At 63.7% G+C, this 452,425-nt stretch carries 435 protein-coding genes, 7 tRNA genes, 2 pseudogenes, 3 riboswitches and 3 other annotated features (1 of these 450 running past the window's edge); of the genes and pseudogenes, 238 read left to right on the top strand and 206 right to left on the bottom strand.

Translation table 11 applies throughout. The features are described 5' to 3' along the window. The first annotated feature begins 35 nt into the window (after positions 1–35). The 10 genes and pseudogenes from ACVDHE_RS06135 (at position 36) to ACVDHE_RS06090 (ending at position 6,827) form a co-directional block, all read left to right on the top strand. Complete coding sequence (locus ACVDHE_RS06135) at positions 36–1,652, top strand: putative polysaccharide biosynthesis protein (protein ID WP_458885954.1); 1,617 nt, start codon at positions 36–38, stop codon at positions 1,650–1,652. Between the two features lie 89 nt (positions 1,653–1,741). Beyond that, on the top strand, positions 1,742–2,551 hold the full coding sequence (gene mazG, locus ACVDHE_RS06130) for a nucleoside triphosphate pyrophosphohydrolase (protein ID WP_458885953.1): 810 nt from the start codon (positions 1,742–1,744) through the stop codon (positions 2,549–2,551). 67 nt (positions 2,552–2,618) lie between these two features. Beyond that, positions 2,619–2,894 carry an HU family DNA-binding protein gene (locus ACVDHE_RS06125; RefSeq protein WP_213037291.1) on the top strand — a complete coding sequence of 92 codons (276 nt, stop codon included), beginning with the start codon at positions 2,619–2,621 and terminating at the stop codon, positions 2,892–2,894. A gap of 98 nt (positions 2,895–2,992) precedes the next feature. Next, positions 2,993–3,241 carry an RNA-binding S4 domain-containing protein gene (locus tag ACVDHE_RS06120; protein WP_213037290.1) on the top strand — a complete coding sequence of 83 codons (249 nt, stop codon included), beginning with the start codon at positions 2,993–2,995 and terminating at the stop codon, positions 3,239–3,241. Positions 3,242–3,287: 46 nt separating this feature from the next. Continuing rightward, positions 3,288–3,572, top strand: coding sequence for a YabP/YqfC family sporulation protein (locus tag ACVDHE_RS06115; protein ID WP_418724695.1), 285 nt, complete (start codon positions 3,288–3,290; stop codon positions 3,570–3,572). Positions 3,573–3,578: 6 nt separating this feature from the next. Continuing rightward, positions 3,579–3,776, top strand: a pseudogene (yabQ, locus tag ACVDHE_RS06110) (spore cortex biosynthesis protein YabQ); the annotation flags it as partial. 262 nt (positions 3,777–4,038) lie between these two features. Beyond that, on the top strand, positions 4,039–4,335 hold the full coding sequence (locus ACVDHE_RS06105; protein ID WP_249539221.1) for an FtsB family cell division protein: 297 nt from the start codon (positions 4,039–4,041) through the stop codon (positions 4,333–4,335). Between the two features lie 131 nt (positions 4,336–4,466). After that, positions 4,467–4,937, top strand: coding sequence for a S1 RNA-binding domain-containing protein (locus ACVDHE_RS06100; RefSeq protein ID WP_213037287.1), 471 nt, complete (start codon positions 4,467–4,469; stop codon positions 4,935–4,937). Positions 4,938–5,248: 311 nt separating this feature from the next. Continuing rightward, complete coding sequence (gene hpf / locus ACVDHE_RS06095; protein WP_213037286.1) at positions 5,249–5,794, top strand: ribosome hibernation-promoting factor, HPF/YfiA family; 546 nt, start codon at positions 5,249–5,251, stop codon at positions 5,792–5,794. Between the two features lie 328 nt (positions 5,795–6,122). After that, positions 6,123–6,827, top strand: coding sequence for a PIN domain-containing protein (locus ACVDHE_RS06090; RefSeq protein WP_325226621.1), 705 nt, complete (start codon positions 6,123–6,125; stop codon positions 6,825–6,827). A gap of 44 nt (positions 6,828–6,871) precedes the next feature. On the opposite strand, the gene gap is transcribed toward ACVDHE_RS06090, so the two are convergent. After that, positions 6,872–7,897, bottom strand: a complete 1,026-nt coding sequence (gene gap / locus ACVDHE_RS06085; RefSeq protein ID WP_418725100.1) for a type I glyceraldehyde-3-phosphate dehydrogenase — start codon at positions 7,895–7,897, stop codon at positions 6,872–6,874. Positions 7,898–8,213: 316 nt separating this feature from the next. On the opposite strand from gap, the gene ACVDHE_RS06080 reads away from it, so the two are divergent. The 3 genes from ACVDHE_RS06080 (at position 8,214) to ACVDHE_RS06070 (ending at position 10,557) form a co-directional block, all read left to right on the top strand. After that, complete coding sequence (locus ACVDHE_RS06080) at positions 8,214–9,029, top strand: sensor histidine kinase (RefSeq protein WP_458885952.1); 816 nt, start codon at positions 8,214–8,216, stop codon at positions 9,027–9,029. A 90-nt stretch (positions 9,030–9,119) separates the two neighbouring features. Next, the gene (mnmA, locus tag ACVDHE_RS06075; protein ID WP_458885951.1) at positions 9,120–10,172 is read left to right on the top strand and encodes a tRNA 2-thiouridine(34) synthase MnmA; all 1,053 of its coding nucleotides are present in this window, start codon (positions 9,120–9,122) and stop codon (positions 10,170–10,172) included. A gap of 308 nt (positions 10,173–10,480) precedes the next feature. Further along, a tRNA-Val gene (locus tag ACVDHE_RS06070) sits at positions 10,481–10,557 on the top strand. 89 nt (positions 10,558–10,646) lie between these two features. On the opposite strand, the gene ACVDHE_RS06065 is transcribed toward ACVDHE_RS06070, so the two are convergent. The 3 genes from ACVDHE_RS06065 to ACVDHE_RS06055 form a co-directional block, all read right to left on the bottom strand. Beyond that, complete coding sequence (locus tag ACVDHE_RS06065) at positions 10,647–11,837, bottom strand: tyrosine-type recombinase/integrase (protein WP_458885950.1); 1,191 nt, start codon at positions 11,835–11,837, stop codon at positions 10,647–10,649. Positions 11,838–11,845: 8 nt separating this feature from the next. Next, positions 11,846–12,058, bottom strand: coding sequence for a helix-turn-helix domain-containing protein (locus ACVDHE_RS06060; protein WP_458886158.1), 213 nt, complete (start codon positions 12,056–12,058; stop codon positions 11,846–11,848). Between the two features lie 1,789 nt (positions 12,059–13,847). Further along, positions 13,848–14,078, bottom strand: a complete 231-nt coding sequence (locus ACVDHE_RS06055; protein WP_458885949.1) for a helix-turn-helix domain-containing protein — start codon at positions 14,076–14,078, stop codon at positions 13,848–13,850. Positions 14,079–14,265: 187 nt separating this feature from the next. Between ACVDHE_RS06055 and ACVDHE_RS06050 the strand changes: the two genes are divergently transcribed. Then, positions 14,266–14,916, top strand: a complete 651-nt coding sequence (locus tag ACVDHE_RS06050) for a zinc ribbon domain-containing protein (protein ID WP_458885948.1) — start codon at positions 14,266–14,268, stop codon at positions 14,914–14,916. A 17-nt stretch (positions 14,917–14,933) separates the two neighbouring features. On the opposite strand, the gene ACVDHE_RS06045 is transcribed toward ACVDHE_RS06050, so the two are convergent. The 4 genes from ACVDHE_RS06045 to ACVDHE_RS06030 form a co-directional block, all read right to left on the bottom strand. After that, complete coding sequence (locus ACVDHE_RS06045; protein ID WP_458885947.1) at positions 14,934–15,500, bottom strand: tyrosine-type recombinase/integrase; 567 nt, start codon at positions 15,498–15,500, stop codon at positions 14,934–14,936. 395 nt (positions 15,501–15,895) lie between these two features. Continuing rightward, entirely contained in the window at positions 15,896–16,543 is a 648-nt protein-coding gene (locus ACVDHE_RS06040; RefSeq protein WP_458885946.1) for a SprT-like domain-containing protein, read from the bottom strand. A 15-nt stretch (positions 16,544–16,558) separates the two neighbouring features. Next, on the bottom strand, positions 16,559–16,834 hold the full coding sequence (locus ACVDHE_RS06035; protein ID WP_458885945.1) for a hypothetical protein: 276 nt from the start codon (positions 16,832–16,834) through the stop codon (positions 16,559–16,561). 27 nt (positions 16,835–16,861) lie between these two features. Next, positions 16,862–17,011 (bottom strand): hypothetical protein, encoded by a 150-nt coding sequence (locus tag ACVDHE_RS06030; RefSeq protein ID WP_458885944.1) that lies wholly within the window; start codon positions 17,009–17,011, stop codon positions 16,862–16,864. A 353-nt stretch (positions 17,012–17,364) separates the two neighbouring features. On the opposite strand from ACVDHE_RS06030, the gene ACVDHE_RS06025 reads away from it, so the two are divergent. From ACVDHE_RS06025 to ACVDHE_RS06010, 4 genes are all read left to right on the top strand, one after another. After that, a complete protein-coding gene (locus ACVDHE_RS06025; RefSeq protein ID WP_458885943.1) occupies positions 17,365–17,688 on the top strand; it encodes a hypothetical protein in 324 nt (107 codons plus the stop codon). A gap of 276 nt (positions 17,689–17,964) precedes the next feature. Further along, a complete protein-coding gene (locus tag ACVDHE_RS06020) occupies positions 17,965–18,903 on the top strand; it encodes a DNA/RNA non-specific endonuclease (protein ID WP_458885942.1) in 939 nt (312 codons plus the stop codon). Between the two features lie 195 nt (positions 18,904–19,098). After that, positions 19,099–19,263, top strand: a complete 165-nt coding sequence (locus tag ACVDHE_RS06015) for a hypothetical protein (protein WP_213037282.1) — start codon at positions 19,099–19,101, stop codon at positions 19,261–19,263. Positions 19,264–19,383: 120 nt separating this feature from the next. Further along, positions 19,384–20,214 (top strand): deoxyribonuclease IV, encoded by an 831-nt coding sequence (locus ACVDHE_RS06010; RefSeq protein WP_458885941.1) that lies wholly within the window; start codon positions 19,384–19,386, stop codon positions 20,212–20,214. Positions 20,215–20,306: 92 nt separating this feature from the next. Here the strand turns inward: ACVDHE_RS06010 and ACVDHE_RS06005 are convergent, their stop codons facing one another. The 8 genes from ACVDHE_RS06005 to thiE all read right to left on the bottom strand — a co-directional run bounded on the left by ACVDHE_RS06005 (position 20,307) and on the right by thiE (position 27,603). Continuing rightward, complete coding sequence (locus ACVDHE_RS06005) at positions 20,307–21,257, bottom strand: L-lactate dehydrogenase (protein WP_213037280.1); 951 nt, start codon at positions 21,255–21,257, stop codon at positions 20,307–20,309. 169 nt (positions 21,258–21,426) lie between these two features. Continuing rightward, the gene (locus ACVDHE_RS06000; RefSeq protein WP_458885940.1) at positions 21,427–22,971 is read right to left on the bottom strand and encodes an L-lactate permease; all 1,545 of its coding nucleotides are present in this window, start codon (positions 22,969–22,971) and stop codon (positions 21,427–21,429) included. An 87-nt stretch (positions 22,972–23,058) separates the two neighbouring features. Next, a complete protein-coding gene (locus tag ACVDHE_RS05995; RefSeq protein ID WP_458885939.1) occupies positions 23,059–23,319 on the bottom strand; it encodes a hypothetical protein in 261 nt (86 codons plus the stop codon). A gap of 205 nt (positions 23,320–23,524) precedes the next feature. Then, positions 23,525–24,697 carry a putative hydroxymethylpyrimidine transporter CytX gene (cytX, locus tag ACVDHE_RS05990; protein WP_418725106.1) on the bottom strand — a complete coding sequence of 391 codons (1,173 nt, stop codon included), beginning with the start codon at positions 24,695–24,697 and terminating at the stop codon, positions 23,525–23,527. Between the two features lie 25 nt (positions 24,698–24,722). Continuing rightward, the gene (gene tenA / locus ACVDHE_RS05985; RefSeq protein WP_213037276.1) at positions 24,723–25,385 is read right to left on the bottom strand and encodes a thiaminase II; all 663 of its coding nucleotides are present in this window, start codon (positions 25,383–25,385) and stop codon (positions 24,723–24,725) included. After that, positions 25,382–25,993 (bottom strand): energy-coupled thiamine transporter ThiT, encoded by a 612-nt coding sequence (locus tag ACVDHE_RS05980; RefSeq protein ID WP_213037275.1) that lies wholly within the window; start codon positions 25,991–25,993, stop codon positions 25,382–25,384. The genes tenA and ACVDHE_RS05980 overlap by 4 nt, the downstream gene beginning before the upstream one ends. After that, positions 25,990–26,787 carry a bifunctional hydroxymethylpyrimidine kinase/phosphomethylpyrimidine kinase gene (thiD, locus tag ACVDHE_RS05975; RefSeq protein WP_458885938.1) on the bottom strand — a complete coding sequence of 266 codons (798 nt, stop codon included), beginning with the start codon at positions 26,785–26,787 and terminating at the stop codon, positions 25,990–25,992. The genes ACVDHE_RS05980 and thiD overlap by 4 nt, the downstream gene beginning before the upstream one ends. 171 nt (positions 26,788–26,958) lie before the next feature. Further along, complete coding sequence (gene thiE, locus ACVDHE_RS05970) at positions 26,959–27,603, bottom strand: thiamine phosphate synthase (protein ID WP_458885937.1); 645 nt, start codon at positions 27,601–27,603, stop codon at positions 26,959–26,961. Positions 27,604–27,881: 278 nt separating this feature from the next. After that, positions 27,882–27,981, top strand: a riboswitch (TPP riboswitch). Positions 27,982–28,287: 306 nt separating this feature from the next. Between thiE and thiW the strand changes: the two genes are divergently transcribed. The 3 genes from thiW (at position 28,288) to spoIIP (ending at position 30,897) form a co-directional block, all read left to right on the top strand. Further along, complete coding sequence (thiW, locus tag ACVDHE_RS05965) at positions 28,288–28,806, top strand: energy coupling factor transporter S component ThiW (RefSeq protein WP_213037272.1); 519 nt, start codon at positions 28,288–28,290, stop codon at positions 28,804–28,806. Positions 28,807–28,834: 28 nt separating this feature from the next. Next, on the top strand, positions 28,835–29,638 hold the full coding sequence (gene thiM / locus ACVDHE_RS05960; RefSeq protein WP_458885936.1) for a hydroxyethylthiazole kinase: 804 nt from the start codon (positions 28,835–28,837) through the stop codon (positions 29,636–29,638). Positions 29,639–29,736: 98 nt separating this feature from the next. Continuing rightward, entirely contained in the window at positions 29,737–30,897 is a 1,161-nt protein-coding gene (gene spoIIP / locus ACVDHE_RS05955) for a stage II sporulation protein P (protein ID WP_458885935.1), read from the top strand. A gap of 305 nt (positions 30,898–31,202) precedes the next feature. On the opposite strand, the gene rpsR is transcribed toward spoIIP, so the two are convergent. From rpsR to rpsT, 9 genes are all read right to left on the bottom strand, one after another. Continuing rightward, on the bottom strand, positions 31,203–31,454 hold the full coding sequence (gene rpsR, locus ACVDHE_RS05950; RefSeq protein ID WP_213037269.1) for a 30S ribosomal protein S18: 252 nt from the start codon (positions 31,452–31,454) through the stop codon (positions 31,203–31,205). An 84-nt stretch (positions 31,455–31,538) separates the two neighbouring features. After that, positions 31,539–32,006, bottom strand: coding sequence for a single-stranded DNA-binding protein (locus ACVDHE_RS05945; RefSeq protein WP_213037268.1), 468 nt, complete (start codon positions 32,004–32,006; stop codon positions 31,539–31,541). Positions 32,007–32,019: 13 nt separating this feature from the next. Next, positions 32,020–32,316 (bottom strand): 30S ribosomal protein S6, encoded by a 297-nt coding sequence (rpsF, locus tag ACVDHE_RS05940; protein ID WP_213037267.1) that lies wholly within the window; start codon positions 32,314–32,316, stop codon positions 32,020–32,022. 146 nt (positions 32,317–32,462) lie between these two features. Beyond that, a complete protein-coding gene (locus ACVDHE_RS05935; protein WP_458885933.1) occupies positions 32,463–34,058 on the bottom strand; it encodes a MutS-related protein in 1,596 nt (531 codons plus the stop codon). A gap of 30 nt (positions 34,059–34,088) precedes the next feature. Further along, the gene (locus ACVDHE_RS05930; RefSeq protein ID WP_458885932.1) at positions 34,089–34,712 is read right to left on the bottom strand and encodes a TatD family nuclease-associated radical SAM protein; all 624 of its coding nucleotides are present in this window, start codon (positions 34,710–34,712) and stop codon (positions 34,089–34,091) included. A 17-nt stretch (positions 34,713–34,729) separates the two neighbouring features. Then, complete coding sequence (locus ACVDHE_RS05925) at positions 34,730–35,221, bottom strand: hypothetical protein (RefSeq protein WP_458885931.1); 492 nt, start codon at positions 35,219–35,221, stop codon at positions 34,730–34,732. 21 nt (positions 35,222–35,242) lie between these two features. Then, a complete protein-coding gene (locus ACVDHE_RS05920) occupies positions 35,243–35,596 on the bottom strand; it encodes a hypothetical protein (RefSeq protein WP_458885930.1) in 354 nt (117 codons plus the stop codon). Further along, positions 35,593–36,369 (bottom strand): TatD family hydrolase, encoded by a 777-nt coding sequence (locus ACVDHE_RS05915; RefSeq protein WP_458885929.1) that lies wholly within the window; start codon positions 36,367–36,369, stop codon positions 35,593–35,595. The genes ACVDHE_RS05920 and ACVDHE_RS05915 overlap by 4 nt, the downstream gene beginning before the upstream one ends. Before the next feature lie 147 nt (positions 36,370–36,516). Next, positions 36,517–36,780 carry a 30S ribosomal protein S20 gene (gene rpsT, locus ACVDHE_RS05910; protein ID WP_213037261.1) on the bottom strand — a complete coding sequence of 88 codons (264 nt, stop codon included), beginning with the start codon at positions 36,778–36,780 and terminating at the stop codon, positions 36,517–36,519. Positions 36,781–36,967: 187 nt separating this feature from the next. Between rpsT and gpr the strand changes: the two genes are divergently transcribed. Continuing rightward, on the top strand, positions 36,968–37,861 hold the full coding sequence (gene gpr, locus ACVDHE_RS05905) for a GPR endopeptidase (protein ID WP_458885928.1): 894 nt from the start codon (positions 36,968–36,970) through the stop codon (positions 37,859–37,861). Positions 37,862–37,915: 54 nt separating this feature from the next. Then, positions 37,916–38,581: a GNAT family N-acetyltransferase gene (locus tag ACVDHE_RS05900; protein ID WP_458885927.1), complete on the top strand. Its 666-nt coding sequence runs from the start codon at positions 37,916–37,918 to the stop codon at positions 38,579–38,581. A 91-nt stretch (positions 38,582–38,672) separates the two neighbouring features. Here ACVDHE_RS05900 and ACVDHE_RS05895 read toward each other — a convergent pair whose 3' ends face one another. Next, entirely contained in the window at positions 38,673–39,428 is a 756-nt protein-coding gene (locus ACVDHE_RS05895) for an exodeoxyribonuclease III (protein WP_458885926.1), read from the bottom strand. A gap of 122 nt (positions 39,429–39,550) precedes the next feature. On the opposite strand from ACVDHE_RS05895, the gene ACVDHE_RS05890 reads away from it, so the two are divergent. Continuing rightward, a complete protein-coding gene (locus tag ACVDHE_RS05890) occupies positions 39,551–40,936 on the top strand; it encodes an MATE family efflux transporter (protein WP_458885925.1) in 1,386 nt (461 codons plus the stop codon). An 84-nt stretch (positions 40,937–41,020) separates the two neighbouring features. After that, on the top strand, positions 41,021–42,997 hold the full coding sequence (gene metG, locus ACVDHE_RS05885; RefSeq protein ID WP_458885924.1) for a methionine--tRNA ligase: 1,977 nt from the start codon (positions 41,021–41,023) through the stop codon (positions 42,995–42,997). A 225-nt stretch (positions 42,998–43,222) separates the two neighbouring features. Here the strand turns inward: metG and thpR are convergent, their stop codons facing one another. Then, positions 43,223–43,723, bottom strand: coding sequence for an RNA 2',3'-cyclic phosphodiesterase (gene thpR, locus ACVDHE_RS05880; protein ID WP_458885923.1), 501 nt, complete (start codon positions 43,721–43,723; stop codon positions 43,223–43,225). Positions 43,724–43,825: 102 nt separating this feature from the next. On the opposite strand from thpR, the gene ACVDHE_RS05875 reads away from it, so the two are divergent. The 3 genes from ACVDHE_RS05875 to ACVDHE_RS05865 all read left to right on the top strand — a co-directional run bounded on the left by ACVDHE_RS05875 (position 43,826) and on the right by ACVDHE_RS05865 (position 46,181). Beyond that, a complete protein-coding gene (locus ACVDHE_RS05875) occupies positions 43,826–44,485 on the top strand; it encodes an HAD family hydrolase (protein ID WP_213037255.1) in 660 nt (219 codons plus the stop codon). A gap of 156 nt (positions 44,486–44,641) precedes the next feature. Then, positions 44,642–45,124, top strand: coding sequence for an RNA polymerase sigma factor (locus tag ACVDHE_RS05870; RefSeq protein ID WP_458886157.1), 483 nt, complete (start codon positions 44,642–44,644; stop codon positions 45,122–45,124). Then, positions 45,114–46,181 (top strand): DUF4825 domain-containing protein, encoded by a 1,068-nt coding sequence (locus ACVDHE_RS05865; RefSeq protein WP_458885921.1) that lies wholly within the window; start codon positions 45,114–45,116, stop codon positions 46,179–46,181. Before ACVDHE_RS05870 ends, ACVDHE_RS05865 begins: the two co-directional genes overlap by 11 nt. A gap of 91 nt (positions 46,182–46,272) precedes the next feature. On the opposite strand, the gene ACVDHE_RS05860 is transcribed toward ACVDHE_RS05865, so the two are convergent. The 4 genes from ACVDHE_RS05860 to ACVDHE_RS05845 are packed head-to-tail and all read right to left on the bottom strand — an operon-like array spanning position 46,273 to position 51,082. After that, positions 46,273–47,289 carry an aldose epimerase family protein gene (locus ACVDHE_RS05860; RefSeq protein ID WP_458885920.1) on the bottom strand — a complete coding sequence of 339 codons (1,017 nt, stop codon included), beginning with the start codon at positions 47,287–47,289 and terminating at the stop codon, positions 46,273–46,275. A 3-nt stretch (positions 47,290–47,292) separates the two neighbouring features. Continuing rightward, a complete protein-coding gene (gene galE / locus ACVDHE_RS05855) occupies positions 47,293–48,282 on the bottom strand; it encodes a UDP-glucose 4-epimerase GalE (protein WP_458885919.1) in 990 nt (329 codons plus the stop codon). A 13-nt stretch (positions 48,283–48,295) separates the two neighbouring features. Further along, a complete protein-coding gene (gene galT, locus ACVDHE_RS05850) occupies positions 48,296–49,783 on the bottom strand; it encodes a UDP-glucose--hexose-1-phosphate uridylyltransferase (RefSeq protein WP_458885918.1) in 1,488 nt (495 codons plus the stop codon). Positions 49,784–49,801: 18 nt separating this feature from the next. After that, positions 49,802–51,082 (bottom strand): galactokinase, encoded by a 1,281-nt coding sequence (locus ACVDHE_RS05845; protein WP_458885917.1) that lies wholly within the window; start codon positions 51,080–51,082, stop codon positions 49,802–49,804. A gap of 159 nt (positions 51,083–51,241) precedes the next feature. Between ACVDHE_RS05845 and ACVDHE_RS05840 the strand changes: the two genes are divergently transcribed. Beyond that, a complete protein-coding gene (locus tag ACVDHE_RS05840; RefSeq protein ID WP_458885916.1) occupies positions 51,242–52,120 on the top strand; it encodes an AraC family transcriptional regulator in 879 nt (292 codons plus the stop codon). Here ACVDHE_RS05840 and ACVDHE_RS05835 read toward each other — a convergent pair. The 8 genes from ACVDHE_RS05835 to ACVDHE_RS05800 all read right to left on the bottom strand — a co-directional run bounded on the left by ACVDHE_RS05835 (position 52,080) and on the right by ACVDHE_RS05800 (position 63,483). Next, a complete protein-coding gene (locus ACVDHE_RS05835; RefSeq protein WP_458885915.1) occupies positions 52,080–53,123 on the bottom strand; it encodes a galactose ABC transporter substrate-binding protein in 1,044 nt (347 codons plus the stop codon). The two genes, ACVDHE_RS05840 and ACVDHE_RS05835, sit on opposite strands and share 41 nt — an antisense overlap. A 40-nt stretch (positions 53,124–53,163) precedes the next feature. After that, the gene (locus tag ACVDHE_RS05830; protein WP_458885914.1) at positions 53,164–54,123 is read right to left on the bottom strand and encodes a sugar ABC transporter substrate-binding protein; all 960 of its coding nucleotides are present in this window, start codon (positions 54,121–54,123) and stop codon (positions 53,164–53,166) included. Next, a complete protein-coding gene (locus ACVDHE_RS05825) occupies positions 54,120–55,940 on the bottom strand; it encodes a cache domain-containing sensor histidine kinase (protein WP_458885912.1) in 1,821 nt (606 codons plus the stop codon). Before ACVDHE_RS05825 ends, ACVDHE_RS05830 begins: the two co-directional genes overlap by 4 nt. Positions 55,941–56,016: 76 nt before the next feature. Beyond that, complete coding sequence (locus ACVDHE_RS05820; protein ID WP_213037244.1) at positions 56,017–57,597, bottom strand: response regulator; 1,581 nt, start codon at positions 57,595–57,597, stop codon at positions 56,017–56,019. 109 nt (positions 57,598–57,706) lie between these two features. Next, complete coding sequence (locus ACVDHE_RS05815; RefSeq protein WP_249539218.1) at positions 57,707–58,780, bottom strand: galactose/methyl galactoside ABC transporter permease MglC; 1,074 nt, start codon at positions 58,778–58,780, stop codon at positions 57,707–57,709. Between the two features lie 18 nt (positions 58,781–58,798). Then, positions 58,799–60,298: a sugar ABC transporter ATP-binding protein gene (locus ACVDHE_RS05810; protein WP_458885911.1), complete on the bottom strand. Its 1,500-nt coding sequence runs from the start codon at positions 60,296–60,298 to the stop codon at positions 58,799–58,801. A gap of 197 nt (positions 60,299–60,495) precedes the next feature. Next, complete coding sequence (locus tag ACVDHE_RS05805) at positions 60,496–61,611, bottom strand: galactose ABC transporter substrate-binding protein (RefSeq protein ID WP_458885910.1); 1,116 nt, start codon at positions 61,609–61,611, stop codon at positions 60,496–60,498. A gap of 354 nt (positions 61,612–61,965) precedes the next feature. Beyond that, a complete protein-coding gene (locus ACVDHE_RS05800; RefSeq protein WP_458885909.1) occupies positions 61,966–63,483 on the bottom strand; it encodes a 4Fe-4S dicluster domain-containing protein in 1,518 nt (505 codons plus the stop codon). Between the two features lie 291 nt (positions 63,484–63,774). On the opposite strand from ACVDHE_RS05800, the gene ACVDHE_RS05795 reads away from it, so the two are divergent. The 8 genes from ACVDHE_RS05795 (at position 63,775) to ACVDHE_RS05760 (ending at position 73,554) form a co-directional block, all read left to right on the top strand. Beyond that, entirely contained in the window at positions 63,775–64,806 is a 1,032-nt protein-coding gene (locus ACVDHE_RS05795) for an ABC transporter ATP-binding protein (protein ID WP_325226431.1), read from the top strand. Further along, positions 64,790–65,656, top strand: coding sequence for an ABC transporter permease (locus ACVDHE_RS05790; protein ID WP_213037239.1), 867 nt, complete (start codon positions 64,790–64,792; stop codon positions 65,654–65,656). Before ACVDHE_RS05795 ends, ACVDHE_RS05790 begins: the two co-directional genes overlap by 17 nt. Before the next feature lie 14 nt (positions 65,657–65,670). Continuing rightward, positions 65,671–67,089 (top strand): Gldg family protein, encoded by a 1,419-nt coding sequence (locus ACVDHE_RS05785; RefSeq protein WP_458885908.1) that lies wholly within the window; start codon positions 65,671–65,673, stop codon positions 67,087–67,089. Between the two features lie 72 nt (positions 67,090–67,161). Then, positions 67,162–68,199 carry a DUF4340 domain-containing protein gene (locus ACVDHE_RS05780; RefSeq protein ID WP_458885907.1) on the top strand — a complete coding sequence of 346 codons (1,038 nt, stop codon included), beginning with the start codon at positions 67,162–67,164 and terminating at the stop codon, positions 68,197–68,199. Between the two features lie 214 nt (positions 68,200–68,413). Further along, positions 68,414–69,097: a response regulator transcription factor gene (locus tag ACVDHE_RS05775; RefSeq protein WP_325226438.1), complete on the top strand. Its 684-nt coding sequence runs from the start codon at positions 68,414–68,416 to the stop codon at positions 69,095–69,097. A gap of 61 nt (positions 69,098–69,158) precedes the next feature. After that, entirely contained in the window at positions 69,159–70,394 is a 1,236-nt protein-coding gene (locus ACVDHE_RS05770) for a sensor histidine kinase (protein WP_458885906.1), read from the top strand. Positions 70,395–70,541: 147 nt separating this feature from the next. Continuing rightward, positions 70,542–71,249, top strand: coding sequence for a response regulator transcription factor (locus ACVDHE_RS05765; protein ID WP_325226441.1), 708 nt, complete (start codon positions 70,542–70,544; stop codon positions 71,247–71,249). After that, positions 71,218–73,554, top strand: coding sequence for a sensor histidine kinase (locus tag ACVDHE_RS05760; protein WP_458885905.1), 2,337 nt, complete (start codon positions 71,218–71,220; stop codon positions 73,552–73,554). Before ACVDHE_RS05765 ends, ACVDHE_RS05760 begins: the two co-directional genes overlap by 32 nt. Positions 73,555–73,608: 54 nt before the next feature. Here ACVDHE_RS05760 and ACVDHE_RS05755 read toward each other — a convergent pair whose 3' ends face one another. Then, entirely contained in the window at positions 73,609–74,037 is a 429-nt protein-coding gene (locus tag ACVDHE_RS05755) for a PaaI family thioesterase (protein ID WP_213037232.1), read from the bottom strand. A 209-nt stretch (positions 74,038–74,246) separates the two neighbouring features. Here ACVDHE_RS05755 and ACVDHE_RS05750 point away from each other — a divergent pair, with 209 nt between their 5' ends. The 3 genes from ACVDHE_RS05750 (at position 74,247) to ACVDHE_RS05740 (ending at position 76,919) form a co-directional block, all read left to right on the top strand. Continuing rightward, positions 74,247–74,609 (top strand): ArsR/SmtB family transcription factor, encoded by a 363-nt coding sequence (locus ACVDHE_RS05750; protein WP_325226445.1) that lies wholly within the window; start codon positions 74,247–74,249, stop codon positions 74,607–74,609. A 47-nt stretch (positions 74,610–74,656) separates the two neighbouring features. Next, the gene (locus ACVDHE_RS05745; protein ID WP_213037230.1) at positions 74,657–74,875 is read left to right on the top strand and encodes a cation transporter; all 219 of its coding nucleotides are present in this window, start codon (positions 74,657–74,659) and stop codon (positions 74,873–74,875) included. Positions 74,876–74,957: 82 nt separating this feature from the next. Next, entirely contained in the window at positions 74,958–76,919 is a 1,962-nt protein-coding gene (locus tag ACVDHE_RS05740) for a heavy metal translocating P-type ATPase (RefSeq protein ID WP_458885904.1), read from the top strand. 96 nt (positions 76,920–77,015) lie between these two features. Here the strand turns inward: ACVDHE_RS05740 and ACVDHE_RS05735 are convergent, their stop codons facing one another. The 4 genes from ACVDHE_RS05735 to rnhA all read right to left on the bottom strand — a co-directional run bounded on the left by ACVDHE_RS05735 (position 77,016) and on the right by rnhA (position 82,116). Continuing rightward, positions 77,016–78,350 carry an MATE family efflux transporter gene (locus ACVDHE_RS05735; protein WP_458885903.1) on the bottom strand — a complete coding sequence of 445 codons (1,335 nt, stop codon included), beginning with the start codon at positions 78,348–78,350 and terminating at the stop codon, positions 77,016–77,018. Continuing rightward, a complete protein-coding gene (locus ACVDHE_RS05730; RefSeq protein ID WP_213037227.1) occupies positions 78,340–78,774 on the bottom strand; it encodes a MarR family winged helix-turn-helix transcriptional regulator in 435 nt (144 codons plus the stop codon). Before ACVDHE_RS05730 ends, ACVDHE_RS05735 begins: the two co-directional genes overlap by 11 nt. Positions 78,775–79,408: 634 nt before the next feature. Then, on the bottom strand, positions 79,409–81,343 hold the full coding sequence (locus ACVDHE_RS05725) for an NAD(+) synthase (RefSeq protein ID WP_458885902.1): 1,935 nt from the start codon (positions 81,341–81,343) through the stop codon (positions 79,409–79,411). Between the two features lie 335 nt (positions 81,344–81,678). Next, positions 81,679–82,116, bottom strand: a complete 438-nt coding sequence (rnhA, locus tag ACVDHE_RS05720; RefSeq protein WP_458885901.1) for a ribonuclease HI — start codon at positions 82,114–82,116, stop codon at positions 81,679–81,681. A 324-nt stretch (positions 82,117–82,440) separates the two neighbouring features. Here rnhA and ACVDHE_RS05715 point away from each other — a divergent pair, with 324 nt between their 5' ends. Next, positions 82,441–82,677, top strand: coding sequence for a helix-turn-helix domain-containing protein (locus tag ACVDHE_RS05715; RefSeq protein ID WP_213037224.1), 237 nt, complete (start codon positions 82,441–82,443; stop codon positions 82,675–82,677). A 307-nt stretch (positions 82,678–82,984) separates the two neighbouring features. Here ACVDHE_RS05715 and gyrA read toward each other — a convergent pair whose 3' ends face one another. From gyrA to dnaN, 10 genes are all read right to left on the bottom strand, one after another. Beyond that, entirely contained in the window at positions 82,985–85,531 is a 2,547-nt protein-coding gene (gyrA, locus tag ACVDHE_RS05710) for a DNA gyrase subunit A (protein WP_458885900.1), read from the bottom strand. Continuing rightward, positions 85,528–86,229, bottom strand: coding sequence for a YczE/YyaS/YitT family protein (locus ACVDHE_RS05705; RefSeq protein WP_458885899.1), 702 nt, complete (start codon positions 86,227–86,229; stop codon positions 85,528–85,530). The genes gyrA and ACVDHE_RS05705 overlap by 4 nt, the downstream gene beginning before the upstream one ends. An 8-nt stretch (positions 86,230–86,237) precedes the next feature. Beyond that, the gene (gene gyrB, locus ACVDHE_RS05700) at positions 86,238–88,187 is read right to left on the bottom strand and encodes a DNA topoisomerase (ATP-hydrolyzing) subunit B (protein ID WP_458885898.1); all 1,950 of its coding nucleotides are present in this window, start codon (positions 88,185–88,187) and stop codon (positions 86,238–86,240) included. 97 nt (positions 88,188–88,284) lie between these two features. Continuing rightward, positions 88,285–88,620, bottom strand: coding sequence for a hypothetical protein (locus tag ACVDHE_RS05695; protein WP_458885897.1), 336 nt, complete (start codon positions 88,618–88,620; stop codon positions 88,285–88,287). A 13-nt stretch (positions 88,621–88,633) separates the two neighbouring features. Further along, entirely contained in the window at positions 88,634–88,900 is a 267-nt protein-coding gene (remB, locus tag ACVDHE_RS05690; protein ID WP_213037219.1) for an extracellular matrix regulator RemB, read from the bottom strand. A 7-nt stretch (positions 88,901–88,907) separates the two neighbouring features. Continuing rightward, positions 88,908–89,231, bottom strand: coding sequence for a hypothetical protein (locus tag ACVDHE_RS05685; protein WP_458885896.1), 324 nt, complete (start codon positions 89,229–89,231; stop codon positions 88,908–88,910). Between the two features lie 335 nt (positions 89,232–89,566). Further along, a complete protein-coding gene (gene recF, locus ACVDHE_RS05680) occupies positions 89,567–90,670 on the bottom strand; it encodes a DNA replication/repair protein RecF (protein ID WP_458885895.1) in 1,104 nt (367 codons plus the stop codon). Continuing rightward, positions 90,660–90,875 carry an RNA-binding S4 domain-containing protein gene (locus ACVDHE_RS05675; RefSeq protein WP_213037216.1) on the bottom strand — a complete coding sequence of 72 codons (216 nt, stop codon included), beginning with the start codon at positions 90,873–90,875 and terminating at the stop codon, positions 90,660–90,662. Before ACVDHE_RS05675 ends, recF begins: the two co-directional genes overlap by 11 nt. Positions 90,876–90,882: 7 nt before the next feature. After that, positions 90,883–91,191, bottom strand: a complete 309-nt coding sequence (locus ACVDHE_RS05670; RefSeq protein ID WP_458885894.1) for a hypothetical protein — start codon at positions 91,189–91,191, stop codon at positions 90,883–90,885. A gap of 1 nt (position 91,192) precedes the next feature. Continuing rightward, a complete protein-coding gene (dnaN, locus tag ACVDHE_RS05665; protein WP_458885893.1) occupies positions 91,193–92,308 on the bottom strand; it encodes a DNA polymerase III subunit beta in 1,116 nt (371 codons plus the stop codon). A 21-nt stretch (positions 92,309–92,329) separates the two neighbouring features. On the opposite strand from dnaN, the gene ACVDHE_RS05660 reads away from it, so the two are divergent. Continuing rightward, entirely contained in the window at positions 92,330–92,581 is a 252-nt protein-coding gene (locus ACVDHE_RS05660; RefSeq protein ID WP_458885892.1) for a hypothetical protein, read from the top strand. Here the strand turns inward: ACVDHE_RS05660 and dnaA are convergent. Together dnaA and ACVDHE_RS05650 are read right to left on the bottom strand one after the other, a co-directional pair. After that, entirely contained in the window at positions 92,565–93,890 is a 1,326-nt protein-coding gene (dnaA, locus tag ACVDHE_RS05655) for a chromosomal replication initiator protein DnaA (protein WP_458885891.1), read from the bottom strand. The genes ACVDHE_RS05660 and dnaA overlap by 17 nt on opposite strands. 232 nt (positions 93,891–94,122) lie before the next feature. Further along, complete coding sequence (locus tag ACVDHE_RS05650) at positions 94,123–95,049, bottom strand: DDE-type integrase/transposase/recombinase (RefSeq protein ID WP_418724639.1); 927 nt, start codon at positions 95,047–95,049, stop codon at positions 94,123–94,125. Between the two features lie 285 nt (positions 95,050–95,334). On the opposite strand from ACVDHE_RS05650, the gene rpmH reads away from it, so the two are divergent. The 11 genes from rpmH to ACVDHE_RS05595 all read left to right on the top strand — a co-directional run bounded on the left by rpmH (position 95,335) and on the right by ACVDHE_RS05595 (position 105,860). Then, entirely contained in the window at positions 95,335–95,475 is a 141-nt protein-coding gene (gene rpmH, locus ACVDHE_RS05645) for a 50S ribosomal protein L34 (RefSeq protein ID WP_021751147.1), read from the top strand. A gap of 116 nt (positions 95,476–95,591) precedes the next feature. Further along, positions 95,592–95,936 (top strand): ribonuclease P protein component, encoded by a 345-nt coding sequence (gene rnpA, locus ACVDHE_RS05640; protein WP_213037213.1) that lies wholly within the window; start codon positions 95,592–95,594, stop codon positions 95,934–95,936. Then, positions 95,933–96,142: a membrane protein insertion efficiency factor YidD gene (yidD, locus tag ACVDHE_RS05635; protein ID WP_213037212.1), complete on the top strand. Its 210-nt coding sequence runs from the start codon at positions 95,933–95,935 to the stop codon at positions 96,140–96,142. Before rnpA ends, yidD begins: the two co-directional genes overlap by 4 nt. A 57-nt stretch (positions 96,143–96,199) precedes the next feature. Further along, entirely contained in the window at positions 96,200–97,336 is a 1,137-nt protein-coding gene (locus ACVDHE_RS05630) for a YidC/Oxa1 family membrane protein insertase (RefSeq protein WP_458885890.1), read from the top strand. Between the two features lie 15 nt (positions 97,337–97,351). Then, on the top strand, positions 97,352–98,200 hold the full coding sequence (gene jag, locus ACVDHE_RS05625; protein WP_458885889.1) for an RNA-binding cell elongation regulator Jag/EloR: 849 nt from the start codon (positions 97,352–97,354) through the stop codon (positions 98,198–98,200). Positions 98,201–98,311: 111 nt separating this feature from the next. Beyond that, positions 98,312–98,794: an RNA polymerase sigma factor gene (locus tag ACVDHE_RS05620; RefSeq protein WP_458885888.1), complete on the top strand. Its 483-nt coding sequence runs from the start codon at positions 98,312–98,314 to the stop codon at positions 98,792–98,794. Further along, positions 98,784–100,058: a hypothetical protein gene (locus ACVDHE_RS05615; RefSeq protein WP_458885887.1), complete on the top strand. Its 1,275-nt coding sequence runs from the start codon at positions 98,784–98,786 to the stop codon at positions 100,056–100,058. The genes ACVDHE_RS05620 and ACVDHE_RS05615 overlap by 11 nt, the downstream gene beginning before the upstream one ends. 39 nt (positions 100,059–100,097) lie before the next feature. Beyond that, positions 100,098–100,307, top strand: a binding site (T-box leader). Between the two features lie 57 nt (positions 100,308–100,364). Further along, the gene (locus ACVDHE_RS05610) at positions 100,365–101,786 is read left to right on the top strand and encodes a glycine--tRNA ligase (protein WP_213037207.1); all 1,422 of its coding nucleotides are present in this window, start codon (positions 100,365–100,367) and stop codon (positions 101,784–101,786) included. A 280-nt stretch (positions 101,787–102,066) separates the two neighbouring features. Next, positions 102,067–102,201 (top strand): hypothetical protein, encoded by a 135-nt coding sequence (locus ACVDHE_RS05605; protein WP_458885886.1) that lies wholly within the window; start codon positions 102,067–102,069, stop codon positions 102,199–102,201. Positions 102,202–102,266: 65 nt separating this feature from the next. Beyond that, positions 102,267–104,237 (top strand): LTA synthase family protein, encoded by a 1,971-nt coding sequence (locus ACVDHE_RS05600; protein WP_458885885.1) that lies wholly within the window; start codon positions 102,267–102,269, stop codon positions 104,235–104,237. Between the two features lie 201 nt (positions 104,238–104,438). Further along, positions 104,439–105,860 carry an NCS2 family permease gene (locus ACVDHE_RS05595; protein ID WP_458885884.1) on the top strand — a complete coding sequence of 474 codons (1,422 nt, stop codon included), beginning with the start codon at positions 104,439–104,441 and terminating at the stop codon, positions 105,858–105,860. 226 nt (positions 105,861–106,086) lie between these two features. Here ACVDHE_RS05595 and msrA read toward each other — a convergent pair whose 3' ends face one another. From msrA to ACVDHE_RS05570, 5 genes are all read right to left on the bottom strand, one after another. Further along, positions 106,087–106,653, bottom strand: coding sequence for a peptide-methionine (S)-S-oxide reductase MsrA (msrA, locus tag ACVDHE_RS05590; protein WP_458885883.1), 567 nt, complete (start codon positions 106,651–106,653; stop codon positions 106,087–106,089). 10 nt (positions 106,654–106,663) lie between these two features. Then, entirely contained in the window at positions 106,664–106,969 is a 306-nt protein-coding gene (locus tag ACVDHE_RS05585; RefSeq protein WP_458885882.1) for a DUF6881 domain-containing protein, read from the bottom strand. A gap of 13 nt (positions 106,970–106,982) precedes the next feature. Next, a complete protein-coding gene (locus ACVDHE_RS05580; RefSeq protein ID WP_458885881.1) occupies positions 106,983–108,137 on the bottom strand; it encodes an alanyl-tRNA editing protein in 1,155 nt (384 codons plus the stop codon). 19 nt (positions 108,138–108,156) lie between these two features. Then, positions 108,157–109,041 carry a hypothetical protein gene (locus ACVDHE_RS05575; RefSeq protein ID WP_458885880.1) on the bottom strand — a complete coding sequence of 295 codons (885 nt, stop codon included), beginning with the start codon at positions 109,039–109,041 and terminating at the stop codon, positions 108,157–108,159. A 71-nt stretch (positions 109,042–109,112) separates the two neighbouring features. Then, the gene (locus tag ACVDHE_RS05570) at positions 109,113–110,309 is read right to left on the bottom strand and encodes a glycoside hydrolase family 3 N-terminal domain-containing protein (RefSeq protein ID WP_458885879.1); all 1,197 of its coding nucleotides are present in this window, start codon (positions 110,307–110,309) and stop codon (positions 109,113–109,115) included. Between the two features lie 118 nt (positions 110,310–110,427). Then, a riboswitch (SAM riboswitch) is annotated at positions 110,428–110,546 on the top strand. A gap of 45 nt (positions 110,547–110,591) precedes the next feature. Here ACVDHE_RS05570 and ACVDHE_RS05565 point away from each other — a divergent pair. Further along, positions 110,592–110,867 carry a hypothetical protein gene (locus ACVDHE_RS05565; protein ID WP_458885878.1) on the top strand — a complete coding sequence of 92 codons (276 nt, stop codon included), beginning with the start codon at positions 110,592–110,594 and terminating at the stop codon, positions 110,865–110,867. Between the two features lie 533 nt (positions 110,868–111,400). Here the strand turns inward: ACVDHE_RS05565 and ACVDHE_RS05560 are convergent. Further along, on the bottom strand, positions 111,401–111,619 hold the full coding sequence (locus tag ACVDHE_RS05560; RefSeq protein ID WP_213037198.1) for a helix-turn-helix domain-containing protein: 219 nt from the start codon (positions 111,617–111,619) through the stop codon (positions 111,401–111,403). A gap of 53 nt (positions 111,620–111,672) precedes the next feature. Here ACVDHE_RS05560 and ACVDHE_RS05555 point away from each other — a divergent pair, with 53 nt between their 5' ends. After that, positions 111,673–111,843, top strand: a complete 171-nt coding sequence (locus tag ACVDHE_RS05555; protein ID WP_213039945.1) for a hypothetical protein — start codon at positions 111,673–111,675, stop codon at positions 111,841–111,843. 25 nt (positions 111,844–111,868) lie between these two features. On the opposite strand, the gene aspS is transcribed toward ACVDHE_RS05555, so the two are convergent. The 20 genes from aspS to ACVDHE_RS05455 all read right to left on the bottom strand — a co-directional run bounded on the left by aspS (position 111,869) and on the right by ACVDHE_RS05455 (position 133,723). Beyond that, positions 111,869–113,644 (bottom strand): aspartate--tRNA ligase, encoded by a 1,776-nt coding sequence (aspS, locus tag ACVDHE_RS05550; protein ID WP_458885877.1) that lies wholly within the window; start codon positions 113,642–113,644, stop codon positions 111,869–111,871. Between the two features lie 50 nt (positions 113,645–113,694). Further along, positions 113,695–115,401: an S-layer homology domain-containing protein gene (locus ACVDHE_RS05545; RefSeq protein ID WP_458885876.1), complete on the bottom strand. Its 1,707-nt coding sequence runs from the start codon at positions 115,399–115,401 to the stop codon at positions 113,695–113,697. A gap of 411 nt (positions 115,402–115,812) precedes the next feature. Then, positions 115,813–117,168, bottom strand: a complete 1,356-nt coding sequence (gene hisS / locus ACVDHE_RS05540; protein WP_418726040.1) for a histidine--tRNA ligase — start codon at positions 117,166–117,168, stop codon at positions 115,813–115,815. Positions 117,169–117,478: 310 nt separating this feature from the next. Next, on the bottom strand, positions 117,479–117,892 hold the full coding sequence (locus ACVDHE_RS05535) for a methylglyoxal synthase (protein WP_213037194.1): 414 nt from the start codon (positions 117,890–117,892) through the stop codon (positions 117,479–117,481). Between the two features lie 14 nt (positions 117,893–117,906). After that, positions 117,907–118,656: a septum site-determining protein MinD gene (gene minD, locus ACVDHE_RS05530; protein WP_325224711.1), complete on the bottom strand. Its 750-nt coding sequence runs from the start codon at positions 118,654–118,656 to the stop codon at positions 117,907–117,909. A 38-nt stretch (positions 118,657–118,694) separates the two neighbouring features. After that, positions 118,695–119,399, bottom strand: coding sequence for a 16S rRNA (guanine(527)-N(7))-methyltransferase RsmG (gene rsmG / locus ACVDHE_RS05525; RefSeq protein WP_325224709.1), 705 nt, complete (start codon positions 119,397–119,399; stop codon positions 118,695–118,697). After that, entirely contained in the window at positions 119,399–119,797 is a 399-nt protein-coding gene (gene mscL / locus ACVDHE_RS05520; protein ID WP_458885875.1) for a large-conductance mechanosensitive channel protein MscL, read from the bottom strand. Before mscL ends, rsmG begins: the two co-directional genes overlap by 1 nt. A gap of 40 nt (positions 119,798–119,837) precedes the next feature. After that, positions 119,838–120,818, bottom strand: a complete 981-nt coding sequence (locus ACVDHE_RS05515) for an S-layer homology domain-containing protein (RefSeq protein WP_458885874.1) — start codon at positions 120,816–120,818, stop codon at positions 119,838–119,840. Between the two features lie 96 nt (positions 120,819–120,914). Beyond that, a complete protein-coding gene (serS, locus tag ACVDHE_RS05510; protein WP_458885873.1) occupies positions 120,915–122,219 on the bottom strand; it encodes a serine--tRNA ligase in 1,305 nt (434 codons plus the stop codon). Between the two features lie 80 nt (positions 122,220–122,299). After that, the gene (locus ACVDHE_RS05505; RefSeq protein WP_458885872.1) at positions 122,300–122,842 is read right to left on the bottom strand and encodes a hypothetical protein; all 543 of its coding nucleotides are present in this window, start codon (positions 122,840–122,842) and stop codon (positions 122,300–122,302) included. Positions 122,843–122,855: 13 nt separating this feature from the next. Then, complete coding sequence (locus ACVDHE_RS05500; protein ID WP_213037188.1) at positions 122,856–123,737, bottom strand: ParB/RepB/Spo0J family partition protein; 882 nt, start codon at positions 123,735–123,737, stop codon at positions 122,856–122,858. A 21-nt stretch (positions 123,738–123,758) separates the two neighbouring features. Continuing rightward, positions 123,759–124,517, bottom strand: a complete 759-nt coding sequence (locus ACVDHE_RS05495) for a ParA family protein (protein WP_213037187.1) — start codon at positions 124,515–124,517, stop codon at positions 123,759–123,761. A 185-nt stretch (positions 124,518–124,702) separates the two neighbouring features. Then, positions 124,703–126,577, bottom strand: a complete 1,875-nt coding sequence (locus tag ACVDHE_RS05490; RefSeq protein WP_458885871.1) for a glycoside hydrolase family 13 protein — start codon at positions 126,575–126,577, stop codon at positions 124,703–124,705. Between the two features lie 15 nt (positions 126,578–126,592). Continuing rightward, complete coding sequence (locus ACVDHE_RS05485) at positions 126,593–128,803, bottom strand: penicillin-binding transpeptidase domain-containing protein (protein WP_458885870.1); 2,211 nt, start codon at positions 128,801–128,803, stop codon at positions 126,593–126,595. Between the two features lie 19 nt (positions 128,804–128,822). Further along, positions 128,823–129,335, bottom strand: a complete 513-nt coding sequence (locus ACVDHE_RS05480; protein WP_325224687.1) for a hypothetical protein — start codon at positions 129,333–129,335, stop codon at positions 128,823–128,825. Between the two features lie 34 nt (positions 129,336–129,369). After that, positions 129,370–130,215 (bottom strand): rod shape-determining protein MreC, encoded by an 846-nt coding sequence (gene mreC / locus ACVDHE_RS05475; RefSeq protein WP_213037183.1) that lies wholly within the window; start codon positions 130,213–130,215, stop codon positions 129,370–129,372. A gap of 30 nt (positions 130,216–130,245) precedes the next feature. Next, complete coding sequence (locus ACVDHE_RS05470; protein ID WP_458885869.1) at positions 130,246–130,818, bottom strand: Maf family protein; 573 nt, start codon at positions 130,816–130,818, stop codon at positions 130,246–130,248. Between the two features lie 8 nt (positions 130,819–130,826). Further along, positions 130,827–131,258, bottom strand: coding sequence for a dUTP diphosphatase (locus ACVDHE_RS05465; RefSeq protein ID WP_213037181.1), 432 nt, complete (start codon positions 131,256–131,258; stop codon positions 130,827–130,829). Between the two features lie 81 nt (positions 131,259–131,339). Next, positions 131,340–133,394 carry a peptidase U32 family protein gene (locus tag ACVDHE_RS05460; protein ID WP_458885868.1) on the bottom strand — a complete coding sequence of 685 codons (2,055 nt, stop codon included), beginning with the start codon at positions 133,392–133,394 and terminating at the stop codon, positions 131,340–131,342. Next, positions 133,391–133,723, bottom strand: coding sequence for a cell division protein ZapA (locus ACVDHE_RS05455; protein ID WP_213037179.1), 333 nt, complete (start codon positions 133,721–133,723; stop codon positions 133,391–133,393). Before ACVDHE_RS05455 ends, ACVDHE_RS05460 begins: the two co-directional genes overlap by 4 nt. Positions 133,724–133,985: 262 nt before the next feature. On the opposite strand from ACVDHE_RS05455, the gene ACVDHE_RS05450 reads away from it, so the two are divergent. Then, positions 133,986–134,912 carry a DnaD domain protein gene (locus tag ACVDHE_RS05450; RefSeq protein ID WP_458885867.1) on the top strand — a complete coding sequence of 309 codons (927 nt, stop codon included), beginning with the start codon at positions 133,986–133,988 and terminating at the stop codon, positions 134,910–134,912. 4 nt (positions 134,913–134,916) lie between these two features. Beyond that, positions 134,917–135,915, top strand: coding sequence for an ATP-binding protein (locus ACVDHE_RS05445; RefSeq protein ID WP_418725789.1), 999 nt, complete (start codon positions 134,917–134,919; stop codon positions 135,913–135,915). Between the two features lie 42 nt (positions 135,916–135,957). Here ACVDHE_RS05445 and ACVDHE_RS05440 read toward each other — a convergent pair whose 3' ends face one another. From ACVDHE_RS05440 to mnmE, 9 genes are all read right to left on the bottom strand, one after another. Next, positions 135,958–136,404, bottom strand: coding sequence for a GNAT family N-acetyltransferase (locus tag ACVDHE_RS05440; RefSeq protein WP_325224674.1), 447 nt, complete (start codon positions 136,402–136,404; stop codon positions 135,958–135,960). A 61-nt stretch (positions 136,405–136,465) separates the two neighbouring features. Beyond that, positions 136,466–137,131: a TVP38/TMEM64 family protein gene (locus ACVDHE_RS05435; protein ID WP_458885866.1), complete on the bottom strand. Its 666-nt coding sequence runs from the start codon at positions 137,129–137,131 to the stop codon at positions 136,466–136,468. Positions 137,132–137,238: 107 nt separating this feature from the next. Next, a complete protein-coding gene (locus ACVDHE_RS05430) occupies positions 137,239–139,071 on the bottom strand; it encodes a VanW family protein (protein ID WP_458885865.1) in 1,833 nt (610 codons plus the stop codon). A gap of 117 nt (positions 139,072–139,188) precedes the next feature. Beyond that, entirely contained in the window at positions 139,189–139,986 is a 798-nt protein-coding gene (locus tag ACVDHE_RS05425) for a ParB/RepB/Spo0J family partition protein (RefSeq protein WP_458885864.1), read from the bottom strand. A gap of 132 nt (positions 139,987–140,118) precedes the next feature. Next, positions 140,119–141,117: a bile acid:sodium symporter family protein gene (locus ACVDHE_RS05420; RefSeq protein WP_458885863.1), complete on the bottom strand. Its 999-nt coding sequence runs from the start codon at positions 141,115–141,117 to the stop codon at positions 140,119–140,121. 39 nt (positions 141,118–141,156) lie between these two features. Next, positions 141,157–142,131, bottom strand: a complete 975-nt coding sequence (prmA, locus tag ACVDHE_RS05415) for a 50S ribosomal protein L11 methyltransferase (protein ID WP_325224664.1) — start codon at positions 142,129–142,131, stop codon at positions 141,157–141,159. A 97-nt stretch (positions 142,132–142,228) separates the two neighbouring features. Next, positions 142,229–143,101, bottom strand: a complete 873-nt coding sequence (locus ACVDHE_RS05410) for a DegV family protein (protein ID WP_458885862.1) — start codon at positions 143,099–143,101, stop codon at positions 142,229–142,231. A 3-nt stretch (positions 143,102–143,104) separates the two neighbouring features. Then, positions 143,105–143,677 carry a DUF1836 domain-containing protein gene (locus ACVDHE_RS05405; protein WP_418725224.1) on the bottom strand — a complete coding sequence of 191 codons (573 nt, stop codon included), beginning with the start codon at positions 143,675–143,677 and terminating at the stop codon, positions 143,105–143,107. 151 nt (positions 143,678–143,828) lie between these two features. Beyond that, positions 143,829–145,199, bottom strand: coding sequence for a tRNA uridine-5-carboxymethylaminomethyl(34) synthesis GTPase MnmE (mnmE, locus tag ACVDHE_RS05400; RefSeq protein WP_458885861.1), 1,371 nt, complete (start codon positions 145,197–145,199; stop codon positions 143,829–143,831). A 280-nt stretch (positions 145,200–145,479) separates the two neighbouring features. Here mnmE and ACVDHE_RS05395 point away from each other — a divergent pair, with 280 nt between their 5' ends. Continuing rightward, the gene (locus ACVDHE_RS05395; RefSeq protein ID WP_458885860.1) at positions 145,480–146,550 is read left to right on the top strand and encodes an S-layer homology domain-containing protein; all 1,071 of its coding nucleotides are present in this window, start codon (positions 145,480–145,482) and stop codon (positions 146,548–146,550) included. Between the two features lie 192 nt (positions 146,551–146,742). Here ACVDHE_RS05395 and ACVDHE_RS05390 read toward each other — a convergent pair whose 3' ends face one another. Both ACVDHE_RS05390 and rpsO read right to left on the bottom strand, forming a co-directional pair. After that, positions 146,743–148,893, bottom strand: coding sequence for a polyribonucleotide nucleotidyltransferase (locus ACVDHE_RS05390; protein ID WP_458885859.1), 2,151 nt, complete (start codon positions 148,891–148,893; stop codon positions 146,743–146,745). Between the two features lie 206 nt (positions 148,894–149,099). Continuing rightward, on the bottom strand, positions 149,100–149,366 hold the full coding sequence (gene rpsO / locus ACVDHE_RS05385) for a 30S ribosomal protein S15 (protein WP_325224652.1): 267 nt from the start codon (positions 149,364–149,366) through the stop codon (positions 149,100–149,102). Positions 149,367–149,661: 295 nt separating this feature from the next. Here rpsO and ACVDHE_RS05380 point away from each other — a divergent pair, with 295 nt between their 5' ends. The 12 genes from ACVDHE_RS05380 (at position 149,662) to miaB (ending at position 162,759) form a co-directional block, all read left to right on the top strand. After that, complete coding sequence (locus ACVDHE_RS05380; protein WP_213037164.1) at positions 149,662–150,030, top strand: GntR family transcriptional regulator; 369 nt, start codon at positions 149,662–149,664, stop codon at positions 150,028–150,030. Further along, positions 150,027–150,923, top strand: coding sequence for an ABC transporter ATP-binding protein (locus ACVDHE_RS05375; protein ID WP_213037163.1), 897 nt, complete (start codon positions 150,027–150,029; stop codon positions 150,921–150,923). The genes ACVDHE_RS05380 and ACVDHE_RS05375 overlap by 4 nt, the downstream gene beginning before the upstream one ends. Continuing rightward, positions 150,898–152,793: a hypothetical protein gene (locus ACVDHE_RS05370; protein ID WP_458885858.1), complete on the top strand. Its 1,896-nt coding sequence runs from the start codon at positions 150,898–150,900 to the stop codon at positions 152,791–152,793. Before ACVDHE_RS05375 ends, ACVDHE_RS05370 begins: the two co-directional genes overlap by 26 nt. A gap of 3 nt (positions 152,794–152,796) precedes the next feature. Then, on the top strand, positions 152,797–153,495 hold the full coding sequence (locus tag ACVDHE_RS05365; RefSeq protein ID WP_458885857.1) for a peptidoglycan recognition protein family protein: 699 nt from the start codon (positions 152,797–152,799) through the stop codon (positions 153,493–153,495). A 98-nt stretch (positions 153,496–153,593) separates the two neighbouring features. Next, entirely contained in the window at positions 153,594–153,764 is a 171-nt protein-coding gene (locus ACVDHE_RS05360) for a hypothetical protein (RefSeq protein WP_213037161.1), read from the top strand. Between the two features lie 13 nt (positions 153,765–153,777). Continuing rightward, positions 153,778–154,011, top strand: coding sequence for a hypothetical protein (locus ACVDHE_RS05355; RefSeq protein WP_213037160.1), 234 nt, complete (start codon positions 153,778–153,780; stop codon positions 154,009–154,011). A gap of 25 nt (positions 154,012–154,036) precedes the next feature. After that, positions 154,037–155,320: a hypothetical protein gene (locus ACVDHE_RS05350; RefSeq protein ID WP_458885855.1), complete on the top strand. Its 1,284-nt coding sequence runs from the start codon at positions 154,037–154,039 to the stop codon at positions 155,318–155,320. A gap of 398 nt (positions 155,321–155,718) precedes the next feature. Then, entirely contained in the window at positions 155,719–158,532 is a 2,814-nt protein-coding gene (ileS, locus tag ACVDHE_RS05345) for an isoleucine--tRNA ligase (RefSeq protein ID WP_458885854.1), read from the top strand. 333 nt (positions 158,533–158,865) lie between these two features. After that, positions 158,866–159,348, top strand: a complete 483-nt coding sequence (gene lspA / locus ACVDHE_RS05340; protein WP_458885852.1) for a signal peptidase II — start codon at positions 158,866–158,868, stop codon at positions 159,346–159,348. Beyond that, positions 159,341–160,258, top strand: coding sequence for an RluA family pseudouridine synthase (locus ACVDHE_RS05335; RefSeq protein ID WP_458885851.1), 918 nt, complete (start codon positions 159,341–159,343; stop codon positions 160,256–160,258). The genes lspA and ACVDHE_RS05335 overlap by 8 nt, the downstream gene beginning before the upstream one ends. Positions 160,259–160,310: 52 nt before the next feature. Beyond that, positions 160,311–161,012 (top strand): HAD family hydrolase, encoded by a 702-nt coding sequence (locus ACVDHE_RS05330; RefSeq protein WP_458885850.1) that lies wholly within the window; start codon positions 160,311–160,313, stop codon positions 161,010–161,012. Between the two features lie 334 nt (positions 161,013–161,346). After that, positions 161,347–162,759, top strand: a complete 1,413-nt coding sequence (gene miaB, locus ACVDHE_RS05325) for a tRNA (N6-isopentenyl adenosine(37)-C2)-methylthiotransferase MiaB (protein WP_458885849.1) — start codon at positions 161,347–161,349, stop codon at positions 162,757–162,759. Here miaB and ACVDHE_RS05320 read toward each other — a convergent pair. Next, positions 162,756–163,016 carry a hypothetical protein gene (locus ACVDHE_RS05320; RefSeq protein ID WP_213037154.1) on the bottom strand — a complete coding sequence of 87 codons (261 nt, stop codon included), beginning with the start codon at positions 163,014–163,016 and terminating at the stop codon, positions 162,756–162,758. The two genes, miaB and ACVDHE_RS05320, sit on opposite strands and share 4 nt — an antisense overlap. A gap of 86 nt (positions 163,017–163,102) precedes the next feature. Here ACVDHE_RS05320 and ACVDHE_RS05315 point away from each other — a divergent pair, with 86 nt between their 5' ends. From ACVDHE_RS05315 to lepA, 23 genes are all read left to right on the top strand, one after another. Further along, the gene (locus ACVDHE_RS05315; RefSeq protein ID WP_249539215.1) at positions 163,103–163,312 is read left to right on the top strand and encodes a helix-turn-helix domain-containing protein; all 210 of its coding nucleotides are present in this window, start codon (positions 163,103–163,105) and stop codon (positions 163,310–163,312) included. Next, a complete protein-coding gene (locus ACVDHE_RS05310) occupies positions 163,309–164,133 on the top strand; it encodes an MBL fold metallo-hydrolase (protein WP_418726270.1) in 825 nt (274 codons plus the stop codon). The genes ACVDHE_RS05315 and ACVDHE_RS05310 overlap by 4 nt, the downstream gene beginning before the upstream one ends. A 120-nt stretch (positions 164,134–164,253) precedes the next feature. Further along, complete coding sequence (locus ACVDHE_RS05305; RefSeq protein WP_458885848.1) at positions 164,254–164,439, top strand: helix-turn-helix domain-containing protein; 186 nt, start codon at positions 164,254–164,256, stop codon at positions 164,437–164,439. A gap of 938 nt (positions 164,440–165,377) precedes the next feature. Continuing rightward, positions 165,378–167,984 carry a DNA mismatch repair protein MutS gene (gene mutS, locus ACVDHE_RS05300; RefSeq protein WP_458885847.1) on the top strand — a complete coding sequence of 869 codons (2,607 nt, stop codon included), beginning with the start codon at positions 165,378–165,380 and terminating at the stop codon, positions 167,982–167,984. A gap of 45 nt (positions 167,985–168,029) precedes the next feature. Beyond that, on the top strand, positions 168,030–168,251 hold the full coding sequence (locus ACVDHE_RS05295; RefSeq protein ID WP_458885846.1) for a hypothetical protein: 222 nt from the start codon (positions 168,030–168,032) through the stop codon (positions 168,249–168,251). A gap of 51 nt (positions 168,252–168,302) precedes the next feature. Next, positions 168,303–169,013, top strand: a complete 711-nt coding sequence (locus ACVDHE_RS05290; RefSeq protein ID WP_325227076.1) for a CPBP family intramembrane glutamic endopeptidase — start codon at positions 168,303–168,305, stop codon at positions 169,011–169,013. Positions 169,014–169,056: 43 nt separating this feature from the next. Further along, on the top strand, positions 169,057–169,968 hold the full coding sequence (locus ACVDHE_RS05285) for an AEC family transporter (RefSeq protein ID WP_458885845.1): 912 nt from the start codon (positions 169,057–169,059) through the stop codon (positions 169,966–169,968). A 58-nt stretch (positions 169,969–170,026) separates the two neighbouring features. Beyond that, entirely contained in the window at positions 170,027–172,069 is a 2,043-nt protein-coding gene (gene mutL, locus ACVDHE_RS05280; protein WP_458885844.1) for a DNA mismatch repair endonuclease MutL, read from the top strand. A 462-nt stretch (positions 172,070–172,531) separates the two neighbouring features. Next, complete coding sequence (locus ACVDHE_RS05275) at positions 172,532–172,714, top strand: DUF6440 family protein (protein ID WP_213037147.1); 183 nt, start codon at positions 172,532–172,534, stop codon at positions 172,712–172,714. A gap of 5 nt (positions 172,715–172,719) precedes the next feature. After that, the gene (locus tag ACVDHE_RS05270) at positions 172,720–173,313 is read left to right on the top strand and encodes an NAD(P)H-dependent oxidoreductase (protein WP_458885843.1); all 594 of its coding nucleotides are present in this window, start codon (positions 172,720–172,722) and stop codon (positions 173,311–173,313) included. 61 nt (positions 173,314–173,374) lie between these two features. Further along, positions 173,375–173,962, top strand: coding sequence for an NAD(P)H-dependent oxidoreductase (locus tag ACVDHE_RS05265; RefSeq protein WP_213037145.1), 588 nt, complete (start codon positions 173,375–173,377; stop codon positions 173,960–173,962). A gap of 36 nt (positions 173,963–173,998) precedes the next feature. Continuing rightward, positions 173,999–174,943 carry a tRNA (adenosine(37)-N6)-dimethylallyltransferase MiaA gene (gene miaA / locus ACVDHE_RS05260; protein ID WP_458885842.1) on the top strand — a complete coding sequence of 315 codons (945 nt, stop codon included), beginning with the start codon at positions 173,999–174,001 and terminating at the stop codon, positions 174,941–174,943. Positions 174,944–175,007: 64 nt separating this feature from the next. Beyond that, complete coding sequence (gene hfq, locus ACVDHE_RS05255; RefSeq protein WP_213037143.1) at positions 175,008–175,250, top strand: RNA chaperone Hfq; 243 nt, start codon at positions 175,008–175,010, stop codon at positions 175,248–175,250. Between the two features lie 81 nt (positions 175,251–175,331). Beyond that, entirely contained in the window at positions 175,332–176,606 is a 1,275-nt protein-coding gene (locus tag ACVDHE_RS05250; protein WP_458885841.1) for an HlyD family efflux transporter periplasmic adaptor subunit, read from the top strand. Positions 176,607–176,647: 41 nt separating this feature from the next. Continuing rightward, entirely contained in the window at positions 176,648–177,343 is a 696-nt protein-coding gene (locus tag ACVDHE_RS05245) for a YggS family pyridoxal phosphate-dependent enzyme (protein WP_325227064.1), read from the top strand. A gap of 34 nt (positions 177,344–177,377) precedes the next feature. Beyond that, on the top strand, positions 177,378–177,812 hold the full coding sequence (locus ACVDHE_RS05240; RefSeq protein ID WP_213037140.1) for a cell division protein SepF: 435 nt from the start codon (positions 177,378–177,380) through the stop codon (positions 177,810–177,812). 24 nt (positions 177,813–177,836) lie between these two features. Further along, positions 177,837–178,547 (top strand): DivIVA domain-containing protein, encoded by a 711-nt coding sequence (locus ACVDHE_RS05235; RefSeq protein ID WP_213037139.1) that lies wholly within the window; start codon positions 177,837–177,839, stop codon positions 178,545–178,547. A 59-nt stretch (positions 178,548–178,606) separates the two neighbouring features. Then, complete coding sequence (locus ACVDHE_RS05230; protein WP_458885840.1) at positions 178,607–179,485, top strand: HAD family hydrolase; 879 nt, start codon at positions 178,607–178,609, stop codon at positions 179,483–179,485. A 22-nt stretch (positions 179,486–179,507) separates the two neighbouring features. After that, the gene (locus ACVDHE_RS05225; RefSeq protein ID WP_458885839.1) at positions 179,508–179,831 is read left to right on the top strand and encodes a hypothetical protein; all 324 of its coding nucleotides are present in this window, start codon (positions 179,508–179,510) and stop codon (positions 179,829–179,831) included. 176 nt (positions 179,832–180,007) lie between these two features. After that, complete coding sequence (locus ACVDHE_RS05220; RefSeq protein ID WP_458885838.1) at positions 180,008–180,697, top strand: helix-turn-helix domain-containing protein; 690 nt, start codon at positions 180,008–180,010, stop codon at positions 180,695–180,697. Then, the gene (locus tag ACVDHE_RS05215; protein ID WP_458885836.1) at positions 180,694–182,115 is read left to right on the top strand and encodes an MBOAT family O-acyltransferase; all 1,422 of its coding nucleotides are present in this window, start codon (positions 180,694–180,696) and stop codon (positions 182,113–182,115) included. The genes ACVDHE_RS05220 and ACVDHE_RS05215 overlap by 4 nt, the downstream gene beginning before the upstream one ends. 10 nt (positions 182,116–182,125) lie before the next feature. Next, positions 182,126–183,220 carry a hypothetical protein gene (locus ACVDHE_RS05210; RefSeq protein ID WP_458885835.1) on the top strand — a complete coding sequence of 365 codons (1,095 nt, stop codon included), beginning with the start codon at positions 182,126–182,128 and terminating at the stop codon, positions 183,218–183,220. Positions 183,221–183,690: 470 nt separating this feature from the next. Beyond that, positions 183,691–185,496 (top strand): translation elongation factor 4, encoded by a 1,806-nt coding sequence (gene lepA / locus ACVDHE_RS05205; protein WP_458885833.1) that lies wholly within the window; start codon positions 183,691–183,693, stop codon positions 185,494–185,496. A 79-nt stretch (positions 185,497–185,575) separates the two neighbouring features. Here the strand turns inward: lepA and ACVDHE_RS05200 are convergent, their stop codons facing one another. Beyond that, the gene (locus ACVDHE_RS05200) at positions 185,576–186,004 is read right to left on the bottom strand and encodes a GNAT family N-acetyltransferase (RefSeq protein WP_213037132.1); all 429 of its coding nucleotides are present in this window, start codon (positions 186,002–186,004) and stop codon (positions 185,576–185,578) included. Further along, the gene (locus tag ACVDHE_RS05195) at positions 186,001–188,313 is read right to left on the bottom strand and encodes a PAS domain-containing protein (protein WP_458885832.1); all 2,313 of its coding nucleotides are present in this window, start codon (positions 188,311–188,313) and stop codon (positions 186,001–186,003) included. The genes ACVDHE_RS05200 and ACVDHE_RS05195 overlap by 4 nt, the downstream gene beginning before the upstream one ends. A 235-nt stretch (positions 188,314–188,548) precedes the next feature. On the opposite strand from ACVDHE_RS05195, the gene ACVDHE_RS05190 reads away from it, so the two are divergent. The 4 genes from ACVDHE_RS05190 (at position 188,549) to ACVDHE_RS05175 (ending at position 195,031) form a co-directional block, all read left to right on the top strand. After that, complete coding sequence (locus tag ACVDHE_RS05190) at positions 188,549–189,613, top strand: carbamoyl phosphate synthase small subunit (protein ID WP_458885831.1); 1,065 nt, start codon at positions 188,549–188,551, stop codon at positions 189,611–189,613. Next, on the top strand, positions 189,613–193,635 hold the full coding sequence (gene carB / locus ACVDHE_RS05185) for a carbamoyl-phosphate synthase large subunit (RefSeq protein ID WP_458885830.1): 4,023 nt from the start codon (positions 189,613–189,615) through the stop codon (positions 193,633–193,635). The genes ACVDHE_RS05190 and carB overlap by 1 nt, the downstream gene beginning before the upstream one ends. 67 nt (positions 193,636–193,702) lie before the next feature. Beyond that, positions 193,703–194,371: a YoaK family protein gene (locus tag ACVDHE_RS05180; protein WP_418725496.1), complete on the top strand. Its 669-nt coding sequence runs from the start codon at positions 193,703–193,705 to the stop codon at positions 194,369–194,371. Between the two features lie 111 nt (positions 194,372–194,482). After that, positions 194,483–195,031, top strand: a complete 549-nt coding sequence (locus ACVDHE_RS05175) for an FUSC family protein (protein ID WP_458885829.1) — start codon at positions 194,483–194,485, stop codon at positions 195,029–195,031. Between the two features lie 233 nt (positions 195,032–195,264). On the opposite strand, the gene ACVDHE_RS05170 is transcribed toward ACVDHE_RS05175, so the two are convergent. Both ACVDHE_RS05170 and ACVDHE_RS05165 read right to left on the bottom strand, forming a co-directional pair. Next, positions 195,265–196,218, bottom strand: coding sequence for a 2-keto-3-deoxygluconate permease (locus ACVDHE_RS05170; protein ID WP_213037126.1), 954 nt, complete (start codon positions 196,216–196,218; stop codon positions 195,265–195,267). Positions 196,219–196,265: 47 nt separating this feature from the next. After that, positions 196,266–197,315, bottom strand: a complete 1,050-nt coding sequence (locus ACVDHE_RS05165) for a zinc-binding dehydrogenase (RefSeq protein WP_213037125.1) — start codon at positions 197,313–197,315, stop codon at positions 196,266–196,268. A 263-nt stretch (positions 197,316–197,578) separates the two neighbouring features. Here ACVDHE_RS05165 and ACVDHE_RS05160 point away from each other — a divergent pair, with 263 nt between their 5' ends. Next, on the top strand, positions 197,579–198,160 hold the full coding sequence (locus ACVDHE_RS05160; protein WP_213037124.1) for a Crp/Fnr family transcriptional regulator: 582 nt from the start codon (positions 197,579–197,581) through the stop codon (positions 198,158–198,160). Positions 198,161–198,231: 71 nt separating this feature from the next. Here the strand turns inward: ACVDHE_RS05160 and ppdK are convergent, their stop codons facing one another. Further along, complete coding sequence (ppdK, locus tag ACVDHE_RS05155; RefSeq protein ID WP_458885828.1) at positions 198,232–200,862, bottom strand: pyruvate, phosphate dikinase; 2,631 nt, start codon at positions 200,860–200,862, stop codon at positions 198,232–198,234. Positions 200,863–201,193: 331 nt separating this feature from the next. On the opposite strand from ppdK, the gene ACVDHE_RS05150 reads away from it, so the two are divergent. The 9 genes from ACVDHE_RS05150 (at position 201,194) to ACVDHE_RS05110 (ending at position 208,069) form a co-directional block, all read left to right on the top strand. Further along, positions 201,194–202,063 carry a DNA polymerase III subunit delta' gene (locus ACVDHE_RS05150; RefSeq protein ID WP_458885827.1) on the top strand — a complete coding sequence of 290 codons (870 nt, stop codon included), beginning with the start codon at positions 201,194–201,196 and terminating at the stop codon, positions 202,061–202,063. A gap of 5 nt (positions 202,064–202,068) precedes the next feature. Then, positions 202,069–203,346, top strand: a complete 1,278-nt coding sequence (ricT, locus tag ACVDHE_RS05145; RefSeq protein WP_458886156.1) for a regulatory iron-sulfur-containing complex subunit RicT — start codon at positions 202,069–202,071, stop codon at positions 203,344–203,346. 82 nt (positions 203,347–203,428) lie between these two features. After that, positions 203,429–203,770, top strand: a complete 342-nt coding sequence (locus tag ACVDHE_RS05140) for a hypothetical protein (protein ID WP_458885826.1) — start codon at positions 203,429–203,431, stop codon at positions 203,768–203,770. Positions 203,771–203,815: 45 nt separating this feature from the next. Next, complete coding sequence (locus tag ACVDHE_RS05135) at positions 203,816–204,661, top strand: HAD-IIB family hydrolase (RefSeq protein WP_458885825.1); 846 nt, start codon at positions 203,816–203,818, stop codon at positions 204,659–204,661. A 115-nt stretch (positions 204,662–204,776) separates the two neighbouring features. Then, positions 204,777–205,469 carry a helix-turn-helix domain-containing protein gene (locus ACVDHE_RS05130; protein WP_458885824.1) on the top strand — a complete coding sequence of 231 codons (693 nt, stop codon included), beginning with the start codon at positions 204,777–204,779 and terminating at the stop codon, positions 205,467–205,469. 185 nt (positions 205,470–205,654) lie between these two features. Then, positions 205,655–206,047, top strand: coding sequence for a GntR family transcriptional regulator (locus tag ACVDHE_RS05125; protein ID WP_213037117.1), 393 nt, complete (start codon positions 205,655–205,657; stop codon positions 206,045–206,047). Continuing rightward, positions 206,028–206,723 carry an ABC transporter ATP-binding protein gene (locus ACVDHE_RS05120; RefSeq protein WP_213037116.1) on the top strand — a complete coding sequence of 232 codons (696 nt, stop codon included), beginning with the start codon at positions 206,028–206,030 and terminating at the stop codon, positions 206,721–206,723. Before ACVDHE_RS05125 ends, ACVDHE_RS05120 begins: the two co-directional genes overlap by 20 nt. Beyond that, the gene (locus ACVDHE_RS05115) at positions 206,717–207,529 is read left to right on the top strand and encodes a hypothetical protein (protein ID WP_458885822.1); all 813 of its coding nucleotides are present in this window, start codon (positions 206,717–206,719) and stop codon (positions 207,527–207,529) included. The genes ACVDHE_RS05120 and ACVDHE_RS05115 overlap by 7 nt, the downstream gene beginning before the upstream one ends. A 72-nt stretch (positions 207,530–207,601) precedes the next feature. Beyond that, a complete protein-coding gene (locus ACVDHE_RS05110) occupies positions 207,602–208,069 on the top strand; it encodes a COG2426 family protein (RefSeq protein ID WP_458885821.1) in 468 nt (155 codons plus the stop codon). Positions 208,070–208,127: 58 nt separating this feature from the next. Here ACVDHE_RS05110 and ACVDHE_RS05105 read toward each other — a convergent pair whose 3' ends face one another. Then, positions 208,128–208,316: a hypothetical protein gene (locus ACVDHE_RS05105; protein WP_458885820.1), complete on the bottom strand. Its 189-nt coding sequence runs from the start codon at positions 208,314–208,316 to the stop codon at positions 208,128–208,130. A gap of 108 nt (positions 208,317–208,424) precedes the next feature. Here ACVDHE_RS05105 and ACVDHE_RS05100 point away from each other — a divergent pair, with 108 nt between their 5' ends. Next, on the top strand, positions 208,425–208,667 hold the full coding sequence (locus ACVDHE_RS05100) for a helix-turn-helix domain-containing protein (RefSeq protein WP_458885819.1): 243 nt from the start codon (positions 208,425–208,427) through the stop codon (positions 208,665–208,667). A 4-nt stretch (positions 208,668–208,671) separates the two neighbouring features. Continuing rightward, the gene (locus tag ACVDHE_RS05095) at positions 208,672–208,920 is read left to right on the top strand and encodes a helix-turn-helix domain-containing protein (protein WP_458885818.1); all 249 of its coding nucleotides are present in this window, start codon (positions 208,672–208,674) and stop codon (positions 208,918–208,920) included. Between the two features lie 45 nt (positions 208,921–208,965). On the opposite strand, the gene ACVDHE_RS05090 is transcribed toward ACVDHE_RS05095, so the two are convergent. Continuing rightward, the gene (locus tag ACVDHE_RS05090; RefSeq protein WP_458885817.1) at positions 208,966–210,237 is read right to left on the bottom strand and encodes an amidohydrolase family protein; all 1,272 of its coding nucleotides are present in this window, start codon (positions 210,235–210,237) and stop codon (positions 208,966–208,968) included. Between the two features lie 62 nt (positions 210,238–210,299). Further along, a riboswitch (purine riboswitch) is annotated at positions 210,300–210,399 on the bottom strand. A gap of 112 nt (positions 210,400–210,511) precedes the next feature. Between ACVDHE_RS05090 and ACVDHE_RS05085 the strand changes: the two genes are divergently transcribed. Further along, positions 210,512–211,273 carry a ZIP family metal transporter gene (locus ACVDHE_RS05085; protein ID WP_213037110.1) on the top strand — a complete coding sequence of 254 codons (762 nt, stop codon included), beginning with the start codon at positions 210,512–210,514 and terminating at the stop codon, positions 211,271–211,273. A gap of 65 nt (positions 211,274–211,338) precedes the next feature. Here ACVDHE_RS05085 and ACVDHE_RS05080 read toward each other — a convergent pair whose 3' ends face one another. After that, the gene (locus tag ACVDHE_RS05080; protein ID WP_458885816.1) at positions 211,339–211,716 is read right to left on the bottom strand and encodes a hypothetical protein; all 378 of its coding nucleotides are present in this window, start codon (positions 211,714–211,716) and stop codon (positions 211,339–211,341) included. A gap of 51 nt (positions 211,717–211,767) precedes the next feature. Between ACVDHE_RS05080 and ACVDHE_RS05075 the strand changes: the two genes are divergently transcribed. Beyond that, positions 211,768–212,673, top strand: coding sequence for a hypothetical protein (locus ACVDHE_RS05075; RefSeq protein ID WP_458885815.1), 906 nt, complete (start codon positions 211,768–211,770; stop codon positions 212,671–212,673). Between the two features lie 42 nt (positions 212,674–212,715). Here the strand turns inward: ACVDHE_RS05075 and ACVDHE_RS05070 are convergent, their stop codons facing one another. Both ACVDHE_RS05070 and thiI read right to left on the bottom strand, forming a co-directional pair. Then, positions 212,716–213,969 (bottom strand): competence/damage-inducible protein A, encoded by a 1,254-nt coding sequence (locus ACVDHE_RS05070; RefSeq protein WP_213037108.1) that lies wholly within the window; start codon positions 213,967–213,969, stop codon positions 212,716–212,718. Positions 213,970–214,312: 343 nt separating this feature from the next. Next, the gene (gene thiI / locus ACVDHE_RS05065; protein WP_213037107.1) at positions 214,313–215,509 is read right to left on the bottom strand and encodes a tRNA uracil 4-sulfurtransferase ThiI; all 1,197 of its coding nucleotides are present in this window, start codon (positions 215,507–215,509) and stop codon (positions 214,313–214,315) included. Between the two features lie 158 nt (positions 215,510–215,667). Between thiI and ACVDHE_RS05060 the strand changes: the two genes are divergently transcribed. The 3 genes from ACVDHE_RS05060 to ACVDHE_RS05050 all read left to right on the top strand — a co-directional run bounded on the left by ACVDHE_RS05060 (position 215,668) and on the right by ACVDHE_RS05050 (position 217,575). Continuing rightward, positions 215,668–216,300, top strand: coding sequence for a flavodoxin family protein (locus ACVDHE_RS05060; RefSeq protein WP_325227727.1), 633 nt, complete (start codon positions 215,668–215,670; stop codon positions 216,298–216,300). Positions 216,301–216,403: 103 nt separating this feature from the next. Continuing rightward, positions 216,404–217,300, top strand: coding sequence for a LysR substrate-binding domain-containing protein (locus tag ACVDHE_RS05055; protein WP_213037105.1), 897 nt, complete (start codon positions 216,404–216,406; stop codon positions 217,298–217,300). A gap of 35 nt (positions 217,301–217,335) precedes the next feature. Then, positions 217,336–217,575: a hypothetical protein gene (locus tag ACVDHE_RS05050; protein ID WP_325227729.1), complete on the top strand. Its 240-nt coding sequence runs from the start codon at positions 217,336–217,338 to the stop codon at positions 217,573–217,575. A gap of 81 nt (positions 217,576–217,656) precedes the next feature. Here the strand turns inward: ACVDHE_RS05050 and ACVDHE_RS05045 are convergent, their stop codons facing one another. Next, on the bottom strand, positions 217,657–219,174 hold the full coding sequence (locus tag ACVDHE_RS05045; protein ID WP_458885814.1) for a YifB family Mg chelatase-like AAA ATPase: 1,518 nt from the start codon (positions 219,172–219,174) through the stop codon (positions 217,657–217,659). Positions 219,175–219,486: 312 nt separating this feature from the next. Here ACVDHE_RS05045 and nifJ point away from each other — a divergent pair, with 312 nt between their 5' ends. From nifJ to ACVDHE_RS05030, 3 genes are all read left to right on the top strand, one after another. Next, positions 219,487–223,014, top strand: coding sequence for a pyruvate:ferredoxin (flavodoxin) oxidoreductase (nifJ, locus tag ACVDHE_RS05040; RefSeq protein ID WP_458885813.1), 3,528 nt, complete (start codon positions 219,487–219,489; stop codon positions 223,012–223,014). A 236-nt stretch (positions 223,015–223,250) separates the two neighbouring features. Continuing rightward, positions 223,251–225,248, top strand: a complete 1,998-nt coding sequence (locus tag ACVDHE_RS05035; protein ID WP_458885812.1) for an LTA synthase family protein — start codon at positions 223,251–223,253, stop codon at positions 225,246–225,248. 157 nt (positions 225,249–225,405) lie between these two features. Beyond that, complete coding sequence (locus ACVDHE_RS05030; protein WP_458885811.1) at positions 225,406–227,100, top strand: glycosyl hydrolase family 18 protein; 1,695 nt, start codon at positions 225,406–225,408, stop codon at positions 227,098–227,100. Between the two features lie 53 nt (positions 227,101–227,153). On the opposite strand, the gene ACVDHE_RS05025 is transcribed toward ACVDHE_RS05030, so the two are convergent. The 5 genes from ACVDHE_RS05025 to ACVDHE_RS05005 all read right to left on the bottom strand — a co-directional run bounded on the left by ACVDHE_RS05025 (position 227,154) and on the right by ACVDHE_RS05005 (position 232,113). Then, entirely contained in the window at positions 227,154–227,885 is a 732-nt protein-coding gene (locus ACVDHE_RS05025) for a type 1 glutamine amidotransferase (protein WP_418726220.1), read from the bottom strand. 1 nt (position 227,886) lies between these two features. After that, on the bottom strand, positions 227,887–229,230 hold the full coding sequence (locus tag ACVDHE_RS05020; protein WP_458885810.1) for a MurT ligase domain-containing protein: 1,344 nt from the start codon (positions 229,228–229,230) through the stop codon (positions 227,887–227,889). Beyond that, positions 229,227–229,898: a cyclase family protein gene (locus tag ACVDHE_RS05015; RefSeq protein WP_458885809.1), complete on the bottom strand. Its 672-nt coding sequence runs from the start codon at positions 229,896–229,898 to the stop codon at positions 229,227–229,229. The genes ACVDHE_RS05020 and ACVDHE_RS05015 overlap by 4 nt, the downstream gene beginning before the upstream one ends. 121 nt (positions 229,899–230,019) lie before the next feature. Next, positions 230,020–231,885 (bottom strand): tRNA uridine-5-carboxymethylaminomethyl(34) synthesis enzyme MnmG, encoded by a 1,866-nt coding sequence (gene mnmG, locus ACVDHE_RS05010; protein WP_458885808.1) that lies wholly within the window; start codon positions 231,883–231,885, stop codon positions 230,020–230,022. Between the two features lie 15 nt (positions 231,886–231,900). Further along, a complete protein-coding gene (locus ACVDHE_RS05005) occupies positions 231,901–232,113 on the bottom strand; it encodes a helix-turn-helix domain-containing protein (RefSeq protein ID WP_325226521.1) in 213 nt (70 codons plus the stop codon). An 88-nt stretch (positions 232,114–232,201) separates the two neighbouring features. On the opposite strand from ACVDHE_RS05005, the gene ACVDHE_RS05000 reads away from it, so the two are divergent. Continuing rightward, entirely contained in the window at positions 232,202–232,378 is a 177-nt protein-coding gene (locus ACVDHE_RS05000) for a hypothetical protein (RefSeq protein ID WP_458885807.1), read from the top strand. Here ACVDHE_RS05000 and ACVDHE_RS04995 read toward each other — a convergent pair. The 4 genes from ACVDHE_RS04995 to ACVDHE_RS04980 form a co-directional block, all read right to left on the bottom strand. Then, complete coding sequence (locus ACVDHE_RS04995) at positions 232,375–233,229, bottom strand: metallophosphoesterase (protein ID WP_458885806.1); 855 nt, start codon at positions 233,227–233,229, stop codon at positions 232,375–232,377. The two genes, ACVDHE_RS05000 and ACVDHE_RS04995, sit on opposite strands and share 4 nt — an antisense overlap. 153 nt (positions 233,230–233,382) lie before the next feature. Continuing rightward, positions 233,383–237,399: an FtsX-like permease family protein gene (locus ACVDHE_RS04990; protein WP_458885805.1), complete on the bottom strand. Its 4,017-nt coding sequence runs from the start codon at positions 237,397–237,399 to the stop codon at positions 233,383–233,385. A gap of 65 nt (positions 237,400–237,464) precedes the next feature. Next, positions 237,465–238,172, bottom strand: coding sequence for an ABC transporter ATP-binding protein (locus ACVDHE_RS04985; protein ID WP_458885804.1), 708 nt, complete (start codon positions 238,170–238,172; stop codon positions 237,465–237,467). Continuing rightward, positions 238,169–238,591, bottom strand: coding sequence for a MarR family winged helix-turn-helix transcriptional regulator (locus tag ACVDHE_RS04980; protein WP_213037090.1), 423 nt, complete (start codon positions 238,589–238,591; stop codon positions 238,169–238,171). The genes ACVDHE_RS04985 and ACVDHE_RS04980 overlap by 4 nt, the downstream gene beginning before the upstream one ends. Before the next feature lie 601 nt (positions 238,592–239,192). Between ACVDHE_RS04980 and ACVDHE_RS04975 the strand changes: the two genes are divergently transcribed. The 3 genes from ACVDHE_RS04975 (at position 239,193) to eno (ending at position 243,834) form a co-directional block, all read left to right on the top strand. Beyond that, positions 239,193–239,816, top strand: a complete 624-nt coding sequence (locus ACVDHE_RS04975; RefSeq protein WP_213037089.1) for a hypothetical protein — start codon at positions 239,193–239,195, stop codon at positions 239,814–239,816. 313 nt (positions 239,817–240,129) lie between these two features. After that, on the top strand, positions 240,130–242,259 hold the full coding sequence (locus ACVDHE_RS04970) for a sodium-translocating pyrophosphatase (RefSeq protein ID WP_458885803.1): 2,130 nt from the start codon (positions 240,130–240,132) through the stop codon (positions 242,257–242,259). Between the two features lie 273 nt (positions 242,260–242,532). Continuing rightward, positions 242,533–243,834 carry a phosphopyruvate hydratase gene (eno, locus tag ACVDHE_RS04965; RefSeq protein WP_213037088.1) on the top strand — a complete coding sequence of 434 codons (1,302 nt, stop codon included), beginning with the start codon at positions 242,533–242,535 and terminating at the stop codon, positions 243,832–243,834. Between the two features lie 193 nt (positions 243,835–244,027). On the opposite strand, the gene ACVDHE_RS04960 is transcribed toward eno, so the two are convergent. The 3 genes from ACVDHE_RS04960 to ACVDHE_RS04950 form a co-directional block, all read right to left on the bottom strand. Next, positions 244,028–244,531: a hypothetical protein gene (locus ACVDHE_RS04960; RefSeq protein WP_458885802.1), complete on the bottom strand. Its 504-nt coding sequence runs from the start codon at positions 244,529–244,531 to the stop codon at positions 244,028–244,030. A gap of 159 nt (positions 244,532–244,690) precedes the next feature. After that, positions 244,691–244,782, bottom strand: a tRNA-Ser gene (locus ACVDHE_RS04955). A gap of 151 nt (positions 244,783–244,933) precedes the next feature. After that, positions 244,934–245,113, bottom strand: coding sequence for a hypothetical protein (locus ACVDHE_RS04950; protein WP_213037085.1), 180 nt, complete (start codon positions 245,111–245,113; stop codon positions 244,934–244,936). Between the two features lie 148 nt (positions 245,114–245,261). On the opposite strand from ACVDHE_RS04950, the gene ACVDHE_RS04945 reads away from it, so the two are divergent. Continuing rightward, a complete protein-coding gene (locus ACVDHE_RS04945; RefSeq protein WP_458885801.1) occupies positions 245,262–246,347 on the top strand; it encodes a GNAT family N-acetyltransferase in 1,086 nt (361 codons plus the stop codon). 44 nt (positions 246,348–246,391) lie between these two features. Continuing rightward, on the top strand, positions 246,392–247,360 hold the full coding sequence (locus ACVDHE_RS04940) for a sodium:calcium antiporter (RefSeq protein ID WP_458885800.1): 969 nt from the start codon (positions 246,392–246,394) through the stop codon (positions 247,358–247,360). 54 nt (positions 247,361–247,414) lie between these two features. On the opposite strand, the gene ACVDHE_RS04935 is transcribed toward ACVDHE_RS04940, so the two are convergent. After that, entirely contained in the window at positions 247,415–248,029 is a 615-nt protein-coding gene (locus ACVDHE_RS04935; protein ID WP_418724682.1) for an NUDIX hydrolase, read from the bottom strand. Beyond that, a complete protein-coding gene (locus ACVDHE_RS04930) occupies positions 248,026–248,919 on the bottom strand; it encodes a diacylglycerol/lipid kinase family protein (protein WP_458886154.1) in 894 nt (297 codons plus the stop codon). The genes ACVDHE_RS04935 and ACVDHE_RS04930 overlap by 4 nt, the downstream gene beginning before the upstream one ends. A gap of 161 nt (positions 248,920–249,080) precedes the next feature. On the opposite strand from ACVDHE_RS04930, the gene ACVDHE_RS04925 reads away from it, so the two are divergent. The 8 genes from ACVDHE_RS04925 (at position 249,081) to ACVDHE_RS04890 (ending at position 257,314) form a co-directional block, all read left to right on the top strand. Further along, positions 249,081–250,322, top strand: a complete 1,242-nt coding sequence (locus tag ACVDHE_RS04925; RefSeq protein WP_213037082.1) for an AI-2E family transporter — start codon at positions 249,081–249,083, stop codon at positions 250,320–250,322. A 184-nt stretch (positions 250,323–250,506) separates the two neighbouring features. Further along, positions 250,507–252,033, top strand: a complete 1,527-nt coding sequence (locus tag ACVDHE_RS04920) for an ABC transporter substrate-binding protein (protein ID WP_458885799.1) — start codon at positions 250,507–250,509, stop codon at positions 252,031–252,033. Positions 252,034–252,084: 51 nt separating this feature from the next. Then, a complete protein-coding gene (locus ACVDHE_RS04915) occupies positions 252,085–253,035 on the top strand; it encodes an ABC transporter permease (RefSeq protein ID WP_213037080.1) in 951 nt (316 codons plus the stop codon). Further along, positions 253,032–253,838, top strand: coding sequence for an ABC transporter permease (locus ACVDHE_RS04910; RefSeq protein WP_213037079.1), 807 nt, complete (start codon positions 253,032–253,034; stop codon positions 253,836–253,838). Before ACVDHE_RS04915 ends, ACVDHE_RS04910 begins: the two co-directional genes overlap by 4 nt. A gap of 1 nt (position 253,839) precedes the next feature. Further along, positions 253,840–254,631, top strand: a complete 792-nt coding sequence (locus ACVDHE_RS04905; RefSeq protein ID WP_458885798.1) for an ABC transporter ATP-binding protein — start codon at positions 253,840–253,842, stop codon at positions 254,629–254,631. Continuing rightward, the gene (locus ACVDHE_RS04900; RefSeq protein WP_213037077.1) at positions 254,628–255,371 is read left to right on the top strand and encodes an ABC transporter ATP-binding protein; all 744 of its coding nucleotides are present in this window, start codon (positions 254,628–254,630) and stop codon (positions 255,369–255,371) included. Before ACVDHE_RS04905 ends, ACVDHE_RS04900 begins: the two co-directional genes overlap by 4 nt. Positions 255,372–255,375: 4 nt before the next feature. Further along, positions 255,376–256,479, top strand: coding sequence for a DUF3810 domain-containing protein (locus ACVDHE_RS04895; protein ID WP_458885797.1), 1,104 nt, complete (start codon positions 255,376–255,378; stop codon positions 256,477–256,479). Between the two features lie 13 nt (positions 256,480–256,492). After that, positions 256,493–257,314 (top strand): glycosyltransferase family 8 protein, encoded by an 822-nt coding sequence (locus tag ACVDHE_RS04890; protein ID WP_325224862.1) that lies wholly within the window; start codon positions 256,493–256,495, stop codon positions 257,312–257,314. 51 nt (positions 257,315–257,365) lie between these two features. Here ACVDHE_RS04890 and htpG read toward each other — a convergent pair whose 3' ends face one another. Beyond that, positions 257,366–259,249, bottom strand: coding sequence for a molecular chaperone HtpG (gene htpG / locus ACVDHE_RS04885; RefSeq protein WP_458885796.1), 1,884 nt, complete (start codon positions 259,247–259,249; stop codon positions 257,366–257,368). Positions 259,250–259,434: 185 nt separating this feature from the next. On the opposite strand from htpG, the gene ACVDHE_RS04880 reads away from it, so the two are divergent. The 3 genes from ACVDHE_RS04880 to ACVDHE_RS04870 are packed head-to-tail and all read left to right on the top strand — an operon-like array spanning position 259,435 to position 261,178. Beyond that, on the top strand, positions 259,435–259,863 hold the full coding sequence (locus ACVDHE_RS04880) for a ribonuclease P Rpr2/Rpp21/SNM1 subunit family protein (RefSeq protein WP_213037073.1): 429 nt from the start codon (positions 259,435–259,437) through the stop codon (positions 259,861–259,863). A 21-nt stretch (positions 259,864–259,884) separates the two neighbouring features. After that, on the top strand, positions 259,885–260,652 hold the full coding sequence (locus ACVDHE_RS04875; RefSeq protein ID WP_325224857.1) for a threonine/serine exporter family protein: 768 nt from the start codon (positions 259,885–259,887) through the stop codon (positions 260,650–260,652). A gap of 13 nt (positions 260,653–260,665) precedes the next feature. Continuing rightward, positions 260,666–261,178 (top strand): threonine/serine exporter family protein, encoded by a 513-nt coding sequence (locus ACVDHE_RS04870; protein ID WP_458885795.1) that lies wholly within the window; start codon positions 260,666–260,668, stop codon positions 261,176–261,178. Between the two features lie 49 nt (positions 261,179–261,227). Here the strand turns inward: ACVDHE_RS04870 and ACVDHE_RS04865 are convergent, their stop codons facing one another. From ACVDHE_RS04865 to ACVDHE_RS04840, 6 genes are all read right to left on the bottom strand, one after another. Further along, positions 261,228–262,313, bottom strand: coding sequence for a branched-chain amino acid aminotransferase (locus ACVDHE_RS04865; protein ID WP_213037070.1), 1,086 nt, complete (start codon positions 262,311–262,313; stop codon positions 261,228–261,230). A gap of 460 nt (positions 262,314–262,773) precedes the next feature. Beyond that, entirely contained in the window at positions 262,774–263,310 is a 537-nt protein-coding gene (locus tag ACVDHE_RS04860) for a 2-oxoacid:acceptor oxidoreductase family protein (RefSeq protein WP_213037069.1), read from the bottom strand. A 1-nt stretch (position 263,311) separates the two neighbouring features. Then, complete coding sequence (locus ACVDHE_RS04855) at positions 263,312–264,070, bottom strand: thiamine pyrophosphate-dependent enzyme (protein WP_325224849.1); 759 nt, start codon at positions 264,068–264,070, stop codon at positions 263,312–263,314. A gap of 1 nt (position 264,071) precedes the next feature. Next, positions 264,072–265,142, bottom strand: coding sequence for a 3-methyl-2-oxobutanoate dehydrogenase subunit VorB (locus tag ACVDHE_RS04850; protein WP_213037067.1), 1,071 nt, complete (start codon positions 265,140–265,142; stop codon positions 264,072–264,074). 18 nt (positions 265,143–265,160) lie between these two features. Then, on the bottom strand, positions 265,161–265,373 hold the full coding sequence (locus ACVDHE_RS04845; protein WP_213037066.1) for a 4Fe-4S dicluster domain-containing protein: 213 nt from the start codon (positions 265,371–265,373) through the stop codon (positions 265,161–265,163). Positions 265,374–265,409: 36 nt separating this feature from the next. Then, on the bottom strand, positions 265,410–266,078 hold the full coding sequence (locus ACVDHE_RS04840) for a nucleotide-binding protein (RefSeq protein ID WP_458885794.1): 669 nt from the start codon (positions 266,076–266,078) through the stop codon (positions 265,410–265,412). A gap of 213 nt (positions 266,079–266,291) precedes the next feature. On the opposite strand from ACVDHE_RS04840, the gene ACVDHE_RS04835 reads away from it, so the two are divergent. The 3 genes from ACVDHE_RS04835 to ACVDHE_RS04825 all read left to right on the top strand — a co-directional run bounded on the left by ACVDHE_RS04835 (position 266,292) and on the right by ACVDHE_RS04825 (position 269,555). After that, a complete protein-coding gene (locus ACVDHE_RS04835; RefSeq protein ID WP_213037065.1) occupies positions 266,292–266,975 on the top strand; it encodes a FadR/GntR family transcriptional regulator in 684 nt (227 codons plus the stop codon). Positions 266,976–267,294: 319 nt separating this feature from the next. Continuing rightward, positions 267,295–267,813 (top strand): hypothetical protein, encoded by a 519-nt coding sequence (locus ACVDHE_RS04830; RefSeq protein WP_249539208.1) that lies wholly within the window; start codon positions 267,295–267,297, stop codon positions 267,811–267,813. Positions 267,814–267,830: 17 nt separating this feature from the next. Continuing rightward, complete coding sequence (locus ACVDHE_RS04825; protein WP_213037064.1) at positions 267,831–269,555, top strand: carbon starvation CstA family protein; 1,725 nt, start codon at positions 267,831–267,833, stop codon at positions 269,553–269,555. Between the two features lie 91 nt (positions 269,556–269,646). Here ACVDHE_RS04825 and aroQ read toward each other — a convergent pair whose 3' ends face one another. From aroQ to ACVDHE_RS04780, 9 genes are all read right to left on the bottom strand, one after another. Continuing rightward, complete coding sequence (gene aroQ, locus ACVDHE_RS04820; RefSeq protein WP_213037063.1) at positions 269,647–270,087, bottom strand: type II 3-dehydroquinate dehydratase; 441 nt, start codon at positions 270,085–270,087, stop codon at positions 269,647–269,649. After that, positions 270,068–271,312 (bottom strand): shikimate kinase, encoded by a 1,245-nt coding sequence (locus tag ACVDHE_RS04815; RefSeq protein WP_458885793.1) that lies wholly within the window; start codon positions 271,310–271,312, stop codon positions 270,068–270,070. The genes aroQ and ACVDHE_RS04815 overlap by 20 nt, the downstream gene beginning before the upstream one ends. Before the next feature lies 1 nt (position 271,313). After that, complete coding sequence (locus ACVDHE_RS04810; RefSeq protein WP_213037061.1) at positions 271,314–272,450, bottom strand: bifunctional chorismate mutase/prephenate dehydratase; 1,137 nt, start codon at positions 272,448–272,450, stop codon at positions 271,314–271,316. Beyond that, complete coding sequence (aroC, locus tag ACVDHE_RS04805) at positions 272,437–273,528, bottom strand: chorismate synthase (RefSeq protein ID WP_325224835.1); 1,092 nt, start codon at positions 273,526–273,528, stop codon at positions 272,437–272,439. The genes ACVDHE_RS04810 and aroC overlap by 14 nt, the downstream gene beginning before the upstream one ends. Beyond that, entirely contained in the window at positions 273,518–274,849 is a 1,332-nt protein-coding gene (locus ACVDHE_RS04800) for a 3-phosphoshikimate 1-carboxyvinyltransferase (RefSeq protein ID WP_458885792.1), read from the bottom strand. Before ACVDHE_RS04800 ends, aroC begins: the two co-directional genes overlap by 11 nt. Further along, a complete protein-coding gene (aroB, locus tag ACVDHE_RS04795; RefSeq protein ID WP_458885791.1) occupies positions 274,850–275,920 on the bottom strand; it encodes a 3-dehydroquinate synthase in 1,071 nt (356 codons plus the stop codon). It abuts the gene before it with no gap. Between the two features lie 30 nt (positions 275,921–275,950). Next, complete coding sequence (locus ACVDHE_RS04790) at positions 275,951–276,787, bottom strand: prephenate dehydrogenase (protein WP_458885790.1); 837 nt, start codon at positions 276,785–276,787, stop codon at positions 275,951–275,953. A gap of 3 nt (positions 276,788–276,790) precedes the next feature. Next, positions 276,791–277,804: a 3-deoxy-7-phosphoheptulonate synthase gene (gene aroF / locus ACVDHE_RS04785; RefSeq protein WP_458885789.1), complete on the bottom strand. Its 1,014-nt coding sequence runs from the start codon at positions 277,802–277,804 to the stop codon at positions 276,791–276,793. Between the two features lie 316 nt (positions 277,805–278,120). Next, positions 278,121–278,699: a zinc dependent phospholipase C family protein gene (locus tag ACVDHE_RS04780; RefSeq protein ID WP_325225249.1), complete on the bottom strand. Its 579-nt coding sequence runs from the start codon at positions 278,697–278,699 to the stop codon at positions 278,121–278,123. 187 nt (positions 278,700–278,886) lie between these two features. On the opposite strand from ACVDHE_RS04780, the gene ACVDHE_RS04775 reads away from it, so the two are divergent. The 3 genes from ACVDHE_RS04775 (at position 278,887) to ACVDHE_RS04765 (ending at position 281,443) form a co-directional block, all read left to right on the top strand. Next, positions 278,887–280,242 carry an acetyl-CoA hydrolase/transferase family protein gene (locus ACVDHE_RS04775; protein WP_458885788.1) on the top strand — a complete coding sequence of 452 codons (1,356 nt, stop codon included), beginning with the start codon at positions 278,887–278,889 and terminating at the stop codon, positions 280,240–280,242. A 146-nt stretch (positions 280,243–280,388) separates the two neighbouring features. Next, positions 280,389–280,757, top strand: a complete 369-nt coding sequence (locus tag ACVDHE_RS04770; protein WP_213037053.1) for a CidA/LrgA family protein — start codon at positions 280,389–280,391, stop codon at positions 280,755–280,757. After that, positions 280,754–281,443: an LrgB family protein gene (locus ACVDHE_RS04765; RefSeq protein ID WP_418726274.1), complete on the top strand. Its 690-nt coding sequence runs from the start codon at positions 280,754–280,756 to the stop codon at positions 281,441–281,443. Before ACVDHE_RS04770 ends, ACVDHE_RS04765 begins: the two co-directional genes overlap by 4 nt. An 83-nt stretch (positions 281,444–281,526) precedes the next feature. On the opposite strand, the gene ACVDHE_RS04760 is transcribed toward ACVDHE_RS04765, so the two are convergent. The 4 genes from ACVDHE_RS04760 to ACVDHE_RS04745 all read right to left on the bottom strand — a co-directional run bounded on the left by ACVDHE_RS04760 (position 281,527) and on the right by ACVDHE_RS04745 (position 288,727). Then, positions 281,527–283,614, bottom strand: coding sequence for a glutamine synthetase III family protein (locus tag ACVDHE_RS04760; RefSeq protein WP_458885787.1), 2,088 nt, complete (start codon positions 283,612–283,614; stop codon positions 281,527–281,529). An 83-nt stretch (positions 283,615–283,697) separates the two neighbouring features. Beyond that, entirely contained in the window at positions 283,698–285,284 is a 1,587-nt protein-coding gene (gene asnB, locus ACVDHE_RS04755) for an asparagine synthase B (protein ID WP_458886153.1), read from the bottom strand. A gap of 44 nt (positions 285,285–285,328) precedes the next feature. Then, positions 285,329–285,573: a binding site (T-box leader), on the bottom strand. Between the two features lie 188 nt (positions 285,574–285,761). Then, positions 285,762–287,180 (bottom strand): adenylosuccinate lyase, encoded by a 1,419-nt coding sequence (purB, locus tag ACVDHE_RS04750; RefSeq protein WP_458885786.1) that lies wholly within the window; start codon positions 287,178–287,180, stop codon positions 285,762–285,764. A 272-nt stretch (positions 287,181–287,452) separates the two neighbouring features. Next, positions 287,453–288,727 carry an adenylosuccinate synthase gene (locus tag ACVDHE_RS04745; protein WP_325225263.1) on the bottom strand — a complete coding sequence of 425 codons (1,275 nt, stop codon included), beginning with the start codon at positions 288,725–288,727 and terminating at the stop codon, positions 287,453–287,455. Between the two features lie 260 nt (positions 288,728–288,987). Here ACVDHE_RS04745 and ACVDHE_RS04740 point away from each other — a divergent pair, with 260 nt between their 5' ends. The 3 genes from ACVDHE_RS04740 to ACVDHE_RS04730 are packed head-to-tail and all read left to right on the top strand — an operon-like array spanning position 288,988 to position 293,079. Continuing rightward, complete coding sequence (locus tag ACVDHE_RS04740) at positions 288,988–290,472, top strand: DUF1846 domain-containing protein (RefSeq protein ID WP_213037047.1); 1,485 nt, start codon at positions 288,988–288,990, stop codon at positions 290,470–290,472. Positions 290,473–290,500: 28 nt separating this feature from the next. Further along, on the top strand, positions 290,501–292,666 hold the full coding sequence (locus ACVDHE_RS04735) for a Tex family protein (protein ID WP_458885785.1): 2,166 nt from the start codon (positions 290,501–290,503) through the stop codon (positions 292,664–292,666). A gap of 14 nt (positions 292,667–292,680) precedes the next feature. Next, entirely contained in the window at positions 292,681–293,079 is a 399-nt protein-coding gene (locus tag ACVDHE_RS04730; RefSeq protein ID WP_325225987.1) for a metallopeptidase family protein, read from the top strand. Positions 293,080–293,161: 82 nt separating this feature from the next. Here the strand turns inward: ACVDHE_RS04730 and ACVDHE_RS04725 are convergent, their stop codons facing one another. The 3 genes from ACVDHE_RS04725 to ACVDHE_RS04715 form a co-directional block, all read right to left on the bottom strand. Next, positions 293,162–294,055 carry a PfkB family carbohydrate kinase gene (locus ACVDHE_RS04725; protein WP_458885784.1) on the bottom strand — a complete coding sequence of 298 codons (894 nt, stop codon included), beginning with the start codon at positions 294,053–294,055 and terminating at the stop codon, positions 293,162–293,164. 92 nt (positions 294,056–294,147) lie between these two features. After that, the gene (locus ACVDHE_RS04720) at positions 294,148–297,735 is read right to left on the bottom strand and encodes a M56 family metallopeptidase (RefSeq protein ID WP_458885783.1); all 3,588 of its coding nucleotides are present in this window, start codon (positions 297,733–297,735) and stop codon (positions 294,148–294,150) included. Beyond that, positions 297,732–298,115 carry a BlaI/MecI/CopY family transcriptional regulator gene (locus ACVDHE_RS04715; RefSeq protein ID WP_213037042.1) on the bottom strand — a complete coding sequence of 128 codons (384 nt, stop codon included), beginning with the start codon at positions 298,113–298,115 and terminating at the stop codon, positions 297,732–297,734. The genes ACVDHE_RS04720 and ACVDHE_RS04715 overlap by 4 nt, the downstream gene beginning before the upstream one ends. Positions 298,116–298,260: 145 nt before the next feature. Between ACVDHE_RS04715 and ACVDHE_RS04710 the strand changes: the two genes are divergently transcribed. The 10 genes from ACVDHE_RS04710 to ACVDHE_RS04665 all read left to right on the top strand — a co-directional run bounded on the left by ACVDHE_RS04710 (position 298,261) and on the right by ACVDHE_RS04665 (position 309,131). After that, a complete protein-coding gene (locus ACVDHE_RS04710; protein ID WP_458885782.1) occupies positions 298,261–298,941 on the top strand; it encodes a response regulator transcription factor in 681 nt (226 codons plus the stop codon). After that, complete coding sequence (locus ACVDHE_RS04705) at positions 298,938–299,921, top strand: sensor histidine kinase (protein WP_325225975.1); 984 nt, start codon at positions 298,938–298,940, stop codon at positions 299,919–299,921. Before ACVDHE_RS04710 ends, ACVDHE_RS04705 begins: the two co-directional genes overlap by 4 nt. A 108-nt stretch (positions 299,922–300,029) precedes the next feature. Further along, positions 300,030–300,797 carry an ABC transporter ATP-binding protein gene (locus ACVDHE_RS04700; protein ID WP_458885781.1) on the top strand — a complete coding sequence of 256 codons (768 nt, stop codon included), beginning with the start codon at positions 300,030–300,032 and terminating at the stop codon, positions 300,795–300,797. Beyond that, positions 300,790–302,757, top strand: coding sequence for an FtsX-like permease family protein (locus ACVDHE_RS04695; protein WP_458885780.1), 1,968 nt, complete (start codon positions 300,790–300,792; stop codon positions 302,755–302,757). Before ACVDHE_RS04700 ends, ACVDHE_RS04695 begins: the two co-directional genes overlap by 8 nt. A 116-nt stretch (positions 302,758–302,873) precedes the next feature. After that, the gene (locus ACVDHE_RS04690) at positions 302,874–303,773 is read left to right on the top strand and encodes a LysR substrate-binding domain-containing protein (RefSeq protein WP_458885779.1); all 900 of its coding nucleotides are present in this window, start codon (positions 302,874–302,876) and stop codon (positions 303,771–303,773) included. Between the two features lie 219 nt (positions 303,774–303,992). Then, a complete protein-coding gene (locus ACVDHE_RS04685) occupies positions 303,993–304,766 on the top strand; it encodes a 3-hydroxybutyrate dehydrogenase (protein ID WP_213037036.1) in 774 nt (257 codons plus the stop codon). A gap of 12 nt (positions 304,767–304,778) precedes the next feature. Then, positions 304,779–305,711, top strand: a complete 933-nt coding sequence (locus ACVDHE_RS04680) for a 3-hydroxyacyl-CoA dehydrogenase family protein (RefSeq protein WP_458885778.1) — start codon at positions 304,779–304,781, stop codon at positions 305,709–305,711. Positions 305,712–305,961: 250 nt separating this feature from the next. Next, a complete protein-coding gene (gene argH, locus ACVDHE_RS04675) occupies positions 305,962–307,350 on the top strand; it encodes an argininosuccinate lyase (protein WP_458885777.1) in 1,389 nt (462 codons plus the stop codon). A gap of 516 nt (positions 307,351–307,866) precedes the next feature. Next, positions 307,867–308,802 (top strand): helix-turn-helix transcriptional regulator, encoded by a 936-nt coding sequence (locus ACVDHE_RS04670; protein WP_458885776.1) that lies wholly within the window; start codon positions 307,867–307,869, stop codon positions 308,800–308,802. 173 nt (positions 308,803–308,975) lie between these two features. Next, entirely contained in the window at positions 308,976–309,131 is a 156-nt protein-coding gene (locus ACVDHE_RS04665) for a hypothetical protein (protein ID WP_213037032.1), read from the top strand. Between the two features lie 244 nt (positions 309,132–309,375). Here the strand turns inward: ACVDHE_RS04665 and ACVDHE_RS04660 are convergent, their stop codons facing one another. Next, on the bottom strand, positions 309,376–310,977 hold the full coding sequence (locus ACVDHE_RS04660) for a response regulator transcription factor (RefSeq protein ID WP_458885774.1): 1,602 nt from the start codon (positions 310,975–310,977) through the stop codon (positions 309,376–309,378). Beyond that, positions 310,967–312,724 carry a cache domain-containing sensor histidine kinase gene (locus tag ACVDHE_RS04655; RefSeq protein WP_458885773.1) on the bottom strand — a complete coding sequence of 586 codons (1,758 nt, stop codon included), beginning with the start codon at positions 312,722–312,724 and terminating at the stop codon, positions 310,967–310,969. The genes ACVDHE_RS04660 and ACVDHE_RS04655 overlap by 11 nt, the downstream gene beginning before the upstream one ends. 220 nt (positions 312,725–312,944) lie before the next feature. Here ACVDHE_RS04655 and ACVDHE_RS04650 point away from each other — a divergent pair, with 220 nt between their 5' ends. From ACVDHE_RS04650 to ACVDHE_RS04630, 5 genes are all read left to right on the top strand, one after another. Then, positions 312,945–313,967, top strand: coding sequence for a sugar ABC transporter substrate-binding protein (locus tag ACVDHE_RS04650; RefSeq protein WP_213037029.1), 1,023 nt, complete (start codon positions 312,945–312,947; stop codon positions 313,965–313,967). Positions 313,968–314,039: 72 nt separating this feature from the next. Further along, positions 314,040–315,026 (top strand): ABC transporter permease, encoded by a 987-nt coding sequence (locus tag ACVDHE_RS04645; protein ID WP_458885772.1) that lies wholly within the window; start codon positions 314,040–314,042, stop codon positions 315,024–315,026. A 13-nt stretch (positions 315,027–315,039) separates the two neighbouring features. Next, on the top strand, positions 315,040–316,563 hold the full coding sequence (locus ACVDHE_RS04640; protein ID WP_458885771.1) for a sugar ABC transporter ATP-binding protein: 1,524 nt from the start codon (positions 315,040–315,042) through the stop codon (positions 316,561–316,563). Further along, entirely contained in the window at positions 316,550–318,007 is a 1,458-nt protein-coding gene (locus ACVDHE_RS04635) for an aldehyde dehydrogenase family protein (protein ID WP_458885770.1), read from the top strand. The genes ACVDHE_RS04640 and ACVDHE_RS04635 overlap by 14 nt, the downstream gene beginning before the upstream one ends. Positions 318,008–318,011: 4 nt before the next feature. After that, on the top strand, positions 318,012–319,037 hold the full coding sequence (locus ACVDHE_RS04630) for an aldose epimerase family protein (RefSeq protein ID WP_458885769.1): 1,026 nt from the start codon (positions 318,012–318,014) through the stop codon (positions 319,035–319,037). A gap of 314 nt (positions 319,038–319,351) precedes the next feature. On the opposite strand, the gene ACVDHE_RS04625 is transcribed toward ACVDHE_RS04630, so the two are convergent. Next, entirely contained in the window at positions 319,352–320,041 is a 690-nt protein-coding gene (locus tag ACVDHE_RS04625) for a triose-phosphate isomerase (RefSeq protein WP_458885768.1), read from the bottom strand. A 401-nt stretch (positions 320,042–320,442) separates the two neighbouring features. Here ACVDHE_RS04625 and ACVDHE_RS04620 point away from each other — a divergent pair, with 401 nt between their 5' ends. The 6 genes from ACVDHE_RS04620 to ACVDHE_RS04595 all read left to right on the top strand — a co-directional run bounded on the left by ACVDHE_RS04620 (position 320,443) and on the right by ACVDHE_RS04595 (position 325,879). Then, positions 320,443–321,447 carry a 2-keto-3-deoxygluconate permease gene (locus tag ACVDHE_RS04620; protein ID WP_458885767.1) on the top strand — a complete coding sequence of 335 codons (1,005 nt, stop codon included), beginning with the start codon at positions 320,443–320,445 and terminating at the stop codon, positions 321,445–321,447. 75 nt (positions 321,448–321,522) lie between these two features. Further along, positions 321,523–322,608: an N-acyl homoserine lactonase family protein gene (locus ACVDHE_RS04615; protein ID WP_458885766.1), complete on the top strand. Its 1,086-nt coding sequence runs from the start codon at positions 321,523–321,525 to the stop codon at positions 322,606–322,608. Between the two features lie 98 nt (positions 322,609–322,706). After that, positions 322,707–323,975 (top strand): Tm-1-like ATP-binding domain-containing protein, encoded by a 1,269-nt coding sequence (locus ACVDHE_RS04610; protein ID WP_458885765.1) that lies wholly within the window; start codon positions 322,707–322,709, stop codon positions 323,973–323,975. A 60-nt stretch (positions 323,976–324,035) separates the two neighbouring features. Further along, complete coding sequence (locus ACVDHE_RS04605; protein ID WP_213037021.1) at positions 324,036–324,674, top strand: class II aldolase/adducin family protein; 639 nt, start codon at positions 324,036–324,038, stop codon at positions 324,672–324,674. A gap of 30 nt (positions 324,675–324,704) precedes the next feature. Beyond that, a complete protein-coding gene (locus tag ACVDHE_RS04600; RefSeq protein ID WP_213037020.1) occupies positions 324,705–325,424 on the top strand; it encodes a GntR family transcriptional regulator in 720 nt (239 codons plus the stop codon). Positions 325,425–325,441: 17 nt separating this feature from the next. Beyond that, the gene (locus tag ACVDHE_RS04595) at positions 325,442–325,879 is read left to right on the top strand and encodes an RpiB/LacA/LacB family sugar-phosphate isomerase (protein ID WP_213037019.1); all 438 of its coding nucleotides are present in this window, start codon (positions 325,442–325,444) and stop codon (positions 325,877–325,879) included. A gap of 89 nt (positions 325,880–325,968) precedes the next feature. Here the strand turns inward: ACVDHE_RS04595 and lpdA are convergent, their stop codons facing one another. The 7 genes from lpdA to ACVDHE_RS04560 form a co-directional block, all read right to left on the bottom strand. Further along, on the bottom strand, positions 325,969–327,372 hold the full coding sequence (gene lpdA / locus ACVDHE_RS04590) for a dihydrolipoyl dehydrogenase (RefSeq protein WP_458885764.1): 1,404 nt from the start codon (positions 327,370–327,372) through the stop codon (positions 325,969–325,971). 19 nt (positions 327,373–327,391) lie between these two features. Continuing rightward, positions 327,392–328,963: a 2-oxo acid dehydrogenase subunit E2 gene (locus tag ACVDHE_RS04585; RefSeq protein ID WP_458885763.1), complete on the bottom strand. Its 1,572-nt coding sequence runs from the start codon at positions 328,961–328,963 to the stop codon at positions 327,392–327,394. 68 nt (positions 328,964–329,031) lie between these two features. Beyond that, on the bottom strand, positions 329,032–330,012 hold the full coding sequence (locus ACVDHE_RS04580) for an alpha-ketoacid dehydrogenase subunit beta (RefSeq protein WP_458885762.1): 981 nt from the start codon (positions 330,010–330,012) through the stop codon (positions 329,032–329,034). Between the two features lie 18 nt (positions 330,013–330,030). Further along, positions 330,031–330,996, bottom strand: coding sequence for a thiamine pyrophosphate-dependent dehydrogenase E1 component subunit alpha (locus ACVDHE_RS04575; protein ID WP_458885761.1), 966 nt, complete (start codon positions 330,994–330,996; stop codon positions 330,031–330,033). Positions 330,997–331,073: 77 nt separating this feature from the next. Next, positions 331,074–332,348 (bottom strand): TRAP transporter large permease, encoded by a 1,275-nt coding sequence (locus ACVDHE_RS04570; protein ID WP_458885760.1) that lies wholly within the window; start codon positions 332,346–332,348, stop codon positions 331,074–331,076. Continuing rightward, a complete protein-coding gene (locus tag ACVDHE_RS04565) occupies positions 332,345–332,836 on the bottom strand; it encodes a TRAP transporter small permease (protein WP_458885759.1) in 492 nt (163 codons plus the stop codon). The genes ACVDHE_RS04570 and ACVDHE_RS04565 overlap by 4 nt, the downstream gene beginning before the upstream one ends. Positions 332,837–333,000: 164 nt before the next feature. Beyond that, the gene (locus tag ACVDHE_RS04560) at positions 333,001–334,053 is read right to left on the bottom strand and encodes a DctP family TRAP transporter solute-binding subunit (RefSeq protein WP_458885758.1); all 1,053 of its coding nucleotides are present in this window, start codon (positions 334,051–334,053) and stop codon (positions 333,001–333,003) included. A gap of 163 nt (positions 334,054–334,216) precedes the next feature. Here ACVDHE_RS04560 and ACVDHE_RS04555 point away from each other — a divergent pair, with 163 nt between their 5' ends. The 6 genes from ACVDHE_RS04555 to ACVDHE_RS04530 all read left to right on the top strand — a co-directional run bounded on the left by ACVDHE_RS04555 (position 334,217) and on the right by ACVDHE_RS04530 (position 341,607). Continuing rightward, complete coding sequence (locus ACVDHE_RS04555) at positions 334,217–334,888, top strand: Crp/Fnr family transcriptional regulator (RefSeq protein ID WP_458885757.1); 672 nt, start codon at positions 334,217–334,219, stop codon at positions 334,886–334,888. 264 nt (positions 334,889–335,152) lie between these two features. Then, positions 335,153–335,569, top strand: a complete 417-nt coding sequence (locus ACVDHE_RS04550) for a hypothetical protein (RefSeq protein WP_458885756.1) — start codon at positions 335,153–335,155, stop codon at positions 335,567–335,569. A 1,210-nt stretch (positions 335,570–336,779) separates the two neighbouring features. After that, positions 336,780–337,601, top strand: a complete 822-nt coding sequence (locus tag ACVDHE_RS04545; RefSeq protein ID WP_458885755.1) for an AraC family transcriptional regulator — start codon at positions 336,780–336,782, stop codon at positions 337,599–337,601. 131 nt (positions 337,602–337,732) lie between these two features. Beyond that, the gene (locus ACVDHE_RS04540; protein WP_458885754.1) at positions 337,733–338,368 is read left to right on the top strand and encodes a cysteine hydrolase family protein; all 636 of its coding nucleotides are present in this window, start codon (positions 337,733–337,735) and stop codon (positions 338,366–338,368) included. 266 nt (positions 338,369–338,634) lie between these two features. Further along, entirely contained in the window at positions 338,635–340,101 is a 1,467-nt protein-coding gene (locus ACVDHE_RS04535) for a sodium/proline symporter (protein WP_458885753.1), read from the top strand. 87 nt (positions 340,102–340,188) lie between these two features. After that, positions 340,189–341,607, top strand: coding sequence for a M20/M25/M40 family metallo-hydrolase (locus ACVDHE_RS04530; protein WP_458885752.1), 1,419 nt, complete (start codon positions 340,189–340,191; stop codon positions 341,605–341,607). Positions 341,608–342,195: 588 nt separating this feature from the next. Here the strand turns inward: ACVDHE_RS04530 and ACVDHE_RS04525 are convergent. Then, positions 342,196–345,498, bottom strand: a complete 3,303-nt coding sequence (locus tag ACVDHE_RS04525; RefSeq protein ID WP_458885751.1) for a BTAD domain-containing putative transcriptional regulator — start codon at positions 345,496–345,498, stop codon at positions 342,196–342,198. A 457-nt stretch (positions 345,499–345,955) separates the two neighbouring features. On the opposite strand from ACVDHE_RS04525, the gene ACVDHE_RS04520 reads away from it, so the two are divergent. The 24 genes and pseudogenes from ACVDHE_RS04520 (at position 345,956) to ACVDHE_RS04405 (ending at position 371,045) form a co-directional block, all read left to right on the top strand. Next, on the top strand, positions 345,956–347,023 hold the full coding sequence (locus ACVDHE_RS04520) for a TRAP transporter substrate-binding protein (RefSeq protein WP_458885750.1): 1,068 nt from the start codon (positions 345,956–345,958) through the stop codon (positions 347,021–347,023). 98 nt (positions 347,024–347,121) lie between these two features. After that, complete coding sequence (locus ACVDHE_RS04515) at positions 347,122–347,706, top strand: TRAP transporter small permease (RefSeq protein WP_458885749.1); 585 nt, start codon at positions 347,122–347,124, stop codon at positions 347,704–347,706. Continuing rightward, positions 347,707–348,984 carry a TRAP transporter large permease gene (locus ACVDHE_RS04510; RefSeq protein WP_458885748.1) on the top strand — a complete coding sequence of 426 codons (1,278 nt, stop codon included), beginning with the start codon at positions 347,707–347,709 and terminating at the stop codon, positions 348,982–348,984. A 15-nt stretch (positions 348,985–348,999) separates the two neighbouring features. Next, positions 349,000–350,196, top strand: a complete 1,197-nt coding sequence (locus ACVDHE_RS04505) for a CaiB/BaiF CoA transferase family protein (RefSeq protein ID WP_458885747.1) — start codon at positions 349,000–349,002, stop codon at positions 350,194–350,196. Positions 350,197–350,232: 36 nt separating this feature from the next. Next, on the top strand, positions 350,233–351,003 hold the full coding sequence (locus ACVDHE_RS04500) for an enoyl-CoA hydratase/isomerase family protein (RefSeq protein ID WP_458885746.1): 771 nt from the start codon (positions 350,233–350,235) through the stop codon (positions 351,001–351,003). A gap of 16 nt (positions 351,004–351,019) precedes the next feature. Further along, positions 351,020–352,168, top strand: coding sequence for an acyl-CoA dehydrogenase family protein (locus ACVDHE_RS04495; protein WP_458885745.1), 1,149 nt, complete (start codon positions 351,020–351,022; stop codon positions 352,166–352,168). 25 nt (positions 352,169–352,193) lie between these two features. Continuing rightward, positions 352,194–353,393: a thiolase family protein gene (locus ACVDHE_RS04490; RefSeq protein ID WP_458885744.1), complete on the top strand. Its 1,200-nt coding sequence runs from the start codon at positions 352,194–352,196 to the stop codon at positions 353,391–353,393. 16 nt (positions 353,394–353,409) lie between these two features. Next, positions 353,410–354,615, top strand: coding sequence for a thiolase family protein (locus tag ACVDHE_RS04485; RefSeq protein WP_458885743.1), 1,206 nt, complete (start codon positions 353,410–353,412; stop codon positions 354,613–354,615). 32 nt (positions 354,616–354,647) lie between these two features. Next, the gene (locus ACVDHE_RS04480; protein WP_458885742.1) at positions 354,648–355,502 is read left to right on the top strand and encodes a 3-hydroxyacyl-CoA dehydrogenase family protein; all 855 of its coding nucleotides are present in this window, start codon (positions 354,648–354,650) and stop codon (positions 355,500–355,502) included. A gap of 26 nt (positions 355,503–355,528) precedes the next feature. Continuing rightward, the gene (gene fabZ / locus ACVDHE_RS04475; RefSeq protein WP_458885741.1) at positions 355,529–355,960 is read left to right on the top strand and encodes a 3-hydroxyacyl-ACP dehydratase FabZ; all 432 of its coding nucleotides are present in this window, start codon (positions 355,529–355,531) and stop codon (positions 355,958–355,960) included. Positions 355,961–357,235: 1,275 nt separating this feature from the next. Beyond that, on the top strand, positions 357,236–357,541 hold the full coding sequence (locus ACVDHE_RS04470) for a DUF6809 family protein (RefSeq protein ID WP_458885740.1): 306 nt from the start codon (positions 357,236–357,238) through the stop codon (positions 357,539–357,541). After that, positions 357,541–358,692, top strand: a complete 1,152-nt coding sequence (locus ACVDHE_RS04465) for a tyrosine-type recombinase/integrase (RefSeq protein WP_458885739.1) — start codon at positions 357,541–357,543, stop codon at positions 358,690–358,692. The genes ACVDHE_RS04470 and ACVDHE_RS04465 overlap by 1 nt, the downstream gene beginning before the upstream one ends. 651 nt (positions 358,693–359,343) lie before the next feature. Then, entirely contained in the window at positions 359,344–359,742 is a 399-nt protein-coding gene (locus tag ACVDHE_RS04460; RefSeq protein WP_458885738.1) for a histidine kinase dimerization/phospho-acceptor domain-containing protein, read from the top strand. Positions 359,743–359,748: 6 nt separating this feature from the next. Further along, entirely contained in the window at positions 359,749–360,078 is a 330-nt protein-coding gene (locus tag ACVDHE_RS04455) for a hypothetical protein (RefSeq protein ID WP_458885736.1), read from the top strand. 394 nt (positions 360,079–360,472) lie between these two features. Further along, entirely contained in the window at positions 360,473–361,531 is a 1,059-nt protein-coding gene (locus tag ACVDHE_RS04450; RefSeq protein WP_458885735.1) for an ABC transporter substrate-binding protein, read from the top strand. A gap of 192 nt (positions 361,532–361,723) precedes the next feature. Further along, complete coding sequence (locus ACVDHE_RS04445; RefSeq protein ID WP_458885734.1) at positions 361,724–363,382, top strand: ABC transporter permease; 1,659 nt, start codon at positions 361,724–361,726, stop codon at positions 363,380–363,382. Next, positions 363,379–364,413, top strand: coding sequence for an ABC transporter ATP-binding protein (locus ACVDHE_RS04440; RefSeq protein ID WP_458885733.1), 1,035 nt, complete (start codon positions 363,379–363,381; stop codon positions 364,411–364,413). Before ACVDHE_RS04445 ends, ACVDHE_RS04440 begins: the two co-directional genes overlap by 4 nt. Then, positions 364,410–365,279, top strand: coding sequence for a ComEC/Rec2 family competence protein (locus tag ACVDHE_RS04435; protein WP_458885732.1), 870 nt, complete (start codon positions 364,410–364,412; stop codon positions 365,277–365,279). Before ACVDHE_RS04440 ends, ACVDHE_RS04435 begins: the two co-directional genes overlap by 4 nt. A 20-nt stretch (positions 365,280–365,299) precedes the next feature. After that, complete coding sequence (locus ACVDHE_RS04430) at positions 365,300–366,328, top strand: LacI family DNA-binding transcriptional regulator (RefSeq protein WP_458885731.1); 1,029 nt, start codon at positions 365,300–365,302, stop codon at positions 366,326–366,328. Between the two features lie 32 nt (positions 366,329–366,360). Then, the gene (locus tag ACVDHE_RS04425; RefSeq protein WP_302649038.1) at positions 366,361–367,251 is read left to right on the top strand and encodes a carbohydrate kinase family protein; all 891 of its coding nucleotides are present in this window, start codon (positions 366,361–366,363) and stop codon (positions 367,249–367,251) included. 9 nt (positions 367,252–367,260) lie between these two features. Then, positions 367,261–368,295: an endonuclease/exonuclease/phosphatase family protein gene (locus ACVDHE_RS04420; RefSeq protein WP_458885730.1), complete on the top strand. Its 1,035-nt coding sequence runs from the start codon at positions 367,261–367,263 to the stop codon at positions 368,293–368,295. 296 nt (positions 368,296–368,591) lie between these two features. After that, positions 368,592–368,752, top strand: a pseudogene (locus ACVDHE_RS04415) (transposase); the annotation flags it as partial. A gap of 836 nt (positions 368,753–369,588) precedes the next feature. After that, positions 369,589–369,894 carry a DUF6809 family protein gene (locus tag ACVDHE_RS04410; RefSeq protein ID WP_458885729.1) on the top strand — a complete coding sequence of 102 codons (306 nt, stop codon included), beginning with the start codon at positions 369,589–369,591 and terminating at the stop codon, positions 369,892–369,894. Then, positions 369,894–371,045 carry a tyrosine-type recombinase/integrase gene (locus ACVDHE_RS04405; protein ID WP_458885728.1) on the top strand — a complete coding sequence of 384 codons (1,152 nt, stop codon included), beginning with the start codon at positions 369,894–369,896 and terminating at the stop codon, positions 371,043–371,045. The genes ACVDHE_RS04410 and ACVDHE_RS04405 overlap by 1 nt, the downstream gene beginning before the upstream one ends. 184 nt (positions 371,046–371,229) lie before the next feature. On the opposite strand, the gene ACVDHE_RS04400 is transcribed toward ACVDHE_RS04405, so the two are convergent. Together ACVDHE_RS04400 and ACVDHE_RS04395 are read right to left on the bottom strand one after the other, a co-directional pair. Then, positions 371,230–371,305 (bottom strand) — tRNA-Met (locus ACVDHE_RS04400). 13 nt (positions 371,306–371,318) lie between these two features. After that, positions 371,319–371,405 (bottom strand) — tRNA-Leu (locus ACVDHE_RS04395). A gap of 152 nt (positions 371,406–371,557) precedes the next feature. Between ACVDHE_RS04395 and ACVDHE_RS04390 the strand changes: the two genes are divergently transcribed. Continuing rightward, positions 371,558–371,633 (top strand) — tRNA-Gly (locus tag ACVDHE_RS04390). A 514-nt stretch (positions 371,634–372,147) separates the two neighbouring features. Here the strand turns inward: ACVDHE_RS04390 and ACVDHE_RS04385 are convergent. After that, positions 372,148–373,074 carry a DDE-type integrase/transposase/recombinase gene (locus ACVDHE_RS04385; protein ID WP_418724639.1) on the bottom strand — a complete coding sequence of 309 codons (927 nt, stop codon included), beginning with the start codon at positions 373,072–373,074 and terminating at the stop codon, positions 372,148–372,150. Between the two features lie 208 nt (positions 373,075–373,282). Between ACVDHE_RS04385 and ACVDHE_RS04380 the strand changes: the two genes are divergently transcribed. Next, positions 373,283–375,739 (top strand): cation-translocating P-type ATPase, encoded by a 2,457-nt coding sequence (locus tag ACVDHE_RS04380; RefSeq protein WP_458885727.1) that lies wholly within the window; start codon positions 373,283–373,285, stop codon positions 375,737–375,739. A 62-nt stretch (positions 375,740–375,801) separates the two neighbouring features. Here ACVDHE_RS04380 and ACVDHE_RS04375 read toward each other — a convergent pair whose 3' ends face one another. From ACVDHE_RS04375 to ACVDHE_RS04355, 5 genes are all read right to left on the bottom strand, one after another. Next, on the bottom strand, positions 375,802–376,299 hold the full coding sequence (locus tag ACVDHE_RS04375; RefSeq protein WP_458885726.1) for a hypothetical protein: 498 nt from the start codon (positions 376,297–376,299) through the stop codon (positions 375,802–375,804). Positions 376,300–376,426: 127 nt separating this feature from the next. Then, positions 376,427–377,314, bottom strand: coding sequence for a YitT family protein (locus tag ACVDHE_RS04370; protein ID WP_458885725.1), 888 nt, complete (start codon positions 377,312–377,314; stop codon positions 376,427–376,429). A gap of 91 nt (positions 377,315–377,405) precedes the next feature. Next, on the bottom strand, positions 377,406–377,702 hold the full coding sequence (locus ACVDHE_RS04365) for an RNA polymerase sigma factor (protein WP_325226159.1): 297 nt from the start codon (positions 377,700–377,702) through the stop codon (positions 377,406–377,408). After that, a complete protein-coding gene (locus ACVDHE_RS04360; protein WP_213037002.1) occupies positions 377,683–377,913 on the bottom strand; it encodes a hypothetical protein in 231 nt (76 codons plus the stop codon). The genes ACVDHE_RS04365 and ACVDHE_RS04360 overlap by 20 nt, the downstream gene beginning before the upstream one ends. Next, entirely contained in the window at positions 377,910–378,098 is a 189-nt protein-coding gene (locus ACVDHE_RS04355; protein ID WP_458885723.1) for a hypothetical protein, read from the bottom strand. Before ACVDHE_RS04355 ends, ACVDHE_RS04360 begins: the two co-directional genes overlap by 4 nt. A 125-nt stretch (positions 378,099–378,223) precedes the next feature. On the opposite strand from ACVDHE_RS04355, the gene ACVDHE_RS04350 reads away from it, so the two are divergent. From ACVDHE_RS04350 to ACVDHE_RS04335, 4 genes are all read left to right on the top strand, one after another. Next, a tRNA-Thr gene (locus tag ACVDHE_RS04350) sits at positions 378,224–378,299 on the top strand. A gap of 10 nt (positions 378,300–378,309) precedes the next feature. Then, a tRNA-Tyr gene (locus ACVDHE_RS04345) sits at positions 378,310–378,394 on the top strand. Positions 378,395–378,610: 216 nt separating this feature from the next. Beyond that, positions 378,611–379,363: an XRE family transcriptional regulator gene (locus ACVDHE_RS04340; RefSeq protein WP_418726104.1), complete on the top strand. Its 753-nt coding sequence runs from the start codon at positions 378,611–378,613 to the stop codon at positions 379,361–379,363. Positions 379,364–379,367: 4 nt separating this feature from the next. Next, positions 379,368–379,673 (top strand): hypothetical protein, encoded by a 306-nt coding sequence (locus ACVDHE_RS04335; RefSeq protein ID WP_458885722.1) that lies wholly within the window; start codon positions 379,368–379,370, stop codon positions 379,671–379,673. A gap of 77 nt (positions 379,674–379,750) precedes the next feature. Here ACVDHE_RS04335 and ymfI read toward each other — a convergent pair whose 3' ends face one another. From ymfI to ACVDHE_RS04305, 6 genes are all read right to left on the bottom strand, one after another. Next, the gene (gene ymfI / locus ACVDHE_RS04330) at positions 379,751–380,485 is read right to left on the bottom strand and encodes an elongation factor P 5-aminopentanone reductase (protein ID WP_458885721.1); all 735 of its coding nucleotides are present in this window, start codon (positions 380,483–380,485) and stop codon (positions 379,751–379,753) included. Positions 380,486–380,574: 89 nt separating this feature from the next. Further along, entirely contained in the window at positions 380,575–381,318 is a 744-nt protein-coding gene (locus ACVDHE_RS04325) for a hypothetical protein (RefSeq protein ID WP_418726107.1), read from the bottom strand. Between the two features lie 50 nt (positions 381,319–381,368). Further along, positions 381,369–381,968 carry a lactate utilization protein gene (locus tag ACVDHE_RS04320; RefSeq protein ID WP_418726108.1) on the bottom strand — a complete coding sequence of 200 codons (600 nt, stop codon included), beginning with the start codon at positions 381,966–381,968 and terminating at the stop codon, positions 381,369–381,371. A 3-nt stretch (positions 381,969–381,971) separates the two neighbouring features. After that, a complete protein-coding gene (locus ACVDHE_RS04315; protein WP_458885720.1) occupies positions 381,972–382,829 on the bottom strand; it encodes a YitT family protein in 858 nt (285 codons plus the stop codon). Continuing rightward, positions 382,826–385,090 (bottom strand): DNA gyrase subunit A, encoded by a 2,265-nt coding sequence (locus ACVDHE_RS04310; RefSeq protein ID WP_458885719.1) that lies wholly within the window; start codon positions 385,088–385,090, stop codon positions 382,826–382,828. Before ACVDHE_RS04310 ends, ACVDHE_RS04315 begins: the two co-directional genes overlap by 4 nt. Before the next feature lie 3 nt (positions 385,091–385,093). Next, positions 385,094–385,330 (bottom strand): helix-turn-helix domain-containing protein, encoded by a 237-nt coding sequence (locus ACVDHE_RS04305; protein ID WP_458885718.1) that lies wholly within the window; start codon positions 385,328–385,330, stop codon positions 385,094–385,096. Positions 385,331–385,449: 119 nt separating this feature from the next. Here ACVDHE_RS04305 and ACVDHE_RS04300 point away from each other — a divergent pair, with 119 nt between their 5' ends. Further along, complete coding sequence (locus ACVDHE_RS04300) at positions 385,450–385,692, top strand: hypothetical protein (protein ID WP_458885717.1); 243 nt, start codon at positions 385,450–385,452, stop codon at positions 385,690–385,692. A gap of 189 nt (positions 385,693–385,881) precedes the next feature. Here ACVDHE_RS04300 and ACVDHE_RS04295 read toward each other — a convergent pair whose 3' ends face one another. Then, positions 385,882–387,876, bottom strand: a complete 1,995-nt coding sequence (locus ACVDHE_RS04295) for a DNA gyrase/topoisomerase IV subunit B (RefSeq protein ID WP_213036992.1) — start codon at positions 387,874–387,876, stop codon at positions 385,882–385,884. Between the two features lie 403 nt (positions 387,877–388,279). Here ACVDHE_RS04295 and ACVDHE_RS04290 point away from each other — a divergent pair, with 403 nt between their 5' ends. Beyond that, positions 388,280–388,660: a desulfoferrodoxin family protein gene (locus ACVDHE_RS04290; RefSeq protein ID WP_325226169.1), complete on the top strand. Its 381-nt coding sequence runs from the start codon at positions 388,280–388,282 to the stop codon at positions 388,658–388,660. A gap of 232 nt (positions 388,661–388,892) precedes the next feature. Here the strand turns inward: ACVDHE_RS04290 and ACVDHE_RS04285 are convergent, their stop codons facing one another. Then, the gene (locus tag ACVDHE_RS04285; RefSeq protein WP_458885716.1) at positions 388,893–389,750 is read right to left on the bottom strand and encodes a hypothetical protein; all 858 of its coding nucleotides are present in this window, start codon (positions 389,748–389,750) and stop codon (positions 388,893–388,895) included. 111 nt (positions 389,751–389,861) lie between these two features. Next, the gene (locus tag ACVDHE_RS04280) at positions 389,862–390,305 is read right to left on the bottom strand and encodes a SpoVA/SpoVAEb family sporulation membrane protein (RefSeq protein ID WP_458885714.1); all 444 of its coding nucleotides are present in this window, start codon (positions 390,303–390,305) and stop codon (positions 389,862–389,864) included. A gap of 121 nt (positions 390,306–390,426) precedes the next feature. Here ACVDHE_RS04280 and hemW point away from each other — a divergent pair, with 121 nt between their 5' ends. Then, on the top strand, positions 390,427–391,647 hold the full coding sequence (hemW, locus tag ACVDHE_RS04275) for a radical SAM family heme chaperone HemW (protein WP_458885713.1): 1,221 nt from the start codon (positions 390,427–390,429) through the stop codon (positions 391,645–391,647). Between the two features lie 38 nt (positions 391,648–391,685). Here the strand turns inward: hemW and ACVDHE_RS04270 are convergent, their stop codons facing one another. Continuing rightward, positions 391,686–391,874 carry a ferredoxin gene (locus ACVDHE_RS04270; RefSeq protein ID WP_213036988.1) on the bottom strand — a complete coding sequence of 63 codons (189 nt, stop codon included), beginning with the start codon at positions 391,872–391,874 and terminating at the stop codon, positions 391,686–391,688. A 275-nt stretch (positions 391,875–392,149) separates the two neighbouring features. On the opposite strand from ACVDHE_RS04270, the gene ACVDHE_RS04265 reads away from it, so the two are divergent. The 3 genes from ACVDHE_RS04265 to ACVDHE_RS04255 all read left to right on the top strand — a co-directional run bounded on the left by ACVDHE_RS04265 (position 392,150) and on the right by ACVDHE_RS04255 (position 397,832). After that, positions 392,150–395,164 carry an S-layer homology domain-containing protein gene (locus ACVDHE_RS04265; protein WP_458885712.1) on the top strand — a complete coding sequence of 1,005 codons (3,015 nt, stop codon included), beginning with the start codon at positions 392,150–392,152 and terminating at the stop codon, positions 395,162–395,164. Between the two features lie 300 nt (positions 395,165–395,464). Further along, entirely contained in the window at positions 395,465–396,745 is a 1,281-nt protein-coding gene (locus tag ACVDHE_RS04260; protein WP_458885711.1) for an HlyC/CorC family transporter, read from the top strand. 70 nt (positions 396,746–396,815) lie between these two features. Continuing rightward, entirely contained in the window at positions 396,816–397,832 is a 1,017-nt protein-coding gene (locus tag ACVDHE_RS04255) for a putative ABC transporter permease (protein ID WP_458885710.1), read from the top strand. Between the two features lie 50 nt (positions 397,833–397,882). On the opposite strand, the gene ACVDHE_RS04250 is transcribed toward ACVDHE_RS04255, so the two are convergent. The 8 genes from ACVDHE_RS04250 to mutY are packed head-to-tail and all read right to left on the bottom strand — an operon-like array spanning position 397,883 to position 402,480. Beyond that, positions 397,883–398,755, bottom strand: coding sequence for a radical SAM protein (locus ACVDHE_RS04250; protein WP_458885709.1), 873 nt, complete (start codon positions 398,753–398,755; stop codon positions 397,883–397,885). Then, complete coding sequence (locus ACVDHE_RS04245) at positions 398,752–399,339, bottom strand: thymidine kinase (protein WP_325226109.1); 588 nt, start codon at positions 399,337–399,339, stop codon at positions 398,752–398,754. Before ACVDHE_RS04245 ends, ACVDHE_RS04250 begins: the two co-directional genes overlap by 4 nt. 3 nt (positions 399,340–399,342) lie before the next feature. Then, on the bottom strand, positions 399,343–399,822 hold the full coding sequence (locus ACVDHE_RS04240) for a PF20097 family protein (RefSeq protein WP_418724797.1): 480 nt from the start codon (positions 399,820–399,822) through the stop codon (positions 399,343–399,345). A 1-nt stretch (position 399,823) separates the two neighbouring features. Then, the gene (locus tag ACVDHE_RS04235; RefSeq protein ID WP_458885708.1) at positions 399,824–400,150 is read right to left on the bottom strand and encodes a PF20097 family protein; all 327 of its coding nucleotides are present in this window, start codon (positions 400,148–400,150) and stop codon (positions 399,824–399,826) included. After that, positions 400,147–400,356 (bottom strand): hypothetical protein, encoded by a 210-nt coding sequence (locus ACVDHE_RS04230; RefSeq protein ID WP_213036980.1) that lies wholly within the window; start codon positions 400,354–400,356, stop codon positions 400,147–400,149. The genes ACVDHE_RS04235 and ACVDHE_RS04230 overlap by 4 nt, the downstream gene beginning before the upstream one ends. Positions 400,357–400,360: 4 nt before the next feature. Further along, entirely contained in the window at positions 400,361–400,609 is a 249-nt protein-coding gene (locus ACVDHE_RS04225) for a hypothetical protein (RefSeq protein WP_458885707.1), read from the bottom strand. A 3-nt stretch (positions 400,610–400,612) separates the two neighbouring features. After that, complete coding sequence (locus ACVDHE_RS04220; RefSeq protein WP_458885705.1) at positions 400,613–401,380, bottom strand: hypothetical protein; 768 nt, start codon at positions 401,378–401,380, stop codon at positions 400,613–400,615. Then, positions 401,377–402,480 carry an A/G-specific adenine glycosylase gene (gene mutY / locus ACVDHE_RS04215; protein WP_458885704.1) on the bottom strand — a complete coding sequence of 368 codons (1,104 nt, stop codon included), beginning with the start codon at positions 402,478–402,480 and terminating at the stop codon, positions 401,377–401,379. Before mutY ends, ACVDHE_RS04220 begins: the two co-directional genes overlap by 4 nt. 102 nt (positions 402,481–402,582) lie before the next feature. Here mutY and ACVDHE_RS04210 point away from each other — a divergent pair, with 102 nt between their 5' ends. The 5 genes from ACVDHE_RS04210 to ACVDHE_RS04190 are packed head-to-tail and all read left to right on the top strand — an operon-like array spanning position 402,583 to position 404,723. Further along, positions 402,583–403,236: a MerR family transcriptional regulator gene (locus tag ACVDHE_RS04210; protein WP_325226091.1), complete on the top strand. Its 654-nt coding sequence runs from the start codon at positions 402,583–402,585 to the stop codon at positions 403,234–403,236. Then, on the top strand, positions 403,220–403,477 hold the full coding sequence (locus ACVDHE_RS04205; protein ID WP_418724793.1) for a hypothetical protein: 258 nt from the start codon (positions 403,220–403,222) through the stop codon (positions 403,475–403,477). Before ACVDHE_RS04210 ends, ACVDHE_RS04205 begins: the two co-directional genes overlap by 17 nt. Beyond that, entirely contained in the window at positions 403,461–403,724 is a 264-nt protein-coding gene (locus ACVDHE_RS04200; protein WP_325226088.1) for a hypothetical protein, read from the top strand. Before ACVDHE_RS04205 ends, ACVDHE_RS04200 begins: the two co-directional genes overlap by 17 nt. Then, positions 403,705–404,016 carry a YbjQ family protein gene (locus tag ACVDHE_RS04195; protein ID WP_213036973.1) on the top strand — a complete coding sequence of 104 codons (312 nt, stop codon included), beginning with the start codon at positions 403,705–403,707 and terminating at the stop codon, positions 404,014–404,016. The genes ACVDHE_RS04200 and ACVDHE_RS04195 overlap by 20 nt, the downstream gene beginning before the upstream one ends. Then, on the top strand, positions 404,016–404,723 hold the full coding sequence (locus ACVDHE_RS04190) for an MBL fold metallo-hydrolase (protein WP_458885703.1): 708 nt from the start codon (positions 404,016–404,018) through the stop codon (positions 404,721–404,723). Before ACVDHE_RS04195 ends, ACVDHE_RS04190 begins: the two co-directional genes overlap by 1 nt. Before the next feature lie 44 nt (positions 404,724–404,767). On the opposite strand, the gene ACVDHE_RS04185 is transcribed toward ACVDHE_RS04190, so the two are convergent. From ACVDHE_RS04185 to ACVDHE_RS04160, 6 genes are read right to left on the bottom strand one after another with little or no spacing between them, the layout of a single operon-like run. Further along, positions 404,768–405,460 (bottom strand): CHAP domain-containing protein, encoded by a 693-nt coding sequence (locus ACVDHE_RS04185; protein ID WP_458885702.1) that lies wholly within the window; start codon positions 405,458–405,460, stop codon positions 404,768–404,770. After that, on the bottom strand, positions 405,447–405,665 hold the full coding sequence (locus ACVDHE_RS04180; protein WP_249539203.1) for a hypothetical protein: 219 nt from the start codon (positions 405,663–405,665) through the stop codon (positions 405,447–405,449). The genes ACVDHE_RS04185 and ACVDHE_RS04180 overlap by 14 nt, the downstream gene beginning before the upstream one ends. Then, on the bottom strand, positions 405,666–405,959 hold the full coding sequence (locus tag ACVDHE_RS04175; protein WP_213036970.1) for a hypothetical protein: 294 nt from the start codon (positions 405,957–405,959) through the stop codon (positions 405,666–405,668). 16 nt (positions 405,960–405,975) lie between these two features. After that, positions 405,976–406,206: a hypothetical protein gene (locus tag ACVDHE_RS04170; RefSeq protein ID WP_213036969.1), complete on the bottom strand. Its 231-nt coding sequence runs from the start codon at positions 406,204–406,206 to the stop codon at positions 405,976–405,978. After that, positions 406,203–406,676: a hypothetical protein gene (locus ACVDHE_RS04165; protein WP_458885701.1), complete on the bottom strand. Its 474-nt coding sequence runs from the start codon at positions 406,674–406,676 to the stop codon at positions 406,203–406,205. Before ACVDHE_RS04165 ends, ACVDHE_RS04170 begins: the two co-directional genes overlap by 4 nt. After that, on the bottom strand, positions 406,669–407,151 hold the full coding sequence (locus ACVDHE_RS04160; RefSeq protein WP_325226074.1) for a hypothetical protein: 483 nt from the start codon (positions 407,149–407,151) through the stop codon (positions 406,669–406,671). Before ACVDHE_RS04160 ends, ACVDHE_RS04165 begins: the two co-directional genes overlap by 8 nt. 271 nt (positions 407,152–407,422) lie before the next feature. Here ACVDHE_RS04160 and ilvA point away from each other — a divergent pair, with 271 nt between their 5' ends. Next, positions 407,423–408,613 carry a threonine ammonia-lyase gene (gene ilvA, locus ACVDHE_RS04155; RefSeq protein WP_458885700.1) on the top strand — a complete coding sequence of 397 codons (1,191 nt, stop codon included), beginning with the start codon at positions 407,423–407,425 and terminating at the stop codon, positions 408,611–408,613. Between the two features lie 56 nt (positions 408,614–408,669). Here the strand turns inward: ilvA and ACVDHE_RS04150 are convergent, their stop codons facing one another. The 7 genes from ACVDHE_RS04150 to ACVDHE_RS04120 form a co-directional block, all read right to left on the bottom strand. Next, positions 408,670–409,443 carry an ABC transporter ATP-binding protein gene (locus ACVDHE_RS04150; RefSeq protein ID WP_458885699.1) on the bottom strand — a complete coding sequence of 258 codons (774 nt, stop codon included), beginning with the start codon at positions 409,441–409,443 and terminating at the stop codon, positions 408,670–408,672. Beyond that, positions 409,436–410,383: an ABC transporter permease gene (locus ACVDHE_RS04145; protein WP_458885698.1), complete on the bottom strand. Its 948-nt coding sequence runs from the start codon at positions 410,381–410,383 to the stop codon at positions 409,436–409,438. Before ACVDHE_RS04145 ends, ACVDHE_RS04150 begins: the two co-directional genes overlap by 8 nt. 28 nt (positions 410,384–410,411) lie before the next feature. Beyond that, positions 410,412–411,278 carry a fumarylacetoacetate hydrolase family protein gene (locus tag ACVDHE_RS04140; protein ID WP_458885697.1) on the bottom strand — a complete coding sequence of 289 codons (867 nt, stop codon included), beginning with the start codon at positions 411,276–411,278 and terminating at the stop codon, positions 410,412–410,414. A gap of 47 nt (positions 411,279–411,325) precedes the next feature. Further along, positions 411,326–412,339 carry an ABC transporter substrate-binding protein gene (locus ACVDHE_RS04135; protein WP_458885696.1) on the bottom strand — a complete coding sequence of 338 codons (1,014 nt, stop codon included), beginning with the start codon at positions 412,337–412,339 and terminating at the stop codon, positions 411,326–411,328. 181 nt (positions 412,340–412,520) lie between these two features. Beyond that, positions 412,521–412,769: a binding site (T-box leader), on the bottom strand. 468 nt (positions 412,770–413,237) lie between these two features. Continuing rightward, positions 413,238–414,032 carry an ABC transporter ATP-binding protein gene (locus ACVDHE_RS04130; protein WP_213036962.1) on the bottom strand — a complete coding sequence of 265 codons (795 nt, stop codon included), beginning with the start codon at positions 414,030–414,032 and terminating at the stop codon, positions 413,238–413,240. Beyond that, positions 414,025–414,987, bottom strand: coding sequence for an ABC transporter permease (locus ACVDHE_RS04125; RefSeq protein ID WP_213036961.1), 963 nt, complete (start codon positions 414,985–414,987; stop codon positions 414,025–414,027). Before ACVDHE_RS04125 ends, ACVDHE_RS04130 begins: the two co-directional genes overlap by 8 nt. A gap of 106 nt (positions 414,988–415,093) precedes the next feature. Continuing rightward, entirely contained in the window at positions 415,094–416,113 is a 1,020-nt protein-coding gene (locus ACVDHE_RS04120) for an ABC transporter substrate-binding protein (RefSeq protein WP_458885695.1), read from the bottom strand. Positions 416,114–416,797: 684 nt separating this feature from the next. Here ACVDHE_RS04120 and ACVDHE_RS04115 point away from each other — a divergent pair. The 4 genes from ACVDHE_RS04115 (at position 416,798) to ACVDHE_RS04100 (ending at position 421,875) form a co-directional block, all read left to right on the top strand. Then, complete coding sequence (locus ACVDHE_RS04115; RefSeq protein WP_418726148.1) at positions 416,798–418,405, top strand: CTP synthase; 1,608 nt, start codon at positions 416,798–416,800, stop codon at positions 418,403–418,405. Between the two features lie 328 nt (positions 418,406–418,733). Further along, entirely contained in the window at positions 418,734–419,807 is a 1,074-nt protein-coding gene (locus ACVDHE_RS04110) for a M24 family metallopeptidase (RefSeq protein WP_458885694.1), read from the top strand. A gap of 24 nt (positions 419,808–419,831) precedes the next feature. Next, entirely contained in the window at positions 419,832–420,125 is a 294-nt protein-coding gene (locus tag ACVDHE_RS04105) for a TipAS antibiotic-recognition domain-containing protein (protein ID WP_213036957.1), read from the top strand. 130 nt (positions 420,126–420,255) lie between these two features. After that, positions 420,256–421,875, top strand: coding sequence for a putative manganese-dependent inorganic diphosphatase (locus tag ACVDHE_RS04100; RefSeq protein ID WP_213036956.1), 1,620 nt, complete (start codon positions 420,256–420,258; stop codon positions 421,873–421,875). A gap of 62 nt (positions 421,876–421,937) precedes the next feature. On the opposite strand, the gene ACVDHE_RS04095 is transcribed toward ACVDHE_RS04100, so the two are convergent. The 4 genes from ACVDHE_RS04095 to ACVDHE_RS04080 are packed head-to-tail and all read right to left on the bottom strand — an operon-like array spanning position 421,938 to position 423,908. Beyond that, positions 421,938–422,069 carry a hypothetical protein gene (locus ACVDHE_RS04095; protein ID WP_325227475.1) on the bottom strand — a complete coding sequence of 44 codons (132 nt, stop codon included), beginning with the start codon at positions 422,067–422,069 and terminating at the stop codon, positions 421,938–421,940. Beyond that, positions 422,066–422,680 (bottom strand): ABC-2 transporter permease, encoded by a 615-nt coding sequence (locus ACVDHE_RS04090; protein ID WP_213036955.1) that lies wholly within the window; start codon positions 422,678–422,680, stop codon positions 422,066–422,068. The genes ACVDHE_RS04095 and ACVDHE_RS04090 overlap by 4 nt, the downstream gene beginning before the upstream one ends. Continuing rightward, a complete protein-coding gene (locus ACVDHE_RS04085) occupies positions 422,677–423,531 on the bottom strand; it encodes an ABC transporter ATP-binding protein (RefSeq protein WP_458885693.1) in 855 nt (284 codons plus the stop codon). The genes ACVDHE_RS04090 and ACVDHE_RS04085 overlap by 4 nt, the downstream gene beginning before the upstream one ends. Beyond that, complete coding sequence (locus ACVDHE_RS04080) at positions 423,528–423,908, bottom strand: GntR family transcriptional regulator (protein WP_458885692.1); 381 nt, start codon at positions 423,906–423,908, stop codon at positions 423,528–423,530. Before ACVDHE_RS04080 ends, ACVDHE_RS04085 begins: the two co-directional genes overlap by 4 nt. Positions 423,909–424,084: 176 nt before the next feature. Here ACVDHE_RS04080 and ACVDHE_RS04075 point away from each other — a divergent pair, with 176 nt between their 5' ends. The 4 genes from ACVDHE_RS04075 to ACVDHE_RS04060 are packed head-to-tail and all read left to right on the top strand — an operon-like array spanning position 424,085 to position 428,308. Then, positions 424,085–425,047 (top strand): leucine-rich repeat protein, encoded by a 963-nt coding sequence (locus ACVDHE_RS04075; protein ID WP_418726184.1) that lies wholly within the window; start codon positions 424,085–424,087, stop codon positions 425,045–425,047. A gap of 22 nt (positions 425,048–425,069) precedes the next feature. Beyond that, a complete protein-coding gene (locus ACVDHE_RS04070) occupies positions 425,070–426,431 on the top strand; it encodes a vWA domain-containing protein (protein ID WP_458885691.1) in 1,362 nt (453 codons plus the stop codon). Positions 426,432–426,489: 58 nt separating this feature from the next. After that, positions 426,490–428,040 (top strand): ATP-binding protein, encoded by a 1,551-nt coding sequence (locus tag ACVDHE_RS04065; RefSeq protein WP_458885690.1) that lies wholly within the window; start codon positions 426,490–426,492, stop codon positions 428,038–428,040. Beyond that, complete coding sequence (locus ACVDHE_RS04060) at positions 428,015–428,308, top strand: NifU family protein (protein WP_213039761.1); 294 nt, start codon at positions 428,015–428,017, stop codon at positions 428,306–428,308. Before ACVDHE_RS04065 ends, ACVDHE_RS04060 begins: the two co-directional genes overlap by 26 nt. Positions 428,309–428,369: 61 nt before the next feature. Here ACVDHE_RS04060 and ACVDHE_RS04055 read toward each other — a convergent pair whose 3' ends face one another. The 5 genes from ACVDHE_RS04055 to ACVDHE_RS04035 form a co-directional block, all read right to left on the bottom strand. Further along, the gene (locus tag ACVDHE_RS04055) at positions 428,370–429,806 is read right to left on the bottom strand and encodes an S-layer homology domain-containing protein (RefSeq protein ID WP_458885689.1); all 1,437 of its coding nucleotides are present in this window, start codon (positions 429,804–429,806) and stop codon (positions 428,370–428,372) included. A 43-nt stretch (positions 429,807–429,849) separates the two neighbouring features. Next, positions 429,850–430,842 carry an LCP family protein gene (locus tag ACVDHE_RS04050; protein WP_458885688.1) on the bottom strand — a complete coding sequence of 331 codons (993 nt, stop codon included), beginning with the start codon at positions 430,840–430,842 and terminating at the stop codon, positions 429,850–429,852. Positions 430,843–430,985: 143 nt separating this feature from the next. Further along, on the bottom strand, positions 430,986–431,240 hold the full coding sequence (locus tag ACVDHE_RS04045) for a hypothetical protein (protein WP_213039758.1): 255 nt from the start codon (positions 431,238–431,240) through the stop codon (positions 430,986–430,988). A 49-nt stretch (positions 431,241–431,289) separates the two neighbouring features. Continuing rightward, complete coding sequence (gene spoIIID, locus ACVDHE_RS04040) at positions 431,290–431,538, bottom strand: sporulation transcriptional regulator SpoIIID (protein WP_213039757.1); 249 nt, start codon at positions 431,536–431,538, stop codon at positions 431,290–431,292. A 114-nt stretch (positions 431,539–431,652) separates the two neighbouring features. Then, positions 431,653–432,816 carry a pyridoxal phosphate-dependent aminotransferase gene (locus ACVDHE_RS04035; protein WP_458885687.1) on the bottom strand — a complete coding sequence of 388 codons (1,164 nt, stop codon included), beginning with the start codon at positions 432,814–432,816 and terminating at the stop codon, positions 431,653–431,655. A 155-nt stretch (positions 432,817–432,971) separates the two neighbouring features. On the opposite strand from ACVDHE_RS04035, the gene ACVDHE_RS04030 reads away from it, so the two are divergent. From ACVDHE_RS04030 to ACVDHE_RS04010, 5 genes are all read left to right on the top strand, one after another. Continuing rightward, positions 432,972–433,502: a nitroreductase family protein gene (locus ACVDHE_RS04030; RefSeq protein WP_458885686.1), complete on the top strand. Its 531-nt coding sequence runs from the start codon at positions 432,972–432,974 to the stop codon at positions 433,500–433,502. Between the two features lie 107 nt (positions 433,503–433,609). Next, positions 433,610–434,272: a class II aldolase/adducin family protein gene (locus tag ACVDHE_RS04025; RefSeq protein WP_458885685.1), complete on the top strand. Its 663-nt coding sequence runs from the start codon at positions 433,610–433,612 to the stop codon at positions 434,270–434,272. A 40-nt stretch (positions 434,273–434,312) separates the two neighbouring features. Further along, positions 434,313–435,383 carry an S-methyl-5-thioribose-1-phosphate isomerase gene (gene mtnA, locus ACVDHE_RS04020; RefSeq protein ID WP_213039753.1) on the top strand — a complete coding sequence of 357 codons (1,071 nt, stop codon included), beginning with the start codon at positions 434,313–434,315 and terminating at the stop codon, positions 435,381–435,383. Between the two features lie 38 nt (positions 435,384–435,421). After that, a complete protein-coding gene (deoD, locus tag ACVDHE_RS04015) occupies positions 435,422–436,156 on the top strand; it encodes a purine-nucleoside phosphorylase (protein WP_458885684.1) in 735 nt (244 codons plus the stop codon). Between the two features lies 1 nt (position 436,157). After that, the gene (locus tag ACVDHE_RS04010) at positions 436,158–436,424 is read left to right on the top strand and encodes a hypothetical protein (protein ID WP_458885683.1); all 267 of its coding nucleotides are present in this window, start codon (positions 436,158–436,160) and stop codon (positions 436,422–436,424) included. A gap of 44 nt (positions 436,425–436,468) precedes the next feature. On the opposite strand, the gene ACVDHE_RS04005 is transcribed toward ACVDHE_RS04010, so the two are convergent. The 4 genes from ACVDHE_RS04005 to ACVDHE_RS03990 all read right to left on the bottom strand — a co-directional run bounded on the left by ACVDHE_RS04005 (position 436,469) and on the right by ACVDHE_RS03990 (position 439,282). Continuing rightward, the gene (locus ACVDHE_RS04005; protein ID WP_418726160.1) at positions 436,469–436,948 is read right to left on the bottom strand and encodes a MarR family winged helix-turn-helix transcriptional regulator; all 480 of its coding nucleotides are present in this window, start codon (positions 436,946–436,948) and stop codon (positions 436,469–436,471) included. Between the two features lie 244 nt (positions 436,949–437,192). Beyond that, positions 437,193–438,248, bottom strand: a complete 1,056-nt coding sequence (locus tag ACVDHE_RS04000) for a DUF4179 domain-containing protein (RefSeq protein ID WP_458885682.1) — start codon at positions 438,246–438,248, stop codon at positions 437,193–437,195. After that, positions 438,232–438,723 (bottom strand): RNA polymerase sigma factor, encoded by a 492-nt coding sequence (locus tag ACVDHE_RS03995; protein WP_458885681.1) that lies wholly within the window; start codon positions 438,721–438,723, stop codon positions 438,232–438,234. Before ACVDHE_RS03995 ends, ACVDHE_RS04000 begins: the two co-directional genes overlap by 17 nt. A gap of 136 nt (positions 438,724–438,859) precedes the next feature. Then, positions 438,860–439,282 (bottom strand): cupin domain-containing protein, encoded by a 423-nt coding sequence (locus tag ACVDHE_RS03990; RefSeq protein ID WP_458885680.1) that lies wholly within the window; start codon positions 439,280–439,282, stop codon positions 438,860–438,862. A gap of 112 nt (positions 439,283–439,394) precedes the next feature. Here ACVDHE_RS03990 and ACVDHE_RS03985 point away from each other — a divergent pair, with 112 nt between their 5' ends. Both ACVDHE_RS03985 and ACVDHE_RS03980 read left to right on the top strand, forming a co-directional pair. Beyond that, positions 439,395–440,867, top strand: coding sequence for a MerR family transcriptional regulator (locus ACVDHE_RS03985; RefSeq protein ID WP_458885679.1), 1,473 nt, complete (start codon positions 439,395–439,397; stop codon positions 440,865–440,867). 4 nt (positions 440,868–440,871) lie between these two features. Then, on the top strand, positions 440,872–442,287 hold the full coding sequence (locus tag ACVDHE_RS03980) for a MerR family transcriptional regulator (RefSeq protein ID WP_458885678.1): 1,416 nt from the start codon (positions 440,872–440,874) through the stop codon (positions 442,285–442,287). A 188-nt stretch (positions 442,288–442,475) separates the two neighbouring features. Here ACVDHE_RS03980 and ACVDHE_RS03975 read toward each other — a convergent pair whose 3' ends face one another. Beyond that, entirely contained in the window at positions 442,476–442,715 is a 240-nt protein-coding gene (locus tag ACVDHE_RS03975) for a helix-turn-helix domain-containing protein (protein ID WP_458885677.1), read from the bottom strand. Positions 442,716–442,815: 100 nt separating this feature from the next. On the opposite strand from ACVDHE_RS03975, the gene ACVDHE_RS03970 reads away from it, so the two are divergent. The 11 genes from ACVDHE_RS03970 to ACVDHE_RS03920 form a co-directional block, all read left to right on the top strand. Continuing rightward, positions 442,816–442,989 carry a hypothetical protein gene (locus ACVDHE_RS03970; RefSeq protein WP_458885676.1) on the top strand — a complete coding sequence of 58 codons (174 nt, stop codon included), beginning with the start codon at positions 442,816–442,818 and terminating at the stop codon, positions 442,987–442,989. Between the two features lie 180 nt (positions 442,990–443,169). Continuing rightward, a complete protein-coding gene (gene hisG / locus ACVDHE_RS03965; protein ID WP_458885675.1) occupies positions 443,170–444,747 on the top strand; it encodes an ATP phosphoribosyltransferase in 1,578 nt (525 codons plus the stop codon). Then, the gene (gene hisD, locus ACVDHE_RS03960) at positions 444,744–446,042 is read left to right on the top strand and encodes a histidinol dehydrogenase (RefSeq protein ID WP_458885674.1); all 1,299 of its coding nucleotides are present in this window, start codon (positions 444,744–444,746) and stop codon (positions 446,040–446,042) included. Before hisG ends, hisD begins: the two co-directional genes overlap by 4 nt. Further along, positions 446,042–447,103, top strand: coding sequence for a histidinol-phosphate transaminase (gene hisC, locus ACVDHE_RS03955; RefSeq protein WP_458885673.1), 1,062 nt, complete (start codon positions 446,042–446,044; stop codon positions 447,101–447,103). Before hisD ends, hisC begins: the two co-directional genes overlap by 1 nt. A 16-nt stretch (positions 447,104–447,119) precedes the next feature. After that, on the top strand, positions 447,120–447,707 hold the full coding sequence (hisB, locus tag ACVDHE_RS03950) for an imidazoleglycerol-phosphate dehydratase HisB (RefSeq protein ID WP_458885672.1): 588 nt from the start codon (positions 447,120–447,122) through the stop codon (positions 447,705–447,707). Between the two features lie 12 nt (positions 447,708–447,719). Beyond that, on the top strand, positions 447,720–448,334 hold the full coding sequence (gene hisH, locus ACVDHE_RS03945; RefSeq protein ID WP_458885671.1) for an imidazole glycerol phosphate synthase subunit HisH: 615 nt from the start codon (positions 447,720–447,722) through the stop codon (positions 448,332–448,334). A gap of 11 nt (positions 448,335–448,345) precedes the next feature. Then, positions 448,346–448,825, top strand: a complete 480-nt coding sequence (locus tag ACVDHE_RS03940; RefSeq protein WP_458885670.1) for a pyridoxamine 5'-phosphate oxidase family protein — start codon at positions 448,346–448,348, stop codon at positions 448,823–448,825. 27 nt (positions 448,826–448,852) lie between these two features. Then, entirely contained in the window at positions 448,853–449,566 is a 714-nt protein-coding gene (gene hisA, locus ACVDHE_RS03935; RefSeq protein WP_458885669.1) for a 1-(5-phosphoribosyl)-5-[(5-phosphoribosylamino)methylideneamino]imidazole-4-carboxamide isomerase, read from the top strand. After that, entirely contained in the window at positions 449,566–450,321 is a 756-nt protein-coding gene (gene hisF, locus ACVDHE_RS03930) for an imidazole glycerol phosphate synthase subunit HisF (RefSeq protein ID WP_458885668.1), read from the top strand. Before hisA ends, hisF begins: the two co-directional genes overlap by 1 nt. Before the next feature lie 818 nt (positions 450,322–451,139). After that, positions 451,140–451,775 carry a bifunctional phosphoribosyl-AMP cyclohydrolase/phosphoribosyl-ATP diphosphatase HisIE gene (hisIE, locus tag ACVDHE_RS03925; RefSeq protein ID WP_213039736.1) on the top strand — a complete coding sequence of 212 codons (636 nt, stop codon included), beginning with the start codon at positions 451,140–451,142 and terminating at the stop codon, positions 451,773–451,775. Further along, positions 451,772–452,425: the 5' portion of a PHP domain-containing protein gene (locus ACVDHE_RS03920; protein WP_458885667.1), read on the top strand. It continues 168 nt past the right edge of the window; the window shows 654 of its 822 coding nt (coding positions 1–654); the start codon lies at positions 451,772–451,774; its stop codon lies off the right edge, out of view. Before hisIE ends, ACVDHE_RS03920 begins: the two co-directional genes overlap by 4 nt.

The raw sequence follows: 452,425 nt of genomic DNA, 5'->3' as shown, positions 1-452,425 counted from the left end.
GCGTATTTTTTTCAAGGATTCGAGGTATTCTTTTCATGTCCAACCAATCCAAAAAGCAAAGCTTTCTGGGCGGTGCCGCCATTCTGGCCGCGGCGGTGGCCATCGTCAAGGTGATCGGCTTTTTCTACAAGATCCCCCTCAACAACATCCTGGGCGGGGCGGGAAAGACCTACTTTGACACGGCTTACAAGATCTACAACTTCCTGCTGACCTTCTCCACCGCGGGTCTGCCCCTGGCCATCTCCAAGATCACCAGCGAGGCTCACGCCCAGGGCCGGGAGAACCAGAAGCGCAAGATCTTCCGCACGGCCATCTGGCTGTTTTTCGCTCTGGGTCTGATCGGCTCCGCGCTGATGCTGGCCCGGCCCCAGGACCTGGCGGTGTTCCTCAACAACTCTCTGGCGGCTCAGGCGGTGCAGGCCCTGGCGCCCGCCGTTTTCTGCGTGTGTCTGCTGGCCTGTATGCGGGGTTACACCCAGGGCCAGGGCAATATGGCGCCCACCGCCGTCTCCCAGGTGCTGGAGGCTCTGTGCAAGCTGGGCGTGGGCCTGCCGCTGGCCTGGTATGTGCTGCGCATCGGCCTGGGGGAGGAGTCCGTAGCCGCGGGCGCCATCGTGGGCGTCACCGCGGGCACGGTGATCTCCCTGCTGTTTTTGTCGCTGTATCTGCTGACGCACCGCAACCGCACCCTCTCGCAGGACACGCCTGACTCCAGCGGCGCCATTATCCGCCGGATCCTGGTGATCGGCATTCCCATCACCCTCAGCAACTCCGCCATGAGCATCATCAACATCGTGGACACCAAGATCGTCATGGGCAGGCTCCAGAGCGGGCTCCATCTGGGAGAGGAGGCCGCCGCACTGCTCAACGGCCAGTACAGCATGGCCATGGATATGCCCAACATGGTGGCCTCCTTCGTCTATCCGGTCACCATGAGCCTGATCCCCTTCGCGGCGGCTGCCCTGGCCCGGGGGGACCGCAGCGGCGCCGGCCGCATCATCTCCTCCGCGTTCCGCCTCATCGCCATCCTGGCCCTGCCGGCGGGCATCGGATTGTGCGTGCTGTCCACGCCCATCATGCGCCTGGTGCTGCCGGCCCAGCCGGAGGACGCCCTGGCCGCCGGTCCCCACTTGCAGCTGCTGGGCATCGCCCTCATTTTCATCTGCATCATGATCCTGACCAACGCCATTTTGCAGACCTACGGCAAGGAGAAACTGCCCATCCTCACCGTCGTCATCGGCGGCGTGGTGAAGGTGGTCATGAACTATATCCTGGTGGGCAACCCGGACATCAACATCCACGGCGCCCCCATCTCCACCCTGTGCTGCTATCTGGTCATCGCCGGGCTGAACCTGTTCTTCGTCTGGAAGTACTCCCCGGAGAAGCCCCGTTACCTCCAGATCTTTGCCAAACCCCTGGCGGCCTCGCTGCTCATGGGCGCCGCCGCCTGGGCCTCCTACGGCTTCCTGGACCGCGCCCTGGAGGGCAGCCTCTCCGCCTACAAGGCCAACGCCATCGCCGTTTTCGGCGGCATCCTGGTGGGCGTGATCGTCTACCTTGTACTGGTCATCACCATGCGGATCCTGCGGGCGGAGGACCTCAAGGGCGTGCCCCACGGGGGCAAAGTGATCCGGCTGCTGCACCTGAGATGAGCCGGAGGAGCCTCCAAATTCCCAAAAAATAAAAAAACCTTGTTTTTCAAGGAGTTGCCAACGAATTTTCTTGCAAAGGCAGGCGCGTTATGGTAGATTTTCAATATAAGCCGCGTTACGGCTACGAGGACTTTCTGGAGATCATGCGGCTGCTGCGCGCCCCGGGGGGCTGCCCCTGGGACCGGGAGCAGACCCACGCCTCCATCCGCCGCAATTTTCTGGAGGAGACCTACGAGGTGCTGGACGCCATCGACCGGGACGATCCCCACGCCATGTGCGAGGAACTGGGGGACGTGCTGATGCAGGTGGTGTTCCACGCCCAGATCGAATCTGAGGCCGGCCGCTTCACCATGGAGGACGTGGTGGACGGCGTGGCCCAGAAGCTGGTCTACCGCCACCCCCATGTCTTTGGCGGCACCATGCAGGCCGACACCTCCGAGCAGGTGCTGGTGAACTGGGAGGCCCTCAAGCGCAAGGAGAAGGGCCAGCGGTCCACCGCCGACGCGGTGGAGGCCGTGCCCCACACCCTGCCCGCCCTGTGGCGGGCGGAGAAGATCCAGAGCAAGACCGCCAAGGCCGGCTTCGACTGGTCCGGCGCCCTCAGCGCCCTGGACAAGCTGGAGGAGGAGGTTCGGGAGCTGCGGGAGACTCTGGAATCCGGCGCCGGCGCGGACAGCCCCCACGGCGTCCGGGAGGAGGTGGGCGACGCCCTCTTCATCGCAGCCAAGATCGCCCAGATGTCCGGCGTGGACCCGGAGGACGCCCTCCACCGCGCCTGTGACAAGTTCGACAGCCGCTTCCGCAAGGTGGAGCAGCTGGCGGACAAGCCCCTGGGAGAATACTCCGAGCCGGAACTGGTGGAGCTGTGGAAGGCCGCCAAGGAACAGGACCCGTCTTAATCGCGGAACTCATGCGCGTTAAGAAATAGAGCAAACTATCTTATTATTTCATAGGAGGACAACATCCATGAACAAATCCGAACTGATCAACGCCGTGGCCGTTTCTGCCGAGGTTTCCAAGAAAGAGGCCGAGGCTGTCATTACCGCCGCTCTGGACGCCATCACCGCCGCCCTGAAGGAGGGCGACAAGGTCCAGCTGGTGGGCTTCGGCTCCTTCGAGGTCAAGAAGCGCGCCGCCCGCGTGGGCCGCAACCCCAAGACCAAGGAGACCATCGAGATCCCCGCTTCCGTGGTGCCCGTGTTCAAGGCCGGCAAGGCCCTGAAGGACGCCGTCGGCCAGTAAGGCGGTCCATTTCCCGCCGAGGGAAAACTTCAGCGAGCACAGAGCTGCCGGCACGCGCGTGCCGGCAGCCTTTTTCCCGCAGAAAGGAACTCATTTCTATGCGTCTGGACAAATATCTCAAGGTCTCCCGCCTCATCAAGCGGCGGACCGTGGCCAATGAGGCCTGCGACAACGGGCTTGTCACTGTCAACGGAAAGCCCGCCCGGGCCTCCTACGAGGTGAAGGTGGGAGACCAGATCTCCCTGCGCTTCGGCGTGCGCACCGTGACGGTGGAGGTGCTGTCGGTCCAGGAGACCGTGCGCCAGGCCGACGCCGCCGCGCTGTACCGGGAAGTGGGCCGGGCATAATCCGGTCCTCCCGCCCATATAGTGGGGACAGGGAGGGATCGGCACTATGAAAGACGACTACAACACCATGCCCCTGTCCGCCCACCGGCTGGAGCTGACGGGCCGGGAACGGCTGACGGTCTCCGGCGTGGAGGACGTGGAGCGCTTTGACGAAACCGGCATCGTCATGTCCACCGGCGCCGGCATGCTGGTGGTCACCGGGGAGAACCTGCACATCGGGAAGCTCTCCCTGGACGGCGGAGAGCTCCACGTGGACGGCCGCATCGACTCCATCTCCTACGAGGAGGTTGGCGCTGAGCGGGGCGGCTTTTTCCAGCGGCTGTTCGGGTGAGCGGCCATGGAAAGCACCGTCTCCCAGCAGCTGCTGACCTTTCTCTGGTCCATTTTACTGGGCCTGGCGGCGGGATTGCTGTATGATCTGCTGCGTCCCTTCCGGCTGCGGCTGCCCCGGCTCACGGCGGCGCTGGACCTGCTGTACTGCCTGACGGCGGGCAGCGCGGTCTTTTTGTTTCTGCTGCGCCGGACAGGGGAACTGCGGCTGTACCTGCTGCTGGGCATCGCCGGCGGCGCGGTGGTGTTCTTCTGCGCCTTTTCGGCGGCGCTGCGGCCGGTGTGGGATTTTTGGGTGGATACCCTGGCCCAGCTGATCGCCCTGGGGGCGCTTCCGCTGCGCTGGCTGAAAAGTTTTTGCAAAAAAATCCGGATCCGCGGAAAAAATCTCTTTTATTTTGCGGCCAAATGTTATACAATAAGAAAAATCCCAGGAAAGCGGCATTTTTACAAAGGAGGGCGGTACCATGGCGGCACGCAAGGAAAAGACGCGCACCCGCGCAAGCCTGTTCACCAAGGTGCTGCTGGTGGTGCTGCTGGCGGCCATGGGGCTCCAGCTGCGCAGTCTCCACGCTCAGGTGCAGGAGGCCGAGGCGGAAAAGGACCAGCTGGCACAGCAGGTCCAGCTTCAGCAGCAGGAAAACGACGCCCTGTCCCAGGACATCGCCGAGGGAAACACCCGGGAAAAGATGCTGGAGATCGCCCGGGATGAGTTGGGCTATGTGGCACCCAACGAGATCGTCATTTACGATGTGAGCAACTGACCGGTGCCGGGCGGCGAGGGAGGTGCGTCCCGCCTCTCCCGCTTGCGCCAAGCCCCGGTCTTTTCCATTGTCTGTGTTCCGCCCCCGCAGGGCGGTGAAAAAATTACCCGGAAGGAGAAACATTACACCGTATGGAGCTTCAGGTTGGGAGCATTCTGGAAGGCAAAGTGACCTCCATCACCAAATTCGGCGCCTTTGTGGCGCTGGAGGGGGGGAGGTCCGGGTTGGTACATATCTCCGAGATCGCCAACACCTTTGTCAACGACGTACACGACTATTTGCAGGAGGGGCAGACCGTGAAGGTGCTGGTCCTCTCCACGGAGAACGGGAAGATCAACCTCTCCATCAAGCGGACCCTGCCCCAGCAGGAGCGGCCCGCCCCCAGAGGTCCCCGGCCCGGCGGCCCCCGTCCGGGTGCAGGCAGCGCGCCCCGGCCCGCTCAGGCACCCCGGTTCACGCCCCGGGGCCAGCAGCCTCTGCCTCCCTCCGGGGACCAGTCCTTCGAGGACAAGCTCAAGCAGTTCCTCTCCTCCTCCGAGGGGAAGATGGCGGACCTCAACCGCAGCATTGACGGCAAGCGGGGCGGCCGCAGACGCAAATAAAGCCCTTCAGCGGAGACGCCGGTGCGTCTCCGCTTTTATCATAAAAAGGAGCCGCCCGGCGCGTTTCGCGCCACGGCGGCCCAAGCGGGTGGGATATTGGAAAGCTTCCTCAATTATCATACACCCGCCGGAGCATCCTTGTAAACAGGAGCTTTTGCCGCTTTTTCCCTCCTTTTGCCGAAGGGCGTCGAAGCCACTTTTGAACATTTTGCAAATCCGGCGCCGGACCCTTTTCAAAAGGGTCCGGCTGTGGTATACTAAGTCAAAGAGAGGTACCCCGCACTCTCTTTCACACGAAAGGAGCGATTTCGATGAAGTGTACCTTCGCCTGCAAGAAAGTTCCCATGAACGATTCCATCAAAGCCTTTGCCGAGAAGAAGATCTCCAAGCTGGACCGTTATTTCCGGGAGGATACCACCGCATTTGTCACATTCTCGGTGGAGAAAGACCACTTGTGCACGGTGGAGATCACCATTCGCGGCGGCGGCACGCTGCTGCGGGCCCAGACGGAAGCTCCTGACGGAGATATGCGCGGCGCCATCGACGCCGCTGTCGGATACATCGAGCGCCAGATCCTGAAGAACAAGACCCGCCTGGCCAAGCGTCTGCGCAGCGAGGGCTTCCCGCCGCCCGCTCCCACCGACGACTTCGAGGTCACGGAGGAGAAGGAGTTCCAGATCGTCCGCACCAAGCGCTTCGCCGTCAAGCCCATGAGCGCCGAGGAGGCTATTTTGCAGATGAACCTGCTGGACCACAGCTTTTTCGTGTTCCGCAACAGCGACGACGACAGCCTCTCCATCGTCTATCAGCGCAAGAACGGCGGCTACGGCCTGATCGTCACCGACGAGGAAGAATAAATCACCATCTCCGGGGGACCGCAAAGCGGTCCCCCTCAGCCTGTCGAAAGGGCGTTTCGACAGGCTGAGCAAGTTTTTCAGACCTTTAAAAAGGGCTGAAAAACGGATTATTGAAAACGAAAGACACCCCTCCTGGGTTTCTTTCGTAACTATCTTCCTTCCCGTTCCGGAAGGAGCCCTTCTCTTTCAGAGCGTCTCCGGGGGACCGCAGAGCGGTCCCCCTTTTTTCCGCTCCGCCTCCCCTTGTGCGTTTGGGAAACATCTGTTATACTAAAACCGGTCTTTGCGGAAGCAACGGCTAAAAACAACGAAAGAAAGTACAATTTCCATGAAAATGATTTTTTTGGTGGACGGCGACAACAACATCGGCACCGGCCTTCAGGGCATCGAGCTGCTGACGGAAGAGGACTCCGTCCTGGTCTTTTACGGCAGGGGACAGTCCCTGGCCGGCATTCAGAAGCTCTGCGCCAACACCCGGGCCAAGGTCCAGTATCTGGAGAGCGTCAAGGGCGGCAAGAATTCCATCGACTTCCAGATCATCACGGAACTGGGGGTCCTGGTGGGCCGGGGTGAGGCGGACTTTGCCTATGTCATCAGCCAGGACAAGGGCTATGAGGCCGCCATCAGCGCCCTGTGGGTCCGCTACGCCGACACCTTCCGGGAGGTGGCCCTGCGTCCCTCCATCCAGAGCTGTCTGCGCGCGTCCTTCCTGATGCGCACCGCCAGCCGGGAGGAGCTGGCCCAGGCCCTGCGGCTGGAGTTCGGGCAGGTCCAGGGGGACCTGGCCTACGCCCATCTGGAGGAGCTGTTCGCCCCGCCGGCGCCGGCGGAGGAGAAAAAGCCCGCCGTCCGCCGCCGCGGCCGGTCCAAGGCCGCCAAGACGGCCCAGAGCGAGGCGCCCGCCGCCGAAGCCCCCGCCGCGCCTGCGGAAAAGGTCCCGGCCGACCAGTCGGAGCAGCCCGCTCCGGCCAAGTCCCGCTCCCACCGGGGCGGACGCCGCCGGAAAAAGCCGGCGGAACCGGCGGCCACCTGAGAAAAAAGCACGTCCTTACAGGACGTGCTTTTTTGCGCGCGGTTTCAATCTCCGCTGTCCACGGCGTGCATGTGGGCCATCAGATCCAGGATCTTGTTGGTATAGCCCCACTCGTTGTCATACCAGGCGATGAGCTTGACGAAGTTGTCGTCCAGCATGATGCCCGCCGTCTCGTCAAAGATGCAGGTCTCGGAAAAGCCCGTCAGGTCCGAGGAGACCACCTGGTCGCAGGTGCAGGTGATGATGCCCTTCATGCTGTTCTTGGCGGCGTTTTCCATGGCCACGCACACGTCGTGGTAGCTGGCGGGCTGGATCAGCCGGGCCGTCAGATCCACCACGGAGACGTCGTTGGTGGGCACCCGGAAGCTCATGCCGGTCATCTTTCCCTTCAGCTCCGGGATCACCACGCCCACGGCCTTCGCCGCGCCGGTGGTGGAGGGGATGATGTTGCCCAGGACGCTGCGGCCCGTGCGCCAGTCCCGGCCCGCCCGGGCGTCCACCGCCTTCTGCTTGGCAGTGGCGGCGTGGATGGTGCTCATCAGTGCCTGGGAGATGCCGAAGGTGTCGTGGATGACCTTGGTCATGGGAGCCAGACAGTTGGTGGTGCAGGAGGCGTTGGACACCACGTCCATGTCCGTGGTGTACTTTTTATGGTTCACACCCATGACAAAGGTGGGCGTCACGTCGTCCTTGGCGGGGGCGGAGATGATGACCTTTTTTGCCCCGTGGACCAGATGGGCGGAGGCCTTCTCCGTGGTGCAGTAGGCACCGGTGGACTCGATGATGTATTCCGCGCCGCAGTCGTCCCAGGGGATGTCGGCGGCGTTTTCCTCACTGTATACCCGGATCTTCCGGCCGTTGATGATCAGGTGGCGGTCATCCCGCTCCACCGCGCCGGTAAAGGTGCGGAACACCGAGTCGTATTTCACCTGATAGACCATGTAGTCCAGGTCCGCGCTGCGCAGGTTGATGCCCCGGATGTCATAGCTGCCGCAGCCCCGCTCCACCATGCACCGCAGCGCCACCCGCCCGATCCGGCCAAAGCCGTTGATGCCCACTTTGATCGCCATACCGTTCCTCCAAATTCATGATCTTCGCCGTGGGATGCCCCCAACCGGCGGTGGCCCCATTATAGCATGTCTGAGAAAACTTTCTCATGTTATTTACGTAAAATTTACGTATTGTTTCGTAAATTTTCTTGTGAGTTTATCCAAGCGGTCCGCCGACACGATTCGACTTCATCTTCCAAAATTCGACAAACTTCTTGTTTTCCAGAGGGTTTTTTGCTATGCTGATGGTGCCGGAGCCAGGCTTTTCCACGATTTTGGGCCTGTCCTCCGGCACATGCTACACCCATCGCGCCTCCGGCGCGGGAAAGGAGCCGCCATGGAACAGGACGAGCGCCAGCAGGCGCTTTTGTTTGCCAATATCGCCGCCCAGCTGCGGGGCGCCCTGAGCAACCTGCGCCTGGCGGCGTCTCAGCTGGTGCCTCCCGCCCAGCGGGAGCAGGACCCGGAGCTGGACGCCCGGGCGGCCCTGCTGGACCAGAGCTACTACCAGCTGCTGCGGCTGGTGAACGATCTGTCCGCGGCATCCCAGTACCTGGGCGGCGGCCAGCCCCTGCCCCTCCAGGACCGGGACATCGTGGACACCGTCCGGGAGCTGTGCGTTCAGGCGGAGGGCCCCGCGGCACTGCTGGGCCTGGAGCTCCGGTTTATCTGCGCCGCGGACCAGCACGTGTGCGCCTTTCATCTGCCGGGCCTGGAGCTGCTGGTCCACCAGCTGCTATCCAACGCTCTCAAGTTCACGCCCGCCGGCGGCACCGTCACCGTGGAGCTGAAGTTCCACGCAAAGCGGGTGCTGCTGTCGGTGGAGGACACCGGCCGGGGCATTGCCCCGGAGCATCTGGAGGCCCTGTTCGACCGCTATCTCCACGGGGAGCCTCTGGCGCCCGCCCCCCAGGGCCTGGGCCTGGGCCTGCCCCTGTGCCGCCGCATCGCCGAGGGCCACGGCGGCACCATCATGGCCGAATCGTCCATGGGGAAGGGCTCCCGGTTCACGTTGTCCATCCCGGACCGGCAGACCGGTACCCCGGGCCTGTCCGACGTGGCGCTGGACTACTCCGGCGGCTTCAACCGGACGCTGCTGGCCCTGGCGGACGCCCTGCCGGCCAAGGCCTTTCTGCTGCGCAATCAGGGCTGATCCCTCCGGTTCCGCTGCCCGGCGGACCGGGGGTTTTCTTTTGCCCGGAAATAGGGTACAATAAGGCGATTGACCAGAGGAGGTGGTTCCATGGCGAAGAAGGGGACCGTGGCCGTGGCCATGAGCGGCGGCGTGGACAGTGCCGCCGCCGCGCTGCTGCTGGCGGAGGCGGGATACGACGTGTGGGGCGTGACGCTGCGGCTCCAGAGCTGCCCCGGGGCGGCGGAGACCGCGGAGGCGGAGATCGCCTCCGCCCGCCGGGCGGCGGAGGCTTTGGGCATCCCACACCGGGTGCTGGACCTGCGGGAGCGGTTCCGCACCGCCGTCATGGACCGCTTCGTGTCGGAGTACCTGGCGGGCCGGACCCCCAACCCCTGCGTGGACTGCAACCGGGAGATCAAGTTCGGCGCCCTGCTGGACTGGGTCCTGGAGCAGGGGGCGGACTTCCTCTCCACCGGCCACTACGCCCGGGTGGACCGGGCGGAGGGCCGCTGGCGGCTGCTGCGGGGCGCTGACCGGCGCAAGGACCAGAGCTACGTCCTCTACCAGCTGACCCAGCGTCAGCTCTCCCACCTGCTGCTGCCCCTGGGGGACCATGACAAGCCTGCCATCCGGCAGATGGTGGAAGCCCGGGGCCTCGCCAACGCCCGGAAGGCCGACAGCCAGGACATCTGCTTCATCCCCGACGGGGACTACGCCGCCTTCCTGGCCGCCAGCGGCGCGGAGCTGGTGCCCGGGGACTTCGTGGACGAGACCGGCCGGGTGCTGGGCCGCCACAGGGGCCTGCCCTGCTACACCCCGGGCCAGCGGAAGGGCCTGGGCGTCAGCGCCGGGGAGCCTGTGTACGTGCTGCGCAAGGAGGCGGCGGGCAACCGGATCATCCTGGGACCGGACAGTGCCCTGTACACCGCGGAGCTGACGGCGGAGCGGGTCAACTGGCTCTCCGTGCCTGCGCCGGAGGGGCCCCTGGCGGTGACCGCCAAGACCCGGTACACCCAGAGAGAGGCCGCCGCCACGGCGGAGGTCCTGCCGGACGGGCGGCTCCGCGTGACCTTTGCGGAGCCCCAGCGGGCCGTCACCGCCGGGCAGGCGGTGGTGCTGTATGTGGGAGAGGCGGTGGCCGGCGGCGGCACCATCTGCTGAGATACGCAAAAGGACGCCGCGAAAAGCGGCGTCCCGGGTCCTCAACGCTGGCTGATGCACCACGTGTCCTGAAAGATCAGATCGTCCACGTCGCCGCCGGCGGAAGGCTGTGTATGCATATGGGTTCCTCCTTTGCAAATGGGCTCCCCGCCAGTATACGCGGCAGAGGGCGAAAACTTGCGCGAAAGTCCGGCCCCGGCGGCGGAAAATTTCTCCCCCCGCCGGGGCGCCGTAAAAAATCCCGGAAAATCAAAAGAAAACAGTTGACAAACGGGTTTGTTTCGTGTATTTTATATATGTTCCGCTTCGGACGATTAGCTCAGCTGGCTAGAGCACCTGCTTGACGTGCAGGGGGTCACAGGTTCGAGTCCTGTATCGTCCACCAGAACAAAGCCCTTGAAACCGCAAGGTTTCGGGGGCTTTTCTTTTTTGCTTCGAAGTGTTTTCCCTTATTGTTTCCCTTAATTTGGGCCTTCATTTTGCGGCGATCCGTCGGATCATACTCTCCATGCGGGCGGCGCTGTCTCTTTGCATTTGCCCCGTAACATGTCCATAAACATCCAGTGTAAACGCAGCTGTCGCATGTCCTAGAGTTGCCTGGACTGTTTTGATGTCGTCTCCGCCTTGAAGTGCTAGAACCGCATACGTATGACGCAGATCATGGAACCTGGCATCCGGTGCGCCGATTTTCCCCATAATGCGTTTGAAGCAGTCATAGACGGTCCGATAAGAGAGATATCCGCCGATCTGATTCGTGAATACCAGATTATTTTCCGTCCAAAGCTCTCTTGCCCGGAACCGCATTTCATTTTGCTTGCCTTTTTGCAGTTGGAACAGGTGCAGGACTGACGGCGGCAGTGTAATTATCCGGCACTTTCCATTTTTGGGAGAAGACAGATAGTAGGTTCCGCCTTTCTTCTGTTGTCTGCGTAATTGCTGTCTGATCCGCAGCGTTCCCCGTTCAAAATCCACGCAGTCCCAAGTGAGCCCCAGAATCTCTCCCTCTCGGATTCCTGTAAACAGCGCTATTTTATAGAGATATTCATGGGGATGTCCTTGAATCTCTGCCAAAAACAGCTGGATTTGATTTTCATTCAAGGGTTGAATCTCTTTTTTCTCTGCTCTGGGAGGTTTGCAGCCATCGGCGGGATTTTTTGGAAGATATCCGATCTGAACCGCCTGCTGCAAAGCCTTATGGAGAATTCCGTGAATGTTGCGGACAGATTTTGCAGACAGAGCACGAACGGATTCACTTTCCGGCTCTATCAGGCGGTTGTAAAATCTCTGGATCATAAGAGCAGTCAATCCGTCCAATTTGATTGCTCCAAGGTATTTCACGATGTACAGTTCCACGCTTCGTTTGTATAAATAAGCTGTGGACTCCTTCACATCACCCAGAAAGTCTTTTTCCCAGACCTCCATCCATTCACCGACTGTCATTCGGCAGGACAACGGAACAATTCCATCACTTCTCTCAACTGTCATCTGCCGCATTTTTTCTACGACTTCCTTCTGCGTCTTTCCTGTGACAGATTTTTGAATCTGTCTTCCTGTTTCAGGACAGTAACCGACGGTATAACGGCCCTCCCAATACTCATAGATTTTTCCGTTTCTGGTTATTTTCTTCTTTCGAATCGATCCAAGTCCATTGGCATTTCTCTTCATGTGTGGCATCATTGTTCTCCCTTCTGCCACACAGACTTTTCACCAGGAGAATCAAACGGTGTACCTGTGGTTCCAGCATTTAAAAACTCGTCTAATGCTGTTCTGGGAATTCTGTACTGTCGATTTACTCGAACGCTGCGGATTTTTCCGGAGCGCACAAGACCATATGCCGTACATTTCCCAATTCGTAGTTCTTTTGTAAGATCTTCGACAGTTAAGATTTCAATTTTCTATTTCATGCTTTTTATTTACTCCTTTTAATTTTTTTAAATTTATTTAATTAAAATACATTATATTTGCATTTTCATATATGTTATCACACAATTTTCTTAATTTCAATAGGGTATTAACTTTATTTTTCGAAAATAATTTTAATAAACTATTGACAAGTTTAATTTTTTCATATATAATCTGTTATAATTTTTTAATTTCCGCGTTTAGTTTTGTAATAAATCTATTATATAGTCCGATTTAAAACTACCAGAAATTTATATTATTTTAAATATAAAAATTTTAACTGGTACTTTCTACATATATTATTTAATTATTATATTAAGAAGCAAAAAGCACCACAAATAAGAAAGGAGCTGATTCTTTGGAAAAGTACATCTATAATACATAGAATATATCAAAAGGCGATATTTTCCCCACTTTTAGTGCCCTATTTCGAAGGGTTACCGGCAGAGACGTTCCTAGTGGGAGTAAAAACCGGAAAATTGCTATCAAGAATCTAAAATGCCATGTGAGTTACTCTCTTTTAAAAGACATAGACCCCAACGAATCTTCCAAAAGAAAACTTGTGGTTACAGCAGTTTATGATCCACCCCTTTTAGTAAAAAAGAATTATGGAACACGCGGAAAATACGCGGATTTTCTCCGTCCTTTGCTGCTGCAAAAGTCAGATTTTCACGGGAAAATGTATGAACTCTGCAATTCTCTGGGACTTTTTGAGGAATACTACAAAGAATTTATCTCAGAAAATTCCTCTGCTATGGATATGGTCCAGAGGAACGGAGATTTCAGCTATAATTTGTGGAAGTTTCGTGAATAGAGACGCCGCGGAGAACAGGCATACTGTCTTATTCTTCAAAGGCAATTAACGGCCATCCTTACTCGATCCCTGAATTCTTTGAAAAAAAACGGTGTTCTTCAATGGGAAAATTGCTACTATATTGTCCCTGATCTTTTTTATTCCTTCGATAACACACAATATAGAGTCAAGAGCGATCATGAACTAGAGGAAGAATACCGTCAGCATATATCCGCCATCAAAAAAGAAGCCGATCAGATGGGCTCTGTACTTGATTGTGAACTCGTCACATGTCTTATTAACGGAATTGGCCGCAGGAAAAATACACGGCGTTCAGACTTACCTAGGAAGCCTGGAGCGGTCATTCGGTGTACACCTTATCAAGAAGCCGCCATTGACAACTACTAGCTGTATCTGCGGCAGTTATCATATATGTCGTATTTTCAATTAGACACCCTTCCCAATGCAAATATTTCCGTGATCCGAAATGCCGGCAAGTTCTTTATAAGCCCAGACCTTATGCGAACTTACAAGTGTATCGACTTTGAAATGCGGTCGCGTCTTTTTGGAAATATTGTTTTTTGGAAAGAAGTACACTATCAAATTATCGATGCCCAAAAAGCTGCTGAATTTCGTCCAGAGGATTTTCATTAGGACAAAGAATTCGCATACCAAGTAACAAAAAATGTTATTTCTTATGTGGAATCGCAGATGAGCAGAACTGGTTTTGAATTCAAAAAAGAACTTGATTCGCCGGACTTCTGTGGATTTGGTGAGCCTATACCCGGAAAGCGTTATCACCTCATTTCATATTCATCTGCTGTTACACTGCATACCCGGTTAAAATCCCTTTACAAAGTAGAATAATTCTCCGGATTACCTTATAATGGAGATCAAAAGACTCCCTGAGTGATTCGTCCATCACTGGATAAATCGCTCAGGGAGTTTTATATTTTTGAATATACACATTCAAAATTCAGCTATTTTCGTTTTGCCGCTTTTGGATAAGGGGTCCTTTCATCGGTCACTCCTAAGAGATAATCAATGCTCGTACCATAAATCTCAGATAACTTTACCAATACTTCGGTAGGGATATCTCTCTTTCCAGTCTCATAATTGGAATAACATACTTGGGAGCAATTCAATATAGCCGCAACATCTTTCTGCAACAAATCAGCATCTTCCCTTAAATCCCGGATTCGTCTATACATTTGCCGTTTTCCTTTCTGGAAGATATAGCAAAAGTATAGGGAAAACATTTTGTTATCTTGCATTATAAAACAAAATGTTATATACTCCTGTTGGACAGTCTAAATTTCATTCGAATGCAGCAAAACTGAACGCTTGTCATTAAAAAAGCAGCAACAACAATAGATATTATATTGGAGGGATAAATTTATGGCTTTAATTTCTTGTCCTGAGTGTGGCAACCAGCTTTCGGAAAAGGCAACTTCTTGCCCGCATTGTGGATATATCTTACGTAAATCGAAGATGGATTTATTGAAAGCTAATATCCTTAGATATAAGTGGCTCACTATCATCGGACTAATAGTAATTGCAAGTGGAATAGTTGTATTTGCAATTTCAGCTACTAGATTAAATCAATATGAGCAAGCATCCCTTGAAAATTGCCAAATGCTGATAGAAACACTTAAAGATCCCGAATCTTTTACATTATATGATGATATTCTTGTATATCCGTGTCCAGATCAGAACGATGGGAGGGAAAGCGAAGACGATGGTGATCCCTTAGAATATGATGCGCTCTTTTATATTTCATATGGAGCAGCAAACAGTTATGGTGGAATGGTACGAGAAATAGCTGTATTTCAAGATTGCACTTATATGGGAAATTTTAGTGAGATAGAAGAATATACTGACTTTTCTTTCGATGATTACGAAGGGGCGCTATTCTCACTTGCGAATATGATGTCACACGAAGATGAGTTGAGAGCGGTAATTCCATATAAACATGCAAAAAGCAGTGGCGATTGGGAGGGGTTTTATTATGCCAATGCCGATAAAATTATGAAAAGGCTTACAACCTGATAATTTTTATACAAGCTTCACACATCTAAGCACAAATGCCCCTCAATGGCCTGTTCGATCTCCTGCTGCTGGATGCCGATATATCTCTGCGTCACGGCGGCGGAACTGTGCTGCAAGAGCTGCTGTACCAGAGCAATATTGTAGTGGCTGTTCTTGTAGATCTCCGTAGCATAGAATTTTCGGAAGCTGTGGGTGCTGATACCTGTGTAGCCCAAGTAATCACAGACCAGCTTTAATTGCTTCTGCACCGCCCGCTCTGTAATGGGGAAGATCGGTTCCTCCGGGGAAATCCTGCAGTCTATGCAGTAGCAGCGAATAAACTGATAGAGCGCAAGGGGAACCGTGAAGGTCCTTGCCTTTTGGGTCTTTTGCTCTTTGATGGAAAGCCGGTATCGTTCTCCGTCCCTTACAATGTCCATGAGCCGCAGCTTCACAATGTCCGAGATGCGTAGTCCCAGATTTGCCTCCAGGATCAGCGCCGTTGCGATTCTGAGGTTGGGTCTGCATCCGGAGAAACCCTGTTTCATGGTACGGATGATTTCCTGATACTGCTCCGTAGTCAAAGCGACTGTCTTTTTGTTCATGGAAAACAACTCCTTTTTTGCTGGTAAATTCTTCAAAAATACGAACTTTCCGCTTTGAAATTACGAACGCTCTCCCTGAAAGTCCGAAAATGTCTGAAACTGCTGGATTTTGCTGTTCGTATTTCTACTCTTTTAAGAACGAATGGGAAAAAGCTCCCCATACTCGTATTTGCTCGGGTATGGGGAGCCTGATTTTATTTGCTGCGTAAAACGGCATACAGAAACAGCAGCAGCGGAAGTTCCATTGCAAAAAGAATTCCTCGAAGCTCCATGGAATGCCCTCCTTTCTGTAAAAAGAAGCCTCAGAACCGTTCTGTGGGCAGGGAAGTCCTCTGATACTCCCCGACCTGTCAAACGCTTCTGGGCCTTATAAATGCCCTTTATTTCGTTGAATCTCAAGCTTCAATCATAGGCTCTTTGCAATCCAAACAGGCGATATGAACTTCCTTGGTAGCCCGTACAGAATTACCGCAGCAAGGGCAGAGATATTTCCTGCTGCCGGATGTCCGGGGCGGTACGATGACGGTTCCTGCCGGACTGTGTGTTCCTGTCCCCGCCACAGAAATTCCACGGAACTCATTCCTGGTAATGAGAATATCAGTCAGCCCATTTTCCAGAATGAAGTTCAGCAGATCGTCGCTGGGAGCAGTGATGGTCCATCCGTATTTGGGGTGTAAATCCACAATCAGCCCATGTGCTTCCGCAGCAGCTTTGAACCGTCTGTTATGATAAGTGTTGCCTCGGCTGGTGTCCTTGATCTGATTCTCGTAACAGTAGAGATGTATCATTTCGTGGAGCAGCGTTGCACAGATATCTTCAATAGGTCTGGAAAGCGTTCCTGCTCCGATGTTGATTTCATGACTGCATCCAACAGCAGAGACCCATGTATCGGGCCGCATGGAGAAATGCCCGTATGCCTTTGGGGTGCTCTGGATGGTGATGGTCGGTCTTGAAAGTGCATTTTCAAAATAATGCTGGTTCAGCAGGTCAAACAGCTTATTGAGATATCCTGCCGCGCGGTTATAACTGGTAAGCTGCTTCATATTCCGTTTCTCCTTTCAGGAAATAATGAATCTGCGGCTGGTGGTGGCTTTGCTGTACTGTGCGAACAAATCCGCATGCGTGCATTTGAATGCGGCGCTGTCAAAACGGGTGGTAATGACTGTTTTCCAGGTGACTTTGCAGGTTTTCCCTTGGAGCGTGTCCGTGTTCAAGGTCAGCATTTCACGTTTGATTTCATCTTCTATGGCAGTGATTTCAGCTTTGATCTCAGCCTCCATATTGCGAAGGTCCCGCAGCTCCTGAACCTTTACATCCAGTTCGTGAATACTCATGACGCATACCGTCCTTTCTGTTGCAGTTTATTTTTCTTTGGGGTCGGAAAAAGGGAAGATCAGGAGAAAGAGAAACAGCACAAGGGATGTCAGGAGAGATACATCCAAAGCGTTCAGCTCCGGTCCATGATTGTATAGATAGACATTTGAGAACAGCAGTAAAAGCACATAACCCATAAGGAACCTCCTTTCTCAATATTAGTGTGTATATAAAAAAGACTGCCGGGAAACCCAGCAGCCTTGAACCTTCATATTCAAAAAAACAGTAGATCAAAATAATAGGAAATTTTCACTTGGGGATATATGGTATCAGGATACCTGGCAAAGTTCAGGCGAAATTTTCCCCTTTAAATAATCAATAGTTTTCCTGAAAACCGCGAATTTACATTTTGGGTGTTGAAAACAACTGTTTCAGATTCTCAAACACATTGTTAGCAGGAGAGAAATATAGTTTATTTCATAGTTAATTTCTATTTACTTTTTTAAATTAACATATTATAATTAAAAAAACCAAATAGGTGGCCTGATTTATGGATAAGAAAAAAAGCAGCAAGTGGAAACATGCAGATTTTTTAAAAGGTGAAGTTCCTACCCGAAAAGCAGAAATTGATTTGCAGTATATTTTTCATTACTGCAAGCAGGATCGGGAAAAAGCTGCATGGTTTCTTGACACCATGCGCAAATATGAGGGGGACAAGGTTCGCCATTTAAAAGTCCGGAAAGAATTTGTGGACAAATACTATCCGGAGTTCAACGAAAAGCCAAAGTCTGTTGCAGCAACAGCAGAAAAGAAAAAAACACAGGCAGAGGCATACATGGACGAAATTTCTGATTTTTTAAAGACTTTTGAATAAAAGAAAAGAGAGGCGGATCACCTCCCTTTTCCCTCACCTGATTCTCCTGGTTCATTCGTCTGTGAACTGTTTTAATTTTCCCTTATTTTTCCCTTAGGCATCAATTTCTTTTTATCAAAAGGCAGTAAAAGGCAGCATTTGGATGACTGGTCGAACACACAGAGTATCGAAGTTTATCAATGGGCAGCAGCACTCAGCAGATTGCTCTTTGAATTCGAGTCCTGTATCGTCCACCACCGACAGCGCCTGCAACAGCAGGCGCTGTTTTTTTCTGCCGTGAGAAAGGAGACGCCCTTGAAAAAGCTGCTGAAAAAGCTGGTGCCCCTGGCGCTGCTGTGCTGCGCCGCCCTGACCGCCTACACCCAGCGGGACCTGTTCCTGCCCGCCCAGTCCTTCTCGCTGGAGGACGTGCCCGCCTTCTCCGGCGAGCCTTACGTGGTCCTGGAGGACAACCAGCCCTCCTTTGACCGGGAGGACCTGCCCACGGCCTCCTACGAGACATACAGCCCCCTGGACCTGCTGGGCCGCTGCGGCCCGGCGGAGGCCAATGTGGGCACCGACCTGATGCCCACGGAGGAGCGGGGGGAGATCGGTCAGGTGAAGCCCTCCGGCTGGCAGACAGTCAAATACGACTCTGTGGACGGCAAGTACCTCTACAACCGCTGCCACCTGATCGGCTACCAGCTGACCGGGGAGAACGCCAACGAAGAAAATCTCATCACCGGCACCCGCTATATGAACGTGGAGGGGATGCTGCCCTTTGAAAATGAGGTGGCGGACTACGTACAGGACACCGGCAACCACGTGCTCTACCGGGTGACGCCCGTCTTTTCCGGGACGGAGCTGGTGGCCCGGGGCGTCCAGATGGAGGCGCTGTCCGTGGAGGACGGCGGCGAGGGCGTTTGCTTCAACGTCTACGTCTACAACTGCCAGCCCGGCATCACCATCGACTACGCCACCGGGGACAGCTGGCTCACCGGGGAGGCGCCCAATACCTCCGACGCCGCCCCGTCCGACAGCGCGTCCGACGCCAACTCCGGCGCCGCGGAAGCCGGGGAGGAGACCTACATCCTCAACACCAGCTCCATGAAGTTCCACGACCCCGACTGCACCGGCGCCGCCTCCATCAAGGAGGAGAACCGGCAGAGCTACACCGGCAGCCGGGAGGACCTGATCGCCGAGGGCTATGCCCCCTGCGGACAGTGCAATCCCTGATTTTCCGGCACCAGATCCCCTTTTTCGGGACGGAGCGGCACCATCCGCCTCCGTCCCGTGTTTTTTCCCTCGCTCCCTCCATTTTTTTCAAATTGTCGAGCTTCTCGACAAATTCAGACAGAATCTCTCCGAGCGTTTGTGTATGATATGGAAAGTTCCTACATCTTGTGCCGTATCAGAAAGGACGGATACCAAATGCTGAATATTCCGAGAGAATACTTGCTCCTCTTCAACGCCATCACCGACGCGGAGGAATCCCTGCGGCGGCTGCAGGTCAGCCTGATGGAGACCCAGAGGCGGGCGGAAGAGCTGTTTATCGAGGAGGAGGACGTCCCCGCGCACCCCACCCATCACCCTTGAGCGGCGCTGCGCCGCTTTTCTGCCTGTTCTCCCCCAGGGGCGGACCGGCTGTTGCATTTGCCGGTGACAGGGACGGCCGCCTGTGGTATGCTGAAAAAAACACCAAGGGAGGCCTGCCTCATGCACATCGGCTGTCACCTCTCCAGCTCCAAGGGCTTTGCCGCCATGGGCCGCCAGGCTCTGGAGCTGGGCGCCGACACCTTTCAGTTTTTCACCCGCAATCCCCGGGGCAGCCGGGCCAAGGACCTGGACGAGGCCGACGCGGCGGCGCTGACGGCGCTGATGGCGGAGCACCGTTTCGCCCCGGTGGTGGCCCATGCGCCTTACACCCTGAACCTCTGCGGCGCCAGGGAGGAAAACCGCGCCTTCGCCCTGGAGACCATGGCCGACGACCTGCGGCGGCTGGAGCATCTGCCGGGGCAGCTCTATAACTTCCACCCCGGCAGCCACGTGGGCCAGGGGGAGGAGATCGGCACGGCGCTGATCGCCGCGGGGCTCAACGTCCTGCTGCGGCCGGACCAGACCACCACCGTGCTGCTGGAGACCATGTCCGGCAAGGGCAGCGAGGTGGGCGGCAGCTTTGAATCGCTCCGCGCCATTTTGGACCGGGTGGAGCTGGGGGAGAAGGTGGGGATCTGCCTGGACACCTGCCACGTCTGGGACGCGGGCTACGACATCGCCGCCGACTTTGACGGCGTGCTGGCGGAATTTGACCGCCTTCTCGGCCTGGACCGGCTCCGGGCCGTCCACCTCAACGACAGCAAGAACCCCCTGGGCAGCCGCAAGGACCGCCACGCGTGTATCGGGGAAGGCTGTATCGGCCTGGAGGCCCTGGTGCGGGTGGTGCGGCATCCGGCCCTGCGGGACCTGCCCTTCTGCCTGGAAACCCCCAACGACCTTGCCGGCTACGCCCGGGAGATCGCCCTGCTGCGCCGGGCTGCGGAGGACTGACCCCGCCGCGCAGACCGCGCAGACCCGCCTCAAAACACAACAGCGCCGCCCCTTTCGGGGCGGCGCTGTGTCGTTCAGACCCTTGCAAACGCTCAGGGGATCTCCTTGAGGTGCTCCATATTCTTGCGGACGCCGTCGCAGCAGGCGTGGAATTTGGCCTGCTCCTCGGGGGTGAGGGGCAGCTCCACCACTTCCTCCACGCCGTTCTTGCCGATGACGCAGGGCACGCCCACGAACAGTCCGCTCTCGCCGTACTCGCCGCACAGCTCCGCGCTGGCGGGCATGATGGCCTTCTCGTCGTGGAGGACGATGCTGACCATCCGGGCGGCGGTGGTGGCGATGCCGTACTCGGTGCAGAACTTGCCGGAGAAGGTGACCCAGCCGCCGCCGATGGCCTCCTTCTGAAGGGCGTCGCCGTCAAAGCGGAACTTCTCGTCGGTCTTGGCCCAGTCGGCCAGGGGCTTGCCCCGGAAGCTGACGCAGGACCAGGGGGCAAACTGGTCGTTGCCGTGCTCGCCCAGCATATAGGCGGTGATGGACTTGTGGTCGATGCCGGTCTGCCGGGCCAGGGCGGAGAGCAGGCGGGAGGTGTCCAGGCCCGTGCCGGTGCCGAAGACCCGGCCCTTGGGCAGGCCCAGACCCAGGCTCAGCTCCCGGGTGACGATGTCGCAGGGGTTGGTGATGTTCACCAGGACGCCGTCAAAGCCGCTGGCCTTGATCTTGTCCACATAGCCCCGGACGGCCCGGATGGTGAAGTCCATCTCGTCCACCCGGTTCTGGTTGGCCCGCAGAATGTCGATCTTGCCGGTGGAGTTGACGATGACGTCGCAGTCGCCCAGGTCCGCGAAGTCGCCCACGGCCACATGGACCCGGTGGGGCAGGTACGCGGCGGCGTCCCGCAGGTCCTGGCACTCGCTGGCCACCTTCTTCGCGTCCATATCCACCAGCACCAGCTCATCCGCGATGCCCTGGACGGCCAGGGCGTACGCCACGTGGGCGCCCACATGGCCCAGACCCACAACGCCGACTTTTCTCGTTTTCATATCACATTTCCTCCTGTTTGGGCGGGGGACCGGTCCGGTCCCCCGCGCCGCTTGAATTTTTTGGTTTATCAGACAGAGGAGGCGGCTCTCCGATGGTGCCTCCGCGGCCCGCGGCCCCGGGATGGACCGCGGACCGCATCGGCGGAGAGAGGTCCGTCTCCAGACGGGATCACATGCCGAAATTGGGGAACAGGACCAGAGTGTAGAGCATGGCAAGCACCATGTACTCCACCAGGATCACGGCGAAGGCCACCAGGGTCTTGCGCATGACCTTGTTCTCGTTGCCCACCTCGCCCACGGTGGCGCAGGCGGCCACAGTGTTGTTGGGGCAGATCAGGTTGCCCAGGGAGGCGCCGGCGTTCTGCCCGGCGAACACGGTGATGGGGTTCATGCCCAGGGTCGCCGCGGCCTCGGTGTGCATACCGGCGAACATGATGTTGGAGCCCAGGCCCGTGCCGGTGATGAAGGAGCCCAGAGAGCCGATCAGCACGGCGGCGGCGGGATAGAAGGTGCCGGCCAAGGCGGCGATGTCGCCGGCGATGAGGCTCATCATGCCGGTGCTCTCGGCCTGCATGATGTAGGCCAGGACCAGCAGGCTGCCCATGGTGATCAGCACGGGCATCACATTGCGTGCGGTCATGCGGAAGACCTCGAAGAGCTCATCCTTCTTGACCCGCAGGGTCAGGGCGCCCAGAATGGCGCAGATGAAGATGACCACGTCCACCCAGACGATGTAGCCGAAGGTGCACAGCAGGGCGAAGCCGTTTTCCACGAACATGGGGACCAGATAGCGGACCGCCGGCAGCATGATGAGCATGTAGATGTAGGGGGACATGGCGCGGAAGGCGCTGTACTGCTGCCGGACGTCCTTGTGGAACTGGTAGCGGTACTCCTCGGGCGTCTTGATGGGCACGAACTTCACATAGACCACGCTCAGCAGGATGGACAGAAGGCCGGTGCCCATGGAGGTGATCTCCGGACCCACGAAGTTGCTGATGAGGAACATGATGGTGCCGGAGGTGATGCCGGAGTAGAACAGATAGGGCACGATGCTGCGGAAGCCCTTGCGGCCGAAGGCCAGCGCCACCATCAGGAAGGGGATGATGAGCACGCCGAACATGTGGATGCGGCCCACCATGGCGGAGTTGAGGGCGTTGGTGGAGATCCCGGCCTCCACCAGGGCCGCGCCGCCGTTGATGGTGGTCAATCCCGCGCCGCCCCAGGAGCAGGGAGTGGCGTCGCCCAGCAGGGCCACGGCGATGGCGGTGATGGGGTCAAAGCCCAGAGCCACCAGGAAGGGGGCGGCGATGGCGGCAGGGGCGCCGGCGCCGGCGGCGCCCTCCAGGAAGATGGGCACCATCATGCCCACCACGATCAGCTGGACCCGGCGGTCCTGGCCGCTGACCCGGGCCACGGTGTTCTTCACGTCCTCAATGGCGCCGGTGCGCTTGAGGGTGTTGAGGATGACGAAGGCGCCAAAGACCATGGCCACAATCTTCAGGCCCTCCTTGATGCCCTTCCACAGCAGGCCGTCCAGGACCACGACGTTCTCCTGGAAGGTCAGACCGCTGATGTTGAAATACGTGAACGCCAGCAGCATCGTCCACACCAGCGCCAGCGGCGCCACCTTCATGGCGGGCTTTTTGAACGCCAGGATGCCCACCAGCACGAATGCGATGGGGCTGATTGCCAACACGAAATTGATGAAACCCATAATGCAGACCTCTCTCTCCTTTGCTTTATACAAAAAGAAGGGGGCTCCGTCTGAAAGACGGGGCCCCCTTCTCTGTATACGAACGTATCAGCGAAAACGGGAACGCCGGTCTCTCGGACGGCGGGGCAGCGCCAGCAGCACTACCAGGGTAATCAGCAGCAGGCCAATCAGGCCCAGCAGAGAAATGGACAAAATCCCCAGAAAAACAATAATGGACGCCATAATGATGGCGTCCAGCAGGATGGCAGTATGAGCGGCGCAGGAGGCGCCATTGGCACGGGCGCAGGAGAAGGCCTCCCCAGCGAATGCTGCGGCGGTCATGGGGGCAGCGGTAGCAACCTGACGCATGATCCCTTCTCCTTTCTCGTTGGCGTGTGTTTGTGATATTTACCATACGGGAGCGGCAGAAAAAAGTCAACCCGAAATCGTTGTCTGCAAATTTTTTTGGACCACCCGCAGAAATTTTTCCAAATGCTTTTTTCATTTTCTGTAAAAAACAGACAAAAAGGGGAGCAGACATCGCCAAGGCGTTGTCTGCTCCCCTTTATAAAGGTCATACAGCCGACCGGGTCCGGCGCAGGGCGTGGACCCCCAGACACAGCGCCACCGTCAGCACCATGTCCGCCAGGGTATAGCCCAGGAGGATGTCCGCCCGCATCAGCAGGCGATAGGCGGCAAAGCCCACCAGCCAGATGCCCAGGTTCCACCCGTCCGCATCCTGCCGGAAGTGATCCTGCCGCAGAAGGAAGGTGTCGGCGATCTGAATGGCGATCATAGGAGCGAACACGGAGCCGATCAGATAGAGAAAATCGGTGATGTCGTCCATGGGGAAGAGGATGGCCCCCGCCACGCCGATCACCGTCACCGCCACGGCAGTCCACTTGCCGCTGAGCTTTTTGGACAGGGACTCGGCGGAGATGCCGGCGGACCAGGCGTCCAGGAAGGTGGTGGTCACGGTGGAGAGAATCAGAATCACCAAAGCCGCGATACCAAGGCCTGCCTTCACCATGATGGCGGCGATGTCGTACTCGCCGGTGTAGATGGCGGCGCCCATGCCGATGACGTACATCCAGCAGGACACCAGGCCGTACACCACCACGCTGGCTACGGTGGCCCGAACGGGCTTTTCCGCCTCCCGGGTGTAGTCGGAGATCAGCGGCAGCCAGCTCAGGGGCATGGCCACCGCCAGCTCCACCGCGGCGCCGAAGGTCATGGCCTCCCCCAGATCGCCGCCCGCCGGCGCGCCGGAGAAGAAGATCACCCTGCACAGCACCACCGTCAGCACGAACAGCGCCGCCATGGCGATCTTGTTGAGAAGTCCCAGGTTGGTGACGCCCACCAGGATCCACACCACGATGAGCCCGCCGATCACCAGGCACCAGACCCAGCGGCCCACGTTGAAGATGCCGCCGATGGCCAGGGCCCCGTCGTAGATCATGATGGCGGTCCAGCCCACCAGCTGCAGCACGTTCAAAAAGGCGAAGAGCAGTCCGCCCTTCTGACCGAAGGACATCTTCACCGTCTCCATGGCGCTGCGGCCGGTGCGGCCGCCGATGAGGCCCGCCAGCAGCATCATGGCGCAGCCGATCACATGGCCGACCACCACGGCGGCCAGGCCCCTGGTCATGCCCAGGGGGGCGAAATAGGTGCCGGTCAGGATCTCCGCCAGGGAGACGCCGGCGCCGAACCAGATAAGTGCGTTTTGAAAGGTCGAGGTCTTTTTCATATCCGCTCCTTTCTCCGCGGGCCGCTCAGTCCCGCTCCTCCCAGGCCATGTCCCAGAAGGATGCCTCGTACCGGGAACAGGCGGTGAAGATCTCCTCCAGACGGCGGAGCTGGGCTTCGGTGTAGTCCGCCGTCAGCCGCTCCAGCATGTCCTTCAGGATCACGTTGTTGCCGGTGTAGCGCTCGGTGATGTAGCCCCGGACCCACCGGCCGTACAGGGGGTGATTGGGGGCGTCGGGCCGCTCGGCCACGATTTTGCGGGCGATGACCTCGTAGCTGTACGCGCAGGAGAAGATGGCGGTGAGCACCTCGGCCTCGCCGCCCTTGTAGGCCACGCTGAGCATATAAGCGGTATAGGAGCGGTTGTCCTGGGCGATGGGTGTCCGGTCCAGTTCCTCCTGAGTGATGCCGAAATCGGCCATGTAGCCGTTGTGGACGTTGACCTCGCCGTCCAGGATGGCCTGGATGTACTTGGCGAAGAGCTTCATGACCTCCACGCTGTGGCTCTTGGCCACGCCCACGGCAAAGACCTTGGTGTAGTCCATGAGATACCAGTAGTCCTGGATGATGTAGCGGCGGAACTTCTTCACGTCCAGGGTGCCGTCACCCAGTCCCCGGACGAAGGGCTTGTCGTGATACCCCGCCCAGATGTCCTCCGTGGCCTTCAGCAGCCGTTCCACAGTGCTCATGCCGCACCTCCTTCTCTCAGCATGGTCCGCCGCAGCACCCGCAGCGGCAGGACCGATACGATCACGATGCTCAAAATGCCCTCCACCAGGCGGGGGGAGTTGTACACCAGGCTGTATCCCCAGGCACCCCAGCCGTCCCAGGCGTTCTGGGAGTAGAAGATCACGCCGCTGAGCACATGGCCCGCGCAGCGGATCGCCACGGCCAGCGCCATGCCGCACACGGCCTTCCACCGCTTGTCCCCGCCGAAGACCCCGGCGTAGCCCAGGCAGGAAAAGCACACCAGCTGCTGCACGAAGATCTGGGCCCAGTGGACCGCCTCCCAGCCCGGAATAAGGATCATAGCCAGGATGCCGCACACCCAGCCCGTCACCATGGACAGGCGGTAGTCGTACACCAGCGCCGCCAGCATCAGGGGGATCCAGGACCCACAGGTGATGTTGGACCCGGTGGGCAGGGGGATGCGGATGGTAGCCAGCACCAGCGTCAGAGCGCAGAGCACGCCCCCCAGGCACAGCGCCCGGGCGTTCAGCCGCAGCCCCCGGCACAGCCACACCGTCACCGCCAGATAGACCACGGCGAACACCGCGGTGATGACAAGGGCGGTCATTCCACGAACGCCCCTTTCAGGTCAAACATGTGGTTCATGGGCCCCGCGCCCCTGCCCAGGTCCAGCTGGGCGCTCAGGGCGCCGGAGATGTACTCCTTGGCCCGCTCCACGGAGGTGTCCAGGTCATGGCCCTTGGCAAGGTTGGAGGCGATGGCGCTGGAGAGGGTGCAGCCGGTGCCGTGGGTGTTGGGGTTGTCGATCCGGCGGCCCCGGAACCACTTGCCGCTTGCCTTTCGCCAGAGCAGGTCGTCGGCGTCGTTGATCTGGTGGCCGCCCTTACACAGCACGGCGCAGCCGTAGCGCTCGCTGATGGCCCGGGCGGCGGCCTCCATCCCCTCGGGGCCGGTGATGGTCATGCCGGAGAGCAGCTCCGCCTCCGGAATGTTGGGGGTCAGGACCGTGGCCAGAGGCAGCAGCCGCTCCTTCAGCGTCTCCACCGCCGTCTCGGAGATCAGCCGGGCGCCGGAGGTGGCCACCATCACCGGGTCCACCACGATCCGCTCCGCGCCGTACTGGCGGAGCTTGTCGGCGATGACCTCGATCAGGGCGGAGGAGGAGACCATGCCGATCTTCACGGCGTCGGGATAGATGTCGGTGAACACCGCGTCCAGCTCCGCCGCCAGGAAGGCCGGGGTGGCCTCCAGGATGTCTGTGACGCCGGTGGTATTCTGGGCAGTGAGGGCCGTGACGGCGCTCATGGCGTATACGCCGTTGGCCGTCATGGTCTTGATGTCTGCCTGGATCCCGGCGCCTCCGCTGGAATCGCTTCCAGCAATGGTCAATGCTGTTTTCATATTCGTTTCTCCTTTCTTTTCAACAGCACAGTTTTATAAGGCGATACAAGGTGGTGCCCCCAATGTACCGCGCGTCGGAAATTTCCCTTCCCTCGGCCGCGGAACGCTCCGCCGGACGGGAAATTTCCTCCTTCTCCGGCGAAAGCGATCTTTCGCCGGGTTGGGACAACTTCAGTTCCGGGCCATCTCCTCGGACAAGGCCAGCAGCTCCCTGGCCGCGGCCTTCACATCGCTCTGGGCGAACAGGGCGGAGACCACCGCCACGCCCGCAAGGCCGCAGCCGGAGAGCTGGGGCAGGTTCTCCCGGGTGATGCCGCCGATGGCCACCGCCGGGATCTCCACCGCCGCCGTGACAGCGTGGATCGTCTCCCGGGTGATGGGCTTGGCGTCGGTCTTGGTGCCGGTGACGAAGGCCGCGCCCACGCCCAAATAGTCGGCTCCCGCCGCCTGGGCCGCCAGGGCCTCGGTCACATTGTGGGCGGAGACGCCCACGATCTTGTCCGGCCCCAGGACCTCCCGGGCCCGGCCGGCGGCCAGGTCCTCCTGGCCCACGTGGACGCCGTCGGCGTCCGCCGCCAGGGCGATGTCCACATCGTCGTTGATGATGCTGACGGCGCCCTTCTCCCGGCACAGCGCCACAAAGCGCTTCGCCTCCTTCAAAAAGGCGTCGTGGTCCAGGTGCTTTTCCCGCAGCTGCACGATGCCCGCGCCGCCGTCGATGGCGGCGGCGATCTGGTCCATGAGGGCGTCCTCGTCCGCCGCCCAGGCCCGGTCGGTGACGGCATACAGCCGCAGCTGGCTTCCGTTGAGTTTCATATGGCTCCTCCTTATGACGCAAAAAACCGCGGACACACCAAAATCGGTCGTCCGCGGCGATACGCCCCATGATTTCCCTACGTTGGCATGATCCAAATCAGGTCAGGTCGGGACCTTGGCGGTCCCCTCTCAGCCCGGCGATACGGACTCCCCTTTGTTTACTTATTGTTTAATATACGCCTCTTTTTTCCACATTGCAAGGGCAGTCCGTGGATTTTTTCACGCTCTTTTTGCCGCCGCCCTTGACAAGCCCGGTTGGCGGTGCCATAATAGGCCTCGTAAAAACACAGGGGAGCCATTCGGCTGAGAGGAAGCGACCGCTTCGACCCTCCACCTGATGTGGGTAATGCCACCGTAGGAAGTCATCATCCGAGCTGACGCGGCGGGCGGCCCAGGTGGGTCCCCCGCCGTTTTTCCACTCTTTTGAGAAAGGAGCGTGGAGAGAAAACCGTTTTCCGGCGCCCCGGGCCATCCGGGAGCGGGCCGAGGGGGAGCGCCCTGGGTCCGGGCCGGCCAAGCAGCGATGGGAAGCCGTGTTCCGGCGTGAGAGGAGGCCAGTGAGCCTCGACCGCATTTCTCCGCAGGCGGAGGTGTATCCGCCTGTGCCTTGCCCTGCAAGGAGGAGACGCTGCCTTGGATCGCCGTTTTCTCCCTGCCATTCTTTCATCAAAGGAGTTTTTTGTCATGAGAAGCATTTCCACCAAGAAGCTGGCCCTGGCCGGCGTGCTGTGCGCCGTGGCCGTCGTGGGGAGCCTGTTCTCCTTCCCCGTCTTTTCCAGCAAGTGCGCCCCGGTGCAGCACATGGTGAACGTCCTGTGCGCCGTGTTCCTGGGTCCCTGGTACGGCGTGGCCGTGGCCTTCGTGGCCAGCCTCCTGCGCAACCTTCTGGGCCTGGGGTCCCTGCTGGCCTTCCCGGGCAGCATGTGCGGCGCGCTGCTGTGCGGCCTGGTGTACTGGAAGTCCAAGAACCTGCTGGGCACCCTGTGCGCCGAGGTGTTCGGCACCGGCATCATCGGCGGCCTGCTGTCCTACCCCATCGCCATCGCCTTCATGGGCGTGGTGGCCGGCTCCATCGGCTACACCGCCTATGTGGTGCCCTTCCTGGTGTCCACCGTGGGCGGGTCCATCATCGCCGGCGTGCTGGTGACCGCCCTGAAGAAGAGCGGCGCCCTGCACTCCATGCAGGCCACCCTGAGCCGCTGAGGCATTCTCTCCCAAGGAGCGTGTATCCATGATCGATTTCACCCGGCTGGAGGAGGTCCGGCAGCGCCGTCCCCTCATCCACTGCGTCAGCAACATCGTCACCGCGGGCGACTGCGCCAACCTTGCCCTGGCGGTGGGGGCCAGCCCCATGATGGCCCACGCGCCGGAGGAGATGGCGGACATCACCGCCATCTCCGACGCCACGGTGCTCAACACCGGCACGCCGGATGAGATCCGCTTCGAGATCTGCGCCCTGTGCGCCAAGGCGGCAGGCGCCGCTTCCCAGCCGATGGTGCTGGACCCGGTGGGCGTGGGGGCCTCCCCCTGGCGCCTGCGGCGGGTCCGGGAGCTGCTGCACCTCGCCACGCCCTCCATCCTCCGGGTGAACCTGGGGGAGGCCCGGGCCCTGGCCGGGGAGAGCGGCCGGGAGCAGGGGGTGGACAGCCCCGATCCCGCCAGCCGGGACGCCCGCCTGGCCGCGGCGAAAGCCCTGGCCCTCCGCCGCCACACGGCGGTGCTGCTGAGCGGGCCGGAGGACATCGTCACCGACGGCACCGCCGCCTGGTGCCTGCCCGGCGGCAGCGATCTCATGGCCTTTGTCACCGGCACGGGCTGTATGCTCTCGGTGCTGTGCGGCGTGTTCGCCGCTGTGGAGCCGGACCCCGCCAAGGCCGCCGTGCTGGCCTCCGCCTTCTGGAAGGTCTGTTCCCGCCGGGCGGAAGAGGCCGCCGCGGGAAGGGGCCCCGGCACCTTCCGCGCCGCCCTGATGGATGCCGCCGCCAGCCTCACCCCCGCCGACTTCGCCGCTCTGGCCCGGATCGAGCAGCTGTAAATCCCATCTTGTCCCAAACGGGAGCGCCTGCGGCGCTCCCGTTTTTTCCGGTCTACTTTGCCCCGGCGGCGCATAAGGTTGTCCCAGAGGTGAGACAAATGAAGCGACGGGCTTTTTTCTCCGGCGCCCTGCGGCGGGGCGGAGCGGTGTGCCTGGCGGCGGGAACGCTGTGGGCAGCGGCGGTCACCGCCGGCAGCGATACCTTTTCAGAGGCCTGGACGGCCCTGCGGACCTCCGCGCCCCAGGGCATCCTCCACTGGGAGCTGGGGGACCTGTGGCAGGCCGACCAGCTCTCCGCCGCCGCGGCCCTGGCCATCGGGGAGTCGCCCCTGCTGCTGTCGGCCCGGCCGGCGGTGGCGGAGCTGTGGTCCTCGGACCGGGCCGAACAGCCGGAGGCGGAGGGGGAGACAGAGGAGATCGTCACCGAGCCGGTGACGGAGACGCCCCTGGAGGCCCCGGAGGCCGCCGACAACGGCGTGGCCGCCCGGACATTGGTCCCCACGGACCCCAGCGGCTACACGGTCTGCGGCTCCGTGTACATCAGCAACAGTACGGACCACGCCCTGACCGTGTCGGAGCTGACAGAGCCCTTTGACGCCCGGCTGGTGGACGGCTCGCCCCAGATCCTGATCCTCCACAGCCACGGCAGCGAGTCCTACACTCCCGCCGGGGACACGGAGGTGGTCTGGTCCGGGGACCACCGGACCACCGACACCCGCTACAACGTGGTGAAGGTGGGGGACGAGATGGCGGAGGAATTCACCGCGGCGGGGATCTCCGTGCTCCACGACCGGACCCTGTACGACTACCCCTCCTACTCCGGGGCCTACGACCGGTCCCTGGCGGCCATCGAGAGCTACCTGGCCCAGTACCCCTCCATCCGCTTTATCCTGGACATCCACCGGGACGCCATCGCCGACAGCCAGGGCAACCAGTACAAGGTGGTCTCCACCGTGGAGGGGGAGGGCACCGCCGCCCAGCTGACATTGGTCATGGGCAGCGACGGCAGCGGCCTTGCCCACCCGGACTGGATCGAGAATCTGAAGCTGGGAGTAGCCCTCCAGAGCCGGGTGCTGGAACAGTATCCCACGCTGATGCGGCCCATGCTGCTGCGCAACTCCCGGTACAACCAGCACGCCACCACCGGGTCGCTGCTGCTGGAGGTGGGCGCCGCCGGCAACTCCCCGGAGGAGGCCGCCCTGGCGGGCCGCCTCTTCGCCCGGCAGATGGCCCAGCTTCTGATCGAGCTGGGGAAGTGAGGGCGTCAGCCCCGGCCCGACGGGCCGGGGCTGACACGCGCCGCGGGCAGGGGAGCGGTCCGGCAGGGCGCCTTTCGTCTCCCGCGCCTCATCCCGTTCCCCTTGCGGGAAGCGGTGTCTCACGGAGTTCCGCCGCCCGAAGCCTCTTTTCCGCCGCCCACAGGCGGCGGAATCTTTTTGATCCCGTCATTTCCGGGGAAATCGAGTCCGCTTTGCCATGAAATCTCTCGTCTGAAAAGGCCATGGGCCTTTTCAGACGAAATAAAAATCCCGTCCCAAAAGCGGGACGGGATTTTTTAAGTGATTTACTCGGTCACGTAGGGCAGCAGAGCGATCTGACGGGCGCGCTTGATGGCCTCGGTCAGCTGGCGCTGATGCATGGCGCAGGTACCGGTGGTCCGGCGGGGCAGGATCTTGGACCGCTCGGACACGAAACGGCGCAGCTTGGCGGCGTCCTTGTAATCGATATACTCGCACTTGTCCGCGCAGAACTGGCAAACCTTACGGCGCTTGCCGCGGGCAGGGCGCGCGGGTCTGGCTTCACGATCAATGGCCATGTGAGGGTTCCTCCTTTATCAAAGTGTGATCAGCTTCCCGTAAAGGCGGGGCTGAGGAAAAGTGCCGGCAGACGGCACAGAAAATCAAAACGGCAGCTCGCCGTCCTCCTCGCCGATCTCGGCGAAGTCGGACATGCCTCCGGCGGGGGCGGCGCCGCGGCCAGCGGCGGGCGCTCCGTAGGAAGCGGGGGCTCCGTACGCGGGGGGCGCGCCGAAATCGCTGCCGCCGTCCCGCTTGGAATCACCGAAATAGACGTTGTCGGCCACGACTTCGGCGCTTCTGCGCTTTCCGCCGTCCCGGTCCGTCCAGTCGCGGATCTGCAGCCGGCCCTCCACCACGGCCATGCGGCCCTTGGTGAAGTACTTGCTGACAAACTCCGCGGTGCTGCGCCAGGCCACCACGTCGATGAAGTCGGTCTCCTTCTCGCCGCTCTGGGACTTGAAGTCCCGGTCCACGGCCAGGGAGAAGGACGTGACGGGGGTGCCGCTTCCGGTGCGGCGCAGCTCGGGGTCACGGGTCAGGCGACCCATGAGGATGATTCTGTTGAGCATGAGCCCGGCCTCCTTACTCGCCCTTGCAGACGATCAGGGACCGCATGATGCCGTCGGTAATGCCCAGAACACGATCCAGCTCCTTGGGGAAGGAAGGCTCGCTGGTGAAGCTCATGAGCACGTAGTAACCCTCGGACTTGAAGTTGATGGGATAAGCCAGCTTGCGGCTGCCCCACTCCTCCACCTCAACGGCGGAAGCGTGCTGCTCGGCCAGGGTACGGAACTTCGCCACCAGAGCGGCGATGCCCTCCTCACCCTGTGCAGGGTCGATGATATACACGACCTCATAATTGGCAGAAACCTTTGCCATGTTTGCACCTCCTTTTGGACAAATGGCCCTCATTCTCAGATGAGAGCAAGGATAGCCCGCAGACTGCGAGCCTTATTATTATACAGCAAGGGAGAAAATTGTCAAGAAAAATTTCCGTTTTTCCCCTGTTTTTTGATTTCCCCCGGTTACGACCACCGGCCCGTGTCCAGATACCGCCCGGCCCGGCGGCGGGCACGGTCCACCACGTCCGCCTCCACCCCCATGATCCGCAGCAGCTCGATGGCGTTGCGGGTGACGGCGGGGCCGGGGCGGAGCCGGTAGTCGAAGAAGATGGCGTCCCCCTCCAGCTGCTCGGTGAAGTGGCCCTCGGCGTAGCGTCCGGCGAGCAGGGGGCCCAGCTCGCCGTCGTGGGTGGCGGCCAGGCACAGCGCGCCCCGGTCCGCCAGGGTCTCCAGCACGGCGCTGGCGGCGGCAATCCGCTCCACGGTGTTGGTGCCCCGCAGCACTTCGTCCACGGCGCAGAGGACCGCCCCCTCTTCCGCCGCCGCATCCAGGATGCGCTTTAGGGACCGGGTCTCCACGATATAGTAGCTCTCCCCGGCGCGCAGGTCGTCCTGCAATGCCATGGAGGTGTAGATCCGGAAGGCGGAGGCGGCGTACCGCTCCGCCGGGCAGGTGCAAAGGCTCTGGGCCAGGACCGCGTTCCAGGCCACGGCCTTGAGGTAGGTGGATTTGCCGGAGGCGTTGGACCCGGTGATGAGCAGGGGCCCCCCGGCGGCAAAATCGTTGGGCACGGCCTCCTCCAGCAGGGGATGGATCATTCCCTCCGCCTCCAGATGGGCGCGGCCGCCGGAGAAGTCCAGCTCCGGCTCCGTCCACCGGGGGAGGCTCTCCCGCCAGGAGGCGGCGGCGATGGCGGCGTCCAGCTTGCCCAGGGCCTCGTGGACCGAAAAGACCGCCTCGTGGCAGCGGCCCAGCTTGTTCTTCAAAAACTCGTAGGCGATGAGGTCCAGCAGCAGCAGCGTGGTCAGCAGGTCCCCGGCGCCGCCATTGTCGGTCATGGCGGGCAGAGCCCCCACCCGCAGCACGGACCGCAGCTCATCCAGAGCCGCGTAGCTGCCGCCCAGCCACCGGTCCAGCTCCGGCCGCCGCAGCTTTCGGATGCGCTCCAAAGTCTGGACCATGCCCACGGTGTAGTTGACCGTGGCAAAGTCCCGCTGGATGCGCCGCAGGCGGAATTCGTGGAGCCCGGCGTTGGCGGAGAGCAGCAAAATCAGCGCCATGGCCGCCTGGCCCTTTCCGAAGGGCAGGGCGCAGGCCGCGGCGATCACCGCGATCACCATCGCCAGATACACCAGCAGCCACCCCGGTCCCCGCTCCGACGGGTAAAAGGCGCCGCACAGGTCCGCCCGCCGGGCCCGGCCCAGGCGGGAGAGGATCACCTGTAATTTCACCCGCAGCTCCCCGTCCCGGCCCATGAGGCCGATCAGGGCCCGGCGGCCGGTCCAGGTGCCCTCGTCCCGGGCGGGGCTGCGGAGCATGTAGTAGAGATACTGCTCCCCGGAGGTGGTGAGCCCGGGGTTGATGCGGCGGAACACCTCGTCCCCCTCCAGGTCGTTCCAGGTGATCTCATCCAGCAAAAAGCCGTCCCGGCCGGTGTCCCGGCGGAAGTCGAAGTAGGACCGGATGTGGCCCATATCCCCGGGGAAGTAGTTCACCTCCGGCACCGTGCCGAACTGGCGGCGCAGCCGCGCCGCCGTTTTCCGTCTGCTCGTTCTCACCGGCCTCGTCTCCTTTCCGGCGGTGTGCCGTCAGTCCGCGATGTACTCCCGGACCCGGTAGGTGGCGCCGATCTCCTCCTCGCAGATCTTCCGGCAGGCCTCGATCTCCTCGGCGGGGATGGTGTCCACCACGGTCATCATGACGGTGGGGACGTACTTGCGGACCTCGCGGGTGAAGTCCTTCATGGCCTGGTAGGCGTTCTCCTGCTGGGGGTGGCACAGCCGATTGTACTTCTCCGCCGTGTCGGTGTTCAGCGAGACGGACACCATGTCGAACCGGCCTGCGAACTCCGGGGCGATGTCCCGGCCGTTGATGAGGGAGCCGGTGCCGTTGGTGTCCATGCGGGTGAAGATCTTGGTGCCGTGGGCCTTCATCTGGTCGACGACCCAGCAGATGTCGTCAAAGCGGTAGGTGGGCTCGCCGAAGCCCACGAACACCAGCTGCTTGTATTTGGAGAGGTCCCTGCTCTCGATGGAGGAGAGGATCTCCTCCTTCGTGGGCTCCCGCTTGAGCCAGAGGTTGTGGGTGTAGATGCTGCCGCCGGAGCTCTGGTTGTGGCGCAGGCAGAACTCGCAGTTGAAGTTGCAGCGGTTGGTGGGGTTCACATACAGGTTGTCCCCGTATTCATAGGTAATGGTAAAGCCTTTTTCCATGCAGATCGCTCCTTTTTTCACTCGATCCCGTCCAGATGGAGGCCGGACAGGGTAAACATACCGTTTTCAAATCGGACGCAGGCGGAGAGGTCCGCCGCATACCAGACCGTGGGCAGGTAGTCCTCTCCCTCCAGCCAGGCACTGCCGCGGAAGCGGATGGGGACCCCATAGGGGTCGTCCGGGTCCACGTCAAACCCAACGATGCTCCCGGCGGCCAGCCCCTGGGGCGGGGTTCTGCCCTCTGTCAGCTCCGTGATCTCCAGCAGCTCCCGGCCCAGGACCGCGAAGGTCCGGCCCTCCACGGTCTCCACCCGGAGCGCCGCCGTCAGCTGTCCGCCGCAGAAGTCGTCCTCCGGCAGGCGGTAGTCCGTCAGGGTGCCGTCCTCGTTCTTCTCCACGATGTGCAGCTGCTCGATGGAGACCCCGGTGCCGCTGCCGTAACAGCAGACCACCGCCAGTTCCTCCGCGCCGTCGCCGTCGGCGTCCACCTGCCGGAGCCGGGGGGCCACGGTGCGGGGCGTCCGGTAGGGTCAGTCGAACTCCGCCAGGGTATCTCCCCACCGGAGCAGGAGCCGGTCCTCCTCGCCGTCCAGGCCGTAGAGGGCCGCGTCCTCCGTCCGCGCCAGCAGGGCCGCCGGCTCCGCCGCCTGGTCCCACTCCGCCAGCCGCCTCACTTCCTCCGGCAGGTCATAGGCCGTCTCCGGCGTTCGCCCCTCCGTCACCACGGCGGGGGCGGAGAGGACGGGCAGGTCCTCCGTCTCCGGCAGGGCAGCGGAAACGGCAGCTTCCGTCCCGGCATCCGCCGGGTCAGAGATGTCCGCCGCCGGGGCGGCGCAGCCCGCCAGCAGCAGGCACAAAAGAGAACCTGCCAACAGCCGTTTCATGCCTTCCCCTCCAGCCCGAACAGCCGCAGTCCGTTGCGCCAGGTGACGTCGATGATCTCCTCTGTGGTGACGCCCTTCCACTCCGCCAGTTTTTCCGCCACGAAGGGAAGATAGCGGCTGTCGTTCCGCTCACCCCGGTGGGGCACCGGCGTCAGGTAGGGGGAATCCGTCTCGATGACCATGCGGTCCAGGGGGGTGATGGCCGCCACCTCCGGGGCCCGTTTGGCGTTTTTATAGGTGATGGGCCCGTCGAAGCCCAGGTACCAGCCCCGCTTCAAAAGCTCCGCCGCCATCTCCGGGCTGCCGGAAAAGCAGTGGAACACGCCCCGGAGGGCCGGGTACTCCAGCACGATCCGCAGACTGTCCCCGTGGGCCTCCCGGTCGTGGACGATGACGGGCAGGTCCAGCTCCAGGGCCAGGTCGATCTGGCGGCGGAACACCTGCTCCTGGAATTCCTTCGGCGGGTTCTCCTTCCAGTAGTAGTCCAGGCCGATCTCCCCGATGGCCACCACCTTCTCGTGGGCGCACAGGGCGCGGACGGCGTCGAAGTCGGCGTCGGTGCAGCCGGCGCAGTCCTCCGGGTGGAGGCCCACGGCGGCGTAGACGTGGGGAAATTTCTCCGCCAGAGCGACGGCCGCCCGGGAGGAGGGCACGTCGCACCCCGGGTCCACCACAAGACCCACTCCGGCAGCGGGCAGGGCGGCGAGGACCGCCTCCCGGTCGGCGTTGAAGGCGCCGGAGTCATAGTGGGCGTGGGTATCGAAAATGGGCATGAGAACACCTCGTATCCTTGATATAGGGCTATTTTATCACGGTCCCTGCAAAAGAAAAGGGCCAGGGTGTGAATTTTCCCTCCGGTCAGGGGTTTTCAGGCAGCAAAAAAGGACATCCGGAGCGGATGTCCTTTTGAGTCACAACCATCAGCCGATCTTGTTGAGCTTCAGGGTCATGGCGCTCTTGCGGTGAGCGGCCGTGTTCTTGTGCAGAACGCCCTTGGCCACAGCCTGGTCGACTTTCTTCACAGCAACCTTGTACGCGCCATCGGCCTCGGTGCGATTGCCTTCTGCGGCAGCAGCCTCGAACTTCTTGATGGCGGTCTTCAGTTCGGACTTCGTGGCCTTGTTGCGGGCGTTTCTCGCCTCGGCGATCAGAACGCGCTTCTTGGCAGACTTGATATTCGGCAAACCAAACACCTCCCTTTGGCAAAATCATTCGGCGGAATTTCCCACCGTGCAGAATGATATTTTAGCAGGGAAGTTTCCAAAAAGCAAGACTTTTTTCACATTTTCTGTTCAAATTTTGTATATTGTATGGCTGGACGCAAAACCTATGGCCGGAACCACAATATTTTGTGTTGGGAGGCGGCAGATTTTGTTTCAAAAACGCACGGATCTGGCCCTGGAGGCCCGGGAATTGTGGCAGGAATCGGCCCAGAGGACCAGCCGGCTTTCCGGCGTGAAGGCCGTCAAGACCCGCCAGGAGGGCTATCCCGTCACCCGGGTGGACATTCTGGACCAGCGGGGGGAGGAGGCTCTGGGCAAGCCGGTGGGCAGCTATCTGACCATTGACCTGACCACCTTCTGGCAGCGGAAGGCGGACTTTTTCGAGCGGGCAGTCCGGGTGGTGGGGGGCCAGCTGAAGGCCCTGCTGCCGGCAGAGGGCAGCGTGCTGGTGATCGGCCTGGGCAACGCGGCCATGACGCCGGACGCCGTGGGGCCCCTGACGCTGGACAGCGTTCTCATCACCCGGCACCTGATCGCCGCCATGCCCCGGCAGTTTGCGGGCTTTCGCCCCGTGGCGGTGCAGCGGACCGGAGTCCTGGGCACCACCGGCGTGGAGTCGGCGGAGGCGGTGCGGGGCATGGTTGAGCAGGTGAAGCCCGGCCTGGTCATCGCCGTGGACGCCCTGGCCTCCCGGCGGATGGGAAGGGTCTGCGCCACGGTGCAGCTCAGCGACACCGGCATCGTCCCCGGCTCCGGAGTGGGCAACCACCGCGCGGCGCTGAACGCCGAGACCCTGGGCGTGCCGGTGATCGCCCTGGGGGTGCCCACGGTGGTGGACGCCGCCACGCTGGCGGCGGACCTTTTGGAGGAGTCCGGCGTGGAGCAGGTGGACGAGGACAAGCTCCGGGAAAACGGCACCTTCATGGTGACCACCCGGGACATCGACCAGCAGGTGCGGGACCTTGCCAAGGTGGTGGGCTACGGCATCAACTGGGCCCTCCAGGACCTGGAGATCGAGGAGATGAACGCCCTGCTGAGCTGAGTTGCAAATCCCCTCCGGGCGTCGTACAATACCGACAAAGAGGGAGGTGGTCCCATGGAGTGGACGATCCGGCGGGAGGAGCCCGCCGACTATCGGGAGACCGAGGCGCTGACGCGGGCGGCCTTCTGGAACCAATACGCCCCGGGCTGCGTGGAGCACGCCCTGCTGCACCGCCTGCGGGGCTGTCCCGCCTTCGTGCCGGAGCTGGACCTGGTGGCGGTGCGGGACGGGCAGATCGTGGGGAACTGCGTGTGCGTCACGGGCCGCATCCGGGGAGACGACGGGACGGAGCGCCAGGTGCTGACCCTGGGGCCCATCTCCGTGCTGCCCCCGCTCCAGGGGCGGGGGATCGGCGGCGATCTGCTCCGAAGGACCCGGGCGCTGGCCCGGGACATGGGCTTCCGGGCCATTCTGCTGTGCGGAGACCCGGACTATTACACCCGCCACGGCTTTTCGCCGGCGGAGACCTGGGACGTCCGCACCTCAGACGGCATGTACGCCGCGGCCCTGCTGGGCTGCCCTCTGTACGAGGGCGCGCTGGACGGGGCGGCGGGCCGCTATTTTGAGGACCCCGCCTACGAGGTGGACCCGGCGGAGGCGGAGGCCTTCGACCGGGACTTTCCCCCCATGGAAAAAGTCTCCGGGACCGCCGGGCAGCGGCGCTTCCTGGAGCTGGCTGCCATGCGGCGTCCGGCGCCGGAGCGGCGGCGCCACTCCTGAGCGCAGATCCTCCTGCCCGGTGCGGGCCACAACGTCAAAGGAGGCGCGGCAGCTGCCGCGCCTCCTCTTTTTTCCGCTCCGCCGGGCGGGCTCACACGTCCAGCTCCAGCATCACCGGGCAGTGGTCGCTGCCCAGCACCTCGCTCCAGATGTCGGCGTTTCGGATCTTCTCCTTCAGCCGCTCCGAGACGAGAAAGTAGTCGATCCGCCACCCGGCGTTGTTCTTCCGGGCGTTGAAGCGGTAGCTCCACCAGGAGTAGGCCCCGGTCTTGTCGGGGTAGAGATAGCGGAAGGTGTCCACAAAGCCGCTGTCCAGCAGCCGGGTCATCTTCTGGCGCTCCTCGTCGGTGAAGCCGGGATTGCGGCGGTTGGGGCCGGGGTTCTTGATGTCGATCTCCCTGTGGGCCACGTTCAGGTCCCCGCAGTAGACCACGGGCTTTTTTCCGTCCAGCTCCAGGAGATAGTCCCGGATGTCGTCCTCCCAGGCCATGCGGTAGTCCAGCCGGGCCAGCTGGTCCTTGGAGTTGGGGGTGTAGCAGCACACCAGGAAAAACGCCGGGTACTCCGCCGTGATGACCCGGCCCTCGTGACGGTGCGCATCGATGCCGAAGTCGTAGGTGACGGCCAGGGGCTCCTCCTTTGTAAAGACGGCGGTGCCGGAGTAGCCGGCCTTGTCGGCACTGTTCCAGTAGCGGTGAAAGCCCGGCAGGTCGAACTCGGCCTGCTCCGGGCGCATCTTCGTCTCCTGGAGGCAGATCACGTCGGCGCCGGAGACGGCGCAGAAGTCCAGAAAGCCCTTCCCCAGGCAGGCCCGCAGGCCGTTGACGTTCCAGGATACCAGTCGCATATGCAGTTCCTCCGCGTTGTTTTTTCCCATTGTAGCGGATTTCCCGGGAAAAAACAATATTGCTCCGGCAGAACAAAAAGAGTACAGTAAAGATAAGGAATTCCGAAAGGGAGGTGGATGCCATGGCGCATCAGTCCGGCCTGCGGAACATGACCGCCGGCGGCGTGGCCGGTCATATCTTTGCCTTTGCCCTGCCCCTTCTGGCGGGGAGCTTCCTCCAGCAGCTGTACAACATGGTGGACAGCTGGGTGGTGGGCCGGTACGTGGGAGACTCGGCCCTGGCCGCCGTGGGCGTGGGATTCCCGGTGATCTTCATGTTCACATCCCTGTTCATGGGGCTTTCCAATGGCGGCACCGTGGTCATCGCCCAGTTCTACGGCGCCGGGAAGCTGGACCGGGTCCGGGACGCGGTGGACACCATCTACACCGCCTTCGTCTGGGCCGCCGTGCCGGTGACGGCGCTGGCCCTGCTGGTGGTGGAGCCCATTTTGTGGCTGCTGCGGGTGGACCAGAGCGCTTACCACGACGCCTGGGTGTATCTCATGGTGGTCTGCGCCGGGCTCATCGGCACCATCGGCTACAACCTCAACGCCGGCATCCTGGGCGGCCTTGGCAACAGCCGCTCCACACTGCTGTTTCTGGCCACCGCCGCCGTGCTGAACATCATCCTGGACCTGACGCTGGTGCTGTGGGCGGGGCTGGGAGTCCTGGGCGTGGCGTTGGGCACCATCATCTCCCAGGCCTTCTCCTGGCTCTTCGGCCTCTTTTACATCAACCGCCGCTATCCCCAGATCGCCATTCACCCCTTCTCCCGCCGGTTCGACCGGCAGCTGTTCCGCCAGATCATGGGCATCGGCCTGCCGGCGGGCATCCAGATGTCGCTGGTGGCGGTGGGGTCCATGGTCATCATGAGCAAGGTCAACTCCTACGGCGAGGCCTACACCGCCGGGTACAACGTGGGCTACAAGGTGGACCAGATGGCCTTCCTGCCGGTCCAGAGCCTGTCCAACGCCCTGACCGCCTTCGTAGGCCAGAACATGGGCGCCCGGCGGGAGGACCGGGCCCGGAAGGGCGTCCGGGTGGGCGTCGTGTCGGCGGTGGCGTGGTCCGTGATCATGGCGGCGGTGCTGATCCCCCTGGGCCCCGCCCTGATCGGCTTTTTCTCGGAGACGCCGGCCGTCGTCAGCGCCGGAACGGCGTACCTGCGGGGCATCATGCCCTTCTACGTGCTCTTCGCCGTGTTCTTCACCCTCAACAACGCCATGCGGGGCGCGGGAGAGAGCGTGTTCCCCATGGTGAACACGGTGCTGTCCCTGATCTTGCTGCGGGTGCCCTCCGTGTATCTCATGGCCAACCGCTTCGGACCGGAATTCATGTACTACGGCTTCGGCGTGGGCTGGGCCGCGGGCTTCGCCGCCACGGTGATCTACTACCTCTCCGGCCGGTGGAAGCGCCGGGGCTCCCTGGCGGACCGGGACGTGCCGCCGCCCGTGGGGGACCCATTGTAATTTCCGGGCGAAGCGTGTATAATAGGTATGTTGTCAATACCGGCCCTCTTCCATTCGGAGCGGCCGTGAAAGAAGGAGAACCCCATGGACAAGAAGAAATTCTATCTCACCACCCCCATCTACTATCCCTCCGACAAGCTCCACATCGGCCACACCTACTGCACCGTGGCCACCGACGCCCTGGCCCGGTATCACCGGCTCAAGGGCGAGGACGTCATGTTCCTCACCGGCACCGACGAGCACGGCCAGAAGATCGAGGACAAGGCCAGGGAGGCCGGCGTCACCCCCAAGGAATTCGTGGACCGGATCGTGGAGGGTCCCGCCGGTGTGCTGGACCTGTGGAAGCTGATGAACATTTCCAACGACCGCTTCATCCGCACCACCGACGACTACCATGTCGCCTCCGTCCAGAAGATCTTCCGGAAGATGTACGAGAAGGGCGATATCTATAAGGGCACCTACAAGGGCAAGTACTGCAAGCCCTGCGAGTCCTTCTGGACCGAGAGCCAGCTGGTGGACGGCAAGTGCCCCGACTGCGGCCGGGAGGTCCAGGACGCCGAGGAGGAGGCCTACTTCTTCCGGCTGAGCAAGTACGCCGACCGCATCCAGGACCTGCTGGAGAACACCGACTTCCTCCAGCCCCGGTCCCGGGTCAACGAGATGGTCAACAACTTTATCAAGCCGGGTCTTGAGGACCTGTGCGTGTCCCGGACCAGCTTCACCTGGGGCATCCCCGTGGACTTTGACCCGGGCCACGTGGTCTACGTGTGGGTGGACGCATTGTTCAACTACACCACCGCCCTGGGCCTCTTCAACGACAAGTACGACGACTACGACCACTACTGGCCCGCTGACGTCCACATCGTGGGCAAGGAGATCGTCCGGTTCCACTCCATCATCTGGCCCGCCATGCTGATGAGCATGGAGATGCCGCTTCCCAAGCACGTGTTCGGCCACGGCTGGCTGCTGCTGGACGGCGGCAAGATGTCCAAGTCCAAGGGCAACGTGGTGGACCCCTACATTCTCGCGGAGAAGTTCGGCGTGGACGCCCTGCGCTTCTTCCTGATGCGGACCTTCCCCTTCGGCTCCGACGGCAACTTCTCCAACGAGCTGCTGATCCAGACCATCAACACCGACCTTGCCAACGACCTGGGCAACCTGGTCTCCCGCACCACCGCCATGGCGGGCAAGTACTTCGGCGGACAGCTGCCCGCCGGCTGCAAGACCTGGGCCGCCCCGGAGCCCTACGACACGGAGCTGATCTCCCTGGCCTCCGGTCTGCGGAACCGGTACGAGGAGGCCATGGAGTCCTTCGCCCCCCACAAGGCTCTGGACGAGGTGTTCAAGGTCATCCAGCGGGCCAACAAGTATATCGACGAGTGCTCCCCCTGGGTCCTGGCCAAGGACATGGAGAAAAATGGCGCCCGTCTTGCCCACGTGCTCTATAACCTCCTGGAGACCGCCCGGATCTGCGGCGTGCTGCTGAGCCCCTTCATGCCGGGCAGCTGCGAAAAGCTCTTTGCCCAGATCGGCGCCGGCGAGGATGTCCGCACCTGGGGCAGCGCCGCCTGGGGCAGCCTCAGCGAGACCGCCGCCGTCACCAAGGGCGAGAACCTCTTCCCCCGGATCGACGTGGACAAGGCCATCGAGGAGTTGGAGGCCGCCGCGGCCGCCGCCAAAAAGGCCGCCCTGCCGGACATCGAGCTGGAGCCCCAGCTGACGGAGCCCGTGGATTTCGACACCTTCTGCAAGTCCGACTTCCGGGTGGTGAAGGTCAAGTCCTGCGAGGCGGTGAAGAAGAGCGAGAAGCTGCTCAAGTTCATCCTGGACGACGGCACCGGCACCGACCGGCAGATCCTCTCCGGCATCCACAAGTTCTATGAGCCGGAGGACCTGGTGGGCAAGACCCTGGTGGCCATCGTGAACCTGCCGCCCCGGAAGATGATGGGCCAGGAGAGCCAGGGCATGCTGATCTCCGCCGTCCACACGGAAAAGGGCGAGGAGAAGCTGCACCTGCTGATGGTGGATGATTCCATCCCCGCCGGTGCCAAGCTCTGCTGAGTGCGCCGGTCCCTCCGGTACAGCCCCCACCGTCGCGGCAGGACGATTCCCGGGCACCTGCGATGCCCGCCAATCGTGCCGCTTCCTCGAAACAATCTCGCTGTTTCCGCCCCCGGCGGCGCTTCGCCTGTTTCCCCGCGGGCGCCAAGCTCTGCTGAGCGCCGCAGCGCCATAAAACACCGCGCGGGCGGGACCTTTCGGTCCCGCCCGCGTTTTCTTCTCAGTTTACAGTCTGACGGAGAACACCTCCGTGTAGATGAGCCGCCCGTCCACCCGGTCCGAGCGCATGAGGCTGATCCGCTCCGCCGTCATGGCCGCCGGGGACACCTGCGTCTCGGGAACGGGCCCCCGCCACCGGCGGACCAGGGTCACGTGGGGCTTCCAGACCCGGCGCTCGATGGGAAAGCCCGCCGCCCGCAGGGTGTTTTGGACCGCACCGGCCAGGGCCTCCAGCGCCGGGCCGCCCCGGATGCCGGCCCACCAGAGATCCCCGAACCGGCCCAGGGGTCCGCCTGCCTCCAGCGAAACGGGTCCGCTGCCCGCCAGGGCCGCCAGGGCGGCCTTTACCTCTGCCAGCCGGTCCGTCTCCCCGATGAAGGCCAGCGTCAGGTGCAGGTTCTCCCGCCGGGTGAAGGTGCCCGCGCCCCGGCGCCGCAGGTCTCCCACCGCCGCCCAGAGGGCCTCCTCCACCGCCGGGGAGAACCGGATGGCCGCGAACAGCCGCATGGGACCGCCTCCTTTTTTCGTCTTTTCATTGCCTTTTATGGTAGCACAGTGCTACAATGGATGCAATGTCTGGAGACGGTACGGAAAGAAAGGAACCATTTCATGAGACTGCAAAGCGCGATTTTTGATATGGACGGAACGCTGCTGGACTCCATGCCCATGTGGCAGGGGCTGGGGACAGGGCTGCTGCGGCACTTCGGCGTGGAGCCCGCGCCGGACCTGCTGGAGCGGCTCAAGCCCATGACGCTGCGTCAGGGCGTCGTCTACTGCCGGGAGACCTACCACCTGGACGCCTCGGAGGAGGAGCTGATGGCCATGCTGGAGCGGCGGGTGGACGACTTCTACCACAGCGAGGTCCAGGCCAAGCCCGGCGTGCAGAAATTTTTGTCCCTGCTGAAGATGGAGGGGGTGTGGATGTACGTGGCCACCGCCACGGACCGCCACCTGGCCCAGGCCGCCCTGCGCCATGCCGGGATCGACGGCTACTTCCGGGGGATCGTCACCAGCGCCGACGTGGCCCGGGGCAAGGAGGAGAGCCCGGAGATCTACGAGCGGGCCATGCGGCGGCTCCAGTCCAACAAGAAGGACACGGTGATCTTCGAGGACGCCCTCCACGCCGTCCGCACCGCTAAGGCCGCCGGGTTCCGGGTGGCGGCGGTGTACGACCCCGCCGCCGAGGACGACCAGGCGGAGCTGCGGCAGCTGGCGGACTACTACATCCGCTCCTTTGACGAGATGTTTGAGGCCACGGCTCTGGAGTGAGCCTCCGCGCCGGACGGCGTCCGGTGTGTCTTTGCATACAGCGCCCCTCCGGCATCTCCCGGAGGGGCGCTTTTCAAAAAATTTTTCCGCCGGTGTAACGAACCGCCCCCGCCGGGGATACATGGACAGAAGGGAGGGAGGACCGCCGTGGAACCCATGGACGACATCTACCGCCGCCACGCCGCGACGGTGTACAAATACCTGCTCTCCCTGTGTCACGACCCCCACACGGCGGAGGAGCTGACCCAGGAGACCTTTTACCAGGCGGTCCGGTCCATCGGCCGCTTCGACGGGTCCTGCCAGGTGTCCACCTGGCTGTGCCAGATCGCAAAGCACCTCTTTTACCAGCACCTGCGCAGGCAGCGGCGGGAGACGCCCCTGCCGGAGGAGGAGGGGGCCCTGCCGCCCCTGCCCTCCGCCGAGGAGGAGGTGCTGGACCAGTCCGGGCGGCTGGACCTCCTGCGCCGGGTCCACGGTCTGCCGGAGCCGGGCCGGGAGGTGGTGTACCTGCGGATCTTCGGAAATCTCAGCTTCCGGGAGATCGGAGCGGTGCTGGGCAGGACCGAGACCTGGGCCCGGGTGACCTATTACCGCTGCAAGGAGCGGCTGAAAACCGGAGGTGAACGGGATGAAAAATGACCTGACCTGCGCCGTGGTGCGGGACCTGCTGCCCGCCTACGCCGAGCATTTGACGGCCCCGGAGACCAATGAGGCCGTGGAGCGGCATCTGGCCGGCTGTCCGGACTGCGCCGCCCGCCTCGACGCCATGCGCGCCCCGGAGCCGGAGCAGGAAGCGGAGACCGCCAAGGAGGTGGACTACCTCAAAAAGGTGAAGCGCCGCAGCTGGAAGCGGGTGGTGCTGGCGGTGCTTTTGACGGTGCTGGTGCTGGCGGGGGCCCTGGCGGCCAAGGTGTTTTTGATCGGCTCTCCCGCCTCGGCGGACACCATGGCCGTCCGTACCTGGACCGCCGGCGGACAGCTGTGGGTGGATGTCACCTCCAGTGTCTCCGCCAACGCCTGGTGGGGCTGGGACACGGAGGTGGAAAACGGCACCGCACGCATCACCGCCCGGGAGGGAATCGTCTCTCCCATCCACCCTACCGCCTGGGGCAGGATCGGCGTACCGTTGGAGGGAGTGGAAAAGGTATACCTCTGCGGCCGCCTCATCTGGCAGGAGGGGGAGACCATTGCCCGGGAGACCCTGGACCTGCTGGAGGCGAAAACCCCCTACGTGGGCAACGCCTCCACCGTGGGCCGCCTGGTGGGCTGCACGGAGATCCCGCAGCTGGGGGGCTACACCCTCTCCCTCCAGACCGGCGCAGAGCCCTACGGCTGCACCATCCAGCTCCAGACCGTCATGGGGACGGAGAACCGGGTAGAGGAGATCATGGAACAGGCGGCCTTCCGGCTGCTGGCCCTGGTGGGGAATCTGAGCGAGGTCTCCTGGACCTATACCGACGTGACCGGGGAGGTCCATACCGGCGCCGTCACGGAGGCCGACTACCTGCCCCTGATCAAGGACCCTCTGCCGTGGTACGGCGGCGTCCCCTCCGCCCAGGAGCTGGATGTGCAGGCCAGCCTAAAAGACTATGCGGATACGGCGGTCCATTTTCAGCGGCTGTGCAGGTTCCTGGACACGCAGTGCTCCCTCCGCCGCAGCTATGAACAAGACCCAGACCTGCTGATCGCCTATTGACAAAAGACCGGGCCCCCCGCCATTTCGGCGGAGGGCCCGGTCTCTATTTTTACACACACAAATGGGACGCGCACAGTCGAAAAGCGGGGCCTCACCGGACGAAGAACCGGTAGCGGATGGTCTGGCGGTACTCCGCCCTGGCCCGCAGCACGGGGGAGGGGAAGTTCGCGTGGTTCACCGCGTCGGGGAAGAACTGGGGCTCCAGGCACACGGCGTGGCCGGGGCCGTAGACGGCGCCGGCCACGCCGGTCCGCTCGGTCAGAAAGCCCGCGGTATAGAGCTGCATGCCGGGAAGAGACGTGGACAGTTCCAGGCCGATGCCGGTCCGGGGGCACCACAGCTCCGCCGCCGGAGCGCCGCCCTGGTCCAGCACGTAGTTGTGGTCATAGCCCCGGCTGGCCGCGAGAAATGCCTCGCCCAGCCGGTCGCCCAGGACCGCGCCGCTGCGCAGGTCCAGCGGCGTGCCCGCCACCGGAGCGATCTCTCCGGTGGGGACGTTGCCCGCTCCCGCGGGGGTGTAGGCCTCGGCGCGGACCGTCAGCGTATGGTCCGACACCGGTCCGCCGTCGTGGCCGGCCAGGTTGAAGTAGGCGTGGTTGGTGAGGTTCACCACCGTGTCGGCGTCGCTGACGGCCCGGTAGTCCACGGTCAGGGTGTCGCCGGAGAGGGCGTAGGTGACCTCCGCGTGGACATTGCCGGGGAAGCCCTCCTCCCCGTCGGGGGAGTCCAGCGCAAAGGTGACGGCGCCGGGGGCGCAGGTAAAGCGCCAGAGCTTCTTGTGGAAGCCCACCACGCCGCCGTGGAGCTGGTTGGCCCCCTCGTTGGCGGTCAGGCGGAAGGTCCGGCCGTCCAGGGTGAAGGCGGCGCCGCCGATGCGGTTGGCGCAGCGGCCGATGGTGCCGCCGAAGCAGGCGTCGCGGTCCCGGTAGTCCTCCACGCGGTCATAGCCCAGGCAGATGTCCGTGGCCCGGCCCTGCCGGTCGGGGACGCGGATGGCCCGGACGGCGGCCCCGAAGGGCAGCAGCTCCACCTGGATGTCTCCCTTCCGCAGGCGGATCAGGGGGATATCCTGTCCCTCCAGGGTGCCGAAGGGCGTGGTCTCGCACATGGCTCAGCCCTCGTAGCCATTGGGATGGCTGGAGTGCCAGGCCCAGGCGTCGGCGATGATCTCCTCCAGGCCCCGCTTGGGCGTCCAGCCCAGGACCTCGGCGGCCTTGTGGTTGGAGGCGATCAGCACGGAGGGGTCGCCGGCACGGCGGGGCTCCACCACGGCGGGGATGGCTTTGCCGGTGACCTTGCGGGCGGTGTCGATGATCTCCTTAACGGAGTAGCCGTCGCCGCTGCCCAGGTTGAACGCGCCGCTCTCGCCGCCCTTCTCCAGATACTCCAGGGCCAGCAGGTGGGCCTCCACCAGGTCGCGGACGTGGATGTAGTCCCGGATGCAGGTGCCGTCGGCAGTGGGATAGTCGTCGCCGTAGATGCCGATGTGGTCCCGCTGGCCCAGGGCGGTCTTGAGCACCAGGGGGATCAGGTGGGACTCGGGGTTGTGGTCCTCGCCGATGCCAACGTCGGTGTTGGCGCCGGCGGCGTTGAAGTAGCGCAGGGCGGCGTAGCGGATGCCGTAGGCCTTGTCGCACCACTTGAGCATGCCCTCGATGGCCAGCTTGCTGGCGCCGTAGGGGTTGGTGGGCTCGGTGCGGTCGGTCTCCTCGATGGGCTGCTTCTCCGGCTCACCGTAGGTGGCGGCGGTGGAGGAGAACACAATGCGCTTCACGCCGTGGTTCTTCATGGCGGTCAGCATGGACTGGGACCCGGCCACGTTGTTGCCGTAGTACTTCAGGGGGTCGGTGACGCTCTCGCCCACCAGGGAGAATGCGGCGAAGTTGATGACGCCGTCGATGTCGTTCTCGGTGAAGATGCGGTCCAGGAAGGCCGCGTCCCGCAGGTCGCCCACGTACAGCTTCACGCCGCCCTTGACGGCCTGCCAGTGACCGGTGCGCAGGTTGTCCGCCACCACGGTGTTGATGCCCCGCTCCTTGAGAAGCGCCACCATGTGGCTGCCGATGTAGCCGGCGCCGCCGGCGACAAGGATCGTTTTCATATCGTACTCCTCCTTATTTCACGCTGTTGATAAACCGCTCGAAGGCCAAGCGGCCTTCGGAAGTGCACTTGTAGACGCCGGCGTCCTCCAGCACCCGGGCGAACACCCGGCCCACCTCGGTGTGCAGGATGTCCATGACATTGTCCGCCGTGAAGGTGTAGCGCTTCTTGAGCTCCTCCACCCAGTCGGCGTGCTTGGCGATGGCCTCGTCGGCGCGGAGGTCGCCGCCCTGCACCAGCACGTCCGCCAGCTGGGAAAGCTCGCTCTTGAGGCGGGAGGGCAGCACGGCCAGGCCCATGACCTCGATGAGGCCGATGTTCTCCTTCTTGATGTGGTGGAGCTCCTGGTGGGGGTGGAACACGCCCAAGGGGAACTCCTCGGTGGTGAGGTTGTTCCGCAGCACCAGGTCCAGTTCGTACTGATCCCCCCGCCGCCGGGCGATGGGGGTGATGGTGTTGTGGGGCTCGCCGTCGGTCTCGGCGTAGATGCCGGCGGCCGGGTCGGAGTAGGCCCGCCAGGCGGTGAGGATCTTCTCCGCCAGGTCCACCAGGCGGCCATCGTCGGCGCAGCGCAGGCGGATGACGGACATGGGCCACTTGACGATGCCCGCGGTCACGTCCTCAAAGCCAGGGAAGGAGACGGCCTTTTCGATCTCCGCCCGCTCCATGGCGAAGGTGTAGTGGCCGCCCTGGAAGTGGTCGTGACTCAGGATGGAGCCGCCCACGATGGGCAGGTCCGCGTTGGAGCCCACAAAGTAGTGGGGGAACTGGACCACGAAGTCCAGGAGCTTGCGGAAGGCGGAGCGGTCGATCTTCATGGGCACGTGGCGGCCGTTAAAGACGATGCAGTGCTCGTTGTAGTAGACGTAGGGGCTGTACTGGAAGAACCAGTCCTGCCCGTCAATGGTGATGGGGATGATGCGGTGGTTCTGCCGGGCGGGATGGTCCATGCGGCCGGCGTAGCCCTCGTTCTCCCGGCACAGCTGGCACTTGGGATAGCCGCTCTGGGCCGCGGTGCGGGCGGCGGCGATGGCCTTGGGGTCCTTCTCCGGCTTGGAGAGGTTGATGGTGATGTCCAGGTCGCCGTAGGCCGTGGGGGTGACCCACTTCACGTCCCGGGCGATGCGGTAGCGGCGGATGTAGTCGGTGTCCTGGCAGAAACCGTAGAACCAGTCGGTGGCGGCCTTGGGGGACTGGGCCAGCTTTTCCTTGAATTCCCCGATCACCTGGGAGGGGCGGGGGGTGAGACGGCCCATGAGCTCCGTGTCCAGCAGGTCCCGCTCGGTGACGCCGCCGGAGATGACGCCCCGGGCCTCGGCGTCGTCCAGCAGGGTCTTTAAGATCTCCTCCAGCTCCATGGCCGGGACGGTCTCCGGCCGGTCATACGCGCTGATGCCCAGAGCCCCCAGCACCCGGTTTTCCGCCCAGGTGCGGTCGCACTCCTCGATGAGCCCCTTGTCCACGGCGTACTGGACCAGGGCCGCAACGCTTGCATCGATCATGTCGTTCTCTCCTTCCTCTCAGCCAAGGCGGACGCCGCCCACCGGGCGGATGGTCACCACATGGCAGCTGCCCTGACCCAGGACCGCCTCGGTCCGGGTCTTGAATTCCTCCAACAGATCCAGGGGCACGTAGGCCTGGGCGGTGCCGCCGAAGCCGCCACCGTGGACCCGGACGGCGCCCCGGCCGTTCAGAATGGCCTCGCACAGCGCCAGGGTCACCATCAGCTCCTGGTGCTCCGCGGCGCCGGTGGGCACCACGTTCTGCAAATACATGGCGGAGGAGCGGCCGGACTGGCGGACCAGATCCAGGTAGCCCTCGAAGTCCCCCTTGCGCAGGGCCTCGGCCTGGGCCGCCGCCCGGCGGTTTTCGGCGTAGACGTGGAAGGCCCGCAGCACGCCCCGGTCCCCGGCAGCCTGCCGCACCCGGGGCAGCTCGGCCAGGAACTCCGCCTCCGGCACCTCCCGGAGGACCTCCTTGCCGAAGCACCGGCACACGGCCTTGAGCTCGTCGGTGATGGCGGCGTACTCGCCGGTCAGGTCCGCGTGATCCGCGCCGGAGTCCAGAATGCACAGGGCGTACCCCTGGGCGTGGAGGTCCAGGGCGATGCTGTCCACCACGGGGCTGGCGGTGTCGGCGAAGTCGATGGCCACCACGCCGCCCACGGAGGAGGCGGTCTGATCCATGAGGCCGCAGGGCTTGCCGAAAAAGACGTTTTCGGCGTACTGGCCGATCTGGGCGATCTCCACGGCGGAGCACTTGCCGTCCCAGAACAGCTCACCCAGCATGGTGCCGATCAGCACCTCAAAGGCGGCGGAGGAGCTGAGGCCGCTGCCGCCGGGCACGTCGGAGATGACGTAGGCGTCCAGGCCGGCGTTCGTCAGGGGGCAGCCCAGGGCGGCCATCCGGGCGGCCACGCCCCGGATCAATGCGGCGGAGGTGTTCTCCTCGCCGCTCTGGGGAGTCAGCTCCCGCAGGTCCACCACGATCATGGGGTAGCCCTGGGACTGGATGCGCAGCATGCCGCTCTGGTTGGGGGCGGCGGCGGCCAGGATGTCCAGGTCCACGGCGGCGGCCAGGACCCGGCCGTGCTGGTGGTCGGTGTGGTTGCCGCCCAGCTCCGTGCGGCCGGGGGCGGAGAAAAATGCCTCCGGCAGGCTCTCAAAGGTCTTGGTGAAGCCTGCGGCGGCCACGGCGCACCGCTCCTTGGCGGCGGCCAGTCCCTCAGCGCCGTACACGGCGGCGAGCCGCTGGTCCAGGGCGCCGGAGCGCAGGGACTGTTCCAGGGTCTGATGTTCCATAGCGTTGCCCTCCTGTTGTCGTTCTTTCTGTTCTTAAGCTATCAAATGCCGGGGGGATTTTCCATTCATTTCCGTGTCCCCTTTATGGATTTTTGTTGCAAAGCGCCCCAAATGGCGGTATGCTGTCCCCAGAGGATATCACAGGGGAGGCATGCAGCCATGACACGGGATTTCAAGCACTCCTTCAAGACGGCCCAGCGGCCGGAGCTGTCCCTGGCGGTGTACAACGCGGGCTTTCAGAAGTGCCCGCCGCTCTACGGCTGGGGCCCCGGCATCCGGGACCACTACCTGATCCACTACATCCTCTCCGGCCGGGGCGCCTGCCGGATCGGGGAGGGGCAGTGGGAGCTGCAGGCCGGGGACGCCTTCCTGGTGCGGCCGGAGCAGGCCGCCCACTACCAGGCCGCGGCGGAGGATCCCTGGGAGTACTACTGGGTGGGCTTTGCCGGGCCCAGCGCGCCGCTGCTGCTGTCCGCCACGGTGTTCGCCGCAGGGCCCGTGGCCCGGCCCAAGGCCGGAGACCGGCTGCGCCAGGCGCTGCTTGAGATCTACAAGGCCCGGGGGTCCGGCTACTCCAGCGCGGTGCGGATGGCGGGCTACCTTCAGGCGGCCCTGGGCCTTTTGATGGAGGAGGAGCCCGCCCGGCCCGAGGAGGCCCTGGCGGACTACGCCCGCCGGGGGGCGCAGTTCATCCAGCGCAATTACTCCCGGCCCATCGGGGTGGAGGAGGTGGCCCGGGAGGTCCGGCTCAGCCGCAGCCATCTCTACCGGGCCTTTCAGGCGGTGTACGGGTGCTCCCCCAGCGAGTATCTGACCCGCTGCCGGCTCCAGCGGGCCCGGCAGCTGCTTGCCTCCACGGCGCTGCCGGTGGGGGCGGTGGCGGCGTCGGCGGGATTCGAGGACCCGCTGTACTTCTCCCGGCTGTTCCGCCGGCGGACCGGACAAAGCCCCTCCGCCTGGCGGGAGGCCCGCTTCGGCGGAGGGGCGGCCACGGGGCTCACGCCTCCGGCAGAAAGTCCTCCAGATTCTCCTTTGTGACGGCGGTGTATTCCAGCCACACGTACTTCCCGTCCTCCAGCGCCACGGCGGAGGCGGCATCCTGCCCTCCGGCCAGGGCGCAGCACAGGTCCAGAATGCTCTCCGCCTGACCGGCGGCGTCGTTCTGAACGGTGCCCTTCAGCGTCCCGGCGGCCACAGCCTCCAGGGCCGGGGGCGTGGCGTCCACCCCCACGATGAAGGGCAGCTCCGCCTCCGTCATCCCGGCGGCCATACACGCGTCGATGGCCCCCAGGGCCATGTCGTCATTGTTGGAAAACACCACCTCGATGGTGTCCCCAAAGGTCTCCAGCCACTGCTGCATCCGCAGCGTGGCCTGACCGCGGACCCAGTCGGCGCTGTTGCTGGCCAGCTTTTCCACCGCCACGCCGGCCTCTGTCAGGGTCTTGACGCAGTACTCCGTCCGCAGCAGGGCGTCCTGATGGCCGGGCTCGCCCTCCAGCATCACATATTGCAGCACACCGTCGCCGTTGCGGTCCAGGGCGGCGGTGTTTTTCTGCCAGGCGTCCAGCACGATCTGGCCCTGGAGGATCCCGGCCCGGTCCGCCTTGGACCCCACGTAGTAGGCCTGGTCCCAGCGGTCCAGATCCTCCTGCACCGGCTGACGGTTGAAAAAGACGATGGGCACCCCGGCGGCCTGGGCCTTGTCCACGATCACCGCCGCGGCGGTCCGGTCCACCAGGTTCACACAGATCACGTCGCAGCCCTGCTGCAAAAACCGGTCCACCTGCTCGTTCTGGGAGGCCTGGGAGCTGCGGGCGTCGGCGATGTTGAAGTTCAGCTTGACGCCCAGGGCCTCCTCCCGGGCGCGGGCCAGCTGCTCCAGGCTCTGGACCACGGTGGAGAGGAAGGTGTCCTCCTGGAGGTACAGTGCCACGCCCACCCGGATGGTGGGGGTCTCCCGGCCCGGTGCGCAGCCGCAAAGGGCCAGCAGCAGCGCCGCCAGGACCAGCAGGGAACAGGGCCGTCTCATCCGTCTACTCATGGGGGACCTCCTTGTCTCAAAAAATCCGCGGGGAGCCGTCTCAGCGGGTCACGGGGAACAGCAGCTTCTGGTTTTCCGGCTCGTACATGTTCTCCTGGCGCACCAGCACGAATTCCAGCGGCTCCACCTGGAAATAGCTCTGGCCCTGGATGGCCCGCACGGCGGCGCCCACGGCCAGGTAGCCGGCGGCAAAGTCGTTCTGAGCGGCGATGGAGAGGATGGTGCTCTGCTCCAGATAGGCGGCCACCGTGGCGGTGGAGCCGGCGCCGTAGAGCAGCGGCGCATCCTCCCGGCCCGCCAAGAGGGCGGCGGCCTGCTCCAGGTCCGCGGCGTCAAAGGCCACCACCGCCGCGGCGCTCATGGCGGAGAGCGTCCGCTCCATGGCCACGGTCAGGGTCTCCGTGCCCACGGGGCTGCACCGGTAGACCCGGCGCCCCGCCGCCTTGAGCAGGATCTCGGCGGCCCGGATACGGTCGTTGATCCCGTTATCCTCCGCCGTGTCCAGCAGGATCACCAGCGATCCCTCCGGCGCGCCGTTGAGGGCGGCGGTGCCCATGGCCTCGCCCAGGGCGGTGTTGTCGGCGCCGATACAGGCGCGGGCACCGGCGTCGGACAGGTCGGTCTCCAGCGTCACCACCGGAGTGCCGGCGGCGGTGATCTCCCGCACCGTCTCCGCCAGGGCCGCCCGGTCCGACGGGATCAGCAAAATGGCGTCTGTTCCGGTCTCCGCCTCCCGCTCCAGCAATTCCCGCTGCTCCGCCGGCACATCCTCCCCGGCGGGGGTCAGAAAGCGCAGCTCGGCGCCCAGATCCACCGCCGCCTGCTCCATCCCCTGGCGCACCACGGACCAGGCGGACGCGTCGCTCTGGCGGTAGAGCACGGAGATCTCCAGCAGCCGCTGGGGCTGGCCGGAGCGGACCGGATCCACGGTCAGCAGCAAAAACAGCACGCACAGGCTCAGCAGGGGCACCACCAGCTGCAAAAGGACCTTTCGCTTCATGGCTTCCCCTCCTTCCCCTGATCCGGCACCTTCTCCAGGGCCGGCAGGCGGATCTGCACCCGGGTCCCGGCGTCGGGCTCACTGTGGATGGTGAGGCCGTAGCGCCGGCCGAAGCTCAGCTGGATCCGCTGGTGGACGTTGCGCAGCCCGATGCCGGAGCCCTTGGAATTGGTGTTGGCCCGGGGCGCGTCCGGGTCCAGCAGCCGCTCCACCACCTCCTCCGGCATGCCGGGGCCGTTGTCCGTGACGTCGATGACCACGTCGTCTCCCTCCCGGCGGGCGGAGATGCGGATTTCCCCGTCCCCGTCGGCGTAGGCCATGCCGTGGTAAATGGCGTTTTCCAGGATGGGCTGGACGATGAGCTTGATGGTATACAGCTTCTCCACGCCGTCCTCCGCCTCGATGACGGCGGAGAACTTGTTTTTGTAGCGCATCTTCTGGATGGTGAGGTAGTTGCGGGCGTGCTCCAGCTCGTCGGCGATGGGGATGATGTTGCTGCCCCGGCTCAGGGAGATCCGGAACAGCCGGGCGAGGCTGGTCAGCATCACCGTGGCCTCCTCCGTGCGTCCGTTTTCCGTCATCCACACCACGGAGTCCAGGGTGTTGTAGAGGAAGTGGGGGTTGATCTGGGACTGGAGCACATCCAGCTCGCTGCGGCGCTTTTCCGCCTCCTGCTGGACGATGTCCGCCATCAGGTGGCGCATGGTGGAGACCATGGAGCGGATGGAGTGGCTCAGGTGCTCCACCTCATAGGGCCCGCCCACGTCGAAGTCCACCTGCTGCACGCCGGCCTCCAGCTCCTTGACGGCCCGGTCCAGCTTCTTCACCGGGGCGGTGATCCACTCGGACAGGCGCAGGTTCACGAAAATCAGCAAAAACACGGAGAACAGCACGATGAACAGGAAGAACAGCATCAGCTGGCCGTAGTTGTCCAGCAGCTCCTCCGCCGGCACCACGCTGACCAGCTTCCACCCCGTGTAGCCCACGGTTTTGACCGTCACCTGGCGGTGCTCGCCGTTGAAGGTCTCGGTGTGGGTGCCGTCGGTGTAGGCGGCGGCCGCCCGGTTGTTCTCCTCCAGCAGCCCCGCGTAGATCAGCTGCTGGCGGGGGTGGTAGATCAGCTCCCCGGCGTCGTCGGTCAGGTAGAGGTAGCCGCCGGAGGCGGACAGGTCCACGTCCTTGCAGATCTGCTCGATGCCGGCGAAGCTCATGTCCACCAGCAGCACGCCGCCCTGGGTGCTGCCGTCCCAGGTCAGCTCCGTGTAGCGGCTCAGGGACACCACCCAGCGGTAGCGGTAGTCCGGGTCGTCGAAGAGGTTCTGCACATGGGGCGTGGAGAAGTGGAGGTTCTCGATCCGCTCCGTGGCGGCGGTGAACCAGCTCTCCCGCTCCGGGGAGACGCTGTTTTTCAGCACGCCCATGGGGCTGGCCGCCAGGAGCCTGCCCTCCTGGGAGAACAGGGCGATGGACACCAGGGAGTCCCGGTTGCTCTCATAGAGCAGCTCCAGCTCGGAAGAGGGGTCCTCCTCCGCCAGGTCCAGATCCTTGATGACGTGGTAGTAGGCCGCGTCGGACACCCGCATCATGCTGCGCAGGTAGCTGTCCAGGTTCAGATTCACCTGGGCCAGGACCCGCTGGCTGTTCTCGGACTGCTGGGCGTTGGAGGTGGCGGAAAAGCGCAGGAACAGCGTCAGCCCCATGAACACCATGCCCAGCACCGCCACCGCCGTGAAGGAGGCGGACAGGATCATCTGGATGCTGGTGCTGCGGTAGGCGCTCTGCCAGCGCCGGGCAAGGCCGGCGATCTTCTCCCGCATGGGGGTTCCTCCTCTCCTGGTATTTCCGCGGCGCGCCGGAGGCGGCCCGGCCGTCCCGGCGTCCGGACGCGCTGCCTCAGCCGGAGCGGAACTTAGTGGGGCTCATGCCGAAGTGGCGCTTGAACACATAGCTGAAATAGTTGGGGTCCTCATACCCGCAGCGGCGGGCGATGAGGTAGGTCTTGTCCTCGGTGTTCCGCAGGGCGGCGGCCGCCGCCTCCATCCGCACCACAGTGACATAGGCGGTGAAGCTCATGCCGGTCTCCCGCTTGAACAGGGTGGAGAAGTACGCGGGGGAGAGGTGCAGGTGCTCGCACAGGGCCTCCACCGAGAGCGTGCTCTCCCCATAGTGGGCGTGGATGAAGTCCTTGGCCCGCTCCACGGCCCGGCCCGCCGAGTCCGTGCGCCGGTTGCGCAGCTGGGTCCGGATCCGCAGGCACTTGTCCAGACACCACTCCTCCAGCGCCTCCGGCGAGTCGAAGTCCGTGGCCTTCATCAGTCCCGTGAACCCGGCGCCGAACACGCTCTCCGTGTCCAGATCCGCCTCCCGGGCCACCTTCAAAAGGCAGGTCAGCAGTTCCAGGAAGAACAGCTGCCACTGGGCCGGGGAGAGGCCGGAGGGACGCAGCTTGTCCGTCAGACGGTCCAGCACCGCCCGCAGCTCCTCGTCGCCGCCCAGCTTCAGCGCGCTGGTCAGCTCCTGCTCGTCGCTCTCGGTGAACATCAGCCGGGCGCCGCCGTCGGGCTCCAGGTCTCCGATGTAGATGGCCTGGCCCCGGCCCACCATGCCCCGGTACTCCAGGGCGCTGCGGGCGCCGTCGGCGGAGCGGGGCAGGTCCTCCGGCGCCGGGACCGGGGCCCCCACGCCGGCGGTCAGGGTCAGGTGGAGGTAGCTCTCCGCCAGGGCGCAGACCCGGTTGAGCTGGGCGATCAGCTCGTAGACGGCGCCCCCGCTTTCCAGGGACACCACCAGGGCCACGGACTCGTTGTAGGGGAAGGGGCGGCACACGCACCCGGCGGGGTGCAGGTGCTCCTCCAGCAGCTGCTGGACCAGCAGGGCCGTCAGCTCGCTCTGGTCCGCGGCGCCCACGTGGAGCAGCGCCGCCACCAGGTCCCCGCCGCCCAGCTCCACGTCGTACCGCTGGGCCAGCTCCGCCATTCGCTCCCGGGGCACGTGGCCGTCCAGCAGGCGGGACAAAAAGAGGTTGCGCAGCAGGGGCAGGCTCTCCTCGTAGCGCTGGCGCAGCTGCTCGGCGTCCCGTCGCTCGGTCCGCTCCCGGTCCAGCTGGCCGTGGATCCGCTCCAGCACGGCGGTCAGCTCCGGGGCGTTGATGGGCTTGAGGATGTACTCCGACACGTTCATCTGGATGGCCTGCTTGGCGTACTCGAAGTCGTCGAAGCCGGAGAACACCACGAACTTGGACGCCGGCAGCCGCTCCGTCAGGATGCGGCACAGCTCCAGCCCGTCCATGAAGGGCATCTTGATGTCCGTCAGCACCACGTCGGGCTGCAGGGTCTCCGCCAGCTCCAGGGCGTCCTGGCCGTTTTCCGCCTCGCCCACCAGGGAAAAGCCCAGGCCCTCCCAATCCATTTTGCGGCTGATGCCGACCCGGATGTCCTCCTCGTCGTCCACCAGCAGCACCCGATACTGCTCCATGGGGTCCTCCTCCCTTTCCTTTGATTCAGTATACCACGCCCCGGCGGGAAAACAAAGGGGGCGCGCATCCCGAAGAAGATGCGCGCCCTCCTGCGGGACGTTGCCGTTATTATCTCTTGACCAGATACTTGCGCATATCCAGGGCGCAGGCGAAGAGGATGATGCCGCCCTTGATGATGTAGAACAGGTCCTGGTTGATGCCGATCATGTTCAGGCCCACGAAGATCAGGCGCAGCATCAGAACGCCGATGACGATGCCGCGGATCTTGCCGATGCCGCCGACGAAGGAGACGCCGCCGATGACGCAGGCCGCGATGGCGTCGGACTCGTAGTTGAGGCCGGTGTTGGCGGTGTTGGAGGCCACGCGGGCGCCCTCGATGAAGCCGGTGACGGCGTACATGGCGCCGGCCAGGGCAAAGACCATGATGTTGGTGGCAAACACGTTGACGCCGGACACGCGGGCGGCCTCTTCATTGGCGCCCAGGGCGAACATGTTCTTGCCGAAGGTGGTCTTGTTCCAGATGAACCACATGAGGGCGGTGCAGATCAGGGCGATCCACACGTAGTTGGGAATGGGCGTGCCGCCGATCTTCAGCAGGGAGCCGGTGATAAAGCCGGAGTAGCTCTTGTCAAGGCCCGAGATGGCCATGCCGTTGTTCTCGCCGGCCTTGACGTACAGCAGCAAAATGGTGTAGATGATCAGCTGGGTAGCCAGGGTGACGATGAAGGGATGCAGCTTGTACTTGGCCACAAAGAAGCCGTTGAAGGCGCCGATGGCACCGCCGATGACCATGGCCAGCAGCAGCACCAGCAGAACCGGCGGCGGGGTCAGGTTGGGCCACATCTTGCTGGCGGCGTCCACGGCCTGGAGGAGGGACGCGGAGATGCAGGCGGTCAGGCCCACGATGCGGCCGGCGCTCAGGTCGGTACCGGTCAGCACGATGCATCCGCCGACGCCCAGGGCCACCGGCAGGTAGGCGCAGGTCTGGGCCAGGATGTTGATGATGGAAGCGGGCTTGAGGAAGTTCTGGTTGACGATGGCGATGTAGATGACGGCGATCACCATGATGATGATCAGGGCGTTGTTGAGAACGGTGTCCAGCACGCGCTGGGCAGTCCAGGGCTGCTTGGCCGCAGCTTTGGCCTTAGCCTCTTTCTCCATGGTTTTGGATTCCTTGCTCATAGGTGATATCCCCCTCTATTACACATATTTGGCGGCCAGGGTAAGGATCTCCTCCTGGCTGGTGTTCTTGGCGTCCACTTCGCCGGCCAGCAGGCCGCCGGACATGACCAGGATCCGGTCGCACACGCCCAGCAGCTCCGGCATTTCGGAGGAGACCATGACCACGCCCTTGCCCTCTTTGGCCAGGTTGATGATCAGCTCGTAGATCTCGTACTTGGCGCCCACGTCGATGCCGCGGGTGGGCTCGTCCAGCAGCAGCACCTCCGGCTTGGTCAAAAGCCACCGGCCGATGATGACCTTCTGCTGGTTGCCGCCGGACAGGGACCGGATCTGGGTGTCCTGGCTGGGCGTCTTGATGCGCATGGCCTGGATGGCCCACTCGGTGTCGGCCCGCATCTTCTTGTCGGACAGGCAGATACCGCCCATCAGATAGCTCTTCAGGTTGGAGATGACGGTGTTGTCCAGGATGCTGCGGATGCCGAAGATGCCGGTGGCCCGGCGCTCCTCGGTCAGCAGGGCAAAGCCGTTTTTGATGGACTCCCGGGGAGAGCGGTTCTTGATCTCCTTGCCGTGGAGGCGGATGGTGCCGCCGCCCTTGGTCATGGAGCCGAACAGGTTCTCCAGCACCTCGGTGCGGCCGGAGCCGTCCAGACCGGCGATGCCCAGGATCTCACCGGCGCGCAGCTGGAAGCTGGCGTCCCTGAGGCGGGTGTACTTGCCGGACAGGTGCTCCACGTCCAGGATGACCTCGCCGGGGACGTTCTCCTTGGGGGGGAAGCGGTTGGTGAGCTCGCGGCCCACCATGAGGCGGATGATCTCCTCCATGGTCAGCTCGCTGGCGGGGCGGGTGGCCACGTACTGGCCGTCGCGCATGATGGTGACGTCGTCGCTGATGCGGAGGATCTCCTCCATCTTGTGGCTGATGTAAATGATGCCGCAGCCCCGGTCACGCAGCATGTTGATGATGCGGAACAGGTGCTCCACCTCAGTCTCCGTCAGGGAGGAGGTGGGCTCGTCAAAGACGATGACCTTGGCGTTGTAGCTGACGGCCTTGGCGATCTCCACCATCTGCCGCTGAGAAACGGGCAGGGTGGACATGATGGCCCGGGGATCCACATGGACCTCCAACTCATCGAAGATCTCCTTGGTGCGCTTGCGCATGATGCTCTCGCTGACCATGATGCCGCCCACCTTGGGGTAGCGGCCCAGCCACAGGTTGTCGGTGACGGTGCGGGTCAGGGCCTGGTTGAGCTCCTGGTGTACCATGGCCACGCCGTTTTCCATGGCCTCCTTGGAACTCTTGAAGTTGACCTCCTTGCCCTCCAGGGTGATGGTGCCGCTGTCCTTGGCATAAATGCCGAAGAGGCATTTCATCAGAGTGGACTTGCCCGCGCCGTTCTCGCCCATCAGGGCGTGGACAGTGCCGGGGCGGACCGTCAGGGACACGCCGTCCAGGGCCTTGACACCGGGGAATTCCTTGGTGATCCCCCGCATTTCCAGCAATGCCGGCTGTTCCATATCTGTTTCCTCCTTTACACACAAATTTTCGCTGAAGCTTCTGCCTCGGCCGCGTCCGGAGGGCGCGGCTCAGGCAGAGGCTCCATCCCGTCATAGAAAAAGGCCCCTGTTTTGAGCCGTGGGGGAGCGGGGCTGCCGGTGTTCGACAGCCCCGCTCGTCACATCACTCAGCGTTGGGGCAAGGTGTTCAGACCGAATCAGGCCGTGACCATGGCGTAAGGCACACGGATCTTGGCGCAGTCGGCGTCCACATTGTAGCTGTCGGTGTTGTCCATCAGGGCGGCACCGGAGCCGATGTTGTTGATCAGGGTCAGGATGGTGTTGGCCATGCCCTCGGCGTCCTGCTTGACGGTACCGGTCATCTGGCCGTTCTGGATCTTCTGGACGGCGGAGTCCATGGCGTCGACGCCGTAGACGGGGATGGTGGTGGAGCCCTCGTCGCCGGTGTTGTAGCCGGCGGCCTGCAGAGCGGCGATGGCGCCCTCGGCCATGCCGTCGTTGTTGGCGATGACCAGCTCGATCATGTTGTTGGAAGCCTCAGAGTAGGAGGCCAGGATGGTGGTCATGTAGTCGGTGGCGGCCTGAGAGGACCAGCTGCCGGTGGTGTCCACCAGGTACTTGGAGGAGTTGTTGGCGTCATAGAAGGACAGGGCGGGCTTGCCGGCCTCGGTCAGCAGGGCGTCGGCGTCCTCCACGGCGAACTGGGTGCGGTACTCGGCCTCGGCGTTGCCCTCCTGGCCCTTGAACAGGACGTAGGAGATGGTGCCGTCGCCGTTGAGATCCACGGCGTCATAGTTCTCCAGCAGGTAGGTGCCGATCATCTCGCCCTGCATGTGGCCGGCCTCGGCGGCGTCAGTGCCGACGAAGGCGCAGTTCTCATAGCTGTCGACGACCTCGTTGGCAACCTCGCGGTTGAAGAAGATGATGGGGATGCCGGCGTTCTTGGCGGCATCGCAGGCCTGCTGGGCAGCGTCGGGAGAAGAGGTCTCCACAATGTTCACCACCAGCAGGTTGGCGCCGTTGGTGATGGCGGTGTTGATCTGGTCCAGCTGGGTGGCCTGGTTGTTGGCACCGTCATAGTTGTTGTAGGCGATGCCGGCACCCTCCAGCAGGCCGTCCATGGCGCTGCGGACAGTGGTGATGTAGGCATCGGCGAAGTTGTAGTAGAACACGCCCACGTTCAGGGCGCTGCCGGTGGTCTCCTCGGTGGCGGTGTCGTCGGTGGTCTCCTCAGTAGCGGTGTCGCCGCCGCCGCAGGCCACCAGGGACAGGCTCATGACCAGAGCCAGGATCAGGGCAAGAAATTTCTTCATGATGTTCCTCCTGTAAAAATTGACTTCTTTTCTCCGCGGAAGGGCGGTTTTCCCCTCCGTCCTCCGAAGTTGGCTTTATTTTAATGCTTCTTTTGGAAAAAAACGATAGAATTTTCTTCGCACTTCTAGGAAAAAACTTTGGTTCTTACTTTTTTTCTACGTAAGCTTTCCGAAAACCATATTAAATTTACACAAAACGAGTTCAAAAAAATGTGAGAATTTCCATATTGACAAAATCAAACACGTTTGTCTTCCCGCGAAGGACACATGGCCTCCAAAAAAAGTCCCCGCCGTTTCGGCGGGGACTTGGGTCTGATCAGCGAACCCGGATAACCGGCATGCCGGAAAGCGGGATCACTCCTCCACTTCTTTCAGACGGTTCAGATAGGGGCTCTCGGTGCTGCTGGCGGCGGCCGCCTGCTGCTTGAACTTCTCCACGTTGACGGCGCTCTCCTTCACGGGGGTGACGGTGCCGGCGCCGGCCACGCAGCCGCCGGGGCAGCCCATGCCCTCCAGCAGATAGCCGTCCCGCTTGCCGGCCTTGGCCATCATCAGCATCTTGCGGCACTCCTTCAGGCCGTCGCCGTACTCGATGAGGACCTCCCGGTCGGGGTCGATGTGCTTGATGGCCTCCACCACGGCGGCAGCCACGCCGCCGCCCACGGCAAAGCCACGGCCCATGGCCGTGCCCTCCACCATGTCGTCGGCAGGGTCTCCCTCGATCTTGGTGAAGTCGATGTCCTTGGCGTCGAACATGCCCTGAAGCTCCTCAAAGGTCAGCACGAAGTCCACGTCGGAGCGGACGGACTTGCGGTTGGCCTCCAGCTTCTTGGCGGCGCAGGGCCCGATAAAGCAGATCCGGGCGTTGGGCCGGTCCTTCTTCACCATGCGGGCGGTGATGACCATGGGGGTCAGGGCCATGGAGATATAGTCCTTGAACTGGGGGAAGAGCTTTTTGGCCATGACGGACCAGGCGGGGCAGCAGGAGGTTCCCATGAAGGGCTGCTTGGCCGGCACGTTCTCCAAAAAGTCGTGGGCCTCCTCCACGGTGCAAAGGTCCGCGCCGATGGCAACCTCCACCACGTCGGCAAAGCCCAGGGCGCGCATGGCGGCCTTGAGCTTGGAGGGCGTGGCGTCCTTGCCGAACTGGCCCACGAAGGCCGGGGCCACGCAGGCCACCACTTCCTCGTCCTTGCGCATGGCGTTGATGACCTGGAAGATCTGGCTCTTGTCGGCGATGGCGGCGAAGGGGCAGTTGACCAGGCACATGCCGCAGGAGACGCACTTGTCGTAGTTGATCTTGGCCCGGCCCAGCTCGTCGGAGCCGATGGCGTCCATGCCGCAGGCGGCGGCGCAGGGCCGCTCGATCTTGGAGATGGCCCGGTAGGGGCACTGGTTGAAGCACTTGCCGCACTTGATGCACTTGTCCTGATCGATGTGGCAGTGCTTGTTCTCATCGAGATAGATGGCATCCTTGGGGCAGACGTTCATGCAGGGATGGGAGATGCAGCCCTGGCAGCTGTCGGTGATGCGGATCTGCTTGGGGGGGCAGGCGTTGCAGGCAAAGGGGATGATGTTGATCAGGGGCTCCTCGAAATACTTCTGGTCGGTGGCAGCCTCCTGGATGTGGGCGCTGACGGGAGACTGGGCGTCCGCGGGCTGCAGGCTCATACCCAGGGCCAGACGGACCCGTTCCTGCACGATGGCCCGTTCCAGAAACACGTCGTGGCGGTGGTGGGCCACCTCTCCGGGAACGATCTTGTAGGGGATCATGTCCACCCGGCTCAGGTCTCCGTCCTCATAGGCCAGACGGGCCACCTCCGTAAAGACGTTGCGGCGGATATCGTCTACCGCGCTGTGTACTCCTCTCATGTCCTTTTTTCCTCCGTCTTTCCCCGGGCGGTCGCATTCCGTCCCGGTGATGTGATTTGTGAGTTTTTTCGCAATTTGCGCACTTATTATATAGGAGGCCCGCTTTCTTTGCAAGAAAATCTCGCTGGAAATTCCCAGAAAAGAGGAACTTTTCACGCTTTCTTGCCGCCGGACCGAAAAGGTCCGGTTTTTTGTCCCCTCTTTCAGTTCGGTTTCAGATTTCCGGTCTATACTGCCCAGCGTTGACGGGAGGGGCCCCTGTGCGCCCGCTCCCAAAAGGAGGTTTGCTTTGTGATCGAGGTCAAAAACCTGGTGAAGCGGTACGGCGACCACTACGCGGTGGATCACCTGAGCTTCACGGTGGAGGACGGCCACGTCTTTGGCTTCCTGGGGCCCAACGGCGCCGGAAAGTCCACCACCATGAATATCATGACCGGATACCTGGCCGCCACGGAGGGTCAGGTGCTCATCGACGGCCACGATATTCTCGACGAGCCCGAGGCCGCCAAGGCCCGGATCGGGTATCTGCCGGAGATCCCGCCCCTGTACGGGGACATGACGGCGAAGGAGTACCTGCGCTTTTGCGGGCGGCTCAAGCGAATCCCCAAGGGCGAGCTGGAGGACCAGCTCCAGCGGGTGCTGACCCTGACCCATCTGGAGGACATGGCGGATCGTCTGATCCGCAACCTCTCCAAGGGCTACCGCCAGCGGGTGGGGCTTGGGCAGGCCATTCTGGGCTTCCCGGGCACCATCATCCTGGATGAGCCCACCGTGGGCCTGGACCCCAAGCAGGTGGTGGAGATCCGGGACCTGATCCGCCAGCTGGCAAAGGACCACACGGTGATCCTCAGCTCCCACATCCTCTCGGAGATCCGGGCGGTGTGCGACCAGGTGCTCATCATCCGCAAGGGCAAGCTGGTGGCCTGCGACACCCCGGAGGCCCTGGAGGGCAAGCTCTCCGCCGGCGGGGCCCTGGAGCTGGAGGTCCGGGCGGACGCGGACCAGGCGGCGGCGGTGCTGGAGACGGTGCCCGGCATCACCGGCTGCGCCGTGCTCAGCCGTGTGGGCGACACCGCCCGGCTGTCGGTGTCCTGGGACCGGGACGTGCGGGAGGCGGTGTTCTACGCCCTGGCCGACGCCCAGTATCCCATCCTGGAGATGCGGCCCCGGACCGCCTCCCTGGAGGAGGCCTTCCTGGACCTGACCGACGAGGACGACGCCGTGGCGGCCAAGGCCGCGGCGGCGCTGTCCGGCGCCGCCGCGCAGCCCGCGCCGGAGGACGCGGAGACGAGAGAGGAGGCAGACCATGACGGCAATTTATAAGCGGGAGGTTGCCTCCTACTTCAACTCCATGACCGGGTGGCTGTTCACGGCGGTGCTGACGGTGTTCATCGGCATCTACTTCTTTGTATACAACCTGTTCAACGGCTACCCCTATTTTTCCATGTCCCTGAGCTATACGCTGTTTGTGTTCATGGTGGTGGTCCCCATCCTCACCATGCGGTCCATGGCGGAGGAGCGCCGCAGCAGGACCGACCAGCTGCTGCTGACGGCGCCGGTCAGCGTCACCGGCGTGGTGATGGGCAAGTACCTGGCCATGCTGACGGTGTTCGCCCTGCCCACGGCCATCGCGTGCCTGTGCCCCCTGATCATCGCCCTCAACGGCTCGTCCTTCCTGCTGGCGGACTACGGCACCATCCTGGCCTTCTTCCTGCTGGGCGCCGTAGAGATCGCCGTGGGTCTGCTGGTCTCCGCCCTGACGGAGAGCCAGCTGATCGCCGCCGTGGGCACCTTCGGCATCTTGCTGGTGCTGTACCTGTGGGACGGCCTGGTCAGCTTCCTGCCCACCAGCGCCTCCGGGTCCCTGCTGGGCCTGCTGGCGGCGCTGATCCTGGTGTGCTTTTTGCTCAACGCCCTGTCCGACAACTGGAAGATCACCGCCGGCACCCTGGCGGTGGGCGCGGCGGTCATCGCCGGGTTCTACATCAAGGACTCCTCCGCCTTCGCCGGGCTGCTGCCGGACGTGCTGGGCAAGTTCTCCCTGATCACGGCCTTTGACAGCTTCGCCTCCGACCACGTCTTTGACCTGCGGGGCGTGCTGCTGTATCTGTCCCTGTGCGCGCTGCTGGTGTTTCTGACCGTTCAGGTGGTCCAGAAGCGCCGCTGGAATTGAGGGAGGTGACGGCAATGGAACGGAAAAACTGGAAAACCGCCCTGCGGGAGACCGCGGGCCGTCACGCCTCCCGCCGGGGGGCCTTCGCCGCGGGGCTCATGGCCCTGGCCGTGGCCGCGGCGGTGGTGTTCAACCTGCTGGCGGCGCAGCTGCCGGAGAGCTGGGCCCAATGGGACTTGACGAACAGCGGCATCTATGATATCACCGATACGTCGGTGGAATACCTCGCCGCCCTGGATCAGGACGTGGAGATCCACATTCTGTCCGATCAGGACAGCGTGGACAGCCGCATCGTCCGCTTCCTGGACAAGTACGCCGCGCTCAGCGACCGCCTGAGCGTGGAGTACATCGACCCGGTTGTCTACCCCTCGGTGCTGAGCACCTACGGCGTGGACGCCGGCACGGTGGTGGTCACCTGCGCCGCCACCGGCCAGCAGGAGTCCTTCGCCATCGACGACATCATCGGTTACGACCTGATGACCTACTACTATTACGGCACCAAGAGCGAGACGGACTTCGACGCCGAGGGCCTGCTGACCTCCGCCGTGGACGCGGTGGTGTCCGAGGCGTCCCGGACGGTCTATGAGACCACCGGCCACGACGAGTCCGCCCTGCCCCTCAGCGTGACGGAGCGGCTGGACAAGGCCCACGTGGCGGTCTCGTCCGTGAACCTGCTGACCGACGGCGGCATCCCCGCCGACTGCGACCTGCTGCTCATCAACGCCCCCACCCGGGACCTGGCCGACGACGAGCTGGACATGGTGCTGGAGTACCTCTCCACCGGCGGCCAGGTGGTCTACACCATGGCCGGCCAGCTGGAGGACCTGCCCAACTTCGAGGCCATGTGCGCCGCCTACGGCATGACCGTGGCCGACGGCCTCATCGCCGACGCCGGGCGCTACTATCAGAACATCCCCTACCTGTTCTTCCCCCTGGTGGACACCTCCGTGGACGCCGCCTCCGCCCTGACCAGCGACTCCATGGTGCTGATGTACAACGCCCGGGGCGTGACGCTGACGGATCCGGAGCGGGACACCATCACCGTCCAGTCCTTCCTGACCACCTCGGAAAACGGCTTCGCCATCCTGGACGCCGACCACCAGACCCAGGGCACCTACGCCGTGGGCGCCGTGGCCACCGAGGAGATCGACGACGGCCTCTTCACCCGGCTGACCGTGTTCGGCTCCGCCTCCCTCACCGATGAATCCATCACCTCCAGCTTCACCAACCTGGACAACACCGACCTGTTCGTCTCCGCCGTGCTGGCGGGCTTTGACGACATCTCCGCCATCTCCATCGAGCCGGTGAGCCTGTCCGTCCCCATGAACACCGTCACCACCGCCGGCATCTGGGGACTGCTGTTCATCCTGGTGATCCCGGCGGCGCTGCTGATCTGCGGCTTCCTCCGCTGGATGCGCCGCCGCAAGCTGTAAGGACCCCCGGCGGGGTCCCACGGAAATCCCGCGCGGGCCCCGCCCGCCGCTGCAACAAAGGAGAATACGCCCATGAACCGATCCCAGAAAAAGACCCTGCTGACCCTGGTCGTCGTGGTGGCGGCGCTGGCCGCCGTGCTGCTGATCGTCCGCACCCTGAAGGACCGCAGCGCCCGCCAGGCCGAGGAGGAAGCCGCCGCGGCGGAGGCCGCCGGCGTTATCACGGAGGAGGCGGCCTACTCCGCCCTCAGCTATGACAACGGCACCACCGCGCTGTCCTTCGCCCTGGACGAGAACGGGAACTGGACCTGGGCCGACGACCCGGAGTTCCCCCTGGACGCCTCCACCGTCACCGCCATCGTGGACCTGCTGACCGCCCTCAAGCCCCAGCAGACCATCACCGACGGCGACACCCTGGAGGCCTACGGCCTGGACGATCCCTTCGCCACCCTCACCGCCACCACCCCGGAGGGGGAGACGCTGACCCTCGCCCTGGGCAACGCCACCACCGACGGCACCAGCTACTACATGCTCATGAACGGGCAGGAGAGCCCCGTCTACATCATTGCGGACACCCTGTACACCTACATGTCCAAGGCCATCTACGACATGTGCGCCCTGCCGGAGCTGCCCCTGCTGACCGAGGAGCGGATCCTCTCCGTGACCCTCTCCGGCGCTGAGACCGTGACCCTGACGCCGGACCAGGACGAGGACGCCGACGGCAGCGTCACCGTCACCTGGAAATCCGGCGGGGAGGACGTGACCGACGCCGCCGCGGACCTGATCGGCGAGCTGGAGGCCCTGAGCGTCACCAAGTGCGTGGACTACAAGCCCACCGACGAGGCGGTGAGCATCTGCGGCTTTGACGAGCCGGTCACCGTCACCATGACCTACCTCACCGACAGCGGCACGGAGCAGACCCTGACGCTGGCCTTCGGCACGGAGAACCTGGACGGCGACGGCCGCTACGTCCGCGTGGACGACGACACCACCATTTACCAGATGGATCTGGACAGCGTGGACGCCCTGTTTGCCGCCGCCCAGAACGGCCTGACGGCGGCGGACGCCGCCGCGGAGACCGCCGATGCGGCGGACGACACCGCGGCGTGACCTTGCCAGGCCGTCCGGCCCATGGTACAATCAGGGGGAGCCGAAGGCTCCCCCTGATCTGTCAAAAAGAATTTTGACAGATCAGGCCGCTTTCAAAGCGTTTTCAACGTTTTGAAAGCTGTTTATTGAAATTGTGCAGGAAACCCTTCCTGGGTTTCCCGCACACACTCTTCCTTCCCGTTTATGGGTATTTTCCGGAATGGAGGCATGGTGCATGCGGGTACTGGTCATAGAGGATGAGGTACGGCTTGCGGAGACCCTGCGGGATCTGCTGGAGATGGACGGCTATGCCGTGGATGTGTGCCACGACGGCGAGACGGGCCTGGACAACGCCCTCAGCGCCATCTACGATGTGATCCTGCTGGACGTGATGCTGCCCAAGCTGGATGGGTTCACGGTGCTGCGGCGGCTGCGCGCCGCCGGGGACGCCACGCCGGTGCTGATGCTGACGGCCCGGTCCGAGGTCTCCGACAAGGTCCAGGGCCTGGACTGCGGCGCCGACTACTATCTCACCAAGCCCTTCGAGCCCCGGGAGCTGCTGGCCTGCGTCCGGGCTCTGATCCGGCGGCAGCCGGAGCTGCGCACCGGTACCGAGGGCCTCACCTGCGCCGACCTGCGGCTGGACCGGAGCACCTTTTCCCTGTCCTGTGGCGAGCGGAGCGTGCGCCTGAGCCGCAAGGAGTTCGACATGATGGAGCTGCTGATGCTCAACCAGAAGCAGGTGCTCACCAAGGAGACGCTGCTGCTGAAGATCTGGGGCTACGAGTCCGACGCCGAGGACAACAACGTGGAGGTCTACATCTCCTTTCTGCGGCGCAAGCTGGAGCATCTGCACTCCGCCGTAAAGATCCGCACCATCCGCATGGTGGGCTACTGCCTGGAGGCGCCGGAAACCTGACCCGGCCGGTCTGATTTCCACTTTTCCACATTTTTTTCGACAAAAAGGGGGTGTTCTGCCCATGATCCGTAAATTGCAGGTAAAATTTGTGGCCATGTGCATGGTCATGGTGACGGCGGTGCTGGCGGTGGTGTTCTTCTCCGCCTACGCCTCCGCCCAGCAGAACATCCAGATCATCAGCCGGGAGGTGCTCCAGCGGGTGCTGCGGGAGAGCGCCTCCAACGCCCTGTCCCGGCCGGACATCGGGCTGGACCTGGGGGACCGGGTGGTCCAGCTGCCCTACTTCACCGTGGAGGTGTGGCAGCAGATCAGCGGCACGTACAGCGCCTATGTCACCGGCGGTACCTACGCCAATCTGGAGGACACGGAGGAGCTGACCGCCATCATCACCGACTGCCTCTCCCAGGACCGGACGGAGGGCACCGTCGACAGCTACAACCTGCGTTATCTCCGCCAGGACAACGGACTGTATCAGAAGCTGGCCTTTGTGGACATGTCCATGGAGCAGGCCACCCTGCGGGAGATGATGGGCTCCTACTTCCAGATCGGCGCGGCGTCGCTGCTGCTGCTTCTGGGCGTGTCCATCCTCCTGGCCCGCTGGGCCACCCGGCCGGTGGAGCGGGCCTGGCGCCAGCAGCGCCAGTTCCTCTCCGACGCCTCCCATGAGCTGAAAACGCCTCTGACGGTGATCCTCTCCAACGCGGAGATGCTCCAGTCGGCGGACCTGCCCGACCGGCCCGCCCGGTGGAGCGACAACATCCGCTCCGAGGCCGGGCGCATGAAATCCCTGGTGGAGGAGATGCTGACACTGGCCCGTGCGGACAACGCCGTCCGCACGGCGGTGATGGAGACGGTGTCCCTCACCGACGTGGCGGCGGACTGCGCACTGTCCTTCGAGCCGGTGGCCTTTGAGGCGGGCAAGCCCCTGCGGGAGGACCTGGCCGGGGACGTGACGGTGCTGGGAGACCGGGAGAAGCTGCGGCAGGTGATCGCCATTTTGCTGGACAATGCCGTCAAGTACGGCGCCGCCGGCGGCGCCATCACCCTGACGCTGCGAAAAACCGACCGGCAGGCCCGGCTGACCGTGGCCAACCCCGGCGCGCCCATCCCCCCGGAGCAGCTGAGCCGCCTGTTTGAGCGGTTCTACCGGGCGGACGATTCCCGGGGGGAGCAGTCGGGCTTCGGCCTGGGGCTGCCCATCGCCGCCGCCATCGCCGCCGAGCACAGGGGCGCCCTGAAGGCCGAGAGCGACGCATCCTCCACCCGCTTCATCCTGACGCTGCCGCTGAAAAAATGAAGCTGCCGGAAAAGGGGCGCGGCCCCTTTTCCGGCCGTATCGGGGACCGGAAGGCCCCCGTTTTTTGTAAGAAATCCGTAAGAGATTTCCCCGCACCGCTGTAAGAATTGTGTGGGACACTGACCTTGGCTCAAGGAGGGACGCGACATGAACGAATGGATTCTGGTGGTGGACGACGACGCCGAGATCGCCGGGGCCATCGCCATCACCCTGGAGCGGGAGGGCTACCGGTGCCTGAAGGCCGCCGACGGCCTCGCCGCCGTGGACCTGGCGCTGACGAAGCCGGTGGACCTCATTTTGCTGGACGTGATGATGCCGAAGCTGGACGGCCTCACCGCCCTGCTGCGGATCCGGGAGAAGCGGAACCTGCCGGTGATCGTCCTGTCCGCCAAGAGCGAGGACTCCGACAAGATCCTGGGGCTTTCCATGGGGGCCGACGACTACGTCACCAAGCCCTTCAACCCCCAGGAGCTGGCGGCCCGCGTCCGCAGTCAGCTGCGCCGGTACACTCAGCTGGGGGACATCCACGCCCGCTCCCGGGCGGGGGTGCTGGTCAACGGCCGCCTGGCCTACGACCCGGAGAGCCGCCAGCTCACCGCCGACGGCGAGCCGGTGCGCCTCACCGCCACGGAGACGAAGATCGTGGAGCTGCTGATGAATCACCCCGGACGGGTGTTCCCGGCAGAGGAGATCTACCGCCGGGTGTGGGGGGAGGAGACGGCCTACGCCTGCGAGAACACGGTGATGGTCCACATCCGGCGCATCCGGGAGAAGGTGGAGCTGAACCCCAGCGAGCCAGATTACATCAAGGTGGTGTGGGGAATTGGATACAAAATGGAACGGCATGGAGCATGACCCCGGCGAGGAGCTGGAGCACTACGTGGCCGCCCGGGTGGGCGAGGCGATAAACGGGGCGGAGGAGGCCCCCGGGGTCCTTCGGGTGGAGCCGAAAAAGCACCCCCGGCTCCGGGCCTGGACCGGCGTGGCCGCCCTGCTGCTGGGCTTCGCCCTGACGGCGGGGAGCCTGCTCTCCGGCCTGGGGCAGTGGGTCACCGGCAGCGATCTGGAGTGGTGGAAGGACGACTGGCAGGAGACCCGGGCCTTTGCCTCCGAGGTCAGCGGCTATGTCCGGGACTTTCTGACCCTGGGGGCCGGGGGAACGCTCACGTGGTACGACACGGTGCTGGAAGGCGATTCCGGATGGACCTCCGGCGGCTGGTACTCGGACACCGCCTCCGACAGCGCCATGGCCTCGGAGGAGTCCGGGTACACGGCGCCGGACGCGGCCTATCAGGCGGACAAGAACGTGCTCTACTGCATCCGCAAAAACAACCGCGTCCTTTACCGCAACACCAGCCGAGCTCTGGCCGATACCTCGTACATCCCGGAGGGATACAACTTCCTGCTGATCTTCAAGGACGGCAAGGCCCAGGCCTGGAAGGACGGGAAGGAGGCGGACCTCTACGGCAGCGGCATCTACACCGAGGACCGGAGCTGGTATCTGCCCGGCTACGAAAACTTCACCGCCGGAGAGGGCGTGGAGGGCGTGGAGGTCCGCATGGCGGTCCGGAATACCCCCATCCGCTACCTCCAGGGCCAGTACGACAGCGGCTACATCTCCCGCAGCAGCCCCATGTACGGCCTGTATGAGGAGCTGCGCGGCTTCTACACCTTCTATCTCAGGGCCGCCCTGGCCCTGGCAGCGGGACTGGGCCTGCTGTCTCTGGCCTGTTTTCTCCGGAAGGACCGGAGGCGGGCGGAGGCGGCCATCGCCGCCAAGACCGTGTACGTGTGGACGGAGCTGCGGTTTCTGGCGGTGGCGGCGTGCCTGCTGTCGCTGCTCTTCGGCTATACCGATCAGGGCGTTCCCTTCTGGCTGCTGTTCCATATCCTCACCAATATCAGGGGTCTCTCCTGGGCCATTGTGACACAGGAGTATCTCCCCATCGGCGTCTGGATGCTTCTGGAAAACCTGCCCCTTTTGCTGCTTTTGTGCCTGCTTCTGTGGCTGATCCGGATAGACCACCGCTATCATTCCAAGGAGCAGCGGCGGAGCTGGCTGCGGAGCCTCCGCCGCCTCCTCCGGGACCGCTCGCTCCGCCTGCCGGTGCAGCAGCGGCTGCGGCGGTGGGCATTGGCCCTGCCGGCGGCCATGGTGGGCGGCACCGCGGCGGCCGCCGTGCTGCTGGTGATCGGCATGGAGCTCTACTGGTGGAACCTGTACTTCGCCTGGGTGCTGCTGACGGTGCTGGGCTTCCTCATGGTGCTGGCGCTGTGCATCCTCTCCTCCCGGCACCAGCTGTCCCTGGCCCGGGATCTGGGGCGTCTGGCGGATCAGGCGGCGGCCATCCGGGCCGGAAACCTGGACGCCGCGGCGGAATTGCCCGCGGACACGGACCTGCACCAGATCGCGGAGGACCTCAGCCACATTCAGTCCGGCCTCCAGCAGGCCCTGGCGGACCGGACCCGCAGCGAGCGGATGAAGGTGGAGCTGATCGCAAACGTCTCCCACGACCTGAAAACGCCCCTGACCTCCATCCTCTCCTACGCGGAGCTGCTGCGGCAGGAGCCCCTGGAGGGGGCCGCGGCGGACTACGCCCGGATCATCGATGAGAAGGCCCAGCGCCTCAAGGCCATGGTCCAGGACGTGTTCGAGGTCAGCAAGGCCGCCTCCGATCAGCTGCCGGTGGATCTGGAGCGGCTGGACCTGGGAAAGCTCCTGCGCCAGACCCTGGCGGACATGGCGGACCCCATCGAACAAAGCGGCCTGACCGTGCGCACGGACCTGCCGGAGGGGGAGGTTCCCATCGTGGCCGACGGCAAGCGGCTCTACCGGGTGTTCCAGAACCTGATCCAGAACGCCTTGCAGTACTCGCTCCCCGGCAGCCGGGTCTACCTCCAGCTGACGGCGGGGGAGGGAAGGGCGGAGGCCAGGGTCCGCAACACCTCCAGCCGGGAGCTGCCGGAGGGCGTGGACTTCACCGCCCGGTTCGTCCGGGGGGACGAGAGCCGCACCGACGGCGGCAGCGGCCTGGGCCTCTCCATCGCCCGCAGCTTCACCGAGGCCTGCGGCGGGGAGCTGACCGTGGAGACCGTGGCGGACCTGTTTACCGTCCGGGTGTCCTTCCCCCTGGCGCCGGACGCCCCGGCGAAGCGCTGAATACGCATAAGAACGCCCCCGCGCCTGTCGGCGCGGGGGCGTTTTCCGCAAGGCTTATTCTTTTGGGGCCTTCTGGTCCATCAGGGCCTTGTCCACGCAGAAGAAGGTGAACTCCCCGGTGGCCAGGAGCTTGCCGTCCTCGCCGGTGATATCCACCGCCGTCAGCACCGTGGACTTTCCCCGGTGGCGGACCCAGGCCGTGGCCCGGACAGTGCCGCTGGCCTGGTTGCGCAGGAAGTGCAGGGCGCTGGTCTGGGTGACATAGTAACGGCCGTCGGTGTGGGCGGCGGTGCCGGTGGCATTGTCCGCCATGGTATAGATGGCGCCGCCGTGGACCATACCGTAGGGGTTGCGGCTCTCCGGCCGGATGTCCAGCCGGAACACCGCCCGGTCCGGCTCCACGGACTCCAGCTCGATGTGGTTGTGCAGCATGAAGGCGTTTTTCTGCAAACGCTGCCGGGTGTTCTGCTCCAGTTCGCTCATGAATCGCTCTCCTTATCTGTGGCCGGAACGGACCGGCAAAGTCAACATGGGATTTATTTTACAAGAATACAAGGGATTGTCAACCAGTTTTCCCGGAAAAACGCCCCTTCGTCGGGAGGGCAAAAATTTTTTTCCAGAGGGGTTGACATTTTATTTTTCCTTTATATAATGAACATATGAACAGATATTCATATGAAAGGAGGCGGACCATGGAGGACCGCTACAACGTGGAGTGCTGCGACTTTATCCACGCCCACGAGGAGATCGTGGAAAAGGTCCGGGACAAGATCCCGGGGGAGGACACCCTGTACGACCTGACGGAGCTGTTCCGCATCTTTGCCGACTCCACCCGCATCCGCATCCTGTACGTGCTGCTGGAGTCGGAGATGTGCGTGTGCGACATCGCCGCTCTGCTGGGCATGACCCAGTCCGCCATCTCCCATCAGCTGCGGGCTCTGAAAAACGCCCGGCTGGTGAAGTCCCGGCGGGAGGGCAAGACCGTGTTCTACTCCCTGACCGACGACCACGTGAAAACCATCATCGACCAGGGCCTGGAGCACGTCAGCGAGTAATTCCGGATCGTTATATTCCTATTTTATTATACTGGGAGGACTGCATCATGAAAAAGCGTTTCAACCTCACCGACCTGGACTGCGCCAACTGCGCCGCCAAAATGGAGACCGCCATCAAGAAGATCGACGGCGTCCATGACGCCACCGTCAGCTTCATGACCCAGAAAATGACCATCGACGCCGAGGACGACCGCTTCGACGCCATCATGAAGGAAGTCGTGGCCGTGTGCAAAAAGGTGGAGCCGGACTGCGTCATCAACCTGTGAGCCCGAGGCCGCCGTTTCCGGCGGCCTTTTTCCCGCTGTTTTTCCACAATCTCTCCCTCTCTTTGGAAAAGGAGGCTCTGTTATGAGCAAACTCTCCCGCAAGCAGAAAAAGATGCTGCGGCGGATCGTTGTCTCCGCCGTTCTTCTGGTCCTTTTGAAGCTGCTGCCCCCCATCCCCATCCCGGCGGCGCTGTCTCTCCTGGCGGACCACAGTATCAACGGGGAGGGGGGACCCTTCCTGTCCCTGTGGCCCCTGTACCTGATCCCCTACGCCGTCATCGGCTGGGACGTGCTGTGGAAGGCCGTGCGGAACATCGCCCACGGCCAGGTCTTTGACGAGAACTTCCTCATGGCCCTGGCCACGGTGGGCGCCTTCTTCACCGGCGAGTACGCCGAGGCGGTGTTCGTGATGCTCTTCTACCAGGTGGGCGAGCTGTTCCAGGACTACGCCGTGGGCCGGTCCCGGGCCTCCATCGCCGCCCTCATGGATATCCGGCCGGACATCGCCAATCTGGAGCAGGCCGACGGCTCCACCGAGGAGGTGGACCCGGAGGACGTGGCCGTGGGCGACACCGTGGTGGTCAAGCCCGGCGAGCGGGTGCCCCTGGACGGCGTGGTCCTCACCGGCAGCTCCTCCCTGGATACCGCCGCCCTCACCGGCGAGTCCGTGCCCCGGGACGTGGGGCCCGGCGAGGCCGTCATCAGCGGGTGCGTGAACCTCAGCGGCGTGCTGCGCTTTCGGGTCACCAGGCCCTGCGGGGAGTCCACGGTCTCCAAGATCCTGGATCTGGTGGAAAACGCCAGCGAGAAGAAGTCCTCCAGCGAGGCCTTCATCACCCGCTTCGCCCGGTACTACACCCCCTGCGTGGTGATCGCCGCCCTGGCGCTGTTCCTGCTGCCCACGCTGGCCCTGGCCCTGGTGCCGGCGGCGTCCCTGCCGGGCTTCCTGGCGGGCACTGACTGGAGCGGCTGGCTCCACCGGGCGCTGATCTTCCTGGTGATCTCCTGCCCCTGCGCCCTGGTGATCTCCGTGCCGCTGAGCTTCTTCGGCGGCATCGGCGGCGCCAGCAAATGCGGCATCCTGGTCAAGGGCGGCAACTACCTGGAGGCCCTGGCCAAAACGGACACCGTGGTCTTTGACAAGACCGGCACCCTGACCCGGGGCGTGTTCACCGTCACTGCCATCCACCCGGCGGAGGGCTTCACCGAGGCGGAGGTCCTGGAGCGGGCTGCCCTGGCGGAGCACTGGTCCGACCACCCCATCTCCTTGTCCCTGAAGGCCGCCTACGGCCTGCCCATCGACGTGTCCCGGGTCCGGGACGTGGAGGAGATCGCCGGCCACGGCGTCCGGGCCATGGTGGACGGCGGGGAGGTCTGCGTGGGCAACGCCCGGCTCATGGAGCGTCAGAGCGTGGTCTGGCGGGACTGCCACCTGCCCGGCACCATCATCCATGTCACGGTGGAGGGCCGCTACGCCGGTCACATCGTGATCGCGGACCTTCCCAAGGAGGACGCCAGGGCCGCCATCGCGGACCTGAAGGCCGCCGGGGTACGGCGGACCGTCATGCTGACCGGCGACGTGGAGGCCGTGGCCGCCTCGGTGGCAAAGGACCTGGGCGTGGACGACTACCGCGCCCAGCTGCTGCCCGCCGACAAGGTGGACTATGTGGAGTCCCTGCTGGAGAAGCGGGACCGGACCGGGGCCCTGGCCTTCGTGGGCGACGGCATCAACGACGCGCCGGTGCTGACCCGGGCGGACATCGGCATCGCCATGGGCGCTCTGGGCTCCGACGCCGCCATTGAGGCCGCGGACATCGTGCTGATGGACGACAAGCCCTCCAAGATCGCCCTAGCCATGCGGATCTCCCGCAAGACGCTGCGGATCGTCCGGCAGAACATCGTCTTTGCCCTGGGGGTCAAGGGGCTGGTGCTGGTGCTGGGCGCCTTCGGCTGCGCCACCATGTGGGCGGCGGTGTTCGCCGACGTGGGCGTGGCCTTCCTGGCGATCCTCAACGCCATGCGCTGCCTGCGGGTGAACGCCTGACCGGGCATCTGCCATGCAGCCCTTCCCCGGAGGCGCCGCCCCATTATCGCGATCAAAGAGCCCCCGGAGGGTAGACCTCCGGGGGCTCTTTTTCTCTCACGCATACTGATATTTCTTTCTGCCCCACAGCAAAAACACCGCCGATACCAGAAGGCCCAGGACCTCCGCCGCAGGGACCGCCAACCAGATGCCCGTCCGCCCCAGCAGCTGCGGCATGATCAGCAGCATGCCCACCAAAAACACAAAGGTGCGGGCAAAGGAGATCACGGCGGAGACCAGCCCGTTGGAAAAGGCGGTGAACAGGGAAGAGGCAAAAATACTGATGCCCATAACCAAAAAGCTCGCCGCATACAGGGGAAACCCCTTCATGGTGATCTCATACACAGGGGTGCCGGGATCCGTAAACAGGATCAGACTGGGCCCGATCAGGAGCCTTGCCAGCAGATAGGCCCCCAGAGAGCACGCCAGGATCACACACAGACAGATCCGGACGATCCGGCGCAGCTGGCCGGTATCCTCCGCGCCGTACTTATAGCTGATCACCGGCGCCACACCCATGGAAAAGCCGAAAAACACCGCGGTGAACACAAACTGGAAATACATGGCGATGGTGATGGACGCCACGCCGTCCTCTCCCCAAAAGCGGAGAAAGATGATATTGAACAAAAAGGTGGTCAGGGCATTGGCGATGTTGCTGACCATCTCCGAAGAGCCGTTGCCGCAGGTGTGCAGCAGCATCGCCCACCGGGGACGGAAGGAGACGAACCACAGGGCACTGTCCCGGGGGCGGAGGAAATAGTACAGTCCCGCCGCGGCGGGGATACAATAGCCCACGCCCGTGGCCACGGCCGCCCCGGCCACCCCCATCTCCAGGGGGCCCATGAACCAGTAGTCCAGCACCATGTTGGAAACCCCGCCCAGCACCGTGGTGCCCAGACCCAGCCCGGGTTTTCCCGCCGTCACAAAGAGGACCTGAAACACCGTCTGCAAAAACAGCGCCGGCGCGAACCACAGCAGGATCCTGGTATAGGTCTCCGCGTAGGGCAGCTGCAAAGCGCTGGTGCCCAGCGCCTCCAGGATCGGCTCCAGAAGGGCGTTCCCCGCCAGGGCAAACACGCCGCCGGCCGCCGCGGCCACAGCCACCACGCAGGAAAAGTCCCGCCGGGCCAGATCGGCCTCTCCCGCTCCCATCTCCCGGGCGATGACGGCGCTGGCGCCGGTACCCAGCATGATCCCCAGCGCCAGCTCCAGGCTGTTGAGAGGATAGGACATATTCACCGCGGACAGCGCCAGCGTCCCCACCAGACGGGAGATGAACATTCCGTCCACAATGGTGTACAGGGACAAAAAGATCATCATGACCACATTGGCCGCGGAAAACCGCAGCAGGGAGGCGGCGGTGAAGCGCCGGGACAGGGCGTTACGCTCCATGGGATACCTCTGCGGAAAAGGCCTCGGTAAAGGCCCGGTTGGCCGCCACCATCTCCCGGAACCGCGCCTCGCCCATGGCCTTTACGGCCCGTTCCTCCGTCTCGTACAGCTCCCGCAGTCCCTCCGCCGCGAACGCCTTCCCGGCGGGAGTGAAAAAGACCAGCTTTTCCTTCTGATCCCGTCCGGCGCGCAGCTCCACATATCCGCTCCGCTCCAGTTCCTTCACCACGGTGTTCACCGTCTGCTTGGGGATCATCCAGTTTTCCGCGATCTGCTTCTGGGTGCAGCCCTGGTCCTGATCCAGCGCGTACAGGGTCATGGCCGTGTGATAGCTCAGCCCCTGCCGGCGGGCCAGGGCGGCGTACAGCTCATCCTGACGGCACAGGCAGGCGCACAGCTCCTTCATCTCTTGCCTGATGTTCATTCTGCTCCTCCTTGGTCCGAAATCGGACTATCGACGCAGGCTATTATAGTACGAAATCAGACTATTGTCAAGTGTGCCGGGCGCGGAGACGTAGGCGGGAAAGGGGGAGAGCCGTCATAGCCGGCTCTCCCCCTTTTGATAAGACAATATACAAACGTTTCCTCTCTCCGCTCCCCACAAACTCTCCGATTTTGCGGGGGCCCCGGGTTGGCGGCTGGCGGGGGATGGTTTTTGCTTCATCCAGCCCCTCCAGCTCCTCCTGCCACAGTGCTGCCACCGCGTCGCTGGGCATCCGCCGCGTCGGAGCAAAGTCCGCTTGTCTCTGTTTCCGCCTCCGGCGAAAACGCCGTCCGCTCCCTTGCTCCTCCTTTCCCCGCAAACTCTTCGATTTTGCGGGGGCCCCGGGTTGGCGGCTGGCGGGGGATGATTTTTACTTAATCCAGCCCCTCCAGCTCCTCCTGCCACAGTGCTGCCACCGCGTCGCTGGGCATCCGCCGCGTCGGAGCAAAGTCCGCTTGCCTCTGTTTCCGCCTCCGGCGAAAACGCCGTCCGCTCCCTTGCTCCTCCTTTCCCCGCAAACTCTTCGATTTTGCGGGGGCCCCGATATGGCGGCTGGCGGAGGGATGGTTTTTGCTTAATCCAGCCCCTCCAGCTCCTCCTGCCACAGTGCTGCCACCGCGTCGCTGGGCATCCGCCAGTCGCCGCGGGGGCTGAGGGCCACGGAGCCCACCTTGGGGCCGTCGGCCAGACAGCTGCGCTTGAACTGCTGGGAGAAGAAGCGGCGGTAAAAGCTCCGCAGCCACTTGAGCAGCACCCGCCGGTCGTATCTGCCGGCAAAGGCCTGCTCCGCCAGCCGCAGCACCTTCCGGGGACTGAAGCCCCAGCGGATGATATAGTACAGGAAGAAGTCGTGGAGCTCGTAGGGCCCCACCAGGTCCTCGGTCTTTTGGCTGATCTCCCCCTGGACGGCGGGCAGCAGCTCCGGGGACACGGGGGTGTCCAGAATGTCCGTCAGGACCGTGGACAGCTGGGGGTCCTCCGCCTCCTTGTCGTCGGAGATGAAGCTGACCAGATGCCGCACCAGGGTCTTGGGGATGCCGGCGTTGACAGCGTAGTTGCTCATGTGGTCGCCGTTGTAGGTGCACCAGCCCAGGGCCAGCTCGCTCAGGTCCCCGGTGCCGATGACGAGGCCACCGTTGGCGTTGGCGATATCCATGAGCACCTGGGTCCGCTCCCGGGCCTGGGCGTTTTCATAGGTGACGGAGTGGTCCTCCGGGTCGTGGCCGATGTCCTTGAAGTGGCTGCGGACGCTGGCCGAAATATCCACGGTCCGCAGGGTGGTGCCCAGCCGCTCCGCCAGCAGCACGGCGTTGGACTTGGTCCGGTCCGTGGTGCCGAAGCACGGCATGGTGACGGCGATGATGTCCGTGGCGGGCCGGTCCAGCATCTGCATGGCCAGCGCCGTGATCAGCACCGCCAGCGTGGAGTCCAGGCCGCCGGAGAGCCCCACCACCGCCGTACGGGCGCCGGTGTGCTCCAGCCGCTTCTTGAGACCCAGGGCGGCGATGCACAAAATCTCGCTGCACCGAGCCTCCCGGCTCTCCGCGTCCTCGGGCACGAAGGGGGTGGGGGAGACGGGCCGGGTCAGCCGGGTCTTGGTCACCGGCAGGTCGAAGCTGATCCGCCACACGTCCGGGCCGCCGCCCGGGAAGGTGAAGGTGTTCATCCGGCGGCGCTCAGCCGCCAGCTTGGCCACGTCGATCTCGCTGATGGTCAGCCCCGTGGCGAACCGCCGCTCCGCCAGGATGGTGCCGTTTTCCGCGATCAGGTTGTGGCCCGCGAACACCAGGTCCGTGGTGGACTCGCCCTCTCCGGCGTCGGCGTAGACGTAGCCGCACACCAGACGGCCGGACTGGCCCGTCACCAGGGAGCGGCGGTAGGCGGCCTTGCCCACGGTCTCGTTGGAGGCGGAGAGGTTCAGAATCAGGGTGGCGCCCCGGCGGGCCAGGGAGGTGGAGGGCGGCTCCGGCGCCCACAGGTCCTCGCAGATCTCCACGCCGATCACCAGATCCGGCACGCTGTCACAGGCAAAGATCCCATTGCTGTTGAGGCACACCGACTGGCCGCACAGCTCAAAATCGTCGTCCACGCCCTGAGGTCCGTCGGAGGAGGCAAACCAGCGCTGCTCGTAAAACTCCCCGTAATTGGGCACGTAGGTCTTGGGCACCAGGCCCAGGATCTCTCCTTTTTGTATTACAGCAGCGCAGTTATACAGTTTGTTATGCCACCGGTCCCGGACCGGCAGGCCCACGGCCGCGATTAGATCCAGATGTTTCGTGGCCTCCAGAATGGTGCGGAGGCCCTCCTCGGCGCCGTTCAGCAACGTCTCCTGCAAAAACAGGTCGCCGCAGGTGTAGCCGGTCAGGCACAGCTCCGGCAGCGCCAGGACCTTGACGCTCTGCTTGTCGGCCTCCCGCATGAGGGTAAAGATCTGCTCGGCGTTGTAGCGGCAGTCGGCCACCCGGATCCGGGGAGTGCCGGCAGCCACGGTGATAAAGCCGTCTTTCATGGGTAAAAACCTCCTTGTGGAACCAAATCCCATACTGGGGCTATTTTACACCGCCGGCCCACCATTTACAAGGCGAAGGGCGGAGGCCCGGATAAAAAAGGACACAAAAAAGACCGCCGGAGGCGGTCCTTTTTGCTGTGTGTGTTTTAGGAGGGAGAAAACGCATCGGGTTTGGGAGGACCCTTTGCTTGAGTATAAGATACCGGATAATTTTGGCCGAATTATGTTTATCTTATGAACAGTTTGTGAATCTTCGGTAGGAAAACGATTGCGTCTCCCTGAGAAACACTCAGTTTTTTACTTCTCTGACATACTCCGCAGCATGCCGCAAACCCTTATCTGAATTTCCGGCTCTCCAGCACCGCCAGCTCGTCGCAGCGGTTGTTGTACTCGTTCTCCGCGTGGCCCTTGACCCAGTGGGTGCGGACGGTGTGGATCTCGCACAGATCCAGCAGCCGCGCCCACAGGTCCGGGTTCAGGGCGGGCTTCTTGTCGGACTTGACCCAGCCCTTGGCCCGCCAGCCCTTGGCCCAGCCCTTGTCCAGGGCGTCGATGACGTACTTGGAGTCGGACCAGAGCTCCACGGCGCAGGGCTCTTTCAGCAGCTCCAGGGCGGAGATGACCGCCGTCAGCTCCATGCGGTTGTTGGTGGTGGAGGCCTCTCCGCCGGAGAGTTCTTTTTTGTGGGCGCCGTACATCAAAATGGCGCCCCAGCCCCCGGGGCCGGGGTTGCCGGAGCAGGCGCCGTCGGTATAAATGGTAACGGTTTTCATCTTCTGTTGTTTCCTTTGGATGATTTTTTTCAATCGCCGGACAGGTGCTGTCAAAAGCCGTTCAAAAAACGCGCAGGCACAATTAAGTCGCGTCCAGTAGCCGCCGTAGAGCATGGATGTGATCGTCATGCATATGATAACATAAAAAAGGGGAATCACCACGATCCACGCAGCGATTTTTTCCAGTAGCGCCACAATACCACCCCACAGGTGGTATTATAACATAAATTATTTATAAATACACATAAATAGTGTGTATTTACAATTATTCTGTTTGCTAACTTCCCCGCACATTGTGGTTAGAATAATTCCAGAGGTGGTCTCATGGATATTCGCCACTATAACGAGTGGATTCAAATTGGACTGAACATCCTGCACTATCGGAAGGAACAACGTCTGACCCAGGAACAGCTGGCAGATGCCTGCGGGGAAGATGGGGTCAGCCGAAACTATATCCAGCGGATCGAGACCGGGGTCAGCTCGTGCAGTCTGGACACACTGATCGACATTGCCAAGGCCCTGGACGTTCCCCTGTACAAGCTATTCGTATTCAAAGAATGAGAGCGTGGAATTCCACGCTCTCAACTTTTTTTTGCGTCCGGCGCGGGTGCGCATGGAGGAGGGTTTCATGCATCTCTCTCCCTCTCTGGTTCTTGCGGCCCCTCATCCGCCCCAGTGTGCCCACTGGGGCACCTTCCCCCTTGGGGGAAGGCTTTGGGGCTTTCACCGCCGGAGCCTTTTTCTCTCTTTGCAGAAAGGCAGCCGGCCGCAGGCCAGACGGATGAAGGGGACCGTCTGCGGTCCTTTCTCGGACAGCAGCGGACGGACGAGGGGAACCCGTCACCGGGCTCCCCTCTTTCTCAGGCAGTTACTCCTGGACCGGCGCCTCCGGTGCGGTCTCCGCAGCCCCTGCCGTCTCCGGGGAAGCCGTCTCCTCGGCGGTCTGGTCCTCGTGGTCCGTCAGGGCCATGGAGATCACCCGGTCGCCCTCCTCCTTGAAGCGCATGACGATAACGCCCTGGGTGGAGCGGCCGGCGGAGCGGATGTTTTCCACAGGCGTGCGGATCAGGATGCCGCCCTCGGTCACCAGCAGCAGGTCCTCGGACCCGTCCACCACCTTGATGCCCACCACGGGGCCGGTCTTGTCGGTGACCATGTAGTTGCGGATGCCAAGGCCGCCGCGGCCCGTGATGCGGTACTCCTCCACCGGCGTCCGCTTGCCGTAGCCCTTCTCCGTGATGGAGAGGACGGTCTTTCCGGCTCTGGCCCGGGCGGCGCCCACCACGTAGTCGCTCTCCCGGAGCCGGATGCCCCGGACGCCCACGGCGCTGCGGCCCATGGGCCGGACGTCGTTCTCGTCGAAGCAGATGGCCTGGCCGTCGTGGGTGGCGATGAGGATCTTGCGGGTGCCGTCGGTCTCCCGGACGGAGATCAGCTGGTCGCCCTCCTCCAGCGTGATGGCCCGGATGCCGCTGGCGCGGATGTTCTTCAGGGACGTTACCGGCAGACGCTTCACCGTGCCGTTCCGGGTGATCATCACCAGGAAGCGGTCCTCGTCGTCCAGGGCGCGGGTGTGGATCATGGTCTGGATCTTCTCGCCCTGCTCCACCTGGAGGATGTTGACGATGTTGGTGCCCTTGGCGGTCTTGCCGGACTCGGGGATCTGGTAGCCCTTCTTGCGGTAGACCTTGCCGGTGTCGGTGAAGAAGAAGAGGTAGTCGTGGGTGGAGGCGGTGAACAGGTCCGTCACCACGTCCTCCTCCCGGGTGGTGATGCCCTTCTTACCCATGCCGCCCTTGCTCTGGGCGGTGTACTCGCTGACCGGAGTGCGCTTGATATATCCGGCGGCGGTGAGGGTAAAGACACAGTCCTCCTCCTCGATCAGGTCCTCAATGTCGATCTCGTCCTCCACGTCCTGGATCTCGGTGAGGCGGTCGTCGCCGTACTTGTCGGCGATGGCAGTCAGCTCCTCCTTCAGGATCTGGCGGACCAGGCCCTCGTCGCCCAGGACCTTGACGTACCAGGCGATCTTGGCCTCCAGCTCCTTGTACTCGGTCTCCAGCTTCTCCCGGTCCAGTCCCTGGAGGGCCTTGAGCCGCATGTCCAGAATGGCCTGGGCCTGGACGTCGCTGAGGGAGAAGCGCTGCATCAGGTTCTCCTTGGCGTTGTCGTAGCTGGAGCGGATGATCTTGATGACCTCGTCGATGTTGTCCTGGGCGATCAGCAATCCCTCCAGCAGGTGGGCCCGCTCCCGGGCCTTTTTCAGATCGTACTTCGTCCGGCGGACGATGATCTGCTCCTGGTAGGCGATGTACTCGTCCAGGATGTGCCGCAGGGACAAAATGCGGGGCTGGAGCTTGCCGTCCACCTCCACCAGGGCCAGCATGTTGATGGCAAAGGAGGTCTGGAGCTGGGTCTGGGCGAACAGGCGGTTCAATACCACCTGGGGGTTGGCGTCCCGCTTGAGCTCGATGACGATGCGCATGCCGTTGCGGTCGGACTCGTCCCGGATGTCGGAGATGCCCTCCAGCCGCTTGTCCTCCACCTGGTCAGCCATGTTCTTGATGAGCATGCGCTTGTTGACCTGATAGGGGATCTCGGTGATGACAATGCGGGTGCGGTCCTTGCCGAACTCCTCGAACTCATGCCGGGCCCGGATCACCAGCCGGCCCCGACCGGTGGCGTAGGCCGCCCGGATGCCGCTGCGGCCCATGATGATGCCCTTGGTGGGGAAGTCGGGGCCCTTGACGTGCTGCATCAGGTCGGACAATGTGGCGTTGGGATCGTCCAGCACGCAGATGACGGCGCCGATGACCTCCCGCATGTTGTGGGGCGGGATGTTGGTAGCCATGCCCACGGCGATGCCGGAAGAGCCGTTGACCAGCAGGTTGGGGAACCGGGAGGGGAGGACCTTGGGCTCCTTGCGGGTCTCGTCGAAGTTGGGGTCCCAGTCCACGGTCTCCTTGTCAATGTCCCGGAGCATCTCGTCGGCGATGCGGGACATGCGGGCCTCGGTGTACCGGTAGGCCGCCGGGGGATCTCCGTCCACGGAGCCGAAGTTGCCGTGGCCGTCGATGAGCATATAGCGCATGGAGAAGTCCTGGGCCAGGCGGACCAGGGCGTCGTAGACGCTGGCGTCGCCGTGGGGGTGATACCGGCCCAGCACGTCACCCACGGCGGTGGCGCACTTACGGAAGGGGTGATCGTAGGTGAGGTTATCCTCGTACATGGCGTAGAGGATGCGGCGGTGGACGGGCTTGAGGCCGTCCCGCACATCCGGCAGGGCCCGGCCCACGATGACGCTCATGGCATATTCAATATAGGATTTTTCCATTTCAGGGACCAGAGGAGAGATCTCGATCTTCTGATCGGGATACCGGATCTCCTCCGGATCGTATTGGGGTTTTTTACTCATAACGCTTTTCCTTCCGCATCAAGATGTTTTTCAGACTTCGCCGGCTGTGCTACCCCCGCCAAAGCCATGAGATGGACTTTCCACAGGCGGTTGAACACCGCTACCGCCCGGCCGATGAAGATCATGGCCAGCACTGTGCCCAGGCCCACGCTGATCAGCCGGCGCCTTGTCACCAGGTCAATGACCGCCGCAATGGCCACACAGATAAAATCCAGCGTGTTCTTGGCAAAGCCCATATTCCGCTTCATGGCCACGCTCATGGTCTGGGCCAGGCCGTCCGGCGGGTTGGGGACCAACTGCATATTCACTGTCAGAACAATACCCATACCGGTGAGGATCACGGACGCCGCCACCAGCAGCAGGTTTTGCCACAGGTGGGAAAAGGAGACGTGGATCACGCTCTCAAACCAGCCCATCACCGCGCTGAATCCCATGTTCACCGGCAGCTGCAGCAGGTCCCGCCACTGGCGGTTCTTTCCCTTGATGAAAAACTGCAGCGCGATCATCACCAGATATATGACAAACACCAGAAGGGAGAGGGGGATGCCCGTTGGTCCGGAAATAGCGTAGGGGATAGCGGTGGTGGTGGAAACGCCCAGCCCCGTCTTGGTGCTGAGAGTAACGCCCAGGGCCAGCACCACCATGCCGGACATGTACAGCGCGCCTCGCCACAGAGTTTGTCTTGTTTGCAACTTCATCGCTGCCCTTAATAGTCCAGGTTCACCGCGTACTTGGCGTTGCGCTCGATGAACTCCTTCCGGGGCTCCACCTTCTCGCCCATGAGGATGGTGAAGATCTCGTCGGCGGCCACGGCGTCGTCCAGGGTGATGCGGCGCAGTGTCCGCTTCTCCGGGTCCATGGTGGTCTCCCACAGCTCGTGGGGGTTCATCTCGCCCAGGCCCTTGAACCGGGAGATGTCCACCTTGGCGTTGGGGTTGTCGCCCCGGAGCTCGGCGGAGATGGCGTCCCGCTCCTCCTCGGAGAAGGCCAGGCGGGTGGTCTTGCCCCGGGTCAGCTTGAACAGGGGCGGCACGGCGGAGTACACGTATCCGTGCTCGATCAGGGGCCGCATGAAGCGGAAGAAGAAGGTCAAAAGGAGCGTGCGGATGTGGGAGCCGTCCACATCGGCATCGGCCATGATGATGACCTTGTGATAGCGGAGCTTGTTGAGGTCGAACTCCTCCCCGATGCCGGCGCCCAGGGCCGTGATGACCGGCTGGAGCTTGTCGTTGCCGTAGACCTTGTCGGCCCGGGCCTTCTCCACGTTGAGCATCTTGCCCCACAGGGGGAGGATCGCCTGGAACCGGCTGTCCCGGCCCTGAGTGGCGGAGCCGCCTGCGGAGTCGCCCTCGACGATATAGATCTCGGTCAGCTCGGGGTTATTCTCATTGCAGTCCCGGAGCTTGTCCGGCATGGCCGCGCCGCCCAGGGCCGTCTTGCGGCGGATGGACTCCCGGGCCTTCTTGGCGGCCTCCCGGGCGCGGCCCGCGGTCAGGGCCTTGTCCAGGATCATCCGGCCCACCTGGGGGTTCTCCTCCAGGAAGGTCTCCAGCTTGTCGGAGACGATGCCCATCACCAGGGTGCGGATCTCGCTGTTGCCCAGCTTCGCCTTGGTCTGGCCCTCGAACTGGGCGTCGGTCAGCTTCACGGAGATCACGCAGGTGAGGCCCTCCCGGCAGTCCTCGCCGGAGACCTTCTCGTCGTCCTTGAGCATCTTGATCTTCCGGCCGTAGGCGTTGAGCACGTTGGTGAGAGCCCGCTTGAAGCCCTCCTCGTGCATGCCGCCCTCGGGGGTGTGGACGTTGTTGGCAAAGGACAAAATGGTCTCGTTGTAGCCGTCGTTGTACTGGAAGGCCACCTCCGCCATGGAGTCGTCCTTCATGCCGGACATATAGACCACCTGGGGATGGAGGGCGTCCTTGCTCTTGTTGAGCCAGGTGACAAACTCCCGGATACCGCCCTCGTAATACATACTGTCCTCCTGCTCCTTGCCGGGACGCAGGTCCACGGTGCGGATCCGGAGGCCCGCGTTCAGGAAGGCCTCCTCCCGCATGCGGGTGTGGAGGGTGTCATAGCTGTACACCGTGTCCTCGAACATCGACCGGTCCGGCTTGAAGGTGACGGTGGTGCCGGTGCGGTCCGTGGTGCCCACCACGGTCATGGCCTGGGTCACGTGGCCCCGGGAGAACTTCATCTCATAGATCTTGCCGTCCTTGTGGACCTGGACCTCCAGCCACTCAGAAAGGGCGTTGACTACGCTGGCGCCCACGCCGTGGAGGCCGCCGGAGACCTTGTAGCCGCCGCCGCCGAACTTGCCGCCGGCGTGGAGGATGGTGAACACCACCTCCAGGGCGGGCTTGCCGGTCTGGGCCTGGATGTCCACGGGGATGCCGCGGCCGTTGTCCACCACGGTGATGGTGTCGCCGGGGTTGATCTGCACCAGAATATCCGTGCAGTATCCGGCCAGGGCCTCGTCGATGGCGTTGTCCACGATCTCGTAGACCAGGTGGTGGAGGCCCGAGGTGGAGGTGGAGCCGATATACATGCCGGGCCGCTTGCGCACGGCCTCCAGCCCCTCCAGCACCTGGATCTCCGAGGCGTCGTACTCATTTTCCGCGTCCACCGCCGTGGAGCGCAGGATCTCGTTTTCTTCCATAAATCGAATAACTCCTTCCGTGACAAGGCAAGAAGAGCCGGGCCGGAACCGTTTCCGGCCCGTTTCTCCTTGCCCTGAAAAAAACATGAATGGGGTCTTATGAACCGAGCGTTCTCCTCCGGACGGCACGGACCGCCGTGACGGCGGCAACGCCCAGTAATACCGCCAGGCACAGCCACCACCCGAACAGGGGCGCTAGCCGCTCCCAGCCGGTGATGGTCTGGCAGCCGATCTCCCCGGCCAGCAGGCCCAGGACCAGCAGACCCGGCAGCACCCAGGCCGCCCAGCCGCTCCGGGCCTTTTTCAGCACCAGCCACTGGAGCAACCCCCCGATGGCGAAAAAGGCCCAGAAGATCCAGCACAGGACCTCCCACGGGAGAAAGGGGACCTGGAAAAGGCCCACCTCGGCGGCCTGAACAATGGCAAGCTGCACGGCGTACCTCCTCTCAAAGCTCCAGCTTCCCGCTCTCCGCCCGGTTTTTCAGCGTGGCGGGGTTCAGCTGGCTCAGATACACGATCTGCCGGTGGTAGGGGTGGTCGCAGACCACAAAGGACTTGGGCAGGTCGCCGGACACGTCCAGCACGACCCCCTCCCGCTCCGCCGCGGCCAGATAGTCCCGGGTGCGCTTTTCATAGCTGCACTTGTCCAGGTCGAAGATGCCGATGACCCGGTCCTCCGGCACGATCTCGTTTTGTCCCAGATGCAGGTACATGGCGCCCTCACTTTCTCACCAGCGTATACAGGCGGTACAAAAGCACGCTAACTGCCCAACCCAGCAGCAGGGCCCCGCCGTATCCGCCCCAGAACAGCAGGATGAACGGCAGATCCACGGAGTAGATCCGCATCATCAGCGTCATCAGAACTCCAACGGCGCCTGCCAGCAGCGGCACCAGCGACAGCCACCGGCGCCGGCGGCAGGTCAGGCTCACCACCAGCTGCACGCCAAAGGCCGCAGACCAGAATACCAGCATGACTGTCATCGCCAGGGCCGCCGCCTTTCCGAACGCCGTCAGCGCGGGCAGCTCCATGAGAAAATGAAGCATAGCGTTCCTCCCAAGCGGAAAAATACCGCCGAAATTTCAACAATGTTGGGGGATTTGTGAAAAAACGCGGGAGATTTTCACACCAGCGACCCGCCGTGGACGTGCAGCACCTTGCCGCCCAGCATGGCCGGCAGCCGGTCGTCCACCGTTGCGGCAGACGATTCCCGGCCCTTTTCGGGCCGCCAATCGTGCCGCTGCCTCGAAAGCGGCTCGCTGTATCCGCCACCGGCGGCGCTTCGCCGCTTTCCCTCCCAGCAGGTGATGTAGCGCAGCGATCAAAAACGCGCTTGCGCGCGGCTCCCGTCGCTCCGCTCGGTCGCGTGTTCATCACCTGCTCACACCAGCGACCCGCCGTGGACGTGCAGCACCTTGCCGCCCAGCATGGCCGGCAGCCGGTCGTCCTCACAGCAGGTGATGAACACCTGCCCGCCGGCGATGCGGTTGAGGACAAACTCCTGCCGCCTGGGGTCCAGCTCGCTGAGCACATCGTCCAAAAGCAGCACCGGGTACTCCTCCGTGGCGTTTTTGTAGATCTCCCGCTCCGCCAGCTTCATGGCCAGGGCCGCCGTCCGGGTCTGGCCCTGGGAGGCAAAGCTCTTGGCCTCCCGCCCGTCGATGAAAACCAGCAGATCGTCCTTGTGGGGGCCGGACAGGCACATCCGGGACGCCCGCTCCGCCGTCTGGTGGGATTCCATGTGAGATCGCAGCTGTTCGGTGACGGCGGCCATGTCCGCCGCCGGGTCCGCGACCGAAGAGACGGTCTGATACCGGATGGACAGCTGCTCCTTTCCGCCGGAGCACTCCCGGTGGTGGATGGCGGCATATTGATCCAGGGCCGCGGCGAACTGGCTGCGGTAGTGGATGAGCACCGCGCCGAAGCGGATCAGCTGCTCGTTGAACTCCGGCAGCATCTCCAAAAGGTCCGGCCGCTCCTCGCTGTCCCGCAGGATCCGGGTCTTGTGGTCCAGGGCCCGGCCGTAGGAGGACAGGGCGGCGGCATACCGGGGCCGCAGCTGGCACAGCGCCGTGTCCATGAACTTCCGCCGGGCGGCGGCCCCCTCCCGGATCAAAAACAGATCGTCGGGGCAGAAGAACACCGTGTGATACACCTGGCTCAGGGCGGCGGCGTTTTTGGCTGTTACCTGGTTGACGGAGAGCTTTCTCCGCTGTCCCCGGTACAGCTCCGCCCGGACCCGGAATTCCCGCTGCCGGGCCAGGACGCTGGCCTCCAGCAGGGCCGAGGCGGCGTCGAAAGCGATCATCTCCCGGTCCGCTCTGGCCCGGGGGGATTTTCCACAGGAGAGGTAGACAACAGCCTCCAGCAGGTTGGTCTTGCCCTGGGCGTTCTCCCCGAAGATCACGTTGCAGTCCGGGTCGAAGTCCACCAGCGCCTCCCGATAGTTGCGAAAATCCCGCAGCTCCAGGCGCTCAAGCCTCATAGGCCACCGTATAGTGTTCGCCCTGGAAGCACACGTCGTCTCCCGGGCGGATCTTCTTGCCCCGCATGGTGCACACCTCGCCGTTCACCGTGACCTCGCCGGCCTGGACCCGTTCCTTGGCCTCGCCGCCGGTTTCCACAAGGTTGGCAAATTTGAGAAGATCCTGGAGCTTGATAAACTCCGTGGTAATGATGATGGTTTTCATAGGTCTCCTATCCGTTTCGTTTTCGCCGCAGACACATTCCAGCCGCCAGCAGCGCCGCACCCAGCAGCAACAGGGTCAGCGCGGCCGCCGCCATCCACTTTCCAGCGGCCTCCTGCCGGACCAGACATCCAAGATCCAGCATCAGATTATACGCGTCCACCAGAAAATCCCGCCGCCCGTGTCTCCGGATATGGTCCGGCGACGGCGTGAGCCGGGCGGCATACAGGCTCATGACCGCCAGCAAAAGCCCGCCCAGCACCAGGAAGATCCTGGAAACCTGTATCAGGGTCCGGGCTGTCCGCTCCCGGCGGTCCATCTCACTCCGCGCTCTTCAGGCGCACGGGCAGCACCATGTAGAGGAAGTTCTCCTCCCCCTCGGTGGGGACGATGATGGCCGGGGATACGCCGGTGTTCAGCTCGATCTTCACCGTGTCCGCCGGGGCGTAGCGCAGCGCCTCCATCAAATAGCGGTTGTTGAAGCCGATCTCCAGGCCCGCGCCGTCGCCGCTGATGCGGCAGACGTCCTTGGCCTCGCCGTTGCCGGTCTTGGCGGAGAGGATCACCTTGTCGTGGTCGAAGAAGCACCGGACAGGGCTCTTCTGCTTTTCAGAGATCACCACGGAGACCCGGTCGATGCTCTCGATGAGGCTCTTGGTGTCGGCCATGAGGGTAATGGGGTTTTTCCGGGGGATGGCGTTCTTGTAGTCCAGGAACTCGCCCTCCAGCCGGCGGCAGATCAGCTCCGTGGCGCCCACCTCAAATAAGATGTGGCTCTTGCCCAGGGTCACGGCGGCCAGGTCCTCGCTGTCGGCGCAGATGCTCTTGACCTCGTTCAAAGCGGCGCCCGGCGCCACGAAGGAGAAGGCGCCGCCGTCAATTTTTTCCAGGGGCTCCCGCCGCACCGCCAGGCGGAACCCGTCCACAGCCACCATGGTCAGTCCCTTGTCGCTGATCTCGAAGAGGGCGCCGGTGTGGATGGGGCGGCTCTCGTTGGTGGAGACGGCAAAAGCCACCTCCTCGATCATGGCCCGCAGGGTCCGCTGCTGGATGGAGACGGCGAAGTCGTCCTCCACGGCGGGCAGCTCCGGGTAGTCTGCGGCGGACAGGCCCAGGATGTCGAAATCCGCGTCGCCGCAGCTGAGGTGGACCACCTGGCGCTCGTCGGCGGAGAAGGTGACCACGTCGTCGGGCATCCGGCGGATGATGTCGCCGAAGAGCCGGGCGTTGAGGACCAGCTCTCCCTGGCCGGTGACGTCGGCGGCCACCTTGGTGCGGATGCCGGTTTGCAGGTTGTAGCCGGAGACAGTCAGCTCCGTGTCGGCCCGCAGCAGCAGGCCCTCCAGGGCGGGAATGGAGCTCTTTTGCGCCACGGCCCGGCTGGTGACGGCGATGGCGCTTTGCAGCAGGGCCTTTTCGCAGGAGAATTTCATCATAGGAACGCTTCCTCTCTGTACATGGGATGGCGGCGGGCAGCCGCGCTCTTCAAAAAGAAAAGGATTATTTTTTTAGAAAAAGCAGGGGTAGGCAAAAAAGATGTGGAAAAGGGGAGAAGGCCATTGAAATCAGGGGATCGGCGTCTCCACGGGGCGAGTGGAAAAGTTGCACGGCTTTTCCACGGCTATTTTGAAAGGGCAGTTTTCCACAGGGAAGTTTTTCTTTTCCACAGGAAGGGTTGGAAAACTCCGCCCCTCACCGCTTGGAGTTGATGTTGGTCTTGATCTCCTTGACGGTCTCGGCAAAGGCCGGGTCCTTCTTCATCTTTTTCTCGATCTGCTGGATGGAGTAGAGCACCGTGGAGTGGTCCCGGTTGTCAAAGACCTTGCCGATCTCGTCCAGGCTCAGGTTGGTCATGGACCGGATCAGGTACATGGCGATCTGACGGGCGGACACGGCGTCCCGGATCCGCTGCTGGCCCCGGATGACGGATTCCTCCAGGCTGTAATACTTGGAGATGTACTCCAGGATGGACTCCGGCGTGGGGATGTACTCATTGCTGCGGCGCAGCATGTCCTGGATGGCCCGGGTGACGGTCTCCTCGTCGGTGTCGTTGCCCAGCAGGTCCTTGTAGGCCAGGATCTTGTTGATGGTGCCCTCCAGCTGGCGGACGTTGGCGGTGACGTTCTGGGCGATATAGGTGGCGATCTTGTCCGGCAGCTCCATGCCGAGCAGCGCCGCCTTGTTCTTGATGATGGCCATGCGGGTCTCGAAGTCCGGCGGCGTCACGTCCGCCAGAAGGCCCCACTCGAACCGGGTCCGCAGCCGGTCGTCCAGCAGCGTCATCTCAGAGGGGGGACGGTCCGAGGTCAGCACAATCTGACGGCCGGACTCGTAGAGGGTATTGAAGGTGTGGAAGAACTCATTCTGCACCTGCTCCTTGCCGGCCACGAACTGCACGTCGTCCACCAGCAGCAGGTCCGCCTCCCGGTACTTGGCCCGGAACTCGTTGCCCCGGCCGGCCCGGATCAGCTCGATGAACTCGTTGATGAAGTCGTCGCCCTTGATGTAGACGATCTTGGCCCGGGCGTCGTTGCGGCGGATGACGTTGGCGATGGCATAGAGCAGATGGGTCTTGCCCAGGCCCGAGTCCCCGTAGATCAGCAGGGGGTTGTAGTTCTGGGCCGGGTGCTCCGCCACGGCCATGGAGGCGGCGTAGGCCAGCTTGTTGGAGGGGCCCACCACGAAGGTATCAAAGGTGAACTCCGCGGAGGTGAAGCGGTCGCTCTGGCGGTGGGTCTGGCCGCCGCTGAACTCCGCGAAGTCCGCATCGTCCAGGATCTGCACTTCAAAGTCCGTGGAGAAGATATCGTGGAGGGAGGCTTTGATGTTTTTCATGAACAGGGATTCGATGTATCCCTTCTTGAAATCGTTGGAGCAGTGGAGCAAAAAGGTATTGCCCCGGATATCCACCGCCTCCAGCTCGTCGAACCAGGTGGCGATGGTGGTCTCCGATAGTTCGCCCTTCAGCTGCTGAAGGACGTTGTCCCACACGTCGGCGACGGAATTCAAAAAGAACACCTCTCTCTAGTAAAAAATAGACAAAATCACATAGCATAAGTATAACAAAAAGACGAGACGATTACAACACTTATTCTAATATATAAAGATCGTTTTTTTGCAGAGCCGGGGGAAACAAGATATAGAGGAGAAAGCCGCCCGGAGACACCAGATTTTGAAAAGTTTCCGGTTTTTCAGCCGATGGAAAAGAAAAAGAGCCTATTTTTCAGGAATTTTCAAGTTTGTAGGTTTGTCAAACATATTGGACGGCGAACTCTAAGGGGGAACACCAGTTGAGGGGCCTCATGGGGAAGTTGTTGGAGCGGCGGTTGTGAACGGCGAGCTGCTTTGCGAAGTCATCCAGGGAATAAAAGCTGTGGCAGGAATAGAAGCGTTTCTGGTCCTCACGGTGGCTGCGCTCCACCTTGCCGTTGTGGCGTGGGGTATAGGGACGGATGAGCTTGTGGCGGATGCCAAGCTCGGCGGCAGTTTTCTCAAATAGGGAAGGGCTGTCTTGTCTACCTGTGAGGAAGCGGTTGGTAAACTCTGGGCCATTGTCGGTCTGGACGCATTCCACCCGGATGCCCCGGCGGGCATACCAGCGGACCAGCTTTCTTAGAAAATCAGCGGAGGAAAAGGTGGACTGCTCGGGATAGGCGGCCAGGAAGCGCAGACGGGTAAACTCGTCAATAGCGGTGTACTGGAACAGGCGCAGCTCCGGGTCGGCGACGCAGCGGCGGGGCACCACCTTCACATCCACCTGGACACGCTGGCCGGGATAGGTCATCTGCTGGTAGGGCTTTGGCTTGTATGCTTTCTTCTTCTCGGCCGCAGGAAACAACCCCAGCTTGCGCATGACACGGAACAGGCTCTCCGGGCGGCGGGTATAGCCCCGCTGCCGCAACCGGTGCCACAGCTCCACCATGCCAAGGTTGGGATTCCTGCGGCGCAGGTCCCGGATCAGCTTCAGCTCCGCCTGTGTGTGCTGGTTGGGATGGTGGTGGGGCCGCCGGGACTGGCAGGCCAGGGATCCCGGTGTACCATCCCAGCGGTTCTTCCAGAAGTAGATGTACGACCGGCTTTTGTTGTACTTCCGGCTGGCTTTAGCTACTCCATATTTCTCCGCGTACTTCATCAGGGATTGCCTGTATGCCATGTCCTGTGTTATACTCTTGCTCATGAAGGATATGGCCCCCTCTCGTTCAGTTGTTGTCTGCAACTCCAACTTTAACCGATGAGGCCTTATCCTTCATCCTTTTTTATTCACTTGTCCAATATGTATTGTAGTCCTACACCTATTTTTCAGGAATTTTCAAGTTATTCTTGACACATTTTGAAAAAGTCTGTATACTATTCTCTGCGTCGCAGGACGCGGACAAGTTTACTGCGTCCGCCCGTCAGGGCGGATGTCGAGTAAGCGGCGCCCGAAAGGACGACCGCAATTCTGACAGGAGGTGTCTTAGATATGGCAACGAAGCGTACCTATCAGCCCAAGAAGCTGCATGGCCAGAAGGTCCATGGTTTCCGCAAGAGAATGGCTACCGCCAACGGCCGTAAGGTCCTGGCCCGTCGCCGCGCCAAGGGCCGCGCCCGCCTGTCCTATTGATTCGGAACGCAAGCGCGGGAGACACTTGAACAGACGCCTTCAGGGACGGCGGGAATTTGTAAGGATTCCTCCGTCCCTCATCGAGTTTCTGTTCCATTTTGCAAGGCGGGTTTGACATGAAGCGAGCGGTGACTCTGAAAGAAAATCACGAGTTCCGGCGGCTGTACCAGAAGGGGACGTCGGCGGTGAGCGGCTGCATGGTCGTCTACTGCCGGAAAAACCGCCTGGGCCACAACCGCCTGGGGCTGACGGCCTCGGTGAAGCTGGGCCACGCGGTGGTCCGCAACCGCTGCCGCCGGCGCCTGCGGGAGGTGTACCGCCTCCACCAGGGCCAGCTGCGCCAGGGATACGACATCATCCTGGTGGCCCGGGGCAGGACGGCGAACGCCTCCTGGCAGGAGCTGTGCGACACCTTCGGCCGGCTGTGCCGGAAGCTGGATCTCTGGGAGGGACGGTCATGAAGCATGTGTTCAAGGCTCTGATCCGGTTTTATCAGGTGGCCATCTCCCCCTACCGGCCCCGCTGCTGCAACTACATTCCCACCTGCTCCCAGTATGCTCTGGAGGCCATTGAAAAGTACGGTGCCCTCAAGGGCGGCTGGCTGGCCTTCCGGCGGATCCTGCGCTGCAATCCCTTTCACAAGGGCGGCTACGACCCGGTCCCCTAGCGGCCGGAGCGGGGTGCATCCGCCCCGTCGGGCCATTTCACTTTGGAGGAAACATTTATGCTGTCAACCATTGGATACTATATTTGTGTCCCCTTTGCCGCGCTGATGCGCCTGTTCTATAACCTGACGGGCTCCTACGGCGTGGCGATCATCCTCTTCACCCTGGTCATCAAGCTGATCCTGCTGCCCTTCCAGATGAAGTCCAAAAAGAGCATGATCCGCATGAGCCGGATGTCCGGAAAAATCCAGGAGATCCAGAAGAAGTACGCCAACAACCAGGCCAAGATGAACGAGGAGATGCAGCGGTTCTATCAGGAAGAGGGCATCAACCCCATGAGCGGCTGCCTGTGGAGCTTCATCCCCTTCCCCATCCTGCTGGCTCTGTACTATATCATTCGGGAGCCCATCGTCTACTTCATGAACTTCGGCGGCCGGGCCGCCGGACAGGCTGTGGTCGCCGCCGCCAAGGAGATGATTCAGGGCGCCGGCATCGAGCTGACCGCCAACGCCGCCTATGAGCAGATCGAGATCGCGAAGATCATCAACAGCCAGTTCCCCGACTTCATTGCCCAGCATGAGGGCTGGGTCAATGTGGATTACCACTTCCTGGGCCTGGACCTGACCGCCCAGCCCAGCAGCGCCTTCGGCCAGCTCAGCGGCGGCGTGTCCTGGATGCTGATCGGCCTGATCCTGATCCCCATTGTCTCCGGCGCCCTGAGCTTCCTGCTCAGCAAGGTCACCATGAGCCAGAACAAGATGGAGGGCTCCGCCGCCGCCAGCGGCAAGATGATGATGTGGATGATGCCCCTGATGTCCATTTACATCGCCTTCATCATGCCCGCCGCCCTGGGCGTGTACTGGATCGCCCAGAGCGCCCTGTCCATCGTGCAGGAGGCCGTCATGGGCCGGTTCTACACCAACAAGCTGGAGGCCGAGGAGGCCGCGCGGTATGAGGCCCGGGAGGCCGACCGCAAGCGCCGCCAGGAGGAGGCCCGCATCCTTCAGGAGCAGCAGCGCCAGCAGGCGGCCCAGAAGCAGAGCCTGAAGGAAAAGCGCAAGGCCGCCCAGGAGGCCAAGGCCGCCAAGGCCAAGAAGGCCGCCACCAGCACCACCGAGGCCGGCCGGGTGGGCGACCGCCCCTATGCCCGGGGCCGTTCCTACAAGGCCGACCGGTACGACAGTGAACAGGAATAAGGAGCTTGTTACGCCATGAGAGAATTTATTGATGTAACGGGCAAGACCGAGGACGAGGCCATCCAGAACGCCCTGCGTCAGCTTGGCCTGGACCGGGACGATGTGTCCGTTGAGATCCTGGAGCGCGCCAAATCCGGCTTCCTGGGCCTGGGCAGCTGCCCGGCCAAGGTCCGGGTGTACTACGGCGAGGAGACGGAGCCCGCCCCCGCGCCGGTGCCGGAGGCCCCCAAGCCCCCCAAGGCCGCCCCGAAGAAGAAAGAGGAACCCAAAGAGGAGCGGAGCGCCCCCGCGCCGAAGCCCCCCAAGGCGCCGAAGCTCCCCAAGGCCCCCAAGGTTCAGCCGGAGACCCCCGCTGAGGAGGTCCCCGCCGCCCCCGCCGCGGACTACGGTCCGGAGGTGGACGATGAGAAGGCCCAGGCCATCCGCACCTTCCTCTCCGGTCTGCTGGAGCAGATGGACAGCGCCGCCGACATCCGGGTCTATCAGCCGGAGAAGGGCCGCTACAAGGTGATCCTGGAGGGGAAGAACCTGGGCGCCCTGATCGGCCGCCGGGGCGAGACTCTGGACGCCATCCAGCAGCTGACCAGCTATGCCGTCAACCGCAGCGGCAGCGGCCGGGTCCGGGTCCAGCTGGACGCCGAAGGCTACCGGGAGAAGCGGGAGCAGAGCCTCCAGCATCTGGCCCGGAAGGTGGCCGCCAAGGTGGTCAAGTACCGCCGCAACTTCACCCTGGAGCCCATGAACGCCTACGAGCGCCACGTGATCCACACGGCGCTGCAGGACGTGCCGGGCGTTACGACCTACTCCACCGGCACCGAGCCGGGCCGCCGGGTGGTCGTGGCCTACGACCGGGACAAGAAGTAAATCCCAGAAAGAGATCCGTCCGGTTTTCCGGGCGGATCTTTTTTGTGACAAAGCCGGGGCCGGGATCGTATGGAAAGTGAATGCATTCAATCATAGACGGGGAGGGAGCCCATGGAGCGAGCGATCTTTGAACAGGCTGTCCGGGAGCACCGGGATATGGTGTTTCGGGTGGCCCTCCACGTGACCGGGCAGCGCCAGGACGCGGAGGACGCGGTGCAGGAGGTGTTTCTCCGGCTCTATACCCGGGAGCGGGACTTTGAGACGCCGGAGCATCTGCGGCGCTGGCTGATCCGGGTGACGGTCAATCTGTGCAGGGATACCCTGAAAAGCCCCTGGCGCAAGCGGCGGGTGTATCTGGAACAGCTTCCGGAGCCGTCCTTTCACCAGGTGGAGCAGCGGGAGCTGTACCGGGAGGTCATGGCCCTGCCGGAGAAGTACCGGACGGTGCTGGATCTGTTCTACTGCGAGGAGCTGTCCACCCGGGAGATCGGGGAGGTGCTGGGGATCCGCCAGTCGGCGGTGACCACCCGGCTGACCCGGGCCCGGGAGCAGCTGGAAAAGCGGCTGAAGGAGGCATGGCGGGATGACGAATAAGGAATTTTATCAGGAGACCTTTTCCCAGCTCCGCTCCTCCTGTGACATTCGATGGGAGGATATGGAAATGCGGACGAGCAAACGGCACATCAGCAGACATCTGGTGACGCTGGCGGCGGTGATCGCCCTGATGGCGGTCCTGTCCGCGGCGGCGGTGGCGGCGGATCTGTTCGGCCTGCGGCGGATGCTGCTGCCCCAATGGGGACAGACGCTGAGCCTCAGCGGATACGCGGAGAGCCCGGAGAGCCGGGCCCTGGCGCAGTGGCGGACCTGGCTGACGGAGCAGGGCCTTGGCGCCGCGGCAGAGGACGGCGGGACGGACCCCTGGTTCCAGATCGATCAGATCTACACCCCGGAGATGGAGGAGGCTCTGACGGAGATCGCGGAGAAATACGGCCTGACCCTCCACCCGGCGGCGGTGGACGCCGCGGCTTTTCCGGGGGTCTTTGACGAGACCTTCCTGGGGGAGAACAACCGGGCCTATCACGTCCGGATCTGCGAGGACGGGACGTTCTTCTTTGACGGCGAATACGACCTCAGCGGCGGAGAGACCCTGTCCTACCAGTTTATCCGCTGCGTCCGCGGCAGCTTTACCGACGGACTGCTGGAGGTGGGAGACGTCTCCCGGTATCAGGAGTGGACCTATGAGACCGCCTGCGGCCGGACGGTGACCGCGGCGCTGGCAGAGGACCGGGGCGTGCTGATCGCGGACCTGGAGGACTGCCTGGTGACGGTCAATGTGCCCCGGGCGGAGCTGGAGAGGCAGGACCTGGAGGCCCTGGCAGACAGCATCGACTTTGGCCGCTTGACCCCCGTGACGGCGCCGGATCTCTCCGGCCGGGGAGCGGACACGCAGCTGAACACCGGCAGCGGGCTGGAGACCGGGGCCATCCGGACATTTGCGGCGGAGCTGCTGGACCTGCTGGAGCGGGACGACCGGGCGGCGGTGGCGGAGCGGTTTTCCTATCCCTGCACCGTGACCACGGCGGAGGGGGAGACCTTCCAGGCCGACACGGCCCAGGAGCTGCTGGACCGCTGGGACGAGGCCGTGGCGCCTATGACCGGAACTCTGAGCGAGGCCCTCATGGGCGGGGACTTCTTCTCCCACGACGGACTGGTGGGCACGGCGGACGGCGCGGTCTGGTTCGGCCTGACCGGGGACGGACAGATCCGTATTTTTACCCTCCAGACCCCCGAGGGGGCCGGAGTCCGTCCCGTCTCCCCCGGCAGCAGCGCCGGGCCGTCCCCGGCGCCGGAGGCTTGACATTCCGGCAAAAACATGGTACAGTACGCACGATACCCAACAAAAGCGCAACAGGGAACAGTATCCCGGTTTTGCCGGTCAAGAGAGAGGGCGGTCGGTGCGAGCCCTTCCGGAGGAGCGGGAGAAGGCCCCCTGGAGCTGCGGGGAGGAAATGCCCCGCCGGCGTCCGCCGTTACCGGAGAAGGAAGTGCGCATCAGCCAGATGCGAATTCAGGTGGGACCACGGACAATGCTTTGTTCGCCCTGAGCCGAAAACCGGCTCAGGGCGTTTTTTGTCGTTTTGGGCCAAGAATTTAGGAGGAAGCAATGAAGAACACCGAAAAGACCATGGAGAAGATCGTGGCCCTGTGCAAGGGCCGGGGCTTTATCTTCGCCGGCAGCGAGATCTACGGCGGCCTCGCCAACACCTGGGACTACGGCCCCCTGGGCGTGGAGCTGAAGAACAACGTCAAGAAGGCCTGGTGGAAGAAGTTCGTCCAGGAGAACCCCTACAACGTGGGGCTCGACGCCGCCATCCTCATGAACCCCCAGACCTGGGTGGCCTCCGGACACCTGGGCGGCTTCTCCGATCCCCTGATGGACTGCAAGGAGTGCAAGGAGCGCTTCCGGGCCGACAAGCTGATCGAGGACTGGGCCGGAGACAACGGCGTGGATCTGGGCAAGCCCATCGACGCCTTCTCCCAGGAGGAGATGAAGGACTTCATCGAGTCCCACAACATCCCCTGCCCCAGCTGCGGCAAGCACAACTTCACCGACATCCGGCAGTTCAACCTGATGTTCAAGACCTTCCAGGGCGTCACCGAGGACGCCAAGAACACCGTGTACCTGCGGCCTGAGACCGCCCAGGGCATCTTTGTCAACTTCCAGAACGTCCAGCGCACCACCCGCCGGAAGCTCCCCTTCGGCGTGTGCCAGATCGGCAAGAGCTTCCGCAACGAGATCACCCCGGGCAACTTCACCTTCCGCACCCGGGAATTTGAGCAGATGGAGCTGGAGTTCTTCTGCAAGCCCGGCACCGACCTGGAGTGGTTCCAGTACTGGCGCTCCTTCTGCAAGGACTGGCTGCTGGGATTGAATATGCGGGAGGAGGACCTGCGCCTGCGGGACCACAGCCCCGAGGAGCTGTGCTTCTACTCCAAGGGCACCACGGACTTTGAGTTCATGTTCCCCTTCGGCTGGGGCGAGCTGTGGGGCGTGGCGGACCGCACCGACTACGACCTGACCCAGCACCAGAACACCTCCGGCAAGGATATGACCTACTTCGACCAGGAGACCAACGAGCGGTATATCCCCTACGTGGTGGAGCCCTCCCTGGGCGCCGACCGCGTCACCCTGGCCTTCCTGATCGAGGCCTACGACGAGGAGGTCGTGGACCCGGCCAAGAACGACGTGCGCACCGTCATGCACTTCCACCCGGCTCTGGCCCCCTTCAAGTGCGCCGTGCTGCCCCTTAGCAAGAAGCTCGCCGACAAGGCCCGGGAGGTCCAGGCGGAGCTTTCCAAGGAGTGGATGGTGGACTACGACGACACCGGCTCCATCGGCAAGCGCTACCGCCGCCAGGACGAGATCGGTACGCCCTACTGCGTCACCGTGGACTTCGACACCGTGGGCGACGCCGAGAAGGCCGGCGACGACTGCGTCACCGTCCGGGACCGGGACACCATGGAGCAGGTCCGCATGCCCATCAGTGAACTGAAGGCGTATCTGGCCGAGAAGCTGGCCTATTAAACACAGACCGGCCCTGCTCCATATCGCCGCGGAAGCGGCGTCCAAGCGTTTTGCCCGTGGGGCAAAACCTTGATGCCGGGCGGATTCACTCCGCCCGAGCAGATAAAATAGGACGGGGTCCCCATGAAACAGCGTTTCATGGGGAGGCAGGTCCGCATGCCCATCAGTGAACTGAAGGCGTATCTGGCCGAGAAGCTGGCCTATTAAACACAGACCGGCCCTGCTCCATATCGCCGCGGAAGCGGCGTCCAAGTGTTTTGCCCGTGGGGGCAAAACCTTGATGCCGGGCGGATTCACTCCGCCCGAGCAGATAAAATGGGACGGGGCCCTCATGAAACAGCGTTTCATGGGGAGGCAGGTCCGCATGTCCATCAGCGAGCTGAAGGCGTATCTGGCCGAGAAGCTGGCCTATTGATCTAACGGTAAAAAAATTTGGGCCGCGGAGGAGTTCCGCGGCCCAAATGGCGAAGCGGGGAGAACATGAAGAAGCGACTCTTACAAACAAAGCGGGTTCCAAGGACCCTGGGTCCGGTGTGGCTGCGGTGGGTATTGTTCGCGGCGGCGTCCGGGTGCATGGGCCTGGGTGCGGCTGTGGCAGTCCAGTGGGTGGTCACCGGGTCCCTCTCCATCGTGTGGGAGTGGTTTATGAAGTGGCCCGCCTATCTGCTGCTGACAGCGGTTGGCCTGGGAACCGTCACCGCGGCCCTGGGCGCCCTGCTGGGACGGCTGTGGATCGCTGGGGCCCTGGTGGGCGCCGTGTCCCTGATTTTGTCCCTGGTGGACTACTTCAAAAACGCCATCAACGGTACGCCTCTCTCCCTGGCGGACTTCGGCCTCGCCGCCCAGCTGGGCCAGGTGGCCGGGGTGGCCGGAGAGCTGAAGCCCCCTGTGGATTTCTGGATGGCCCTGGTGGCCGTGGGCATCTGCGTGGGACTGCTGGCCATGACCGCGCCCATCATCCGCATCTCCGGCCGGGGCCGATTCGCGGCTTTTGCCCTGGCGTTTTCAGCGGCGGTGGGATTGTGCACGCCCGCCGGGGCCGCCCGGGCGGCGGAGGGCTTCGGTGTGGACATCGTCACCCGCCTGGACACCACCTCCAGCCACGACACCTACGGCCTTGTGCTGAGCCTGTGGCGGGACGCCTTCCTCCAGGCCAAGGAGAGCCCGGAGGACTACGGCGAGGAGTACATGGCCGCCGTGCTGGACCGGATCGATGAGATCCTGCTGGCGGACGCGGAAAATGAAGAGACGCCGGAGACGGCGCCCAACATCATCATGGTGCTCTCCGAGTCCTTCTTCGACCTGACGAGGCTGCCGGACCTGACCTATGAGCGGGACCCGCTGGAGAACTTCCACGCCCTGGAGGCCGAGAGCATCAGCGGTGATTTCCACAGCCACTACCTGGGCTACGGCACCGGATATATTGAGATGTCCATGCTCTACGGCGTCAACAGTCTGGATTTTGGCCCCGGCACCAACATCTGCTTTTTGGAGGACGACCTCTATGAGCGGTTCGACTCCCTGACAGAGCAGTATACCGGCGGCGGGGACTACCGGGCGGAGCTGCTCCACGGCTATGACGACAGCCTCTACAACCGCACTGTCACCTACCCGCTGCTGGGATTTTCCAATCTGCTGTTCTCCGCGGACATCCAGCAGCTGGGCTTCGACTGGCAGGGCGGCGTCTACGGCGGCTACTACATGAAGGACAGCTACTTCTTCGCCGCCATGCTGGACCGGATGGCGGACATCAACGCCGCCGGGCAGCGGGCCTTCCTCTACGGCATCACTATGGAGAACCACCAGCCCTTCGACGCGGAGAAGTTCGGCTACGAGTGCCAGATCGGCGTGGAGAGCCAGACCCTCAGCGACGAGGACATGGCCATCGTGCGGGTCATGCTGGAGGGCATCACCCGGGCGGACCAGGCCCTGGGCCAGCTGACCGACGCCCTGCGGAATTCTCCGGAGCCCACCATCGTGGTGTTCTTCGGGGATCACCGGCCCAACCTTTTCATGACCGACGGGGACACGGTGTATACCAAGCTGGGCCTGTGCCCGGAAAACGACACCACGGAGTGGACGGCGGAGCAGATCTGTGACCTCTACTCCACGGATTATCTCATCTGGGCCAACGACGCGGCCCTCCTGAACGGCCGGGCCGGCACCCGGCGCGACAGCAGCATCACCGCCATCGGCCCCCAGCTGCTGGAGCTGACCGGACAGCCCATCTCCCGGTACTGGGCCCTGCTGGACAAGGTCAGCAAGGCGTGCCTGACCAACACGGAGCTGTACTTCGTGGACGGGGAGGGGGAGCCCTCTCTGTCCGGGGAGGAGGCGGATCTGTCAGAGCAGGACCGGGAGCTGCTGGCCCTGCGGGACGCCGTACTCTACGACGCCCTGTACGGCAAGCAGTACATCACCGCCGCCATGAATGAGCCGGCGGGCACGTGACATGTAAAAAGCCGCGCGGAGTTTTCCGCGCGGTCTTTTTTGCCGCCGGATGTCTGCTGGGGGGAGACAGACAGGTAAAAGCGTTATTCTTTTGAGAGAATATTGCAAAATAACCAAATATCGGCTATGATGTAAAGACAGGATTTGTCCACATATACAAAGGTTGACCAATCTGCATTGAGAAAAAAGAGGGAGTAAAACATGGAAAAGATCTTTCAGCTGCAAAAGAACGGCACCACCGTCCGCACAGAGATCCTGGCAGGCCTGACCACCTTCATGACCATGGCGTACATCATCGCACTCAACCCCAACCTTCTCACCAACTTCGACACCGGCTCCGCCCTTTGGAACGGCGTGTTCCTGGCCACCTGCATCGCCTCGGCCCTGGCTATGTTCTGCATGGCGTTCCTGGCCAACAAGCCCTTTGCCCTGGCCCCCGGCATGGGCCTCAACAGCTTCTTCGCCGTGGTGGCGTCCAACATCGCCGCCCTGACTGGCATGAGCTATGTGGCCTCCTTCCAGGCGGCCCTGGTCATCATTCTGCTGGAGGGCATCGTGTTTCTGATCCTCTCCGTGCTGAACATCCGCGAGAAGATCGTGGAGGCCATTCCTCTGGGCGTGCGCCTGGGCATTGCCCCGGCCATCGGCCTTATGCTGATGAACATTGGCCTGGGGTCCAACGTGGGCGTGTACTCCGAGACCGGCGGCCCCTTCTACGTGATGCGGGACTTCTTCGGCGCCCTGACGCCCAGCGTGGCGCAGACCACCATGGGCAGCGGCTACTCCACCATGGTGCTGACCGTGGTGACCATGTTCATCGGCCTGTTTGTCATCGTGATCCTGGCCAAGAAGGGCGTCAAGGCGGCCGTGCTGCTGGGCATGCTGGTGGCGTCCATCATCTACTGGATCGGTGACTTCGTGGTGCTGGGCGTGAATCCCTTTGCGTCCCTGGCCACCGCCTCCTTCGTGCCGCCCTTCGCCGACATGATGGAGACCACCTTCTTCAAGTTCAACTTTGAGGGCTTTTTGCAGATCGGCTGGTTCACCGCCGTGACGCTGATCATCACCTTCTGCATGATCGATATGTTCGACACCATCGGCACCCTGGTGGGCACCGCCTCCCGGGCCGGCATGGTGGATAAGGACGGCAACATGCCCAACATGAAGGAGGCCCTGATCTCCGACGCCATCGGCACCGTGGCCGGCGCCTGCACCGGCACCTCCACCGTCACCACCTTCGTGGAGTCCGCCTCCGGCGTGGAGGCCGGCGGCCGCACGGGCCTCACCGCCCTGACCACCGGCGTGCTGTTCCTGGCCTGCATCTTCATCGCCCCCATCGCCGCCATCATCCCCGCGGCGGCCACCTCTGCGGCGCTGATCTATGTGGGCGTGCTGATGCTGATGGGATTGAAGAACGTCAACTTCGACGACCTGGATCAGATGGTCCCCGTGTCCCTCATGCTGATCGCCATGCCCATCTCCAGCTCCATCGGCCACGCCATCGGCATCGGCCTGATCTCCTACACCGTCATCAAGGTCTTTACCGGCAAGGCCAAGGACGTCTCCGTCCTGACCTATGTGATCTCCGCGCTGTTCCTGGTGAAGTTCTTCCTGATCGTGTGAGTATGTCGCAAAAGGCCCTTGGGCCTTTTGCGATAGAGGGCTGCATGACGGACGGGGTTCGATTTCTTTGGAAATTGTCACCCCATCCGTCATGAGAAGTGTCATTTCCGAGGCGCATGTCCTCGGAAATGACGGTATTGGATTGGATTCCGCCGTCTGCGGACGGCGGAACTCTGCGAGGCTTTTTCCACAGCAAAAGGCGCGGCCCATTGGGCCGCGCCTTATTTTATCCGTCCATGAACTGGGCAAGCAGCTGCCGGGCCGGGCGGGTGTAGTTCTCCCGCCGGAAGGGATAGGCGGCCACCGCTGCCCGCCGGACCGGGGAGATGTGGCAGTAGCCCCGGGGGTGCTTTTCCAGGTACCGCTGGTGATATTCCTCCGCCGGGAAGAAGTTCTCCAGGGGCTTGAGCTCCACGGCGAAAAAGGGCACCGCCGCCGCCTCCAGGGCCGCGGCGGCCCGGACGGCGGCCTCCTGGTCCGGGTGGGTCCAGTAGATGCCGCTCTGGTACTGGGTGCCGATGTCGGCCCCCTGGCGGTTGGGCAGTTCCACGTCCACCACGGCGAAAAAGGCGAAGAGCAGCGCCTCCAGGCAGGTGCGGGAGGGGTCCCAGGTCACCTCCACCGCCTCCCGGAAGCCGGTGATGCCGGTGCAGACGGAGTCGTAGTTGGCGTGGTCCGGGCTGTCGCCGTTGGCGTAGCCGCAGCGGACGCCGGTGACGCCGGGCAGGGCGCGGTACAGGGCCTCCATGCCCCAGAAGCAGCCGCCCGCAAGGAAGATGCTGTGTTGGTCCATGGCGCCGCCCTCAGAAGAACATGCCCATGAAGCCGTCGGGCCGCTCCGCCGCCTGGTCCCAGACCTCCCGGAAGATCCCCGGGGCGATGGTCCGGGCGGTCACCTGGCCCGGGACGTTCAGCTCCCGGATGTCGTCGGGGAAGGGGGTGGGGTTCAGCGCCTCCTCCCGGCCGTGCTCGTCGCCGTAGGCGAACCACAGCCCGCCGGGGTACAGCTCCACCCGCCGGGTCTCCCTGTTCTCCCGGTCCAGCTCCGAGTACACCCGCTGAGCCTCGTCCTCCTGGGGCTCCGCGTATTCCAGCATGATATAGCGCATGGGTCTCCACCTTTCAGTCCAAATTGTTGAAAAAAGCCCGGATCGACGCCTCGTCCGCCTGGACACTGCCCTGGGCGAAGCCGCCTCGGCCGCCGCCCCGGCCTTGGAGGGCCCCGTTCAGGGCCTTCACCAGCGGGGCGATGTCGGCGCCGTCGGCGCGGAGCAGGGCGTAGTTCCGGTGTCCGTCCTCCCCGGCAAACACCGCCGCAAGGCCCGTGCAGGCGTGGCCCAGGGCGTCTGCCAGACGGCGCACGCTGTCGGGCCGCAGGGCCGGCTGGAACACCAGGGCGTCTGTTTCCCCGGCGTGCTCGGCGGCGATGCGGCGGAAGAGCTGGTCCTCCATGGCGGCCTCCCGGGCCTTCAGGGCCGCCTGCTCCTCCTCCAGCCGCTCCAGGGCGGGGAGGATGGCGTCGGGCTTTACGCTGAGATGCTGGCCCACGGACCGGGCCTGGTCGTAGACGCGGCCGAGATAGGCAAGGGCCCGCCCGCCGCAGAGGATCTCCATGCGGACGCCCTCCCGGAACTTCTGGCAGGAGAGGACTTTCACAAGCCCCACCTGTCCGGCGCGCAGCACGTGGGTGCCGCAGCAGGCGCAGCAGTCCGCCGCCGGGAAGGTGACGATGCGGACCTGGCCCGTCAGGGCCTTTTTGCTGCGGTAGTCCAGCTCCTCCAGCTCCGCCGGGGAGGGGAACGTGATCTCCACGGGGGCGTCGGCCCAGATCACCTCGTTGGCCTTCCGCTCGGCGTCCAGGGCCTGCTCCCAGGTGATGTCGGCGTTGTAGTCGATGGTCACCGTGTCGGCCCCCAGGTGGAAGCCCACGTTGTCGCAGTGGTAGTCATGGCAGAGGATGCCGGAGAGGATGTGCTCCCCGGAGTGCTGCTGCATGTGGTCGAACCGCCGGGCCCAGTCGATGGCGCCGGTCACATTTTCGCCAATTTCCACCGCCTTTTCGACAGTGTGGACAACGACGCCGTCCTTTTCGTGGACATCGGTGACGGCGGCGCCGTTCAGCGTGCCGTGGTCGGCCGGCTGGCCGCCGCCCTCGGGGTAGAAGGCGGTCCGGTTCAGCGTCACCAGATACCCGCCTTTGCCCGGCTCACAGGTCAGGACCGTGGCGGTGAATGTCCGCATAAAGGCGTCGGCGTAGTATAGCTTTTCCGTTTCCATGTGGAAAACTCCCTTTCGTTTACAGGATGGATTGGATGAAGGTCCAGACCGGCTCGATGGCGAGGAGGCCCAGCACGGCGGAGAAGAGGTTGGCCAAAAAGCCGTAAGCGGCGGAGCGGGACCGGGGCTGTCCCCGCAGCAGCAGGGCGTAGGCGGCCATCTCCGCCGGGAAGATTACCAGCTCCGCCGGGAGAAGGGCCAGGACGGACCAGGCGCCCAGGCCGTGGAGCAAACAGGTGCGGGCGGTCCAGAGAGCGAGCCCGCCCTGGGTCACCAGGTTTACCAGCAAAAATACCAGCCAGTTCCGCCTCTGCCGCCCGAAGCCGAATAGCGCCAGCAAAAGGCCCTCGATGACCAGCGTGGTCAAAAGGGTGGTGAGCAGCTGCACGGCGTAGGCCCTCCATACCGGCGGCACCGTCACGGTTTTCGCCCCATAGTCCACAGTGACGGAGGACTGGAGACTGGTCCGCTCCAGCACGTCCGAGACCCAAGTGCTGCCGTCCTCTTCGGCGATGAGGATGCGGTAGGTATCCGGCACGCCCAGGTAGCTGAAGGTGTGGAGCCGGAGGCCCTCACCGGCGTCCTCCCCCATGAGATCGCCCCAGATGGGGGCGCCGTTGGTGTGGTCCAGGGTGCAGGCGTGCCAGCCCTCCGGCACGGCGGAGAGCAGAGCCTCCGTCAGAGCCGGGTCCAGGGGCTGGTCCTCGTCCTCCCGGCGGCTGTTGTCATAAGAGGCGCCGCCGGCCATGTCGGGCTCCAGCAGGTCCAGGTAGTAAAGCCCCTCCGGGGCGTTGGCCACCTTCACCGTCAGCATGGGCTTGGGCCCCGTGTCCGCCAGGGCGGTGACGGTCAAAAGGCACGCGGCCAGGGCCGCCAGGGTCAGTGTCCGCAGTTTGCGTTTCATGGGGACCTCCTTTTCGTCTGGTTTTCAACAGCAGGTTTCAAAACAGGGACGAAAAACAGGGGGTTCCGCTTTCACAGCAGGCCCAGCGCTTGTTTCCAGGTCAGCACCCGGCGGCAGGCGGTGTCGATGGTGTCCATGGAGAGGGTGCCGTTTTCCACCGCCTCCAGGACCTTGGGGATCTGGGTGCGGTAGTCGGTGGTGATAATGAGATCATTCCCGGCCTCCAGGGCCATCACTGCCACGGCGCCGTCCTGGGCGTAGGCGGCCACGGCGTCCATGGCCAGGTCGTCGGTCATGGCCACGCCGGTAAAGCCCAGCTCCTCCCGGAGCAGGTCATGGACCGCCGGGGACAGGGAGGCGGGCAGGTCCGGGTCCACGGCCGCCATGATGTTGTGGCTCACCAGCACGGCGGTGGTGCCCGCCCCGGCCTCGATGCCGGCGGCGAAGGGCAGGAAGTCGCTCTGGCGGAAGGTCTCCAGGCTCCGCTGGTCCAGGGCGATGCCGGTGTGGGTGTCGGCGTTGCTGCCGTAGCCGGGGAAGTGCTTGAGGACGCTGCCGATCCCGCTCTCCCGCATGGCGGTGACCACCTGCGCCACATAGTCCGCCGTGGCGGCGGCATCCTGTCCCAGAGCCCGGTCGTAGATGAAGTCGGCGGGGTCGGTGGACACATCCGCCACCGGGGCCAGGTTCACGTTGATGCCCAGGGCCAGCAGGGCGCTGCTTTTCTCCCAGGCGTCCTCGGAGAAGATGCTGCCGTGCTCCGTGGCCTGGGCCGCCAGCTTCTGGGGCGAGGAGAAGGGCTTTTCGAAGAGATTGGGGTTCCGGCTGGCCCGGGTGACGGTACCGCCCTCCTCGTCGGAGCCGATCAGCAGGGGAATGCCGGTGTCGGCCGCGGCGGCGTCCTGGTAGCTCTGGACGGCGGCAGTGAACTGCTCTCTGGTGAGCCAGGCGCCGGCAGCGTCCTGGAAATCCCGGCCAAAGAGGACGTAGCCGCCCAGGTGGTAGGCGCTCACATCCTCCGCGGCGCCGCTGTCAGGACAGCGGACGAAGAACAGCTGCCCCACCTTCTGATCCAACGTCAAGGAGGCCAGCAGGTCCTCGATCTCCGCCGCCGCCAGCTCCTCCGGCGTGGGCTCCGGCTCGGGGACCTCCGGCTCCTCGGCGGCGGGCGGCGCCTCCGGCGCCTGCTCCGGCTCATCGGAAGAGGCGCAGGCGGTCAGAGACAGCAGGGACAGCGCGGCCAGGGCCGCGGCGAAAAGGCGTTTCATGGGACGCACCTCCCGGGAAAGTTTTCACCAGTATACCATGATTGGCGGGGAAACTCCACCGTCTCTTTTGGAGGGGCCATTTCTCTTGCGGACCGCGCCGCCCCGTGGTACAATCGTCCTACCATAGAGAGTGCGCGAGAGACAAGCTCGTTGACCGCACAGCAACCTGCCGGGAGGTAAGGTGCTAAGGCTTGATCGATGGGACGAACCGATTCCGCGCCCATCGGACGATGGGGGCGATTTTTTCGCGCTTTCTGTGGAAATTCAGGAGGTGCGAACCATATGAAAACCGATCTTTACGTCACCTGTGCCACAGACCGGGAGCAGCTGGAACTGCTGGACCTGCTCCGCCGCCGGGGCTATCGCTTCCCCGGCGGGAGGCCCCTGCCCGGGGACGACCTGCCCCGCCGGGACGGACGGCCCGACCGGCTGCCCTGGGCCCTGGACACGGTCCGCAGGGAGGCGGCCCACACCAGCGCCGCCGCGGTCGGATATCTCAGCCGCCTGCGGGGCCTGTCCCCGGCGCCCTTTTCCCGTCTGGACCGGGAGGCGCTGTGAGGCCCGGATCGGCCCGCGGGAGGGGCCCCCTCATCCGTCATTTTCTGCGCAAATGCCACCTTCCCCCCCGGGGGAAGGCTTTCAGATGCCGGGAAAGCGGCGGGCGGATCAGGATCCGCCCCTACGGTCTGAGGGGGCACCCACAGTGACCGCCGCGGCAGCGCGCAGCAGCTGCGCAGCCGTAGGCAGCTCTGCTGCCTTACGGATGCGGCGTACCCCTTGCGGGTAAAGCGGAAAGCGCGGGAGTAGAAATACGCCAATTCGGTTTCGCTCCCCGTCTACCCACCTAGGGCTGCTATGCGGGGACCAGCCTCTTCGGCTGTCAGAGTGCGGCGCAGGGACGACGGGGCCGCCGGCGCCCGCCGGGCCGACTCGCACGACTCCCGTGCACACGAACAGGAGGACCCGGAAACGGGTCCTCCTGTTCGTCAAAGCGGTTTTCTCTTCCACCGGGCGCGGCGCATTCTCTTTTGTCAAGACAAAAGAGAATGGGGGGCGCATCCTCCGCGGGGACCCGCGCCCCCGGCGGGATGTCAGTTCTTTCTGGGATAAGGAGCGGCCTCGTCGGTCAGCCCCGCCAGGTAGTCCATGCTGGTCTCCAGCGCCAGGGCGATCCGCCGGCACTGTTCAAAGGTCATGTTCCGTTTCCCGGTCTCGATCTTGGAGTAGTCGCTCTGATCGATGCCGGTGAGCATCTGCATCTTCACCTGGGAGTATTTCCTCTCCTTTCGGAGCTTCCGCATGGGGGTCATACCATCACCTCAAGGAAATTATGCCCGTATGACCTATTGAAAATAGGGTGATTTTGACCTATTATGAAAGCGGAGGTGATGGAATGCCCGATTATAAGGAACTCTATTTACAGCTGATGCGGGCCACGGAGAAATCCATACGGATTTTGGTGGAGGCGCAGCAAAGCTGTGAAGAAGAAATTCTGCGGGAAGCGGACCAAGAACAAAAAGAGAGCCGGACGTAATGTCCGGCTCTCCTTGTTTTGCTGTTTACTCCTGGGGCTTCACCAGGGCGATATGCAGCTCGTCCAACTGCTTCTGGGTGACGGCGGACGGCGCGTCCATCATCACGTCCTGGGCGTTCTTGTTCATGGGGAAGGGGATGATCTCCCGGATGGAGTCCTCGCCGGCCAGCAGCATGACCATCCGGTCCACGCCCGGGGCGATGCCCGCGTGGGGCGGCGCGCCGTAGGTGAAGGCGTTGTACATGGCGGGGAACTTGGCCTTCACGTCGGCCTCGCCGAGACGCACCATCTCAAAGGCCTTGATCATGATTTCCGGGTCGTGGTTCCGCACGGCGCCGGAGGAGAGCTCCACGCCGTTGCACACCAGGTCGTACTGGTCGGCGGTGATGGTCAGGGGGTCGATCTCGCCCCGCTCGGCCTTCAGCAGCACCTCCAGCCCGCCGGAGGGCATGGAGAAGGGGTTGTGGCAGAACTCCAGCTCGCCGCTCTCCTCGCCGATCTCGTACATGGGGAAGTCCACGATCCAGCAGAAGGCGTACTGCTCCTTGTCCATGTGGCCGGGAACGGCGGCGCCCAGGGTCTTGACCAGCACGCCGGCGGTCTTTTGGGCCTGGCTCAGCTTGCCGGCGGAGAGAGCCACGAAGTCATTGGGCTTCAGGTTCAGGGCGGACACCACGGCGTCCTTGATGGGGGCGACGAACTTGGCGATACCGCCCACGATCTCGCCGTTCTCGTCCAGGCGGAACCAGTAGGGCTTGCCGCCGGAGACGACCTCCACATCCGCCAGGGTCTTGTCGATGAACTTGCGGGTCTCGTGGAAGTCGCTGACCACCACGGCCTTGACCCGGCTGCCCTCAAAGGGACCGAAGCCGCAGCCGGAGAGGACCTCCGTTGCGTCCTGCACGGTCAGGTCGATGCGCAGGTCCGGCTTGTCGGAGCCGTATTTCTCCATGGCCTCGGTGTAGGGGATGCGCAGGAAGGGGGCGCCGCTGGCCCGGTCGTACTTGCCGTACTTGGCGAAGATGGGCGGCAGCACGTCCTCCAGCACGGCGAACACGTCGTCCTGGGAGGCGAAGGCCATCTCCATATCCAGCTGATAGAACTCGCCGGGGGAGCGGTCCGCCCGGGCGTCCTCGTCCCGGAAGCAGGGGGCGATCTGGAAATAGCGGTCGAAGCCGGAGGTCATCAGCAGCTGCTTGAACTGCTGGGGGGCCTGGGGCAGGGCGTAGAACTTGCCGGGGTGGTTCCGGGCGGGCACCAGGTAGTCCCGGGCGCCCTCGGGAGAGGAGGCGGTGAGGATGGGGGTGGTAATCTCCAGGAAGCCGTGCTCCGTCATGGCCTGGCGCAGGGCGGAGACCACGTTGCAGCGCAGGATGATGTTCTTCTTGACCTCCGGGTTCCGCAGGTCCAGGTAGCGGTATTTCAGCCGCTGGGCCTCGTCGGCCTCCCGGCTGCGGTTGATCTGGAAGGGCAGCTCGTTGTGGACGCAGCGGCCCAGGACCTCCACCTTGGCGGGAACGATCTCAATGTCGCCGGTGGCCATCTTGCTGGACTTGCTGTCCCGCTCCCGGACGGTGCCCTCCACGGAGATGGTGGACTCCTTGTTGATGGCCTTGAAGGTGTTCACCATCTCCTCGGTCTCCGCCACCACCTGGGTGGTGCCGTAGAAGTCCCGGACCACCACGAAGGCCAGGGCGGCGCTGACGGTCCGGACGTTCTCCATCCAGCCGACGATCTTCACCTGCTTGCCGGCGTCGGAAAGGCGCAGCTCTCCGCAGGTATGGGTACGATTCTGCATCATGGTCGAAATTTCCTTTCTATCTGTTGAAACTGAGAAGTTTGTGCGCTTGGTTATTCAGACAGTGCCTGGGCGATGGCCGCCACGTCCAGGGCCTCACAGGCGGGGGAGAGCACGGCCTTGGCCGCCTCCGCCCACTGGGTCAGCTGGGCCTGGGCCGCCAGGGAGCCCACGGTGTCCATCAGGTCGGCGTCCTCCGCCGGGTCCAGCTTGATGACCACCATGTAGCAGTTCTCCTCCTCCAGCACCGGGGAGACCCGGCCCACAGGCAGGGCCTTCAGGGTCTGGAAATTGCTGTTGGACAGGGCGCTGATGGGCAGCAGCTCCGGGGCGGTGGCGTAATCCTCGCTGTATTTCCAGATGAGGAACTCCAGATACTCCGGGTCGTCCAGGTGGGCGGAGAGCTTCTGCCGGACCTCCTCAGCGGCGGCCTTGGCCTCCGCGTCGCTGGCGTGGTAGCCCTCCTCGCCCCGGTAGATGGTCACATACTGGCCGTAGAGGTAGCCCTCGTCGGCCAGGAGGCTGCTGAGCTCAGAAGAGGCCAGGTGGCTCTGGACCGAGAGGTTCTCCCCCAGGGCCGCGGCGGTCAGGATCTCCCGGGCAAAGTCCGCGGAGAAGCCGTAGGGGGCGCCGTAGGCCTCCAGGTCCTCTTCGATCTGGGTCTTCTGCTGGGCGGTGAGGGGGTACTGGCTCTGGCGGCTCATCAGCGCCGCCAGCTCCTCCGCGTCCGCCCGGGTGTCCTGGAGGACCTTCTGGGCCGGGGTCATGCCGCCCTTGTCCGGAGCATCCCAGTCCACCGGGGCGCTGACGTCGATGCCGTGGACCTCCAGGAGGTAGTCGGCGAAGTCCCCGTCGAAGTCCTCGTCCATCCAGTAGTCCTCATAGTATTCCTGGTAGGTGTCGTAATAGCCGTAGGCCTGCTCCGCCTCCATGGCCGAGATGTTCAGCGCCAGGAAGTAGAGATAGGCTTCGGCGGTGATGTCGTAGCCGTCCGCCGTCAGCATCACCGTGTCGGGTTCCACGCCCAGGATCTCCCGGGCGTAGCTGGGCACCGTCAGGGTGAAGGACATCCGTTTGGCCGGGTCCGCGATCCGGGCCAGCATGGCCGCCGCCTGGCCCCGGTTGATAAGGTCCAGGCCGTTGAAGGTGCCTTCGCTGTCGCTGCCGGTGAGGATGCCCGCCCGGTAGAAGCGGAGGATGTCGCTGTCGGAGGTGTCCGGCAGGGAGTCGATGTCGTTGATGGGGGCCAGGGCCTCCTCCGGCAGCACCGCCGCCAGATACCACACGAAGTCATATCGGTCGCAGGGCTCATCCGCGCGGAAGTCCAGATATGTGAGATCGTCCAGCAGATACGCCGCCGCCTCGCCGTCGCTCTCCTCCACGGAGGCGGTCAGGGCGTCCACGGCGGGCTGATACCAGGCCTCGCCGGAGGCCGCGGGGCCCAGGTCGCCGTTTCCGCCGGCAAGCAGGTCCTGGAGCCGGGCGGCGATCACGGTGATCTGAGCGTAGGTCAGGCTGCCCTGGATGTCGAAGCGGGTGTCGGTCCTGCCGTTCATCAGGCCGGTCTCATAGACGGCGATGGCCTCCTCCCGGCACCAGGCGCCCTCCAGGTCCGCGAACTGACCGGTGTAGGTCCGGGCATCCGGCAGCAGCGGCTGCGTCTCCGCCGCGGCGGCGGGGAGGGTCAGGGACAGGGCCAGGACCAGAGCCAGGAAAAGGGCGGTCCAGCGGGGCTTGGCGCGGGTGTGTGTTGTGAACATGACCATGCTTCCTTTCCTATCATGTCTCCCATTTGGGAGCGGTGTCCGTCAGAACTTCCACAGGGGGAAGGGGAGTCCGGCAGCCGCTGGTCCACGGCGGACAGGCCCGGCTCTTTTCTGCCTGCGGAGCCTGAAAGGGGCGCTGCAACAGCGCCAGGGGCAGCAGGGAACACAGGGATCCGAGGCCCGCGATGGGCTCCTACGATATTCCAGTGCGGAATATTTTTATCATAAATTGCAAATAGGACTTATCCTTTCTGTCCGGCGGTGCCGGTGTCCGTACTGCCAGAGAGATGAAAAGTAGGCCGATCAATAACAATTTGTTTATTTACAATCAGATTATACGATTTGTAAAGATTTACGGAGCCTGCTCTGCGCCCCGCCGCCGGATATGCGGGGCCGCCTCCCGGATCACTCCAGGATGACAGCGCCCTTCTCCCGCTCGGCCAGGCCCGCCTTGATGCGGTAGACCGTGGCGGCGGGGGAGAGCTTGGTCTGCTCGCCGGTGGCCATGTCCTTGCAGGCGGCCACGCCCTGGGAGATCTCGTCCTCGCCCAGGAAGATCACGTAGGGGATGCCCAGCTTGTCGGCGTAGGAGATCTTCTGCTTGAACTTCTTGTCCTCGCAGTGGAGCTGGGTGCGGATGCCGTTCTCCCGCAGAAGGGTGGCGAGAGAAATGGCGGCGGACAGGTCCTCCGTCATGGGCAGGATCAGCACGTCCGCCGGGGCGGTGGGCAGGTCCGGGTTCAGCATGCCCTGCTCGCCCAGGACGTAGAACAGGCGGGTCAGGCCGATGGAGATGCCGGCGCCGGGCAGCTGGCGGTCGGTGTAGTATTCGGCCAGGTTGTCGTACCGGCCGCCGGAGCAGACGGAGCCGATCTCCGGGTGGTCCAGCAGCGTGGTCTCGTAGACGGTGCCGGTGTAGTAGTCCAGACCCCGGGCGATGGTCAGGTCCACGGCGAAGTTCTCCGCCGGGACGCCGAAGTCGGCAAGGTAGCATGTGACGGTTTTCAGCTCGCTGAGCCCCTGGTCAAAGGTCTCGTTGCGGCCCTGGTAGCCCTCCAGGGCGGAGAGGACCTCGGCGTTGGTGCCGGTGATGGCGATGAACCGGAGGATCTCCCCGGCCTGGGCCTCGGTGAGGCCGCAGTCCTCCACCAGAATGGTCCGCACCTTCTCGGGGCCGATCTTGTCCAGCTTGTCCACGGTGCGCATGATGTCGCCGGACCGCTCGGTCAGGCCCTCCATGGCGTAGAAGCCGTTCAAGATCTTGCGGTTGTTGACCCGGATCTGGAAGCGTCTCAGGCCCAGGGCGGAGAATGTCTTGTAGATGATGGCGGGGATCTCCGCCTCGTTGACGATGGAGAGCTTGCCGTCGCCGATAATGTCGATGTCGGCCTGGTAGAACTCCCGGAACCGGCCCCGCTGGGCCCGCTCGCCCCGGTAGACCTTGCCGATCTGGTAGCGGCGGAAGGGGAAGGTCAGGTCGTTGTAGTGCAGGGCCACGTACTTGGCCAGGGGGACCGTCAGGTCGAACCGCAGGCTCAGGTCCGCGTCGCCCTTGGTGAAGCGGTAGATCTGCTTTTCCGTCTCACCGCCGCCCTTGGCCAGCAGCACCTCACTGGACTCGATGACCGGGGTGTCCAGGGGGGTGAAGCCGTAGAGGGAGTAGGTGCGGCGGAGGATCTCCATGATGCGCTCCATCTGCTGCTGGGGCGCCGGCAGCAGCTCCATAAAGCCGGACAGGGTCCGGGGGGTCATTTTCGCCATGATGCAATGTCTCCTTTATCTCGTAAACAGTGGTCCCGGACCGCCGCCCGGGGAAAAATAAACGCTCTCGTCCCCTCGGTTTGGGACGAGAGCGAATCTTTCGCTTCGTGGTGCCACCCAAATTCAAGGCCCCGCAGGGCCTCCTTTTGCCTCCTTTGGTACGGGGAGGGTGCCGTGGGCGTCTCCGCCCCCGCTCCGCCGCTGTCCTTCCTCCAGTCCGGCCGGGGCGCTCTCAGCGCCGCGCCCCTCTCTGTGGGGCCGGGAAGTTGGAGTACTGCTGCGGCATCCGCGCGGATGTCAGGGAAGGTGCTCAGGCGATGGGCTTGGTGGAGGGGTTGACGATGCACCGCCAGTCCAGATCGCCCCGGGCCAGGCCCAGCACCAGCATCTCCGCCGTGGCGATGTTGCTGGCGAAGGGGATGTTGTTCTGGTCGCACAGGCGGGAGATATAGGACACGTCCCCGGCCATAGCCTCGTTGGTGGGATCGTTGAAGAACAGCACCATATCGAACTCATTGTAGGCGATCCGGGCGCCGATCTGCTGGCTGCCGCCGTGGGCATAGGACAAAAAGCAGTGGACGCTGAGGCCCGTGGCGTCGGCCACCATGTGGCCGGTGGTGTTGGTGGCGTACAGGTGATGCCGGGAGAGAATGCCGGCGTAAGCGGTGCAGAACTGCACCATCAAGTCCTTCTTATTGTCATGAGACATCAGGGCAATATTCATGCAGGGGCTCCTTTCTATCTGATCCGCAGCAGAGGGACCCGCTCCCCCTGGATGCGCTTGGCGATATTTTGATAGGCTGCCGCGGCGGGAGAGCCGCCGGCCAGCAGCAATGGCGTGCCGCGTTCCAGGCACAGGGGCAGGGCGTCGTCCTCCGGCACCACCCCCAGCAGGGGCAGGCCCGCCTTGTCAATGGCGTCGTCAATGGTGGCGTGGAGCTGGCGCATCATCTTCTGCCGGACCCGGTTCACCACCAGATGCAGCGCCCCGGCGGGGAAGCGGTGGAGCTCCATGACGGTCCGCTGGGCGTCCCGCAGGGAGGAGGCGTCCGGATTGGTGACCACCACGGCCCGGTCCGCGCCATACACCGCCAGCTGAAAGCCGCTCCCCAGGCCCGCCGGCGCGTCCAGCAGGCAGTAGTCGTATCGCTTCCGGATCTCCGCCAGCAGGTCCGCCATCTGGGTCTCCGTCACCGGACGGCCCTGGATGCGGACCGGTGCCGTCAGCAGGTGGAGCCCCGGTACCCGGGGGTGCTCCGCCACGGCGTCGTCCAGAGAGCAGCGGCCCTGGATCACGTCGGAGAAATCCATCAGAGCCCGGTCACTGAGCCCCAGGGCCAGATCCAGGTTCCGCAGGGCCGTGTCGCAGTCCAGACACAACACCCGCTGCTTGCGCAGCGCCAGAGCGGTCCCCACCCCGGCGGCGAAGGAGGTCTTGCCGGTGCCGCCCTTGCCGGACACCACGGCGATGCACTGTCCCAGCCGCATGGCGGCACCCTCCTCTCAAACTTTCTTCGTATTTTCTATTATAAGGGATTCTTCTTGATCTTTGCAAATATTCTGGGGTATTTTTCCGGGGTTTTTCGGATTTTTTTTATGATGACCAAACGGTGGCGCACGTCGGTGCCGGGGAGGCAATAGTCCCGCAGGGCCTCCACCCGGCCGCCCAGGGTCTCCAGGGCCCGTTTGGCCTCCGCCAGCTCCGCCTCGCTGTCCACGGATTTCATGGCCAGGAAGGCACCGCCTACCTTTACCAGGGGCAGGCACAGCTCTGCCAGGACCGGCAGGGCCGCCACCGCCCGGGAGGTGACCAGATCAAAGGACTCTCGCCGGTCGGCGGCGAATTCCTCTGCCCGGCCGTGGACGCATTCCACGTCCGCGAGGCCCAGCTCGGCGCACACCGTCTCCAGGAACCGCACCCGCTTGCCCTGGGCGTCCAGCAGCGTCAGGCGGATAGAGGGCTCGGCGATCTTCAGCGGCAGGCCGGGAAAGCCCGCGCCGGTGCCCACATCCGCCACGGATTTCTCTTTGAAATCCGTCAGCGTCAGCAATGCCGCGCTGTCCAGAAAGTGCAGCGCCGCCACGTCCGCCGGATCGGTGATGGCGGTGAGGTTCATGACCTGGTTGGTCTCCAGCAGCAGCGCTCCGTACCGGGCCATGGCCGGTGCCGCCGTCTCCGGCAGCCCCAGGTCGCCAAGACCCCGGCGCAGCAGGACTTCCATCTCGTCCATCAGGTTTTCTCCTTCAGAAGGTCCCGGATCTCCGTCAGCAGCACTTCCTCATTGCTGGGCTTGGGCGGCGCCGGAGGCGCGGCCTCCTTCTTGCGGTGGAGGCTGTTGACCGCTTTCACCAGGCAGAACACGGCGAAGGCCATGATGAGGAAGTTTAGCACGGCGTTGAGGAAGCTGCCCACCATCACCTCGCCGCCGGGGACGGTGAAGGACAGGTTGGACAGGGCGCTGTTGCCGCCGGCGAAGATGCCCAGGACGGGGTTGATGATGTCGTTCACCAGGGAGCTGGTGATGGCGCTGAAGGCGCCGCCGATGATGACGCCCACCGCCAGGTCCAGGACGTTGCCCCGGGCGATGAACTGCTTGAATTCTGCAATAAAGCCTTTGCTTTTGGACATAAATCGATTACCTTTCCTTTGTGTTGCGTCCGTTGGACCCTCAGCCCTCCGCGGACACCCGCTGAGCGGGGTCCAGCAGCCGGGCCAGGATCACGGCGAACTGGGCCCGGGTCAGCGTGCCCTTGCCGTTGAAGGTGCCCTGGTCGTCCGTGCCGGTCAGGATCCCCGCCTGATAGAGGGCGGTTACATCCGCCCGGTCTGTATCCGCCGGGACGGCGCTGCTGAGGGGGGCGAGCAGATCCTCTCCCGCGATGAGGGCCATGACCGCCGCCGCATCGTAGCGGGTGGCCTGCTCCGTCAGCGTGTCCGGCAGGGCGGCGTCCATGGCGCCGGGGAGGCTGCGCAGATAGCAGTCTCCGCTCCAGTACCAGGCGCCGGCGCTGGCGCCGTCGCTGTCGGAGAAGGTGTTGATCCGGACCATGGGGTCGTGGGCGCCGTAGTCCGCCTCCTGGATGTGGTAGCGGTACATATAGAAGAGGGGATCGTAGCTGTTGCCCCGGTCCTGGTTGGCCCGGAAGATGAGGCTCCCGTCCACCGTCACTGTGACATAGGCGGGGGACTTGCCGTCCAGATAGTCCCCGGCCAGCGTGATAATGAAGTCGCCCCGGGGGATGGCCGCGCCGCCCAGGCCTGTATTGTTGACCTGAACGAAGGAGGCGGCGTCATAGACAGTGCCGTCCGGCAGGGTGATGGACACGGCGCCGGTGTCCGCCGCTACGGCGGGCAGGTCGCCGGTGTTTCCCTCCAGCCGCCACTTTACCCGGGCGGCCAGCACCTCCAGCTGGGCATTGGTGAGCCCCGCCTGGGGGGAGAAGGCGGTGTCGGAGGTGCCGTTAAAGACGCCGGTCTCATAGCACAGCTTCACGGCGTCCGCGTACCACGCCCCGGCCGGAATGTCGGAAAAGGGGGTGTAGGTCCGCTCCGCCGCCAGGAGGGGAGCGGCTGTATCCGCTGCGGCGCAAGGGATTGCCAGCATGGACAGGAATACAGCCGATAAAATGGCGCAAAGGGTACGCTTCATGGTCCCGACCTCCTTGTATTGGCTGGAAACGGGTTTCACTATTTGTATTCTATTATTAAAATAATACGATTTGTATTACATCAAGCGGCTGGGGTCTTATTTTTTGGGCACCAGCTTCTCCGTGCCGCCCATGTAGGGCCGCAGGACCTCGGGGATGACCACGGTGCCGTCGGCCTGGAGGTTGTTCTCCAGGAAGGCGATCAGCATGCGGGGCGGAGCCACGCAGGTGTTGTTGAGGGTGTGGCACAGCTGCATCTTGCCGTTCTCATCCTTGTAGCGGATCCGCAGGCGCCGGGCCTGGGCGTCGCCCAGGTTGGAGCAGGAGCAGACCTCAAAGAACTTCTGCTGGCGGGGAGACCAGGCCTCGATGTCGCAGGACTTGACCTTCAGGTCCGCCAGGTCGCCGGAGCAGCACTCCAGCTGCCGCACGGGAATATCCAGGGAGCGGAACAGCTCCACGGAGTAGCGCCACAGCTTCTCATACCAGTCCTTGGACTCCTCGGGCTTGCAGACCACGATCATCTCCTGCTTCTCAAACTGGTGGATGCGGTAGACGCCCCGCTCCTCGATGCCATGGGCTCCTTTCTCCTTGCGGAAGCAGGGGGAGTAAGAGGTCAGGGTCTGGGGCAGGCTCTCCACCGGCAGGATCTGGTCGATGAACCGGCCGATCATGGAGTGCTCGGACGTGCCGATCAGATACAGGTCCTCGCCCTCGATCTTGTACATCATGCCCTCCATGTCGGTCTGGGACATGACGCCCTCCACCACGTTGCCGTGGATCATGAAGGGGGGGATGCAGTAGGTGAAGCCCTTGTTGATCATAAAGTCCCGGCCGTAGGCCAGCACGGCCTCATGGAGCCGGGCGATGTCGCCCAGCAGATAGTAGAAGCCGTTGCCGGAGACCCGGCCGGCGGCGTCCAGGTCGATGCCGCCGAAGGACTCCATGATCTCGGTGTGATAGGGGATGGGGAAGTCGGGCACCTTGGCCTCGCCGAAGCGCTCCACCTCCACGTTGCAGGAGTCGTCGGGGCCCAGGGGCACGGAGTCGTCGATCATCTGGGGGATCAGCAGCATATCCTTGTGCAGAGCCGCCTCCAGCTCCGTCTCCTGCTTCTCCAGCTCCGCCAGGCGGTCCGCCTGCTCCTTGACCTGGGCCTTCACGGCCTCGGCCTCCGCCAGCTTGCTGGGATCCTTCTTGGCCTGGCCCATCAGCATGCCGATCTGCTTGGAGAGGGTGTTGCGGTTGGAGCGCAGCTGGTCGGCCTCGGCAATGGCGGCGCGGCGCTTGGCATCTAGTTCGATGACCTCGTCCACCAGGGGCAGCCTGGCGTCCTGGAACTTTTTCTTGATATTTTCCTTGACAGCGTCGGGATTCTCCCGGATAAATCGAATATCCAGCATGGTATTCTCTCTCCTCTGATCTGAAATAAAGTCGTGTTTCACGTGAAACATGACGGATGTGCATTGCTGCGGGGCGATCCTCAGCCCGCCTGGCCCTCCACAGCCTGGCGCAGTTCCTCGAACCGCTGGGCGGGGGAGGTGACCCCCTCCTCCGGTGCCTCATTGGACAAAAGCCGGTCATAGCCGGCGCTCTCCATCTCCCCGATGGTGGCGCGGCAGGCCTCCAGATCCCCGGCGGCGTACTGCTGCTGCAGGGTGTACAGTCCCAGCAGCGCCTGCTCCCGGGCCTGGGCATCGTCCAGCTCCTGCTGGAGATCCTGCTCGGTTTCCTTCAGGTCCTGCTGATCCTCCTGGACCTGGGCCAGCTCCTCCTGGAGCTCAATGATCTTCTCCTGAGTGGCCTGGACCTCCTGCATGGCGGTGACGGAGTGCTGCAATTCTCCCAGCGCCTCCGTGTTGCTGCGCTGATGCATGAAAAAGGACAGCGCCATCAGCAAAAAGGCCGCGATAAAGAGAATCATGATATAGACCACGACGGGCTTTTTTCCGGTGGGCGCCGTCTCCGGCTGCCGATCGGGATTGGGCTCGCCCTGCCCGTCGCTGCGTTTTTCCAGTTTCATCATGCTTTGGTTCCTTTCAGGGGTTGGAGTTCCGCTTCTTCATCCGCAGGAGAGCCAAGGCCTCCAGCAGATCGTTCAGGTCGTCCATCCCGTAGTATTCCAGCTCAATACGGCCCTTTTTCCGGCCGGTGACGATCCGGACGCCCCGGCCCAGCCGGGAGCTCAGGTCCTTCTGGGCCTCGGCGGTGTAGTCCGGGCCATCCGGAGCCGGTTTCGGCTCCTTTTTCTCAGCGGACAGGCGCTTGACCAGGGCCTCGGTCTGCCGCACGGACAGCCCGCCGCTGACCACTGCCTCCGCGGCCCGCTCCTGAAGAGCAGGGGAGAGGGGCACCAGGGCCCGGGCGTGGCCGGCGGAGAGCTTGCCCTCCTCCACCAGCTTGGCCACCGGCGCGCTCAGAGACAGCAGCCGCAGGGCGTTGGCCACGGCGCTGCGGGACTTGCCCACCTGGGCGGCGGCCTCCTCCTGGGTCATGTGATAGGTGTCGATCAGCACCTGGAAGCCGGCGGCCTCCTCCATGGGGTTCAGGTCCTCCCGCTGGAGGTTCTCGATCATGGCCAGCTCGGCGGCCTTGCGGTCGTCGGCCTCCACCACCACCACGGGCACCTCCCGCAGGCCGGCCAGTCTTGCGGCCCGCCAGCGGCGCTCGCCGGCGATGATCTGATAGTAGCCGGAGGCCAGCTTCCGGACGGTCAGGGGCTGGATGATGCCGTGGAGGCGGATGGACTCCGCCAGCTCCGCCAGGGCGGCCTCGTCAAAATACTTCCGGGGCTGGGCGGAATAACTCTCCACCTGGGAGATGTCCACATACAGACTGCCGGCGGCCTCGCTTTTCAGCGCCTCGTCGCCCAGCAGCGCGCCCAGGCCGCGGCCCAGGCCGGAGGGTTTTTTGGATGCCATACGCACCCTCCTTTCCAAAGATCAGCCCTTTTGCCGCTTCAAAAATTCCGCGGCAAAGGCGGTGTACGCCTCGGCGCCCCGGGAGGAGCGGTCGTAGGCGGTGATGGGTTTTCCGTGGCTGGGGGCCTCGCTGAGGCGGACATTCCGGGGGATCACCGTGGCGTAGACCTTGCCGGGGAAGTAGTGCTTGACCTCCTCCGCCACCTGCAGCGCCAGATTGGTGCGGCCGTCAAACATGGTCAGCAGCACGCCCTCCAGCTCCAGCTTGGGGTTGAGGGAGCGGCGCACGATGCGCACCGTGTTCATCAGGTCGCTGAGGCCCTCCAGGGCGTAGTATTCCCCCTGAACCGGCACTAAAATCGCGTCAGCGGCGCAAAGCGCGTTCAGCGTCAGCAGCTCCAGGGAGGGCGGGCAGTCAATGAGGATGAAATCGTAGTCCTCACGCAGCTGGTCCAGGGCATCCCGCAGCAAAAACTCCCGCTTGTCCATGCCGATCAGCTCGATTCCGGCGCCGGCCAGGGCCTTGTTGGAAGGAAGCACATCCCCGAAACGGGTGCGCGCCACAGCCTCCCGGGCCTGGATCTCGCCGATGAGGACCTGATAGACACCCTTGGAAACGGTTTTGTCCACGCCCATGCCGGAGGTGGAGTTGGCCTGGGGATCAAAGTCGCACAGCAGCACCTTCTGCCCGGCTTCCGTCAAGGTGGCGGCCAGGTTCACGCAGGTGGTAGTCTTGCCGACGCCGCCCTTTTGATTGACGATTGCAATGGTTTTTGCCAAAGGGACACCTACTTTCTCAAATCCTTGCGTTCAATGCATTATTATATCAAGGTGTATCGACACTTGCAAGGGCAAATCAAAAAAACACGAAGGCCGTCACCAGGGTGTTTCACGTGAAACATGCTGCCGAAGAACAAACAAACGCCCCGGATGTTTCACGTGAAACATCCGGGGCAGAGAGGCGATCAGCTCAGCAGCAGCCCCGTCCGGGGCGGCAGGGTCAGGGTCAGCAGCCCGTCTCCGGCGGGATAGATCCGGCCGGTCAAAAGATCTCTGGGCGGCGCCCAGTGCCAGGGCAGGGTCAGCGTCCGGGTCTCGGCTCCGGCGTTGACCACCGTCACTGTCCGCTCCGACTCCGTCTCCCTGGCGAAGGCCAGCAGGGGTCCGGAGGCGGACAGCCACCGGAACCGGCCCCGGGACAGGGAGGGGCGGGTCTGGCGCAGGCGGCTGAGCCGGGCAAAGCGCTCCAGCAGGTCCTGGCGTTCGCTGCCCCAGGGGTAGCCGCCCCGGTTGAAGGGATCCTCAAAGCCCTCCATGCCGGCCTCGTCGCCGTAGTAGATCATGGGAGCGCCGGGGAAGGAGAACAGCACCAGCACCGCCAGCCGCAGCAGGGCCTCGCCACGCTCCCGCTCGGCGGGGGAGAGGCAGTAGGCCGCCCGCTCCTCCTTGGTCTGGGGCACATGGTCGGCGCCCAGCACCGTCAGGATGCGGGGGGTGTCGTGGGTGCCCAGAAAGTTCAGAGCGGAGTAGAAGGCAGAGGGGGGATAGTTCTCCCGGATTGTCTCCATGGCCTCCTGGAAGGCGGCGGCGTTCCCGCCCTGGAGATAGGCCAGCAGGGCGGTGCGGAAGGGGTAGTTCATGACGCCGTGGAGCTCCTGGCCCAGGAGATACCGGCGGCGCTGGGAGTAGGCGATCTTGTTGCTGGCGTCCTCCCAGACCTCGCCCAGCAGGAAGCTGTCGGGCTTGGTATCCTCCATGGCCTCCCGGATCTTTTCAATGAACCAGTCCGGCAGCTCGTCGGCCACGTCCAGCCGCCAGCCGTCCACGCCGCAGCGCAGCCAGCGGCGGATGATGGAATTGGGGGCACCGATGATGTAGTCCACATAGCCGGGGTTCTCCTCCCGGACCGCCGGAAGGGTGCGGATGCCCCACCAGGAGTCGTAGTCCTCCGGCCAGGGGTGAAAGGAGTACCAGCCGAAGTAGGGGGACTCCCGGCTCTGGGCCGCGCCCAGGGAGGGGTAGAAGCCATCGGCGTTGAAGTAGATGCTCTGGGAGCCGGTGTGGTTGAACACGCCGTCCAGGATCACCCGCATCCCCCTGGCGTGGGCCGCGTCGCACAGGTCCCGCAGGTCCTGCTCCGTGCCCAGCATGGGGTCGATGCGGGTGTAGTCGGCGGTGTTGTAGCGGTGGTTGGAGGCGGACTCAAAGATGGGGTTCAAATACAGCGTGGTCACGCCCAGGTCCGCCAGATACGGCAGCTTGGAGGTGATGCCCCGGAGAGAGCCGCCGAAGAAGTCCCGGTTGCGGATCTCCCCGTCCGGGTCCGGCCGCCACTCCGGCGTGTCGGACCACTCCTGATGGACCCAGCGGCTGCCCACCAGGCCCGCCGGGTCCGCCTTGTCCGACGGCAGGCGGCAGAAACGATCTGGAAAAATTTGGTATACCACGCCGCTGCCGAACCACCCTGGTGTGCGGCTCTCCCGGTAGACCGTCAGCTGCCAGGGATGGACCTGCCCGTCGCTGCGGTAGCCGGTTTTGTCCAGGTCGCAGCCGGAGCCGTCGTCCCGCCAGAAGCGGAAGTGGTACCACACCAGCTCCGGCTCCGCCGGGGCGGTGAAGTTCAGGGAGAAGCGGATCCGCTCTCCGTCCACGCCGTCCTGGTAGAGCTCCCGCTCCTCCTGCTGGCCGGAGAACTCCCGGCGCATCACCAGGGCGCAGTGGGTAAAGCCCTCGGAGGCCAGGGGACGGCAGTGCAGAGATACGGTGGTCCCGCAGACGGCGGCGCCGAAGGGCGACTTACACAGGCCGTAGCGGGGGTCAAAGACAAAGGGTTCGCTCATGGGAGGCGATCCTCCTTACTCAAGCAGTTGGTGTTCGCCGATCACGGCGGTGCCGACCTCGTCGGCGGTGAAATAGGCGTTCAGGATCTCCACGGCGGTGGAGGCCAGGTTGGCGCCGGCGGAGCCGTGCTCGATGGCGATGGACACCACGATCTCCGGGTCGTCATAGGGGGCGAAGCACACGAACACGCCGTTGTTGGTCTGGTCGCCGCCCAGCTGGGCGGTGCCGGTCTTGGCGCCGGCGGTGACCACGCACTGGGTGAAATAGGTGTACAGCTGGCCGCCCGGCTGGGTGTAGCCCAGCATGCCCTCCTTCACGGCCTCCAGGGTGGAATCCGCCATTTTCACAGTGTTCAGGGCCTCGGTGTTGCCGGTGGCCAGGACCTGGGAGTTGTCATAGGACTTGACGGCCTTCAGGAGGTGCGCCTCGCAGTGCTTGCCGCCGGAGACCAGCGTGGCCACATAGTTGGCCAGCTGCAGCGGGGTGTACTCCTGGTTGGCCTGGCCGTAGGCGGCCCAGGGAGCCAGGTTCTGGCCCGGCGGGTTTTCAGGCAGGGTGCCGGCGGCGTCGCCGATCTCGATGCCCGTGGGGGAGCCCAGGCCGAAAGCCGACAGGTATTCCACGAAGGTATCCATGCCCATGCGGTAGCCCATCTCCGCGAAGAAGTAGTTGCAGGAGTTGGTGATGGCGCCGGTGACGTTCAGCAGGCCGTGGCCGCTGGTTTTCCAGCAGTTGGTGTAGCTGTTGAGGTCGCCGGGATAGTACCAGCGGCCCGTATCCCGGATCTTCTCCGTCAGGGTGGTGGCGCCGGACTCCAGCGCCGCCACGGCGGTCAGGGGCTTGAGGGTGGAGCCGGGGGCATAGGGGGTGCTGGTGGCCCGGTTCCAGAAGGGGTTGGCCTTGTCCGCCGACAGCTGGGCGTACACATCGCTGCGGCGCCAGGTGGACAGGTCATAGGTGGGATAGGAGGCGATGGCCAGGATCTCCCCGGTGCCCACCTGCTCCACCACGGCGGCGCCGCCCCGGGTCTCGTCCGGGTCCTGCCGACTCATCCGGGTGATGGTGGCCGCCAGGGCATCCTCCACGGTCTTTTGCAGATCCAGGTCGATGGTCAGCTCCACGGTGTTGCCGGGCTCCGGCTCCTTGGAGTAGTACTCGCCGGTGATCTTGCCGTCGGCGTTGGTGGAGACGATGCGCACGCCGTCCCGGCCCCGGAGATATTCCTCAAAGGCGGCCTCCACGCCGGTGCGGCCGATCTTGTCGTCGGAGTTGTAGCCCTTCTCCCGCAGGGCTTCCATGTCGTCGCCGGACTGAATGCCGGTGGTATACCCCAGGATATGGGCGGCGTAGGCGGTCTGATACTCCCGGACGCTGGAGGCGCTGACCTTGGCGCCGGCGAAATTGCCGTCACTGAGCATGGAGACAAAGGCGGTGTCGATGTCCTCCGCCATCACGTAGGAGGGGATGTTGTCGATCAGGGACCGCAGCTTCAGCTCGTACCGGACCCCCAGCACCAGCCGGGCCTCGTTGAGGGAGTAGATGGCAGGCAGTTCAAAGCTGGCCCGCATGAGCTCCACCAGCTTGTGGGCGGAGATGCCGATGGCCGTCAGCAGCTCCTCCGTCAGGGCGGAGGAGGGCAGCTTTTCCGCCAGCTTCGCCCCCTTCTGCTGGTCCGTGAGGGTGGCGTCGGCCAGGATCTCATCGGCGGCGTTGGTGACGGTGCCGTCCTCATCCGTCTGCTCCAGCAGCCCGGGGTGCTGGAGCAGATAGGCCCCCAGGGGCTCCGCCACATCGTCCAGGCTGAGGAGATACGTGAGAAAACGGCCTCGCTGGATGGAGTCCAATCCCTCCAGCGTGTAGGAAAAGGGAGCGGTCTGGGAGATGGGCAGGTTGTCCACCCAGGTGACCTCCTGCTTCTGACACAGCCGCACCAGGCGCAAAATGGCCTCGTTGACATCCTCGCCGGATTTCAGCAGCGAGGTGCTGAAGGTGAGGCTGTATGTGGACCGGTTGGAGACCAGCACCTGGCCGTTCCGGTCCGTGACGATGCCCCGGGAGGCCTCTACGGTCTCCGGTTGGGTAATGGTGCGGATGGACTGGGCCAGGTAGTCCTCGTGGTCGTTGACCTGGGTGTCGTACAGTACCCCCAGATAGATCAGAAGGACCAGCAGCACGAAGCCGCCCAGGATGTACAGCCGCAGATTTGGAAATTCTCGTCGCTCCATGGAAACTCCTTTTCAGGGATCAGTCGTACAGATGGACCCGGCGGTGGACGGCGGAGAACAGCGGCACCGCCAGCAGCAAAAAGGGTGCGGTGGCCGCGAACTCCCGGACCATCACCCACAGGCCCGCCCCCCAGGCGGGCTTGCCGGCGGCCCACAGCAGCAGGCAGCGGAACAGATCCGTCAGCAAAAAGCCCGCGGCGGCGGACACCAGGGCGCACAGCCACCCGGCCTTCAGCAGGCTCTTGGAGATCAGGGCGCCGCTGAGGGCCGCCAGGGGAAACACCAGGGTATACAGACAGGGGATGGGACCCGGCAAAAGCAGGTCGCACACCACGCCCAGCCCCAGGCCGAAGATGGAGCTGGGCACCGGGTTTTCATAGTTGCCCAGCACCGCCGCCAGAGCGGGGTACAAAAAGGGGATCACGCCCCAGAGGGTGATGCGCTGCAGCAGGGACCCCTGCAGCAGCAAAAGCAGCACGGTGGCCCCGGCGTACAGGGACCACTTGAAGATGATCTCATTTCGGGCCAGCACGGCGGGACCTCCTCTCCAAAAAGCCGCATCGGCCTCAGGGCACGATGTCGAAGGATTTGATGATGAACACCTGGTTCAGGCTGTCAAAGTCCACCTTGGGGACCAGGACGGCATAGGAGGTGGCGCCGGAGTCGTCCACCTGGACCTCCTCCACGGTGCCGATCACCAGGCCGGAGGGCAGATACTCGCCCAGGCCCGAGGTCTCCACCAGGTCGCCGGCCAGCAGCTGGCAGTCGGCGGGCAGGACGCCCAGCCGCAGGCGGCCCTGGCGCATCAGAGCGAAGTCGCCCTCCGCCAGACCCAGGTCCTTGGTCCGGAACACCTGGGCGCCGATGGAGGTGTCCGTGTCCACGATGGTCAGGACCCGGCACCAGTTGTATCCGGCCTTATCCACCAGGCCCACCAGGGCGCCGGTGGCGTCCATGACGCAGTCGCCCACCTCCACGCCGTTGGCGGTGCCCTTGTTCAGCGTCAGGGAGGAGGTCCAGTTGGTGACCTCGTGTTCGATCACATAGGCGGACTCCATGTCGCTGGTCAGGTCCCGGTGGGCCTGCTGCAGGTTCAGCAGATCCCGGTAGTTGGCGTTTTCCTCCTCCAGCTTCTCCGACCGGCGGACGGCCTCCTCCATCTCGGCGATCTGCTGTTTCAGCGCCGCGTTTTCCTCCTCCAGGGCCGTGTAGTCCTCATAGTACTTCTGCTTGTCGCTGATCCAGTCCGCCACCGCCGTGTAGGCGGCCCGGAAGGGGGAGGCGATGATCCCCGCCAGGTTGGTCAGGGGCGCCGAGTTGGCGGAGAAAAAGGACATGCAGGCCAGGGCCACGGCGATGACTGCCGCGGCAAAGAGGACCCACAGGCCGTGTTCTTTCAGAAAGTTTTTCAAAGGGGACCCCTCCCGACTGTCAATTCACGCTCATACCAGCAGATGCACGCCGAAACGGCTCAGCATCCGGCTCAGCCGCAGCACCGGCAGGCCCATCACGTTGAAGTAGTCGCCGCGGATCCCTTCCACCAGCAGCGCGCCCACGCCCTGGATGCCGTAAGCGCCGGCCTTGTCCATGGGCTCGCCGGTGGCGATGTAGGCCAGGATCTCCTCCCGGCTCACCGGGCGGAAGTATACCTCCGTGGTCTCAGCCTCGGTCTCCATGCGGCTGCCCAGGCGGACGGTGACGCCGGTGCAGACCGTGTGGTGGCGGCCCTGGAGGGCCGTCAGCATGGCCAGGGCCTCCGATTCGTCCGCGGGCTTGCCCAGCTTCTGCCCGTCCAGAAACACCATGGTGTCGGCGGTGATGACAATTTCATCCTCCGCGGCGTCCACGGCCTGGGACTTCTCCCGGGAGATGTATTTCACCGTCTCCTGGGGGCTCAGCCCCTCGGGAAAAGCCTCCTCCACGTCCGGCACCCGGACGGTGAAGTCCGTGAGGCCGATCCGCCGCAGCAGCTCCTGCCGCCGGGGGGAGGCGGAGGCCAGTACGATCCTTGCCATGGCGCGCCTCACTTTCCCGTGGAGCCGAAGCCGCCCCGGTCCGGCCCCTCCAGCCGCTCCACCCGCACGAAGCGCAGGGGCGGCTGGTTTTTCACGATGCGGAACTGGCAGATCCGGGCGTTTTTCTCGATGGTCACGTCCCGGGTGGCGTAGGCGGGCATCCGCCACTGGTCGCCGTCGCCCCGGTAGGTGTAGTCCACCACGCCCATGGAGTTGGTCTGCAAAAGCCCGTAGTTTTTGAAGGTGGAGCTGCGGGGGACGATGTGGGCCTCATACCCCTCCGGCAGCGCGATGGCCACCCCCAGGGGGATCAGCCGGAACTCCCCGGCCTTCATGGTCACGTCCTCCGCCGCGTGGAGGTCGATCCAGTCGGATTTGCCGTCCACGTAGCACAGCTCGTCGATATCGTCCACAAAGTATTTTACCTTGATCTCTTCCATATGAAACTCCAAAAGTAAATACAATTCGTAGAATTTAAATGATATATTACGGATAGGAGCGGATTTTCTCCGCCGGAACCCTCATTCCACACCCCGCTCGTAGAGGCCCCGGGTAAAAGTCCCCTCCGGCGCAGCGCCGGTCAGGTAGTCCCGGAACACCCGGACGCACTCCGCCGCCGTCTCGGTGGTGAAGCGCAGACGGGCGTGGGCCAGGCCCAGGCGGTGCCAGTCGGTCCGGTCCGCCAGCCACAGCGGGCGGCTGTTCTGGATCTCCGTCCGGCGGCCGAAGGCGCTAAGCAGGGGGAACTCCGCCCCGGTCCGGTCCCGCAGGGCCGTGACGCCTCCGGCGGTGAGGTCGTGCTCCGTGATCATCAGGGGCAGGCGGCCGTAGACGATGGCCTCCGCCGGCAGGCACTTGGCGAGATCCCGGATCTGGGAAAAGCGCAGCTCAAAGGACACGCAGGCGCCCTGCAGCCCCTTGCGGCGGAGATACTCCAGGGAGCGGCTGTTGAACACGTTGAGGCCGAAGTCGCCGTACCGGGTCAGGCCCAGCCCCTCGGTCAGGGGCACATGGCCGATGTTGCCCAGCAGCGCACCGGTGACGCCCAGCTCTCCGGTCCGCTCCAGCCAGGACCGGAGCGTCTCCTCGTCCCGGTCCCGCCACACCCGGGGCAGCGCGGCGCACCACTCCGTCCGGCCCGCCGGCAGGGCGTCCATGTCCGCCAAAACCTCCAGGGGCACATACACCCGGGCGGGGCCCAGGGAGAGAAGGTCCTCCGTCAGCTGGTCCCGCCGGGCCACCGACACGGTCAGCGCCGGTTCGGCGGCGGAGCAGGTGTCCTCCGGCGCCGGGGGCTGGGACAGCAGGCGGCGCGCAGGCGGCGCGGTCCGGGCCTCCGTCAGGGCCGCCAGGGCGTCCCGGCGCAGGCCGTTGACGGCGCTGGCGGAGAGAGACAGGCCCTCGTCCACCGCCGTCACCACCGTTTCGCAGCGGTAGGCGGTGCCGCCGGTCTTGCGCAGGCGGGCCTCCAGGTCCGCGCCGGTGAGGGCGCGGGTCCGGGCGGCCTCCGGCACGGGACCGGTGACGGTGACGGCGTGGCCGTCCCGGTCGGCGGCGGTCAGGGTGCAGGGGACTCCGGCGGCGACGGTGCAGGACAGGTCCACGCCCACGGTCCGCATGTCGCCCTTCTCATAGGCGGCCTTGGCCGCCTCGAACAGCTCTCTGGGGTCCGCGGCCCCGGCGGGCCGGGTGCCGAACATGTCCTTTCCGGTATGGCCCTGCCAGTACCCGTCGGTGAAGCCGGAGCGGGAGAAGGCCGCCTCCAGCTCCGCCGCCTCGGCGGCGGTGGGGCCCCGGCCCTCCGCGAGCAGCCGGTCATAGATCCGCGTCACCACGGCCACGTACTCCGGCCGCTTCATGCGGCCCTCCAGCTTCAAACAGGAAACGCCCATGTGCGCGGCCTCCTCCAGAGAGGCGGCCATGCAGTTGTCCTTCAGGCTCAGGGGGTAGGGATTGCCCTTTTTCCCGCCCACCGCCGCGTAGGGCAGGCGGCAGGGCTGGGCGCAGCGGCCCCGGTTGCCCGAGCGGCCGCCGATCAGGGCGCTCATCTCGCACTGGCCGGAGTAGCACATGCAGAGGGCCCCGTGGGCGAAGATCTCGATCTCCGCCGGGCAGGCGGCGCAGATGGCGGCGGTGTCGGCCGCGGAGCACTCCCGGGCCAGCACCACCCGCTCGCACCCGTCCGCCGCCAGAAGCCGGGCGGCCCCGGCGGTGAAGGCGCTCATCTGGGTGCTGGCGTGGACCGGCAGGTCCGGCAGCATCTGCCGCAGCAGCAAGAAAAGCCCCCAGTCCTGGACCAGCACGGCGTCCACGCCCAGGCGGGCGGCGGCCGCGGCGGTGTCCAGGGCCCGGGGCAGCTCCCGGTCCGTCACCAGGGTATTGAGGGTCAAAAAGACCCGCACGCCCCGCTCGTGACAGTAGAGCAGGGCGTCGGCAAATTCGGCGTCCGAAAAATTCTTGGCGCCCTGGCGGGCGTTGAAGGTCCCCCAGCCCAGGTACACCGCGTCGGCCCCGTTCTGCACGGCGGCGCGCAGGGCCTCCGGCGAGCCGGCGGGGGAGAGCAGCTCCGGCCTCATCCCTTGTTCCGGTTGTCCAGCCGCTGCTGCAGGCGGAAGATCTCCCGCTTGAGTTCGCTGACCTCGCTCTGGGCCTTGGAGGCCTCGTCCAGATAGCCCTTGATCTGGCTGCGCAGCTGCTCCGCCGCGGCCTGGGCCTTGAACAGCTCGTCGGCGATATTGGCGGCGGTGAGGACGGCGGCGTCGGTGCGGCCCACCTTGGTGCCGCTGAGGACCTCATTCATCTTGTCGCCCACATAGGCGCCCACCCGCTGCATATAGGAGGCGGACTCCTCCGCAATGAAGGTGTATTCCTCGCCGCAGATATTGACGACTACCCGATTGGCCATAACAGGGCCCCCTCTTTCGTGTGATTTGACGGCCGGAGCAAAGCGCGCCGGCCCGGATCCCGGCCCATGGCCATAAGATCGCTCTCAGTATACCATACCATGGGCGAAAGCGCCAGAAAAAACCCCGGAATTTGAAAAAAATTCACAGCCCCGGCGGGATTTTCCCCCTTGGCGGGAAAGGCCGCAGGAAAAAAGGGGGACTTGTTCTGCCGGGGAATTTCGTGTAGAATAGGGAGGACTTGAGACGAGGGGAGGCGGGACCATGGCCGGATGCCTGATCGAGACCGGAGACGAGGGCGTCACCCTCTCCGGCGGGGCGGTGAAGCGCCTGCTGGAAAAGGGCGACGGCGACGCGGCGCTTTTATATCTGGCGCTGCTGCGGCGGCGGGGGGCCGTGGCGCCCCGTTCCCTGGCGGGCGAGCTGCGCTGGGACCGGGAGCGGATCGAGGGGGCGGAGGCCGCCCTGCGGCAGCTGGGCCTGGTGGCCGCCGCGGAGCCGCCGCCGGAGCCGGCGGAGGAAAAGCCCGACTACCAGCGCGCCGACGTGGCGGAGCGGCTGGAGCGCAGCGCCGAGTTCCGGGCCCTGACGGACCAGGTGGAGCGGAAGCTGGGCAAGCGGCTGACCACGCCGGACGTGGCGGTGCTGCTGGGGCTCACGGACTACCTGGGGCTTCCGGCGGACGTGGTGTACTTACTGGTCTGTCACTGCGTGGAGCGGGTCCGGCGCCGGTCCGGCGAGGGCCGCCGCCCGGGCATGAAGCAGATCGAGAAGGAGGGCTACGCCTGGGCAAGGCTTGGGATCGACACCCAGGCCGCCGCGGCGGAGTACCTGCGCAAATACGCCCAGCGCCAGGACCTGCTGCCCCGGTACATGCGGGCCCTGGGCCTGGGGGACCGGTTCCCCTCCCCGTCGGAGGAGAAGTATCTGCTCGCCTGGCAGGAGATGGGCTTCCCGCCGGAGACGGTGGCCATCGCCTGCGACAAGACGATTTTGAAGTGCCACGAGCTGAAGTGGGCCTACTGCAACGGCATTCTGCGCCGCTGGCACGAGGCGGGCCTCCACACGGAGGCGGAGATCCGGGCGGGAGACCGTCCGGCGGCCCGGCCCGGTCCGGCGGCGGCCGCCGCCGACGTCCAGGACGTGGCCTGGATGAAGAAGTACATCGATCAGCGGGACAAGGGGGTGTGAGCATATGGCCTATGACGGACGGGTCCTGCGCCGGGCCATCGCGCGGTTCGAGGAGGACCGGCAGGAGCGGGAGACCCGCTTTCAGGAGCGGCGGGAGACGATCTTCCGCCGCCAGCCCCGGCTGCGGCAGATCGACGCCGAGCTGCGCTCCACCACCAGCCGCATCATCTCCTCAGCCCTGCGGCGGGGCACGGACCCCATGCCCGCCCTGGAGGTGCTGCGGGACGAGAACCTGAGCCTCCAGGAGGAGAAGCGGGCGCTGCTGGAGAAGATGGGCCTGCCACAGGACTGCCTGGAGAACAAGCCCGCCTGCGCCCTGTGCGGGGACAGCGGCTACCGGGGCGGCGAGATGTGCCGGTGCCTGCGCAATTACTACGCCCGGGAGCAGCAAAAGGAGCTCAGCCGGATGCTGGACCTGGGCGGCCAGAGCTTTGAGAACTTCTCCCTGGACTGGTACTCCACGGAGACGCTGTATCCCCTGGGCATCTCCGCCCGGAAGAACATGGAGCGGGTGTACCGCATCTGCAGGGAGTACGCCGAGACCTTCGCCGCGCCGGGCAGCGGCAATCTGCTGCTCACCGGGCCGCCGGGCCTGGGCAAGACCTTCCTCTCCGCCGCCATGGCCCGGGAGGTCAGCGGCGACGGCTGGTCCGTGGTCTACGACACCGCCGCCCACATCTTCCAGCGCTTTGAGGACCGCAAGTTCGGCCGGGAAGAGGGGGAGGAGGCCGAGGGAGACGTGAACCGGGTGATGACCTGCGATCTGCTGATCCTGGACGACCTGGGCACGGAGATGACCACCGCCTTCGTCCAGAGCGCCCTGTACCAGATCCTCAACACCCGCCTCATGGAGCGGCGCTCCACCATTCTCAGCACCAACCTGAAGGTCGTGGAGCTGGCCGGGCGCTACGGCGCCCAGACCGCCTCCCGGATCGAGGGGGAGTACCAGATCCTGCCCTTCTTCGGAAAGGACATCCGCATCCAGCGCAAGGAGCGGGAATAAGAAAAAGGACCTCCGTCCGCGGTTTCCGCGGACGGAGGTTTTTTACGGCTCCGGCAGCTCCATGTACAGCAGGGGATAGGGCCGGCCCTGTTCGTCCAGCGGCGTCCGCCGGACCGTCCGGAAGCCCAAATGCTCGTAAAAGCCCCGGGCCGCGATGTTCTGCTCGTTGACAGTCACCTCCCGCAGGGAGTAGGCGTCCAGGGCGTACCGGACCAGGGCGGTGCCGATCCCCCGGCCCCGGGCCTCCGGCTCCAGAAAGAGCATCTCCAGCCGCCGTCCCTCCGCCCCCAGAAAGCCCAGCGGCGTCTCCCGCTCCCGGGCGATCACCAGATGGGGGACCTGGGTCAGGGCGCCGGGCACATCGGGCCGGATGGCGGCGATCTCCGCCGGCGACAAAAAGGTGTGGCTGGCGCGGACGGACCGCTCCCACAGCTCCAGGAGCTGTTCCAGCAGGGCGCCGCTCCGGCGCCGGACTTCCAGGATCTCCATGGTGGCCTCCTTGACGGGGTTTTTCCCAGGATACCACGGCACGGCGGGCCGCGCAAGGGTCTCAGCGCCGCCGCAGCCGCCAGAGGGCAAGGGCCAGGGCCGTCAGGCCGCCGCCCACGGCCAGGGAGATCCAGAACCGGGGGCTGCCGGGACTCCACAGGGCGGCGCCCAGCACCGTGGCCGCTGCCACCCGGGGCGCCGCCCCCAGCAGCCCGGCGGAGAGATAGGTGCCGTAGGGCACCCCCGCCGCCCCCAGCAGCAGGCTCACCAGATCCCCGGGGCTGGCGCCGCCCAGCCGCAGCAGAAAGACCGACTGCCACCGCCGACCCGGCGGCGGGCGGCACAGCGCCGCCGCCTTCGGATATTTCCGGCCCAGGGCCTCCAGATCCCCCTGCCGCCGCCGGCCCAGGAGGAAGGGGGCCGTCTGGGCCGCCGCCGCGCCGCAGAGGTTCACCGCCAATGCCGCCGGCAGGGGGAACAGCAGTCCGCCCGCCGCCGTCAGGGCCGACATGGGCACGCAGAAGGTGACGCTTTTGAGCACATACAGCCCCAGCAAAAAGGCCGCCGCCAGCGCCGAGCCCTCCGGAGACCGGCGGGCGATGGCCTGGGCCGTCAGTTCCCGCCGCAGGGGCCACAGCGCCGCCAGGGCCAGTACCAGCAGGGCCGGGCCCAGCCATCGCCGCCACCGGCGCTCCTTCTCCACGGCCATCCCTCCTTTTTTCGTCACACAGCCCTAGTATGCGCCGAAAAACGACCGGCATGAGCGCGCCGGATACAAAAAGGCAGACGTGAGTTTTTCACGTCTGCCTTTTGTGTATTTTCCAAAAACCGCCGTCACAGGAAGGGGGCGTCCTCCGGCAGCACGTCCGCAGGCAGGCCGCCGCTGTCCGTAGTGCCGCCGGTACTGCTGTTCTCCGGCGGCAGGATGCTGGTGCCGGGGTCGGTGACGGTGCCCGGATCAGTGGCCGTGCCGGGGTCTGTCGCGGTGCCGGGACCGGTGCTGGTGCCCGGGTCCGTGGCGGTGCCGGGGTCGGTGGCCGGGGTCTCCGGCAGGGCCGGGCCCCGGAGGATCACCTTGTTGCGGGATTTGTAGTCGCTGGTGGCCTCATAGGCGGAGGAGATCAGCGTGCCGTCGGCGGCGTACACATGGCGGTAGGTCTTGTACTTGTAGCCGGTGTAGGGTGTGGTCTTGACCTTCTCCGTGCCGGGGGCCAGAGTGGGATCGTCCTCATAGGCCACTTCATAGGGGGTGGTGGAGAGGTACTCGTTGGTCACCTTGGCATAGGTCCCGTCGATATTGGTGCCCAGGATCTTCACGGTCAGGGTGCTGTTTGCATATGTCGTGACGATCTTGATGGGGTAGTCGGTGTTGTTGGTGAATTTGTAGTCCGGACCGCCCCAGGAGACGGTGGCGTCCATGCCGGCGGGGATATAGGAGGGGATATAACGGTGGGCGTACCGCTCGGTGATCTCCAGATTGGACCGCAGGCACGCCAGGTACAGCGTGGAGGAGGTCTGGCAGATGCCGCCGCCGATCTCGTCCACGGTCTCGCCCTGGACGTAGGCGGGGGCGGGCTTGTAGCCTCTTGCGGCGGTCCGCTGGCCCACGGCCTCGTTATAGGAGAAGGTCTCCCCGGCGTTGAGCACATACTCGTCGATGGTGGCGGCGGAGAGCTGCACGTTGGACTTGCGGGCGGAGGTGCCGCCCACCTTGGTCTGGGCGGTGCCCAGCACGTCCCGGAACAGCAGGTCCTTCAGCGCCTCGGCGGTGACGGTGGGCTGCTGTACCTGGGCGGGGACGGTGATGGTCTCGCCGGGCTCCGCCGCGTCCAGGGCGATCTGGGCGGCGGCCACGTCGAAGTCCGCGCCCACCTGCTCAGGGACGATGGTGTCGGTCTCGGCGTCGTAGGCGGCGTTCTTCACCTCGCCGGAGGTCTCGTCATAGATCTCCTGGACGGTCAGGGTCTGGGCGGGGATGGTGGTGAAGGAGACATAGAGCTTGACGGAGGCACCGTCAAGCTGCGCCAGATACTGGCGCAGGGCGTCCTGGCTCACAGAGCGGCCGTCCCGGGGCTTGGTGATGGAGATGCTGTCCTCGCCCAGCTCGTAGGCGGCGTCCACCGCCTCCTGGTCCAGACGGTCCGCCAGATCCGACACGGCGGCTTCTATATCGCCGCTGAGCTGGAAGCCAAACCACATGCCGTCCCCCCGGACCAGGCTGCTGAGATAGGAAAAGCCCTTGACAAAAAAGGACATCCCGCGCTGGCTGTCCAGCGCCTCCTGCGCCCAGTCGGAGAAGGGAATACCGACGCTCTCACCGGCCGACTCCGGAGTAAAGCCCAGCTGGGCCAGGGTCAGGATGAGGAGCGGCTCCTCGTTCTCCGTCCCGTGCGGATCGGTGCCGTCAGGGGTCTCATAGATGGGGACCTCCCGCTCCGGCAGCTCCTGCGTCAGTTTTTCCTGGGCCTGGGCCGCGGTCAGCCCGCCCACGTCAATGCCGTTGATCTGATAACCCTGAAAAAAGGTATCCAGAGAACTGGCCCAGGCGCAAAGGCCTATGTAGGCGGCGATCAATACCGCCAGAACTGCGCCCGTTATGATCAGCGGCCCTTTGCCGCCCTTTTTCAGCCGTTTCGGCGCCATGGCCTGTGCGGTGTTCTGCACCATGATGCCCCTCCTATTGCAGGAAATTGAAATGCGCCCCGCCCCGGGGACGGTGCCATTGATTATGAATTTTAGCACAGTTTTTTGGGAAATGCATTACAATCCCGTAACAACTGCCCTTCAGGCCCGTTTTTCCCGCCGCTTGGGGATGCGGATGGTGAGGATGATGTCCTCCTCCGTCTCCTGCCGCTCCGTTCGGGCGTCCACGCCGGCGTCCCGGATCAGCCGCACCCCCCGGTCCACGCTGTTGAGGAACAGCCGCACGTCTTTGATGATGTAGGCCCGCCGCCCCGCGGGGGGCGTGGACTGGAGCACCTCCAGCCGCCGGTCCACGTACCGCTCCGCATGGGCCACGTTCAGCCCCGCGGAGACGAAGTGCCGCGCGGCGGCAAGGCGTTCTTCCTCGTCCTCCAGCCGCAGCAGGCACCGGGCGTGGCGCTCGGTGAGGCCGCCCTCCGTCACGGCGGCGCGGCAGGCGGGGCTCAGGCGCAGCAGCCGCAGCTTGTTGGCCAGGGCCGAGGGGGACATCCCCAGCTGCTCCGCCGCCGCCTCCTGGGTCAGACCCGACCGGCGGAGGAAGGCGGCGATGGCCTCCGCCTCCTCCAGATAGTGCAGGTCCTGGCGCTGGAGGTTCTCCACCAGGGCCAGGGCCGCCGAGGACTGGTCGTCCGCCGTCCGCTCCAGGCAGGGCACGCGGGGCTGCTCCGCCAGCACCGCCGCCCGCAGCCGCCGCTCTCCCGCCACCAGCTCCCAGCCGCCTTCCGTCCATCGCACCGTCAGGGGCTGGAGCACGCCGTGGGCGCGGATGGAGTCCGCCAGGCCCTCCAGCTCCGCCTGCGAAAAGGTCCGCCGGGGCTGGGCGGGATTGGGCCGGATCTCCTCCGGCGCCAGCCACAGCACCCTCTGTTCCTGCGCCATGGGATCACCTCCTGTTCATTTCCTCCATTTTACAGAGGCCGTCCCAAAAAGGCAGGGGGAATCTGTCGAGAACCCTTGCGCGCAAAAAAAGGAGGCCGCCGCAGCGGCCTCCCGGGAGGCAGGGAAAAACGCTCAGACGTCCTCCCCGGCGGTCTCCAGGGAGCGGCGGTACGCCGCCTCGTCGGCCCGGCCGGGCTTGGTGGCCCGGAGGGCCTTGACGATGAAGGCCGTGGTGGCCTGCAAAAACACCGGCGAGAAGGCCACGGGGAACAGCACGTCGGCGGGGAAGAAGGCCATGGCCAGCACGGCGCCGGCGCTGATGTTGCGCATCCCGCTGTTCAGGGCCACGGTCTGGACGGTGGCAAAGTCCAGCTTTAAAAGCCGCCCGGCCCAGTAGCCCAGGAAGAAGCCCAGCAGGCACAGGAAGAAGGCCGCCGCCATCACCGTCACCAGGGTGGGGGTCAGGTTCCGCAGGAAGGGGGCGCAGCCGGTGGCGTTGGCCAGAATGATCATCAGCAGGGCCAGCTTGGCGAAGGGGGCCAGCCGGGGCTTGAGGGTGCGGGCCACGGCGCCGCCGGTGGTCTGGAACAGCACCATGGCAGCCAGGGCCGGCAGGGCCACCATCACCATCAGATCGCCCATCATGCCCCAGGTGTCCAGCTCCACCACGGACCCCACCAGCAGCCGCATGGTCAGCGGCACCACCAGGGGGGACAGCAGCGTATCCAGCAGCACCACCGACAAACACAGCGAGGTGTTGCCCCGGTTCATGCCCACCCACATCAGCGAGGCCACGCCGGTGGGGATGGCGTACTCCAGCACCAGTCCCGTGGTGAACAGGGGCGCCTGGGGGAAGAGCACCGTCCCCAGGCCCAGGGTGATCAGTGGCATCACCACGTGCAGCAGGACGAAGATCACCGCCACCGGCAGGGGCCGGCGGATCTCCTGCCACAGCTCCCGGAACCCGCCGCCCAGGCTGTTGGCGAAGGTCATGAAGGCGAACAGGGCCACCGTCACGGTGTTGATATGGGAAAAAATCTCCGGAAAGGCGATGCCCACCGCCACGCAGCACAGCACCACCGGCGCCATGTGACGGCTCACGAAGCCGTCAATCCGATACAAGGTTTCCAAAGCCACATCTCCGTTTTCATCAGAATGGGGAAGGCGTCCTCAGCGGCAGAGATAGGAGAACCACCCCTCGGCGTCCCGGGTCTCCAGGATCTCCAGCCCGGCGGCGGTCAGGGCCGCCGCCACCTCCTCCGCCCGGTCGTCGATGATGCCGGAGCAGAGGAACAGCCCGCCCGGGGCCAGGAAGGACTGGACCATGGGCGCCAGGGCCTTGATGACGTCGGCCACGATGTTGGCCACCACGATCTGGTAGCCGCTGCCCACCCGGGCCCGGAAGGTCTCGTCGGAGAGCACGTCGCCCACCAGCACGGTGTAGGTGTCGGCGCCGATGCCGTTGAGGGCGGCGTTGTCATAGGCCACGGTCAGGCACTTGTCGTCGATGTCTGTGGCGGCAGCTTCGGCGGCCCCCAGACGCAGGGCGGCGATGGAGAGGATGCCGCTGCCGCAGCCCAGGTCCAGCACCCGCTCGCCGCCGCGGATGTGCCGCTCCAGGGCGGTCAGGCACAGCCGGGTGGTGGCGTGGCTGCCGGTGCCGAAGGTGAGGCCCGGGTCCAGGATCAGGGGCACCCGGCCCTGGGAGAGCAGCGCTTTCACCTTGGGGTCCTCCTGGAGCCACTGGGGGATCACCAGCAGCCGCTCCCCGATCTCCATGGGCTTGTAGTACTGCTTCCAGTTGTTCTCCCAGTCGGCGTCCTCCAGATCCTCCAGGGTCATCAGCAGCGTGCCGCAGTCCGTCCGCTGCTGCTTGAGGGCCTCCAGGGCGATGCGGACCTCGCCCATTTTGGCAAAGCCCGTCTCGTCCGCCGGCAGATAGAAGGTCACCCGGGACCGGCCCCGCATGGCCTTCTCCAGGTCCTCGTCCACATAGTCCCAGTACTGGCGGTTGTTCTCCAGAAAGTCCTGGAACTCCTCCTCGTCGTCGATGACCAGACCGTCGATGTCCAGGGACGAGAGCAGGGCCTCCACGGTCTCCAGGCCGCTGTGATTGGTGTCGATGTGCAGTTCCAGCCATTTCATGGCGATCTCTCCTTCTGTCCGCCGGAGCGGAAAATCGGCTCCCGCCGGGAGCGAAACAGGGCGCCTCCGCCCGGGAACGGGGGAGGCGCCGGGGATTTCAGCGCTTGGTGCCCAGGAAGAACAGCGCCAGGGTGCCGGGACCGGAGTGGTTGCCGATCACGGGGCCCACGTAATTGAGCCGGATGTCCCGGGTGCCGAAGCGGCGGGTGATCTCCCCCGCCACAAACAGGGCGTCGCCCTCGCAGTCGCCGTGGCTGATGAACACGGTCTGGCTGGCCGGGTCGATGGCGGTGGCCTCCATCTGGTCCACCAGGGCCAGCAGGGAGGACTTGCGGCCCCGGGCCTTGCTGACGGGGACCAGGTGGCCGCCGTCGTCCACGTGCATGACGGGCTTGATGGAGAGCATGGTGCCGAAGAGGGCCGTGGCGGCGCTGATGCGGCCGCCCCGCTTGAGGTGGTTGAGGTCGTCCACCGTGAACCAGTGGCAGACCTTTCCCTTGGTCTCCTCGGCGAAGGTGTGGACCTCCTCCAGAGAGCGGCCCTTGCGCCGCTCCTGGGCGCACAGGTATACCAGGAGCCCCTGGCCCAGAGAGGCGCACAGGGAGTCCACCACCAGGATCTTCCGGTCGGGGAACTCCTCGGCCAGGTCCGCCGCGGCAATGGCGGCGGACTGGTACGTGGCGGACAGGGCGGAGGAGAAGTTGATGCACAAAATGTCCTTTCCGGCGGAGAGGATCTTCCGCATCTCCGCGGCAAACTCGCCCACGCTGACGGCGGAGGTGGTGGCAAGCTGGCCGGAGCGGATCTTCGCATAGAACTCCTGGAAGCCGATCTCCCGGCCGTCCAGCCAGTTGCGGTATACCGCGTCTCCCATGTGGAGGCTCAGAGGCAGCACGCTCAGCTCCAGCTCCTCCGCCAGAGCGGAGGTCATGTCGCAGCAGCTGTCCGTCATGATCACATAATCAGCCATGGCTCAGTCCCTCTCCTTGTCCTTTTTGGATTTCTCTTTCCCCCGGGGGGAGGCCTCCGCCTCCTGGGCCTGCTTGCGCTGGCGCAGCAGGCTCACGTACCGGCTGCTGGCCACGCCGGCGGCGTAGCTCATCAGGGCGAAGTGGATGGCCGCGTCGGCCAGCTCGTCGTCCCCGGTCCGGTCCTCCATCTCGTCGGCGGCGATGTTGAGGGCCTTGTCCAGGCTGGCGCAGAAGGCGGCGTAGCCGTCGGCGATGGGCCGGTCCCCCTGGAGCTCCTCCTTGATGAGCAGGTCCATGTCCCGGGTGGACATGACCCGCTTGAGCACGCAGATGGCGGTGAGATAGGCCAGGTGGTCCCGGCCGTATTTCTTCCCGTCGGCCCGGGGCACCAGGCCGCTTTTGGTGTAGTTGTTCACCATGGCGGCGGTGAGGCCGTCGTCCTCGTCGAACCGGATCACCTGCCGGTCCATGTAGCTGAGGACCTGGTCCATATACAGGGAGAAGTCCGGCAGCTGGTCCCAGGGCACCGGCCGCTGCTTCCGCAGCCGCTCCCGCAGAACGGTCAGATCATACATGTGTCTCACTCCTTTGCCCGTCCGGCGGGGACTCGGTCAGGGTTCACGCCGGTATGCGCACATATTTTGGCAGTTAAGAAGTATAACACAGGAATGTGATTTTGTAAACCGCGTTTTGAAAAGTTGGGAACTATTTTTGCCGAAAAATGAACTATTTCCCCACGCAGAACCGCTGGAAGATCCGGGAGACGATGGCCTCCCCGGCGGTGCGGCCGGTCAGCTCGCCCAGGGCGGAGAGGGCCTCCTCCGCGTCGGTGAGGACGGCGTCCGGCGTCATGCCGCTCTCCAGGGCCTCCGCCGCCCGGGAGATGGCCCGCCGGGCCCGGAGGGCTGCCTCCTGCTGGCGCTCGTTGGTGAGAACGGCGCCGTCGGCCCCGTCCCCGGCGGGGAAGAGGGACGCCACTGCGTCCTCCAGCAGGGAGATACCCTCCCCGGTCCGGGCGGAGAGGCGGATGGCGGCGGAAGGGCTGCCGGTGCCGTCCACCAGGGCGTCCGGCGCGGCGCCCAGGTCCAGCTTGGACAGGATCACGATGACGGGAGCCCCGCTTTTCCGGGCCAGGTCCAGCACCGCCCGGTCCTCCGCCGTCGGGGCGGAGGAGCCGTCGATCACCGCCAGGATCAGATCGGCGCTCTCCAGGGCGCGGCGGCTGCGCTCCACACCCAGCCGCTCCACGGTGTCGGCGGTGTCCCGGATGCCGGCGGTGTCGGTCAGCCGCAGCCGCACCCCGCCGCAGAGCACCGATTCCTCCACGGTGTCCCGGGTGGTGCCGGGGATATCGGTGACGAGGCAGCGCTCATACCCGGCCAGGGCATTGAGCAGGGAGCTCTTCCCGGCGTTGGGGCGGCCGATGATGGCGGTGCGGACGCCGCTTTTCAGCACCCGGCCCCGGTCGCAGGTGGCCAGCAGCCGGTCCAGGATGGCGGCGCAGTCCCGGAGGGAGGCGGCCAGTTCCGCCGGTCCCAGGTCCTGGATGTCCTCGTCAGGGTAGTCCACCACGGCGTAGAACTGGCTGGTCATGTCCAGCAGACGGTCGTAGACCGCCTCGAAATCCCGACGCAGGCTCCCGCCCAGCTGGGCGGCGGCGTTGCGGGCGGCGGCAGCGGTCTCCGATTCGATCAGGTCTGCCACGGCCTCCGCCTCGGTCAGGTCCAGGCGGCCGTTGAGGAAGGCCCGCTTGGTGAATTCTCCGGGCCCGGCCTGCCGGGCGCCGGCGGCGAACAGGGCGGAGAGCACCTCCCGCAGCACCACCGGTGAGCCGTGGCAGTGGAACTCGGCGCTGTCCTCGCCGGTGTAGCTGTGGGGGCCGGGAAAGCGGACCGCAAGACCGCGGTCGATGCACCGGCCCTGCCGGTCCAGCAAGCTCCCGTAGGTCATCTTCCGGGGCTCCAGAGCGGCAAAGGACTGCTCGAGCGCCGGTGTGAACACGGCGGCGCACAGATCAAAACACCCCTGGCCCGACACCCGCACCACCCCGATGGCGGTGGGAGCGGCGCCGGTGGCGATGGCGGCAATGACGTCCATGGAATCAAGTCCTTTCAGTGTGCATCCGCAGGATGCGGACATGCAGATGTTGGAAAAAGCGGGGGGGGGGGGAGAAATATGCGGCGGCTTTGAAAGTAAGGCTTGCGTTTTTCCACCGCGTCCGCTAAAATCGACCCTAAGATACCGGTGGGCCGGCCCACTGCTCCTCATTATAGAAGGAGCGGGGGTCCATTGCAAGCCCGGCGGGAAACAGGGACACTCCCGACGGCCTCGCCGGCCGGCGGCTGGTCATATTTTCAATATAAAAGGAGACTGGACCATGAAAAAGCGTATTGCATCCCTGTTGCTGGCTCTGGTGTTGTGCCTGGGGCTGACGGTGTCTGCGGCCGCTGCCGAGGAGCAGAAGATCACCGTGGGCGACAAGACCTATGGCGCCCTGTTGGAGGCGATCATGTCCGAGACCAAGGCTGACTCCGTCACCGCCCGTCTGGACAGCGACGTGACCCTCACTGCCGCCGTGGTGATCGGCTCCAGCGATTATAACGGACAGTTCAAGGAGCCCATGACCGTCACCGCCAAGAACGTCACCATCGATCTCAACGGCCACACCCTGACCGCAGCCAAGGACTGCGCCGTCTTTGAGGTCCAGAAGGACTACACCCTGACCATCGTGGATGGCTCCGAGGCCAAGACCGGCAAGCTGGACTGCGGCGCGGAAGAGGCCGTGGTGGTGGCTGAGGGCGCCACCTACAACGCCCTGCCCGCCGCTGAGGAAAAGCCCGCCGAGGAGAAGCCCGCCGAGGAGAAGCCTGCCGAGGAGAAGCCCGCCGCGAACCCCTTCACCGACGTGGCGGAGACCGCCTACTATTATGAGGCCGTGCTGTGGGCCGTGGAAAACAACATCACCACCGGCAAGACGGAGACCACCTTCGTTCCCGGCGAGACCTGCACCACGGCGCACATCCTGACCTTCCTGTGGCGTGCCAACGGCTCTCCCGAGCCCACGATCACCGAGAACCCCTTTACCGACGTGAAGGAGACCGACTATTTCTACAAGGCCGCCCTGTGGGCCGCTGAGAAGGAGCTGGTGTCCGGCAATGTGTTCACTCCCTCCGCCCCCTGCACCCGCGGCCAGACCATGCTGTACCTGTATCTGCTGGCCGGCTCTCCGGACGCTGAGCTGAGCACCTTCACCGATGTGCCCGCCGATTCCGTCTATTCCAAGGCCATCTCCTGGGCCGTGACCCAGGGCATCACCACCGGCAAGACGGAGACCACCTTTGCCCCTGACGAGATCTGCACCCGCGGTCACATCGTGACCTTCCTGTATCGCGCCGACAAGGCCGCCACCGAGGCGGCTTCCGCCACTGCGACGGAGACCCCCGCGTAAGAACCCCTCCCCCGGAAACCAACAGGAGGCCGCCCGAACGGGCGGCCTCCGTTTTTTCAGACAGCCCGAGGGCCGGGGGCTCCAATGCGCCGGAAAGGCGTCCGGTGCCTTCGGGAAAGGGGCCGGCAGAGACAAAAAAGGACCGGACGCAGCTGCGTCCGGTCCTTTTGCCGGTAAATGGGATGGGGGATCTCACTTGATCCGCTCGCCGGCGGCCTCCTTGGCGCGGATCTCCTTGACGGCGTCCTTGTGAGAGAGGTTCACGCGGCCCTTCTCGTCGATGTCGGTGACCTTCACCCACATCATGTCGCCGATCTTGCAGGCGTCCTCCACCTTCTCGATGCGGTGGTCGGCCAGCTTGGAGATATGCACCAGGCCGTCCTTGCCGGGGGCCAGCTCCACGAAGGCGCCGAAGGTCATCAGGCGCACCACGCGGCCGTAGTACAGCGCGCCCACCTCGGGCACGAACACGATGTCGTCGATGCACTTCTTGGCGGCGTCGCAGGAAGCGGCGTCCACGCCGGCGATGAAGATGGAGCCGTCGTCGTTGATGTCGATTTTGGCGCCGGTGTCGGCCACGATCTTCTGGATGACCTTGCCGCCGGAGCCGATGACCTCCCGGATCTTGGAGGGGTCGATGTGCATGGTCAGCATCTTGGGGGCGTACTTGCTGACCTCCTTGCGGGGCTGGTCGATCACGGGCAGCATGATCTGGTCCAGGATCTGGCAGCGGGCGTCGTAGGTGGTGTCCAGGGCCTCCTTGATGATCTCCATGGTGAGGCCGTCGTTCTTCAGGTCCATCTGGATGGCGGTGATGCCCTTCTTGGTGCCGCCCACCTTGAAGTCCATCTCGCCGTGGAAGTCCTCCACGCCCTGGATGTCGATGAAGGTGGTGAAGGAGCCGTCGTCGTCCTGGATCAATCCGCAGGAGATGCCGGCCACGGGGGCCTTGATGGGCACGCCGGCGTCCATCAGGGCCAGGGTGGAGCCGCAGATGGAGCCCTGGGAGGTGGAGCCGTTGGAGCTGAGGACCTCGCTGACCACGCGGATGGCGTAGGGGAACTCGTCCACGCTGGGGAGAACGGGCAGCAGGGCCCGCTCGGCCAGGGCGCCGTGGCCGATCTCACGACGGCCGGGAGAGCGGGCGGGCTTGGCCTCGCCCACGGAGTAGCCGGGGAAGTTGTAGTGGTGCATATAGCGCTTCTCCGTCTCCTCCCAGATGGTGTCCAGCTTCTGGCAGGCGGAGAGGGTGTCCAGGGTGCACACGGAGAGCACCTGGGTCTGGCCGCGGGTGAACAGGCCGGAGCCGTGGGCCCGGGGCAGCACGCCCACCTCGGCGCTGAGGGGACGGATCTCGTTCTTCTGGCGGCCGTCCACGCGGTGGCCCTCCAGCAGCCAGGCCTTGACGATCTTCTTCTGGAACTTGTAGGTGAACTCCTCCAGGTACTTGTCCATGTCGGGGTACTGCTCCAGGTACTTCTCGTGCCACTTCTCGATCATGGCGTTCCAGCGGGCCTCGCGGACGTTCTTGTCGTCGGTGTCCAGGGCGGCCTTGGCCTCGTCCATGAAGTTGGCGACGATGTCGTCGAAGAGCTCCTGGTTGAAGTCGGCGTGGGGATAGTCGAACTTGGGCTTGCCCACCTCGCTGACCATGCGGTCGATCAGGGCGATGACCTTCTGGTTCTCCTCGTGGGCGGACTTGATGGCCTCGAACATGACGTCGTTGGGGACCTCGTTGGCGCCGGCCTCGATCATGACCACCTTCTTGCGGGTGGAGACTACGGTCACGTCCAGGTCGCTGACCTTACGCTGCTCGCTGTCGGGGTTGAAGACCAGCTTGCCGTCCACCAGGCCCACCTTCAGCGCGCCCACGGGGCCGTTCCAGGGGATGTCGGAGATGGCGAGAGCCGCAGAGGTGCCGATCAGGGCGGCGATCTCGGGAGAGCAGTCGTGGTCCACGCTCATGACCGTGGCCATGATAGAGACGTCGTTGCGGAAGTCATAGGGGAACAGGGGGCGGATGGGCCGGTCGATGACACGGCTGGTCAGGATGCCCTTCTCGCCGGGGCGGCCCTCCCGGCGGTTGAAGCTGCCGGGGATGCGGCCCACGGAGTAGAGCTTCTCCTCAAAGTCCACGCTCAGGGGGAAGAAGTCGATGCCGTCCCGGGGCCGGGGAGCGGCGGTGGCGCACACCAGCACACGGGTGTCGCCGTAGCCCACCATGACGGCGGCGTTGGCCAGCTCCGCCAGCTTGCCGACCTCCATGGTCAGCGGCCGGCCGGCCAGCTCCATTTCATACTTGCGGTAGTTGGGATACTGTCTGTGGGTGATGATGGTTGACATGGCTTGTCTCCTTTTCATTTGGTCTGGAGCCGCGCGCGAAAGCCAACCCATTTAGCACTTGAAACCGCCTCCGGACCGCATTCCGGGGGTGCTTTCAACTGCTAAAGGATTTGTGCGGCTTCCGCACGGGCGGGGCGGATGGTCACGCGGGAAAAAATGTGAAAGAAGGGTGGTGCAGGGACGCCCACACCACCCTATTTCAGCGCTTACTTACGGATGCCCAGCTTGGCGATCAGGGCGCGGTAACGCTCGATGTCCTTCTTCTGCAGGTAGTCCAGCAGACGGCGGCGCTTACCGACCATCTGCAGCAGGCCCCGGTTGGAGTGCTTGTCCTGGGGGTTCTTCTGCATGTGGAGGGTCAGCTGGTTGATCCGCTCGGTCAGAATGGCGATCTGGACCTCGGGAGAACCGGTGTCGCTCTCGTGGGTGCGGTTGGCGTCGATGATGGCAGTCTTCTGTTCTTTGCGCAGCATGGATGGTTTCCACCTTTCATATAATGTTGCCCGCTGGCTGCGTTCAGGGCCGGTGAATCTCCGCCGGACGAAGCCCAGGGGCGAGGCACGATTGCCGTGCCTAACGAAATATATCACAGAAATTCCCGGTTGTAAAGGGAAATCTGCGGGTTTTTCCGGTTGTCCGGGCAAAAAAACCGGCAAAAAAGCGCTGATACGGAGGTGTTGACAGGGGGAGAGGGGGTGTGTTATATTAACTGTACTAGTACAGTTAATACGGCGGCGGAGACGGCCGCCGCGGAAGGAAGGTGACACGATGATCAGCCTGAACTATCGGGACTCCCGACCCATCTATGAGCAGATCAAGGATGGATTGAGAAAGCTGATCGTCACCGGCGCCCTGCGGACAGATGATAAGCTGCCCTCTGTCCGGGCGCTGGCGCAGCAGTTGTCCATCAATCCCAACACCATCCAGCGGGCCTACAACGAACTGGAGGGAGAGGGATACATTTACTCTGTTCCGGGTAAGGGAAGCTTCGCTGCCGCCGTGGCCGGAGCCGATACCGAGCGCAAGCGGGAGCTGCTGGCCCGGGTGCGGGAGATGCTGTCGGAGCTGCGGTATCTGGGCGTGACCCGGAAGGAGCTGCTGGCGCTGCTGGATGAGAAGGAGGTGGAGCGGGCATGATCGAAGTGAAGGATCTGGTCAAGCGGTTTGAGGGCTTTGCGGCTCTGGACGGGGCCACGCTGTCGGTGCCCGCCGGCTCTGTCTACGGACTGGTGGGGCCCAACGGGGCCGGCAAGTCCACCCTGATCCGGCATCTGACCGGCATCTGCCGCCAGGACGGCGGCACCGTCCGCATGGGCGGGGAGGACGTGTGGGAGAACGCCGGATTGAAAAGCCGCATCGCCTCCATCCCGGACGACTGGTACTATTTCCTCCAGTCCTCCATCCGGGATATGATGCGCTTTTACCGGGGCTTTTATCCCCATTTCTCCATGGAGCGGTACGAAAAGCTCAAGGAGGTCTTTCAGATCGACGAGCGGCGGCTGCTGCGCCGCCTGAGCAAGGGCATGCAGAAGCAGGCCGCCTTCTGGCTGGCTCTTTGCTGCATGCCGGAATATCTGATTTTGGATGAGCCGGTGGACGGGCTGGACCCGGTGATGCGGCGGCAGGTGTGGTCGCTGGTGCTGGGGGATGTGGCCCAGCGGGGCACCACGGTGCTGGTCAGCTCTCACAACCTGCGGGAGCTGGAGGATGTGTGCGACCACGTGGGCATCATGGACCACGGCAGGGTGCTGCTGGAGCGGAGCCTGGCCCAGCTCCAGGACAACATGGTGAAGATGCAGGTGGTGTTCCGGGAGGGGGAGGACCAGGTGCCCCCCGGAGTGCCGGTGCTCCATGCCTCCCGGGTGGGCCGCATCCACACCCTCATCATGCGCATGAGCGCGGAGGAGGCCCAGAGATGCCTGGCGCCCTACGATCCGCTGCTGGCGGACGCGGTGCCGCTGACACTGGAGGAGATCTTTATTTACGAGCTGGGAGGTGCGGACTATGCAGTCAAAGACATCGTGCTTTAACGGCGCGCTGCTGCGCAAGAACCTGACCCGGTTCTGGCCGTTGTGGGCGGTCTATGCGGTGGCCTGGCTGCTGGCGGGGCCGGTGGCCCGGTTCGTCGCCGCCTTCGGCCGCTACGCCGAGCCGGACAGGATTTTCCGGGCGGCGGAATTGACCCGGGATCTGCTGAGCACCTGGAGCAATTTCGGCCTTTTCTGCGCCGTTGTGGCCGGCATTCTGTTTGCCATGGCGCTGTTCTCCTATCTGACGGTTCCCAGAGCGGTGGGCCTGTTTCACAGCCTGCCCGTCCGGAGGGAGGGCCTGTTTCTTACCAATTACCTGACCGGACTGCTGGTGGCCGTTGCGGTACAGGTGACCTGCGCCGTACTGGAGGCGCTGGTGCTGCTGAGCGCCGGGGCCCTGAACGGCACCGCGCTGCTGAGCGCCCTGGCCTGCGGCCTGGGGCAGATGCTGTTTTTCTACTCCTTTGCCGTGCTGTGCGTGACGTTCACCGGGCAGATCCTCATGGCGCCGGTGCTCTACGGCGTGCTCAACGCGCTGGTGATGGGCCTGTGCGGCCTGGTCCAGCAGATGGCCCAGGCGTTCTATTACGGATTCAACTACTCGGCTCCTGCCTGGGCCATATGGCTGACGCCGGTCATGGGACTGAGCGAGAAGCTGTCGATCGAGGGTACTTACGATGAGGCCCTGGAGCGGACCTTGAACTGGCACCTGGAGGGCCTGGTCACTCTGGCCATCTATGCCGCTGTGGGCGCGGTGCTGGCCCTGGCGGCGCTGGCCGTCTACCGCCGCCGGCCCAGCGAGACCGCCGGGGACACGGTGGCCGTCCGGTGGGCGAAGCCCGTGTTTTTGTGGGGTGTGGCCCTGTGCGCCGCCCTGTCGCTGGGACAGGGCCTGTACTATCTGGTCCTGGACCCCATGCTGGGGAGCTGGAAGGTCTGGTTCCCGGGGATGATGGGCTGTGTGGTGGCCATGGGCCTGCTGGGCTACTGGGGCGCGGCCATGCTGATGCGCAAATCCTTCCGGGTCCTGCGCGCCACCTGGAAGGGAGGCGTGCTGTGCGCCGCGGTAGTGGCGGCACTGTGTCTGTGCGTCCGGGCGGACGTGCTGGGCGTGGAGAGCTATGTTCCGCCGCTCCAGGAGGTGGAGAGCCTCACCTTTGAGATCGACGGACAGAACACCTACTATTACGGTGAGCTGAAGGCGCCGGATGAGATCCAGCGGTTTCTGGACATCCAGACGGCCGTCCTGGCGGAGAAGGAGCATCTGCGCCGCAATGAGAGCGGCAATGGACCGCAGGCTTCCGGAGACAGTGAACTCCGCCTGCTGTGGGGACGGCTGGATCTGCGCTATGAGCTGACGGACGGCACCACGCTCCGCCGCTCTTACGGGCTCAATTATTACGTCTCAGAGCTGGATCAGCCGGACAGCGCCATGGCCCGGCTGGCGGAGCTGGCTGCGGACCCCGTGGTCCAGCGGCCCCAGCTGGAGATTGACTCCCTGCTGCGGTTCACCGGCGGTGATTTCATTCAGGGCAGCCAGGGCGTCAGCCTGAGCGCCGCAGACGCGCAGACCCTCTATGCCGCCATTTTGAAGGATATGGAGGCGGGCCGATTCGGCCGCAACGCCTTCAGGCCGGACCGGTGGGAGCAGGAGACCTACACCAACCGCCTGGCGCTCTACTATATCCGCGAACTGGACAAAACAGGCGAGCCCATCACAGACTCCCTGGACCTGGACTTCTCCGTCAACGCTACGGAGCTGCTCTCCGCTCTGGAGGAGCTGGGGCTGACAAAGGAGATTCCCCTGGTGACCTATGCCCAGGAGGACCAGCAGTCCGAGTCCCGGAACTGGACGGAAGCGGTGGGGTGAGCCATGGAGGAGACCGTCTATGAGATGCCCCGGCGCCGCCGGTCTCACCGGCACCGGCGGCGCCCGGCCCGGCGCAAGCGCAGGCCGCTGACGCTGGTGCTGTTGGCTGCGGCGGCGCTGGCCGGCGCCGTCTTGTGGCTGAACCGGGACACGGGACTGCCGGGAGAGCATGTGGCGCTTCCGTCGTATGTGGAGCAGGATCTGCTGCCCATCAACGAGTGGTCCCGGCCGGGCACGGAGCTGGAAGAGATCCGCGGCGTGGTCATCCACTACGTGGGCAACCCCGGCACCGCCGCCCGGGCCAACCGCAACTACTTCGCGTCCCTGGCCGATGGAACGGAGGGGACCTACGCCTCCAGTCACTTTATCGTGGGCCTGGAGGGGGAGGTGATCCAGTGCGTGCCCCTGACGGAGATCGCCTATGCCTCCAATGAGCGCAACGACGACACGATCGCCATTGAGGTCTGTCACCCTGATGCGGCGGGGCAGTTTTCGGATGTCACCTACTGGCGGACCGTGGAACTGACCGCCTGGCTGTGCCACACCTTTCATCTGGACCCGGAGCGGGACGTGATCCGTCACTACGATGTCACCGGTAAGCGCTGCCCCGTCTACTACGTGGAGCATCCCGAGGCCTGGGAGGATTTCCTGGTGGATGTGGCCGCCGCGGCGGAGAGCCTGGCGGCGGAGGATGCCGCCTGAAAAAAATTTCTTTTGCGTGAAACAAAACCCATTGTTCAATCGTCTTATAAGTATACGCGCCATGTGTGCGTGAGCTTGAAGAAGGGAGCCTTTCGATCATGGAGCAGAACACCGGCGTCGTGACATTGTGGCGTATGTGGGTGGATACCCAGCGCCGCATCGTATCCTTCCACGAGGAGGAAGGCTGCCAGCTGCTGGAATTCCGCAGCCGGGAGATGTTCCTCCGGTGCGTGGACCAATACTCCGGCAGACAATACCGCTATCAGTGAGGCGAAACAGACGGTGAGAGCGAAACTGGCGTTTCAGATGACCTTTTTGCTGGTGGGCTTTCTGACGGTCCTGGAGTTCGTGGCCCTGCGGGGCCAGTTCGCCTGGGTGGTGATGGTGGGGGCCACGGTGGCCTTCGGCCTCATCAACATCCTGCTGTTCTGCCGGGACCGGGAGTGGCTGCCGGCCCTCCACTACTTACTGACCACCATTGCCCTGTGCATGGGCTATTTCGTGCTGGCCGCCTGAGCGGCGGCCGGAAGGAGCGATCCCTATGGCACTACGCAAGCGGGCATCGGGGCTGATCTGCCTGCTGCTGGTCACAGCGGCGGCGATGCTGCTGGCCGGACGCCCCACCTCCGCCAGGCCCATTCCTCCGGCGCAGGAGGAGCAGGATGCCGCCCAGACCCTGGAGGACGATGCCCTCCAGTATGAGGAGCCCTCCCCGGTGCGGATCATCTCCCTGAAGGAGCTGGAGCCGGTGGATACCGCGGCGAAGAACCGCCTCTGCTGGGGAGCGGAGGGACTGTTTGTCCCGGCAGATGCGGCGGAGATGGCGGATATCCTGGCGGAACTGAATTTGGATGACGGCACGTGCATCAGGCTCTACGCCACGGCGGAGGGCCTGGTGTACGGCGCCTTTTTGCGCCCTGAGAGCCAGTGGATCCGCTTCATCCAGCTGTATGACGGCCGGGGGAGGATGCCCGATTACACCCAGGGCGTCACCCTCACAGCCTTCTCCGGTGTGCTGGGGGAGGACGGGTTTTTGCTGCGGACCGGCGATCCTCCCGGCGCGGGGATCTACCGGTATCGCTTCTACTGGTTCGACAGCGCCGGGGAGCTGCGGGTGGTGGAGCCCTGCCTGGACCCGGTATCCCTGGATCTGGACGGCGGCGGGGAGCCGGAGCTGGTCTACGAGGTGGCGGAGTGGTGGAGTGGCCTGACCTTCTTCCACCGGGCGGCGGACGGCAGCGTCTATCAGGTGAGTCCCGGCCAGTATATCGGCGGCGGGAGCGCCGTCCTGGAGGCAATGGAGGCCGAGGGACCCGGCCCGGTCCGGCTGATCTTCCGCTATCGGGAAACGGACGGAGGAGAGTGGAAGTTCTGCGCTGCGACCCTGGAGGACGGGGCGCTGAAGCTGGAGATGGACATTGTCTATGTGCCGGCGCAGATCCAGCCCGCGCCGCTGCCTGCTGATCCGACCGACGGGAGGACCCGCTCCTGCCGTCTTTCGGTGACCGGCCCCGGCGGACAGGGCGTGGAGGATGCCGGCGCGGCGGCGGAGGAGGAATTCTGGGCCATGCTGTGGTCCGGCTCCGGGTCTGGGAGGGAAGGCGCCGTCCTGATCCCCACGGACGCGCCCCTGGACGAGGCCGCGGCCTACACGGTGACCTTCACGCCGGAGACGGGAACGCCCTTGTCCTGGACCCTGGACGGCCAGGGCGTATGCCGCTTCAGCGGCCTGGAGGGCAATTACCGCATGGCCTCCACCGGCTGGGGATCCCTGCCGGAGTGGTGCTGGGACACCATGGCCCTCTATTGCAGGGCTGCCGCATAGGGCGGCGAAGGCGGTTTTTGCAAAAACCGCCTTGACAAACCGGAAAAATGTGATACGATAATCGGGTAAAATGAAACATTTGGCGTGGAAAAGGACGAGTAACCCCTCAGTTTCTGCAAAGAGAGCCGCCGGTTTGGTGCAAGGCGGACGGAAGCGCCGGGCGAAAATCACCTTGGAGCCTCCTGCTGAAAGACGACGCGAGTAGGTAAGGACGCGTGGTGCCCGTTACAGCACCGGCCCGTGACGGCGGGCAGCGAGCGGCCGCGCCCCGCAAGGGGACGGCAACCGAGAGTGGTACCGCAGAGTGTTTGACCAAACGCTTTGTCTCTTGAGAAAGAGGCAAAGCGTTTTTTGTATTTCATCAACAAAACCATTTCAGGATAAAAGGAGACACGGCAATGGACTACAACAAGACCATCAATCTGCCAAAGACCGACTTCCCCATGCGGGCGGGCCTGCCCAAGCGGGAGCCGGAGATGCTCAGGCGCTGGCAGGAGCAGGACGTGTATAACGAGCTGCTCAAGAAGAACGAGGGCAAGCCCCGGTTCAACCTCCACGACGGCCCTCCGTTCTCCAACGGCGCCCTCCACATGGGCCACGCCCTGAACAAGGCCATCAAGGACTTCATCACCCGGTCCTACGCCATGCGGGGCTACTACACCCCCTATATCCCCGGCTGGGACAACCACGGCATGCCCATCGAGTCCGCCATCATCAAGCAGAACAAGCTGGACCGCAAGAAGATGTCCGTGCCCGAGTTCCGCTCCGCCTGCCAGGACTTCGCCCGCCACTATATGGGCGTTCAGAGCGAGGGCTTCCAGCGCATGGGCGTCATCGGCGACTGGGAACACCCCTACGCCACCATGGACCCGGGCTTTGAGGCCGAGGAGGTGAAGGTGTTCGGCGAGATGTACAAGAAGGGCTATATCTACAAGGGCCTCAAGCCCGTGTACTGGTGCCCCCACGACGAGACCGCCCTGGCCGAGGCCGAGATCGAGTACCAGGACGACCCCTGCACCACCGTGTACGTGAAGTTCCCCATGCACGACGACCAGGGCAAGCTCTCCGCCTACGACAAGAGCAAGCTCTTCTTCGTGATCTGGACCACCACCATCTGGACGCTGCCGGGCAACCTGGCCATCGCCCTGCACCCCGACGAGTCCTACGCCCTGGTGAAGGCCTCGGGCGGCGAGGTCTATATCATGGCCGAGGCCCTGGTGGAGAAGGTCATGAGCCTGGGCGGCTTTGACAGCTGGGAGGTCGTGGAGACCCACCCCGGCGCCTTCTTTGAGAACATGCTGGCAGACCATCCCTTCCTGCCCAAGACTTCCCGCCTGCTGCTGGCGGACTACGTCACCATGGACTCCGGTACCGGCTGCGTCCACACCGCGCCGGGCTTTGGCGCCGACGACTATGAGACCTGCAAGCGCTACGGCATGGACATGGTGGTGCCCGTGGACGACCAGGGCCGCCACACCGACTATGCCGGCAAGTACGCCGGGCTCAAGACTGAGGAGTCCAACCCCATCATCCTCCAGGATATGAAGGACAGCGGCATGCTCTTTGCCCAGGAGGAGATCGTCCACAGCTATCCCCACTGCTGGCGCTGCAAGGGCCCCATCATCTTCCGGGCCACGCCCCAGTGGTTCTGCTCCGTGGAGTCCTTCAAGGACGAGGCCTGCGCCGCCTGCGACGACGTGCGCTGGGTGCCCGGCTGGGGCATCGACCGCATGAAGTCCATGGTCCGGGAGCGCACCGACTGGTGCATCTCCCGCCAGCGCAAGTGGGGCCTGCCCATCCCCGTGGTGTACTGCAAGGACTGCGGCAAGCCCATCGTCACCGACGAGACCATCGCCGCCATCTCCGCCCTGTTTGAGAAGGAGGGCTCCAACGCCTGGTTCGCCAAGACCGCCGAGGAGATCCTGCCGGCGGGCTTCACCTGCCCCCACTGCGGCGGCAAGAGCGGCTTCGAGAAGGAAGAGGACACCCTGGACGGCTGGTTCGACTCCGGCTCCACCCACTTCGCCGCCATGAAGCGGGACCAGGGCTGGTGGCCCGCCAACATGTACCTGGAGGGCCTGGATCAGTACCGCGGCTGGTTCCAGTCCGCGCTGCTGACCGCCGTGGGCGCCTTCGGTAAGGGCGCGCCCTTCCAGGAGTGCGTCACCCACGGCTGGACCGTGGACGGCGAGGGCAAGGCCATGCACAAGTCCCTGGGCAACGGCATGGACCCCTATGAGATCATGGACAAGTACGGCGCGGACCTGCTGCGGCTCTGGGCCGCCAGCGCCGACTACCACGCCGACGTCCGCTGCTCCGACGCCATCTTCAAGCAGCTGAGCCAGAACTACCTGAAGTTCCGCAACACCGCCCGGTACTGCCTGGGGAACCTGGACGGCTTCGACCCCGACCAGCTGGTGGCCCCGGAGGAGATGGAGGAGCTGGACCGCTGGGCCGTCACCCGCCTCAACGCCCTGATCGAAAAGTGCGCCAAGGCCTACGACGACTATGAGTTCCTGGTGGTCACCCACGCCGTCAACGACTTCTGCGTGGTGGAGCTCTCCAACTTCTACCTGGACATCATCAAGGACCGGCTGTACTGCGAGGAGGCCGAAGGCACCAAGCGCCGCAGCGCCCAGACCGCCCTGTTCCTGATCCTGGACACCATGACCAAGATCATGGCCCCCATCCTGGCCTTCACCTGCGACGAGATCTGGCAGTCCATGACCCACCGGTCCGGCGACGACGGCCGCAACGTGGTGTTCAACGACATGAACCAGCCCTTCCAGGAGTACGACCTGGGGGACCTGGTCTCCTGGGGCACCATGATCCAGCTGCGGGACGGCGTGAACGCTGCCCTGGAGGCTGCCCGGAACGAGAAGAAGATCGGCAAGAGCCTGGAAGCCCATGTCTCCATTGTCACCGGGGAGGAAAAGCCGCCGGTGGACCTGTCCGATCTGCGGGAGCACTTCACCCAGCAGTGGTGGGCGGACTTCTTCATTGTCTCCGGGGTGGACTTCGTCACCGATCCCACCCTCTACAGCCAGGCCGCCGGCACCCCCCTCAACGGCGTACGGGTGGTGGTGAGTCAGGCCAAGGGTGAGAAGTGCGAGCGCTGCTGGATGCACAGCCCCACCGTGGGTGCCGACGCGGACCACCCCACCCTGTGCGCCCGCTGCGCCCAGGTGGTCCGCAAGCTGCCCCAGTTCTGATTGTTCCCGCTCACCGGAAAGGGCCCGGAAGCCGTCGGCTTCCGGGCCTCGTGTTTGCCGGAAAAGAAGGAAAGACTTGCGCGGCGGGGAGGAAGGGTGTGCGCGTGAAACCCGGGAGGGGTGTCCCGCGCCATTTGGATCACTCGTTTTCAGCCCGCTTCAAGGGGCTGAAAAACGCGGACAGCCTGCCGGAAAGTCCTTCCGGCGGGCTGCCGCCCGGAAGCCGATGGCTTCCGGGCCTTTTTCCGCGGGGCGGTTGCTTTTTGGCGGCGGAGCGTGTAAACTGAGACCCATCCAACGAAACCGGGGCGCCGCCCCGAAAAGGAGTATCGCATGCTGTACGCCCTGTTTTCCATTGCCGCCCTGGGCCTGCTGGCTCTGGACCAGTGGGTCAAGCACTATGTCACCCTCTATATCCCCCTGGGGGACGCCCGGCCCCTGTGGCCGGGGGTGGTGGAGCTTTGCACCGTCCACAACTACGGCGCCGCCTGGTCCAGCTTCTCCGGCAGCAGATGGCTGCTGGTGGCCGTCACGAGCGTGATCGTGCTGGCGGTGCTGGCCCTGCTGCTGCGCCGGACCGTCCGCCATCCCCTGGGCCTGGCCGCCTGCTTCCTGGTCATCGCCGGGGGCGTGGGCAACATCCTCGACCGGGTGCGGCTGGGGTACGTGGTGGACATGTTCCACTTCGAGTTCTGGCCCAGCTACCCGGTGTTCAACGTGGCGGACATCTGCATCGTCTGCGGCGCGGTGCTGGGCGTGATCTACTACCTGTGGTTCTATGAAAAGTACGACAAGCGGGAGCGCCGCCATGGATGAGCGGATTTTGACCGCCGCCCCGGAGGACGCCGGCAAGCGGCTGGACGCCTTTTTGGCGGAGGCCCTGCCGGAGCTGACCCGCTCCGCCGCAGCCCGCCTGTGCCAGGAGGGGCAGGTGACCGCCGGGGGCAAGCCCCTGGCGAAAAACGCCCGCCTCACCGGCGGCGAGACCATCGCCGTCACCCTGCCGGACCCGGAGCCCATGGAGGCCGTGGCCCAGGACATCCCGCTGGACGTGGTGTACGAGGACGCCGACGTGATCGTGGTCAACAAGCCCAAGGGGCTGGTGGTCCACCCGGCCCCCGGCCACCCGGACGGAACGCTGGTCAACGCCCTGCTCCACCACTGCGGGGACTCCCTCTCCGGCGTGGGCGGGGCGCTGCGGCCCGGCATCGTCCACCGGATCGACCGGGACACCTCCGGCCTCATCATCGCCGCCAAGAACGACTTCGCCCACCAATCGCTCTCCGCCCAGCTCCAGGACCACACCCTTGCCCGGATCTACCGCTGCATCGTGGTGGGGAACCTTCGGGAGGATACGGGCACCGTGGACGCCCCCATCGGCCGCTGCCCCACGGACCGGAAGAAGATGGCCGTGGTGGCAAACGGCCGCAGCGCCGTGACCCACTGGACCGTGCTGGAGCGGTTTCAGGGCTTCACTTATGTGGAGTGCCGCCTGGAGACCGGCCGCACCCACCAGATCCGGGTCCACATGGCGAGCATCGGCCACCCCATCCTGGGCGACACGGTGTACGGCGCCAAAAAGGCCGTCCCCGGCCTCCAGGGCCAGTGCCTCCACGCCGTGGGCCTGCGGTTCCTCCACCCCCGGACCGGGGAGGCGGTGGAGCTCTGGTGCGACCTGCCGGAGGAATTTCGGGCCCAGCTGCGAAAGCTGGAAAAACGGACGTAAGATCCGGGGCGCAGCCCCGACATTGGAATGACCGACGAAAGGGGAGCAGACCATGCTGGACGCCATTTTGTGGGACTACGACGGCACCATCGCCGATACGCCGGTGAAGAACCTGGCGGTGACCAAGGCGGTGCTCTTCCGGCTGGACCCGGCCCTGCTGGACCCCGTGCCGCAGGCCCTGCGGAGCCTCGCCGCCTATCGGGAGGCCAACTACCGCTGGAACAACTGGCGGGAGCTGTACGTCCGGGCCTTCGGCGTCCCGCCGGAGCGGCTGGACGAGGCCGGGCGGCTGTGGGGCCCCTGCCAGCTGGCGGACGAGACCCTGCCGCCTCTCTTCGAAGGCCTGCCGGAGGCCCTGGCGCAGCTGGGGTCCGTGCCCATGGGCATCTGCTCCCAGAACGACCCGGACAACATCCGCGCCGCCCTGGCCGCCCACGGAGTGGGGGACCGGTTCGCCGCCGTGGTGGGCCACGCCGACGTACCCTTTGACTGCCAGAAGCCCCACCCCGCCGCCTTCCTGGCCTGCCTGGACCGCCTGGGCATCCGCTCCGGGCGCTTTGCCTACATCGGGGACCACGCCGCCGACGTGGTATTCGGCCGCCGCGCCCAGGCCGCGCTGGAGGCCCAGGGGCGCCGGGCGTCCGTGTTCTGCGTCACCGCCGCCTGGGGCGGCGTCGTCGCCCCGGAGGAGACCGGCGCCGACGCCGTGGCCCGCACCCCGGCGGAGCTGGCGGAATTGCTCCTGCACCGATAGAAAAACAGGCCGCTCCTCACGGGGCGGCCTGCCGGATTGTCAAAAAAGCGATCCTGCACAAGGAGACTTGTCGCCCGCAGGCGGCGGCAGCCATAAAAATCCTGTCATTTCCGGGGGCGTGTACCTCGGAAATGACATTGCTCACGCAAGGCGTGCCGACTTTTCCGTATGGAATCGAGGGCCGACTTGCGTGCAATCCTTTTCGAAAAAGCGGCACAGCCGCTTTTTCGGCAGTAGGCCGCTCCTCACGGGGCGGCCTGTTTTTCAACTTGTGCTTTTTGCCTTGGTATGGTATTATAAATTAGTTAAAGTATCTGAATTTGGAGGAACTGATTTGGAACGGCAGAACGTGCTGGTGCGCCAGGAGGACCTGGACCGCCAGCGGACATTTGAAGAGAAGATCCGGGCGATGTTCGCCGCCCGGGAGGCCCACCCGATGGCCTGCGTGGATACCTTCGGCTGCCAGCAGAACGTGGCCGACGGCCAGAAGCTCATGGGCATGCTGGCCGAGTGCGGCTTCACCTTCACGTCGGACCCCGCCGAGGCGGACCTGGTGATCCTGAACACCTGCGCCGTTCGGGAGCACGCCGAGGACCGGGTGTTCGGCAACCTGGGCGCCCTGACCCACACGAAGAAGGAAAACCCCGAGCAGGTGATCTGCCTTTGCGGCTGCATGGCCCAGGAGCCCCGGGTCTCCGAGCGGGTGAAAAAGTCCTATCCCCATGTAAATCTGGTGTTCGGGCCCCACGCCCTGTGGAAGTTCCCGGAGCTTCTCTGGCAGGTCTATGAGCGCCGCAAGCGGGTCTTTTCCGTGGCGGACGAGCACGGCACCATCGCCGAGGGCATCCCCGTGGTGCGGGAGAAGGGCGTCAAGGCCTGGGTCTCCATCATGTACGGCTGCAACAACTTCTGCTCCTACTGCATCGTGCCCTACGTCCGGGGCCGGGAGCGGAGCCGGGACCCCCAGGCGGTCCTGGCGGAGGTCCGGGAGCTGGTGGAGGCCGGATACCGGGACATCACCCTCCTGGGCCAGAACGTCAACTCCTACGGAAACGACCTGGACCTGGACTATCACTTCCCGGACCTGCTGGCGGACATCGACGCTATCCCCGGGGACTACTGGATCCGCTTCATGTCCAGCCATCCCAAGGACGCGACGCAGCGCCTCTTTGACGTGATGGCGGCCAGCCGCCACGTGGCCCATCAGCTGCACCTGCCCTTCCAGTCCGGCAACGACCGGGTGCTCCGGGAGATGAACCGGCGCTACACCCGGCAGCAGTATCTGGACCTCATTCACTATGCCAAATCCGTCATGCCGGACCTGGTGCTGACCTCCGACGTCATCATCGGCTTCCCCGGCGAGACCGAGGCCGAGGCCATGGACACCGTCTCCCTGGTGGAGGAGGTGGGCTTCGACGCCCTCTTCACCTTCATCTACTCCCCCCGCCCCGGCACCAAGGCCGCCGAAATGCCGGACCCGGCCACCCGGGCGGAGAAGCAGCAGTGGTTCGACAGGCTCCTGGAGGTCCAGAACGCCATGTCGGCCTCTCTCCACGCCGCCTACGTGGGCAGGACCGTCCGCGTCCTGGTGGACGGGGAGAGCGACGATGGGGACTACCCCCTCTCCTCTCGGACCGAGGGCAACCGGCTGGTGCGCCTCAAGGGGGACAAGGCCCTGATCGGCCAGTTCCTGGACGTGGAGATCACCGGCAGCAACACCTGGGCGCTGTACGGCGTGCCGGTCTAACGGAAGATGGTCCGGCCCAGCAGAAAGGCCTGCCGGGCCAGGGCGTCCTGGTAGTGGGCGGCGCTGTCGTTGCGGCAGTCCTCGTAGGTGAGGAACAGCGCCCGCTGCTCCGCCGTGAAGGTGGCCTCCAGCGCCCGGAGGGCGTCGCTCTCCCGGGCCATGGCCGCGTAATAGCCGCCGGGCAGAAAGGACGGGGCCCGGTCCTCCAGGTCGTTCAGCAGCACCGTGATGTAATCGTCCATTTCGATCACCGCCAAAATCAATTTGACATTCCAGAACAGGAACCTTATGATGACAGTATAATATTCCTGTTCAGGAATGTCAAGAGAGGCTGGAGAGACGTATGAACTTTTCAGAGCATCTTGTGTTCCTGCGGGAAAAGAGAAAAATCTCCCAGAAGGAGCTTGCCAAAGCCATTGGCATCAGCGTCCACGCCTACCAGCGGTTCGAGTACGGGGAACAGGAGCCCCGGCTGTCCGTGCTGGTGGCCCTGGCCGATTTTTACGGCCTGACCCTGGACGAGCTGGTCTGCCGGGAAAGGAGCCAACCATGAAGATCGTGACCCTGCTGGAAAACACCGCCTGCAAGGACGGTCTCTGCGCCGCCCACGGGCTGAGTCTGTACATCGAGACGCCCCGCCACAAGATTCTCTTCGACATGGGGCCCAACGACGGCTTCCTGACCAACGCGAAAGCCCTGGGGGTGGACCTGGCGGCGGTGGACACCGCCGTGCTCTCCCACGGCCACTATGACCACGGCGGGGGGCTTGCCGCCTTCTGCGAGGCCAACTCCCGGGCGGAGGTGCTGATCCACATGGACGCCTTCGGGGACTTTTACGCCGTCAACGAAGGGCGGGAGCCCCGGTACATCGGCCTGGACCCGGAGCTGTGGCAGATCGAGAGCCGGGTGCTGCCCACCGGCGGCCTCCTGCGGCTGGACGACGAGCTGACCCTCTTTGCCGACGAGGGGGAGGACTTCCCGGCCCTGGCGGCCTCCGCCGCCCTCCAGGTGCGGACGGAGGAGGGCTTCCGGCCCGACGACTTCGCCCACGAGCAGAACCTGCTGATCCAGGCAGGGGGGAAGGCGGTGCTGATCTGCGGCTGCGCCCACCGGGGCGTGGTGAACATCCGGGACCGGGCGGCGGAGCTGCTGGGCCGGATGCCGGACGCAGTGATCGGCGGGTTCCACTTCTTTGAGCTGACGCCGGGGCCCGACGCCGACCGGCTCATCGACGACACCGGCCGGGCCCTGCTGGCGGGGGAGACGGTGTACTACACCGGCCACTGCACCGGGGCCTACGCCTATGAGCGCCTGTCCGCCATCCTGGGCCAGCGTCTGCGGCCCCTGAGCGGCGGCGCGGTGGTGGAGATCTGAGAAAGCGAATTCAGAACTATGGATTGACACACACGTTTGTGTGTGACTATAATAACACACTCGAATTTGCGTGTCAATAGAAGCGAGGGAAAAATGACCTTTCCTGAACATCTTGCGCAGTTGAGAAAAGAAGCGGGCCTGACCCAGAAGGATGTGGCCGCCGCCGTGGGCATCAGCTGGCGGGGCTATCAGAACTACGAACTGGGGCTGCGGGAGCCGGGGCTGTCCACGCTGGTGGGCTTGGCGGATTTCTACGGCCTCAGCGTGGACGCCCTGATCTGCCACGAGCCGAAACCCCGGGGCTGACGGCGACAGAGCTTTCCCCCACGGGGGGAAGGTGGCATTTGCGCAGCAAATGACGGATGAGGGGGCCGCAGGGAACCGTCCTTCCGTCAGCGTGCCCGCAGGGGCGGATCCTGCATCCGCCTGCTCCGGCTCTGTCAGGTGCTGGTATGGCGGCTTTTTTCCCGGCGGGCTGGGAGGATACCGGGAGTTTTCCGGGGAATCCGCCCCCCATTCTCTTTTGTCTTGACAAAAGAGAATGCGCCGCGGCCGGTGGAAGAGAAAACCGCCGGATGCCAAACCTTGCGCATACTGCGCAAGGTTTGGCAGATACGGGGGTCGTGCGAATCGGCCTGCCCCTGACCGGCGGCCCCGCCGACCCTGCGCCGGAAACGGTCCCGCGCAGAACTGCGCCCCCGCATCCGATGGTGCGGGGGAGGGACGTGGGTGCAAAAGGGAACTGGCGTATTTTGACTCCCGCGCGTTCCGCTTTGCTACGCGCTGCCGGGGCAGTTAAGGGAAGCGATTCCGTCCGCCCCGCGTGGGAAAGTCTCAGTCACTGCCGGGGCGGCGAGCGGATCCTCCATCCGCTCCTGCATCCAGCGGAAAACCCGGCATTGTCCGCCGGGCCAGCGCGTAACGCGCGGAGATAGAAGCAGGTCAAATCCGGCGATCATCCCGGTCATCCGCCGCAGTTGTTATGCGGAGGCCGGGTCTTTCGACCGCCGGGGGGCGGCGCAGGGACGACGGGGCCAACGATCCCCGCCGCACCGATCCGCACGACCCCCGTACATACGAACAGGCGCCGCGCCTGTTCGTCCCAAGCGCTTTTTCTTTTGACCGTCCACGGCCGTTTTCTTTTTGGCGCGCCAAAAAGAAAATGGGGGTGGAACTCCCCCGCGCCGCACCACGGCGCAGATCCATTCCGCCCCCGCCGGGGGCAAGACGAGGTGAACCTCCCCATGGCAGAACTGACCCCCATGATGAAGCAATATCTGGAGATCAAGCGGGACAACCCGGACTCCATTCTCTTTTTCCGCCTGGGCGACTTCTACGAGATGTTCGCCGACGACGCAAAGCTTGCCTCCAGGGAGCTGGACCTGACGCTGACCTCCCGGGACCACGGCAAGCACCAGAAGCCCGCGGAGGAGCAGATCCCCATGTGCGGCATCCCCTACCACGCCAGCGAGGCCTACATTGCCCGGCTCATCGCCAAGGGCTACAAGGTGGCCATCTGCGAGCAGATGGAGGACCCGGCCACGGCCAAGGGTCTGGTGAAGCGGGACATCATCCGGGTAGTGACCCCCGGCACTGTCATGGACGCCGCCTGCCTGGAGGACAAGGCCTCCAACTTCCTCTGCGGCATCTATATCGACGAGCGCTGCGCCGGCGCCGCCTTCTGCGACATCACCACCGGCAAGGCCCACCTGACCGGCTTCACCGGCAAGGAGCGGGTGGAGCACGTGGTCAACGAGCTGGGGCGGTTCTCCCCGGCGGAGGCCGTGGTCAACGACGGCGCCGCCGCCGAGAAGAGCCTCACCGACGCCCTGCGGGAGAAGTTCCGCTGCCGGGTGGAGAAGAGCGGCGAGGGCCGCTTCCGCCTGGCGGAGGCGGAGAAGAACATCCGCCGCCAGTTCGGGGAGGAGGCCCTGGCCGCCCTGCCCAAGTCCAACCCGGCGGCGGCCATGGCCCTGGGCGGCCTTTTGAACTACCTGTACGAGACCCAGAAAACGGACCTCAGCCACATCAACGACCTGGACTACTACGAGCAGGGCGCCTTCATGGAGCTGGACCTGACGGCCCGGCGGAACCTGGAGCTGACGGAGACCCTGCGCAGCAAGGAGAAGAAGGGGACCCTCTTATGGGTCCTGGACAAGACCCGGACCCCCATGGGCGGGCGGATGCTGCGAAGCTGGCTGGAGCGGCCGCTGCTGACCGTCACCGCCATCTGCAAGCGCAGCGCCGCCGTGGCGGCATTGGTGGAGGACACCGTGGCCCGGGAGGAGCTGACCGCCGCCCTGACGGGCCTGGGGGACATGGAGCGCCTCATGGGCCGCATTGTCTACGGCACCGCCGGCGGGCGGGACATGGCCTCCCTGCGCTCCGCCATGGAACGCCTGCCCGCCATCCGCGCCCAGCTGGAGCGGTTCCAGGACCGGCGGCTCGCGGAGCTGCTGGAGGCCCTGGACCCCCTGGAGGACCTGGCGGCGCAGATCGCTGATGCCATCTGCGACCAGCCGCCCTTCTCCGTCCGGGAGGGAGGCTTCATCCGGGACGGCTACAACGCCGAGGTGGACCGCCTGCGGCAGATCCTCACCGGCGGAAAGGGCATCATCGCCCAGATGGAGGCCCAGGAGAAGGAAAAGACCGGCATCCGCACCTTGAAGATCGGCTTCAACAAGGTGTTCGGCTACTATATCGAGGTGTCCAAGTCCTTTGCCGACCAGGTGCCGGACACCTACATCCGCAAGCAGACGCTGGTGAACGGCGAGCGGTACATCACCCAGGAGCTCAAGGACCTGGAGCATGAGATCCTGACCGCCTCGGACCGGGTGACGGCGCTGGAATACGAGCTGTTCACGGCCCTGCGCCAGGCCGTCACCGCCCAGAGCGAGCGGGTCCAGCGGACCGCCGCCGCCGTGGCGGAGGTGGACGCGCTGGTGTCGTTGGCCGCCGTGGCGGTGCGGAACCACTACTGCCGCCCCACCGTGGACGAGTCCGGGGTCCTGGAGATCCACCAGGGCCGCCACCCGGTGGTGGAGCAGATGCTCCGGGACAGCCTCTTCGTCCCCAACGACACCTTCATGGGCGCCAGGGAGGACCGGGTAGCCATCATCACGGGACCCAACATGGCGGGCAAGTCCACCTATATGCGGCAGGTGGCCCTGATCGTCCTCATGGCCCAGATCGGGTCCTTCGTCCCGGCGGCCAGCGCCCGGATCGGCGTGGTGGACCGGATCTTCACCCGCATCGGCGCCAGCGACGACCTGTCCGCCGGACAGTCCACCTTCATGGTGGAGATGACGGAGGTGGCGGACATCCTGCGCCACGCCACGAAACACTCCCTGCTGATCCTGGACGAGATCGGCCGGGGCACCTCCACCTTCGACGGCATGTCCATCGCCCGGGCGGTGCTGGAGTACTGTGCCGACCGCAAGTTCCTGGGGGCCAAGACCCTCTTCGCCACCCACTACCACGAGCTGACCGAGCTGGAGAACACCCTGCCCGGGGCGGTGAACTACAACATCGCCGTCAAGGCCCGGGGGGACGAGATCGTGTTTTTGCGCAAGATCCTGCCCGGCGGCGCCGACCGCAGCTACGGCATCGAGGTGGCGTCCCTGGCAGGCCTGCCGGACAAGGTGATCCAGCGGGCCAAGGCGGTGCTGCGTGAGCTGGAGGAGGAGAACGGCGTGCAGTATGTGGCGGCCCGGAAGGAGGACGACCAGGTGTCCCTGACCGCCATTGGCGAAGGAGAGGTCCTGGACGCCCTGCGCCGCTGCCAGCCGGACACGCTGACGCCCATTGAGGCCATGAGCCTCATCTACGAGTGGAAGCAGAAGCTCAAGTAAGCAAGCTGGCAGCGGCGAAGCGCGCCGGAGGGCGCGTCAAGTGTCTTGCGCAGCAAGACATTTGCGAGCCGCATCGAGCATACAGAGCGCAACCGCCGCAGGGCGGCGGCTCTTGGCGCGGAGCAGAAATGGACGGGCTCTGCCCGGCCATTTGAGTCCCATGCGGGGCCCCCGCCGGGCCCGCCCGGTGGGGTGCGCCAGCCGGATACGCTGACGCCCATCGAGGCCATGAGCCTCATCTACGAGTGGAAGCAGAAGCTCCGCTGACCGCCCGGCGGGAGCCGGAGAGACCTGATATGATTGTTTGGAGGCGCATCCATGGCAAAACGAGGCCACAGCGCGTATATGTCCCCGGGGGAGCAGATCGCCGGCACCGTGTTTTTTGTGATCTATCTGCTGGTGCTGCCCTTTGCGGCGGGGCCCATGTTCCGCCTGGCGGCGGAGCTGCTGGGAACCAAGATTGACCCCGGGTTCCAGAACGCCCTATACTATTACATCCTCTTTGCCGTGACCCTCATCATCTTTCACGGCTTCCTGGGCCGGACCTCCCGGCAGCTGGCGGACAATCTGAGCGTTGCCTGCAAGACCCTGGCGGCGGGCCTTGTGGCCCTGTACGGCCTCAACGAGCTGGTGTACCGGCTGACGAGGCTGGTATCCGCCGCTCCCACCAACCTCAACGACGTCTCCATCTCCGCCCAGATCGACGACGCGCCCCATATGACGCTGCTGATCGTGGTGTTTCTGGCGCCCTTTGTGGAGGAGACGCTGTTCCGGGGCCTGGTGTTCGGAAACCTGCGCGGCAAGAGCCGGACGGTGGCGTACCTGGTGTCCTGCCTGCTGTTCGCCCTGCTGCACGTGTGGCAGTTCGCGGTGGTGAACCGGGACCTGACGTACTTTTTGCTGATGGTCCAGTATCTGGTGCCGGGACTGGTCCTGGCCTGGGCTTACGATCACAGCGGCACCCTCTGGACCTCCATCGCCCTCCACGCCGCGGCCAACGCCCTGAGCGCCTGGGTGCTGCTGGGGTGAACGTGTGTGTAAAAATTTTTAGGATAGAGAGAAGAGCGAAACGATGAATTTTTTTGACGTGCTGGGCGAGATGCTGGTGATCCTCTTTGCCATTGTGGCGGGCTTTGCCGCCCGGCGGCTGGGCTGGCTTGGCGGCGAGACGGACCAGAAGCTCAGCAAGATCCTGCTGAACATCACCATGCCGGCCATGATTCTGGCCGCCGTGATTACCGGAGATCAGCTGCCGGAGATCGGCGTGATCCTCTCCGTGCTGGAGGTGGCGGTGATCTTTTACGCCCTGTCCTTCGCCCTGGCGCTGACGGTGCCCCGCCTCTTGCCGGGCACGCCCGCCCAGAAGGGCGTGTGGCGCTATGCGCTGTCGTTCCCCAATGTGGGCTTTATCGGGTACCCTGTGGCGATGGCCCTGTTCGGCCAGGAGGCCCTCTTCTATGCCGTGGTCCTGGCGCTGCCGTTCAATGTGCTCTCTTACAGCCTGGGTCCCCTGATGCTGGCGGGCATGGCCCGGTTCCGCTGGAAGCAGCTGCTCAGCCCCTGCATCGTGGCCTCCGTGGGCGCTCTGGTGCTGGCTCTGACCCGGCTGCGTCCCCCCGCTCTGGCGGGCGAGATGCTGGACTTCGTGGGCTCCATCACCGTGCCGCTGTCCCTGCTGGTGGTGGGCTCCTTCCTGGCGGACATCCCGGCAGGGCAGGTGTTCCGCTCCGCCAAGCTGTGGCTGCTGTCCATCCTGCGGCTGCTGGTGCTGCCGGTGGTGCTGTGGGCCATCCTGCGGACCATGAGCACCGACGCTCTGGTAATGGGTATCGCCGTGACCCAGATCGCCATGCCGGTGGCCGTGAACGGGACTCTTCTGAGCATGGAGTACGGCGGCGACACCGCCTCCATGGCCCAGATCACCTTCCTGACCACCCTGGGCTCCATTCTGACCATTCCGATGATCGCGGCGCTGCTGCTTTGAGAAAGCGGGGGAGGCGCCCCCGCGGCGCGCCGGCCGCTCCGCCCGAAAGGAGAGACCTATGCCTCACATTCAACAACTGGACAGCCACGTGGCTGACCTGATCGCCGCCGGCGAGGTGGTGGAGCGGCCGGCCAGCGTGGTGAAGGAGCTGGTGGAGAACGCCATTGATGCCGGCAGCTCCGCCGTGGTGGTGGAGATCCGCCGGGGCGGCATGGCCCTGATCCGGGTGACGGACAACGGCTGCGGCATCGCGCCGGAGGAGCTGCCCACGGCCTTTTTGCGCCACGCCACCTCCAAGCTGCGCACGGAGGAGGACCTGGGGAAGATCGGCACCCTGGGCTTCCGGGGCGAGGCCCTGGCCGCCATCTCCGCCGTGAGCCGGGTGGACATCGTCACCTGCCGCCCCGGGGCGGCGGAGGGTGCGTCGCTGCACCTGGAGGGCGGCGAGCCCGCCGCCGTGGAGGCCGCCGGCGCGCCCCAGGGCACCACCATCGTGGTCCGGGACCTCTTTTACAACACCCCGGCCCGGCTGAAGTTCATGCGCAAGGACAGCGCCGAGACGGCGGCGGTGGGGGGCCTCATGCAGCATCTGGCCCTGTCCCACCCGGACATCTCCTTCAAATTCATCAAGGACGGCCAGGAGGCCCTTCACACCCCCGGCGACGGGAAGCTGGACTCCGCCGTCTACGCGGCCCTGGGCCGGGACTTCGCCCACGGCCTGGTCCCCGTGGAGGGCCGGGGCGGGGAGACGGCTGTATCGGGTTTCGTCACCGGGCCCCTCCAGGGCCGGGGCTCCCGGTCCATGCAGGTGTTCTTCGTCAACGGCCGGTTCATCAAGTCCCAGCTGCTGACGGCGGCCCTGGAGGAGGGCTACCGCAACCAGATCATGAAGGGCAAATTCCCCGGCTGCGTATTGTCCGTGACGCTGCCGGTGACGGCGGTGGACGTCAACGTCCACCCGGCCAAGACCCAGGTGAAGTTCGCCCGGGAGCGGGAGGTGTTCGACGCCGTGTACCACACGGTGCTGGACGCCCTGGACAGCCGGGGCGCCGCAAACGCCCCCGCCGCCCGGCGGGAGACGGTGCCCGCGGCGAAACCGGATTTCTTCCAGACCATGGACGCCAGGACCTTCCGGGAGCAGGCGGCCAGGCAGGCGGAGCGCCCCGCGGCCCCGGCCCGGCCCGCCTGGAACACAGAGCAGCGGACGAGCGCCCCGGTGGCGGACAGCGGAACGGGCGGCGTTTACCGGAGTGCCCCCCAGGAGCGGAAAGTCCCCGCCGTGTTTCAGCGCACCCCCATCCGCCCCCTGGGCGGAGCCTTGGGCCAGGCGCCGTCTTCGGTGACGGCGGAGCGGCGGGAGGCGGCGCCGGTTCAGCGGCGGGAGCCGGTCTCCGCTCCGGCGGAGACGAAAGAGCGGACCCCGGAGACCCGGACGGCGGCGCCGGAGCCCTCCGTGCGGCCCTTCGTGCCCGCCATCCCCGAGATGGCGCCCCAGGCGCCGGAGCAGGTTCCGGGCCAGACCGCCCTGGACGCCGGAGAGGCCCCCTGGCGCATCGCCGGGGAGGTGCTCAACACCTACATCATCTGCGAGGACGGGAGCGGAAACGTGTGGCTCATCGACAAGCACGCCGCCCACGAGCGCATCAACTTTGACCGCCTGATGGCGGCCCAGGAGCCCCCCATGCGGCAGACCCTGCTCTCTCCCGTGGCGGCGGAGCTGGGGAGGGAGGACGGCGCACTGCTGCTGGAGAACCTGCCTCTTCTGGAACAGCTGGGCTTTTCCTGCGAGGATTTCGGCGGCGGCGCCGTGCTGGTGCGGGAGGTGCCCGCGGACATAGACCCCTGCGACGTCTCCGCCACTCTGGAGGAGCTGGCGGAGTGCCTGCGCACCGGCCGCTCTCCCGACGAGCGCCGGGAGAACCTGCTCCACACCATGGCCTGCAAGGCGGCCATCAAGGGCGGCTGGAAGAGCGACCCGGCGGAGCTGCGGGTGCTGGTGGAGAAGGTGCAGAGCGGCGCCGTCCGCTTCTGCCCCCACGGCCGCCCCGTTGCAGTGAAGCTGACGAAGTACGAGCTGGAGAAGATGTTCAAGAGAGCGTGAGCATTTTAGGGAGCAGCGGCCGTGAGGGCATAGGATTGAAATAACCGCGCCTGCGGCGCGATACGGCCGCCCCGTTGCAGTGAGGTTGACGAAATACGAATTGGAGAAGATGTTCAAGAGAGCGTGAGCATTTTAGGGAGCAGCGGCCGCGGGGGCATAGGATTGAAATAACCGCGCCTGCGGCGCGATACGGCCGCCCCGTGGCGGTGAAGCTGACGAAGTACGAGCTGGAGAAGATGTTCAAGAGAGCGTGAGCATTTTAGGGAGCAGCGGCCGCGGGGGCATAGGATTGAAATAACCGCGCCTGCGGCGCGATACGGTCGCCCCGTTGCAGTGAAGCTGACGAAGTACGAACTGGAGAAGATGTTCAAGAGAGCATGAGCGCCGGGCCGCATGGCGGCGGGGCAGCCGGGGAAACCTGTTTCGGAAAACGGTTCGCTTTTGTGAGAGGAGAGATGCGGTATGGCAAAGGACCGCTTTGTGAAGATCTACAACCAGGGCACGTTGAACATCACGGAGATCTGGGTGGACCGGGAGACCGGCGTCAACTACGTGTTCCACGCCAGCGGCTACGCCGGGGGCCTGACGCCCCTGCTGGACCGGCAGGGAAACCCCGTGGTGACGGCGGTATATGACGAGGAGTGATTGAGATGAGACTGCTGATCGTGGATGGCTGCATCAGCCAGCGGGGCGGGGATTCCCGCACGAAACAGCTGCTGTCGGCCTATGCGGAGGCCTTCCGCCGGACCCATCCGGAGGTGCAGACCGAGACCGTGACGCCCCAGGCGCTGCTGGCCCTGCGGCCCTTCGATCCCGCCATGCTGGACGAGCGGGACGCCCTGGCCGCCGTGGGCGCCTGGGACGCGCCGGTGTTCGCCCTGGCCCGGCAGTTCCGCGCGGCGGACGCCGTGGTGGTGGCAGCCCCCTTCTGGGATCTGAGCTTTCCGGCGGCGCTGCGGACCTACATCGAGTACATCAGCGCCAACGGCCTGACATATCATTACGAGGCGGACGGCTGCCACGGCGACTGCCGGGCGCAGCGGCTGGTCTACCTCACCTCCGGCGGCGACGTGGAGCGGGAGGACAGCCTGGGCGTGCTGTACTGGCGGCAGCTGACCGCCATGTTCGGCATCCCGCAATTCGACTATGTGTTCGCCGGGGGAGTGGATCTGGACCCGGCAAAGGCGCCGGAGCTGGTGGCCGCCGCCGCGGAGACGGCCCGCCGTCTGGCAGAGGAAGTGTGAGGCGTCCCCGGGTAAGCCGGGATCAGGATAGGAGACCGACATGAAAAAGGAGGAGAACGCAATGTTGTTATTCGTGGATTGCTGCATCAGCTACCGGGGAGACCGTTCCCGCAGCCACGCCCTGTGCCAGGCGTTTCTGGAGGAGTACAAGCGTACCCATCCGGCTGAGGACATCGAGACGGTGAACCTCCAGCGGATGGCCCTGAAGCCCTTTGACCAGTTCACCACCGATGACCGCAACAGCCTGCGCAACGTCAAGGCCTTCGATTCCCCCATTTTCAAGCTGGCCCGGCAGTTCAAGCGGGCGGACCGCATCGTCATCGGCGCGCCCCTGCGGGATCTGACCTTCCCGGCCATGCTGCGGGTGTACATCGAGTACATCTGCGTCCGGGAGCTGACCTACCACTATGAAAACCAGGTCTGCGTGGGCGACTGCATGGCCGAAAAGCTGGCCTATCTCAGCGTCAGCGGCGGCCCGGAGACCGAGGAGAACCTGGGTGTGGACTACTGGCGCCAGCTGACCCAGCGCTTCGGCATCAAGGAGTTCTACCATGTGGACGCCTACGGCCTGGACTTTGAGCCGGAGCGCACCGAGGAGATTATGGGCGTGGCCTGCGACAAGGCCCGCGCACTGGCCCGGGATTTCTGAGTTCATTCATTTCCGTCAAGGGGAAGGAGGGAGACCATGGCGGCGAAGATCGTCTGCGTGGTGGGACCCACGGCCTGCGGGAAAACCACCCTGGGCATCTTACTGGCAAAGAAGTTCAGCGGCGAGGTGGTCTCCGCCGACTCCATGCAGATCTACCGGGGGATGACTGTCGGCACCGCCGCCCCCACGGCGGCGGAGATGGACGGCGTGCCCCACCATATGATCGCCGTGGCGGACCCGGCGGAGCAGTGGTCCGCCGCCCGGTATGCCCGGGAGGCCATTGCAGTGGTGGATGACATCCTCTCCCGGGGGAAGCTGCCCATTCTGGTGGGCGGCACGGGACTGTGGCTGGACGCGGTGGTCCGGGGACGGGATTTCGCCCCCGGCGCCGCCGGCGGCCAGGTGCGGCGGCAGCTCCAGACGCGTCTGGAGCGGGAGGGCATCGCCCCGCTGCTGGAGGAGCTGCGGCAGGTGGATCCGGAGGCCGCGGCGAGGCTGCACCCGGCGGATGAAAAGCGCATCCTCCGGGCGCTGGAGGTCTACGCCGAGACCGGGGAGACCATCTCCGCCCACAACGCCCGGACCGCGGCCCTGCCGCCCCGGTACGACGCCGTGTGGATCGGATTGCAGTTTGCCGACCGGGCGGACATGCGGGCCCTCATCGACCGCCGGGTGGACGCCATGGCGGCGGCGGGCCTTCTGGAGGAGGTCCGGGCCCTGGTGCGCAGCGGCGTCCCCCGGGAGTCCACGGCGCTCCAGGCCATCGGCTATAAGGAGCTGCTGGACGTGGGGGAGGACGGACAGGGCCTGGAGGCGGCGCTGGAAGAGGTGAAGCTCCGCTCCCGGCAGTACGCCAAGCGGCAGCTGACATGGCTGCGGCGCAACCCGGACATCCACTGGATCACATGGGGAAAGGAGCGGGATTTTGCCCGCGCCCTGCAGCTTTCGACAGAAATCCTGGCCGCCGCTGGCGTATGCTAGCCGTGGGCGGACGGGAGAAAATGGAAATCGTCCGACTCAACAAAGAAAAAGGAGCGGACGAAATATGCAGACAAAAGCCAACTTACAGGACCTGTTTCTCCTGCGGGCGAGACGGGACAAGCTGCCGCTGACGTTGTTTTTGATGAACGGGTTTCAGATGCGGGGCGTTATCACGGGCTTCGACGCCTTTGTGGTGGTGCTGGACAGCGACGGCCGGCAGCAGATCATCTACAAGCACGCCATCTCCACCATCGTGCCGGTGCGGCCGGTGGACCTGACAGGGGAGGAGGCCGCCGCGGAAGCGTGAGCGGCCCGCCGCGGCCGGCAGAGCTGGCGAAGGCCGCCGGGAAGGATGAACCGGCTGCCGGAAAGGAAGAAAGAGAGGACCATGAAGGATCGGGCACTGGGAACCAAATTTCTGCTGGCGCTGGTCACCCTGGGCGTGCTGGCTTATTTCGGCATACAGGCCTTCCGCTATTTCACGGACCCGCTGGCCACCACCGCGGCCTACGCCTATTCCGTGGACCGCAGCGTGTCTTTGTCAGGATACGTGGTGCGGCAGGAGCTGGTGCTGGAGGACAGCGGCGGGCTGCTGCGGCTGCAGCGGACCGAGGGAGAGCGGGTCAGCGCCGGAGGTACGGTGGCGCTGGTGTACAGCGATCAGGCCAGCCTGGACCGGCAGACGGAGCTGGCCAGTTTGGAGGCTCGTCTGGAGCAGCTGCAGTTCGCCCAGCAGGCGGCCCAGGGAGCGGAGGTGTCCTTGAAGCTGGATACCCAGATCCTTCAGGGGATCCTGGACCTGCGGGGCGCCCTGGCGGCAGACCGGCTGGACAAGGCGGAGACCTACGGCCAGGACCTGCGGTCTCTGGTGCTCAAGCGGGACTATACATACAGCGAGACTGAGGACCTCTCCGGCCAGATCACGGAGCTCTCCGGCCAGATCAGCGCCCTGCGGGCACAGGCTGCCTCCTCCACCCGGCGGATCACCGCCCCGGAGGCGGGGCTGTACTCCGCCGTGGTGGACGGCTATGAGCGGGTCCTGACGCCGGACATGCTGGAGACGCTGACGCCCTCGTCTCTGACCGCTCTGCAGGCGGACGAGAGCGTGCGCTCAGAGGTGGGCAAGCTGATCCTGGGGGACGCATGGTACTATGCCGCCGTCGTCTCCGAGGCGGACGCCCAGACCCTCTCAGAGGGAAAGTCCCTGCACCTGCGGTTTTCCAAGAGCGTGGAGCAGGATCTGCCGGTGAGCGTATACCACGTCAGCGCCGCGGAGAGCGGCCGGGTGGTGATCGTGCTGCGTGGCACCAGCTATCTGCCGGAGCTGACGCTGCTGCGCCAGCAGAGCGCGGAGGTGATCCTGGGCAGCGTCAGCGGCATCCGGGTGCCCCGGGAGGCCCTGCGGGCGGAAAAGACCACCCTGGATGAAAACGGACAGGCCGTCACCACGGAGCAGGCCGGCGTGTACTGCCTGGTGGGCATGGAGGCCCGGTTCAAGCCGGTGGAGGTGGTATACAGCGGAGACGGCTTTGCCCTGGTTCGCTCCGCCTACGACACCGCCGCCGGGGACCTGACCGGCTCTCAGGAGGTGGCCCGCCTGCGCGCGGGAGATCAGGTCATCATCGCAGGACGGGACCTGTACGACGGAAAGGTGCTGGGCTGAGGACCGGCACGAAAGATCAAACAAGAAAGAAGTTGGAAAGCATGTCCATTGCGGAAAATATCGCCCGTGTCCGGGAGGAGATCGCCCGGGCCGCCCGGGAGGCGGGCCGGGACCCCGGCGAGATCGTGCTGGTGGGCGCCAGCAAGATGAACGATGCCGGCGCCTGCCGGGCGGCCATCGCCGCCGGCATCGACGCCCTGGGGGAGAACCGGGTCCAGGAGATGGTCCAGAAGCTCTCGGAAAACGCCTATGAGGGCGCGCCGCTGCACTTCATCGGCCACCTTCAGCGCAACAAGGTCAATAAGGTGGTGGGCCATGTGGATCTCATCCAGTCCGTGGGCTCGCTGCCGCTGCTGGAGGAGATCGAAAAGACCGCCGCTGCCCGGGGCCTGGTGCAGGACATTCTGCTGGAGGTGAACATCGGCCGGGAGGAGGCCAAGAGCGGCTTTTTGAAGGAGGACCTGCCCGCCGCGGCACAGGCCGCCCTGTCCATGGAGCACGTGCGGGTGCTGGGACTGATGACCATTCCCCCGGCGGACGCCCAACGAGAGGAGAATATCCGGTATTTTCAGGAAGTTCAGGCACTTTATGTTGACATAAACATAAAAATGTTCCATAATGGGCTAAAGTATCTCTCCATGGGCATGAGCGGCGACTACGCGGACGCCATCCGCGCCGGCGCCACCATGGTCCGGGTGGGCACCGCCATCTTCGGTGCCCGGGATTACAGCAAGTGAAATACGGAGCGCTGCTCCGACGGGAGGCTATGTCATGAGCATCATCGACGAACTGAAAAAGTGGACCCACCCCTACGAGGATGAGGACGAGGAATACGACGACTTTGAAGAGCCCGTCCGCCCCAGCGGCTTTGAGGACCGCCGCAGCAAGGTGGACGACCGGCGCAACAAGGTGGTCAACATCCACGCCACCACCCAGCTGAAGGTGGTGCTGGTGAAGCCGGAGCGCTTTGAAAACGCCTCCGAGATCGCCGATCACCTCAAGGACAAGCGGACCGTGGTGCTGAACCTGGAGTCCACCAACAAGGATATCGCCCGCCGCCTGATCGATTTCCTCTCCGGCGTGGCCTATGCCGGCGAGGGCAAGATCAAGAAGGTGGCCGCCAACACGTACATCATCACGCCCTACCACGTGGACATCGAGGGCGACCTGATCGACGAGCTGGAGAACAACGGACTGTACTTTTAAGCGGACGAGGGGGTAACGGGCGCTATGCTGACACCGCAGGAAGTTTCCACCCACGCCTTCACCAAGGCGGTCATGGGCGGCTACAATATGGCCATGGTGGACGAGTTTCTGGACGAGCTCACCGATGACTATACCAACCTTTATAAAGAGAACGCGGCATTGAAGGCCAAGCTGAAGGTGCTGGTGGAGAAGGTGGAGGATTACCGCGCCACCGAGGACTCCATGCGGGCCACGCTGCTCACCGCCCAGAAGATGGCGGACTCCATCGTCCACGAGGCGGAGCAGAAGCGGGACCAGATGCTCTCCCAGGCGGAGGCGGACGCCCAGGCCAAGATCGGCCGCCTGCGCCAGGAGACCGAGGAGGCCCAGGCGCGCCTGCGCCAGGGACAGCAGGAGCTGGCCCGGTTCATCGCCTCTGTCCGGGAGGTGTGCAGCCAGGAGCTGCGGTATCTGGAGCAGCTGCCTCAGCTGCCGGTGGATGCCCCCGCTGCCGCTCCGGCGCCGGAGGAGAGTGCCGTCAGCGAGATCGAGGAGAAGGTGCTGGCCGCCTTTGCCGCGGAGAAGGAGACGCCGGCGGAGCCTGCTCCGGAGGAGTCCGCCGCCCCGGCCGACCCCTATCCGGAGGGTGATCCCTTTGCCACCGCCGCGCCGGACCCGGCGCCGGTGGACGAGCCCACCCGCCGCATCAATCTGGACGATCTGAAATTCGGCCGGAACTACACGGGCATCGATTGACGAAAAGGCGGCTCTCAGAGCCGCCTTTTTTATTCCATGGGAACAAGGGAGGAGCGGCTATGGCCCAGCAGCCCATCGTGGCCTTTTTATACGATTTCGACAAGACCCTCTGCACCACCGACATGCAGAACTATGCCTTCATCCCCTCCCTGGGCATGACCCCGGCGGAGTTCTGGAAGGAGGCCAACGAGTTCGGCCGCCGCAACCGGATGGACGGCATCCTGGCCTATATGTACACCATGCTGCGGGAGGCGGAGCGGCGCAAGCTTCCTCTGACCCGGGCGGACCTGGTGGAAAAGGGCCGGGGCATCGTGCTCTTTCCCGGGGTGGAGGACTGGTTCGGCCGGATCAACGCCTTCGGCGCGGAGCAGGGGGTCCGGGTGGAGCACTATGTGATCTCCTCGGGATTGCGGGAAATCATCGAGGGCAGCTCCATCTCCGGCGCCTTCAAGGAGATCTACGCCAGTGAATTCTACTACGATGAACAGGGTGACCCGGTATGGCCCAAGCTGGCGGTGAACTTCACCGCCAAGACCCAGTTTGTCTACCGGATCAACAAGGGCGTGCTGGACGTGTCCGACGACAAGACTCTCAACGACTCCATGCCCGACGACAGCAAGCGGGTGCCCTTCCACAATATGATCTATGTGGGCGACGGCCTTTCCGACGTGCCCTGCATGAAGATGATGCGGGCCTACGGCGGCCAGGCCATCGCCGTGTACCAGGAGAGCAACCGCCCCGGCGTGGAGGACCTGCTGGCCAAGGGCCGGGTGGACTTCATCTTCCCGGCGGACTACTCCGAGGGCACCGTGCTGGACACCACCGTCAAGGACATCATTCGCAAGATGGCGGTGACGGACCGGCTGTGGGAGGAAAACGCCCAGCAGCTGCGCAGCATCGGCGGGGACGTGCTGCCCAACCAGGTGGGACTGTTCTGAGAGCCGGAGGGGAGGCGGGACCGTGGGCCGGAAGCGGGACTATATCGATCTCCAGCGGCAGTGGCAGGAAAAGCAGTATACGCCCTGGGAGTACGGCGGCACACCGCCGCCGGGCATGCTCTATGGAAATGAGCGGCGGCTGGCCATCTACTACGGGACGGGAGGCGCCGTGTGCCTGGTGTTCGCGGCCGCCGGATTCACCGGGACCGGCGAGTGGCCCATGCTCTTTTTCGCGGTGCCAGGTCTGGTGTTCTTCTGGGTCTGCGCCCGGTATGTCCGGAAGTTCCGATCCAGAAAGCGGAGCCGCTGCCTCTCCCATGGGCGCCGCCACCGCAAACGCAGATGAGCCGCAGGGCCGCTTTTCGCGGCCCTGTGGTTTTTCGCCGGCAGGACCGGGGATCCGGCAAGATTTTGCTTTACTTCCCGTATCGTTTTTGCTAAACTATACCCTGCGTATTTGAGGCGCCCCGCCGGGCACCCTGTGTGAAAACGGAAAAGAACCCCTTAAAGGAGAGAGATACCATGGCTTCCACCACTGAATTTTCCCGCACGCTGTCGCTGCTGCGGCAGGAGCGGGGCGTGTCCCAGCGGACTGCCGCCGCGGATCTGGGCATCTCCCAGGCGCTGCTGAGCCACTATGAAAACGGCATCCGGGAACCGGGCCTTTCTTTCGTGGTCCGGGCCTGCGACTACTACCACGTCTCCGCCGACTTTATCCTGGGCCGCACGCTGTCCCGGGAGGGCAACATGCTGACCGAGCAGGAGGTGCTGGAGGCCGCCGAGCCCGGCAGCGTGCTCCAGGGCAGCGTCCTGGCCACCCTCCAGAGCAAGCTCCTCTCCGGCGCCACCGACGTGCTGTTCGGCCTGCTGGGCAAGCTGGGGGACAAGGCTGCCATCAACGCCGCCGCGGCGTATCTGGGCGCCGGCGTCTACCAGCTCTACCGGCACCTGTACCGCTCCGCCGGGGCCAACGAGGCGTACTTCTCCCTGGACCCCGCCGCCTGCACCCTGGGTGCCGCCGACGCCGACCGCAAGCTCTCTGAGCTGCGCTACACCCGTTCCCTCCGGGCCCTGAACGCCCGGAAGGCGGAGTTTCCGGACCTGGGCGCCCAGGCCCTCGCCGCCGCCTACCCCGGCCGGTGCCAGAGCCTGACCCAGGTCCTCAGTACCACCGACGCCCGCCTCAGCGTCCTGACGGAGAAAGAGGCATGAGCTTTCAGTCTCTGTCCTTTTTCGCCTTCCTGGCGGTGACGCTGGGGGTCTGCCTGACGCTGCGGAAAAAGAGCGCCCCCTCCGCCCTCATGGCCCTGGAATTGGCCTGCCTGGTGTTCTACCTGATCGGCGGCGGCTGGAAGGGCCTGATCGTCCTGGCCGCCGGCGTGGCGGTGACCCGGGCGGCGGCGCTGCGGCTGGGGCCGGAGGCCCCGAACCGCCGCCGGACGCTGGTTCTCGCCTGCGTATGGCACGTGGGGGTGCTGCTGGTGTTCAAGTACACCGGCTTCCTCACCGGCGGGGCCCTGTCCGTGGGCTGGGCGCCCCTGGGACTGAGCTTTTTCACCTTCCAGCAGCTGTGGCTTTTGAAGGAGCTCTACACCGGCCAGACGGCCCTGGAACCCGACGTTCCCCTGGCCCTCTATGCCTTTTTCTTCCCCACCGTCACCTCCGGCCCCATTCTGCGGCCCGGGGCCTTCTTCCCCCAGCTCAAAAGCGCGCGCTTCCTGCGGCCCGACTGGTCCGACGCCGCCGCGGGGGTCTACGCCATCTGCTGCGGCACGATCAAGAAGGTGCTGCTGGCGGACGGCTTCGGCGCCGTGGTGGACAACGGCTGGGCCCGGCTGGGGGACCTTAGCGCCCCGTCGGCCTGGCTGGTGATCCTGGGCTATACCCTCCAGCTGTATTTCGACTTTTCCGGCTACTGCGACATCGCCTCCGGCGCCGCCCGGCTTCTGGGGCTGCGGCTGCCGCTGAACTTCAACTCCCCCTACCGGAGCCTGTCCGTGGGGGAGTTCTGGAAGCGCTGGCACATCACGCTGACCACCTTCCTCCGGGAGTGCGTCTACTTCCCCCTGGGCGGCAGCCGAAAAGGCGCCGGGCGCACCTATTGGAACATCCTGGTGATCTTCCTCATCAGCGGCTTCTGGCACGGGGCCGGCTGGACCTTCCTGGTCTGGGGCGCGCTCCACGGCCTGGGACAGGTGGCGGAGCGGGCCTGGGGAAGCGGCCGGGACCGGCTGCCCCGGGCTCTGCGGTGGGCGCTGACGTTTTTGTTCGTCAACCTGGCCTGGGTGTTCTTCCGGGCGCCGGACCTGACCGCCGCCGGGGAGCTGCTGCGCGCCGCCGTCACCGGCGGACTGGCGGCGCCCCAGGACTGGCTGCTGGAGGGGCTGTTCTCCAAGGAGACCGGCGCCCTGCGGCTGCTGGTGCCGGCTCTGACGCCCTGGGAGGACGCGCTGCGGCTGCTGGTGCTGTACGGCGCGGGCCTCGCCGCGGCCCTGTGGCCCCGGAACGTCCAGGAGCGGATGGACACCTTCCGCCCCACGGTCCGGCTGGGCCTGGGGCTGGGGCTCCTGACGCTGTGGTGCGTGCTGTCCTTCAGCGGCGTCACCACCTTCATCTATTCCAACTTCTGAGGAGGGGCCTATGAAACGAGCATACCGCCGCTGGGTCTGCGGCCTTCTGGCCGGGGTCCTGGCGATGCTGGCCCTGTGCGCCGCCGTGGTGTATGTGGTGGACCCCTGCCTCTATTACCGCATCCCGGACCGCTGGCAGCCGGTGTTTTTCAGCGAGCGCTACCAGATGGCGGGCCTGGCCCGGAACGTGGAGGCGGACACGGTGCTGATGGGCACCTCCATGGCGGCCAACTACCGCGCCAGCCAGATCCAGGAGGTGTTCGGCACGCCCTCTGTGCGCCTCACCATCCCCGACGGCTATTACAGCGAGTTTGACCGGGTGATGGACGTCCTCTTCCGGGCCCAGACGCCGCAGCGGGTGATCTTCGGCCTGGACGTGAACACCCTGATCCGGGACGAGAGCGGCGTCACGGACGCCATGCCGGACTATCTCTACAACCGCAGCGCCCTGGACGACATTCAGTATCTGGTAAACAAGGACACGCTCTATTACAGCGTCTACACCCTCATGGCCAACCGCTGGGGCCAGGGGGAGACTGTGGACGAGGGCTTCACCTGGGATGACCGGGAGTGGTGGAACCACCTGACCGCCCTGGACAACTACACCCGTCCGGACCCCACCGGCGAGGTCCTGCCCGCCGACGCCTACCTGGACCACGTGGACGCCAATCTGGCGGTGGTGACAGGCTGGGTGGAGGCCCATCCGGACACGGAGTTCGACTTCTTCCTGCCGCCGTACAGCATCCTCTACTGGGACAAAATGGTACGGCTGGGGGAGGTGGACGCGGTCCTCTCCGCCGTGGAGCGGGCCTGCCGGGTCCTGACGGCCTATGACAACGTGAAGCTTTACGGATTCCTGCTGGACCGGGAGATCGTGGAGAACCTGGACAACTACTGCGACTACATCCACCACTCGGGCGGCGTGTGCGTGGAGATCCTGCACAGGATCAAGGCGGACCAGGGACGCCTGACGGCGGAAAATATCGCCCCCACCCTGGCCGGCTGGCGGGAGTTTGTGGTACACTATGACTATGAGAAATTCTGGGACGAGGATTTCTGGATCGCCTGGAACGAGGCCCACGGCATCGACATGTCGGATGCCTGACCGGGTTCCCGCCGGAATACACGGCGCGCCGCCCCGCCTGTGGCGGGGGAGCATGGATGTGTCTACTCTGCCCATATCGACCACGGCAAGTCCGATTCCCACAAAATCCAGAGGATTTTGCGGGGGCCCTTTTGATGGAAAATCCTCGGGCGAAATGAATTCGCCCTGCGGCAAGGTTTTGGCTGCGCCAAAACACTTGGACGCGCGTCCGCGCGGAGCAGCGTGGACTTGCCCAAGGAGGTTTTACGAAATGATCAAGCAAAGCAACATCCGAAATTTCTCCATTATTGCCCATATCGACCACGGCAAGTCCGATTCCCACAAAATCCAGAGGATTTTGCGGGGGCCCTTTTGATGGAAAATCCTCGGGCGAAATGAATTCGCCCTGCGGCAAGGTTTTGGCTGCGCCAAAACACTTGGACGCGCGTCCGCGCGGAGCAGCGTGGACTTGCCCAAGGAGGTTTTACGAAATGATCAAGCAAAGCAACATCCGAAATTTCTCCATTATTGCCCATATCGACCACGGCAAGTCCACGCTGGCGGACCGGCTGCTGGAGAAGTGCCAGGCCGTCAGCCAGCGGGAGATGGAGAGCCAGCTGCTGGACAACATGGACCTGGAGCGGGAGCGGGGCATCACCATCAAGGCCCGGGCCGTCCGGCTCAACTACACCGCCCAGGACAGGGAGGTCTACCAGCTGAACCTGATCGACACCCCGGGCCACGTGGACTTCAACTACGAGGTCTCCCGGTCCCTGGCCGCCTGCGAGGGCGCGGTGCTGGTGGTGGACTCCACCCAGGGCGTGGAGGCCCAGACCCTGGCCAACACGTACCTCGCCATGGAGCACGACCTGGAGATCCTGCCGGTGTTCAACAAGATCGACCTGCCCGCCGCGGATCCCGCCAAGGCCAAGCAGGAGGTGGAGGACATCATCGGCCTGCCGGCCATGGACGCGCCGGAGATCTCTGCCAAAATGGGCATCAACATCGACGCCGTGCTGGAGGATATCGTGAAAAATGTCCCGGCCCCCACCGGCGACGTGAACGCCCCCCTGAAGGCCCTGATCTTCGACAGCCAGTACGACAGCTACCGGGGCGTCATCGTCTACATGCGCATCATGGAGGGCAGCGTCCGCACCGGCCAGACCGTAAAGATGATGGCCTCCGGCGCCACCTATCAGGTCATCGAGTGCGGACACCTGCTGCCCCTGGGCATGGAGCCCTGTGACGCCCTGGAGGCCGGCGAGGTGGGCTACTTCACCGCCTCCATCAAGAACGTGCAGGACACCCGGGTGGGCGACACCGTCACCGACGCCGCCAGCCCCGCGGCGGAGCCCCTGCCCGGCTACCGGCCCGTGCAGCCCATGGTCTACTGCGGCATCTACACCGAGGACGGGTCCAAGTACCCGGACCTGCGGGACGCCCTGGAGAAGCTCCAGCTCAACGACGCGTCCTTGAGCTTCGAGCCGGAGTCCTCCGTGGCGTTGGGCTTTGGCTTCCGGTGCGGCTTTTTGGGGATGCTCCACATGGAGGTCATCCAGGAGCGGCTGGAGAGGGAGTTCGACCTGGATCTGGTGACCACCCTTCCCTCCGTCATCTACCACGTCTACAAGACCGACGGCACCATGGTGGCCGTGGACAACCCCCACAACTACCCGGACCCCGCCGCCATCGAGCGGGCGGAGGAGCCTTACGTCAAGGTCAACATCATCGCCCCCAACGAGTTCGTGGGCAACATCATGCCCATGTGCCAGGACCGGCGGGGCGAGTTCAAGGACATGCAGTACCTGGACACCCACCTGGTGGAGCTCCACTACCAGATGCCCTTGAACGAGATCATCTACGACTTCTTCGACACTCTCAAGGCCAACACCAAGGGCTACGCCTCCCTGGACTACGAGCTCTCCGGCTACCGGCCCAGCGAGCTGGTGAAGGTGGATATGAAGCTCAACGGCGAGGGCGTGGACGCCCTGAGCTTCATCGCCCACAAGGACAAGGCCTATCCCCGGGCCCGGCGGCTGTGCGAAAAGCTCAAGGAGAACATCCCCAGACAGCTCTTTGAGATCCCCGTCCAGGCGGCCGTCGGCGGCCGGGTCATCGCCCGGGAGACCGTCAAGGCCATGCGCAAGGACGTGCTGGCCAAGTGCTACGGCGGCGACATCACCCGAAAGAAGAAGCTGCTGGAAAAGCAGAAGGAGGGCAAGAAAAAGATGCGCTCTCTGGGATCGGTACAGATCCCGACGGAGGCGTTTTTGGCGGTGCTCAAGCTGGACGAGTAAGGACGTGGCTCCGGCGGCGCCGGGTCCCCGCTGAAGAACAAAAACTCCCCGCGGACAGAACCTCTGTCCGCGGGGAGTTTTATATGGGAGGCGCCCAGGTCAGCACCAGCTCCGCCTCGCCGGTGGCCGGGTCGATCTGCCTGTGCCGGAAAACGAAGCCCTGGCGGAGGTAGAAGCGGCGGGCGGCGGTGTTCTTTTCATAAACACACAGCCGCAGGGGCAGGCCCAGGCTCTGGACCGCGCGAATCAATTCCCCGCCGACTCCCCGGGAGCGGGCGCCGCGCCGGACGAACAGCCCGGCAATCTCGCCTTCCACGAGCCCTGCAAAGCCGGTCACGACATTGTCCTCTGCAAAGACCCATACCGACGCCAGGGGGATCTGCCGGGCGGCCAGGGGCAGATTGGACCGCCAGTAATCCGGTGAGATGAAGGAATGGGCGTCCAGATTGCCCTGGAGCCAGATGTCCAGCACCTGCGGCAGGTCCCCGGGCTGAAAGGGGCGGATCACAGGAATCCCTCCGCAGGGGCCAGGGGTGTCCGCTGGCCCGTCAGCAGCAGCACGCCTCCGGGCTGGTCCAGCCACGACCAGCGCAGCAGCAGGGGAGGGCCCTCCAGCAGGGGGGCGGAGAATTCATACACCGGGGCGTGAGCCAGCTGCTCCGTCACGGTCTCCATCCGCAGCGCCGCCCGCAGGGCGGTGCGCTGCCGGGAGGAGGGGACCTCTGTCTGGAGATACCGGGCCAGCAGAGGCCGGAAGGACGTGCCGGGGGGAATGGTATCCTGAAAGCGGCCGTAGGCCCGGCAGAGGCCGGAGGCGGCATCCACCGTCAGAAGGATCTCATAGTCCCGCCGGGCCAGGACCTCCAGAACGGCGTCCCGGCGGTGCCGGTCCGTTTCGTCGGTCACGGTGCAGAAGGCGGCGGTGTGGCCGGAGTCCGGCTCCTCCGTCAGCTCCACAGTGGTCCTGGCCCAGGAGACGGTGCTCTCGGAGGAGCGGAGAGGGTGCGCCAGTTCCTGCCGGTCGACCCCCTGGCGGAAGGCCTCCAGCAGCGGCTCACGGCGAAACAGCACGTCGAACCGGCCCAGGGCGGCTTCCTCGGGCACGTTGTCCCGCAGATGGCGCAGGCAGGCGTCGGCGGTGTTGCCGAAGAGGGCCTGGGTCAGATGGCGGCTGGCGGCCTTGACGTCCAGGATGCGGTCGGCGGTCAGGTCCAGCCGCATGGTGGCCAGGACCCCGGGGGCCAGCTTTTTCTGCCGGGCCGTCAGACGGCGGTAGCGGAGCGCCGCGGCCTTGGAGCGGTCCACATTCTCCACCTTGCCCAGCAGGCGGCTGACGCTGCCGGCGTGGTCCAGCAGGCAGCTCCAGGAGATCCGGTGCCACCGCCAGCCACAGCCGTCGTAATCGCCCCGGTATTCCAGGGTCTCCGGCGCGGAGCGAGACAGGGCCCGGCGCATGGCGGCGGCCAGCTTTTTCCGGTCATCGGGGTGGATGGAGGCGGCGTCGGGCAGTCCGGCCAGATACCCGGATACCGTTCTGGAGACTTTGGCGCCGGCAGCGGTGTACCGCTCGATCCGGGCCAGGTCCTGGGCCGGGTCGTAGTCCATGATCAGCACCCGGGACCGGTCCAGCAGCAATTCGCACAGCTGGGAGCGGAACTGCTGCTGAGCGGCGGTCTCCGTGGCCTCCGTGGCATCGGTGCAGAAGGCGCAGATCAGATGGCTGCCGTCGGACTGGGGCCGCCACAGGGCCTCCACCGACAGCCAGCGGTTCCCGCCGCTCTTGGGGCGGACCTGGACCAGCCGCCGCAGCGGCGTTCCCTGGCTCCGGGCCAGGTCGGCCTGCTCCAGCAGGGCATCCTTTCCGGCGGCGCTGATTCGCCAGAGAGGGTCGATTGTCAGGCGGCGCAGCAGCTCTGACTCCGAATAGCCCAGAAGGTCCTGGAGCCCCCGGTTGGCCTGGAGAGCCTCCAGCCGCCCGTCCTGGTCCCGCCGCAGCAGGCAGCAGCCGCCGGGCAGGTGGTCCAGCAGCTCCTCCATCAGCGACCGGTCCGTCTCCGCCTGGCGCAGGCGGGCCTCCATCCGCAGCCGCTGGCGGCGCTGGGCGTCGATGTCCGAGAGCACCGTGTAAAAAGCGGGCACGCCGGAGGGGGTGGCCAGGGGCTCTGCCCGCAGATTGACCCACAGGGGTTCCGCGTCCCGCCGCAGCAGGCGGACGTCCCGGTCCGCCGGGCGTTTCTCCCGGGCGGCGTCCAGCAGGGATTGCAGCAGCTCCGGCCAGTCCTCCGGCTCCACCAGGGAGGCAAGGTCCTCGGCGTGGCGGTCCAGCAGGGTCTTGCGGTCCAGACCGGTCCACTGGCACAGCCGCTGGTTGAAGGACAGGCACCGCACGCCGGTCCTGGTCAGCTCCACCACCGCCGCCGCCAGGGGCATGTGCTCGCCCAGCAGCTGACCGGTTTGCAGAGAGGGACCCGGCGTGTCCAGGATGCAGCTGACCAGGCCGTACATGGGCTGGAAGCAGGTGACCCGCAGGGTCTGGCCCAGCAGGGTGGTGTAGGAGAAGGTGGCGCAGGAGCCGGAGAAGGCCACGGTCCCCAGGGCGGCCAGGCCGCTGAGCCGCTGGGCGGGAAAGGTCCGGGTGAACCGTCTGCCCCGCAGCTCCTCCACCGGCAGGTTCAGCGCCGAGGCCGCCGCCTCGTTGGAAAAGCGGCACACCACGTCCACCATCTCTCCGGCGCCGTTGGTGATGACCTCTGCCAGCAGAAAGGGGATGCGGCTGTCGGCAAAGGGCTTTGTGAACTTGTCCAGCAGCTTGGCCACGGCGATCCCTCCTTGTTCGTGCCTCCATTATAGGGGAAGAAGCGCCGCCTTGCAATGGGGGAACGGGTGGGATTGAAAGGGCTTTGTATAAAAATGCACAAAAAGTAATACCTATTTTGCCGGTAAAGTCTACTTCCGGCTGGGGCGGAAACGATTGACTGTTGCGGCAAAATCTCGCATAATAACTAAGAATACAAGAAAATTGACGGACTGCGGTCCGGGGCGGGAGGACGCTATGAAAACAGGCTATCTGGTGCTGCAGGACGGCCAGGTGTTTGAGGGCTACCGGTTCGGCGCCGGCGGCGACACCGTGGGCGAGCTGGTGTTCACCACCGGCATGTGCGGCTACATCGAGACACTGACGGACCCCAGCTACGCGGGGCAGATCGTTTTGCAGACCTATCCCCTGATGGGCAACTACGGCATCATCCGGGAGGACTTTGAGGGCGCGTGCTGCGTCAAGGGCTACGTGGTGCGGGAGTGGTGCGAGGCGCCGTCCAACTTCCGGTGCGACTGCGACCTGGACACGTACCTGAAGGAGCAGGGGGTCCCGGGCCTATGGGGCGTGGACACCCGGCAGCTGACGAGGATCATCCGGGAACACGGCGTCATGAACGCCGCGATCTGCGACGAGGTCCCGGCGGACCTCACGCCGGTCAAGACCTACGCCGTCACCGGCGTGGTGGAGGCCGTCACCTGCGGCGCGGCGGCAGAGCTGCCGGCGGAGGGGGAGGCGAAATTCCGCGTCAGCCTCATCGACTACGGCGCCAAGCGCAACATCGCCCGGGAGCTCCAGAGGCGGGGCTGCGCCGTGACGGTGGTGCCCGCCACCGCCTCGGCGGAGGAGATCCTGGCGGCAAAGCCCGACGGGGTGATGCTCTCCAACGGCCCCGGGGACCCGGCGGAGAACACCTATCAGATCGACCAGATCAAAAAGCTCCTGGGCAAGGTCCCGGTGTTCGGTATCTGCCTGGGGCACCAGCTGACGGCCCTGGCCCTGGGTGGGACCACCTACAAGCTCAAATACGGCCACCGGGGGGTCAACCAGCCGGTCCGGGATCTGGCGGGGACGCGGACCTACATCACCAGCCAGAACCACGGCTACGCCGTGGACTCCGACAGCGTGAAGGTGGGCAGGGTCCGCTTCGCCAACGCCAACGACGGCACCTGCGAGGGCATCGACTACCCGGAGCTGAACGCCTTTACGGTCCAGTTCCACCCGGAGGCCTGCACGGGCCCCAAGGATACCAGCTTTCTCTTTGACCGGTTTGTGGAGATGATGAAGGGAGGTGACCGGTAATGCCCCTGGATAAGCGCATCAAAAAGGTCCTGGTGATCGGCTCCGGTCCCATCGTCATCGGCCAGGCGGCGGAGTTCGACTACGCCGGCGCCCAGGCCTGCCGCATCCTCAAGGACGCCGGGGTGGAGGTGGTCCTGTGCAACTCCAACCCCGCCACCATCATGACCGACCAGGCCATGGCGGACGAGATCTATTTGGAGCCCTTAACGGTGGAGACCGTCAAGCGCATCATCAAGAAGGAGAAGCCCGACTCCATCCTGGCGGGCCTGGGCGGCCAGACGGGACTGACGCTGGCCATGCAGCTGGACAAGGAGGGCTTTCTGGAGGCCCAGGGCGTCAGGCTCCTGGGCACCGACGCCGCCGCCATCTCCCGGGCGGAGGACCGGGAGCTCTTTAAGGAGGCCATGGCGGAGATCAACCAGCCGGTCATCGCCTCGGACATCGCCGAGACCGTGGAGGGCGCATTGGAAGTGGCGGAGCGCATCGGCTATCCCGTCATCGTGCGGCCCGCCTTCACCCTGGGCGGCGCCGGCGGCGGCGCGGCCAACAACGCCGACGAGCTGCGCGTCATCGCCGGCACCGGCCTGGACGCCTCCCCCATCACCCAGGTGCTGGTGGAGAAGGCCATCTTCGGCTGGAAGGAGATCGAGTTTGAGACCATGCGGGACGGCGTGGGCAACGTGATCGCCGTGTGCTCCATGGAGAACCTGGACCCGGTGGGCGTCCACACCGGCGACTCCATCGTGGTGGCGCCCACCCAGACCCTGGCGGACAAGGAGTTCCAGATGCTGCGCAAGGCCTCCCTGGACATCATCACCCACCTGGGGATCGTGGGCGGGTGCAACGTGCAGCTGGCCCTGAACCCCGACAGCTTCGAGTACGCCGTCATCGAGGTGAACCCCCGGGTCAGCCGGTCCTCGGCCCTGGCCTCCAAGGCCACCGGCTACCCCATCGCCAAGATCACCACCAAGATCGCCCTGGGCTACACCCTGGACGAGATCAAAAACGACATCACCGGCAAGACCTGCGCCTGCTTCGAGCCCACCCTGGACTATATCGTGGTGAAGATGCCCAAGTGGCCCTTCGACAAGTTTGCCGACGCCAGCCGCACCCTGGGCACCCAGATGAAGGCCACCGGCGAGGTCATGGCCATCGCCCCCGGCTTCGAGATGGCATTGATGAAGGCCGTCCGGGGTGCGGAGATCGGCATGGACACCCTGAACCGCAAGGCCGACGACGGCGCCCCCATCCGGGAGCGTCTGGAGCGGGTGGACGACCACCGGCTCTTCACCGTGTTCGAGGCCCTCAAGTCCGGCGTCAGCGTGGAGGAGATCCACGCCATCACGAAGATCGACCCCTGGTTCCTCTCCAAGATCAAGCATCTGGCGGACTTTGAGGCGACCCTCTCCGGGGATCTGACGGAGGCGCAGTACGAGACCGGCAAGCGCCTGGGCTACACCGACGAGGCCCTTGCCCGCCTCTCCGGCGGGAAGCTCCCCGCCCACCGGGACGCCGTTTACAAGATGGTGGACACCTGCGGCGCCGAGTTCGACGCCGAGACGCCCTATTTCTACTCCTCCTACGACCGCTTCTGCGAGTCCCGGACCTTCCCACGGTCCGGCCGGCCGGTCATCATGGTGCTGGGCTCCGGTCCCATTCGCATCGGCCAGGGCATCGAGTTCGACTACTCCTCCGTCCACTGCGTGTGGACGCTGAAGGAGCTGGGCTACGACGTGGTCATCGTCAACAACAACCCCGAGACCGTCTCCACCGACTACGATACCGCCGACCGGCTGTACTTCGAGCCCCTCTGCCCGGAGGACGTCATGCACATCATCGCCGTGGAGCAGCCCATCGGCGTGGTGGTGGCCTTCGGCGGCCAGACAGCCATCAAGCTGACAAAGTATCTGGACAGCCACGGTGTGCGCATCATGGGCACCTCCGCCGAGTCCATCGACATGGCGGAGGACCGGGAGCGGTTCGACGCCCTGCTGGAGCGCTTTTCCATCAAGCGGCCCCAGGGCCGGGGCGTCCTGGGCATGGACGAGGCTCTGGCGGCGGCCCATGAGCTGGGCTACCCCGTGCTGCTGCGGCCCAGCTACGTCATCGGCGGCCAGAACATGGTCATCGCCCACAACGACGAGGACGTGCGCACCTACATGGAGGTCATTCTCTCCGGGAAGATCGAAAACCCGGTGCTGGTGGACCAGTACCTGATGGGCAAGGAGCTGGAGGTGGACGTGATCTCCGACGGCACCGATGTGCTGATCCCCGGCGTCATGCAGCACATCGAGCGCACCGGCGTCCACTCCGGCGACTCCATCGCCGTGTACCCGCCCTTCTCCATCGGCGACAAGATGCTGAAGGTCATCATCGACTGCTCCGAGAAGCTGGCCCTCTCCCTGGGCACCCGGGGCCTCATCAACATCCAGTACCTGATCTACCAGGGCGAGCTGTACGTCATCGAGGTCAACCCCCGGGCCAGCCGCACCGTGCCCTATATCTCCAAGGTCACCGGTGTGCCCATGGTGGACCTGGCCACCCGGGTCATGGTGGGCCAGAGCCTCAGGTCCCTGGGCTACGGCACCGGCCTCTACCGCCAGCCGCCGTATGTGGCGGTCAAGGTGCCCGTGTTCTCCTTTGAGAAGATCACCGACGCCAACGCCTCCCTCTCCCCGGAGATGAAGTCCACCGGCGAGGTGCTGGGCCTGGGCAAGAACATGCAGGAGGCATTGTTCAAGGGCCTGGTCTCCGCCGGCTACAAGGTGGAGAAGGAGACCCGGGGCGGCGTGCTGATCTCCGTCAACCGCCGGGACCAGCCGGAGATCGTGGGCATCGCCCGGAAGCTGGACGAGATGGGCTACAAGCTCTACGCCACCGAGCGCACCGCCTTTGAGATCTCCCGCCTGGGCACCGACGTGGAGGTGGTGGGCAAGCTGGGCCAGGACAACCGGGTGTTCCAGCTGCTGGAGGACGGGAAGATCGACTATGTGATCCTCACCGGCTCCACGGAGCCCAGCTACATCCGGGACTTCATCCGCCTCAACCACCGCTGCGTCCAGCTGGGCATCCCGTGCCTGACCAGCCTGGACACGGCGGGCGCCCTGACGGACATCCTCCAGAGCCGCTACAACCAGACCAACACGGAGCTCATCGACATCTGCCACCTGCGGACGGAGCGGCGGAAGCTGCGCTTTGCCAAGATGCAGACCTGCGGCAACGACTACATCTTCCTGGAGAACTTCGACGGGGACATCACCTGCCCCGAGTCCCTCTGCGTCACCTTCTGCGACCGGCACTACGGCATCGGCGCCGACGGCATCATCCTCATGGAGCACTCCCGGAAGGCCGACGCCCGGATGCGGATGTTCAACGCCGACGGCTCTGTGGGGGCCATGGCCGGCAACGCCCTGCGCTGTATGGCCAAGTACCTCTATGACTTCGGGTTCGTCCGCAAGGAGGCCATGACCATCGAGACCGACACCGGCGTCAAGTCCGTGGAGGTCTACACCGCCGACGGCAAGGTCACCTCCGCCTGCGTGGACATGGGCTACGCCACATTGGACACCACGGCGCTGCACCTGAACCTGCCGGAGAAGAAGATCGTGGACTATCCCGTCTCCATCGGCGGGGAGAAGTACTCCATCACCTGCGTGGACATGGGCAACCCCCACTGCGTGGTGTTCTGCCCCCGGGTGGACGGCGTGGACGTGGAGCACGTGGGCCCGCAGTTCGAGCACGCCCCCTATTTCCCCGACCGGATCAACACGGAGTTCATCCGGGTGGTGAATCCCAGCACCATCAAAATGCGGGTTTGGGAGCGGGGCAGCGGCGAGACATTGGCCTGCGGCACCGGCGCCTGCGCGGCGGTGGTGGCGGCCACGGCCAACAACCTCTGCGCCAAGGACAGCGACGTCACCGTCCGTGTCCGGGGCGGCGATCTGATCGTCCACTACACCGATGAGCATGTGACCCTTACCGGCGACGCCAAGCTGGTCTACACCGGTGAGGCCGAATACTGACAGGACCGACCGGAGGCCGGCGCCCCGCAAGGGGCGCCGGCCCGTGTGCGGAAGAAGGAGGTTCCCTATGGAAAAAACCATGCGTCAGCCCTCGGACACCTTTGCCGTGGCGGCGCTGCTGGCGCTGGCCGGCGGCTTTCTGGACGCTTACACCTACCTCTGCCGCGGCGGCGTGTTCGCCAATGCCCAGACCGGCAACATGGTGCTGCTGGCTCTGCGGGCGGCGGAGGGCCGCTGGCAGGAGGCGGCGGCCTACCTTGCCCCCATTCTGGCCTTCGCCCTGGGTGTGCTGGTGACAGAGGGCATGCGTACCCGCTACCGGGGCCAGGGCAGGTTTCACTGGCGTCACTGGGTGCTGGGCGTGGAGATCCTGGCCCTGGGCGCCGCGGCCCTGATTCCTGTGGGCCCCTGGAACGGCGTGGTGAACGTGACCGTGTCCTTTGTCTGCGCGCTGCAGGTGGAGGCCTTCCGAAAGGTCCGGGGCTATCCCTTTGCATCCACCATGTGCACCGGCAACCTGCGCAGCGGCACCGAGGCGCTGTACCACGGTGCTGTGAACCACGACCCGGCTCTGCTGCGGCGGAGCGGATGCTACTTCGGGGTCATCCTCTGTTTTTTGCTGGGGGCGGCCCTGGGCTGTCGGATGGCGCCGCTCTTTCCGCAGCAGGCGGTGCTGGCGGCGGCGCTGTTCCAGCTGGCGGCCTTTGCGCTGATGTGCGCGGTGGATGCGGCGTAAACCGGAAATTTATACGAAAAAAAAGAATAAATTTGCGGAATCCCCTTGAAATATGCAGAGAACATGCTACAATAGAGGCGCTGTGTTCCAATATTTTCCGGGAGGGATCCCATGCTGTTCAAACGCCCGTACCATTTCCCCAGCGTGGGGCTGCGAAACATCAAAACAGCTCTGGCAGCCACGCTGTGCGCCCTGGTATATTACTTTCTGGACCGCAGTCCGGCCTTCGCCTGCATTGGTGCCATCTTCGGCATGGGCAGTGACTACGGCACCAGCAAGCTCCACGGCGGCAACCGCTTTTTCGGCACCCTGGTGGGCGGCTTCATCGGCATGGGCCTCTTTGCCATTTACGCCGCGATCTTTCCCAATGGCGGCAGCCGCTGGTTTTTGATTCCTCTGACCTTTGTGGGCGTGGTCATTTTGATTTTGGCCTGTCAGATGATCTGGGTAGGCGGCGTCCAGCCGGGCGGCGTGGTGCTTTGCATCATCCTGTTCAACACCCCCATCGACAGCTATGTCTCCTACGCGCTCAACCGTATTCTGGATACCGGCGTGGGCGTGGCGGCGGCACTGTTCGTCAACGGAATGCTGCCCGGCGGATTCACCTTCGGGTTTATGCACCGCTTTTATCTGCGCATGGGCATCCGGGATGATGTCTGACCGCTCAAGCAGAAAAATGACAAGGGACCGCCTCTTTTTAAGAGGCGGTCCCTTTTGATTTGGGGATGGCCGCGGCGCATTTTGCCGGTGTGCCTGCGCATCCGGAGCGGAGATCCGGGGGCTTCTTGGGGAGTGCCCCGGCGAAAAGCGGCTCTCCGGCCGCCCGATAAAGGGGGCGGACGCGCAGCGAAGGTCCCGCTGCGCGTCCGCTGAAGGGAAAGGGATTGCGTGCATCAGCCTTTTTTGGCCAGGGCCCGCTTGGCATTCTGCTTGGCGACCCAGGCGGCCAGGAAGGGGGTCAGCAGGCAGGTGACGATGGAGGCCGCCGCGATCTGGGCCGCCGCCACGCCGGCGATACCGGACAGGGCCGGGTCCACCTCCGCCAGGGCGGCGGGCGTGGCGATGGCGTTGGCTGCCACACTGGAGATGGCCGCGCCGGCAATGCCGCTGCCGCCGGTGAGCCGGTCGGCCGCGATGCAGATGAACCCGGCGGGGATCAGGGCCAGGAAGCCCAGCAGGATGCCGGACAGACCGCCCTCCACCACCTGGCGCAGGCTCAGAGTGCAGCCCACGGCAAAGGCCAGCACCAGGATGACGGTCTCCATGCCGTTGGTCAGGCAGGCGCGCATCTTGGGATCCAGATTGCCCAGGATGATACCCAGCACCAGGGGGGCCAGGGCGGCAACCAGGCTCATGTAGGGAATGGAGGCCGCGCCGGCGGCGCCCATGACGATCATGGTCAGGAAGGGGCCGTCGTTGAAGGAGATGATGGCGGTGGCGCCCTGGTCGCTGGCGGTGCCGTACTGGCCGGTGAGGGTGGCGTACATGGCGCCGTTGGAGTTGGAGACGGCGGCCACGATGGCCAGCATGCTCAGGCCCAGCAGACTGTCATTGAAGAGCTTGGCTGCCAGCAGGCCGATCAGCACGCCGGCCAGCAGCTTGGCGATCAGCAGGGTGAAGCCGGTTTTGAGGGCCTGGGGCGCGCACTTGACATTCAGCTGGGCGCCCAGGCAGATGAACAGCGCGCCCATGAGGCTGGAGGTGCCGGTGGCCAGTCCTGTGGTGAAGCTGCCGATCTGCAGCACTGCGGGGCAGAAGGTATTCAGCAGGCAGCCGATCAGCAGGGGGATGATAATGATGCCGCCGGGGAATTTATCCAGAAAGTTTTTGATGGGGACCGTTCGCATGGAAATGCCTCCTTTTTCTCTTGGTCATCTTCCGCCTGTGCGGATGCTCAGGGGTACAGGATCATCTTGCCGGGGACGCCGCTTTGGATCTGATCGATGGCGGTCTGGAACTCCTTCATGGGGAAGCGGCCGCCGATGACCCGGTCCATCTTGTAGTAGGGGCTCTTCATGACCTTGGCGAAGTCCTCCCAGGTCTCCCAGATCTTCCGTCCGGAGACGCCGGTCAGCTCGATCTCCCGGTAGATCAGGTCGTCGGCCATGTCCACCAGGGTCACCGGCTTGGTGGGCAGGCCCACGCAGACCATGCGTCCGGCGGCCCGGAGGCATTTGAGATCGGTGTTGATGGCGGCGGCCGCGCCGGTGATGTCGATGGCCGCATCCGCGCCGGCGCCGCCGGTGAGCTTCTTGACCTCGGCCACCAGATCGCACTTGCCGCTGTTGAATACCTCGTCGGCGCCCATCTCCCTGGCGATCTCCAGCTTTTCGTCGATCAGGTCGCAGGCGATGACCTTGGTGGCGCCGAAGGTCTTGCAGCCGCTGATGGCGGTCAGACCGATGGGGCCGCATCCGCTGACCAGGACCACTTTGCCCTCCACCTGAGCTGCTTCCACACCGTGGATGCCGGCGCCCATGGGCTCGAACATGCAGGCGGCCTCATAGGAGATGCTGTCGTCCAGCAGGAAGGTGCAGTCGGCGCGGATCTTGGCGTATTCGGCATAGGCGCCGTTCTGGGTGCAGCCAAACAGCTCCACGTTCTTGCAGATGTGGGGCATGTCATGCTGGCAGAAATAGCAGGTTCCGCAGGGGATGTGGGACTCGCAGGAGACACGGTCGCCCACCTTGCGGTCCTTGACGGCGCTGCCCACGGCCACGATGTCGCCGGCGGTCTCATGGCCCAGGGTCACCGGAGCCTTGATGCGCTTCTGGGACCAGTCGTCCCACTCCATGATATGGAGATCCGTGCCGCAGATGGCAGTGCAGTGGATCTTGATGAGGACCTCATCGTCGCCGATCTGGGGGACCGGCAGGTCCGTGCGATAGACCAGCCCTCCCGGGCCGTTCAGCGCCTTGACAATACCGCACATGGTCTCTTTCATGTGGGTTTCCCCCTTTCCCGATATTAAAGAATGAGAAAATCGCGGAGCGTGCCGCCTGATTTCTTTTCATGGTAGAGGAAAGAAAACCGGCAGATTGTAACAAATGATACAATTTCCACTTGCTTTCCAGCCAAAAATCTGGTAAGGTTTTTGGCAATAATGCGAGGATCGCTGGCAGGAAGGGATGAATTTTTGTGCAGAAAAGACGCCTGATTACGTCCCGGGTAAGGGACCTTTTCGTACAATACGGTGTCAAGCGAAGTATGGGGCCCAGAGAGCTGCTGGTGGAAAAGGGAAACCGGGCGGACCGGGTGTTTTTTCTGACCAAAGGAAAGGTCCGCACCTTCTGCCTCAGTCCCTCGGGGGATGAGATCTCCCTGTTTTACCTGGGACCGGACAGCCTGATCGGAAATGAGGCGCTGATGATGAGCCCTCATGTCATGGTCAGCGTGGCGACGATTTCCCGGTCTGAGGTCTATATTCTGCCTCCGGAACGGTTTCTCCGGCTGTGGAAGGAACAGGATCTGCCCTTGCAGGATCTGATCGCCCATTACGTACAGCGGATCGCCCTGCTGTCCGATTATATCTGCTGCTCCCATTTTCAGGATGCCGACAAGCGGGTGGCCTATTTTCTCTACGCCTGCTGCGACAGCACCGGTCCCGTGATCGGGTATACCCACGAGCAGATTGCAGCCATCACCGGCGTCAGCCGGGTCTCCGTCAGCAGAATCCTGGGAAAGCTCCGAAAGGAGGGGATCATCTCCCAGAATTACCGGCGGATCGAGGTGCTGGATCCGCAGGGGCTGACCGGTGTATTTTCTTCCCTGGGATACTTTCTGGACTGAGTCCGGGACAAATAGGAACAGGAGCCTGCCCCGAAGGGCAGGCTCCTGTTTGATTGCAGATAGAACCGGGATTACTGGGCGTCCTTGATGGCAGCCTGCGCGGCGGCGAGGCGGGCGATGGGCACCCGGAAGGGAGAGCAGGACACGTAGTCCAGGCCGGTGCGGTGGCAGAACTCCACGCTGGAGGGGTCGCCGCCGTGCTCGCCGCAGATACCCAGGTGCAGATCCGGGTTGGTCTTGCGGCCCAGCTTGCAGGCCATGTCCACCAGACGGCCCACGCCGGTCTGATCCAGCTTGGCGAAGGGATCGTTCTCGTAGATCTTGCGGTCGTAGTAGGCGTCCAGGAACTTGCCGGCGTCGTCGCGGCTGAAGCCGAAGGTCATCTGGGTCAGGTCGTTGGTGCCGAAGGAGAAGAAGTCGGCCTGCTTGGCGATCTCGTCGGCGGTCAGGGCGGCGCGGGGGATCTCGATCATGGTACCCACCAGGTACTTCATGTCGGAGCCGGCCTCCTTGATGAGCTTGTCAGCGGTCTCCACCACCACGCTCTTGACGTACTTGAGCTCCTTGACCTCGCCCACCAGGGGGATCATGATCTCGGGGACCATGGTCCAGTCAGGATGCTTGGCCTGGACGTTCAGCGCGGCCTTGATGACGGCGCGGGTCTGCATAGCGGCGATCTCGGGATAGGTGACGGCCAGACGGCAGCCGCGGTGACCCATCATGGGGTTGAACTCGTGGAGGCCGGCGATGATGGCCTTGATCTCGGTCACGGTCTTGCCCATGTCGGCGGCCAGCTTCTCGATGTCAGCCTCCTCGGTGGGAACGAACTCGTGCAGGGGGGGATCCAGGAAGCGGATGGTGACGGGCAGGCCCTCCATGGCCTCGTAGATGCCCTCGAAGTCGCCCTGCTGCATGGGCTCCAGCTTGGCCAGGGCCTTCTCGCGCTGCTCCACGGTGTCGGAGCAGATCATCTCACGGATGGCGGGGATGCGGTCCTCGTCGAAGAACATGTGCTCGGTGCGGCACAGGCCGATACCCTCGGCGCCGAAGGTGCGGGCCTGAGCGGCGTCGTGGGGAGTGTCGGCGTTGGTGCGGACCTTCAGGCGGCGATACTTGTCGGCCCAGCCCATGACCCGGCCGAACTCGCCGCCGATGGAGGCGTCCACGGTGGGGATGGCGCCGTCGTAGATCTTGCCGGTGGAGCCGTCCAGGCTCAGCCAGTCGCCCTCGTGGAAGACCTTGCCGCCCAGCTCGAAGCACTTGTTCTCCTCGTCCATCTTGATGGCGCCGCAGCCGGACACGCAGCAGGTGCCCATACCGCGGGCCACCACGGCGGCGTGAGAGGTCATGCCGCCGCGGACGGTCAGGATGCCCTGAGCGGCCTTCATGCCCTCGATGTCCTCGGGAGAGGTCTCCAGGCGGACCAGGACCACCTTCTCGCCCCGCTCGGCCCAGGCCTTGGCGTCGTCAGCGGTAAAGACGATCTTGCCGCAGGCGGCTCCGGGAGAGGCGGCCAGGGCGCTGCCGATGACGGGGGTCTTCTTCAGGACCTCGGCGTCGAACTGGGGGTGCAGCAGGGTGTCCAGGGACCGGGGATCGATCATGGCCACGGCCTGCTTCTCAGAGATCTGACCCTCGTCCACCAGATCGCAGGCGATCTTCAGAGCGGCGGCGGGGGTGCGCTTGCCGTTGCGGGTCTGCAGCATGTAGAGCCTGCCGTTCTCCACGGTGAACTCCATGTCCTGCATGTCGTGATAGTGGTTTTCCAGCAGATGGCAGACGTTCTGGAACTGGGCAAAGGCCTCAGGGAACTTCTCGGCCATCTGGCTGATGGGCATGGGGGTCCGGACGCCGGCCACCACGTCCTCGCCCTGGGCGTTGGTCAAAAACTCGCCGAAGAGCTTCTTCTCGCCGGTGGCGGGGTTGCGGGTGAAGGCCACGCCGGTACCGCAGTCGTCGCCCATGTTGCCGAAGGCCATGGACTGGACGTTGACGGCGGTGCCCCAGGAGTAGGGAATGTCGTTGTCGCGGCGATAGACGTTGGCGCGGGGGTTATCCCAGGAGCGGAACACGGCCTGAACGGCGCCCATCAGCTGCTCCTTGGGATCGGTGGGGAAGTCGGTGCCGATCTTGGACTTGTACTCGGCCTTGAACTGGCCGGCCAGCTCCTTCAGATCCTCGGCGGTCAGCTCCACGTCCTGGGTGACGCCGCGGGCTTCCTTCATCTGGTCGATGAGCTGCTCAAAGTACTTCTTGCCCACTTCCATGACCACGTCGGAGTACATCTGGATGAAGCGGCGATAGCAGTCCCAGGCCCAGCGGGGGTTGCCGGACTTCTTGGCCATGACCTCCACCACGTCCTCGTTGAGGCCCAGGTTCAGGATGGTGTCCATCATGCCGGGCATGGAGGCACGGGCGCCGGAGCGGACGGAGACCAGCAGGGGGTTCTCCAGATCGCCGAACTTCTTGCCGGTGATGCCCTCCATCTTGGTGATGTACTCCATGATCTCAGCCTGGATCTCGGGGCTGATCTTGCGGCCGTCCTCGTAGTACTGCGTGCAGGCCTCGGTGGTGATGGTGAAGCCCTGGGGCACGGGCAGGCCGATGTTGGTCATCTCAGCCAGGTTGGCGCCCTTGCCGCCCAGCAGCTCGCGCATGTTGGCATTGCCTTCGCTGAACAGGTACACGTACTTTTTGCTCATAATCCCTTGTTACCTCCGTTTTGTCTCTGCCTCCAGGGCAGTGCACTGATCGCCCGTCTTTACGTAAACGATTAATTGATTGAACTCTTATATTATAGAAGAATGATAAAAAAAATACAATACATAAATAAGCTAAGAAAAATCGTTTAAACTGGCAGGAATACACAAAATTTTGTGAAAATCAGCCAAAAGAGGAAGCGGGTGCCGCAGCCGGGGCGGGCAGAGTGCCGGGGCCTTCGAATCGCCTTTTCTTTTGGGAAAAACCGTGTTAAAATGAAAAAAACGATGCAGACGCCCCGGAAAACGGCGGGGCGGGAGGAGGCGCTGTTCTATGAATCCCTTTGATCTGTCCCCGTCAGACCCCGCCGTCCTCCGCATCCGGGAGGCCGCCCGCCGGGGAACGCTGTCCCACGCCCTGCTGTTCACCGGCTCCGGCGCGCGCTCCGCGGCCCGCTGCGCCGCGGCGGCCATGGAGTGCCAGGGCGCGGCGGACAAGCCCTGCGGGGTCTGCCCCGCCTGCCGGAAGGTCCTGGCGGACATCCATCCGGACGTGACCACGGTCCGGGATCCGGAGCACAAGAATATCGCCGTGGAGGTGATCCGGTCCATCCGCGCCGACGCCTATATCCGCCCCAACGAGGGGCAGCGGAAGGTATATCTCTTCCCGGACTGCGCCCTTTTGACCGAGGCGGACCAGAACATCCTGCTCAAGGTAGTGGAGGAGGGGCCGCCCTATGCGGCCTTCCTCTTTTGTGCCGACAGCGCCGGGCAGGTGCTCCAGACCCTGCGCTCCCGGTGTGTGGAGCTGATGACCCGTCCGGCGGAGACGGCGGAAACAGCTCCAGCTGCCGGTGCGGAGGAAGGGGCGGCGCTGCTGCTGGAGGCCCTGCTGGAGCGCCGGCGGGGCGCCGCGGCCGAGGCAGCGGTGGAGCTGGAGCGGCGCAAGCTCAGCCGGGAGGATCTGGCGGCGGTGCTGGAGCGGTGCCGGGCGGTGCTCTCGTCGGCCCTGCTGCTGCTCTACGGCGGCCAGATCCCGGAAGAGGACCGCAAAACGGCCCTTTCGGCGGCGAAAACCTTGACAAAAGTCCAGATCATGGGCACAATAGAACTGTTGCAGAAGTATCACGGAGACTGCGCGTACAACGTGGGCGCCGGACATGTGCTGGGCGCCCTGGCAGTGGAATTGGAGGGTATCCTTTGACAGAAGTGATCAGCGTCCGCTTTCGGGGCGGATGCAAGAATTATTATTTTGACCCCAGAGGGCTCCAGGTGCGGATGGGGGACCAGGTGATCGTGGAGACCGCCGCGGGCATGGAGTTCGCCACCTGCACCGAGGGCAACCACGAGGTGGAGGACGCCGCCATCCTCAAGCCCCTGAGCCCGGTGGTGCGGATGGCCACGGACAACGACCGCCGCACCGTGGAGCACAACAAGAAGAAGGAGCGGGAGGCCTTTGACATCTGCGAGAAGAAGATCGCGGACCACGGCCTGGAGATGAAGCTGGTCAACGTCTCCGCCAGCTTTGACGGCAATAAGATCGTCTTTTACTTCACCGCCGACGGGCGGGTGGACTTCCGGGAGCTGGTCCGGGACCTGGCCGGCGTGTTCCGGGCCCGGATCGAGCTGCGGCAGATCGGCGTCCGGGACGAGGCCAAGATGATTGGGGGCTTGGGTATCTGCGGGCGGCCCTTCTGCTGCTCTCAGTTCCTGGACGGGTTTCTGCCCGTGTCCATCAAGATGGCCAAGACCCAGAACCTCAGCCTGAACCCCGCCAAGATCTCCGGCACCTGCGGGCGGCTGATGTGCTGCCTGAAATACGAGCAGAACGCCTATGAGGACGCCGTCAAGCGGATGCCCAAGGTGGAGTCCTTCGTTCAGACCCCCGACGGTCCCGGCAACGTCAAGAGCGTGGACCTGCTGCGGGAGACCATGAAGGTGGCCCTGGACAGCGCGGGCCCCAACGAGCCGCTCAAGTGCTATCACAACTGCGAGGTCTGCGTCCTGCGCAACGGCAAGGGCAGCCGGGACGGCATCGCCATCCCGGAGCGGCCCGCCCGGTATGTGGAGGAGAAGGAGGAAGAGGTATTCGACACTCCGATCCTGGCCACGCCCTTCTATATGGACACCAAGCTGGAGGACGCCCCCGTCCGGGAGAAGATGGGGCGGGAGAGCAGCGACGGCAAGCCTCGCCGCAAGCACCGGGGCGGCCGCCGCAGCCGGAATAAATCCGGCGCAGAGACCGCCGCCCAGCAGCCGGCACCCAAGGCCGAGGCCAAGCCACAGGAGGAGAAGAAGGGCGGCCAGAAGCCCCGTCCCCCCAAGGCGCCCAAGGCCCAGCAGCCCGCCCCCCAGCCCAAGGGCGGGGAGGCCCGCGCCGCCGAGGGCGGCGAGAGCGGAGAGGCCAAGCGCCGCCGTCCCCGTCACCGGGGCGGCCGCCGCCGGAACAAGGGCGGCGGAGAGGGCGCGGCCCCCAAGAGCGAATGAACACGACGCCCCGCCGTCCGCTTTGCGGGCGGCGGTTTTTTTGAGGGGGAATATGGAAAAAGAGGATTTTCTGACGGCATATATGGTAATTGGAGCAAGTACGGTACTGAGCCTGCTCCTGCTGTACGCTGTACATCAGGATGGGATCCTGACCATCGCGTTTCTGGGCAACGGTGCGGTGTGTGCGACGGTGGGAGCGGTCTATCTGAAAAGACTCCGCCGCCACTGGAAAAAGACAGATCCCGAGGCATATTCCCGTTCCTTTGCCCCGTGGGGCGGCAGCTGGCGGCTGTGGGTGGATCCCAGCTATCCCTATCGTCCCGGGGCCCGGGAGCTGATCGCGGCCTGGCGGCGGCTGGGCATCATCCAGATGAGCTCCATGGCTGTGGTGTTTGCGTCCATGGTTTTACAGGGCGTTATATAACGGCGTTTTAAAAAGATGATGAGAGATCGAGAGAGGAGAGAACCCATGGGAAGATTTGACGGTGTGCTGCTGGCCAGCGATTTTGACAATACCCTCATCTACACAGAGGATGCCCTGCGCAGCGGGGCGCCGGTGCCGCCGCTGTCGGCGCGGAACCGGGAGGCCCTGGAGTGGTTCATGGCCGAGGGCGGCCGCTTCACCGTGGCCACGGGCCGGGCCCTGGCGGCCTTTGTGAACTACGCCGGCGGCGTGCCCATGAACGCCCCGTCGGTGGTGTGCAACGGCGCGGCCATCTATGATTTTGATAAGAGGGAATACCTGGATTACGCCCTGCTGGACGAGGACGCCCGCCGCCGGGGGCAGATCATCCTGGACCGCTTTCCGGATCTGGCGGTGGAGGCCTACCACATCGACAATGTCATCCACGCCGTGCGTCCCAACGCCATCACCCGTCAGCACGAGCACCTGACCAAGGTGGCCGTGACGGAGGCCCCGTCCCTGCTGGAGGTGCCCATGCCCCTGGGAAAGCTGCTGTTCGAGGCGGAGCACGACGTGCTTCAGGGCGTTTTGAACCAGCTGACGGCGGAGGGCTGGGACAAGGACTACGAGCTGATCTTTTCCGGCAAGGTGCTGCTGGAGATGACCGCCAAGGGCGCCAACAAAGGCGGCATGATCCGGCGCCTGGCGGAGCGGCTGGGCATCGGCATAGACCATGTCTACTGCGTGGGCGACGAGGCCAACGACATCCCCATGCTCACCGCCGCGGCGGAGGGCTTCGCCCCGGCCAACTGCGTGGAGGCTGTGCGGCAGTGCGGGGCCACGGTGGTCTGCGACGCCCGGGAGGACGCCCTGGCGGATGTGGTGGAGCGTTTGGCAAAGAAGTACATATAAAGCAGAAACATGGCTTCCGCAACCGCTGGTTGCGGAAGTTCCAGCTTTCATCGCTGGCGGCTGCAGGGCCGGATCTGATATCCTGAGGCCATCAAAAGACGGGAGGAACAGCCCTATGACCTTTGGAGAGAAGCTGCAGACGCTCCGGACCCGGGCGGGCCTGAGCCAGGACGCCCTGGCGGAGGCCCTGGACGTGAGCCGCCAGGCGGTGAGCAAGTGGGAGCGGGACGAGGCCATGCCGGAGGCGGAGAAGCTGGTGCGCATCAGCGACCAGTTTTCCATCACCATCGATTCGCTGCTGCGGCCGGACCGGGAGCCGGAGGCGCCCATGCCGTCCGGCCGCCGGGCACAGGCGCTGCCGGAGCTGGAGGAGATCTGGCGGAAGTACGGCCGGGTGCTGGCCTGGGCCCTGGCGGCCTGGGGCGTCTGGCGCTGTATCCGCGTGATCCCCGTTCTGTCGATGTTTGCCAATGCGGCCGCGGACAGCTGGACGCCGATGGCCGCTGCGGTGGTCTACTATCTGGTGCCGGGCTTGTCCGTGGCGCTGTGCGGTGTGCTGACGGCGTGCCTGTGGCGGCGGGCGGGGGCCCTTCGCCGCCGGCATGTGGGCGCGGCGCTGACGCTGTGGAGCGCCCTGAACCTGGCCGGGCGCGGCGGCCTGGCGCTGGCGGTCTGGCGGACACGCAGCGGGGTGGACGCGGCGGTGAGCCAGCAGGAGCTGAGCGTGGGGGGCCTCTGGCTCTACGGCGCGGTCCTGGCGGCGGGAGCGCTCCTGCTGTGCTGGCTCCGCCCGGACAAGCGCGCGTAGACCGCCCTGCGAAAAGAGACGAGGCTGCCGCAAGGACGGCACCGACAACGAGAACGCCCCGGAGGGTTTCCTCCGGGGCGTTTTTATCCGCTGCAAAAAAATCGGGTGGCCCTCTTGACAAACGGAGGAAATGTGTTATTGTATTAATTACTTAGTACAACAACACAAAAACAGGAGGTGCTCTCGTGAAGTGGCAGTTTTCCAACGACGCGCCGATCTACTCCCAGCTGATCGATCAGATCCAGGTGGGGATCGTCTCCGGCGCGTTTCCGCCGGGAGAGCGGCTGCCATCGGTGCGGGACCTGGCCACGGAGGCCGGGGTGAACCCCAACACCATGCAGCGGGCACTGGCAGAGCTGGAGCGGGACGGCCTGGTGTACAGCCAGCGGACCGCGGGCAGATTCGTAACGGAGGATCAGACCATGATCGACCATGTGAAGCGGAGCCTGGCGCAGCGGCATATCCAGGCGTTTTGGGAGGCCATGACCCATCTGGGCTATGACCGGGAAGAGGTCCTGGCGCTGATGCGCCAGGAGGTGTCCGAGGAGGAGAATGACAATGGCAGTTCTGGAATGTAAGGACCTGAGCAAGCAGTACGGGCCCACGCCGGCCCTGACCCATGTGGACCTGGCTATCGAGCCGGGGCGGATCGTGGGGCTGCTGGGCCCCAACGGCAGCGGCAAGACCACCCTCATCAAGCTGGCCAACGGCCTGCTGACCCCCAGCGCCGGGGAGGTGCTGGTGTGCGGTGCGGCGCCGGGGAAGGAATCCCACGCCGCCGTCAGCTATCTGCCGGAGCGCACCTGCATCCCCACGTGGATGTCGGTGAAGCAGCTGATGGACTTCTACGGCGATTTTTACGCCGACTTCCGCGCCGAGGCGGCGGAGGAGATGCTCTCCCATCTGAACATCCGCCACGACCAGCGGATCAAGCAGATGAGCAAGGGCACCCGGGAGAAGGTGCAGCTGATCATGGTCATGAGCCGGGCGGCGAAGCTGTATCTGCTGGATGAGCCCATCGGCGGCGTGGACCCGGCTACCCGGGACTACATCCTCTCCACCATCATCGGCAACTACAACCCTGAGGCGGCGGTGGTGCTCTCCACCCACCTGATCGCCGACGTGGAAAAGATCCTGGACGAGGTCATTTTCATCAACCAGGGCCGGGTGATGCTCCAGTCCTCCGTGGATCAGATCCGGGAGGAAAAGGGCATGAGCGTGGACGCGCTGTTCCGGGAGGTGTTCAAATGCTGAGGAAACTGTTGAAGCACGAGTTTCGTGCCACGGCCCGGATCATGGGGCCGCTGTATCTCATCCTGCTGGTCACCGCCATGGGCGCCAACTTCTCCGCCCGGGTCATGGACCGGGCCGACAGCCGGCTGCTGAACGCCCTGGGCGCCCTGGTGGTCATGGCCTTCGTGGTCGCCATCATCGGCGTGTGCTTCATGAGCTTTTTCCTGATGCTTCAGCGGTTCTACCGCAATCTCCTGCGGGACGAGGGCTATATCATGTTCACCCTGCCCGCCTCCGTCCACCAGCAGGTGTGGAGCAAGCTGATTGTCTCCACAGTCTGGTATGTGCTCACCGCGGCGGTGGTGGTCCTGTCCTTCCTGGTGGCGGTGTTTGAAGTGGGTTTTGTCAGCGCCTTTTTCCGGGGGATCGAGCAGGTACTCCAGGCCATGACCGCCTACTACGCCCTCAACGGCACGGCTTTCGCCCTGGAGCTGGCCGCTCTGTGCTTTGTGGGCTGCGTGGCGTTCGCATTGCAGTTTTACGCCGCCATGGCCGTGGGCCACAGCTTTTCCAATCACAAGCTGCTCTTGTCCGTGGCCTTCTACTTCGCCTTCCAGTTTGCCAGCCAGATCATCGGCACGGTGCTGCTGGTGGGACTGGCGGACTCCCCGCTGGTGGCCTTCCTGTCCACCCTGGACATCCACTTCACTGCCATGAGCGCCGTCCACATCACCATGTGGCTGCTTTTGGCGGGCACGGCGGTCTACGGAGCCATCTTCTACTTCTTAACAACTTATTTCTTGAAAAAACGGCTGAACCTGGAGTAAACTAGACCATACGCCATCCGGGGCGGAGGCCTCCGCCCCGGATGGCCCGTCTGAATGCTGGGAGGATGCCGGATGTCTCTGGAGACCATGTTCCATGAATTGCTGCTGACCTTTTTCACCGCCATGGTGCCGGTGCTGGAGCTGCGGGGCGCCATCCCCGTAGGCGTGGCGGCAGGACTGCCGCCCGCCGCGGCCTGCGCGGCTGCCATTCTGGGAAACATGGTGCCGGTGCCCTTCATTTTGCTGCTGGTCCGCCGGGCCTTTGCCTGGCTGCGGAACACGAGGCTGCTGGGCGGAAAGATCACGGCCCTGGAACGCCGGGCCCATTTGAAGGGCCGGGTGGTGCGGAAATACCGCCTGCCGGGCCTGGTGATCTTGGTGGCCATCCCCCTCCCGGGCACCGGCGCCTGGACCGGCGCCCTGGTGGCGGCCCTGCTGGACATCCGGATGCGCCACGCCCTGCCCGCCATCTTTCTGGGCGTGGTCATCGCCGGGGTTATCATCACGGCGCTGACCATGGGCGTCGTGCATCTGTTCTGAGGGCGCGGGATTTCACAAAAGACCGGGCGTCTCCCCTGGGGGAGGCGCCCGGTCCGTTTTATCCGAAGTCGTGCCGCCCGCCGCAGGAGAGGCCCAGGTCCTCCAGCAGGGACACGATGGCCTCGATCCTGGCAAAGCACGCCGGGTCGGACAGAGTCTCGTCGGCCACGATCTCCTGGATGTGCCGCAGGGCACGGGCAGCGGCGTCGGAGGTCAGGCACCGGTAAAATTTCTGCTCGCTCTGCATCAAATCACCTCGTCTGGACGATATATAAACTATTGTATCATATATCGTCCGCCAAAGGCAACCTGTTTCGATACAGTGGGAAAAAGGTCTTTGGAAAGAGGTGGGGAGATGGACACCAGAGCAGCGGTGGCAAACCGCCTGGTGGCGCTGTGCGGCCAGCGGGGCTGGACGGTCCACAAGCTGGCCACGGAATCCGCCGTGCCGCCCTCCACGGTGAAGAGCATCCTCTACGGCAACAGCAAAAATCCCGGCGTTGTGACCATCAAGATGCTCTGCGACGGCCTGGGGATCACCCTGGAGGAGTTCTTCTCCGGTGAGGAGTTCACCGGGCTGGAGCAGGAGATCCATTGAGGTCATGGGCGGGAAGATCAAAGACGCGGTGGCGGTCCGGTTTGCGGGGATCTGCGCCCAACGGAGCATCAAGTACAACGAGCTGGCGGTGCGCGCCGGCGTGACGCCCTCCACGGTGTACAGCATGATGGACCACCGCCGCAGGGACGTGTCCATCGTGACGATCAAGATGCTCTGCGATGGTCTGGACATGACGCTGGAGGAGTTCTTCTCCGGTGCGGAATTTGCGGATCTGGAGCAGGAGATCCAATAAACCATAAACCCCGGGGCGGACCGTTCGGTCCGCCCCGGGGTCTGTTCATGTTCGGGAGAAGATCTTTTTTCCGGCGCTCCACACCGCCCGGATGGCGTCCTTCTGCCGCAGGTACACCGCCCGCTCCAGCCGCTCCGCCGCCGTCAGGGGGTGGGGCTGGGGCAGGCCGCTGTCCCGCAGAACCAGGGCGTGGAGAGAATTGCCCGGGGCGAAGCCGGGGGCCTCCCCGAAGTAGGCGGCTCCGGCGGAGGTGCCCAGATACCAGCCCTCCGCCACGGTGAGGAAGTCCGTCTCCCAGCCGTCCAGAATGCGGCGGGCCTTGGAGGCCCGGATGGCCGAGGCCACCACGTCGAACATGTGCAGCTGGTCGCCGCCGGCGATGTCGCTGCCCAGGGCCACCTTCAGCCCCTCCCGGAGCATGGCCCGCACCGGCGCCACGCCGGAGCAGATGTTCTGATTGGAGTCAGCGCAGTGGACCGCGGTGACCCCGGCGTCACGCATGGCCGCCCGCTCCCGCTCGTCGGACCAGACGCAGTGGGCCATGACGGTGCGGTCGTTCCAGAGACCGTACTTGGCATAGGTCTCCCAGTACTGTTTGCAGTCCGGGTGCAGCTCGCGCACCCACTGGATCTCCTTGTCGTTTTCCGACAGGTGGGACTGGACCGGCAGGGTCCGCTCCGCTGCCAGCTTCCCTAAAAATGCCATCAGCTCATCGGAGCAGGAGGGGGTGAACCGGGGGGTCAGCATGGGCTTCACCAGCCGGAAGTCCCCGCAGGCCTCCAGCCACCGCAGCGTCTCGGACATGGACTGCTCCGTGGTCTCCTCCAGTACGCCGGGCAGGCTGTTGCGGTCCATGTTCACCTTGCCCACATAGCCGGTGATCCCGGCCTTTTCCAGCTCCTCCATCAAAATCAGCGTGGCGTCGGTGTGGAGGGAGGAGAACATGCACACCCGGGTGGTGCCGTTTTCCGCCAGCTCCGCGGCCAGGCGGCGGTAGATGGTCCGGGCGTAGTCCGGGTCGGCGAAGCGGGCCTCCAGGGGAAAGGTATAGGTGTTCAGCCAGTCCAGCAGCGGCAGGTCCATGCCCATGCCCAGCATGGGGTACTGGGGGGCGTGGAGGTGCAGGTCCGCGAGGGACTGGACGATCAGGTCGTCTCCGCAGTCCTCCACGGCGGCGCCGGCGTACTGCTCCGGCAGCACCGGGAATACCCCCCGGATCACGCCGCCCTCTGCCACCAGATAGCCGTTCTCCGTGGCCTCCAGCCTTCCCGGGGCCGGAGCGGAGACGACGGTTCCCTTCAGGATCGTCAAGCTCATGAGTCCATCTCCTTTTTATGTACTGGACACAGCAAAAAAGCGCCCGCCGGGACAGGGAAATACACCCTCCGGCAGACACTCATAGTGAAGCCTTGGGCGGCTCCGTAGAGACGTTCGCGCCATAGTCAGCGAACCTATATGAGTCTTTGACTGGTCACTTACACCTTATCATACCGCCGCCGGAATTGCAAGCCCCCGTCACGGGACGGGGTCCTGCCGCCTATACTGGCGTACGGGCGGGTCTCCGCCCAGTTCCGGAAAGGCGTTGATGTACATGTTGCGATCCCTTTACTGGGCGGCTCTCGGCACCGGGTTCACCTTTTTGATGACCACGCTGGGCGCCGCGCTGGTGTTTTTCTTCTCCGGGGAGCCCCATCCCCGGTCCCAGCGGACGCTGCTGGGCTTTGCCGCCGGGGTCATGACGGCGGCCTCGGTCTGGAGTCTGCTGCTGCCGGCCATTGACCGGGCGGCAGGAGGCGCTCTGCCCGCCTGGCTGCCCGCTGCCGCCGGGATGCTGGCGGGCGTGGTGTTTTTGGCAGTGCTGGACGCCCTGCTGCCCCGTCTCCGGCGGAGCCGGACGGACCGGGGGGCCTCCTGGCGGCAGACCACCCTGCTGGCCACGGCCATTACATTGCACAACGTGCCGGAGGGCATGGCCGTGGGCCTTGCCTTCGCCCTGGCGGGCACCGGGGAGGGCTTTGCCGGCGCGGCGGCTCTGGCCCTGGGTATCGGCATCCAGAATTTTCCCGAGGGCGCCGCCATCGCCCTGCCGCTGCGGCAGGGGGGATGGTCCCGGAGGAAGGCGTTTTTCGGGGGGATGCTCTCCGGCGTCGTGGAGCCCATCTTCGGCGTGCTGGTGGTGCTGGCGGCGGCGGGAGTAAACACCCTGATGCCGTGGCTTTTAAGCTTTGCTGCCGGGGCCATGCTGTATGTTGTGGTGGAGGAGCTGGTACCCCAAGCCCACAGCCGCTCCGGCACCTGCGGCTTTGTGGTGGGGTTTCTGGTGATGATGGTGCTGGATGTGGCCCTGGGCTGAGGGCCGGACAGAGAACGGGGAGGCCGCGAAAGCGGCCTCCCCGTTTTTGTTTGGAAATGTGCGGATCAAGCGTTGTCCCCGCCCCGGAGACCCAGGATCACCATGGTCATGGTGCCGTCCCGGGTGGCGGCGCTGCTGTTGACATTGAGCGTCAGCGTGGTAGCCGACGGGACCTCGGCAATGAAAGAACTGGAGCCGGAGACGGTGACATTGTCGTCGGCAGTACGGGCGTAAACACCGTAGGGAAGCTGGCCCTGACCGTTGTAAGAGGGGGTCGCCTGCAAATAGCCGGCGGTCTCCAGCACGGCTTCCACATTGTAGTGGATGAGATAGGTCCCCGGAGACAGGGACACCTGGGTGCCGCTGCTCTGGGTGATATGACCTGTGGGGTCCGCCACTGCGGTTTTAAAGGAAATCGGCTGGCCGTTGACAAATTGCTGCATAAAGGTGGAGAAAGAGGCGTATTCATCAGGCGTACAGGAGCCGGGTTCGCCTTGGGGGCCCTGGGGGCCTTCCGGACCCTGAGGCCCTGCGGGACCCTGCTCACCCTGAGGCCCTGCGGGACCCTGCTCACCCTGGGGGCCTGCGGGACCCTGCTCGCCCTGGGGGCCTGCGGGACCCTGATCGCCCTGGGGACCTGCGGGACCCTGATCGCCCTGGGGGCCTGCGGGACCCTGCTCGCCCTGGGGGCCTGCGGGACCCTGCTCGCCCTGGGGACCTGCGGGACCCTGCTCGCCCTGGGGGCCTGCGGGACCCTGTTTGCCCTGGGGGCCTGCGGGACCCTGCTCGCCCTGGGGGCCTGCGGGACCCTGCTCGCCCTGGGGGCCTGCGGGACCCTGCTCACCCTGGGGGCCTGCGGGACCCTGCTCACCCTGGGGGCCTGCGGGACCCTGCTCGCCCTGGGGGCCTGCGGGACCCTGCTCGCCCTGGGGGCCTGCGGGACCCTGCTCACCCTGGGGGCCTGCGGGACCCTGCTCGCCCTGGGGACCTGCGGGACCCTGCTCGCCCTGGGGGCCTGCGGGACCCTGCTCGCCCTGGGGGCCTGCGGGACCCTGCTCACCCTGGGGGCCTGCGGGACCCTGCTCGCCCTGGGGGCCTGCGGGACCCTGCTCACCCTGGGGGCCTGCGGGCCCTTGCGGGCCCTGGGCACCTTGGGCACCCCGGGGGATGAAGAAGCTGAGCTCCGTGCCGCAGGGAGTGGGTGTGGCAGTTACCCGGGCGTTGGTGCCGGGCTGCGTGGTGACGGTGGTGCCAACGGTGATCTCCGTCCGGCATGGGCAGGGCGGCGGACAGCCGTGGTCGTGACAGCAGGGATCAAAGCAGTTGGAATCGCTGCGATGGGAGGACGGGAAACAGGGATCGTCCTGAAAATGTCGCATATACATGGATCTCCTTTCTGAGGGTTCAATCCAGTATATGCCGCTGCCTTCCCGGCTGCCCCATCAGGGGCGCAGGCCCGTCAGATACCGGCGCACCATGTCCAGGGCGTGGTTGGCCGCCAGGTCCTGGATCCGGTCCCGGCGCCGCCGGCCCGACTCCGTCCGGCGGCAGAAGGTGCCGTCAGGGGTGGAAAGGCCGATGAACACCAGCCCCACCGGATTGTTCCGCTCGTCCGGATCCGGGCCCGCCACACCGGTGACGGACACGCCGATCTCCGCCCCGGTGACGCGGCGGGCGCCCTCGGCCATGGCCCGGGCGGTGGGCTCCGACACGGCGCCGTAAGTATCCAGGACCTCCTGGGGCACTCCCAGCACGGCGGCCTTCACCTCCGTCCAGTAGCTGACCACGCCGCCCCGGTAGACCCGGGAGGCTCCGGGCAGGGCAGTGATCCGTCGGGCCACGAGACCCCCGGTGCAGCTCTCGGCGGTGGAGAGGGTCAGGCCCTTTTTCAAAAGCTCCTCCATGCACACCTGGGCCAGGTCCTGTACGTCCACACCGTAGACATACTCCCCCAGGGCCTCGCGCACCTGCGCCACCACCGGGGCGAGCAGGGCCTCCGCCTCCGGGACGCCGGCGGCCTTGGCGGTGGCCCGCAGGCGCACCTCGCAGGGCTTGGCGTAGGTGGCGAGGGACGGGTTTTCCATCCGGGCCATCCGCTCGTGGAGCAGCTCATCCACATAGGATTCCCCCAGGCCGAAGGTCATGATGTCGTGGGAGACGATGACCTCTTGGGAGAGGCCCCGCAGGTACGGCTCCACCCACCGGTGAAGCATGGTCTCCATCTCGTGGGGCGGGCCGGGCAGCATCAGCACGTGGACGCCGCCGGCTTCAAAGGCGCAGCCCGGGGCGGTGCCCACGGGGTTGTCGAAGATCACGCAGCCCTCCGGCAGCTCCGCCTGCTGGCGGTTGTTCTCCGGCATGGGGGCGTGGAGGTTCTTGGTGTAGAAGTCCCGGATGTCCTCCAGAATGTCCGGGTGGAACACCAGGGGCTTGCCGAAGGCGGCGCAGATGGTCTGCTTGGTCAGATCGTCATAGGTGGGCCCCAGGCCTCCGGTGGTGATGAGGATGTCGGCCCGCCGGCGGGCCACGGACACCGCCTGGGCCAGCCGCTCCGGGTTGTCGCCCACCACGGTGTGCCAGAACACGTTGACCCCCAGGCCGGACAGGCTCTGGGACAACACCTGGGCGTTGGTGTTGGCGATATTTCCCAAGAGCAGTTCGGTGCCGACGGCGATGATCTCAGCGGTATGGGACATAAGTATCAGACCTCCGATCGCCAACGCCAACTCGGCGGCCAGTGCCGCCGCAAATACGGAGCGTCAGCGCAGTATTTCCGCAAGGGTGGATTCACTCCGCCCGAGGATATCAAATGGACAGGGCTCCCGCAGGGTCAGAGACCCTGTGGGACGTTGGCAATGTTTCCTAAGAGCAGCTCGGTGCCGACGGCGATGATCTCAGCGGTATGGGACATGGATAAAGACCTCCGATCGCTGACGCCGCAGATGCGGAGCGTCAGCGCAGTATTTCCGCGGAGGCGGATGGTTTATGGCGGTGTATATGCAAGGTCCCGCAGGGGCGCGGGCCCTGCGGGACCAGTTGTCAGATCCGGGGGGCGTCGCCGGGCTTCACCCACACCCACTGGCGGCCCGCCAGGGCCTCCGCCACCAGGGCGTCCACATCCAGCGCCGCCTCGGCGGAGCGGACGTCCTCCACCTTGGGCCGGGTGCAGGGGTGCCGGGGGGTGAACACGGTGCAGCAGTCCTCATAGGGCAGGATGGAGGTGTCATAGGTGCCGATCTCCCGGGCCATGCGGATGATCTCCACCTTGTCCATGCCGATCAGGGGCCGCAGGACCGGGATCTCACACACGTCGTCGGTGGTGCCCAGGGCCAGCATGGTCTGGCTGGCCACCTGGCCCAACGACTCGCCGGTGACCAGGGCGCCGGCCTTGCACCGCGCCGCCACCGCCTGGGCCAGGCGCATCATGAACCGCCGCATGATGAGGGTGAAGAACTCCTCCGGGCAGTTCTTGCGGATCTCCTCCTGGATGTGGGTGAAGGGGATGATGTGGACCATCATCTTGCCGCACCAGCCCGTCAGCAGGCGGGCCAGCTCCAGCACCTTCTCCTGGGCCTGGGGGGAGGTGTAAGGCGGGGAGACGAAGTGGACCATCTCCAGCTCCACGCCCCGGCGGGCCATCATCCAGGAGGACACGGGGCTGTCCAGCCCGCCGGAGAGCAGGCTCACCGCCCGGCCGCCCATGCCGATGGGGAGCCCTCCGGCGCCGGGGACGGCGGGGGCGTGGACGTAGGCATACTTCTCCCGGATCTCCACGTATACGGTCAGGTCCGGGTCGTGGACGTCCACGGTCACGGCGGGGAAGGCCTCCGCCAGCTCGCCGCCCACCTCCTGGCTCAGCTGGATGGAGTTGAGGCGGAAGGTCTTGTCGGCCCGCTTGCTCTCCACCTTGAAGCTGCGGGCGGCGGCAAAGGCGTCGGCCAGGTAGATCTTGGCGGTCTCCACGATGGCCTCCACGGTCTTTTCGCAGGGCACCGCCCGGGCCACCGCCACCACGCCGAACACCTGCCGGCAGGCGGCGAAGGCCGCCTCCATATCGCAGTTGTCGGCGGTGGGCTCCACGTAGATGGTGCTCTGGCGGATGTAGACCTGGAAGCTGCCGCAGCCCTTCAGACGGCGGCGGACGTTGTTCACCAGCTTGTCCTCAAAGGAGTGGCGGTTCTGGCCCTTGAGGACCACCTCGCCCAGCTTCAGCAGAAGCATCTCTTGGCTGTTCATAAGGGTTTTTCCTCCCGGTTCTTGAAAATGATTACAACACTTTATTATACCGCGGATCCCGCCAAAGAAAAAGTCCTATTTTCCGTTGCTGCGTCCTGCTACAATAGGAGGGAACCAAGCCCCGGAAGGGGAATCTTGATACGGAGGGGAAAGTTGTCATGAAAATCGTCGCCATCAACGGAAGTCCCAGAAAGAACGGAAATACCGCCCAGCTGCTGGAGGTGGTCCGCCGGGAGGTGGAGGCCGCCGGCGTGGAGTTCCAGGTGTTCCAGCCGGGGCCCAAGGTCCGTCCCTGCATGGCCTGCTACCACTGCCTGAACACCGGGTCCCTCCGGTGCGTCCAGACCGACGATATGGTCAACGATATCATTGCCGCCTGTATTGAGGCCGACGGTATCCTGCTGGCCTCCCCGGTGTACCACGGCGGCATCGCCGGCGGCATGAAGTGCGTGCTGGACCGGCTGATGCTGGCGGCGGGCTGCGGGGACAATCAGCTCTGCCGCAAGGTGGGCGGCGCGCTGTGCACCCTGCGCCGCAGCGGCGGCATGGAGACGTACCAGCAGCTGCTGGGCACCATGGACGCCATGGAGATGATCCTGGTCACCTCCGACTACTGGGGCGCCGTCCACGGCGCGGACCCCGGCGAGGTGATGGGGGACACCGAGGGCCTGGAGGTGGCCGCCAAGCTGGGCCGCAACATGGCCTGGACCGTGAAGGCCCTGGCCATGGCAAAGGAGACGCTGCCGCCGCCGGAGAGCCACAAGCGGACCTTCACCAATTTCATCCGGTGAGGCCGGTAAAATATTTTATAATTCGTCCGTTGACATATTGAATCGCTTTATATATAGTGGGCTTGTAAGAACTTTGTCCGGGACATAAAAGGGAGGACGGCCCATGGAGATGCGGCAGCTGAAATATTTCATGGCGGTGGCCAAGGCGGAGAGCTACTCCGCGGCGGCGGCGGAGCTGGCGGTGGCCCAGCCCACGCTGTCCATCGCCGTGCGGAACCTGGAGCAGGAGCTGGGCGTGCAGCTGTTCTATACCTTTGGCCGCCGCCAGCGCCTGACCGACGAGGGACAGCGGCTGCTGGAGGGCGCCCAGCGGATGATGGAGGAGTACCGCCGCACGGTGGAGGAGGTCCAGAACACCGGGGACACCGCCGCCGGTACCCTGACGGTGGGCCTGCCGCCGCTGCTGGGCACCTGTTATTTCGCCGCCCTGATCCCGGAATTCGCCCGGAAGTATCCCAACGTCCGCATCCAGGTGGTGGAGCAGGGCTCCTATGTGATCGACCAGATGATCGTGGACGGAGAGCTGGACATCGCCCTGACGCTGAACACTGAGCAGGTGGAGCAGTTCGAGTCCCTGCCCTTCACCTGCCAGCGGGTGGGGGTGATCGTGAACCGGAACAACCCCCTGTCGGAGCGGGCGAGCCTGTCCTTTGCCGATCTGAAGGGCCAGCGGTTCGCCATTTTCAACCAGGATTTCGCCCTCCACTGGCAGACTGTCCGGGCCTGCCGCAACGCCGGGTTTGCCCCGCAGATCGTGCTGCTGTCCTCCCAGTGGGACTTCCTGGTGGAGGTGGCGGCCCAGAACCGGGCCATCACGATCTTGCCCAAGCCCATCTATGACAAGTACCCCGTGACCGCGGTGCGGTGGGTGCCCCTCAGCGACGGGCCCCGGGTGTGGGATGTGCGGGTGGCCCGGAACAAAAAGCGATATATGTCCAACGCCTGCAAGGCCTTTCTGCGGCACATCGAGGACCGCCGTCCGCCGGACGACCTGCTGTAAGGGAACCATTCCGGTTGTGAAAGGAGCGGGTGATCGTGCAGCCGTTTTTTGGAAGCATCCTCTCGGATGAACAGGGCTGGCGGACGGTCCTGGTGGCGTTTCCGCTGATCTGCCTGGCCCTCTGGGGCCTGAATGCCTTCAGCCTGAACCGGCTGAAAAAGGGCAAGGTCGACTATTCCAAAAAGGGATTTCGCAGGCGGGGACGGCTGGTCGGCGCGGCGGTGGTGGTGTTTATCATTCTGGCGGCGATTTTGCAGCACCTGGTCTTTGACTGAGCACGCCGCGTCTTTATGCGGCCATTTTGGAGATTCGGAAAAGAGATAGGCGGCGCCCCGCATGGGGCGCCGCCTGATTGTTTATCCCTTGAGGATATCGGTGTTGCGGTACTGGATGGCCTCGGCCAGGTGCTCCGGCCCGATGGCCGCCGCCCCATCCAGGTCCGCGATGGTCCGGGCCACCCGGAGGATCCGGTCGTGGCTGCGGGCCGTGAGGCCCATGCGGTCGAAGGCGCTTTTCATCAGAGCCTCCCCGGCGGCGTCCAGGGCGCAGAACTGCCCGATCTGAGCGGGGGCCATGTGGGCGTTGCAGGATACGGCGGTGCCGGCGAAGCGCTTTTCCTGAATGGCCCGGGCCGCGTCCACCCGGGCCTTCACCGCGGCGGAGGACTCCGGCTCCGACTTGCGCCGCAGGGCCTCGTACTCCACCGAGGGCACCGACACGTGGAGGTCGATCCGGTCCAGCAGGGGGCCGGAGATCTTCTCCACGTACTTGGCCACCTCCCGGTCCGAGCAGGTGCACTTGCCGGAGGGATGGCCCCGCCAGCCGCAGCGGCAGGGGTTCATGGCACACACCAGCTGGAACCGGGCGGGCAGGTGCAGCGTGCCTCCGGACCGGGCCACGGTGACCTCCCCCTCCTCCAGGGGTTGGCGCATGGCCTCCAGCACGTCCCGGCGGAACTCCGGCAGCTCGTCCAGAAACAGCACGCCGTTGTGGGCCAGGGAGATCTCCCCGGGCCGCAGGGTGGGTCCGCCGCCGGTGAGGGCCGCGGCGGAGGCGGTGTGGTGGGGGCTGCGGAAGGGCCGCCGGGTAAGCAGGGGGTGCCGGGGATCCGCCAGGCCCGCCACGGACCAGATGCCGGAGACCTCCAGGGCCTCCGCCCGGGTCAGATCCGGCAGGATGGAGGGCAGGCGCTTTGCCAGCATGGACTTGCCGGCGCCGGGGGAGCCGATCAGCAGCAGATTATGGCCGCCCGCCGCGGCGATCTCCAGGGCCCGCTTCACGTTCTCCTGGCCCATCACGTCCCGGAGGTCCGGCAGTTCCGCCTCCTCCGGCTCCGCCTCCCAGGCCGGGGCGGGGGAGAGGGGCGACTCTCCCTTCAGATGGGCCACCAGAGCTTTCACATGGTCCACGCCGTAGACGGTGAGACCTCCCGCCAGAGTGGCCTCGGCGGCGTTCTCCGCCGGGACGTACAGCTGCCGGATGCCGTGCTCCCGGGCCGCCAGGGCCATGGGCAGCACGCCGGATACCGGCCGCAGCGCCCCGGTCAGGGACAGCTCTCCCAGAAAGGCCGCCTCCGCCGGCGGCGGGGGCAGCTCGCCGGAGGCCGCCAGCAGCCCCACGAAAATAGGCAGGTCGTAGACGGTGCCCGCCTTCTTCTGGCCCGCCGGGGCCAGGTTCACGGTGATGCGGCTGACGGGGAATTTGGCCCCGCAGTTCTTCACCGCCGCCCGGACCCGTTCCCGGGCCTCCCGGACCGCCGCGTCCGGCAGTCCCACGATGTCGAAGGCCGGAAGGCCCCCGGACAAAAAGCACTCGGCGCTGACGGCATAGCCGGCAATGCCGCTGAGCCCCAGAGACCGCACAGTAACCACCAAAGCGCAGCACCTCCCACGCACCTCCGGTCCACAGCCGGAGGCAGACCGGTCAGACCGGTCCGTTTTTAGGAAAGTTTACCACACAATCCCCGATTAGGGAACACGTTCCCGGAAAAAGGCCCTGAAATGTCAAAGTTGTCGGGAGCTTTGGGCAAAAACTATAAAATTTGTGCAAAAAATAACAAAGCCGCCATTTACACCGGAAAACACAAGTGGTATAATAAGAACGCATGAGCACACGGGGGTGTGTATCCGGGTTCATGTTTTGGTTAAGATTGCTGCATGGGGCAGCAGATTATAGGAGGTAAGTATATGGCAAGAAAGTTCAAGTCCATGGACGGTAACAACGCCGCTGCATACGTCAGCTACGCGTTTACCGAAGTGGCGGGGATCTATCCCATCACCCCGTCCTCTCCCATGGCAGACTTGGTCGACCAGTGGTCCGCCGCTGGCCAGAAGAATATCTTTGGGACCACCGTCAAGGTGATCGAGATGCAGTCTGAGGCCGGTGCCTCCGGCACGGTCCACGGCTCCCTGGCTGCCGGCGCCCTGACCACCACCTACACCGCGTCTCAGGGCCTGCTGCTGATGATCCCCAACATGTACAAGATCGCCGGTGAGCTGCTGCCCTGCGTGTTCCACGTGTCCGCCCGGACCGTGTCCACCCACGCCCTGAACATCTTCGGCGACCACTCCGACGTCATGGCCTGCCGCCAGACCGGCTTCGCCATGCTGGCTGAGGGCAATGTCCAGGAGGTCATGGACCTGGCGCCCGTGGCCCATCTGGCCGCCATCGAGGGCCGCGTGCCCTTCCTGAACTTCTTCGACGGTTTCCGTACCTCCCACGAGATCCAGAAGGTCGCCGTGTGGGATTACGAGGACCTCAAGGAGATGTGCGACATGGACGCCGTCGCCGCGTTCCGCAAGCACGCCCTGAACCCCGAGCGCCCCAATATGCGCGGCTCTCACGAGAACGGCGATATCTTCTTCCAGCATCGTGAGGCCTGCAACCCCTACTACGACGCCCTGCCCGCCGTGGTGGAGAAGTACATGGCCAAGGTCAACGAGAAGCTGGGCACCGACTATCAGCTGTTCAACTACTATGGCGCCGCCGACGCCGACCGCGTCATCATCGCCATGGGCTCCATCTGCGACGTGGCCGAGGAGGTCATCGACTACCTCAACGCGGGCGGCGAGAAGGTCGGCCTCATCAAGGTCCGCCTGTATCGTCCCTGGCGCGCAGACAAGCTGCTCGCCGCCATCCCCGCCACCTGCAAGAAGATCGCCGTGCTGGACCGCACCAAGGAGCCCGGCTCCCAGGGCGAGCCTCTGTACATGGACGTCGTCACCGCGCTGGCCAACGCCGGCCGCACCGACATCCAGGTCATCGGCGGCCGCTATGGCCTGGGCAGCAAGGACACCCCGCCCGCTTCCGTGTTCGCCGTGTATGACGAGCTGAAGAAGGACGAGATGAAGCGCCAGTTCACCATCGGCATCGTGGACGACGTCACCCACCTGAGCCTGGAGGAGAAGCCCGCCCCCGGCGTGGCTCCCGCCGGCACCATCGAGTGCAAGTTCTGGGGTCTGGGCGGCGACGGCACCGTCGGCGCCAACAAGAACTCCATCAAGATCATCGGCGACCACACCGACAAGTATGTCCAGGCGTACTTCCAGTACGACTCCAAGAAGACCGGCGGCGTGACCATCAGCCACCTGCGCTTCGGCGACAAGCCCATCAAGTCCTCCTACTACATCAACAAGGCCGACTTCGTGGCCTGCCACGTGCCCGCCTACATCACCAAGAGCTTCCCCATCGTCCGTGACGTGAAGCCCGGCGGCACCTTCCTGATCAACTGCCAGTGGAGCGACGAGGAGTTGGGCCACCACCTCGACGCCGCCTCCAAGCGCTACATCGCCAAGAACAACATCCAGGTCTACACCATCGATGCCATCGACCTTGCCAAGGAGATCGGCATGGGCAAGCGGACCAACACCATCCTGCAGTCTGCTTTCTTCTCTCTGGCCAAGGTCATGCCCGAGAGCGAGGCCATCGGCTACATGAAGGACGCCGCCACCCACTCCTACCTGAAGAAGGGCCAGGACATCGTGGACATGAACCACAAGGCCATCGACGCCGGTGCCACCGCCTACAAGAAGTTCGACGTGCCCGCCGACTGGGCCGACGCCGTTGACGAGAACGCCGCCGTCAAGCACACCGGTCCCGCCGCTCTGGTGGAGCAGGTGTCCACCATCCTGGATCCCGTGGGCCGCATGGACGGCGACAGCCTGCCCGTGTCCGCCTTCGTCAAGCACGTGGACGGCCAGTTCGAGCTGGGCGCCTCCGCCTATGAGAAGCGCGGCGTGGCCGTGACCGTCCCCACCTGGGACGCCGCCAAGTGCATCCAGTGCAACAACTGCGCCTATGTCTGCCCCCACGCCACCATCCGTCCCTACGCTCTGACCGAGGAGGAGGCCGCCAAGGCTCCCGCCGCCGCCAAGATCGTGGACATCAAGGCCGGCAAGGGCAAGGGCGTGTACAAGTACACCATGGCCGTGTCTCCTCTGGACTGCATGGGCTGCGCCGTGTGCGTGGGCCAGTGCCCGGTGGGCGCCCTGACCATGGTGCCCCAGGAGGACGAGGCCGCTCAGCAGGATGTGTTCAACTACTGCGTGGCTGAGGTCTCCGAGAAGAAGGACATGCAGGACAACACCGTCAAGGGCAGCCAGTTCCGCCAGCCCATGCTGGAGTTCTCCGGCTCCTGCGCCGGCTGCGCTGAGACCAGCTATGCCCGCCTGATCACCCAGCTGTTCGGCGATCATATGTACATCTCCAACGCCACCGGCTGCTCCTCCATCTGGGGCGGTCCTGCCGCTACCTCTCCCTACTGCACCAACAAGGAAGGCCACGGCCCCGCCTGGTCCAACTCCCTGTTCGAGGATAATGCCGAGCACGGTCTGGGCATGTTCCTGGGCCAGCAGGCCACCCGCAGCCGTCTGGCTGACCAGATTCGTGAACTGGCCGGTGTGACCGAGAGCGCCGAGAAGAAGGCTGCCTGCGAGGAGTACCTGGCCACCATGGAGGACTATGAGGCCAACAAGGCCGCCATCGCCAAGCTCCTGCCTCTGCTGGAGGCCGATCCCGACTGCCCGTACTCCAAGACCATCCTGGCCGACAAGGAGTACCTGGGCAAGAAGTCCATGTGGGTCTTCGGCGGCGACGGCTGGGCCTACGACATCGGCTTCGGCGGCGTGGACCACGTCCTGGCCTCCGGCAACGATGTGAACATCTTCGTGTTCGACACCGAGGTCTACTCCAACACCGGCGGACAGGCCTCCAAGGCCTCCAACATCGGCCAGGTGGCGCAGTTCGCCGCCTCCGGTAAGGAGATCAAGAAGAAGTCCCTGGCGGAGATCGCCATGAGCTACGGCTACATCTATGTGGCCCAGGTGGCCATGGGCGCCAACCCCGCTCAGACCCTGAAGGCCATCCAGGAGGCCGAGGCCTATCACGGCCCGTCCCTGATCATCGGCTACGCCCCCTGCGAGATGCACTCCATCAAGGGCGGCATGATGAACTGCCAGAAGGAGATGAAGAAGGCCGTCGAGTGCGGTTACTGGAACCTGTTCCGCTTCAACCCCGCCGCTGAGGGCGCCAAGTTCACCCTGGACTCCAAGGAGCCCAAGGGCGGCTATCAGGAGTTCCTGATGAACGAGGCCCGTTACAGCCGTCTGACCCGCGAGTTCCCCGACCGCGCCAGCGAGCTGTTCCAGCGCAACGAGAAGGCCGCCATGGACCGCTACGAGCACCTGCTCAAGCTCAAGGCCATGTACGAGGGCTGAGCCCCGACCGGATCGCATCCCTTTCCGTAAAGCGCGCCCATCGCAACCAAGACCCCGGAGGCATTTGCCTCCGGGGTCTTTTTCGTCGTTTTGGCGGAAAATCGCGGTGAAAAGAAAATGTTAAGAAAAAGGGGTGGAATCTCCGGCAAGGACGGACTATAATGTTTGCGCCTGCTGGGCGGATGGACCCGTCTTGCAGAGCATGAGCGCCGCTTCCGGGAGGGGAGGGACTGCATATGCCTACATCGACACGCCCCCCGCGGGGGCAGGCCCTGGCGGCCGGAGGCCGCACACTGCTGCGGCTTGCCCTGCTGGCGCTGGGCAATACGCTGGTGGTGGAGCTGTTCAACCACAAGGCCTTTACCGACGGACCGGGGAGCTTCTGGACGTTTCTGACCGGGGCGCCGCTGGCGTTCGCGGTGGATGTGCTGCTGGTGCTGGCATCGCTGATTCCCGGCCTGTTTCTGCGCAGGCGGGTGTTCTGGTATACGCTGATTTCCACCGTGTGGCTGGCGGCGGGCGCGGTCAACGGCTTCATTCTGCTCAACCGCATGACCCCCTTCACCATGGCGGACATCACCGTGCTCAACAGCGGTCTGGACACCCTGCCCAACTATTTGTCCAAGGGGGCCATCGTGCTGCTGGCCCTGGGGGTGGCGGCGCTGGCGGCCGGGCTGGTGCTGCTGTTCTGGAGGGGGCCCCGCTGTCCCCAGCCCTGGGGCGCCCGCTGGCGGCCGGCCCTGGCGTCGTTGGTCCTGTGCGCCGCCGTTTTGGGCGGCACCTGGGCCCTGGCCTTTCGTACGGACCAGCTCAGCACGGTCTTTTCCAACCTGGCATATGCCTATGAGGACTACGGCTTCCCCTACTGCTTTTTTCAGACCTGGCTCAACAGGGGGATCCGCCGGCCCTTCAATTACGGCCGCACCGTTATGACGAACCTGGGGGATAAGATCGAAGCCGCTCGGGCGGAGGCTCCGGCGGAGCCGCTGAGCGATGCCAATGTGATCTTTATTCAGCTGGAATCCTTCATCGACCCGGAGGAGATCCGGGGACTGGAGCTCTCCCGGGACGCGGTTCCCAACTGGCACGCCCTGAAAGAGACCAGTTCCTCCGGTGTGCTGACGGTGCCGGTGGTGGGCGCCGGCACCGCCAACACCGAGTGCGAGGTCCTCACCGGCATGAGCACCCGGCTCTTCGGCCCGGGGGAGTACCCCTACGAGACCTGCCTTCAGGACCAGACCGTGGAGAGCATCGCCTATCTCCTGCAAAAGCAGGGCTGCGCGACCCATGCCATCCACAACCACGCCGCCACCTTCTATAACCGCGACCGGGTGTACCCCCATCTGGGATTTGACGATTTCATCCCGCTGGAGTATATGCCCGCCGCCGGGACCACGCCTCAGAACTGGGCCAAGGACGCCGTGCTGGAGGGGCAGATCCGCAAGGCCCTGGACGCCACACCGGACCAGCCGGACTTCGTGTTCACCGTCACCGTCCAGGACCACGGCAAGTACCCCGACGAGCCGGTGCTGACCGACCCGGCCGTCACCGTCACCGCCTGCCCGGAGGAGGACCGCCGCTGGGCCACGGAGTACTATGTCAATCAGCTCTATGAGACGGACGCCTTCATCGGCCGTCTGGTGGAGGACCTGGAGCAGCGGGAGGAAAAGACCGTCCTGGTCCTCTACGGGGACCACCAGCCCGCCCTGGGGCTGGAGAGCGGCGATATGGCCGGAGACAGCCTTTTTTATACGGAGTACATCCTTTGGAGCAATTTCGGTCTGGAGCAGCGGCAGGAGGATCTGACCTCCTATCAGCTCTCCGCCTATGTGCTCCACCGTCTGGGGATCACCGACGGGATCCTGGGCGCCTTCCACCAGTTTTTCCGGGAGGAGCCGGGATACCTGTCCAACCTGCGGCGCATCCAGTATGACACCCTGTACGGCCGCCGCTATCTCACCGGCGGTCAGGCGCCTTACGCGCCCACGGAGATAGAGATGGGAGTGGAGCCCATCACCGTCACAGACCTGTACCGCAGCGGAGAGGTGTGGTGCATTGCCGGAGAGAATTTCAGCCCCTACTGCCGGGTGTACGCCGACGGGGAGGAGCTGGAGACGGTGTATCTCTCGTCCGCCCTGCTGTGTTTGAAGCAGGATCCCGGGGAGCTGCGGCCGGCGGATCTGGAGATCCGGGTGGTGGATCAGGATGGAACGCGCCTCAGCCCGGAGGAATAAAGAAACAGCGCCCGCCCCGGCAGGGGCGGGCGCTGTTCTTGCAGGCAGCAAGTGGCGCAGCTTCCAGATGTTGTCCGTTGTGGGGAGACAGCCGTGCTGGTACAATGGAGACCCGGGCTGTCTGCCCGAGAGATGACATTTGCAAGGAGAACATACCATGAACCACCCACGGATCAAACGGGCGGCGGCGTGGCTGCTGGCCCTCTGTCTGATCGGGACCCTGACGGGTCTGAAGCCCACCGGGGCCGCCGCCGCGGAGACTGCGGGGGAGGTGGTGGGCTACTATGCCGCCTGGGCCGCTGCCCGGGGCTACGGCCCGGAGAAGATCCCGGCGGGCCGGTTTACCCAGATCAACTACGCCTTTGCCGCCATCGACGGCGCCTCCGGTAAACTGGTGCTGGAGGACGCCGCCCGGGACCGGAAGAACCTGGCGGGCCTGACGGCCCTGCGGAAAAAGGACCCGGCGCTGAAGATTGTGCTGTCGGTGGGCGGCTGGGACCACTCCACCTACTTTTCTGACGTGGCCTCCACTGCCGCCCGGCGGGAGACCTTCGCCCAGAGCTGCCTGGAATTGATCCTGGCCCACGACCTGGACGGGGTGGACCTGGACTGGGAGTATCCGGTCTCCGGCGGCGCCGGGGTTATCCACCGGCCCCAGGACCGGGAGAACTTCACCCTGCTGCTCAAGGCCATCCGCCAGAAGCTGGACCGGCAGGCACAGAAGGACGGCCGGGACTACCGGCTCACCGTGGCCGGTGCCACCGGCAGCTGGTATCTGAACAACATCCAGCCCCAGGCGGTGGCGGAGGTGGTGGACCACATCTTCCTGATGACCTACGACTTCGCCGGCCCCTGGAGCAGCCGCTCCGGGTTCAACGCGCCCCTGTACGGTACCTCCAGCGTGGACAGCGCGGTGGACGCCTGGCTGAGCCGGGGCGTGGCGGCGGAGAAGTTGGTGCTGGGGATGCCCCTGTACGGGTACATATACCAGGGCGTCTCCTCCGCGGACAGCGGCCTGAACAGCACCTTCACCTCCGCCCGGTCCGTCACATACGACGCACTGAAGAGCACCTATCTGAGCAGCAGCACCTACCGGCAGCTGCGCCACGCGACCGCTCAGGTGCCCTGGCTCTACGGTCAGCGGACGTTCATCTCCTATGACGATCCCGTCTCCATAGCCGCCAAGGCCCGTCTGGCCCGGGACCGCTCCCTGGGCGGCATCGGCTTCTGGGAGCTGTCCCAGGACAGCGCCGGGGAGCTGGTCGCCGCGGCCCGGACCGCCTGGGGCGCCGGGACGGAGAGCGGCGCCTTCCGGGACGTGCCGGCGTCCGCCTGGTACGCCGAGGCGGTGGCGGCGGTGTCCGCCGCCGGCCTCATGCAGGGCACCGGAAACGGCCTGTTCTCTCCCAGCGGCAGCGTCAGCCGGGGCATGGCCGCCGCCATTTTGTACCGGCTTGCAGGAGAGCCGGAGACGGCGGGAGCGCCCTTTTCCGATGTGTCCGCCAGCGCCTATTACGGCCCCGCCGCCTCCTGGGCGGCGGAGGCGGGCATCGTCACCGGCTATGCCGACGGCACCTTCCGGCCCCATCTGCCGGTGTCCCGCCAGCAGCTGGCGGCGATGCTGTGGCGGTACGCCGACTGGGCGGAGATCGCCCTGGCCCGGCCGGCGGATCTCTCCGGTTACCGGGACGCCCACCAGGTATCGGCCTACGCCGTGGAGCCCCTGGGCTGGGCGGTGAAGGCCGGCCTGCTTCAGGGCACGGCGGAGGGAGACCTGCTGCCCCAGGGCGGCGCCCTCCGGGGTCAGACGGCCGTGATCCTCTGGCGGTTTGCGGAACTGCTGGAGGCATAAGGCCCTTGCGGCCAAAACAAATCGGGCGGGGCAAGTGCCCCGCCCGGGTCATTTTATTTTCCGCAGCGCAGCCGCAGCTGTTCTTCCGTGATGGCGTAGCCCTGCTCCGTCCAGGCGTCCAGGGGCCAGGTCTCCGGCTCCGGCGCGCCCCGGCGGCGGAGGATGGCGGACACCACCGTCTCCAGGAGCTTGGGGTTTTTGAGCAGGATGGGCCCCGTCAGCTCCGAGGCGAACACGTTGTCCCGGCGGAAGCCCTCCGGCCCCTTTTCCGCCTCGTTGCCGTAGCCCAGGTCCAGGGCGGTCAGCAGCGGCGTCTCCACGCCGGAGATGTTGGCGCACTTGTTCATGAAGCCCACCACCGGCTCAGGAAACAGGTCCGTATGGCCGTAGACGTCCTCCACGAACCGCTGCTTGCCCTGGACGGCGGTGAATTCCGCCAGGCCGATACCGGGACGGACCGTACCGGCGGCGTCGGTGACGGAGGCGCCCAGCAGCTCCATGGCGGTGCCGGCGAAGAGCATGGCGCAGCCGTCCGCGGCCAGGGCCTTCACGTCAGCGCCGAAGCGGGCAAAGTCCGCCTGGGCGAAGGCCTGCCGCCGCTCGGTGCCGGCGCCCATGAAGAGGAAATCCGCGCCGGAGAGGGCCGCGTCCTGACCCGGCGCCACGGTCTCCACGGCGACGGTGTGGCCCAGCCGCTCCAGCAGCCGCCTGACCGCGCTGACGTTGGCGTAGCTGCCGTAGAGGTTCATGAGATCGGGGTAGAAGTGGATGATCTTCACGTCCATGTCACAGCGCCTCCTTTTTCACGGCGGGCAGGTCCAGCAGCTTGTCCCGGTCGGAGAAGCAGGTGACCACGTACAGCTCCCCGCTGCCCTGGGACGCCAGCTGCTCCGCGGCCTCCGGGATGCCGGGGCAGACCTGCCACGCCTCCCGGGGCAGGCCGGTGAAGCTGAACCGCTCCGCCAGGTCGTTGCAGTACCGGCCGGAGAGGATGACCTTCTCCACCTGGGGGCAGTTCAGAAGGTCGAAGTCGATGTCCCACAGCCAGCTGGTCTCGCTGGTGAAGTACTTGCGGCTCACCGCGTCCACGATCACCAGCACGGTGCAGGGGGCCTTGGCCTCCTGGCGGATGTAGCGGAGGTTGGTGTCGTAGGCGATGGAGTTCTCGTGCTTGCTGGTCAGGAGCGTGCCGCGGCGGCCGCCCAGGGTGAAGGTCTGCATCCGGCCGTTTTTCAGGATGTAGTTGCTGACCGTGTGGACGATGGTCTCCCCGTCCACCCCCGCCAGACGGCAGGCGGCGTAGGCCGCCAGGATGTTGTAGACATTGTAGATGCTGCGGAAGGCCAGGGACACAGTGTACTGCCCGTCCAGGGTCAGTGTGCCGCCGGTCAGGTCCAGGGCTGTGGCGGTGAAGTCCGTCCGCTCGGGGCGGTGGTGTCCGCACTTGGCGCAGCGGTAGGCGCCGATGTGGTTGTAGTGGACGAAGTCATAGGTCATGGGCCCGCCGCACACAGGGCAGCAGGCGCCGTCGCGGTACACGCCGCCGGGGGCGTCCTGGTCGCTGGGGCAGCGGTCCAGGCCGAACCAGCGGACCTTCTCATGTCCCCGGGCAAAGCAGGAGGACAGGGGATCGTCGGCGTTGAGGACCAGCTCCGTCTCCGGGTGGATGGCGGGCAGGAGGGCGTCGTAGACCCACTCCGGGTGGCCGTTGCGGGTCAGCTGGTCCCGGTAGAGGTTGGTGACGACGAAGTGGGTGGGGTGGAAGTAGCGGAAGCTGTGGGCGGCGTAGCGCTCATCGGACTCGATCAGCAGCACGTCGGAGCGGACCTTGCCGCCCAGGGTGGCGTGGGTCAGCACCGTGGTGGTGACGCCCTCGATCTGGTTGGAGCCCTCGGCGTTGTAGACCACGGTCTTGCCGGCATCGCGCAGCACGGCGGCGATCATCTCCACGGTGGAGGTCTTGCCGTTGGAGCCGGTGACGGCGATGACGGCAGCGGGCAGCTGCACCCGGCGGAGGATGTCCGGACAGATCTTCAGGGCGAACTTGCCGGGCAGGGAGCTGCCCTTGCCCACCAGCTTGCCGGCCAAGCGGCCCAGCTTGCATACCAGGATGGCGAAAAACGCTCTCACGCCTGCTCCATCTCCTTTTCAAAAGGGTCCCCGCCCAGCTGGGCCACCGCCCGGACCGGGGCGCCGTCGGCGTGCTCGTACTTCAGCGGCAGGGCCATCAGCATGAAGTCTGTCCGGCCCACCACCTTTTTCAAACACAGGTTCTCCAAAATCACCAGACCGCCCCGCAGCAGGATCTTGTGGGCGGCCAGGTCGCCGCTGGCCAGCCGGTCCACGCCGAAGGCGTCGGTGCCAACGCCCTTGAGCCCGCAGGAGACCAGATACTTGGCCGCCTCCGCGTCCAGCACCGGGAAGGTGTCCTCAAAGAAGGCCTCCGTGTTCCAGCGCTGCTCCCAGCCGGTGTAAAAGAGGGCAAAGTCCGCCGTGCGCAGGGTGCCGTTCTGGGCGCGCAGATAGTCGGCGGTGATGACGCCCCCTTCCAGATGGGTCACGTCCAGCGCCACCGCCCGGCCGTAAAACTGGGAGGGGGGGAGCTGATCCAGGGTGGAGCCGTCCGCCAGGATGTGGGCGGGGGCGTCCATGTGGGTGCCGCTGTGGGAGGAGATGGCGAGGCGCGTCTCCCGCCAGCCCCGGTTGGCCAGAGTGCCGGCGCTCTCCAGAACGGGAGGGACCGTGCCGGGATAGACGGGCATCTCCGACGTAATGGTGTGGGTGAGGTCAATGATCATAGGACATTCCTTCCTTGTGGGGGATTTTGGCTCAGCAGTTTGCTGGCGGGAGGCGGCCCGGAGGGGGGCGCCCCGAAACCGGCGGGCAGCTCCGCCGGGAAAGAGACGAAAAGAGGGGGGCTTATTTTTCCAGCCAGATCATCAGCGCCGCCATGTCCGCGGGGCTGACGCCGCTGATGCGGCCGGCCTGGCCGATGTCCGCCGGGCGGACGGCGGAGAGCTTTTCCCGGGCTTCCAGCCGCAGACCGGAGATGGCGTTGTAGTCCAGGTCCGGCGGCAGCTTCCGGGACTCCATGCGGCGGAAGTCCTCCACCTGCTTTTGCTGGCGGCGGATGTAGCCCTCGTACTTCACGGAGATCTCCACCTGTTCCCTTACGTCCGGCGGCAGGTCCGGCCGGCCGGGGTCGAAGGGGGCCAGATCGGCATAGTGGAGCTGAGGCCGCCGCAGCAGGGCCGCCAGGGGGCAGCCGTCGGGGGCGTCCGACGTGCCCCGCTCCGTCAGCAAAGCGGTCAGGGCCGCCGAGGGGGCGGCGCCGGTGTGGGTCAGCCGGGCGATCTCCCGGTCCACGGCGGCGTACTTTTCCTCCACCTGCGCCAGACGCTCCCGGCTGACCAGGCCGATGTCATAGCCCCGGCGGGTCAGCCGCTGGTCGGCGTTGTCCTGGCGGAGCAGGAGCCGGTACTCGCTGCGGGAGGTCATGATCCGGTAGGGCTCATTGGTGCCCTTGGTCACCAGGTCGTCGATGAGGGTGCCGATGTAGCTCTCCGACCGGGAGAGGACGAAGGGGGACTCCCCCCGGAGCTTCCGCACGGCGTTGACCCCGGCGCAGAAGCCCTGGACAGCGGCCTCCTCGTAGCCGGAGGAGCCGTTGAACTGTCCGGCGCCGTAAAGGCCGGGCACGGCCTTGATCTCCAGGGTAGGTTTCAGAGCCAGGGGGTCGATGCACTCGTACTCGATGGCGTAGGCGGGCCGGGTCATCTCCGCGTGGGTGAGGCCCGGCACGCTGTGGAGCATCTGCAGCTGCACCTCCTCCGGCATGGAGGAGGAGAAGCCCTGGATATAGAGCTCCTCCGTGTTCAGCCCCATGGGCTCCACGAACAGCTGGTGGCGGAGCTTGTCCGGAAAGCGGACGATCTTGGTCTCAAAGGAGGGGCAGTACCGGGGGCCCACGCCCTCGATGACGCCGCCGTAGAGAGGCGAGCGGTCCAGGTTTTCCTGGACGATGCGGCGGGTCTCCTCCGTGGTCCAGGTGAGATAGCACACCGCCCGGTTCTCCGGCGGGTCTTGGGTGGCATAGGAGAAGGGCACCGGCAGTGCGTCCCCCTCCTGCAGTTCCATTTCGTCAAAGTCCACGCTGCGGCGGAGGACCCGGGGCGGCGTGCCGGTCTTGAACCGGCGCAGGGGAAGGCCCAGGGCCTTCAGGGACCCGGTCAGCCGGGCGGCGGCATGCATCCCGTCGGGGCCGGAGTCCTCCACGCACTCGCCCACAATGGTTCGGCCGGAGAGGTAGGTGCCCGTGGCCAGGATCACCGCCCGGACGGCGAACACCGCCCCGGTGGAGAGGACCACGGCGCTGACCGCGCCGTTTTCCGTCCGGATCTCCACCACCTCTCCCTGGCGGACGGACAGGTGTTCCTGCCGCTCCAGGGCGTGCTTCATGTACGCCTGGTAGCGCCGCCGGTCCGCCTGGGCCCGGAGGGACCACACGGCGGGGCCCTTGCCCTTGTTCAGCAGGCGGTACTGGATGCAGCAGGCGTCCGCGGCCCGGGCCATCTCGCCGCCCAGGGCGTCCAGCTCCCGGACCAGGTGGCCCTTGCCGGTGCCGCCGATGGCGGGGTTGCAGGGCATGTTGCCCACGGCGTCCAGGTTGATGGTAAAGACGATGGTCTCCATCCCCAGCCGGGCGGCGGCGAGAGCCGCCTCGATGCCGGCGTGTCCGGCGCCGATGACGGCGATATCAAATTGTCCGGCCTGGAATTCGGTCATAAAGCGGATTTCCTTTCAGCGGTGTGCGTGGGGATCGTCCGTGCGGTCCATGAGCCAGTCCACGGAGACGTCGTAGAAGTCGGCGATGTGCAGCAGGGCGTCATACCGGGGCTTGGCGCCCAGTTCCAGATCCTGATAGCCCCGGGCGGACAGGCCCACCTCGGCGGCCACCTCCGCCTGGGTCAGATGCCGCTCTTTTCGGAGAGCACGGATTTTTTCGGCAAACATGGCATAGACCTCCTTGACACACAGACAACTATGTGTTACGATGATAGACACATATAACTGTGCTTTTATCTGAGAGGGGGAAATTGTTGTGCGAGAAATTCCCGACATCATCGACCTTCTGTATCACGCCTGGATCCCCAGCCCGGACCCCCGCCAGTGGCCGGAGTACCTGCGCCAAGACCCGGTCCGGGGGTACGGCCTCTACTGCTTTTACCAGGGGATCGCCCTGGGCCTCCAGCTGGAGGAGGCCTGCCGGGAAGTTTAAGCCCGGTGCAGCGTCACCACCGCCACCTCCGGCCGGTTGAAGAGACGGAAGGAGGGACCGGAGTTGCCCAGGCCCCGGGTGACGAACAGGGCGGAGCCGTTTGCCTCGTAGAGCCCCGCCGTATAGGAGGGGAAGAGGGTCCGGTCTGTGGAGAGCAGGCCGTCGGTGAAGGGCAGGCGGATGATGCCGCCGTGGCCGTGGCCGGAGAGGACCAGGTCCGCGCCCAGCAGGCTGTACTGCGTTTCAAAGTGGTCGTTGCGGTGGGCCAGCAGCATCCAGAAGGGATCGCCGCAGGCGGCGTACACCTCCGCCGCCACCGTCTCCGGGGGCTTTTGGTCGGCGTAGCCGTTGGGGTCGTCGATCCCGGCCAGGACCACCGTGTCCCCGTTCCGCTCCAGCGTCACGAAGCTGTTGGAGAGGACGGTGACGCCCTGGGCGGCCAGCCGCTCCTTCAGCTCCGGCACGTCCCCGATGGCCCACTCGTGGTTGCCGGTGACGTAGTAGGTGGGGGCGATGGCGGAAAGGCCCGCGGCCACCGTCTCGGCAAAGCCCGGCTCCGGGCCGCGGTATTTGTCCTCCAGGTCCCCCAGGTAGAAGATATATTCCGGCGCCTGCTCCGCCACCGTCTCGAAGAGGTCGGCGTTGTCCTCGCCGAATTCGGCGCCGTGGAGATCGCTGAGGACCACGATGCGGCAGCCGTCAAAGCCCGCGGGCAGATCGGAAAACGCCGGGTCGAAGCGGTCCACCTCCAGCGAGGTGTTCTCCCACCGGGCGAACAGCACCAGGGCCGCCGCCAGTGCCGCCAGGACGGCCAGACGCCGGAGGGGGTGTTTTCGGGTATGCTTTGCCATGGAACGGGGTCCTCCTTGAAAGCCGGGGCATCCTGCGCCCGGCAGGCAAAAAAACATGTCAGCCGTGCCGAAACCGGCACGGCTGACATTATACCATAGGAGAGCCTCTCCTGGCGAGAGAAAAAATATACAAAGAAGTGTCGGGAGCGCGGTTTATTCCGCACTTTTGAGGGATTCCACCATGTCGATGCCCTTCATCTTCCGGTGGGCCAGCAGGCTCACCGCCGCCGAGAACAGCGCCGTCAGCAGCGCCGCCCAGACATAGGCCGTGGGGTCTGTGTCCCGGCCGAACATCATCAGGTCGATCTCCACGGACTTCACCAGCCATACGTGGAGGAAGTGGCCCAGCACGCAGCCCAGGACGATACCCACCGCCGTCAGCACCACGTTCTCCCGGTTGACGTAGGCGGAGACCTCCCGGTCGTAGAAGCCCAGCACCCGGATGGTGGCCAGCTCCCGCTTGCGCTCGGTGATATTGATGTTGCTGAGGTTATAGAGCACCACCATGGCCAACGCCGCGGCGGAGAGAATCACGATGACCACCACGAAGTCGATCCGCTCCATGGAACTGAGGTAGGTGTCCCGGGTGGTCTCCATGCGGGTGGCGGACTGGACGCCCTGGAGGCTCATCAGGTCCGCGAACACCGCGTCGCACAGCGCCTGGCCGCTGCCGGTCAGGGTCAGCAGATAGGCGGTCTCCCGGTAGTCCTCGCCGAACACCTCCTCGTAATAGGCGGGGGAGAGGTAGATGAAGTGGCCCAGGTAGTGCTCCGTCACCGCCGCCACGGTGACCTCCGCCCGGGTGTCGCCGTCCACGGTGATGGAGTCCCCGGGGCCCACGTCCAGCAGCTCCGAGAGCTTCTGGTCGATGACGGCGCCGTCCTCCGGCACGGTCAAAGGCTCGCCGTCCATGGTACGCAGCGTCACAAAGTCCCCGATCCGGCCGGGGTCCGCCGCTTCCAGATAGGCGGTGGTGGAGTAGGTGTCCGTCTCCGCCGTGACGCTGGTCAGGTAGCAGGGCAGGGCGTCCACCACGTCGCCGCTGCCGGAGAGATAGCCTTCGATGGCCTCCCGCTCCGTGTCCAGCAGGTTGTCCGCCACCGCCACCTGGGCGGTGTAGTGGTAGATCTCCTCGTACTGGCGGCTCATGGTGCTCAGCAGGGAGGCGCGGATGCCGAAGCCCGCGATGATGAGGGAGGTGCATCCGCCGATGCCGATGACCGTCATCCAGAACCGCTTCTGATAGCGCAGCAGGTTCCGGGCCGTGACCTTGTGGTTGAAGCTCATCCGCCGCCACAGGGGGCGGATGTACTCCAGCAGCACCCGCTTGCCAGCCTTGGGGGCCCGGGGCCGCATGAGACTCGCCGGGGTGTCCGCCAGGGAGGCCAGGCATGCCGCCAGGGTGGAGACGGTGGTGCAGGCTGCCGCCGCGCCCACCGCCGCGGCGCTGATGCCGGGGTAAAACGTCAGCTCAATGTCCGGTACGTCGTACATGATCTGGTAGGCAGTGAAGATCATGGAGGGGAACAGGGTGAAGCCGATGGCTAGGCCCAGCGCGCCGCCGATCAGGGCCGGCAGCAGCCCGTAGCCCAGGTACTTGCGGGAGATGGTCCAGCGGGTGTGGCCCAGGGCCTTGAGACAGCCGATCTGGACCCGCTGGTCGTCCACCATGCGGGTCATGGTGGTCAGGCACACCAGCGCCGCCACCAGGAAGAACAGCACCGGGAACACAGAGGCCAGATTGCCCATTCGGTCCGCGTCCTGGCCGAAGCCAAGATACCCGGGGTTGGAGTCCCGGCTGAGGATATACCACTCGCTGGAGCCGATGTCCGCGATCTTCCGCCGGGCGTCGGCCAGCTCGTTTTCCGCGTCGGCGATCTTCTCCTCCGCCTCCGCCTTGCCGTCCAGGTACTCCTGGTAGCCGTCGGCGTATTCGGCCTCGCCGTCCCGCAGCTCCGCCAGGGCGTCGTCCAGCTCCCGCTGGCCGTCGGAGCGCTCGGCCTCCAGGGTCACCTTTCCATCCTCCAGCTCCTGGAGGCCGTCGTAGTATTCCGCCCAGCCGTCGTCCAGCTCCTGCCGGCCGTCGGCCAGCTCGGCCTGGGCGTCGGCCAGTTCCGCTTTGGCGTCCGCCAGTTCTTTCTTTCCGTCGGCCAGCTGGTCCTCTGCGTCGTCCAGCTCCGCCTTGGCCTCCTGAAGCTGCTTCCAGGCGTCGTTCAGCTCCGCCAAGCCCGCCCGGTAGTCCCACCAGCCGCTGTCCAGCTGGGCCCGGCTGGAGGCCAGCAGGGCATAAGAGGACCGCACCGCCTCGGCGCTGGCGGGGATCTGGTCTCCCGCGGCGGCGATCTGGGCGTAGGCAGCCTTTACATCCTCCCGGGTGGCACCGGGGCCCATCTGCGCCGCGATGGCGGCGTCGATGGCGGCCAGATTGGTGTTCACCTTGTCCAGCTGGTCCTGGAGGCCGTCCCGCTGGCCCTGAAGCTGAGCCAGCTGGGCCCGCAGGGCGTCCAGCTCGGCGGAGGCGTGAAGAAGCGCCATGGACAGCATCTGAGCCGTCTCGCCCTCCTGGTCGGAGCCGCCCTCTTCACCGGAGCCGCCCTCCTGGCCGGAGCCGCTCTCTTCGCCGGAGCCGCCCTCCTGGTCGGAGCCGCCCTCTTCGCCGGAGCCGCCGGCGCCCTCCTGGGCCTCCAGGTCGGCGATCTGCTGCTTCAGGGCCTCAATCTGCGCGTCCAGCTGACCGATGGCGCCGGTCAGCTGGGCCTGGGAGGCCTCCAGGGTCTCCAGGTTTTCCGCCAGGGTCTTGAGGGCGCTGATCCGCGCCAGAGCGGCCTCCACCGCCTGATGGGCGCTGCCGCCGGCATCGCTGCCCTCCGCCAGCAGGGCCTGGGACAGAGCGTCGGCGGAGGCGTAGCCGCTGCCCGGCAGCACGAAGCTGGTCACGAAGCCGTCCAGCTGCTGCTTGCCGCTGGCATACTGGGCCTCGCCGGACTGGAGCTTTCCGTAGGCGTCATCCAGCTGCCGCTCGCCGGCGCGGTACTCCGCCAGGCCGTCGTTGTACTCGTCCCAGCCGTCCTCCACCTTCTTCTTGTTTTCCTCGTATTCCGCCAGGCCGTCCTCATACTCCGCCAGGCCGTCCAGGTACTCCTGGTAGCCGTCGGCGTACTCGGCCTCGCCGTCGGCCAGCTCCGTCAGGGCGTCGGCCAGTTCCTGCTCGCCGTCGGCCAGTTCCTGCTCCGCGTCGGCGATCTCCCGGCGGAAGGTATCCAGTCCGTCGTAGTATTCCGCCCAGCCGTCGTCCAGCTCGGCCCGGGCGTCGGAGAGCTCCTGCTCCGCGTCGGCGAGCTCCTGCTCCGCCTCGGCCTTGGCGTCGTCCAGTTCCGCCTGGGCGTCGTCCAGCTTCTCCGTGGCCTCGTCCACCAGGCTCTCCCGGCGCAGCTTCGCCCGCTCCTCGCCCAGAGGCTCCAGCGCGTCCACCACGCCGTCCACCAGATCGTCATATTCCTCTGAAAAGGCGGTGGTCTCCGCCGCGCCCTCCACGGTCAGGTACAGAGCGGTGTAGTAGTCCATGGCAAAGGCGGACCGGGGCAGGTACAGATACGCCGCCACCTGGCCGGTGCCCAGGGTGGAGGTGCCCCGCTCCACGCTGATGTACAGGGGGCTGATGACCACGCCCACCACGGTGACGGTGTCCACGGCCAGGGCGTCGGCGTAGTCCCCGGAGGTAGACAGGGTCAACTGATCCCCGATCTCCAGATTCAGCAGCTCCAGCAGGTGCTCCTCCGCCACACACTCGTCCGCCGCCCGGGGCATCCGACCGTCGGTGAGGGTGATCGTGTTCAGCTCCTGGGGCAGGGAGTGGACCTTGGCCACGATGTCCAGGTCCGGGGTCTGGGCGTAGGCGTCCACGGTCCAGCCGATCTCGCCGCCGGACACGCCGGGCTGGTCCAGCAGGACCTCCAGGTCCTCCTCCGTCAGCCCCAGGGTGGACAGGACCTGGATGTCCATGAAGTTCTGCTGGTCCAGATAGCTGTCGCAGGTGTTCTTCATGTCCGGCGCGGTGCACCGCAGACCGGAGAGGAAGGCCACCGCCAGGGCTACCAGGATCAAAATGGACAGAAAACGGCTGCGGGTATACCGGATCTCCCGCCAGAAGTCTTTTTGGATGGCTTTCACCCGCTCACCGCCTCTCTTGCGCAAAATGGATCATACAGAAAAAACAGGGAGACCGCCGGCCTGGCTCACCACTCGATCTGCTCCACCGGCATGGGATGGTCCTGGAGGATCTCCTCGGCCACGGTGCCGTTGCGGATGCGGATCACCCGGTCCGCCATGGGGGTCAGGGCGCTGTTGTGGGTGATGACGATGACCGTCACGCCCTTTTCCCGGCAGGTGTCCTGGAGCAGCTTCAAAATGGCCTTGCCGGTCTGATAGTCCAGGGCGCCGGTGGGCTCGTCACACAAAAGGAGCTTGGGGTTTTTCGCCAGGGCCCGGGCGATGGCCACCCGCTGCTGCTCGCCGCCGGAGAGCTGGGCGGGGAAGTTGTCCTTCCGGTCGGAAAGGCCCACCTCGTCCAGCACCGTGGCGGCGTCCAGGGGGTCCCGGCAGATCTGAGCCGCCAGCTCCACGTTCTCCAGAGCCGTCAGGTTCTGGACCAGGTTGTAGAACTGGAACACGAAGCCGATGTCATGGCGGCGGTAGCCGGTGAGCTGCCTGGCGTTATAGCCGCTGATGACCGCTCCGTCCACAGTGATGGTGCCGCCGGAGCAGGCGTCCATGCCCCCCAGCATGTTCAGCACCGTGGTCTTGCCGGCGCCGGAGGGCCCCACGATGATGACAAACTCCCCCTTGCGGACGGAAAAGGTCACGCTGTCCGCCGCCCGGATCTCCACCTCGCCGGTGCGGTAGACCTTGGACACATTTTCAAAGGAGACGAAGGCGTCGGTCATTGTCCCATCACCTCCACACACCGGTGGATCAGGGCAATGAGGGTCCTGGCGTCATCCTCGCCCAGTCCGTCCAGCATCTTATCGAAATAGGCCTCCATCCGCTCCAGCTTGCCGGCGATCTGCTCCGCTCCCTGGTCGGTGATGGACACCTGGACCCGGCGGCGGTCCGCCTGGGAGTGATGGGTGGACACCAGCCCCTTCCGGGCCAGGGAGGTCAGGGCTCCGGTGATCCGGGACCGGGACAGGTGCAGCTCCCGGCTCAGGTCAGAAGGAAACACCTCCTGTCCCCGGTGCTCCAGCAAAAAGGTCAGGGCCAGGGACTCCCCCTGGAGCAGATCGGCCAGGGCGCCGAAGGCCTCCAGATCATAAATGCTCCGCAAAGACGCAATCAGCTGATGGCGCAGGGCGTCGGTGGACATGCGCGCTCCCTCCTCTCAGAGTAATTCACACCACTAATTGTTCGTACTATGTATTATATCGGCAGACGGAAGGGCACTCAAGGCCGTGCAAAATAAAAAGTACACAAAAAATTAACATCTGTTTTATATAAACTGCCGATAAAACCCTTGACAACCGCAGATGCCCGTGCTATACTGTGTTTACATAAAACGAAAGAAGGGAGGGACGCCGATGCTGAATATGGAGTGGATCGCGCCCGGAGACGTGGACGATCTGATTTTCATGGATTCCCAGTGGAATTCCAGTGAGCGGTAAAAGACCGGAAGACGAGGCCACGCCGTAGGGCGTGGGTTTTTTCTTTTTTCCGGCCGTTTGTATCCGGCTGCTTTCCGGTCTTACAGACCGTTTGACGATAAGGATATCCGCGACCCCGCCGCCCGGTGACACCGGGCGGCTTTTTTCTTGCCCGGCCCGGAAAAGCCGGGGGAAAATTTGCCGGAAAAATGGAAAAAAACGTGGAATTTTACGGGAAAATATGATACGCTCAATTTAGATAAAACGTATGATTTCCCGTTGGAGCGGGAGGCGGGGGGAGGCCCGCCGCAAAAGGAGAGAGTGCGGATGAAAAAACGGAGTGCGCTGCTGGCGCTGCTGATGCTGCTGGTTTTGACCGGCTGCGGCGCGCCCTCCGCCGCCGATGCGGCGGAGAGGGGATCTTCAGAGCAGGAGACGCTGGGGGCGGCCCTGGTGGAGGAGGAGCCGCGTCCTCTGACGCAGATGGAGGTGCTCAGCGCCTATGAACGGGCCATGACGGCATACGGCTGGTTTGAGCTGGCTCCGCTGCCCTGCGGGCCGGAACAGGAGATCGTGGACGGGCGGCTCTACCGGAAGGTGGATTATCCCGGCATTGAGGACATGGCTGATCTGCGGACTTACCTGAGAGTGGTGTTTTCCCCGGAACTGACGGAGCGGCTGCTGGAGCAGGGTGACTACCCGGTGTACCGGGATGTGGATGGCGCGCTGTACGCCTTTGACGGCACTGGCCCGGGCAGAGACAGGGACAGCGGCAAGGGGGCTGTGGAGATTTCCGTAGAGCAGGAGAGCGAGGGCGCCTATTCCGTGGAGGTGAGCGTGGAACTGCTGGACAGCGCCCGCAATGCCGTCATCGGCGTGGAGACCTATTCCTTCCCCTATGAGTTTGTGGAGGGCAGCTGGGTGTTCACCGACTTCCAGATGGTGTATTGAATACGCAAAGATTAACGCAAATTTTATAAAAAACCTGTGCAAAATTTGCGGACCGCGGCAGCAGGCCGGAAACCACTGTTTCTGGCCTGCTGTTTTTGTAGAGAAAATGCTATTTTTTGCGCTATAAAATCGCAAAAAACACGAAAATTTGCATGGAATTGGGAAGAAAAGTGCTAGTTTTCTTTGAATTTTTTTGGTTAAAACGTAAAAATTACAACGTTTGCGTAAAAAAATACGTGAAGGTTACTTGAAAAAACCTTTGCATGTGCTAGAATGATTAAGCACTGTACAACACAAAAAGGAGTGGAGAAAAATGCAAATCCAAAGCCTGTTCTGGATCGGGTTCGTGGGCGCCGTCATCGCCCTCGCATTCGCCAAATTGCAGCAAAGCAAAGTCATGTCCTACTCTGAAGGCAACGAGAAAATGCGCAAGATCGCGGCGTCCATAAGAGAGGGCGCCAATGCATACCTCAAGCATCAGTACACAACCGTTGCAAAGGTCTTTGTAGTGGTGTTCATCATTCTGCTGGTCATCGCCTTCGGCTCCGGCGGAAAGATGCTCTCCCAGTTCACTCCCTTCGCCTTCCTCACCGGCGGCATCTGGTCCATGCTGGCGGGCTTCATCGGCATGAAGATCGCCACCAACTCCAATGCCCGCACCGCGCAGGCCGCCTCTGAGAGCCTGAACAAGGGCCTGCGGGTGGCTTTCTCCTCCGGCTCCGTCATGGGCTTCACCGTGGTGGGCCTGGGCATGCTGGACATCACCCTCTGGTTCTTCATCCTGCGCTACGGCTTCGGCGTGGAGGATCCCATCCAGCTGGGCAACATCATGGTCATGAACGGCATGGGCGCCTCCTTCATGGCGCTGTTCGCCCGTGTGGGCGGCGGCATCTACACCAAGGCCGCCGACGTGGGCGCCGACCTTGTGGGCAAGGTCGAGGCCGGCATCCCCGAGGACGATCCCCGCAACCCCGCCACCATCGCCGACAACGTGGGCGACAACGTGGGCGACGTGGCCGGCATGGGCGCCGACCTGTACGAGTCCTATGTGGGCTCCATTCTGGCCACCTTCGCGCTGGGCGCCGTGGGCGGCTACGGCTGGGGCGGCCTGCTGCTGCCGGTGGCCCTGGCTGTGACCGGCATCATCTGCTCCATCATCGGCTCCTTCCTGGTCAAGACCAAGGAGAACGCCTCCCAGGAGTCCCTGCTTAAGAGCCTGCGCACCGGTACGTACACCGCCGCCATCCTGGCAGCCATCCTGGCGGCGCCTCTGACCTATTTCATCCTGGACGGCCATATGGGCGTGTATGTGGCCATCCTCTGCGGCCTGATCGGCGGCTGCGCCATCGGCTACTTCACCGAGTACTACACCTCCGACACCTACAAGCCCACCCAGGAGCTGGCGGCCGCCTCTGAGACCGGCTCCGCCACCATCATCATTGGCGGTATCTCCCTGGGCCTCAAGTCCACCATGACCTCCATCCTGATCGTGGCTGTGGCCGTGCTGCTGAGCTACTTCTGCGCCGGCGGCTCCACCGTCATCGTGGACGGTTCCGGCGCCTTCACCGAGGCCTTCAACAAGGGCCTGTACGGCATCGGCATCGCCGGCGTGGGCATGCTGTCCACCCTGGGCATCACCCTGGCCACCGACGCCTACGGCCCCGTGGCCGACAACGCCGGCGGCATCGCCGAGATGAGCGGCCTGCCGGAAGAGGTCCGCGAGCGCACCGACGCTCTGGACTCCCTGGGCAACACCACCGCCGCCACCGGCAAGGGCTTCGCCATCGGCTCCGCCTCCCTGACTGCTCTGGCCCTGCTGGTCTCCTACGTCAACATCGTCCAGGAGAACACCACCGAGACGCTGAACTTCACCCTGACCAGCCCCACCGTTCTGGTCGGTATGTTCATCGGCGCCATGCTGACCTTCGTCTTCTCCGCCTTCACCATGAGCGCGGTGCAGAAGGCGGCCCAGTCCATCGTGGTGGAGGTCCGCCGTCAGTTCAAGGAGATCGCCGGCATCATGGAGTACAAGGCCGATCCCGACTACGCCTCCTGCGTGGCCCTTTGCACCAAGGGCGCCTTGCATGAGATGGTCGTTCCTGCCCTGCTGGCTATTATCGTTCCCCTGGCCACCGGCCTGGTGCTGGGCCCCACCGGTGTGGTGGGATTGCTTGGCGGCGTGTCCGTCACCGGCTTTGCCATGGCCGTGTTCATGTCCAACGCCGGCGGTGCCTGGGACAACGCCAAGAAGTACATCGAGGGCGGCCACCACGGCGGCAAGGGCTCCGAGCAGCACAAGGCCGCTGTCGTGGGCGACACCGTGGGCGATCCCTTCAAGGATACCTCCGGCCCGTCCCTGAACATCCTCATCAAGCTGTGCTCCACCGTGTCCATCGTGTTCTCCGGATTGATCCTGGCCTTCAACCTGATGAACGTGCTGTAAGCAGACTGCACTCCCTTTGCCGCCCCGGCGCCTGCCGGGGCGGCGTTTTTTATCTGTTCCGGGGAAAAGCTGCGGCTTTTGGCAATTTCCACAGGAAACCGTCTCAAAATTTGAGAGGAAAAGCAGGGATGGGCCCGGAGCCTCTCGCTTGACAAGGTAATCGTTTACCGATATAATAGGCAGGTAAAATCCACGGGCTTTCCTGCCGAGAAGGGGGCCTGCGGGCCGCTTTCCCGATTTTTTGTCAATCAATCACAAAAGGAGCAGTGTGTTATGAAACAGATTCTTGAGATCGTCGACGTCCTGGGCCGGGAGATCCTGGACAGCCGCGGCAACCCCACCGTTGAGGTCGAGGTGTACCTGGAGGACGGCACCATGGGCCGCGCCGCCGTGCCCTCCGGCGCCTCCACCGGCATCTATGAGGCCTGCGAGCTGCGGGACGGCGACAAGGGCCGCTACAACGGCAAGGGCGTGGAGAACGCCGTGAAGAACGTCAACACCGAGATCGCCGAGTGCCTGATCGGCATGAACGTGCTGGACCAGGTGGCCATCGACAAGGCCATGATCGAGCTGGACGGCACCCCCAACAAGTCCCGCCTGGGCGCCAACGCCATCCTGGGCGCCTCCCTGGCCTGCGCCAAGGCCGCTGCCGAGAGCCTGGGCACCAGCCTGTACAACTATATTGGCGGCGTCAACGCCAAGCAGCTGCCCGTTCCCATGATGAACATCCTCAACGGCGGCGCCCACGCCACCAACAACGTGGAGATCCAGGAGTTCATGATCATGCCCGTCTCCGCCCCCTCCTTCCGGGAGGCCCTGCGCCGCTGCGCCGAGGTGTTCCACGCCCTCAAGACCGTCCTCAAGGAGAACGGCACCCCCGCCGCCGGCGTGGGCGACGAGGGCGGCTACGCCCCCAACCTGAAGAAGGACGAGGACGCCCTGAAGGTCATCGTGGCCGCCGTGGAGAAGGCCGGCTACAAGCCCGGCGAGGACTTCATGATCGCCATTGACGCCGCTTCTTCCGAGTGGTGGGATGAGGAGCAGAAGCTCTATATCCAGCCCAAGTCCGGCCGCAAGCTGACCCAGCAGCAGCTGGTGAACATGTGGAAGAAGTTCGCCGACAACTATCCCATCATCTCCCTGGAGGACGGCATGGCCGAGACCGACTGGGAGGGCTGGGCCATGCTGACCAAGGCCATCGGCAGCCGCGTCCAGCTGGTGGGCGACGACCTGTTCGTCACCAACGTGGAGCGCCTGGCCACCGGCATTGAGAAGGGCGTTGCCAACTCCATCCTGATCAAGGTCAACCAGATCGGCACCCTGACCGAGACCCTGGACGCCATCCAGATGGCCAACCGTGCCGGCTACACCGCCATCGTCTCTCACCGCTCCGGCGAGACCGAGGACGCCACCATCGCCGACATCGCCGTGGCCCTGAACGCCGGTCAGATCAAGACCGGCGCTCCCAGCCGCACCGACCGCGTGGCCAAGTACAACCAGCTGCTGCGCATCGAGGAGGAGCTGGGCGACGCCGCTCAGTATCCCGGCAAGAAGGCCTTCTTCAACCTGAAGTAAGACATTTCCAGGAAGCAGACAGGACCGCCCTCGGGCGGTCCTGCTTTTCCCTGTCGCCCAGCTCCGGGGCCCCCATCCGGGCCCAGCGGCGCGGGCCGGATGGGGAAAGGAGGGGCAAGGGAGCGGAGCGAGGGATGCCCGAACACGGGCGTCCCGAGGGGGAGCGGACTTTGCGCCGACGCGGCGACGCCGCTCAGTATCCCGGCAAGAAGGCCTTCTTCAACCTGAAGTAAGACATTTCCAGGAAGCAGACAGGACCGCCCTCGGGCGGTCCTGTTTTTCCATCACCCGGCGGATTGGATTGCCCGAAGAACCGCCGGGAATTGGGGGCTGCAATATGAAAGACCATAACAAAAGACCCGGTGAAGATGCGCGGGACGAACAGATAAAGACGAAAGCGAGAAGCTATGCGCTGGAGTGGGTAACTGCTGTTGCCCAAATACTGACCATCATCTGCATCGCAAAGGGAAATCCCGCGTGGAAGGGAACCTTGTCGATTTTGTTTTTTGGAATTGCATTCACGTTCTTTTACCGATTTGAGCAGAGGGGAGAGCGGCCGTTCAAGCAAGCGGGCGCCGTGGCCCTTGCCGTGGGGATCGGCCTGCTTGTCTGGTTCGGGATAACCGGATAACAGCGCAGCCGAGCGGCGGTGTTTTGAAAAAGCGAACAGCTGCATGGTCGTTTTTTGAACGACCATGCAGCTGTTTTCTTCGTTTATAAAAATGCGGGTAAACAGAGTTGAACCAGTCCGCACCTCGGTGAAACGTTTGGCTTTGCGGAGCAAAGAAGCGGCAAAATGAGCGGGCCGAGATTTATAAAATAAATCGGAGCAAGCGAAACAACGCTTGCTCCGATGTGGCGGAGAAGGAGGGATTCGAACCCTCGAGACCCTTTAGGGGCCTACATGATTTCCAATCATGCGCCCTCGACCAACTAGGCGACTTCTCCATGTGGTCCAGAACCAAGAAACGGTTTGATTGTAACTGCTGTAAAACGACAGCGTTATTATTATAGCAGAGGTTTTTATAAAGTCAAGCCCCAGGTGAAAAAAAGTTCAAGAAAAAAGGGCGGAGGGTCTGCGCCCTCCGCCCTGCGCGCTTCAGCGCATTTCGGAAACGATGTTGTCCACAGCGTGATCCACGGCGAGACCCAGCTTCTGGATGCTTTTTCCAACCTGCGTTTTCATAGGATCCCGGCTGCTGGCCGCCACCATTCCCAAAGCGGCGCCGGCCATCATCCCGGCGCCCATGCCGACCCAAAATCCGGCACACATCTTCATGCTTCACTCAACTCCTTTTCGCCACACCGCTAGTATGGCGCGTCCTGAGGAAAAAAACCGCCCCGCCGTTTGCCAAATTCCGCCGTCTGCCGTATAATACAACAAAACAATGAAACAAGGGGCAGCTTCATGCCCCGATGGAGGGACCATGACCAGCATCTATCTCATCCGCCACGCCGAGGCGGAGGGCAATCTCTACCGGATCGCCCAGGGCCAGTACAACAGCATCCTCACCGACCGGGGCTGGCGGCAGGTGGCCGCCCTGGCCCGGCGCTTTGCGGACATTTCTGTCGACGCTGTCTATTCCAGCGACCTCTACCGTACCTGCGCCACCGCCAGCGCCATCTACAAGCCCAAGGGCCTGCCCCTGCACCGGGATCCGGCGCTGCGGGAGATCTGCGTGGGCGTCTGGGAGCAAAAGACCTGGGGCGAGATCGCCCGGGAGAGCCCGGAGCAGCTGGAGTACTTCACCCACCAGCTGCACCTGTGGCACGTGGAGGGGGCTGAGACCCCGGTTCAGGTTCGGGACCGGGTCCTGGCGGCGGTGCGGGCCATCGCCGCGGAAAACGACGGGAAGACTGTGGCGGTATTCTGCCACGGCTGCGCCATCCGCATCCTGCTGGCGACCCTCCAGGGCATCCCCCTGGAGGAGCTGGGCACCACGCCCCACGGGGACAACACCGCCGTGTCCCTGCTGCAGGGGGACGGGGAACACCTGGCGGTGCTCTGGCGGGACGACAACAGCCACCTGCGCACGCCGGAGTTCCTGGCCGGCGAGGGCGGCGCCCATGCCAACGCCCTGGAGCCGGGGCTGTACTTCGAGCCCCTGCGTCTGCCGGAGGAGCAGGCGCTGCTGGACCGGGCCCTGGCGGAGGCCGGGGCCGCGCCGGGCGGCCCGGCGCAGCCGGTCCTGGTGGGCCGCCGCCTGTCGGACGGCCGGGGTGTGGGCCTGGTGCGCTTTGACCCGGCGCGGGAGGAGACGGACGGCCGGGGCTGGGTGGATCTGCTCTGGATCGACGCGGACAGCCGCCGCCGGGGCTACGGCACCCAGCTGCTGGGTCAGGCCGTGGCCTATTACCGGCACCGGAGCCGGTCGGCCCTGCGGACCGCCGGTCCGGCAGAGCTGCCCTTCTTCCGGCGGCGGGGCTTTGTCCCGGCAGGAGAGCCGGATATTTTGGAGAAGAATATCGGCTACGACCCGGAATTCCTGAGTGAGACGGCGCATACCCTCTAACAGACAAGGCGTCCGGGCCCCATACCGGCGCCGGAGAGGGGAGCGTGCCGGTGTTGACAGGTGTGTGGGTGTCCGTGGTGCTGTTTCTGGCGGGACTGGTGCTGATCGTCAAGGGCGGGGACTGGTTCCTGGACGGGGCCGTGTGGATGGCGGAGGCCTCCGGCGTGCCCCGTTTTCTCATCGGTGCCACGGTGGTCTCCCTGGCCACCACCCTGCCGGAGCTGACCGTCTCCCTGACCGGGGTGCTCCAGGGGGCCCGGGACCTGGCGGTGGGCAACGCCGTGGGGTCCGTGGCGGCCAACCTGGGGCTGATCCTGGGGATCGGCGTGCTGTGGGCCCCCGGCGCCGCCGCCCGGCGGCAGCTGGCGCCCCGGGCGCTGCTGATGACCGCCGCCGCGGCGTGCCTGGCGGCGCTGTGCCGGGGCGGGGAACTGGCGTTTCCCGGCTGGCTGGCACTGGCGGCCATCCTGGCGGCCTATCTTGCCGGCAGCATCCGGGAGGCCCGGCGGGGCATGGAGCAGCGGCGGCAGGCCATGCCCCGGGGCCGCACCGTCTCCCGCCGCCGGATGGCCCGGGAGCTGGGGCTGTTCGCCCTGGGCGCCGGCGCCGTGGCTTTGGGCTCCCGGCTGCTGGTGACCCACGGCAGCCGCCTGGCCCTGCTGCTGGGAGTGCCCGCCGGGGTGGTGGGCTCCACGGTGGTGGCCGTGGGCACGTCGCTTCCGGAGCTGGTCACCACGCTGACGGCGGTGGCCCGGCGGGAGACGGCTCTGTCCGTTGGGAACATCGTGGGGGCCAACATCATCGACCTGGCGCTGATCCTGCCGGCCTGCGCCGCCGTCTCCGGCGGGAGCCTTCTGATCGGCCCCCAGACCACGGGGCTGGACCTGCCGGCCTGCCTGGCGCTGTGCGCGGCGGCGGTTGCGCCGCCGCTGCTGACCGGCCGCTTTCACCGCTGGCAGGGGGCTGCACTGTTGGGGCTGTATGCCGGGTATCTGCGGCTGCTGCTGCCATAACACAAAAGCAAACGGGAGCCCGCGCCAGAAAGGCGCGGGCTCCCGTCTGTTTTTTCAAATCTGTTCGGTCCGAATCAGATCCCGGACCAGCCGGGCGGTCATGCCCCAGACGGCATGGCCCTGCCAGTACCACACCGGCACCTCCACCCGGCCGTGGGCCCAGGGGTAGTCGGCGGGGATGCCCACGGGGCCGTATGGGAAATCCGGCGGCACCTGGGGGGCCAGGTCGTAGGTGTAGACCTCCGGCGGGGTCTGGCGGAAGAAATCCAGGGGGGCGGTAAAGGCCTCCGCCACCTCCGCCGGGGAGGGGGACATGGCGGCAAATCCGGCGGGGGACACCAGTCCCAGCACCGGCTGGAGCAGGAATCCCCGCTGGTTGCAGATGAAGTCCGGGGTACCCAGCACCGTCACCTGCTCCGGCGGGATGGCCAGCTCCTCCGCCGTCTCCCGCAGGGCGCACTGCTCCACGGTCTCGCCGGCCTCCATCCGCCCGCCGGGGAAGCACACCTCCCCCTGCTGGCGCAGTCCGGCGGCCCGGACCTCGAACAGCAGGTGCAGCGCTCCGTCCCGCTCCACCAGGGGACAGAGGACCGCGTAGCTGTGCCGGGCGCCCAGCAGGCCCGGCCGGTGGCCGCCGTATCGGCGGCGCAGATAATCCAGCTCTTTCACAGCAGCATCCGCAGGGCGCCCCGGCAGTTGACAATGTCCACGGCGGGGACGCTGGGGGCATATTCCCCGTCCAGGGACCAGGGCAGGTCCTCCTTCGTCTCCAGGTGGAGCTGGGAGACGTGGCGGAAGATCAGGCCCTGGCCGTCGTAGTTCTGATTCAGCAGATCCATCACCAGATTCTGCAGGTCCATGGCGTTTTTGGGGTTGGGGATCAGAAGCAGTTCGAATTTGCCGTCATCCAGCACCACCCGGCCCGGGTCCAGCTTCATGAGCCCGCCGATGGAGGTGGAGTTGCACACGGCGCCGAACAGATACTCACCGTCCAGGGTTTCCCCATCGGCAGTGATCTTCACCCGATAGGGACGCAGAGAGTTGAGGTCCTTCATGCCCTCCAGGATATAGGCAAAGTGGCCCAGGGCGTTCTTGGCGGCCTGGGGGGCGGAGTAGGAGGTCTTGGTAAAGGCGCCGAAGGAGGCCACGTAGGCAAAGCATCGCTGGTTCCACCGGCCGATGTCCAGCACCTGGATCCGCTGCTGCACAATGGCGGCCGCCGCCTGCTCCGGATCGCCGGGGATGCGGAGGCTGGCGGCGAAGTCGTTGGTACTGCCCTGGGGCAGATAGCCCAGCAGAGGCGGATGCTCCAGCCGGGACAGGCCGGAGATCACCTCGTTGAGGGTGCCGTCTCCGCCGGAGGCCACCACCAGGTCATAGTCCCCGCCCTCCCGGGCGGCGGTCTCGGCGGCGTCCCCTGCGGCAGTGGTCCGGTGGATGCGGACCAGGTATCCGTTTTCGGACAAAAGCGCCAGCGCATCGAACAGGGGGCCGCGGGGCTTGCTGCGGCCCGCCTTGGGATTGAAGATCAGCAGCAGTTTTTTGGAGTGTGTGTCCATCAAAAATGCGCCTCCCGCGCGAAAAAAGCAAAAGTGATTCGCTAAAATCGTGTAAGAGACAGTATATCACGGTAAAATGAGGATTGCAATTCCCATGGGGGGTGTGTAGAATGAAAATAGTGTCGAACGCACTCCGCCAAAGCGGAGGAGAAGGAGGAGCCATGAGCCGGAAGAGCAGTTATGTGCGGATGGGACTGACGGTGTTTCTCACCGTCTGCGCCATTTTGCTGTTTTATGACACGCTGTTCGGCAGCCGGGCCGCCGTCATCTTCGGACGGCAGTTCATCAAGGCCCTCCAGCCGGTGTTTCTGGGCGCGCTGATCGCTTACCTGCTGGCGCCGGTGGTGAATTTTTTTGAGCGGAAGCTGTTCCAGAGCCATCTGAGCCGCATCCGCCGGCAGGGGAAGCTGTCGTCCCGCCGGGTGCGGGCGGTGAGCCTGCTGATGACGTGGATCATCGTGTGCGCTGCCGGGTATCTGCTGGCCTCGTTCCTGCTGCCGGAGCTGTACAAGAGCGTGGTGCAGCTGATCTCCAGCGCGGAGTCGTACTATCTCACGGTCCGGGGCTGGGTGGAGCGGCTGCTGGAGTCCAACCCTCAGGTGGAGTCCTGGGTTACGGAGCAGCTGAACATTTATTATAAGGATATCCAGACCTGGCTGACCCGGGAGGTGCTGCCCCAGGCCACCACGTTGATGACGGCCCTCTCCGGCGGCATTGTCAGCGCGCTGAACTTCCTGCTGGACCTGCTGGTGGGCATCATGGTGTCGGTCTATCTGCTGGCCACCAAGGAGCGCTGCGCCGCCAGCGCCCGGAAGATCGTGTGCGGCCTGTTTTCCGGGGCCAACGCCGGATGGGTGCTCCGGGCCGTGAAGAAGGTGGACGAGATCTTCTCCGGCTTTGTCCGGGGGAAGCTGCTGGACTCCCTCATCATCGGCATTTTGTGCTTCATCTGCTGCAGCATCTTCGGCTTTCCCTACACGCCCCTGGTGTCGGTCATCGTGGGCGTCACCAATGTGATCCCCTTCTTCGGCCCCTTCCTGGGCGCCATCCCCAGCATCTTCCTGATTTTGCTGGTTTCGCCGCTCCAGGCGGTGTACTTCGCCCTGTTCGTGCTGGCCCTCCAGCAGCTGGACGGCAACGTCATCGGCCCGCTGATCCTGGGGGACAAGACCGGCATCTCCAGCCTGTGGGTCATCATCGCCATTTTGGTGGGCGGCAGCTTCTTCGGCGTGGCGGGGATGTTCTTCGGCGTGCCGGTGTGCGCGTGCCTGCTGAGCCTGGTCAACTTCATCGTGGAGACGCGGCTGCGCCGCCGGGAGATGCCGGTGGAGACCGAGGCGTACAGCGGTGTCGTCGGAAAACCGGAGGAGCGGGAGGAAAAACCGGACGGAAAGCAGCCGTGATTTTCGGAAAACCCCTTGCAATCAGGGGACCTATCGTGTACAATACAGCCTTGCGGAAGAGTTGGTTACGAAAATAACAAACCTTTCCGCAGGGCTGTTCTTCCAGCCTCATCAATTCTGCCGGGCGGACAGTTTCCGCTCAACACTGACCCGGGACCGGGCAGTGATTGCAAAGGAGCATATCATGAAGAAGAGAACCTTGTCGCTTCTTCTTCTGGTCAGTCTCCTGGGCGCCGTACTCACCGGATGCGGAGGCGGCAGCACAGAGGAGACGCCGGAGGAGGGCGCGGCGGCCAACGCCATCACCGTTGGCATCGCCCAGGACCTGGACAGCAGCCTCGACCCTCACAAGACCGTGAAGGCGGGGACACGGGAAGTCATGTTCAATGTGTTCGAGGGCCTGATGAAGCCTACGCCGGAGGGAGACCTGATCCCGGCTGTGGCGGAGAACTATACCATTTCCGACGACGAGACCGTCTATACCTTCACCATCCGGGAGGGCGTCAAGTTCCACAACGGCGACACCGTGGACGCTGACGACGTCGTGTATTCCCTGGAGCGGTGCATCGACCCCCAGGAGGCCGACATCGTGCCGGTGGACGGGTTTGCCATCATCGATTCCGTGACGGCTGCGGATGAAAAGACCGTGGTCATCACTCTGGCCGAACCCAGCAACGAGTTCGTGTCCTACCTGACCACCGCCGTCATCCCGGCGGACTACGATCAGCAGGACACCGCCCCCGTGGGCACCGGCCCCTTCCGGTTCGTCTCCCGCACCGCCCAGGACTCCGTGGTCCTGGAGAAGTTCGACGGGTACTGGGGCACCCCCGCCTATCTGGACACGGTGACCTTCAAGATCATCGAAAACGCCGACAGCCTGCTCATGAGCCTCCAGAGCGGGGCCATCGACCTGTGCGCCCACCTGACCAGCACCCAGACCGCCCAGCTGGGCGATGAGTTCCAGATCCTGGAGGGTACCATGAACCTGGTCCAGGCCCTGTATCTCAACAACGCCGTGGCGCCCTTTGACAACGAGCTGGTGCGCCAGGCCCTGTGCTACGCCGTGGACCGCCAGCAGATCCTGGACCTGGCCTTCGACGGGTACGGCGCCCTGATCGGCTCCAGTATGTATCCGGCCTTTGCCAAGTATTTTGACGACAGCCTCACCGATTACTATACCTACGACCCCGACAAGGCCGTGGAGCTGCTGACCCAGGCCGGCTATCCCAATGGCTTCGACATGACCATCACCGTGCCCTCCAACTACCAGCCCCACATGGACACCGCCACGGTGCTGGTGGAGCAGCTCAAGGCCGTGGGCATCAACGCCACCATCGAACCCATCGAGTGGGAGAGCTGGGTGGCCGACGTGTACACCGGACGGCAGTTCCAGTCCACCGTGGTGGGCGTGGACGCCTCCAACATGACCGCCCGGGCGCTGCTGGAGCGGTTCACCTCCGACTATGACCGGAATTTCATCAATTACAACAACGCCGACTACGACGCCCTGTTCCAGCAGGCCATCGCCTGCTACGACGACGCCGAGCAGACGGCGCTGTACAAGCAGATGGAGCGCAACCTGACCGAGCATGCCGCCAACGTCTACATTCAGGACCTGGCGGACCTGGTGGCCCTGCGGACGGGGCTGGAGGGGCTGCAGTTCTATCCCATCTACGTGCTGGACCTGTCCACGGTCCGCTACGCCCAGTAATATGAGAGGCGGCCGATTTTATGCCGCCGGCCCGAGAGGGGGACGAGGACGATGAAGTATGCTCTGCGGCGGATCGCCATGCTGCTTCTGACCATGGTCATCGTCTCCCTTTTGGCGTTCGTGGCCTTTGATCTGATTTCCGGCGACCCTGCCACCGCCATGCTGGGTACCCAGGCCACCGAGGAGAACGTGGCCGCCCTGCGGGCCCAGCTGGGGCTGGACCGGCCCCTGCTGATCCGCTACGGGGAGTGGCTGCTGGGCTTTTTCACCGGAGACCTGGGCACCTCTTACAGCTATTTTCAGCCCGTGTGGGAGCTGATCGCCTCCAAGGTGGTGCTGACGCTGACCCTGAGCCTTTTGAGCTTCGTGCTGATCGTGGCGGTGTCCGTGCCCCTGGGGGTGTGGTCGGCCCGCAGCGCCGGCGGCGTCCGGGAGGCCGGACGCACCACCGTCAACCAGCTGTGCATGGCGGTGCCGCCCTTTTTCACCGGCATTTTGCTGACGTGGGTGTTCAGCACCGTGCTCCATGTCTTTACCCACGGCCAGTTCCCGGGTCTGGACACGGACCTGTGGGGGTCCCTGGGGTATCTGGTGTTCCCCGCCGTGTCCCTGGCCATCCCCCGCATCGCCATGACGGTGCGGATGCTGCGCAGCACCATCCAGGCCGAGATGGGCAAGGCCTATGTCCGCACCGCCATCTCCCGGGGTAACGACCGCCGGGGCGTGCTGCGCCGGCATGTGCTGAAAAACGCCCTGGTGCCGGTGGTCACCTTCCTGGCCCAGACCATGGCCGAGATCGTGGCCGGCAGCATCGTGGTGGAGCAGGTGTTTGCCCTGCCGGGCCTGGGGCGGATGCTGGTGGCGTCCATCTCCAACCGGGACTATCCGGTGGTCCAGGCCATCGTGGTGATTTTGGCCTTCTGGGTGGTGCTCTCCGGCACCGCCGCGGACCTCATCAACCAGCGGATCGATCCGCGCCTGCGGCTGGGAGGTGACCTATGAGACGGGGCAACGGTTATCTCTGGGCCGGCGCCATCCTGGCGGCGGCCATGGGGCTGGTGATCCTGGTGGGCTTTTTCTGGACGCCCTACGATCCCACTGCCATCTCCGTGGGGCCCAAGTTCGACCCGCCCTCCTGGCAGCACCTGCTGGGCACCGACAACTTCGGCCGGGACATCCTCAGCCGGATCATGAAGGGCGCCGGCACCACCTTCGCTATTGGCGCGGCCACCGTGGCCATCGGCGCCGTGTGCGGCACGGCCATCGGGGCCCTGACCGGCTACTTTGGCGGCATCGCCGACGAGATCCTCATGCGCCTGGGCGACACCCTCACCGCCTTCCCCAGCATCCTGCTGGCCCTGGTGGTGATCTCCCTGCTGGGCCCGGGCAACAAGTACAACGTTATCCTGGCGCTGGGGCTGGTGTTCATCCCCAGCTTCGCCCGGGTCACCCGCACGGCCTTCGCCGGCCTGCGGGACGTGAACTATGTGAAAAGCGCCCGGCTCATGGGCGCCGGCAGCGGCCGCATCCTGGCGGTCCACATCCTGCCCAATACCCTCTCCGTGCTGCTGCCCGCCGTCACCATCGGCTTCAACAACGCGGTGCTGGCGGAGGCCTCCATGAGCTTTCTCGGCATCGGCGTCACCCCGCCGGACGCCTCCCTGGGCTATATGCTCTCCGAGGCCCAGAGCATGATGGGCGCCGCCCCCTGGTACGCCGTGAGCACCGGCCTTGCCATCGTGGTGATGGTATTCAGCGTGGGCCTCATCGGCGAGGGACTGCGCCGGGGCGGGGAGGAGGATTGAGATGCTGACCATTGAAAACCTCCATGTGAAGTTCCACAACCGCGCCCGGGAGGCCGTGGCCGGGGTGTCCCTCTCCATCGCGGACGGGGAGATCCTGGGGCTGGTGGGCGAGTCCGGCTCCGGCAAGTCCGTCACCGCCATGAGCGTAGCGGGACTGCTGCCCCGGAAGCAGTGCGATTACAGCGGCAGCGTGTACCTGGACGGCGTGGAGCTGCTCCACGCGGACCGCGCGCTGCTGCGCAAGGTCCAGGGAAAGTCCATCGGCGTGGTGTTCCAGGAGCCCCAGACCTACATGGACCCCCTGATGAAGGTGGGCCACCAGGTAGAGGAGGTCCTGCTGATCCACACGGATCTCACGCCCCAGGCCCGGCGGGACCGGGCGCTGGAGGCCCTGGCGGCGGTGGAACTGCCGGATCCGGAGACGGTCTATGAGAGCTATCCCTTTCAGCTCTCCGGCGGCATGTGCCAGCGGGCCATGATCGCCGCGGCCATCGTGGCCCGGCCGGGGCTGCTGCTGCTGGACGAGCCCACCACCGCCCTGGACGTGACCATCCAGGCCCAGATCCTGGCGCTTTTGAAAAAGCTCAACCGGGAGAGCGGCATGTCCATGCTCTTCATCTCCCACAACCTCAATGTGGTGCGCAAGCTGTGCACCCGGGTGGCGGTGATGCAGCGGGGCGTGCTGGTGGAGGAAGGGGACATCGACCAGGTCTTTTTCCACCCCCGGCACGACTGCACCAAGCGGCTCATCGCCGCCATCCCCACCCGGCACCGGAAGGAGGACGCCCCATGAGCGAGGAAAAATTGGCCCTCTCCGTCCGGCACGTCACCAGCGGCTACCGGGACGGCGGCGTGTTCCAGCGGCGCAAGGGCCCCTATCAGGAGGTCCTCCACGACGTGACCTTCGACGTGCGCTACGGGGAGATCCTGGGGCTGGTGGGCGAGTCCGGCACCGGTAAGTCCACTCTGGCCCGGACCATCCTGGGCATGGTGCAGCCGGAGTCCGGTGAGGTGATCCACTACACCAAGCGGCCCCAGATGATCTTTCAGGACCCGTACAGCTCCCTGAACCCCGCCTACACGGTGGCGTGGATCCTGGAGGAGCCCCTGCGGATCTACGGCAAGTACGACCGGGCCGAGCGGCAGCGCCGGGTCCGGGATATGCTGGAGCGGGTGGAGCTGCCGGAGGAGTGCCTGGCGGCCCGGCCCTCGGAGCTCTCCGGCGGCCAGCGCCAGCGGGTGTCCATCGCCACGGCCCTGATCCAGCGGCCCAAGTTCCTCATCGCCGACGAGCCGGTCAGCGCCCTGGACGTGACCATCCAGGCCCAGATCCTGAAGCTGCTGAAGAATCTGCGGGACGAGCTGGAGCTCAGCTACCTCTTTATCTCCCACGATCTGGGTGTGGTCTATCAGCTCTGCGACCGGGTGCTGGTCATGAAGGACGGCCGGGTGGTGGAGCAGGGGACCGTGGACGAGATCTTCGACCATCCGCAGCAGGACTACACCCGGCAGCTGCTGGCCGCGGCGGAGTGAGCCTATGAGACGATTCTTTCAAGCCTATCAAAAGCGGCATCTGTGGCTGCTGGCGGACCTGGCGCTGCTGGCGGCATTCCTGCTGGCCCGGCACCAAAAAGCGTGGATGAACGCCCTGGCAGACCACGTCACCACCCCCCTCAAGACCGCCCTGGGACGGCTGTGGGGGGCGGTGCCCTTTTCCGTCATGGAGGTGCTCTACACCCTGGCGGCGGAGGTGGCCATCGGGTACATCCTCTGGAGCGTGATCTCCGTGGTCCGGACCAGGGGGCACCGTGGCCGCCGGGCCTACGGCGCGGCCCTGGGCGCCGCCTGTACCGCCTTGACGGTGTATCTGGCCTTCTGCCTGCTGTGGGGCGTCAACTACTGGACCGACAGCTTCCAGGACCGCTCCGGCATTCACGGGGAGGCGGTATCTCTGGAGGAGCTGACGGCGGTGACGGCGTGGTTCGCCGACCGCCTGATCGAGACGGCGGACGCCGTGCCCCGGGACGGGAACGGCCTCTTCGCTGTCTCCACGGAGGACATCCTGGCGGACTATGCCATGGTCTACGACGGGGCGGAGGCGCTGTTTCCCTTCCTGGAATTCGAGAGCCAGCCCCCCAAGGCCATGTTCTACTCGAAATTCATGAGCGCCATGAATTTCACCGGCGTCTACTGCCCCTTCACCGGGGAGACCAACCTCAACGTGGACGCCCCGGCCTGCCTGCTGCCGGCCACGGTGGCCCACGAGCTGGCCCATCAGCGCAGCATCGCCTCGGAGCAGGAGTGCAACTTCCTGGCGGTGCTGGCGTCCACCACCTGCGGCGACCCGGTCTACGCCTACTCCGGCTGGCTCATGGGCTACATCCACCTGGGCAACGCCCTGTACGCCGCGGACCGGAAGGCCTGGCGGGCCGTCCGGGACAGCCTGCCGGAGGCGGTGCTGGCGGATCTTGCTGACAACAACGCCTATTGGGCACAATACAAGGGCGCGGCGGCCGCTGCCGGGCAAAAGGTCTACGACACGGTGCTCAGGGCCTACGGCGAGGCCGACGGTATCCGGTCCTACGGCACCGTGGTGGACCTGCTGACGGTGTACTACCGGGATGCGGCCCTGGAAGCGTGACAAAGGAGGAGCTATGAACATTCTGGTGACGTTGGACCGCAACTATCTCCCGCCCCTGCGGGTGATGCTGGGATCCCTGTTCCTCAACAATCCCGGCGAGACCTTTTCAATCTATCTGGTGGGCGACGGCCTGACGGAGGAGGACTGGGCGGAGCTGGAGAGGATCTGCGCGCCCCACGGGCGGCTGTGCCCGGTGAGCGTGCCGGAGGACCTGTTCGCCGCCGCGCCGGTGGTGCGGTACTACTCCCGGGCCATGTACTACCGGCTGCTGGCGGCCCAGCTGCTGCCCGCCGGTGTGGACCGGGTGCTGTACCTGGATCCGGACATCCTGGTCATCAACGCCCTGCGGCCCCTGTACGACACGGACCTGGAGGGCAAGCTCATGGCGGCCTCCATCCACCGGGGACTGACGGACCTATCCAGCCGGGTGAACCGGCTGCGGCTGGACACCCCGGAGGCGGAGGGCTACTTCAACTCCGGCGTGCTGGTCATGGACCTGGCCGCCATGCGGCGGCGGATGGACCCGGCGGAGATCTTCGCCTACGCCCGGGACCACGCCGACACGTTGATCCTGCCGGACCAGGACATCCTCAACGGCCTGTACGGCTCGGAGCTGTACCCGGTGGAGGAGAGCCTGTGGAATTACGACGCCCGGCGCTTTGACCGCTACCAACTGGCCAGCCAGGGGGAGATGGACATGGACTGGGTCATGGACCACACGGCGGTGCTGCACTTCTGCGGCAAGCGCAAGCCCTGGCACAAGACCGCCCGGGGCCGGTTCTCCGCCCTGTACAAGCACTACCAGCGGCTGCTGGAGCGGCTGGAGATCATCTGAGAACACAAAACGAGCGGGACCGCAGCGCGGTCCCGCTCGTCGTTTGTCCGTTTATTTCATCAGCCCGCACACCAGGTCCGTGTAGCCGGCGGGGTCCTCCAGGGGAAGACCCGCGATCAGCAGCGCCTGGCTGTACAGCAGCTGGGCGTACTGCTTCGCCTTCTCCGGGTCCGCCGCCACGGCGGTCTCCAGGGCGGCGAAGGCCGGGTGCTCCACGTTCAGCTCCAGGATCCGGTCGGCGTGGATGCCGCTGTCCGGCTGGACCGCCTGGAAGTACTTCTCCATCTCGAAGGAGAGGCCCTCCCCGGCGGTGAGGCACACGGGGTGAGACTTGAGACGGGCGGAGGCCCGGACCTCCTTGACCTTGTCGCCCAGGGTCTCCTTCACGAAGTCGAAGGCGGCCTTGTGGGCGTCCGCGGCCTCCTGGGCCTTCTTCTCGTCGCCCTCGGTGATCTCCTGGTCCAGCACGGAGCGGAACTCCTTGTCCTGATACGCGTGGAGGATCTGGGCGCAGAACTCGTCCACCTCCTCGGTGAAATACAGGATCTCCGTGCCGCTCTCCCGCAGGCCCTCGGTCTGGGGGAGACGATCGATCTTCTCCAGGGACTCGCCGGCGGCGTAGTAGATGAACTTTTGGCCCTCCTTCATCCGGGAGACGTACTCGGCCAGAGTGACGGGCTTTTTCGACCTGGAGGAGTAGAACAGCAGCAGGTCGGAGAGCAGGTCCTTGTGGGCGCCGTACTCGCTGACCGCGCCGTACTTGAGCTGACGGCCAAAGTTCTTCCAGAATTTCTCGTAGCCCTCCCGGTCGTCCTTGAGGAGCTTTCCAAGCTCGCTCTTGATCTTCTTCTCCAGGTTGGCGGCGATGACCTTCAGCTGCCGGTCGTGCTGCAGCAGCTCCCGGGAGATGTTCAGGGACAGGTCGGGGGAGTCCACCACGCCCCGGACGAAGCGGAAGTGCTCCGGCAGCAGGTCCGCGCACTTGTCCATGATGAGTACGCCGTTGGAATAGAGCTGGAGGCCCTTCTCATACTCCTTGGTGTAGAAGTCAAAGGGGGCGGCGCCGGGAATAAACAGCAGCGCCTTGTAGGTGACGGCGCCCTCGGCGGAGACGGCGATGACCTTCTGGGGGTCGGTGTAGTCGTGGAACTTGTCCCGGTAGAACTTGTTGTACTCCTCCGGCTTCACGCTGGACTTGCGCCGCTGCCAGATGGGCACCATGGAGTTGAGGGTCTCCTCCTCCTGGTAGGTCTCATATTCCGGCTTGTCGTCGGGGCTGCCCTCCTTCCGGCGGGTCTTGGAGACCTCCATCCGGATGGGGAAGCGGATATAGTCGGAGTACTTGCGCACCAGCTCCTGCAGTCTCCAGGACTCCAGGAACTCGCTGTAGTTCTCGTCGTCGGTGTCGGGCTTGATGTGCATGATGATGTCGGTGCCGACGCCCTCCCGGCCGCCCTCGGTGACGGTGTAGCCGTCGGCGCCGGAGGAGGTCCAGGTGTACGCGCTCTCCGCGCCGTACTTCTTCGTCACCACGGTGATCTTGTCCGCCACCATGAAGGCGGAGTAGAAGCCCACGCCGAACTGGCCGATCACGTCGGTGTCCTTGGCGTCGTCCCCCACCTCCTGCTTGAACTTGTAGGAGCCGGAGGAGGCGATGACGCCCAGGTTGTTCTCCAGGTCCTCCTTGTCCATGCCGATGCCGTTGTCACTGACGGTGAGGGTCCGGCTGTCCTTGTCCGCCCGGATCTCGATTTTGAAGTCCTTGCGGCCCATGCCCACGGCATCGTCGGTCAGCGCCTGGTAGCACAGCTTATCGCAGGCGTCGCTGGCGTTGGAGATGATCTCCCGCAGGAAGATCTCCTTGTGGGTGTAGATGGAGTTGATCATCAGGTCCAGCAGACGCTTGGACTCCGCCTTGAATTGCTTTTTTGCCATGGAAAACCACTCCTTGCGTTTCTTTTTTCACAACAGGCCCAGTATAGCACTTCCACTGCCGCAAATAAATGACCTTTTTGTAAATTTAACTGGGAAATGGTTGTGTATTTTGCTGATTGCGAGTAAAATAAGGGAAAAAATAAGCCGCCCGGTGCGCTGCACCGGCGGATAAAGGAGCGCGTCCCATGGGATTTTTTCAAAAGCTCAGAGCCGGACTGATCCGGTTCATGTATGGCCGCAACGGCATCGATCAGCTGGGGCTGACGGTGGTATGGACCTGCCTGATTCTGGATATCCTGACCATGGTCCTCTCCCGGCGGCTGCCGCTGCTGGGGACCATTTTGTACTGGCTGTCCATGGCGGCGTGGGTGTATGCACTGTTCCGGGTATTCTCCAAGAACCTGGGCAAGCGCCGCGCGGAGAACCAGCGGTTTGTGAACTGGCTGTGGAAGATGAAGAGCAGCCGCGGCGCCGCCAAGGCCCGCCATGCCGACAAGGATCACAAGTACTTCACCTGCAAGGGCTGCGGCGCCATCTGCCGGGTGCCTGCCGGGAAGGGCAAGATCATCATTACCTGCCCCAAGTGCGGCGCCCAGATCCAGGGCAAGAGCTGAGGGGGAAACGGAGGACACGGCGTGGAGACGGAAACGCTGTTGAATTTCAGCTGTGAAATGGGACGGCAGCTGCTGCAGAACGGGGCGGAGATCTACCGGGTGGAGGAGTCCATCCACCACCTGCTGGCGGCCTACGGCCGCACGGAGACGGAGGTGTTCGCCATCCCCTCCTGCATCATTCTGAATATCCAGGAGGGGGAGCGGAACTACACCAAGTCCATCCGCATCAAGACGGTCAGCAATAATCTGCGCCGGCTCAGCAACCTCAACGCCCTGTGCCGGGACATCTGCCGGGAGCCCCCTCCGGTGGAGGAGTGCCGCCGCCGCATGGAGCAGATCCTGGAAGAGCCGGTCTATTCCGCGCAGATAGGTTTTCTGGCCTACGGCCTGGTGGCCTCGCTGTTCACCCTTTTCTGGGGCGGGGACCTCTTGGACGCGGCGGCCGCCTTTCCCTGCGGACTGGTGGTGCGGGCGGTGCTGGTGTATATGCGCCGCCTCCACGCCAATGAGTTTTTCACCAATCTGGCCGCGGCCATGCTCTCGGCCCTGGAGCCGCTGGTGCTGTCCTGGGCCGGGGTGCCGGTCAATACGGACAAAATGATCATCGGCACCATCATGCTGCTGGTGCCGGGCATCGCCATTACCAACGTCATGCGGGACGTGCTGGCCGGGGACTTCCTCACGGCCCTGACCCGCCTGGCCGAGGTGCTGATCGTGGGCATGGCCATTACCGTGGGCGTGGCCATGGCCATTACCCTGACCCGCTTTCTGGCGGGCTGGGCGCTGTGAGGGAGGGACGGATATGGAATGGTTCCTGCCCTGCCTGTACGCCTTTCTGGGCTGCGGCGCCTTCTGCTTTATTTTTGAGCTGCGCCGGTGGTGGTATATCGTCAGCGCCGCCGCCACCGGGGCGGTGGCCTGGCTGGTGTATCTGAGTCTGCCGGGTCTCACCGACGTGAACCGCTACCTGCTGGCCACCATCGCCGCCGTGGCACTGTCGGAGATCTTTGCCCGGCTGTACAAGACCCCCGCCACGGTATTCCTCATCATCGGCATCATCCCCCTGGTGCCCGGCGGCGGCATCTACTACACCATGGAGGCGCTGATCAACGGGGATCTGTCCCTGTTTGTCCGCCACGGTATGGAGACCGCCGCCAGTGCCGGCGCCATTGCCGTGGGGTGCTCCCTGGTGTCCTCGGTCAGCCGCCTCACCACCGCCGCCCGGCGCCGCCGGTGGATCCGCCAGGGCGCTTCCGCAGCAGGCAGCGGCCCCGCCGCCGGGGAAGCGGAGGACAAAAAAGGTCACGAAGGATAGAATGAAGCGCCCGCCTCTTTCGAGGCGGGCGCTTTGCTATTGCGGATACTCAGGCGTTGCAGACGGGGACGATCCAGCCCTTGGTGTCGGGCAGCTTGCCCCACTGGATGCCGGTCATGGTGTCGTACAGCTTCTGGGTCAGGGGGCCGATCTCGCCGTTGTTGATGAAGGCGCTCTGGTCCTCGTAGTCCAGCTGCTTGACGGGGGAGACCACGGCGGCGGTGCCGGAGCCAAAGACCTCCTCCAGCTTGCCCTCCTTGGCGGCGGACATGATGGTGTCGATGGCCAGCTTGCCCTCGATGACCTCGTAGCCCCAGTCCTTCACCAGCTCGATGATGGAGCGGCGGGTGACGCCGGGCAGGACGGTGCCGTCGGTATCCAGAGCGGCGGCGGTGTAGATCTTGCCGTCGATCTTGAAGAAGATGTTCATGGCGCCGACCTCTTCCACATACTTGCGCTCCTGGCTGTCCAGCCACAGCACCTGGCTGTAACCCTTCTCCTCGGCCTTGTGGCCGGCCAGCAGGCTCACGGCGTAGTTGCCGCCGCACTTGGTGAAGCCGGTGCCGCCGGGGCAGGCGCGGACATAGGTGTCCTCCACATAGATCTTGATGGGAGCCAGGCCCGCGGCGTAGTAGGCGCCGGAGGGAGAGCAGATGATGATGAACTGGTAGCTGGTGGAGGCGTGGACGCCCAGCTGGGCCATGGTGGCGATGGTGAAGGGACGGATGTACAAAGAGGCGCCCTCAGAGTGGGGAACCCAGTCCTTCTCCACTTCCACGATGGCCTTCACGGCCTGGACAAAATCCTCCACGGGGATCTCGGGGATGCACAGGCGGTCCTGGGTGTTGTTCATGCGGCGGGCGTTGCAGTCCGGGCGGAACAGCTGGATCTTGCCCTCAGCGGTGCGGTAGGCCTTCATGCCCTCGAAGCACTCCTGAGCATAGTGGAACACCACGGCGGAGGGATCCAGGGCGATGGGGGCATAGGGGACGATCCGGGCATCATGCCAGCCCTGGCCCTCGTCATAGTTCATGATGAACATGTGATCGGTGAAAACTTTGCCGAACCCCAGCTTGCTCTCGTCGGTGGGCTTGGCCTTGGGCGTCGTGGTCTTGGTGATCTTGATATCCAGCATCTCGATACGCTCCTTCTCTAAATTGGATTTTGAAGTTTTCCCGTATGACAAAAAAGACCTCCGCGCAATCCCGCATACGCAGGAGAGGCGAAAGTCAAACTTCCGTGGTACCACTCTCGTTGCCGCCCGATAAGGCGGCCACTTGTGCGCCCCGATATCGGAGGGCAGCCGGTGCGGCGTACTGCTTTCAGAATAAGGTTCCGCCCACAGCTCCCGGGTGAGGCCGGCGAAGGCGTCCCCGCTGCCTCGCACCAAACCGGCAGCTCTCTTGGGAGGGCGGATCTTCGCGGTATGTCCCGTTCATCGCATCTTGACGTATTCGCCAAATGGATTAATTCCTTTATACGCTGATGGGGAGGGAAAGTCAATGGGTAAAATGCACAGAATGAACCACCGCCCACGGAGGAGCGGCGGAGCCGGCCGCTTGGGGCCGGCTCCGCCGGAAAGGGATTTTGGGTGTTCAGCCCACGCAGGCCATGCCCCGGCGGAAGGCCTCGATGTTCAGGGGAATGAACTTGGCCTTGGGACCGGCGAACATCTCCTGGATCATGGTCTCGATGGTCTCGGGCTTGAGGATCTTGGTGCCGGCCACATAGGCACCCAGCATCACCATGTTGCTGACCTTGGCGTTGCCGACCTCCTCGGCGATCTTGGAGCAGGGGATGTAGTAGGCGGTCAGATCAGAGCGGGAGACCTTGTCGGTGACCACATCGCTGTTGACGAAGACAGAGCCGCCGGGCACCACGCCGGCCTCGAACTTGGCGAGGGACGGCTCGTTCAGGGCGATCAGCTCCGTGGGATGGGCAAAGACCGGGGAGCCCACGGGCTTGTCAGAGAGCACCACGGAGCAGTTGGCGGTGCCGCCGCGCATCTCAGGGCCGTAGGAGGGGGCCCAGGTGACGTTGAGGCCCTCGGCCATGCCGGCCTCCGCCAGATTCTTGCCGATGGCCAGGCCGCCCTGGCCGCCGAAACCGGAAATGATGATCTCTTTTTTCATCTTATTTCACCTCCGCAGCCTCAGGCTCCACTTCTTTGATGACGCCCAGGGGATAGTAGGGGATCATGTTCTCCTTCAGCCAGTCCACGGCCTTCAGCGGCGTCATGCCCCAGTTGGTGGGGCAGGTGGAGAGCACTTCGATGAAGGTGAAGCCCTCGCCCCGCATCTGCTTTTCAAAGGCCTTCTTGATGGCGCGCTTGGCCTTGTTGATGTTGGCGATGTCGGTGACGCACACCCGCTCGGCGTAGACGCAGCCGTCCAGAGTGGACAGCAGCTCCGCCATGCGGATGGGCATGCCGGCCTGCTCCTTGGTGCGGCCGGTCTGGCAGGTGGTGGCCCGCTGGCCGATCAGGGTGGTGGGGGCCATCTGGCCGCCGGTCATGCCGTAAATGGCGTTGTTGATGAAGATGGTGGTGAACTTCTCACCGCGCATGGCGGCGTGGACGATCTCGGCGGTGCCGATGGAGGCAAGGTCGCCGTCGCCCTGATAGGTGAACACCGCCTGATGGGGATGGGTGCGCTTGATGCCGGTGGCCACAGCCGGAGCACGGCCGTGGGCGGCCTCCTGCATATCGCAGTTGAAATACTTATAGGCAAAGACGGAGCAGCCCACGGGGCACACGCCGATGGCGTCATCCAGCAGACCCAGCTCCACCAGGGACTCGGCTACCAGCTTATGTACGATGCCGTGGTTGCAGCCGGGGCAGTAGTGCAGCTCCACATCCGTCAGGCCCCGGGACTTCTCATATACAATCGCCATATCACTTGACCTCCTTCAAGGCCTTCTTGGCCGCTTCAACCATCTCTTCCACCGTGGGCATCACGCCGCCGGCATGGCCCAGGTAGTGGATGGGCTTCCGGCCCTCCACGGACAGGCGCACGTCGTCGATCATCTGGCCGGTGGAGCTCATCTCCACATCCACAAAGGCCTTCACATGGTCGGCCTTGGACAGCTCGCGCAGGGGCTCCTCCGGGAAGGGCCACAGCGTGACGGGGCGGAACAGACCCACCTTCAGGCCCTCGGCGCGCAGGGCCTCAATGGCCGTCAGAGCGATCCGGGCGGGGGTGCCGTAGGCGGTGATGATGACCTCGGCGTCCTCGCAGTCGGTGGTGGTCCAGCGGACCTCGTTCTTTTCCATCTCGGCGTACTTTTCCGCCAGGTGGTCATTGTGGCGGTCGCACTCCTCGGGGTCCATGTACAGGGAGTTGATGATGTTGTTGTGATCCCGGTCCTTGCGGCCGGTGGTGGCCCAGTCCTTGGGCTTGAGGTCCCGCTTGGGCACGGGATGCCACTCGATGGGCTCCATCATCTGGCCGATCAGACCGTCGCACACGATCATGACGGGGTTGCGGTACTGGTCGGCGATGTCAAAGGCCTCCTGGACGAAGTCCACGGTCTCCTGCACGTTGGAGGGGGCCAGGACCACGGTCCGGTAGTCGCCGTTGCCGCCGCCGCGGGTGGCCTGGTAGTAGTCGCCCTGGCCCGGCTGAATGGTGCCCAGGCCCGGGCCGCCGCGCATGCAGTTGACGATGACGCAGGGCAGCTCCGCGCCCGCGATGTAGGTGATGCCCTCCTGCTTGAGGCTGATGCCGGGAGAGGAGGAGGAGGTCATGGCCCGCATGCCGGCGCCGGCAGCGCCGTACACCATGTTGATGGCGGCCACCTCGGACTCGGACTGGACGAACACGCCGCCGGCCTTGGGCAGGTGAGCGGACATGTACTCCGGGACCTCGCTCTGGGGAGTGATGGGGTAACCAAAGAAGCAGTCACAGCCGGCGCGGATTGCCGCCTCGGCGATGGCCTCATTGCCTTTCCAAAGTTCCTTTTCCACAGTTGACGACCTCCTTCTTCAGAATTTTTCCACGGTGATGATGGAATCGGGGCAGATCTTCGCGCAGCTGGCGCAGGCGATGCACTGCGTGATGTCCGTCACATGGGCAGGGTGATAGCCCTTGCGGTTGATGACGGACTGATCGATGGCCACGATGTGCTTGGGGCACACGGTGGTGCACAGCTCGCATCCTTTGCACCGATCGGAGTTGAACGTTACCTTTGCAGTCATATCAGTGACTCCTCCTTTCCCCTGAGGCCTCCCGCCTCAGAGCTCCCACGGTTTTTTCATTTTTATGGTGATGGGGAACACGGGTTCCCGCAGGTCCGACAGTTCAGGGACGAAACGCTCCTCCGCCACATGGCACAGCACCGGAATGCCGGTCCGGCGGGAGACCTCCTCCGCCAGGGCCGCGCCCTTGCGGATCTGCTCCGGTGTGGTCTCGCCGCACAGGTGGGTATTGTTCACGAGACCTGTGCATGCAAGGCCGGTCGTGGCCTCGATGGCCCGCAGATAGGACTCCGCGTCCTCGGGTGCGCGGACCTCGGGCCGGTTGGCGTTGATGACGCAGATCAGCTGGTAATCCTCCAGGACGATCTTGGGCTGGAACCGGGCCAGCACCCGGGCGCCCACCGGGTCGCCGCCGATATCCAGCACGCCCCGGATTTCCCGGTTTTCCAAAATGGTCAGAAGCTCCGCCGGCAGGGCGGGCACATCGGCGTCCGAGCACTCCTGAGAGGAGGAGATCACCCGCACGCCGGCCTGCTCCAGCAGAGGCCGCCGCTCCCGGGAGCGGAAGTAGGGGTTGACGATGTCCAGGTCCGCCAGCATCACCTGACTGCCTTCGGCGGCCAGAGCCAGGGCCAGGTTCACCGCCAGCTCCGTTTTGCCGGTGCCGTAGTGGCCGGTGATGATGGAGATGCGATGGGGGAACATGCTCGCAGCAGTCAAAAATAAATCACCTCGCAGACGGTTGTCAGAAAATAGGGGGTTGTATTATTTCTTTTTCTGTTGTATGATGTCATTGTACTCCAATTGAGATGTGATGTCAAGGGACATTGCCTGGAAAGAGAAAATGCCGCCGCCGCGGCCGGGCTCCGGCGGCGCCTGCGGAGAACCGGGCCCCGGTCCGGCTGTGGAGGGAACGGTATGGAGGAAAAACGAAAAGTCAAGCTGTCGGAGCAGACGGCGGACCGCCTGTACGAGATGATCGTGGAGGAGCGCCAGTACGCCCCCGGCAGCAAACTGCCCAATGAGAACGATCTGAGCCGGCGGCTGGATGTCAGCCGCACCACCCTGCGGGAGGCGATCTCCTTTTTGGTTGCTCAGGGGATCCTGGAGATCCGCCGGGGCAAGGGCACCTATGTGTCGGAGGAGCTGCCCGCCGTGGGGCTGGATATGACGGCCCTGGCCGGAGTGCGGTCCCGGGTCCGGGCCAAGGATCTCTTTGAAATGCGGCTGATCTTTGAACCGGCCACGGTGGCGCTGGCCTGCCAGCGGGCCACCGACGAGGAGCTGCGCCAGATCGCCCGGAAGGCCGACCGGGTGGAGCGGATCGCCGCCGAGGGCGGCGACTGGCCCCTGGCGGACCAGGAGTTCCACTGGGCCATCATCAAGGCCTCCCACAACGAATATATGAGGCGGCTGTATCCCATCATTAACAGTGCAGTCAACGAGATCCTGCAAATCACGGAAAACCGTCAGCATATGCAGAATATCGCCCTCAGCGACAACCGGATCATTATGGACTTTCTGATGAAGCGGGACGAGGCGGGAGCCCGTCACGCCATGAGCATCCATATGAAGCATCTGATCAATACGCTCCAGGAATAAATTAATTGATAAATATTCAAAAAAGGCGTCTGTTTACAGAAACAGACGCCTTTTTTTGCTGCAAAGGAGGGAAGGGGCGAGATATTTAGCACGCGAAAAGATATGGATGTTTTACATAAAGAAACTGTTAAATTTTCGGTAAAAATCGCTTTCGGTTTGGGGGATTTGCTCTGCGGCCTGTCTGAAATGAACAATTTATAAGGGGTTGTTCACAAATTGTACACAAATTTTACGGAACCCTCTTAACAAAATCTGAACATCAGTGTATAATGTTTCCAGATGAGCGGTTACGGGAAAAGATCACGCAAAAGGAGAACTCATGGAAATGACTTTACAGGAGCGCCTGGATAAACTGCTGGACGCCTACTCCTACCACTACGAGGTGGAAAGGGATGTGGAGGTGGACGGCGGCCGGTTCCCGGCCGCGGCGGAATTCTTTCTGCGGGACGAAAACCGCCTGCTGACCAAGGAGCATATCTATTACGCCATGGAGCAGCATGAGTACGTCTACTTCTACGTGACCGAGCATCTGGACGCCGCGGCCCTGCGGGAGCAGATCGCGCTGTCCCAGAAGGCGGGGCTCGCCCGGGTCCGGCCCCATAAGGAGCATATGTGCTCCTTTGTGGCGCTGGTGATCCTGGCGGACACCATCGATCCGGAGGCCAAGGAGATCCTGAAAAAGACCCGGCTCCGGAAAACCTATCGGCTGATGCTCCACGGCTGGATGGAGTATCGCATTGCGGCAATGGAATGTTCCACGGTCAGCTTCCTGTCCAATCCAGCCGGGAAGGAAGCGCGCAGGACACTGGAAAACAATTTCGCCAAAAAGGCAAACTAAGAAGGGAGAAAGCATCAATGAACGGTTTGGTACTTCTGATCATCTGCGTCGCCATTCTGCTGCTGGGCTATGTGTTCTATGGCCGCTGGCTGTGCAAGCAGTGGGGCGTGGGTGAGAACGACGAGCAAACCCCCGCACACACCATGGAGGACGGCATTGACTACGTCCCCGCAAAGGCCCCCATCCTGATGGGCCACCACTTCTCTTCCATCGCCGGCGCCGGCCCCATCACCGGCCCCATCAGCGCCGCGGGCTTCGGCTTCGGCTGGCTGGCCTGCGCGCTGTGGATCGTCATCGGCGGCATCTTCTTCGGCGGCGTCCATGACTTCGGCGCCCTGGTGGCCTCCGTCCGCCACGGCGGCCGGTCCATCGGTGAGATCATCTCCGCCAACATGAGCAAGCGCGCCAAGCGTCTGTTCATCATCTTCGCCTACCTGACCCTGATCCTGGTGGTCGCCGCCTTCGCCTCCATCGTGGCCGGCACCTTCGGCGCCACCTTCGATGAGACCGGCGCTGTCAACGTGGCCGCCTCCACCAGCCAGGCGCGCGTGGCCATGGTCTCCATCCTGTTCATCGTCATCGCCATCATCTTCGGCTTCCTGGTCTATCGCCGGAACGCCCCCATGGGCGTGGCCTCTGTCATCGGCGTGCTGGCCATCGTGGCCATCATTGCCATCGGCATGAACTTCCACCCCCTGTACCTGTCCACCAGCACCTGGATGTGGATCGTGGGCCTGTACATCGTCATCGCCTCCGTCACCCCCGTGTGGATCCTGCTGCAGCCCCGTGACTACCTGAGCTCCTTCCTGCTGTACGCCATGCTGGCCCTGGCTGTGGTCGCCGTGTTCATGGCTCATCCCAGCATGGACAGCCTGCCCGTCCTGCAGTCTGAGAACGCCACTTCCCCGGTGTTCCCGGTGCTGTTCACCACCATCGCCTGCGGCGCCATCTCCGGCTTCCACTCCCTGGTCTCCTCCGGCACCACCTCCAAGCAGCTGGATAAAGAGACCGACGCGAAGCCCATCGCCTACGGCGGCATGCTGCTGGAGTGCGTGCTGGCCATCCTGACCCTGTGCGCCGTCGCCTATGCATACAGCTGGAACGCCGCCAACCCCGACGCCGCTCTGACCGGTGCCACTGCCATCTTCGGCGGCGGTATCGCCGGCATGATCGATCCCAGCCGCGGCGCTGCCTATGACATCCTGTACACCCTGCTGGTGCTGACCTACTCCGCTTTCTGCCTGACCTCTCTGGACACCGCCACCCGTCTGGCCCGGTTCATGTTCCAGGAGTTCTGGCTGGACGGCTCCAAGGGCGAGACCCCGGAGAACGTCACCGGCTACAAGAAGGTCCTGGCCAATCCCTATGTCGCCACCATCATCACCGTGGTGCTGGGCATCGCTCTGGGCATGAACGGCTACGAGAAGATCTGGGCTCTGTTCGGCTCCGCCAACCAGCTGCTGGCCGCCCTGGGCCTGCTGGCTGTCGCCACCTGGCTGGGCCGCATCGGCAAGAACAACAAGATGTTCCTGATCCCCATGGCCTTCATGCTGGTGGTCACCATCGCCTCCCTGATCCTGAACACCAAGAGCCAGATCGCTCTGATCTCCGCCGGCGGCGCCGACTGGGGTCCCTATGTCCAGGCCATCGTGGGCGTGCTGCTGGTGATCCTGGCCGTGGTTCTGGCCATCGAGGGCGTTGCCACCATCTCCAAGCAGTACAGCAGCAAGGCTGCGAAATAAACACGGTCCTTCCTATGATCGGAAACATTGCCACAAAAAAGGACTGCCGCTTACGCGGCAGTCCTTTTTTCTGTTTTCCCGGGAAACGGCGTCACGATTGCCCCTGCCGCTCCCACAGCAGCCGCAGGGCCTCCAGATAGCCGGGCAGGCCCTTGCCCTTGATAGTAGCCACGCAGGCGGAGCGGATGTAGGAGACGCGGCGGAAGTCCTCCCGCCCGTCGGGGTCGGAGACGTGGACCTCCACCGTGGGGATGCCCACGGCCTTCACCGCGTCCAGCAGCGCCACGCTGGTGTGGGTGTAGGCTGCCGGGTTGATGATGATGCCGTCCACATGGTCGAAATAGGCCTGCTGGATGGCGTCCACCAGGGCTCCCTCGTGGTTGGACTGGAAGAAGGAGACGCTCACGCCCAGCCGCTCCGCCTCCGCCCGGATCATGGCGCACAGGTCCTCGTAGCTCTCCCGGCCGTAGATCTTGGGCTGGCGGATGCCCAGCATGTTCATGTTGGGGCCGTTAATCACCAGAATGTTCACAAAAATCCCTCCAGATGGCGGCGGCGGTGTCCTCCGCCGGGCCGTTGTTGTCCATGGTCACATCCCGGAACCGCCGGTACAGCGGCTCCCGCTGCCGCCACATGGCCCCAAGGTCCGCCCCCTGGGACAAGGGCCGCCCGTCGGTGGGCAGGGTCCCCAGGTCCCGCAGCAGGTGGTAGATGCGGCCGTTCTGCCGCAGGGCGCCGTAGTTTGCCGGCGTCTTGACGGCGCCGCCGCCGGTCAGGAGGATCTTCCCGGTCAGGGCCCCGGCCCTGGCCGTCTCCTCCCGCTCCAGCGCGCGGAATTCCGCCTCTCCGCCCCGGGCGAAGATCTCCGGGATGGAGCAGCCCGCCCGCAGGGCGATCTGCTGGTCGATGTCCACGGCCTCCCGGCCCGTCAGGTCCGAGAGCAGCCGCCCCACGGTGGATTTGCCGCAGCCGGGCATGCCGATCAGAACGATGTTGCCCATCTCCCGGCGCAGCTGGCTGAGGATGCGCTCGTTCTCGCTGTCGGGGATGGCCCGGCCGGTAAAGTGCTCCTCCGCCCGCTTGGCCTGGGCCACCAGCATGGGCAGGCCGTCGCAGCAGGGGGTGCCCAGTTCCTCCGCCTGGAGCAGCAGGGCGGTGCGCCGGGGGTTGTAAACCACGTCCAGCACGCCCCGGCACGCGGGAAAGGCCGTGAGGTCCACGGGCGCGGCGCCGTTGCCGGGGTACATGCCCACCGGCGTGGTGTTCACCAGGACCTCCGCGTCGGCGTGGCGGTGGAGGCTGCCGTAGTTATCCGGCCCGGAGCGGGAGATCACCGCGATCTCCCGGGCTCCCGCCCGCCGGGCCGCCGCCTGGGCGGTCAGCGATGCGCCGCCGGTGCCCAAAACGACCACCTTTTTCCCGGCCAGCGTGATGCCCGCCCGCCGGGCCATGTAGATGAAGCCGTCGATGTCAGTGTTGTAGCCCCGGAGGACGCCGTCCGCCCCCCGGACGATGGTGTTGACGCTGCCGATGTCTGCGGCGGCGGGGTCGATCTCACCGCACAGGGGCATCACGTCCCGCTTGTAGGGGATGGTGACGTTCAGGCCGCCGATGTCCGCCCGGCGGAGGAAGGACGCCAGGTCCTCCGGCTCCAGCTCGATGAGGCGGTAGCCCTCACAGCCCAGGGCTTCGTGGATGGGGACGGACCAGCTGTGGCCCAGCTTCCGGCCCAGAAGGCCGCAGACCCGCTCCCCCATGTCACACTTCCGCGTAGCTGCCCAGGAACTGGAAGCTCTGGCAGCTGCGCTCCAGCTCCTCCAGCATGGGCAGGACGCCGGGCTCGTGGACGGAGGCCTCCAGCTCCAGGAAGAAGATGAACTCGAAGTTCCGGCCCGTGACGGGGCAGGACTCCAGCTTGGTCATGTTGATGCCCAGGGCCGCCAGCTTGGAGAGGATGTCGTACAGGGCGCCGGGCTTGTTCTCACAGGCGATGATGAGGCTGATGCGGTTGGCGCCGGCGTAGATCACCGGGTCCTTGGCCACGCAGAAAAAGCGGGTGTAGTTGTTGTCGCTGTCCTGGATGTCGTCCTTCAGGCACTCCAGGCCGTACAGGGCGGCGCAGGGGTGGGAGGAGATAGCGGCCACGTGCTTGTCGCCCCGCTCGGCCACCATTTGGGCGGCTGCGGCGGTGTTGTCACAGGGCACCACCCGCACGCCGTTGAGGCCTGTCAGGAAGCGGCTGCACTGGCCGATGGCCTGCTCGTGGGAGTAGATCTCCGTGATGTCGGAGAGCTTGGCGCCGGGCAGGGCCAGCAGCTCGTGGCGGATGCACAGGCGGGTGGAGCGCACCACGGACAGCTTGTGGTCCTGGAGCAGCTCATAGACCGCTCTCACGGAGCCGTTGGAGCTGTTCTCGATGGGCAGCACGCCGAATTTGCACAGGCCCGACTCCACGGCGGAGGCCACGGCCTGGAAGGTCTTGACGTAGACGATGTTGCCCCGGGGCAGGATGCGGTCGCAGGCCACCTGGGAGTTGGCGCCCTCCACGCCCTGGCAGGCCACCAGGCCCGTCTGGGGGAACACCTCGCCGCCGGCGGCCAGGGAGGCTTTCACCTGGGCCTCCACATGGGTGGGGGCGTCGATCAGCTCCGCCTGCCGGGACCGGGCCAGCTCAAAGAGGGTGGAGAAGAGGTGATAGGCGTAGCGCTCCTTGTCGCCGGACTTCTCCGTGACCTTGGCCAGGATCTCCCGCTCCCGCTGCTTGTTGAGGATGGGCAGGCGGTGCTCATTCTTGTAGGCGGCCACTTCGTCGGACAGCTGCATCCGCTGGAGGAACAGCTCCAGCAGCTGGTCGTCCACGGCGTCGATTTTCGTGCGGATCTCAGAAAGTTCCATGATTACCCTCCAATAATAAATCTAACAGCACGGCGGCGGTGACCGCCTCCACCACCGGGACGGCCCGGTGGGCGATGCAGGGGTCGTGACGGCCCCGGATCTCCAGATCGGTTTCCTCCATGGTGGACAGCCGCACGGTCCTCTGCGGCCGGGCGATGGACGGCGTCGGCTTGAAGGCCGCCCGCAGAAGGAGCGGCATCCCGGTGGTGATGCCTCCCAGGATGCCCCCGGCCCGGTTGGACTCCGCGGCCACAGCGCCGTGGTCCAGGACGAAGGGGTCGTTGTTCTCGGAGCCCCGGAGCCGGGCGGCGTCAAAGCCCGCGCCGAACTCCAGCCCCTTCACGGCGGGGATGCCGAAAAGGGCTGCCGCCAGGCGGTTCTCCACCCCGTCGAACATGGGATCTCCCAGCCCGGCGGGCAGGCCGGTGGCGGCGCACTCCACGATGCCGCCCACGGAGTCCAGGTCCTCCCGGGCCGCCAGGATGGCGGCTCGCATCCGCTCTCCGGCGCCGTCGTCCAGCACCGGGAAGGCCTTGGCGGCCACCTCCTGAAACAGCTCCGCCGAGGGACGCAGGGGGAAGGGCGCGTCGGGGATCCCGGCCACTTCTTTTAAGTGGGCGCCCACGAAAACACCCCGGCGGGCCAGGATCTGCTTGGCGATGCCGCCCGCGATGCAAAGGGGCGCCGTCAGCCGGCCGGAGAAGTGGCCGCCGCCCCGCATGTCCGCGCGGCCGCCCCACTTGATGCCGGCGGTGTAGTCCGCGTGGCCGGGGCGGGGAGTGTCGGTGAGCCCGGCGTAGTCCCCGGAGTGCTGGTCGCCGTTTTGGATGACGGCGCACAGCGGCGCGCCGCAGGTCATCCCGTTTTCAAGACCCGACAAAAAGGTCGGTGCGTCGGCCTCCTTCCGGGCGGTGGAGAGGGGATTTTTCCCCGGTTTCCGCCGGTCCAGGAAGGCTTGCAGCTCGGTGAGGTCCACGGCCTCGCCCGCGGGCAGGCCGTCCACCACCACGCCGATGGCCGTTCCGTGGGACTGGCCGAACACGCTGATCTTCAAAAGGTGTCCGAACTCAGAGGACATGGATCTCACCTCCCAGGGATTGGTAGACCTCCCAGAAATCCGGGTAGGATTTTTTCACGCACTCCGCGCCCAGCAGCGTCACCGGGCCCGTGCAGCCGGTGGCGGCGATGGCCGCCATCATGGCGATGCGGTGGTCGCCCGCGCAGTCCACGGTGCCGCCGGGCAGGGAGGGCTTTCCGATGATGATGAGCCGCTCCGGCTCCTCGGTCACGTCGGCTCCCAGGGCCCGCAGGGCGGCGGTGATGGTGGCCAGCCGGTCGCTCTCCTTGATCCGCAGCCGCCCGGCGTCCTTGAGATAGAGGTCCCCGTTGAGCAGGGCCCCCCAGGCCGCAAGCGGCGGCGCCAGGTCCGGGCAGTGGGTGAGGGGCAGGCTGACGCTGCCAACGCAGGGAGTGGACCAGCCGGGCCGCGCCGGGATCTGCCGATCCGGCCGGGCGGGCGCGGCGGAGGCGGGACCCCAGATGGGCGCCGTGACGCCGCCGTGTAAAGGTTCTCCCCGCAGCATTTCGGCAAAGCTGGCCATGACCCGGTCCCCCTGGATGGATTTGGGGTTCAATCCCGCAATGGTCACGGCGTTGCCCAGGCCCTGGGCGGCGTACCAGAAGGCCGCCTGGGACCAGTCGGCCTCCACCGCCGCCTCAAGGGGCTGGTAGCGCTGGTTCCCGGGGATGAACAGGGTGCTGCCCTCCCGCCACTGGGTGCGGACACCGGCCAGCGCCATGGCCTCCCGGGTCATGTTGATGTAGCCCACGCTCTCCAGGCGCGTGGTGGGGATCAGAACGGAGTCCCCCTCCAGCAGAGGCAGGGCGAACAGGAGGCCGGTGAAGAACTGGCTGGAGACGTTGCCCGCCAGGCGGTACTCCCCCGGAGTCAGCCGGCCCCGGACGGTGAGGACGCCGTCCTTCTGCTCAAAAAAGATGCCCTTTTCCCGGAACAGGTCAAAATAGGGGCCCTGGGGCCGCTCCATGAGCCGGCCGCGGCCGGTGAACACGCCGCCGCCCGTCGCCGCCAGGGCGATGGGGATGAAGAAGCGCAGGGTGGAGCCGCTCTCCCCGCAGTCCAGCAGGGGCAGGTCCGCCCCGGTCCGGCGGCCGCCGGTGCCGGTGATCTCCAGCACGCCGGGGGCGGTCTCCCGCCAGCGGCCGCCCAGGGCCGTCAGGCACCGGAGGGTGGCCTCCACGTCCTGGCTCATGGCCACGCCCCGGACGGTGCTGATTCCGTTCGACAGGACGGCGGCGATCGCCAGCCGGTGGGCCTGGGATTTGCTGGGCGGGGGCGTCACGGTGCCGGAGAGCTTTTTCGGAGTGATCTGAAGGTCCATTTACGCCTCCCATCCCGCCTGGATCACCGGCAGCAGGTCCTCCACCGGCATCTTCCGCAGGCCGCAGTTTCCGATGCGCCGGGGGATCACCAGGGTGATCTCACCGCCGGCGCGCTTCTTGTCGGCCAGGGCCGCCTCCGCCAGGGCCTGGGGCGGATAGGCCGTGCCCGTGGGCAGGCCGTTTTTCGTCAGACATGCGGCGATGCGGCCGGCGATGGGGCCGTCGGTCCAGCCCAGACGCTCGGCGGACCGGGCGATGACGGCCAGGCCCGCCGCCACGGCGTGGCCGTGGGGAATGGCGTACTGGCTGCACTTTTCAATGGCGTGGCCTACGGTGTGGCCCAGGTTTAAGAGCTTCCGCTCTCCCTGCTCCTTCTCGTCCCGCTCCACCACGCCGGCCTTGTAGGTGACGCACCGGGCGATGACGGCCGCCGGGTCGGCGGTGAGGGTGCCGTCTTCGAAGAGGGCGAAGAGGGACTCGTCGCACAGGACCCCGGTCTTGATGGCCTCGGCGGCGCCGTCGGCAAAGATGTCGGCTGGCAGCGTGCACAGGCAGTCCGTGTCGCAGAGCACCGCGGCGGGCTGGAGGAAGGCCCCGGCCAGGTTCTTTCCGGCGGCCAGATCGATGGCGGTCTTGCCGCCCACGGAGGAGTCCACGGCGGCCAGCAGGGTGGTGGGGATCTGGACGTACCGGATGCCCCGCAGGTACACGGCGGCGGCGAAGCCCGCCATGTCGCCCGCCACGCCGCCGCCCAGGGCCACCACGCAGTCGGTCCGGGTCAGATGCTCCCGGGCCAGGAACTCCAGGATGTCCGACAGGGTGGAGAGGTTCTTCCGGGCCTCCCCCGCCGGGAAGGTAAAGGTGCTGACGGCGAACTCCGCCTGGCGCAGGCTCTCCGTGACGGTGCGGAGGTACAGGGGCGCCACGGTGGTGTCGGCGACGACCGCGGCGCGGCAGGGGGGCAGCACGTCCCGCAGACGCCCGCCGCACTGGGCCAGCAGGCCCGGTCCGATGGTCACCTGATAGGGCGGGACCGTGCCCACGGGGATCACTTGGATGGTATCAGCCATGGGAAAACTCCCTTTCTCATTCTTGTGGGGTCAGTTGCCGCCGGCGGTGGCCTTTTTCTCCCGGCCCTCCCGCAGGAGCGCCCGCAGGGCGTCGGCGTCTCCGGCTTTCAGGGCGTCCAGATACTCGGTCAGGTGCCGGATCAGCACCTCCAGCTCGCCGGTGAGGTAGTCGGCGTCGTCCAGAAACAGCTCCGTCCACATGTCCTCGTCCAGCCGGGCCACACGGGTCATGTCCTGGAAGCTGCCGGCGGAGAAGCCGCGGCGCTTCTGGGCCTCCGGAGACTTGACGTAGGCGCTGGAGGTGATATGGGCCAGCTGGGAGGTGAAGGCGATGATGCGGTCGTGCTCTTCCGGGGTGGAGAAGGTGAGCCCGGCGAAGCCGATGTCCAGGAAGAAGGCCTTCAGCGTCTCCAGCAGCATCATGTCCGTCCGCTTGTCGGGGGTCAGGATCATGGACGCGCCCACGTACAGGTCGTCGCTGGCGGCGGTGAAGCCGCTCCGCTCTTTGCCCGCCATGGGGTGGCCCCCGATGTAGGCGAAGCCGTGGGCCTCGGCGATGGGGGCCAGGGCCTCCACCACCGTGCGCTTGACGCCGCACAGGTCCACCAGGATGGCGCTCCTGGCGATCTTGTCCGCGTGGGCCTGGACCCACGCCACGGCGGCGCCGGGCCGGATGGCCACCAGCACCAGGTCGCACGCGGGCAGGTTCTCATCCGTCAGGGGCGCATCGATGGCGCCGCACATCCGGGCCATGGTCATGGTCTCGTGGTCTAGGTCGATGCCGTAGACCGTGTGGGCGGTGCGGGTCTTGATGCTCTTGGCCATGGACCCGCCGATGAGGCCCAGGCCGACGATGCCGACTTTCATGGCTTATCCCTCCAGTTCCTTCATGGTGGCGTGGAGCTTCAAAAGCTTCTTGGCCAGGGGATCGAACACCTCGGGCCGCAGGGACTGAGGACCGTCGCACAGGGCGTGGGCCGGGTCGTTGTGGACCTCGATCTGGAGGCCGTCGGCGCCGGTGGCCACGGCGCCCAGGGCCAGGGGCTCCACCAGCCAGCTCTTGCCGGTGGCATGGCTGGGATCGATGATGATGGGCAGGTGGGTCAGCTTGCGCAGCACGGGAATGGCGGCCAGGTCCAGCGTGTTGCGGGTGTAGCTCTCGAAGGTGCGGATGCCCCGCTCGCAGAGGATGACGCTCTCATTGCCGCCGGCCATGACGTACTCGGCGCTCATAAGCCACTCCTCATAGGTGGCGGACATGCCCCGCTTGATCATGACGGGCTTGTCCTGATGGCCCACGGCCTTGAGAAGGTCAAAGTTCTGCATGTTCCGGGCGCCGATCTGGATGACGTCCACGTCCTTGAACAACGGCAGCTGGCTCAGGTCCATCAGCTCGGTCACGATGGGCAGGCCCGTCTCCTGCCGGGCCACCTTCAGATACTCCAGACCCGTGGCGCCCAGGCCCTGGAAGGAGTAGGGGGAGGTGCGGGGCTTGAAGGCGCCGCCCCGCAGCATGGTGGCGCCGCTGGCCTTCACGGCCTTGGCGATGGCCACCACCTGCTCCTCGCTCTCCACGGAGCAGGGACCGGCCATGATGGTCAACGTGCCGCCGCCGATCTGGGTATCGCCAACCTTCACCACGGTGTCCTCCGGGTGGAACTTGCGGTTGGCGTTCTTGTAGGGCTCCTGGACCCGCTTGACGTCCTCCACGATGTCCAGCGCGGCGATCAGGTCAATGTCCAGAGCAGAGGTGTCGCCCACCAGGCCCAGGATGGTGTGGGCCTCGCCGATGCTGGTGTGGATGGTGATGCCCTTCTCCTGGAGCCAGGCGATCAGGCTCTCCAGCTGGTCACGGTTGGGGTTGTGTTTCAGTACGACGATCATGGTGTGTTTCCTCCTAAACAAATACAATGTATCAATGGGATCGGAATGAAAAAAGACCCGCAGCCGGTCCGGCTGCGGGTCGTGATGCACTGACAGTTTCTGACAATGCCCTTGTTACGCGCCCACGTGTTCAGCCAAACCGAAATAAGCCTTACCATAAAAGTAGGTAAAGCTAAAGTAGCGGTATTCGGCTGCGCGGGCGATCATGGTCATGGCGTTGTCCTCACTGGTCTTTAGATGTTTAAAGCATAACACTTCCCAAAAGAAATGGAAACTGTAAATTCCTACAAAATCCAATTCTGTCCGGCTGGGCCGATTAGGCAGCCTGCCGGACCTGCACCGGGGCCAGCGCCGCGCCGGGCAGGCAGCCGGCCATGAGCAGGCTGGTGGCCTCCAGAATGAACTGGACGTCCATCCGCTGATCGGCGGCGGACTGGCGGTAATAGTCGTGGAGCTGGGCAATGGACTCGGCCACGTTGGCCCGGAACTGCTTGCGCCGCACCGTCCGCTCCGCCAGGTACTCCTGGAGGTAGGCCCGCAGGTCCGTCTCGTACTGGTGGTGGCACAGGAGCGGGTCGGGGTAGTGCTCGTTATGGGGATAGGTGAAGGCGTCGGCCAGGTAGTGGGTGAGCTTGCCCAGGGTATAATACTGCCACATGGTCCAGCGGCGGCGGGCCTGGAGGCGGCGGATACGCCGCTCGATGTACCGGCGGGAGTTGGAATAGTTATGTCCCCGGAACTTGTAGGCCCGGATGGAACCCTTGAGATAGGTCAGGGGGTTGCAGTCCGGCTGAAAGGAACCAAAGAGAAAGGCGAGTTCGAATCGCCGGGCCCGGAAACCATCCACGCTCTCCAGGAGAGAGGAGGCCAGGAGCTTGTGGCTGCGTTTTTGCAAGGCGGCACCTCCAGAAAGTATTTCAACGCGCACAGTATAGCACGCTCATAGGGCGGAATGCAAGGGAAAATATGAAAAAAATCCGCAAAATTTGGGCAAAACGGTTGCGGAAATGTCAGGATATGGGTTAAAATGAGCAGGCATGTGAAAATCAGACAGCCGGGATGCCCGGCGGAAAGGATGTATCATGGAAGAGTTGAAGCCCCGCCGTCGGGGCCGCTGCGCCGGCCGCGGCACCTGGCGGGAGCAATATCGGGCCCTTCAAATGACCGGGGCGGAGGCCGCCGCCCTGATCCGGGACGGGGACGTGCTGGCCTTTTCCGCCATGTCCAACTGGCCCCGGGAGCTGGACGCCGCCCTGGCTGAGCGCCTGCGGACACAGGGGGGTCACGTTGAGGTGGACGCCCACTTCATTCCCGCGGGCACCCGGCTGCTGACGCCGGAGTGCGCGGACCATGTGACCTATAACACCAACTTTTTCGGCGTGGAGCGGACCCTGGCCCCCATGGGCAACGTCCACTATGTGCCCACCCATCTGAGCCAGACGCCGGATTGGCTTCTCTCCCGGCATCCCCGGGCGGCGGTGCTCACCTGCTCGCCGCCGGATGAGAACGGCTGGATGAGCCGGTCCATCTGGGGCACCTGCCTGAACCGGCGGCTTCTGGAGCAGTGCGAGCTGGTGCTGGCGGAGGTCCATCCCGACATGCCCTATATCGAAAGCGACGGGCCCTTCCACACCAAACTCCACGTCTCGGAGGTGGACGGCATCATCGAGACCTCCGGCCCTCTGGTGGAGACTGCCGCCGTCCCCGGCAATGAGGCGGACCGGCGCATCGCCGGATACATCGCCGACATGGTACCTGACGGTGCCTGTTTGCAGCTGGGCCTGGGGGGGCTGGCCAACGCGGTCGGAGAGAATCTGGTCTACGCCGGGAAGCGGGACCTGGGGGTCCAGACAGAGGTGCTGAGCACCGGCATCATGGAGCTGATGAAGGCCGGGGTGGTGAACAACAGCCGCAAGGAGGTCTGCACCGGCCGCACCGTCTGCGCCCATCTGGTGGGGGGACAGTCCCTGTGGGACTTTGCCCGGGAAAACGCCGCCTTCTGCCAGAAGGAGATCGACTTCGTCAACGACTCCCGGGTCATCGCTCAAAACCGCAATGTGGTGTCCATCAACAACGTACTGGAGATCGACTTGACCGGCCAGGCCAACGCCGAGACCGTGGGCAGCTGTCAGTACTCCGGCACCGGCGGTCAGCTGGAGTGGGTCATCGGCTCTCAGTGGTCCCCGGGGGGCAAGAGCATCCTGGCCCTGCGCTCCAGCTACAAAGACAAGGCCGGACAGCTCCACTCCAAAATCGTGCCGCAGCTGGCTCCCGGCAGCGTGGTCACCACGCCCCGGACCTGGGTGCAGTATGTGGTGACAGAGTACGGCGTGGCGGACCTGAAGTACAAGAGCGCTCTGGAGCGTGCCCGGGCCCTCATCGCCATCGCCCACCCGGACTTCCGGGCGGAGCTGGCTGCCGCTGTAAAGAATCTGTAAAAAAGTGGACAAGACCGCCTCCCGTGCCGGAGGCGGTCTTGTTGTCTTTTGCCAAAAGTGGGGGAGGGGGACGCCGTTGTGTTTGACTTCCCGGGACCGGGTCCGTAGAATGGGAGAAAATGACCGCAAAAAGGAGTGGAGTGCCCATGAAAATCCTGCTGCAGATCGGCGTGGTGTTCGGCCTGTACTGGGTGAGCCAGTGCATCGAACAGGTGCTGCCGATCCCCTTTCCCGCCAGCGTCATCAGCCTGCTGCTGTTGCTGTTGCTGCTGCTGACCCGGGTCATCAAAGTGGACCATATCCGGGAGAAGGCGGACTTTCTGCTGGGAAACCTGGGCTTTTTCTTTGTGCCGGTGTCCGTCAGCATCATGAATTACGCCGGGATCATCTGGGAGAACGCCGCCGCCTTCTTCACCATCTGCGTGGTATCCATGGTGCTGACCTACGGCGCCACCGTGGCCGCCGTGCGGCTCACCGTCCGGCTGATGGGCCGGAGAGAGGAGGAGCAGGGATGAGCGCACTGTTGGAGTCCCCCTTCTTCGGCATCGCCCTGACGGTGCTGGCCTACTGGCTGGGCGTCCAGGCTCAGAAGCGGACGGGCCTGGTGATCTGCAACAACATGATCGTCTCCGTGGCGCTGCTGATCGCGGTGCTGACGCTGTTCCACATTCCCTACGAGGCCTATTACGAGGGCGGCAGCGTCATCAATATGTTCCTGGGACCCGCCACTGCCTGTATAGCGGTGACGATCTACGCCAAAAAGGACCTGCTCAAGCGGAACTGGCTGCCGGTGCTGGTGGGGTGCCTGACCGGCGTGGTGGTGTCCGTGGGCAGCATCCTGGTGATGAGCCGCCTGTTCGGCCTGGACGCGGCCATGACCGCCTCCCTGCTGCCCAAGTCCGTGACCACCCCCATCGCCACTGCGGTGTCCGAGGGCCACGGCGGCATCGTCTCCATCACCGTGGCGGCGGTGATCGTCACCGGTATCCTGGGCAATCTGACGGCTCCCTTCCTGGTGAAGCTGTTCCGGGTGAAGGATCCGGTGGCAGTGGGATTGGGCATCGGCGCGTGCAGCCACGCCATGGGCACTGCCAAGGCCCTGGAGATGGGCGAGACCGAGGGGGCCATGAGCGGCCTGGCCATCGGCATGTGCGGCATCATCACCGCCGTGGCGGCCCTGTTTTTCGAGGCGCTGCTGTAAGGAGGCGCGCTCCGCTCCATAGAGCATCAGATCAGACAGGGCCCCGGCCATTCGGCCGGGGCCCTGTTGCGGATATTGCGGGATCAGACGTAGAACATCAGATCGCTGTACACGGGGAAGGGCCAGTAGGAGGCGTCGGTCAGCGTTTCCAGCTTGTCGGCGCCGGCCCGGGCCTCGGCCATCAGGGGGATGATGGTCTCGTGGCAGTAGACCATGGCCCGCACGGTCTCGGCGGGCACCTGGGCCACGGCCTGCTCCAGCCGGCCGCAGGCGTCGGCCAGGGCATCGGTCAGGGCGCCGACCTTGGCGGCGGTGTCCTTTTCGAACTGGCAGCTGACGCCGCAGGAACTCTTCTCCGAAGCCCGGCGGCACAGGTCCGCGCCGTACCGGGACACGGCGGGGAGGATCTGATGCCGGATCATGTCCGCCATGGTGTTGGCTTCGATGGAGATGACGGTGGTGTAATTCTCCATGTGGATCTCCGCCCGGGCGGCGATCTCCTCTTTGGTGTAGATGCCGTGCTTGGTGAACAGCGCCACGTTCTTGGGCGCGGTATAGGCGGGCAGGGCGTCCACGGTGGACACCAGGTTGGAAAGGCCCCGCTTCTCCGCCTCGGCGATCCAGGCGTCGTCGTAGCCGTTGCCGTTGAAGATGATGCGGCGGTGCTCCGTAAAGACCCGCTTGATCAGCTTCTGCAGATCCGCCTGGAAGTCCTGGGACTTCTCCAGCTCGTCGGCGAACTGCTGGAGCTGCTCGGCCATGATGGTGTTCAGGGCGATGTTGGGGCCGGAGATGGACTGGGAGGAGCCCAGCATCCGGAACTCGAACTTGTTGCCGGTGAAGGCCATGGGGGAGGTGCGGTTGCGGTCGGTGTTGTCGCTGCGGATGGCGGGAAGTACGTCGACGCCGATCTCCAGGGTCCGGTTGCCGGCCTCCTTGAACTCCGTGTCGTGGATGATGGACTCCACCACCGCGCCCAGCTCGTCGCCCAGGAAGATGGACAGCACGGCCGGCGGCGCCTCCTGGGCGCCCAGACGGTGGTCGTTGCCCGGGAAGGCCACGGTGGCCCGCAGGAAGTCCTGGTAATCGTCCACGCCCTTGACAAAGGCCGCCAGGAACAGCAGGAACTGGGCGTTCTGCCGGGGGGTGGAGCCGGGCTTGAAGAGGTTCTTGCCGGTGTCGGTGGACAAAGACCAGTTGTCGTGCTTGCCGGAGCCGTTGACGCCGGCGAAGGGCTTTTCATGGAGCAGGCACACCAGGCCGTGGCGCTCCGCCACCTTCTTCATGACCTCCATGGCCAGCTGGTTCTGGTCGCAGGCGCTGTTGGCGTCGGTGTAGATGGGGGCCATCTCGTGCTGGGAGGGGGCCACCTCGTTGTGCTTGGTCTTGCTGAGCACGCCCAGGGCCCACAGCGTCTCGTCCAGGTCCTTCATGTAGGCGGCCACCCGGGGGCGGATGGCGCCGAAGTAGTGATCCTCCAGCTCCTGGCCCTTGGGGGGCTTGGCGCCGAAGAGGGTCCGGCCGCAGAAGCGCAGGTCCTCCCGCTGCTTGTAAAGCTCCTTGTCGATGAGGAAGTACTCCTGCTCGGGGCCAACCTGGGGCGTGACCCGCTTGGTCTCTGTGTCGCCGAAGAGCCGCAGGATGCGCACCGCCTGACGGCTGAGCTCATCCATGGACCGCAGCAGCGGCGTCTTTTTGTCCAGCGCCTGACCGGAGTAGGAGCAGAAGATGGTGGGGATGCACAGACTCCCCTCCTTGATGAAGGCGAAGGAGGTGGGGTCCCAGGCGGTGTAGCCCCGGGCCTCGAAGGTGGCCCGCAGGCCGCCGGAGGGGAAGGAGGAGGCATCGGGCTCGCCCCGGACCAGCTCCTTGCCGGAGAACTCCATGATGATTTTGCCGCCGCCCACAGGCGTGATGAAGCTGTCGTGCTTCTCCGCGGTGACGCCGGTCATGGGCTGGAACCAGTGGGTATAGTGGGTGGCGCCCTTCTCTACGGCCCACTGCTTCATGGCCTCGGCGATCTCATTGGCGGTGGAGATGTCCAGAGAGGTGCCGTCCACGATGCACTTCTTCCACGCCCGGTAGGACGCGGTGGACAGGCGCTCCTTCATGGTCTCCTCGTTGAAAACCAGGCTGCCGAACAGCTCGGGAAGCTTCAGAGTGGTACTCATAGTTGATTCCTCCTATTGTTCTAATGGTATCCTATCATAAAATCGCCGGAACGCAATAGGTAATACTTCCGAAAATCAGCCTCTTACAGGCCGCTGGCTCCGTAATTGGACAGCACCCGGGCGGAGGGGTCCGCCACGTCGCAGCCCTTCCAGGCCCGGTTGGGCATCCAGAAGTCCCGGATCATGGCCGCCTGGCCGGGGTAAACTTGCTCGAACAGCTCCCGGTACAGCAGGCTCTCCTTGGTAAAGGGACGGCAGTAATCGTACTTCCGGGAGAGCTGCTCAAACTGGGCGTCGGTGTAGTACTGCTCGGCGTAGGCCTTCAGATCGTCCACCATGGAGTGGCCCACGGCGTCGGAGAAGGCGGCCTTCTGGCGCCAGAGGATGGACTCCGGCAGCAGATGGTCCTTCTCGAAGGCCCGGCGCAGCAGGTACTTGCCCATGTGGTAGGTGTTCATCTTCAGCGCCGGGTCGATGGACATGACATACCGCACGAAGTCCAGATCGCCGAAGGGGACCCGGGCCTCCAGGGAGTTGACGGAGATGCACCGGTCCGCCCGCAGCACGTCGTACATGTGCAGCTCGGAGATCCGCTTTTGGGCCTCCTGCTGGAAGGCGGCGGGGCTGGGGGCGAAGTCCGTGTACTTGTAGCCGAAGAGCTCGTCGCTGATCTCGCCGGTCAGCAGCACCCGGATGTCGGTATCCCGGTGGATGGCCTTGCAGCACAGGTACATGCCCATGCTGGCCCGGATGGTGGTGATGTCCCAGGTGCCTAAGAGCTTGATGACCTCCGGCAGCGCGGCGATCACCTCGTCCCGGGTCATGTATACCTCCGTGTGGTCGGCGCCGATGAAGTCGGCGGCTTCCCGGGCGTACTTGAGGTCGATGGCGTCGGTGTCCATGCCGATGGCGAAGGTGCGGATCTTCTTGCCCAGAATGACGGAGCTGATGGCGCAGACCAGGGAGGAGTCCAGCCCGCCGGAGAGCAGGAAGCCCAGGGGGGCGTCGGCGTCCAGCCGCTTATCCACGGCGGCAATCAGCCGGTTGCGGATCTCACGGCAGATGGTGTCCAGATCGCCGGTCACATAGTCCCCGGCCACGGCGGCGGGGTCGGCGTAGCGGACGAACTTGCCCTGGGCGTAGTAGTGGCCCGGAGGGAAGGGGAAGACTTTGCGGCACAGGCCTACCAGGTTTTTCGGCTCGCTGGCGAACACGATGGCCCCGGCGCGGTCGTAGCCGTAGTACAGCGGGCGGATGCCGATGGGGTCCCGGGCGGCCACCAGGGAGCCGGTGGCGCCGTCGTAGAGCACCAGGGCGAACTCCGCGTCCAGCCGGGCGAACATCTCCAGGCCGTATTCCCGCCAAAGCGGCAGCAGGATCTCGCAGTCGCTGCCGCTGCGGAAGGTGTAGCCCTGCTGCTCCAGCTGCCGCTTCAGGGGGCGGAAGCCGTAGAGCTCGCCGTTGCACACCACATAGTCCCCGCCCAGCCGGAACGGCTGCATCCCCGCCTCGGTCAATCCCATGATGGCCAGCCGGTGGAAGCACAGGTACCCGTTGGGGGTCTCCACGATCCGGGACATGTCGGGGCCACGGGAGAGGGTGCGGTCGAAATAAGGGCGGATCTCCTCAGGGGTCAGGGTCTTGCGGGAAAAACCCATGATGGAACACATAAACAGCACCTCCAAAAACAAAAAGCGCAGCTACATCCTAAAAATTTTAGGACGAATAGCTGCGATCCGCGGTGCCACCTAATTTGTCCCCCAGGGGGACCACCTTCAAGGCTCCAACAAGCCCGTGTGAGGTAACGATCACAACTCGTCGCACTTACTGGCGGAGGTCCCGCGTTCAGATTGCAGCTACGGAGTGTTCTTCCCACGGATTCTTTGTTACGGGGTTTCCACTGTCCCCCGCTCACTGAAACGGAACGTCCGCGGTACTTTTCTCCATCGACGCCTTTGCCGAAAATGAAATTATGGATGGAGTGTACCATCGCGGACCGCCCGCTGTCAATGACAGATCCGACAAAATGAAACGGCTGCAAAACGAAAAAGTTCTCTGCCAATTCCAAAAAATAGGCGAAAACCGCCGGGGACGGCTGTCTTTCCGAGAAAAGCAGCCGTTCCCGGCGGGCATACGGACGGGAGAACTCAGAGGTTGATCTCCGCCTTCTCCGCGGAGGCGCCGGCAAGCAGGGGCTCCACCCGGGCGAGGAAGGCGTCCACCTGCTCCGGGCAGCGGCCGATGTAGGCGGCGGGGGTCAGCACCGCCGCCATTTCCGCCTCGGTCATGCCGAAGGCGGGTTGGGCGGCCAGGCGGGAGAGCAGGTCGCACTTCTCGCCCTCCTTCATCCGGGCGGTGGCGGCCATGGAGCACTGGCGGATGATCTCGTGGAGCTCCTGGCGGTTGCCGCCCCGCTTGACGGCCTCCATCATTAGGTTCTCCGTGGCGATGAAGGGCAGGTACTCCCGCACGGTGGCCTCCACCACCTTCTCGTTGACGTGGAGCCCGTCGGTGACGTTCTGGGCAAGGCGCAAAATGGCGTCGGCGCAGAGAAAGCCCTCCGGCAGAGAGATCCGGCGGATGGCGGAGTCGTCCAGCGTCCGTTCCAGCCACTGGACGCAGGCGGTGAAGGGGGCGTTCAGGGCGTCGGTCATCAGGTAGCGGGACAGGGAGCAGATCCGCTCGGAGCGCATGGGGTTGCGCTTGTAGGCCATGGCGGAGGACCCAATCTGGTTCTTCTCGAAGGGCTCCTCCACCTGCCGGTCGTGCTGGAGCAGGCGGATGTCGTTTGCCATGCGGTAGCAGCTCTGGGCGATGGAGGAAAGGCAGTTGAGGATGCGGCTGTCCATCTTCCGGGGGTAGGTCTGGCCGCACACCGCAAAGCACCGGTCGAAGCCGAACTCGGCGGCGATCATCCGGTTCATCTCATCGACCTTGTCCCCGTCGCCCTCGAACAGGTCCATAAAGCTGGCCTCGGTGCCGGTGGTGCCCCGGCAGCCCAGGAAGGGGATGCTCTCCAGCACGAAGTCCAGCTCCTCCAGGTCGCTGACGAGGTCCTGCATCCAGAGGGTGGCCCGCTTGCCCACAGTGACCAGCTGGGCGGGCTGATAGTGGGTGTAGCCCAGGGTGGGGGTGGCCTTGTACTGCCGGGCGAACTTGGCCAGGTTCGCCATCACGGACAGCAGCTCTCCCCGCAGATACCGCAGGCCCTCGCGGTAGAGTACCAGGTCCGCGTTGTCGGTGACATAGCAGCTGGTGGCGCCCAGGTGGATGATGCCGGCGGCGGAGGGGGCGGCCAGGCCGTAGGCGTACACGTGGGCCATGACGTCGTGGCGGACCTCCTTCTCCCGGCGGGCGGCGGCGTCGAAGTCAATGTCGGTGACGTGGGCCTCCAGCTCCGCCACCTGCTCCGCGGTGACGGGCAGGCCCAGGGCGTGCTCCGCCCGGGCCAGAGCCACCCACAGCCGCCGCCAGGTCTGGATGCGCATATCGGCGGAGAACAGGTGCAGCATGTACTCCGAGGCGTAGCGGGACGCCAGGGGGGACTCGTAACGGTCTTTGGACATGAAAAGATCCACCTTTCTTGTGTTCAAAAGTAAGGAGGCACCCGGTCGGGTGCCTCCAGAGAGTGCGTTGCATTTCGCCGGAGGCGAAAGAAAGTTGAATTTGTTTTCGGCAGGACACCCTCCAGAGGGGCTTCTCTTGCCCCTTGAGGGGGCAATTCACCTTCTGCGCCTGCCGAAAACTCTTTGACTCAAGCGCCTTGGGCGCGTTCACCAGTGACCGATGTCACTGGTGGTGGGGGAGTTGGAGGGGGAGCCTGCTCCCCCTCCAATCATTACCGGATGATGATGGCCTCCCGCTCCGCGCCCACGGACACGTAGGTGATGCGGCATCCGATGGCCTGCTCCACGTACTCCACATAGTCCCGGGCGGCCTGGGGCAGATCCTCCCACCTGCGCACGCCGGAGATGTCGCACTTCCAGCCGGGCATGGTTTTCATCACCGGCTTGGCGTCGGGCAGCAGGGTGGGGAAGGGGAAGTCGTCGGTGACCTGTCCGTTCAGCTCGTACTGATCGCAGATGGGGATTTCATCCATATAACTGAGCACGTCCAGCTTGGTCAGGGCGATGTCCGTGGCACCCTGGCACTGGATGCCGTACCGGGTGGCCACGATGTCGATGGGGCCCACCCGGCGGGGGCGGCCAGTCTTGGCGCCGTACTCGCCGCCGGCCTCGCGGAGCTTCTCCGCCTCCTCGCCGAACCACTCGCAGGTGAAGGGGCCCTCGCCCACGCAGGAGGAGTAGGCCTTCACCACGCCCACGACCTTCTCGATCTTGGCCTCCGGGTAGCCGGAGCCAACGGGGGCGTAGGCGGCGATGGGGTTGGAGGAGGTGGTCATGGGATAGATGCCGTAATCCAGGTCCCGCAGGGAGCCCAGCTGGGCCTCGAAGAGGATGGACTTGCCGGCCTTGTTGGCCTTGCGCAAGAAGGCGCCGGTGTCGCAGATGAAGGGCTTGATCTTCTCGCCGAACTCCGCCACCCAGGCCTTGAGGTCGTCCATGGTGTAGGGCTTGGCGCCGTAGACCTTGGTGAGGGTCAGGTTCTTCCACTCCAGAATGCCCTCCAGCCGGTCCCAGAGCTTGTCGGGATAGAGCAGCTCACCGGCCAGGACGGTCTTTTTCTGGTACTTGTCGGAGTAGAAGGGGGCGATGCCCTGCTTGGTGGAGCCGTACTTCTTGTCGGCCAGGCGGGCCTCCTCCAGACCGTCCAGATCCCGGTGCCAGGGCAGCAGCAGCGACGCCCGGTCGCTGATTTTCAGATTCTCCGGCGTAATGGACACGCCCTGGGCGGTGATCTCGGAGATCTCCTTCCACAGGTTCTCGCAGTCCAGCGCCACGCCGTTGCCCAGAATGTTCACCACGCCGGGCCGGAAAATACCGGAGGGCAGCAGGTGAAGGGCAAACTTCCCGAATTCGTTGACCACGGTGTGGCCGGCGTTGCCGCCGCCCTGATACCGGACCACCACATCATAGTCGGCGGTGAGCAGGTCCACCATGCGGCCCTTGCCCTCATCGCCCCAGTTGATCCCAACAATGGCGCAATTTGACATACTTCAAAACCCTCCCGGTTGATTTTAACAGTTCCTCCGGTCAGGCATCTCAAGCGCAGGGAGCCTAACCTTTGTTATTATATAGGTTGATCTTTCATAAGTAAAGCAAAAACTTGTAATATCCAGTATCATTTTTTCTAATCCCGCCGTGCGCGGCGGTTTTTCCTTTTCAAAGGGGGAGGGGATGTGATATAATGTCTCCCATGTTTGAACGCCGGCCCCGGGCCGGCTTACAAAAGATAGAGAGAGGTCGAGGGTCTATGGCAGCCATTGGGTTTGACAATCAGCAATATCTCAAAACGCAGTCGGAGCAGATCCGCAGGCGGATCGCCCAGTTCGGCGGCAAGCTGTATCTGGAATTCGGCGGGAAGCTGTTCGACGACTACCATGCCTCCCGGGTCCTGCCGGGCTTTGAGCCGGACAGCAAGGTGCGGATGCTCCAGCAGCTGCGGGAGGACGTGGAGATCGTCATCGCCATCAACGCCGCGGACATCGAGAAGAACAAGGTCCGGGGAGACCTGGGCATCACCTACGACGAGGACGTGCTGCGGCTGATCGACAGCTTCCGGGGCATGGACCTGTACGTGGGCAGTGTGGTGCTGACCCGCTACAGCGGCCAGGGGGCGGCGGACGCCTTTTTGCGCCGCCTGACGGCCCTGGGCATCCGCTGCTACCGCCACTATCCCATCGCCGGATATCCTTCGGACGTGGCCCACATCGTCAGCGACGAGGGCCTGGGCAAGAACGACTACGTGGAGACCAGCCGGCCCCTGGTGGTGGTGACGGCCCCCGGCCCCGGCAGCGGCAAGATGGCCACGTGTCTCAGCCAGCTCTACCACGATTACAAGCGGGGCATTTCCTCCGGTTATGCCAAGTTTGAGACCTTCCCCATCTGGAACCTGCCCCTCAAGCACCCGGTGAACCTGGCCTACGAGGCCGCCACGGCGGACCTGGACGACGTGAACATGATCGACCCCTTCCACCTGGAGGCCTACGGCAAGACCGCCGTCAATTACAACCGGGACGTGGAGATCTTCCCGGTGCTCAGCGCCATCTTTAAAAAGATCCAGGGCCAGTCTCCCTACCAGTCCCCCACGGACATGGGCGTCAACATGGCCGGCAACTGCATCGTGGACGACGCGGTGTGCTGCGCCGCCTCCCGGATGGAGATTTTGCGCCGGTACTACACCGCCGGTGTGGAGCACGTCCAGGGCAAGTGCGAGGAGAACACCGTCCGCAAGCTGGAGCTGGTGATGCAGCAGGCGGGCGTGACGTCGGAGATCTGTCCCGCGGTGTCCGCCGCGCTGACCAAGGCCGAGGCCACCGGCGGCCCCGCCGGCGCCATGGTCCTGCCGGACGGACGGGTGGTCACCGGCCGCACCTCCGACACTCTGGGCGCCGCCTCCGCCATGCTGCTCAACGCCCTGAAGGCCCTGGGCGGCATTGCCGACCACTTCGAGCTGATCTCTTCCCAGGTGCTGGAGCCGGTGTGCCGGCTGAAAACGGAATACCTGGGCCACAAGAACCCCCGCCTCCACACCGACGAGGTGCTCATGGCCCTGACCATCTCCGCCCTGACCAATCCCCTGGCGGAGCTGGCCCAGCAGCAGCTGCCCAAGCTCCGGGGCTGCGACGCCCACTTCACCGTCATCCTCAGCGAGGTGGACGAGACCCTCTTGAAGCGCCTGGGCATCAACGTCAGCTGCGAGCCCCGGTACGAGACCAAGAAGCTGTATCACCGGTAAACCGGTGTCATTCCCGAAAGGAGACCCTATGGACCCCATCATTCAACAGATCGCATCGGAACTGAACAAGCGGCCGGACCACGTGGAGAACGTGGTCCGGCTTTTGGACGAGGGCAACACCATCCCCTTCATCGCCCGCTACCGCAAGGAGCTCCACGGCGCCATGGACGACACTGCCCTGCGGACATTGGAAGAGCGCCTCCAGTACCTGCGGGGCCTGGAGGAGCGGAAGGAGACTGTGAAGAAGGCCATCGCCGACCAGGGCAAGCTGACGGAGGACCTCTCCGCCGCCATCTCCGCCGCCGCCACATTGGCGGAGGTGGAGGACCTGTACCGGCCCTACAAGCAAAAGCGCCGCACCCGGGCCACCATTGCCCGGGAAAAGGGGCTGGAGCCCCTGGCGGCGCTGCTCTTCGCCCAGGGACCCGACTGCCCGGACCCTTTGACCGAGGCCGCCAAATACATCGACCCGGAAAAGGGCGTGGAGACGGCGGAGGAGGCCCTGGCCGGGGCGTCCGACATCGTGGCGGAACGCTTGAGCGACGACGCCGCCCTCCGGGGCAGGCTCCGGGAGCTGGTGCGGAGAAACGGGCGTCTGCGCAGCGAGGCCGCCACGGAGGAGGACACCGTCTACCGCCTGTACTACGACTTCTCCCAGCCCATCTCCCGGCTCCAGGGCCACCAGGTCCTGGCCATCAACCGGGGCGAGCGGGAGGAAAAGCTGAAGGTCGCCCTGGAACTGGACCGGGAGCTGGGCCTCCGGGCCGTCCGGCGCCACGCGGTGGTGCCCGGCAGCGCCGCCATGGACTTCGTCAAGGCCGCGGCGGAGGACGCCTGGGACCGTCTGATCTTCCCCTCGTTGGAGCGGGAGGCCCGGGCGGATCTGACGGAAGCCGCCAGCGAGGGCGCCATCGGCCAGTTCGCCCTGAACCTGCGGCCCCTTCTGATGCAGCCCCCCGTCAAGGGCAAGGTCACCATGGGCCTGGACCCGGGCTACCGCATGGGCTGCAAGGTGGCGGTGGTGGATCCCACCGGCAAGGTACTGGACACCGCCGTGGTCTATCCCACCTACGGTGAGCGGCAGAAGCAGGAGGCCATCACGACGCTCGGCAAGCTGATCCGCAAGGACGGCGTGGCGCACATCGCCATCGGCAACGGCACCGCCAGCCGGGAGACGGAGCAGATGACGGTGGAGCTGATCCATAAAATGGCCGCCGAGGGCATCTCCGTCAGCTATATGATCGTCTCCGAGGCCGGGGCCAGCGTCTACTCCGCCAGCCCCCTGGCGGCGGAGGAATTCCCCCAGTTCGACGTGAACCTCCGCTCCGCCGTGTCCATCGCCCGGCGGCTCCAGGACCCCCTGGCGGAGCTGGTGAAGATCGACCCCAAGGCCATCGGCGTGGGCCAGTACCAGCACGACTGCCCCCAAAAGCGCCTGGACGAGGCCTTGGGCGCCGTGGTGGAGGACTGCGTCAACGCCGTGGGCGTGGACGTGAACACCGCCTCTCCCTCTCTTTTGCAGCGGGTGGCGGGCCTGGGACCCGCCACGGCCAAGAACGTGGCCGCCTACCGGGAGGAAAACGGCCCCTTCACCTCCCGCAAGCAGATCTTGAAGGTGCCCAAGCTGGGCCCCAAGGCCTTTGAGCAGTGCGCGGGCTTTCTGCGGGTGCCGGAGAGCCGAAACGTCCTGGACAACACCGCCGTCCACCCGGAGAGCTACGCCGCGGCGGAAAAGCTGCTCGCCCTCACCGGCCACACCCTGGCCGACGTGAAAGCCGGTGCCCTGGGGGACCTGCGCTCCCAGGTGAAGGCCTACGGCGAGGAGCGGGCTGCGGAGGCGTGCGGCGTGGGCGTGCCCACGCTCATGGACGTGACGGCGGAGCTGATGAAGCCCGGCCGGGACGTCCGGGAGGATCTGCCCAAGCCCATCCTCCGCACCGACGTGCTGGAGATGAAGGACTTAAAGCCCGGCATGGAGCTGACCGGCACCGTCCGCAACGTCATCGACTTCGGCGTGTTCGTGGACATCGGCGTCCATCAGGACGGCCTGGTCCACATCTCCCAGGTGGCGGACAAATTCATCCGGCACCCGTCGGAGGTGGTCTCCGTGGGCGATGTGGTGAAGGTGGTCGTGCTGGACGTGGACGAGAAGAAAAAGCGCATCAGCCTCAGTATGCGCCAGGCCAAGAGCTGAGAGGAGGAACCGTGATGATCCTGACCATCGACCAGGTCAACGACGCGCTGGACGAGATGGCGGAGGGCTTTCCGCAGGTGCTCTTTGAGGAGCTCAACGGCGGGGTGAACCTGCTGGAGGAGGCCCTGCCGGATCCCCAGTTCCCGGAGGGGGAGATGTATATTCTGGGGGAGTACTGCGAGGATGTGCTGGGCCGGTATATCAATCTCTACTACGGCTCCTTTGCCGCCCTGGCGGAGCGGGAGAACTGGGACCAGGACACCTGGGCCGATGAGCTCTACACCACCCTCTCCCACGAGCTGACCCACCATATGGAGAGCCGGGGCGGCCTCCACGCCCTGGACGACCGGGACGCCGAGGAGTTGGCCCAGTGGCGGGCGGAGTACGCGGCCCGGGAGGGCGAAGCGCCCTGAGAGCACTCCGGCCGCATCACCATCCAAAAACCCCGGCCCGGGACAGCGTCCCGGGCCGGGGTTCTCTTTTTCCCGCGTTGGATCACCGGACCTGCGCCAGGCGGGCGCGGACCTCCGCCTCCCGGGGGATGGAGGGCTCCGCCCCGGGTCGGGTCACGGCGATGGCGGCGGCCATGGCCGCCATGGCCAGGGCCTCCTCCAGGGGCCGTTCCCGGGCCAGCATGGCCAGGAAGTACCCGGTGAAGGTGTCACCGGCGCCGGTGGTGTCCACCGCCCGGGCCGGGAAGCTGGGCTGGAACAGCCGCCGCCCGCCGCTGCGGCACCATGCGCCCTCCCGGCCCAGGGTCAGCACCACGCCCATGGCCGGGTAGCGGGCTTCCAGCGCGTCCAGAATGGCCCGAGGCTCCTCTGCCCCGGTGAGCTGGGCACCCTCCAGCCGGTTGATGAGCAGCCAGGCAAGGCCGCCGAGGTCCGCTTGCAGCAGGGCCTCGTCCACCGGGGAGGCGTTGAGGCACACCCGGTGGCCCCGCGCCGCCGCCAGGGCCAGCAGGTCGGCGAGGCCCGACGTCTCGTTCTGGGTCAGCACATAGGCCGGGGCGGGGAGCCGGTCCAGGACCTGCCGGATGTATCCGGCGGTGACGGCGCCGTTGGAGCCCCGGCAGAGCAGGATGCAGTTCTCCCCGGTCCCGGAGACCTGGATCACCGTGTGGCCCTGGGGCAGGGGACAGTCCGCCAGGAGGGCGGTGTCCGCGCCGCTGCGCTCCAGCACCGCCCGCAGCGCCTCTCCGCCCGCGCCCAGCATCCCGGCGTGGCGGACCGCCGCCCCGGCCCGGGCGGCGGCCACGGACTGATTGAGGCCCTTTCCGCCGCAGTAGACGGCCCGGCCCTCCACGGCCAGGGTCTCCCCGGGGCGGACGAAGTCCGGCACGGTATACACATAGTCCAGGTTCATGGACCCGAAATTGACGATCTCCATAGGCTGCCTCCCGGTGCGGTTTTCCTCAGTATAGCGCGGCGGGCGGAAAAAGGGAAGGGGAGCGGCGTTCGCCGCTCCCCTGTTTGATCATATTACGGCCCCGTCCCGGTGCCGTCGCAGCGCCAGCCGTCATCGGAGAGGTACATGGGTCCCATCTGCCGGTTCATGAAGGCCCCCTCCGGGGCCTCGCCGTAGGCGCCGGTATAGTTTTCGGTGTTCCCGGCCATGTTCCAGCTGAGGGACGCCTCGTTTTCCGGCACGAAGATGCGATAGTAGTGGAAGTAGAAGTGCTCTGTCTCCAGCATGAAGGGCTGGTACCAGCTGTCCATGGCCTCCTCGTCCAGCTCCACCACATTGCGCACGTAGGTCAGGGCGTACTTGCTGCCCGGCGTCACCTGGAGACCGACTGCCTGCACCGCGTCCACCCAGGCCTGGGCGACGGCCAGGTGGTCCTGCCCGGTGTCCGGGATCACGATGTCGCCCCGGAGGACATCCAGCTCCACCTCGTCGTACCAGAACCGCAGGTGGTCGAAGATGCTGCCATAGGGCATCGCGTCCGCGCTCTCCGCCCGGAGCCAGTAAGTCTGGCCGCTGTCGGTGCAGCGGACCAGGTCGCTGCCGGTCCAGACCTGGATGGCGTACCGACCATCCGGGGAGGAGAGGATCAGGGAGGCCTCCGGCTCCGGAGAGGACGGCAGGCCTTCCTCCGCCCGGGACCAGCTGAAGGCGTAGGGGGAGGAGAAATGGAGGGCGGTGTACTGGGCGTTGGCGGTGCCCCCGGGCGTGGTCACATACCGTCCGCCGCCCACGCCGTCGGCCCGGAGCATCTCCATGACCAGCGTCTCATTGCTGCGGATGGCGTCCATCAGCATCCCGGCCTGGACGTCGGCGGTGAGCGGTGCGTCCGACTGCTCATCGAACCAGGCCCGGATGGCCTCTGCGGCCCCGCCGCCGTGGACAGCGGTCACCTGATAGATGGTGCTGCCGCCCTTGTCGGTATACTGCACGTAGGGGCTGCCGAAGAACACCCGGAGCATATAGAGCTCGTCGGGGTCATGGAGGGTGAGGAAGTAGTCCCCCTCCTCCTCTGAGGCCCAGGGGTCCGTGGCGATGGGCCAGGTCCAGCGGGTGTCCACCCAGCTGTACCCGTCGCCGGTGAGCTTGTTCAGCAGGACCCGGACCGTCGGGTCCGAGGTGGAGACGGACAGGGCGTCCGTCTGCCAGGTGCCGCCGCTGTTGTACTCCAGGTTCACCTCCAGCCGCCCGGTGAAGTTCTGGAGCACCTGCGTCAGGTCCTTGGCGGCCTGGTCGTTGGCGCTGTATGGGGCGGAGGAGTAGACCTCGCTGAGTGCAAAGCTCTCTGCCGCGGCGTTCAGATGGCCGCCCTCCAGGGAGTGGGCAAAGCGCAGGCACACCTCCATGGGATCGGCGGCCCAATCCGCCTGTCCTGCGTCCGCCTGGGACTGGAGGTCGGCGTAGTAGTCCGCCATGGGCAGGTCCGTGTCGGGCCGGATCACCTGGCGCTGGGGAATTTCTCCGTCGTACCACAGCTGCTCCACGCACCAGACACCGCCCTCTCCCTGGGTGACCGGCTGGGAGAGGATGAAGGACCAGGTGATCTCCCGGCTGCCGTTGACCGCGTAGTAGGGGTAGTAGGTGGCGGTGATGTGGTCGCCAGCAAACTGATAGGGCTGGCTGCGCATGGCCTGGACGGTCTCCTCCGGGAAGGGCTCCACGCCCGCCACGGCCAGCACCGCCGCCTCCGCCCAGTCCATCAGGGCGGACTGGACGGCCTGGTAATCCTCAGCGTTTTCCGGGGAGAAGTTGACATCCGTGGGGAAGTGGACGGCGTAATAGTACCCGTCGGTGCCTTTAGCAAAGCAGGAGACGCCGCTGGTGTCCACGGCGCACAGATGCCGCTCAAAATCCGCCTGGTCCCAGCGGTTGACCCCGAACAGCCAGCCGCCGTAGTCGCTGTCGTAGTCCGGGGCGTAGTAGTAGGCGAAGCGGAATGTCCCGCCCTCCTCCGCCGGGGCCTCCACGACCACCTGGTCCGCGTATGCCTCCGGCACTTGGGCAAGTGCCGCCCGCACGGCCGCGGTCCGCTCCTCCGCCGTCAGGACGGGGCCCTCCGTCTCCGGAAATTCCACGGACCGGGCAAAGTCCACGGCATCCTCCCGGGTAAAGTTTTTGGCGTTGAGGCTCAGCAGGATGCCGGTGTCATCGCCGGGCCGGGCCAGAAAGACGTACCAGTAGGCGGAGGTCGTCTCCACCGCGGACAGGTCTGTGCCGGAGAGCTCCAGCTCGCCCAGTTCCGCGGCGGTGTAGAGGTCGTGCTCCGCGTACAGCAGCGCCGCCGGGGCGGCCAGGCCGGACAGGGACTCCGACTCTCCGCAGTCGGTGTGGTTCCAGGTGGGCAGGGCCTCCCGGATGGTCTCCCCTTCCCAGGTGAGCCAGCTGGCGGGAAAGACGCCCGCCATGCCGGCGGCGGTCCACTGGGGCGGCGTGCCGTCCCCAAAGTCGGAATAGACGTCGGGGGAGAACCGGTATCCGCCGCCGTAGCCCAGGGTGTCGCTGTACGCCTCCAGCGTCAGCCCCTCCGGCAGCACCAGGGAGATGCCCAGCTCCGGCAGCTCCACGGCGGCGGAGCGGTCGGCCCGGGCGCCGGTGAAGGTGGCGGCGGCCGCGACGGCCACCGCGGTCACCAGGCACAGTGCCGTCACCGCCAGCATCCGGGGCTTTTTCGCGATCAGGGCGACGCGCTCTTTCAATCCGCTCTTGCCGCTGCGCATGGTGGTGGCGGTCTGCAAAAGGCTCCCGGGGGAGACCCCGGCGGCCACCAGTCCCACCAGTGTCCGGCCGTAGGCGATGCGCTCCGCCTCGCCCAGACGGCGGATGGCCCCCTCGTCGCAGGCAAGCTCACAGTCCCGCCGGGACAACGCCGCCGCCCACCACACCAGGGGGTCGAACCAATACAGGCACAGACACGCCGCCCGGACCAGCGACCACCAGGGGTCTCCCTGGCGGCGGTGGGTCAGCTCGTGGGCCAGGACGTGCCGCAGCCGTACTGGGTCCGCTTCACAGGCCGGCGTCACGTAGATCCGCTGTCGGACAAGGCCCAGCAGGCAGGGAGAGGGCACCGCCGCCGACACGTACACCGGCACCGGGCTCTCCGCCCCCTCCAGACGCCGGGCGCCCTTCCGGGCCCGGGCGGAGAAGGCCAGGTTCACAGTCAGGAACCAGAACGCCATCACCGCGGCGCCGCAGAGCCGCACGGTCCGCAGCACCGCGCCCAGATCGAAGATCTGCTCCGCCGGGACGGTGGTGTAGTCCGTGCCCGCCGGCGGGGCCTCCCCCACCGGATAGAAGTGGCGGATGCCGGAGTCGTCATAGTAGATGGCGACCTCCTGATTGTCGGCGGTGGTCCCGGTCTCCGGCGCCGGGGCGGAAGTGGTGATCCCGTGAGAGGAGACGTACACCGTGGTGTCCGGCCCCTCCGGCGGCAGGGCGTTGAGCACGCTGAGCCCCGTTCCCGGCAGGGACAGGGGCACCAGCAGCCGCACCGCCGCCAGCAGCCACAGGGCGTACTGGACCCGGGGGCGGATCCGTCCCCGCAGCAGATACCGCAGGGCGATCAGCACCAGGATCAGCAGGCTGGAGGTAAGAAGGATCTCTCTCATGACCGTCCCTCCTCCGCTCTGCGCAGCACGGCGTACAGCTCGTCGATGTCCGCCTGGCTCAAACTCTCCCGCTCCGCCAGGGCGTTGACCAGCAGTCCCACGCTGCCGTGGTAGGCCCGGCTCAGCAGGGAGTCCGTCTCCGCCGCCGCCACTGCCTCCCGGCTGACGGCGGGGCGGAACACCTTGGCCCGGCCGGACTGCTCATAGGCGATCAGGCCCTTTTCCTCCATCCGCCGGACCATGGTGGTGACGGTGCTCTTGGCCCAGCCGGCGGAGACACCCAGCTCCCGCACCAGCTCCATCAGGGTCTTGGGGCCGGTCCACAGCGCCTCCATCACCCGCCACTCGCTGGCGCTGAGGGTCACAGACGCCTTGTCCATGCATCTCGCCTCCTTTTGGCTTACTTTTGTAATCCAATTCTAACACGGGGGACTACGGTTGTCAACCAATTTGACGGGGCAGCCCGGCGGGGAATTGACATTCCCCCGCCGGAATGTTACCCTTTTCGGGAAAGGAGGCGGCGCCATGTACCGTATTTTTCTGGTGGAGGACGACGAGGTGATCGCCGGCGCCGTGGCCCGCTATCTGGAGGGCTGGGGCTACACGGTCCGCTGCGCCCGGGAATTTGACCGGGTGCTTCAGGAGTTTACGGACTTCGACCCCCAGCTGGTGCTGCTGGACATCTCCCTGCCCTTTTTCAACGGCTACCACTGGTGTCAGGAGATCCGGAAGGTCTCCAAAGTGCCCATTTTGTTTCTGACCTCCGCCGGGGACAGCGTCAACACCGTCATGGCCATGCAGCTGGGCGGTGACGACCTGCTCTCCAAGCCCTTTGACCTCCAGGTCCTCTCCGCCAAGGTCCAGGCCATGCTGCGCCGGGCCTATGACTTCGGACCGCCTGCCCAGCTGCTGCGGTGCGGCGGCGCGGTGCTGAACGTGTCCGACGGGACGCTGACGGCGGGTGGGCAGCGCCTGGAGCTGACGCGGAATGAGCTGCGCATTTTGCAGATGCTGCTGGAGCGCAAGGGACAGACCGTCAGCCGGGAGGCGCTGATGACCCGGCTGTGGGAGTCCGACAGCTTTGTGGATGAGAACACCCTCACCGTCAACGTGGGCCGTCTGCGGCGGAAGCTGGAGGCGGCGGGGCTGCCGGACCTGATCCGCACCCGCAAGGGCGAGGGGTATCTGGCGGAGGAGCCGGTATGATGCTGCTGGCCTATCTGCGGCGGCAGTGGAAGCTGCTGGTGCTGCTGGCGGGGATCGCCGCCGTGTTCGCGGCGGTATTCTCCCTGTACGATCTGCCGGTGGAGGCGGTGGGCTATGCGGCGGCGCTGTGCCTGGCGCTGGGGGCAGTGCTGTTCGGCCTGGGCTTCCGGCGCTTTTGCGCCCGGCACCGGGAGCTGCGGCGGCTGCTGGACCGGGCGGAGGAGCCGGTGCTGCCCCTGCCGCCCGCAGGGGATCTGCTGGAGGAGGACTATCAGGCCCTGCTGACGGCGGTGGCCGCCCACCGCACCCGCCTGCTGGCCCGGGAGCGGGACAAGCTGGAGGACATGACCGACTACTACACCCTCTGGGCCCACCAGATCAAGACCCCTATGGCCGCCGCCGGCCTGCTGCTTCAGGAGGATCCGCCGCCCCGGGAGCAGCTGGAGGCGGAGCTTATCAAGATCGGCCAGTATGTGGACATGGTGCTGGGGTATCTGCGGCTGGACAGCGACTCCACGGACTACGTCTTTTGCGACACGGACCTGGACGCGCTGCTGCGCCAGGCGGTGCGGAAGTTTGCCCGGCTGTTTATCCTGAGGCACATCGCCCTGGATTTCCGGGAGACGGGCCGCGCGGTGCTGACCGACGGCAAGTGGCTCTCCTTCGTGGTGGAGCAGCTGCTGTCCAACGCGCTGAAGTACACGCCCTCCGGCGGCACCGTCCGCATCTACGCCGACGGGGAGACGCTGGTCATTGCCGACAGCGGCATCGGCATCCGGGAGGAGGATCTGCCCCGGATCTTTGAAAAGGGCTTCACCGGCTACAACGGCCGCACCGGGCAGAAGTCCACCGGCATCGGGCTGTACCTCAGCCGCCGGGTGACGGAGAAGCTGGGCCATGACCTGACCATCGTCTCCCGGCCGGGCCGGGGCACCATCGCCCGGCTGGACCTGAGCCGCCGGAAGCGGACCATGGAGTAAACCTTACGAAACTGTAAGATACGGAGCCGGACTGTAAGCCAGGACCATGGCGGACAGCCCGGCTCCCCTGCTATACTGGGGCCAATCCAAGCAAGGAGGCGTTTGCCTATGGCACTGCTGGAAGTACAGCATTTACAGAAGATCTACACCACCCGCTTCGGCGGCAATCCCGTCCAGGCCCTGTCCAACGTGAATTTTTCCGTGGAGCCGGGGGAGTACGTGGCCATCATGGGCGAGTCCGGCTCCGGCAAGACCACCCTTTTGAACATCCTGGCGGCCCTGGACCGGCCCACCGCCGGGGAGGTGTTTTTGAACGGCAAGGCCCTCTCGGACATCCGGGAGCGGGATCTGGCGGCCTTCCGCCGGTCCCACCTGGGCTTTGTGTTCCAGGACTTCAACCTGCTGGACACCTTCTCCCTCCGGGACAATATCTTCCTGCCCCTGGTGCTGGCGGGGACCGACTATCCCGCCATGCAGAAAAAGCTCCAGCCCATTGCGGAGCAGCTGGGCATCGCCGACATCCTCTCCAAGTACCCCTACGAGGTCTCCGGCGGCCAGAAGCAGCGGGCGGCGGTGGCCCGGGCCCTCATTACGGACCCCCAGATCGTCCTGGCAGACGAGCCCACCGGCGCCCTGGACTCCCGGGCCTCGGACAACCTGCTGGACCTGTTCGGCCAGGTCAACGCCGGGGGCCAGACCATTTTGATGGTAACGCACTCGGTGAAGGCGGCCAGCCACGCGGGCCGGGTGCTGTTCCTGCGGGACGGGGAGGTGTACCACCAGATCTACCGGGGCAGCGAAAGCCGGGAGAGCCAGTTCCGCCGGATCTCCGACACGCTGACGGTCCTGGCGGAGGGAGGCGGCCCCCATGCGTAAGTCCGGCTTCTTTCCCCGGCTGGCCCTGGTGAACCTGCTGCGCAACGGCCGGTACTACGGGCCGTACCTGCTCTCCTGCGGCGGTACCGCCGCCATGTTCTATATCCTCCGCTACCTGACGGAGAGCGACATCGTCTCCTCCGTCCGAGGGGGCGCGTACCTCCAGAGCCTGATGTACCTGGGGTGCATCGTGGTGGCCCTGTTTTCCGTGGTGCTGCTGCTTTACGCCAACAGCTTCGTCATGAAGCGGCGGCAGCGGGAGCTGGGATTGTACAACATCCTGGGGCTGGAGAAGCGCCACATCGCCCTGCTGTGCCTGTGGGAGACCCTCTATTGCGCTCTGGCGGCCATTGCGGGCGGTATCGCCGCCGGCATCCTCTTCAGCAAGCTGACGCTGCTGCTCCTGCTGCAGATCGCGCGGCTGCCGGTGGAGTTTGGCTTTGAGATCAGCGTGCCGGCCATTTTCTCCGCCGCCTCGCTCTTTGCCGTCCTCTTTGCCCTGACCCTGGTGTGCAATCTCTTTCGGGTGGGCCGGGCCCGGCCGGTGGAGCTGCTCCACAGTGAGGCGCAGGGAGAGCGGGAACCCAGGACCCGGAGGCTGCTGGTGGTCCTGGGCCTCATGACCCTGGGCGGCGGCTACTTTCTCTCCTGGAAGGTACAGAATCCCACAGAGGCCCTGGTCCTGTTTTTCCTGGCGGTGGTGCTGGTGATGATCGGCACCTACTGCCTGTTCGCCGCCGGGTCCGTGGCGGTCCTCAAGGCTCTGCGGGCCAATCCCGGCTACTATTACCAGACCCGGCACTTCACCGCCGTGGCAGGCCTCCTGCACCGGATGAAGCAAAACGCTGTGGGCCTTGCCAACATCTGCATCCTCTCCACCATGGTGCTGGTGACGGTATCCACCACCGTCAGCCTCTACACCGGCATGGAATCCTCCCTGGACCAGATGTTTCCCCACGATGTGGACATCATCCAGTACCTGACCGACCGCGGCGACGAGGAGGCATTGCTCACACAGGAGGAGCTGATCGCCCAGGTGGAGCGGAACCTGTCCGCCGCCGGCCGAAAGGCAGAGCAGATCCAGTGGTATACCCGGACGGACACCGTGGGCTATTACTCCGGCAATACCTTCTCCCTCAATTTCCAGGAGGGCATCAGCACCCGGCTGGAACTGCTGACGGCAGAGGCGTACGGCCGCCTCACCGGCAGGGCTGCGGCCCTGGAGCCGGACCAGGTCCTGGTCCAGACAAAGAACCTGACGCTGCCGGAGACCTTTTATATTGAGAACCTTCCCTTCCATGTGGCCGGGACTGTGGCGGACTTTCCACGGCGCAATACCACCGCACTGGTCTCCGGCCAGTCGGCGGACGTCTTTTTGGTGGTGGCGGATGAGAGCGTGATCTCCGCCATCGGCGCCCAGAGCCGCAATGGCCTGGACCGGGAATTCCGCATCCAGATGGACCTGGACGGAACGGAGGCGCAGAAGCTGGCCTGCGTGGATCTGCTCCTGAACGGGACCGGGGGCGGAACCGCCTTCAACAGCCGGCAGGACAACGCGGCAAACCTCTACGCCATGTACGGCGGGTTCCTGTTTCTGGGCATTTTCCTGGGCCTGCTGTTCCTGCTGGCTACGGCCCTCATCATCTATTACAAGCAGATCTCCGAGGGGTACGAGGACCAGCGGCGCTATACTATTTTGCAGCAGGTGGGCATGACGGACCGGGAGGTCCGCTCCTCCATCCACAGCCAGATCCTGCTGGTGTTTTTCCTGCCGCTGGTCACGGCGGGCATCCACACGGCGGCGGCCTATCCCATGGTCTCCAAGCTGCTGGCCCTGTTCCAGCTGACCAGCACCGGCCATTATGCTCTGTGCACGGCGGGGACCTTCGCGGTGTTCTGCGCCGTCTACGCCTTGGTCTACGGCCTGACGGCCCGGGCCTACCGGCGGATCGTGGCGTGATCCCCATTTATCAAAACGGCGCCGGGAGCTTTGCCCCGGCGCCGTTTCGGCGGACGGGGAGTTGACAGCCGGGGCGCGGGCAGGGTAACATGGGAAAAAACGCGGCGGGAGGCGGGATGCGCATGGATATCCGGCAGATCACCTATTTCGTGGCAGTGGCCCAAAACGGCAGCTTCTCCAAGGCGGCGGAGATGCTGTCGCTGTCCCAGCCGGCGCTGTCCCTGGCGGTGAAGAAGCTGGAGGAGGAGCTGGGGGCCAAGCTGTTCTACTCCTTCAACAAGCGCCAGGAGCTCACCGACGAGGGCCGGGCCCTGCTGGACAGCGCCCGGGAGCTGCTGGACGCCTACCAGCGGACCGTGGAAAACGTGCACACCAGCCGCACCAGCCGCTCCGGCACCTTCACCCTGGGCCTCTCGCCCCTGTTCGGCGCCTGCTTCTTCGGGGACCTGATCCCGGAGTTTTACCGGGAGTATCCCGATATCCACATCACCGTCATCGAGGACGGCGCCAACAAGATCGACGAGCGGATCGCCGGAGGGCAGGTGGACCTGGCCGTGACGCTCAAGACCGAGCGGCTGGCCACCTTTGCCAGCTGCCACTTCACCACCCAGCGGAACGTGGCCCTGCTCCACAGGAGTCACCCTCTGGCCGGGGAGAAGGAGCTGACAGTGGCCCAGCTGCGGGAGGAGCCCTTCGCCATCTTCAATCAGGACTTCATCCTCCACCGGCAGATCCTCTCTGCCTGTCACAGCGCCGGGTTCCGGCCCAAGATCGCCCTGCTGAGCAGCCAGTGGGACTTCATGGTGGAGCTGGTGGCCAAGAACCACGCCGTGTCCATCCTGCCCAGGCCCGTGATGGACAAGCACCCGGACCCCAACGTGGCCTGCGTCCCCCTCAGCGACAGCATGAAGTACTGGGACATCGCCCTGGCCTGGAACAAGGAGCGGTATATGTCCAACGCCTGCCGGCTGTTCCTGGACTTCGTCCGTGCCCACCTGCCGCCGGACGACCTGTGAGCGTTTTGCCTTATTTATAAGTTTTACAAATAATTATTCAAATATTATATAAATGAGTTTGTGGGCTACGTGAAAAAGGGCGGCACAGTTTCTGGCAGAATCATCATTGCATTTTGCGCCTTGTTTTTCTAAGATAGAGGGGAAAAGACAGCCGGGGAAGCCAATGCCCGGCGGGAGGTCGGGCCGCGGGCCCGCCCCGGAAAAAAGGAGGAAGTCGTTATGACCATGAAATCCGCTCTCATCACCGGCGCCGCATCCGGCATCGGCAAGGCCTGCGCCGAGAGAATGGCCCGGGAGGGCTACGGCGTGGTGGTGGCTGACGTGAATATGCCCGCCGCCGAGGAACTGGTAAAGGAGCTGACCGCCCAGGGCCTCAGCGCCATCGCCGTCCACATGGACGTGTCCAATGAGGAAGAGGTGGAGGCCGGGTTCGACAAGATGGTGGAGACCTACGGCTCCTGCGATCTGGTCATGTCCAACGCCGGCGTCCAGATCGTCCATCCCTTCGACGAGTATCCCTTCGCCGACTGGAAGAAGATGATGGCCATTCACGCCGACGGCGCCTTTCTGGTGTCCCGGGCGGCCTTCCGCCGCATGAAGGCCTCCGGCAAGGGCGGCCGCATCGTGTTCACCGGCTCCGTCCAGTCCTTCGTGGGCTCCAAGCTGAAAGAGCCCTACAACTTCGCCAAGCACGGCGTGGCGGGCCTGGCCAAGGCCATCGCCCGGGAGGGCGCCGACTACGGCATCTATACCTACACCATCTGCCCCAGCTTCATCAAGACCCCGCTGGTGGAAAAGCAGATCCCCGAGCAGGCCGCCTCCCTGGGCATCACCGAGGAGGAAGTGGTGAAGAACATCATGCTGCGGGATACCGTGGACGGCGTGTTCACCACCGTGGAGGACGTGGCCAACACCCTGGCCTTCCTGGCAAACGACCAGGGCGCCCTCACGGGCCAGTCCCTGCGGCTGACCCACGGCTGGGCCATGATGTAAGGGGGCGGTTCCATGGAGAAGATCGCAGTCTACGGCTCCGGCACCATCGGCTCCTGCCAGGCCACGCTGGTCATCGGCCACGGCCTGCCCTGCACGGTGATCGGCCACTCGGAAAAGGGCCTGGAGCGCTGCCGCAAAGCCATCGCCCAGAACTGGGACGACCTGATCGCCGAGGGCCTGGCCACCGCCTCCAACAAGGAGGCGGCCATGGCGCTGCTGACCGTCACCAACGACCCCGCCGCCCTGGAGGGCCACACCTTTATCTTTGAGGCCGTCACCGAGGGCGCGGCGGAGAAGCGGGCCGTGTACGAGGCTGCTGCCCAGTACGCGGCGGAGGACGCCATCGTGGCCTCCTGCTCCTCCTCCATGGACGCGGAGGTGCTGGCGGCGCTGTCCCCCCGGCCGGAGCATCTGCTGATCGCCCATCCCTTCCAGCCGGTGCATATGCTGCCCCTGGTGGAGGTGGTCCGCCATGAGCGGACGGAGCAGGCGGCCATCGACCGGACCCTGGCCCTGCTGGAGACGCTCCACCGCCAGGTGGTGGTGCTGAACCGCAGCGTGCCGGGCCTGCTGGTCAACCGCTTCGCCCAGGCGCTGTTCCGGGAGTCCATCTACCTCATCGAGCAGGGCGTCACCACCGCGGCGGATATCGACAAGGCGGTGAAGTACGCCATGGGCATGCGCTATGCCTCCATCGGACTGCTGGAGTATTTTGACGCCGTGGGCTTCCAGCTGGAGAGCACCATCGCCCAGAACGTGTACCCGGACCTGTGCGGCACCCGGGAGCTGCAAAAGACCGTCACCGACGGCCTGGCCTCCGGCAAGACCGGCCAGGCGGCGGGCCAGGGCCTGTACGACTGGTCCCAAAAGGACGGCGACGACTTCCGCCGCCGCAAGCAGAGCCCCTATTTCGAGGGCGTCCGGGAGTGGACCATGCCCGGCTGACAGAGATCCTCAGAGCCCCGGCGCACTGCGCGCCGGGGCTTCCTCTTTGCCCCGGCGGGCAGTCCGGTCACTGTGGCGAAAAGAGAGAAACTGTGGATCAGCGATTGACGAAAAGCGGTATATGGCGTATCATTATCCATGCAAATCGCCCGGCGGGCGGGGGAATCTCCGCTGAAACGGGCGGGAAAATCAATGACGGACCGGGAGGATCCCGCCGGGCGGGACCCCCAGGAGAGGAGCGGAACAGCATATGGCAAGCCTGTGGGGCGGCAGATTTGAAAAGGACATGGATGAGATCGTGAAGCGGTACAACGCCTCCATCTTCTTCGACCAGCGGATGTACAACGAGGATATCGACGGCAGCGTGGCCCACGTGACCATGCTGGCCAAGCAGGGCATCGTCACCGAGGCCGAGCGGGACCAGATCATCGCCGGGCTGGAGGGCATCCGGGCGGACATCGCCGCCGGGAAGATCACCTTCACCGTGGAGGACGAGGATATCCACATGGGCGTGGAGAGCCGCCTGATCGCCCGGATCGGCGAGGTGGGCAAGAAGCTCCACACCGCCCGCAGCCGCAACGACCAGTGCCAGGTGGACGGCCGGCTGTATCTGAAAAAGGAGATCCGGGAGATCCTGGAGAGCCTTTGCTGCCTGGAGGACGTGATATTGCGCAAGGCGGAGCAGTACGCCGACGCCATCACCGTGGGCTTCACCCACCTCCAGCACGCTCAGCCCATCACCGTGGGCTTCGTGTTCATGGCCTACTTCCAGATGTTCAAGCGGGACATCCAGCGCCTGCAGGACACTCTGGCGCGCATGGACTACAACCCCCTGGGCTCCTGCGCCCTGGCGGGCACCACCATGCCCATTGACCGCCGCTGCACCAGTGAGCTGCTGGGTTTCGCCGCTCCCTGCGAGAACGCCATGGACGGCGTCAGCGACCGGGATTACAGCCTGGAGTTCCTCTCCGACGCGTCCATCTCCATGATGCACCTGTCCCGCTGGGCGGAGGAGTTCGCCTGGTGGAATTCCTCCGAGTTTGCCTATATCGCCATTGACGACAGCTTCTGCACCGGCAGCAGCATCATGCCCCAGAAAAAGAACCCGGATATGGCGGAGCTGATCCGGGGCAAGGTGGGCCGGGTCTACGGCGACCTGATGCAGCTGCTCACCGTCATGAAGGGCACGCCCCTGGCCTACAACAAGGACTTCCAGGAGGACAAGGAGAGCCTGTTCGACGCCATTGACACCTGGAAGGCCTCCATCGACATCTTTGCCCGGATGCTGGACAAGACGGAGTTCCGCATGGACCAGATCCAAAAGCAGCTGGGCAAGGGCTTCCTCAACGCCACCGACATCGCCGAGCATCTGGCCAGGCAGGGCATCCCCTTCCGGGAGGCCCACTCCATCGTGGGCCGCATGGTCAAGACCTGCGAACACAAGGGCTGCGACTTCGAGGATCTGACGGCGGAGGACCTGGCCGCCATCGACGGCCGGGTGACCCCCGATTCCCTGGGAGACATCAGCATCAGCGCCTGCGTGGACGCCCGGACGTCCTTCGGCGGCACCGCTCCGGCGGAGGTCCGGCGGCAGATCGCCGTGGGCCGGGAGTGGCTCAGCAGCCTGGAGCGGCAGTGACAGCCCTTCGCTGGATGCGGATTCAAAACGGTTTTCCGCCGCCTGCACCGGCGGGAAACCGAAACAGCGCCCTGAGATCACAGATCTCGGGGCGCTGTTTGCCGGCGCTGCAAAAAACGCAGCTGCGGCCGGAGCGCTTTGCCGGACGGAGAGATCCAATGCTCCGGAGCTCTTGAAACTGTGCGGGAAAACGAATATAATTGCTGTGTCAGTTTTTTGTTGCGGGGAGATGCTATGGAATATATCACGGTGCGGCAGGCGGCCCGAAAGTGGAAAGTTTCAGAGCGGCTTGCACAGCAATACTGCGCCAGCGGGCGTATTCATGGTGCGGAAAAGTTTGGGGGGGCCTGGGCCATCCCCGCTGACAGCCGGAAACCGGCAGATCCACGGAAGAAGCAGAGACAGTCTGCCCCGACACGATTGGCGCCCGGGCCCGCTCCGTCGGAGCCTGCCGCCGATCTGATGCCCATGCCGCTGATGAATGGGGCGTTTGTACCGGGACATTGCAGGGAATATGTGGAGGAGATCGCAGATACCCGCCTGCGGGATATTGCACGGGCGGAATACTATTATTTCAGCGGGCGGCCGGAAGAGGCGATTCGGGAGGCGGAGCGGTATCTGAGCCATGAGAATCTGTCGCTGCGTCTGTCGGCCTGCCTGATCTATGCGTACTCCAATCTCTCCGTGGGTCAGATCCGTCGGGCGCAGTACACGCTGGCGGAGGTGCAGGGCGTCCTGGCAGCCGCCGATGAACACACCCCTCCCCAGATGCGGGCGTTGGCTGCTTTTACGGTTACCGCCGCGGCGGTGCTGCTGCACCTGCCCCCGCCGGAGGGAACGGGAGATCTGCGGGAGTATATCCGTTTCCTGCCGCCGGGGCTGCGGATGTTTGCGCTCTACGTACAGGCCCACCACACGTATTTGCAGGGAGACTACGGGAAGAGCATCGGCATTGTGGAGACGGCCTTTGCGGTTCAGGGAGAGGAATTTCCCATTCCCGCCATTTACATACATCTCGCGGCGGTGATGGATTACATGGGCCTCAAACAGCCGGAGCAGGCGCAGGCGCATTTGATGGCCGCCTGGGATCTGGCCCGGCCGGACGATCTGATCGAGGGATTTGGCGAACATCACGGCCTGCTGGGCGGGATGCTGGAGGCGGCTTTGAAAAAGGACTGGCCGGAGGATTTCAAGCGGATCATCTCCATCACCTACCGGTTTTCTGCGGGATGGCGAAAGGTCCACAATCCGGCCACCGGAGAACAGGTGGCGGACAATCTGACGACCACGGAGTTTGCCACCGCCATGCTGGCCGCGCGGGGCTGGACGAATCAGGAGATCGCCGCCCATCTGGGGATCTCTCTCAACACCGTCAAGCAGTACATCTCCACGGTTTTGCAAAAGCTGAATATCAAGCAGCGGAAGGATCTGAAACGATACATGCTGCGTTGAGAGCCATGCCTGCGGAATTCCGCAGGCATAGTCCTTTTTTCCGTGGAAACGGGTGATTGCAAAAAAAGCGTTTCATGCTAAATTGAATTTAGCATACGGCGCCCGTAGGAAATAGGAGACGGAAAACTTGCGCCCTTTTGAAAGGATGCGGGGCAGGGAGGAGATGACGAGCCATGAAGAAAGAACCGGTATGTGAGATCACGGTCACCGGAGTGGAGAACCGGGAGTGGCAGGGCTCGGTGTACTTTCCTGCTTCAGAAAAACGTGTGGCGTTTCAAAGCGTGTTGGAATTGATCAAAGCGGTGGAGGATGCGGCAAAGAGCGAATAGGGAAAGCCGCCGGCTGAGCGCGTTCCGCCTCATACAGCAAACAACAGGCACCTGATTCATTTGGCGAATCAGGTGCCTGTTTCGTTTGAAAGGGGTCTCTGTGGGGAGAGAGCGGTTGAAAATTTCGTGAGGCGCCGGGTGGCTTTTCGATGATAAGATCGCTTTTCGGCGGCGATTGGCGAAAAGCTGTGGGGCGGCGCTCGGGAGCCGGGGGTGCTCCGCAGCTTCCCCAGGAGAGGGGATATCAGCTTTGCCGGAAATCCCGGGCGGACATGCCGGTGCACTTTTTGAACAGCTTGCTGAAATAGTTCTGATTGCTGTATCCCACTTCAAAGGCAATGTCGCTGGTGCGCATCTGGGTGGTTTTCAGCAGAGTTTTTGCCTTGTTGATGCGCAGCAGGGTCAGGTATTCAATAAAGCACTGGCCGGTCTCCTGCCGGAACAGCGTGCTGAAATAGGCTGGGTTGACGTTGACCTGACCCGCCACCACGGCCAGATCCAGGTCCGGTTCGGAAAAGTGCGCCATCATGAACTCCCTGGCCTGGCGGATGACACTGTCGTTTTTGCCGCCTTTGCGCTGATCCCGGAGAAGGATCGTCTGGGTGGCCAGATCCCGCAGGGCTGTTTGAAAACTGGAGAGATCCTGGCTGCTGCCGAATAGCTGGACCACGCTGGGAATGGAGAGGTTCGGCGTGGCGTCCGCCTCGTAGCCAAGCTCCTTCAGAAAGTCCGATACGGCCGTCAGAATGTCCAGACAGACGTAGGTCAGATACAGGTGGCTCATCTGCATCCGCTCCAGCTTTTCCACCATGGAGGCTGCGAAATTGGGCACATCCTTTACGCTTCCGCTGGCCAGCAGATTCCGGAACATCTCTTTTTCCAGGGAGGTATACTGTACGTTGGCGGGCAGATCCCGGCAGTCCCCGGCCAGCACCACGGTGCTCTCCGTCGTCTGGGGCAGGAGCTCCAGCGTCACGTTTGCCGACAGCATGGAGCTGTACAGATCGCCTATGTGGCCGCAGGGGTTGCCGACTGCCGCAGTGATCCGGGACAGTCCGCATTTTTCCGTGAGCAGCATCACCAGCCGGCGCATGCATTGGACGGCCTTGTCAGAGACGCCGCTTTCACTCTCCCCCAAGAAAATGAAGCGGAATTGATCGATCCCGTCTGAAAACCAGAAAATATCCTCCCTGTTTGCGGCAAAGTCCCGGAACGTCTGGGAACAGTCCAAAAAGGTAAGATAGCTCTCCTCGTCGTTTTCCGAGTCCCCGGGAAAATGGACCGCCATGACGCAGCCGGTGTAGGCGCCGGCCGCCAGGCGCAGCTGCAGCAGCTGCGCTTTGCTGTCAATGACCCGCTGGGGAAAGAAGCCGCTGCAAAGCTGGGAGAGGAAGCGGTGCCGGTTGAGCTCCAGAGATTCATCCGCCATTTTCTGAAGCTCGCTGATGGACTGCTGTTGGCGGCGCTCCTCGTCAATCATCCTGGCGGCACGGTCCAGGGTTTTGCGCAGGTCGTCGGGCTTGAGCGGCTTGAGCAGGTACTCGGTGGCGCCCAGGGAGAGGGCCTGCTTGGCGTAGGCGAAGTCGTCATAGCCGCTGAGTATGATGATCTTGATTTCCGGCCGGTTGGCCCGGACCAGCCGGGACAATTCCAGTCCGTCCATGAAGGGCATTTTGATGTCTGTGACAAGGATATCCACATTCGTGGCCTGAATGTCCTCCCAGGCGTCCTCGCCGTTGGAGGCGTCTCCGCAGAGCGTATACGGACCATCTTTCCAGATGGCGTTGGATTTTACATATTCCCGCAGCATATATTCGTCTTCGACGAGATAAACGTTATAACCCATTGTCCTCCTCTGTCAGCGGTACGCGGATAATGACTTGGGTGCCGCAGCCCTCCTGGCTGCGAAGCGTGAGGGTATAGCCCTCCCCAAACATCAGACGGAGCCGCATGTTTACATTGATCAGGCCGTAGCTCTGGCCGGACCGCAGGACCCCCTCGTCGATTTTCCGGCTCAGGGCGGCCAGAGCCTCCGGGCTCATGCCGATTCCTGTGTCCGAAACGGTGATTTCCAGCAGGTTTTCGGGGATCTTTCTGGCGCGGACTTCCACATGGCCCGTTTCCCCACGGCGGTAGCGGCGGTTCTTGATGCCGTGGTAGATGGCATTTTCCACAATGGGCTGCAAAATGATCTTGGGGAAGTGGGCCCGCAGCGTCTCCGGGGCCACATCCACATGGTAGCTCAGGATGTCCTGATAGCGCATCTGCATGATGTGCAGATAGCAGGAGACGTGGTTGACCTCGGTTTCAAAGGGGATCACATCCATTCCGCTGCGCAGCGAAAGCCGGTAAAAATCAGAGAGGGAGGCGATCAGGTCCACAGCCTCCTCATTTTTGTTGCTCTCCGCCGCCCATACAGCGCTGTCCAGGGTGTTGTACAGGAAATGGGGGTTGATTTGGGACTGGAGCGCCGTCAGCTCGGCTTTCTTCAGGTTCTTTTGCTCCTCTACGATGCGGGCCAGAAGATTTTTGGTCTCCCGGAGAAGGGCCGCGAAGCTGCGGTATACTTCCTCGATCTCCACCTGCCCGTGGATTTCCGGGATCTCCACATCCAGGTTGCCGGAGGTGGCGGAGCGCATCAGCGACTTGAGCTGCGAGATGGGATGGGCGATATAGCTGGAGAGCAAAATGTTGACTGCCACGATCAGGAGGATCGACACCAATACCATCAAAACCGTGCTGGCCCGCAGCTGATACACGGAGGAAAAGACCTCGCTGGTGGGGGCCACAGACACGATGGTCCAGCCGGTGGAGGGCAGTTCAGTGTAGACCACCAGCGCTTGATTGCTCTTGATGGTGCCTGAGGTGCCGTCCTCCAGAATGTGCCGGACCGTGCCGGAGGAGAGCCTGACGCCGCCTTGGGACGGAAAGAGGTCCACGCCGCTGCCGTCCATCACCAGTGTTTGCCCGCCGGGGCTGGGCTTGGCGTTTTTCAGAATATCCACGATGAAATCCTTGCTGACAGATACCCGCAGCAGTCCGCAGACCTCGTTGGTGCTGATTTTGAAAACCGCCGCGGATACCGTCAGGGCATTGTCCTCCCAGGGCTGTCCCCGCAGAGACTGGGCCGAACCCTGCACATGGACCGTTCTGGGAAGGGAGACCACGGTTTGAAAGTCCTCGTAGCTTTCAAAGGGGCGTTCCAGATTGAAATAGCCGTTCCGCTCGCTGAAGCACCGGCCGTTGATGCCGATGACGCTCATGTCCAGAATGTAGGAGTTGCTGGATTGCGTCTGCCGGATGATGCTGAAAAGCTCGCCCAGCGCCTTGGCGTTTTCATACCGGGCTTCCGGCGTGCTGCTGCTGAGAAAGTTGGAAATGGTGTACGAGGAGGAATAATTTATCAAACGGGATGCCTCGTTGATCACCATGTTCAATTCGGAGTTCACGTGCTGGGCGGTCTGTGAGACCTGGACGGAGACTCTTTCCTCCGCCTGCCCTGCTGCCACCCGGTAGGCGAAGAGGCTCATGACCAGGGAGGGCAGCAGGGAAAACAGCACTACCAGCAGGGCGATCATTCGTTTCAGGGGCATATGTCTGAATCCGGCAGGGATACGCATGGCGGCCTCCTTTGGAAAATCAGGGTATCTTCATTATAAGGTACTTTTTGCACTTTTCCAGGTGCATTTGAAAACGTCCAAAAAAAAGGAACGTTTTTCAAAAGAATAGACGTATCGCAAAAAAAGAGATTCTGCTAGAATGCGAAGCACAGAGAACCGAAAGGCAACGCAACAAACAAGGAGGAACGACAAGATGAAACTGAAAAGAAGACTGCTTTCCTGCCTGCTGCTGGGCTGCATGATTTTCTCTCTCGCAGCCTGCGGACAGACCTCCGGCGACACGGCCGCCAGCGATGAGGACCAGACCACGGAGGAGGCCCAGGGGACCGAGAGCTCCGACGAGGGCCGCACCTTTGCCATTGTCTATCCCATCGTGCACCCCTTCTTTGAACCCATCGGTGAGGACGCCGAGGAGTATGCGGCCACCAAGAACTGCTCCATCATCACCAAGGCGCCGGACTCCTCCAATGCGCAGCAGCAGATCGAGATTATGGAGAATCTGATCGCCATGAACGTGGACGGCATCGCCATCGGCCCCACCGACACCACTGCGCTGGTTCCCACCATTGACAAGGCCATTGACAAGGGCATCAAGGTGATCTGCTTTGAGTCCGAGGCGTCTGACAGCAAGGCGCTGGCCTTCATCGGCACGGATAACTACAAGGCCGGCCGGCACATGGGCGAGGTCATCGGCAAGAACCTCAACGGCCAGGGCAAGATCATGATTCTGACCGGCCTTCCCACTCAGTGGAGCCTGAACGAGCGCATCCGCGGTATTGAGGAATATCTGGCGGAGAAGTATCCCGACATCGAGATCATCGACACCCAGTCCAGCGAGGGCGACGCCCAGAAGGCCGTCACCTGCACGGAGAACATGATCCAGGCCCATCCCGACTTTGACGCCATCGTCGGCATCGACGCCACCGCCGGTCCCGCCGCCGTCTCCGTCTGGAAGGCCAAGGGCTGGCAGAATGACGACGAGCACATGATCCTGACCTTTGACGATATGCCCGACAACCTGCAGGGCGTCCGCGACGGATACGTGAAGGCCCTGGTGGCCCAGCGGCAGGCGTCCTGGGGCGTGGCAGTGGTTGATATGCTCAATGCCCTGTGCGACGGAGAGAGCGTGGAGGCCTACACCGACACCGGCTCTATTGAGATCACAATTGATAACATCGACACCTATGTTGATGAGCCGTCTTACGTGGAAAAATAATATGGCATGACCGGCTGCAGCAGATGAGTGTACGGACGCTTGTCTGCTGCAGTTCCGTTAAGGAGGATACATATGGTCCAAAAAAGCAAGGAAAAACTGGGGGATGTGAAGCAGTCCGGCCTGCGGGCGCTGGCCAACCGGCGGGAGAGCTCCATGGTCCTGATTCTGATCGTGATTTTCATCGCCATGTCCATCGCCCGGCCGGACACCTTTATGACCCGGGAGAACATGTTCAATCTGCTCAAGCAGATCAGCCTGGTCAGCATCGTCGCCATCGGCCAGACCATGGTCCTGGGCACCGGCGGCATCGACCTGTCGGTGGGCTATTCCCTGGGCCTTTCCGGCATCGTCATGGCGAAGTTCTTTGAGATGGGGATGAACTCCTGGCTGGCCATTTTGCTGGGCGTCCTGACCAGCGTGCTGATCGGCTTCGTCAACGGCGCCATCATCACCACCTTCCAGCTGCCGCCCTTCATCGTGACGCTGGGCATGGCCAACGTGACCCGGGGCCTTTCCTATATCATCACCAAGGGCTTTCCCATCGCTGTGGAGAATCCGTTCGTTCTGGAACTGGGCAACGGCTACTGGGGACCGGTCCCCATCATGGCCGTCATCATGATCGTGCTGGTGGCCATTGCCGTCTATCTGCTGGGCAGCACCCGGTTCGGCACCCGCATCATCGCCATCGGCGGAAACGAAACTGCCGCCGTTCTCTCCGGCATCAATGTCCGGCGCTACAAGACCATGGTCTACACCCTCACCGGCCTGCTGTGCGGCATCACGGCGGTGATCATGGTGGGCCGCCTGAACGCCGGCAACGCCACCGCCGGCCAGAACTTTGACATGGACTCCATTGCGGCGGCGGTGGTGGGCGGCACGGCCATGGCCGGCGGCGACGCCACCATCGTGGGCACCTTCCTGGGCGCGCTGCTGCTGGGCCTGATCAAAAACGCACTGGTGATGCTGAACGTCAACATGTACTGGCAGACCGTGGTGGTGGGCGCCATCATCGTGGTGGTCTGCATCTTTGACAACTACGCCCGCTCCAAGCGGAAGTGAGGAGGCGTGCGCTATGACTGACACGATCCTGAAAATGAAGGGCATCACCAAGCGCTTTCCGGGCGTTGTGGCGCTGGACCATGTGGATTTCGAGCTGCGGCGCGGGGAGATGCACGCGCTGGTGGGCGAGAACGGCGCCGGCAAGTCCACGCTGATGAAGGTCCTGGGCGGCGTCTATCCTCCTGACGAGGGCGTGATCGAGATCAACGGCAAGCCCACCGTCATCGAACGGCCGCTGGACGCCATTGCCAACAAGGTGGGCGTCATCTACCAGGAGTTCAACCTGGTGCCCACCCTGAATGTGGCGGAGAACATGTTCCTGGGCCGCGAGAAGGTTCGGGGCCTGTGCCACCTGTGCAAGAGCGAAATGGAGCGCCGGGCCGGAGAGGCCATGGCCCAGCTGGGAGTCCGGGATTTCAACCTGCGCACCAAGGTCAAGTACATGAGTGTCGCCATGCAGCAGCTGGTGGAGATCGGCAAAGCGGTATTTGACGATATCGACATCCTGGTCATGGACGAGCCCACAGCCGTGCTGACGGAGAAGGAGACCGAGGGCCTGTTCCGGATCGTCCGGAGACTGAAGGAAAACGGTATGTCCATCATCTATATCTCCCACCGGCTGGAGGAGGTGATCGCCCTGTGCGACCGCATGACCATCCTGCGGGACGGACAGATCGTAGAGACCATTGACAATCACAACCACGATACGGAGAAGGACCACATCGTCAGCAAGATGGTGGGCCGGGAGCTGGGCAACTACTTCCCGCCCAAGAGCACGGTGCCCGGAGAGGAGATCGCCCTGGAGGTCCGGCACCTGACCAAGAAGGGGATGTACAGCGACGTCAGCTTCGCGGCGAGGAAGGGGGAGATCCTGGGGATTTCCGGCCTGGTGGGCGCCGGCCGCAGCGAGATCATGAAGAGCATCTTCGGCGCCATCCGGCCGGACAGCGGAGAGATCCTGCTGGAGGGCGCTCCCGTGACGGTGAAAAATCCCAACCAGGCGAAAGAATCCGGCATTGCGCTGGTGCCGGAGGACCGCAAGCGGGAGGGCGTGGTTCTGGGCATGAGCCTCCGGGAGAACATCTGCATGGCCAGCCATGACCAGCTCAGCCGCCTGGGGCACATCCAGAAGCGGAAAAAAGACGCTCTGGCGCAGAAATATATCCGGGATCTGCAGATCCGACCCGCCGATGCCGACCGGCAGATCAAGAATTTCAGCGGCGGCAACCAGCAAAAGGGCGTCATCGCCAAGTGGCTGGCCACATCGCCGAAGGTCATGATCCTGGATGAGCCCACCCGGGGCATCGATGTGGGCGCCAAGGTGGAGATCTACAACATCATCAACCAGCTGGCGGCCGACGGGACGGCGGTCATCGTGGTCTCCTCGGAGCTTCTGGAGCTGCTGGGGATCTGCGACCGTATTCTGGTCGTCAACAACGGCCGGATCTCCGGCGAATTCGACAGAGAACACTTCAGCCAGGATGCCATCATGCAGGCGTCCTTCGATATGGGAGGTATGGAACATGAAAGAGTTTAAACTGTACATCAACGGCCAGTGGACCGATTCCGAGGACGGCAAGACCTTTGTCTCCTATCACAAGGCCAACGGTCAGGAGGTCAACCGCTTCGCCGCAGCCACGGTGAACGATGTGGACCGCGCCTGCCGTGCGGCCCGGGCCGCCTTCCCGCTGTGGTCCGGCCTGGACGGGGAGACCCGCAGCGACTACCTGCGCAAGGCCGCTGCCATCATGCGCCGCCGCCAGCGGGAGATGGCCGAGGTGGAGGCCATGGAGACCGGCAAGCCGGTATTCGACACCTACGGCTTTGACACCCGGGTGTCCATCTGGGCCTTTGAGTATTTTGCCGACCTGTGCCGGGAGATCAAGGGCGAGGTCATCCCCCTGGGCGAGATCAACCAGCGGGACTTCGACTTTGTGACCTACGAGCCCTACGGCGTGGCCGCCATCATTGCCCCCTTCAATTTTCCCCTGCACCTGCTGACCCGCAGCCTGGCGCCCGCCCTGGCTGCCGGAAACACCTGCGTGATCAAAGCCTCCTCCATCACCCCCACCACCGCCGCCATCATGGGCGAGGTGTTTGAGGAGGCCGGCTTCCCGGCCGGCGTGGTGAACGTGATCCACGGCCAGGGCAGCCTGGTGGGCAATGCCCTGGTGAGCCACAAGGAGGTGGACGTAGTGGGCTTCACCGGGTCCGAGGCCGTGGGCCGCCAGCTGATGCACCTGTCCGCCGACTCACCGGTGATGAAGAAGCTGGTCCTGGAGCTGGGCGGAAAGGGCGGCGTCATTGTGGAGTCCGATGCCGACATCGACATTGCCACCACCTGCCAGATCGAGGGCTTTACCTTCAACCAGGGCGAGGTCTGCTGCGCCATGACCCGGGTGATTGCCCACGAGGACGTGTACGATGAGTACCTGGCCATGCTGAAGGCCAAGTGCGAGCAGATCCGCATCGGCGATCCCCTGGACTATGAGACCCGTATGGGCGTGCTGATCAGCGAGGAGCACCTTCAGGAGGTGGATGCGCTGGTCAGACGCGCGGTGGAGCAGGGTGCCAAGATCTACTGCGGCGGGTGCCGGTACACGGAAAACGGCTGCGCCGGCGCGCCCTATTACACCCCCACCATCCTGACCGACGTGACGCCGGACATGGAGATCTGGCGCACCGAGGTATTCGGACCGGTGCTGTGTGTTTGCAAGTACCGGGATACCGAGGATGCGGTCCGGCTGGCCAACGATACGGAGTTCGGCCTGGGCGCCAATGTGTTCAGCCGCGATCTGGTAAAGGCCTACAAGATCGCCCAGCGCCTCAATGCCGGCTCCGTCTGGGTCAACCTGCCCAACGGCATGCACATGGCCTGCCCCTTCGGCGGCAACAAGAACAGCGGCAGCGGCCGGGAGTACGGCACCTACGGCCTCCACGAGTATCTGAAAGTCAAGAACAACATGTGGCGGATGCACTGACGCCATGAAGAGAGAACGGCTGGGGATGATCGGCTCCTGCGCGGTGGAGCGGATCGTCCTGGAAAATCAGCGCCTGTCCGCGGCGATCCTCAGCTTCGGAGGGGTGATCCAGAGCCTGCGGGCGCTGGATGCGGCGGGGGCATACCGCGATGTGGTACTGGGTTTTTCCGACTGGAAGGACTATGTGGACCAGGGCTATTACATCGGCACGGTCATCGGCCGGTGTGCCAACCGGATCAGCGGCGCCTCCTTTGCAATCGGAGAGAAAACCTATACGCTGGAGGCGAACGAAGGAGAAAACCACCTGCACGGCGGATCCCGCGGCTTCTGGAACACGCCCTTTTCCGTGGAGGCGGCGGGGGAGGACTTTGTCACCCTGCGCTGCGTCAGCCCGGATGGGGCCGGCGGGTATCCAGGGACGCTGGATACCCGCATCACCTATTCCCTCTCTGAGCGGGCCCTGCGCATCGACTATACCGCCGTCAGTGACCGGGACACCATCGTGAACCTGACCCATCACAGCTATTTCAATCTGGAGGGCCGCCACGACGGAACCATTCTGGATGAGACGCTGACCGTGTATGCAGATGCCTTCACGCAGATCGATGACGCCTGCGCCAGCACGGGGCAGATCCTGCCGGTGGAGGGGACGCCCTTCGACTGCCGGAAAGGCGTCCGCATCGGACAGCGGGTGGGAGCAGAGGACGAGCAGATGAAAAAGGGCTCCGGCTTCAACCACAATTTCGTCCTGTCCAAGCCCGCCGGCGTCTTTGGGCCGGTGGCGCAGCTGACCTCTGCGGACGGGCAGCTGACCATGCGGGTGGAGAGCGATCAGCCCGGCGTCCAGGTGTACAGCGGAAACTATCTGGACGGCTCCCTGACCGGAAAGCGGGGAGAGCGGTATCAACGATTCTCCGGCCTGTGTCTGGAGACGCAGGACTATCCGGACGCCGTCCATTTCCCCCATTTCCCGCCGGTCGTGCTGAAAGCAGGTCAGATGTACCATCGGCAGACGCGGTTTGCCTTTTGACCTGCCGCTGCCGGCCGGCGGCGGGAGCGCGGGTGCTGCGCAGCTTCCGCCCATCCGAAAAGAGAAAGCACCCCCGGTATCCTGAGGGATACCGGGGGCAGCGCACGTTTTGGGGCCGCTGCAAGACGGCGCGGAGTCCAGATGAATCCCGGCGGGCCGGCAGCAGACCGGAAGCGGCGAGCCCCCAGGAGACAGCGAGGGGAGGGGCATGGAATGCCCGCCTGCTGAAAACAGCGGGAAAGGGGAGGGGGCTCTCGCCTCCTCCCCTCAGCGTGTTGAGCCGCCATGCGGACGTCCCGCTTTGGCTGCGCTGTTCAGCGGCGGTCCTCCACGGCCCGGAGGATGGCCTGCACCATCTCTTCCACGCGGCCGGCGGGAGAGGGGGCCTTCACAATGCCGGAGGTGGAGCCGGTGCCGTCGGCGCCCAGGTACACCACCTTGTAGCAGTCCTCGGCGGTGGTGATGCCGGAGGCGATCATCACCTTTACCTCCGGATCCACGGCCTTGATGGCCTTGGTGGTCTCCACGGTGTAGCTGTCGTCAGCGGTGGTGCCGGTGCCGATCAGGGCGGTGGGCTCCGCCAGGATCACGTCCACCCCCAGCTGGGCCACGGCCTGGGCCTCCACCGTGGAGTCGGCGCAGACGATGGTGATAAGCCCCAGCTCCTTGGCCCGGTTGATGCAGGCGTACAGCTCCGCCAGGGTCTTTTGGTTCTCCGCGTGGTTCAGCACCACCGCCTTGGCGCCGGCCTCCACCAGGGACTCCGGCAGCACGGCGCCCATGCCGCGGCCGGGGTGCAGGGCGTCCATGTTCTGGGCGGTGACGGTGACGTGGCTGGTGTGCTCCGCGATCAGCCGCAGATCCGCGTAGGGGCAGGTGAAGAAGATCTGGACGCCGGTGTCCGCGGCAATGCGGTCCGCCGCCTGGGCCAGGGCCAGGCTCTCCTTCCCCCAGAGATAGGACTTGGGGTTTACGAACAGAAACGGGGTGGAAACTCGGTTCATTCTGCATTCCTCCTGTTGGAGCGCGCCGCCGCGCGCTGCCGTTTTTCGGAATCATCCTAGCATACTCGCTTTCCAAAAACAAGCGCACCGGTCTTTTCCATGCGCGTTGTCCTGAAAGCCGTTTAGCCGGGAGACTTCCGCTTTTTGTTTGAAATGTGTATATTGGAGAAATGTTTTTCGCTGTTTTCTACAAGCGGTCGTGTAATACGCTGAATCGGATGTGTTTATTTTTTGTCAATTTAGAAAAAGTGCATAAATTATTTTCTTGAATTTGGAAGGGCTGTGGATTGACATTTTGGATGGATTGGATACAATGTAGTTAAAGATTGGATCCAATATCCAACATCCAATCAAGGGTCCGGAGCCCACACAACCGTTATGAACCGGAAGGAGACCGCATCATGGAAAACACTCAGAAGACAAGCATTTTCGCTCTCATGCGCAAAATTCCCGGCGGCATCATCATCGTTCCCCTGTTCATCGGCGTCATCATCAACACCATCGCTCCCAATGCGCTGAAGATCGGCGGCTTCACCACCGGCCTCTTCAGCAGCGGCACCTCCTGCCTGCTGGGCCTGTTCCTGCTGCTCAACGGCGCCTCCATTAACGTCAGAAAGATCGGCATGCCCTTCTACAAGGGCTTCGTGCTGACCGCCATCAAATTTATCCTGGGCGTCGCCCTGGGCCTGCTGGTCAGCGCGCTGTGCGGCCCTGCCGGCCTGCTGGGTGTGACCCCCATGGCCATCATCGCGGCCATCACCAACTCCGCCGGCGGCGAGTACCTGGCCATTGCCCAGCAGTACGGTGACGACACCGATGCCGGCGCCATCTCCATCCTGTCTCTCAACGACGGACCCTTCTTCACCATGATCGCCATGGGCGCGGCCGGCATGGCCTCCATCCCCTTCATGACCTTCGTGGCCACCCTGGTGCCCCTGATCGTCGGCATCGTCTGGGGCAACCTGGACAGTGAGTTCCGCAAGCACGCCAGCAACGCCCTGCCCATCGTCACCTTCTTCATGATGATCCCCATTGGTGCCGGCATGAGCCTCAGAGGCCTGGTCAGCGGCGGCATCGGCGGCGTGGTTCTGGCTCTGATCTCCGCTCTGTCCGCTTTCGTGTTCTACGCTGTGTATCAGATCTTCCTGCCCAAGAAGAAGCGCAACGCCATGGGCGCCGCCATCGGCACCACCGCAGCCAACGCCACGGCCGTCCCCTCCTATATGGCCGAGGTGGACGCCTCCTTTGCTCCCGTCGCTTCCGCCGCCACCGCTCAGGTGACCATCGCCGCCATCGTCACGGCCTTTACTTGCCCGCTGATCACTGCTATGCTGGATAAGAGAATGCGCCGGCTGAAGAAGGGCATCTACTCCGACGAGGCTGTGGCTGCCCAGGCGGAAAAGTGATCCGGCGTAAAGCGCTGCCCCTGTTCCAAAGGTAATTCCAGACAACTCTGTGATTTTAGAAAGGAAGACATCACTATGAACTACAAGATTCGTCCTCTCAACAGCGGTTACATCCCCACCAAGCCTCTGGAGTACTGGTATCACTTCTCCTGCAGCAAGTACATCGAAAAGTACGGCCTGACCAACGAGCTGGATCAGCTGCCCGACTTCACCTTCCTGATCGAGGGCGGTGACAAGCTGATCCTGGTGGATACCGGCATGTCCTGGGATGAGCACGCCGACAAGTACCATCACGGTCCCTCCACCCAGCGCCCCGGTGTGGACGACATCGAGTCCCGCCTGGCCCAGGCCGGCTACAAGCCCGAGGATGTGGACATCGTCATCTTCACCCACCTGCACTGGGACCACGTGTTCTACATCGAGAAGTTCGTCAACGCTCGCTTCATCGTCAACGAGGTGGAGTGGAACTACGCCCACAATCCCGTGTCCCTGCACTTCAAGAGCTACTGCCGCCCTATCATCTGCAAGGACGGCGACGTGACCTACAAGGATCAGTTTGTCGCTCCCTATGACATCGTGGATGAGTCCGCCGGCATCAACGTGCCCGCCCGCTTTGAGACCGTCCGCGGCGAGGTGGAGATCGTCCCCGGCGTCACGGTGTTCGAGAGCTTCGGCCACAGCCCCGGATCCATGTCCGTCATGGTCCAGACCGAGAAGGGCCCCTACTTCTGCGTGGGCGATGCCGTGTTCGTCATGGGCAACATCGACGCTCCCCAGGACATGGTGGAGAAGCTCCACTACGACATCTGCCCTCCCGGCCGCTATGTGGACATGGTCGCCGCCTGGGAAGGCATCCGGGAGTTCCTGCGCCGCTGCAACCGCGCCGGCGTGGATCCCTACAAGCACCTGCTGCTGGCCCACGACGTGATCCTGTCCGCCGCTGTGGAGGCCTATGAGGCCGATCACAACAACCAGCTGCCCGTCATCGGCACCAAGGACAGCGATTTCGACTTCGACAAGTACTCCAAGGCCATCATCGCCAAGGAGTCCGCCGCCAAGGGCACCACTCCCGAGTCCGTGGAGCGGAAGTACTTCGGCGCCAAGGCCGATTCCAAGCCCTGGGCCGAGCGCGCCAAGGAGATCGGCGGCATCGAGCTGTAAACCGAAAAACGAATCCAGCGGAGTCCTGTAAAGAAACTGCCGTCGGCCGGGTAAAGCCGGCCGACGGCATGATTTTTATGAAAGATGCGGTGCTGACAATGAAAACGATTGCCATTATCGAAAGCTGCGATACCAAATATACGGAAACCGCCTATATGAAGGAGTGCGTGGAGAAGGCCGGCCTGAAGGCCCTGGTCCTGAACACGGCCACCGGCCCTGTGGAGTGCGCCAACCCCGACGACAACGGCCGGGTGGTGGACGTCTCCCGGGGCGAGATCGTCGCCGCCTACGGCACGCCCTGGTCGGAGCTGGAGGACAAGACCAAAGGTGAGAAGATCGAATTCATGCGCAAGGCGGTCACCGCCTACGTGGAGAACCTCTACAAAGAGGGCAAGATCCACGGCATTATCTCCGTGGGCGGCCTGCAAAATACCACCATGGCCACCGCCGCCATGTCCGTCCTGCCCATCGGCTTCCCCAAGGTCATGGCCACCACCGTGGCCAGCGGCACCAAGCAGTTCAGCCTGGTGGTGGGCGACAAGGACATTGTGGCCATGCCCACCATCTGCGACTGCACGGGTCTGAACCTGATCACCCGGAAGGTCATCGCCAACGCCTGCGGCTGCGTGATCGGCATGGTCCAGACCGCCGGCGAGGTCATTGCCAAGGGCGACAAGCCCGTCATCGGCCTGACGCTGATGGGCGTCACCAACAACGGCTGCATGGCCGCCGTGGAGGAGCTGGAGCGCAACGGCTACGAGGTCCTGGGCTTCCACGCCACCGGCGTGGGCGGCGCCGTCATGGAGCAGATGGCCGCCGACGGCCTCATCGACGGCGTTTTGGATCTGACCCAGCATGAGATCACCTCTGAGTATTTTGGCGGCGGCTTCTCCTACGGCCCCGGCGCCGCGGTCCGCCTGCTCAAAACCACCGCCAGCCGGGTCCCCCTGGTGGTGAGTCTGGGCGGCATCGACTTCGTGGACTACAACAAGAAGGAGGCCCATGTGGTCCCCAATCTGGACAGCCGCAAGACCTATGACCACAACGCCGACACCGTCCACATCAAGATCACGCCGGACGAGGCCCGGGATATCGCCAAGATCATGGCAACCCGCCTCAATACGGCCGATTATCCCGCCAGCTGCCCGGTGAAGGTGCTGATCCCCACCGACGGCATGCGCCACAACACCACCATCGGCGAGGCGCTGTACGATCCCGAGACGGACAAGGCTCTGATCGATACGCTCAAGGCCAATCTGAATCCCAACATCGAGGTCATCGAGGTGGAGGGAAACCTGGACGCGCCGGAGTGGGGCGTGAAGGCGGCCAAGGTCATGCTGGAGGTCATGGCGGCTGCGAAAAAGTGATCCGCTGCGGAATTTCAGCCGGCTCGCCGGTGCCAGAAGCGGAAGAAAGGTGAGACAAATATGAATAAAGACATCCTGATGACGGCAAAAGACCTTGTTATTGCCTGCGATCGCGTATATAATAGAAAGTTACAGACAGGAAGCGGCGGCAACGTCAGCGCCCGGATCCCCGGCACGGAGTGGATGCTGGTCAAGGCCAGCGGCGGCTCCATGGGCGACTGTGTGGTGGATGTGGAGAAGGAGATCGTCAAGGGCTTTGTGGTCTGCGACTTCGACGGCAATCTGATTGAGGGCGAGGACCTGCCCAAGGGCAAGCCCACTAAGGAGGCCACGCTCCACGGCTACATCTACAAGATCCAGCCCACTGCCAACGCCGTGGTCCACGTGCACTCCCCCTATGCCATCGCCTGGTCTTCCACCAAAAAGCCCCTGCCCCTGGTCACCTGGCACTCCCAGCTGAAGTTCAAGGGCCCGCTGCCCAATCTCAACGTCCAGGCCGCCATGGTCCGGCAGGAGGACGTCCCCATGGTCGAGGAGATGTTTGCAGCGCAGCCGGATCTGGACGCCTTTTTGCTGGCCGATCACGGCGCTGTTGGCATCGGCAAGACCGCGGTGGCTGCGGAGCATGTTGTGGAGCTGATCGAGGAGACCGCCCAGGTGGCCATTCTGGAGAAGATGATGGGCACGCTTTCTCTGTAATCTGATCATTACAGGAGATTTAAAACAGCCATGACAAAAAGTGGGAGCCGCGGAGTGGAAAAGCAGGAGATCATTTTGCAGCGCAGCAAGCTGGCCGATCAGGTGCTCAAGTGCCTGATGGATTGGATCATGGACGGCACGCTGCAGATGGGCGACAAGCTTCGTACCGAGCAGATCTCGGCGGAGCTGGGCGTCAGCCGGATGCCGGTGCGGGAGGCACTGAACACCCTGGAGCGGAAGGGCATCGCCGTGTCGGAGCCCTATGTGGGCGTGCGGCTGGTGAGCCTGAAAAAGGATGAGATCTCTGAGATTTACCGCCTGCGGCAACTGCTGGAGTCCGAGGCGGCCTACGCCGCCTGCCGGAACATCACCCCGGAGCAGCTGGAAAACATCAAGACGCTGCACCGGGAGTATCGGGAAATTTTGATGGCACCGACCTTGAACGCCAAGAGCGTGCATCTGAAAAACCGCGAATTCCACTTTGCCATCTACCAGGCCTCGGGTCTGACCCGGACCTGCACGCTGATCGAGAGCCTGTGGGATATCCTCTCCTTCTTCAAAATGCTCTACGGCGAAACGCTGCTGGAGACGCCGGAGGGGAAGGAGAAGATGCTGGCGGAGCACCAGTCCTACATCGACTTTCTGGAGCAGGGCGAGGCGGAAAAATTCCGCGCCGCCACCAAGCGGAACATCGCCAACAAGTGGAAGCGGTATGAGCGCTCGCTCAAGGAATCTGCCGACGAAAAATAAACGGAGGGTTCATCTTTATGAAAATTGCAATGGGCTGCGATCCCAACGCGGAGGCCTTCAAGCAGGAAATGATCGAGTTTGTCAAGGGGCTGGGCCATGAGGTCACGGACTTTGGCAGCGAGGATACCATTTACGCCCACGTGGCCATCGAGGTGGCCGAGGCGGTGGCCGCCAAGAAGTACGACCGCGGCATCCTCTTCTGCGGCACCGGCATCGGCGTGATGCTGGCAGCCAACAAGGTCAAGGGCGCTTACGCCGCCAATGTGCTGAACGTGTACTCCGCCAAGCGGGCGTGCCTGTCCAACAACTGCAACATCATCACCCTGGGCAGCCAGGTCACCGGCAACATGCTGGCCAAGGAGCTGATCGAGGCCTACCTGTCCTGCACTTACGAGTACAACGAGCGCTCCGGCAAGAAAGTGGACGCCATCGTGGAATACGAGCAGGCGCACTGATCTTCGGGAAAAATTGAAAAGGGGGACGGAATTCCGTCCCCCTTCTTTTTTGTGTTCCGCGGTCCCTCCGGCGGAAAGACGGCTGCTTTTCAGCGGCGCGAAACCATGTGTATGGCCCGGCCCTCCGCATCCAACGCAGCCTCCCGCATGGTTTCGGTGACCGTCGGGTGGCTGTGAATGGTGGAGATCAGCTCGTCCAGAGTGGCCTCCACGCTGATGGCCAGGGCGCCTTCCGCGATGAGATCGGTTGCCCGCGGGCCGATGATGTGCATGCCAAGGACTTCGCCGTACTGCTTTCCGGCAATGATTTTGACAAGCCCCTCTCCGCCGTTGAGAATGAGTGCCTTTCCGTTTGCGGACATGGGGAATTTACCGACGGTGTAGTCGATCCCGCGGGCCTTTGCCTGCTCCTCCGTGAGCCCCACAGACGCCGCCTCCGGCTCCATGTACACGCAGGTGGGATTTGTGCGTTCGTCGTATGCGGCAGAAAGACCCATAATATTCTCCGCGGCGACCTCCCCCATGGCGCTGGCTGTATGGGCCAGATGGGCGTAGCCCTTCACGCAATCGCCGATGGCATAGATGCCGGGCACGCTGGTCTCCATCTTTTCATTGACCAAAATGCGTCCCTTTTCATGCTTGATGCCGCCTGCATCCAGACGCAGGGAATCTGTGTTGGCATGGCGTCCCACAGCCACCAGCACCTTCTCCGCCACGAAACGGATCGTCTGGTTGTCCTTGCTCTTGCACACGACCTCCGCGCCCGCCGGATTGGCCGCCACAGACTGAACGGGGCACTCCAGATAAAACTCGATCCCCATTTTTTTCATGTGGGCAACGCCGATTTTGGTCAGATCGCCGTCCAGCATGGGCAGCATATGGTCCATGGCTTCCACCACGGTCACCTTGGTGCCGAAAGCGGCGTAGGCGCAGGCCAGCTCCAGGCCGATGACGCCGCCGCCGATGACCACCATGGACTTGGGCAGTTCTTTCAGGCTCAGCGCACCGGTGGAATCGATGCAGTTGGGATTATCCTTGATGCCGGGGATGGGCGGCACGGAGTTCGCGGAGCCGGTGGCCAGAATATATGCGTCCGCATCCAGCGGCTCCTCGGTGCCGTCGTTTTTCAGAACGCTCATTTTCTTGGCGCCCAGGAAATACGCTTCGCCGTCGATTTTTTTGATCTTGTTGGCTTTCAGCAGGCTTGCGATTCCGCTGGTCAGCTTTTTGGAGACCTCATTCTTGTGCTGAATGACCTGGGGGAAATTTATCCGCACATCGGACGCCTCGACGCCGATCGCCTTTCCCTGCTCCTTGATATCCGCCAAAAGCTCCGCGCTGTGGAGCAGGCACTTGGTGGGGATGCAGCCGATATTCAGGCAGGTTCCGCCGAGATGCTGCTTTTCCACCAGCGTTACGCTTGCCCCCAACTGGGCGGCCCGGATGGCGGCAACATAGCCGCCGGGACCGCCTCCAACAACAGCAATTTTCATGATATGTATTCCTCCGCGATTAAGCCAAAATCATCTCCGGATGCTCGATGTAATACTGGATGTCCTTAAGGATCCGGCCCACTTCCAGGCCATCCAGGACCTGATGGTCAAATGTCAGGAATACGTTCATCATGGAACGCGGGGCGATGGTGTCGTCCATCATGATAACGGCCCGCCGCACGGTGCGCCCGAATCCGCAGATCACCGTCTGAGGGGGATTGATGACCGGGGTGCCGATGTCGATGGGGAACATGCCCACGTTGGTGATGGTGCAGGTGCCGCCGCTCTGCTCGTCCGGCAGCAAGGACTTGCTCTTGGCCCGGGCGGCCAGGTCTCTTACCTTTTTGCTGATCTCGCACAGGCTCAGCTGATCCACGTTTTTGACCACCGGAACCATCAGGCCATCCTCTGCGCCCACCGCCACGGAGAGATGCACGTGCTTGTGCGTATAGAGGGTCTTGCCGTCAAAGGTGGCGTTTGCCAGAGGGTGTCTCGGCAGGACCTTGCCCAGCATCTTGCAGAGAAGGTCGTTTACGGTGATCTTGCAGCCAAGCATATCCTGATCCGCCACCAGCTCTGCCCGCAGCGCCAGCAGCTCCGTCGCGTCGACTTCACAGACACAGGTGCTCTGCGCCATCTGCTGCATGCTGTTGAACATGTTGCGGGCGATGGTTTTGCGCACGCCGACCCAGGGGATCGCCGTGACCTCATCCGCGTCAGAAGCCGCGGCGGGAGCGGCGGAGACTGCCTCTGCCGGCTTTGCGTTCTTCAAATACGCCTCGATGTCCTTTGCAACGATGCGCCGGCCGTTGGGGCCGCCCGTGGGCGCGACGGCAGCCAGATCAATGCCGGCCTCCTTCGCCATCTTCTTGGCCAGGCCCGAGGCGCTGATGCGGCCCTTGACGGGGGCGGCATCCGGAACGGTGCTGCTGTGGACGCAGGTGGGGCAGTTTCTGGCGCAGCCCTTTTCCTCCGGCTCGGCGGCCGCCGCGGGAGCGCCGCCGCTCACCAGCTGGTCGTACTGCTCTTTGGTGTCCGTTACGTAGGCGATGGGGGCGCCTACCTTTACGGTTTCTCCCTCCTGCGCCACGATGTGGAGGAATCCGCCGTGCACGATCTCGTAGGCAATGGAGTTTTTCTCGTTTTCATATTCCATGACGGCCTGTCCCTTGGACACCTGCGTGCCCTCAGCGACCTTCCACTCTGTGATCGTGCCTTCGACCATGGTCAGTCCCGCGCGGGGCATTTCGATCTCAACGACGCCGGCGGAAGGCGCGGAGCTGGCTGCGGCAGGCGCGGCCTCGGGTGCGGGCGCAGACGCAGCGCCGCCCTTGACCAGGGCGTCGTATTCCGCCTGGCTCTCAGCCATGATGCCGATCGGGTCACCGACCTTGACCGTGTCGCCCTCCTGGGCAAGAATGTGCAGGATCCCGGAGGTCAGGGCCTCGTAGTCGATCATGTTCTTTTCGTTTTCATATTCCATGATCACGTCGCCTTTGCTGACATGGGAACCCTCAGCAGCTTTCCAAGTGCCGATCGTGCCTTCCACCATGGTGAGACCGGCTCTTGGCATGACAATTTCAACACTCATAGTCTGATGTTGTTAAGGCTCTGTGGAGGCCTTAACATGCTCCTCCTTTTCAAAATGATGCGTTTCGGTCAGAACATCTTGCGGATGGACGCAACGATCCGATTGACGTCCGGAATGGAATAGTGCTCCATCGGAATGTTGTAGGGCATGGGAACATCCAGCGCGGCGATTCTGACCACCGGGCCATCCAGTTCGTCATATAGCTCTTCCTGGAACAGCGCGGCCAACTCGGCGCCGATGCCGGCGGTCTTGTTGCTCTCTTCTACCACCGCCGCCCGGTGGGTCTTCCGGATAGAGGCAAAGATGGTATCCTTGTCCAGAGGCGCGATGGTACGGGGATCCACCACCTCCACCTCGATCCCTTCGGCAGCCAGCTTCTGGGCGGCTTCCATTGCCCGGGAGACCATGAGGCCCACTGCCACCAACGTCACGTCCCTGCCCTGGCGCTTTACGTCCGCCTGACCCAGGGGGATCGTGTAGTCGCTGTGATAGATCTCGTCGGGGATCTCCTGCTTGGACTGGTAGAGCAGCTTCGGCTCGCAGAACAGCACCGGGTTGTCCGAACGGATGGCGGACTTCAGCAGGCCCTTGGCGTCATAGGCGCAGGAGGGAGTGACCACCGTCAGGCCGGGGGCGTGCATGAACAGGCTCTCCACGCAGTTGGAGTGCTCGGAGCCCGCGCCGTTGGCGCTGCCGGAGGCGTTGCGGATGACCAGGGGCAGCTTGTATTCCGGGCCGTGCATGTATCTCCACTTTGCCACACAGTGGAAGATCTCGGCAAAGCAGACGGTCGTGAAGTCGGAGTACATCAGCTCCACGCAGGGACGAAGGCCGGTCTCCGCCGCGCCGATGGCGCTGCCGATGATCGCCGTCTCTGTGATGGGCGTATTGCGGACCCGCTTCGGGCCGTACTCCTCCAGCATCCCCCGCGTCAGGCCGAAAATGTTGCCGAACTCGGCAATATCCTCTCCGTAAAGCACGACCTTGCTGTCTCTGCGCATCTCCTCGTTCAAAGCGTCGGTGATCGCTTTGCCAAATGTGACTTTCATAATTCGCATCCTCCCCTATCAGACATAAAGGAAATCGTAGATCTCATCAGCTGTCATCTCAGGAGCAGCCTCTGCTCTTGCAATGGCCTCTTCCATCTCCCGGTCGAAGTCCTGGCGCATTTTGCCGATCTGCTCATCCGTCAAGATGCCCTGCTTGACCAGGTCCTGCTCAAAGTTCTTCACGCAGTCCCGCTCCTGCATCCACTTCTCCGTAACGGATTGATCCCGATATGCGCACTGGTCGCCCTCAAAGTGGCCTCTCCAGCGGTAGCATTTGCACTCGATCACAGCGGGACCGTTGCCGGCGCGGACGCCCTCCACGATCTTGGAGGCGCCCTCGTAGGTGTCCAGAACGTCGGTGCCGTCCACGATCACGGCGGGCATATTGAAGCCCGCGGCCTTGTCGGCCATGACGTTGGGCACGGGGGAGGCATATGTAATGGGGGTGGAAATGGCGAAGCCGTTGTTGATGCACACAAAGACCACCGGCAGCTTCCAGTCCGCGGCCAGGGTCATGGCCTCGTAGACAGGACCGCGGTTGGTGGCGCCGTCTCCCACAAAGAAGAATGCCACGTTGTTCCGGCCCTCCGCCTCGATGGTCATGGCCGCGCCCACGGGGATGGCCGCGTCGCAGCCCAGGGTACCCGACATGCCGAGGACGCCGTCGCAGAGCCTGCCCAGGTGGTTGATGCCGCCGCGGCCGCCGGAGTTGCCGGTCTTTTTGGCCAGGATCTCGCCAAAGAACGTATCCAGCGGATCGCCGACCAGATACGCGGAACTGACGACGCGGTGCGGGAGCTTGAAATAATCGCCGGGTTTTCTCGTGGCCAGCACGCCGACAAAGGCGGCCTCCTGGCCCGTGCCGCTGTGAATGTGGCCGGGGACCCGGCTCTCGGCATAGAGATCCGTCATCTTGATCTCCAGCAGCCGCGTCTCCAGAAGGTCCTTGTACAGTTTCAGCAGAAAGTCGTTTTCGTATTTCATAGTAATCTCCCCAATTTTCATAAATGTTCTTCCGTCTAAAATTGGATCGGATATCATTCAGCAAAAGAGGCGCTCAGTCAAAAAAGATGCAGAATTCCGACCGAGAGCTGCGGGATAAACGTAAGCAACAGCAGAATAACGGCGCCGCCGATTACAAAGGGGACCACCTTTTTCACCAGGCTGGAGACGCTGACGCCCGCAATGCCCGCGCCCACATAGAGGTTGATGCCGATGGGCGGCGTCACCAGACCGATGGCCAGGTTCACGGTGATGAACACGCCCGCCTGCACCAAATCCACATTCAGCGCCTGCAAAATGGGGAGCACCACGGGCATGAAGATGTAATATGCAGAGCTGCCGTCCAGGAAGCAGCCGGCGATCAGAAAGACCACGTTCACCAGCAGGAGCAGCACCACCTTGTTGCCGGAGATGGCCAGCATGGCGTTGGACAGGTCCGTGGCCACATGAGAGGTGGTCAGGATCCAGGCGAATACAGAGGCGCAGGCGACCACGTACATGACCGTGGCGGAAGAGACCGCGGCGCTCCGCAGCACGGTCAGGATGTTCTTCATCGTGATCTTCCGATAGATGAAAATACCCACGATCAGGCCGTAAATGACGGCCACGGCCGCAGCCTCCGTCGGGGTGAAGATACCGCCGTAGATGCCGCCCAGAATAATGACGGGCATCAGCAGGCCCCAGATCGCGTCCTTGAACGCGGCCCATCTCTCCTTGCCGCTGGCGGGCTCCCGGTGGATGATCTCGTGATTGCCGCGGGACATCCACACCGCCACCACGATATAGGAGATGCCCAGCAGAATGCCGGGGATGATGCCAGCCAGGAACAGGTCGCTGACAGAGACGTTCACGATGGAGGCGTATACCACATAGCCGATGCTGGGAGGAATGATGATGCCGATGGCGCCGGAAGCGCTCACCAGGACGGTGGACATCCCCTTGTCGTACTTGGCGTCGGCCATGGCCGGGATCAGGATTCCGCCCAGAGCGGCCACGGCGGCCGCGCCGGAACCGGAGATGGCCGCGAAGAAGCAGGACGTCACCACGACCACCGTGATCAGGCCGCTTTTGCGGTGTCCCACACAGGTATCCGCGAAGCGGATCAGCTTTTCAGAAATGCCGGCATACTCCATGATGGCGCCGGCCAGGACAAAGAAGGGCACCGCCAAAAGAGCATACTTGCACACGGAGGCATAGATCGTGTCCGGGAGCATGCCCAGATCAAAGCCGCTGGCCAGCAGCCCCACAACGGAAGAAAGGCCCAGGGAAACGCAGATGGGCACACCCAGCACCAGCAGCACGGCAAAAGAGCCGAACAGCAAAATTCCACTCATACTTCACTCTGCCTCTCTTTCTTCAGAGTTTCCAAAAAGCCCTCAACAGAGCGAACGATCATAAAAAATGCACCGACGGGGACGGCTGCTCCCTGGATCGCCTGGGGAATGTGGAGCGTGGGCAGAATGCCGTTGAAGGAAATCTGGTTGAGCATCATCTTCACACCGGTGACCATGACCAGCACGCTGAACAGGACATTAAAGATCAGGACCGCCGTGGCCAGTATGATGTGCCGCGTTTTTCCGCCGGACTCCGAGAGCAGGCCCATGTTGAAATGGCTCCCCCGCTTGAAGGCAATGGCGGCGCCCATCATGGTGGCCCACAGGAACAGGAGCAGGGTCAGTTCGTCTGCCCAGGCCAGAGAATGTTTCAGGGCGAATCTGCCCACAACGTTCATGAAATTGATGATGGCCATGATCAAAATGATGATCGCGGCGATTGTTTCCTCAAAGTGATCCCATAAGTACTTCGGACCGTGTTGTTTCACACACATCTCCTCCTTTTTCTTTTCTCTGCACATTTATTTGGATGTGTTTGGAAATGGGGCTGCTGCAAATCTTACATTCGCAACAGCCCCATCAAGATTTGGCTCAGATCATAAGAGTTCTTGAAAAAGCTGATGGAACATTCCGTCCAAGAACGCCGAGATTATCAGCTAAACTCGTAGCCAAAGGCGGCGTAGACATCTTCGCCAATGACATCCTTATATTTTTCGTACACGGGCGCGCAGGCCTCCTTAAAGGCCGCCTGCTGCTCGGCAGTCAGATCCGTGATCTGTACGCCGGCGTCCTCAACGGTCTTTCTGAAGCCGCCGTCGGCTTCGCGGGAGGCGACCACCTCAGCCGCGCAGGCCTCCTTGCCGCACTCGTCAAAGATCGCCTTGTCCTCGTCGCTCAGGCTGTCCCAAACCTTTCCGCTGGCGTTGAGCACAAAGATATCGTAGGAGTAATTCCACATCGTGACGTATTTCTGCACTTCCTCGAACTTGCCGGTCACCATGGCGCTGAGCGGATTCTCCTGGCCGTCAATGGTGCCCTGCTGCAGAGCGGTATACACCTCGGAGAAGCTCATGGGGGAGGCGCTGGCGCCCATCGCGTCAAATGCATCGATCAGGATGGCGGTCTGAGGCACGCGGAACTTCATGCCCTTGATATCCTCGGGGGTCACGACCTCCTTCTTGGAGTTGGACAGCTGCCGGAAGCCCTGCTCCAGGATGCCCAGGGTGTGGACGCCCTTTTCGGCCAGCCAGCCTTCGATCAGCTGATAGCCTTCGCTCTCAGGGTCCAGGACCAGCTTGTCGGCGTCCTCATAGCTGGAGAAGAGGAAGGGCGTGCTGACGACCTGCATCTGAGGGACATAGGTCCCCCACAGAGAGCCGGCGTGCATTTCGATGTCGATGGTATTGTTCATGCCCATCTCAACGGCTTTCATCTGGTCGCCGGAGGAGAGCTGGTCGTTGGTGTAGATTTCGATGACATACCGCCCATCGGTGCGCTCCTCCACCAGCCGCTTAAACTCAGAAAGCGCGATATACGTAGGAGAGGTTTCGTTGCCGCTCATGCCGGCCTTCAGCGTAATGACTTCCCCGCTGGCCGAGGCGTTCCCGGAGTCTCCGGCGCTTCCGGCATCGTTGGAATTGCCGCCGCAAGCAGTGAGCGAAAGCGCTGTGATGCAAGCCAACATCATTGCTAAGAGCTTTTTCATAAGTATCCTCCGTTCATGGTGTGTTTTCAGGCGATTGCAAAAGCTGCACTGCCGATTTCTTGTCTAATTTATCACGTTTTTTTGTTTTGATTTGTATAATTTTATTCAAAACTACACAAAAATACTATTTATAATCAAGTAAAAACGAAAGGAGAAGAACCGTATGGGAGCGCCGCCGGAGAATAACAGCCTCTTTTTTAAAAACATTTTCCTGTCATATGGATCCAAACGATTCCTGGAAAAAAACTCATATTTGCTGGAACGCGGAAGCCCTGCCAATGAGCTTTGGTATATCACGCAGGGAACCGTTAGAGCTTTTTGCACAGGCTATGACGGGGAGGATATCACCCTGTTTTATGTGTCGGAAAACAATATCATATATTTGGAATCGCTGATTCCAAACTCCGTGATTATCCAGGATGCGCAGGCAATCACTCCTGTCAGCTTTTACGCGCTTTCCTCGGAAAAATTTTTTCAGTTTATAAAGCCGGATATGCCGGCTTTTCAAAATATGTTTTCCCATATGCTCAGCCGCATTATCCTGCTTCATGAGTATATTCTTTGTTCTCATTTTAGGGAGAGCGGCAAACGAGTGGCCTATCTTCTCTATGCTTATTACAAACGGTCTGGTCCTGTTATCCCTTACACGCACGAGCAGATAGCCGCTATAACCGGTATCAACCGCATTTCTGCCAATCGCATTTTGAACGGATTTGCCAAGGAAAAGATCATTTCCTTGGGCTATCGACATATTAAGATCCTCTCGCCCTCCCAGTTATCTGAGATTTTCAATTCCATTGGATCTTTTTCCCGGAGCCAGGAACAACGCTTTTGAGCACTGCGCCGCAGGCTTGTGCACCAGCAGGGAAGGACGGCTGTGCTGCTGAAAATGTCCGTAAGAAATTTTGGATTCTGCAAATGCAAAAGGATGGCCGGAAGAAGGCCGGCACACCGCCGGACGCGATCCGGAATCCGGCGGAGCCATCTGCAGGAACATCCTGGGCAGAAACCAGACGGAGGCCTAGTGAAAATTGCAGGCCGCCATCGGGAGGCCCAGAGTTTGGCCGCAGCCAGAACGGGGGATACGGTGGGGCGGTGGATGGATGAGCTGTATGAGGACTACGCAAAGATCAAGGTACAGCCTTTGCCCTACCAGACCTGCCGGGGCTACATCAGGAACCGCACTAAGGAAAACCCGGGCAGTATGCCGCTGAACAAATTGCCTTCTCTGGAGTTACAGAAGTTCTGCAAAAAGCTGCTGGCAAAAGGGGGTGTGAGGCGTCTTGGAGCCAAGACCCGACCAAAAGGATTGAGTGCGAAAACCGTACGGAACATCCATCAGATTCTTGAGTCGGCCATGCGGCTGACTATGGAGCAGAAGCTCATCGCAAAAGACCCGACCGGCAGCGTGCTCTATTCAAGACAGGAAGGACAGAGATGGAAGCGGAGCGGCCGCCTACCTTCCGGCGGGAGGCTCGGGAGAGCGGCGTCCTCGAGCTGTAGTATCTGGACTTGACTACCGGGCTTCGGCGAGGTAAGTTGCTGGGTCATTACTCCGCCGGGTTCATGCTGGATACCTACGCCCATGTGACCACCCAGGCCCGGAGGCGAGCGTCAGACACCATGGGGCAGGTTCTGGCGCCATCTGAAAACCAGAAAAAGTAAGAGACACGGGCGCGGGAAAACCGCGCCCGTGTCCTGTATAGGTCAAAATCTCGGTTATCCCTGTGCCTGCAAAGTGGGAGCTGCTCAAAAAAAGTTGCAGAATACAAAACAAAACCACTGCTTTTCGACAAAAAGCGGTGGTTTTATTGCTGCGAGAGGAGGGCTTGGACCTCCAATCTCCAGGTTATGAGATGCGTCCCATTTGTCAAACCGCTGCGCCCCAGTGCTTTCCGCTCCTTTTTGGGCCTGAAATCGCCAAAAACCCGAAGGGCGATCCTTTCTGCTCCACGGCTACTTTCGATATTCTGGGTCAGAGTCTTGAGGGGCAGGACCATCAAAGTTTGCGCCACAGTAAAGAAGAAAAGTGAGCCAGAAGAAGTATGTAGAGAGCCAGGGCTAAGGAGTTGGGGACAGCTGCAGCTGGCTGTAAAGAACTGTGCAGAACCTTGGCGGGATGGGTAGCATCCAGGGATACGAAGGAGACAACAAACAGCGAGTGGCTTGTGGTTTCTCTTTGAGGGGAAGTTACGGTCCTACAGACCCTTGAGAGTGTGAATGAGACGGTTTTAAGGCTCTGTAGAGGATGAAAGAAAAAGAAAGATAAAATAGAGATCTCCTGAGTACAGATACTACAAAGTTCCGTATTTTTTGCTTCTACACAAATGACTGTGATGTTTTCTAATGGTGTATGGAGCCTATGGGGGCAGCAAACTTGTTCATAAATAGCGGCGCCGCCCTCAATTGATAGGTGCGACTTCTTTTGAAAAGTTTTCTCCTAAAAGTGAACGGACCTGATAATCCCCCCTATTTGAATGCAGAATTCTGCGGCCAAAGGACGAATCGAAAGAACCAGATACCCACCTGCCACCCGCAACCGATGGACGGCAGGCGCAGAGGGAGAATGTGGACCGCAGGTGGGGAAAGTGCGTATATAGTATAAATAAAAACGGAAAGAGTCTATTTTACAAAAGGAATTTTTGATATCGTAAGTGAAAACAATAGGGCTGGATGACAAGCCGGGTTTGAATAATTATGCAGATTTTCCCAAAGGAAAGGGTGAGATGAACATGGACCGACTCTCAGATACCTTCTATCGCTGCGTATACTCCGATGCTGTGACGAACAGGCAGAACGAAGTACACGACTCCTTTGAGATCGCTTTTCTCAGAAAGGGCAGTGTGCATGCGCGGGTCGCGGACAGGGACTACACCGCCGGGCCGGGCTCTCTGTTCATCATCAGCCGCTATGAGTCCCACGCTTTCTGGCCGCTGGAGGGCACCTATGAACGATACTACGTCTGGATTTCCGACAAGATTATGGATCAAATCCCCTACGCAGGCAAGATTCTGTCGGTTTTCCGCAACCGCAACAGCCGTTTTTCCCACTGCATTGAAATGGGCCCCTATGCGCCGGCGGTAGACTTTGCCATGTCGCAAATGGTATATGAGTACAAAAATCCGACGCCTTTTTCTCTGGAGCTCATGCTGTCCTATTTCATGACGATCCTATACTACTGCAATCGGGTTTGCCCTCAGAATTTTTCCCTGGAGAGCGCCAGCAAACAGGCCAGCATTTACAAGATCCAGCGGTACATTGAGGAACATTACGAGGAAAACATTAAAATGAGCGAACTGGCGGCGCAGAATCACTTTGACCCCAGCTATCTGTCGAGATTTTTCAAGAAGAGCACAGGTTTTTCTCTCAAACAGTATCAGCTGTTCGTCCGGATGTCCCGGGCGCGGATGATGCTGATCTGCAGTGATTGTTCCGTGGAATCCATTGCGGCCAGATGCGGTTATTCGGATGTAAATATATTTATTCGCACCTTCAAAAAGGAACACAACATCACGCCGCTGCAATACCGCAAGCGGGAAAGAGGTTGAAAAAGATCGATTATTTTCCGGGAATATATTACTTTGCCCCCTGCCTTTCATCGTAAAATACTTCCATATACCAAGTCCTTCCCGCTACAGGGGGAGGCGGCATACAGCAAAAGAGAAAGGGAGGCAGCATTATGAAAAAAATTCCAGCTGAAAAGACCGCGATCGTGTTGATTGAACCGCAGAACGATTTTCTCTCGCCCGGCGGCACTATGTACCAATACATTAAGGAGCAGCTGGCAGAGCGCAACGTCATTGCCAATCTGCAGTATCTGCTGGACAACGCCCGGGGAAAGGCAAAGATCTTCTATGTCCCCTTCTACGCGTTTAAGCCGGGCTTCCCGGAGCTCAAGCCCGGTGGGCCCGCCTATGACGGCCTTCGCGGCATCGAGATCGACATGGTGGCTGACTGGGGTAAGGGCGCCTGGCTGCGCGGAACGCCGGGTCCGGAGATCATCAAGGAGTTAACGCCTCACGAAGGCGACATTGTCGTGGAGGGGAAGATGACCCTGGACGCGTTCCATTCCACCGCGCTGGATTATCTGCTGCGGGCCAATGAGATCGAGTGTGTGGCTGTGGTGGGCTTCCACACAGACTGGTGCGTGGAGTCCACCGCCAGATCTGCCTATGACAAGGGCTATCGCGTGATCGTCATTGGAGACTGCACGGCCACAGACACTCAGGAGGATCAGGATTTCTGTGAGAAGTGGATTTTCCCGAAGATTGGAACGGTCACCACCGCAAAAGAGTTTCTGGAAGCCTTGGTATGACCGCCGTGTACGTTGTGTAATGCCAAAGAGGAGGGATCATTGTGAGTTCCAATTCCAAAAGAGCCGCCTGGGCCGTGGCCTGGGTTGTGTTTTCCGCCGTCGTCATTTTACTGTTTCGGACATACGTGGCTCCTGCCCTGTGCCTAGATAGCGCGTATCTCTATTTTTGCTATCCCATCCTCATGTTCTCCTTCATTTTTGCAGTCACACGAAAATGTTGGCTGGAAGTGTGGTGCTGAGATCAACGATAAGGAGGGAGTTAAAGTATGAATTCTAATGCCACAATCGCAATTGTTGCCGCACTGTACTTCGTCCTGCTTTTGGGCATGGGCTTTTTCTTCCAGAAGAAGCAGACGGGTAGCGTGGCGGACTATTTTGCCGCGAAGGACACCGGCGTAGGCCCCTGGGTCCTCGCATTTTCCTATATGGCCACGGCTATCAGCGCCGGCACCTACATGGGCGAGGTCGCCCAGACCCGGACCATGGGCTATACCGTGTTTTACATGGCGGTCATGAGCTGCGTGGGCTCGGTCCTCAATCACCTGGTGCTGGGCAAGCGCTGCTTCGTACTGGGCAAAAAGCTGAACGTCGTTACCACCGGCGACTTGCTTTCTTACCGCTTTTCTTCCCCTAAGGCTATTCGTCTGGTCCAGGGCGTTGTGCTGCTGATATGCATCACGGCTTCCATGGTGGCGCAGTTCCAGGCCTCCGGTGTAATCTTCAACGTTATGCTGGGTGTCCCCATATGGGTGGGTGCTTTGCTGGGGGCCATCTGCGCGGGCATCTATGTATCTATTGGCGGATTCCTGGCCGTAGCGTGGACCGATCTGGTCCAGGGCGTTATTATGATCATCGGCGGCTTGTCTGTGTTTATTGGCTGCCTGGTGAAGTATGGCAGTCTGGCCAGCCTGAATTTGCAGATCGCCACACAAAATCCCGAGTTTGTCACCGCCACTGGCGCTACCAGTTCCAAAAATATTTGGCTGTGGATCTTCATCTTCGCGGTCGGTCACTTCGGCTATGTGCCGTCTTTCTGCCGCTTCTTCTCTGCCAAGAAACTCAGCACACTGCGCAAGTCTATCGTCATGGTGGCAGTGGCCAATATTGGCTTCCACTTCTTTGGCAAGCTCAGCGGCCTGTATTCCATTATTGCCATCCCCGAGCTGGCCAACAATGACGCGGCGCTTTCCACTATGGCCATCAACGTGCTGCCCCCGCTGCTGGCAGGTGTCCTGCTGGCTGCTATTCTTGGTGCTGCAATGTCCTCCATCGACTCGCTGATCCTGCTGCTAAGCGGTGTGTGCGTGCATGATGTAGTGGACAAGACGCTGAACATCAAGCTTGAATCCAAGAAGATGCTGCATCTTTGCAATCTGGTCACAATCATCGTGACGGTCGTGGGCCTGGTCATCGCGCTGAATCCTCCCGGAGCCATCATGTGGGTTTCGGCATTCGCTTGGGGCGGCATCACCGCCACTTTTGCGGCGCCCATGATCCTGGGTCTGTACTGGAAGCGGTCCAACGGTAAAGGAGCCATCGCTGGTATGGCCAGCGGCTTTGGTATTGCCATGCTTTGGTATCTGCTGAACCACCCGGGCATTCACGGCCTCGTGCTGGGTTATATCGTGAACTTCGCGGTCAACATTGTGGTCTCACTCTGTACGGCACCGCCGCCGGAAGAGGTCATCAAGGACTGCTTTCCCACCAAGGAGGAAGTGGCGACATATATGTGATTCCGGTTCTGTCTGCGAGGTATGGCCGGAATATTTCCCACAAAAGCAAAAAACGCAAGGAATATATGATTTGGAGGTTATAATAGTATGGTCGAGCAGGTATTCCAGCATATTGACGATCACTTCCAAGAGCACATTGCGAAACTTCAGGAATATCTCCGCAAGGAGAGTATCTCCCTTTGCGAGGGGCATAACGATCATGTGGACGAGTGCGCAGAACTGCTTTGCAGCTATATCCGCGAGATCGGCGGCACTGCGGAATTGGCCCAATTTGATGAGGGATATCCCATTGTGTTCGGCAAGATCATGTCTAAGAACCCCAACGCAAAGACCATGGTATTTTATTCCCTCTATGATGTGATGCCCGTCGATGAGCCGGAATGGAAAGTGGAACCTTTTTCCGCCGACATTGTACCCGCCGAGTATACCGGGCTGCCCAAGGAATACGGCGACTGCATTGTTGCCCGGGGTGCCAGGAATCAGAAGGGCCCCACCATGGGTTTCATCCGTGCGGTGGAATCCATGCTGGCCGTGGAGGGCGATGTGCCCATCAACATTTACCTTGTCGTGGAGGGCGAGGAAGAAGTGGGCAGCGTCCACATGAAGGCGTTCTGCGAGCGCTACTATGACCAGCTGAAAGATGTCTGTGCCGTCTGGTACGGAAACCCTGCCATTGACGATCGGGGAAGACAGGTGCTCTACGGCGGCGGCAAGGGCCTAGTGTCTTTCGAACTGATCTGTGAGGGCGGTGAATGGGGCGGTCCCAAGGTGCAATCGCTGTTTGCACCAGAGGCGGCTTGGATTGATGAGCCGCTTCTGCGTCTGATCAAAGCGGTGGCCAGCATGAAGGATACAGAAGGCCATGTCTTGATCGACGGATTTTACGACGACTACAAGCCCTTTACCGCTGAGGAGCAAGCCCTGCTGGATGAGGTGAAGGCTACCTTCAATGAGGAGGCCACCAAGCGTACCAACGGCATCGATAAATTCAAAAACGGCAAGCCCGGCATCGAGTGGCTGGAGACCTACATTATGGGCTCCCTGCTGAATGTGGACGGCTTCGTCGGTGGCTACACCGGCCCGCGGATTCAGACCAATCTGCCCCGCAAGGCCACCGCCAAGATGCATGTGCGTCTGGTTTCCGAAATGAAACCCGACGATATTGAGCAGAAGATTCGCCGGCATCTTATCAAGAACGGCTTCCCGGAGATCCGGATGGAGGTTCTGGGCAAGTACGGTCCTTCCCGGACGCCCCATAGCGATCCCTGCGTGGATGCTGCGGCCCGGGCGGGTAAGGTTCTGGGCTACGACTCCATTTTCTGGCCACGGTACTATGCCTGCGTGCCGCTGTTTGCTTTCAATTCCGCGCCGCTGAATCTGCCGGTGATCTCCGCTGGAGTGGGTCGCATGGGGCGTCTCCACGCCGCTAACGAGTACATCACGGTCGAAGGCCTGAATCTCTATGAAAAATACACAGTGGCCTTCCTGAACGAACTGGCCAAATAAGCCATCTGAGATCTGGGGGCGGTCCCGGGGTCCGGTAGGTACACCATGGGCGGCAGATGCGAAGCAGATTTGCCAATGTAACCAACAAAAAATGAAACGGCAGGCACACGGTATTTTTCCGTGTGCCTGCCGTTTTTCTGTGCTGCCGGCAAGGGCGGAGCGGAAGATCACACAGCGCCCGAAGCGTGCTCCCGGCGCTGCTGTTCTCTGAATCGATCCTCGAATGAATGTAAAAAGAGCGAAGGGCCCATGTTATTCCTACATTTTCGATAACGGATAAGGTTGAGCGTTTTGCCCCCGGAGGCCTTACGCGGAATTGCTGGAGACAGGAACAGTTCCTATCTCCTGGCTCGCATTGCATTCAAACACGTCAGACGTATTGGCTGTGATAAAAACCCGCGGTGTGTTTTGCAGTGGTTTCTTGTCTGACCGAGAGATCTCTGGCTGTCCATGGAACCGTTCTGACTGTTGGCGCAGGAGTCGCCGTTTTGGATAATCAGGGTGCGGATCGCTGCGGCCTGGCAATTTGAATTGCCGTGGGGCCAGAAACGTCTCCCTGCACCGCCGCAGGATACGGTTGCTGCCCGGTTAGGCAAAGAAGGAGCCGGAGCTCTCAGATGGACCTTCTTCCAAATGCTTTAGAACGATGGACGGGCTTTCGCCGGATTTGATGGATTCGTAAATCTGGCGGGTGATGAAATGGGGAGTCACGTCTATTTCTTGAATGAGCTTGCGTTCCAGCTCCTGATAGATCCGTAAGGCCTCGCTGCGGTTTCCCAGGATGTAGTATGCCGTCATCAGCATCCGGTAGACCTCTTCCTGGGAAAACTCATTCCGCAGGACCTTCTGTAAAACCTCCAGGCATTTTCTGGCATTCCCGCTTTGAAGCAGGAGTGAACCGTAGCGAAGGAAAAAAAGATAGGCCCGCCGCTCAATGGTGTGCTTCTCCGATTCCAGGAAGTCTTCCAGATATTCCTCCTCCAGAAATGGCCCGCGGTATAGCTCGGAGGCTTTTTCGTAAAAGGCTAGGCAGCTTTCCAGGTCCCCCTGTGCCTTGGCGTCCTCCCCCCTTTTCTCCAAAAGGAAAAACTCCTGCACATCCGTGGAGAAAAAGTCCTTATCCAGCCAGCACCGCTTTTGTTCATATCGGATGAAATCCTTGTTTTCCAGTCCTTTTCGGATCTGATGGGGTGCAAAATAGAAGCTGTTCATGGCCTGCTTCTGGCTTTGATGCGGCCAGAAGGCTTCGATGACTCTGGCAATGCCGATAGGCTCGGACGATACCGCCAGCATTTCCAGCAGGCTCCTGGATTTCTGCGGGACGAACATCGTCAAATCTGTCTCGCCCCGATAGCAGTGAAAACTGCCGAACAGGCGAAAATAGCAGCTCTTTTTGCTGCTCTGCGCGCTTATAAAGGAGGACCGCTCCTGCATGCTGGAATTTCTCGCGCACAGATCCCGCACATAAGCAGTCATGCCCAGGCTGGGATCAATGGCCTCAATCTCCCGAGGCAGATCCCAGGGGGCTGTAAAATTGAAATGAAAGATGTCCGCTTTTCTTGCCTGTTCCAGTACATGACGAAGCTCAGAGGCAGCAAGGGCGTGATTTCCCGACCTATCATGGATTACTGCCTGTTGATACAGTGCGGAAACCTGATAAAAAAAGTACTTTTTCGATGCCGTGATAGCGATGCATTCCTCAATACATTCCATGGCCCGGCGCAGGTCCCCGTGCTCCGTCTGGATGCTGCTCATCACAAGAAGAGCGCGGGCGAGATAGGAGTTGCGCTTGCTTCGCCGGCTGAGGCTGATGGCGTTGTCGGCCGCATAAAAGGCCGCCTGCCAGTCATCTCCCTTCAGATAGTAGTGATAGGCCTGCCCGATCATATAGTACGCCCACAGATGCTCGTTTTTTACGTTGAGGATATTGCGGGCCGTATTCTCGGTCTCCGGAATAATCTGCTCGGCAAGTTCAAATTCCCGCAGGCAGTCCAGTGCATATGTATAGATGAGGTTGATATAGACGACATAGCTGGAGGCACCAATATTATGCGCCAGGATACGGGCCTCCTCGCAATAGGCCCGTGCTTTTTCATAGAGGCCACTTTTAATGAAAAACACAAACGCCACCGTCTGATAAAGATACATCTTCAGTTCCGGGTGGATGTTTTCCGTTTCCATCTCGGCCAGCTCAAGGGCCTGCGACACATAAAATTTGAGCTGCTGGGAGTCCGGGCGGTTTGCGTAGTGGAGAATGCGGACGAAGTCGGTCCACAGGCGCAGGTTGCAATCCTGCAGAATAACGCCTGCCTGGGCTGCCTCATTCAGCCATTGGGAAGCGCTTTCAATGTTTTCCCCCAACTGTATATGCGCATATGCAAGAAATATTTTTCGGTAATTATCCAGGACCACATCGTCACACATGCGGGTGCCCGCCTTTGTTTGAAAGCGCGTAAGCATCTCCTGATTCAAAACAATCGTTTTATGGGATTCCGAAAAAAACCCCAGACATACCTTTTGGCAGAACGCAAGGACCGCTCCATCAACGTCGTTGTTTTCAAAAAAACCGCAGAGTGCCTTGTCAAAATATTGCAGAGAGATGTCGGGATACTGGTATTTGATCGTGATGGCATAGGCGAACTGGACCCAGGGATCGTTCTCCAGCGTGGAGAGCTGCGCCCGGCGGACAAGTTCCTTATATCCTTCGTTCAGATAGCTGCTGATCACCTCAAATGCCAAAAAGCGAAACGCGTACGCGGCCTCCCTGATTTTCCCCTGGAGGATGTTGTGGGACAACACGCGCTTCCAGTCACCTTTGCCCTTGTAGTATTCGGCAGCCTTCGTGTGGAGAGCGAGCATGGCTTGTTCGCCGAATTTCTGCGTCGCCGTGTGGTAGAGAAAGGACTGTGCAACAGGGTTGACCGAATAAATCTTTTCAAAGACATTGATGCATGTAATGTATGGGCATTTCTCCACGACCCCTGCAATCAAAGACGGATTTTCCGTGATTCCCAAATAGGCGCAGGATTCTTCGCTCAGATGGTTGTCCACAGAGCTTTTCAGCAGCACGTCGATTTCCTCTTCGCTCATCTGTTCAATAAGAGAGCTTTGAAAGAAATTATACAGTTCGGGAAGGTACAGAATGGAATTCAGGGGCCTTTTTTGAATGTCGTCCAAGATACTGGGATCCCGCTTAGCTTTCTGCCACAGCAGGTCCGAGGGCAGTGCCCAGCCCGCAGTCGCCGACCAGATGGTATTCAGGACGTGGTCACTGATTTCAAATCCAAAACGTTTCAGATAGTTTTTTGCCTTTTTGGTAGACAGCAAAAAATTCTGAAAGGTGATGCAGGTAGCTTGCCGGAAAAGCGGCAGCGCCTGGTCGTCAGCGGAAAGTGGCTGAGCCATCAATAGGATAAAATGCAGCCATCGGGCACAAAGTTGAATAAATTTCCATAAAAAATCATTAAATAAGGGGTTCTTTGTAGAGAATCCTTCCAGGATAACATATATGTTGGGAGCTCTGTCAATTTTCATGCATTGGCGCAAAAATAGATTCCAGACCTCTGCTTCACTGGAATCAATCCCCGCGGGGCGCTGAATAAAGATCCCATTTTCCGCAAAAAAGGAGGTCATGTTTTCGATGAACTCTCTTTGATGAGACTGGGAGGGATGGCTAGAAAGTGCGGAGACATCCATAAAATAATAGTATTCGCCCCGGGAAAAGAGCTGGTTTTCAATCGCTTTGCGCTGATTGCAGCCTGTTTGTACGTTAAAGACCAATGGACAATAGGCCAGGTTTGCCTGCAGAGATTCCTCCAGACAGGTATATTCCAGATAACTTTCGGCGTCTGTCTGCGATCCGATAATGTTCATGTGCCAAACGTTGCGCACGTTTGCCGCCTCCTTAATTGATCTCATCCAAACAATAAACACATTGCAAAAAAATGCGGCGTCATTCATAATTTTAAGATTAAAATCTTGGTAAAATTATATCATTTTGTAAAAACTGTGTGCAAGAAGAAAAAAATACTAGATAAAAACCGGAGTAACGGTCCGCCAAGCCTAGGAACGTTTTTGCTAATGCCAGAAAAATGCGCTTGTTTGCGCGTTTGCGCCCCAAAAAGCCGGTTTTGAACCGCAATAAAGAGCACAATTTATAAAAAATAAAAAAATAGCGCGCAGTTTTTGGTCGATATAGCCAAAAGCTGCGCGCTATTTTTTTGCGGGATTCAAAAGAAAACTAAGAAAAAACAAAGAAAACTAAGAGAAAAATAATAATTCTATAAACAGCTGCAAGAGGCCACGGATAGAATGGGGCCATATCAAACAAAAAAAGGAGTGGAACAACATGAAAAGAGTTTTGGCCCTGATCGCAGCTTTTATGCTACTGATATCAATGGCCGCCTGCGGGGGGACTTCTGGGGACGACGCTCAGGAGCAAGGCTCCCAGACGACGGAGGAAGAGGTCTATACGATCACACTTTCTCACCAGTATGCGACCACCACCGCCTTCCACGATATGGTCGTGTGGTGGGAGGAGCAGCTGGAGACCCGGTCCAACGGGCGAATCCAGGTGGAGGAGTTCCCCTCATCCCAGCTCATGCCGCCGGATCAGGAATTTGCCGCCATGCTGGACGGCCGTATCCAGGCAAATACGTGCAATTCCGCTCTGATGGCGAGCTTTGACGAGAGCTTCTGCATCTTCGAGATGCCGTTCCTGTTTGGTGACTCCTATGAATCTCTTGAAAATCTCGCCGCGTTCTGCAAAACGCCGGAATATGACGAGCTGATTGCCGGTGCCGTGGAGGCCAAGGGCATTATCTCCTATCCGGCCTACCTGGACGGTGCCCGTGAGATCAGCACCATTAAAAAGCCCATCCAGACTTTGGACGATCTCAAGGGCATGAAGATCCGCTCCACCGGCGGACGGTTCTCCGAAGTCACCGCGGACACCTATGGCTTCAGCGCCATTGCGATCTCCGCGGCCGAGCTGCCTACCGCTCTGATGCAGGGCACCGTGGATGGCCAGCTGATGAACCCGGTCTATGTCTATCAGGTCAAGTCTCCTGTCAGCTATTACACCATCATCCCCTTCGACTATACGGCGGTGGACCCCATCAATGTCTCCAAATCTTTCTATGACAGTCTGCCTGCGGATCTGCAGCAGCTGATGGACGAGGTGGGCGGAGAGCTTCTGGATCACTCCATCGAGTATATCACGCCCCTGCTGGATGAGTCGTACGAGGCGATTGCGGGTGAGATGGGCATTGAGATCACCGAACTGAGCGAGGAGGAGTACAACAAGGCCGCCGAGATGGCCAGAACCGTGTGGGACGCCTATGAAGAGCAGATCCCCAACGGCGCGCAGCTGATCGAGCTGGCAAACAGCATCACTGACGGGACTTACACTGGCTGACGCGCCTGGGGCGCTGCCGGTACGCTGGCGATTCGAGATTTAAGTTGGCACGCGGGTACGGCTTTGTGCCCGCGTGCTTTCAGAAAGGCGGGGATATTTTGAAAAAGTTTTTGGGGTTTTTCAATGGCCTGAGCAATGTCCTCCTGATGATCGGTTGCGTTTTGCTGATCGTTTGTGCCGCATTCGTCAATGCCACGGTGTTTCTGCGGTATATCTTCCACGTCTCTTTCCAGTGGGCGGAGGAGATTTCTCGCTATCTGCACATCGGCGTTGTGATCCTGCTGTGCGGCCCGTTGCTGTGGACAGGCGGACATATCAATATGGACCTGGTGCTATTGAAGCTGAAGGGAGGCGGCCGCAAAATCGTCAGGATCCTTGGTGAGCTTGCTACTTTGGGACTGGTGTCATTCACGTTTTACAACAGCATCATCTATGTAGCCTCGCTCCATGAGACGCATATTTTGACGTTTTCCTCAAAGTTTGAGCAGTGGATGCCCACGATGATCATTCCTGTGGGCTTCTTCTTCGCCACTATTTTCTGCGTTGCCTTGATCGTTCGCGAGATCCTGTTGTTCAGACAGGAGGATGCCGTGGATGAATCGCTGACGGCGGAGATCGAGGATATCCTCGATTCCAACGAAATCAAGCACGTGGATACTCAGGATTCGGAGGAGGGGAAATAAGTGTCGGCTTTTATCGTTTTTGGAATTTTTGCGGTTTTGGCCATCATCGGAGCCCCCATCATGACCGCTCTGGGCCTTGCAGGATTGGTTGGCACGGTGGGAATGTTGAATATCCCTGGAACCGTTATGCCTCAGGGCTTTTTCAGCTCGGTGGATAGCTGGCCGCTGCTGTGCACGCCCTTCTTTCTGCTGTCGGGCGCCATTATGGGCAAGTGCGGCCCGGCCACTGCGTTGTTTGATATGTGCGAAAAGTTTTTGGGACATATCCGCGGCGGACTGGCGATTGCGGTGGTAGTGGCCTGCGCCTTCTTCGGTGCCATCACCGGCTCGGGTATCGCCACGGCCGTGGCCATCGGCAGCATGGCGGTGCCTGAGATGCTGCGGGCGGGCTACAACAAGAATCTCACCTACGGATTGGTGGCCGTTTCGGGCACCCTGGGGCTGATGATTCCTCCCAGCATTTACATGATTATCTTTGCCGGAATGGTCAGCGGCTCTGTTGTGGAGTATTTCACGGCGGGTTATCTGCCCGGCATTGTGATTGCCGCCATGATGATTGTGATCGCGGTACTGAAGTCCCCACGTGAAGTCCGCCCCAGATATCCTTGGGATCAGAGGTGGAGGGCCCTGAAGCATGCCCTTCCCGCTCTGGGAATGCCCATTGTGGTGATGGGCTCGATCTACACGGGCATCTTTACCGCCACGGAGTCTGCCGCCTTATCCATTTTGTATTGCGTGATTGTCTGCCCGATCTTCTATCGTGACAAGTTTACGTTCAAGGCATTTATCCAGGCCACCAAGGACGCCTGCAAGACGACCTCCCAGATCTATCTGATCCTGGGTGCAGTCGCGGCCTTCTCCTCTGCCATTACCTACATGAAGGTTCCGCAGAGCATCAGCCAGTTCGTCGTGGACATGCACCTGACGCCGACTGTCTTTATGGTGGGCTGCGCCATTGTGTACCTGATCTTCGGCATGTTCATCGATGTGATCCCCATTCTGTACCTGACGGTACCGATCTTCTACCCGGTCACCCAGGTCCTGGGCATCAACACGCTGCACTTCATGATCATGACCATCGTTATGACCATGGTGGCGCAGGTCTCGCCGCCCTTCGGCGTAATCCTGTTCGCACTGACCGGAACGTTCAAGGAAAAAATCGAGACTGTGGTCAAGGGGGCGCTGCCCTTTATTGCTGTGCTGCTGGTGGCGTGTCTGCTGGTGATCTTCGTGCCGCAGCTGAGCACCTGCGTCGTGGACCTGGTCCTTTATTGGTAGAGAGAAGGTGCTGTAATGGACAACAATATTGCGCTGAGCGGCGTTGTGGTACTGGATTTATCCAGAGTTGTTTCCGGCCCCTATGCTACCATGCTGATGGCGGATATGGGTGCTCGCGTCATTAAGGTGGAGCTGCCGGGCGTAGGAGACGACACCAGAAAATTCGGCCCGCTGATTCAGGGAGAAAGTCCCTATTTCATCATGCTTAACCGCAACAAAGAGAGCGTTACGTTGAACATGAAATCCACCAGAGGCAAGGAGATCCTGTGGGAACTGGTGAAAAAGGCGGATATTATCGTGGAAAATTTCCGCCCCGGCGTGCTGGACCGTCTGGGCTTCGGTTATGCGGAACTCAAGCGCGTCAATCCCCGCATGGTTCTGGGGTCGATCTCGGGCTTTGGCCAGACCGGTCCCTATGCCAGCCGCGCAGGGTATGATATTCTCGGGCAGGCAATGAGCGGCATCATGAGCGTCACCGGCTGGCCGGGAGGAAAGCCCACCCGCGTAAACACGGCGCTGTGCGACATCCTCAGCGGCATGAGTTTGGCGGTGGGCGTCCTGGCGGCATACAGCCGCGCGATCAAAAGCGGCGTCGGTCAGCATGTGGATATCGCGCTGGTGGACTCCGGCGTAACCGCTCTGAGTACGATCAACCACATCTATCTCTCCACCGGCGTGGTCCCCGGGCTGACCGGGAACCGGGACGGCGTGCTGGCGCCGTTCGCCTCCTATGCGTGCAGGGGCGGCGATATCATCATCGCCTGCGGCAACGACAAGCTCTTTGGGGAGCTGTGTCAGATGATCGGCCGGCCGGAGCTGGCGGAGGATGAGCGGTTTGTGAGCAATGAGGCCCGCATGGCCAACAACGACCAGCTACAGGAGGTGCTGGAGGGCTGGTTGGCCAATAAGACGCCGGAGGAAGCGGTGGACCTGCTCCTGGCCGCTGGGATTCCCGCGGGGCCAATTAATACGATCGACAAGGTGGTTGCCGACCCGCACATCGCGGGCGCACGAGGGATGTTCCCTCATATACAGCATCCCGTATTGGGAGATATGCAGATTACCGGCAGCCATCTGAAATTGTCCGATACGCCTACGGGCGTACGCAAGATCGCGCCCGCCCTGGGAGAGGACAACATCCGGGTTTATCATGAGATGCTGGGTCTGGAGCAGGCTGAGCTGGAGGCGCTCAGCGCCGATGGAGTGATTTGAGATCACATATGAAAAGCAGGAATAGAGGAGGCAAATATGAGCGATAAAATCAAAATGACGGTGGAGAACGGCATTGCGACCATCAGCGTCAATCGCCCGGAGGCGCTGAATGCACTCTCCAAAGACCTGATCGATGAAATGGATGCCATGCTGGAGCAGATTAAGAGGGACCCGTCCATTCGCGTGCTCGTGTTTTGCAGCGAGAAGAACTTCGCGGCCGGCGCGGACATCAAGGCCATGGCCGTCTGCGATCCGGAGGGGGCCAGAGCCTTCGTGTTCTCCGATACGTACAACAAGATTGAGGCGCTGGGGATCCCCTCCGTTGCTGTTATCGAGGGATACGCCTTTGGTGGCGGCCTGGAGCTGGCACTGACCTGTGATTTGCGTATTGCCAGCAGAGATGCCACCTTGGGCCTGACGGAGCTGAATCTGGGTATTATCCCTGGTGCCGGCGGGACTGTCCGCCTGCCCCGGCTGATCGGAGAGGCAAAGGCGAAGGAGATGATTTTCATGAGTCGGATCGTCTCCGGTGAGGAAGCAGAACGGATTGGCCTAGTCAATGTGGCGGTTGCGCCCGAGGAGCTGAGGGCGGTTGCGACTAAGTGGGCCGAAAAACTGAAAACCCGTAGTGCGGTGGCGCTCAGAGCCGCAAAGGAATCCATTGAAAACGGTATCCGGGACACGGACTATGTGAGCGCTATCGACCGCGAAGCGGAGATCTGGTCGTCTCTGTTTAGCTCCTATGACCAGAAGGAGGGTATGGCGGCCTTTATCGAAAAGAGAAAGCCTAAATTTGAAAACCGCTAATGAGGAGGAGATTCTCATGTATGAACAGGATTCCTACGCAAGTTCAATCAGGGAACTGGGAAAGAAATATCAGATCCACGAAATCGGCTTGAAGGATTACGAGGATGGGCAGCCTCTTCCGGAGGATGTGTTCTCCTTTCTCAAAGAAGCCAGGGTCTTTGAGAATCTGTCTCCAGGCAACTCCGCTGTCGGCGTTCAGAGCGTTTCCAGATGGCTGACCGCACTGCGCGAGGTGGGTGCCCTGGACAATACCAGCGTACATATCATGACGACGCAGTCCCTCATCATCTATGCGCTGCAGTTTGCCGGTGAGACCCAGCGCCTGGGTCGGCAGCTGCAGGAGATGCTGGAACTGGACAAGCACGCCTGCTTCTGCCTGACAGAAGCGGGAGGAGGGTCCGATGCTGCAGGAATGCAGACCACCGCATTCCGGGAGCAGGACGGCTATCGGATCCGGGGAGAAAAGTGCATGATCATGAACGCCGGCTTCGCCGATTACTTCCTGGTGGCCGCCAGGCTCTCCGACGTGGAGGGGTATGACGGGATCACGCTGTTTTTGGTGGACCGGGATACGCCGGGCCTTACGGTTTTTCCGCACACGCAGACCTGCGGTGTCACAGGCGTTCCCATCAACCGCATCGCGTTCAGCGATGTGCGGGTACCCCAGGAGCGCCTGGTCGGACAGGAGGGCAAGGGCTGGAAGATCCTGATGAAGGTGCTCAATTGCACGCGACCTGGAGTGGGCGCCGCCGCGCTGGGTGCGACGCGTACGGCCATGGAGCGGGCCGCCGTGTACGGGAAAGACCGGGTCTGTTTCGGGAAGCCCCTCAACAAAAACGCCGTCCTTCAGGGGAAGTTTGCGGAAATGACGCTTGCCTGGGAGAGCGGATGGCTGATGGTCGAGCGGGCGGGCCGCTATCTGGATGAGGGCCGGTCCGGGCAGACAGCAATCTCCGCCATGGCCAAGATCGCCGCCACGGACGCTGCGAAGCTTGTGGTGGACCGGAGCCTGGATTTCTTCGGCGGATACGGCTATCTGAAAGAGGTGGGCATGGAGCGGTTCTATCGTGACGTCCGTGTCTGCACGATTTACGATGGGACGAATGACATTCTTCGCGGTCTTGTGGCGGGAAGCCAGCTGAAAAGCTGCGTGGAGCATGCCTGAGGCGAGGGGATAGAGAGGAAAGGATATGCGAGAAGTCGTATTTGTGGATGGGGCCCGGTCTGTGTTTGGAAAACAGGGCGGAGGCCTGAAGGACCTTTGCAGCACGGATCTTGCTTCCTTGGTCATTGCGGGCCTGATGGAAAGGACGGGCATCGCGGAGCGGGCCCGGATCGACGGCGTTGTGTGCGGCAGTGCCCAGGGCGATACGAAGGCGTTTAATCCGGCGCGGTACGCGGCACTGGGAGCGGGGCTCCCAGTGGAGACAGAGTGCCATTATATCGAAATGCAGTGCGGTTCCGCCATCACGTCTATTAACCACGCGGCAGCGCAGATCGGTCTGGGTTTTGCAGATGTGCTGGTGGCCGGCGGCATGGAATCTCATTCCACCACAGCTGTTTATTTCGATACTACGATCCCTCCCTACCGCCAGATCGGGCCCCGGCCGCTGAAGATGCATCTGGCACCCACTTCGGAGCAGGACATCTCCATGCTGCAGGTCTCGGACCTAATGGCCAATCGGTGGGGAATCACCCGTGAGATGTGCGACGAATTTGCACTGCGCTCCCAGGAATCCTTGCAGGCGGCTTACCGGGACGGCGTGATCGGTCCTGAGATCATTCCCTATAAAAAACCGGCGGACAGAAAGAATCCGGAGCAGATCTTCGACAAGGACGAGCATCCCAGGGCTGATGTTACGATGGACGGCCTGCGCAGGCTCAGTCCCGTGCTGCCGGACGGCGTCACCACCGCAGGAAACGCATCCGGGAAAAACGATGGGGCGGCCTTTGTCCTGATGATGTCGGCGGAGAGAGCTGCTGAGCTGGGTTACCAGCCTTATGCCAGGTGGGTTTGCGGCGCAGATGTGGGCGTTGAGCCCCGCTACATGGGAATCGGGCCGGTATTTTCCAGCCTCAAGGCCCTCAAGCAGGCTGGGCTGACCATGGATGATCTGGGCGTGTTTGAGTGTAACGAGGCGTTTGCGGCCCAAAATCTGTCTGTGATCGCAGAACTGGAGCATCAGACCGGCAGGAAGGCCAACAGGACCATTTGGAACCCGAACGGTGGAGCCATCGCCATCGGTCATCCCAACGGCGCCTCTGGGGCACGGATCGCGTGGTTCGCCATGAAGCATCTGGAACGGACAGGTGCCAGATACGGATTGTTTTCCGCCTGCTGCGGCGGCGGACATGGGACCACCACTATTATCGAAAATCTGAGACGGTGAGCAAGGAGGTGACGTGATGAAAGAACGAGAAGTGGTCATTGTTGACTATGCACGGTCCGCCTTCGGAAAGCTGGGAGGTAGCTTGCGGGAATTGGCGGCCAGCGAGATCGCCGGTGAGGTCATGCGGGGCTTGGTGCAGAAAACAAAGGTGCAGGACCGAGCGTTCGTAGACAGCGCGATTGTTGGCTGCGCTCATGGCTGTTCTAAAACGCAGGCGGTCGCTAGGTATGCGACCTTGTATGCGGGTCTGCCTTATGAGACGTCCGCGACCTTTGTTGAGATGCAGTGCGGCTCCTCCATCATGGCTCTCAACCAGGCGGCCTGGAAAATAAAGGCAAATGTGGCGGAGATCGTGATCTGCGGCGGAACGGAATGTCATTCCCAGCATCCGGCATTTATGTCGACGACCACGCCCCCTTACAAGGAGCTGGCGCCGATCTGCTATGACAAAGGCCTGACGCCCATTCAGGAGCGAGACATCCCCATGATCTGTGTCAGCGATAAGATCGCGAAGCTCTGCGGGATCAGCCGGACGGAATGTGATGAATTTGCCCTGCGCAGTCAGGAGCGTCTGCAGGCGGGATACAAAAACGGCACCATCGGTCCGGAGATACTCCCCATCACCCTGCCCGCCACCCGAAAGACGCCGGAGCGGATCATCGACCGGGACGAGTTTCCGCGCCCGGATACCACCTTGGAGGGATTGTCAAAACTGCGGCCGATCTATCCCGACGGCGTTACCACGGCGGGAAACGCTTCCGGGCTGAACGACGGAGCGGCTTTCCTGCTGGTGATGACTGCGGAAAAGGCAGCGGAGCTGGGGTATGAGCCTATCGCGCGCTGGGTCACCTGTGCCCATGTGGGATATTATGAGGATCTGATGGGCCTTGCACCCTGCTACTCCAATCTTAAAGCGATGAAGCAGGCGGGACTCGGCCTTGACGACATTGACGTGATCGAGTGCAACGAGGCGTTCGCAGCACAGAACCTGGGCGTCATCCGCCAGATGGAAAAAGAAAGCGGCAGGAGCATCGATCAGAAAAAGTGGAATCCCAACGGCGGCGCGCTGGCTGTGGGACATCCCAACGGTGCGTCGGGCGCGCGGATCGCAATTTTTGCCATGCGGCAGTTGGAAAAGACGGGCGGAAGATACGGCGTGGTCTCTGCCTGTTGCGGCGGCGGCCTGGGGGCAACGGCGATCATCGAAAATCTTAAACGCTGAAAACGGCGTCAGAAAAGAAAGGGGTCATGGATATGGAAATCAAGAAGATTGGTGTCATTGGCGCCGGTATGATGGGCGCGGAGATCGCGCTGTGCTTCGAGATGGCCGGGTATGAAACGGTCCTGGCAGATATCAAGATGGAATTCGCGCAAAACGGCAGGAACAAGCAGGAGACCATTCTGGCAAAGCGCGTCGCCAAGGGGAAACTGACGGAAGAGGAAAAGAACGCTATTTTGGAGCGGGTCACGGTGACGGCGGACAACCACGATTTGGCGGACTGCGACTTGATCATTGAGGCGGTTCTTGAGAATGTGGATGTGAAGCAGGGCGTGTTCCGGGAGCTGGATCAGATTTGCAAGCCGGAGACCATTTTTGCCAGCAACACCTCCGCCATATCCATTACCAAGCTGGCCTCCGCTGTTCAGAAGGGGCGGCCTTTTGTGGGAACGCATTTCAATTCCCCCGCAAGCGTCATGAAGTTGGTGGAGGTCGTGTCTGGAAATCAGACTACGAAGGAAACTGCCGATATCGTATACGATCTGCTGGCGTCCATCGGAAAGGAACCGATCCGGGTGAAGGACGTGGTGGGCTTTGCGCTGAATCGGATGTTCCACATTTTTTACGGCGAGGCGATGCGGCTGGTGGAGGAGGGCGTGTGCTCTCCCGAGGATGTGGACAAGTGCTGTGTTTACGGGCTTGGACACCCTGTGGGCATCTGCAGGCTGTTGGACCAGCTGGGCCATGATCTCAACCTCAGCGTTGACAAGATCTTGTTTGATGCCTATGGCGACCGGTTCCGCCCCAGTCCGGTATTGCAGAGATTTGTGGATTCCGGCGAACTCGGGCGCAAGACCGGAAAGGGCTTCTACGAGTACGATAAGAAATGATCAGGGAAGCTGACGGAAAGAACGTTATGGAACTGGATCAAAAGCAGATTATGGAGATTATTCCGCATCGTCCGCCCATGCTGCTGGTGGATCGGGTCCTGGAGCTGGTGCCAGGGGAGCGCTGTGTCTCCACCTTTTATGTAGATCCGACGCGGGAGATCTTTAAGGGGCATTTTCCGGGAGATCCTGTGTTACCTGGAGTCTATACCGTTGAGGCCACCGCACAGACGGCGGATATCCTGCTGCTGTCGCTGGATCGGTATCGGGGAAAGACCCCGCTGTTTTTGGGGATCGACCGCGTGACGTTCCTGCAAAAGATTATTCCGGGGGATACAATCGAAATGCGGGTATCCATCGTAAAGGAGCGCAAAGAGAAGGCGATCGCGACCTGTGCCGCCGAGGTGTTTTGCGGGGGTAAGCTGACCGCCAGATCCGAAGTGACGCTGGCCATGCGGTGAGAACCTACCGCAAGAGGTGACGCAGGATCGTTCTGCGACCTTGTAAGCCAGCTCAAGGAAGCGGACCAAAGGCGGCTTGAGGGAGCCGTCGAGTTACCTGTCCCGCCGCTGTGAGCTTGGCATAAGCGCGGAGCTGCAGCATCGAAGAACTGACCAGACCCATCGCACCGGACAGTGGCTTCATCAGGTTCTGCAGAGCGCTGAGGCAGGCGGCGGATACCAAGGGGCAGGTGCTGGCGGGAGCCATCTGAACACCAGAGAAAAGAAGAGAGGCACGGGCACGGGAAAACCGCGCCCGTGCCTCGTATGGGTCAAAATCTGGGTCACCCCTGTGCCCGCAAAATGGGGACTGCCCGGAAAAGTTGCAGAAAACAAAAGAAAACCACCGCTTTCCGGCTGGAAAGCGGTGGTTTTATGGTTGCGGGAGGAGGACTTGAACCTCCGACCTCCGGGCTATGAGCTGCGTCCAGACACTCAAACCGCTGCGCCCCAGTGATTTCCGGGCCTTTTTAGGCCTGAAATCCCCCAAAACCCGAAGGTCGTTCCTATCCGTTCCACGGCGGCTTTCGACATTCTGGGTCACATTCTGGGTCGGGATCTCGAGGGGCGGGACCAGCAAAAATTGCGCCACAGTAAAGAATAATAGTAGACCCTCGGAGAAGGGCGTAAAGCGCCTGGGATCGAGCGTCAGGGCCTCGAGCGCAGCAGCCACACGTTGCCGCCTGTGAGGGGTTGTGTGAGGCTTTGGCGGAGAGGACAGCACCGGGGACGTTGAGAAGGCAGCGGGCCATGTGCGGCCTGTGTGCCCGCCTTGAGAGCAAGGATGGTCCCAGCCCTGCCGGACCCCTGAGAGCGGAGAGGCGGTTTTGAGGCTCTGCGGAGGACGAAAGAAAAAGCTGGATAAAGGAGTGGCGTCATCACCCCCGTTTTCAAGGGTCACAACTGCCCGCAGTGCGGGCAGTTTCAAGGGGTTCCGGGATTGCCGGAAATGGGGTCAAAAACAGAGAGAAAAAGAAATTTTGCGGTCGTTATCCCCCAACGCTTACGCCCACAAGAAAAAAGTAGGGGTCAACCCAGGAAGTTGCCGCTTTCCTCTGCCGTTATAGAAGAGAACCCCCTCTGGAGGAAGAGAATTGCATCGCTAATCAAAGATAAGGGCAGAGTGAAATCGCCATCCGGAGAGTTCTTAAATTTCTGATAACTCGCATGTTTACCCCTGGCTATTCCCCGCAAGTTAGGGTATTGTGTGTCGCTGAGTAGGGGAGGTGACGCACCATGAAGGACTACATGATGGCCCTGCACCAGAGGTTCTGTAAGGAGCCGGAGTGCCGGGAGGTCAGGAAGCAGATCAGGGAGGTTGAGCAGGAGCTCCATCAAGCGCTGGACCGGCGAGGGCAGGAGCAGCTGTTAAAGCTGGCGGACCTGGAGAATGAACTGCAAGAGGAGATCTCCCTGGAGAGTTTCCTCTCTGGCTTTAAACTGGCCCTGGACATCGCAGCGGAGCTGGTACCCTCGTACTCCTTCGACGATGACGAGGAGCAGCGGGCCTGCGAAGCACTCCGGCAAAGGAGGGGAGAGTAGTGGCAAAGCGGAGAGCCAATGGGGAAGGCAATATTCGCAAACGGAAGGACGGCCGCTGGGAAGGGCGGTACACCGCCGGGCACGATCCGGAGACCGGCAAAGCCATCTACCGGAACGTCCTGGGCAAGACCCAGGCGGAGGTCCGGGAGAAGCTGAAAACCGCCATCGGGGAGGCACAAGGGCTGGACGCGGCCAAGACCGGGAAGTACACCGTGGGACAGTGGATGGACGTCTGGTATGAGAACTACGCAAAAATCAAGGTCCGGCCGTCCTCCCACCAGACCTACCGGGGCTACATCGAGAATCACATCAAGCCCAATATTGGCAGCGTTCCGCTGAACAAACTGTCCTCTCTGGAGTTGCAGAAGCTCTACAAAAAGCTGCTGAGCAGAGGGAGAGTGACAAGGCTGGAGTCCAAGAACCAGCCCAAGGGCCTCAGCCCCAAGACCGTGCGGAACATCCACCAGATCCTCGAATCTGCCATGCGGCTGGCTATGGAACAGAAGCTCATCGCCAAAGACCCGACTGCCGGCTGCGCACTGCCGAAGGTGGAGAAGAAGGAGATGAAGACCCTGCCGGTGGAGCAGTTGACCTCCTTCCTGAGAGAGGCTAAGGAGAGCGGCGTCTTCGAGCTGTACTATCTGGACCTGGCCACAGGCCTCCGCCGCGGCGAACTGCTTGGCCTCAAGTGGACGGACATCGACCTGGAGAAGGGGGAACTGCAAGTGAAGCGGCAGGTGGCCCGGATCGAGGGCAAGATCGTGGAGGCGCCCTTAAAAACCAAGAACGCCTACCGGACGCTGCCGCTGGCGGAAGATGTGGTGGCCATCTTGAAACAGCAGAGGAAAAAAGTAGGAAGCAGCCCCTGGGTGTTCCCCTCGCCCAACGGCGGGCCGATCTCCCCGGACAGCGTCCTCCACAAGCTCCACGGAGTGCTGAAGCGGGCAGGGTTACCCCAGGTCCGGTTCCACGATCTCCGGCACACCTTCGCTACCCTGGCGATCCAGAACGGGGTGGACATCAAGACGGTCTCCGGGATGCTGGGCCACTACTCCGCCGGGTTCACCCTGGACACCTACGCCCGCGTGACCACCCAGGCCCAGCGGCAGGCGGCGGACACCATGGGGCAGGTGCTGGCCGGGGCCATCTGAACACAAGAAACAAAGAGGGGCACGGGCGCGGAAAAACCGCGCCTGTGCCCCCGTATGGGTCAGAATCTGGGTCACCCCCGTGTTCACAAAATGGGGACCGGCGAAAAAAGTTACAGAAAGCAAAAGAAAACCACCGCTTTCCGGCTGGAAAGCGGTGGTTTTATGGTTGCGGGAGGAGGACTTGAACCTCCGACCTCCGGGTTATGAGCTGCGTCCAGACACTCAAACCGCTGCGCCCCAGTGCTTTCCGGGCCTTTTTGGGCCTGAAATCCCCAAAACCCGAAGGTCGTTTCTATCCGCTCCACGGCGGCTTTCGATATTCTGGGTCACATTCTGGGTCAGGATTTCAAGGGGCGGGACCAGCAAAAATTGCGCCGCAGTAAAGAATAATAGCAGGCTCTCGGAGAAGGGCGTAAAGCGCTCGGGATCGAGTGTCAGGGTCCTGAGAGAGCCAAACGTTGCCGCCTGTGAGGGACTGTGTGAGGCTTTGGCGGAGAGGGCAGCACCGGGGGCGCTGAGGAGGTCACGGGCCGTGTGCGGCCTGTGTGCCCGTCTTGAGAGCGGGGATGGTCCCAGCCCTGCCGGACCCCTGAGAGCGGAAGAGAGCCGGTTTTGAGGCTCTGCGGAGGATGAAAAAACGGGAATCTGAAGATGGAGAGTATCTGCACCATGCAGAACCTACTGCGCAGCTGCCTCTTGATCGGCACCGCCAGCTTACTGGCCTTCTGGGGCATCAGCCTGCTGCTGGCCTGGTGGGCGGTGCGACCGGTGGCTCGGGCCTGGGACCAGCAGCGGCAGTTCGCGGCGGACGCGTCTCATGAACTGAAAACGCCGCTGAAGGTGATCCTCACCAACGCGGAGCTGCTGCAGGACCCCGACCGCAGCCCGGCGGAGCGGGACCGCTTCGCCGGCCAGATCCTTGCTATGGCCACCAGATGCGGGGGCTGGTGGAAAACCTTCTGGAGCTGCCCGAGTGGACAGCGGCCTGTCCGCCGCCATGGAGGAACTGGACTGGAGCCGTCTGGTGTCCGAGGCGGTACTGCCCTTTGAGCTGCTATGCTTCGAGCGGGGCTGGAGCTTCGCTGCGACATCGAGGAGGGGCTGGCGGTCTGGGACATGCCCACCCATCTGCGGCAGGTGGTGGAGATCCTGCTGGACAACGCCCTGAAGTATATGCCGCCGACCGACACCATCACGGTCTGGCTGCGGCATCAGGGGGCAAGACGGCGGTTTTGCGGCGCAGGATGGCTCAGGAGCGCCGCTTGTCTGGCCGGGCCTGGAGTGGAAAGCCTTGGAAACCAGCAGGTGGCCGCAGTGACAGTGGCAATTCTCGTTTCGCCGCTCAGGGCCGCCTTGGCAAAGATAAAGAGGTCTGCCCCACCGTAGCCGCCGGGGCGGATGCAAAGAGGGAACAACCACGATAAAATGCACGTTCATATTTTGCGCAAATCTGATTGGAATTCAAATATCCTATGAAATTGTGAACAATATACAATAAATTTAAAATATATTTGTAAAAATATGTCGTATTTACAAAGCAAGAAAAATATTGTAATATATGAACGTGAACAAAAGCAATAAACAAAGATGTTCACGTTCATATTAAATAAAATTGAAAGAAATAACGCAAAGAACGGGGGGCGGACGGAGAGGAGAAGAACTACGTAGGGAAAGGGAGTCCCCAAAGGTTTAACGGAACCTGGATAACAGATTTTACATGCAAAGCTTACACTGGACCCGCGTCTCATTCAGCAGATTTTTTGTAAAGGAGCGTTTTCAAATGAAAAAATTGTTTTCGATCTTGTTTGCCCTGCTGTTGACGGCCGGTATGCTGTCTGGCTGCGGCGGTGATGACACTGCCGCCGATGCCGATGATACCACGACGAGCGGAGAGGAGACTGCGGAGTCCGGCGCGGAGATCTCCGGAGATATCATGATCTACACCTCCGCTGAGGATGCGTTTATCTCCGAAGTGTGCGCCATGTTCAATGAAAAGTATCCCGAAGCCAACGCGCAGTATTACCGGTCCGGCACGGAAGAGGTTGTCAGCAAGATCATGGCGGAGAAGATGACCAACAGTCTGCAGGTGGATCTGATCATGGTCTCCGATGCGCCCACCTTCGAGAGCCTGAAGGCCAACGACCTTCTGCAGCCCTATGACTCCCCGGAACTGGACAACATCTACACGGAGTTCGTGGATCCTGAGCACTACTATTACGGCACATTCCCGGCCGCCATGGGTATCGTCTACAATACCAATCTGGTGACGGAGGCCCCCACCAGCTGGCTGGACCTGCTGAGCGAGGATGCCAAGGCCAATACCGTCATGCCCAACCCCCTTTACTCCGGCACCGCCGCCAACGCGCTGATGGAGCTGACCCGCGCCGAGGGCCTGGGCTGGGACTACTATCAGGGACTGTATGACAACGAGGTCATGGTGGTCAACGGCAACGGCGGCGTCATCAACTCCGTGGCCGCCGGCGAAAACGCCTACGGCATCGTCTGCGATTCCAACGCCCTGGCCGCGGCGGCCAGCGGGTCCCCCCTGGCCTTCGTGTACCCCAAGGAAGGCGTGCCCGCCACGGCCGACCCTATCGGGATCACCACTGCCACGGACAATCTGACCACCGCGCAGGCATTCCTGGACTTCATGCTGTCCGAGGATGTGCAGACCCTGGGCCGCGAACTCATCGGAAAGGCACCCATCCGCAAGGGAATGGAGAATCCCGATGGCAGCCTGGCTGTGGAGGATCGTGTGAACCTGGTCACCGATGCCAAGGTGCTCTTTGAGGCCCGCGAGCAGGAGAAGGAACAGTTCTCCGAAATGTTTGGCTTCTAAAAGATTCTCTCCTTTTTGCGCAGAGACCGCCTCTCCACATATTTTTCAGGGGGCGGTCTCGCCATTTTTCGGCATCGCCGGACACGATGCCGCAATCAGTCCGCAATATGAAAGTGGGGAACGAATATGGCAAATCACCCTGTGCCTCTTGGGAAAAGAGGGGTTTCGCCCAGATCGCTGGCAGTGTATATTTTGGTTGTTTTTGGCCTGCTTGCGGTCTTCGGCCTGTTTTTCCTGCCTCTGTGGAAGCTGGCGGAAGTGGCCTTCGTGGAGGAGGGACGGCTCAGCCTGGGGATCTTCCGGGAACTGCTGACGGACACCAAGACCCTCAAGGTTATCTGGGACACCATCTATATCAACATCCTGTCCTCCTTCTTCGCCACGGTCATCGGCGTTGTAATGGCCTATTTCGTGGCCTATGCAGATATCCGCGGAAAGAAATTCATTCACTACGCGCTTTTGCTGCCGCTGATTATCCCGGGCTACATCATCACCCTGGCCTGGATGCAGTTTTTCGCCAAGAGCGGCTTTGTGGCCTCCCTGGTCCAGAGCGTCGTACCGGGAGCGACCATGCCCAACATCTATTCCTACTGGGGTATCATTTTCGTGTTTTCCGTGACGAAATATCCGCTGATCTATACGCTGACCCTCAGCACCTTCCGCAAGATCTCGACGGATATGGAACTGGCCGCCGCCGTCTCCGGCTGCAACAAGGTCAAGACCTTTTTCAAGGTCACGCTGCCCATGTCGCTGTCCGGTGTGGCCAACGGCCTGCTGCTGGTGTTCATTTCCTGCCTGGACAATTTCGGCACCGTGGCTTTTCTGGGCATCCCCGCCAGGATCACCGTGCTGTCTACGGATATCTATCAGGCCATCATTTCCTTCTCCGGAAACAGCTTTGGTGAGGCTGCTGCCGAATCTGTGATCTTGGGTGTGATCGGCGTCCTCTCCTCACTGATCCTGTGGAGAGTGGCCAAAATGTTTCAGACCATGCAGACGGATCTGGAGGATATGTCGCCCCGGTTTTTCCTGCGCCGCAAAAAGCTGCTGGTGGAGATCCTCATGTGGCTGGCTATTTTCATCATCAACTTCGTGCCCATGCTGACGCTGATCGTGACGGCGTTCATGAAGGGCATTGGTGGCGGCTACGGCATGGATAATATGACGCTGGAGAACTTTGCCTTCGTGTTCAGCAATGCCAAGAGCTTCAACGCCATCAAGAACAGCATTTTCCTGGGCATCACCACGGCGCTGATCTGCGTGGTGCTGGGCACCATCGTGGCGTATCTGATGGTCCGCCGGCCCTCTGTGCTGATCCGGGTGGTGGAGAGCATTATCTCTGTCCCCTATTCGATCCCGGGCATCATCCTGGGCCTGGCGCTGATTCTGACCTGGGCCAGCCCCCTGCCCATCATCAACCGGACGATCTACGCCACAGTGTTCATGTTGCTGGTGTCCTATGTGGTCCGGTTTACCTCCCTGCAGATCCGCAACAGCACCACCGGCGTGCTGCAGACGGACGTATCCATGGAGGAAGCGGCGGAGATCTGCGGTGCCAGCGGATTCAAAAAGTGGGTCTCCGTAATCATCCCGCTGATCTTCCCTGCCACGATCTCCGGCATGGGCCTGGTGTTTCTCAACGCGCTGACGGAGCTGACAACTTCTTCGCTGCTGTGGTCGGCCGGATCCGAGACGCTGGGCGTCGTCATTTACAACTATACCTCTGCGGGATACACCACTTACGCCTGCGCACTGTCCACGGTCGTGTGCGTCACGATCCTGGCGCTGGTGCTGCTGTACAGGGGCGTGTCTGCCATCCTGCGGCATAAAATGGGGAGGAACGAACAATGAGTACGGAAATTCGCAATATCGTCATGGATTTCAACGGCTTCAAGGCCCTCAACGACATCAGCCTCAAGATCCAGGACGGAGAGTTCATTGCCATTCTGGGCCCCTCCGGCTGCGGCAAGACCACGCTGCTGCGGCTGCTGGCCGGGTTCAACCACCCCACCTCCGGCGAGATCCGGATCGGTGAGCAGGTGGTGGCCAACCGGGACTATGTGCTTCCGCCCAACGAGCGGTTCATCAGCATGGTGTTCCAGTCCTACGCCCTGTGGCCCCATATGAGCGTTCGGAAAAATGTGGAGTTTCCCATTAAAAACAGCAAATTCGTCTCTCCCGAGATCCGGTCCAACTGCGACAGCCGCGTCCGGGAACTGATCGAAATGGTGGGCCTCACCGGCATGGAAAAACGGCTGCCCGCTCAGCTCTCCGGCGGCCAGCGGCAGCGGGTGGCTCTGGCCCGTGCCCTGGCGGTGGACCCGGATCTGCTGCTGATGGACGAACCCCTGTCCAACTTGGACACAGAGCTGCGGGTGGAGATGCGCCGGGAGATCAAGGAACTGCACCAAAAGACCAAGGTGACCGTGGTCTACGTGACCCACGATCAGTCCGAGGCTCTTGCTCTGGCGGACCGGATCGTGGTGATGAACCACGGTCAGATCGAGCAGGTGGGCACGCCCCAGGAGATTTACAGCCGTCCGGCCACGCCCTTCGTGGCAAAGTTCGTGGGCCGCTCTAATCTGATCGCCGGCACTTGGTCTGGCGACACCTTTACCCCTGCCGGGTCCGCGGCCCGCTGGGAGGGAAGCCGGGTGGCGCCCGTATTCCGCGAGAGTGGCCACTATCCGGTCAAGCCGGAGCATCTGCAGGTAAAGCGGAACGGCGGGGACGGCGTCCGGGCGTCCATCTACGAAATTGAATACCAGGGCGTGGAGGTCCGCATGATGCTGCGCAATCAGTCGGATAACGAGATCCTGGAAGTCCGCTACCGGGGAGACGAGAACTACCGGGTGGGAGATGAGGTGACGCTGACGCTATGAGCGAACTGCATATTCTGGATGCGGGGCGCGCGGACTGCACGGTGCTACTGCTGGATACTCCCCAGGGACGGCGGACGGTGGTGGTGGACGGCGGAGGAAAATACCGTGAGGACCGCCGCCCTCTGCTGGAATTCCTCACGCGGAGGAACCTCACCGTTATTGATCTGCTGATCCTGACCCATCTGCATCAGGATCACTTCGGCGGCTTTGTGCATCTGGTGGACCGGGTGCAGGTGCGGCGGGCGGTGGCGCCCTGCGGGGACCTGCGGTTTGCCGACCGGGTGTATCCGGTGTTCGGAGACCAGGAGTTTTACCGGGAATACCACGACTTCTTTCAGTATCTGGAACGCAGCGGGACAGAACTCATCCGTTCCGCGGACTGCGCTGGCAGGACCTTCGCTTTCGGCGACTACGGCCTGGAATGCCTCTATCCCCTCCGGGGCAGCACCCAGCGCTCCGTGGCCTATGCGCAGGCACTGTGCGATCCGGACCTGACGGAGGAGGCCATGGCGTGGAATCTGGAGGCCCACAAACAGACCTGCAATGAGGACAGCAGCATCTGGCTGCTGCGGAAAGGCGGCACCGATCTGGCGCTGCTGGCCGGGGATAGCACTGATGAAACCATGCGGGCGGCCCTATGTGGGCGGCAGGTCCGGCCGCGGCTGCAAAAGCTGTCCCACCACGGGATCTGCGCCCGATATTTCTCGGAATATGTACAAAAAATCGTGAAACCCGAAATTTTAGTGGTCAGCGTCGACGAAATCCATTATACTGAAGAAATGGGAGCACGAGTCGACGCGCTGTGCGCCGCAGGTGGCTCCCAAGGCTATTACACCTTCCGGGGAGATGTGAGCATTTCCCTGTGAATCTGCGGAGAGGGAACGCAATGGAAAAGCTGACCATCAAAGACATTGCCAAAATGGCAGGGGTGTCCCATACCACCGTGTCCCGGGCGCTGAACGGGGCCCAGAATATCCGGCCGGAGACCTACGCTAGGATCATGGAACTCTGCCGGACCACCGGCTATACGCCCAATGCGGCTGCCCGGCAGCTCAAGCGCAGCGACTCGGGGGCGATCGGGATTATCGTGCCGGATATTTCCAACGCCTTTTTCTGTGAACTGACCCGGCATCTGGAATGGATGGCCCGGCAGGAGGGGCGCAATGTCTTTATTTCCAGTTCCTTCTACGACTATGAGATCGAGGACAGAAACATCCGGGCTCTGATGGAGAATCGGGTGTCTGGGATCATCCTCTCCGGTGTAGGGGACCAGACGTACCTGCACCTGCGGGATTATCTGGGGAAAGTTCCCATTGTGTTTCTGGGAGACAATATTCCGGAGGGCATGGTTTCCCAGATCACCGTCAACAACTACGAGGGCACCCGGATGGCCACCCGGTACCTCATCTCCCTGGGCCACCGGGAGCTGATGTTCCTGGGCGGGCGGGATTCCTCCGTGACCCACCGCCGCCGGCACCAGGGATTTCTGGATGCGGCGGCCACGGCAGCGAATGTCCGCTATGATATTTTTACCATTCTCTCCGGCAGCAAAATCGAGGATGGATACCGCACCGGGCTGGCGTATTTCGCCCGCTGTATCGAGGAAAAGCGGCCCATTGCCACCGGTATCCTGTGCATCAGCGATCATTTTGCGTTAGGAGTCATGCAGGCGGCGGTGGAGACCGGCGTGGATATTCCGGGGCAGGTCTCCCTGATCGGGTTTGACGACGTCTCGTTCGCCTCCCTGCCGAAGATCCAGCTGACCACCATTTCCCAGCCCAAGGAGGAGATCTGTGACGCCGCCGTGCGGACGCTGGAGGAGTTGATCCGCGCGGACGGGCCTGCTTCAGTCAGCTGCAAGAACATCCAGCCCGTTTTGGTCCGGCGGGATACCTGCGGACCTCCGGGGCGCTGAGTGCCCCGGCAATTCTGAGAGGAGGCAGTTTCATGAAACAGTATGATACCTTTATCATTGGACATCTGTGCATCGACGAGATTCTGAACTCCGCCGGGGAGGGAGAATTCTCCATCGGCGGCGCCGTGGTCTATTCCTCCTATGCCGCCCTGGCCGGCGGCAACCATGTGGGCATTCTGATCAAATCTGCGCCCAGGGAGAAAATGATCCCGTATATCCTGCCCGTCCGCACGGAGGACATTTATTGGGTGGGATCCGATGCCGGGACCACATCCATCCGCAATCAGTTCCTGGATGACAAGCATGAGCGCCGGATTACCACTGCACTGGCACAGGGCAGCACCATCACCGTGGCGGAGCTGCCGGAAGGTGTCTCTTCGAAGGTCTATCAGCTGGCGGGACTGATGAAGGGCGACTATGAGGACGACATTATCAAGGTCTTGGCGCAGCGGGGCAAGGTGGCGCTGGATATGCAGGGCTATCTCCGGGTGCCGGACCCTGTTACCAAGGAGATGGTCTACCACGACTGGGACCGGAAAATGGAGTATTTCCCCTACATCACGTATCTGAAGACCGATGCCGCCGAGGCGGAGATCCTCACCGGCACATCGGACCGGCGGGAGGCCGCCCGGCTGATGGTGGAGTGGGGCGTCAAGGAGGCGCTTATCACCCACAATACCGAGGTCCTGGTCTATGACGGCAGGGAGTACTACACCTGTCCCCTGAAACCTCTGGGACTGGATGGCCGCACCGGCCGAGGCGACACGACCTTCTCCGCTTACATCACCGAGCGGGAGCGGGCGGACATCCCCCAGGCGCTGGCTTACGCCTCCCAGCTGGTGTCGCTGAAGATGCAGACGCCGGGACCCTTCAAGGGCGACCGGGCGGATGTCGCGGCGTTTGCGGATAAGTATTACCGCTGAGGGCGCGCCATGGAAGCAATCCCTTACAAGCTGCGCCTCCGGCTCAGCGACGAGATCCCTCAGGAGGGACAGCGCCGGGTCATGGCCCGCATCCCCGCCTTCGACGTGCCGGAGATCGACAACTCTTTTTCTGCTCCCGCCGGCGGGGGGAAGACGCTGCGGGGCATGGTGCTCAACATGGAACTGGGCCGTTTTCCTGCCGAGACGGCGGCCTTTCTCCGGGAATGCCCTCAGGCGCGGGATGCGGACATCCTCTTCGGCAATGAGCTGGACGACGGCTGCTGCCGCAGCGGCTGCCGAAATACCTCCGCCGAGATCGCGGAAGCCATCGGCATGAATTATGCCTTCGCCCTGGAATTTATCGGTTTGACCGATCCGGAGGACCCCAAGGGATACGGGGGCAACACCCTTTTCAGCCGCTGGCCCATCAAGCGGGCCTCCGTGCTGCATCTGCCTCAGGGCTACAACTGGTATTTTGATGCGCAAAAGCGTATCGGTGAACGAGTGGCCATTCTAGCGGTACTGGATGTGGCGGGCCGGGAGGTGGGCGCTGTGTGCGCGCATCTCGAGAACAAGACCCATGCGGCTGCCCGGGCATTGCAGATGCGGGCGCTGCTGGATGAGGTGGACCGCCTCTTGCCGGGGATGCCGGTGTTCATGGGCGGCGATTTCAACACCAATACCTACGACGGGGCCGATCTGGAGGCCGCGGGCTTCTATCTGAGAGAGCAGCAGCTGGGGATGCCGCCCCGGGACGTGGCCGCCAGCGAACCGCTTCTGCAAATAGCGGAGGCTGCGGGATTTTCCTACCGGGACTGCAACGACTTAGACACCATGACCCGCAGAAAGCCTCTGCCGGCCGGTGTGCTGCGGATGCATCTGGATTGGATCTTCCTGCGGGGGATGACCTGCCTGGACCGGGGCACCGTATCCACGGAAGTAAAGGACTGGGACTGGATGGCGGAAGATTCTCCGCTGTGCCGCTTCGGCCGGGCGGAATTGGCGGACCACGATGCCGTCTGGGCTCTATGCGTACCTCTCTGAAATATATTCCGCGGATTGGACTGTGCCGGAAGGCCGTGACGTTTCTGGGACGTCACCCGAGGCAGTGGGAATTAGATGAGGTGCATTTGGGATAGATGACTGGGCACCAAGACACGGTCGGACGGCTGCCGCTGAAAAGCGGTGGCCGCCTTTTTGTAAATGAAAACCACCGGCTGTGCCGGTGGTTCCAAAAAGATTTGGCTATGCACAAAAAAGAGAGCCTCCTTTGGTAAAATGGTGGAGATCTGCAAACCGCCACAACAACCAAAGGAGGAACGGAGTCCGGATGAAACTTGATGTATCGAGTTCGGTGCGCAAAAAGGGAGTGTAAATATCATATTACGTTTGCACCCAAATGTGGGAGACAGGTCATATATGGGAAGATGAAGCACGACACCAGACAGATGTTGAAGAGCTTGTGCGAATATAAGGAGTAGAGATAATCGAAGCAGAGGCATGAAAAGATCATATACATATGCTGCGGTCTGGTTGTCAAACCGCTGCGCCCCAGTGCTTTCCGGGCCTTTTTAGGCCTGAAATCCCCAAAAACCCGAAGGTCGTTCCTATCCGCTCCACAGGAATTTTCGGTATTCTGGGTCACATTCTGGGTCAGGATTTCAAGGGGCGGGACCAGCAAAAATTGCGCCGCAGTAAAGAATAATAGCAGGCTCTCGGAGAAGGGCATAAAGCGCCTGGAATCGAGCGCCAGGGCCGTGAGCAAGAGGGCCAAACGTTGCCGCCTGTGAGGGGTTGTGTGAGGCTTTGGCGGAGAGGACAGCACCGGGGACGTTGAGAAGGCAGCGGGCCATGTGCGGCCTGTGTGCCCGCCTTGAGAGCAAGGATGGTCCCAGCCCTGCCGGACCCCTGAGAGCGGAGAGGCGGTTTTGAGGCTCTGCGGAGGACGAAAGAAAAAGCTGGATAAAGGAGTGGCGTCATCACCCCCGTTTTCAAGGGTCACAACTGCCCGCAGTGCGGGCAGTTTCAAGGGGTTCCGGGATTGCCGGAAATGGGGTCAAAAACAGAGAGAAAAAGAAATTTTGCGGTCGTTATCCCCCAACGCTTACGCCCACAAGAAAAAAGTAGGGGTCAACCCAGGAAGTTGCCGCTTTCCTCTGCCGTTATAGAAGAGAACCCCCTCTGGAGGAAGAGAATTGCATCGCTAATCAAAGATAAGGGCAGAGTGAAATCGCCATCCGGAGAGTTCTTAAATTTCTGATAACTCGCATGTTTACCCCTGGCTATTCCCCGCAAGTTAGGGTATTGTGTGTCGCTGAGTAGGGGAGGTGACGCACCATGAAGGACTACATGATGGCCCTGCACCAGAGGTTCTGTAAGGAGCCGGAGTGCCGGGAGGTCAGGAAGCAGATCAGGGAGGTTGAGCAGGAGCTCCATCAAGCGCTGGACCGGCGAGGGCAGGAGCAGCTGTTAAAGCTGGCGGACCTGGAGAATGAACTGCAAGAGGAGATCTCCCTGGAGAGTTTCCTCTCTGGCTTTAAACTGGCCCTGGACATCGCAGCGGAGCTGGTACCCTCGTACTCCTTCGACGATGACGAGGAGCAGCGGGCTTGCGAAGCCCTCCGGCGAAGGAGGGGAGAGTAGTGGCAAAACGGAGAGCCAATGGTGAAGGCAATATTCGCAAACGGAAGGACGGCCGCTGGGAAGGGCGCTATACCGCTGGGCATGACCCGGAAACCGGAAAGGCCATCTACCGGAACGTCCTGGGCAGGACCCAGGCGGAGGTGCGGGAGAAGCTGAAAACCGCCATCGGGGAAGCCCAGGGCCTGGATGCGGCCAAGACAGGGAAGTACACGGTGGGACAGTGGATGGACGTTTGGTACGAAAACTACGCCAAAATTAAAGTACGGCCCTCCTCCCATCAGACTTACCGGGGCTACATCGAGAACCACATCAAGCCGAATATCGGCAGCGTTCCGCTGAATAAGTTGTCCTCTCTGGAGTTGCAGAAGCTCTACAAAAAGCTGCTGAGCAGGGGCCGAGTAACAAGATTAGAGTCCAAAAACCAGCCCAAGGGCCTCAGCCCCAAAACCGTGCGGAACATCCACCAGATCCTCGAGTCGGCCATGAAATTGGCGGTAGAGCAGAAATTGATCGTGAAGGACCCCACCGCCGGCTGCGCTCTGCCGAAGGTAGAAAAGAAGGGGATGAAGACCCTGCCGGTGGAGCAGCTGACCTCTTTCCTGCGGGAGGCTCGGGAGAGCGGCGTCTTCGAACTGTACTATCTGGACCTGGCCACAGGCCTCCGCCGCGGCGAACTGCTTGGCCTCAAGTGGACGGACATCGACCTGGAGAAGGGGGAACTGCAAGTGAAGCGGCAGGTGGCGCGGATCGAAGGCGAGATCGTGGAAGCGCCCTTAAAAACCAAGAACGCCTACCGCACCCTGCCGCTGGCGGAGGACGTGACCGCCATTCTGAAACAACAGAGGAAAAAAGCGGGGAGCAGTCCCTGGGTATTCCCCTCGCCAAACGGCGGCCCCATTTCCCCAGACAGCGTCCTCCACAAGCTCCACGGGGTGCTGAAGCGGGCAGGACTGCCCCAGGTGCGGTTCCACGACCTCCGGCACACCTTTGCGACCCTGGCGCTCCAGAACGGGGTGGACATCAAGACGGTCTCGGGGATGCTGGGGCATTACTCCGCCGGGTTTACCCTGGATACCTATGCCCACGTGACCACCCAGGCCCAGCGGCAGGCGGCGGACACCATGGGTCAGGTCCTGGCCGGGGCGATCTGAAAACCAGAAAAGAGAGACAGAAAACCGGAAAAAGAAGAGAGACACGGGCGCGGGAAAACCGCGCCCGTGCCCCGTATGGGTCAAAATCTGGGTCATCCCCGTGTCCACAAAATGGGGACTGCCCGGAAAAGTTCCGAGAAGCAAAAGAAAACCACCGCTTTCCGGCTGGAAAGCGGTGGTTTTATGGTTGCGGGAGGAGGACTTGAACCTCCGACCTCCGGGTTATGAGCCCGACGAGCTACCAACTGCTCTATCCCGCGATATTTCGTTTTGTGGTGCCGGTGACCGGACTCGAACCGGTACAGTATCGCTACCGGGGGATTTTAAGTCCCCTGTGTCTACCAATTCCACCACACCGGCAGCTGTCGGCAACGATTAGAATACCATAGTTGCAGGGCTCTGTCAAGAGATTACAGAAAAAACTTTTTGAATTTTTTTCAAAAACAATGCAAAAAAATGATTTGGAAGGCTTGACAAGGCGGCGATCCTTTGTTACAATACGTCTTGTTCTCGCGGGCATAGCTCATCTGGTAGAGCGCCACCTTGCCAAGGTGGAGGTAGCGAGTTCGAGCCTCGTTGCCCGCTCCAAAAGCCTCATCCGAAAGGATGGGGCTTTTTTACAGCAAGCTGCGGCGAACTCGCTGCCTCCACCCGCGTGCGAAGCACGCTGTGAAATCAGAGGTGAGGCAGGGTTCCAGCAGATGGCCGGAGGCCGTCGGCGGGATGCCGGGAAGCGAGTTCGAGCCTCGTTGCCCGCTCCAAAAGCCTCATCCGAAAGGATGGGGTTTTTTTACAGCAAGCTGCGGCGAACTCGCTGCCTCCACCCGCGTGCGAAGCACGCTGTGAAATCAGAGGTGAGGCAGGGTTCCAGCAAATGGCCAGAGGCCGTCGGCGGGATGCCGGGAAGCGAGTTCGAGCCTCGTTGCCCGCTCCAAAAGCCTCATCCGAAAGGATGAGGCTTTTTTGCTGCTGAAATTTAAAAGCTCAATGCCTTCCGGCTGCATGAGCTGTGTAGCCTTGAGCCATTGGGACAGCGGGCCTGCCGGGAAAACCGCGGAAGAACGCGTGAATTTTCACAAAGTTTACGGTCTGTGTAGGTTTGTCAAACATATTGGACGGCGAACTCTAAGGGGGAACACCAGTTGAGGGGCCTCATGGGGAAGTTGTTGGAGCGGCGGTTGTGAACGGCGAGCTGCTTTGCGAAGTCATCCAGGGAATAAAAGCTGTGGCAGGAATAGAAGCGTTTCTGGTCCTCACGGTGGCTGCGCTCCACCTTGCCGTTGTGGCGTGGGGTATAGGGACGGATGAGCTTGTGGCGGATGCCAAGCTCGGCGGCAGTTTTCTCAAATAGGGAAGGGCTGTCTTGTCTACCTGTGAGGAAGCGGTTGGTAAACTCTGGGCCATTGTCGGTCTGGACGCATTCCACCCGGATGCCCCGGCGGGCATACCAGCGGACCAGCTTTCTTAGAAAATCAGCGGAGGAAAAGGTGGACTGCTCGGGATAGGCGGCCAGGAAGCGCAGACGGGTAAACTCGTCAATAGCGGTGTACTGGAACAGGCGCAGCTCCGGGTCGGCGACGCAGCGGCGGGGCACCACCTTCACATCCACCTGGACACGCTGGCCGGGATAGGTCATCTGCTGGTAGGGCTTTGGCTTGTATGCTTTCTTCTTCTCGGCCGCAGGAAACAACCCCAGCTTGCGCATGACACGGAACAGGCTCTCCGGGCGGCGGGTATAGCCCCGCTGCCGCAACCGGTGCCACAGCTCCACCATGCCAAGGTTGGGATTCCTGCGGCGCAGGTCCCGGATCAGCTTCAGCTCCGCCTGTGTGTGCTGGTTGGGATGGTGGTGGGGCCGCCGGGACTGGCAGGCCAGGGATCCCGGTGTACCATCCCAGCGGTTCTTCCAGAAGTAGATGTACGACCGGCTTTTGTTGTACTTCCGGCTGGCTTTAGCTACTCCATATTTCTCCGCGTACTTCATCAGGGATTGCCTGTATGCCATGTCCTGTGTTATACTCTTGCTCATGAAGGATATGGCCCCCTCTCGTTCAGTTGTTGTCTGCAACTCCAACTTTAACCGATGAGGCCTTATCCTTCATCCTTTTTTATTCACTTGTCCAATATGTATTGTAGTCCTACATGAATTTTCACAAAGTTTACGGTCTGTCTCTGTACAATTCCGGGAAGAATTGGTATAATGATGTCCAATATTTTGTCGAAAGGAGGGAGATCCCGTGAAGCTGCGGCGAAAAGCGGCGCCGGAGGCGCAGACCGTCCCGGACAGACAGGAGATGCCCCTCCTGCAGCCCTCGGCCGAGAAGGGGCTTACCTCCGCCCAGGCCAGGGCCCTGGCGGAGGCCGGATGGGACAACCGCCCCGTGGAGTCTCCCACCAAGTCTGACAAGCAGATCATCCGGGAGAACATCCTCACCTATTTCAACCTGATCTTCGCGGTGCTGGCGGTGTGCCTGGCATTGGTAGGCGACTGGAAGGACATGACCTTCCTGGTGATCGTGGCCGCCAACGCCGGCATCGGCATCGTCCAGCAGCTGCGCAGCAAGCGGACCATCGAGCGGCTGACACTGCTGGCGGCGGCCAAGGTGCGCACAGTCCGGGACGGCACGGTGAAGGAACTGCCCACCTCCGCCCTGGTGCGGGAGGACGTGGTGGAGCTGACCGCCGGATGCCAGATCCCGGCGGATGGACCGGTCCTCACCGGCCAGGTCCAGGTGAACGAGTCCCTCATCACCGGCGAGGCCGATGCCATCATGAAGAAGAAGGGCGACCAGCTGCTCTCCGGCAGCTTCGTCATCTCCGGCAAGTGCCGGGCCCGGATGGAGCAGGTGGGCGTGGACTCCTACGCCTCCCGGCTGACCCTGGCGGCCAAGAAGGACGCCGGCCCCGGCAAGGGGGAGATGGTCCGGTCCCTGGACCGGGTGATCCGGTTCATCGGCGTGCTGCTGATCCCCATTGGCGCCGCGCTGTTCTATAACCAGTACGCCGCCCAGGACCTGGGACTGCGGCAGTCTGTGGTATCCACGGTGGCGGCGCTGATCGGCATGATCCCGGAGGGGCTGTTCCTGCTGACCTCCGTGGCGCTGGCGGTCAGCGTGGTGCGCCTGGCCCGGAACCGGACGCTGATCCACGAGATGAGCGCCATCGAGACCCTGGCCCGGGTGGACGTGCTGTGTGTGGACAAGACCGGCACCATCACCAGCCCGGAGATGGTGCTGCGGGAGGTGGTGCCCCTGGACCCGGAGGCCTACTCCGAGGCGGACATCGCCGACACCCTGGGCGCCTTCTATCGGGTACTGGAGCCGGACAACGACACCGCCAAGGCCATCGCCCAGCGGTATTCCTACGGTCCCGCCTGGCCCCACCGGGAGGCGGTGCCCTTCTCCTCCGCCACCAAGTGGAGCGCTGTCAACTTCCCGAACCGGGGCGCCTATGTGATCGGCGCGCCGGAGTATGTGCTGCGGGGGGACTTCGGCCCCCTGGAAAAGCAGACCCAGGAGTACGCCCGGAAGGGCTGCCGGGTGCTGCTGCTGGCACAGTGCGACGGGGCCGAGCCGGGGAAGCTCCACGGCTTGATCCTGCCTATGGCATTGCTGGTGCTGGAGAACCCCATCCGCACCTCCGCGCCCAAGGTGTTTTCCTACTTCCACAGCCAGGGCGTGGCGGTGAAGGTGATCTCCGGCGACAACCCGGTGACCGTCTCCGCCGTGGCGGCCCAGGCCGGCATCGAGGGAGCCGAACAGTGGGTGGACGCCCGGGAGCTGAAAACCGATCAGGACATCGCCAAGGCTGTCCGGCAGTACACGGTGTTCGGCCGGGTAGTGCCCAATCAGAAGCGCAAGATCGTCCGGGCCCTCCAGAGCCAGGGCCGCACCGTGGCCATGACCGGCGACGGCGTCAACGATGTGCTGGCGCTGAAGGACGCCGACTGCGGCGTGGCCATGGCCTCCGGCGCCGACGCCGCCTGCCAGGTGGCCCAGCTGGTGCTGCTGGACAGCGACTTTGCCGCCATGCCCAAGGTGGTGGCGGAGGGCCGCCGGGTCATCAACAACATCCAGCGGGCCTCGGCGCTGTACCTGGTGAAGAACATCCTGTCCTTCTTCCTGGCCATCATCACGCTGTTCGCCGCCTTCCCCTATCCCTTCGTGCCCATCCAGCTGACGCTGATCTCCACGCTGACCATCGGCGTACCCTCCTTTTTCCTGGCTCTGGAGCCCAACCACGACCTGGTGAAGGGGAAGTTCCTCCACAACGTGTTCCGCCGGGCCTTCCCGGGAGGCCTGACCGCCATCTTCGTGATCCTCTTCGCGGAGCTGTTCGTCTACACCTTCGACCTGACCCTGGACGAGCTGTCCACCATCTGCGTGGTCCTCATGGCCATCAACGGCCTCATGGTGATCTACTACGCCGCCCGGCCTCTGGACTGGAAACGGATGGCGCTGCTGGTGCTCATGGGCGTGGGAATGTTCATCGCCATCGTATTCTACGGCGGCGTGTTCGCCATGTCGGCCCTGAGCTTTGCCGCCTGGCTGGTGCTGGTGGCCCTGGCCCTGCTGGTGGTGCCCATCCAGATGGCCCTGGAGAAGCTCTTCGACCGGTGCGCGGCCGTCCTGGCTCGCCGGGCGGAGTACAAGGCCCGCAGACGGGCCGCCCGGGCATCCCGCTCCCGGCGGTGAGAGATTACTTCCCCCGCATGCAAAACGCGCGCAGGCAACGCCTGCGCGCGTTTTTTGCCGCTCTATTCCGCCGGGCCGGTGTGGAAGCTGTAAGAGGCAGTGCCGCCCCAGTGCTCCGGCGAGGACCAGAGCGCCGTCACCTCGCAGACCCAGCCTCCCTCCGACAGGGCGATGGTCCCGTCCTCCACGGCCACCTCCTCTGCGGGCGCGCCGGTATTGCCCCAGAGGGTGTCGCTCCAGCGGCGGACCGTTACCGTGTCCGGGGGTGTGTCCCACTCCAGGGAGGCCGCCGGGGCCTCGCTGCTGTCCGGCAGGGTCAGCCGGGGCGTCAGGTCCCGGGCGGCCTCGTCCATGGGATGGAGGCTGTCGGCTACAAAAGCCGTCTGGGTGCCGTCGCCGTTGTCGTAATACCAGGAGGTGGTGCCCCGGAGGGCCTCCCCCGCTGTCTCGCCGCAGCGGACCGTCAGGGCCGGGGGTTCCGTCAGGACCTCCGGCGCCGGTCCGGCGCAGCCGACCAACAGAGCCAGGGGCAGCAGAGCCAGGCAGAGATATCGTTTCATAATGTGCCTCCTTTTTGCGATCGGATGTGGCGGGCCTTCTGCCTGGATAGACGAAAAAAACGGGAGGCGGGTTTCAAATGGGCGTCAAAAAAGCGGCGGAGCCAATTGCTCCGCCGCTTTGGGCAGGTCAGGACGAAAGCCGCCGGAGGAAGTTGCCGTAGATCCGGGTGCCCTCCTGGGCGGTGATGAAGGCGTGGGGATCGATGCTGTGGACCGTGTGGAGCAGTTCCTCAATCTCGTACTTGGAAAGGCACACGCACAGCACGTGGACGTTCTCGCCGGTGTAAGCGCCTACGCCGGTCCAGAAGGTGACGCCGCGGCCCAGCTTTTCCATGACGAAGCTGGCCAGGGCCTTTTCGTCTCCCCGGGTGAAGATCAGGGCCTGAACGCTGACGTTCTGCTGGTGGACCCGGTCCAGCACCAGGGCGGTGAAGAAGTTGTAGATGACGGAGTAGATGGCTACCTCCGGGCTGAACAGGATCAGGCAGGAGGTGTACAGCACGGCGTTGAAGCCGATGGAGAACTTGCCCACGGTAAAGCTGCTGCCACGCTTGCTCAGGCACAGGCCCACCACGTCCAGTCCGCCGCCGCTGCCGCCGCAGGTCAGCACGATGCCGCTGCCCACGCCCACCAGAATGCCGCCCAGGAGGCACGCGGTGAGATAGTCGCTGACGATGGGAGAGGAGGGGATGGGGATGATGCTGTAAAAGAGCGAGTAGGATATGGTGCACACCAGGGTCTTGAGAACCAGGTGTCGGCCCAGGGTCCTGTAAGCCAGCAGCAGGATGGGGATATTCAGCAGGAAGTAGAAAATGCCGGCCACATCGTAGGCACCGAAGCTGATGTGCAGGTAGGTCTGCATCAGGGTGCGCACCACCTGGCAAAAGCCCAGCAGGCCGCCGGTGTAGAGGTTCAGCGGCACGATAAAGATGTTCAGCGCCGCGGCGGCAATCAGTTCGCCCACCACGCAGGCCACCAGCCGCAGCCAGCGGTTGTGCAGAGTGTTGTACAGCATGGTACGTCCTCCCCTATGATCAGGTTCGATATGTAGGATGCCCGTCTCCTTTCGATTATACGGGGTCCCGGGGAAAACCGCAAGGGGAAAATCAAAGTCCGTACCGCAGGTGCCGGTACAGCCGCTCCCGGGCCCGGCGCAGCGTCCGGGAGACCGTGGAGCGGTTCACCCCCAGCCGCCCGGCGATCTGGGGGATGGTGAGGCCCCGGTCGTAGTACAGGGCCAGCACCTGCCGCTGCCGAGGGGTCAGCTCCTGCTCCCGGGCCCGACGCAGGTTTCGCCGCAGCCGCTCCAGCTGTTCGGCATTGTCGGGGTCGTTCTGCCGCTTCCAGACGGTCAGATCCCCGATCCACTCGCTGCTGCGGGTGTCAAAGCGTGTATCTCTCATGTTTGTGATAGCTCCTGTCATAATACCGGGCGGTCAGCACCGTCAGCTCCCGCATCTCCCGCAGCAGCGGCAGCAGCTCCTCGATCCGCAGCCGCAGCTGCCTGGCCGTGTCCGTGTCCGCGGCCGCCGCGGCCAGCCGCAGCTCCGCAATCCGGAGGCCAATGGCCTCGGCGCTCTGGGCGTACGATAGGGACATTTCCGTCAGTGTCACAGTTCCGCCTCCCTTCCCCGGATCTGCCGGTAGGGCGCCAGCTCACCTCTGGCAAAGTCGCAGAAGCATCGCTCGCAGACGCTGGCGCCGTTGAGATACCAATAACTCTCGCCTTCAGTGATCTCCCCGCCGCACAGGGAACACAGAAGGCACCGCCGCGGACGGCGGCGCAGGGGATTGTGCAAGAGAGCCCTCCTTTCTCCGCCGGTTTCAGGCGGAAAGACGCTTCCGGAAAAAATCCGGAAAAAGCCGCAAATTCTTGTTGACAAAACGGGTTCCATCTGGTAATATAAATCCTGCTGTTGGAACTGCTGGTGTAGCTCAGCTGGTAGAGCAGCTGATTTGTAATCAGCAGGTCGGGGGTTCGAATCCGTCCACCAGCTCCAAATTGAATATGGGGGAATTCCAGAGCGGTCAAATGGGGCAGACTGTAAATCTGTTGTCACTGACTTCGGTGGTTCGAATCCACCTTCCCCCACCAAAAAGCGCCTGCAAATGCGGGTGCTTTTTTTATGCCTGCGGGTGGGAGGAAACTTGTGGCACGCATAAAAAATTACAGGATTCTTGTGAACAAGCATAGCGTAACACAAGATACCTGTAATGTCAAGGGTAAATTTACAAGTTTCATGTAAATAATCGTTGACAAGGGCCAAAGAATCCGGTATGCTGAAGAAAACAGCGAAAGGGGCGTGTTACTGTGCGTCTTGGGGACCGCATCCGGGAGCGGCGGGAGCAGCTGGGGCTGAGCCGGCCGCAGCTGGCACAGCGGCTGGGCGTCTCGCCCTCCGCCGTCAGCAATTACGAACTGGGCGGCAGCTTTCCAAAGGAGGACATCCTGCTGCGGCTGTTTGACTGCCTGGAGACCGAGCCCAACGATCTGTTCCGGGACAGCTTCCGTGCCGGGGGACAGGTGCTCTCCCAGGGGGAGCGGGCGCTGCTGGAGCAGTACCGGAGCCTGACTGCCCTGGGGCGGGAGACGGTACGCTCCGTGACACGGGCTCTGTGCGACTATCGGGACGATCTGGAGCGGGGAAAGCCGGACCGGGAGGCCCGGGTGATCCCCCTGTACCGCAGCCCCGCCGCCGCCGGCTATGCCGCGCCGGTGTTCGGGGAGGACTTTGACTATATTCCCGTCACGGAGGAGGTGCCCCAGGGGGCGGAGTTTGCCGTGCGCATTCAGGGCGATTCCATGGAGCCCTGGATCGCCGACGGCTCCGTGGCGTATGTGAACCGGGATCCCCTGGCCGCGGGAGACGTGGGTATCTTCTGGGTGGACGGAGACATTTTGTGCAAGCAGTACTACAAGGACCCGGCGGGGACGGTGTATCTGTTCTCCCTGAACCGGGCCCGCGCCGACGCCGACGTGGTGCTGACCGCCGCCAGCGGCCGGGGCCTGGCCTGCTTCGGCCGGGTGATCTGCCACGCGCCGGCCCTGCCGGGCAAGGACTGAGATCATGGCGGTGCACGCGTTCGGCAACCTGCCCCGCTCTCCGGTGTCCGGAGAGCGGTATGACACCTATGAGCCGGAGCGGTATGGCTGCGTGGCGGTGGACGACCAGTGGGTGGAGCCTCTTGCGGAAAAGCTGCGGGAGGTGCCTGTCTACTGGCACTCTCTGGACCTGCCGGGGAAGGGGCTGGATGACTGCGGCATCACCCTGATCCCGCCGGCGTCCATCCCGGCGGTCCTGGCCGCCCTGGACGCGTCTGAGGTGTGGGCCACGCTGGGGGCCCTGCTGGAGGAGGCCGGGGCCGGTTCGTGATCCACTTCGGGCTGTGAATCCGCAAAAAAGAGGAAGGGGAAACCGATCCGGTTTCCCCTTCCTCTTTCACTGTCAGCTCACACGATGAAGCCGCCGTCGGCCCCCAGCACCTGGCCAGTGATGAAAGAGGCCTTGTCCGAGGCCAGGAAGGCCACGGCGTGGGCGATGTCCTCCGGCCGCCCCAGGCGGCCCAGGGGCGTCTGCTCCGCCAGGTCCCGCAGAGTCTCCTGGCCCAGGACCTGGACCATATCCGTGTCGATGACCCCGGGGGCCACGCAGTTGACCCGGATGCCCGAGGGGGCCAGCTCCATGGCCAGCGACCGGGTCAGGGCGATGATGGCCGCCTTGGTGCAGGCATAGGCCACCTCGCAGCTGGCGCCCCGGAGGCCCCAGATGGAGGAGATGTTGACGATGGCGCCCCGCTTCTCTGAGAGCATATGGGGCAGCACCGCGCGGATGGTGTTCCGGGCGCCGCCCAGGTTCACCGCCAGATAGCGGTCCCACATTTCGTCGGTGATGTCCTGGAACTGGGCCTGTCCGGCCACGCCGGCGTTGTTGACCAGCAGCGTCACCGGGCCCAGCTCCTTTTCCGTCCGGCGGACCATCTCCGCCACGGCGGTGCCGTCGGCCACGTCCGCCCGGATAGCCACGGCGTCGCTGCCCCCGGCCCGCAGGGCCTCCGCTGCCTGCCGGGCGGCATCCTCGCTGTTCAGATAATTGATGCACACGGCGTAGCCTGCCCGGCCCAGTTCCATCGCCACGGCCCGGCCGATGCCCCGGGAGGCCCCGGTGACCAGTGCGACTTGTCTCATGGATGATTCCTCCTTTTCCCCGCCCGGAGGCGGGACCGGCGGAGCCAGAGGCTCCGCCGGATATCTGCAAAAATTTCAGCCCGGGCGGATTACGCGCCGGGGTTTGCCCCGGCATCGGGCTCCGGAGTGTCCGCGCCGTCGGCATCGGCTCCAGAGGTAGACTGGGAGGGGATATCCGCCTCGCCTTCATCCGGCACCATCACGAATTCCACCAGGCCCACCGGACCCTGGGCCGGATAGTAGGAGATAGTCCAGGGAGGGGCTTCCGTCAGGCCCCGGTCCTGGCGCAGCTGCTCTGCGATGGAACTCACACGCTCCTGGCCGCCCTCGCTCCAGTAGCCGATGCGCACCGCCAGCTCCGTCCGCCCTTCGGTCAGGGCGCTGTCCAGCAGGGCGTACAGCGCCTCGATGCTGGTGGCGTTCACCACCGCCTGGATCTGCTCAGCGGTGCGGCGGTAGCCGATCTGAATGGAAATCTCGTGATAGCCCCGCTGGGCCTGGGCAGTGGTGGCGATGTACTCCACGGCGTAGGCCCCCAGGGGCGTCTCCTGCTGGATCTCCGCCGCGGCCATCTCCAGCGTGTCCGCCACGGTGATCTCATCGCGGTAGTTGTACAGCCGGACGGTGGCGCTCTCGGTGTGCTGGCCGATGAGGATCAGCAGGTCGTTGACGATGTCCTGGTAGTTCTCCGCCCGCAGCGTACCGGCGGCCTCGCTCTCCCAGAATTTGCTGGAGTGGGGCTCTGCCGTGTGGTACTCCCGCTCCAGCAGGGAGCTGCACCCGGTCAGCAGGCACAGGCTCAGGACAAAGGGGATCATCCGGCGTCCGGTCACGGCGGCGCCTCCTCTCCGCTCAGATGCCCCGCCGGCGGCGGGGGTAGGAATTACATGCCCAGGTCCTGGTCCACCAGGATCACTTCCGTCTCCATGCCCATCATGGGGCCCCACAGCGTCACCAGACCCCGGCAGATGCGGTCCGGACTCTTGCAGTCATAGCAGCGGTCGCCCTTGACAGCGCAGGGGGTCTTTTTCCCCAGCCTCCGGGCGTTCTGGGGCCCGGCGATGTTCCGGGCCCGCCACAGTGCCTCCTCACAGGTGGGGGCCAGTTTGTTGCGGCCGATGACGAAGTAGACCTTCTCGTGGCCGAAGAGGGTGGAGGCCACCCGGTTGCCGGCGCCGTCGATGTTGAGGATCTCGCCGGTCTCCGCCAGGCCGTTGGCGGAGGCAAGGTAGATCTGGGCCGCCTGGGCGCTTTTCCGGGCGGCGTTGGGGTCGTCGGACTTCCAGTGCCAGGCCACGGTGTTGTGGCGGCTGAGCAGGTCGTACAGTCCCATGGCGTCCAGCGTCACGGAGCCGCCGAAGCCCACGGTCTTGCCGTCGATGGCACTGTCCAGATAGGCCGCCGCCTCTTCGGCGGTGGCGAAGGTCCTGACGCAGTAGCCCCGCGCCTTGAGGTTCTGTTCCACCGTCTCGAAAATCTTCATGGGTCAGTCCTCCTTTTGATAATCTCCAAATCCCTCGCCCAGCACCTCGTGGGCGTTGCAGACGATCATGAACGCCTGGGGGTCCAGGCTGTGGACCGTGCGCCGCAGCTGCACGATGTCCCGCTGGCGGAAGGCCACCATCAGCACCTGCTTGTCGGCGCCGGAGTAGGCCCCCTGGCCCCGCAGGATGGTGACGCCCCGGTCCTGCTCGGTCAGCAGCACGTCGGCGATGGCGCGCCAGTTGTCCGAGATGATGTAGGCGGTCTTGCAGGTGTCCAGACCGTAGAGCACCGTGTCCATGACCCGGGCGGTGACGAACAGGGCCACCGCGCCGTACAGCGCCGCGGACACCGCGCCGAAGGCCAGGGCCGCCGCCGCCAGGACCACGCCGTCCGGCACCAGCAGCAGCTGGCCCATGGGCAGCCACGGGAACTTCAGCTTCAGGAGCCTGGCCACGATGTCCGTGCCGCCGGTGGTGGCGCCCTGGGAGAACACCAGCCCCAGCCCCAGGCCCAGCAGGGCCCCGCCGCAAAGCGTCGCCAGCATGGGGTCCATGGGCGGGAACTCCCACACCAGGGCAATCAGGTCGATGGCGGCGGAGCTGACGGCCATGGAGAACAGCGACGAGGCCAGCAGGTGGAAGCCGATGAGCCGCCAGCCCGCGATAAACAGCGGGATGTTCAGCACGATGGTCAAAACACCCACCGGCAGTGCCGGGATCAGGACGTTGATGACCTGGGCCGCGCCGGTGATGCCGCCGATGGCCACCTGGTTGGGGGCGAAGAACCAGTCGAAGGCCAGGGCGAACAGCAACGAGCCCACCGCGATCACGGCGTAGCTCTTCAGGGTCTTTTGGATCATGCATTTCCTCCCATATCGTCCAGCAGGCCGATCTGCCGCTCCTCGGTGTCCTCCTGCCGCAGCAGCGCGCCGGCGGCGGGCACGGCCCGCACCCGGTAGCGGCTCTGGTTGGCGATGGGGGTCTCGTCCAGGTAGGCGGCGGTGTCCAGCCGGTATTTGGGCTTGAGGGTCATCACCGCCACGCCCTGGGTGGAGCGGGTGGTCTTGGGAGCCAGCAGGGCAGTGTGGAAGATCAGGCACCGCGGCTCCGTGGAGTAGACAGCCACCTCCCGGTCCTGGTCGATCCGCAGGATGCACTTGAGGGGCGACTTGTCGGAGTAGGCGCCGGTGAGCTTGCGGCGGTTGGAGGTGGTCTTGTAGGCGGTGAGGTCCACCCGGGCCGCCTTGCCGTTTTCAAAGAAGAACAGCAGCGCCCCGGCGTAGTCGGCGCCGGGCAGCACCGCGTAGATCACATTCTCCCCGGCGTCCATGCCCAGCTTGGCGGGCAGGTAGTCGCCCAGGACGCTGGCCTTGGTGTCGTCGAACTCGCTCAGACGGGTCTTGTAGACCTGGCACTGATCGGTGAAGAACATGATCTCGGCGTTGGAGACGGTCTCGAAGCTCTGGCGCAGGCCGTCGCCCTCCTTGAACTTCTGCTCCCCGCTCATGCGCAGGGACTGGGGGGTGATCTTCTTGAAGTACCCCTCTCGGGACAGGAACAGGTGGACCGGATAGGCCTCCGTCTCCTCTTCCTCCTGGTAGACCTCGATCTCGTGGCCGTAGACGATGGAGGTCCGGCGGGGCTCGCCGTACTTTTTCGCAACGGCGTCCAGCTCCTCCACGATGAGCTTCTTCACCCGGCGGGGGTCGTTGAGCGTGTCCTCCAGGTCGGCGATCTCGTCCTGGAGGGCGGCGGTCTCGTTGACCCGCTTGAGGATATACTCCTTGTTGATGTTCCGGAGCTTGATCTCCGCCACATACTCCGCCTGGATCTGGTCGATGCCGAAGCCGATCATCAGGTTGGGGATGACCTCGGATTCCTCCTCGGTCTCCCGGATGATCTTGATGGCCTTGTCGATGTCCAGCAGGATCCGCTTGAGGCCCTTGAGAAGGTGCAGCTTGTCCTGCTTTTTCTTCAGCACGAAGTACACCCGCCGCCGCACGGACTCGGTGCGCCAGGCGGTCCACTCCTCCAAAATCTGCCGCACGCCCAGCACCTTGGGGGTGCCGGCGATCAGCACGTTGAAGTTGCAGGCGAAGGCGTCCTCCAGGGGGGTGAGCTTATAGAGCTTGGTCATCAGCTTGTCGGGGTCCGTGCCCCGCTTGAGGTCGATGGCCAGCTTCAGGCCGGAGAGGTCCGTCTCATCCCGCATGTCCGCGATCTCCTTGGCGCGGCCGGCCTTGATGAGCTCCGCCACCTTGTCCAGAATGGCCTCCACGGTGGTGGAGTAGGGGATCTCGTAGATCTCGATGAGGTTTTCCTCTTTCACATAGCGGTATTTGGCCCGGACCCGGACGCTGCCGCGGCCGGTGTCGTAGATCTCCCGTAATGCCGCGCTGTCGCAGATCAGCTCGCCGCCGGTGGGAAAGTCCGGCGCCAGCAGCGTCTCGGTGAGGTCGCAGTCCGGATTTTTCAGATAGGCGGCGGTGGTCTCGCAGACCTCCCTGAGGTTGAAGCCGCAGAACTGGGAGGCCATGCCCACGGCGATGCCGCTGTTGGCGGAGACCAGGATGTTGGGGAAGGTGGTGGGCAGCAGGGTGGGCTCTTTCATGGTGGAGTCGTAGTTGTCCACGAAATCCACGGTGTCGCTGTCGATGTCCCGGAAGAGCTCCGCGCAGATGGCCGTGAGCTTTGCCTCGGTGTACCGGGGGGCGGCGCAGGACATATCCCGGGAGTAGGACTTGCCGAAGTTGCCCTTGGAGTCCACAAAGGGAGTCAGCAGCGCGCCGTAGCCCCGGCTCAGGCGCACCATGGTGTCGTAGATGGCAGCGTCGCCGTGGGGGTTGAGGCGCATGGTCTGGCCCACGATGTTGGCGGACTTGGTCCGCGCCCCGGTCAGAAGGCCCATCTTGTACATGGTGTACAGGAGCTTGCGGTGGGAGGGCTTGAACCCGTCGATCTCCGGGATGGCCCGGGAGACGATGACGCTCATGGCGTAGGGCATGTAGTTCAGTTCCAGGGTATCGGTGATGGGCTGCTCCACCACCGCGGCGTGGAGGCCCAGAACGTTGGGATTGTTGACTTTTGGCCGGGTTTCCTCCGGCTGCTTCTTTTTTGGCATGGTTTACGATTCCTTCAATGATTTGTTGACGTTGGGTGTATCTGTCCGGCCCAGGAGATAATCCACGGAACAATCCAAGTAGACCGCGATTCGGACCAGATTGGCAGAAGAAACCCTGGAAGAGGGCTTTTCCCGCCATTTGCTGAACAGGCTTTCCGAAATGCCGGTATCTTTTGATATCTTGTAGGCGGTAATATTCCGGGCATCCATAATGGCCAGAATTCTCTCCGTGTGCTCCATTGCGCAAACCTCCGCATGATATAGTATAAGAAATACATGAAAGATTTCAAGCAAAAGATGGTTGACTACTTGAATATATTCAAGCATACTGAGCACATAAAACCATGGGGGGATATCCAATGAACGGGACCTACGAATGGCTGTATGACCGCTATGCGCTGCCCCGGCTGGGGGCTGAACGGGAGGCGGAGGCTGTCAAATCAAAGATCCTGGACCACTGCGCCCCACAGGAGCGGTTTGCCATGAGCGACGCTCTGGAAGATCTGTGCCTCTTGTGGGGAGAGGCGGCGTTCTCCGTTGGACTGCAGCTGGGTCTGCGGCTCATGGCGGGGCAGCGGGCGGATATTCTGGATATTCAATAAGTTCCTCACGAAATATCCGCCATCTCCAGATACTTGTATCCGTTCTCGGCGATGTGGCATTCCCGCCGCCTGGGGCGGCATGAATGCCGCTGCGCGGCAGGACGATTTTGATACGCGCTCACGCGCGGCTCCCGTCGCTCCGCTCGGTCGCGGACCACATCGCACCGGCCGGGTGCTGCCGGGAGGCAGTTACGAGATATCCGCCATCTCCAGGTACTTGTATCCGTTCTCCGCGATGTGATCCTTCCGCCCCTGGAGGTTGTCGCCCAGCAGCAGGTCAAAGACCGCCGCCGTGCGCTCCACGTCCTCCGGCATCACCCGGATCAATCGCCGGGTCTCCGGGTTCATGGTGGTCAGCCACATCATGTCCGGCTCGTTCTCGCCCAGGCCCTTGGAGCGGTCCACCTTGAACTTCTTGCCCTCCAGGGTCTTGACGATGTCGTTTTTCTCCTTGTCGGAGTAGGCGAACCAGGTTTTCTCGCCGCTGTTGATCTCAAAGAGGGGGGTTTCGGCGATGTAGACGTACCCCTCCCGGATCAAGGTGGGGGTCAGGCGGTAGAGCATAGTCAAAATCAGCGTGCGGATCTGGAAGCCGTCCACGTCACCGTCGGTGCAGATGATGACCTTGTTCCACCGCAGGTTCCCCAGGTCGAAGGCCGCCATGTCCTTGACGTGCTTGTTCTGGACCTCCACGCCGCAGCCCAGGACCTTGATGAGGTCCGTGATGATCTCGGATTTGAAGATGCGGGCGTAGTCGGCCTTCAGGCAGTTCAAGATCTTGCCCCGGACCGGCATGATGCCCTGGTACTCCGCGTCCCGGCTCTGCTTGACGCTGCCCAGGGCGCTGTCGCCCTCCACGATATAGATCTCCCGCTTGTCCGGGTCCTTGGACCGGCAGTCCACGAACTTCTGGACCCGGTTGGCGATGTCGATACTGCCGGAGAGCTTCTTCTTGATGTTCAGCCGCTGCTTCTCCGCGCTTTCCCGGCTGCGCTTGTTGATGAGCACCTGCTCGCCGATCTTCTCAGCGTCGAAGGGGTTCTCGATGAAGTAGATCTCCAGGTTGGACCGGAGGAACTCCGTCATGGCCTCCTGGACGAACTTGTTGGTGATGGCCTTCTTGGTCTGGTTTTCGTAGCTGGTCTGGGTGGAGAAGTTGTTGGACACCAGCACCAGGCAGTCCTCGATGTCCGCCCAGGTGACCTTGCTCTCGTTTTTCTGATACTTGCCCTGGTCCCGCAGGTACTTGTCCACCGCGGAGACGAAGGCGGATTTGGTGGCCTTTTCCGGGCTGCCGCCGTGCTCCAGCCAGCTGGAGTTGTGGTAGTGCTCGATGACGTTGACCTTGTTGGAAAAGCAGACAGCCGTACTGAGCTTTACCTTATACTCCGGCTTGTCCGCCCGGTCCCGGCCCTTCTTCTCCGCCTGCCAGAACACCGGCGCGGTGAGAGCGCCCTCGCCGGCCAGCTCCGAGACATAGTCGGCGATGCCGTTTTCGTACAGGAACTCCGTCTCCTCGAACTGGCCCGGCTCCGTCTCGTTGCGCAGGCGGAAGGTGATGCCGGCGTTGACCACCGCCTGACGCTTCATCACGTCGGCGAAGTACTCCGCCGGGATGGCGATGTCGGTGAACACGTCCAGGTCCGGCAGCCACCGGGTCCGGGTGCCGGTCTTTTTGACCTGGGACTTGGGCAGGGGGGTCTTTTCCAGCTGGCCCACCAGCTCGCCCCGCTCGAAGTGGAGGTGGTACTCAAAGCCATCCCGCCAGACGGTCACATCCATGTAGCGGGAGGCGTACTGGGTGGCGCAGGCGCCCAGGCCGTTGAGGCCCAAGGAGTACTCGTAGTTGTCGCCGGAGAGGTTGTCGTACTTGCCGCCGGCGTAGAGCTCACAGTACACCAGCTCCCAGTTGTAGCGCTGCTCCTTCTCGTTCCAGTCCACCGGGCAGCCCCGGCCCATGTCCTCCACCTGGATGGAGCGGTCGGCGAAGCGGGTGACGGTGATGGTCTTGCCATGGCCCTCCCGGGCCTCGTCGATGGAGTTGGAGAGGATCTCGAACACCGCGTGCTGGCAGCCGTCCAGCCCGTCGGAGCCAAAAATGACGCCGGGCCGCTTGCGCACCCGGTCCGCGCCCTTCAGGGCAGAAATGCTGTCGTTGCCGTAATCCTGTTTCTTGGTTGCCATTGGTTCCTCCGTGAAAGGCGCAAATGCGCCTAAGATTCCATAATATCGCTATTGTAGCACAACGCCCCCCGGGGTTCAAGGGCGCCGCCAAAAAGCCGCCCCTTCCGCCCGGTTTCTGTTTCTTTTCCGGTTTTCCCGGAAAAGGTTGTTGCGTAAAATTTCCCATAACAGGGCCGTCACCCGGGGAAGGGGTTGATTATCAAGGTTTTGCACAGTTTCCACAGAGTTATCCACACCGTTATGTCAACTACATAACTGCGGAAAAAAGTTCGACCTCTTTTTTCGGAGGCTTTTGGGCGGATGTTGCATTTGCCATCTTGTAAAACGGCGAAAGCGTGGTATCCTATCATCAAAGAGAGATGGGAGTTCCGAAAGGGACTCTGCAATAAAAGGAAAAAGGAGAATTGCCATGAAATTCTATATCTGCCGCCGCTGCGGAAACATCGTCACCAAGCTCACCTCCTCCAAGGTGCCCCTGCACTGCTGCGGGCAGCCCATGGAGCTGCTGGAGGCCGGCGTCACCGACGCCGCCGTGGAGAAGCACGTCCCTGTGGTCACCGTGGAGGGCAATCTGGTGAAGGTGGCCGTGGGCTCTGTGGCCCATCCCATGGTGGAGGAGCACTTCATCCAGTGGGTAGCCGTGGAGACCGAGCGGGACGCTCTGGTCCACTGGTTCCATCCCGGCGAGGCCCCGGAGGCGGTGTTCGCCCTGGCTCCCGGCCAGCAGGTGAAGGCGGTCTACGAGTACTGCAACCTCCACGGCCTGTGGAAGAAGGAACTGTAAGCCTGTAAGCAAAAAGCGCCCCCGGTGCACAGCACCGGGGGCGCTCGGCTTGCCAAATAGAGAGGGAAAACCTGCGCGGCGGGAAGGAAGAAAGTTACGAAAGAAACCCAGGAGGGGTGTCTTTCGTGTTCAATCATAAGTTTTTTGAACGTTCAAAAAACTTGCTCAGAGCGGCGAAAAGTCTTTTTTGCCGCTCTGAGCGCCCCCGGTGCACAGCACCGGGGGCGTGTTTTCACGGCTGGGAAGAGGCGTATTGGGAGAAGGGGGTGACGTCCAGGTCGGTGCCGGAGGCCATCCAGCCGTCCCCCAGGGCCAGGGCTTCGGCCTGGGAGATCTCCAGCTCCGGCCGCGGCGCCGTCTCCCAGATGGCGGCCACATCCTCCGGGTCGGTCAGGTGGAGCCACAGGCACTCCGCGGCCTGGGGGTCGTCGCTGGGCCAGGAGTGCAGACCCTCCACCGGCACCAGGTACCCCTCCGCTGACGGGTCGAAGCGGTATTTGATGTAGACGCTGTTGCAGGAGCCGCCGGAGCCGTCGTTGTAGATGAATCCGTCCCGTCCGGCCACGTACCGGTTCCGCTCCCAGCCCTCCAGGGCCGGGACCGCCCGGCCGTCCTCGGCGGCGTAGAGGGCGAAGAAGTAGCCTGCTTCCAGGTTCCAGGCCTCGCCGCTGGCCGCAGTCCAGCCCAGCAGCAGTTCCTCCGTGCCGTCTCCGTCCAGATCGGCCCGGGCGAAGCCCACCCCGTCCAACAGGCCGTCGGTCTTTCTCTCCCAGGACCAGAAGGGATTGACCAAAATGTTGTAAGCCAGCAGGTCGGAGCCCTCATTTTCCCAGTGCTCCGGATCGGCCTGCCGAGCGCTCAGGGCCTCCCGGTAAGCTTCCAGCAGTGACGGATAGGGGTCCTCCGCTGTTTCCTGCGGCGGTTCAGAGACGGCGCCGGACGGGGGCGGCTCCTCTGGCGCGGCATCTGTTCGGGCGGGCCCGCAGGCACAGCACAGCACGGCCAGCACCATCGCCAGCAGCGCGGCCAGGGTCCGCCGCGGGGCGGAGGGGAGGGAATGGTCTGATTTGGCCGTGTGCAAAGATTTCATAGGCGCCTCCCGGTCGAATTGAGATCACCCTCAGTGTAGCACGGCAAAAGACGGCCGGCAAGGGCTCGGACAGGAAAAAGCCCGCCCCGGGAGAGGGCGGGCAAAGAGGCATCAGCCCCGGCCCAGCAGCATCAGGACCACGCCGTACACCACGCTGGCGGCGGTGCCGAACACGATCACCGGCCCCGCCACCAGGAACATCTTGGCGGCCATGCCGGTGATGAGTCCCTCGCTCTTGAAGTCGATGGCCGGGGATACCACGGCGTTGGCAAAGCCCGTGATGGGCACCAGGGTGCCGGCGCCGCCGAACCGGGCCAGCTTGTTGTAGAGGTTCAGCCCCGTCAGCAGGGCGGAGAGAAACACCAGGGAACAGGAGGTGGCGGTGCCCGCCGCCTCCTTGTCCAGCCCGGCGGCGGCCCAGCCGTTCTGGATCAGCTGGCCCAGCACGCAGATGGCGCCGCCGATGCAGAAGGCCAGGGCCGTGTCCCGGAGGATGGGGGACTTTTTGGCTTTCTGCTTGACGTAGGCCTTGTATTCCTGGGGAGTCATATCCATGAAAACGCCCTCTTTTCAAGTGTTTTCCATAGGGTGCCCGGGGCCGGAGAGAAATATGCGCCTTGCAAAGCCGGGCGGAAGGGGGTATCATGGTGGGCGATCAACAAGGGAGGACACCGCTATGAGACAAGCCGCGCCGGAGAAAAAGCCCCTGGGGCTGTATATCCACATCCCCTTCTGCAAGCGCAAGTGCGCCTACTGCGACTTCTACTCCCTGGCGGGGGCGGAGGGCCGGATGGACGACTATGCCGACGCCCTGTGCGCCCACCTGACGGAGCAGGCCGCCTACCTCACCGGCTACCGGGTGGACACGGTGTACTTCGGCGGCGGGACGCCCAGCTATCTGGGCGCCAAGCGGCTGGAAAAGATCCTCAGGACCGTGTTCAAGCGGTTCGGGGTGGCGAAGGACGCGGAGATCACTCTGGAGGCCAATCCGGACTCCGCCGGGGACCGGCGGGAGCTGAAGCGGCTGCGGAAGGCCGGGTTCAACCGGCTGTCCCTGGGGATGCAGTCCGCCGACGGGGCGGAGCTGGAGGAGATCGGCCGGATCCACACTCCGGAGCAGACCGCCGCTGCCGTGGAGGCGGCGAGAAAGGCGGGCTTTGACAATTTGTCCCTGGACCTCATTTACGGCCTGCCCCATCAGACCGGGGAGCGTTGGATGGAAAACCTCACCGCCGCCGCGGACCTCTCGCCGGAGCACCTTTCCTGCTACGGCCTCAAGGTGGAGGAGGGCACGCCCCTCTATCTGCGCCGGGACACGGCGGACCTGCCCGGGGACGAGGCCCAGGCGGAGATGTACCTGCGGACCGTGGAGGCCCTGGCCCGGCGGGGATACGCCCAGTACGAGATCTCCAACTTCGCAAGGCCCGGACGGGAATCCCGCCACAACCTGAAATACTGGACCCTGGGGGAGTACGCGGGCTTCGGGCCCGGGGCCCACTCGGACCTGGGCGGTGTCCGCTACGCCTACGCCCGGGATCTGGAGGGATACATCCGGGGCGTCCGGGCCGGGGCGCCCATGCTGTCGGAGCGTGAGGCCATCCCGCCCATGGACCGGGACACGGAGTGGGTGATGCTGGGGCTGCGCACCGTCCGGGGCCTGGACCCGAGGGAGTTTGAAAACCGCTTCCGCCGCCGCTTCTCCTGCTTTGCGCCGCTGCTGGACCAGTGCGCCCGGGCGGGCTACGCCGTGGAGACCGAGGGGCGCTGGCACCTGACGCCGGAGGGCTTCCTGGTGTCCAACCAGATCATCGGCCGGATGCTGGAGCTTCTCGCGGAGGACAAGCGCCGCCGGGCGGAGGCCGCCGCCAGGGGGGACTTCCGGGTGCAGCTGGACTGAGAGGAAAAAACAGGGAGGGCAGCGCCCTCCCTGTTTTTTTACCGCTCCGCCGAAATGGCGTTGACCGGACAGCCGTTGGCGGCGTCAAAGGCCCGGTTCTCCTCCGCCCTGGAGGACGGCTGGGCGATCACCACCGACGCGCGCCCCTCCACCCGGAACACCCCCGGAGCTGCCGCCGCGCACATGCCGCAGCCGATGCAGCGGCCGGGATCCACCGTGACGACCATGGAACTCCTCCTTTCCCCGCCGGAACCGCACCGGGTCCGGGGGACTTCTGAGCCCATTGTAATACACCGGCGGCCCTACTCCAAGTGCTTTTTTTCAGAAGTGGAAACTTTTTTCTGCCCTTCTCCGTCGAAAAGAGCGGGCGGAGCCTCTGGGAGATCCCGCCGAAGCTGGGGATTTTTTGTTTCCGGTTTGGCATTTACTTTCCAATCGCTTTGTGCTATTCTGTATAGGATTATGTAGACCAACCCCTTTTTCAAGATTTTGGAGGCACGCTATGAAACGATTTCTGCGCAAGACCCTTTCCCTGTTTTTGGCGGTCACCTTGCTCTGCTCCCTTGGGATCAGCGCCGCCGCATCCGAGGCTCTGGGCGAGGACCTGACCGCCAAGGACACCCTGCTCAACCAGCAGACCCAGCTGTCCACCAACGTGTTCTGGAGCACCGCCTACTCCGATCTGCGGACGGAGAACCTGGTGACCTACATGCCCAACGCCGCCGTGACGCCCATGATCACCCTCGGCGGCACCCTGACCTCCCGGTCCACCGTCTCCGCCGCCGCCAAGGGGCTGGAGGCCCAGGGCTACCGGGTGGTGGCCGGCATCAACGGCGACTTCTACAACACCTCCACCGGCCTGCCCATCGGCATTGTGGTCTCCCAGGGCAAGCTGATCAGCAGCGACGCCGGGTATTACGCCATCGGCTTCCGCGCAGACGGCACCGCCATCCTGGGCAAGCCCGGCGTAAAGATCAGCGCGGACCTGGGCTATACTTTGGACGACGGTACCGGCTTCGCTACCCAAGTGATCCGCAGCGTCACCGGCGTCAACAAGGCCCGGGTCTCCACCGGCGGCATCTACCTCTATACCTATGAGTTCAACGACCGCCATACCACCGGAAATACCGAGGCCGGTGTGGACGTGCTGTGCACCATCGTGGACGGCGCCCTCTCCATCGGCTCCACCGCCACGCTGCGGGTGGATCAGGTGATCGAGGCGACTGCTGCCACCGCCATCGGTCCCGACCAGGTGGTCCTCTCTGCCAACAACCTCTCCGACGTCTATTATACCAACGCCCTGCGCAACGTTCCCGTTGGCAGTACGGTCACCCTGACCCTCACCGGCAACAGCGGCTGGGAGGAAGTGCAGTACGCAGTGGGCGCGCTGTACTCCCTGGTGGAGAACGGCTCCGTGGTCTCCGGCCTGCCCAGCGGCGTGAATCCCCGGACCGCCGTGGGCGTCAAGGGAGACGGTACCGTGGTGTTCTACACCATTGACGGGCGCAAGTCCGGCCACTCCATCGGCGCCTCCATGACTCAGGTGGGCCAGCGGATGGTCGAACTGGGCTGTGTCACGGCGCTGTGCCTGGATGGCGGCGGCTCCACCACCCTGGCCGTCACCGCGCCGGATGAGACTACCGCCTCCACGGTCAACGTTCCCTCCGACGGCGGCGAGCGCTCCGTCACCAACCACCTGTTCCTGGTGGCTCCCAGCCAGCCCTCCGGCCAGCTGAGCCATTTCTATGTCAGCGCCGACAACGACTATGTCCTGGCGGGCAGCAAGGTCACCATCTCTGCCGCCGCCATTGATACCAACTACATCCCCATGTCCGGCAGCTACACCCTCAGTGCCTCCGCCGGCACGGTGGAGGGCGATGTTCTCACCACGCCCGCCTCCGGCGGCGATGTCACCGTCACCGCCTCCAGCGGCGGCAAAAGCGGCTCCACGGTGGTCCACGCCATCACCACGCCGGACAGCATCACCGTCCGGGACAGCAAGTCCAACGCCGTCACGGCGCTGAACGTGGCGCCCGGCTCCGCCACCACCCTCACCGCCTCCGCCGTCTACCGGCACCTGGCCCTGAAGGCGGATCCGGAGGCCTTCACCTGGACCGTCACCGGCAACATCGGCACCGTGGACGCCAAGGGCGTCTTTACCGCCACCACGCCCGGCACCGGCACCATCACCGTCTCCGCCGGCGGCAAGAGCGCCACGGTGAACGTCACCGTCTCCACGCTGACGCTGCAGACCGTGGAGGACTTTGAGGGAACCACCACCATCTTCCGCGGCAGCGGCAGCAACATGGACTTCAGCCTCAACCACAGCGCCGACACCGTGAAGCTGGGCCGGGGCTCCGCCAAGGTGGACTACACCCTGGCTGACGACGGCACCGGCACCTATGTTGCCCGGTGGCAGGCGGGCAACGCCACGGAGATCTCCAACCAGGTCTACACCGCTTTGAGCATGTGGGTCTACGGCGACGGCTCCGGCAATACCCTGTCCCTGCTGTACAGCAGCGGCGCCCAGGGCGACCTGGCCCAGGACATCGCCGTGCTGGACTTCACCGGCTGGAAGCAGGTGACGGTCTCCACCGCCGGAGAGGACTTTGCCATCCAGGGCCTGCAGGTCCGGGGCGCTGCGGCCGGCACCGGCACCGTGTACCTCGATCAGATCGTGGCCACCTTTGACAACGTGCTGGACAACGCTGTGCCTCAGATCACTCTGACCCCCGGCGGCGAGACCCTGACCGCCGCCATCTCCGACGCCGTGGACGGCGTGCTGCCCCAGTCCAGCATCTCCGTCACCTGGGACGGAGCAGCCCAGAACTTCACGTACAGCGCCGAGAGCGGCGTGCTGACCACCTCCGTGGTCTCCGACGGCAAGCCCCACCGGATCACCGTCACCGCCCGGGACGCCTCCGGCAATATCGGCCGGGCCTCCTACGACGTGCCCACCGCCGCCGACTGGACGCCGGTGTTCACCGACACCCAGGGCTACTGGGCGGCCGCCTACGTGGATTACCTGTACAACGCCAACATCACCACCGGCTACGCCGACGGCACCTTCCGCCCGGACCAGAACATCACCCGGGCCCAGTTCGCCGCCATGCTGTACCGGTATCTGGGCCTGGAGGAGAGCGCCTACGCCGACGTGACGCTGCCCTTCGCCGACCTGGCCTCCATCCCGGACTACGCCCTGGCGGCGGTCAAGGCCCTGTACACCGAGGGCATCATCAACGGCTCCACCGGCTCCGACGGGCGGCTGTACTTCAACCCCGGCTCCAACCTGACCCGGGCCCAGGCGGCCACCATGATCGGCCGCACCCAGGCCAAGGGCTACGCCACCGTGGAGCTGACCTTCACCGACGCCGGATCCATCCCCGCCTACGCCACCTACTACATTCAGACCATGGCGGCCCAGGGGGTCATCAGCGGCTACGCCGACGGCAGCTTCAAGCCCCAGGCCAACATCACCCGGGGCCAGATGGCCAAGATCCTCTACAACCTCATGTGACCCGCGTTTTACAAAGGCCCGCCGTCTCCGGACGGCGGGCCTTTTCCGGCCGCTTCGGAGAAAAGGGCCTCTTTTCACAACCTGTACTTGCATTTTGACCGGGGGTGTGATATGATGCTTTTCAATTACACGGCCCAATGCGGCCGGGAAGGGAATCGTGAGCGCGCGTGGACCAACCTCCGCCTGCACAGCCTCGAATATGTGTGAATGTTGAAAGGACAGCCGGACCTCTGAGGGGGTAGACTGCCCTTTTTCGCGTTTCCCTGAAATTTTGATCGTTTTGGAGTGATGATTTCCCCCATGGACAGTTCCAGTATCAGCATGATCGTGGCCATCGCCCTGCTGGTGATGATGTCGGCCTATTTCTCCGCCACGGAGACGGCCTTTTCCTGCATGAACAAGATCCGGATGAAGAACCGGGCGGATGCCGGGGAGCGCAAGGCCGTTCTGGCCCTGGCCCTGGCGGAGGATTTTGACCGCCTGATCTCCACCATCCTTATTGGCAACAACATCGTCAATATCACCGCCACCACCATCGGCACGGTGCTCTTCACCAAGCTGTTCCGGGAGTATGGCCCCACGGTCTCCACGGTGGTATTGACATTGGTGGTGCTGATCTTCGGCGAGATCTCCCCCAAGAGCATCGCCAAGGAGAACGCCGAGTCCTTCGCCATGCTCTCTGCGCCGCTGCTGCGGGTGCTGCTGGTGATTTTGCGGCCGCTGAACTTCCTGTTCACCCAGTGGAAGCGGCTTTTGAACCTGGTGTTCCGCCCCTCCGGGGATACAGGCATCACCGAGGAGGAGCTCATCACCATGGTCTCCGAGGCGGAGAACGAGGGCGGCCTGGACCAGCATGAGAGCCAGCTGATCCGCTCCGCCATCGAGTTCGGCGACCTGGAGGCCGGGGACATCCTGACCCCCCGGGTGGACATCGTGGCGGTGGAGGACTCCGCCACCATGGACGAGATCGCCGCCACCTTCGCCGAGAGCGGCTACTCCCGCCTGCCGGTGTATCATAAGGACGTGGACGACATCGTGGGCGTCATCCATGAAAAGGACTTCCACGCCGCCCGCTACCGGGGCCAGAGCGATATCTCCGGCTGTGTCGCCCCGGTCCACTATACGACGGGCAACGCTGAGCTGGGTGACCTCTTGCGGGTCCTTCAGAAGAAAAAGACCCACATGGCCATCGTGGTGGATGAGTACGGCGGCACCGAGGGCCTGGTGACCCTGGAGGACATCCTGGAGGAGCTGGTGGGCGAGATCTGGGATGAGCACGACGAGGTCATTGAGTCCTTCCGCAAGCAGGAGGACGGGACCTATCTCATCGCCGCCGGCGCCGACCTGACGGATCTGTACGATCTGTTCTCCCTGTCCGGTGACTGCGACGCCAGCACCGTCTCCGGCTGGGTGATCCAGGAGCTGGGCCGCCTGCCCCAGGTGGGGGACCACTTCCGCGCCCAGGGTCTGGACGTGACCGTCACCCGGGTGGATCACCGTCGGGTGCTGGAGATCCGGGTCCGGGTCCTGCCGGAGGAGGAACTCCAGGAGGAGCTGGCCCACAGCGGCGAGGAACACTGAACATAGAGGAGCCCGCCGCCTTTCCGGCAGCCCGGAAATGGCGGCGGGCCTTTTTCTGAAAGGAGCGCATATGCACGTCTATTCCGCGGGACAGTGGGTCCTGCTGTTTTTCCTCTATTGCTTCCTGGGCTGGGTGTGGGAGAGCTGCTATGTCTCCGTCTGCCGCCGCCAGTGGGTGAACAGGGGGTTCCTCCACGGGCCGCTGCTGCCCATTTACGGCAGCGGCGCCATTCTGATCCTGTTTGTGACGCTGCCGGCGGAGGAGAACCTGTGGCTGGTGTGGCTGTTGGGCATGATCGCCGCCACGGCGCTGGAGTATGTGACCGGCGATGTGATGGAGCGGCTGTTCAAGGTCCGCTACTGGGACTACTCCAAAAAGCGGTTCAACCTCAACGGACATATCTGCCTGAGCAGCTCCATCGCCTGGGGCTTCTTCTCCATTCTGCTGGTGCGCTTTCTCCACCCGCCGGTGGGGCGGCTGCTGACCAGCGTACCTGCCTTCCTGGTGGACCCGGCGGCCCTGGCCCTGACGGCGGCCTTCACCGTGGATGTGGTCCGCTCCACCCAGGCCGCTCTGGACCTGCGGGAGATCCTCACCCGGCTCACCGAGGAAAACGAGGAGCTGCGGCGGATCGCCAAGCGCGTGGAGGTGGTCTCCGCCTTTGCCGAGGATGACCTGCGCCGTTTCCGGGAAAAGACCGAGGTGGAGAAGCTGCTGCTCCAGGAGCGCCTGGAGAGCGCCCGGACCCAGCGGAAGCTGCGCCGCCGGGAGGCCCTGGAGGAGTCCCTGCGCCGCCGGACCTCGGCCAAGCTGAAGGCCCTGCGCAACATCGCCCAGGCCCTGGAGGCCTATCAGGCCCGGCTGGAGAGCGAGCTGACCGGCGAGGCCCTGGAGCGCCGCCGGGCGGAGATCGGCGAGGCCCTGGAGAAGCTCCGGGACCGGGAGGCCGCCGTCCGGGCCCGGACCGAGCGGACCTACCGCCAGGCCGTGCGCATCCTGCGGGGCAACCCCACCGCCAGCAGCGGCGGGCGGCTGTCCGAGGCTCTGGAGTCCCTGCGCAGGCTGAGCGACGGGGACCGGGACTGATGGATCAAAAAAATCCGTTTCCGCTTTCGCGGAAACGGATTTTTTCATGCTCACAGACCGGAGAGGTCGAAGTCCGGGGTGTACTCCTCCTTTGCGGAGGTGCGCTCCTGGGTGTAGCCGTCGGTGATGCCGCAGTTTTCCATGTAGGCCACAGCGGCCCGGTACTCCGCCTTTGTCACGTGGCGGCGGAGGTTCCCCTGGGCGCCGGGCTGAGGGGTGTACTGGCTCATGAGGGAGAAGAGCACCTGTCCCGGTGCAAAGGTCTCCGCCACCCAATCGATGCAGCGGCGGGTGTTCTCCAGCTCGCCCGGCAGCAGCAGGTGGCGGATCAGCACGCCCCGCTTCAGCTGCCCGCCCTCCATCACATAGGGACCGGTCTGGCGGAACATCTCCCAAATGGCGGCGCTGGCCCAGTCGAAGTAGTCCGCCGCGCCGGAGTATTTCCGGGCGGGCTCCGCCAGGGCGTATTTCAGGTCCGGCAGGTACACCTGGACCTTGCCCGTAAGCAGCCGCAGGGTCTCGGGCTTTTCGTAGCCGCTGCTGTTCCAAACCACCGGCACCGGCCATTCCCCGTCCCCCAGGGCCTCCGCCACGGCGGGCGTGAAGTGGGTGGGGGTCACCAGGTCCAGGCAGGCGGCGCTCCGGTCCACCAGGGATTGAAACACCGCCCGCAGCTCCGGCACGGTCAGGGGCTTGCCGAAGCCCTCCTGAGAGATGACGCCGTTCTGGCAGAAGCGGCAGCGGAGGTTGCAGCCGGAGAAGAACACGCAGCCCGCCCCATGGCTGCCCACCAGGCACGGCTCCTCCCACTGGTGCAGCATGGCCTTGGCCGCCACGGGGGCTGACGGCATGGCGCAAAGGCCCCCGGCCTGGTCTGCGGTCCGCTCCGCACCGCAGCTTCGCGGGCACAGACGGCAGATCATAGGCGGTCTACGTCGAAGTCCGGGCCCAGGTCCCCGGCCATCCAATGCCGGCGGCACAGGCCGATGTACTGGTCGTTGGCCCCCAGGACCACCTGCTCGCCCTCCTTGAGGACCTTGCCGCTGCGGTCGAAGCGGGCGTTGAAGGTGGCCTTTCGGCCGCACCAGCACACGGTCTTGACCTCCTCCAGCTTGTCCGCCATGACCAGCAGGGCCTCGCTGCCGGGGAACAGGTCCCCCTTGAAGTCTGCCCGCAGGCCGTAGCAGATCACGGGGATGCCCAGGTCGTCCACCAGGCCCACCAGATACATGACCTCCTCGCGGGTGAGGAACTGGGCCTCGTCCACGATGACGCAGGCATTTTGCTGCAATTCCATGACGGACAGGGCCCGGAGTTCGTCGAAGTAGATGCAGGGGTAGGTGAGGCCGATCCGGGAGACCACCATGTGGTCCCCGTCCCGGGTGTCGATCCGGGGCTTCACCAGGAGCGTCTTTTGGCCCCGCTCCTCATAGTTGAAGCGGGTCATCAGGGCGTTGGCGGTCTTGCTGGAGCCCATGGCTCCGTATTTGAAATAAAGCTGTGCCATCGGTCAGTCTTCTTCCTCTCTCATATTTGCCTGGTCCGCGTACCGGCGGAGCTCTTCTTCATATGCCGCCTGGGGTGCGTCCTCATTCGCTTCCTCGGGCAGGTCCAGCACCAGTTTCCGGCAGGCTTTGCAGGTCCAGGCGATCTTGTAGTCGCACCAGAAGGTGCCGTCGCCCTGGAGGTACAGGGTGTCCTCCGGGTCCATCAGGCGCAGTCCGCCGGGGCGCCGGCGCACCAGGCGGACGGCATCCCGTCCGCCCACCAGATAGCCCGGCTCCATCTCTCCTCCGCACCAGGGGCAGGGGATGGGCGCCGGCGGCGTCTCCCGCAGGGCCTTTTCCGCCTTCCGGTTCTCATTCCAGGTCCGCAGGTCCTCCAGAAGCCCCGTGTCCGGGTCCCGGTCCTCCGTATCCGGCTGCGGCGCGGGGCGCCGCTTCTCCGGGTCAATATCCCAGGGGTCCTCGCTCTTTTTCCAAAAGGCCATCTTACTTCCGTCCTTTCGCCTGCTGGGCATACCGCAGGAACTCGTCCCGGCACTCCTCCGTGGACGGGCGGGCTTCCTCAGACAGCTGGGCCACCAGGCGGCGGCAGGAGGGGCAATACCAGCAGCGCTTGTACGCCGTGGTGATGCCTTCGTCGCTGACGTACAGCTCCTTCCCGGCGGACAGAGCCCCCAGGATGGCGCCGGGCCTGCGGTCCACCCAGCGGATACTGTCTCCGGAATAGAGGTAGCCCGGCTCCATGTCCGTTTGGCACCAGGGGCAGGTCAGGGCATCGGCCGTCTCCCGGGAAGCGCCGTTTGCAGCGGTCATCGTTCTTCCTCCTCACTCTGATCCGGCTCCTCCCGGGCCTGGCGGACGTGGTCGGAAAAGAGGGTTCCGCTCCGCCGGGGCAGGAAGGGGATGGGCTCCGGCGTCTTGCGGCCGCGGTAGTAGCACCACAGCCACAAAAAGCACCAGATCAGCTTGCGCACCAGCAGCGCCAGCAGGGCGATGCCCAGGATGTTGATGAGCTCCACGACCTCACCCCTCCCGGCCGTTCCCGCCCTCCGGCGGCTGGTCCTCCTCCACGTCCTCGTAGTCCACGGTGTACACCGGGCCGTGGAACGTGGGCTCCTTGGGGGGCTTCTGCCCGCCGGAGGGACCGCCGCCCCGGCGGCTCCGGCGAATCAGCCAGATCACCAGCAGGATCAGCAAAATGGGCAATATGAGACGCAAAATAACCATTATCATGTGTAAAAGCATCAGCGGCAGGCCTACCAGCAGACCCATTGGTTACTCCTCCTTCCAGCCGTTCGGACGGCACAGCCACCCGGTGGACGGCGGATATGGTGTTTCAAATCTGGGGTCCACGCCCCAGGCGGCGGCGATGTCCAGCACGTCCTCCTCGCCGGGCTGGCGGTCCGCATCCTGCCCATCTTGCGCAGGAAAGGCGCCGAAGCCCAGCGCCTGCTCCTCCGGTGTCAACGCGCCGGTATTGCGGAGGACCCTGCCGTCCTCCGTGCAATACGCCCGCAGGCAGCGGCCCGCCTTGTACCGGGCCCAGCAGTAAGAGGAGGAGACCCGGTGGCTGGCAAAGTACTGCACCTCCGGAAACTGCGCCGCCAAGGCGTTCAGTTCCTCCTGGCGCTCTGCCAGCGCAAAAAGCCCGTCTCCCACGGCCAGCACGAAGCCGTCCAGCACCGGGGAGACGAAGACCCATCCCCCGGACTGCGCCTGGGCCGCCGCCAGCCCGGTGGTCCAGTTGGCGCTTTGCCGCAGACCGGGCCGGAGGGCGGAGATGACCGGCTCCGGGCTGCCGCAGCGCAGGGCCAGCCAGGCGGTCTTGCAGCCGAAGGACACCGGTCCGTCCGGCTCCCGGCAGGGCGCCGGAACGGGCGGCGCCGGGCGGTCGCTTTTGGAGCGGTCCGCCGTGATAGTCCCGCCGTAGACGCCCAGGTCCCGCAGCTGGCGGACCAGCTTCCGGTGCCGCCGCCATGCCCGGACCTTTTCGGCCAGCCGCCGTGCCGGCCGGAAGAGAAGCAGGACCAGCAGGAGCCTCATGGCGCAGCCTCCCTCAGGATCTCCATGGCCTGGGCGTAATACCGGGCGAAGGCCGAGGGCACCGCGTGGGCCGCCAGGGCCGCTTCGTCCGCCCAGAAAAAGTCCTCCGGCCCGTCTCCGGACACCTCCAGAGCGTAGCCGGTCATGTGCCACTCCACGTGGGTGAAGATGTGCTTGGCCGTCAGGCGGCTGCGCCAGACCCGGGGCGTCAGGCCCCAGGCGAAAACCGCCGCTCCGGCGGCGGGCTCGTCCAGCGCGCCCTCGGCGTTGGGAAACTCCCAAAGGCCCGCCAGCAGCCCCCTGTCAGGCCGCCTCCGCAGGGCCACCCGGCCCTGCCGCAGCAGCAAAAAGACCGTTTTCTCCTCCGTGCGGCGGGCCTTCTTGGCCCGCTTTACCGGCAGGGCCTCCGCCGTGCCCCGCATTCGACCCAGGCACAGCTCCCGCACCGGGCAGGCCTCGCACCTGGGCGGCCCGTTCGGGACGCAGACCGTGGCGCCCAGCTCCATGGTGGCCTGGTTGAAGATGCGGATGTCCTCTGCCGTCTCCGGCATCACTGCCTGGAGGGCGTCCCGGACGGTCCGCTTGACCCTGGGGTCCGCGATGTCGTCATGGCAGTCCGTCAGCCGGGTGAAGATCCGCAGGACGTTGCCGTCCACCGCCGCCTCCCGGGCGCCGAAGGCCGCCGAGGCGATGGCGCCGGCGGTGTACTCCCCGATGCCCGGCAGAGCCAGCAGGCCCTGGAAGGTGTCCGGAAAGGCGCCCCGCTCCGCCACGATCCGGGCGGTTTTCTGGAGGTTTCGGGCCCGGCTGTAATATCCAAGGCCCTCCCACAGCTTCATCAGCCGGTCCTCCGGCGCGGCGGCCAAAGCCTCCACCGAGGGGAAGGCCGCGAGAAACCGGGCGTAGTAGCCCAGCACCGCCGCCACCCGGGTCTGCTGGAGCATGATCTCCGACACCCAGATCCGGTAGGGATCCGCCGTCCGGCGCCAGGGCAGGTCCCGGGCGTTTTGGCGGTACCAGGCCAACAGGGGGGCGGGCAGGGCTGGCAAAATCTTTTCGGTTGTCAGCTTCATGTCGCACATGCTATGATTGTACCACATCCCGCCGCCGCTTCCCACCCCTTGGCGGGAAAATTTCTGAAACCCCTTGACTTTCCCCTTTGTGGAAGGTATACGATAAGCACGGAAAGGGGGCGAGAGCCCTTGAAAATTAATGAGGTGGAGGCCCTGGTGGGCATCACCAAGAAGAACATCCGCTTCTACGAGGCCGAGGGTTTGCTGGCGCCCCGGCGCAACAGTGAAAACGGCTACCGGGACTACGGCGAGACGGAGGTGGAGGTCCTGCGGCGGATCAAGCTGCTGCGCAAGCTGGGACTGCCTCTGGAGGAGATCCGGCAGATGCTCTCCGGTACCCACACCGTGGGAGACGGGATGCGCCGCCATCTGGTGACGCTGGAGCGTGAGCAGAAGAACCTGGAGCAGTCCATGGCCCTGTGCCGCCGTCTGAAAGACCGGGAGGAGCCTCTCGCCGCCCTGGACGCCCAGGCGCTGCTGTCGGAGATGGAGGCTTTGGAGCACCAGGGCGCCACTTTCCTCAACCGGCAGACCGGCGACGCCCGGCGGCTGCGCTACGTGGCTCCGGCGGTGGTGACGGTCATCATGGTGGCCTTTATGGCCAGCTTGATGGCCCTGATGATCTGGGGCTTTACCACCGATGCCGACCAGGCCCCGCCGCTGCCCCTGGTAGTGGTGCTGGTGGCGATTCCCGGGATCGTCATTCTGGGGGTGCTGCTGGCCCTGATCCAGCGGGTCCAGGAGATCGAGAAAGGGGAGATCGACGATGCGCGGAAATACTGACCGGCGCCGGGGCGCCCTGGGGGCGGTGATTGCCGCCGCGGGCACGGCTTTGGTTGTGGTGCTGTTCATCGGCTCGCTGCTGTGGGTCATGCTGGAGGAGGGACCGGTCCCCGCCGCCGTGGGCATCATGATCGTCTACGGCCTCTTCGGCGCGGCGGTGGTGATCGGCGTGTTCGCGGCCATGTTCCAGCGGCTGCGGGAGATCCGGAAGGGGGAGGAAGAGAATGCCCGAAAGTATTGAAGCGAAGCAGGCCCGCCGAAAGCGGGAGGCGGTCCGGGGCGTGGTGCTGTTCGCCGTGCTCCAGGCGGCCTGCGTGGCGGGGTTCGCGGCTCTGTGCTGGATCCCGGACCTGCCCCGGTGGCTCATTTATCTGTTTGCGGCCCTGGCCGTATTATGCGTGATTCCCGTGCCGATCGCCCTGGCGGCGCTTCGGCAGAGGTTCAAGGAAATTGAAGGAGGAGAATTAGATGCTGCTGGTCAATATTGATTACATTCCCGGAAAGGAATTCGAGGTTTTGGGTCTGGTGAAGGGCACCGTGGTCCAGTCCAAGAACTTCGGCAAGGACTTCATGGCGGGCATGAAGACTCTGGTGGGCGGCGAGATCACCGGCTACACGGAGATGCTCAACGAGGCCCGTCAGATCGCCGTCAAGCGGATGGTGGACGAGGCGGAGGCCCTGGGCGCCGACGCCGTTATCAACATCCGCTACGGCTCCTCCTCCGTCATGCAGGGCGCGGCGGAGGTCATCGCCTACGGCACGGCGGTCAAGTACCGGTGATGCGCGTCACTTATCTGGGCCACAGCGGCTTTCTGGCGGAGCTGGAGGGCGTGAGATTGCTCTTTGACTGGTGGAAGGGGGAGCTGCCGGCCCTGCCGGCGGGAAAGCCCCTGGCGGTCTTTGCCAGCCACCGCCATCCGGACCACTTCGATCCCCGGATCTTCTCTCTGGACGGGCCGGACACCCGTTTCCTCCTGGGCAAGGGCATCCGCCTGACGGACCGGAACCGGAGCCGCTGGGGCCTGGACGCGGCCGCCGCAGGGCGGTGCCGCGTCCTCTCCGGCGGCGAGACGGCGGAGATCTTCCCCGGCGTCAGCGTGGAGACCCTGCCCTCCACCGACGAGGGCGTGGCCTTTCTGGTGACTGCGGAGGGACAGACCGTCTTTCACGCCGGGGACCTGAACTGGTGGCACTGGGAGGGGGAGGACCCCGCCTGGAACCGGAACATGGAGGCGGATTTCCGGCGGTACGCCGAGCCCCTTCGGGGGCGGCGGATCGACCTTGCCATGCTGCCCCTGGATCCCCGGCTGGGGGAGGACGGCTTCCGGGGTCCCAGGTACTTCCTGGACCTGGCGGACATCCGCCGGATGCTCCCCATGCACCAGTGGGACGACTACGGCTTCACCGCCGCCTTCCTGGCCCGGTATCCGCAGTTTGCGGACCGGACCATGCCGGTCACGGGACCGGGCCAGGTTATTTCCCTGTGACGGAAAAAGCACCCCTGACGCAGCTGCGTCAGGGGTGCTTTGGCTTATTTCACCGCCGGCTCCAGTCCGGCGGCCTTGAGCCGGGCGTCAAAGGCGCCGCCCCGGTAGGCGAACACCAGCAGCCGCACCTGGTCGTGGCTCAGGTCGATGACGTCGCCGTTGCCGGCGGGGTCGCTGCCGTCGCCCTGGATGACGCCGGCGTTCATCAGCGCCTCGATCACCGGCCGGAACTTGGCCGGAATGTCGCTGAGATGGGCATATCGAACCACGGTTTCCTCCTCCTCTTCCTCGTATCGGGGACGGACAGCCCCTGCCACCAGCCGCAGGGACCGGCTCCGCCGCATGACCATGCCGCCGTTTGCGTCGTTGCCCTCGGCGGTGTTGCCCTCGATGGCGGTGAGTGTCTCTGCCTCCGCGGTCTCCACGATGCCGCAGTGGTCCGTGGCAGCGCCGCCGGGGAAATCGTAGATCACCAGATCTCCGGGGCGGTAACCGCCGGTGACCCACAGCCCCGCGGCCTGGGCCGCCCGCATCATCGTCCCGCAGGAGGCGGTTTTGACCGGCAGCAACGCCGCAGCGTCCGCCTGGTGGAACAGCCACTGGAGAAACATCATGCACCAGGGCTGGCCGTTGAGTCCGAACCAGATGCCGTATTTCGTCTTGTTGGACCCGGCGGGGGACTCGCAGTAGCCGATCTCCCCCCGGGCCAGTTCCAGCACATCCTTACAGCTGGCCATCGTCCGCCGTCCAATCCACCGCGTCCTGGATCTTCTGGCTCTGGGTGCCGAAGTAGAAGGCGATGATCACCGCGTAGATGGTCATGAAGTCCTGGCTGATGGTGCCGGCCACCGCCATCCAGGCAAAGATCCCGGTGAGGGTCAGCGTCACCAGGGATTTCACCGACAGCAGCGCGGCCAGCCGTTTATAAATGGTTCTCTGCAATCAAAGGTCTCCTTCCTGGTTCAGGGCGGCGTCATAGACGATGCCGCCTCTGGTGTTCTCTGCTTTTGATTTGCTGAAATAGGCCCCCAGAACCACCGCCGCGGCCGCCTGGAGGGCGCCGATCAGGGCGGTGAGATAGGGCAGGCTCCCGGTGAACTGGCACCGGATCGACAGCCAGCAGAGATACAGTACAATATATGTGGCGCTGGCATCCACCGCCAGCAGCCCCAGAGCGATCAGCTTGGAGGCGGTCCACCGCTGCCCCGCCGGCCGCTCCAGCCGCTTTCCTCCCATGGCCCGCCCCCCTTTCTCAGGGAACGGGGCGGTGGAAGTCCTCCAGATCGCCGATCCGATGGTTGATGACCTTGATCTGCTCCTCCACCACCGGCAGCCGCCGGGCAAAGTTGTTGTGCTCCCGCACCTCCCGGGTCAGCTCCTCCATCCTGGCATCCGCCACCGCCTGGTGCTTGTTGTTGGAAATGATGACGCCCAGCAGCGTCAGGGCGCCGGTGACTAGGGCGGTCAGCAGACTTTCTGTCATGCCTCCGATGCCTCCGGTGCGCCCAGGTCCTCCCAGCCCGTTGGGTAGGCGTCGGGGGCCCAGGAGTTGCTGTCGATTTTGGACTTCCATACATGGCCGCCGTACAGACAGCATTCGCCGGTCTGGTACAGACCCCGGCTGCCCTGGGGGGCCTGATAGGGCTTTGCGGCGGCAGGGTCGGTTGTGTGGCAGATGTCCCAGAGGCTCACCGCCTGGTCCGGGGTCCAGTCGGGCTGGTCTGTGGCGTCATGCTGCTGCCACAGCTTGTACACCTGCCCCTGCCACTTATAGGGGGTGCCCACCGCCACGGCGGAGTAGTCCCGCTGGCGCCAAGTGGGGACCTGGTTCTCTCCGGCGATCAGGGCAGTGCCGTCGGCATCGCCGGAAACGGCCCTGGCAGCCAGAGCCGCGGCGTCGGCGGCGCCCCGGGTCCGCAGTTCCTCACGGGCCATGGTCACGATCTCAGCCATTGCTCTCCACTCCTTCCTCATAGGCCTGCTCCAGAGATTCCACCACGGCGGTGCCGCTGTCGGCCTTCAGCGCCTCGATCTGCTGCGCCTGGGCCGCAATGGTCTCATCCTTTTGGGCCGCCTGGGCCTGGGCGTCCGCCACCTGCTCCTCCAACGCCGCCACCTGGGCCTCATAGCCGGTCACGTCGCCCAGGTACTGGGACGCCACCTGCACCGTCACAGTGTAACTCTTGCTGCCATGATCGTAGGTGATGTCTACTACGGTGAAGCCGTAGCCCTCCGGCAGGCCCAGAACGCCCGTGATGTCCGTGCGCAGCAGCTCCACGGTGGGATGTTCCCAGCGGATGGCCTCGATGTCCGCCAGCTCTGCCAGACTCCGTTCGAACAGCACCCGGTACTGACCGTTGACCGGGCCCCGCGTGATATAGGCGGCGGTGACGCCATCGATCCGCCAGATCTCGCCAAAGTTGCTCAATGCTCTCGCCTCCTTTTAAATTGTCCCCGGAGAGGGGGGAAAAACGGACCGGGGACAAACTGGGCGGAAAACAGGAAAAAGTTGCACGAAACCGTGCAACTTTTTCTTCGGCGGCCGCCTGCCTGTATGAGAAAACAATATGTCCTCAATATAAAGACATATTGTAAATTTTATGTATTTGATTGAAAAACATTTGGAGGATTCGTCCATTGTAATCCCCCGAGGGCGGGCATATAATCAAAGCGAAAACGAGACAAGAGGAGGGGGACCCATGCTGACATTGGATATGGTGCGGGAGGCCCAGGAGGCCCTGCGGGGCATCGCCAGGCGCACACCTCTGGATCCGGCCCCGCGGCTGGGCGAGAACATTTACATCAAGGCGGAGAATTTGCAGCTGACCGGCGCGTTCAAGCTGCGGGGCGCCTACAACAAGATCCGCTCCCTGATCCCGGAGGAGGCGGCGCGGGGCGTGGTGGCCTGCTCCGCGGGCAACCATGCCCAGGGCATCGCCCTATCGGCCACCCGGCTGGGCATCAAGTCCGTGATTTGCATGCCCGCCGGGGCGCCCATCAGCAAAGTGGAGGCCACCCGGAACTACGGCGCCGAGGTGGTGCTGGTGCCCGGCGTCTACGACGACGCGGCGGCGGAGGCAGAGCGGATGGTCCGGGAGGAGGGCTACACCTTCGCCCATCCCTTCAACGACCCCCTGGTCATCGCCGGCCAGGGCACCATCGGCCTGGAGATCCTGGAGCAGCTGCCGGAGGTGGAGCAGATCGTGGTGCCCATCGGCGGCGGCGGGCTCATCAGCGGCATTGCCTTTGCGGTCAAGAGCCTCAGACCCGACTGCAGGATCGTGGGCGTCCAGGCGGCGGGGGCCGCCTCCATGTATCTCTCCCGCCACGCCGGCGGCCCCACGGAGCTGCGCAGCGTGTCCACCATCGCCGACGGCATCGCCGTGAAGAAGCCCGGCGATCTGACCTTCGCCCTGTGCCAGCAGTATGTGGATGAGATCGTCACCGTCAGCGAGGACGAGATCGCCTCCGCCATCCTGGCGTTGATGGAGGTGCAGAAGACCGTGGCCGAGGGCGCCGGCGCCACCAGCGTGGCGGCGGTGATGTTCGGCAAGGTGGATACCTCCAGCCGCAAGACCGTGTGCCTGGTCTCCGGCGGCAATGTGGATGTGACCACGCTGTCCCGGATCATCACCAAGGGCCTTTCCAAGGCCGGGCGCATCGCGGAGATCACCACCAAGGTGGTGGACAAGCCGGGCAGCCTCCTGCAGCTTTTGAAGGTGGTGGCCGACAGCGGCGCCAACATCCTCAGCATCGACCACTCCCGGGAGGACCAGCACTCCGACGTGGGCGCCTGCATGGTGTCCATGGTCCTGGAGACCCGGGACGCCGCCCATGTGGAGAAGATCCGCCAGCAGCTGACGGCTATGGGCTATCATCTGGACGACTGAAAGGAAAACGAAAACCGGGCGGACGCCATCGGCGTCCGCCCGGTTTTTGCGTGTTTTCAGTTGCCTGTCTCCAGGGAGATCTTGTTGAACATGGCAAGCAGGTCGTCCATGGAGGTGGCGGCCTTGTCGGCCCCGGCCCGGTCCAGGACCACCTGGCCCTGGCGCATCATGAGGATGCGGTCGCCGTACTCCGCGGCGTAGCGGAGATTGTGGGTCACCATCATGGCGGTCAGCTGCTTATCCCGCACCACCTTGTCTGTGAGGGCCATGATGACCTCGGCGGTCTTGGGGTCCAGGGCGGCGGTGTGTTCGTCCAGAATCAGAAAGCGCAGGGGGGTCATAGTGGCCATCAGCAGCGCCACCGCCTGCCGCTGGCCGCCGGAGAGGGCGCCCATGCGCACGTCCAGCTTATCCTCCAGCCCCAGGCCCAGGGAGGCCAGCTGGTCCCGGTAGTCCGCCACCCGGCGGCGGTTGACGCCCCGGCCCAGACCGAAGGGCTTTCCCTTGTTGTCCGCCAGGGACAGGTTCTCCAGCACCGTCAGGTTGGGGCAGGTGCCGGCGGAGGGGTCCTGATACACCCGGCCCATGGAGGCGTAGCGCTGGTAGTCCTTCAGCTTGGAGATGCTTTTGCCGTCCATGAGGACGTCGCCGCCCTCGATGCCGATGGACCCGCAGATGATGTTCAGCAGGGAGGTCTTGCCGCTGCCGTTGCTGCCCACGATGGAGACGAACTGGCCGTCCTCCACCGTCAGAGAGAAGCGGTCGAACAGCGTCTGCTCCGTGACGGTGCCGGGGTTGTAGATCTTGGTGATGTCACGCAGTTCAAGCATGGATGATCTCCTCTCCCTTCCGGCCGGAAACGACCAGCACCAGCAAAAACAGCACGGCGGTGACGAATTTCATCATATTGGCCGGGAACCAGCTGAGGCTCAGGGCCGTCTGGATGCACAGCTTGTAGAGCACGCTGCCCAGGATGACCGCCGTGGTCCCTGTGGGGGCGCCCAGCCACCGCAGGCCCTTATGTTTGCGCAGGGCCCGGGCCAGGGGGGAGTGCTCGTAGAAGCGGAAGAGGGAGATGCCGATGATGACGGCCGCCAGGCCGTACACCAGCTGGCCGGTGCCCATGGTGGAGGAGAAGCTCCGCAGCTCGTGGCACACCACGCACCCGCCCAGAGCCACCAGGGCGTTGGCGATCACCAGGCCCAGGATCTTCACCCGGCCCCGGTCCTTGGCCAGGGCGGTGACCAGGGAGGCGTTGTCGCCCACGGCCCGCAGCAGCAGGCCGGACTTGGTCTTGAAATACAGGTCCAGGGCGATTTTCACCACCAGCACCAGCACTGCGGACACCACCAGCTTCCGCCCCGTCAGGGTCAGTCCGCCCAGCAGCGCCATGGTGGGCCCGGCGGAGAAGATGGTGTCCACCGCCCGCTCCACCGTCAGGTTGGACCCGGCGATCTGGAGGTTGATGGAGAACAGGGCCGTCATGGTGATGATGCCGGCCAGGAGGTTGCGCACCCGCAGCCGTACATGGATGAGGCCCGTGACCAGGCCCGCCAGAGCTCCGGCCGCCATGGCCAGGGGCAGCGTCAGATAGGGGTCCACGCCCTTTGTCAGCAGCACGGCGGTGACGGCGGCCCCAAGGGGGAAGGTGCCGTCCACGCCCAGGTCGGGGAAGTCCAGAATGGAGTAGGTGATGTAGACGCCGAAGGACACCAGGGTGTAGATCAGGCCCTGGATCAGGGCGCCTGCCAAGAGGTCCGCGATGTTCATGGAAGTGTGCCTCCTCGGTTTGTCCGCCTCAGCGGACGGTGTTGCGGATGGAGCCGATGCCGGAGACGGCGCACTCCACCACGTCTCCCGCCTCCAGGAACCTGGGCGGGTCGAAGCCCATGCCCACGCCGGCAGGGGTGCCGGTGGCGATGATGGTGGCCGGCAGCAGCGTCATGCCGGCGCTCAGCTCCTCCAGCACGTCCTGGATGGGGGTGAGGAACAGGGACGTGTTGGACTTTTGCCGGACCTCGCCGTTGACCGTGGAGGAGATGTCCAGCGCCGGGGGGAAGGGGATCTCGTCGGCGGTGACGATCCAGGGCCCCATAGGGGTGAAGCCGTCCAGACCCTTGCCGAAGTACCACTGCTTGTGGCCGGTCTGCAGGTCCCGGGCGGAGACGTCGTTGACGATGGTGTAGCCGAAGATATAGTCGGCGGCCTCGCCGGCCTTCACGTTCCGGGCGGTTTTGCCCAGGATCACCGCCAGCTCGCTCTCGTAGTCCAGCCGCTCCACCAGTCCCGCGTGGCGGGGGATGTCGCCGCCGGGGGCCACGGCCTCCGTCACCCGCTTGGAGAAGTACACCGCCACGGGCTTCTGCTTTTCAAAGGCGCCGGCGTCGTAGCGGGCGGCCTCCTCCAGATGGTCCCGGTAGTTCATGCCCAGGCAGATGATATCCTGCCGGGGCCGGGGGATGGGAGCGAGCAGCTCCGCCCGCTCCAGCGGCACAGACGCGCCGCCGCGCTCCGCCGCGTCGGCGGCGGAGCGCAGGTCGGAGAGGGAGGCGGTTTCGATCAGGGTGTTCATGTCCGCATAGGGCAGGGGCAGGAGGGATGTTCCGTCCGCGGACAGGGCGCCCACGATCTCCTTGCCGTCCAGACGGCAGGTCAGCAGCTTCATGATAAGAGCCTCCTTAAAAATGAATCATCCAGTTTCCGGGAGCGGGCTCAGGCCGCGGCCTCCACCGCCGTCTGGGCCAGCTCCTCGGGCACGGCGATGCCCATGGCGTCCAGGGCCTCGCTGTTGATATACAGGTCGTAGTCCTCGATGATCTCATAGGGCAGGTCCTCGCAGGTGGCCTCGCCGGTGAGGACCTTGGCGGCCATGAGGCCCGTCTGGATGCCCAGCTTCACATAGTCCAGGCCCGCGCCGGCCACGCACCCCAGCTTCACCTGCTCCACCTCGGAGCCGTAGACGGGGATGCCGGCCTCGTTGGTCTTTTCCAGGATGGCGGGCAGCACGCCCACCACGGTGTTGTCGGTCAGGTTGGACAGGCAGTCCACGCCACGGGAGATCAGAGTGTCCACCGCCTGGGTGACCTCGGACTGGGCGGTGACGCCCACGGACTCGATGGCAAAGCCGTAGTCGGCGGCCAGTTCCTCATACACGCCGATGGAGTACACGGAGTTGGCCTCGCTGGTCATATAGACGATGCCGATGGTCTTGGCGTGGGGCTGCAGCTCCCGGATCAGCTCCAGCTGGCCGGCCACCGGCAGCACGTCGGAGGTGCCGGTGATGTTGCCGGCGTCCAGGTGGGCGCCCACGGGGTCGGTGATGGCGGTGAAGATCACGGGGATGTTTTTGTCCTCGGCGGCGGCGTAGCAGGCCACGGCGGAGGGGGTGGCGATGCCCACCATCAGGTCCACGCCCTCGGCGGAGAAGGTCTGGCCGATCTGGGTGGCGATGGAGTCGTCAAATCCGGCGTTCTCATAGTGGATCTCAAAATCGGTGCCCTCCACCAGGCCCGCCTGCTCCAGACCCTGGAGGAAGCCCTCCCGGCAGTTGTCCAGGGAGCCGTGCTCGCCGTACTGGGAAATGCCGATCTTGTACATCGTGGCTTCGCCCTCGCCGGAGCCGTCGCCCTCGGCGGCGGTGTCGTCACTGGCGCCGCCGCAGGCGGCCAGGGACAGGGTCATGGTCAGGGCCAGCAGGGCCGCGAAAAACTTCTTGAACGGTTTCATGGTCAATTCTCCTTATCAATTTTCATATATGGCCGATCGTTGATGTGCGGTCCCGTCATACCGGGACGGCACGGGTTCAGATGCGCCGCAGGCGCCATCGTCTCGTGTCTTTCTTCATGGTGAGAACTCCTTTCCGGGGGGCGGCGGTCCGGGACGGGCAAACAAAAAAGCCCTGCCCCATCATTGGGACAAGACTTGCATCCTGCGGTACCACCCAAGTTGGCGCATGGCGCCCCCTCTCTCCGCGTACTTCATACGCGCCGCCATGGTAACGGGTGCGGGTCCCGTCAGTCGCTACTGAGGATCAAAGGACCCCGTTCGCTCTGCCCTCGCAAGTCCATTCGCCGGAGTGTCCGCCGCCGTGATCCCACCATCCACGGCTCTCTGAAAGGGGACTGGACCGGGTACTTCTCTTGCTCACAGGTTTCACTGGATTGTCTGCATTATACGCAGGGGACGCCTGTCTTGTCAAGGGGCAAAATCCACAAATTACATCAGCGCAGTAAAGGAATAAACTGTTTGGCTCGGGGGACCGGAGCGCACGGAGTCCTTTGATCAAAGAAGCCCGGAGGGAAGTGAATTCCCTCCGGATCAGAATTTTCAAAAAAGCGGATTTTCCACTTTTTTGAAAAGTTTCACCCCACTGCGCGCAGGATTTGCACACCTTTGGCGCACAAATCCCACACTTGTGGGGCGAGAGGTGTTTTCGTCCACGTACATGCCGCGGCCGAAAACAGATTTTACTGAATTCGAACCTCCCGATGCGAACTCTGTGAGACTGTTTTGAAAAAATGAGCCCGGAGGGAAGTGAATTCCCTCCGGGCCAAGGCTTTTCCTGCGGAAAACCGCTTAACGCGCGGACGCGCGCCCCGCTGTACGGGGCCCCGGGTCAGCGGCGTCAGGACAGCAGCATCTTGTCGTCGGCTTCGTCGCTGCCGCTGACCTTGCTGAACAGCTCCAGCAGCTGGGGCACCGTCAGCTTTTTCTTCTCCTCGCCGGACACGTCGATGACGATGTGTCCCTCGTACATCATGATGAGCCGGTTGCCGTGGGCGATGGCGTCCTTCATATTGTGGGTCACCATCATGGTGGTCAGGTGGTTCTCCTCCACGATCCGGTCGGAGAGTTCCAGCACCTTGGCGGCAGTCTTGGGATCCAGGGCGGCGGTGTGCTCGTCCAGCAGCAACAGCTTCGGCCGCTTCAATGCGGCCATCAGCAGCGTCAGCGCCTGGCGCTGGCCGCCGGAGAGAAGGCCCACCTTGCTGGTGAGCCGGTCCTCCAGACCCAGGTCCAGGTCCCGCAGCAGCTCCCGGTAGTCGGCCCGTTCCGTCTTGGTGATGCCCCAGCGCAGGCCGCGGCGCTGCCCGCGGCGGGCCGCCAGAGCCAGGTTTTCCTCAATCTGCATGGTGGGGGCAGTGCCCATCATGGGGTCCTGAAACACCCGGCCGATGAACTTGGCCCGCTTGAATTCCGGCAGGTGGGTCACGTCGGTGCCGCCGATGAGGATCTGGCCGGCGTCCACGGCCCAGGTGCCCGCCACGGCATTGAGCATGGTGGACTTGCCGGCGCCGTTGCCGCCGATGACGGTGACGAAGTCTCCGTCATTGAGCGTCAGGTTCAGCCCCGCCAGGGCCCGCTTTTCATTGACCGTACCGGCGTTGAAGGTCTTGTAGATGTTTTTCAGTTCAAGCATGGCCGTTTCCTCCCGTTTGCACACCGGTGCGGACGTTGGCGTGAATGTACTTGCCCTTCCAATAGGGAATGGACAGGAAGACGGCCACCACCACTGCGGAGAGCAGCTTCAGATAGTTGGCGTTGAGGCCCATGGCCAGCACCGCCTGAATGACGATGTAATACAAAATAGCGCCAATGGACACCGCCAGCAGCTTCAGTGCAAAGTTGTGGAAGACCTTGGAGAAGGCCACCTCGCCGATAATGACGGCGGCCAGGCCGATGACGATGGCGCCGCGGCCCATGTTGATCTCGCTGGCGCTGTTGTACTGGGCCAGCAGGGCGCCGGACAGGGCCACCAGGCCGTTGGAGATCATCAATCCCAGGACCTTGGTGAAGTCAGTGCTGATGCCCTGGGCCCGGGCCATGTTCTGATTGGAACCGGTGGCCCGCAGGGATGCGCCCAGCTCCGTGCCGAAGAACCAGTACAGCAGGGCGATCAAAACCACCGTCAAAAGACCGACTACCAGAATGGGGTGACGGTAGAAGGGGCGGGTGCCGTTGGAGGCGTCCTGCACGAAGCGAAGAGACACCAGCAGGCCGTCCAGCATATCAGCCTGTGTGACATTGATGGCCACCGTGGCCTTCATGTCCATAATGGCCATATTGATGGACCACAGGCCCAGCTGGGTCAGAATGCCGGCGAGGATGGCGGGGATGCCGCAGAAGGTGTGCAGCAGTCCTGTGACCAGGCCGGCCGCCATGCCTGCCAGAATGGATACCAGCATGGCCAGCCACAGGTTGGTGCCGGTGGTGTAGAGCATGACGAAGGCGGCGGCGCCGGTGCAGAAGGAGCCGTCCACCGTCAGGTCTGCAATGTCCAGGATCTTGTAGGTGATGTAGACGCCGATGGCCATAATGCCCCAGATCAGGCCCTGGGACACGGCGCCCGGCAGCGCGTTGACAAAATTCAGCATATGGATGCGTTCCCCCAGTCGAAAGTCGGTAAGGTTTATTCGTATAGCGGGAAACAGCGGAAAAGGAGATCCCTTTTCCGCTGTCCGCTTAAAAATCGGGAGGGAGTTACTCGATGACGATTGCCTCGTAGCCCTCGGGAACAGTCAGACCCAGGTCGGCGCAGATGGTTTCGTTGTATTTCTTGGTGAACTGGGGGGCGTACTCAATGGGCATCTCGGACACGTCGGCCTCGCCGGTGAGGATCTTCACAGCCATCTCGCCGGTGGTATAGCCCAGATCATAGTAGCTGATGGACAAGGTGGCCACGCCGCAGCCGCCGCAGATACCTTCCTCGCCGCAGATGATGGGGACGCCGGCGGGACGGCAGATGTTGTCGATGACGCCGGTGTTGTTGGCGCAGGTATTATCCGTGGGGACATAGAGCACGTCGCTGTTGTCGGCGGCCTGCTGGGTGACGGAGGCCATGTCGTTGGTGTCGGAGAAGGAGTACTGGGTGCAGGTATAGCCCAGCTCCTCCAGATAGGCCTGGACGTTGTCCACCTGATACTGGCTGTTGGGTTCGGCGGAGCAGTACAGCAGACCCACGGTCTTGGCGTCGGGGAACCACTCCTTCACCATGGCGGCCTGCTGGTCCAGCGGCGCCAGGTCGGAGGTGCCGGAGACGTTGGTGCCCACGGTGCCGGTGAAGCCGTCGATGCCCAGGGCCACACCGTACTCAGTGACGGAGGTGCCCAGCACCGGGATGGTGGCGGTGGCGGCGGCAGCGGTCTGCAGCGGCGCGGTGGCGTTGGCCAGGATCAGATCCACATTGGCGGAGACGAACCCGTTGATGATGGTGCCGCAGGTGGGGCTGTCGCCGGCGGCGTTCTGGTTATCGATGTTGACGTTTTCAGCGCCCAGAGCTTCCGTCACAGCGTCGATGAAGCCCTCGGTGGCGGCGTCCAGAGCGGGGTGGGGCGCCAGCTGGCAGATGCCGATGTTGTAGACCTGGCCGGAGGCTTCAGTGGTTTCGGCGGCTTCGTCCTCGGCAGCTTCCGTATCGGTGGAGGCGGTGTCGCCGCCGCAGGCGGCCAGGCTCAGCGCCATCAGGGCGGCGAGCGTCAGGGCAAGCAGTTTCTTTTTCATCACAATTCTCCTTTTCTACAATGGGATCGCAGAGACAATTATAAAAAGCGGCTCCGTCCCGGTAGGAACAGAGCCGCCTCTCATACGATGATAGGGAAGCGCATTTTCTGTTTCAGCCGGCCGGAGAGATCTGGGCGTGGTAATAGCGGCCCGCGTAGCGGGCCTTCATAAAGGAGAAATGAGCGTTGGCCTGGACGGTAAAGCGAACGGTACGACCCATGGCGGACTCCTCTCTGCCTTTCGGCTGCCTCAAATTACTTTTTCAATATATAGCTTTAAAGGGATAAAGTCAACCGTCATTTTTTACAAAAACAGGCGCCGCCTTTTTTGAAATGATCGCTTTTTGCCGGAATGGCGGCAGAGCGGCGCGCCGCGCGCTTTTGCGTTTGTGGGAAGCCGTTTGACAGCTGCCCGGTATAACAGAGCGCGAAAATTTGCCCCGTTGACTTTTGCGGGAGGCGGTGCTATATTGGGAAAGTATTTTTGGAAACGCTTTGGTCAGCGGTCCGCGGCGATGCCGCGGGGCCACAATCGAACACACAGCGACACCGTGGATCGCAGCTGAACGTCCCGAAAAGGCCGGGACTTTTCGCCGCAAAAGGGTCCAGTGGTGCCGCTTTTTTTGTGGAGAGCTCCGGCAGAAATACGGGCATGATAGGAAAAAGGAAAGGTGAGGTGAGCGGTGTGACCACCAAGTTTGTATTTGTCACCGGCGGCGTGGTGTCCGGCCTGGGCAAGGGGATCTGCGCGGCGTCCCTGGGACGGCTTTTGAAGCAGCGGGGCGTCCGGGTGCGCAATCAGAAGTTCGACCCCTATATCAATGTGGACCCCGGGACCATGAGCCCCTATCAGCACGGGGAGGTGTTCGTCACCGAGGACGGCGCCGAGACGGATCTGGACCTGGGTCACTACGAGCGGTTCGTGGACGAGGACCTGACCGGCAACAGCTCCGTGTCCTCCGGCAAGATCTACTGGTCCGTGCTGAACCGGGAGCGCCGGGGCGACTACCTGGGCGCCACGGTGCAGATCATCCCCCACATCACCGACGAGATCAAAAACCGCATCTACTCCATGGCCGGGGAGGATGTGGACGTGGTCATCACCGAGATCGGCGGCACCGTGGGCGACATTGAGTCCCAGCCCTTTCTGGAGGCCATCCGCCAGGTGGCCGTGGAGCGGCCCCGGGGCGACGTGGTGTTCATCCATGTGCCCCTGATCGTCCAGATCCCCGGCTCCGGGGAGCTCAAGAGCAAGCCCACCCAGCACTCCGTGAAGGAGCTTTTGTCTCTGGGCATCCAGCCGGACATCCTGGTGTGCCGGTGCGACGCCCCCATCACCGAGGACATCCGCCGGAAGATCGCCCTGTTCTGCAACGTGGAGCCGGACTGCGTCATCCAGAACACCACCGCCCGGACCCTCTACGAGGTGCCCCTGCTGATGGCGAAGGAGGGCCTGGACGATGTGGTCTGCCGGAAGCTGGGCCTCATCACCCACCAGCCGGACCTGCGGGAGTGGAAGGCCATGGTAAAGCGGGAGCTGGCGGCGGAGCGCCATGTGACCATCGCCCTGGTGGGCAAGTACACCCAGCTCCACGACGCCTACCTCTCCGTGGTGGAGTCCCTGCACCACGCCGGCACCGCCAACGACGCGGTGGTGGACATCCGGTGGGTGGACTCCGAGACCGTCACCGATGAAAACGCGGCCCAGGTCCTCTCCGGCTGCGCCGGGGTGCTGGTGCCCGGGGGCTTCGGCGACCGGGGCATCGAGGGCATGATCGCCGCCTGCCGCTACGCCCGGGAGAATATGGTGCCGTACTTCGGCATCTGCCTGGGGATGCAGATGGCAGTGGTGGAGTTTGCCCGCCATGTGATGGGCCTGGAGGACGCCAACTCCTCCGAGTTCGCCGCCACCAGGCACCCGGTCATCGACCTGATGCCGGATCAGGTGCATATCACCGACAAGGGCGGCACCATGCGCCTGGGGCGGTATCCCTGCCGCCTGACAGAGGGCAGCCGGAGCCGGGCGCTGTACGGCGCGGCGGAGATCTCCGAGCGTCACCGCCACCGCTATGAGTTCAACAACGACTACCGCGCCGCCGCCCGGTCCGCAGGCCTGACTCTGGCGGGCCTGTCCCCCGATGAGAGGCTGGTGGAGATCGTGGAGCTGGAGGACCATCCCTGGTTTGTGGGCGCCCAGTTCCACCCGGAGTTCAAGAGCCGCCCCGACCGTCCGCATCCGCTGTTTTACGGGTTCGTGAAGGCGGCGCTGGAGCAGGGCGCAGAAGAGAGATAAGCACAGAGGGGCGGCTCTCACGCCATCTCCGCCGGTTGCCGCGACAGCGGCGAGGCGGAGGGCGATGCCCTGCGGTCGCCCCCGAAGGGAGCGATCCGCCCCGACCGTCCGCATCCGCTGTTTTACGGGTTCGTGAAGGCGGCGCTGGAGCAGGGCGCAGAAGAGAGATAAGCACAGAGGGGCGGCTCTCACGCCATCTCCGCCGGTTGCCGCGACAGCGGCGAGGCGGAGGGCGATGCCCTGCGGGCAGATCCGTTCGGATTCCTTTGATGGCTTCGGAAAGACCGCCCCGGCGCGGGCGGACATATACAAATAAGGAGGAACGTCAGTGAACCACTTTCAGAAGATCGCGGCCCGATTGGAGGCCGCGGGCCTGGACGCCATGCTGCTGACCGGCGAGGCCAACCGCTTTTACGCGGCCGGCTTCCACTCCGCAGGCACCGACGGCGTGGCCCTGGTGACAAAGCATCGCGCCTGGTATTTCACCGATGCGCGGTACATTGAGGCCGCCGGACGCTACGTCCAGGGGGCGGAGATTCGGGAGACGGGGCCCGGCCGGAACTATGCTGTGCTGCTGGAGGAGGTGCTCCGGGAGCAGGCGGTCAGCCGCCTGGGCTTTGAGGACGCCTATATGACCGTGCAGGAGTGGGAGCGCTACCGCAAGGCTCTGCCCTGCGATCTGATCCCCGCTTCAGAGCTGCTGTGGGACCTGCGGCGCACCAAGGACAGCGAGGAGCTGGAGGCCATGGTAGCAGCCCAGCGGATCGCCGAGCGGGCGCTGGAGGACATCCTGGGCGAGATTCGCCCGGGCATGACGGAGAAGGAGGTGGCCGCCCGGCTCCAGTACCGGATGCTCCACTACGGGGCGGAGAATATGTCCTTTGATCCCATCGTGGTATCCGGCCCCAACAGCAGCCTTCCCCACGGCGTGCCCTCAGAGCGGGAGATCGGACGGGGAGAGTTCGTCACCATGGACTTCGGCTGTATCTATCACGGCTACTGCTCCGACATGACCCGCACGGTGGCCGTGGGCTTTGCCACCGAGGAGATGCAGCAGGTCTACCAGACGGTGCTTGCCGCACAGGCCGCCGGCATCGCCGCTGCCCGGGCCGGAGTGACCGGCCGGGAGGTGGATGGCGCCGCCCGGGCCGTCATCACCGCCGCCGGCTACGGGGACTATTTCACCCACAGCTTCGGTCATGGGGTGGGCGTGGAGATCCATGAGAGCCCCAGCGCCTCGCCGCTCAACGACCAGCCTCTGCCCGCCGGTGCTGTGATCTCTGCGGAGCCGGGGATCTATCTGCCGGGCCGCATGGGCGTGCGGATCGAGGACGTGATCCTCCTGACGGAGGAGGGCTGCCGGAACCTGACCAAGGCGCCCAAAGAGCTGATGATTCTGTGATCTGCGGGAAAAGGAGGAGCCCATATGTCTGCATACATCGGCGCAGGAGAAGAACAGATCTCCGCGGACGCCATTTTGGTGGAATTTGCCGCGGAGGCGAAAAAGGACGATCCGTCCAGTCCCGAGGCCCGGGCCCTGGTGCTGCGCTGGCAGGACCACATCGCCCGGTTCCACGGCAGCTGCGACACGGAAAAGCTGCGCCGTCTGGCGTATCTCTACGGCGCGGACGACCGCTTCGCCGAGCATCTGGACAGCTTCGGAGACGGCACCGCCCACTTTATGGGAGAGGCCATCGAGGCCTACCTGGAGACCTTGTGACAGATGCCGCCCGGGGAGGCCCCGGGCGGCATTTTTCTGGCTGGGCTGACGGTTGACAAAGACCCGCCTGGGCCCCATAATGGAAACGAGAACCAGCGGATGCCCCGCATCCGGCGGAAGGGAGTCTTTCATGGATACTATTTATATCACCGGACACCGGAACCCCGACACGGATTCCATCGTCTCCGCCATGGCGTACGCCGCGCTGAAAAACGCGCTGGGCCAGCGGCAGTATCAGGCCGCCCGGCTGGGTCAGGTCAGCGATGAGACCCAGATCGTGCTGGACAAGTTCGGGTTCCAGCCGCCCCGTCTGCTCAGCAACGTCCGCACGCAGGTGCGGGACCTGGACTACGACACGCCGCCCACCCTGTCCGCCGCCGCCACCATCAGCCGGGCCTGGCAGACCATGCAGGCTGACAAGATCTTTGTGATTCCGGTGGCCAATGACGACGGGACACTGTTCGGCATGCTCTCCGCCGGAGATGTGGCCAGCTATGATATGTCCTCCGTCCGAAATCCCCGGCTGGGAGAGGTGCCCATTTTCAACCTGCTGTCGGTGCTGGAGGGTAAGATCCTCAACGAGGGGGAGCAGCTGCGGGATGTGATCTCCGGCGAGGTCACCATCGCTCTGCCGGCCAGCCGGGAGAACCTGGTGTTCTCCGATCCGGAGAGCATCGTGGTCTGCGGCGACCAGCCGGATATGATCCGCCGGGCGCTGGATGTGGGCGCGGCCGGCGTCATCGTCTGCCAGGCCGAGGTGGATCCGGTTCTGCTGGAAGAGGCGGCGGGGAAGGGAACGTGCATCATCTCCACCCCCTACGACGCCTACCGGGCGGTGCGCCTGCTGTACCATGCCCTGCCCATCAGCAGTATCTGCAAAAATCAGGACCTGGTCAGCTTCCATCTGGACGACTATATCGACGACGTGCAGGACACCGTGCTGGAGAGCCGCTTCCGCGCCTACCCCATTCTGGACGAGAACGAGCGGGTGGTGGGTACCCTGTCCCGGTTCCATCTGCTGCGCCCCCGCCGCAAGCAGGTGGTGCTGATGGACCACAATGAGAAGGCCCAGTCGGTGATGGGCCTGGAGCAGGCGGAGATCCTGGAGATCATCGACCACCACCGCCTGGCGGACATCCAGACCAAGAATCCCATCGCCGTGCGCAATGAGCCCGTGGGCAGCACCACCACCATCGTGGCCGGCATGTATCAGGAAAAGGGCCTCATGCCCACAGCCAAGATGGCGGGCCTCATGGCTGCCGCTATTGTCTCTGATACCGTCATGTTCAAATCCCCCACCTGTACCCAGCGGGATATCGATGTGGCCAACCGCATGGCCCGGATTGCCAATGTCTCCCTGGAGGAGGTGGGCAAGGCCATTTTCTCCGCCACCAGCGGCGACGACAAGTCCGTGGAGGACATGCTGCGGACCGACTATAAGGAGTTCCACATCGCCGGCCATGACCTGGCGGTCAGCCAGATCACCTGCATGGACTCCGACCGGCTGCTCCAAAGACAGGAGGAGTTCCTCTCCGCCATGGAGAACATTCGGAAAAAGCAGAAGCTGCACACGGTGGTCCTCATGATCACCGACGTGCTGAAGGAGGGCACCCACCTGCTGTTCGTGGGAGAGGCCGACACCATCCGCCAGGCCTTCAACATCCGCACCAACGACGCGGCGCCCTTCCTGCCCAAGATCATGTCCCGGAAAAAGCAGGTCATCCCCATGCTCTCCGCCCTGTGGGGCTGAGCGCCGGAGACCGGACAAAAAACGAACCGGAGGAGCCCGCTCTGCGGGTTCCTCCGGTATTTTCACGGCTGTTTTTCCGCCTCCGGCGGAGGGACCAGCCCCTCCAGCAGCAGGGCCTGGCCCAGCAGCCACAGTCCGGCGGCGATGTCCGCGGCGGTGGGCTCCGCCGCTGGGACAGGCGCGCCGGCACTCATGCGCGCCTCCTGCGGTACAGCCGCAAAGACAGAGGGATGGACACGGCCGTCAGCACCACCGCCGCCAGCGCCGCGGCCGGCAGGGCCAGGGACAGATAGTAGCCGCCGTCCAGGCTGTCGCTGGAGATGCCGGTGAGGACGCCGGTGCTGCCGCACACCAGGAAGATGATCAGGAACATCACCAGCCGTCCTTTTTCCACGCCGAAGCGGAACATCAGGGGCAGTGTCAGCGCCAGGACGCACACGCCCACACATACGGCCAGAGGGATCGTGGAGAGGGGGGAGAGGTTGTCGGAGGCCCGGTCCCAGAACAGAGTCAGCGCCGTCTGGATCACCAGGGAGAGCCCCGCCGCCACGGCGATGGACAGATATCCGAAAAGATACTTGCCAAGCACAATGTCCCGGTCGGCATAGGGCAGCATGCCGGCCAGCTGGTCCCACTTGCTGCGCTCGTCGTAGGCCATGGCGGAATAGGGCAGGATGGCGGCGTATATCACCGCGAAGGTGGGATAGAAAGCGCCCGGCAGGCAGGAGAATACCAGAATGATGATCAGCAGCACCTTGGTCTGCTTCCACATCACGTAAAAATCCTTCAGGATCAGCGCACTCATGCGTTTTTCGCTCCTTTCACCAGAAAGAGGATGATGTCCTCCACCGTGGGCCGCTCCAGCTCCAGCGTGGCGGGAACCAGATCCCGCCGCACCAGGCACCGCACGCCGCCCATGCCGCCCGCCTCCCGGCCGGCCACGGCCTCGGGCTGGAGGCTGTCCGCCTGCTCGGCGGTGCCCACGAAGATGCCGTACTGCTCCAGCAGCGCGTCCTTCTCCTCGCAGAACAGCAGCTGCCCCTGGTGGAGGAAGGCGATGTAGTCGCACAGCTTTTCCAGGTCGCTGAGGATGTGGGAGGAGATCAGGATGGAGTGGTCCTCGGCCCGGGTGAACTCGTTAAAGATCTCCAGTACCTCGTCCCGGACGATGGGGTCCAGGCCGGAGGTGGCCTCGTCCAGCACCAGGAGCTTGGGGTCGTGGCTCAGTGCCACGGCAATGGCCAGCTTCATCTTCATGCCCCGGGAGAAGTCCTTGAACATCTTCTTCTCCGGCAGGGAGAAACGGGTGAGATACCCCTGGTATGCGGCGCCGTCCCACCGGCGGTAGGTTTTGGCCATGACCTTCCCCACCAGTTGGGGGGTGAGGACCTCGGGGAAGTAGGCCTCGTCCAGCACTACGCCGATGTCCTCCTTGGCCTCCAGAAACTCCGGCGAGGCGGCGTCCACCCCCAGGGCGGAACAGGTGCCGCTGTCGGGCCGCAGGGCGCCCATCAGCAGGCGGATGGTGGTGGACTTTCCGGCACCGTTCTCACCCACCAGGCCGCAGATGGTGCCCTGGGGCACCGAGAGCGTCAGGTCCCGGAGGGTGAAGCCGGGAAATTCCTTGGTCACATGGTTCAGTTCGATGGCATTCATAGATTGTGCTCCTCCAACAGCGTGCGCAGCGTCTCCAGCACTTCCTCTGCGGTGACGCCGCAGCTGACCGCCAGCTCCGCGGCGGCGGCCAGGTGTTCCTCCAGCTCCCGCAGGCGGCCCTCACGGACCAGCTGCAAATTCTTCTCCGCCACAAAGCAGCCCTTGCCGGCCACGGTATAGAGAAAGCCCTCGGCCTCCAGCTCGTCGTAGGCCCGCTTGGTGGTGATGACGGAGATCCGCAGGTCCTTGGCCAAGCTGCGGATAGAGGGAAGGGCCTCCCCCGGAGACAGCTTCCCGGCGATGATCTGGGTCTTGATCTGGGCGTAGATCTGCTCGTAGATCGGTTGATTGGTGGTGTTTCGGATGATGATTTCCATGGAGCTCCTCCGTTCGTACTGTACATGTACAGTATATACAGTATAAACAGTTTGTCAAGGGGAAACCACAAATTTTTCAAAATTTCTTTTCCAGACGTCTGCCCTAGGCAGGAGGGCGGAAGTGTGGTATACTGCGAAAAGCGAGAAAACAGAGGGAGGAAACGCCTTTGGAGACCATGGCAGGCGCCAACAACTGGAAACTGACGGTCCGCCGGGAGGCGGCGGGGGTGACGGTCCTGCGGGCGGCCACCTGCGATACCCGGGCGGCCCTGCCGGATACCCTGTGGGGCCTGCCGGTGACGGCCCTGGGGAACCACGCTCTGGCACCGGGCGCCGCCGAGGTGCCCGGCGAGGCGGTGGAGATCACCTGCGGCGCCCCGGCCGATGCGGCCTGGGACAACCGCCGCCTGGAGGAGCTGGCCCTGCCGCCTGCCCTGGAGGCCATCGGGGACTACGCCTTTTTGAACTGCGGTGCGCTGCGGAGCCTGTCTCTCTGCGACAGCATCCGCCGATGGGGCGGCGGGGCGCTGATGAACTGCCGCAGCCTCCGCGTCTTTCACCTGACCCGGCCGGGAGCCGAGGGGGATACCCTGGCCTACTTTGCCGATGAGCTGAGCCGGGAGCTGGATGTGACGCTGGCGGGGCCGGAGGGAATCCTTGCCCGGCTGATCTTCCCGGAGTACCGGGAGCTGTACGAGGAGAACTGCCCCGCCCACCACTTCGACTACAACATCAGCGGCGCAGGCTACCCTTATCACCACTGCTTTGTCCGGCGGCGCCTGGACCTGCGGAATTACGACCGGCTGTGGAAAGCCTTTCTGGGTATGGAGCACGAGGCGGACTGCGCGCTGCGCCTGGCCTTCTGGCGGCTGCGCTACCCGCTGGATCTGACGCCGGAGGCGGAGAAGGCCTATCTGGATTACCTCCGCGCACAATCGGAGGCGGCCCTGGCCTGGCTGCTGGCGGAGCGGGACACGGAGAGCCTGCACTTCCTGCTGGAGCGGGTGAGGCCGGGACCGGAGGCCCTGGCGGGAGGCTGCGCCCTGGCCCGGGAGCTGGGGGCGGCCGAGGCCCTGGCGCTGCTGCTGGAGGCCCGGCACCGGGCGGGAGCAGGCGCCCGGCGGCGCTTCGATTTGTAAGACGACGGAGAGGAGGGCGGACATGGAGGAGACGAAAAAGGACCTGAGCGCCGTGGGGCTGGACATCCTCCACGCCGCCCGGAACGAACTGTATATGAACCTGCCCTATCTGGACGCGGCGCTGTGCGCCCTGGCCTTCCAGCCGGGCGGGGAGGTGACGGTGTCCATCGCCACCGACGGCGAGACCCTCTATTACAGCGGCGCCTGGCTTGCCGAGCGGTACCTCCGGTCCCGGACGGCGGCCAACCGGGCCTACCTCCACGTGATCCTCCACTGTATGCTGCGGCACCTGTGGAAGAAGCGGGGGAAGGACCCGGTGCTGTGGGACCTGAGCTGCGACGCGGCGGTGGAGAGCATCCTGGATGAGTTGGACTACCCCTGCCTCACCGGCACGGCCATGCCGGCGCGGCAGAAGTTCTACGGCCAGTGCCGGGCCGAGATGCCGGTGCTGACGGCGGAGGGCATCTACCGCCACCTGCTGCGGACGGCACCCTCGGAGTACGAGCTGGCCCGGCTCCAGCGGGCCTTTCTGGAGGACGACCACGGCCTCTGGGACCCGGAGAAGCAGCAGGACCAGGAACAGCGCCAGCGGCAGGATGAGCGGTGGAAGAGCCTCTCCGAGCGGACCCAGACCGGCATGGAGACGGTGCTGGCCGCCCAGGCCACCGGCGGCGAGGCGGTGCTGGAGCAGGTGCGGGTGGCCGTCCGGGACGATGTGGACTACCGGGCCTTCCTGCGGCGGTTCGCCGCCCCCCGGGAGGTGCTGGCCGTGGACGACGACGCCTTCGACTACATCTTCTACACCTACGGGCTCCAACTCTACGGCAACATGCCTCTGGTGGAGCCGCCGGAGACCCGGGAGGAACACCGCATCCAGGACTTCGTCATCGCCGTGGACACCTCCATGTCCACCTCCGGCGAGCTGGTCCGGGCCTTCCTGGCCTGCACCTACGCCATTTTGCGCAGCACCCAGACTTTCACCCGGCAGGTGAACATCCGCATCCTCCAGTGCGACGACCAGATCCGGTCCGACACCCCCATCCGGGACCTGGACCAGCTGAAGGAGTATATGGAGAACTTCCAGCTCACCGGCGGCAGCGCCACGGACTTCCGCCCCGTGTTCGACCACGTGGCGAAGCTCCGGGAGGAGGGGGCCTTTTCCGACCTGCGGGGCCTCGTCTACTTCACCGACGGCATGGGCATCTACCCAAAGACCCGGCCCCCCTATGAGACGGCCTTCATCCTGCTGGAGGAGCCGCCGCTGTCGGTGCGGATGCCCCCCTGGGCCATCCGGCTGGTGCTGCCGGTGCCTGCCCTGGAGCGGGCGGTGCAGCAGGCGGCGGAGGACGACGGGCTGGACCTGGACGAGCTGCCCCAGCTGTGAATGAGATGACCGATCCCCCGGCCGGGACCCGGCGGGAGGCTGTGTAAGGAGTGTACCTATGAATATCAAACAGGCCAAACAGGAGATCACCAACACCCTCCGGGCGTATCTGGCCCGAGACGGGCTTGGGAACTACCTCATCCCCTCCGTCCGCCAGCGGCCGGTGCTGCTGATGGGCCCTCCGGGTGTGGGTAAGACCCAGATCATGGAGCAGATCGCCGCGGAGACCGGCGTGGGCCTGGTGGCCTACACCATCACCCATCACACCCGCCAGAGCGCCGTGGGGCTGCCCTTCATCGAGCACCGCACCTACGGCGGGGAGGAATTCTCCGTCACCGAGTACACCATGAGCGAGATCCTGGGCTCCGTGTACCGGCTGATGGAGTCCACCGGATTGAAAGAGGGCATCCTCTTTCTGGACGAGATCAACTGCGTCAGCGAGACCCTGGCGCCCATGATGCTCCAGTTCCTCCAGTGCAAGACCTTCGGCAACCAGCGCCTGCCGGAGGGGTGGCTGATCGTGGCGGCGGGCAACCCGCCGGAGTACAACCGCTCCGTCCGGGAGTTCGACGTGGTGACGTTGGACCGGGTCAAGCGCATCGACGTGGAGGAGGACTTCGCCGTCTGGAAGGAGTACGCCCGGCGCAAGGGCCTCCACGGGGCGGTGGTGTCCTACCTGGACATCAAGAAGGAGAACTTCTACCGCATCGAGACCACGGCGGAGGGCCTCCAGTTCGCCACTGCCCGGGGCTGGGAGGACCTGAGCGAGCTGCTCTGCGCCTATGAGCAGCTGGGCATCCGGGCGGACCGGGGCGTGGTGGGGCAGTACATCCAGATGCCCCGGATCGCCAAGGACTTCGCCAACTACCTGGATCTTTACTACAAGTACCAAAAGACCTACCACGTGGAGGACATCCTCCGGGGCACCTGGGAGACGATCACCTCCCTGGAGCTGCGGGAGGCCCCCTTTGACGAAAAACTCTCCGTCATGGGGCTGGTGGTGGCCCGGCTCTCCGAGCTGGCCCGGAACACCCGCCGCCAGGACGCCCTGGCGGAGACGGTCCACGGCGACCTGACCGTGTTCAAAGAACAGATCACCCAGGCGGCGCCGGGGGACGTGCTGAGAAATCTCATCTGGAAGCGGCGGGAGAAGATGCGCCAGGCCCGGGAGGCCGGCCAGCAGGACAAGGAGCGCCGGGATCTGGACCAGCGGGCCGTCAACCTGCTGGAGGACTACAAAGCCCGCCTGGTCCGGGAGGGTCTTGATACTGCCGACGCCGCCATGGAGGCGGTGCGGACGTGGTTTGCCGCTGAGGCGGACCGGCGGGAGACCCTGGGCGCCGAGGCCGGCGCGGCCTTCGACAATGCCTTCCGCTTCCTGGAGCAGACCTTTGGGGACAGCCAGGAGCTGGTGCTGTTCGTCACGGAGCTGACCGCCGGGTACGACACCTCCTGGTTCGTGGAGAACTTCGGCTGCGACGCCTACTTCCGCCACAACCGGGAGCTGCTCTTTGACGACACCCGGCACCGGATCCGGCAGGACATCATGGCCGCCAAGGCGGCGGAGAGGGAGGAACGAGACCATGGAAGAGACCCTGAAGAGAATTGAGGACGTGCTGGAGCGGGAGGTGCGGCCCTCCCTCCGGGCCCACGGCGGTGAGATCGCCATTGACCACCTGGAGGACGGCGTGCTGTATGTGAAGCTGCTGGGCCAGTGCGCCGGGTGCCCCTCTGCGGACCTCACCAACGAGACCATCGTGGAGGCAGAGGTGGTGAAGGCCCTGCCGGAGCTGGTGCACAAGGTCGTGGTGGTCCAGACCGTCAGCGACGAGCTGTGGGAGCAGGCCAAGCGCCTGCTGCGGGACCATCACCTGTAAAAGGAAAAATGCGAAAAGGAGCCCCGGGCCTCCGGCCCGGGGCTCCTTGTGCTCGCTCTGGTTACCAGCGGTGCTGGTTCCACGACTGGGTGGGAGTCATGGCGAAATAGCTGTAATCCGGCTGGGCGCCGCTGTCGCCCCAGGTGGTGTCGATGTGGTACTGGACGCCGTCCAGGGTGGCCACGGTCCAGATGTGGGAGCTGTTGGAGAGGGCGGTGCAGTCGATCCCCTCCAGCTTCAGCAGCATGTTGTAGGCGCCGGTGTATCCGTCGCACACGGCGGTGCCGTCGTGGAAGAGGCTGTACGCGATGTGGCTGAGGGAGTCGTCCCCGGCGTCGTAGTCGTAGACGCAGTTGTCGCAGATCCAGGTGTAGTACACCCGGGCCTTGTCATACTCCGACATGCCCGGCGTGATCTGTCCGGAGGACCACAGCTCGTCGTGGACGGCGATGGCCGCCGCCATGGCCTCCTCCCGGTAGGTCTGGATGGCCGTGCCCGCGCTGGAGGCGGAGAAGGTCAGTGTGAGGGCGCCGCTGGTATCAAAGGTACAGGTGACGGTGTTGTAGCACTGCTCCACATAGGTCTTGACCACCGCCAGGGTCTGCTCCATCACCTTCCGGGCAGCCATGGCGGAGATGGTATCGTATTGCAGCTGCAGAGTGTTTTGATTGGAGGCCAGCATGTAGCGGACGCTGGAGTCGATCTCCTCCTCCGTGGTGGGGGCGGCCACATAGGTGCCCGCCGTCACCAGGTCGCCCAGGGTGGTGCCCGCGGCGCTCCAGACGCTGTCCAGATCCCAGTCGGGGGTCAGCCGCAGGGAGGGGTCCACCATGCGGGTCAGCATGGCCGCCGCCGCGCCCCGGGTGATGGGGTCCTGGGGCAGATAGGACCCGGTGGCGTCGGAGCCGACGGAGATGCCGGCCCGGTACAGGAACAGGATGTCCCGGTAATAGTCGGTGTACTCGGTGACGTCTGTGATGAAGTGGCGGCTGGCGTAGCCCTCGGTCACGATCTCGTCGTTGATGGGCGGCAGTACCTCGGATGGGAGGGTGTTGGCCAGCACGTGGGCCACCTGGGCCCGGGTAGCCGGAGCGGCGAGGCTGCCGTCCAGCTCCGTGCCCAGCACGCCCTCCGCCTGGAGGTAGCGCAGATACCGCGCCGCCGTGGCGGTGTCGCCGGGCTTGCTGTGGGCATTGGGACCGGCCTCGGCGTCGCCGGTGCGGTAGAGGCTGCGGATCCGCCCGGCAAAAATCACGATCTGGCCTACCGTCAGAGAGTCCTTGAGGCCGAAGGTGCCGTCGGTTTTGCCCACGGACAGGCCGTATTCATACAGGGCGGCCACATTGTCGTAAAAGGTAGAGTCCGCGGTCAGGTCGGAGAACTGTCCGGTATAGGTTTTTTCGCGGACGAAGTTGCCGGTGCTGTTCTCCGCCGCCAGGGCGGGGACGCCCAGCAGCAGACTGGCCGCCAGGGCCAGAGACAGGATACGGGTTTTCATGGCGTGCCTCCTTTGGGGTGCGGACGGTTGACGGAGGGGAACCTCAGGCGGGGATGTTCAGATCCTCCGCCGTCCGGTCCTCCACGTAGGGGTTCAGGTATTGGTTCACCAGTTCCAGGACGGCGTCCTGATCCAGATAGATATAGGGGGACTTCCACTCGCCGGGCAGGGTGGAGAAGGAGATGGCGCCGGAGCCCATGGAGATGGCCTCCTTGCCAAGCCAGGCGAGATTGCCCAGGGTCAGGTCCGTTTTGACATATTGGTTGAAGATGTTGGCGAATTCCGGGATCTTGTCCAAATTGGACAGCGTCAGCGTCTGCTGGGCCACGGCCTTGAGGAACTTCTGCTGGGTCTCCATCCGGCCGATGTCCTGGGAGGCATAGCCCTCCCGGAAGCGGACCACCTTCAGGGCCTCCTTGCCGGACAGATGCTGCATCCCGGCGGGGATGTGGATGTACAGGTCCTGATAGGGGTCCTCGTAGTCCATGTTCACCGGTACGTCGAAGTCCACGCCGCCGATGGCGTCCACCAGGGCCACGAAGCCCTTGAGGTCCACGGAGACGGTGAAGTCCACGGGGATGCCCAGCTGGTCGCCGATGACCTCCGCCAGCTTTTCGGTGCCGCCGGAGCCGAAGGCGGCGTTGATTTTGTGGCTTTTGCCGTTCCAGACGGCCTTGGTGTCCCGGGGGATGCTGACGCCGTGGATATAGCCGTTTTTGGCGTCCACCGCCAGGAGAATGTTGGTGTCGCTGTTGCCGTTGCCGTCGTCGCAGCCGGAGACCAGGATGGTATAGAACTGATCCTTCCGCTCCGTGTGAGCGGCCAGGGCCGCGGCAGCCGCCGCAGCGGCATCCCGCTCCTCCTGGGTCAGGTCCTCCGTCTCCTCCACAGGGTCCGGGTCCTCCTGGGCCTTCACCTCGGGCTGGCGGATCAGAATGTGGGCGCCGGCATAGATCAAACCGGCGGCGATGACAAGCAGCAGCAGGACCCGTTTCCCGCTGCGGCGGCGACGACGTTTCATGACTCGTTTTGCCATGGGTATATTACGCTCCTTGTGCGCGGCCGGGGGCCGCGGTGATGTCTTTTGGGTCGATTTACATAATATCGCCACTTATTATAGGACACCCCGCGGAAAAACACAAGAGGGAAAATGGCGTGCCGGCACCGGCACGCCATACTTCAGCTCTCCTGACTGTTCTCTCGTTCCGCCAGCTGCTGGAGGAGGGTTTTGATCTCTGAGAGCAGCTGGTTCTGATAGGACAGTGCGCAGCGTATGTAGTGGAGCGTGGGCTCCGGCGGGAGAGGCGGGTCCTGGCAGCCCACCGGGTGGGGCCAGCGGCGGACCGGCGGCTCCTGGGCGGCGGAACTGCGCCTCGTTTGGACGGCCGGCGCGGACCGGACCGGGCGGCAGCGGCCCTGGGACGGATTTGCCATATACATTCCTCCGATACAAGCGTTTGTCACAGTCCAGCTTATGCGCGTCTCACTGGCCGCGGTACTTTTTTCGCGTGGCGATGCCGCCCCGGATGTGCCGCTGGGCCTTGTTGACATCCAGGACCTCCTTCACCTGAAGATAGAGGGCCCGGTTGAACTGGGGCAGCCGTTCGGAGATATCCTTGTGCACAGTGGACTTGCTGATGCCGAATTTCTGCGCGGCGGCCCGGACCGTGGTCCGGTTTTCTATAATGTACTGAGCCAGGCGCTCCGCCCGCTCCTCCATGTTACCCTTCAAAACTCGTTCACTCCCCGCCTCTTGTTGGTCCATCCTATGCGGGGAGAAATGGGGATATGCGCGGCCGGGCAGGGAAAACCGCCCGCCCCGGGGACCGGGACAGGCGGCGGCTGATCATTTCTTCAGCTTCTGAATCCGCTCCAGGCGGTTGAGGGCCTCGTTGAGGGTGTCATCGTTCTTGGCGAAGTGGAGGCGGATCAGGTGGTTCACCGGCTCCCGGAAGAAGCTGGAGCCGGGCACGGCGCCCACGCCCACCTCCCGGGCCAGGTTCTTGCAGAATTGCAGGTCGCTGTCATAGCCGTACTCGCTGATATCCAGCAGCACGTAGTAGGCGCCCTCCGGGTCGTTGTGGACGATGTGCAGGTCGTCCAGGCCCTTCAAGAACAGCTCCTTCTTGTGGGTGTACTTGGCCAGCAGCTCGTCGTAGTAGTCCTGGCCGAACTCCAGCCCCGGGATCACTGCCTCCTGCAGCGGCGCGGCGCAGCCCACGGTCAAAAAGTCGTGGACCTTCTTGGCCCGGTCGATGATCTCCTCCGGGGCGATGATGTAGCCCAGGCGCCAGCCGGTGATGGAGTAGGTCTTGGACAGGGAGGAGCAGGACAGGGTCCGGCTCCACATCCCCGGCAATGTGGCGAAGTAGGTGTGCTGGTGGGGGGCGTAGACGATGTGCTCATACACCTCGTCGGTGATGACGTAGGTGTCGTACCGGGTGGCCATCTCGGCGATGGTCAGCAGCTCCTTCCGGGTGAACACCCGGCCGCAGGGGTTGGAGGGGTTGCACAGCACCAGGGCCTTGGCCCCCTGGCGGAAGGCGGCCTCCAGCTCGTCCACGTCGAAGGTGAATGCCGGGGGATGGAGGGGCACGTAGATGGGCTCCGCCCCGGAGAGGATGGTGTCCGCCCCGTAATTTTCATAGAAGGGGGAGAACACGATCACCTTGTCGCCGGGGTTGGTGACGGTCATCATGGCGCACATCATGGCCTCGGTGGACCCGCAGGTAGCCACGATCTCCTTGTCGGGGTCAATGGTGCGGCCCATGTAGTGGGTCTGCTTTTTTGCCAGGGCCTCCCGGAAGTTCTGAGCGCCCCAGGTGACGGAGTACTGGTGGGGCCCCTCGTGGGCCACCTGGGCCAGCCGGTCCAGGATCGCCTGGGGCGGATCAAAGTCCGGGAACCCCTGGGACAGGTTCACGGCGCCGTATTTCAGGGAGACCCGGGTCATGCGCCGGATCACGGAGTCGGTAAAATCAGCGGTGCGCTGGGACAGAGGCTGGGGCATGGATGGTTCCTCCTTTAACGATGAACGGTCGATGGTCTGATTGTAGCGGAAACCGGCAGAAAAAGCCAGATGCAGAGAAAAAGAATTTTTCGCGGGCCCTTTGGAACCGCGGAAAAGTGTGGTATGATATCCCTGACAATATATAAAAGGAAAGGATGATCCCAGTGAACGAGACGCTGAAGGTATTGAAAGAGCGCAGAAGCATCCGCAAATACAAGAAGGAGCAGGTGGCGCCGGAGACCCTGGAGGCCATTCTGGACGCCGGCACCTGGGCGGCCTCCGCCAAGGGCGGCCAGGCGGCAGTGATGGTGCTGGTCCAGGATCCGGAGACCATCTCCTACATGTCCGCCCTGAACGCCGAGATCCAGGGCAGGCCCGGCACGGATCCCTTCTACGGCGCTCCCACCGTGGTGGTGGTCCTGGCCGACGGGGAGACCCCCAACTGGCTCCAGGACGGCTCTCTGGCCATGGGCAACCTGATGACGGCGGCCTGGGCTCTGGGCGTGGGCTCCTGCTGGATCAACCGGGCCATGGAGCTGTTCGACCGGCCCGAGGGCAAGGAGCTGCTGAAGAAGTGGGGCCTGCCGGAGACGTACCGGGGCGTGGGCAACTGCATCCTGGGCTACATCGACGGCGACGTGCCCGCTCCCAAGCCCCGGAAGGAGCACTACATCTATCGCCCGTAAGCGCGGACAGCCAAGGCGGCGGCAGGGAAGTCCTGCCGCCGCTTCTTTTTCTTGCGCCCGGCGGCGGAATGGGGTAAGATGGTGCCATAAGAAAAGGAGGCGGGCTGATGACCTATGAGACGGAGCGGGCGCTGATGTGCGCCGTGGGAAAGCTGCTGTACGACCGGGGCTACGCCGCCGCCAACGACGGCAATCTCTCCATGCTGGCGGAGCCGGGGCGGCTGCTGATGACGCCCTCCGGCGTCAGTAAGGGCCGGATGACGCCGGATATGCTGCTGGTGACGGACCTGGAGGGTCGGGTGCTGGAAGGCGACCGGCACCCCTCCTCGGAGATGAAGATGCACCTGGCGGTCTACCGGGGCCGGGCCGATGTCCGGGCCGTGGTCCACGCCCACCCGCCGGTGTCCACGGCCTTTGCCGTGTGCCGCCGGGGGCTGGAGACGCCGTATGTCGCGGAGCTGGCGGCGGGCCTGGGCACCGTACCCTGCACGCCGGAATTCGCCATGCTCTCCACCGAGGCGGTGCCCCGCAGCGTGGAGCCGTACCTGAAAGACCACAACGCTGTGCTGCTGGCAAACCACGGCGCCCTGACCTGGGGCGGCGACCTGTGGGAGGCCTTCGACCGGCTGGAGACCGTGGAGCACACGGCGAAGATCGTGCAAAACGCGCAGCTGCTGGGGGACCCGGTGGCCCTGACGGAGGCGGAGACCGCGCAGCTGCGGAGCCTGCGGGGGATGTACCAGGCCCTGCGGCAGAAGCGGGACCAGTGAATTCGCGGCCGGCCCGGCGCCGGCGGAAAGGATGAGCGATATGGCAGACCTGAAGGCCGTGGTGGCCGTGGAGAATATCCGGTACGACCGGAAGGCGGAGGCGTTGTACATCCTGGACCAGTCCCTGCTGCCGGGAGAGGAGAAGGAGATCCGCCTGCGGACGGTGGAGGAGATGGTGGAGGCCATCCGGGCCCTGCGGGTCCGGGGCGCCCCGGCCATCGGCATCTGCGCCGCCTACTGTATGTACGTGCTGGCCAAGTCCATCCGGACGGAGGACCGGCAGGTGTTTTTGCGGGAGCTGAGCCGCTACGGCCAGATCCTCTCCGACGCCCGGCCCACGGCGGTGAACCTCAGCTGGGCCATCCGGGAGATGATGCGCACCGCCCTGGAGCATCTGAACGACCCCCGGGGCCCCATGCTGGACGCCCTGTACGAGCGGGCGGTGGCCATCCACAAAGACGACATGGACAAGTGCGCCGCCATCTCGGAGTACGGGCTGTCCCTGGTGAAGGACGGAGACGGCATCCTCACCCACTGCAACGCCGGCCCCTTGGCTACCTCCCGGTACGGCACGGCCCTGGGCCCCATCCTGCTGGGCACGGAGCGGGGCATGACCTTCCACGTGTTCTCCGACGAGACCCGGCCCCTTCTCCAGGGCGCGCGCCTGACCAGCTATGAGCTCCAGCGGGCGGGGGTGGATGTGACGCTGATCTGCGACAACATGGCCTCCATCGTCATGAAGAACGGATGGGTCCAGGCCTGCTTCGTGGGCTGCGACCGGGTGGCGGCCAACGGCGACACCGCCAACAAGATCGGCACCTCCGGCGTGGCCATTCTGGCAAAGCACTACGGCATCCCCTTCTACGTGCTGGGCCCCACCTCCACCATCGACATGGACTGCCCCGACGGGGCCCACATCCCCATCGAGGAGCGGGACCCGAATGAGATCAAGACCATGTGGTATGAAAAGCCCATGGCCCTGGCGGAGGTCAAGTGCTACAACCCGGCCTTCGACGTGACGGACCACGACCTCATCACCGCCATCATCACGGAAAGGGGCATCTGCCGCCCGCCCTACACCAAGAGCCTGAAAGCGCTGTTCCGGGACTGACCGCGGCGCGCCAAACAAGATACAAGGAGGAAACAACTATGGCAATCCAGGAATCCCCCTCCGCCTCCATCGCGGCGGAAGAAGGTCTCATCGCCAAGGCGGTGCTGATGCCCGGCGACCCCCTGCGGGCCAAGTACGTGGCGGAGCACTATCTGGAAAACCCCGTGTGCTTCAACACCGTGCGCAACATGCTGGGCTACACCGGCACCTACAAGGGCAAGAAGATCTCCGTCATGGGCCACGGCATGGGCGTGCCCTCCGTGGGCATTTACAGCTATGAGCTCTATGAGTTTTTCGGCGTGGACACCATCATCCGCATCGGCTCCGCCGGCGGCATCGGGGACAACGTGAAGGTCCGGGACGTGGTGATCGCCCTGGGCGCGTCCACCAACTCCCACTTTGCCGACCAGTACCGCTTCCCCGGCCAGCTGTGCGCCACCGCGGACTACGGCCTGCTGAAGGACGCCGTGGCGGCGGCGGAGCGTCTGGGCGTCCGGGCGGACGTGGGCCAGGTGTTCACCGCCGACCAGTTCTACAATGACAACCCCGAGGCCGGGGAGATGTACCGCAAGTTCGGCATCCTGGCCCTGGAGATGGAGGCGGCGGGCCTTTACTGGACCGCCCAGCGGCTGGGCAAGCGGGCCCTGGCCATCCTGACCATCTCCGACCACATCTTCACCGGCGAGGCCCTGAACGCCCAGGAGCGGCAGGACTCCTTCCACGAGATGATGGAGATCGCCCTGGAGACCGCCTGGAATTCCCTGGAGGAGTGAGATGGCCCTCTTTGGAAAGCGGGAGAAGGCCTTTGAGGTCTGGGGTGACCAGAGGCGGTGGAAGGCCGCCAGGGAGCGGCTGAAAGCCGCTGGCATCAAGGTCATGGAGGCCGGATACTACGAGACGGAGCCGCCGGTGTGCGGCTGCGGGGCCAAGCTGGACCACCGGGACTTCGGCCCCAACGGAAAGATCGACCGAAAGACCTACTATGTCTCCGTCCGGCCGGAGGACCTGGAACGGGCCAGGGCGGCACTGGAGGACATCTGAGCAAGCGAGAAGCCGGGGCGCGCAGCGCCCCGGCTTTTTCTGTGTTATTCAGCCTGTTTGGGATGGGTCTCGCGGTATTCCGAAAGGATGTGGACGAAGTCCTCCAGCCGCTCGCCGCGGCTGCGGGCATGGAGCTTGTCCAGCAGGGGGACCAGAACCGAAATTTCCTCCTCCGTCAGCTCCGCCGTCAGCCAGGAGAAATAAAAGACCTCCGCGTCGATCTTCTGATTCCGCAGGGCCAGGCCCTTGTCCGTCACATACAGGTGCTTGCTGCGGCGGTCCTCGTCGCTGGGCAGGCGCTGGATGTAGCCCTCCTTCTCCAGCTTGGCGGCCCGGCGGGCCACGGTGCTCTTGTCCTGACTGTACCGCCGGCACAGCTCCCCCTGGGTGATGCCGGGCCGGTGGTGGACGGTCTGAACCATCTCATAGTCCGACAGGCTCAGGCTGGTGTTGTGGAGGGCGTGGGCCACGAAACGCTGCACGTCCCGGTCGATTTTGCGGATCCTCCGCTTGGTGGGGTCCATGACCACCGCCTCCCCTTCATCCGTTTGTATGTATCTTACATGGATTGGGGCGTTTCGTCAATTCAAGCGGGCACTTTTTGTCAGGATCCACAAAAGTTGCGGTTCGCAACTATTTTAGTTGACAAACGCAACGACTTCTTCTATACTGACCTTACTGAATCGTGACTTGACACACCACGATGACACCTTTTATATGAGAGAGCGGAGCTTGGGGAGGCTCCGCTCTCTCGTTTTTCGTACTTTTTTACGCCAGGGGGAACTCCACGCCGCCGACGCGGATGCTCTCGATCTCCTCCATGGGCAGGATCTCGCTGAAGAAATTGCTCTTGGAGCAGACGGTGGTGCCGTGGTCGGGGCTGATGCTGCCGCCGGCGCCGCTGAGATCCAGGACCGTGCCGTCGGTCTTGTTCAGCAGGATCTCCACGTTTTCAAAGTACCGCTGCATCTCCCGGCTGTCGGCCTCGCTCTGCTGACCGCTGCCGCTGTCGCTCCACCGGACCTCGCTGTCCACGGTGTAGTCCACCTTGAAGGCCACAGGGGAGACGGTGACGGCGTCGATAGTGAACGTCATGCCGTCTTGAGCGAAGGTCTCGCCGCCGCCCAGGGTGACGGAGGCGTCCTCGTAGCGCACGTCGAAGCGGAGCTTCCAGGTCCCCTCCGCGAAGGGAACAGATTCGCCGCTCTCCTCGTCCCAGAGCCAGAGGTCTTCAAACTTTGCCGTGGCGGTGCAGTCGTTGATGGGCACGTCAGAACTGACGGTCTGGATCAGCTGGACGGTGTCGTCGGTGGGGTCCTCGTCCACAAACCAGCTGCCGCCGTGGGTGCCGCCCAGGATGTCCAGATCCACACCGCCGCCCCGGACCAGCAGCATGGCGTCCTCCGCTCCGGCAGGCAGCAGGGCGGTGCCGTCGTCCCGGGTGATGGTAAAGACGATGGCGGCGTTGTACCGGTCGCCCAGGACCGCGTCGGCGGTGATGGTGACGCCATTGTCCGTGTCGCTGGCGCCCACGGGATAGCCGATCTTGTCGATGATCTCCGTCTGGGCGGCGCTGCCGCCGAAGATGGGGGCGAAGGCCTCCGCGGCGGATTTGAGCACGCCGGTGGCACCGGCGGTGACGGCCAGGGCCGCCGTCAGGCAGGCGGCGATCAGCGCCGTGCGCAGCAGGGGGCGGCGGGTGTGCCGCTCCGTCCGGCGGGCGGACTGGGCGGCCTGGGCCGCCTGCGCTGCCAGGAGGGATTTCTGCTCGTCGGTGTAGTGCAGGGCATTCATGGCGTCCTTGTATTCAAACGGATTGCTCATATTCTGTTCCTCCCAGTAAAGTTTTCAGCTTGGCCCGGCCCCGGGCCAGGCGGGTGTGGACCGTGGCGGTGGGAATGCCCAGGATGGCGCCGATCTCTGCGGCCTGATATCCCTCGTAGTAAAAGAGGTAGATGACCGCCCGGTAGTGGGGCGGCAGGGTGTTGACCGCCGAGAGGACGGTGCCCTCCTCCGCCTCCGGCGCCGGGACCTCCAGCACCGCCTCCAGGCCGCAGGTGCGCCTGCGCCAGGGGCTTTTCAGGATGTCCTTGCAGGCGTTGGCCGCCATCCGCAGGACGTAGGCCCGCTCGTGCTGGGGGCTCTCGAATTCCCGGGGCTCCGTCAGCAGCTTGACGAACACCGTTTGGCACACGTCCTGGGCATCGTGGGTGTTTTTCAGGTAGGCGTAGCTGAGGCGGAGGATGGGGTCCGCGTAGGTCTCCGCCAGGCGCTGGGCCTGTTGTTGGGTTTGGTTCATGGTTTCAACTCCTTTGGAGCGCTCTCACCTTGGATACGATCCGGCGGAGAGAAAACTTTCACTGGGAGGGGGATTTTTTCGGAGGAACAATTTGGACAGCAAAAAGGAGCGGCGCCGCCGCTCCTTTTTCATGGGCTCACTCCATGGCGATCAGGGCGATCAGCTCCACCGGCTCATCGGTCCGGTTCTCCAGCCCGTGGGATTCGCCGTAGCCGGTGGCGCAGATGTCGCCGGCGCGGACCACGGATTCCACGCCGTTGTCGCTGAACACCGCTTCGCCCTTAATGATATAGTAGAACTCCGTCTCGTGGTCATGGGGGTGATAGCCGATGGAGCAGCCCGGGTCCACGGTGACGTGGGCGAACAGGCGGCCGTGGCCGTACAGGCCCTCCTTGTCGGTCAGGTCCTTCATGTGGATCAGGCCCTTGCCCTTCTGGACGCAGGCGTCCCGGCGGGGACAGTTTTCGCTGCGGGTGATCATGGCGCTCTCTCCTTTTTTCTCCGCCCCGCCGCCGGCCTTGCGCCGCCGGGGGCGGGGGTGGTAAACTGATGGTGTCATTGTATCAAAGGGGCGGGGGAATGTCCAGCCGGGAAAAATCCGCTTTTTTTCAGAAAAGGCTTGACTATCAAGCCACTTCACCCTTTACCATAGGCCCAAAGGAGATGACGGGATGACCAGTAAGGAAATCGAACTGCGCTCCGGCGTGCCCCGGGCCAACATCCGCTACTACGAGGCGGAGGGCCTGCTGAGCCCCCAGCGGGCGAAAAACGGCTACCGGGAATACAGCGAGAAAGATCTGGAGACGTTGGAGAAGATCAAGCTGCTGCGGCGGCTGGGGGTCAGCGTGGAGGAGCTGCGGCAGCTGCGCCAGGGGACGGAGGACCTCTCGGATGTTCTGGACCGGCGTCTGGCGGAGCTGGGCGGCGAGCAGGCGTCGCTGGAGCGGGTGCGGCAGGTGTGCGGCGCGGTCCGCTCAGCGGGGGTCGGCTTCGACGCCCTGGACGCCGGGAAGTACCTCCGGGACCTGGACGCCCCGGCCCTGCCGGAGGAGAGCGGGGGGACCTGGTGGCGCCAGCCGGAGGCGCCGCCCCTGCCGGCGGCGGACACGCTGCCCACGGTATGCAGTATCCCCCGGCGGCTGATTGCCCGGATGCTGGATCAGTTTTTCCTGGCCATGGTCCTGCTGGCGGCGCTGTGTCTCCTGGGACAAAATCCGGCCCAGCTGAACGATCTGGCTGTGAACCTGGGGCTCGCGGTGCTGCTGGCGCTGGTGGAGCCGCTGCTGCTGCGCCTGTTTGGCACTACCCCGGGCAAGGCCCTCATGGGCCTGCATCTGGCCCGGAGCGACGGCGGGCGGCTGTCCTGGTCCGACGGCTTCACCCGCTACCTCATGATGCTCTGGTGCGGTCTGGGCTTCGGCCTCCCCATCTGGTCGCTGATCCAGATGTACCGGACGGTGCGGCGCTGCCTGGATGAGGAGCCCCAGCCCTGGGACGCGGACATCGCCTATACGGCCCGGCCCTTCCGGCTGCGGAACCTGGCGGCCACCGCCGCGGCGCTGGCCCTGGTCATTGGCGTGGGCGAGGCGGTCAACAGCGCCGCCCTGATGCCGCCCAACCGGGGGGACCTGACGGTGGCGGAATTTGCGGAGAACTTCAACCGCCAGGCGGCGTACCTGGGGATGGATTTCGGAGGGGAGCTGGACAGCCAGGGCGTCTTTCAGGAGCGGCCGGAGGAGCCCAATGTGATCCGCGTTTCCGTCAGTCAGGAGATCCCCGGCGCGGACCAGTTCCGCTACACCGTGGAGGACGGGCGGCTCACCGCCGTGACGCTGTCCGGTGAAGTGCGGAACAGCTTTGACTGGTACAGCCTGCCGGAGTACCGCATGGCGGCGGTCCTGGCCGCCTTTGCCTGGGCCCGGGAGGACGCGCCCTTCTGGACCTCTGAAAAGAAGCGGCAGCTGGCGGTGTTTGATGAGCTGGACTGGGACCGGGGCTTCACCCTGCGCCAGGGCGATGTGACCATGACGCTGGAGACGGAGATGGACGGTTTTTCCGCAACGACAATGGGGATCGCTTTCCCCGACACCAAGGGCGGGGAGAACCATTTCGCCTTCACCTTCACCATGGCATTGGAGGAATGACGGGATGACCAGCAAGGAGATGGAGGTGCGCTCCGGTGTGCCCCGGGCCAACATCCGCTACTACGAGGCGGAGGGGCTGCTGAGTCCCCGGCGGGCGAAAAACGGCTACCGGGAATACAGCGAGAAAGACCTGGAGACGTTGGAGAAGATCAAGCTGCTGCGGCGGCTGGGGGTCAGCGTGGAGGAGCTGCGGAACCTGCGCCGGGGGACGGAGGCTCTCCCCGCCGTGCTGGACCGGCGTCTGGCGGAGCTGGAGGGTGAGCAGGCGTCGCTGGAGCGGGTGCGGCAGGTGTGCGGCGCGGTCCGCTCAGCGGGGGTCGGCTTCGACGCTCTGGACGCCGGGAAGTACCTCCGGGACCTGGATGCCCCGGCTCTGCCGGAGGAGAGCGGGGGGGCCTGGTGGCGCCAGCCGGAGGCGCCGCCCCTGCCGGCGGCGGACACGCTGCCCACGGTCGGAAATCCGGTCCGGCGGTTGGTGGCCCGGTCCATCGATGAGACGCTGTATCTGCTGGTGTTTCTGATCCCCCTGGCGCTGTCCTCCTACGGGCTGGACGCGGGCAGCGAATGGTTCGCGTTTTTGCTGTCCAAGCTGCTGGAACTGCTGGTGGAGCCGCTGCTGCTGCACCTGTTCGGCACCACCCCGGGCAAGGTCCTCATGGGCCTGCGGCTCAGCCGACCCGGCGGCGGGCGGCTGTCCGTGAAACAGGGGGCGGCCCGCCTGGCGGGGATCTATGGCTGTCAGATCCTGCTGGCCATTCCCGTGGTGGGCTGGTTCGTGCTGTACCGGTGCCTGAAGCGGTGCGTGGAGGACGAGCCTCAGCCCTGGGACCGGGAGACCGCCTACCGCAGCGTCAGCGAGGCGTATCCCTGGTGGCTGGTGCTGCTGGGACTGGGCCTTGCGGGGCTCGTCGCCTATATGGTGCGGTGGACCCAGGCGACTCTGCCGCCCAACCGGGGAGACCTGACGGTGGCGGAGTTCGCGGAGAACGTCAACCAGCAGAAGGCATATCTCGATGGCTATGTGGACGGCGCCATGGACACGGCGGGTCAGTGGGAGGGCTATCGGGACGCGCACCGCTTCTGGAAGCAGACGGAGTTTTCCTACCAGACGGAGGGAGACGTGGTGACGGCCGTGACGGTGCGGGCGGATGGGACGCTGGATATGAGCTATCCGCTGACGCTGCCCCAGTCGGCGCTGGCGGCGGCCATGGCCCTGGCCTGGGCGCAGGAGGACGCGCCCTTCTGGAAATCCAGCCGGGACCGGCGGCTGGAGGAGCTGGAGCGCATGGGCGTGGGAGACTGGACGATCCAGTGGGAGGGCCTGGAGATCACCTGTGACGCGGATATGCGCTGGGTGACCGGGTCCACCACCGAGGCCCTGTGGGGGACGGTGACCCTCACCCTGGCGCTGGAAAAATAAAAAGCCTTCCCCTTTGGGGGAAGGCGTCATTTGCGGAGCAAATGACGGATGAGGGCCCGCTGACCGGCGGATTTCCGGGATGCGGCCCCTCATCAGGCTCGCTGCGCTCGCCGGCTTCCCCCCGGAGGGGGAAGCCTTGGGGCGGGCGTCTGCGGCAGAAAAACCGGGAGGCCTTCACGGCCTCCCGGTCAGTCGTCCTGGGCGAACAGGGCGTTGTAATCCACGTGCAGGACCTCCGCCAGCTTGTCGATCTCATAAATGGAGGTGGCCCGATAGCCGATCTCAATCTGCCCCACCATGCTTTCCGTCAAGTCGCAGCCGACGGTTTGCAGCCGGGCGGCCAGCTCCTTCTGGGTCAGCCCCCGCAGCTCCCGGTAGGATTTCACTTTTTTGCCGATATTGCGGCTGAGAGGCGTACTCCGTTTCAAAATAACACTCCATATACATAATGAGATATCTTGATTTTATGTGCGGAGCGTGTTAATTTTATTATGTATATCTAATGAAAAGAAAAATGGAGGCGACAACATGGATCTCGACAAAACTTACATTCGTCCCCAGCCGTACAGCAGGCCTCTGCGGGACATCGCCCGCATCCTGGAGGAGCGGACCAGCGACGCCGAGGCGCTGGAGCAGCTGCGGATCTTTTTGATCCGAAGCGGCATCCCGGTGAAGGAACCGCGCCGGTCAGACGGGGAATGATTGCAAAGAAACGATACAGGGTGTAAAATACACCCTGTATCGTTTTATTTGCGCCTGGAAATTTGTGCAAATGGGAAAATTTCGTTTGCTACCGAATTACCACTTTACTTTGCTAACAAAATAAAGTAAAATGGACCCCATGAAAAAACGGGCCCCAGGCCCCTTTGGGAGGACGCATCCATGGAACTGGATCTCAACATTCTCAAGCCCCAGGAGCGGGTGTCTTTGCAATTGCGGCTGCTGTACGAGCGCGCGGGCTTTTCCAAGTACCACATGGGCCGCTTCGAGGAGTACGGGCTCTATCAGGAGAACCGGCGCTTCCTCTCCAGCGAGCAGGTCATCACCTTCACGGATCTGGACGGGCGGCTGCTGGCCCTCAAGCCGGACGTGACCCTCTCCATCGCCAAGAACGCCCAGGTGGAGAGCGGCGGCTGCGGACGCTACTATTATATGGAGAACGTCTACCGCCCCAGCCAGGAGAGCCACACCTTCCGTGAGATCAGCCAGATGGGCCTGGAGTGCATCGGCGCCGTGGACGACGGCGCCACCGCCCAGGCCGTGTCCCTGGCCCTGCGGAGCCTGGCCCTGACGGAGCGGGACTTCCTGCTGGAGATCAGCCACATGGGCTTTGTGACAGGCCTCTTTGACGCCGTGGGCGCCGGGGAGGCGGCGCGGCCGAAGCTGCTGACCTGTATCCGGGACAAGAACCGCCACGAGCTGCAAAAGGCCGCCGCCGCGGCGGGCCTCTCCCGCCAGGGCACGGACGCCCTGTGCCGCCTGGGCGAGCTGGCGGGACCCTGGGAGCAGGTGCTCGCCGCCGCGGAGCCCCTGGCCCTCAACGCCGCCATGGGCGATGCCCTGACGGAGCTGCGGACGCTGTGTGAGGCCCTGGAGGGCACCGACGGCACCGCCAACGTGAAGCTGGACCTGTCTCTCGTCAACGACATGGAGTACTACAACGGCCTGGTCCTCCAGGGATATCTGGCGGGCCTACCCCGGGCGGTGCTGCGGGGCGGCCGGTACGACCCTTTGGCGGAGCAGTTCCGGCCCGGCGCCCGGGCCATCGGCTTCGCGCTGTACTTAGACGAGCTGGACCGGCTGGCCGACGCCCCGGCGGAGACGGACGGGAAGGTCATGCTGAACGTGGCCCTGCCCAAGGGCCGCCTGGGCGACAAGGTCTACGACCTGCTGGCAGGCGTGGGCTACGGCTGCCCGGAGAACTACAACGACACCCGCAAGCTGGTGGTGGAGAACCGGGAGGCCGGGATCCGCTATTTCCTGGTCAAGCCCAGCGACGTGGCCATCTATGTGGAGCACGGCGCCGCCGACATCGGCATCGTGGGCAAGGACATCCTGGCCGAGTCCGGGGCGGACGTGTATGAGCTGCTGGACACGGGCCTTGGCAAGTGCCGCATGTGCGTGGCCGGGCCCAAGGACTTTGCCGAGGACCAGAGCCGGGCGCTGCGGGTGGCTACCAAGTTTGTGAATATTGCAAAAGCCTACTACGCCGCCCAGGGCCGGGACATCGACATCATCAAGCTGGGCGGGTCCATCGAGCTGGCCCCCATCCTGGGCCTCAGCGACGTGATCGTGGACATCGTGGAGACGGGCACCACCCTGAAGGAGAACGATTTGAAGGTGCTGACGGAGTTCATGCCCATCTCCGCCCGGTTCATCGCCAACCGGGCCAGCTACCAGTTCAAGCACCGGGAGATCGGCACGCTTCTGAAAAAACTCACGGAGGTGACGGACCAGTGATCCGGATCTTAGATTGGGAGACGATCCGGCCGGAGGAGATCCTCAACCGGGACATCCGGGCGGAGGCGGACGTGGGCGCCGCCGTGGACGCGGTGATCGCCGACGTGCGGAAAAACGGCGACGCGGCGCTGCTGCGGTACACGGAGCGGTTCGACGGCGTGTCCTTGACGGCCCTGGAGGTGACGGCGGCGGAGATGGACGCGGCCTGGGCCGCCCTGGACGAGGACTTCAAGACCACGCTGCAAATGGCGGCGGACAACATCCGCCGTTTCCACGAACGGCAGGTGCAAAGCGACTTTGTCCTCGCCGACCGGCCCGACATCGTCATGGGACAGCGGTACACCCCCATCCGGCGGGTGGGCGTGTGCGTGCCCCGGAGCCCGGAGGCCTTCCCCTCCACCATATTGATGAACGTGATCCCCGCCCGGATCGCGGGCGTGGAGGAGATCTTCGTGGTGACCCCGCCGGACCAGACCGGCGCCGTCAGCCCGGAGGCCCTGGCGGCGGCGAAGATCGCCGGGGCGGACCGGATCTTCAAGGTGGGCGGCGCCCAGGCGGTGGCGGCCCTGGCCTACGGCACCGAGACCATCCCGGCGGTGGACAAGGTGGTGGGCCCCGGCGGCATCTTCGTGGCCACCGCCAAGCGGAAGGTGTTCGGCCAGGTGGGCATCGACATGATCGCCGGGCCCAGCGAGATCCTGGTGCTCTCCGACGGGGACAGCGACCCCGCCTGGGTGGCGGCGGACCTGCTGAGCCAGGCGGAGCACGACGTGTGCGCCTCCGCCGTGCTGGTGACGGACAGCCGCCCCCTGGCCCAGGCGGTGCAGCGGGAGCTGGAGGAGCAGCTCGCGGCCCTGCCCCGGCGGGACATCGCCGCAAAAGCGCTCAACGACAACGGCAAGATCATCGTGACCGCGGACCTCTCCGCGGCGGTGGAGGCGGTGAACCGCATCGCCCCGGAGCACCTGGAGCTGTGCGTGGCGGACCCCTTCGCCCTGCTGCCTCAAATTCGCAATGCCGGCAGCGTGTTCCTGGGCCGCAGTGCCCCGGAGGCCCTGGGCGACTACTTCGCCGGGCCCAACCACACCCTGCCCACCTCCGGCACCGCCCGGTTCTCCAGCCCCCTGGGGGTGGACGACTTCCGCAAGCGGTCCAGCTTCCTCTACTACACCCGGGAGGCCCTGGCGGAGGCCGCCCCCCGGATCGCCGAGTTCGCCCGCCGGGAGGGGCTGGAGGCCCACGCCCGGTCGGTATTGAGCCGCCGCCAGACCAAGGAGAAGGGAGAAACCGACTGATGAGCCGCTTTTTGTCCGCCGAGGCGGAGTGCCTCGCGCCCTATACCCCCGGGGAACAGCCCCGGGACCAGAAGTACGTGAAGCTCAACACCAACGAGAGCCCCTTCCCGCCCGCCCCCGGCGTGCTGGAGGCCGTCTCCCGGGGCGAGGTGAAGCGGCTGAACCTCTACTCCGACCCCACCTGCCAGGCCCTGAACGACGCCATCGCCCAGCGGTACGGCCTGCGCCGGGAGAATGTCCTCACCGGCAACGGCTCCGACGAGATCCTGGCCTTTGCCTTCCGGGCCTTCTGCGGGGCGGGAAAGCCCGTGGCCCACGCCGATATCACCTACGGCTTCTACAAGGCCCAGACGGCCCTGTTCGGCCTGGACAGCCGCATCGTCCCCCTGCGCCAGGATTTCTCCCTGGCGGTGGAGGACTACCTGGACTTCCCCGGCACCGTCGTCATCGCCAACCCCAACGCCCCCACCGGCATGGCCGTGGCGGTGTCCGACATTCGGAGATTGCTGAAGGCGGACAAAAATCGGGTGGTGATCGTGGACGAGGCCTATGTGGACTTCGGCGCCGAGAGCTGCGTGCCCCTGGTCCGTGAATACGACAACCTGCTGGTGACCCAGACCATGTCCAAGAGTCGGTCTCTCGCCGGCGGGCGGGTGGGCTTCGCCCTGGGCTGCGAGGCGCTGATCGCGGACCTGAACCGGGTGAAGTACAGCTTCAACCCCTATAACGTCAACCGCCTGTCCATCCTGGCCGGCACCGCCGCCATGGAGGACGGGGACTACTTCGCCCGCTGCTGCGCCGCCATTGAGGAGAACCGGGACTGGACGGTCCGGGCCCTGGAAAAACGGGGCTTCACCATCCTGCCCTCCCTGGCAAACTTCCTCTTCGCCAAAAGCGACCGTATCGGCGGCGAAGAGCTCTACCGGAGACTGAAGGCGGCGGGGGTCCTGGTGCGGTGGTTCGACAGCGACCGCATCCGGGACTACGTTCGCATCACCATCGGCTCGCGCCAGCAGATGGAGACGCTGGTGGAGCGGATCGACCGCCTGCTGGCGGAATAAGGAAGGAGGACGCGCCATGCGCACTGCTGACATTCAGCGCAACACCCAGGAGACCCGCATCCGCCTGAGCCTGTGCCTGGACGGCACCGGAAAGAGCGACATCGCCACCGGCGTGGGGTTCCTGGACCACATGCTGACCCTCTTCGCCCGCCACGGGGACTTCGACCTGACGGTCCGCTGCGACGGGGACACGGAGGTGGACGGCCACCACAGCGTGGAGGACATCGGCATCTGCCTGGGCAAGGCCTTCTCCCAGGCCCTGGGGGACAAGCGGGGCATCTGCCGCTACGGCCAGTTCCTGCTGCCCATGGACGAGACGCTGGTGCTGTGCGCCTGCGACCTCTCCGGCCGGGACTATCTGGGCTGGGCCGTGGAATTGCCCGCCGCAAAGGTGGGGGACTTTGACACGGAGCTGGCCAAGGAGTTCTGGCTGGCCTTCGTCCGCAGCTGCCCCGGCTCCGTCCACATCCGGCAGATGGCCGGGGAGAACACCCACCACATCCTGGAGGCGGTGTTCAAGGGCATGGGCCGGACGCTGAAGTCCGCCGTGGCCCTGGACGAAAAGCACCTGGGGGAGATCCCCAGCACCAAGGGCACGCTGTAAGGAGGGCTGACCATGATCGCCATTGTGGATTACGGCGTGGGCAACCTCTACTCCCTGGTCTCCAGCCTGCATCACCTGGGCCTGGCGGCGGAGGTCACCGGAAAGGCGGAGGACCTGCACGCCGCGGACCGGATCGTCCTGCCCGGCGTGGGCGCCTTCGGCGACGCCCGGGCCAAGCTGGACGCCACGGGGCTGGTGCCGGTGCTGCTGGAGGAGGCGGAGAAGAAGCCGTTCCTGGGCATCTGCCTGGGGATGCAGCTGCTCTTTGACCGGAGCTTTGAGTACGGGGAGCACCCGGGCCTGGGGCTGGTGCCCGGCGAGGTGGCGGACCTGCGGGAGGACCTTTCCGACAAGACGCTCAAGGTCCCCCACATGGGCTGGAACAGCCTGGAATTTCAAAAGAAGGACGATCCCCTGCTGCGGGATGTCAGCGACGGGGAATACGTCTACTATGTCCACAGCTTCTACGCCCGCCGCTGCGCGGAGAGCACCTCGGCGGTGTCCCGGTACGGCAACGTGGCCGTCACCGGCGTGGTCCGCCAGGGCAACGTCTGGGGCACCCAGTTCCACCCGGAGAAGTCCGGGGACACGGGGCTGCGGATCCTGAAGGCCTTCGGCGAGCTGTGAGGGAGGGACCTATGAGACCCATGAGACGCAAGGACCGGGCCGTTACGGACCCGGCAAAGATCCGCGCCGTGCTGGCGGAGTGCCAGGTGTGCCGCCTGGGCCTGCGGGACGGGGATCGGGTGTATGTGGTGCCGCTGAACTTCGGCCTGGCGGAACGGGAGGGCAAGCAGTTCCTCTACTTCCACGGGGCGAAGGAGGGCCGCAAGGCGGACCTGATCCGGCAGGGCGGCTGTGCCTGCTTTGAGATGGACACCGGCTACCGCCTCCAGGGCGGGGAGCAGGCCTGCGACTACACCGCGGCCTTCCGCAGCATCATCGGGGAGGGGACCGTCGCCGAGGTGACGGACCCTGCCGAGAAGGAGACGGGGCTCAGCGCCGTCATGCGCCAGTGCACCGGGCAGGACCGGTGGACCTACGGCCCGGCCATGCTGGATGCCGTGGGGATCTTCCGGCTGGAGGTGGAGAGCCTCACCTGCAAGGAGCACCTGTGACGCCATTTGAGATGGGAGAGAACGCCTATGGATATTTTTCCCGCCATTGACCTGCGGGGCGGACAGGTGGTCCGCCTCTACCAGGGGGATTACGACAAAGAGACCGTCTACGCCGCGGACCCCTGCGCCGTGGCCCGGGACTTCCTGGCCGCCGGGGCGAAATGCCTCCACGTGGTGGACCTGGACGGCGCCCGGGACGGCACCCTGGCCAATTTTGACCCCATCGCCGCCATCGCCCGCCAGGGCGGGCTGTATATCGAGGTGGGCGGCGGCATCCGGGATGAGGACCGCATCCGCCGCTATCTGGACCTGGGGGTGGGCCGCTGCATCCTGGGCACCATCGCCGTAAAGGACTTCGCCTTCACGGAGCGCATGGCCAACAAGTATGGCGAGCGTATCGCTGTGGGTGTGGACGCCCGGGACGGCTACGTGGCCGTCAGCGGGTGGAAGGAGCTGTCCGCGGAAAAGGGCGTGGACTTCTGCCGCCGCCTCCGCTCCGCCGGGGTGAAGGCCGTCATCTACACCGACATCAGCCGGGACGGGGCCGAACAGGGGACGAACCTGGACCTCTACCGGGAACTTTCCAAAATCGACGGCCTGGCCGTCACCGCCTCCGGCGGTGTCAGCAGCATCGAGGAGCTGCGGCAGCTGAAGGCCATCGGCTCCCACGCCGCCATTCTGGGCAAGGCCCTGTACACCGGGCGGCTGGACCTGAAAACCGTCATGAAGGAGGTGGGCTGATGCTGGCCAAGCGGATCATCCCCTGCCTGGACGTGAAGGACGGCCGGGTGGTGAAGGGCGTCAATTTTGAAGGTCTGCGGGACATGGCGGACCCGGTGGACATGGCCCGGTTCTACAACGACTCCGGCGCCGACGAGCTGGTGTTCTACGACATCACCGCCTCCGCCGAGGGCCGCAAGCTCTTCACCGACATCCTCCGCCGGGTGGCGGCGGAGATCTTCATTCCGCTGACCGTGGGCGGCGGCATCCGCTCCGTGGAGGACTTCGACCGGGTGCTCAAGTGCGGCGCCGACAAGGTGTCCGTCAACTCCGGCGCCATCGCGGACCCCTCCATCATCGCCGCCGCCGCCAAGAAGTACGGCGACCAGTGCGTGGTCCTCAGCATGGACGTCAAGCGGGTGGACGGACAGTTCCGCCTCTTCGCCAAGGGCGGCCGGGAGGATACCGGCATCGACGCCCTGGACTGGGCGGTCCGGGGCGTGAACGACGGCGCCGGGGAGATCGTGCTCAACTCCATCGACACCGACGGCGTCAAGCAGGGCTTCGACCTGGAGATGCTGGACGCCCTGGCGGAGCGGGTGCACGTGCCCATCATCGCCAGCGGCGGCGCCGGGAATATGGAGCACTTCGCCCAGCTTTTCACCCACCCCGGCATCGACGCGGGCCTTGCGGCCTCCATCTTCCACACCGGAGAGGTGGACATCAAGGACCTCAAGCGATACCTCCGCGCCCGGGGCGTGGAGATGCGGACCTGAGTCTGCCCTGCTGCCGGCGGGCCGGGCGGGAGCGCGGGCTTCCCACGGGGGATCCGCCCCCATTTTCTTTTCGGCAAGACGAAAAGACTGCGCCCGCAGGCGCGTGCCGGAGGCCAACCGCCGTAGGCGGCTCTTAGGCCGGAGGCAAACGGCCGCGGCCAGTCAAAAGAAAAGATGCCGGCGGAAAAATCGCCCCTCCGGGGCTTATTTGCCGAAGCGCGGGGCCGTGCGAATCGGCTTGCGCTGAATCGGCGGCCCCGTCGACCCTGCGCCGGGGGCGGTTCCTTGAAGAGCTGCGTTCCCGCATAAGAACTGTGGCGGAAGAACGTGGGTGGTGAATGAACCGGCCAGCGTCTCTTTCCGCTGCCGCTCACCTGGTGCTGGCGGAGCGCCCGGCGGCGGGCCGATATGGAATCAGCCCCTGCGGCAGACCGGAAGCCCCGGCATCGCCGTACTCCCGTACCCGCCGGGGCAGCGCCTGGCGCAGCGGAAGGCGCGGAACGAGAAGCAGGGGATAAATGCGATTTTGCACCCCGTCTGCCCGCCGCAGTCGTTATGCGGGGCCGGGGCCCTTCGATCGCCGGAGAACGGCGCAGGGACGGCAGGGCCATCGACGCCCGCCGCACCGCTTCGCACGACCCCCGTATTTGCCGGACCTTGCGCCGACGGCGCAAGGTTTGGCACTAAACGTTTTCTTTTCCACCGCTCCGGCGGCGACTTTTCTTTGACAAGACAAAGAAAAGTGGGGCCGGAATCCCCGGGAACCTCCCGGTATCCCCTCCCGGTGAGGAAACCTTTCAAAAAGGAGCGTATCCACCATGGAACTGAAATTTGACGAAAAGGGCCTGATCCCCGCCATCGTCCAGGACCACTACACCAAGGAGGTCCTGACCCTGGCCTACATGAACGCCGAGAGCCTGGCCATCACCATCGACGAGGGCCGCACCTGCTTCTGGAGCCGCAGCCGTCAGGAGCTCTGGCGCAAGGGCGAGACCAGCGGCAACGTGCAGCGGGTGGTGTCCATCACCGCCGACTGCGACGCCGACGCGTTGGTGGTGGAGGTGGTCAAGGCCGGTCCTGCCTGCCACACCGGCGCGGAGAGCTGCTTTTTCCAGCCGGTGTATCTGTCCGAGGAACTCAAGCAGTTCAGCTATGAGGGTCTCTACCACCTGATCGAGGGCCGCAAGACCGACCCCAAGGAGGGCAGCTACACCACCTACCTCTTCAACAAGGGCCTGGATAAGATCCTCAAGAAGGTGGGCGAGGAGTGCACCGAGGTCATCATCGGCGGACGCAAGGAGGACAGGGAGGAGACCATCTACGAGATCGCGGACCTGACCTACCATGTCATGGTGCTGATGGTGCAGATGGGCATTTCCGTGGAGGACATCACCCGGGAGCTGGAAAAGCGCCATGTGGTGGACCACAAGGTCAAGCAGGAGCGGATGCAATGAGGATCTGCACCGTCCACACCCACTCTACCCTCTGCGACGGGAAGAACACCCTGGCGGAGATGGCCCGGGCGGCCTTTGCCGCCGGAGCGGTGACCTTCGGTGCTTCCGGCCACAGCCACACCGATATCCCCTGGGACCAGGGCAACGTGCTGCCGGAGGACCCGTCCGCCTACCGGGCGGAGGTGCTGCGGCTGCGGGAGGAATACCGGGGGCGGATGGAGGTACTGCCGGGCATCGAGCAGGACAGCCAGTCCTCCCAGCCGGTGCCGGACTGGGCGGCGTACTGGATCGGCTCCGTCCACAACCTGTACGATCCCCGGACCGGGCAGTACCACTGCGTGGACTGGGACGCGGACCATGTTGCGGCCTGCCTGCGGGAGATGTTCGGCGGGGACGCCCTGGCCATGGTTAGGGGGTATTTTGCCGATGTGGCCGCCATGGCGCGGCGCAGGCCCACCATCCTGGGCCACATGGACCTGATCGTGAAGCTGAACCGGGACGGCCGCTTCTTCGACGAGGCGGACCCGGCCTACCGCGCCGCGGCGCTGGAGGCCCTCCACGCCGCGGACCCGGACGCCACGCTGCTGGAGATCAACACCGGCGCCATGGCCCGGGGCTACCGGGACACGCCCTATCCGGCGCTGTTCTTG

Source organism: Dysosmobacter sp. Phy, from assembly GCF_054476235.1.
Note: the sequence above shows the minus strand (reverse complement) of the source record. Positions and strands in the feature narration are given on the sequence as shown.

Coding starts and splice junctions, on each gene's coding strand:
- ACVDHE_RS04005 (WP_418726160.1), bottom strand. CDS start 436,948: ATGGACCCCACCAAGCGGAGGATCCGCAAAATCGACCGGGACGTGCAG.
- ACVDHE_RS05270 (WP_458885843.1), top strand. CDS start 172,720: ATGAGACTGCTGATCGTGGATGGCTGCATCAGCCAGCGGGGCGGGGAT.
- ACVDHE_RS05830 (WP_458885914.1), bottom strand. CDS start 54,123: ATGAAGCGAAAGGTCCTTTTGCAGCTGGTGGTGCCCCTGCTGAGCCTG.
- ACVDHE_RS05460 (WP_458885868.1), bottom strand. CDS start 133,394: ATGAGGCCGGAGCTGCTCTCCCCCGCCGGCTCGCCGGAGGCCCTGCGC.
- ACVDHE_RS04060 (WP_213039761.1), top strand. CDS start 428,015: ATGGAAGAGACCCTGAAGAGAATTGAGGACGTGCTGGAGCGGGAGGTG.
- ACVDHE_RS06120 (WP_213037290.1), top strand. CDS start 2,993: ATGCGTCTGGACAAATATCTCAAGGTCTCCCGCCTCATCAAGCGGCGG.
- ACVDHE_RS06035 (WP_458885945.1), bottom strand. CDS start 16,834: ATGAGTATTCACGAACTGGATGTAAAGGTTCAGGAGCTGCGGGACCTT.
- ACVDHE_RS04385 (WP_418724639.1), bottom strand. CDS start 373,074: ATGAGCAAGAGTATAACACAGGACATGGCATACAGGCAATCCCTGATG.
- ACVDHE_RS06080 (WP_458885952.1), top strand. CDS start 8,214: ATGGAACAGGACGAGCGCCAGCAGGCGCTTTTGTTTGCCAATATCGCC.
- hisIE (WP_213039736.1), top strand. CDS start 451,140: ATGGAACTGAAATTTGACGAAAAGGGCCTGATCCCCGCCATCGTCCAG.
- ymfI (WP_458885721.1), bottom strand. CDS start 380,485: ATGAGACAAGTCGCACTGGTCACCGGGGCCTCCCGGGGCATCGGCCGG.
- ACVDHE_RS05245 (WP_325227064.1), top strand. CDS start 176,648: ATGTCCATTGCGGAAAATATCGCCCGTGTCCGGGAGGAGATCGCCCGG.
- hisF (WP_458885668.1), top strand. CDS start 449,566: ATGCTGGCCAAGCGGATCATCCCCTGCCTGGACGTGAAGGACGGCCGG.
- ACVDHE_RS05265 (WP_213037145.1), top strand. CDS start 173,375: ATGTTGTTATTCGTGGATTGCTGCATCAGCTACCGGGGAGACCGTTCC.
- eno (WP_213037088.1), top strand. CDS start 242,533: ATGAAACAGATTCTTGAGATCGTCGACGTCCTGGGCCGGGAGATCCTG.
- ACVDHE_RS04595 (WP_213037019.1), top strand. CDS start 325,442: ATGAAAATTGCAATGGGCTGCGATCCCAACGCGGAGGCCTTCAAGCAG.
- ACVDHE_RS05335 (WP_458885851.1), top strand. CDS start 159,341: ATGGATGAGCGGATTTTGACCGCCGCCCCGGAGGACGCCGGCAAGCGG.
- ACVDHE_RS05610 (WP_213037207.1), top strand. CDS start 100,365: ATGAAGAACACCGAAAAGACCATGGAGAAGATCGTGGCCCTGTGCAAG.
- ACVDHE_RS04985 (WP_458885804.1), bottom strand. CDS start 238,172: ATGACCGACGCCTTCGTCTCCTTTGAAAATGTGTCCAAGGTCTACCGC.
- ACVDHE_RS04490 (WP_458885744.1), top strand. CDS start 352,194: ATGCGAGAAGTCGTATTTGTGGATGGGGCCCGGTCTGTGTTTGGAAAA.
- ACVDHE_RS05015 (WP_458885809.1), bottom strand. CDS start 229,898: ATGATCATTGACCTCACCCACACCATTACGTCGGAGATGCCCGTCTAT.
- ACVDHE_RS04375 (WP_458885726.1), bottom strand. CDS start 376,299: ATGAAACGATATCTCTGCCTGGCTCTGCTGCCCCTGGCTCTGTTGGTC.
- ACVDHE_RS05100 (WP_458885819.1), top strand. CDS start 208,425: ATGGACACCAGAGCAGCGGTGGCAAACCGCCTGGTGGCGCTGTGCGGC.
- ACVDHE_RS05670 (WP_458885894.1), bottom strand. CDS start 91,191: ATGGACCGCCGGGAGCGGACAGCCCGGACCCTGATACAGGTTTCCAGG.
- ACVDHE_RS04665 (WP_213037032.1), top strand. CDS start 308,976: ATGAAGAAAGAACCGGTATGTGAGATCACGGTCACCGGAGTGGAGAAC.
- rpsR (WP_213037269.1), bottom strand. CDS start 31,454: ATGGCCATTGATCGTGAAGCCAGACCCGCGCGCCCTGCCCGCGGCAAG.
- ACVDHE_RS05235 (WP_213037139.1), top strand. CDS start 177,837: ATGCTGACACCGCAGGAAGTTTCCACCCACGCCTTCACCAAGGCGGTC.
- ACVDHE_RS05790 (WP_213037239.1), top strand. CDS start 64,790: ATGACGGCAATTTATAAGCGGGAGGTTGCCTCCTACTTCAACTCCATG.
- ACVDHE_RS05785 (WP_458885908.1), top strand. CDS start 65,671: ATGGAACGGAAAAACTGGAAAACCGCCCTGCGGGAGACCGCGGGCCGT.
- ACVDHE_RS05800 (WP_458885909.1), bottom strand. CDS start 63,483: ATGAGAGGAGTACACAGCGCGGTAGACGATATCCGCCGCAACGTCTTT.
- ACVDHE_RS05425 (WP_458885864.1), bottom strand. CDS start 139,986: ATGGCGCAGGAACAGAGGGTGCTGTGGCTGGCGCCGGAGGAGATCCGG.
- ACVDHE_RS05210 (WP_458885835.1), top strand. CDS start 182,126: ATGAAACGAGCATACCGCCGCTGGGTCTGCGGCCTTCTGGCCGGGGTC.
- ACVDHE_RS04470 (WP_458885740.1), top strand. CDS start 357,236: ATGAAGGACTACATGATGGCCCTGCACCAGAGGTTCTGTAAGGAGCCG.
- ACVDHE_RS04860 (WP_213037069.1), bottom strand. CDS start 263,310: ATGAAAAAAGAGATCATCATTTCCGGTTTCGGCGGCCAGGGCGGCCTG.
- ACVDHE_RS05845 (WP_458885917.1), bottom strand. CDS start 51,082: ATGGAACATCAGACCCTGGAACAGTCCCTGCGCTCCGGCGCCCTGGAC.
- ACVDHE_RS05825 (WP_458885912.1), bottom strand. CDS start 55,940: ATGCGGGAGAAGATCGCCGGCCTTGCCCGGCGCTGGCAGAGCGCCTAC.
- thiE (WP_458885937.1), bottom strand. CDS start 27,603: ATGAAACTCAACGGAAGCCAGCTGCGGCTGTATGCCGTCACCGACCGG.
- ACVDHE_RS04545 (WP_458885755.1), top strand. CDS start 336,780: ATGAACATGGACCGACTCTCAGATACCTTCTATCGCTGCGTATACTCC.
- ACVDHE_RS05220 (WP_458885838.1), top strand. CDS start 180,008: ATGGCTTCCACCACTGAATTTTCCCGCACGCTGTCGCTGCTGCGGCAG.
- ACVDHE_RS05455 (WP_213037179.1), bottom strand. CDS start 133,723: ATGGCCAATCGGGTAGTCGTCAATATCTGCGGCGAGGAATACACCTTC.
- ACVDHE_RS05810 (WP_458885911.1), bottom strand. CDS start 60,298: ATGGAACAGCCGGCATTGCTGGAAATGCGGGGGATCACCAAGGAATTC.
- ACVDHE_RS06040 (WP_458885946.1), bottom strand. CDS start 16,543: ATGAAGCAGCTTACCAGTTATAACCGCGCGGCAGGATATCTCAATAAG.
- ACVDHE_RS05450 (WP_458885867.1), top strand. CDS start 133,986: ATGGCCGGATGCCTGATCGAGACCGGAGACGAGGGCGTCACCCTCTCC.
- ACVDHE_RS04930 (WP_458886154.1), bottom strand. CDS start 248,919: ATGGACACACACTCCAAAAAACTGCTGCTGATCTTCAATCCCAAGGCG.
- ACVDHE_RS05870 (WP_458886157.1), top strand. CDS start 44,642: ATGGACGACATCTACCGCCGCCACGCCGCGACGGTGTACAAATACCTG.
- ACVDHE_RS05605 (WP_458885886.1), top strand. CDS start 102,067: ATGCCGGGCGGATTCACTCCGCCCGAGCAGATAAAATGGGACGGGGCC.
- ACVDHE_RS04890 (WP_325224862.1), top strand. CDS start 256,493: ATGAACATTCTGGTGACGTTGGACCGCAACTATCTCCCGCCCCTGCGG.
- ACVDHE_RS05375 (WP_213037163.1), top strand. CDS start 150,027: ATGATCGAAGTGAAGGATCTGGTCAAGCGGTTTGAGGGCTTTGCGGCT.
- ACVDHE_RS04825 (WP_213037064.1), top strand. CDS start 267,831: ATGAACGGTTTGGTACTTCTGATCATCTGCGTCGCCATTCTGCTGCTG.
- hpf (WP_213037286.1), top strand. CDS start 5,249: ATGAAGTGTACCTTCGCCTGCAAGAAAGTTCCCATGAACGATTCCATC.
- ACVDHE_RS05860 (WP_458885920.1), bottom strand. CDS start 47,289: ATGTGCGAGACCACGCCCTTCGGCACCCTGGAGGGACAGGATATCCCC.
- ACVDHE_RS05085 (WP_213037110.1), top strand. CDS start 210,512: ATGTTGCGATCCCTTTACTGGGCGGCTCTCGGCACCGGGTTCACCTTT.
- ACVDHE_RS04090 (WP_213036955.1), bottom strand. CDS start 422,680: ATGAGTGCGCTGATCCTGAAGGATTTTTACGTGATGTGGAAGCAGACC.
- thiI (WP_213037107.1), bottom strand. CDS start 215,509: ATGAACAGCCAAGAGATGCTTCTGCTGAAGCTGGGCGAGGTGGTCCTC.
- remB (WP_213037219.1), bottom strand. CDS start 88,900: ATGTACCTGCATCTGGGACAAAACGAGATCGTGCCGGAGGACCGGGTC.
- ACVDHE_RS04505 (WP_458885747.1), top strand. CDS start 349,000: ATGGACAACAATATTGCGCTGAGCGGCGTTGTGGTACTGGATTTATCC.
- ACVDHE_RS06005 (WP_213037280.1), bottom strand. CDS start 21,257: ATGAAAACGAGAAAAGTCGGCGTTGTGGGTCTGGGCCATGTGGGCGCC.
- ACVDHE_RS05170 (WP_213037126.1), bottom strand. CDS start 196,218: ATGCGAACGGTCCCCATCAAAAACTTTCTGGATAAATTCCCCGGCGGC.
- rpsF (WP_213037267.1), bottom strand. CDS start 32,316: ATGGCAAAGGTTTCTGCCAATTATGAGGTCGTGTATATCATCGACCCT.
- ACVDHE_RS05350 (WP_458885855.1), top strand. CDS start 154,037: ATGGCACTACGCAAGCGGGCATCGGGGCTGATCTGCCTGCTGCTGGTC.
- rpsO (WP_325224652.1), bottom strand. CDS start 149,366: ATGCTGCGCAAAGAACAGAAGACTGCCATCATCGACGCCAACCGCACC.
- ACVDHE_RS05310 (WP_418726270.1), top strand. CDS start 163,309: ATGAAGATCGTGACCCTGCTGGAAAACACCGCCTGCAAGGACGGTCTC.
- ACVDHE_RS04485 (WP_458885743.1), top strand. CDS start 353,410: ATGAAAGAACGAGAAGTGGTCATTGTTGACTATGCACGGTCCGCCTTC.
- ACVDHE_RS04260 (WP_458885711.1), top strand. CDS start 395,465: ATGGACAGTTCCAGTATCAGCATGATCGTGGCCATCGCCCTGCTGGTG.
- ACVDHE_RS04790 (WP_458885790.1), bottom strand. CDS start 276,787: ATGAAAGTCGGCATCGTCGGCCTGGGCCTCATCGGCGGGTCCATGGCC.
- ACVDHE_RS05865 (WP_458885921.1), top strand. CDS start 45,114: ATGAAAAATGACCTGACCTGCGCCGTGGTGCGGGACCTGCTGCCCGCC.
- ACVDHE_RS05390 (WP_458885859.1), bottom strand. CDS start 148,893: ATGTCAACCATCATCACCCACAGACAGTATCCCAACTACCGCAAGTAT.
- ACVDHE_RS04070 (WP_458885691.1), top strand. CDS start 425,070: ATGGAGGAGACGAAAAAGGACCTGAGCGCCGTGGGGCTGGACATCCTC.
- ACVDHE_RS05500 (WP_213037188.1), bottom strand. CDS start 123,737: ATGGCATCCAAAAAACCCTCCGGCCTGGGCCGCGGCCTGGGCGCGCTG.
- ACVDHE_RS04690 (WP_458885779.1), top strand. CDS start 302,874: ATGCGCATGGATATCCGGCAGATCACCTATTTCGTGGCAGTGGCCCAA.
- ACVDHE_RS04640 (WP_458885771.1), top strand. CDS start 315,040: ATGACTGACACGATCCTGAAAATGAAGGGCATCACCAAGCGCTTTCCG.
- ACVDHE_RS04295 (WP_213036992.1), bottom strand. CDS start 387,876: ATGGCAACCAAGAAACAGGATTACGGCAACGACAGCATTTCTGCCCTG.
- miaA (WP_458885842.1), top strand. CDS start 173,999: ATGGCGGCGAAGATCGTCTGCGTGGTGGGACCCACGGCCTGCGGGAAA.
- ACVDHE_RS05820 (WP_213037244.1), bottom strand. CDS start 57,597: ATGGAGCAGTATCGGGTGCTGCTGGTGGACGACGAGGAGGACATCCGG.
- ACVDHE_RS05580 (WP_458885881.1), bottom strand. CDS start 108,137: ATGGAAACGGAAAAGCTATACTACGCCGACGCCTTTATGCGGACATTC.
- ACVDHE_RS04880 (WP_213037073.1), top strand. CDS start 259,435: ATGGGATTTTTTCAAAAGCTCAGAGCCGGACTGATCCGGTTCATGTAT.
- rnpA (WP_213037213.1), top strand. CDS start 95,592: ATGAAGCGAGCGGTGACTCTGAAAGAAAATCACGAGTTCCGGCGGCTG.
- tenA (WP_213037276.1), bottom strand. CDS start 25,385: ATGAGCACTGTGGAACGGCTGCTGAAGGCCACGGAGGACATCTGGGCG.
- ACVDHE_RS05405 (WP_418725224.1), bottom strand. CDS start 143,677: ATGTATGATCTGACCGTTCTGCGGGAGCGGCTGCGGAAGCAGCGGCCG.
- ACVDHE_RS04980 (WP_213037090.1), bottom strand. CDS start 238,591: ATGTCCACCGACGCCCTGCGCCATCAGCTGATTGCGTCTTTGCGGAGC.
- ACVDHE_RS04140 (WP_458885697.1), bottom strand. CDS start 411,278: ATGAAGCTGCTGACCTGCCGTCTGGACGGCAAGGAGATCGTGGGCGCC.
- ACVDHE_RS05130 (WP_458885824.1), top strand. CDS start 204,777: ATGACCTTTGGAGAGAAGCTGCAGACGCTCCGGACCCGGGCGGGCCTG.
- ACVDHE_RS04555 (WP_458885757.1), top strand. CDS start 334,217: ATGGGAGCGCCGCCGGAGAATAACAGCCTCTTTTTTAAAAACATTTTC.
- ACVDHE_RS05080 (WP_458885816.1), bottom strand. CDS start 211,716: ATGCAGCAATTTGTCAACGGCCAGCCGATTTCCTTTAAAACCGCAGTG.
- ACVDHE_RS05360 (WP_213037161.1), top strand. CDS start 153,594: ATGGAGCAGAACACCGGCGTCGTGACATTGTGGCGTATGTGGGTGGAT.
- ACVDHE_RS04775 (WP_458885788.1), top strand. CDS start 278,887: ATGGAAGAGTTGAAGCCCCGCCGTCGGGGCCGCTGCGCCGGCCGCGGC.
- argH (WP_458885777.1), top strand. CDS start 305,962: ATGGCAAGCCTGTGGGGCGGCAGATTTGAAAAGGACATGGATGAGATC.
- ACVDHE_RS05535 (WP_213037194.1), bottom strand. CDS start 117,892: ATGAATATTGCCCTGATGTCTCATGACAATAAGAAGGACTTGATGGTG.
- ACVDHE_RS04460 (WP_458885738.1), top strand. CDS start 359,344: ATGGAGAGTATCTGCACCATGCAGAACCTACTGCGCAGCTGCCTCTTG.
- ACVDHE_RS04300 (WP_458885717.1), top strand. CDS start 385,450: ATGAACGGGACCTACGAATGGCTGTATGACCGCTATGCGCTGCCCCGG.
- ACVDHE_RS04575 (WP_458885761.1), bottom strand. CDS start 330,996: ATGAAATACGAAAACGACTTTCTGCTGAAACTGTACAAGGACCTTCTG.
- asnB (WP_458886153.1), bottom strand. CDS start 285,284: ATGTGTTCCATCATGGGTTTTTCCCGCAAGACCCTGACCCCTGAGGAG.
- ACVDHE_RS05445 (WP_418725789.1), top strand. CDS start 134,917: ATGGCCTATGACGGACGGGTCCTGCGCCGGGCCATCGCGCGGTTCGAG.
- ACVDHE_RS04425 (WP_302649038.1), top strand. CDS start 366,361: ATGAAACAGTATGATACCTTTATCATTGGACATCTGTGCATCGACGAG.
- ACVDHE_RS04250 (WP_458885709.1), bottom strand. CDS start 398,755: ATGATCTGCCGTCTGTGCCCGCGAAGCTGCGGTGCGGAGCGGACCGCA.
- ACVDHE_RS05915 (WP_458885929.1), bottom strand. CDS start 36,369: ATGCCCATTTTCGATACCCACGCCCACTATGACTCCGGCGCCTTCAAC.
- ACVDHE_RS06135 (WP_458885954.1), top strand. CDS start 36: ATGTCCAACCAATCCAAAAAGCAAAGCTTTCTGGGCGGTGCCGCCATT.
- ACVDHE_RS04945 (WP_458885801.1), top strand. CDS start 245,262: ATGACCAGCATCTATCTCATCCGCCACGCCGAGGCGGAGGGCAATCTC.
- ACVDHE_RS04835 (WP_213037065.1), top strand. CDS start 266,292: ATGGAGGAAAAACGAAAAGTCAAGCTGTCGGAGCAGACGGCGGACCGC.
- ACVDHE_RS04410 (WP_458885729.1), top strand. CDS start 369,589: ATGAAGGACTACATGATGGCCCTGCACCAGAGGTTCTGTAAGGAGCCG.
- mscL (WP_458885875.1), bottom strand. CDS start 119,797: ATGTCCAAAAGCAAAGGCTTTATTGCAGAATTCAAGCAGTTCATCGCC.
- ACVDHE_RS05090 (WP_458885817.1), bottom strand. CDS start 210,237: ATGAGCTTGACGATCCTGAAGGGAACCGTCGTCTCCGCTCCGGCCCCG.
- ACVDHE_RS05240 (WP_213037140.1), top strand. CDS start 177,378: ATGAGCATCATCGACGAACTGAAAAAGTGGACCCACCCCTACGAGGAT.
- ACVDHE_RS05490 (WP_458885871.1), bottom strand. CDS start 126,577: ATGAGCGAACCCTTTGTCTTTGACCCCCGCTACGGCCTGTGTAAGTCG.
- mutY (WP_458885704.1), bottom strand. CDS start 402,480: ATGTGGTACAATCATAGCATGTGCGACATGAAGCTGACAACCGAAAAG.
- nifJ (WP_458885813.1), top strand. CDS start 219,487: ATGGCAAGAAAGTTCAAGTCCATGGACGGTAACAACGCCGCTGCATAC.
- ACVDHE_RS04280 (WP_458885714.1), bottom strand. CDS start 390,305: ATGGATATGACTCCCCAGGAATACAAGGCCTACGTCAAGCAGAAAGCC.
- ACVDHE_RS05740 (WP_458885904.1), top strand. CDS start 74,958: ATGAGCAAACTCTCCCGCAAGCAGAAAAAGATGCTGCGGCGGATCGTT.
- ACVDHE_RS05160 (WP_213037124.1), top strand. CDS start 197,579: ATGGGGCCCAGAGAGCTGCTGGTGGAAAAGGGAAACCGGGCGGACCGG.
- hisB (WP_458885672.1), top strand. CDS start 447,120: ATGCGCACTGCTGACATTCAGCGCAACACCCAGGAGACCCGCATCCGC.
- aspS (WP_458885877.1), bottom strand. CDS start 113,644: ATGATGCAGAATCGTACCCATACCTGCGGAGAGCTGCGCCTTTCCGAC.
- fabZ (WP_458885741.1), top strand. CDS start 355,529: ATGGAACTGGATCAAAAGCAGATTATGGAGATTATTCCGCATCGTCCG.
- ACVDHE_RS04620 (WP_458885767.1), top strand. CDS start 320,443: ATGGAAAACACTCAGAAGACAAGCATTTTCGCTCTCATGCGCAAAATT.
- ACVDHE_RS04585 (WP_458885763.1), bottom strand. CDS start 328,963: ATGAGTGTTGAAATTGTCATGCCAAGAGCCGGTCTCACCATGGTGGAA.
- ACVDHE_RS04915 (WP_213037080.1), top strand. CDS start 252,085: ATGAAGTATGCTCTGCGGCGGATCGCCATGCTGCTTCTGACCATGGTC.
- ACVDHE_RS06065 (WP_458885950.1), bottom strand. CDS start 11,837: ATGAAGAGAAATGCCAATGGACTTGGATCGATTCGAAAGAAGAAAATA.
- ACVDHE_RS05005 (WP_325226521.1), bottom strand. CDS start 232,113: ATGTTTGCCGAAAAAATCCGTGCTCTCCGAAAAGAGCGGCATCTGACC.
- gyrA (WP_458885900.1), bottom strand. CDS start 85,531: ATGAGTAAAAAACCCCAATACGATCCGGAGGAGATCCGGTATCCCGAT.
- ACVDHE_RS05330 (WP_458885850.1), top strand. CDS start 160,311: ATGCTGGACGCCATTTTGTGGGACTACGACGGCACCATCGCCGATACG.
- ilvA (WP_458885700.1), top strand. CDS start 407,423: ATGCTGACATTGGATATGGTGCGGGAGGCCCAGGAGGCCCTGCGGGGC.
- ACVDHE_RS04025 (WP_458885685.1), top strand. CDS start 433,610: ATGACCTATGAGACGGAGCGGGCGCTGATGTGCGCCGTGGGAAAGCTG.
- ACVDHE_RS04710 (WP_458885782.1), top strand. CDS start 298,261: ATGTACCGTATTTTTCTGGTGGAGGACGACGAGGTGATCGCCGGCGCC.
- ACVDHE_RS04125 (WP_213036961.1), bottom strand. CDS start 414,987: ATGCTGAATTTTGTCAACGCGCTGCCGGGCGCCGTGTCCCAGGGCCTG.
- ACVDHE_RS04335 (WP_458885722.1), top strand. CDS start 379,368: ATGGCGGTGCACGCGTTCGGCAACCTGCCCCGCTCTCCGGTGTCCGGA.
- ACVDHE_RS05180 (WP_418725496.1), top strand. CDS start 193,703: ATGGAAAAAACCATGCGTCAGCCCTCGGACACCTTTGCCGTGGCGGCG.
- ACVDHE_RS05140 (WP_458885826.1), top strand. CDS start 203,429: ATGGTAATTGGAGCAAGTACGGTACTGAGCCTGCTCCTGCTGTACGCT.
- ACVDHE_RS04195 (WP_213036973.1), top strand. CDS start 403,705: ATGCTGCTGGTCAATATTGATTACATTCCCGGAAAGGAATTCGAGGTT.
- ACVDHE_RS04055 (WP_458885689.1), bottom strand. CDS start 429,806: ATGAAAACCCGTATCCTGTCTCTGGCCCTGGCGGCCAGTCTGCTGCTG.
- ACVDHE_RS05685 (WP_458885896.1), bottom strand. CDS start 89,231: ATGCTTCATTTTCTCATGGAGCTGCCCGCGCTGACGGCGTTCGGAAAG.
- ACVDHE_RS04200 (WP_325226088.1), top strand. CDS start 403,461: ATGCCCGAAAGTATTGAAGCGAAGCAGGCCCGCCGAAAGCGGGAGGCG.
- jag (WP_458885889.1), top strand. CDS start 97,352: ATGAGAGAATTTATTGATGTAACGGGCAAGACCGAGGACGAGGCCATC.
- ACVDHE_RS05105 (WP_458885820.1), bottom strand. CDS start 208,316: ATGCAGAGCGAGCAGAAATTTTACCGGTGCCTGACCTCCGACGCCGCT.
- ACVDHE_RS04440 (WP_458885733.1), top strand. CDS start 363,379: ATGAGTACGGAAATTCGCAATATCGTCATGGATTTCAACGGCTTCAAG.
- ACVDHE_RS05560 (WP_213037198.1), bottom strand. CDS start 111,619: ATGACCCCCATGCGGAAGCTCCGAAAGGAGAGGAAATACTCCCAGGTG.
- ACVDHE_RS04170 (WP_213036969.1), bottom strand. CDS start 406,206: ATGACAGAAAGTCTGCTGACCGCCCTAGTCACCGGCGCCCTGACGCTG.
- ACVDHE_RS04530 (WP_458885752.1), top strand. CDS start 340,189: ATGGTCGAGCAGGTATTCCAGCATATTGACGATCACTTCCAAGAGCAC.
- ACVDHE_RS05945 (WP_213037268.1), bottom strand. CDS start 32,006: ATGCTCAACAGAATCATCCTCATGGGTCGCCTGACCCGTGACCCCGAG.
- ACVDHE_RS04095 (WP_325227475.1), bottom strand. CDS start 422,069: ATGAGTGCCGGCGCGCCTGTCCCAGCGGCGGAGCCCACCGCCGCGGAC.
- ACVDHE_RS04725 (WP_458885784.1), bottom strand. CDS start 294,055: ATGGAGATCGTCAATTTCGGGTCCATGAACCTGGACTATGTGTATACC.
- ACVDHE_RS04695 (WP_458885780.1), top strand. CDS start 300,790: ATGCGTAAGTCCGGCTTCTTTCCCCGGCTGGCCCTGGTGAACCTGCTG.
- ACVDHE_RS05770 (WP_458885906.1), top strand. CDS start 69,159: ATGATCCGTAAATTGCAGGTAAAATTTGTGGCCATGTGCATGGTCATG.
- ACVDHE_RS04150 (WP_458885699.1), bottom strand. CDS start 409,443: ATGCTTGAACTGCGTGACATCACCAAGATCTACAACCCCGGCACCGTC.
- ACVDHE_RS05745 (WP_213037230.1), top strand. CDS start 74,657: ATGAAAAAGCGTTTCAACCTCACCGACCTGGACTGCGCCAACTGCGCC.
- ACVDHE_RS05470 (WP_458885869.1), bottom strand. CDS start 130,818: ATGGCAAGGATCGTACTGGCCTCCGCCTCCCCCCGGCGGCAGGAGCTG.
- ACVDHE_RS04745 (WP_325225263.1), bottom strand. CDS start 288,727: ATGTCAAATTGCGCCATTGTTGGGATCAACTGGGGCGATGAGGGCAAG.
- ACVDHE_RS05815 (WP_249539218.1), bottom strand. CDS start 58,780: ATGAGCAAGGAATCCAAAACCATGGAGAAAGAGGCTAAGGCCAAAGCT.
- ACVDHE_RS04495 (WP_458885745.1), top strand. CDS start 351,020: ATGTATGAACAGGATTCCTACGCAAGTTCAATCAGGGAACTGGGAAAG.
- ACVDHE_RS03985 (WP_458885679.1), top strand. CDS start 439,395: ATGACCAGTAAGGAAATCGAACTGCGCTCCGGCGTGCCCCGGGCCAAC.
- ACVDHE_RS06015 (WP_213037282.1), top strand. CDS start 19,099: ATGCTGAATATTCCGAGAGAATACTTGCTCCTCTTCAACGCCATCACC.
- ACVDHE_RS04245 (WP_325226109.1), bottom strand. CDS start 399,339: ATGGCACAGCTTTATTTCAAATACGGAGCCATGGGCTCCAGCAAGACC.
- ACVDHE_RS04225 (WP_458885707.1), bottom strand. CDS start 400,609: ATGGGTCTGCTGGTAGGCCTGCCGCTGATGCTTTTACACATGATAATG.
- galE (WP_458885919.1), bottom strand. CDS start 48,282: ATGAAAACGATCCTTGTCGCCGGCGGCGCCGGCTACATCGGCAGCCAC.
- ACVDHE_RS04420 (WP_458885730.1), top strand. CDS start 367,261: ATGGAAGCAATCCCTTACAAGCTGCGCCTCCGGCTCAGCGACGAGATC.
- ACVDHE_RS04715 (WP_213037042.1), bottom strand. CDS start 298,115: ATGGACAAGGCGTCTGTGACCCTCAGCGCCAGCGAGTGGCGGGTGATG.
- ACVDHE_RS05840 (WP_458885916.1), top strand. CDS start 51,242: ATGACACGGGATTTCAAGCACTCCTTCAAGACGGCCCAGCGGCCGGAG.
- ACVDHE_RS03980 (WP_458885678.1), top strand. CDS start 440,872: ATGACCAGCAAGGAGATGGAGGTGCGCTCCGGTGTGCCCCGGGCCAAC.
- ACVDHE_RS04010 (WP_458885683.1), top strand. CDS start 436,158: ATGGCCCTCTTTGGAAAGCGGGAGAAGGCCTTTGAGGTCTGGGGTGAC.
- ACVDHE_RS05755 (WP_213037232.1), bottom strand. CDS start 74,037: ATGAGCGAACTGGAGCAGAACACCCGGCAGCGTTTGCAGAAAAACGCC.
- ACVDHE_RS04630 (WP_458885769.1), top strand. CDS start 318,012: ATGAAGAGAGAACGGCTGGGGATGATCGGCTCCTGCGCGGTGGAGCGG.
- ACVDHE_RS05995 (WP_458885939.1), bottom strand. CDS start 23,319: ATGCGTCAGGTTGCTACCGCTGCCCCCATGACCGCCGCAGCATTCGCT.
- dnaN (WP_458885893.1), bottom strand. CDS start 92,308: ATGATGAAATTCTCCTGCGAAAAGGCCCTGCTGCAAAGCGCCATCGCC.
- ACVDHE_RS05585 (WP_458885882.1), bottom strand. CDS start 106,969: ATGCGCTATATCATGCTGGAATACGCGGAGCCCCAGGAGGACGAGGCT.
- ACVDHE_RS05030 (WP_458885811.1), top strand. CDS start 225,406: ATGAACCACCCACGGATCAAACGGGCGGCGGCGTGGCTGCTGGCCCTC.
- ACVDHE_RS04105 (WP_213036957.1), top strand. CDS start 419,832: ATGTCTGCATACATCGGCGCAGGAGAAGAACAGATCTCCGCGGACGCC.
- ACVDHE_RS04080 (WP_458885692.1), bottom strand. CDS start 423,908: ATGGAAATCATCATCCGAAACACCACCAATCAACCGATCTACGAGCAG.
- gyrB (WP_458885898.1), bottom strand. CDS start 88,187: ATGGAAGAAAACGAGATCCTGCGCTCCACGGCGGTGGACGCGGAAAAT.
- htpG (WP_458885796.1), bottom strand. CDS start 259,249: ATGGCAAAAAAGCAATTCAAGGCGGAGTCCAAGCGTCTGCTGGACCTG.
- ACVDHE_RS04175 (WP_213036970.1), bottom strand. CDS start 405,959: ATGGGAGGAAAGCGGCTGGAGCGGCCGGCGGGGCAGCGGTGGACCGCC.
- ACVDHE_RS05290 (WP_325227076.1), top strand. CDS start 168,303: ATGGCAAAACGAGGCCACAGCGCGTATATGTCCCCGGGGGAGCAGATC.
- yidD (WP_213037212.1), top strand. CDS start 95,933: ATGAAGCATGTGTTCAAGGCTCTGATCCGGTTTTATCAGGTGGCCATC.
- deoD (WP_458885684.1), top strand. CDS start 435,422: ATGGCAATCCAGGAATCCCCCTCCGCCTCCATCGCGGCGGAAGAAGGT.
- ACVDHE_RS04500 (WP_458885746.1), top strand. CDS start 350,233: ATGAGCGATAAAATCAAAATGACGGTGGAGAACGGCATTGCGACCATC.
- ACVDHE_RS05620 (WP_458885888.1), top strand. CDS start 98,312: ATGGAGCGAGCGATCTTTGAACAGGCTGTCCGGGAGCACCGGGATATG.
- msrA (WP_458885883.1), bottom strand. CDS start 106,653: ATGGACCAACACAGCATCTTCCTTGCGGGCGGCTGCTTCTGGGGCATG.
- metG (WP_458885924.1), top strand. CDS start 41,021: ATGGACAAGAAGAAATTCTATCTCACCACCCCCATCTACTATCCCTCC.
- ACVDHE_RS05035 (WP_458885812.1), top strand. CDS start 223,251: ATGCCTACATCGACACGCCCCCCGCGGGGGCAGGCCCTGGCGGCCGGA.
- ACVDHE_RS04535 (WP_458885753.1), top strand. CDS start 338,635: ATGAATTCTAATGCCACAATCGCAATTGTTGCCGCACTGTACTTCGTC.
- ACVDHE_RS05275 (WP_213037147.1), top strand. CDS start 172,532: ATGGCAAAGGACCGCTTTGTGAAGATCTACAACCAGGGCACGTTGAAC.
- ACVDHE_RS04165 (WP_458885701.1), bottom strand. CDS start 406,676: ATGGCTGAGATCGTGACCATGGCCCGTGAGGAACTGCGGACCCGGGGC.
- ACVDHE_RS04285 (WP_458885716.1), bottom strand. CDS start 389,750: ATGAAATCTTTGCACACGGCCAAATCAGACCATTCCCTCCCCTCCGCC.
- ACVDHE_RS04030 (WP_458885686.1), top strand. CDS start 432,972: ATGATCCCAGTGAACGAGACGCTGAAGGTATTGAAAGAGCGCAGAAGC.
- ACVDHE_RS04190 (WP_458885703.1), top strand. CDS start 404,016: ATGCGCGTCACTTATCTGGGCCACAGCGGCTTTCTGGCGGAGCTGGAG.
- minD (WP_325224711.1), bottom strand. CDS start 118,656: ATGCGGCTGGGACAGTGCATCGCCGTGGTGTCCGGCAAGGGCGGCACC.
- ACVDHE_RS04265 (WP_458885712.1), top strand. CDS start 392,150: ATGAAACGATTTCTGCGCAAGACCCTTTCCCTGTTTTTGGCGGTCACC.
- ACVDHE_RS04315 (WP_458885720.1), bottom strand. CDS start 382,829: ATGATCCAAAAGACCCTGAAGAGCTACGCCGTGATCGCGGTGGGCTCG.
- ACVDHE_RS03990 (WP_458885680.1), bottom strand. CDS start 439,282: ATGACACCATCAGTTTACCACCCCCGCCCCCGGCGGCGCAAGGCCGGC.
- ACVDHE_RS04865 (WP_213037070.1), bottom strand. CDS start 262,313: ATGCTGGATATCAAGATCACCAAGACCACGACGCCCAAGGCCAAGCCC.
- ACVDHE_RS05630 (WP_458885890.1), top strand. CDS start 96,200: ATGCTGTCAACCATTGGATACTATATTTGTGTCCCCTTTGCCGCGCTG.
- cytX (WP_418725106.1), bottom strand. CDS start 24,697: ATGAAAAAGACCTCGACCTTTCAAAACGCACTTATCTGGTTCGGCGCC.
- ACVDHE_RS05890 (WP_458885925.1), top strand. CDS start 39,551: ATGGCGCATCAGTCCGGCCTGCGGAACATGACCGCCGGCGGCGTGGCC.
- ACVDHE_RS05980 (WP_213037275.1), bottom strand. CDS start 25,993: ATGACCGCCCTTGTCATCACCGCGGTGTTCGCCGTGGTCTATCTGGCG.
- ACVDHE_RS04800 (WP_458885792.1), bottom strand. CDS start 274,849: ATGGACCTTCAGATCACTCCGAAAAAGCTCTCCGGCACCGTGACGCCC.
- carB (WP_458885830.1), top strand. CDS start 189,613: ATGCCCCTGGATAAGCGCATCAAAAAGGTCCTGGTGATCGGCTCCGGT.
- ACVDHE_RS06105 (WP_249539221.1), top strand. CDS start 4,039: ATGGCGGCACGCAAGGAAAAGACGCGCACCCGCGCAAGCCTGTTCACC.
- ACVDHE_RS04600 (WP_213037020.1), top strand. CDS start 324,705: ATGACAAAAAGTGGGAGCCGCGGAGTGGAAAAGCAGGAGATCATTTTG.
- ACVDHE_RS04615 (WP_458885766.1), top strand. CDS start 321,523: ATGAACTACAAGATTCGTCCTCTCAACAGCGGTTACATCCCCACCAAG.
- ACVDHE_RS05765 (WP_325226441.1), top strand. CDS start 70,542: ATGAACGAATGGATTCTGGTGGTGGACGACGACGCCGAGATCGCCGGG.
- ACVDHE_RS04255 (WP_458885710.1), top strand. CDS start 396,816: ATGCACGTCTATTCCGCGGGACAGTGGGTCCTGCTGTTTTTCCTCTAT.
- ACVDHE_RS05055 (WP_213037105.1), top strand. CDS start 216,404: ATGGAGATGCGGCAGCTGAAATATTTCATGGCGGTGGCCAAGGCGGAG.
- ACVDHE_RS04050 (WP_458885688.1), bottom strand. CDS start 430,842: ATGGCAAAACGAGTCATGAAACGTCGTCGCCGCCGCAGCGGGAAACGG.
- ACVDHE_RS04680 (WP_458885778.1), top strand. CDS start 304,779: ATGGAGAAGATCGCAGTCTACGGCTCCGGCACCATCGGCTCCTGCCAG.
- hisC (WP_458885673.1), top strand. CDS start 446,042: ATGAGCCGCTTTTTGTCCGCCGAGGCGGAGTGCCTCGCGCCCTATACC.
- ACVDHE_RS05615 (WP_458885887.1), top strand. CDS start 98,784: ATGACGAATAAGGAATTTTATCAGGAGACCTTTTCCCAGCTCCGCTCC.
- ACVDHE_RS04700 (WP_458885781.1), top strand. CDS start 300,030: ATGGCACTGCTGGAAGTACAGCATTTACAGAAGATCTACACCACCCGC.
- ACVDHE_RS05660 (WP_458885892.1), top strand. CDS start 92,330: ATGGGATGGCGGCGGGCAGCCGCGCTCTTCAAAAAGAAAAGGATTATT.
- ACVDHE_RS06000 (WP_458885940.1), bottom strand. CDS start 22,971: ATGGGTTTCATCAATTTCGTGTTGGCAATCAGCCCCATCGCATTCGTG.
- ACVDHE_RS05900 (WP_458885927.1), top strand. CDS start 37,916: ATGGAGTGGACGATCCGGCGGGAGGAGCCCGCCGACTATCGGGAGACC.
- ACVDHE_RS05805 (WP_458885910.1), bottom strand. CDS start 61,611: ATGAAGAAATTTCTTGCCCTGATCCTGGCTCTGGTCATGAGCCTGTCC.
- ACVDHE_RS05410 (WP_458885862.1), bottom strand. CDS start 143,101: ATGGCTGATTATGTGATCATGACGGACAGCTGCTGCGACATGACCTCC.
- ACVDHE_RS05595 (WP_458885884.1), top strand. CDS start 104,439: ATGGAAAAGATCTTTCAGCTGCAAAAGAACGGCACCACCGTCCGCACA.
- ACVDHE_RS04840 (WP_458885794.1), bottom strand. CDS start 266,078: ATGTTCCCCCATCGCATCTCCATCATCACCGGCCACTACGGCACCGGC.
- ACVDHE_RS04035 (WP_458885687.1), bottom strand. CDS start 432,816: ATGCCCCAGCCTCTGTCCCAGCGCACCGCTGATTTTACCGACTCCGTG.
- ACVDHE_RS04655 (WP_458885773.1), bottom strand. CDS start 312,724: ATGCCCCTGAAACGAATGATCGCCCTGCTGGTAGTGCTGTTTTCCCTG.
- ACVDHE_RS05780 (WP_458885907.1), top strand. CDS start 67,162: ATGAACCGATCCCAGAAAAAGACCCTGCTGACCCTGGTCGTCGTGGTG.
- ACVDHE_RS05725 (WP_458885902.1), bottom strand. CDS start 81,343: ATGAAAGACGGCTTTATCACCGTGGCTGCCGGCACTCCCCGGATCCGG.
- ACVDHE_RS04740 (WP_213037047.1), top strand. CDS start 288,988: ATGGCAGCCATTGGGTTTGACAATCAGCAATATCTCAAAACGCAGTCG.
- gap (WP_418725100.1), bottom strand. CDS start 7,897: ATGGCGATCAAAGTGGGCATCAACGGCTTTGGCCGGATCGGGCGGGTG.
- ACVDHE_RS04370 (WP_458885725.1), bottom strand. CDS start 377,314: ATGCTGTACAACACTCTGCACAACCGCTGGCTGCGGCTGGTGGCCTGC.
- ACVDHE_RS04730 (WP_325225987.1), top strand. CDS start 292,681: ATGATCCTGACCATCGACCAGGTCAACGACGCGCTGGACGAGATGGCG.
- ACVDHE_RS04075 (WP_418726184.1), top strand. CDS start 424,085: ATGGCAGGCGCCAACAACTGGAAACTGACGGTCCGCCGGGAGGCGGCG.
- ACVDHE_RS04735 (WP_458885785.1), top strand. CDS start 290,501: ATGGACCCCATCATTCAACAGATCGCATCGGAACTGAACAAGCGGCCG.
- mnmE (WP_458885861.1), bottom strand. CDS start 145,199: ATGGACGTCATTGCCGCCATCGCCACCGGCGCCGCTCCCACCGCCATC.
- ACVDHE_RS04905 (WP_458885798.1), top strand. CDS start 253,840: ATGCTGACCATTGAAAACCTCCATGTGAAGTTCCACAACCGCGCCCGG.
- ACVDHE_RS04815 (WP_458885793.1), bottom strand. CDS start 271,312: ATGGGGGAGCGGGTCTGCGGCCTTCTGGGCCGGAAGCTGGGCCACAGC.
- lpdA (WP_458885764.1), bottom strand. CDS start 327,372: ATGAAAATTGCTGTTGTTGGAGGCGGTCCCGGCGGCTATGTTGCCGCC.
- ACVDHE_RS05135 (WP_458885825.1), top strand. CDS start 203,816: ATGGGAAGATTTGACGGTGTGCTGCTGGCCAGCGATTTTGACAATACC.
- ACVDHE_RS04635 (WP_458885770.1), top strand. CDS start 316,550: ATGAAAGAGTTTAAACTGTACATCAACGGCCAGTGGACCGATTCCGAG.
- ACVDHE_RS04240 (WP_418724797.1), bottom strand. CDS start 399,822: ATGGCCTTTTGGAAAAAGAGCGAGGACCCCTGGGATATTGACCCGGAG.
- ACVDHE_RS04870 (WP_458885795.1), top strand. CDS start 260,666: ATGGAATGGTTCCTGCCCTGCCTGTACGCCTTTCTGGGCTGCGGCGCC.
- ACVDHE_RS05565 (WP_458885878.1), top strand. CDS start 110,592: ATGAAAACCGATCTTTACGTCACCTGTGCCACAGACCGGGAGCAGCTG.
- ACVDHE_RS04895 (WP_458885797.1), top strand. CDS start 255,376: ATGAGACGATTCTTTCAAGCCTATCAAAAGCGGCATCTGTGGCTGCTG.
- aroB (WP_458885791.1), bottom strand. CDS start 275,920: ATGGCTGATACCATCCAAGTGATCCCCGTGGGCACGGTCCCGCCCTAT.
- ACVDHE_RS04305 (WP_458885718.1), bottom strand. CDS start 385,330: ATGGAGCACACGGAGAGAATTCTGGCCATTATGGATGCCCGGAATATT.
- ACVDHE_RS05505 (WP_458885872.1), bottom strand. CDS start 122,842: ATGATGAAACTGGAAAAACGCAGCGACGGGCAGGGCGAGCCCAATCCC.
- ACVDHE_RS04950 (WP_213037085.1), bottom strand. CDS start 245,113: ATGAAGATGTGTGCCGGATTTTGGGTCGGCATGGGCGCCGGGATGATG.
- ACVDHE_RS04970 (WP_458885803.1), top strand. CDS start 240,130: ATGCAAATCCAAAGCCTGTTCTGGATCGGGTTCGTGGGCGCCGTCATC.
- ACVDHE_RS05070 (WP_213037108.1), bottom strand. CDS start 213,969: ATGTCCCATACCGCTGAGATCATCGCCGTCGGCACCGAACTGCTCTTG.
- ACVDHE_RS04650 (WP_213037029.1), top strand. CDS start 312,945: ATGAAACTGAAAAGAAGACTGCTTTCCTGCCTGCTGCTGGGCTGCATG.
- ACVDHE_RS05215 (WP_458885836.1), top strand. CDS start 180,694: ATGAGCTTTCAGTCTCTGTCCTTTTTCGCCTTCCTGGCGGTGACGCTG.
- ACVDHE_RS05430 (WP_458885865.1), bottom strand. CDS start 139,071: ATGGTGCAGAACACCGCACAGGCCATGGCGCCGAAACGGCTGAAAAAG.
- ACVDHE_RS04855 (WP_325224849.1), bottom strand. CDS start 264,070: ATGGCGATTGTATATGAGAAGTCCCGGGGCCTGACGGATGTGGAGCTG.
- ACVDHE_RS04760 (WP_458885787.1), bottom strand. CDS start 283,614: ATGAGTACCACTCTGAAGCTTCCCGAGCTGTTCGGCAGCCTGGTTTTC.
- ACVDHE_RS04435 (WP_458885732.1), top strand. CDS start 364,410: ATGAGCGAACTGCATATTCTGGATGCGGGGCGCGCGGACTGCACGGTG.
- hisG (WP_458885675.1), top strand. CDS start 443,170: ATGGAACTGGATCTCAACATTCTCAAGCCCCAGGAGCGGGTGTCTTTG.
- ACVDHE_RS04205 (WP_418724793.1), top strand. CDS start 403,220: ATGCGCGGAAATACTGACCGGCGCCGGGGCGCCCTGGGGGCGGTGATT.
- rpmH (WP_021751147.1), top strand. CDS start 95,335: ATGGCAACGAAGCGTACCTATCAGCCCAAGAAGCTGCATGGCCAGAAG.
- ACVDHE_RS05875 (WP_213037255.1), top strand. CDS start 43,826: ATGAGACTGCAAAGCGCGATTTTTGATATGGACGGAACGCTGCTGGAC.
- ACVDHE_RS04610 (WP_458885765.1), top strand. CDS start 322,707: ATGAAAACGATTGCCATTATCGAAAGCTGCGATACCAAATATACGGAA.
- ACVDHE_RS06030 (WP_458885944.1), bottom strand. CDS start 17,011: ATGGGTTATGTGCTTTTACTGCTGTTCTCAAATGTCTATCTATACAAT.
- ACVDHE_RS05315 (WP_249539215.1), top strand. CDS start 163,103: ATGAACTTTTCAGAGCATCTTGTGTTCCTGCGGGAAAAGAGAAAAATC.
- ACVDHE_RS06115 (WP_418724695.1), top strand. CDS start 3,288: ATGAAAGACGACTACAACACCATGCCCCTGTCCGCCCACCGGCTGGAG.
- rsmG (WP_325224709.1), bottom strand. CDS start 119,399: ATGGACGAGATGGAAGTCCTGCTGCGCCGGGGTCTTGGCGACCTGGGG.
- ACVDHE_RS06090 (WP_325226621.1), top strand. CDS start 6,123: ATGAAAATGATTTTTTTGGTGGACGGCGACAACAACATCGGCACCGGC.
- ACVDHE_RS04580 (WP_458885762.1), bottom strand. CDS start 330,012: ATGAAAGTCACATTTGGCAAAGCGATCACCGACGCTTTGAACGAGGAG.
- ACVDHE_RS04450 (WP_458885735.1), top strand. CDS start 360,473: ATGAAAAAATTGTTTTCGATCTTGTTTGCCCTGCTGTTGACGGCCGGT.
- ACVDHE_RS05440 (WP_325224674.1), bottom strand. CDS start 136,404: ATGGAGATCCTGGAAGTCCGGCGCCGGAGCGGCGCCCTGCTGGAACAG.
- ACVDHE_RS04430 (WP_458885731.1), top strand. CDS start 365,300: ATGGAAAAGCTGACCATCAAAGACATTGCCAAAATGGCAGGGGTGTCC.
- ileS (WP_458885854.1), top strand. CDS start 155,719: ATGGACTACAACAAGACCATCAATCTGCCAAAGACCGACTTCCCCATG.
- hfq (WP_213037143.1), top strand. CDS start 175,008: ATGCAGACAAAAGCCAACTTACAGGACCTGTTTCTCCTGCGGGCGAGA.
- ACVDHE_RS05285 (WP_458885845.1), top strand. CDS start 169,057: ATGAATTTTTTTGACGTGCTGGGCGAGATGCTGGTGATCCTCTTTGCC.
- ACVDHE_RS05115 (WP_458885822.1), top strand. CDS start 206,717: ATGCTGAGGAAACTGTTGAAGCACGAGTTTCGTGCCACGGCCCGGATC.
- ACVDHE_RS03970 (WP_458885676.1), top strand. CDS start 442,816: ATGGATCTCGACAAAACTTACATTCGTCCCCAGCCGTACAGCAGGCCT.
- ACVDHE_RS05570 (WP_458885879.1), bottom strand. CDS start 110,309: ATGAAACGCCTTTTCGCCGCGGCCCTGGCCGCGCTGTCCCTGCTGTCT.
- ACVDHE_RS04845 (WP_213037066.1), bottom strand. CDS start 265,373: ATGACTGCAAAGGTAACGTTCAACTCCGATCGGTGCAAAGGATGCGAG.
- mtnA (WP_213039753.1), top strand. CDS start 434,313: ATGGCAGACCTGAAGGCCGTGGTGGCCGTGGAGAATATCCGGTACGAC.
- ACVDHE_RS05835 (WP_458885915.1), bottom strand. CDS start 53,123: ATGAGTAGACGGATGAGACGGCCCTGTTCCCTGCTGGTCCTGGCGGCG.
- ACVDHE_RS04220 (WP_458885705.1), bottom strand. CDS start 401,380: ATGAGGCTCCTGCTGGTCCTGCTTCTCTTCCGGCCGGCACGGCGGCTG.
- ACVDHE_RS04145 (WP_458885698.1), bottom strand. CDS start 410,383: ATGAACATCGCGGACCTCTTGGCAGGCGCCCTGATCCAGGGCCTGATC.
- ACVDHE_RS04520 (WP_458885750.1), top strand. CDS start 345,956: ATGAAAAGAGTTTTGGCCCTGATCGCAGCTTTTATGCTACTGATATCA.
- ACVDHE_RS03940 (WP_458885670.1), top strand. CDS start 448,346: ATGAGACCCATGAGACGCAAGGACCGGGCCGTTACGGACCCGGCAAAG.
- ACVDHE_RS06055 (WP_458885949.1), bottom strand. CDS start 14,078: ATGTATAGACGAATCCGGGATTTAAGGGAAGATGCTGATTTGTTGCAG.
- thpR (WP_458885923.1), bottom strand. CDS start 43,723: ATGCGGCTGTTCGCGGCCATCCGGTTCTCCCCGGCGGTGGAGGAGGCC.
- recF (WP_458885895.1), bottom strand. CDS start 90,670: ATGAGGCTTGAGCGCCTGGAGCTGCGGGATTTTCGCAACTATCGGGAG.
- ACVDHE_RS04560 (WP_458885758.1), bottom strand. CDS start 334,053: ATGAAAAAGCTCTTAGCAATGATGTTGGCTTGCATCACAGCGCTTTCG.
- ACVDHE_RS05120 (WP_213037116.1), top strand. CDS start 206,028: ATGGCAGTTCTGGAATGTAAGGACCTGAGCAAGCAGTACGGGCCCACG.
- ACVDHE_RS04085 (WP_458885693.1), bottom strand. CDS start 423,531: ATGAATGCCATCGAACTGAACCATGTGACCAAGGAATTTCCCGGCTTC.
- ACVDHE_RS06025 (WP_458885943.1), top strand. CDS start 17,365: ATGGATAAGAAAAAAAGCAGCAAGTGGAAACATGCAGATTTTTTAAAA.
- ACVDHE_RS05575 (WP_458885880.1), bottom strand. CDS start 109,041: ATGAAACGCAAACTGCGGACACTGACCCTGGCGGCCCTGGCCGCGTGC.
- ACVDHE_RS04550 (WP_458885756.1), top strand. CDS start 335,153: ATGGATGAGCTGTATGAGGACTACGCAAAGATCAAGGTACAGCCTTTG.
- ACVDHE_RS04705 (WP_325225975.1), top strand. CDS start 298,938: ATGATGCTGCTGGCCTATCTGCGGCGGCAGTGGAAGCTGCTGGTGCTG.
- ACVDHE_RS05600 (WP_458885885.1), top strand. CDS start 102,267: ATGAAGAAGCGACTCTTACAAACAAAGCGGGTTCCAAGGACCCTGGGT.
- ACVDHE_RS04645 (WP_458885772.1), top strand. CDS start 314,040: ATGGTCCAAAAAAGCAAGGAAAAACTGGGGGATGTGAAGCAGTCCGGC.
- aroC (WP_325224835.1), bottom strand. CDS start 273,528: ATGTCCTCTGAGTTCGGACACCTTTTGAAGATCAGCGTGTTCGGCCAG.
- mutL (WP_458885844.1), top strand. CDS start 170,027: ATGCCTCACATTCAACAACTGGACAGCCACGTGGCTGACCTGATCGCC.
- lepA (WP_458885833.1), top strand. CDS start 183,691: ATGATCAAGCAAAGCAACATCCGAAATTTCTCCATTATTGCCCATATC.
- ACVDHE_RS05380 (WP_213037164.1), top strand. CDS start 149,662: ATGATCAGCCTGAACTATCGGGACTCCCGACCCATCTATGAGCAGATC.
- ACVDHE_RS06045 (WP_458885947.1), bottom strand. CDS start 15,500: ATGAACAAAAAGACAGTCGCTTTGACTACGGAGCAGTATCAGGAAATC.
- ACVDHE_RS04480 (WP_458885742.1), top strand. CDS start 354,648: ATGGAAATCAAGAAGATTGGTGTCATTGGCGCCGGTATGATGGGCGCG.
- ppdK (WP_458885828.1), bottom strand. CDS start 200,862: ATGAGCAAAAAGTACGTGTACCTGTTCAGCGAAGGCAATGCCAACATG.
- ACVDHE_RS03995 (WP_458885681.1), bottom strand. CDS start 438,723: ATGAACCAAACCCAACAACAGGCCCAGCGCCTGGCGGAGACCTACGCG.
- hisH (WP_458885671.1), top strand. CDS start 447,720: ATGATCGCCATTGTGGATTACGGCGTGGGCAACCTCTACTCCCTGGTC.
- ACVDHE_RS04770 (WP_213037053.1), top strand. CDS start 280,389: ATGAAAATCCTGCTGCAGATCGGCGTGGTGTTCGGCCTGTACTGGGTG.
- ACVDHE_RS04320 (WP_418726108.1), bottom strand. CDS start 381,968: ATGAAGATTTTCGAGACGGTGGAACAGAACCTCAAGGCGCGGGGCTAC.
- ACVDHE_RS04625 (WP_458885768.1), bottom strand. CDS start 320,041: ATGAACCGAGTTTCCACCCCGTTTCTGTTCGTAAACCCCAAGTCCTAT.
- ACVDHE_RS05250 (WP_458885841.1), top strand. CDS start 175,332: ATGAAGGATCGGGCACTGGGAACCAAATTTCTGCTGGCGCTGGTCACC.
- ACVDHE_RS05110 (WP_458885821.1), top strand. CDS start 207,602: ATGTCTCTGGAGACCATGTTCCATGAATTGCTGCTGACCTTTTTCACC.
- ACVDHE_RS04045 (WP_213039758.1), bottom strand. CDS start 431,240: ATGGCAAATCCGTCCCAGGGCCGCTGCCGCCCGGTCCGGTCCGCGCCG.
- mutS (WP_458885847.1), top strand. CDS start 165,378: ATGGCAGAACTGACCCCCATGATGAAGCAATATCTGGAGATCAAGCGG.
- ACVDHE_RS05930 (WP_458885932.1), bottom strand. CDS start 34,712: ATGGAAAAAGGCTTTACCATTACCTATGAATACGGGGACAACCTGTAT.
- ACVDHE_RS05150 (WP_458885827.1), top strand. CDS start 201,194: ATGAATCCCTTTGATCTGTCCCCGTCAGACCCCGCCGTCCTCCGCATC.
- ACVDHE_RS05025 (WP_418726220.1), bottom strand. CDS start 227,885: ATGGACGTGAAGATCATCCACTTCTACCCCGATCTCATGAACCTCTAC.
- ACVDHE_RS04120 (WP_458885695.1), bottom strand. CDS start 416,113: ATGAAAAAGAAACTGCTTGCCCTGACGCTCGCCGCCCTGATGGCGCTG.
- ACVDHE_RS05365 (WP_458885857.1), top strand. CDS start 152,797: ATGGAGGAGACCGTCTATGAGATGCCCCGGCGCCGCCGGTCTCACCGG.
- ACVDHE_RS04685 (WP_213037036.1), top strand. CDS start 303,993: ATGACCATGAAATCCGCTCTCATCACCGGCGCCGCATCCGGCATCGGC.
- hisA (WP_458885669.1), top strand. CDS start 448,853: ATGGATATTTTTCCCGCCATTGACCTGCGGGGCGGACAGGTGGTCCGC.
- ACVDHE_RS05060 (WP_325227727.1), top strand. CDS start 215,668: ATGAAAATCGTCGCCATCAACGGAAGTCCCAGAAAGAACGGAAATACC.
- ACVDHE_RS04910 (WP_213037079.1), top strand. CDS start 253,032: ATGAGACGGGGCAACGGTTATCTCTGGGCCGGCGCCATCCTGGCGGCG.
- ACVDHE_RS04660 (WP_458885774.1), bottom strand. CDS start 310,977: ATGGGTTATAACGTTTATCTCGTCGAAGACGAATATATGCTGCGGGAA.
- ACVDHE_RS04810 (WP_213037061.1), bottom strand. CDS start 272,450: ATGGAACTTTCTGAGATCCGCACGAAAATCGACGCCGTGGACGACCAG.
- ACVDHE_RS05175 (WP_458885829.1), top strand. CDS start 194,483: ATGCTGTTCAAACGCCCGTACCATTTCCCCAGCGTGGGGCTGCGAAAC.
- ACVDHE_RS05230 (WP_458885840.1), top strand. CDS start 178,607: ATGGCCCAGCAGCCCATCGTGGCCTTTTTATACGATTTCGACAAGACC.
- ACVDHE_RS05515 (WP_458885874.1), bottom strand. CDS start 120,818: ATGAAGCGTACCCTTTGCGCCATTTTATCGGCTGTATTCCTGTCCATG.
- ACVDHE_RS04765 (WP_418726274.1), top strand. CDS start 280,754: ATGAGCGCACTGTTGGAGTCCCCCTTCTTCGGCATCGCCCTGACGGTG.
- mnmA (WP_458885951.1), top strand. CDS start 9,120: ATGGCGAAGAAGGGGACCGTGGCCGTGGCCATGAGCGGCGGCGTGGAC.
- ACVDHE_RS06100 (WP_213037287.1), top strand. CDS start 4,467: ATGGAGCTTCAGGTTGGGAGCATTCTGGAAGGCAAAGTGACCTCCATC.
- ACVDHE_RS05465 (WP_213037181.1), bottom strand. CDS start 131,258: ATGGAAGAGATCAAGGTAAAATACTTTGTGGACGATATCGACGAGCTG.
- ACVDHE_RS05775 (WP_325226438.1), top strand. CDS start 68,414: ATGCGGGTACTGGTCATAGAGGATGAGGTACGGCTTGCGGAGACCCTG.
- ACVDHE_RS05370 (WP_458885858.1), top strand. CDS start 150,898: ATGCAGTCAAAGACATCGTGCTTTAACGGCGCGCTGCTGCGCAAGAAC.
- thiD (WP_458885938.1), bottom strand. CDS start 26,787: ATGAAAACAGCATTGACCATTGCTGGAAGCGATTCCAGCGGAGGCGCC.
- hisS (WP_418726040.1), bottom strand. CDS start 117,168: ATGGCGAAAATGACCCCCCGGACCCTGTCCGGCTTTATGGAGCTGCTG.
- ACVDHE_RS04720 (WP_458885783.1), bottom strand. CDS start 297,735: ATGAGAGAGATCCTTCTTACCTCCAGCCTGCTGATCCTGGTGCTGATC.
- ACVDHE_RS05675 (WP_213037216.1), bottom strand. CDS start 90,875: ATGAAAACCATCATCATTACCACGGAGTTTATCAAGCTCCAGGATCTT.
- lspA (WP_458885852.1), top strand. CDS start 158,866: ATGCTGTACGCCCTGTTTTCCATTGCCGCCCTGGGCCTGCTGGCTCTG.
- ACVDHE_RS04130 (WP_213036962.1), bottom strand. CDS start 414,032: ATGCTTGAACTGAAAAACATCTACAAGACCTTCAACGCCGGTACGGTC.
- ACVDHE_RS04605 (WP_213037021.1), top strand. CDS start 324,036: ATGAATAAAGACATCCTGATGACGGCAAAAGACCTTGTTATTGCCTGC.
- ACVDHE_RS04235 (WP_458885708.1), bottom strand. CDS start 400,150: ATGACCGCTGCAAACGGCGCTTCCCGGGAGACGGCCGATGCCCTGACC.
- ACVDHE_RS04900 (WP_213037077.1), top strand. CDS start 254,628: ATGAGCGAGGAAAAATTGGCCCTCTCCGTCCGGCACGTCACCAGCGGC.
- ACVDHE_RS04455 (WP_458885736.1), top strand. CDS start 359,749: ATGCTTCGAGCGGGGCTGGAGCTTCGCTGCGACATCGAGGAGGGGCTG.
- rnhA (WP_458885901.1), bottom strand. CDS start 82,116: ATGAAAACCGTTACCATTTATACCGACGGCGCCTGCTCCGGCAACCCC.
- ACVDHE_RS04100 (WP_213036956.1), top strand. CDS start 420,256: ATGGATACTATTTATATCACCGGACACCGGAACCCCGACACGGATTCC.
- ACVDHE_RS05095 (WP_458885818.1), top strand. CDS start 208,672: ATGGGCGGGAAGATCAAAGACGCGGTGGCGGTCCGGTTTGCGGGGATC.
- galT (WP_458885918.1), bottom strand. CDS start 49,783: ATGATCGATGCAAGCGTTGCGGCCCTGGTCCAGTACGCCGTGGACAAG.
- ACVDHE_RS04185 (WP_458885702.1), bottom strand. CDS start 405,460: ATGGCCAGCTGTAAGGATGTGCTGGAACTGGCCCGGGGGGAGATCGGC.
- hemW (WP_458885713.1), top strand. CDS start 390,427: ATGAGACAAGCCGCGCCGGAGAAAAAGCCCCTGGGGCTGTATATCCAC.
- spoIIP (WP_458885935.1), top strand. CDS start 29,737: ATGAAGCGACGGGCTTTTTTCTCCGGCGCCCTGCGGCGGGGCGGAGCG.
- ACVDHE_RS04995 (WP_458885806.1), bottom strand. CDS start 233,229: ATGGCAAAGCATACCCGAAAACACCCCCTCCGGCGTCTGGCCGTCCTG.
- thiM (WP_458885936.1), top strand. CDS start 28,835: ATGATCGATTTCACCCGGCTGGAGGAGGTCCGGCAGCGCCGTCCCCTC.
- ACVDHE_RS04310 (WP_458885719.1), bottom strand. CDS start 385,090: ATGCCAAAAAAGAAGCAGCCGGAGGAAACCCGGCCAAAAGTCAACAAT.
- ACVDHE_RS05750 (WP_325226445.1), top strand. CDS start 74,247: ATGGAGGACCGCTACAACGTGGAGTGCTGCGACTTTATCCACGCCCAC.
- ACVDHE_RS04365 (WP_325226159.1), bottom strand. CDS start 377,702: ATGAGAGATACACGCTTTGACACCCGCAGCAGCGAGTGGATCGGGGAT.
- ACVDHE_RS06010 (WP_458885941.1), top strand. CDS start 19,384: ATGCACATCGGCTGTCACCTCTCCAGCTCCAAGGGCTTTGCCGCCATG.
- ACVDHE_RS04000 (WP_458885682.1), bottom strand. CDS start 438,248: ATGAGCAATCCGTTTGAATACAAGGACGCCATGAATGCCCTGCACTAC.
- ACVDHE_RS05715 (WP_213037224.1), top strand. CDS start 82,441: ATGGATATTCGCCACTATAACGAGTGGATTCAAATTGGACTGAACATC.
- ACVDHE_RS04065 (WP_458885690.1), top strand. CDS start 426,490: ATGAATATCAAACAGGCCAAACAGGAGATCACCAACACCCTCCGGGCG.
- ACVDHE_RS06125 (WP_213037291.1), top strand. CDS start 2,619: ATGAACAAATCCGAACTGATCAACGCCGTGGCCGTTTCTGCCGAGGTT.
- ACVDHE_RS04540 (WP_458885754.1), top strand. CDS start 337,733: ATGAAAAAAATTCCAGCTGAAAAGACCGCGATCGTGTTGATTGAACCG.
- ACVDHE_RS04960 (WP_458885802.1), bottom strand. CDS start 244,531: ATGGTCGTTCAAAAAACGACCATGCAGCTGTTCGCTTTTTCAAAACAC.
- purB (WP_458885786.1), bottom strand. CDS start 287,180: ATGTCCAAAGACCGTTACGAGTCCCCCCTGGCGTCCCGCTACGCCTCG.
- serS (WP_458885873.1), bottom strand. CDS start 122,219: ATGCTGGATATTCGATTTATCCGGGAGAATCCCGACGCTGTCAAGGAA.
- aroF (WP_458885789.1), bottom strand. CDS start 277,804: ATGATCGTCGTACTGAAACACAACCCCAACCGTGACCAGCTGGAGAGC.
- ACVDHE_RS04920 (WP_458885799.1), top strand. CDS start 250,507: ATGAAGAAGAGAACCTTGTCGCTTCTTCTTCTGGTCAGTCTCCTGGGC.
- ACVDHE_RS05485 (WP_458885870.1), bottom strand. CDS start 128,803: ATGGAGCGACGAGAATTTCCAAATCTGCGGCTGTACATCCTGGGCGGC.
- mnmG (WP_458885808.1), bottom strand. CDS start 231,885: ATGACCGAATTCCAGGCCGGACAATTTGATATCGCCGTCATCGGCGCC.
- prmA (WP_325224664.1), bottom strand. CDS start 142,131: ATGAAATGGCTGGAACTGCACATCGACACCAATCACAGCGGCCTGGAG.
- ACVDHE_RS05650 (WP_418724639.1), bottom strand. CDS start 95,049: ATGAGCAAGAGTATAACACAGGACATGGCATACAGGCAATCCCTGATG.
- ACVDHE_RS04925 (WP_213037082.1), top strand. CDS start 249,081: ATGAGCCGGAAGAGCAGTTATGTGCGGATGGGACTGACGGTGTTTCTC.
- ACVDHE_RS05705 (WP_458885899.1), bottom strand. CDS start 86,229: ATGAAGTTGCAAACAAGACAAACTCTGTGGCGAGGCGCGCTGTACATG.
- ACVDHE_RS04570 (WP_458885760.1), bottom strand. CDS start 332,348: ATGAGTGGAATTTTGCTGTTCGGCTCTTTTGCCGTGCTGCTGGTGCTG.
- ACVDHE_RS05395 (WP_458885860.1), top strand. CDS start 145,480: ATGAAAAAGCGTATTGCATCCCTGTTGCTGGCTCTGGTGTTGTGCCTG.
- ACVDHE_RS05545 (WP_458885876.1), bottom strand. CDS start 115,401: ATGTTCACAACACACACCCGCGCCAAGCCCCGCTGGACCGCCCTTTTC.
- ACVDHE_RS05190 (WP_458885831.1), top strand. CDS start 188,549: ATGAAAACAGGCTATCTGGTGCTGCAGGACGGCCAGGTGTTTGAGGGC.
- ACVDHE_RS04830 (WP_249539208.1), top strand. CDS start 267,295: ATGGAAATGACTTTACAGGAGCGCCTGGATAAACTGCTGGACGCCTAC.
- mazG (WP_458885953.1), top strand. CDS start 1,742: ATGGTAGATTTTCAATATAAGCCGCGTTACGGCTACGAGGACTTTCTG.
- ACVDHE_RS06050 (WP_458885948.1), top strand. CDS start 14,266: ATGGCTTTAATTTCTTGTCCTGAGTGTGGCAACCAGCTTTCGGAAAAG.
- ACVDHE_RS05165 (WP_213037125.1), bottom strand. CDS start 197,315: ATGAAAGAGACCATGTGCGGTATTGTCAAGGCGCTGAACGGCCCGGGA.
- ACVDHE_RS05730 (WP_213037227.1), bottom strand. CDS start 78,774: ATGAACATCAGGCAAGAGATGAAGGAGCTGTGCGCCTGCCTGTGCCGT.
- ACVDHE_RS04270 (WP_213036988.1), bottom strand. CDS start 391,874: ATGGTCGTCACGGTGGATCCCGGCCGCTGCATCGGCTGCGGCATGTGC.
- thiW (WP_213037272.1), top strand. CDS start 28,288: ATGAGAAGCATTTCCACCAAGAAGCTGGCCCTGGCCGGCGTGCTGTGC.
- ACVDHE_RS05920 (WP_458885930.1), bottom strand. CDS start 35,596: ATGAAACGGCTGTTGGCAGGTTCTCTTTTGTGCCTGCTGCTGGCGGGC.
- ACVDHE_RS04975 (WP_213037089.1), top strand. CDS start 239,193: ATGAAAAAACGGAGTGCGCTGCTGGCGCTGCTGATGCTGCTGGTTTTG.
- ACVDHE_RS04135 (WP_458885696.1), bottom strand. CDS start 412,339: ATGAAACCGTTCAAGAAGTTTTTCGCGGCCCTGCTGGCCCTGACCATG.
- ACVDHE_RS05735 (WP_458885903.1), bottom strand. CDS start 78,350: ATGGAGCGTAACGCCCTGTCCCGGCGCTTCACCGCCGCCTCCCTGCTG.
- ACVDHE_RS05895 (WP_458885926.1), bottom strand. CDS start 39,428: ATGCGACTGGTATCCTGGAACGTCAACGGCCTGCGGGCCTGCCTGGGG.